The organism is Ruegeria sp. BF7 (assembly GCF_056538605.1).
The window spans coordinates 56,688-395,343 of sequence record NZ_JBQFTM010000004.1 but is presented as its reverse complement, the minus strand read 5'-3'; the positions used below and the strand labels follow the sequence as shown (position 1 = coordinate 395,343).

Genomic DNA, 338,656 nt, shown 5'->3' with positions numbered 1-338,656 from the left:
GGTGGCTCCTTTCCTAGCAGTCGATGACAACTGCACTTTGGCACATTCGATGCCGGTGGAGCAGGAGCCACCCACCTCATCCGGAATGGGCCGTCCGCGTCGGTGTGCGATACCCATGGCTCAAAATCCTGCGTTCGCTGCGACGACGGCCCTTAGCCCAACAACGACATCCATTCACTGCACTAAAGGCACGGCTTTCGCTAAGCGGCAGCTTCGTCTGCCAAAGCGGTCATGCAACTGTCCTTGGTAGAAGTTAATCACCTTTCTCCGATTCCTTGATTTCCTTTGCAAATCTACCCGGCCATGGAACTGTGAATGAATCCCAGATATCCGCTTTGTTTTTCTGTTCCTTCATCTGTGCCATGACGAGCGTATCGCCATTGCTGCGTAGATTGATCAATCCATAGTGCGTGTCGGTGCTGGATACGGCACGGGCGAGCTCAGTGGAAAACAACAGTGGATGTGATCCTCTCGTATGTTTTGCAATAGCGCCGACAGCGTCAGCCATAGGGTGATCAAAAGACTTGTTATCTCCGGAAGAAAAGACATTTGCCTGAGGCATCGTTTTCTTCAGAAACTCGACGTGAAAATCTGAAGATCCATGATGGCATGCTTTGGCAACATCCACCCGAAACGGGTTGCTGCTGCCATAGTGTTTCATCAGATGTTGTTGAGCTGGGATGTTCAGATCGCCACCAAGAAGAATGGTGTGTTTGCCAAACTTGAGCTTTAGAACGATGGAATGACCATTCCGCGTGTGTGATGAGCTTGGCGCTGGATCGTCATCGGCGATGTCGTGGGCATCCGAGAATGCGACATACTCAACGCTCCCCGACTTTTTCGTCGGTACTGGTCCCAGAACCTCAACGTAAAGCTTGTCGTCGTCGTTCCGGGTATAGCCTGGCAACTCCTCGTTTCTGATCGTGATGCGCTTTGCGTTTCCAAGACGACCGTCGTCTTTAGCGTCCAGAGCAGCCTGCCAGAACTTCCGGAAAGACGACATGAGATGACCGCCGTCGACAAGGTTTTTTGCCTGAGTAAGCGTGTCGAATGACTCTGTAACCGTAAGTCGGCACTCTCCATCTATGGTTCGATTTTTTAGCTTGCCAAGATCAAAATCCGTGCCAACCGGTAGATTGTCGTCATCATAGCGAATGATGCCATTGTGATAGATCGTTCCGACTTCAAATCTTTCATCCTTGAGAATTGGAGTCAGACCGTTGAAGTGATCGTAGTCGGGATGACTAACAACCATGGCTTTAATCAGTACCTTATCACCTGCCTTCAAGATGCGGCGGTAACGGTGTTTCATGAATTTGAAGAAATTGGCGTTGGGACCTCCATCCACCAACATGATCCCTTCGGGAGATTCAATGATAGCCCCATCGCCTTGGCCTACGTCCACAAAGAATGTTTTTAGTATCGGGGTATCACGTACATCTTTCTCGCGAACCCAGCCTCCGGGCCCCTTTCCAAGGGAGTCTACTTCAAGCCAATCACCGTCTGTGTCGGTAACTTCCAGAATCGATCCCATCAGCACATGGTTGACCTTTTTGGCGTTGCTCCTTGCCGATTTTCTTATGATGGTTTCCGGCTGATCCCCATAGACAAATGTAGGCATTATAATTTCCTCCCGAAGTATGCCATTGATTACTGCATGTTTTGCATCCCAAAATTATTTTCGCCCCGGTTTCCAATATACTACGGCTATGACAACTTGTCTTTTTATGCCCTTTATGGCGCATTGCGGCGCCGGTAGAGCAGAAACCACCCGCTCCATTTTCTGAGGGCTCGGATCAGCGGTTGCGCAGATGTGCCGGGTGGGTAGGGTGCGTCCAGCGAAGGAGGGACATTCAAGCCAACTAATGAACGAACAGGTGGCCAAGTGCCGCAAGAAACTTAACTAAGGAAATAATTATGAAGAGGCCAACGGGCATTCACCGTACAAAGCGCCCATTCGGTGTCGAAGATGACGTCTGGGTCGATGACAGCGGTATGGGGTACGACATTCCGGAATCTCGCTACCGGGCAAATCGTTATGAGCCACCAATTGAGAGTTTACCCTGGCATCCAGCAGAAGACGTCGAATGAACTTCAATTCATGCGCGGGTATTGCCAAATTGTAGGTTGATGTCCGAGAAAACCGTTTGGCCGTTTGATCAGATGGCCATTTCCGTGGTGTAGTCTGCCCACAGGCTGAAAGGGTCGGCTCTGGCTTGGCGGTAGTTGGCAGCGGAGAGTTTTTGGCGACGAGAGCAAAAGATCAGGTTGATTTGACCATGGGCGGATAGAAACTTCTGAGCGTTTCGGGTCGGCCTGTGCGACACTTCGATGGCGTTGTTGAGGACTTTGTGCGCCCGTTGGTCCGAGTCCGGGGCCAAGACCTTTAACGGTCTGATTTAACTGCGTAATTTGTCGGTTATTACAACGCGAGGTTGACCGTACTGAACAATCAGCCGGTTCAGAAATTGCTTTGCCGCTCTGGCACTTCGCCTGGGTTGCACAAGAATGTCCAAAACGTTGCCGTCCGCATCGATAGCCCGCCAAAACCAGTGCTTCACACTGCGCTCGGCAAGCAGATCTTTGTCATCAGCTGTGCTCATGTTGAACCGGTGATAGACCAGACAGCGTAGGCAATAATTTCACGCGGGACGCGAAAGCCTCTTAGGTGAGGCATGGAAGCCGGTACGATCACAACTTTCGGAACGTGTGCACCCTTGAATGAGATCGTCACGATTGGCTCCGGTCAAAACACGGGACGCCACTAGCACGGGACGCCACTAGCACGAGATACTCGTCTCAGACAGAGATGCCGAAAGTTTGTGACAAAGCCCTGCGGTGGTCGCCATCACCGTCGCCATTGAAAGGTCCGGCCCGCGCACCAAAATGACCATAGCCCGGCCCATCGCCACGGTGCCCATTGGGTAGCTGCCATGTTTTGAATGCTGAGGGTCGTAAACATGGCAGCTACCACAACCGCAACAACCAACAACAAACCGACCACGACACCGGAAACCATCGTCCCGGTGGATTACAGGCAGATGACGTACTAAAAATCAATTTGGACCAGTTAGATGAGGCCGCTCACAAGGGGCACTTGCTTTTCAGATTTTTGATGTTCGTGAAAAGCGCGAGAAAACTTGGCTCTTGCACACTCAGGTTACCCAAGTGCGGAGCGTGAACAGCGAACTGGTTTTCTGCCACCAATATAGCCAAACGTTTGAGATCAATACTGGTGCCGCATCAATATTGAACAAATCCTACATGTCGAAAGTTACACCAATTATCCACATTACCGCGCTTCTCGCCAGCTGCATGGGGTGCCTGATGATCATTTGCGGGCTCGTGGACCAACATTTTGAATTCTCGCCAATCAGTGCGCTGACCAAAAGCGGTCTGGCAATTGCGTCCACGGCATTGCTCCTCGCTATGGCCACCTCGCGACCTGAAATTACCACTATAAACCGCAACCAAGCCTACGCGTTGACTGTAGTGGTTTGGGTCGCGCTTCCGATGTTTGGTGCAGTTCCCTTATTACTTGGCATACAGCAGGCTGGAATTACGGAAGCCTATTTCGAAGCGGTTTCCGGTATGACCACAACTGGTTCAACGGTGTTTCATAATCTTGAAGTTCTGCCACCCGGGATTTTGCTGTGGAGAGGTGTACTTCAATGGCTGGGCGGGCTTGGTATCGTCATCGTTGCAATGATATTCTTGCCAATTATGCGTGTCGGTGGCATGCAGTTTTTTTTGACGGAAGGGTTTGATACTCAGGGCAAATTGCTCCCACGTACGCTGGATATAGCTAGGTCGCTGCTGGCGATTTATGTCTGTTTCACTGCGACTTGTGCGGCTGTATACGCCGCAATGGGAATGTCGACACTGGACGCTGTCGTTCATGCCATGACAACGATTTCAACAGGCGGGTTCTCGACGACTGATCAATCCTTCATACGGTTTGAAGGAGCGCTGGAATATGTCTGCATCATTTTCATGGTTGCCGCCAGCTTACCGTTTATACGTTTCGTTCAATTGGCGAGGGGGAGCGCCCAACCTTTATTGAATGACCCTCAAGTTAGAGGTTACCTTCTGGCAATACTTGTCCTGGTCACAGTCTTAGTAGCTTTTCGGATGGCGACGAGTGACGAGCCGTTTTCTGAGATCGTTCGTGAGTCGCTGTTTAACGTAGTTTCGGTGATATCAGGCACTGGGTACGCTAGCGAGGATATCTCTCAATGGGGTAGTTTCGCTCTATCGCTCGTATTGGTCGCTGGATTTTTGGGAGGTTGTACCGGCTCTACAGCTTGCTCGGTCAAGATATTCCGGTGGCAGGTAAGCTTGGCGGCGATTGCGATCCGGATCAAGCGAGTACGCTATCCGAACGTTGTTAGCCAGCCAATGTATGGCAGGAAGAAGCTCTCAAAAGATGTAGTCGAGTCTGTCGGGGCATTTATGACCCTCTTCGCGGCAACAGTGTGGTTCGTAGCCACTGCGCTTTCGTTAACCGGCCTGACAATCGAGACCTCCTTCACCTCTGCCTGGACCGCAGTGGCTAATATTGGTCCTGCTTTTGGTCCAAAGGTGGAAAGCTCAGGCTCACTCGAACACTTTAGTCGAGCCGCCAAGTGGATCATGATTTTCGGAATGATCGCAGGGCGTCTGGAATTGCTTTCATTGTATGTGCTTTTCACTCGACGATTTTGGGATCAATGGTAACGGGTTGATACATCAACCCGCGTTGCATTTGCTCACAGACCAATACAATGCATCGAAAGCCCAGTTTATCTGAGGTTTTGGTACAGCAGTAGGCATATTCTGGTGGAATCGTAGCGCCCCCCTTTAGTGGGCTTTGACGTTTTAAGGGGGGCGCTACTTTGGCCGAGGAAGGCTTGCTTACGAGTGAGTGGCCCGCGTCTTCACGGAACCGATGACACCCTTTCGGAGGGGTACGAATGCTTCCTTGACCAGGTGTTTTGAGTTCTCTCGAACGATGTTTGCATTGTGAGCGGTTGAATTTTCACAGTGTTTTCACCCAGCTTACATTTTAGAAATTTTTCAACCTGTCTATCTCTCAATCCACGAGCAAGCCAATGTTGCGTCTAACTTTTTTCACAGTGTCCGTGATCTTCAGTGGCAGTCGCTCCATGGGTGGATAATTCATAGGTCATGGTTGGAAAATGGAGGGCCAACGTCCAGACTTCGTCGGGTTTGATATGGATGAAAGTCACCCCGTCAAGGCCGTGTGCAACGGAGGCCGGGCCTTCTGCGCCCTGAACAATCATGCGCGCTTCCGAGAGGTCTCCGTTCTGAAACACCTGAATCTCCTCTCCAGATACATCCGATGTGCATCTAAATTCAGTTTCTTCGGCAGTGGCCGCGGATGCCGACATGATCGCTACCAAGATTACGGCTTTATTCATCTTTGTATTTCCTCATTTTCTGGAATTGGCTTTTTTGGGTTTGAGTGATCCCGCAAGCGGATGGACCCAAAAGGTGGTATGGAGTGTTTTTCTTAATTGTACTCAAGCGGCCGCGAGGGTTCTTCCAAAGCTCACGCAAACCCTCAAACCCGGTTCGTTGTCCTCCGCAACGACCATTGCTCCATGCCGCACAGCAACAGCCTTTACGAGGGATAAGCCAAGCCCGTTTCCCGCTTCGTTTCTGGCACCGTCTGCCCTGAAGAATGCGTCAAAAACCTTGCTGATTTGAGACGGGGGAACTCCCGGTCCATTGTCTTCCACAACAAGCTCGACGCAATCGGATTTGGCCATCAGGGAGATCTTGATCCAAGAGCCTGAAGGGCAATACCGGAGTGAGTTGTTTACAAGATTGACGAGCAACTGCTTCAGCATGTTTTCATCGCCTCGGATCAGTACCGTATCGGCGTTATACTCTGCCGAGATGTGTTTTTCCTCGTCTATCGCAACTGGATAGAAAGTTTCGACAATGTCTTCGACGATTGCGCTCAGGTTCACTGTCGCAAAGTGGTCCTTGTACCCGCCAGTCTCAATACGAGAAATTCTCAGGATCGTGTCGAAGACAGCGCTGAGACGTTTCAGTTCGCTTTCCAATTCGTAAAGCGTTGGGCGCGGGTCGCCGCCATACTCGACTTCGCTATAGACCCGCTGCAATGCCAAAAACCCATGGGATAAAGGCGTCTTCAGGTCATGAGCTATCGTGACCGCGGTTGTTTGCGTGCTGATGAGCAGACTCGACAGCCGGTCGAGATGCCGGTTTATCAAACGGGAAACCCGATCAATCTGGTCGTTTGCTTCTGAAATGGGCAGGCGAATGTCTGTGTCCCCTTGTGAGACAAGATCGAGGGTTCGCTCAATCCGCTGGAGTTTGCGATAGCTTTGCGAACTGACGTAGTATCCCAGCCCCATAACGGTGGCTGTCGTCGCGAGCGTCAGTAACAACAATCCTTCCCAAAGCGTCGTCAAAGCATGATTGAGTGATGTCAGGCTGCGGGCGACCACCGTGCGATAGCCAAGATAGTCGGAGACGTGAAGCAGGTAGACAGGAGCAGCCCCACCGATCGCCACGAAATCCGGATCCACCTCATGCCAGCCATTTTTGTCGGGTACCTTCGCGACAGATCCAGCAAGTGCCGAATTGTGTTTGTCAAACAGCGCGATCATGTGAAGCCCGGATCGATTGGGACTGTTCAGATGTTCAATCGCCCGCTGAACTGCGTCTGCGCCACCGTCCAAGAGTATCTCGTGAAGCAGAAGTTCTTCTTCAAGGATTTGTTGTTCGAGGTTAAGGCGGAGCCTATCTTCTAGCGCCAAGTAAGCCGCGTATCCGAAAATGGCAGTGATAATCCAGACCACCAGCGCAGCGTAACAAGCTGTCCGGAAAGGGGCACCTGAGAAAATGCTAGCGCGGTCCATGAAGACTATATCCGACATTTCGAGACGTATGCAGAAGAGGCGTGTCAAAGGGCTTGTCAATCTTTGACCTCAGCCGGCTGATATAGGTTTCGATTACGGTCGAATTCGGGTCGAAATTGTAGTCCCAGACTTGTTCCAGAAGCATGGTACGGGTCACGATCCGTCCTGAGTTTCGCATTAGAACTTCAAGAAGCGCGAACTCACGCGGCAACAATTCTATTGTCTCATTTTGTCGCTTGACGACCCTGCTGAGCAAATTCATCGAAAGGTCGTGGACGTGAAGTTCGGTCGTTGTGACCCCGGCAGAGTGGCGTTTGATAATGCTATACAATCGCGCAAGTAGTTCGGAGAAATGAAAGGGCTTCACCAGATAATCATCGGCTCCCTCAGTCAAACCCTCGACTCTATCCTGAACATCTCCGATCGATGTGAGGAACAGAACAGGGGTCTGCTTCTTGGCCGCCCGCAGAGCTTTCAGAACGGAAAGACCGTCCATTCCCGGCAACATTCGATCAAGGATGATGGCATCACAGTCATTATACAGGCAGTAGGATAGGGCATCGCGACCGTCTTCGTACCACTCCACACTGAATCCGTTGGCTTGCAGGCCTGAATAGACGAAATCAGCGGTTTTTTTGTCGTCTTCTGCTACGAGTATTTTCATTCTGTTCGCCTCCCAGACAGTCGGTGCCTGTTCCAAGAAACGTGACCGATTCAACCGTAGACAAGACCCAGCCATATCAAGATGGCCGAGTCCATTTGGCAAATGGTTGCAGACTAGAGGCTCAACGTTTCTTCGACCGCTTTGACCTGCAGTCTTGCTAGTCCCAGGTTTGCCGATTTCTTGTCCAATGCGACATACACAAAAATATTGGGATTTTTTTCCAGCGGGCGGACAAGGTGAAACTGCTTACCCAGCGTGATCAGAATGTCTTCGATGGAATCGTTGAGCTTTAGAGCTTCGATAGCCTGCAGTTTTGCGCGAACCACTTCAACATTAGCCGCGCCGGCTGTTTCGAGATCAATCTTGGAGCCGCCCTCCGTGCCGAGTATGAGGCCGGTGTCACTGTCGACGAGACATGCTCCTAACAGACCTTTTATTTCACCGAGTTTCGAAATGTCTAACGACATGATTGGCTCCTTTTTTACCTTGGAATTGTTTGCCTGACCCATACGCGGCTTCCGAGGGGCCGGGCGGTTCAGATCGTTTGCGGGTGGAATGATGATGGTGTATTTTTGAACCAGGCCAGCCTTTTCACCGAACCTGGAAATCACAGAGGCTATGTTGCCCTTGGGTTTTGGCATTAGTTATCCAATCACTGTGATTGTGGGAGTGGCATACCCAAGCGCAGCTTCACCATTTCGGACTGCGTGAGCGCGGAGGAACAATCGGTCGAACAGTCCGTCGTCTAAGCAAGGAAGAGTTCTAGCTTGCAGCGTGTTGTGACACCTTGAACCCAACGTGACTTTTGAATTGGGTGTGCCAGGATTTTGGGAGCGCTTTTGGGCTTTTCCCAGAATACTCAATGCGGAAACTGTGGCGAGGGACAAGTATTGGGCGTGGCTGGCCGAGGCAGCAACCGCACCTTCAGAACTTATGAGGAACGCGGACCACAGATGCCCGATTTCGAAGGCCACGCTGGCCAATGTGGATATTATTAGGCTCAGCATTGCATCCCCGCCTCATTACTCAACAATCAAGCGGTGACCAGAACATTGGGGGTATTAACTGACCTTTCGGTAAACTTAAAAATCTGAAAGATTTAGGGTTTTGAAAACTGGCCTATTGATCTTTATCGATCACAACGCAAAAGGGGACGGAACTCGCATTGGTCGCTGTAGTTCGCCTTCGAGAACGGCTCATCGCGGGTGCCCGGCTTTAGGGTTGGGTGGCCGACCGCCTTGTTTGTATGGTGATGAATCCGAGTGCCGGATAAATGCAATTCACCACATTAGCGACACGTACAAAAAAGACCTCAGAGTAGGCCTCCGTTTTCCTAAACATAACGGCGGACTACTTCAGTGGGGGAGGATCAAGTCAGGGGCCAGGATCGCGTTAAGAGGTTTTCTGCCCCGTAGGCACGGCTTATCTCGGCAACGGTGAGGTAGGGCTCAATTGCCCACTTCGGTGTTGAGCCCAAATTATGTGGCAAGGAATTCACGATAAGTTGCTATTTTTGTGGCGAGTTGCCACGTCTGCGATGACCTCATTGCTTTGCACGGTGCACTGCGAACAAGGATTATGTCTGGCTTCTGGAGGACAAGGCGAAGGCAAGAAATGCGAAGCTTTTGATCAACAGTTAGATTGGCGCCACGCTCCGCTAGTTTGAATTCTAAGCCGCCTATTTCATGAATGATGTATTGCAGGGAAACGCTCTCAGCTGCCCTCGTGATTTCTTCATCTGACGGTCGTTGGCGCAGACCCAGCGTTAACGCGCGTCGCAGGCTTCCTTTCAGGATTAGTGGCTGGTCAGTGAGAACGCCGACAGATCGGCGCAGGCTTCCGGGTGTTAATCGTGCAACATCTTTGCCATCAAGTTTCAATGAAATGTCCCCAGGCGTTGCGTTTCCCAACAATGCGACTTCGATCTGGTCCATCATTGAATTGGAGATGATCGCTTGTTTCCCTGGCAGCACCTTGATCTTTGGGCCATGCATTGGCTTGATTTCAATCGAAAACGGTTTCCGTCGCAGACGGGTTTCGGAATTGCGGGCTGGGGCCAATGGGCGGCCAAGCGCGCGGGACAGATTGAAATGGGCCACCCGATACTTCGCCGCATGGTCGCTTGATGTCATCGCATTGCGAAGCGGCCGGACCATCAGCCCAAGCGCCGCCAATGCGGCTGCAATTGTTCCTGAAGACAAACCGCCATACCCGCCAATGGACAAGACTATACCGGCGGCGACAGCGGCTGACAGATCGGGAACAGCCTTTCTATATTCGCTGAGGCTGCGGAGGGTGCGGGCCGCATCTGCAACCTGCTCTGCCCGGCGATTCAGTGATTTCATCTCGATGCGCCGCCGTCCCAATGCCGAAAGCCTCGGTGCAATTGGCAGGCGTTCCGTTACATCTGCGGCTAGCAAAGAACGGCGTTTTCGCAAATTTCGATGCGCTTCCAAAAGTTTGCTCTGTGTTAGAGGAGCACAAATCGCCGAGGGGAGAACCGCGCACATCGCCACCCAGGCAAACCGATGGTCAAGATAGATCAGCACGGCCGTCGCCGCTGGCAGCAGGACAGCAGCTTGGACCAGCCTCGGCAAACCAAGACCGGGCCAGTCTTTTAACGCCGCCAGATCGCCAGTAAAGCGCAAGACGTGGTAACCCATGCGCCGTTGGTCCAGTTCAATCTGATCGCTACGGCTTGCGTGGTCGAACAGCCTCAGACGCACGTCCTTGGCATAGTCCTGGCCCAAACGTTCCGCGAGCGTCCGGAAAGCCAATTGCAGCAGCGCGCTGCACATCCCGGCGCCTCCGACGACTGCAATGGGAAGAACGGGCAGGTCCGATCCATCATGGAACGCGACAAAGGCGGTCCGCGTTGCAATGGCCACCGCTGAAAGAGCGGCGGCCTGCAAAATGGTCGCGCATAGGATCCAACCAAAAAGGCAGCGTCTAGGACCGTCAAAAAGCCCCGGAGGGGTCATGCTGCGTACCGTGTACGATCGACCCCGGCACGCACAGCCAATGTGTTTGCATATGCTGGATCGAGAAGTTGGCCTCGGGTCAGAACCTGAACACCCGTTGCGGTATGCGCTTCTTCCACTGCCATAGGGGAGCATGACAGCATCCCTGTCAGTGCGATGGGTCGAATGCCGTTTCGGCCCAACTCAGTTACACCCCCTGCGGCTGCAACCGCATCGGCACAGGCAAAAAGATACTTTGAAAACCGGTCTCGGACTGACGGATCAGCCAGAAGTGCAGCTGTTTCCCGCTGAAATATGCCATCCGCCAGTTCCATCACCGCGATGTCGCAGCCGAGGGACTCCGACTCGCCCAATAGCGTATCGATACCCGCAACGATGCGCGGCAAAGGCGCAAGATAGGTGGTGACCATACCTGCGTCTGTAAAATCGGCGACGAAGGATGCACCGGCATCAACAAAGGAATTGTAGTCCCCGAACGCGCCAGTACCCGTGCCTTTGAGCACCGCCACCTTCCATCCAGCCTTTGTCAGGCCGTGGGCCAGGGCAGCCGTTGCGGTTGTTTTGCCCGAGTTCATCGCGGTACCGACCACGCAAATCACCGGAATCTGTGCGGGATCTAAACGCTCTGGCAAGGCGAAGTCGCCTGTATTCAGAACGGCCCCGTCTTTTGACGTGATACGCCCTAGCGGTTGAATGCGTGTCGGAGGTTTGATGCGCTCATTGCGATGCACCATGCGCCCAAGGCATCCTCCGCCCGCCAGCATATCGCTGCCCTTCTCATCAATCTCGGCCAGTCCTTCAAACTGGTCAGGCGCGTACCGTGCGCCGCAGGGCAGCACAACAAGATCACCTGGATATAGTGTTGAGGGACGACCGGCTGGCAACTGAATACGTTGGTGGTTGCCGATCGACGTCACTCGGCCAAGGATCAGGTCCCCCGGTTTTGAATGCTGGAAATCCTGGCGCAACCCGCTTGCCAGCGCCTTATCAATGCGTCTGGTTGCAAAGCACCATTTTGCGCCTTTAAAGATATGATTTTCCATAATTAATCTCCTGTACTTCAATGGTTTCAAGATTCACAAACGAGTTCCGTTAAACCAGCTTTTGCGCAGTCGGCGAAACTGTGGACGCAGTTGGGAAGTTCAGTCAGCGACAGATCGGGTGTAATCCCCCGTGCTTCGGACGCGGCACGGAATGCTTTGCAATAGTGCCGCGCGCGGGCCAGTCGGTGACGGCCTTGGACATCGTCGATGCCCGGTCCTTTGCGAAGGGCGGGATCCCGGTGGCTATCCTCGGCGCCGACATAAACCCGAAGCTTTAGACTCAGATACTGTCGCAACTGGTTGTGAGCCAAAGCGGGAACGTTCACTTTCAAGGCCTCTTTCGTTGGAGCCAAACCCATCGGAAAGGGCTGCGTCAAATCCGGCAGGCAGTACCAGCCGGCGGCAGCGATATGCAGGCTAGCAACCCGCTGCGGATAAAGCATGGCAAAACGGTGCGCGAGTTGTGCTCCACCAGAATAGCCGAACATCTCGACTTGACCTGTTTTTGCAATGCCCATCTGTTCAACCAGGGCGAGTAGTGCAAGGAGTGATTGATCCGGGCGAACGTTGCCAATCCTTTGAAAATGACGCCAGTGCTTTTTGGAATAACGTGGGGAAATCAGAACTTGGCCTTTCCTCTCGCAAGGCCCGGAAAATGCCTCGGCCAATCCTGCCGCGTTCCGCGAAATTCCGTGCAACGTCAATAATGGCGGGACATCTGGTGCTGTAACGCTTGGAATGTGAATGTCGGCGGAAAGCGTGCGTCGATCTACCCTTACTGAAAGTTTGGTGACCGACATCAGTCCGGTCACTGGTGTTACGTCCATTGCGGTATCGAACATCGTTTCAGCTCCTGATTGTTTGCTGTCTTGCTGGGACAACGGAGCCGGCGGCTATCTATTCCAACTTTTTGAGACTTTTTTCGCTGCAGGCCAAAACACGTCGCCTCGGGTTTTGCCGCGGCAGTTCTTCGTTTTTTCTTGGATCATATGGAATACCACCTCTGACGATCCGTTGTTATTGAAGAGAAGCGAAACAGGAGTGACCGCATGACGAACCGGTTCCAAAGAGACTTGGTTGCATTGGTGCCGAAAATGCGCCGGTTTGCGCTGTCACTTGCGGGTAATAAACCGGACGCCGATGATTTGGTGCAGTCAGCCTGTGTAAAAGCGTTGAAAAACGCGGCGCAGTTTCGCGAAGGGACGCGCATGGACAGTTGGATGTACCGAATTATCCAAAACCTGTGGATCGATGACCGTAGGCGCGCCAAAACGCGGGGGGCTTCGGTTGATCCCGAGCTTGCCGGTCTTTGTGACAAAGGCCTTGCCGCGCGCCAGCCTGAGGATCGAATGATGCTGGACGTGGCCCGGACTGCCATGGCTGCGCTGCCTGAAAAGCAGCGCATTGTTCTGTCCCTCGTCGCGATTGAGGGTTTGAGCTACAAAGAGGCCGCAGACGTTCTGGAAGTGCCCGTTGGCACCGTCATGAGCCGCTTATCGAGGGCCAGAGAAGCATTGCTACCACTATTGGGGATGACGAAAGGGTCGATACAATGACTGCAAATCCATTAATTGACCAATCCCTCCTCGCTGCGTTTGTTGACGGAGAACTGTCGCCTGAAGAGGCTGCAGCCATTGTGATCCATCTGGCTGACCACCCTCAAGATCAGGCCTATGTCGACGATCTAATGGCCGCAAACGAAGCGCTGTCGCGGGCCTTCAGCGATCCTCTGGATGAACTGGTGCCGCAAGTGATCAAGGACACCATTCTGGGCACGACACAGACGGCGAAGGTCCTCCCCTTTTCTAAGCGACCCGTTGTGTGGATGAGCACGGCCGTAGCGGCGATGGTGGCACTCGCGGTTTTTGTAGCCCCCAATTTATTTGCCCCAATCGATACGACAAACGTGACCGTGGGACCAGTCGTCAATGGGTCGGAACTGGCGTCGGCGCTGAACCGTCTGCCATCGGGTATTCCCGAGACAACCGCCACAGGTCAGGACTTTATGGTCCTTGCTACGCTTCCGATCTCAGACGGCTATTGCCGGGAATTTGAATTCATCAACCGTGCAGACCAGCGTATCGACCTTGGCATTGCATGTATCACCTCCGGCACGTGGGTGGTTGAGGTGACGATGTCAGAACCGCTGTCCGCATCAGGCACCGAGGATGGATTTGTGACTGCAAGTGGCGCAGAAATGCAGGGGTTGATGCCGTTTCTGGACCGGTTGGGGGCAGGCGATGCACTTGCTCCCGCTCTAGAGGCAGACTTGATTACGGGTGGCTGGGCACCTTAGCACAATGAGGCGGCATTCAGCAGGCCATGGCCAAACACCTCGTCGTATCCGGGCGCGCCGAGGTCCTGCGCGGCGTTTTCCAGACGCTCCCGGATTTGTTTCGGTGACAGAGTGTTGTCCTGTGAGAGCATGATTGCGACCGCCGCGGTGACGAAGGGAACCGCAAAGGATGTCCCCGACTTTAGGCGCGCGCCACGAATTGATGTGGCAGATAACATGTTTACGCCCGGCGCGGTTATGTCGATTTGCGGCCCGCGCTGCGCTTTTCGATAGATGCGAGCCCGCGCATCCACAGCTGTCACGGCGATCACGGTATCAAATGCCGCGGGAAACATCGGTTCGCCAGACGGTCCTTCATTACCTGCCGCTGCGACCAGAACGATCTCGTCTTCCTGCACCATCTGATTGACAAAATCTTCAAGTAGGCTGTTTCTGGGCCCCGCCAGTGACAGGTTTATCACACGTACATCACGCGCCTTCAACACATCTAACCCGCGCAGAAGAGAGATCACATCCGCGCGTTCATCCGAGCCTTTACGCGCAAATGCATCCACCGCGATGACTTTCGCCCCATGGATCAACCCAGGCACACGGCTGTCCGAATCGCCGACCATAAGGGATGCCACCGCCGTGCCGTGAACTGCTTTTGAAGGGGCAAGTGTTTGGTCCGCCAATTGAATCAATTCCAGCTGCGCACCAGCCATGATTTCGTGTTCAGAATTTATCCCAGTATCAATCATTCCCACCGGGACTTGCACGGGACAAGTCGCTTCGGCGTGCCTTGTGTTTGGCCAATTAACCATCTCCCAGGCAGGGCAGTTTTCATGCAAACACGGGCCCGATGAAGCCACTCGTGTTTCGCTTTGCTCAAAGCGATAAAAGTGATTGAAATCCGCAATACCGCCCGAAGGCAGGGCGCGGACCCGATCTCGGGCGGCTTCCAGTTCTAACCCGCTCGGTGAAGTCAGCCGTGTCAAAACACGATTAGACGCCAGAAGAGTTTCTGTTGCGGCGATTGTAAATCCTTCGGACAGAAGTTGTTCCAGATCCTCAGTCGATGCATCCGCAACAACTATTTCGAACGGCGCGCGCGTTGGCAGCGCGATGGGCGTACGAGTTGGGGTTGGCGCCTGTGCTGGTCGAGGTGTTGGCGGTCGATTGGTCAGCCGTCTGATAAGGTTGTCGAACGGGTTTTCCCCAGAGGATTTTTGGCCGTTTACTGCTCCGCCGTCACTTCGACTATCCCGCTTGCTGCCATCACCCCGATCATCGTCTCGATCATCACCTCCGTCGTCGTCCCGATCATCGCCTCTGTCGTCGTCCCGGTCACCTTCATCGTCTGCCCATGCGACAGAAACAAAGGACACTTGCCATTCTACTGGAATTACAATTTGCGCCGACCATGATAAGCTGAATACTAGGCAGGCCTTGAAAAACTTCATTGCTACTTTTTTCATTTATGCATCCAACTCAGTTAAACTTGTTCCGAAACAACAACGTTTCTTGTCAGTTTCTGTTCCAAATATTGTTTTCGAGACCATATAACGGACGTCGCGAGTTTGAGTTCGCAAAGGAAACCACGAAACGTTCGGGAGAAAAAGAGAAGCTAGACATCGGCTCGCTTGATCAGCGACCCACTCAACCATCCTCAATTGCTTCAGCGTTCCCGCTCGCCGCCGCTTCGCCTTAACGATTCGTTACCACCGTCTCGAGGCATTTGACGCCTGGAAAGCCGCCAACCAGGCAGCTTGAAGATTCAGCATCATACTGCAAGTAGCCAATGTCGTTTTTTTTGGTCTGCTGCTAGTGATCCAGCACCAGGACATGAGGGGGGGGTCTGTTACAAAGTTATGGCTGTTGACGCGCTGGGGTTTAGCGCGTGGATGGCTTTCGGTCCCAACTGGTCGAAAGTCGATTCATGATCTCTTTCAAAGGTGTACATTATCCAAATGACGTGATCATGTGCGCGGTCTTCTTTTATGTTCGATATGGCGTGTCGTACGGTAATATTGAGGAAACCATGTCCGAGCGTGGCGTTGCGGTAGATCACACGACGCTGAACCGTTGGGTGACAAAATACGCTAGTGCAATCGCCGAAGTCGCGCGCAGGCGCAAGGGACCGTGTGACCGCTCCTGGCGAATGGATGAAACTTACATCAAGGTGAAAGGTGCGCGGGTCTATCTCTACCCAGCGATCGAAAAACACGGCAGGACATTGGACTTCATGCTTTCAGGTCATCGGAACAAACCTGCCGCTACGAAATTCTTCGCTCAAATGCTTGAATGCACTGGTCATCCACGAAAGATCGTAATCGACAAGTGCGGTGCGAACACAGCCAACAATTAAACCATCAACAAGTCGCTTAAGGGCTTTGGCTACCCGATCCCAATTGAGATGGTGAGGCGGAAATACTTGAACAATATCGTGGAACAGGACCACCGTTTCATCAAGAGACGCACACGGCCAATGCTGGGGTTCAAGGCCTTTGCTTCAGCGGCGGCAACACTGGACGGAATCGAAGTGGCGCACATGATCCGCAAAGGTCGACTCTCACCCGGAACCTGTCCGTTTCGTCGATTTGCAGAACTGGCGGCATAAGCCGCGGGTTCGCTGTAAACTCTTCGTTCAGTCAGAAGCTTCGCAACAGATCCGGTCAATGGTCAAAACTTTGCAACAGAACCTCAGATGAGGGTTCTGGGACGTGTCGCAACCTACGAGACCCAATTGACCAACATGCGTGTCTGATGTTTGTTCCCGTCGAATAGATTTCGAACAAACCTCAAATAGATCGCATTGAAAGGCTTCCATTTCCCCAAGGATGCGGTTTCGTACGCTGTGTACTTCTATAAGCGGCACACGGTGTCATATCGGGATTTGGAAAAGATCATGGCTGAACGCGGTGTGCTGGTTGACCACGCTAATACTCAACAGATGGGTTGCAAAATTTTCGCACATTGTCGCCGCGCGGGCGCAATCGAAGAAACGCCCAACACAGAAGTTCCGGAGAATGGACGAGACCTACATACGTGTTCGCGGCAAATAGGTGTATCTTTATTCAGCAGTCGAAAAAGCAGGAAACATCCTTGATTTCGTGCTGTCCGAGCGAAGGAACCGTCTAGCAGCTGCCGGGTTCTTTGACATAACGCTGCCGTCAAATGGAATCCCGAGCAGGGTCGTCATCGACATACGCTGCGCTAACGCGGTCGGTATTCCAGAAGTGAACTGAATTCTGAGGCGAATTGGATGCCCAGCCAAAGTACTGGCAATCAGGTCCAAGTATCTGAACAATATGATCGAACAGGATCGTCGGTTCATAAAGCGGCGTGTTCGGCACTTGCGTGGGTTTGAGTCGTTCGACCCGCCTCAGCCACATTGGATGGCCTTGAGGTGGCCGATATGATCCGAAATCTGCAATTCTCTAGCGCTACGACCTCTGGCATTCGGATGTTTGCTGAGATTGCAGGATAGATGTTTCCAGTAGCTGGCTGGGTAGAGGTATTGTGTAGAAACAAAACTACATGCGCCCGGTGAGAATCTTGGCAAGATCTGGTTCAACCTTTTGGATTTGCTTCAGATCCAGGCTGTTTTTGACGTGAAGTAGGTGGTGTTGGATGCTGTCTTGTGCAGACTGCGGGTCACCACTCGCGATTGCGTCAATGATCGATGCGTGCTCATCATCGGGGCAGGATGTATCTTTATTGGTTCCGAACAGTGCCACTATTAGAGAAGACCGGGTCACCAGTTCCCTAACGACGCGGGTGAGTACTACGTTGTTGTGGCATTTAGCTAACTCGACATGAAATTCACCAGAGAGTCTGATAATTTCAGTTTGGTCGTTCCTTGCCCGAGCCGCATCTTCCTTTTTGATATGTGTCCGTAGTGCATTGATGCCTGAGCGGCTAATCTCACGCGTCAGTTCACGTACGATACCCGCTTCGATCATCAGGCGGGCTTCAAAAACCTCTCGGGCTTCGTCAGGGCTCGGGCAGGCAATGAATGCGCCGCGGTTGGAACGCAGTTCAACAATGCCTTGGCTGCTCAACAACAACAATGCTCGGCGGACGCGCATGCGACCAACGCCAAAGGTCTCACATAAGGTTTGTTCACTCAACTTTGTTCGGGGAGCCAGCTTCTGTTCCATGACCGCGGAATAAATTCGGTCAACGATTAATTGCTCATCCGGGTCGGATTGGAGGGTGTCGAGTTTTTGTTGGGCGTCTGTCATCTCGTTCCGATTTGGCTGGAATACATGTCTGTCGTACTTAGCGGTACAATTTCTAACTGACAATATATTGGATTTCCGTTCACAATATCAATGATCGTATTAACGATAAATGTTGACACAGATTGTTAACAATGCAGTATCCTAGGTGCATTCCGGGATTCGACCGGTCGCAATATACACTTCGCCAAGCGCCCAAGAGAGGCGCCGAGACCTCATAGGGAGGAAAGAATGAAACGTAGAAACCTGATGAAATCCTCAGTCGCATTAGCTGTGACCGCATCTGTCCTTGGATCCGTGGCTTGGGCCGAAAACCCAGTGCTGAAGATTGGCTTTGTAGGTGTCACTTCGGGGCCAGCCGCAGCTTGGGGTATCTCTAACCAGCGATCAATGGAGGCCCGTGCTGCATGGATAAACGAAGCTGGAGGATACAAAATCGGCGATACGACCTATGACGTTGAAATTGTATCCTTCGACGACCAGAAAGACCCCAAGCGTGCGATCGCTGGCATGGAAAAGATGGCTCAGGAAGGGATTCACTATGTCGTAGGGCCTAATGTTGACGATGGTGCCGCAGCGGTTCGTCCTGTCGCCGAAGCACAGGGGATCATGTACTTTCCCTATGCGTTCCCCAAAGAGCTCTATACCGCTCCGGCATCAAATGCCGTTCTGGGTATGGTCGCGAACTATCAGTCCGGCCCGGCAATCTACAAATACCTAAAGGACGAAAAAGGCGTGACTTCCGTTGCCTTCGTCGCCGCGAACGAATCCGATCCGTTAAGCCAGCGAGACGGTGGTGTCGAAGCCGCGAAGGCACTGGGACTTGAAGTTGTTTCCGACAATGTCACCTACCAGGTGGACACAACAGATTTTACTCCGGTGCTGACGCCTGTCATGCGAACGCAACCTGATCTGCTGGTTCTGTCGGGTGTCTCCCCAGCCAATGCACCTCAATTGATCCGGTCAGCGCGTGAACTTGGGTTTCAGGGCATTATCTCGACCGAAACTGCACAGGACGCAACGGTACTACGGGAAGGGGCAGGGGAATTGGCCAATGGCTTCATTTCCGTCGGTGGCGCCTCAACACCCGAGATCGCATCGGACGACATGAAAGAGTTCGTGACGCGATACACAGATATGTTCGGCGAATATAACGACGAGTCGAACACCAAAGTCTACGCGCTTGAATATATTCTGGCGACTTTGAATGCGAACCCGGCGGGCATCGACGATGTGAAGGCGTTCCAGACCACAATGGACACGTTCGAAGCACCGAACCCTTTCATGAAAGGTGATGCAAAAATGCGGTATGTCGGCACGACATCTTTCGGGCAAAAACGTCAGATTGCCGTACCGCTGGTGGTGAATGTCTATCAGGATGGAGAGTTTGAAACGCTCTTTGTCGCTGAAGTCGACTGAGGCACACTTCCCCAACAAGGTAAAAGCCTAACGAGCCCCCCCTCACTCCCGGGCTGATGATCAGCCCGGGATACCCGAACCATATGCGGGATACTCATGGAACAGATACTAGCAAATGGCATCTATCTGGGCGCGCAATATGCGATGATCGCCTTGGGATTGACGCTGATCTTTGCCCTGATGAACGTACTGAATTTTGCTCACGGACAGATGTACGTTCTCGGCGGTTTTGTCACTTATACTTTCTACGGACAACTCGGCTGGCCTTTCGTCCTTGCGCTGCTAGCGTCCTGTATCACCCTGGCCGTGCTCGGAGCGTTGATAGAACGATTTCTGTTCGCACCGGTCATACGACGATCCTCACGCGAAGAAAGCACAATGCTGCTGGCGGCAGGGCTGGCCTTTCTGTTCGATGCGGTGATCCTGTTGGTGTTCGGAGAAAAACAGCGCGGGGTTCCAAAGATCGTCAATGGCGTCTTCAACTGGGATTTCAAGCTGATCATGCCCTATGACCGCATCCTGATTTGTGTGCTGGCCATACTGTCCATCGTGACCTTCATCCTGTTCATGCAATACTCCAAAACCGGCCGAGCTTTGCGCGCGCTGGCGCAAGACAGAACCGCAGCCCAGCTGATGGGCGTGAATGTTGCCCGGTACTCCATGATTGGTTTTGCATTGGGCGCGATGCTGGCCGGTTTGGTTGGCGGCCTGCTGGTGACCATCACTGGTGTCAATCTGGGCATGGGAGGACCGACCTCGATCAAGGCCTTCATGATGGTGATGATTGGCGGTGCGGGCGTGATATCCGGTGCGATTGCTGGCGGGATCATCCTTGGCTTCATGGAAGCCATCGGTCTGGCTGTCCTGTCGCAATATGGCGACATCACCTATCTGTTGATCTTCGTCTCGCTGATGATTTTCCTGGCCATCCGCCCGCAGGGCCTGATGGGCAAACCGTGGGGATAACGTAGTGCCGAAATTTTCAATGATCCAATGGGCCGGTTTGGCAGTTTTCCTGATGGCCATCTTCATCGCGGTCCCCGGCTTTGTTGCGGCTTCAGGGCGGTCAGACCTTTACTACACGCTGACATCAGTTGCACTGCTGTCCATCGCCAGTGCCGGTGTCTGGCTGACCTTTTATATCGGTCGCATTAATATCGGTCAGGGTGCCTTCGCTCTGATCGGGGCCTATGTTTCGGCCATTCTGGTGACCAAGGCAGGCATGTCTTTTTGGCTTTCACTCCCACTGGCGGGCTTGTTTGCGGCCGGAGTGGCGGTGCTGATAGGCCTGCCAATCCTGCGGCTGCGCGGCGTCTATTTTGCGATGATCTCGCTTGTGCTGACGCAAGTCGTCACCCTAACCGCACTTGCACTTCCAATCACCAACGGGGCCAAGGGGATCACTTCGATCCCGCTTCCGGGCGGGGTGTCAGTCTTGGGCATTCCGCTGATCCCGGATTTTGGAACGCTGGAGAACCCACGGCTGGCTTTCTACTACACGGCCTGTGTGTTGATGGTCCTGACCTTTGCCGCCATGTATCGGTTGGTGAACTCCCGTCTTGGCCACCTGTGTCGATCAATGCAGCAGAATGAAGAACTGGCCAGCTCAATCGGTGTGAACATCTCGTATGTCCGGATCATCATTTTTGCCATTTCGTCCTTTTTGGGCGGTATTGGCGGCGCAATGTTCGGGTCGATCGCGCAGTCGGTCTATCCTTCCAGCTTTCAGGTCGCGGACAGTGTAAACTTCATGTTGAACTGCTTCCTTGGCGGGTTGGGTTACGTGTTTGGACCGATGCTTGGCACGTTGGTTCTTTATTTCGGCTGGGACCTGCTGTTCGAACTCGGTCGCTTCCAGTTGCTCGCCTATTCCAGCTTGCTGATCATCCTGATGTTGTTCCTGCCCAACGGGCTGCTCAGCTTGCGTCTGCCTGGCAAGACAGGAGGTGACGAATGAGCCATCTTCTGGAAGTCCGCCACGTCACCAAGAAGTTCGGTGGCCTGACCGCCAACAGCGATATCTCGTTCAACGTGAATGAAAACGAGATCCTATCAGTGATTGGTCCAAACGGCGCAGGTAAGAGCACGCTGTTTAAGATGATCTCGTCTTTCTTGCCAACGACGACGGGTGAGGTGCTGTTCGAGGGAGAAAGGATATCCAACCTGAAGCCGCATATCGTGGCGCGCAAAGGTGTTGTTCGCACCTTTCAGGAAACGACGATATTCAAGTCTATGACCGTGCGAGAAAGCGTTATAGTCGCCCAGCACCTGCGGGCGCGCGCCTCGCTGGCCGGTTACTTTTGGGGTACCAAGACGGCCCACGAGGATGTCGACAGCTTCGGGCAATATGCCGACGATCTGATCGAATTCTTGGGTCTGACCGATATCGCCAATGAACAGGCGTCAAACCTGCCACAGGGCAATTTGCGCGCGTTGGGTATCGCGATTGGTCTGGCCACTGATCCCAAGGTGCTGCTGCTGGATGAACCCTTTGCCGGGATGAACCACGACGAGACAATGAAAATGGTCAATCTGGTGCGCAAGGTGCGCGATGACCGTGGTGTGACCGTTCTGCTGGTGGAACATGACATGCCTGCGGTGATGAATATCTCGGACCGGATCGTTGTGCTGAACTTCGGCGAGATGATTGCCGAAGGCACGCCGGAGGAAATCCAGAACAACGAAAAGGTCATCGAAGCCTATCTGGGCAGTGCCGATGACGAGATCGGGATCTAAGCCATGACCAAGATGTTGGACTTCAAAGATGTCGAGCTCTACTACGATCACGTCTATGCCCTGAAAGGCGTGTCGATTGACCTTGAGCAAGGTGAAACCGTTGCCCTGATCGGTGCCAATGGCGCGGGCAAAAGCTCGATCCTGCGGGCGATCACAGGGCTGGCGAAGATCAAATCCGGATCAGTCGCGTTCGAGGGCGAACAAATCGACGGAACAAATCCAGCAGAGATCGTCTCGAAAGGCATTGCGATGGTGCCAGAGGGAAGGCGCGTCTTTCCCTATATGTCGGTCAAAGACAATCTGCTGATGGGGGCATTCACCCGTTCGGATAAAGCGGATGTGCAGCGCACGCTGGATTCCGTACTGGAGCGGTTTCCACGTTTGAAAGAGCGTTTTAGCCAATCTGCGGGTACCCTGTCGGGCGGTGAACAGCAGATGATGGTGATCGGGCGCGCATTGATGGCCAAGCCGCGACTGCTGCTGTTGGACGAACCTTCGCTGGGGATCGCGCCCAAGTTGGTTCAGGACATTGCCCGCTCGATCGTGGCGATCAACCGAGATGAAGGTGTTTCAGTTCTGTTGGTCGAACAGAACTCGCGTATGGCGCTATCGATTTCGCATCGTGCCTATGCGCTGACCACCGGAAACGTCGTGATCTCGGGCAATTCAAAAAAGCTTTTGACGGATCCCCGTATCAAGGCCGCCTATCTGGGCGGGGAAGTGTGAGGACGTTGTGAAATTGCTTGTCGTCAATCCAAACACTACAAGTTCCATGACCCGAAAGATCGAAGAGGCCGCGCGGGCTGCTGCGCATCCCGAAACCACGATCCTTGCTGCCAGTTCACAACACGGTCCCGCCAGTATTCAGGGTTATCTGGATGTCTCTACCTGCATTCCCGGACTGCTGGAGGTTGTGAACGCGCATCCCGACGCGGATGCGATTGTTGTGGCTTGTTTCGATGACACCGGAGTTGACGCCGTTCGCTGTGTCACATCGGCGCCGGTCATTGGCGTTGGAGAAGCCGCCTATCATGCGGCATCCATGATCAGCCCTAAATTCAGCGTCATCACCACTTTGTCTCGTTCTCTGGCAGGGCTGGAGGCAAATCTGCTGCGATACGGGCTGGATCGCAGGTGCGTTCGGGTACGGGCATCGGATGTGCCGGTTCTGAAGCTCGAGGAAAACGATCCGGCGACCATCGACAAGATACGGGCCGAAATTCGCGCCGCGATTGATGAGGATAGGGCCGAAGCAATCGTTCTGGGTTGTGCCGGAATGACAGATTTGATGTCACAGTTATCCGAGGAATTCGGTTTACCGGTCGTTGATGGTGTTGCCTGTGCTGTCACCTTTGCCGAGGCCTTGGTCAAAGCCAAGCTCTCGACCTCGAAACTTTGTTCCTATTCCTAAGAGTTTGATCCCAGAGTTTGATGGTTCGACCTGTTCTTTGGAATGGGGCAGGCACTTTGGAACATCTTCGTCACCGAAGCGCCACGACCACGCACGCCGTCGGAACAGCTGCATGGTGATCGCAAGCTTCCTGCGCGAAAAGGAGCTGGGAGCTTGAAACTAACCCAATGACGGTCGCGAATTAGAGCAAGCGGCAGACGGTTGACGACAGGAAGAGCGGCCCGAAAAGCTGCGTTCAATAATTCTTATATTGAAGGAGGAAGCGATTTTCGTTGCCTTACAACGGCACTCGCTCTTGCCTTTGGATGGCAGGCGCGATCAGCTTCGCTCACGTTTGCAAAAGCCGTTCCACCAGATACTTGGTAGCCCGGCATTATCGAAGCCGGACAGGATCCTTTAGACCTGATGCAGATAACAGACTGGTTCATGACGATGGCACGCCTAACAGATGCAGGGGATCACATTCCAAGGCACCGGGTTATCGATGTTGTGGATCAGAGTGGGTTTTTGCTTTTTGGAGAAGGTACCGGACGTGGGGATTTCATTTTCCACTATAACCGCGGTCGGCTTGAAGCCGTGCGCAAGGATCAGGTCAAAAGGAACCTGAAACCAAACAACCCGGATTTCCATTTCTACGAAATGTACAACAATTACCACGATCCGGCAGAACGCTTTCCAAACGAGATTCAAAATGGTCTCTGGGCAGGACCGGTCTCACCAAGATGATCCACGAGCATTACGCGTTGATCCAACAATTTCCTCATAGGGGGTTGCAGGGTCATTATCGGGAATTCGACCGGTCCTTCGACCCCGAACTGACACCTGTCTACACCGCACAGAAAACCGTAGATTGGTAACCGGAATAGTAGCTCTGAACTTCTGGCCGCGTGCACAAAGACTACCAGTACCCGCGGTCAGAATTTGCTGTTGTCTGCTTTACTTGCTTCAGAATACCGGTCGCATTACTCGTCCAGAAAAGCTGTTACGGTCGTTTTCAACGCGTCCCAATCAGTGAATTCTCTTACGCAATCTCGAGGATCAAGCTTCCGGCCTAGCAAGACAACGTGTTGAACGATCTCTTTTTCAAAATAACCGTAATTATCTGGCCGTACGGCACCAGCGACCAAGGCGGTAGCGTCTGGTTCGAAATTGGTTCGCATCAGCATCTCGGTGAGATAGTCCCGCGCGTCCTCCTGACCTTTCTGAAAAGCTGCTTTTAGACTGACTGAAAGCACAAGTGATCTTCGCGCGGATAATGCGATATTTTGGTTTTCCAAAAACGCCTCAAACGACTCGGGGTGTCGGCGTTCATGTACGGGAGCCGCCAGGATGACGTGATCCACATCTTCCAAAGGCACTGGGGCTGCCAGTTGACCGATATCTATCAGCCTTGTTTCGTATCCGGCTTCTTTTGAGACTTCGCTAATGAATCTCGCGATCTTGGCCGTCTGACCTTCAATTGTTCCGTAGGCAATAAGTACTGCCATTATGACACTCCCGAATACCGGCTAAACAGCGAACTTACTATGCCGAAACTCTTCGCCACGGCCCTTGATTTCAATCAAAGGTGTCGGCCTCGCTAAGCACTGTAGGTAAAGGCGCGACGTCGATTTGGTCGGCTCATATTGTTCTGGAAAGCACAAAAGCTGTGGCTAGCCAAAATCCATTGCGCGTTAGTTGACCTAAGCGCGTGTCTTGGTTCTTTTGCTTTGAAATCAAATTCGAGCAGGTTTCATTATGGTCGCTTTGAAAGGCTGTCATTTCCCTAGGATGTGGTTTTGGACGCCGTGTTTCTATATTTGCGTTACACGGCCTCCTATCGCGACCTTGAAGAAATCATGGCTAATCATCGCGCGGAAGATGAGTGACTTTGACCTCGAAAATTTGGCAGGCAAACTGATCCGACAGATCTAGGATCACGCGGCCGTATTTGGCCTAGGTATCGTTGCGAAAATCCGCACCTTCATCGACAGATCACCGACCAGTAGCGTTGACCATGATCCCCCCAGGGATGTGAAGGTTTCTGGAACCCGTCACCGACATCCAGATCGCCGAATTCAGGAGCGTTGTAATCCCAGCCGTTCACTTAGTGCCGGGTCGGTGCAGTAACGGGTGACACGAAACATGTTGTCAAAGTTTTGATCGGTGGTGTAGGTGCCAAAATCGGTTATCGCTATCTGTTCTCCGGGCAACTCCGGGCACAGCGCCCTGATATCCTTGACCCCGTCATTGGCAAATCGGATTGCCCCAGCGGTGTAGCGTGAGTTGCCGCCATTTTCCTCTTCGCTGGAGCATTCCAGTATCAACACGATGGCCCCGTTCTTCCGTGCCGTATGGGCCGCGCAATACGCGGCATTGCCCGCCCCTATGATGATCACATCCTAGTTTGTCATCCGGTCAATCCTTGTGTTGGGCCTTGAACAGATCCTTGCGCAGCGTCATCAGCGCTCCGGGATCTATTCTGGCTTGAATAACGGTTGTCTCGTTCGAGGCGATGGCCTGTTGCAGGGCAGGGTTCATACCACCGGGGCCATCGACCCAGATGCCTTTGCCCCCGCAGAGCTCGGCAAATTTGTCATAGCGTGGTGACTGGATTTCTGCGCCCAGCAAGCGCCCACCGTAGAACTCTTGTTGATAGGCCTTTTCGGCACCCCAGGCCTGGTTATCCAGCACGATGATAGTGATCGGCAGATCATGCTGAATGGCTGTCTGAATCTCGATCATTGTGTATCCCGCGGCCCCGTCGCCCATGATCGCCACAACGGGCCGATCGGGTGCGGCAGCTTTGGCGCCGATGGCCGCTGCCAGGCCAAAGCCGACAAGGCCAAAGTCCAGCGGCGTGATCAGGCTCATCGGTGCGTAATGCGCTAGCCGATCTGCGGCTTGCAAACAGGTGTTGCCGGTGTCCAGCGTCACTATGGCGTCTTCCGGCAGGGTTTCGCGGATTTCCGCCAGCGCGCGGCGCGGGTGCATCGGCAGCGTGTCCAGTGCCGCCTCTTGGGCACGCTCGGCAGCAAGGCTTTCCATGTCGGCTCGGAACGTGTCGCGCCAATCCTCGCAGGCCGGGCGGGTAGCGGCCCTTGACAGCGCCTCAGCGGTCAGGCGGGCATCGCCCTGTGCGGCGATCTCGGCTGGGAAGTAGCGGCCTACAGCGGATCCTTCGACATCCACATGGGCAATTCTGGTGTCCTTCCCGACATAATCGTGGCTATGGAATGTGGAGTTGAAGCCAAGCCGCGCGCCCAGCACCACCATCACATCGGCTTCCTTGGTCAACCGGCTTGCGACGCGGTTGCCACGCGGCCCTGCCTGACCGGCAAACCACTGGTGGCCATGTCGCATTACGTCCGCATGCCCGGTCGAGGCGACCACGGGCACTTCCAGCTTTTCAGCAAGCGCTGTCAGGGCGTTGCGCCCGGCGCCCCATTTGAAACCGCCCCCGGCAAAGATCACCGGGCGCGTGGCCTGCGAAAGCAACCTGGAAATCGCGGTGATATCTGCCGGAGCTGCCGGACCCGGACGGGCAATGTTCACCGGATTGGGCGTGACTTCTGGCACGTCAGCGGCAAAAAGATCGCGCGGGACATGCAGCACTACTGGCCCGCGCCGCCCGGTGTTGGCCAGCCGGATTGCATCCTCCAGCATCGGGGCAAGCCGTGAAGGATCGGTGACCATGACGGAACGTTTGCAGATCGGCGCAAACAAGGCCACCTGGTCAATTTCCTGGAACGTATCTTTGCACTGATCAGCGCGGGTGATCGCACCGGCAATCACCACAAGTGGGGAATAGGCCAGCTGTGCCTCCGCAACCGCAGTCACGATATTGACGACGCCGGGCCCGGCTTGCGCCCCCAACACCACGCCGGGCTTACCCGTCATCCGTGCCCAGGCATCGGCCATGTGCCCTGCAGCCCGCTCATCTCGGCCACCGACATAGGCGATCTCGCCGCCCTTATACATCGCATCATAAAGTTCCAGCATTGATCCACCCAGCAACCCGAACACGGTGTCAATGCCGTTGGCTTTCAAAACGCGGTAAACGGCTTCTCCGCCGTTGATGGTTGTCATCGGCTCAATCCTCGGATCTTGGGCGTAGGTTTTGCGGGTCAAACAGGGCGTCTGAATGGACAGTTACGGGGATGGCGCGGTTCAGGATCTGCACGCTCAGGCCATCCTTCGACGTACCCTTGCGCACGAACAGCCAGCCCAGCGATTTACCGACCGTATAGCCGTAACCGCCGGATGTGGTCAGGCCGACGGGTTTGCCGTTCAGGAGCACCGGCTCGCCGCCGTGAATGTCGACGTCTTCGGCGTGCAACTCGCCATAAAACAACTCCCAGTCCGGTGTGCGGCTGAGCAGCGCATTGCGGCCAATGAAACCCCTCCCTTTACTGACGACAAAGCGATCGAGGCCAACATCCTGAGGGCCGACATCTGCGGTTAACTCGCTGCTGGCACGAAAAGCTTTTTCCATACGCATCCCGTTGAAGGCGTAAGAACCGATATCGGTCAGGCCATGGGGCTCACCTGCCTTGAACAAGGCGTCGTAGAGCAGGCCGATATGTTCCAACGGAGCGTGCAATTCCCAGCCCAGCTCGCCGACAAACGATACCCTGAGCGCATAACAAGCGATGCCTGCCACAGTAATCTCCTGACCTGACAGCCAAGGGAAGGCTTTGTTCGACAGGTCAATGTCAGTAAGACTTGACAAGATGCGCCGGGAGGCGGGGCCGGACATGGCCAACATGCCCCAATCAGCTGAACGATTAATCATCTGCACATCCTCGCCGGGGCGAATGTGCGACTTGATCCAGTCGAAGTCGGGTGTGGCCCGGGCGATAGGGGAGCCGGTGAAAAACCGATCTTCGGACATCCGCCAGATGGTGATTTCAGTCTCAAAACGGCCTTGCGGTGTCAGCAGATGATTGAGACTCATCCTGCCGTCTTTCGTCGGAACGCGGTTGGCGGAAAGCCGGTCCAGAAGCGCGTGAGCGTCCTTGCCGGAAATCTCGAATTGGGCAAAGGCACAGAGGTCGATCACCCCAGCAGCCCTGCGCGTGGCTTTGGCCTCGGTCATGGCGTTATTATGCCAATTCTGGTGGCCCCAACCAAACTGTTCGACCTCGCCGACCTCGCCAAAATACCGGGGTCGTTCCCACCCGGCGATCTCGCCAAAGACGGCGCCCCTTGCGGCCAGCCGGTCATATAACGGATGCCGGTTCAGCGGCCGCAGGCTATTGAACTGCTTACCCGGGCAAGGCGTGTCATGGCGGCGCATGAATTCGTCTTTGGTGCGTTCGATGATGAAATGATCCGTGGCGAAATCACCGAAACGACGCGGATCAAATCCGCGTGTGTTGATCTCGGTTTCTCCATGCACCATCCAGTCGGCCAAAACCTTGCCCGCGCCCCCACCCCATGCCAAGCCGATGGACGACCCACAAGATAGCCAGACATTTGGCGCGCCCGATGGCCCAACCAACATCCCGCCGTCCGGGGTGTGCGTGATCGCCCCCCGCACGGTGCGCTTGATGCCAAGATCGGCCAGGATCGGCATCTTGTCGAAGGCCACCATCAGGAAGTCGCCAATCGAATCGTAATCTGCCTGAAACAACTCGTTCTCGGCGGCCCATGGCGCACCTTCGGGCATTTCCCATACGGTGGGACAGACATGGCCCTCGTAAATGCCGATCAGCCCAGATTTCTGTTCCTGCCGGATATAGCCGCCATAGGCGTTGTCGCGCATTACCGGCAATTCCGGGCGATCTGCGAATTCAGGCACCGTATCGGTGACCAGATAATGGTGCAGGCAGGACACGCTGGGGATCTTCAACCCGAACCATTCACCAACCTGATTGGCGTAGGAACCAGCAGCGATAACGATGTGTTCGGCCAACACATCTCCCTTTTCGGTCCTGAGAAGCCACATATCGCCCTTGCGTGATGCACCTGTCACACGGTTATTGCGCTCAATTACCGCGCCGCGTTTCCGGGTTGCTGCGGCCAGCGCCATGGTCACGCCCGAAGGGTCGATATGCCCGTCCTCATAGGTGCGAATGGCCGCCTTAACATCATCGACCCTGTAGAACGGGTTGATAGCGTTGACCTCATCCGGTCCGATCAGGTCCATCGGCAGGTCGAGCAGTTTGCCCACCCCCATGATCGACTTCATCCAGTCGACTTCGGCATCACTCGTGGCAATCCGAATGCCGCCAACCTCATGCCAGCCGATGCTTTGCCCGGTTTCTTTTTCGATCCGTTTGTAGGTCTCGATCGAGGTTTTGTTGATCCAGCCCATCAGGCGGTTACCGACGGCGTGGGCAATTTGTCCCGCCGCATGCCATGTGGAGCCGCTGGTGAGTTCCGCCTTTTCAAACAGAATGCTGTCGGTCCAGCCATTTTCGGCCAGCTGAAACTGGGCTGCCACGCCCATGATGCCGCCGCCGATGATGGCAACCCGGGTGGTTCGCATCGTGTCGCTCATGCGAAGGCCTCCTTGGCGGGTTTAAGAGAGGCTTTGGCCGAGAACCTGGCGCAGGCGATTTCTACCTCAAAACCATCTAACACGGTTTGCGTTTCGAGCCCGCTCAAAGGTGCGCTGACCATCCCAAGCGCCACGGAGCGTTCGAACCGATAGCTCCACGCTGTCGAGGTGATCTGCCCGACAACCTGCCCGTCGAAATAGATTGGCTCGTCATGAATCGGGATGGCATCGGGAGTGTCAAAAAGGAACGAAGCAATGCGCCTATTGGCTTGTTGAGTTTTCAAAACCTCTTCACCGACAAATCCGGTACCGATCGCGCAAAACGCGCCCAAGCCTGCCTCGAACGGCGTGGTGCCGGGCGATAACTCGTGGCCAAAGGCGCGAAAGCCACTTTCAATCCGCAAGCTGCCGCTGGCATAAAGCCCGGCGTGGGACGCGCCCGCCGCGACCAGAGCCTCATGCGCGGCCATGGCCATGTCTGAGGGGATATAGAGTTCGAACCCTTCCTCCCCGGTAAAGGAAAGCCGGCCCGCCCAGCCCCGTGCAAGGCCGATTTCTACAGAGCCAAAGTGGAATCGCTTGAGTTCAGGAACAGGCATGTTGGTGGTCGCTTGTAGCACGGAACGCGCCTGTGCCCCGGCCAACCCGAGGATGGCGTAGCCGCTCGTCACGTCCGTGAATTCGACACGGTATGCGTCGCGTGTATAACGCATCCGCTTCATGACGCGCACAACCTCACCAGTGCCGACGATCAGCAAGTAGACGTCCGGCCCGTGGCGTTGCACCGTAAGGTCACTTTCGACGCCGCCACGCGCGTTCAGGATTTGGGAATACACGATGCGTCCCTCCGGTACTTGCATCTGCGCCGCGCAGAGTCGGTTGAGAAAGGCACAGGCATCCGGTCCTTGCACCATGATCTTGCCGAACGCACTTTGGTCCAGTATGGCCGCGCCCGAGCGGCAGGCTTCGACCTCGCGCCCTACCTGTTCGCGCCAGGCCGGCATACCAAAGCTCAGTGGTAAATGCGCAGCGTCACCGCCAAAATGCACGGCCCGCTCCCAACCGCCTCGAGCCTCGAAGCGCGCACCTGCTGCGATCAGCCCCGCGTGAACAGGCGAACGACGTTGCCCTCGGGCGGTCTCCATCGAACGCCCCGGATAGGGATTGTCGTAGTGACGACCTAAGACCTCGGGGATGCGGGCCTCCAACGCGCCCAGCACATTCATTTCCGGGCTGAACCGGCGGATGTCGGCCTCGTTCAATTCCATTGTCGGCTCACCTGCGATGATCCACTCGGCCATGGCTTTGCCGGCTCCACCCGCCAGCGCGATGCCCGTCGAGTTCATTCCCCCCGTCAGGAACAGCCCCGGCACTTCGGGGCTTTCACCCAGCATGAACTGGCTGTCGAGCGTAAAGCTCTCGGGTCCATTGAGCAGCATCCGCACTTCGGCCCGTTCCAATGCAGGAATCCGGCGCAGGGCATTTTCCATCATTGGCATGAAATGATCCCAATCCTCATCCAGCAGATCGAACGAGAAATCGGCGGGCAGTCGGTCAAGTGGAAGGCCCTTGGCATGGGGCTCGAAGGAGCCGACCAGCAGCCCCTCGACATCATCACGGGCATAAAGGAAGGCATCCTGATCGTTCAGCGTCGGAAGATGCGCACCTTTGCCAAGTGCCTGCACTTCGGGTAAAGGCTTGGTCAGGATGTAAAAATGCTCGCAGGCATAAAGCGGCATATGTGCGCCCGCCATCGCCGCCACTTCCCGAGACCACAGTCCGCAGGCAATCACCACTTCGTCAGCCTCGATCACGTGATCACCAACCTCGACCCCCGACACACGTCCGCCCTTCTTTTTCAGTCCGGTCACGGGTGTGTCCTCATGAATCTCCACCCCGCGCGTCCTGGCGCCTTTCGACAATGCGAGCGCCACATCGGACGGATTGACCCTGCCATCAGAGGGTGACCAGACCGCGCCGATCACGTCGCCGACTTCGATCAGCGGCCACAGCTCTTTTGCCCGGGCCGCGTCGACCACTTCGGCTTCAAGCCCGAAGGCGCGGCCCAGCGAGACCTGACGCTTGATGTTGGTGAGCCGATCCGAATTGGTGGCCAGTGTCAGAGATCCGGTCTGCATCCAGCCGGTGGCCTGACCGGTTTCACGTTCCAGCTCGCCATAAAGGTCGATGGAATAGTTGATCAGCTTGGTCAGCGTGGCCGAAGGGCGCAACCGCCGGACCAGGCCCGCCGCATGCCAGGTGGTGCCGCTGGTCAGTTTCGAGCGTTCGAGAACGACGATGTTCCGCCGCCCTTCGCGGGCAAGGTGATAGGCGATAGAACAGCCAATGACGCCGCCGCCAATGATGACCGTCCGGGCGTGGGTAGGCAGGGTCATGACAGCACTCCGCCGCCGATCATGTCGGAAAGGGTGGCGCGGAAAGCATCGATCGCCTCATCAATCAGGTCAGGCGTATGGGCAGCAGAAGTCAGACCTGACGTATAGGTCATCATGTCCACCCCACGCTCCAGCATCCCGTCGCGGTAAGCCTTGACCTGCGCCTTGGGCAGGCCGCGGATTTGCGCCGGGGAGAGACCCGTCAAACTGTCACGGCCAAAATGCACATGAAAGATCGAGCTGTCGCCATAGGCCAAGCCGGTCACTCCAAGGGTGTGCATGGTGTTGTTCATGCCGTCGCGCATACGTGCGGCCATTTCGTCCGCCCAGGCTTGTGCCTCGCCGGTTGCAAGTAGGGGCATTGCAGCGCAAGCGGCCGCTGCGATCAGGGGCGAGCCGTTGAAGGTTCCCTTGTGGCTGACCGCCGGGGCCAGCCCGTCGCGCGAGGTCGCGTTGTTCATCAACTCCATGATGTCGGCCCGGCCACAGACGGCCCCGCCAGGCAACCCTCCTGTGACGGATTTGGCCAGTGTGGTCAGGTCTGGCACGACCCCGTCTCGTGCCTGCCGTCCTCCGGGAGACCAGCGGGATCCGGTAATGATTTCGTCGAAGATCAGCACGACGCCGGCGGCGCGGGCGACATCATGCAGGTCGCGTAAAGTCTCGGTTCCCAGAGGTACGCAGCCGTAATTGGCTCCGGATACCTCGACAATGACTGTTCCGATACGGTCATCCTGAAGTGCGGCCTGCATCGCCTGCGGTTCAGCAGCGCACACTTGAATCAGATCGTTTACCGCATCTGGAATGCCAAGCGACGACGCCCTGTCACTGCCCGGCTTTGCGCCTTTCAGCGCATGATCGTGCCAGCCGTGAAAATGCCCGTCGAGGCGCAGCACGTGATCCTTGCCAGACCAGGCCCGCGCCAGACGCAACGCCAGCATGGTCGCTTCGGTCCCTGAAGCAGCGAACCGGGTGCGGTCAGCCGAAGGGTAAAGCCGGTTGATCCATTCAGCCCAAGTGATCTCGGCCTCATGGCAATCCGCCGAGAATATCGACCTTTCGGCCTGTTTCCGGATCGCTTCGGTGATGACGGGATGGCAATGGCCCAGCATCTGGCTGGCCGAGCCCATCTTGAAATCGATAAAGCGCCGACCGTCCACATCCCACTTTTCTGCACCTTTGGCGCGGTTGATAAAGACGGGATACGGTTCACGATAGCGCAGCTCGTGACTCACGCCGCCGGGCAAGACGGTACGGGCACGGGTACTGAGATCGCTGCTACTCATGTTGGCCTGCCGATCTGGTCGCGGGTAAGACGGATGTCGAAGCGGGTGCGCAATGTTTGGTCAACTTCGTCCGGGATGTGGCTCGGGAAGTGGCTGGCCAGTATGTCACGCGCCCTTTGCCGGGCCCGTTCACCGACCGGATGTGAACCGTCATCCTGCCATTCACGGGGCGTGCGGCGGTCGCCGACATCCGGATAAAAATAGTCCGACTTCATACGGTTGAACGTATGTGTCTCACCCAGATAGTGACCTTCACCTCGACAAACCTCGGCAATCACATCCGCCGCAATATTCTCGTGCGTGGCCTCAACGCCCCTCAGGGTACGGAGGATGTTGCCCAATAGATCGTTGTCGCTGATATAGGCCGCATGACTGACCCCCAGCAGGCTGGACATCATGCCTGCCGCTTGCGTGACGATGTTGGACCCCGCATGGGCCGCCATGGCAACGGCCAGTGATTTCTCAGCGCCATATTGCGCATCAAGACACTTGGAATCGGTAATGCCCGCAATGGACGAGGTAGGTAGGTCGAAATGCCGTCCCATCTGTGCCGCACCCGCCATCAGAATCGCCTGTTCACCGCCGCCGCCACTCATTGAGCCAGTGCGCAGATCGGCCACCAGCGGCTTCGGGGCAAAGATCGCTTTGACCTTCGGGTCGACAAGTTGTGCAAACACCAGCCCAGCCAGTGTTTCGGCCACCGCCTGAACCAAAGAGCCGGCAATGGTCGCCGGGCTGGTCGCCCCAGCCTGACCGGCGCTGATCAGCTGAACTGGGAAACCCGCATTGATCGCCGCCTCCAGCACCTCGCAGGCCTCTTCAGCAAAACGCATTGGTGGCACCACATGGCAAACCATCACTGTCATGAAAGGACGAGCGCGAAATGCAGCCTCGCCCCCGGCAATGCGATAGCAAAGCTCGGCGATGGCGGGCACGTTCGCAGGTTCACTGACTGAGATCGACACATGCTTAGACGTGCCCATCAGGCAGGCATAGGCGGTGTTAAGGTCCATTACCGCGTTGTCGTCGATATCACGCGCTACTACCGAGCGGCTGAAATGATGAATGTTGTCCATCCGGTCAACGATCCGCGCCGCATCGTAAAGATCGCAAAGGGTCGAGTCCCGGTAGTCCCCGGTATCCATGTCAAAGACACCTGGAGCTGCGCCACCGGACGACATGTGGACGCGGGCACCTTCGATATGCAGATCGTGGTTCGGAGTTTGCCCGCACAGGGTAAACCCTCTCTGCGCTTGCTCGATTGTCCGCTGCACCAGAGCGCGCGGAAACAACAATCGGCCGTCATCAGTCAACCGGCCGCCCGCCTTGGTGACCCTATCAATCATCGAAGGGATGGCCTGGCTCAGACCCAGCGTCTCCAGCAGAGACAGTACGGCTTCTTCAACCAAAGCAACCTCTTGCGAGGAAAGTGGTTTCAGTCGCGCGCCCTCAAGCCCCGGCCAAACCGGCGGGTTTGCATCGGGTTCATCCGTCTGTTTAAGGCGTTCCTTCCGGCCGCGCCTTCGGGATTCTGAGATCATCGCTACATGAGTCCAGGTTTACGCCTCTACACGTTTTGTTTATGCCGGCAGCATTTACAAATGGTCATTCCTCAGCAAGAAGTGAGAAAAACTCATCTATGAGGTCGCATGCTGCCTTCCCTTTCCGCCCTTCGTGCCTTTGATGCCGCCGCCAGGCAGGGCAGCTTTCGCGCCGCTGCCGACCATCTGTCGATTACACCAACAGCGATCAGTCACCATATTCGGGGTCTCGAGGACACACTTGGGATCAAGCTGTTCGTGCGTGCCGGGCGCGAAGTCAGGTTGACCGAAGACGGTAAACGGCTTGCTGAGACAACGGCGCAGGCGTTCGGCATGCTCGAGCACACGGTTCATGGTCTGCGACGGACAACGCGCAAGGTGGTGCGTCTTTCAGCGGGCCCGATTTTCACCGCGCGCTGGCTGATGCCCCGGATCAGCGACCTCTGGGGGCTACATCCAGAAATCGAACTGGAGGTCGTGCCGTCCTATCGACCGCGTGCAGAAAGCAACGCCCACGCTGATATCGTGATTAGTTGGGAGCGCCTGGCAGATATGCCAGGCAGCGCCATAAAGCTTCTCGAACTGCATCCCGTCGCGATTGCCAGCAAGGGGTATATTGACCAACATGGGCCAGTTCGAGCGCCTGGGGATTTGTTGACCTTACCTATTCTGCACCAAAGGAACCACTGGGGATGGCTCGATTGGTTTGCCGCCATGAATGTGCAGCCAGAAGTTCCTTTACGGGGGGCCGTGTTCGAAGACGCAAATGTTCTTTTACGAGGTGCGGCCGAGGGTCAGGGGGCAGTTGTTGGCTGGCTACCTTTGATTGACCAGGACCTTCGGGAAGGGCGGGTTGTTCGTTTGTTCGATGAACAAATTACTCCGACCCACGGATACTTTGTTGAGGGTCGGGATGGTGCTCGAAACCGGACAGAGGCGCAAAACGTGATAGGTTGGCTGATGTCTCAGAACGACGCGCCGGACTTCCCCGGAGCCTGAATGCGATTTTAGCGATGATTCGCCGACCAGACATTGGTTGATATTGCAGAAACCTTAATCATTTCGTTCGTGGTGCGTTTCGCAACGAACGCGATATGTACAAAGCGGACCTTAGGACGCAGAAATCGAACTACAGGTTCGTCCCGCTTCCTACGAGTTCGACAACCGAAACTCGAAGGTCTTCAATCAGCCTCAATCCTGACGAATGCACCCGCAGCAATCAACTGACACGGTAATGGTGGCTCTAGGGCTCATTATCCAATGGGCACAAAATCGCGCTGACTAACCCCCACTGTCGAAGCAACTAGAGGAATCGCGCGTTTTCAGGTATGAGTTTCGGCATTGATTTGTTTTTTGAGGAATTGCCATGACCAATGTCCGCACTCCGACCGAATACCGTGCTGCACTCCGGGAGATTGAGTACCTTTGGGGATCTGAACCGGATACGGATGAGGGCAAACGGTTGAAAGAGTACCTGTCTGCGGTTGATCGATACGAGCAGCTTTCCAACGTGGCACTGGACAAGCAATCCACTGCTTAAATCCGTGGAACCTGTCGCCAATTGTGCCGCTCTCTGTTCGAGGAGAATGGATGTGAACAGAAATTACATCATTATCGCTGCAGTGTTGGTTGTTCTAGTTCTAGGCCTCACAATGATGAGATCAGTTGAAGAGGGCGCGGTAAGTGAAGATGCCGCGCCGCCAGCATCGACAGAATAATTGTGCTTTGGCCACTAAGCTAGAAGGCTACCGCGACAGTTTTTCGCTGCTCCTGCGACTTAGTCGGTTCCAAATGTCAATTCCGCGCAGAGAACGGCGAGGAGAGCCTGCTACTACTTGAGTGCCGATCAATAATCCTTCACACAAACTTCTTCAGCTTTGCTGCTGTGTTCTCCAACTCGTAAGCTCCATACCATAGACCCAATCAGCGCATGCGTTTAGCATCGATCATCACATACCACGAAGGGAGATAATCATGTCGAGTTTTACCAACAGAACAGCCTTTCATGGGGTCGCAATGCTTGTGATCTGTTGTTTTGCGGCGAGCGCACAGGCGCAATCGGGAAACGAGGAGATGTCGTTCTTCATCACTAGTGTCGGCAAAGGAGACGGCGCCAATCTGGGCGGGCTCGATGGCGCCGACGCACATTGCAATATGCTTGCTTCTGAGGCCGGTTCTTCCAAAACTTTTGCCGCCTATCTGAGCACCTCCATGTCTATTGATCGCAGCACCGACCCGATGACTATCACCAATGGTATTTCTGCACGTGACCGGATTGGATCGGGCCCATGGTTCAATGCCAAGGGAGAACTCATCGCTAACAACGTCGAAGATCTGCACGATGACAGCGTAAACATTAGTCTTCAGACCGCACTTGACGAGAATGGCAACCCTGTCAACGGGCGTGGCAGCAAGCCGAACAAACATGACATTCTGACCGGTTCCGATTCCGCGGGATACTTCTCGACAGCAGGCGGTGATACGACATGCAGCAATTGGACTTCAAATAGTGAAAACGGGTCTGCGATTGTCGGGCACCATGACCGTGTAGGTCTAAACGATGCACGCAACATGGTGTCCTGGAACTCATCGCACGGCTCGCGCGGCTGCGGCGAGGAGCATTTGCCGCGTTCGGGCGGGGCGGGCCTTTTTTACTGTTTTGCAACGGACTGATCGGGCAGCTTTGATTTGCGCGTCCCTTATATGGTTCGGCCGCAAATTTCTGAAACGACCAGAGTCAGCGATTTGCTGGGCACATTTTTCCTGCGGTCTCAGCAAATACTCAAAAGCCCGAAACCATGGCGTTTGAGAATTGCTGCTTTCGCATCGTATTGGCGGCTTCGATGCCACCCTTCGATCCGGTCGCGGATGCGAAGGGTTTGAACCCATGCACGTGTCGAACGCGCCGTTCTCTGCACCTGAGCTTGGCATCCAAACCGCTTCAGAAACCTGTTCACATCTCGAATACCTGCTGCATTGGCTCTACTCTCATCATTCACGACTTTGTCTGGAATACCGTTTGAAGACAGCGCTTTAGCCAGGAATTTAGTTGCTGTAGGGCCGTTCCGTTGTTTAGACAGCATGAAATCAAGGGTGTTCCCTACCTTGTCGACAGCTCGGTAGAGGTACGCCCACTTGCTGCGAACACGAAAATAAGTTTCGTCCATTCTCCAGACGTTCAGCATGGGGCGCTTCTTCGATTGTGCCCTTACCGCGATCGTCGGTGAATGTTTGGTAACCGCACAGGTGCCACCGCGTACGCTTTTCCAAGGTATGAAAGTACGCACTGGCCGCACCATTACCAATGCGGGTTTCGTTGAAAGGTTCTGAACGTGCCTAACCACCACTGCGGCGTGACTTGCAGCGATGTAAGTCCGGTGTAGGGTATCCTCCACCGTGAGATATGAGTCTGGCGGAAGGATGCAGCGCTGCGCATAAGGTCAACACCGAGTCCATTTAGCCAAGCGAACAGTGGCTGCTTTTAGCAGCCGCAGCGAAATCGCGCGAAAAAGGTCGATCCATTTCGACCTCTCAGCACTTTGCTCGGATGCTGCGCTCGCAGCCCGCTTTCCGGACATTCGCTGCTAGCCCAAAGTTGAATGGTATTTGATCGAAACGCGGGAAAAGTTTCCGTTCACCAAAACTAATTGAGAGATCGCTTGGATTGACTTTGCAGCCAATCAGAAAACACTTGGGCAGGCTCTGATGCGACTGCCCGATGCGACCGGAAAATGAAGTAGCCATACTCTGGTAGTTCAACATCTGACAAACGGTACAGCTTCGTGTTCTCCAATTCGTCTTTTACAAGATCATCCATCAAGGCGATTCCCTGACCGTTGATCACGGCTTGCACCCGAACATTCGGGTCGGGGATGATCAACACGTCTCGTCGTGTCTGCGGAGGAAGCGCTGCGGTGCTCAGCCATTCCGACCAAGCGTTGCTGTCATCGCGATCCCGAAGCAGCGTGAAGTCTGAAATCGCCTCATTCATCCCGGACGACTCCACATGACGTGCAGCGTCCGCGTTGCCGACGGGAAAGGAACGAATGGGCATGAAAGGTGTCACGACACCGTCGTCCCAATCCCCGTTGCCCCACCTGATCGCTAAATCAATGTCCCGCATTTCATGGCTGGAAAACTGGATCATCGGCTGGATACGCAGTTGCACGCCTTGGTGCCGCTGCATGAAGGTCATCAACCGCGGTGATAGCCAACGGGCGGCAAAATAGGTCGATACTCCAACCGTCAAGGTTTGGGATGACATCTCCTTGAGTGCGTGAAGATCCGCTTCGATCTCCTCATACCGTGCCTGACAGGCCGCCAGTACCTTTGTTCCTTCAACGGTCAATGAAACGCCGCGTGTTGTGCGCTGGAACAAGGATACGCCCAGATCGGTTTCGAGCGTCTTTATCTGATAACTGATCGCGCCTTTAGTCATGTTCAGCGCTTCAGCCGCCATCGAAAAGCTCGGGTGGCGGGCGATCTCTGCGAAAAGCCTAAGCAAGTCATGGTGGTGAAAATGCGCACGCATAATTCAAGCGTATAAAACTATTGAACGCAAAGAAAAGAAAATTTCGATTTTTCGATCTGCGTCCATGTGCTCACTGGGTCATGAGCGAATGAAGCGGAGGAATGACGTTGGCCAGATTGAACACGACGCCGAAATCCGCTTTGCGGCAGGCATACCAGGGCAGAGCACGCCGTGGCCGCTTGTCGCGCCACAACGCACTGCGCGAACCCCTCCCCTTCACAGGGCGCAGGATACCGGCTTATGAACTCTTGAATGTGGTCGCGCTTACCCGGATCGAGGTTCAGGCGGACTGGATACTGGACAAAATCGGCGTCGAGTTCCGGGGCGACCAGGAGGCTCTGGATCTGTTCGGACAGGCGGGTGCGCGGGTCGATGGGGAGCGGGTGCGTTTTGAGCCAGGGCACGTGAGGGAACTTTGCGCCACAGCTCCCGAATCCTTCAAACTGCACGGGCGCGACCCGAGGAATACTGTAACGCTAGGCGGCGACAACGTCGTGTTGATGCCCGGGTACGGCTCGCCCTTCGTGAGCGATCTGGAGCGGGGTCGACGTTATGCCACGTTGGACGATTTCCGAAACTTCGTAAAGCTCACCTACAGCGCACAGGCCTTACATCATTCTGGCGGGACAGTTGTCGAGCCGACTGACGTACCCGTGAACAAACGGCATCTGGATATGACGCTGGCGCACCTGACTCTTTCGACCAAACCCTTCATGGGATCGGTCACTGCGCCCGAGCGAGCCAAGGACAGTATCGAGATGGCAGAGCTAGTCTTCGGATGTGACTATATGGATGGCCATGCAGTGATGCAGGCCAATATCAACGTCAACTCGCCGCTGGTCTATGACGACACCATGTCCGGTGCGCTGCGAGTCTATGCCGAGGCGAACCAATGCGTCTGCATATCTCCAGCCATCTTCGCCGGGGCCATGGGTCCGCTTTCACCCGCCGCTGTGGCGGCACAAACTCTGGCAGAGGCGATGGTTGGGATCGCGCTGGTACAACTGGTACGGCCCAGTTGTCCGGTCGTTTTCGGCAGCTTCCATTCCACTATAAATTTGCGCAGCGGTGCGCTGACCTTCGGTTCACCTGAGGCGAACATGACGACGATGGCCCTGACCCAGTTGGGTCGCAGATTGGGCGTGCCCGTGCGTTCGGGAGGTGGTCAAATCACTGCTTCGAACGCGGCTGATGGACAGGCCATGCAGGACAGCGCTGGCGCCATGTGGTCCACGCTTCTGTCTGGTGCTCATCAAGTGTGGCATGCGGCAGGTTGGCTCGAAGGCGGGCTGGTCATGTCCTATGAAAAGTTCGTCATGGATCTCGACCATTGCGGCGCGATGCTGAAACTCTTGCAGGGCTTTGACACCGAAGACGAATCCTTTGGTCGCGATGCCTATCTCGAAACCGGGCCGGGCGAGAACTTTCTGTCGACCAGCCACACGCTGCGCCACTACACGTCAGCTAACTTTGAGCCGCAAATCCCCGACGCCGGACCATACGAGGCTTGGGTCGAGAACGGATCGCTCACAGCCGACCAACGTGCCTCGCTGCGGTGGCGGCAGATGCTGGCCGACTATCAACAACCCGAAATCAATTCCGGTATCCTGACTGCTCTCACAGACTTTGTCTCTGAACGCAAATCGGCCATGCCGGACGAATGGCATTAGAAAGGGACACAGATGACCGAAGAACTCAGCCGCACTTCCGCGCTTGCTTCCCGCCACATCGCTCTGGGCTCAGGGCTCGAGGATTGGAACGGAATGGGTACTGCCTGGACCTATAACACCGACCCGAACGACGAACATGATGCTGTGCGCGAACGGGCGGGTATGTTCGACATGTCTCCGCTGAAAAAGGTGATGGTGCGCGGCGCTGACGCGCAGGCAGTCCTGGACCACCTGACCACGCGCGATCTGTCAAAAGTAACGCCGGGCAAGGCGGCTTATCTATGTGTGCTGACGGATTCCGGAGGGATTGCGGATGATGCGATCGTGTCGAACAACGGCGGCGATGAATGGATGATCGTGCACGGCTCAGGGCGCACTATGGCGCTGCTGCAAGCATCGGCCGAAGGCCGTGATGTTGACGTGCAGTTTACCGACGACCTGCACGACTTGTCAGTTCAGGGACCAGCAGCATTGGATATCCTCAACGCCCAAACGGATATTGACCTTGGAACGCTGGCCTATTTCGAACACGCACCCGCCACGATTTTTGGCCATACCTGCCGCATCTCACGAACTGGATATTCAGGTGAACGCGGTTACGAGATCTTTGCCGATGGCAGTGTCGTTACCGATATCTGGGACAGGTTGGTGGAAGCAGGCGTGATGCCCTGCTCCTTCACCGCGCTCGACAAGGTGCGGATCGAGGCGGGACTGTTATTCTACGGATACGATATGACCGAGGACAACACCCCATGGGAGGTTGGCCTGGACTTTACCGTCAGCAAGTCCAAGGGGGATTTCCGCGGCAAATCGGCGGTCATGGCCGCGAAAGGGGGCGAAAAGGTCAATAACGTCTGCCTCGACATTGATCACCCGGACATGGTCGAAGGTGGAGAAACACTTTCGATAAATGGTGAAGAAGTCGGCGTGATCAACAGCCCCTGCCATTCGCACCGCACGGGCAAATCTCTGGCTCTGGCCCATGTGCTACCGGGGCTGCCCATCGGTACGTCTTTGTCAGTAACTGGTGACGGCTTGGATACGACAGCGACAATCGTTTTCAGCCCTGTTTACGATCCGGAGAAATCACTGACCCATAGCTGAAGACGTGTAATTGGATGGCGAATGGGCGATCCTCGTGATTGCCCTTTGTGCCCCGGTGACAATCTTTAACCAAAAAAAATTGCTCGAACATCCGCCTTTCGGTCGCTCCGCAGAACCGTAAAAAGTGGGCTCAGAGCAGACCTCCGAAGCTGCGCAGCATCCGATGGCGAAACGCTTTCTACTCGTATGAGGAACAGCTCATTCCGGGCGTTGGCCATGTGTAATTTTGCTGTGGTCGCAGTCCACCTTCCAGCATTCGCTGCAACAGCAAAGGCGAGTTTCAGGTTAATTCACAATGTACCGGAGGAAACTGCAATTGGTGTTTCGAAAGAGATAACCCCACGATCCTCTTGGGAAATTTGGTTTCAAGCATACTAAGTCAAATATTTAGTCAGAAGATTTTATGCTTAGCGCCTATAGAGCAATGATAGGATAAGGCTTTTAGGCTTGAATTGCTTCTTGCGCCACTACAACAGAACCATGCGCCAAGAATTTTCCCAATGAGAAAACGCATCATGATATAGATAAATACGAATATTAGGTTGTTGCGATGCAATTCATCGACAACACTAGGCATAAGTTGATTTGGGAGGTCACAATGCTTCGTATGTTGCTAAGCTTTATCGCACTGGGATTGGCGCCGATGGATGCCTTCGCCGACGCTGTCCCAAGTGAAGAGGCTGCTGAGGGCTTGTTCTCGGACCAACCTTACTCTCCCTATGCCAACCGATCCTTTCCTGAACGCCCGCTTTGGGGGGATACCCACCTTCACACAGGACTTTCACTGGACGCGGGTGCGTTTGGGAACACCCTGCTGCCCGATGACGCCTGGCGTTTCGCTAAGGGCGAGCAGGTCATTTCTTCGACTGGACAGCCGGTCAGGCTGGCCCGGCCTTTGGATTGGATGGTTCTCACCGACCATACTGACTTGATGGGTTTTGCCCCGGACCTGCAGGCAGGCAAGCCCGGTGTTCTTGCCGATCCAAAAGGTTTGGAGTGGTACGAAGGTTACAAAGCGGGTGGAGAAGAGGCAGGTAAGACCGCATTCGACATTATTACCAACTTCTCGCAAATGACTCTGCCGGAAGTTCTTCTTGAATCTTACAGTCCGGGTGCCGATGCCTTTGCCTTTACGTGGGAGAACATTGTTCTAGCGGCAGAACGGCACAACGACCCCGGCAATTTTACCGCTTTTATCGGCTTTGAGTGGACCTCGGTACCGAAAGGTTTCAACTTGCACCGGAACGTAATGCTGCGCGATGGGCCGATCAGGGCGCTTCAAATGGTACCTCCGGTCACGCAACCTCCCTACGGTGATACCGATCCAAAGGCGCTTTATGCCTGGCTTGAAGAGTATCAGGAGAAAACTGGCGGGCGCGCAGTTGCGTTTGCTCATAACGGCAACCTGTCCAACGGTTGGATGTTCCCAACCGAAGACACGTATCACGGCGGTAAGGTAGACGAGGATTACGTCGCGGCCCGTGCGAAATGGGAGCCCCACTATGAGGTCACACAGATCAAGGGCGACGGCGAAGCGCACCCCTACCTTAGCCCCGATGATGAATTCGCGGATTACGAAAACTGGGACGTTGGCAACCTCGATATCACTGAACTCAAAACCGAGGACATGCTGGCTGGCGAATACGCCAGAGAGGCATTGAAGCGCGGCTTGGTGCTGGAAGAAAAATTCGGTGTGAACCCTTACAAGTTCGGCATGGGCGGCGCGACGGACAGCCATACGTCTCTGGCGACGGCCGAAGAAGACAACTTCTTTGGAAAATCCGTAAGTGTTGAACCTTCGGCCACAAGGATCAAGCATCCTTTCATCGCCAATGATCTAGGCGAAATTCCTGGCGACCTTCTTGTCGCGTCTGGTTACACGGCGGTATGGGCGACTGAAAACACACGTGCCGCGATTTTCGATGCGTTCAAGCGGCGCGAAACCTACGCAACCACGGGACCACGGATTGGTCTGCGGTTCTTTGGTGGATGGGATTTCAATGACGCTGATGTTGAAACCCGCTTCCTTGCAAATGTTGGCTACACGAAGGGTGTTCCAATGGGTTCCGACATGCGTCCTCGCGAGGGCGATGGTGCACCCTCGTTCCTGATCGCTGCACTGCGCGACCCGGTTGGTGCCAACCTGGATCGCGTGCAGGTGATAAAGGGATGGCTCGATTCCGAAGGTGCTTTGCAGGAAAAGGTCTATGACGTCGCCTGGTCGGACGACCGTGTTGCTGATCAAACCGGCAAGATCCCTGCTGTTGGAAACACCGTGGATCTGGAAACCGCCAGCTGGACCAACACAATCGGAACCGCCGAACTGGTCACCGTTTGGTCTGATCCTGATTTCGATCCAAATGCGCGGGCATTTTATTATGTGCGTGCGCTCGAAATTCCGACCCCACGTTGGGTTCTGTACGACAAACTGAGGTTTGGTGCCGAGCTGCCAGAAGATGCGGTGCTTACGCATCAGGAACGCGCGTATTCCTCTCCGATTTGGTACACCCCGGCAGAGTGACCCTCTCTTCGTAGGGATTTGGAGACCGAGGTGAGGACCTTTGCCTCGGCACTCTCCACAGACGTGCGAAACACCCCAAGTTACAATTCCTTGCAAATTTAAGCTGGCTGATGCCAGCATCAATACCTAAATCCGGATCGCGTTTCACGCAGGAGCCCTCATGCGAATAGTGAAAGAACCTCTGTTCCATTTCTTCTTGATAGGAGCTGCCATATTCATTTGGTTCCACATTATTTCTCCGGATAACGACACCGTCGCAGATCCAGAGACGATAGCGATAAGAGCAAGCGATGCCGCGCTGCTTGCTGCACAGTTCGAAGCCAGGTGGAAACGTCAGCCAAGCGATGCTGAGCTACAGGCTTTGGTCGATGCCTCCATTCGCGAAGAGGTTCTGGTCAGGGAAGCGAGAAAGCTTGGTCTGGATCGCGGAGATAGCGTGATCAGGTCGCGGTTGAGTCAAAAGATGGATTTTCTGACTGAATCTATCGCCACGTCAGTTGTTCCGGAAGACGAAGATCTGAAGGCTTTCCTACAACAAAACCCGGACCGCTACGCGACACCCAATAAGGTTGCGTTCACTCAGGTTTTTCTTGGTGAGAAGCCAAGTGCGGCCGAAATTGAACGGGCACTGACCGCCCTGCGCGCGGAACAAGAGATTTCCGGCTTGGAAAGTCCGACACTGCTGCCCGCATCAATGCCCCTGACCGCGACACGGATTGTCGACTCGGTCTTTGGAACTGGGTTCTCCGAGGGTCTCGCCAATCTTGAAGAAGGTCAGTGGATGGGGCCGGTCCAGTCAGGTTACGGGGTCCATCTGGTGCAAGTGCTGGCCGTGGAACCAAGCCGGATACCTCCCTTGCCGGAGGTACACGATGAGGTGCTGCGGGATTGGCGTCACGCAATGAGAGAAGATTTGGCACGGGCGCAATACAAGGCTCTTGCCGATAATTATGAGATCATAGCACCCGATCTTGCAGGTCAAGCCAAATGAAATTCATGCGCTGCTTGTTGTGTGCTCTGCTGTTTGCTTGGTCCGCGGGTAACGCCGCTGCACATGCGCTTGATCCGGGATACCTGGAAATTCGGCAAATCACTGAGGACACCTGGGGCGTTCATTGGCGAAAACCCGATGTGAATGGTCAACCGATGGCTATTGACGCGGTGTTACCGGATGGCTGTACACCCGCGCGCGGCCCTGACCCAATTTCCGATGGCCGAGCGTGGGTTTCTTCCTGGGTTGTCGAGTGCCGCGCGGATATCGCGGGTCAATACATTGCGATTGAAGGTCTGGAGGCCCAAAAGAACGATGTATTGGTCCGTTTGCATTCCCTGCAGGCTGAGCCTGCAACGCTTCGTTTCACCCCAGATGAAGCCATCCAGATTATACCTTCCGAACAGACCACATGGTCCGTTTTCATCGCGTATTTCCAGTTGGGCTTTGAACACATACTGGAAGGTTGGGATCATCTTCTGTTCGTTTTCGCGCTGTTTATTCTGGTCCGCGAGCCCTGGAGGCTTGTGGGAGCCGTAACGGCGTTCACGCTTGCCCATTCGATTACACTGGCACTAGCAACGCTGGGCGTTTTGAGTGTTCCCGGTCCGCCGGTCGAGGCCGTCATCGCGCTTTCCATCGTTTTTCTGGCGATGGAGATCGTCAAGGGCAGCGAAGATCGGTTCCGGCTTTCAGAACAGAAACCCTGGATCGTTTGTTTCGGGTTTGGGCTTTTGCATGGTCTTGGTTTTGCAGGCGCTTTGGCTGAGATAGGACTTCCCCCTGACGATATTCCAGCAGCTTTGCTTGCATTCAACCTTGGTGTCGAGGCCGGACAACTGAGTTTTGTCGGAGCATTGGCTGTTCTGGTCATGGTCTGGCGACTTATTGCGCTTCCTGTCAGTCAAATGGCAACACTGGTTACAGCCTATGGCATCGGTTCGGTGTCGATGTACTGGCTCATAGAACGGGTCAGCAGTTTTTAATCGTGGTGACGTTCCTAAGCTCTCTGTCTACGGCTTTGATTTCAAGGTTGGACTTAAGTCGCATCGGACTAATGGTTCTCTCCGGAGTCGAGCGAGCCGCCCCTCAACGGAGTCGGTGACCGGATGCCTTCCAAAAGTCCGCTGCGAAGTCGCCTTGTACGGCGCATCGACTTTGCATCACGATTTCATCCTGCCTCCGTCCCGACAGGACCAGTTTCCACGGTTTGCGGAATTCTGTGTTTCAAATCATGTGGCAAGGCCTCCTTTGTCCAGGCAAACTCAGTTTTATCTCGCCAAAGCCGCCTCAGAAAGACCGCGCTTGGAGATGCGACCGGACCGATCGGTCTCGCCCGATTGGTATCGCCTTGGTGTGAATGCAAGGTAATCGCCCGTTTTTTCAAGGGTGGGCCGAATGGGTTCAAAGGGGGATTGAGTGCTGAGAATTGTTTTGCGATCACCGGAACGTGGCGCGCCACTGCAACGCGAGATCGACGGTATTTGGTGGAAAAGAGGGCTCTGACTTGAACAGGTGAGCTTCGGTGCACACGCTATTGGCTAGATTTGGGACGGAACGTGTAAGGGGATGAAGCTACGGCATTAGCTGCCCTCATCAGGACACGAATGGGCGTACTGGTTGCTAAAGGATCATGTTGATCACCGAGCGTGGGGCCTCAAATCGTTTAGTGCATTCTAGAATAAACTGGTCACGAACCGCGGGATCTGCGTTGCGACTCCGCAATCCCTTTGCAGCTTCATCATACCGCTCGCGTTCTGCCGCCGCATCTAAAATGGAGCGGACGAGTTCAATTTCACGGTGCATGATGCGGTCTCCACCATATTGCGGTGTTCGCCAGACAAAAAACGGTTGCGATTGTGACCTAAGTACTGTTCGCCGCCATAGGCTTGGAGGGACCAGGTTGGATTCTTGGGCGGATTCTGCGAGCAGCTTCGACCAGCTGCGCGAAAGCATGGGTGGAAAACGCAAAGGCTTTGTGTCTGCGTTAACCCCACGTAGTGCCACGATATCGGGATGCTGATCGCCAAAGATCCTTTCGGTGTTTTCTAACACTTCTTGAAACAGGGCTTCATCGAAATCCACCGGTCGCGCAATGCTCGCTGCACTACGTTTTTCCTTCAAAAGCAACAGCAGATGAGCACCGTAAAGACCCAACATCGGGTTTTCGAATTTTCCGCTTACGAATTTCAGCAGCTCGCTCGTTGCAGTTGATCTTTCGTCAGCCAGTGCAAATCTTGCTGCGTCCGTCAGTCTTGCGCTTTCATCATACATAGACAGGCTTCCACGCGTGATGTGGATAGAAACATCGACCAACCGTTTTTTTGCTCCTTTTTCTATTTCTGTCGTGTCATCCACCGGCGGTTCGTAAAGGGCAAAAACATGTGTTCGCCAACCAGGCAGTATCGTAACTGTTTGCTCCGTCTTTCCGTCGCCATCAGATAAGCCCAGCGTGTAAGTTCCAGGTTCGGCATGCAAGGAGACGCCCGAGAACCTGTCTTGTGAAAGGTCGCCTGAGAACCAGGTCGCCTCCGGAGCGATATGTGGCCCTGCATCCGTTGGTCTGGTCTGGTTTCCGACTTCGCCGGACTGATCGAGGAACAGCAAACGCACACCACCGCCAGTTCCAAGAGTTGCCCCTTTTGCCGGGTTTTCAAGGTTCTTGGGTCCAATGTCCCGCCACGGCGTCCACCATCGTGCCATAAAGACGAAAGACCCATCATGTGTCGGTTGAGGCCCGCGACCCAGATGCATCGCGCCGGCTGGCGCTGCAGGACCTTCGGTCTGCGCAGGTGGGACCGCCTGTTCTACGGCAGCCATATGCGATTCATGGGTGCGGTTTGTGCTGGCGAGCGGCGCGGCGGATCCGAACTCGATCTTCGGAACGCGGATTTGGGTGTTGTCACGCAACACGACTACACGTTGCCACTCGCGCCGACCTGACACGGCTCGGACTTTGTAGATGCCGGGAGTGAGGTCCTGCTCCAGATGCCTGGCACCGCGGGCACATAACGCGAAATCTGCTGCAACCACAAAAATCTCGGTAGTTTCGTCTTCAGCACGTACCGTCAGTTTTGGCATCATCAACCACCTATTGCCTGAGGTCTATCTGGGTTTCTGCACCAGTGTATTCGAACGCACCTTCCCAGCCGCCATTTTCAGAAAGCACATAATATCCAGGCGTGAGCTTTAGTGCGACGCGCCCTGACACAGCATTCACCTGACCAAGATCGTTGAAGACTGCGTTTTCCAGCGAAAGCGTGGCATTCGACACCTGGGCTGGAACGAAGACACTTACATTTCCCTGAAATACAGGTGGGTTTTCAACAAGAGTGACAGTGTCGAACGGACCGAAGTCGGGTTCGGTGGAAACCAGCGGGTGCTGGCGTTGAGCGTCTGTCATAAGTTTCTGCATGGTGGCGATCAGATAGTCTCGCAGGCTTTCGCTTGTGATGACACGGTTGCCGTGGCCATCGACAACGGCGGCTGCACCGGCAAGCGCTAACTTCAGGGCATATGAAAAAGCGCCATGTGCCTGCCCGTTTGCCATTGTGCGTTCGACAGCGCGCCCCGCGAACCGCGCCGCATAGGCTCCGATTGCCTTCGTGTTCTGACCATTCGGGCGGATCTCGCGTCTCCAATGAACAGGTGCCGGAGAGGCAAGCCTGCCCTGATCCATACATGCGTCGCAAAACAGAATGCATTCTTTGAAATGCGCTGCATCCATGAACCAATTGAAGTAATCGGTGACAAAGAGGTTTGTCAGATTGTCAGGGGTCGCGTCTGCAAGATAAAGCCCGCCTTCGGTCCGTCTCCTGCCATAGCCGTGACCGCTGACGTAAATATAGAGCCGCCGTTTTTTGGGTGGCTTTTTCGCGAGATCTATCAAAGCGTCAAGCTCGTCAGTCAAGTGCGCTTCGACCGGACCTATTGGGCCGCCATCTGGAAACTCGTCTGATGTCACGGAAAAAATATTTGCGTCGGGCACGTCACCCCCACCCGGAGCCTTCAGCCATTTTATGAACTCTTCCGCGTCATTGACCGGGCCATGAAGGTCCTGGGAACCAGATGAGGCATTACCGCCAAAGCTTGGATATCGCCTTATCGCGACGACCAATGCCATGTCATTTTGCGCCATCGTTCCTCAGGTCCTTAGATCGGGGGGTACGCGCGACGAATGAGTTCGCGATCTGCCGGGCTGAAATCTGTATTGAAACCCGTTTCGAATTCGCCAATCGTCCATTTGTTCGGGATCGGATACATCATGATCGATTTTGGATCGATTTCCGTCAACATCAGCGTACCGGGGTCATAATGATTCAACACGTTGCGTTTAATGGTGTCTTCATCCCAGAAGTTTGGTGCGCCCGACAGATCGGCTTTTACCGCCTCTTCGTTCCATTCGATCCCGCCGTCGGGATTTTGGTGCTCGTGAATCAATCCCAGTGCATGGCCAAACTCGTGCAGGACAACCTCGCGAATGTCCTCTTCGCTGGATTGTTCGGTCAACCATCCAAAATTCATTGTTGGTTTGGTTTGGTCTGGTTCGTTCAGGCACTCTGTTCCCAGCAACGACCATGAACCGGCACCTTGTTGAAAAGCCACCCGGATTTCCGCATCACCGTCTTCCACAAAATCGAACGTCAATGCTGCCATGTCCTGTGCAACCCACTGTCGGGCATAGTGCTCGACACGTTCTTTCAGATGGCTCGAACCTTCCAGGAACCGAATTCTGATAACGGAATTGAACGGCCATTTTGCACTGTTCAACAAGGCCGCCTTCGATCCGGCAAGTGTTTCGATTTCGCCGGGTTCCGGGTTTTTCTTGAACGAGACGCAGAACCGGTCAGGGTTCTTTTTGACCGCCTGAATTCCCCGTTGCGCGATGTTGAGGCTTGCGTGTGCTGTCTCACTATCATCCAGTTTCTCTGCCCACAGGGTACAGGTCTCAGCCCAACTGGGTGCAAGAAAGCGCCTTACGATGATTGCGGCGACGGGTGCAGCCACAAAAGCCGTAAGGCCGAGCGGGCCACTTACAAGCAATCCCGCAATCGCTGCTGCCAGTGCGCCTTGACCAATGTTGAACGCGGCGCGCAACGCTTCGCGATCGGCTTTGTCGGCGTCGTCAGAGCCGCATAATAGCCCGTACAATTCGCGATGTGCACGGTTTAGAATTCGGGCACCGAGGCGCTTTAAGGTCGGATATCCCCCTGACAGGCTTGAATCCGGTACACCTGCCGTGTCACGTCCAATCCCCATCATCGCACCAGCCGGTCCGATGCGTTCAAGAGAAGCCCGACGACCGATCTCGGACAACAAGATCGTTTCATCGAAGCGATCGGCGAGGTTCAAAACTGTTTCGGCAAGTTCGGTTTCCTCTGGTTCCGGCCTTCTTAAGGTGCCCATGGCGCCTAACGCATGGGCCGGTTGTGAACCAGCGGTCACGCTTTGGATTATGGCTTCGAATTTGTGTGCCGCTTTACCAAAAGACTTTGAGTCTGGATGAAGCTCATCCTCCCATCCGTTATCCGGAATGGTGTTGCGGCAATTGACGATATGAAGCTTGCCAGACAATCCGGGTTCGCTTGCGAGCCGGGCCAAGGCATCGGCCCATCGGTCAATCAGAATGTGTACGATCTCGCGCTGCAGTCCTTTGTCCTCGATACCTCGGGATCGAAGCGGGCGACCAAGCCACCGACCGTTATCAGGGATCGCATGGTCGTACGTATGGGTTAGAACCGGCGTTCCCGGTACCGCCGCCGCAACTCCGGCGGCAATGTTGCGCAGCTTTCTGATAACTTCGGCTAGGATGGCGTCGAAAGCGGTCGTGATATGACCCGCTGCATCCAGGCCGGGTGTGAACGGCCGGACGATGGTGGCAAGGTTGCCGCCACCCAATAAATCGTTGCCTCCGCCGCTCAGAAGCACCACATCCGGGCGCTCGGCAAGGGCGGCGGTCACGACTTCATTCTGCGCGAACACATCGTCCAATGTGTCTCCTGCCGCACCGAGACTTAGGATGGCGTGTTTTCTGGAAAGATGATCGATGACATCTTGTAACAGGAACGGATACTGAAACCAGCTATCCCCTTCTGATACGATCTTCAGCCCAGACCAACCGCTAGCGATTTTCGCCTGATAGGCCTGCTTTCTCCGAGCCCGCGAGATGTCGTTCAAACCACCCAAGGCAAGGGCGCCTTGTAGCGCGCTGTTTAGGCCGCTATCCGCGGTTGGCGGCAAAATGAGGGCTGGGTTGACCCGCACCTTGGGCGCGAAAGGGCGACTTTCGCCGGGGTCGAGCAGCATGTAGGCCGCCAGTTCCTCATCCGGAATGGACGTATCAAACAGCATTCTACGGAGTTCGTCGCTCGGAAGCGGTGTTGGGTGGGTATCATCGACCATCAGTTGCTCCTACATCCAGAGTGTGGCGCGGATCATCGCCGGTATATCATCGACAACTATGCCATCTGGCTGCATGCCATCCTGAGGATGCCACCGCCCATTGTCGGATCCTGATTGATGCCAGTAAGATGTCTGATCGCAGTTGGTCAGACGCAGCAGCGTTCCGTCTACGATCCGGTTGCCCAATTGGCCCAGATGCGCCCCCTGCGCCTGTACCTCGGCTTCCCGCAGGATGTAGAACCATAACGGCGTTTCTTGCGCGAGCCCGCCATCTGCCACCGCTTGACCAGTCTCTCCGGACGTCAATTCTGCTGCGGTAAGAGGCGCGATGCCGCCATAACTTTCGGTGTTGAAACCATCAATGCAGGCCTGCGCGGAGGGAATGTTCAGGCGATGTCCACGGCGCATATTGTGAGGGGCGAGGTGGTTGAAGACGCCAGCCGGTTCTTTCGCCATGTTCGACAATGGTGGAGCGAGCTGCGTATCGATATACCGCGCCACATGGTTAGATTCCGTTGGAGTGTCGAACGTAAAGCGATCCCACTCGATGACCCGGTTTGTCGGCAGGGCCGGGTGGTTTCCCGGGCGGCCGCCACCAGTGAACCCGAACAACAAATCAAATCCCGCTCGCGGCATGATGGGCGCTGATACACGGCTGAAGGCGCGGTTATGGTCGTATGCGCCGCGAAGCGAGGAATGACCAAAGCGAATGGCCGCAACCAAAAACTCCAATGGCATTGGCAGATCTTCGTCTGGTAGAGACCCTCCGTTTCCGACCTTCACACGATCCAAGAAGGATGTGTAATTAACCGCGCCGTTTGCGACTACATCGGTGACGATCGCCGAGCCACATACTTTGTTCAGATAGATGTCCATTACCAACCATTGGTAGTGCCAGCGGCTCAGTCTTTCAGCATCGTCCGCAGGTCTGGAAGGTCTACCACTCAAGTCGGTCGGCACGCTAAACCGCATCATACCTGCAGAACTAGGTAAGCGAAGGGCTTCCTTTAATTTCGTTGCTGCCTGCTCGTCACCAGGCCCATCGCTAAAAAGACCGTCCAGCCCGAGTAATCCCTTGCGCAGATTTAGCAGCGGAGCTGTAACGTCACTCTTGGGAAGCGGATCAAGGGTTTGGCCTGCCGGAGGCTCGATGATCAATTGCGTGCCTTTCCGGCTTGTACCGGCCTTTATGTCATGATCAATGTCCTGACCAAAAACGCTATGAACCGGCGGATTGGCATTGACTGCCTGCGGCGGGTCATTAGCGGCTTCCCGCATTGCATCATCCAGCGCATCAAGTTTGGTCAGCGTGATGCCGTCCGTTGTACTGATGGGGGCATTTGGGAACAAAGACTCAAATGAACCGCCAAGCGTCGCACCACGTTGGAACATCCCCACTGCACCAGCGGGTACCGTACTTGTAGCTTTGGCAGTTGCCTGACCATAATGTATCGCATCGGTTCGCGCCGAGGGTGCCAGACCGGGCAATGCACCCGGTGCTGTGTCTGTCGAAAGAACATTTTTTTGGCCATGGCCAAGAGTAAAAAGCACTTCGGGATACCTCGCGTAATTGCAAAGCCATCCGATCGCTTCAGAGCATTTATCTGAATTTAGTCATCGATATTTGCGATGAAATGTAGCTAATCGAATAGCTCCCCGTAGAAAAAAAGACCAAACCACAATTTTTCGATCTGTGCGGACCATAGCAGAATCGGGAGCAAATAAAAAGTTGAGGCCCCATTACTGGCAGTTTACCGCCCCGGAGCGTCAAAGTTAGCGGCACCAGTAATGCAGGTTAAATTAGACTGAGGTGATTTCAGTTAAAGGCAAATTTGCTTGGTAAATGGCAGCTAAACTGTAAGTGGTGTGATACCCCCGGCGAAGGATGCGAGGATGGGCGCGGTAAGTGCAAAGCCGGCGCGCAACACCTCTCCAATGCCTTCTTTCAATCCATGAGATGCCTTCCAGTCTTCGACATCAAATCCATCCTCTGTTGTTTCGCTCTGATGGGCCTTGCGGGCAAGATCTTTGATGCGACCGTCCAATATCAAAGCAACTGGAAGATAGAAACTCAGCATCAACAAGCAAAAATAGGTTCCGGTAAACAATGCCGATGCGGTTACCAGTGAGCTATAGGCGGCTTTTCCCGTTTCATCGATCAAGGGCAGAGGCCAATACATCCAACTGGATGCAAAAAACATGCCAAATGTCAGGATAAGGCTGGACAGATACAGCTGCTGCCGCATTTGATGCATGTTTTTCCTCAGTTCCTCTGCAGTTTCTTCGATTTCCTTGGTTGGAGCAGAGGCCAGGCACAGGATCATACCAACAATCAGTGCGCCAACCGCAAGCCCCGCAAGAGCATTGATAATGTCCAACACCTTTCTGAACATTGAAAACACCGGAGTATCACCACAACGGCCCAACAGCCAATAATCGTCAGCTTGCAGGCACCCGGGTAGTGTGCCGCGTGACAGCGCGGTTTCAAAAACGGCCTTGCCTACCTGATGATAGATCCGTGGAGTTGTCGACGCTGTGTATTGCTGAATCGTCGGAGCAATCGCCAGCACAAATACCGCAAGTGTTGTTATGGATGCAGCTATCCTCGTTTCCTTCGACAATGGACGCCAAAGATTGCGAACCAGCAGAGCCACGGCAAGAATTGCAAGTGCAGCAAAGAACCAGGATGCGGCAAGGAACCGAAAACGACCCACTGCTTCCAACCACGAGTTGTCATCACGCAGAATTTCGACAGGCACATCCAAATCCGTTGCAATCAGATGGTGTTGGATAAGCTCATGTATCCCGAAAACGAAAATCGGTAATAAAACGATCGCAAAGTAACGCAGTTCTACTCGACGGATTGACACGTCCGGCCTCTTGCGTTGCTAAATACTTAAAGGAACTCATAGCACAGAAAGCAGTTTTCGGCATCGTTCGTGATTCCGTTCGCTAGTGATGCCTCCGTATTGAACTTTGGCGTGCAAGCAAAAGATCAGGCATTTTACGCACCTGAAGTGCCGCAAATCTTGAGCTTTTCACACCCTCACGCCGTCCCGGTTTATCACCAGAAAATCTCAGGATTCGGTCCCATCACGATTGGTTTCCCCTATCTTCAAGAAAGCAAGCTTTGTATCCGAATGGTTAAGAGTGGCACCAGAAACTCAAACAATGAAGGCCCTGAAAACCAGAAGCTCTCATTTGGTACGCCCATGGAATAGTGGATTAGACGCGACCCGAACCAGTGCAAACCGAACGAAAACCCGGTCGCGTCTGTGCCTGGTTCGCTGTGCTTTTGATGACACTGATCAAGACTGCGGTCGCTTTCTTTCTTGGTTACCTCTTGGTTCAAAGCGTTGAGTTTGATCTGAACAGCGGCGAGCCGATGAACGACCCGCGATCAAAGGCGACCGCGCTTGCCCTTGGAGGGGTTGCTAGCGTCGGTGTGCCCGGTGGGGAACAGGCAACAAACTTCGAGCGCGTTCTGCTGGAGGTAGGAGCCCGCGTCAGCGGTGGTGACATCATTCTGGCCTACATTTGGCCTATGTCGTCGTACCAATACGTCACTTTGAGTTTTTTAATGCTCAACTGCCGCGTATGCCGGGGTATCACGAGGCCCTTTACGAGCAGGCACAAATAGAGACCAGGTAGGCCGAACTGTTTCGTGGAAATGCCGAACTACGTTTGCTAGAGGAACTTGCGCTAGGCCTCAGGTGCGGGAAATCTCAGAGTCAAGCCTTCCTGCGGACGAAAGAAAAACCATGTGGCTGTGGTCCAGGGCGTTTTATCGCGATGCCATAGGCGCGCTTGATGATGCGCGGTCAAGGCCAAACTTTTTGGGATTTGAACAGGCCGAGTGGTAAAAACTTGGCAAATTTGTCCGCTAATGTGCGGTGCGTGTTTATCAGCAAACAATCTCTGATTCTGGCGAACAAAGTACCTCGCCCATTATCCTGGAAATACGGGGCGACAACGCAGCAGACAGCGGTGTTCGCGCTGATCCGCTTCTCGCGCAATCAGGAGGTGTAGGAAACCAATGAACATGCGTTTGAGCAACGCTCTGAAGAAGATTGCGCAAGCGCTCATCGCCGCAGTCGCCTTGGCGCTTGTGCAGGACGTAACTATTGGCGTTCGATCAGAGTCGGCAGGCGCGTTCATCGCCTGTGGTGCTCTGTTCTTATTCGATGGGCCTGCTGCTAACATCGTTCCGCCGGAATAAGTCGCGACTTTGATCGATTCATCCTCGGCCGAGGACGACTGGCAGGCAAGATTGCAGGAAACGGCACAGCGGCTTTCCTCGCTGCTAAAACTGGATAGCTGGCATCAGCTAACCTTTGGCAGTCTTGGGGTGGTCGCGCATATTTTCCTCGGGCGGATTTCTGATCCGGACGAGTTTCTCGGGATGCTATTAGCCGGGGGTGAATCAGCCCTTATGCGCAAAGGGCAGATTCTGGTTTTCCTGCAGGGCGGGACCCTTCTTGAAGATGATCAATTTCGATATCAATGCCAATGCTGGACACCACCTTTGTACCGCGCGTTCTTTCAGAGAGCCTTTTCAATCTATTGATGAGGCATTCGTGGTCGCCAACCGAGTTTTTACGGAACCGAATGAGAACGCATCAAGTGACGAATTGAGTTTTATCCTGGATAAGCAAGGGCGTTCGCCGTCAGGATCGGGAACGAACCAGGCTGGATTGAAGTTGAGGATAGGCTGGGTGGCCATCCAAGCGGTAGAATTATCCGAATGAACCCCGAAGCGTCTCTGTTGTTCTCTCTCAGCTTGCCCGAACTCGATTTCCTGAACGGAATACCAGTTTTCTTAGACTTCGGCAGGTTCGTGCATCCTCAGATCTTCCGAACGTACCCTGAACAGCTCCGCTTCAGGTAAAGGTTGCGTTTAAGCGTTATCTGGAAAATGAGCTTACCAATAATGAGCCCGAGACGCGCGCGCTTGTGCAAACGTCGATCGGATTTATCCGGACATCCGAATTGGAAGACTGATCGGCCGCACGTATTTCTTTCCTACGCGCGGCAGAGCTTGAACCGACCGGCACTTATTACCGAAACGCACTTGGTGTGACGGATGCTATGCTGGTTTGTGCACGGGAAAGTTCATCACCTTATCGCGACCCCTCAAGATGCTATGCCGGTGCTGTTTCCGTGGACCCTGAAAACGGAGATGCGTCAGGCAAACGGCTTCATTTCTTGGAGTTATTGGCGTCGATTGGTGAACCCCTGACGGCTTCGACAAGACCAATCCACCGAAGACACTTGAAGTGGTTCGCAAGGTCGTTGAACAAAGCCCAGACCTGTTTCCAAAAAATCTACAACAGGAAACTGGCCCACCGTTTTCGCGCTCCGGTACCGATGTCTGACGGAGTTTCCTGCAGGTCAGTTTACTGACGAATTGCTACTTAAAGGCGAGCCAGATCCCGAACTGTTTCTTAAATCGGCGATTTCTGATATATATAGACAGTATTGTTGAGACATTTATTGGAATGCATTAGATGCGCGTTTATGAAGCGGTGGTTGCCGCACTCGAATCTATTGGAGTCGACGCCGCCTATGGCGGGGCTGGCGAAAATGCCGCTGGTCTTATGCTTGCGCTTGACGCTTCGGACAAAATCAGACCGGTTATCGCGAAAAATGAGCAGGGCGCATCCTTCATGGCCTGTGGGCATGCCATGTTCAGCGGTAAGCTCGGAGTATGTTTCGCCACAGCCGGCCCCGGTGCATTCAATCTGATTTCGGGCATGTGCGTAGCGCTGACTGACAGTTACCCGTTGCTGGCTATCAGCGGATATTCAACAGTGGCGTGGCAGGGGCGCGGTGGATTGAACGAGACATCCGGTCTGGCGCGCACGCCGGATTCCCGAATGATGTTCCGTGCTGCCACCAAGAAAGATCCGGCCACCGGCGAACCCGCAGACTTTTTGGTGACCGACCCTGATGATTTAATCGATACGCTCCAAAGGGCAATTGATATCGCGTTCGAGGGTCGGCCAGGTCCCGTGCATGTCGCAGTGGCCGAAGACATCACCGATCCCAAGATCGAAGTAACCAACTTCAAACCATTGCAAAAACCTCAGACAGGTATTGTGCCGAAACATGAGGTGTTGGATAAGGTTTCCAGCGTATTGGAAGAGGCGATCAGGGCTGAAAAAACCGTGGTCATGTTGGCCGGTTTTGGCGCAATCCTTTCTGGTGCCAACAGTATTACAAAGACGTTCATTGAGCGGTTTCAGATCCCGTTGCTAACAACGATGGATGGAAAAGGGGTCGTCGCTGAAGAAAACCCTCTGGCAATCGGACTCTACTGCGATTCAGGGCATAAGGCGGCCTGGGATCTTTTCTCGGAGGCGGACGTGGTATTGGCGGTTGGCAATTCTTTTGCCCAGCACGCAACCTTTGATTTCTTCGAGGGTTTGTTCGACGAAAAAACTCTTATCCATATAAACATTGATGCTGGCGAGTTTGATAAGTTCTACAAAGCAGATCACGTTATACTAGGCGATGCGCGACAGGCTCTGCAGGGGTTGTATGATCGCCTGGATACGGTCGTTGGCCCGGTTCCAAAGCGTGACTACCGACCCAAAGATTATGACGAACGCTTTATCATCTCGCCCCAGAAGCAGTTGCATCCGGGTGAGATGGTTCAAAAAATCTCTCAGTTGTTGCCGCCGGGTGGAATTGTCTTGGCCGACGCGGGGGCACATGCCGCTTGGGCTGGCTACTATCTGGAACTCAAGGAGGGGCAGAATTTCCGCAAACCCGGCACCTATGGCCCAATGGGTATCGGTGTTTGCGGTGTAATCGGCGCAAAATACGCAGAGATGCATCGGCCTGTGGTGGCTGCGGTTGGTGACGGTTCCTACTTGATGACCGGTTTTGAGCTGATGACTGCGGTGCAATACAACATTCCAGTCGTTTGGGTAATTTTTAACGATCGTGAATTCAAACTGATCAAGCTCTATCAGCTATCAGCCTTCTACAAGACTGGGTTGGTTGAGTTCGATAACCCTGACTATGCCGCATACGCCCGTGCCTGTGGCGCGGAAGGATATACTGTCAACAAGCTGGATGAATTCGAGCAGGCGTTTGGCGCGGCTCTGGCCAGCGGGAAACCAACGCTCATTGATGCCCGAATTACACGTTTGGCTTTGCCGAACTACTCGCCCCATCCCGAAGGTGTGCTGGCGGCGATTTGGAACGGCATCCGCACGCGATTTGGATTGTAGAGAGGAGGCCCCCGATGGATGCCAGCTCGGAATCCCTGCAGAAATGGCGCGAGGAGTATGTGGGCGGCTCGCCTGAAGAGGAGTTGAAGGAAACCAAAGCGCTGGCCGAGATGATGATGGCCGCGCAGTTGAAATCGATGGCGGCTGGTGGCACACGCCGCGTGGATCGGGCGTTTCACAAAAAAGAGATTGCCGCCTTCAAAGGCGCAGAGCTGCGGTTTGGTGACGATCTGCCCAGTGATTTACAGGTTGGCTTTGCACAGCCCAAAGCGCGGTATCCAGCGACTGTGCGGTTTTCGAATGCATCTTCGCAAACTCAATCTGATGAAGACAAGGATTTACGCGGCTTGGCAGTACGTGTCAGCGAAGCTGAAGGTATCGATCATGATCTGCTCGCGACCAATTTCCCTGTGCCACACGCCCGAAATGCACGTCAATTTGTGGTATTTGCCCATGCTGTGTCTGGTGGCCGGGTTTCGAAGTTGATCGGACTCGTACGCCTGTGCTTTGTTTTGGGATTCTCTGAGACACGCCGGATGCTGGGCAATGTGCGCGAGGCACTACGAACTTGCGAAAGCGTTGCGCTTGAAAGCTATTGGAGCCGGGGCGCGATTGCCTGGGGCAATGAAGCGGTGCGCTATACGTTCAAACCAACAAAGGACGCTGCTGCTATTGAGGGTGCATTTACAGGTGCCTCTCGTCTCTCGTCTGAATACGCCGCGCGGCAAGCGCACGGAGAGATTAAGTTCGATCTGCTCGTGCAAAGGTTCGTATCCGAAGAACAAACGCCGATCGAGGATGCGGCCCATGAATGGGATGAATTGGTTAGCCCGCCGATAAAGGTCGCCGAACTGATCCTGCCACAGCGCGATCTGACAACGCCCGAGGCATTGGCAGAGGCACTGGAAATTGAGCGCATGGGCTTCAACCCCTGGAACACGACAGAGGAATTTCGTCCACTTGGCAATCTGAATCGTGCACGCAAAGCTGCCTATGACGCATCCGCATCCCATCGGCAGGGTAAACGGTTCAAGGCTCCGCCGCCGCCCTTCCAGAACCGCGTCTTAGGCACGGCAGCTCGATCAATCCTGAGGGCAGTGAACCGGCGCGTTCCGTGGCACCGCATTCCGTTTTTGCTTGTCCAACTGCTAAATCTGGACGCACTCAGGTATGATCTGAGGCAAAAAAGTCTGATCGACACAGACCCGGAAGAGGTTGTCCCCAGCGCACGCGCGGTGCCACCGGAACCGAAACCAAGCCACTATACGTACCGCACCCATGACGGCAGCTATAATGACCTGTCCGACCCCAGAATGGGTGCCGCCGGTGCCACCTTCGGCCGGAATATGCCGCCGCAGGTGCAGCCTGATGACAGCCCAAACCCGATTGAGGTCGCGCGCAAATTGATGGATCGTCAGGCTTTCATTCCTGCCAAAATCCTCAACATCCTGGCGGCATCGTGGATTCAGTTCCAGGTTCACGACTGGGTTTCGCATGAACGTCTCAAACTGGATGAAGACGATGATATCGTACCGATCCCCGACGGCTATCCTGACTGGAAGAACCGACCCAATGGCGAACCTGAACGCAATATGCGCATCGCGGGCAACATACCGAAGGAAGGCGCGGATGACCCCTTCCTCTTTGCCAACGAGAACTCCCATTGGTGGGACGGATCGCAAGTTTATGGTGTGAACTCCGATGCTGCCAAGAAACTGCGGGACGGCCCAAAGATCAAACTTACTAAGGACGGCTACCTGCCTCTGAACGTGCACGGGTTCGAGCTCACGGGTTTCAACGAAAGCTGGTGGCTTGGCCTGTCTTCACTGCACACGCTGTTCGCGCGCGAACACAATGTTCTGTGCGATGAATTGCAAGGCGCTTATCCGCAGATGGGCGAGGAACGCGTCTACCAGACGGCGCGCTTGATCGTGTCCGCGCTGATTGCCAAGATTCACACGGTCGAATGGACCCCTGCCATATTGGGAACCGAGGCGCTGGATATCGGCATGAAGACCAACTGGTACGGGCCGCCAAAATCCTGGCTGACGCGGTTGGGCATCTGGTTGACAGATGTTCACGCGCTAAAGGGTATTCCTGAAACCGAACCGGATCACCACACCGCACGGTACGCGCTGACCGAAGAGTTCGCGACGGTCTACCGAATGCACCCTCTGATCCCTGATGACTACATCTTTTATGACTACAAAACAGGTAATGAGAAGGCACGACGCGGATTTCTTGAGATTCAGGGGGAACAGACGGATGAACAACTGCGCGAACTGGGATTGCGCGATTGTTTGTATTCTCAAGGTATTGCACATCCCGGGGCGATCACGCTCCATAATTTTCCAAAGTCCCTGCAAAATCTCGAACGATTTGATGAGCTGATCGACCTCTCAGTGGTCGATATTGTGCGTACCCGCGCACGCCGCGTGCCGCGATACAATGAATTTCGCAAAGGCCTGCACATGCCGCCCGTGACTGAGTGGGATGACCTGACTGCCAGCCCGAAGACAAACCAAATTCTCAAAGACCTCTACGGTGACATCGACAAGGTTGATACGGTCATTGGCCTTTTGGGTGAAACACCACCAGATGGGTTTGGCTTTTCAGATACCGCATTTCGGGTTTTCATCCTGATGGCATCGCGCCGCCTGCAGTCCGATCGCTTCCTAACCACCGATTTTCGGCCGGAAATCTATACGCAGCTTGGGATGGACTGGATTGCACGGAACGGGATGAAATCACTCATTCTGCGCCATTTCCCTGAATTTGCGCCGGTGCTACCAAAAAATGCTACGGCCTTTGCACCGTGGCGAACCGTGCAGGAGGGTTGAGAAATGCCAAAAGACAAAGGCCAGAGCGGGCTGGGTTCTTTCCTGGAAGCCCCGCTAGCACGTACGCTTTGGAACCGTCGTACCAAGAGGGTTAGCAGAGGTTCAAATGTGGTTGCGGGTTCGCTGAGTTGGGACTCCAGGAACGACCGGTCCCCTTTGTCACCACTGCAGGAGGCAATTCTGATTGCCGCGACTGGCGCGACCGGTTTGACCATGCCGGATCGACCGTTTTTTGATGACGAAAGCGGCGATCCGATCATGTCCAAGCCAAATCTGGTGATGGAAGGCCGTACTGCGGGAAGCCCGGACAACGCTCAGGGCACGCATTTTTTCATGATCAACGACAGCGGCACTTATTTCCTGCGCCGCCTTGACCCGCTTGAAGGCGGCATCGAGCACTGGACGCCCGAAATACTCATCGATCGCGCCGAGCAATCGAAAGTGCAGATCCTCGACCGTCGCATTGATGTGCCTGCCGGCATGCGAGATTTTCCGGCCTATCTGGATTCAAACCGGTTTTTGTCGAACACGCCCGGATCTACGATTTTCTTTCCCGTCGTCGACCTCTCCTACCAATATATCAACGCGTTAATGTATATCCTGACTCAGCCAGACAAAGCGCGGCCAGTGATCGTGGACGACCGAAATTTCTATCGACCGGCGGGTGTCAGAAAGTGGATAGACAAGGGCTTCTTGAATCCTGAAATCAAGATTCCGCTCGGGGTTCTCGGCCAGATGCGTACCCAGATCGAGGCCGACCTTTTGATACAAAACCTGTTTCTTGTAACGGAGGCTATGGGCCTTGGTGGTTGGATTCACGCCGCTATTTCTCCACCGGTTCTGATGGGTGATCCAAAGTTCAGCGACCGCTACGGTTCGATGATGGGATTTGATTATGTGACCCCGAAATGGCGGCTGATGGACTTGTTCCGCTGGCATACTCTTCCAATTGCGGCGATGAAACATGTACGAGCACATGCGGTAGGTCTTCGCCATCACGGCGAACATTTGATCAAAGGGAAATGCCCACCGTATTATCCGTCGATGTCAGAGGCGGTTGATGCAGTTGTCGCTGGAAAATTCGGTCCCGACGGCATCTACAAGAACGAAAAGTTATTCGGGCAGATTTATAAAGGCGACTTTGGGAATAAATATCTGGATGAGGCGGGCGAATACGAGCAGGATATCATCGACTGCGCGCGCGACATCTGTACCTATATCTACGAAACCCATGATCGTTTCCCCGCACACTGCGAAGCGGTCCATGCGCCCGGAATTTGGTTGCAGACCCATCGTGTGGAAAACGAGTATTACGACGCCTTCTTCCAAAACGGACTGACCTCTGCACAGCGCGAGCATGACTCGGTTTGGAATGATTAACAGACCCTTCTAGATTTGGTCATCTGGAATGGAAGGTGCGGCGAATCTCTCATATGTTACAGTGGGTTAGATACTTCTTCGGCTGGAAAGTCAGCATATGTGAGCGCGCAGACGTTGAGGTGTTGCGCCATCGTTGAGAGTCTGAAAAGCGGGGTTTCGACCGCTGTATCTTGAAGGTCGGGTGAAGGTCTGGAATGGGCCGATGGCCAGATCGTGGAAACAGGGTAAGGGGCCTATACTGTGTCAGCTCCGAGGTCTGTACCGAGCCCAACGCGGTTGTTGGATTTGCCGCTTCCAAGGGCGCACGCAGGACACAAAAAATGAACCATTTCTACGAATCTTGAATATGTGGCAGTCTCAGTTCCGGGTGCCATCAAACAAACTCAGATTTATTTCTGGTGCCTGTGGCCTGGGAGGAGCCAGTTATGAACCTGAGACCTGACCCTACTTTTCACGCAACTCCGAAACTTGCTATGGAAGCGCCTGCGGAAACGCTCGCTTTCACTTTGATGCTCAGCCCGGACGGTTCTGAGCCTGATGGCTTGGCCGTTGTAGATGTTGACCCGAAATCGCAAACCTACGGCCAGATTGTCCATACGCTCATGATGCCCAACAAGGGCGATGAGTTTCATCATTTTGGCTGGAACGCTTGTTCTTCTGCACTCTCGCCGTTGACTGGACACGCATTTTTGAAACGGAGGTATCTCATCGTTCCGGGCATCCGATCCTCGCGCATCTATGTGATCGACGTGAAAGAACCCCTGAAGGCGAAGATTCACAAGATCATCGAACCGGAAGAGGTTTTCGCTAAAACGGGTTATTCGCGTCCGCACACAATCCACTGCGGCCCCGAAGGAATTTATGTCTCAACGCTTGGTGGCGGCGGTCCCGATGGCACGGATGGTCCGCCGGGCATCTTTATTATGGATTGCGAAACCTTTGATATTCTCGGCCGTTACGAAATGGATCGAGGCGAGCAGGACAAACACTACGATTTCTGGTGGAACCTCCCGCGCGATTACATGGTTAGTTCGGAATGGGGGCTGCCACCACAGTTCGAGAACGGGATTGTGGCCGAGGATTTGCTGTCCAACAAATATGGTCACAAAATCCATTTCTGGAACCTGCGCGAGCGCCGAAATGTCCAAACCATTGACCTGGGTGAAAACCACCAGATGGCCTTGGAAATCCGGCCCGCCCATGATCCGGCAAAAGACTATGGCTTCTGCGGTGTCGTCGTGGATACCACAAACCTGCAGGGTGCGATTTTCACATGGTGGCAGAAGGATGACGGAACTTTCGAGGCGAAAAAGACGATCACGATTGATCCGCGGCCAGAGAAGGCCGATAACCTTCCACCTCTGTTGCAGGGATTTGAGGCCGTACCTCCATTGGTCACCGACATTGACCTGAGCCTGGACGACAAGTACCTGTACGTCGCTTGCTGGGGGCAGGGTGAAATGCATCAGTATGATGTGTCCGACCCGATGAACCCCAAGCTGACTGGAAAAGTCGAGCTTGGCGGGATTGCGCGCGGGGCGAAACATCCGAACGGCAAAGGATTCTCTTACGGTCCCCAGATGGTTGAGATCAGCCGGGACGGCAAGCGGGTTTATTGGACCAACTCGCTGTATTCGACGTGGGATGATCAGTTCTACCCTGATGATGAGGGTGGGCAAATGGTTATGGCCAATGTTGGGGAAAACGGTGGCCTGGACCTGGACAAAGACTTCTATGTAGAGTTTCCAAAGGGCTATCGCAGCCACCAGATCCGCTTGGAAGGCGGAGACTGCTCGACCGATAGCTTCTGCTACCCGTCTGTCTGACACGTGGACGGATTAGACACGGCAACAGCCCTTTGGTGGGCTGTTGTCGCCTCTGGCATATATCACGGGGTCAATCCGGGCATGGGTTGGCCCCTGGCAGTGTCTGCGGCGCTGATGGACAAGAGACGCAACAGCCTTTTCAAGGCGTTGATCGCTCTGGCAGCCGGGCATCTTGTTGCGATGGGCGCAATACTGTTTCCCTTTACCGCGCTGCTCTTTCTGGCCGAATGGCAGCGCGAAATTCAGATTTTCGCATCCTGCCTCGTGATCGGATTGGGCGTTTATTTGTTGTTTAACCGCCGCCATCCACGGCTTCTTGCGCGAGTACCCCCGTCACGGCTTGCGCTCTGGTCTTTCTTAGCGGCAATGGCACACGGTGCGGGCTTGATGTTGGTTCCAATCTATCTTGGTATTTGTCGCACGATCGCCACGGACGCAGGGCATGCGGCAGCTGCCAATCTGATGACCGGCAATGCTAAAATCGCTATTGGAGTCGCCTTGGCCCACACCTTGGCCATGACAGTCTCGGGCGGTCTGCTTGCGTTCGGTGTTTACCATTGGCTGGGCCTGAGATTTCTCTCAAAAAGTTGGTTCAACCTGGATACTGTTTGGGCTCTGAGCTTGATCCTTGTGGGGTCGATTGCGTTGCTGTTCGTTCACTAACTCGTCAATCTGGACGCCAGGGGCCGAACGGTCTGAGATGCAGTAACTAAAGATATTCAATCAATGACCACCACGCGCTCAAGTTGCAAAACTCTGCTGTGTCCATCAAGGCCCGCTTCGAAACAGAGTCGGAGCCGTCAACATGACTGGTGCACTTTGTTCCGCTGCTCGGAGCAATCTGAAACACGCCTTTGCGGAGTCTTGATCGGCTGGTGAAACACTATGGCTGCTAGGATAAAGTTTTCGCCAAGCTCGATCACTTGAACCCCGGGTTCTCCAAAAAACACCGCGCCACGCTTGGCGCAATTGCGGTAGCTGAGGCCAATGGCATGTTAGAGCAGGGGTAGACGGTCGTTGAGCTGACGAGCGGCAATATGAGCCTCGCAATGGCCAAACCATTTCAGTGATCTTTTGCGACTCCGGATTGAAGCATCTTTCTACTGATCTTTTCAGCTGCATCTGCCCTTGCCGGTATCAAACTGGTCAGCATGATCCGCAATGGTCAATTTACGTGTGGACTCTCGACATTTCAGCAGTTTGCGCAACTGCCGGGCTAAACTGCCAATAGTTCTGTCAATTTTGCTCTGAAAAGACTTTGCGACAGAACCGTTCTGGACGCGGCGCGTCGTTGCTACCATCTGGCCTGACTTAGACGGCCCGGTCAGAGAATTATGTGAATGGGTAGAAACCAGGTGAGAGTTGCACCTCGCGCATGACCTCTTCCAAATCGCGGTACGAAACATTGTAAGGGACAAAAAAGAAGACTGCGCACCCTAAGAAAAAGCAGCTACGATTTGCCAGCCAAACATAGGTTCCTGTCTGACTTCAAACTGACTTGGCAGGCACGTGCCCGCCATCGCGGCTGAACCCGAGCGAAATCCCAATGTTTGACAATAGCTGCACTAAAGATGTTGCTTTTGAGCAATAATGGTTACGAAACTGTTAACGGGAGAAATTTTAGAACTGATCTCCTTAAGCTTGCGAATACCTTGTACGAAATGGTGATGGGTTTTATCGGGCAGATTGCTGTTCTTCGGGATTGTGCGATTGCCATGTGTTCTGGGTGGAACCGGTGCGAGGTTCGAAGGTGACAATGAGATTAATACTGCTGTTCGCGATTTCACTTTATATCGTGATTTCAACACCGTTGCTTGCCGCGCCTACATCTGCCTCGAAAGTCGGTGATACGGTTACCAACCCAGTGACCGGCTTGGATACCACTGTAAGTGCATTGATCGTGGACCCGGCATCGACGCCAACAGCGGGGACAACTGCCTTTGTCGAAACGGCGGACGGTTACGTTTTTCTGGTTAAGGGTGCGGGCGATACGATCTACAATACCGACAATCCCCCATTGGCTTTTAATATTGTTTCCATTACGGGGACAACAGCACAAATCAGCAATTCTGGCGCAACCGGCACGGCCAGTTTGTCGACGCAGCTGACCCTTTCCCAGTACAACAGCAACTTCAACAGTTCCGGCACCCCAGGCACAGTGACCCCACCCGAGGATGTCTCGGGGCCCAACGGTGTGAACCAGGTTGTTTACGGGCAGAATGGTAGTAACGGACGTGATGGCGCGTTGGTTGTGCCGCCAAGCTCTGGCGGTAATGGGTCCAATGGCCCAACACAGACAAAGACCCTGACAAGCGACGTCAATGCCACCAGCAACATCGGCTGGCAAGTTGGCAGTGTCGGTGGGAACGGGGGTAGTGGCGGAGATTCATACCTGAGTTTCTGGAGCGGTCGCGACGGAGGTGATGGCGGCAAGGGCGGAACGGTCAACGCAACTCAGGCCGCCAGCAGTACGATTCAGACATCGGGCGAAGGTAATGACGGAATCTTTGCGTTCAGCCGCAGCGGTAAGGCAGGTAATGGCGGCAGCGGCTTTGCGGCGCCGGGCGGAGGCACCGGTGGGCATTCGGCCGACGGCGGCAATGTGACGGTCACCCAGCGGGGTACGATTTCGACAAGCGGAGATTCTGCAGATGGAGTCTATGCGCTGAGTGTTTCCAACAATGGCGGCAATGGCGGATCGCAATGGGGATTGGTCGGGTCTTCCGGTGATGGTGGCTATGGTGGAAACGGTGGCAAGGTGACGGTCAACACGACGTCAACTGGCAGCATCCTGACGACCGGAGACTTCGCAAATGGTATCTACGCTCAGTCCATAGGCGGTTCGGGCGGGTCCGCGGGGACCAGCGGCAACCTTCTGGTCTCATTGATCGGCGGCGCGGACAATGGCGGCAATGGCGGTCAGGTTTCGGTTTCGCATAGCGGTGCAATTGAAACGCAGGGAGATTTCGCACGTGGTATCGTCGCGCAGTCCATCGGCGGTGGCGGCGGTTCGGGCGGAACAGCAGGCGGTCTGGTGTCCCTGTCTTTGGGTGGTGTTGGCTCGAACGGTGGTAGCGGTAATACAGTCAGCGTCACGGTACAGGGCAGCGGCAGTGTTTTGACCTCGGGTACAGGTGCCGACGGTGTCATGGCGCAATCCATTGGCGGCAGCGGTGGTACGGGGGCGAACTCTTACGGTCTGGTCGCCATCGGCGGCACCGGGTCCAGGGGTGGCACGGGTGCCGCGGTCAGTGTCAGCAACTACGGGCGTCTCGTGACCGGCGGAGACGGCGCCCGCGGAATCATCGCGCAGTCAATCGGCGGCGGCGGTGGTGATGGCGGCTCGTCCGGAGGCATGGTGTCTGTCGGCGGCAACGGCAGCGGCGGCGGCAGCGGTTCGACTGTGACCATCGTGAATGACGGCATCATCACCACGTCCGGAGACGATGCGATGGGCGTTCTGGCCCAGTCCATCGGTGGCGGCGGTGGTAATGGCGGTTCGTCCGGTTCGGTTGGGGCATTTGTCGGCGTGGCCATTGGCGGTAAGGGCGGTGCTGGCGGAACCGGCGGAAATGTCAACGTCACCTTGTCCAACACCGACGGCAGCCAGCCTTCGGCGATTCAAACCTCGGGTGATCGTTCGGCAGGTGTGTTCGCGCAATCTGTTGGTGGTGGCGGAGGCAATGGCGGCGGTGCCGTGTCAGTTGCTGTAGGGGCCTTTGGTGCGGCATCGGTATCGGTCGGCGGCTCGGCAGGTAACGGCGGAGATGGCGGAGCGGTCACGCTTAGTGGAAGCGGCGCGGCTTCGGTGCAGACCGGGGGGGACGATTCCATCGGCGTCATGCTGCAATCGGTCGGCGGCGGTGGCGGCAATGGCGGCTACGCCGTGTCGGTCGCCGTGTCCGGTGGTCCGGTGTCCGGTTCACTGGCCGTTGGCGTCGGCGGCGACGGCAGTTCCGGCGGCAAGGGCGGTCCGGTTACGGTCGGCCAGTTCAACAGCAGTGGTGTTGCGACGGCGGCTGGGTTCGAGGGCACGGTGGTCACCACTGGCAACCGCTCGACCGGTATGTTGTTCCAGTCCGTTGGCGGCGGCGGCGGCAATGGCGGTCTGGCCGTTGCTGCGACCGGAGGAGCTTCGGCTCTGTTCTCGGGCAATGTCTCGGTAGGGGTCGGTGGCCAGGCGGGTAGTGCCGGGAATGGCGGTCTTGTGCGGGTTTATACCAAGGCGGACGTTACTACGACGGGTACGAATTCCAGTGGGATCATCGCGCAATCGGTCGGCGGCGGTGGTGGCAATGGCGGTGGCAGCATCGCGGCCGGGATCAGCGCAAGCGGCGGTGCGGCCGTTGGAATCAACGTTGGCGTCGGCGGTGACGGTGGCGGTGCCGGAACCGGGGGCAACGTTACTCTGGTCGCAGGCGGTACGTCGATCGAGACCAGTGGCGCGTTTTCCAGCGGAGTTGTAGCGCAGTCTGTCGGCGGCGGTGGCGGCAATGGCGGCTATGCCGTCGGAGCCAGCGCCGATATCGGCGGCGCGGCGGCCGGATCGGTCAGCGTGGGCCTTGGCGGTAAAGCTGGCGGAGGCGGGGCTGGGGGAACCGTTACTGCGCAGGTCGATGCGGATGTCACCACACGCGGCGATGATTCCGGAGCAGTCGCCGTGCAATCCATTGGCGGCGGTGGCGGCAACGGTGGCTTTAGTGTCGCGGCGGGTCTCGCGGCAGGAGGCGCGGGCGCTGGGACTGTGGATGTGGGCCTTGGTGGTGACGGCGGCAGCGGTGGCATTGGTGGAACCGTCACGGGCGTACGCATCAATGGCGATATCCGGACCGAGGGTGCGCGTTCGACCGGAGTTGTGATCCAATCCATTGGCGGTGGCGGCGGCAACGGCGGTTTCAACGTCACGGCTGGTGTTGCGGCAGGCGGGGCCGGAGCCGGGTCCATCGGTGTCGGGCTAGGTGGCAACGGAGCCACCGGCGGTAATGGCGGTATCGTCGAAGGCCAGGTTGCGGGCAATGTCACAACGCTGTCCGACAGTTCAAGCGGCGTGGTGTTCCAGTCCATTGGCGGCGGCGGCGGCAATGGTGGCTTCAACGTCACGGCCGGGATCGCAGGGGCCGGTGCAGGCGGCGGAGCTGTCACTGTTGGTCTTGGTGGGGACGCCTCGGGCGGCGGTATCGGAAGAACCGTAACCGGTCGCGTGACCGGAACCGTCTCGACGGGTGGAGCGGATTCCACTGCAGTTCTGGCGCAGTCTGTTGGCGGCGGTGGCGGTAATGGCGGTTTCAATGTCAGCGCCTCTTTGGCGGGTGCGGGCGTGGCCAGCGGCGCGGTCTCGGTCGGGCTTGGCGGTGACGGTGGTACCGGCGCGACAGGCGGATCTGTCAATCTGACCACAACGAATTCCATTGTGACGGTCGGAGACCGTTCCTCGGGCGTGGTTGCTCAATCCATAGGTGGCGGCGGCGGCAATGGCGGCTTCAACGTCTCGGGCACCGGGGCAGGCGCAGGCACGGCCAGCGGCGCAGTCAGCGTTGGGCTGGGCGGTACCGGTCTAGGGGGCGGCAATGGTGGCGCAGTCACTCTGACCTCGGGCGGCACGATCCTGACGCAAGGCGACTCGGCCACTGCGTTCCTGGCGCAATCCATTGGTGGTGGAGGAGGCAACGGCGGCTTCAACGTCAGTGCCTCGGTTCAGGGATCGGGTACAGCCGGTGGTGGCGTTTCAGTTGGCCTTGGCGGAAACGGTGGCGGCGGCGGCAGTGGCAGCACCGTGATCGCCACATCGAACAACGCGGTTGAAACACGTGGTGACAGCTCCTCAGGCGTCGTGGCGCAATCCATCGGCGGTGGAGGCGGTAATGGTGGCTTCAACGTGGCCCCGGTCCTGTCAGGCGCCGGTACGGCCAGCGGTGCCGTCAGCGTCGGGTTGGGCGGATCCGGCGACACGGGCGGCAATGGCGGCAATGTCACGCTGACTTCGAACGGAACCATCCTGACCGATGGTTTCGCGTCTAGTGGTTTTGTCGCGCAGTCCCTCGGTGGTGGCGGAGGCAACGGAGGTTTCAACGTTTCGCCGACCGTATCGGGTGCGGGAACCGGCGCGGGTTCGGTGTCTGTCGGGCTGGGAGGTTCGGGCGATGGCGGTGGTGACGGCAGTCTGGTCACGGCCAGCACTACGGCGAATGTCGTGACCAAGGGCGATGCTTCGGTGGGCATTCTGGCGCAGTCCGTTGGCGGCGGCGGCGGCAATGGCGGCTTTAATGTTTCGCCCGCACTGGCCGGGGCTGGTACGGGTTCAGGCGCAATCAGCGTTGGTCTGGGCGGGTCCGGCGGCGGTGGCGGCACGGGCGGTGTTGTCGATCTGACCGTTGCCAACAGCGTGCAAACCGAAGGCGCACAATCCAGTGCAGTCGTCGCGCAATCCATCGGTGGCGGCGGCGGCAACGGTGGCTTCAACGTTTCTGCCTCAGTCGGCGGCGCGGGTACGGGATCCGGCGCGGCTGCCGTGGGTCTGGGGGGCCGCGGAACCGGTGGTGGCGATGCTTCGGCAGTCACCGCAGATGTCACCGGCAACCTTGTGACACTGGGCGAAACCTCGACCGGCTTGCTGGCGCAGTCTGTCGGAGGTGGCGGTGGTAATGGCGGTATGAATATCTCGGTCGCCGTTGCTGCAGCGGGCACTGGCTCGGGCGGCGCGTCGGTGGGTCTGGGCGGCGCATCCGGTACCGGCGGCAACGGCGGTACGGCTGAGGCCACTCTGACCGGCAATGTCTCGACGCAGGGTGACGAATCCAGTGGTGTCGTCGTGCAGAGCCTCGGTGGTGGTGGCGGTAATGGTGGCATGAACGTTTCGGCCACGGTGACGGTTGCCGGAAAAGGCAGTGGCGGTGCTTCTGTCGGCCTTGGTGGCAGCGGCGGCAACGGAGGCAACGCGAGCACGGCCACCGGCACGGTTGTGGGCAATGTCACCACAGCGGGCGACAATTCGGGCGGTGTTCTGGTGCAATCCGCGGCCGGCGGTGGTGGTAACGGAGGGCTGAATGTTTCGGCCGCCGTGAACATCTCGGGCACCGGTGGCGGCGCAATTGGCGTTGGTATCGGCGGGTCCGGTGGCGACGGTGGCAATGCGAGCACGGCAACGGGCTCGGTCACCGGAGATGTCACCACGAGCGGCGACAACTCAACCGGTGTTCTGGTTCAGTCCGTCGGTGGCGGTGGCGGCAATGGTGGCGTCAATATTTCGGGCGCGCTGAGCATTGCGCGCACCGGGTCGGGCGCAGCGGGCATCGGTGTGGGTGGCTTTGGTGGCGATGGCGGTACCAGTGGCGTGGTCGACAGTACTTTCGACGGCAATGTCAGCACCTCTGGCACACGTTCGGCCGGGATCGTCGCGCAGAGTCTCGGCGGCGGTGGTGGCAATGGTGCCACGAATGTCTCCGGTGCGATTTCAGTCGCCAGCAACTATTCGGGTGGCCTGGGGATAGGTGTTGGCGGTTTCGGAGGCGATGGCGGTGCGGCCGAAAATGTCACGCAGCAGGTCACGGGCAATGTCACGACGACCGGCGACGACTCGGTCGGCATTCTGACCCAGAGCCTTGGCGGTGGTGGCGGTAATGGTGGCACCAACATTTCGGCGGCCTTGTCCCTGTCCCGGTCGGCCAACGCGGCTGTGGCTATCGGAGTCGGCGGATTCGGCGGCGGCGGTGCAGATGCCGGGGCGCTGGTGCAATCGACCGTCACAGGTGGTGTCTCCACCGGCGGTGATCGCAGTACGGCCATTCTGACGCAGAGCCTTGGTGGCGGTGGCGGCAATGGCGGCACGAATATCTCGGCCTCGTTGGGCATCAGCCAGGAAAATGGCGGCTCGGTCAGCCTGGGCGTTGGCGGTTTCGGCGGCGGCGCGGGCAATGCGGGTGATGTGATCAGCACTTTGCGGTCTGCCACAGATAGCAGCGGCACAACCTCGGTGGTTACGACGGGCGCGGACAGTATCGGTGTCATGGCGCAATCGGTTGGCGGTGGCGGCGGCAATGGCGGTCTGAACGTTTCGGGTGCGGTGAATCTGACGGGCAAATCCGGCGCAGCAGTTGCTTTGGGCCTTGGCGGCTTTGGCGGCGGCGGAGGCAATGCCGGGGCGGTGACACTAGATGTTCAAAGTGACGTTGTGACGGCGGGTAACGGGTCGCATGGTCTATTCGCACAGAGCCTTGGCGGCGGCGGTGGCACCGGTGGCGTGAATATCTCGGGTTCGTTGGCGCTGACCAAGCCCTCTGGTTCGGACACGATCTTCTCGGTCGCGGCGGGTGTTGGCGGCTTTGGCGGGTCGGGCGGTGACGCCAGTGATGTTGATCTGGATTACACCGGCAACCTGCAGGCGGTGCCGATGGTGCAGCAATCCGACGGCTCGTTCGCCGTGGATGAAAACAAAGGCGCCAGCGGTATTATAGCGCAATCGCTGGGAGGCGGCGGCGGCAATGGCGGCACCAATGTGTCCGGCGGCATCGCGATCAGCGGCAAACCCGGGGCAGGTCAGACAGACAGCAGCAAGTCTTATGCCGTGGTTGTGGGCGTCGGCGGTTTTGGCGGCGGTGGCGGTGATGCCGGGAATGTCGATGTAAACATCGGTGCGGGCAGCACGATCATGGCGCATGGCACCGGTCAATCCGGTCTGCTGGCGCAATCACTTGGCGGCGGCGGCGGCAATGGCGGCCTGAACGTTTCCGGCGGGATCGTGTCCGACAGTTCTCTGATTGTCGGTGTCGGTGGGTTCGCGGGCGATGGCGGCAAGGCGGGCAATGTCACCGTGACATCGCAGGCGAATATCACCGTGACGACGAACCCGGATGATATCTCGATCCCCAATACCACCACCTTTGAAGACAAGCTGCGCGACTTCCTGGGCGACACAATAGTGGATGAGACCGAGGAACTTGCCTCAAGCTTCGGATTGGAGCGACTGTTCATCGACATGGGTGTCTTCAACGAAGACAAACCCGATACTGATGGCTCGGCCGGTCTGATGGCGCAGTCCATCGGCGGCGGTGGCGGCAATGGCGGCTTGAACGTGTCGGGCGGTATCGCGCTGAGCAAGGACGGCAAGATCCCCTCGGTCACCTTCGGTGTTGGCGGTTTCGGTGGTGACGGTAACGTCTCGGGCGATGTAACCGTTAACCATGCCGGCACTGTTTCCGTCGCCGGTAACTGGAAGCACGGCGTTCTGGCACAATCCATCGCGGGTGGCGGCGGTAACGGCGCATTGAACGTAACCGGGCAGTTGAACTACGGGGACTCCAACAATTCTGACGGCAAGACCGACCTGAGCATTGTCGGTGGTCTTGGTGGTCACGGTGGCACTGGGGCGAATGCAGGCAACGTGTCGGTCACGCAAACCGGTGGTATTGCAACCAACGGTTACCACGCCCGCGGTATCTTTGCCCAAAGCATCGGCGGCGGTGGTGGCACCGGCGGGATCAATGCGACGTTTGTCGGCACCAAGGACAGTTCACCCATTGCCATGGGCATCGGCGGCTTTGGCGGCGGTGGCGGAGACGCAGGCGACGTGACAGTTGCGCGCGGTACTGCCGCCATTGCGGCGGGCACCATCGTCACAGATGGTGTCGGTTCACACGGGATCGAAGCCTCAAGCATCGGTGGCGGCGGTGGAGACGCCGGAATCAACGCAGTGGTGGGCATCAGCAAGACCACCGGCAGCCAGAGCAATGGCGGCACCGGCGATTCAACCGATCGCAAGACACCGACCAATTCGGGCGTCGATGATTCGGTGATCGCCAACTACAACAAGGTGCTGGACGAGCTGGAAGGCAAAACCAACCCGGCGGATTCCTCTGGCAACAAAACGGGCGTTTCGGCTGTGGTCGCAATTGGTGGTGACGCCGGAACCGCCGGGGATGGCGGCACGGTGGATATCGACCACTACGGCGATATCCTCACCAAGCAGGACGGCAGCCACGGCGTCTTTGGTCAGTCCATCGGCGGTGGTGGTGGCAACGCGGCCCTGAATCTCGGCATGACCTATGAGCTGGCCTCTGATGCGACCAACAAGGGCTTTGGTCTGGCCATTGGTGGCGGTACGGGTGAGGGCGGAATCGGCGGTTCGGTTGACGTGCGAAACACCGGCAATATTTCCACACTCGGAGCGAATTCCCATGGCCTGTTCGCCCAATCCGTTGGCGGCGGCGGCGGTAATGCGGGCTACAATTCGGCCTCGACTTCGGTGGATGGCGGAAACGTCAACATTCAGATCGGCCGGACCGGAGGCACCGGCGGCAGCGGTGGTGACGTATATGCCAGTTCGAACGGGATCATCAGTACTGCGGGCAAGGGGTCCTATGGGTTCTTCGCGCAATCCATCGGCAACGGCGGTGGCAACTCGTCTTCGACTTCTGTCAGCATCGGCACACCAAAAACCGGAGACAGCAAAGGCAACAAAGCCAGCCTGTCGGTAGGTCTTGAAGGCGGCACTGGCGGCGCAGCGGGAGACGTTACTTCGGTGGTTGCAGGTACGGTGGTCACGCAAGGTACGGATGCACATGGTGTGTTTGCGCAATCCGTTGGCGGCGGTGGCGGAACGGGTGGCAAGGCCAGCAACTCGGCCGGTAAGGGTATCTCGGTTGCACTTTCAATCGGTGGTACCGGTGGCAGCGGTGGCGTGGGTGGCAAGGTCGATGTGACCAACACGGCGCGAATCGCCACGTTAGGAGACCGCTCGGTTGGCCTGATGGCGCAATCCATCGGCGGGGCAGGTGGCACTGGTGGGATGGTGCAGGCCGGTCAGTCGAACCTCGACACGATCAAGGCCGTGGTCAATCCGTCGACGGTGGGCACTACCGCGTCGATCAATATTGGCGGCACCGGAGGGGATGGCATGACCTCGGACACCGTGACCGTGGTCAGTGACGGGATCATCACCACCGAAGGCAGCATGTCGCACGGAATTTACGCACAGTCGGTCGGTGGCGGTGGCGGCATGGGTGGTGTGGTTGAAAACCGCATCATAAGCCTGCGCAAGGAGATCGGCAACACGGCGACCCTGTCCATCGGCGGCAATGGTGGCACGGGCGCGATGTCGGCGGCAGTTTCCGTAACCAACCGTGACCTGATCCAGACCACGGGCGACAAATCGATTGGTATCTATGCGCAGTCGGTCGGCGGCGGCGGTGGTGACGCGCAACAGGTGCGCAACATCATTCTGGGTCGGTCTTCGGACGGGGCAACAACGAATGCCATCTTGATTGGTGGCACTGGTGGCACCGGCGGGGCTGGCAGCACGGTTACCGTTGTCAACGAAACCGATGGAACGATCCTGACCACCGGCAAGGAAAGCTACGGCATCTTTGCGCAATCGATCGGTGGCGGCGGCGGCAATGGCGGTTCGACGATCTCGGTGGATGGCCGCTATGGCGGTGCCGAGGCCAGCACACGGCGGGCATTGCAATTCGGTCTGGGCGGCTCGGGCGGCACCGGCGGAATTAGCGGCACCGTGTCGGTGACCAATGCCGGGACGATCGTGACCACTGGCGCCGGAGCCCACGGCATCTTTGCGCAATCCATTGGCGGCGGCGGCGGTAACGGCGGCAGCTCGATCACGGGCACGGTGCGGCTCAAGACCGGGGACAACAGCTCTCCGACCGCGCAGCTGAACATCGGCGGTTCGGGCGGCAGTGGCAATGTTGCGGGCAACGTGGTGGTCACCAACAGCGGCGACATCCGGGTGGACGGCGCCGGAGCCTATGGCATCATGGCGCAATCAGTTGGTGGCGGCGGTGGCAATGGCGGTCTGGCCGTTGCCATGGATGTGAATGACCTCAAAAACACCATGACAGGCAAGTCCTATTCCAAGATCGCCATTGGCGGGTCCGGAGGAGATGGTGCAGATGGCGGAGACGTCACGGTAAACCACACAGGCTCCATAGTCGTGAATGCCGCAAACGGGTTCGGCATCTATGCGCAATCCGTTGGCGGCGGCGGTGGCAATGCCGGATATTCGGTATCTTCCCCGCTGGTCTCGGCGCTGGACTACACGATTTCGCAGGCACTTGGCGCGCGCGAAGGGTCCACTGGTTCGGTGGGCACCGTGACGGTCAATTCGACCGGCGACATCCTTGTAAACGGTGAAGGTAGCGAAGCGGTGTTTGCCCAGTCCGTGAACGGCGGCGGTGGTAATGTCGATACAACCGTCGATTTCACCACCACGACGAGTGGCGCGACCGGCTCTGTCGTCAGCAGCGATATCGCCCTGGGCGGTGATGACGTTTCCGGTATGGCGGGCAGTCAGCTTGCGCAATCGCATACCGGCAATATCGCTACGACCAGCGACAGATCAACAGCCCTGATGCTGCAGAGCGTCGGTGGCGGCGGCGGCACCGCGGCAACCGACGTTGTTGTGCAGGACGGCGACGGTATCGATATCACCGCCCGTCTGGGTGCGATTGACACCGATGACGCCAGTGGCGGTGGCGTGAATGGCAGCCGCACGGGCGATGTGGGTACCGATGGTGCGTTCTCGTCCGCGGGATCGGCGCAATCCATTGGCGGGGGCGGCGGCAAGCTGGTGCTGAACAGTACCGGAACGGTCGATACGAACAAGGCCGCGTCGGTGATCCTGGGATCTGACCCCAGCTTTAACAATGATGGCGGCGGTATTACCCTGACGCTGGACGGCAACGTTTTCACCAGCGGTAATCGCTCCTTTGGCCAGAGCATCCAGAGCATCGGCGCGGGTGGCGGCGAGGTCGTCATCTCGGGTCTGGGGCAGGCTGCCGTGACGCTGGGCGCGCAGGACGGTTCGACCGGCGATGGCGGCGATGTTGATTTCGCCAATACTGGTGACGTGACCACCAGCGGCAACGGATCGCACGGGTTCGTCATTCAGAGCATCGGCGGCGGTGGTGGCCTCGTCTCGACCGACATGGAGGCCAGCCGGGTTACCGTGGACCTGTCGGCCAACAATGGCGGTGACGGCGGCGATATCGGGTTTACCCAGGCCGGAAATATCGTGACGACCGGAGAGAACGCGATTGGCGTTGTCGCGCAGTCGCTGGGCGGCGGTGGCGGCATGGTGGACTCGGTCTTCCGTGGGTCCGCGGGCGGTGCTGGGATTGGTGGTGCTATCGACATGGCACTGACTGGCAACATCCTGTCGGTCGGTGAAGGCGGTATCGGCATTCTGGCGCAATCCGAAGGGCGCGACGGGGCGGGTGCCATTGCACTGGGGTTCGATGGCGTCGTCATGGGCGGTACAGGGCAGGTGGACGCGGTCGCTTCGATCATTGTGGACGGCGGTGCAAACAATGCGCTGACTCTGTCGGAGAACACGGTTCTGCTCGCCGGGAACAACCAGTTGATGAATGGCGGTGACGGAAATGAACAGGTCTCGCTTGCGGGCGCAGCGCTTGGCAACTTAAACCTTGGCGCAGGCACCAACAGCCTGACTGTCGAGGACGGAGGCGCCTTCTATGCGCTGGATACGATCAATCTGGGCGCAGCCGGGATGATGCAGGTGAACGGCGATTTCGTTCTGGGCGCGAACTGGGGTCTGAATACCGACTTCTCATCGAATGTTCAGGCAGGGGATTTTGTCTTTGCCGGAAACGTCAGCCAGACCACAAACCTGACCGGCAGCCTGGCCTTTGGTGCAACGGCAAGCTCAACCTTCGATGTGTACTTTCTGACCTCGGGGGCATCGGGCGGTGACAGCGACCTGGTCAATGTCACGGGCGACGCCACGATAGGCGGTACCTTGTTGCCTCAGTTGAACAGGCTGGAACGGGCGTTGCCTCTGGTCATCATCAACCCGGACGGCACGGCGGCGGACGCAGGCACGACGATTCAAGACACTGTGGTGCTGGATTACTCGATTGGCCTGAACGGTTCGACTTCGGACGGAAGCTCGATTGATCTGGTGATCACGCCGGATTACTCGACCGCTAATATGAACGCGAACCAAGCGGCCGTTGGGGATTACATCAACCAGGTCCTGAACGGGCAGGGGTCGGCCGCGCAAGGCGAATTGTTTGCGCTGATCGGGAACATGATGTCTGAGGCTGACGTCATCGCCGCGATCGATGGGCTGACCGTGGGGGATTACGCCTCGGATGCGGTGGACGCCTACTACGGTACCCGGGTGTTCGCGGATACTTTGCACAATTGCGAACGCTTTACCGACTATCAGGCGGGTGACGATCCGCGCAGTTGTGTCTGGTTCTCCGGAGGAAGGTCTTTCTACGACCGTGACCAGACTGGCATTTACGATGAGCTGGACATCAACAACACCAATCTGTCCGCGGGTGTCCGTCTGCCGGTCGGGGATGAACTCTATGCCGGGTTTGCAGTGGGCCATGACCGGATAAGCCTGCGCAACGGATCGCAGTATAATGCGACGGGTGACCGGTTCAATCTGGGCGCGTCACTGACCAAATACACCGGTGCATGGGAGTTTGCCGCCATGCTGTCCGCCGGTTGGTCGGACTATGACACGCTCAGGGCCGGTGGGATCAGTGGCGTGCTGCCGAACGGAAACGTTGTAGACACTGTTGGCGTTAGCTCGATCAAGCACAAAATGAACCACCAGAATCTGCGGCTGAGCTTTGCCTATGACCACAGGTTTGCCGGTGGCAGCTCTTACCTGCGACCCGAGATCGCCGTAGATGCCACGCGCCTGGCGACCGAAAGCAACGGTGACGCAACCCTTTCGGGGGTTGTCCTGCAAGACAACAGCGAGATGATCTATTCACTGACACCATCGCTGGAGATCGGCACCGAACAGGTCCTGAGCGCCTCACAGAAACTGCGCGCAAGTTTGCGGGCCGGTGCCATCATTTCGTCGGACGACACCGTATCGGTCAGCGCCGGGTTCGCGGGCGCCAGCGCCGCCGACGGCGGGTTCTCGAATACCAGCTATATCGGCGATACACACGGACTGGTTTCAGCCCGGCTGGGACTGTTCGCACTGGACGACAGCAGCTTTATCAACCTGAGCCTCGACCATATGTTCGGGGACTCGACCGAGGCCCTGCAGGTTGGTCTTGGTCTTGGGGTACAATTCTAATTAATGAGGGACAGCAGTATGAAAACTTGGATTTGCGCTTTGGCGGCCTCATTGGGATTTGCGCTTCCTCTTGCCGCACAGGAGAACGACGCGCCATTGTGGTCCGTCAATTGCAGCAATTTGGTCAACGGCACCGAACTGATCTGCGAAATGACCCAAAGCATCGTTTTGACGGAGAATAACCAGAGGCTTACCTCTATTTCGTTTGTGAAGCCCGCAGGCAAGGATGAGACCGAGACCGTGCTGACCCTGCCGTTTGGCCTGCTGTTCTCCGAAGGGCTGGTCGCCAAGGTCGATGGCGCGGAAGTTGCGCGTCTGGATTTTCTGACCTGCGAAGCGCAGGGCTGCTTTGCGCGTTCGCCCGTCTCACCGGACTGGATGTCAGCGATGCGGGCCGGCAATCAGTTGACGGTCGAAGGCAAAAACAGGATCGGAGACCCGATCTCATTCGGGTTCGACCTGGCAGGTTTCAGTAAGGTGTCCGATCTCTTGCCCTGACAGGCTGGGCATTGGTGAGAGCGCTCGCGCCTCGGCTATCACGTTTTTCTGTTTGGATGTTGTCGATGTAACGATAGCAGGTACCCAACTTGCTAAACTCGTGGTTGGTTTCCGACGAAAGGAGATTGGGTTAAGAAACTTTGATTATCTCGCGCTATTGCCGCGCACTGATGGAATTGGGGCAGGGGATTGCGGAATTTCGCGTCTCACCGCATTCCGGTTAACGACTACACATGATTCCGTACAGGTGTGGTCGTTACCGTTCAGACAGCATCCGGCGTTTTTCAGCCATCGCTTCGCGACGATTGCGTTCAATCCCCAGTCTGAACGACTCTTCGACGAAATCGATATGATCGACTGCGGCTTTTGCCGCGCGCGCCTCGTCGCCGTCGATTACCGACTTGCCCAATTCCAGATGCTGGGCCAGCAATTGCTCGCCAGTCCCGTCAATCGTCTTCAGGAAATCGCGATTGTAGAATACGCCCTTGCGGGTGAGTTCGTAGATCGAGGCCATAATGTGGATCAGGGTCGCATTCTGACTGGCATCCACGATTGCCGTGTGCAGCGCGAAATCGGCTTCCTGTGCAGCTTTGGTGTCATTCTCCTGCCAGGCCCGCTCATTTTCAGCCAGAATTTCTGCGATCCGCTCCTTGTCCGCCTTGGTCGCCCGCTGCGCGGCAAGGCGGGCGGCAAAGCTCTCTTGCTCGCGCCGATATTCCAGATAATCAAAAAAGGCGGGTTCGTGCCGTTCGTATAGCGCCAGCAGAGCGGGCATCATCGCCTGGCCGGTCAGTGCGGCGACAAAAGTCCCTTCGCCATGTTGTGTAGTGACCAGTCCGCGTTCTTCCAGAACCGCCAAGGCTTCGCGCAGTTTGGGGCGCGACACGCGCAGCATTTCGGCAAGATCACGTTCCGAGGGCAGTTTGCGACCCTGCTTCAGGATGCCGGATGCGATCAGATCCTCGACCTGGGCGACGACGGCCTCGGCCAGCGATTCGTGTCCGACCGGTTCAAAAATCGCTGTGGGGCTCATGGTGCCGTGCCTCCGTTTTGTGTCAGAATTAGGATTGTTGGTAAATAAATATAAGCATGTTTGGCAAAAACTCAAGCAAACCGCGTCGGTCCTGACAGTGAATCTAGCATTATGAAAAAGAACAAAAAACAGGCAATTTCGGCTTTCAATTGCTAGAAAATTGCATTTACCAACACTGATCCTAATGCTCGGTCACTCAAAAAGGTATAGGCCAGTGGTAAACAAAATTGTTGACTGGTTGTTACTGGTAAAGTTAGTTTACCACCGGAGAGGCGCTGGAAGAGCCTGCGCCGCTGATTGGGGTGGAAGCCCTGACCAACCTGGAGGAGAATTCATGAAGAAGACCCTGACGAGCCTCGCCGTCGCCGCCAGCCTGCTGGCCGCACCCGCGGTCGCCGCTGACAAGCTATTGCTGAAAACCCCGATCGCATTCTCGACTGAACTGCCGGGCCTTGGCTCGCCGATCCCGCGGGTGGCCGAGCAGCTGGACCTGATGTCGGGTGGGACGCTGAAGATGAAAGTGTATGAGCCGGGCAAACTGGTTCCGCCGTTCGAAATCCTTGACGCCGTTTCCACCGGCAAGATCAATTCGGGCTACACCACTGCCGGTTACTGGGCAGGTAAAATCCCGTCTGCGCCGCTGTTCTCGGCCGTTCCGTTCGGCCCCGAGGCTGGCGAATACATGGCGTGGATGTACTATGGTAACGGTCTGAAACTGTACCAAGAGATGTACGATCAGGCAGGTTACAACGTTCACGTTCTGCCTTGCGCCATCATTGCCCCGGAAACCTCAGGCTGGTTCGCGACTGAAATCAACTCGCCTGAAGACCTGAATGGCCTGAAGATGCGTTTCTTCGGTCTGGGCGGAAAGGTGATGCAGAAACTGGGCGTGGCTACCTCGCTGCTGCCGGGTGGTGAGATATTCCCTGCGCTGGAAAAAGGCGCCATCGACGCGACCGAATTCTCGATGCCTGCCATTGACGCGCGCCTGGGCTTCCACAAGCTGGTGAAATACAACTACTTCCCCGGCTGGCATCAGCAGGCGACTGTGTTCGAACTGTTGATCAACAAGGACGTCTGGAACGAATCCAGCGACCAGCATAAAGCCATCATCGAAAGCGCTTGTAAGGCGTCTATGGCGGACAGCTTTGCCGAAGGCGAAGCCATTCAGCACGCGGCTCTGATCGACAACGTTGAAAACAACGGTGTCACCATCAAGCAATGGTCGCCCGAGATGCTGGATACGTTCCGTGCGACCTGGGAAGAGGTTGCCGCTGAAGAAGCCGCCAATGACGCCTTCTTTGCACAGGTTCTGGCCGATATGAACGAGTTCCGTGACGGCTATGACCTTTGGAAAACGAACGCTTTCCTCCCTCGTCAGTAACCTCCCGCACTGACGATGCCGGGGCGGTCGAAACCGCCGCTCCGGCCCATTTCCTTCTTATTCGGAATTTCTAACCAATCACTGCCCGCACGTCGGGCTGCTGAGCGAGGAATGACCATGGACAGCCAAAAGAACCTCAACGATCCGGTCGAAGCCTATGAAGGCATCCTGGAGCACCCCGAGACAGACCGTCAGAAGATCGCTGTCGCCATCGACACTGGCGTCAAGGCGGTAGGCCATGTGGTCATGTGGGCAAATGTGCTGCTGATGGGGGCGATTTTCGCTCAGGTCTCGCTGCGCTACCTGTTCAGCCAGAACTATCCCAAGCTGGATGAGGTCCAGTGGCATTTCTACGGCATCGTCACGATGATCGGTATTTCCTATGCCTTGATCACGGACAGCCATGTGCGCGTTGACGTGCTGCATATGCAACTGTCGCGCCGCGCGCAGCGGGTGATAGAGGTGATCGGCATCCTGACCCTGCTGACACCGTTCATCTATCTGATGGTCGATCAGGGATACGATTATTTCTACGAGAGCTTACGCGTCAACGAACGGTCGGACAGCCCCACGGGTCTGCCAGCACGTTGGGCGTTCAAGGCGGTTATTCCCATTAGTTTTGTTCTTTTGGCTCTGGCTGCTTTGGCGCGGCTGATCCATGACGGGCACGCGTTGCTGTACGGGCCGGAGACCGAGCGCGAAGGTGCGTCGCTGCGCCGAATCCTGCTGGTGCTGGCTGTCTTTGCTGCGGTTTGCGTCGGCCTGACTTTCCTGGTCGAAACGACCGAGGAGAAGCTGGTCATCGCGATGTTCCTGACCTTTATCGCCCTTTTGTTCACCGGCTACCCGGTGGCTTGGGTTCTGGCCGGTGTGGGTGTCGCCTATTGCGGTCTGGCCTATCTGTTCGACAATGATCTGATGTTGTGGACAGGTCTGGAAGGAACACTTACCGGGCTGGATTACCTGACCCTCGGCGCGGTTGTGAACCGGGTCTATGCGACCATGTCCAACGCGGTTCTGGTCGCGCTGCCAATGTTCATCTTCATGGGCCTTATGCTGGACGAATCCGGTGTGGCCGAGCGTCTGATGTCCTCGATGCAGCGTCTGTTCGGCACTGTTCGCGGTGGTCTGGCGATCACGGTGACCCTGATCGGGATCATTCTGGCGGCCTCGACCGGCATCATCGGTGCGTCCGTGGTGCTGCTGGGTGTGCTGTCGCTGCCCTCGATGATGCAGCAGAAGTATCAACCGACATTGGCGGCTGGCGTAGTTTCGGCATCCGGTACGCTGGGCATTCTGATCCCGCCGTCGATCATGCTGGTGATCATGGCCGACCAGATGGCCCTTTCGGTAGGCGACCTGTTCATGGCAGCAGTTTTCCCCGGTGTGATCATTGGCGGCCTGTACCTGACCTATATCTTTATCCTCGCTCTGGTGAAGCGCGATGCGGCACCCGTTCCTGAAGGTGCCAAGGCGCCGGATTGGGCTGCGGTCAAAGACGTGTTGATTGCCGTCATCCCGACCCTGATGTTGATCCTGGCCGTGTTGGGTTCGATTTTTGCTGGTCTGACTACACCGACCGAAGCTTCGGGCATTGGTGCGCTGGGTGCGACGCTGCTGGCACTGGGTTACCGCAAGCTGACCTTTGCGAAACTGTGGAACGTGTTGGTTTCGACTTTCAACACCACAGCCTACATCTTTGCCATCTTCCTGGGTGCGACAGTCTTCTCGTATGTGCTGCGCGAACTGGGTGGAGACGAACTGATCGAGCATGTGGTGCAATCCACCGGCTTCGGAGCCAACGGAACGATCCTCTTCATCCTGCTCATCGTCTTTCTGCTGGGTTTCGTGCTGGACTGGATCGAGATCACGCTGATCGTGCTGCCCCTGATGCGCCCCATCGTAAACGGGCTGGGCATCGATATCCCCGGCTTTGGCGTACTGGATGAACCGGCTCTGGTCTGGTTCGTGATCCTGGTCGCGGTGACGCTGCAAACCAGCTTCCTGACACCTCCGGTGGGCTTCGCCCTGTTCTATCTGAAAGGCGTCTGCCCGCCCGAGATCAAGCTGACGCATATCTATAAGGGCATCATCCCGTTCGTGCTGCTGCAGCTGACCGGTCTGGCGCTGGTCTTCCTGTGGCCGACCCTTGCCACCTGGCTGCCTTCGGTCGCCTATTAAGGAGCCGTTCCGATGCGTCTGAACCAATGCCATAACTTCCACGACTTCCGGCGGCTGGCCAAGCAACGGCTGCCGGGGCCGATCTTCAACTACATCGACGGGGGTGCTGATGATGAGGTGACGTATCGGGAAAACACCAATGCGTTTGACCGCTGCGACCTGCTGCCCTCGGTTCTGCGCGGTGTGTCTGACGTGGATATGTCCGTCACGGTAATGGGGCAGAAACTGGACATGCCGGTTTACTGCTCGCCCACCGCTTTGCAGCGTCTGTTTCACCATCAGGGTGAACGCGCCGTCGCGGCGGCGGCCGAGAAATTTGGCACCATGTTCGGTGTGTCCTCGTTGGGCACCGTGTCTTTGGAAGAGCTGCGCAAAAAACACAAAAACCCGCAGGTCTATCAGTTCTACTTCCATAAGGATCGCGGCCTGAACACGGCGATGATGCAGCGCGCCAAAGAGGCGGGTGTCGAGGTGATGATGCTGACCGTCGACAGCATTACCGGCGGCAATCGGGAACGTGATCTGCGCACCGGCTTTTCGATCCCGTTCCGGTTGACGCTGGGCGGCATGATCCAGTTTGCGATCAAGCCGATGTGGGGCATCAATTATGTCACACACGAGAAATTCCGCCTGCCGCAGTTGGAGGAACATGTGGATATGGGCGGCGGTGCCAGCTCTATCGGTGGTTACTTCACTGACATGCTTGACCCGTCGATGAACTGGGACGACGTGGCGCAGATGGTGCGCGACTGGGACGGGCAGTTCTGCCTCAAGGGCATTATGACCGTTGATGATGCCAAACGCGCCGCCGAGATCGGCTGCACCGGTATCATCTTGTCGAACCACGGTGGCCGCCAGCTGGACGGCTCGCGCACGCCTTTCGACCAATTGTCCGAAATTGTGGACGCGGTTGGCGACAAGCTGGACGTTATGATGGACAGCGGTATTCAGCGTGGCACCCATGTTCTGAAAGCGCTGTCGCTGGGCGCCAAGGCGGTTGGTGTCGGTCGGCATTACCTGTATCCGCTGGCCGCAGCAGGGCAGGCGGGTGTCGAACGTGCTCTGGGCCTGATGCGGGCCGAGATCGAGCGCGACATGAAACTGATGGGCGTCACTAGCATCGACCAACTGAACCGCGGGAATATACGCTTCCGCACCACCTAAACCGGAAAGAAGGCTGCCATGACCAATGATGAACTGATCCGGCATTTTCGTTCCATCGTTGGGGCGCGCCACGTCCTGACCGGAAAACGCGCGACAGAGCGGTTCCGTCGCGGTTTCCGCTCGGGTGAGGGCGAGGCGTTGTGTGTCCTTCAGCCGGGCAGCCTGCTGGAACAATGGAAAGTGCTGCAGGCCTGCGTGGCCGCTGACAAGATCGTCATCATGCAGGCCGCCAATACGGGTCTGACCGAAGGCTCAACCCCTTCGGGTAGCTATGACCGCGACGTGGTGCTGATCAACACCCGCCGCATGGATGCTCTGGTGTCGCTGAACAATGGTGAACAGATCGTCAGCTTTCCCGGTGCCACGCTTTTTGCATTGGAAAAAATGCTTGCCCCGCTGGGGCGAGAGCCGCATTCGGTGATTGGGTCGTCTTGTATCGGCGCGTCGATTGTCGGTGGTGTGTGCAACAACTCGGGCGGGTCGCTGGTTGAGCGCGGGCCGGTCTATACCGAACTTTCGGTTTACGCGCAGATCACTGAAGCAGGCGAGTTGGAACTGGTGAACCACCTGGGCATTGATCTGGGCAACACGCCCGAAGAAATACTGTCCAGCCTGGATGCCGGTAAGTTTGACCGCAACCCGGGGGCAACGAACAAACGCGCCTCGGCCAGTGATTACGCGCAGATCGTGCGGGACGTGGATGCCGAAACTCCGGCGCGGTTCAATGCGGACAAGGCCAAGTTGTTCGAATCCGCCGGGTCGGCTGGAAAGATGGCGGTCTTTGCCGTGCGCCTCGACACCTTCCCAAAGAACGAAGCCGAAAAGGTCTTTTACATCGGCAGTAACAGTTCCGACGATCTGGCTGCGTTACGTCGGCATATCCTGTCCGAATTCAACTCGCTGCCGGTATCCGCCGAATACATGCAGCGCGAGGTATTCGACATCACCGCGCGTTATGGCAAGGACACGGTTGTCATGATCGACAAGCTGGGCACTGACCGGCTGCCAATGTTCTTTGCCATGAAGGGCGCCGTCGATGCGCGGTTGCGGCGTATCCCGTTCCTACGCAATTTTACCGACCGGTTCATGCAGGCGGCTGTCTCAATCTGGCCGCGGGTTCTGCCGAAACGGATGATAGAGTTCCGTGACCGCTACGAGCATCACCTGATCCTGAAAATGAAGGATGACGGCATCGCAGAGGCCGGGGATTGGCTGCCAGTACTCCTGAAGGGCCGTGATGCGGATTTCTTCGAATGCACGGCGCGTGAAGCCAAGATTGCAGGTCTGCACCGCTTTGCCGCCGCTGGTGCCGCCGTGCGCTATATGGCGATCCACGCGAATGAGGTCGAAGATATTATCGCGCTGGACGTCGCGCTGCGCCGCAACGATCAGGATTGGCTGGAGAAATTGCCGCCCGAGATTGAAGGCAAACTGGTTCACAAGCTGTATTACGGCCATTTCATGTGCCATGTGATGCATCAGGACTACGTGGTCAAAAAGGGTGCCGACCCAAAGGCGCTGAAAGCAGCGATGCTGGAACTCTTCGATCAGCGCGGCGCGGAATACCCGGCTGAGCACAATGTCGGGCACCTTTACAAAGCCAAGCCTGATCTGGCGGCGCACTACAAGTGCTGTGATCCGACCAACTCGTTCAACCCAGGCATCGGCAAGATGTCCAAGGCCCGGAACTACGGCGAAGGCAGTGCCACCTAGCTGGTTTTGCGAGAAATGGCCGATTGCCGTTCGATCAATCGCGCCTCAAGCTGTTCCGACCCCGGCCTTTTCTGTTCCGATATCCAGTTTGCCAGAGCGACCGCCGCGCGTTCGCCCATTTGGGTCACGGGCAAATGCACCGTTGTGATGGAGGGTACTGCTGCGGCGGAGCTGGGCAAATCGTCAATCCCGACCAGTGAAACATCGCCGGGCACGGAAAGGCCTTCGGACTGAAGCCCAAACAAGACACCAAGCGCGACGACGTCCGACAGGCTTAGAATGGCGTCCGGCTTCTGGGGCAGGGCGCATATCTGTCTGGCGATCTCAGCCCCTCCCCGGTGGCTGATACCTGTCTCGAACGTTGTCAGCTCACCGGCCATGGGCAAGGCACGCAAACCGGACAGGCGTGCCCGGGTCCGGTCATTGTCATGTGTGGGGCCATGCACAACCGCGATGTGTTGGTGACCCAGATCAATCAGATGCTGCAAGGCAAGTTGCGCTGCGCCTGCGTTGTCATATCCGATGGTCGGCAGCGGGTTTTCTGCATCGTAGAAAGAGGTGATGATGGTCGGCAGCATTGTCCGCTCGATCAGATCATGAAACGCGGCGCTGTGGGTGGCACCGGTGATGATCAGGCCTTCGGCCCCGATATCCACCAGGCTTTTCGCTTTTTCAGCCTCGATATCCGGGTCTGAGTCGGTTGTGGCCACAACAAGAGACAGCTGGTTTTCAGACAAGGTGCGTTCGAGTGCTGCAAGGAAGCGGGCAAAGATCGCGTTGTCCAGAGTGGGCACCAACGCTCCGACAAACCGGGTTCGTCCGGAATTGATCGCCCGCGCGGCAGCGCTGGGAACGAATTTAAGCCGGGCAATTGCGGCCTGAACCTTTTCCAGCGTGTCTTTCTTTACCACGCCGGGCTCATTCAGGACCCGGGACACCGTGGCGACCGATACGCCCGCGACTTTTGCTACATCTCTGAGATTTGCGCGTTTTTTGGGCTCAGGGGCTTTTTGCGTCACCGGTTTTTGCATCCGTTTTGCTGATCATTAAGGAAAGAGTTGACATATGTAACTAGTTTCAGCAAGCTCTGTAACTAGTTACATAGCAAGAATCTGAAACCACTATGCAGGAATCTTCGGTCTTACATGCGTTCACGAATACCGGGCTGGACAGCCCCGGCCGCCGGTTTCCGGGGTTCCCAAAGGCCTCGGGCACGCGGACGCACAAGCTGGCCCCGCGAGAGACGGTTCGGCTGACAATGATGCCTGGGGATTTGCTGTCGCTGGAAGGCCTCGGCTCGGGTCAACCGCTGGAACTGGCAGTGTTCACCGAGGACGGGCAGGCCACTCACGAAGCTTTGGGATTGGCGGCGAACACACAGATCAATTGCGCTGATTTTGACAGCGCCGGTTTTACTGGCTGGATCGAGGCGCAGGGCGGGGGGCTACCCGTTTCCGGTCACCAACTGTGTCAGACCGCCGAGCCGTTGATCCTGCGAACGGATCAGAAGGTAACCGTCTGGGCCATCCGGCCCGTGGCGGCTTCGGCTTTGATCAAGGGCGCAAATACTGATTGTGTCACGGTCCGACATAAACCTACAGCTTCGAGAGGTCCGCATTTGCCCCCCCTGCTGGGAGACACGCGGGATGAATTCACCGTGCCGCGGGGCAGCGCCTTCGCCTATGAGCTTAAGGCGGGGGAATTCGTTCAGATCATTGATGTCGAGGGGCAGCAATGCTCCGATTTCATGGCGCTGCGGTCCGATGGTTTGGACCGGGGGGCCGAGTGGATGATCGACTCGACCGCCACCCGGTCGATGGTGCGACGCGCCTACCCCGGCCCCGGTTTGCTGGACAAGTTTTTCGACCGTGAGATGCGGCCCTTGCTGAACGTCGTACAGGATACCTGCGGGCGGCATGACACATTTGGTCTGGCCTGCACCGCGCGTGGTTATGAGGAGCGGGGCTTCCCCGGTCATCTGAATTGTTCTGACAACATGTCGAACGCACTGGCACCTTATGGCGTAGCACGGCGCTCGGCGTGGCCTGCGATCAACTTCTTCTGGAACACATGGATCGACCCGGCAACGCATCACATTCTGACCGAGGAATCCTACTCGCGGCCCGGAGACTATGTGACCATGCGCGCGCTTGAGGATCTGGTCTGCGTCTCGACCGCCTGTCCCGATGATATCGATCCGATCAACGGTTGGAACCCGACCGATGTGCATGTGCGCATCTACCGCGCCAAAACACCTATCCGCCGCGCGGTTGCCTATCGTGAAAAGGAAGATGCCCCCATGTCGATCAGTCAGGAGTCCGCCTTTCACGACCGTCTTGCCCCGCTGACCCAGCATTTTGCCCCGGCGCGCGATCTGTGGGCTCCCGTCAGCTACCCTGCCCATGGTACTTTGGGTGAATACTGGGCCTGCCGTGAAGCTGTGACCGTGCAGGATATGAGCGGCCTGCGCAAGTTCGACATCGTCGGCCCGGATGCCGAGGCGCTGATGCAACTGGCCACGACTCGCAACGTGGCGAAACTGCCGGTCTGGCGCGGGTCTTATACCTTGATGTGCGACGAAAGTGGCTCGGTCATCGATGATGGCACCTTGTTCCGCCTTGCGCCAGAGATTTTCCGTTGGTGTTGCGGGGCCGAAGAAAGTGGGCGGGCGTTGCAGGAACTGGCCGACGCGCGCGGCCTGCAAGTGCGTGTCCACGCGTTGCGTGGCGCGATGCCGAACCTGGCCATCCAAGGGCCTAAATCGCGCGAGTTGTTGCGCAAAATTGCCTTTACGCAACCGCACGTGCCATCGCTGGACCATCTGAAATGGTTTGGTGTCACTGTCGCGCGGCTGAACGACCGCGAGGGCGCGCCTTTCATGTTGTCCCGCTCGGGTTATACCGGGGAATTGGGGTACGAGATTTTCTGCTCCAAATCCGACGCCGTTGCGATCTGGGACGCGGTAATGGCCGCCGGTGAAGAATTCGGGATCACCCCGATGGGCTTGGCCGCGCTGGACATCATCCGGATTGAGGCCGGTTTGGCCGCGGCCAACGCTGAGTTCGCGCCGGGCGTGGATGCGTTTGAGGCCGGGTTGGGCTTTGCCGTTGACCTGACTAAATCCGATTTCACCGGAAAGGCCGCGCTGGAACGCAATGCGCGCGAGCCGCGCCGGGTGCTCAAAGGGCTGTTGATAGGCTGCGATGATCTGCCCCGACATGGTGCCCCGATTTTTGCGGGTGAGCGGCAGGTGGGTGTGGTCACCTCGGCCACTCGCTCACCGATGCTGGAACACGCGATTGCAATGGCAAGGCTGTCGGTCGAACACGCGGATAACGGCACCCAACTGGAGATCGGCCAGCTCGACGGGCGGATGAAACGCCTGAAAGCCTCCGTCTCTGACATTCCATTCATAGACCCGCAACGCAAGCGGGCGCGCGCCTGATGCGCATGTAACTCAACGCTATGGGAGAAGACCTATGAAGAAACTCACATTGACCGCAACTCTGGCCCTGACTTTGGGCGCAACAACGGCGATGGCACAAGAAAAGGTCATGGTGGGTGAGCCCAGCTGGCCCGGCGCCAAGATCATGAGCCGGGTGATTGGCCAGGTCATCGAAACCCGTCTGGGCGGTGAGGTCGGTTATGCCCCCGGCGCCAATGCGGTGATCTTTGCCGCCATGGATGGCGGGCGCGGGGATATTGACGTGCACCCGGATGTCTGGCTACCGAACCAGTCCTCGTTCACGGATGAATATGTCGATCAGAAAGGTACCGTGGCACTGTCCTCTGGCAGTTATGAGGGCCGTGCCGGGATTTGCGTGCCGAACTACATGGTAGATGATCACAACATCAAATCCATCTACGATTTGGCCACGCCAATGGCGCAGGAACTGTTCGATTCGGATGGTGACGGCCTGGGAGAAGTTTGGGTTGGTGCATCCGGCTGGGCCTCAACCAACACGTTCAAGGTACGGGTGCGTGATTACGGGATAGAGACCTTTCTGACGCCGACTACCGAAGATGAAACCGTGTTCTATTCGCGGCTGAAGGATCAGATCGACCAGCAGAAAGGCGCGGCCTTCTACTGCTATGCGCCGCATTACGTCCATGCGTTATATGACGTGACTATTCTGGAAGAGCCCGAGCATGACGCGGCTACCTACAAAATGGTGCAGCCGGATCAGGACGCGGACTGGTACAACAAATCGCATGTCAGCACTGGCGAGCCGGTCAAAACCGTGACAGTTGCGCATTCGAAATCGCTGGAGCAGCGCAACCCGGCGGCGGCTTCGTTCTTAGCCAATATCGACATGGATGCGGGTGAGCTGAGCGGTTTGACCTACGAGGTTGTGGTCAAGGGCCGTGACACCGATGAGGTCGTGGCCGAATGGATCGCCGCCAATGGCGACACGATCGACGGCTGGCTGGGCCTGACCACCAACTAAAGCCAATTTGCCCCCGGGTTTCCGGGGGCACCACTCAACACAATCAACAGCGGTGGGGCCGATATGACAGCGGAAATCGCAATCGATGCAAAAGGCGTTTGGAAAGTATTCGGCGCACGGTCGCAAGAGGCTTTGAACGCCATCCACAGTGAAGGACTGAGCAAGGCCGAGGTGCTGGATCGCTTCAACTGCGTTGTTGGAGTGGCCGATGCAAGTTTCGAGATCGAACGGGGTGAGCTGTTCTGTGTCATGGGCCTGTCAGGCTCGGGCAAATCGACCCTTGTACGCCATGTGAACCGTCTGCTGGAGCCGACCGATGGTCATATCTATCTGGACGGTGATGATGTGATGGGCCTGAATGATGAGGGCCTGCGCGACCTGCGTAACCGCCGTGTCGCAATGGTGTTCCAAAACTTCGGCCTGATGCCCCACCGTACTGTGCGTGACAACGTTGCGATGCCGCTGGAAATACGTGGCACAGGCAAAGCCCGTCGTTGGGAAGAAGCCGACCGGGTGTTGGAACTGGTCGAGCTAAACGGCTGGGAGGATAAATACGCCCATGAGCTGTCGGGCGGGATGCAGCAGCGCGTGGGTCTGGCCCGGGCCATCGCTGCCGACCCGGAGATTTTGCTGATGGATGAGCCGTTCTCGGCGCTCGACCCACTGATCCGCAAGCAGTTGCAGGATCAGTTCATGGATCTGAGCCACAAGCTGAACAAGACCACAATGTTCATCACCCATGACCTCGACGAAGCGATCCGCATCGGCCATCGCATTGCGATCATGAAGGACGGGCGCATCGTGCAGATCGGCACACCGGAAGAGATCATCCTCAATCCCGCCGACGATTATGTGGCGGATTTCGTGGCGGGAATCTCCAAGCTCAACATGATCTTCGCTCATGCAGTGATGAAACCGGTCGACGAGTTCGAAGCGCATCACGGCGAAGTGCCCGACGACGCGAAAGAGGCCCATCCGGATATGGATCTGTCAGATCTGATGAACCTTTGTGTGGACGGCCACGGAGTCGTGGCGGTGACGCAGGACGGCAAGACCGTGGGTGTGATCAACCGTGCGGGCCTAATCCGCGCGATTCAAGACAGCCAGGCATAAGGGGACCGCTATGAAACATGTTGATATGCAACAGATCCAACCGGAAACCGCCGACCGCCTAAATGGCCTGATCGGAGATTTCGTGGGGCAGGGGCAATCCTACTACCAGAAAACTTTTGCCTATATGATGCAGGCGCCAGGCTATCGCTTCACTCTGAACAAGGCGGCAGCGCTCCTGGGGCCAATCTGGTTCGGGGCCAGGGGGCTCTGGTCGTGGTTTCTGGGGTTCTTGCTGCTGGAAACGTTGGCCTACATCCAGATCGGACTTGGCCTGTTTGGCGATCTGGGACGTGAGTTCCGCGAACGGGCAGAGCAGATTGAGCAGACACTTGAGTTGCGGCGTCAACAGATCGCGGCGGCAGAACAATCCGGGGCCGCGTCGCTGGAGTCCCTGAAACGTGCGGCAGAGTCGCTGGAGGGTGCCCTGGCCGGAGCGCAGGACGCCGCCAAAAGCGCGGACTCAACCGGCCTGACCTATCTCGCGATCGGGATCATCCTGCTGCTAGCAGTCAAGTTTCTCGCGGCGTCGCTGGCCAACTGGACGCTTGAGGGCCAGTTCGCACGCTGGCGCTCGGACCCGAGCGTTGCGCATGGATGGTCGTTGCCCCGACTGATCGTTGCCTCGGCCTTGACCGGAGTGGTCGTGATCCTGTCGATGATCAAGTTTGCGCAACCTGATGCCCTGGCAGTGCTGAAGACCTTTCCGACCAACCGCGACTGGCGTCTAAACGTAGGCGACGGCGTGCAGGCAGTGTTCGAATGGACCAAAACTGCCGGTCGTGGCTTTTTCGACGGGCTGACCTATGGAATGCGCACCCTTCTGGATTGGATCGAGGTGGTTCTTGTCGATACCCCCTGGCCAGTCGTGGCGCTGGTGATCATCATGCTGGCCTACCTGTCCGCCGGAGCGCGCGTAGCGATCTTCACCGGGGCGGCGCTGGCCTATCTGGGTTTGCTGGATTTCTGGGAAAAGGCGATGACCACGATTGCGCTGCTGGGGGCGGCGGCGCTGATCTCGATTACATTAGGCATTCCGCTGGGAATCTATTGTGCCCGTCGTCCGCGTGCCTTTGCCATCGTGCGGCCCATTCTGGATTTCATGCAGTCGATGCCGTCCTTCGTCTATCTGATCCCGGTGGTGGCATTCATCGGGTCGGGCAAACCGGCGGGCGTGGTTGCCACCATGATTTTCGGCAGCCCTCCGGTAATCCGTTTCACCGTTCTGGGCCTGCAACAGGTGCCCGAAACCGTGCGTGAGGCTGCGATGGCATTCGGCGCTACACCACGATACCTGTTGTGGCGCGTGGATCTGCCGCTGGCGCACAAGACCATCATGGCGGGTGTGAACCAGACCATTCTGATGTCGCTGGCCATGGTCGTCGTTGCCTCGCTGATCGGAGCCAAGGGGCTGGGCGAAGATGTTTTGGAGGCGCTGCAATACGCGGCGGCGGGGCAGGGCATTCTGGCTGGTCTTGCGATCCTGTTCTGTGCGCTTATTCTTGATCGGATCGTGGCCGGTAAGAAATAGCGCTTAACGCGGAAGCGGCATCAACAGCGGGATTTCAGCACGACCACGGCCTCGTCAAAGGTCTGCACACTCTCTTCAGCGCGGGCGGACAGGTGCGCCCCTTCCAGCAGCGCTAGCTTCCGAGGTCGGATGTGCGACGCCTGAGATCGACTTGTCTGTAGTTCCGAGTGCAAAGACCGCCTCGATCCGCCCCGCCATCATGGCACGGAAACTTTTGGTCTTTTCGATGACCTCGTCCGACAGACTTTCGCGACTGCTGATCAGCGACACACACAGGCACAGGGTTTTGCCGTCGTTCAGGCATCTCGATATAGCCGGATCAGCGCTCGCAAGCGTTCGGCCCCGGTGTCGTGGGTGGCTTCGGTTTCCCGGCATTCTGCCTCAGGCTTCGCATGGTATCTGTTTATCAGCTCGGCGGTCAGCGTGGCCTTGGTGGGAAAATGATAAGTAGAGCGACGCTTTGCGGATGCTGATGGCCTCGGCCAGATCAGCGTAGCTGAACCCGTCAAACCCGCACGCGCGGGCGGCGCGTTCCGCAACGTCCAGCAAAGCGGTTTTGGTGTCGGTGACCATGCGGCTTCATGCCTTTTCCGTTTCGATGCGAGCCTTTTAGTCTGTCAGACTGCAGCCCGGTTTTGTATTTCCCGAGCAAGTGAATGCAATCACCTGGATCTGCAGTGCGCGGGCATAGCGTAGGTACCCGGTTTTCATCCAGACCTTCGCCCCATCTGGGCCTGCTATGGCCGACAGGGCTTGGCCTTGGGGAAGAGGTAACAAGCCGTTCTTTTTCAGTTGGTCGCCTTCGGTGGTGATTGACCCGTCGATAACCAGCAATTCAATTCCACCAGGTGCGTTGGAAGTCAGGGCCGCGCCCGCGCCCAGGTGGCTTTAGGTGACCTCGTCGCGTGTGTCCTTGTGAAGGATCGTAGCGGCTACGCCATTCACTGCGGCGGCCAACTCATCCTCCATTTTTTTGTGAAACTGGGTGCGGTCGTCCATGTCGAACTGCCAGAGTTTGACGAAGATGGTGCAGTCGGGTTTCGAGCCCGGCGTATGCTGGCTGGTCGGCGGGTTGCGCACATAGGTCCCGGCAGGGAAATTCCGTGTTCGTCCTGAAATACGCCGTCCAGCACGATGAACTCCTCACCTCCCGTATGAGTGTGGGCCGAGAACTGACTGCCTGGCGCGAAGCGCACGATAGTGGTAGCGCGGGCGACCTCGCCCCCGATCCTGTCCAACATGCGCCGATCCACGCCCGTCATGGGCGAGGCCTGCCACTCAAGCTGATCAGAGTGAACAACGACGCGGGAAGAGAAGTCCGAGTTGAGTTCCATGGAAACGATCCTTTCAGCTGAGAAGTACAGGGGTTAAAACTCTTGGAAAGAAACGCTGATTGCGTCACCTATCTATAGATAGGTAGGTGATTTGGCAACCATAGCAAATGTATTGATTTAAGTGCCTCAAGGGGATTTGAGATAAGCGAGCTTCAAGCTCCTCGCATCTCTGCCGCCAGAAAGTCGATCAACGCCCGTATTCTGGCGGTTAGATGGCGATTTTGCGGATAGGCGGCATAAAGGCCAAGCGAAACCGCTTCTTGCGCTTCGAATATAAGTTGCAGTTTTCCCGCGTTCAGGAACGGCTGTGCAGTGTACAGAGGAATGCGTCCGATCCCCAGCCCATCGGCAGCCATATGGGCCACGGCGCGCGGCGAGTTTGCGCGGAAATTGCCAGACACCGGAACCGAATACTCCCCGTCCGGACCCTTGAAGGTCCAGTGGTCGATGTTGCTGCCGGTGGTTTGCAACAGGCAATTGTGCGAAGCCAGTGCCGCGGGGTCTTTCGGGGGTCCGTAATCTGCCAGATAGCCCGGCGACACACAGCATACGATCCGCATATTCATGAGTTTACGGGCTACAAGATTCGAGTCTTTCAGGACGCCAAACCGAATAGCCAGATCATAGCCTTCCTCGACCATCGGGACATGGTGATCCGACAGGTGCAGTTCGATCGAGACCTTTGCATGTTCGGTCTGAAAGGGTTTCAACATATGGATCAGTTCCGCCGACCCGAACCCGGTTGGTGCGGTGATCCGGATACGGCCAGCCAGTTCGGATTGGCGTTGCTGGACAAGGCCTTCCAGTTCATCGAACTGCTCCAACAGCGGCAAGCAGCGTTCGTAATAGGCGCGTCCAGTATCGGTTAGGGTGACGCTGCGGGTGGTGCGGTTGAACAGCTGGGCGTTCAGGCGGTCCTCGAGTTGGCCGACATACTTGCTGGCCAGCTTGGTGCTAATGCCAATCTGCCGCGCGCCTTCGGTGAAGGACGAATGCGCTGCCACGGCCGCAAAGGCCCTCATGCCCTGGATTGTATCCATTATCTACGCCGTGTTCATAGTAATTCATCAGATAGGTATATTATCGCCTTGATAAAATCAATTTATGTCTGGTGCCAGATGCTGATCCTCAGCCGAACCCCTTCAGTCAGAGAAAGAGTTACCAGATGTCCAATACCATCCGAATTCACAGTTTCCCGTTATCCGGCCATGCCCACCGCGCGGTTCTGTTCGCCAGCCTTGCCGGTATCAAGCACGACGTCATCGATGTTGATCTGGTCGGAGGTGAACACAAGGGCGATGCGTTTTTGGCGTTGAACCCCGCAGGGCAGGTGCCGGTACTGGAAGACGGTGACGTGGTTGTCAGCGACAGCAATGCCATCTTGGTCTATCTGGCCCGGAAATATGCACCATCTTATCTGCCAACAGATCCGGTGCTTGAAGCCGAGGTGCAGAAATTCCTGACGCTCGCCGCAGGCGAGATCGCCTTCGGCCCTGCTGCCGCGCGGCTTATCACCGTGTTCAACGCGCCGCTGGACGTGGATTTCACACATGCCACCGCCGCCAAGGTTTTGGGAAAGCTGGACGCGCATCTGGAAGGGCGGGATTGGTTGGTCGGCGACGCGCCTACCATCGCGGATGTCGCGATCTACAGCTACACCGCGCACGCGCCCGAGGGCGGCGTGTCGCTGGAACCCTATGCAAATGTTCGTCGCCTGCTGACAAATGTCGAGGCTCTCGACGGCTTTGTGCCGATGCCTCGCACGGCGGCTGGTCTGAACGCCGCCTGACCCCAAGCTTGCCCGGTCGCGCCTCGGCGCAACCGGCCCCTGTTTCCGACACGTGAGGTTCGCCATGAGTGTTTCTGCCACCGTTGATAGATCGCCCTTTCACGCAGGTGAGCGAGCCATGCAGTCGCGCGTGGGGAAACGGGAAAAGATGGAGCATGTGGGTCGGGACTTTATCCGCCCCTATATGCCCGATCAGCATCGGGAGTTCTTTGGCCAGCTTCCATTCATCGTCCTGGGCAGCGTCACTTCCGATGGTTGGCCTTGGGCGTCCATGGTATCGGGCAAACCGGGGTTCGTCAGCTCGCCGCAAGACCGGCAGCTTGATGTCAGGGTCCGGCTTTTGGATGACGACCCGTTGGGCGCTGCGTTGCAAACCGGCGCGCCTATCGGGGTGGTGGGGTTGGAGCTGTCCACGCGGCGTCGCAACCGCATGAATGCCACCGTGCGTCTTGTTGATGAGGGCGGCTTTTCGCTGGATGTGGTGCAGTCTTTTGGGAATTGCCCGCAGTATATTCAAACTCATGATGTGACGTTCGTCCGAGAGCCCGAGGCCGAGATTGACCGCCCCGCCAGCGATCGGTTTTCAGCGCTGGATGCGCAGGCTCGGCAAATGATCTCTACCGCCAATTCGTTCTACGTGGCAAGTTTCGGCGATACGCCCGAACACTCAGGCGTGGACGTGTCGCACAGGGGCGGGCGCCCCGGTTTCGTCAAGGTCGAGGGCAACAGCCTGCTGGTGCCCGACTTTGCCGGTAACAACTTCTTTAACACGCTGGGCAATTTCCTTGTAAACCCACGGGCAGGTCTGCTGTTTCCCGATTATCGGACCGGCGATCTGCTGATGCTGACTGGAACGGTTGAGGTTCTGGGCGAAGACCATCCCGAAATTGCGACCTTCAACGGTGCAAGCCGAGGCTGGTGGTTTCATCTGGACCAGGGGCGACGCATCCATGATGCGTTGCCGTTCCGGGCCGAGTTTTTGGAGTTTTCACCCAACAGCCTGATGGCCGATGACTGGAAGTCTGCCGAAGCCCGGCAAAAAGCTGAAACGCAGCGTCACCAGTGGCGATCTCTGCAAGTCTCCTCGGTGCGCGATGAAAGCGAGGCGATCCGGTCCTTTAAACTTGTGCCTACGGACAGTTTGCCCCTGTTGCCCTTTGAGGCGGGGCAGTTCTTGACGCTCCGCGTGCGGCCTGAAGGCAAGACACCAGCGACCCGCACCTACACAGTGTCCTCTGCTCCGGGCGATTCCAGCTACAGGATTTCGGTCAAACGCGAGCCCGGTGGCACCGTGTCGAACCATTTGCACGACACTCTTTCGGTCGGAGACCTTGTAGAGGTTCAGGCCCCCAAGGGTCAGTTCTATCTGAACGCGGCCGAGCCCCGCCCCGCGGTTCTGTTTGCCGGAGGGGTCGGTATCACGCCGATAATGTCGATGATGCGCCACGTCCTGAACGAAGGTGTGCGCACCCGACACACCCGCAGGCTAACCGTATTCCACGCAGCGCAGACCGTGGCGCAGCGGGCCTTTCATACGGATTTGCGCCGGGCCGAGGCGACAAGCGATGGCAAGATCCGCTATGTGTCGGTCATCTCGCGGCCCGAAAAGGGCAAGCAGGCAGGGGTGGATTTTGATACCGCAGGCTACATCACACCCGCGCTGATCCGCGACACGCTGCCCTTGGACGACTACGATTTCTTTCTCTGCGGTCCGCCGTCCTTCATGCAAGCCGTCTACGACATGCTTCGCGAACTGGGTGCAAGGGACGATCGGATATTCGCCGAAAGCTTTGGCCCTGCGGCGTTGAAACGGCGTCCTGGTGATGGTGCCATACCCAAACCACAGCCCGAGGCCGAGGCGGCCCAGGTTATCTTCAAGGCCAGCGGGCACAAGGCAAATTGGGTGAAAGGCGGGCCGACGCTGTTGGAAACGGCTGAGGCTGAGGGGTTGGCGCCATCTTTCTCTTGTCGCTCGGGGTCTTGCGGCAGCTGCCTGACGCGCAAAATCGCCGGTAAAATCGCCTATCGCACTGAGCCAACGGCGGATCATTCCGAAGACGAGGTGCTGATCTGTTGCGCCGTACCCGCTGAAGGAACAAACGAGGTGATTTTGGATCTTTAGCCCGAGCTTACAGAAAGGGTTCGGGACATTGACCCGGACGCAGGTTAGAAAGATGGGATTGCACCTGTGATCAAGTGAGGATTTCCGATGACCGACTCAAAGCTCAGAACCACCTCGGGCAATGGCCGTATTTATGACAGCGTGCTCGACACGATCGGCAACACGCCCACGATCCGCATCAATAATCTGGGGCCCGAAGGCGTCAATCTGTTCGTGAAGTTCGAGGCCTTCAACCCCGCCGGTTCGGTCAAGGATCGCCTTGCAGTCAACATCATCGAGGCCGCCGAGCGCAGCGGGGCCCTGAAGCCCGGTCAAACCGTGGTCGAGGCGACCAGTGGCAATACCGGCATCGGTCTGGCTATGGTCTGTGCGCAAAAGGGTTACCCCCTGGTCGTCACAATGGCCGAGAGCTTTTCCACCGAACGCCGTCAATTGATGCGGATGCTGGGGGCCAAGGTCGTGCTGACACCCAAGGAAGAAAAAGGCTTTGGCATGTATCGCAAGGCCGCCGAACTGGCCGAAAAACACGGCTGGTTCCTGGCGCGCCAGTTCGAAACACCGGCCAATGCCGAGATTCACGCCGCCACGACCGCGCGGGAAATTTTGGGCGATTTCAACGGGGAGCCGCTGGATTACTTCGTGACCGGCTATGGGACCGGCGGCACGATCACCGGTGTCTCGCGTGTTCTGCGTGCCGAGTGGCCCGATACGAAGATCATCCTGACCGAGCCTGCCAACGCGCAGCTGGTGGGCAGTGGTATTGCGACCGAGCGGGGCAAGGACAACGATCCCGTTGCCAGCCACCCGGCGTTTGAACCGCATGTGATTCAGGGCTGGACGCCGGATTTCATCCCCTCGGTCCTTCAGGAATCCATCGACAACAGTTACTTCGATCAGCTGATCCCGGTGCCCGGCCCGGCGGGTGTTGAATGGGCGCAGAAACTGGCCAGCCAAGAGGGGATTCTGACCGGTATTTCCGGCGGTGCGACATTTGCCGTGGCCATGGAAATCGCCGAACAGGCCAAACCCGGCGCTTCTGTCCTGTGTATGCTGCCTGACACGGGTGAGCGGTACCTGAGCACGCCTTTGTTCGGCGACATTTCGGTGGGCATGACCGATGAGGAAGCCGAAATCGCGCAATCAACACCGGGTTATCACATCGGCTGACGCCAGGTCGTGTAGGTCTGCCCGGTCGCGTTTCTTGCCTAAAGCCCCCCGTAACTGCAAAGATATTGGCTACGGGGGATGATGTCCGAAGTCGGGCAGGGGAGGGACCCAGATGCACAAAGTTCGACTGCTGTTGCAGACGACGCTGCTGATGTGCCTGCTTTGCGCTTACCCGTTTGCGGCTCGGGCGCAGAACCAGACATGGGCCGAGGTGAAATCGATCATGGATCGCCGCTGTGTCGTTTGCCACAGTTGTTATGACGCGCCATGTCAGTTGAAACTGACGTCACCGGCGGGGATGTTGCGGGGGGCCAGCAAAGAGGCCGTATATCACACCGAGCGTTTGGAGGATGCCCAACCCACCCGACTGGGGATCGACGCACAGACCGATCCGGAATGGCGGGGGCTGGGGTTTCATACTGTCCTTCGCGGGCAGAAACCGGGTTTGCTTGAGCGGTATCTGGAGTTGGGTCGCCAGAACCCTCTGCCGGCTGACGCCCCCCTTCCTGCGCAGCTTGGTTTGGCAATCGACCGCCCTCTGGTCTGCCCCACCTCGGATGAGTTTGACGCGTTCAGCAAGGCCCATCCGCTTGCGGGCATGCCCTATGGAACAGCACCACTAGCAGAGGCCGAGTTTCAGTCGCTCATGGGCTGGGCACGTGGCGGTGTGGCCCCGCCATCCAACCCGCCCGCCATTCCCGACGCGATCCAGGCTCAGATCGCTGGTTGGGAAGGGTTCCTGAACACAAGCGACCCCCGCAACCAGTTGATGAGCCGGTATCTGTACGAGCATCTGTTTCTCGCCCGGCTCCATTTCCACGGCGATGATCCGCGGCGGTTCTTCCAACTGGTACGCTCGACCACGCCGCCGGGCGATGAGATCGACGTAATAGCAACGCGGAGACCGTTCGATGATCCGGGCGCGGCGCCGTTTTACTATCGGTTGCAGCAGGTCACGGAAACGATCGTACACAAGGAACATCTGGTCTATACGCTTGGGCCGGAGCGCATGGCGCGTTATCAACAGCTGTTTCTCGACACCGATTGGACGTTGGCCGAACTGCCCCCGTTTGGGGACGCGGAAGGCGGCAGCCCGTTCAGCACTTTCACAGAGATGCCAGCGCGCAGCCGTTATCAGTTCCTGCTGGATGACGCGCTGTTCTTTGTCCGCAGCTTCATTCGCGGCCCCGTCTGCCATGGTGAAACTGCCGTTGACGTGATCGAGGACCGGTTCTGGGTCAGCTTTCTTGATCCGGATGCGGATTTATCGGTCACCGACCCGAGCTATCTGCAGGAAGGTGCCGCCTATCTGGAACTGCCCGTGTCCGAGGCCGATGCCGGAGTGCTGGGTATGTTGCAGGAGTTCTCGCACAATAATCAGGTCGCGTACCTTGAGTTCCGGGATGCGCGATACCGGGCTGCGCCGGTGTATCAGACCGGGTTCGACTATGGTTCGATCTGGGATGGCGATGGAACCAATCCCAACGCGCTGATCACGGTGTTTAGGCATTTCGACAATGCCTCGGCCATGACCGGGTTTCACGGCGGCATCCCCGAAACCGCCTGGGTCATCGACTTTCCGATTTTTGAGCGCATCTACTATGACCTCGTGGCGGGCTATGACGTGTTCGGTCGGGTCGAACATCAACTGGCCACGCGGCTTTACATGGACGAGTTGCGGATGGAGAGCGAGGATACCTTTCTGGACTTCATGCCACGGGACGTCCGGCCGCAGATGCACGAGAGTTGGTACCAAGGCGTTCTGGCCGAATTGCACACCTATTGGCACCGCCGCCGGGTCGATGACAGTTTCCCTACCGGTATTTCCTTTCAAACGGATCAGCCGAAACAGGAATTCCTTCTGACTTTGTTGGAGCACGGCAACGGACTGTGGCCGGTCACGGACCCGATCAACAGATGCTCGACAGAAAAGTGCCAACCGGGGCAGTCAGTCGACGCACTGCGCGATCTGGCCAATCAAACCGGCGATTGGGTGAAATATCTGCCGGACCTGACGGTTCTGGTGATCGAGCAAAGCGACGGGGAGACCGCACTATTCACCCTCGTGCATGACAAGGCGCATTACAACGTGGCCTTTTTGTTCGATGAAAAAGCGCGTCGGGACCCCGAGGCGGATGCCCTGACAATTCTTCCGGACCTGATCGGCAGCTATCCGAATTTCTATTTCCACGTCCGACAGGATCAGTTGGAGCCTCTTGTCGGGGCGCTGAAAGGTATTCAGTCGCAAAGCGACTACATGGCCGTGGTGACGCAATTTGGCGTGCGTCGGACCAGCCCAGAATTCTGGCCGTTGAGCGACCGGATTCACGATCTGTTTCAAAAGCAGAAACCGATTCACGCGGGCATTTTCGATCTGAACCGATACAAGGATCCGAAGCCGGGGGATGACCCCACTTAGGTGCGGCGCACTCGTTGGTCTGACACATAGCATTGATCGACCGCGAGTGGCGTTTACTTGTCTGAAATCCCCATGACGCTTAAGTTAAGTCTATGTGGTCCTTTGCAGATATCCGTCCAGCCTATAGCCGCGCCGAGCGTGTGAGCGACGGGGTTGTGCACGTTTTGGGTGTCGCTTCGGCCCTTGTTGCAGTGCCCCTGCTGATCACGGTCACCACTTTTCACCGGTCGGAACCCGAGGCCATTCTGGGGGTCTCGGTCTATGGCGTCACGCTGTTGCTGATGCTGACATTTTCCGCGCTCTACAACATGATTGAAAGCGACAAATGGTCCGATCTGCTGCGCCGTCTGGATCACTCTGGCATCTATGTGAAAATTGCTGGCACCTACACGCCGTTCCTTCTGTTGTCGGGCGGGCAGGGGCCGGGGCTATTGATTGGGTTGTGGTCTTCAGCAACGCTGGGCTCGGTACTGAAGCTGATTGACCCGGTCCGTTTTCGCTGGTTCGGGCTTGTCCTTTATCTGATGATGGGCTGGGCTGTAGCCTGGGCCGGACCTGACATGTTGGGCGAACTGCCATCGGTTGTTGTCTGGCTGATGATTGCAGGTGGTGTGGTCTATACCGTCGGCGTTGCCTTTTATCTGCTGGACCAACTTCCTTTTCACAACACTATTTGGCACGTGTTTGTTCTGACCGGCACGGTTTTGTTTTTCATCGCAATCTCGGTCCGAGTTCTTCTGGGGTCACATCCGGTTGCCTGATTGGATTTCACGATGACAACCCTTCTGTCACAGATGCTATGGTGAGAACAGGTGGGTGTGCGCAGAAACTCAAACCGTATTGCGATTGAGGCATATCACGGGTCATTCTGCCTCTGCAGCGGGTGTTTTCCACTGTATCAAGCTGCAGGCTTTTCTCCTACACGCAGGTAATAAATTGAAAAATTGGGGATTACTCGCCTTGAAAATATTCACCTAAAAGGGTCAGGAAAAATAACTGATGAAGAGAGTCGGATAGAACGAGAACTCTCGATGCTCAAACTCACTTCAGGCTTTTGCCGCGGTCCTGATCAGCGGTGCTGCTATGACCGATCAGGCCTATGGCCCGTTTCCGGTCAGTGTAAAAGGCTATGTAGGCGACAAGATCAATTCGGTTTCGTATTCCGGTCAGGTCGCGCGCCACGTGCTGCATGGCAGCCTGAAAAAAAGCGGCAGCCAAAGGCGATGGCGGCAACAATGCGGCCGAAGTCGAGGCACTGATGTTGGCCTATTTCAACGGGTCTGAGGTAGATCTGGAAATTTCAGCGCGGTTGCGCATTCGACGACACTCTCACCCAAGCAGAACTATGCCGGTATTGTCGAAGCCAACTGGGAGAAAACACTGGCCGAGGCCGCCTTCAAATATGCCGGTTCGGTCTACAAGGGCATCGACAAGATCAAATCTGGCGAGAACACCGACAAGGCGCTGCGCAACTTTTCCAAGCATTGGGGTGAGCTGAAGGGCTTCTTGATGGCGCTGCATTCGGGCAAGAACAACCTTGGTGCCATCGCGATTGACCTGAACTAGTTGATCGGTTTCGGCCCGGCTATGCCCGAGGGCAAGACGGTTTCGGGCATTGATGCCGACTGTAACTTTGTTCGCGGCCGCGAGATGTCTCTGGATGACTATCAGGTCAACATGTTGAAAGTTCAGCAGCTTCTGATCGAAATATTCGGCATCGAAAACCGCGCCAATGATGCAACCGCTAATCTGGCCGGTCAGGGCGGAACAAGAGCGCGACCCCATAGCCTAAACACCCTGCAACAGCCTTTGTCGCCCGGCGGTTCCGCGCTGACCAGGCAGTTAGCAGTTGAATTTTTCAGGTTTATCGATATTAGACAAAGCAGGCATGGAGTTTTGGACGAATTATCGATAAAATGGAAAACACCCCTCCCACATGGACCCGCGAGGCGGCGCAGGCCGTATATGATCTTCCTCTGATGGACCTGCTCTTTCGCGCGCAGACCGTGCATCGCGAGAATTTCGACCCCAACAAAATTCAGACCTCCAAGCTGCTGTCGATCAAGACGGGTGGCTGTGCCGAGGATTGTTCCTATTGTTCGCAATCGGCCCGGAACGGATCGAAGCTGTCGGCTTCGAAGCTGATCGAGGTTCAGCGCGTCCTGACCGAGGCCCGCAAGGCGAAAGATGGCGGCGCGACCCGGTTCTGTATGGGTGCGGCCTGGCGCGAGCCGAAAGACCGCGACATGGACGCGCTGGTGGCAATGGTCGAAGGGGTCCGCGAAATGGGCATGGAGACCTGCATGACGCTGGGCATGCTGGACGACAATCAGGTGTTTCGCCTGCGCGACGCAGGGCTGGACTATTACAACCACAACATCGACACGTCTGAGCGCTATTACCCCGAGGTCATCACCACCCGCACTTTTGCAGACCGCATCGACACGATGAACCGCGTCCAGGAAGCGGGGATCAAAGTGTGCTCAGGTGGTATCCTGGGAATGGGTGAAGAGATCGGCGACCGCGTCGATATGCTGGTCACCCTGGCCAATATGGGACCAGCGCCCGAATCCGTGCCGATCAACATGCTGATGCCACAGGAAGACACGCCGCTGGCCGATGCCATGCCGATCGACCCGATCGATTTTGTGCGTGTGATCGCAACCGCCCGAATCATGATGCCGAAATCCTATGTGCGCCTGTCTGCTGGCCGCAGCGACATGACCGAAGAGTTGCAGGCGATGTGCTTCTTCGCCGGTGCGAACTCGATTTTTGTTGGGGAAACGCTGCTGACCGCCGAGAACCCCGAAGAAGACACCGACGCAATCCTCTTTGCCAAGTTGGGGCTGCAGGCCGAAACCGTTGCCGGGCAAAGCTGTGCGGAAGCGGCTGAATGAAAGCATTGAGTCGCCTGAACTCGATGCTTGAAACGCTGGACGCCCGGCATCGACGCCGGTCGCTGGCCCCGAGGCGTGGGCTGGACTTCGCCTCGAACGACTATCTGGGTCTGGCGGACTCGCCGCTGCTGCACCGCGCTGCGCAAAAGGCGCTTGAGGGAGGTGTTCCGCTTGGATCAGGCGGATCGCGGTTGTTGCGCGGCAATCATCCTGAACATGAGGCGCTGGAGGAAGAGGCCGCAGCTTTTTTTGGTGCTGAGGCCGCCTTGTTCATGGGTGGCGGGTTTCAGGCCAATCAGGCGATATTCTCGACCTTGCCCGCGGCGGGGGACCTGATCCTGTATGACGATTTGGTCCATGCCAGCGCCCACGAAGGCATGCGGACGGGCCGGGCCGAAACCCGGTCCTTTGCCCATAACGACGTGGCCGATGCCCGCCGCGTTCTGGCTGACTGGCAGGCCGCCGGCGGATCGGGGCAGGTCTGGATCGCAGTGGAAAGCGTCTACTCGATGGAGGGCGACATCGCGCCCTTGACCGCACTGTCCGACCTGGCCGCCGAACACGGGGCCATTCTGGTCGTGGATGAGGCCCATGCCACTGGCGTTTTTGGTCCGAACGGAAAAGGTCTGGCACATGGCCTGACGGCCGATGTTTTGACCTTGCACACATGCGGCAAAGGTCTGGGTGTTGCGGGCGGTCTGATCTGTGGGCCGCGGGTGATGATCGACGCGCTGATCAACCGTGCGCGGCCGTTCATCTTTGCAACCGCACCGTCGCCTTTCAACGCGGCCCTGGTGCGGGCGGTGCTGGGTCATCTGCAAGCCGATACCCGCCTGACCAACGCGGCAACCGCCCGGATGCACCACGCTCATGCCGAAGCGCGCCGGACGGGCGTGCCGCAGGACGTGCTGAACAGCCAGATCATTCCCGTCATTCTGGGCGATGAGGCTCGGACAATGCAGATGGCCGCAACCCTGCAGGCGCAGGGCTTTGACGTCCGGGGTATCCGCCCGCCGACAGTGCCGCGCGGCACCTCGCGGCTTCGTGTCTCGGTCACTGGCAATGTGACCAATGCCGATATCAGCGCCCTGTTCGAAGCGCTTGCCCAGCACCAAAGCGAGGCCGCATGAGCACCGTAATTGTTGTCGGCACAGATACCGGAATTGGCAAAACCGTCTTTGCGGCAGGTCTGACCGCCACCCTTGGTGCACGGTATTGGAAGCCGGTGCAATCGGGACTGGAGGATGCAACGGATTCGGAAACCGTCAAGGCTGTGACTGGGGCCGAGGTGTTGTCCGAGGCCTATCGCCTGAACATGCCCGCTTCGCCGCATTTGTCGGCTGAGGACATGGGGATCGAGATCGACCCGGACCGACTGACCTTGCCGCAGGTGTCCGGCCCTCTGGTGGTTGAAGGCGCGGGCGGGCTGATGGTTCCGCTGAACCGTCAGGTCTTTTTTCTCGACGTGATCGCGCAATGGCAGGCCCCGGTCATACTGGTGGCGCGCACTGCTCTGGGCACGATCAACCATACGATTCTGTCTCTGATGGCGCTGCGCAACGCCGGTTGCGATGTGATCGGCGTGGCATTTGTCGGCAACGCCGAGCCGGATGTCGAACAAACTATCGCCCAGATGGGCAATACCCGCCATCTGGGCCGATTGCCTTTTATCGACACCTTGTCCCGCGACACGCTGACTAACGCTTTCACCGCCATCGACGTCGACACAATCCGGAGCGCCCTGTGACCCCGCTTGAGTTTGACGCCCGCCACCTGTGGCACCCCTACACAAACGTGCTGAAGCCCGGCCCGATGCACCTGATCACCGGGGCCGAGGGTGTTTGGCTGACCGCTGAGGACGGGACGCAGATGATTGACGCGATGTCCTCGTGGTGGTGCGCGGTGCACGGGCACCGTCACCCGGCCATCATCGGGGCGATGCAGGCACAACTGGATCAGATGCCGCATGTGATGTTCGGTGGGTTGACTCATTCCCCTGCGATTGAGTTGGGGCGCAGGCTGATCGAACTTTTGCCCGACGGGCTAGACCGTATCTTCTACAGTGATAGCGGCTCGGTGGCCATCGAAGTGGCGCTGAAAATGGCGGTGCAATACCAGATGGCGCAGGACCGCAAGGGCCGCACGCAATTCGCGACCATTCGCGGCGGCTATCACGGCGACACCTGGAAAGCGATGAGTGTCTGCGACCCGGTCAACGGGATGCACGGGTTGTTCGCGGGGGCTTTGTCCGTCCAGCATTTCCTGCCCCGCCCGCAGATCGCCTTTGGTCAGGACTGGTCCGAGGATGGCGACCTGAACGGGTTGAACGCACTGGAAGACTTGCTGGAAACCAAGGCCGACCAAATCGCCGGGCTGATCCTTGAGCCTGTCGTTCAGGGCGCGGGCGGGATGTATTTCTATCACCCGACATGGCTGCAGCGGGCGCATGAGCTATGCAAGGCGTATGACGTGCTGGTCATCTTCGATGAGATCGCCACTGGCTTTGGCCGCACCGGAGAGCTGTTTGCGCTGCACCACGCCGGGGTCGTGCCGGATATCCTGTGCCTGGGCAAGGCGCTGACCGGCGGGCATATCACGCTGGCCGCGACTGTCACGACCGAGATCGTTGCGCGGCGGATCGGGGAAAGTGAGGCCGGCGTCATGATGCATGGCCCGACCTACATGGCCAACCCGCTGGCTTGCGCGGCGGCTGTCGCAAGTCTGGAGCAACTATCTATCCGGAATTGGCGGTCTGAAGTTGCCGGTATCGCCGACCAGATGGAACACGAACTGGCCCCTGCGCGCGGGTTGCCCGGGGTCTCGGATGTGCGTGTCTTGGGTGCCATTGGCGTCATCGAAATGGAGGGCTGGGTTGATCCGTCCGTCGCACACGGGCTGGCGCCGGGAACCGGCGTCTGGCTGCGCCCCTTCGCGCGTAACATCTATTGTATGCCGCCCTTTATCATCTCTCCGGACGAGTTGAGCCGTGTGACATCGGCCATGGTGTCTCTGGCGAAGGGCGCGTCATGAAACAGCAATGGTTGTCCCGCTCAGGTACCCAAGAGGTGCTGTTGATCTTCGGGGGCTGGGCCCTCGGGTCCGGGCTCTTTCAGAACCTTGCAACCGATGCGGATGTCCTGTTCGTAGACGATTATGCCCGGTTGGACAGCCCGCTGAGCGAACTTGCGCAATATGATCGGGTTACCCTGATCGCCTTTTCTTTTGGTGTGGCGTCGGCGGTGCATTGGCTGACGCAGGCAGGACTTCAACCCGATCGATCGGTTGCGGTCAGTGGCACTCTGTCCCCAGCCGATACCGAGAACGGCATCGCGCCGGATATGATCCGTGCCACGGCGGATCAGTTGAACACCGCCAGTTTCGCCAAGTTCTGCCGCCGCGCAGGGCTCAAGTCTCCGGCGCCCGAGATCGATATCGTCACAGCGCAAGCCGAGCTTTATGCGGTAATCAAACGCGGCAATGCTCCGGACCACAGATTTGACCGGATCTGGATACCACAGCGGGATCGGATCATCCCCACCGGTGCGCAACACGCTGCATGGGCCGGGCAGCAGGATGTGGTTCGAACCGTTTCCGCGCCGCACGTCCCTTTTGCCGCTGGCCAAAGCTGGAAGGAGTGGATCGCATGAACGCCCAGTTGACCGAGCGTGTCCAGCGCAGTTTCAGCCGCAGTTTCCTGACCTACCATGACTCGGCGGGTCAGCAGGCTAAGATCGCGGATCGACTGGCGCAGGATTTGCGCGACGGTGGCGGACCGCAGTACTTCCCCTCGGCGTTGGAGTTTGGTTGCGGCACCGGTCACCTGACACAGCGGCTTTGCGAGCATTTCGCGTTCGATACGCTCACGGTCAACGACCTCTCGCCCGAGGCCAATGAGACGGCAGCCACCTTTGCGGCCGAGTTTTTGTGTGGGGATGCCGAAACCGTCGCATGGCCCGCACAGCCCAATCTGATCGCGTCGGCCTCTATGATCCAGTGGCTTCCAAATCCCACCCTGTTCCTGCGCCGCGCAGCGACGGCGCTGGCCCCCGGTGGTTGGCTGGCCATTTCGGGGTTTGGCCCGCAGCAATACCGCGAGTTGGTACAGGTCGGGTCGGCGGCGAAAGCGCCGGGTCTGTGCACACCGGGCACTCTGATCGCTGCTGTTGAGGGCATTTTGGATGTAGTCTCTGCGGGGGAAGTGGAACGGCAGATGCAGTTTTCTTCGCCGCGAAAAGTGTTGGAACACCTGCGCCGAACCGGTGTAAACGGGCGGGCGCAGAAAACCTGGACCAAGTCCAGCCTGATGGCGTTCACCAATGACTATGTCCGGCAGTTCGAGGGTGAGTTCGGCGTTTCGCTGACCTATCACCCAACCTGGATCATTGCGCGCAAACCCGACTGAGCCAGCCTAGGCCAATCGTGTCAGGTGGCGCTGCATTACCGAATGGGCCTTGGCCGCGTCGCGATCCTTGATGGCGGCCAGAATGGCCGCATGATCCGGGTCTGAGCGCTGACGCCATTTGGCGGTGTGCAGATTGTTGAAATGCCACGTATACAGCACTTGCAGATTTCTGATCTCGGCGATCATGCGCGGCATGTTGCAGGCGGCGATGACGGCCATGTGAAAGCGCTGATTGGCGTCCTCCCAGTCATCGGCGGTGGTGGCACTGTCGCAGTCTTCGTGAACCTGTTCGATCTGCGCGATCTGGTTGGTTGTCAGGTTGGGGACGGAATGCAGCAACGCGACCGGTTCCAGAGCGCGCCGCATCACCCGAAGCTCTTGTATGGCGTTCTGATCCATTGGCGCCACACACATCCCCCGGCGCGGTACGGCAACCGTCAACCCCTTTGAGGCAAGGTTCAAAAGAGCTTCGCGCACGGTTACCTGGCTGACCCCGAACTCTCGGGCAATCAGGTCCTGCCGCAGCTTTTCACCGGGCTTCAGTGCCCCCTGGACAATCCGCGTCGACAACTTGTCGGCGATGTCGTCCGATTTCTTGATCTGCTGATCCGACACCTGACCTCCGGTTCGTTTTCGTACCCTCACAGACGCTTACCGTCATGCAGAGGGTTGAGCAACAGAGCTGTGAACGGGTGCGTTTTCGCGGAAACCGACGTGACCTCGCGGCACTTGCGGCTGAGGTCCTGCAAGCAGGTTTCACAAACGCCAATCGCACGGCTAGGGTACGAGGAACGGTCTGTCGCAACAGTCTGAAAAGGGAACACCATGGATTTTGCCCCATCGCCTCGTGCTGTGGAATTCCGCGACCAGCTGAAACGCTTTATGGAGGCGCATATTTATCCGCGCATCCGCGACCACAAGGAAGAGATCGAGGCAGGCGATTTCCCAGTCTCATTCATGGAGGATCTTAAGGCGCTTGCCCAGGCCGAAGGGTTGTGGAACCTGTTCCTGCCCTCCTTGCGCGACGACGAACCTGGCACACGGCTGACCAATCTGGAATACGCCCCTCTGGCCGAGTTGATGGGGCAGGTGACGTGGTCGTCCGAAGTGTTCAACTGTAGCGCGCCGGACACCGGCAACATGGAATTGCTGCACATGTTTGCCACGCCCGAACAGCGCGAGGAATGGCTGGTGCCGTTGCTCAATGGTGAAATCCGGTCGTCCTTTGCGATGACCGAGCCGGATGTAGCCAGCTCTGACGCGACCAATATCACCACCTCGATCCGGCGTGAGGGTGATGAGTATGTCATCAACGGCCGTAAGTGGTTCATCACCAATGCCTGTCATCCGAATACCAGAATGTTCATCGTCATGGGCAAGACCGATCCGAACGCGGACCGGCACAAGCAGCAGAGTATGGTGATCGTGCCCAAGGACACGCCCGGTCTTGAGATCGTGCGCAACCCCACGATCCTGAACATGCACGATCCCGAGGGCCATGCGGAACTGGTCTTCAAGGACGTTCGAGTACCCGCCAGCAATCTGCTGGGGGAAGAGGGCAGTGGTTTTGCTCTGGCGCAGGCGCGGCTGGGGCCGGGACGTATCCACCACTGTATGCGCTCGGTCGGCGCGGCCGAAATGGCTCTGTCGCTGATGGTCGAACGCGCGCAGGAGCGGAAGACCTTCGGCAAGCAGCTGTCAGAGCAGGGTGTGATCCGGGAATGGATCGCTAAATCGCGGCTTGAGATCGATCAGGCGCGGTTGCTGACCTTGCAGGCGGCGTGGAAGATTGATCAGGTCGGCGCCAAGGCCGCCCGGCGCGAGATTTCGCTGATCAAGGTGGTGGCGCCCAATGTACACGCCACGGTGACGGACCGTGCGATGCAGGTTTTCGGTGCCATGGGTATGACGCCGGATACGCCGCTGGCCGACAGTTATATCTGGGCGCGGGCGCTGCGCTATGCGGATGGCCCGGATGAGGTGCATTTGCAGGCCATCGCAAAGCAAGAGCTGAAAGAGTCGAACTTCGGCATGTCCGCTCAGTGGCTGACACCGCCGAAGCGCTGACCTCTTACTTGCCCTTCCAGACCGGGTCGCGTTTTTCCGCAAAGGCGCGGGCGCCTTCCAGCTGGTCGTCGCTGGCGTAAAGCACGTCCACCGTGCGCAACTGGCGCTTGGTGATGCGGTTCATCGCGTCCTGAAACTTGCTGTCTTCTGCGTCGCGCACGACCTCTTTGATCGCGGCATAGACCAGCGGCGGTCCCGAGGCCAGCAGGCGGGCCAGTTCCCACGCGCGGTCCATCAGCTGATCGGCGGCGACAATTTCGTTCACCAGACCCCAGTGGTTTGCTTCCTCGGCATCGAACCAGCGGCCGGTCAGCAGCAGCTCCATGGCGATGTGATAGGGGATGCGCTTGGGCAGTTTGACGCTGGCCGCATCCGCCACGGTGCCCGAGCGGATTTCCGGCAGGGCGAAGGTGGCATGTTCCGCGGCCAGGATCATGTCCGCCGAAATCGCCAGTTCCAACCCGCCTCCGCAGGCGATGCCGTTCACCGCCGCGATCACCGGCTTGTTCAGATCACGCAGTTCCTGCAAGCCGCCGAAACCGCCGACGCCATAGTCGCCATCGACCGCGTCACCGTCTGCCGCGGCTTTCAGGTCCCAGCCGGGGCAGAAGAATTTCTCGCCCGCGCCGGTAAGGATGGCCACGCGCAGGTCAGGATCGTCGCGAAATTCGGCAAAGACTTCGCCCATTCTGCGGCTGGTGACCAGGTCAATGGCGTTGGCCTTGGGCCGGTCCAGCGTCACCTCAAGGATCGCCCCTTCGCGGCGGGTTTTGATCGGGTCCATATCTCAGGCCTTTCTGATGAGGGCATCCACCGCAACGGCCTTGTCGGGCGTGCAGAGGAGCGGGTTAATCTCGACCTCGCCAAGCGTGTCGGCGTTTTGCATGACATAGGCCTGAACGGCCTCTACGGCAGTGATGATCGCATCCATATCAGCCGCCGGTTGGCCGCGATAGCCTGCCAGCAGCGGTGCGATTTTCAGCTTGCCAAGGGCGGTGCGGATGTCATCGGGTATGCTGGGCACCAACAACGACGCGGTATCGCGCAGAACCTCAGTCAGCACACCGCCTGCACCCAGGGTGAGCACAAAACCGTGGGCCGGGTCGCGGACCACGCCGACCAGCAGCTCGGCAACGGTTCCGGTGATCATCTCTTCGACCAGAATCTCGTTGGTTCCTATATCGGCGGCAACATTTGCCACGTCGTCGGCCTGAACGCCCAGACGAACAGCAGAATGCTCGGATTTATGCGCAAGACCAACGCCTTTGACGGCGAAGGGCGCGTCCATTTCCTGTGCTGCGGTTTGGGCTTCCTCTGGGCTGCGCACCGTACGGTTTTGAGGGATGCGCAGGCCGCAATCGGCCAAAGCCTGTTTGGATTCGCCCTCGGTCAGGGTCCGGTTGGCCTCAGCAGTGCCCGGCAGCCAGACCGGATGCGTGGAGGGTGCCGCGACCTGAGCCGCAGCACGGGTGGCGGCCAGAGCTTCGCGCAGGCCCATGAAGGGCACAACGCCCCCAGCCGTCAGCTCCTGCGCGAGGTCTTCGGGCAGCAGTTCCGGCAATGTCGCGGCAATCGCGAACCGCGCGCCGGTGTCGGCGCGGACTTTTAAGGCCGCACGCGAGGCGCAGGTCCAGTCGGTCGCGTCAGTTGTCGGATAGTCGACGATTGAGAAGGTCAGGTCGATATCGTCGCCGGTCATACCGGACCACGCTTTGGCCATCGCCTCTTCGTCACGCCAGATATAGGTGTGGTAATCCAGCGGGTTATTCAGCGCGACCATCGGCCCGAGCGCATCGCGCAGGCGGGCTTTCTTGTCGTCGGTCAGACGCGGGAAGGTCAGGCCGGTGCCTACGGCCATATCCGCGATCAGGCTGGCCTCGCCCCCCGAACAGCTGATCGAGGCGATGTTGCCGCCCGGCAGCGGCCCATAGCAATGCAACAGTTTCAGCGTTTCCAAGAAATCTGGCAGGGCCGACAGGCGCGGGATACCCAGACGTTCCAACAAGGCCTGCGCCCCGGCATCGCTGCCGGCCAGAGAGGCAGTATGCGATACGGTGGCGGCCTGCGCCTGTTCGGATGCGCCGACTTTGAGCGCCACCAGCGGGATGCCTTTGCCATGCGCCTTGGCGGCCAGCGCTTCCCATTCGCGAATGTCCTTGAAGCCTTCGATATGCAGACCCACGGCGGTTACACGCGGATCGTCGATCAGGGCCGAGGCGATCTCGGCCTGGCTGGTCTGCGCCATGTTCCCGCAGGTCACCATATAGGCAATCGGCAGGCCACGTTTCTGCATGGTCAGGTTGATCGAGATGTTCGAGCTTTGCGTCAGGATCGCAACGCCCTTGTCCACCGGGGTTGCCCCATGCTGGTCCGGCCACAGCAGCGCGCCGTCCAGCGCGTTGATGAAACCATAGCAGTTTGGTCCCAGAATGGGCATGTCACCGGCCGCCGCGATCAGTTGGTCTTGCAGGTCTCCGCCCGTGTCATCTTCGGCCACCGCCTCGGAAAAACCCGAGGCGAAACACACCGCGCCGCCCGCGCCCATGCTAGACAGGATATGAACGGCCTCGATCGTGGCTTGGCGGTTAATGCCGATGAACACGGCGTCGGGGGCTTCGGGCAGGTCTTCGAGGTGCCCATAGACCGAATGACCCGCGATTTCCGTGGCCTTGGGGTGCACCGGCCAGATTTGACCTGCGTAACCCATGCGTTCCGATTGCAGAATAACCTGTTGGCACCACGCGCCGCCCCCAACGACGGCAATGGTTTTCGGGCGCAGAAGCCGGGTAAGATCTTTGTTCATCGACAATCCTGATCGAGTCGTTGGAAATGCCCCCGGCGGCAAGCGGGTCAGGACAGGATGAGAGCGTAACCTGCCAGAACCCACTCGCCGCCGGGACGTGGACTTATGCGCCGAGGGGACGCAGAAGATCGCGGCTGATGATGTGACGCTGAATCTCGCTGGTGCCGTCCCAGATGCGCTCGACACGGGCATCGCGCCAGAAACGCTCGATCGGGAAGTCATCCATCAGGCCCATGCCACCATAGATCTGCAGCGTGGTATCGGTGACCCGCGCCAGCGTCTCGGAGGCGTACAGCTTGGCCGAGGCAATCTCGCGGTTCGAGGGCAGGTTCTGGTCCAGACGCCACGCGGCGGCCAGGGTCAGCCAATCGGCGGCGTCAATCTCGGTGATCATGTCGGCGATCTGAAAGCCGATGCCCTGGAATTTGCCGATGGGCTGACCGAACTGTTTGCGCTCGGCGGCATAGTTCAGTGCATAGTCAAAGCAACGGCGCGCGCGACCGACCGAGAAGGCCGCAACTGTCAGACGGGTGGCATAAAGCCATTCGTTCATCACGGCAAAGCCGCCATCAACTTCACCCAAAACCTGTGCGTCGGGCAGGCGGCAATTGTCGAAATACAGGATATAGTTCTTGTAGCCCTTGTGGCTGACCGAGTTATAGCCCTCGCGCACTTCGAACCCCGGTGTTCCACGATCCACCAGAAAGGTGGTGATCCGTTTCTTTGGCCCTTTCGGGGTCTCATCAACGCCGGTGGCGATGAAGACGATGAAGAAATCCGCGTGCTCCGCGCCCGAGATGAAGTGTTTGGAGCCATTGACGACCCAGTCCCCGCCATCGCGCACGGCCTGACATTTCATGCCGCGCACATCCGAGCCCGCATCCGGCTCGGTCATCGCCAGCGCGTCCATTTTCTCGCCACGTACGGCGGGCAGCAGATAGCGTTCACGCTGCTCGTCGTTACAGGCCATCAGGATGTTCTGCGGACGGCCAAAGAAGTGCGTTAACGCCATCGATCCTCGGCCCAGTTCACGCTCGACCAGCGTGAAGTCGAGATGCGACAGACCGGCGCCGCCAACCTCTTCGGGGAAGTTGCAGGCGTAGAAGCCAAGGTCGATACACTTCTGCTTGATCTGTTCGCCCAACTCATGCGGGACGTGACCGGTGCGTTCAACCTCGGCTTCGTGCGGGTAGATTTCGTTTTCGACGAAGCTGCGAACAGTCGAAACGATCATTTCCTGTTCTTCTGACAGACCAAACTGCATGGCGCGTTTCCTTAGATAGGTGATTGACGCAGGAAACGGCATTGCGCTTTTATGCGGCATGCAGACTTAGCCCTGAATTGTGCAGAGTTGGAAAAAATTTGACCCGCCAGTATAACATTCTGCTGTTCGATGGGTTCTCGAACCACTGCTTGGCCAACATGGTCGAGCCGTTACGCGCCGCAAATACATTGGCGCGGCAGAGGCTGTATGCGTGGCACTTCTGCTCGATTGATAGAAGGCCGGTTGAAAGCTCCAGCGGTCTTGCCGTCACGCCGAATGGGGCATTGAGTGATCAGCGCGGAGACGTCTTGGTAGTCATGCCATCTTATGGTTTTCTCAAGTTGGAAACGCGTGACACCATTCGCGCAGTGCTGTCGGCTGCGGGAAAACACAAGCAGCTGGCGGGCCTGGACACCGGCAGCTGGCTGTTGGCCCGGGCGGGGTTGCTGAACGATCACAGGGCGACGATTCACTGGGATGAACTGGCCCGGTTCGAAGAGACCTTTCCCTCGGTCAACGCGGTCCAGGAGCGGTATGTCATCGACGGCAACCGGCTGACATGTTCCGGGGCGATGGCGGCGTTTGATCTCGCCTCGGCCCTAATTCGTCGAGATCACGGGCCGCTGTTGTCGATGGAGGTCGCGCATCTGCTGATGAGCCGGGGTGGTGCGGATCATTACACGCTGCCGCTCAAATCCGAGGACACTCTGGTCAACCGGGCGCTGACCTTGATGCAGGCAAACTTGGAAACACCTTTGACGATCAAGGACATTGCCCGCAAAAGCGGCTGCTCGCAAAAGCGGCTTGAAGGGCGGATTCAGGCCGAACTGAAGACCACGCCACAGGCGCTGTACCGGCGTCTGCGCCTGAATCTTGCACGTAAACTGGCGGAAGAAACGGAACAGTCCATCGCGGAAATCGCCGGTCGCTGCGGGTATGAGAACGCCAGCGCCATGACCCGGGCGTTCAAGGCGGAATTCGGTCAGACGCCAACAGCTTTCCGTAGCGGAGGTTGAGTCAGGGACAGGGTGTATTGCATTGCGAGCCCGAGAGCTTTCTGCACAGTGTCTAAGCAAACCCTGGTCGCAGGGCGAGACCAAACAAAGGAGACATGAAATGGCGCAATCCCCAGACGTCAACCGTCAGATCGTTTTGAACGAACGCCCCAGCGGCCAGCCGGACGAAAACACGCTGCGCATGGCCACGACCGAGGTTCCGAGCCCCGGACCGAATGAAATGCTGGTGCGCACTGTGTACCTGTCTCTGGACCCCTATATGCGTGGGCGTATGAACGATGCGAAATCATATGCAGAACCTGTTGCCATTGGCGGCGTCATGACCGCTCAGGTCGTGGGGCAGGTCGTGATTTCGAAATTGGATGGGTTTGAGGCCGGGGATTACGTCCTGTCCGGTAGCGGATGGCAGGATTATGCGATTTCTGACGGGACCGAAGTAATGAACCTTGGCAAATCTCCGCAAAACCCGTCCTGGGCTTTGGGTATCCTCGGGATGCCCGGCTACACCGCCTATGCTGGACTGTTGAAAATCGGTGAGCCGAAGCCGGGAGAAACCGTGGTGGTTGCAGCTGCTGCGGGTCCGGTCGGGGCGACTGTCGGGCAAATCGCAAAGCTCAAAGGATGCCGGGTTGTAGGTGTCGCGGGTGGTGCGGAAAAATGCGCGCATGTCGTTGAGAATTTGGGGTTTGACGCCTGTGTCGATCACAAGGCGCCGGATTTCGCCGAGCAGTTGCAACAGACCTGCCCGGACGGAATTGACGTCTATTTTGAAAATGTCGGCGGTAAGGTCTTGTATGGGGTGCTGCCGCTGCTGAACCCCTTTGCTCGGGTGCCGGTCTGCGGTGTCGTCGCCTGGTACAACCTGCCGGGATTGCCCGATGGGCCGGACATGGGCCCGGCAATCATGGGCACGCTGCTACGCATGAAGGTAAAAATGCAAGGCTTCATTATTTTCGACAGCTTCACACGAGCAGTTTATGAGGAATTCCGCCGTGACATGACCAGTTGGATCGCCGATGGATCGATCCAGTACAAAGAACACATGGTCGATGGCCTAGAAAATGCGCCGGATGCGCTGAACCAACTGCTCAGCGGCGGGAATTTCGGTAAAATGGTGGTCAATGTAGGGGCGTGACATCCACCCCCAGAAATATGTTCACCCGACGCCAAGCGCCGGGTGAACATTGAACAGGTCCGAAATTTTACGCTGTTGTGCCCTTGATGCGGATGGCTGAGCCCAGCGAACCCGCGCACAGACCGACGACAACCGCAATCAAAAGCTCAATCGTCTCGACATTGGCAAAGTTCCAATGGGCAAAGACAAGCGTTTCCATCACGCCGACTGCGCCACCCATCAGGCCGCCCAGCCACACACGCCGTGTCATCATTCCCAGCGCAAGGCCCAGAATACCTGGCAGGCTGATAATGTTGGCCCCGATTGTTCCCAGAAGTTCCAGCATATCTTGCCCCTCTTATTCCGCCTGATTGGTCAAGAATGACCGGATTTCAGCGCTGCCATCCGCCACCTGGTGCTGAAGCTTGCCCGAGGGCGCGCCGGCCAGTTCCTCGGTGATCTGCTGATAGGTCTCAAGGTAGTTCGGCGGCAGTGTGTGTGCGATGCCCTGGTGACAGTCGATGCAGGTCATGTTGTTGTCGATTGCGCGCTGGTGTTCAGACGCGGCACGGGTTTCCTGGATGGTAAAGTCCATGTAGTCGAAATTGTGACAGTTGCGGCATTCGCGGCTGTCTGACGCCTTCATCTTTTTCCAGACGGCCGAGGCCATGCTCAGCCGGTGCTCTTCGTATTTTTCAGGCGTGCTGATAGTGCCTGCCAGCTCGTGGTAGACGTCCTTGACGGCCATGATCTTGGCCTTGATCTTGTGGTTCCACTCATGCGGCACGTGGCAGTCGGAACAGATCGCGCGCACGCCCGAGTGGTTATTGTAATGGATCGTCTCGCGATACTCGCCCAGGTTGGTTTCCATCGTGTGGCACGAGGTACAGAATTCCTCAGTATTGGTCAGTTCCAGCGTCCAGTGGAACCCGCCCCAGAACAGGATACCGGCCAGAAATCCTGCCAAGATCAAAAAGCCCGAGCTGAACATGACAGCCGGTGTCCAGATTGCGTTCCAGATGCGGCCTATCCATCCGCGTTTTTCGGGGGAGTCTGCCATGTTGGTGCTCCTTTCAGACTTGCGTTGGATTAGTTGCCGGACGAGGGTTCAAAAACGTTGTCGACCAACGCAGGAGCATCCGCCTGAGGCACGTGGCACTGGTTGCAGAAATACCGGGTGCCTGCGACTTGGTCCAACTCGTTGCCGTCGCGATCCAGATAATGGGTCATCGACAGAGTCGGCGCGTTGCGGTCGCCGGCTTTGGTCCAGTCATGGCAGGAAAGGCATTGATTGGTGCGCACGTCGATCTGGTACTGCTCGACCGAATGCGGGATCAGTGGCGGTTGTTGACGATAGTTGCGCTGCATCCGCCCTTCGACATCCTTGTGGATCTGGTGCAGGGGGATGGGTTCATCCACCTCCGCCCCGCGCAGGGTTTCTACCTGGGCTGACTGGGCAAGGGCGAACCCGCTCAGGAGCAAAACGGGGATCAGGGTAATTCCGCCTGTCACGATTGATTTTTTCATCTTGGCACTCCCTTAGATAGGTCTGGCTTCGCGCGGCTCAGGCGCGGGAACTGGATCGGAAGGTGCGACGACGTGGTCGTCGAACCGGTGAGTAAATTTGAAGACGTCGACGGCGCATACATCGATGCAGCGACCGCAATTTGTGCAGTCCGGCGACAGGATCAGCGGCGTCGTGCCGGGCTTGCCCTTCAATGCGGGCGAAATGATCTGGTTTTCGGGGCAAACCGCATAGCAATCCATGCAGTCATCGCAGGCCGTCCGATTGGCGGCGCTGACACGCAGCAGGCTTTTGCTGCCGATCAGGCCATAGAAGGCGCCGACCGGGCAGATATGGCCGCACCAGCCGTGGCGCGCGACGACCAGGTCAAATACGAAGATCGCAGCAATCAGCGCCCAGACAAATCCGGCGCCGAAGATCAGCCCGCGGTGCAGCATGGTGATCGGGTTAACCAACTCCCACGCGATCACGCCGGTCAGGCCCGAGACGATCAGAACTGTCGCCAAAATCCAAAGACGGGTGTTGCGTTTTGGTTGCCAGCCTTTCGGCAAATCCAGCCGGCGGTGCAGCCAGTTTGCCGCGTCGGTCACCGGGTTGATCGGGCAGACCCAGGAACAATAGACGCGGCCGCCGATCAGCGCATAGGCGACCAGTACGATTACTCCACCAATCAGCGCTGTCAGTTCGGGCCAATGCCCGGCCACGATGCTCTGCAACAGAACCAGAGGATCGGTCAGAGGCAGCACGCCAAGGGTCAGCGATCCCGCAAGTGTGCCCTGTACGACCCAGATGCCGAACCAGGGGCCCAGCAGGAACAGGGCCAGAAAGAACAGCTGACTTGTTCGGCGTAGCAGCAAATAACGGTGCGCGCCGATCCAACCTTTGGTGGCCTTGGCCTCCTGTCCGACCGGCAGGTGGGTGCGGGCGCTCATTGTCCTACCCCCGGAAGATCATAGGTGGGAGCGAAACCACCCGGTGTGGCCAGATTGTCCGTGCCCGGCCCCGGCAGGCGGTCGGGCAGGTCGATGAGGCCGTCCACAAGCGGGCCGCCATGGGTCTCTTTTTCTTCCCAGCCTTTGCGGTAGTGGTCCGCACTGCTGCCGCGCGCCAGTCTTGTGGGCAGAACCTTGATCGCAGCTTCGGGCAGAACGCAGCTTTTTTCGCACATGCCGCAACCAGTACAACGATCCGCATGGACAGTCGGAATGAACATCGCATGGTGACCAGAGCGGTCATTGTGTGCGGTTTCCAACGTAATCGCCTCATCAATGACAGGGCAAACACGATAACAGACGTCGCAGCGCAGCCCGAGGAAGTTCAGGCAGTTCTCCTGGTCGACCAGAACCGCCACGCCCATTTCTGCGTCATCGATATTGTCCAGCCCCGGGTCCAGCGCACCGGTGGGGCAGGCGGCGACGCAAGGTATGTCGTCGCACATTTCACACGGCACGTCGCGCGCCGTGAAATAGGGCGTGCCAGTTGCAACGGCATCGGCCCCAAGTTCGGCCAGTTTCAAGGTGTCGTAAGGGCAGTCCCGCACGCATAGCCCACAGCGGATGCAGGCCGACAGGAACTCCTGTTCCGGCAACGCGCCGGGCGGGCGCAATGCCTCGGCCGGCAGCGCGCGGGCATCGCGGGCCAACCAGGCCAGCAACGACCCGGCGACCACGCAGCCGCCTGCCGCGCGTGCCGAATCCTGCAGGAATCGGCGCCGTTGCGGCGAGATAGGAGTACCGGTCAGGGACATGGGGACTACCTTTGCGATCCTTCCCGGTTACGCGCGTTCTACCTTACACGCGCATTTCTTGAAGTCGGTTTCTTTCGACAGCGGGCAGGTTGCGTCCAGCGTCAGCTTGTTGGTCAGCTGATGCTCGTCGAACCACGGCATGAAGACCAGACCGCGCGGTGCCTTGTTGCGCCCGCGGGTCTCGACCCGGCTGGTGACCTCGCCGCGACGCGTCGACAGAACGATTTCCTGACCGCGCCGCAGACCCCGATCCTTGGCGTCCTGCGGGTGCATATAGACGACTGCGTTCGGGTAGGCGCGGTGCAGTTCCGGTACCCGGCGCGTCATCGAGCCTGAATGCCAGTGTTCCAGCACGCGACCGGTACACAGCCACAGATCATATTCTTCATCCGGCTCCTCGGCGGCGGGCTCGTAGGGGGCAAAGATGATATTGGCCTTGCCATCCTTCTTGCCGTAGAACTTCACGCCTGCGCCTTCGGGCACATAGGGGTCATAGCCCTCGCGGAAGCGATAGAGCGTCTCTTTCCCGTCCACGACCGGCCAGCGCAGGCCGCGGGCCTCGTGATAGGTTTCGAACGGGGCCAGATCATGCGCATGGCCGCGCCCGAATTCGGCGTATTCCTCGAACAAGCCCTTCTGGACGTAATAGCCGAAATGCTCGGATTCGTCATTGTCAAAGCCTTCGGCGGTCTCGGACAGGGGGTATTTGTCGATCGCACCATTGGCGAACAGCACCTCATACATGGTCTTGCCGCGATGCTCCGGCATGGTGGCCAGCAGTTCCTCGCCCCAGACTTCTTCTACGGTAAAGCGTTTCGAAAATTCCATGACCTGCCACAGGTCCGACTTGGCCTCGCCCGGTGCTTTGACCTGCTGCCGCCAGAACTGGGTGCGGCGTTCGGCGTTGCCATAGGCGCCTTCCTTTTCGACCCACATTGCGGTGGGCAGGATCAGGTCGGCGGAAACGGCTGTGACTGTCGGATAGGGGTCGGATACGGCGATGAAGTTTTCCGGGTTGCGATAGCCGGGATAGCCTTCTTCGTTGATGTTGGGCGCGGCCTGCATGTTGTTGGTGCACTGCACCCAATAGGCATTCAGGTCGCCATCTTTCAGTTTGCGGTGCTGCAGCACTGCGTGGAAGCCGGGCTTGGCCGGAATGGTGCCTGCGGGTACGTTCCAGGCGGTTTCGCAGATTTCACGGTGTTTGTCGTTCATCACGACCATGTCGGCGGGCAGACGGTGGGCAAAGGTGCCAACCTCACGCGCGGTGCCGCAGGCCGAGGGCTGACCGGTCAGCGAGAAGGGCGAGTTGCCCGGTTCCGAAATCTTACCGACAAGCAGGTGCACGTTGTACATCAGCGAGTTCACCCACGACCCGCGGGTGTGCTGGTTGAAGCCCATGGTCCACAGGCTCATGACCTTGCGGTTCGGGTCGGCATATTGCTTGGCCAGTTTTTCCAGCCGGTCGGCGGGCACGCCCGAAAGTTCTGCGGTGTATTCCAGTGTGTATGGCGCGACCGCTTCGGCATATTCTTCAAAGCTGATCGGTTCCATCTTGCCGACATTGGGGTTGGCGGCCTCTTGCTGCAGCGGGTGGCTGTCGCGCAGGCCATAACCGATATCGGTAGCGGTTTTGGTGATGTTGACGTGGTTTTTGACGAACTCTTCGTTCACCGCGCCGGTCTGGATGATGTAGTTGGCGATATAGTTCAGGATCGCCAGGTCGGTCTGCGGGTTGAAGACCATGCCGTTGTCGGCCAATTCGAACGAGCGGTGTTCAAAGGTCGACAGTACATGCACCTCACATCCCGGTTTGGTCAGGCGGGTGTCAGTCAGGCGCGACCACAGGATCGGGTGCATCTCGGCCATGTTAGAACCCCAGAGCACGAAGGTGTCCGCGTGCTCGAGATCGTCATAGCAGCCCATCGGCTCGTCGATGCCGAAGGTTCGGATAAAGCCGACAACGGCCGAAGCCATGCAGTGGCGTGCGTTGGGGTCAATGTTGTTCGACCGGAACCCGGCCTTCATCATCTTGGCGGCGGCATAACCTTCCCAGACCGTCCATTGGCCAGAGCCGAACATGCCGACGCTGGTAGGGCCTTTCTTGGCCAGAGCCTCTTTCCATTTTGCGGCCATGACGTCGAAGGCTTCGTCCCAGCTGACTGGCTCGAATTCACCGTTCTTGTCATAGACGCCGTTCGATTTACGCAGCAGCGGCGTCGTCAGGCGGTCCTTGCCGTACATGATTTTAGACAGGAAATAGCCCTTGATGCAGTTCAGGCCGCGGTTGACCGGCGCGTCCGGGTCGCCTTGGGTGGCCACAACACGGCCGTCCTTTGTGCCGACCAGAACCGAGCAACCTGTGCCGCAGAAGCGGCAGGCCGCCTTGTCCCAGCGGATATCGGGGGCCCCGGTTTGCGCATTGGCCTGACCGGTGGCCAGAGGGATGCCTGCGGCTGACGCAGTGGCAGCGGCCGCTGAGGCCTTGAGAAATGTCCGGCGAGATTCTGAAGTAGTCATAGCGTGAGCCTCCGGCTGGTGGTTTGGCTTGGGGCCTCGGGATGCGGAGCGCTTTCCGCGAGATCCTCGAAATGATGATAAGTCAGCGTCAGTGAAATCACTCCGGGGATCTGATGCAGATCCATGATGATCTCGGACGCAAGGCGGTCGGGTGTGTCTTCGACAACGATGACGAAACGGCCATCTTCTGCCTGGGCATGAACTTCGACGCCCGGCGTGTCCCGCATCGTTTGCGCGGCGGCGTCAGTCTGTTCTTGTGCGACATGTGCAAGGCAACCGCAGATATTCATTGAACCGTTTCCGTTTGAGTTATGGGCCGACGTTCAAACGCGACAGCATCGACAGGGCAGAGCGCCACGCAGGCACCGCATCCATTGCAGGTCTCAGCATCCAGTGCGGGTTCCGCCCGTCCGCCCAGTTGCAGCCTGAACCGGATGGCATTCTGCTCGCAATTGTCCTGACAGATGCGGCAGCTGACGCCGTTCATGGACAAGCACGAGGCATCCTGAATGGCTGCGCGCCAAGACCAGTCGGCCAGGCGTTCGATTTGCAGGGCATCCGTCGGACAGGCCTTGGCGCAATCGCCACAGAACGTACAGGGATCGCCGCCGGGCTGAAACACCGGAAAACCATCCTGGCCAATCGCAATCACGTTCTCGGGGCAGGCCTCGGCGCAGTCTCCGCATTTGGAGCACTGATCCACAAAGCCCGGCGCGGCCGAACCCGGCGGTCGAACAGTATTACTGTCCTCCCGGAACATGCTGGCGCTTAGAAACGCCCGGCGGCTCGTCATCTGGCTCATTCGGCTGGACTGTTCGCGTTTGATTCTTTTTCTACGGTACCTCAATAGCGTTTCTAAAGGTGATGAATTTTGATCCAGATCATAAACGAGAGCTTTATTTTTCATCGCTTTGTATACCTCTGATTGTTCCGGATTGCCGCTGCGGTTGCGAGGGGAAGAATGGGTCAACGGTTCGCAGCGGTTCTAGCGAAGAATCCGCCTAAACTCCCCTGCCGAGGGCAAAACACCATTGTCAATTTTTCTTGCTATGCGGCATTGCGGCATTGAGTTTGAGTCCCATATCGAAACTCAGTATGCTGCATTGCAGAATGCACGGAAGGGCGGGCTGAATGTTCAGACTGGACGGAACCAGAGCGGTTGTCCTCGGCCTCGCCTATCACCTGCCATTGGCGAAAGGTGTCAACGCCTGAAACCGGACTGGGAAAGGAAGAGGCTCATGTTTTCGAATGTCCAGAAGACCTCGCTGAAACTAGGTTCAGAGATGGCGCAGGATGCGGCAGCGGTACAGGACCGGACGTTTGATATTGTGACCCGTGCGCTGGATCAGTCGGGGGTGCAGTGGCACCTGCTGGCCAAATCTGTGCGGTTGCAGTCGACAAAGATCGCCGAAACTCACTCGGAACGCACCCGTGACCTGATACAGGGATTTGCCGATGTGTCGCAGCACCTTGTGGGTTCGCAATCCGTGGCAAAAGACTGGGCGGCCTATCTGAAGGACGCCTCGCAGCGGGTGGTGTTGACCATGGACGCGCTGCGCGAACGTGGCGATGTGTTTCTGGAGCATGAGGCTGCAGGCTGCCCCCCGGTACTGGTTTATGACTACGAGATCATAGTCGACGGAAAGTCCCTGAAACGCGCCTGCAATTACCAATTGCTGCGCATCCTGCCGCCCAAGGGTGTGACAGTTGTGGATACGAAACGCCCCTATATCATCATTGATCCGCGCGCGGGTCATGGTGGTGGGATCGGGGGTTTCAAGCCGGACAGTCAGGTGGGCGTTGCCCTGTCGAAAGGCCATCCGGTGTATTTCGTTAGTTTTGGGCGTGATCCGGTGCCCGGCCAGACCCTTGCCGATATCATGCACGCCGAGGCCGGTTTTGTCCGCACCGTGCGGGCGCGCCACCCGGACAGCCCTCAGCCCGTGGTGACGGGGAACTGTCAGGGCGGGTGGGCCACCTTGCTGATGGCCGCCTGCAATCCGGACCTGACCGGGCCGTTGATCCTGAACGGTGCGCCGGTTGCGCCATGGTCAGGCGAGGTGGGCGAGAACCCCATGCGCTACAACGCCGGCGTTCTGGGGGGCACGTGGCAACCGATGCTGTGGTCCGACCTGGGTGCGGGCACGTTCGACGGTGCTAATCTTGTGATGAACTTCGAACAGTTGAACCCCAGCCGGAACTATTTCGGCAAGTATTTCGACCTCTATCGCGACCCCGAAGCGGGCTGGAAACGCTTCATCGACTTTGAACGCTGGTGGGGTGGCTATTTCATCCTGAACGAGGCAGAAATCCACTGGATTGTCGAGCAGCTGTTTGTCGGAAACCGGTTGGTCAAGAACACCGCGCAGTTGGAGCCAGGTGTTCCGGTGGACATCAAGGAGATAAAGGGCCCGATCTTTGTCTTCGCCAGCCAGGGCGATAACATCACTCCACCGCAGCAGGCGCTGAACTGGATCGCCGCCACTTATGCCGACGAAGAGGAAATTCGTCTGCGCGGGCAGCGGATCATCTACATGCTGCATGACGAGGTCGGCCATCTGGGCATTTTTGTTTCGTCCAAAGTGGCGCGCAAGGAGCATACCGAGCTGGCCTCGACTCTGGAAACGGTCGAAGCGATGGCGCCAGGTCTCTATGAGATGGTGATCGAGAACATAGAAGGAGAAGGTCAGGACAAACGGTTTGAGGTTCGGTTCTATGACCGTACTTTGGAAGATGTGGCCGCGCTGGACGATGGGCAGGAGGACGAAGCCAGCTTTGCCGCCGTGGCCCATATGTCCGAGGTACAGGCCAACGTCTATGAAACCTTCGGGCGTCCTGCTGTGCGGTCGCTGTCAATGCCGATGGGGGCGAAAGCCCTGCGCGAGCTGCATCCTTTACGGGTGCAGCGGGCCGCCATGTCCTCTGCGAACCCTGTGATGAAGGGCGTGGAGCATCTGGCCGATACAGTGCGCGAGCAGCGCGAACCTGCCGCGCCGGACAATCCTTTCCTTGAGCTTGAGAAACTGACCGCTGACTGGATCGAACAAGTCATGGACCTGAACCGGGACCTGCGCGATGCGTGGTATGAGGCCGCGTTCTTTACGCTCTGGGGTGGGCCACTGGCGACCTGGTTCGGTAAGAAATACGCGGCGCACCGCACCTTGCCAGACCCTGAATCCCTCCGCTCGTTGCCGCAGGTCGAGGCTGCGCTGGCGCATATGAAACAGGGCGGCCTGCCCGAGGCTGTGATCCGCCTGCTGATCCTGCTGGGTGCCAGCAATCAGAGCTTCCGGGCCGAGATTCTGCACCGATGGGCACATGTGTTCAGGAATGAAGCACCCTTCAAGAATCTGACTGTCGAACAACGTCAGCGGATGCTGCACGAACAGACCGTGATCGTGACCTTTGACGAACAGGGCGCGATGGACTCGTTGCCCGATCTGCTGCCGCGTGCGTCTGAAAGAAAACAGGCTGTGGATCTGATCAAGCGTGTTCTGGGCGATATCCCGGACCCGTCGCCCGAACTTGTAGGGATGGCGCAGGCGCTGTACGAGACACTCGATCTTGCTGAGGTTGAAAAGAAATCCGATGCCACGACCAAGCCTGCCCCCAAATCCCGGGCGCGCAAGGCTGCTGCAGTGAACAAGGCCAAACAGCAATGAAGATAGAAGAAAACCGCACTTACGCGCAGGTGGAAGAAGGCGACGAAGCGCAGGTGACGCGCCTGTGTACGATCGACGACCTTTACGCTTTTGCTTCGGCATCGGGCGATCACAACCCGCTGCATTTGGCTGGCTACGACGGCGATGGCGACGGCCGCCCCGAGGCAGTTGCCCCGGCCCTGTGGCCGGCTGGTCTGATCGCGGCGGTTCTGGGTAACATCCTGCCCGGCGCGGGAACGCAGACTCGATGGGCGAACCTGTCTTTCCACCTGCCCGTTATTGCCGGCGACGAAGTTACCGCTTTTGTCACCGTGACTGAAAAGCGCGAGGATGGTGATTTGCTGTGTGCCGCCGAAGTGCGCCGCGTCGGCGATAATGCTCTGGTTCTCAGCGGCGAGGTTCAGGTGACGCCGCCAGCCAAGCACATGACCTTCGACTCGGTGGAGGTGCCCGGCCTGATCGTTCAGCGCCACCGTCACTTCGACGCGCTGATCGCACAGGCCGAGCCGATGGACCCGATGCCCACCGCAGTGGTTGCCCCGGAAGAGCCGAACTCGCTGGGGGGTGCGCTGCTGGGCAAGGCCAAGGGCATCATCACGCCGATCCTGTTGGGTGACCCGGACAAGATCGCCGCTGCTGCGGCCGAACTGGGTGCTAGTCTGTCGGGGATCGAAATCATCGAGGCCAACAGCCATGAAATCGCTGCTCATCGCGCGGTTGACCTTGTGGTCGAAGGCAAGGCGCAGACCTTGATGAAGGGGCATTTGCATACGGATGTGCTGCTACGCGCGGTGTTGCGTCGGGACAGGGGGCTGCGGACAGGGCGGCGCCTGTCACATGTGTTCGTAATGGATGTGCCTGGCATGTCACGGCCTATTATGGTGACGGATGCGGCAGTCAACATCGCCCCCGACCTGGAAACCAAGGCCGATATCGTACAGAACGCTATCCACTTGGCGCATTCCATCGGGATCGAAACGCCGAAGGTTGGCGTTTTGTCGGCGGTTGAGACGATCAACCCGCATATGCCCTCGTCTGTGGATGCTGCGCTGCTGTCGAAAATGGCCGAGCGCGGGCAGATCACAGGCGGTCTGGTCGATGGCCCTCTGGCGATGGACAACGCGATTGATTTGAACGCGGCGCGCACCAAGGGCATTACCTCAGAGGTCGCCGGAGCGGCGGATATTCTGGTGGCTCCGAATATCGAGGCGGGGAATATGGTGGCGAAACAGCTGACCTATATCTCGCACGCTGAGGCGGCGGGGATCGTTGTTGGTGCCGCTGTGCCAATCATTTTGACATCACGGGCGGATGATGACGCGTCGCGGCTGGCTTCTTGCGCTGTTGCTGCGCTGCATGCACGGGCGAACAAAGGTAAAATCCATGGCTGACCATGTTCTGGCGTTGAACGCCGGATCTTCTTCGTTGAAATTTGGGCTGTATGAACTGGGCGAGGGCAACCGTCCCAGAATGCGGTGGCATGGCCAGATTGAACGCTTGGGGGATGCTCCTCGACTGCTGGCGGAATCCTCCGGAGGGCGGTCAGTCGACCAGCCGCTTACCGACGCCAAAGGGCATGATGGTGCCATTCAGGCCTTTCTGGATATGGCACAGGAGTATCTTCCGGACATTCACATCCGCGCTATTGGTCACCGGGTCGTTCATGGTGGAACTGTTTATTCCGAGCCCGTGCAGATCGACGAAAAAGTTGTTGAAACACTGGCCGAGTTTGTTCCTTTTGCCCCGCTGCACCAACCCTATAGCCTTGCCGGAATTCAGGCGGCCAGCGCCGCCTTTCCCGACACGGTTCAGGTTGCCTGTTTCGACACTGCCTTTCACCGGACACACCCGTGGGTCAACGACACTTTCGCGTTGCCGCAAAGCTATTATGACAAGGGTGTGCGCCGTTACGGGTTTCATGGCCTGAGCTATGATTACATCACGCAGAAACTGAAGGAAATTGCCCCGAGCCTGTATGACGGCCGCGTGGTTATCGCCCATCTGGGAAACGGGGCATCTATGTGCGCGGTCTCTGGTGGACGGGCGCTTGCCTCGACCATGGGCTTTTCTGCGCTGGACGGATTGCCGATGGGCACCCGCAGCGGACAGCTGGACCCAGGTGTCGTGCTTTACATGATGCAGCAGGAGGGCATGAGTGCAGATGAAATCGCCGAAATGCTCTATCGCAAGTCTGGCCTGCTTGGCCTGTCGGGAATGTCGTCCGATATGCGCACTCTTTTGGCTGCGGAAACGCCCGAAGCGCGTCGCGCGATCGACTACTACGTTTTCCGTATACGCCGTGAACTTGGGGCGTTGTCCGCCGCGCTGGAAGGACTGGATGCCTTGGTTTTTACAGGCGGGATAGGCGAGAACGCGGCTCAGATCCGACAAAGGGTTTGCGAGGGAATGCGCTGGATCGGGATCGAGATGGATCCCAACAGAAACGCCGATGGCGGCACGGTTCTGTCGACTGACTTCAGCCGTGTTCGAATCCTTACGATCCCAACGAATGAAGAGATGGTGATTGCCCGCGCCGCAGCGCGAATGATGTAAACGCCGCTATTGGTCCGGCTTGTTTTTTCGCCGCCGGGCGTATCTGACCAACGTCCCCAGGATCGTGCTGATGACATCGGGCGTCAGCGCGCCCAGCGGGTCGCGCCTGAGGCCTGCTACGGTGCCGCGCGCCTCGGACAGGGTTTCTTTGATCTCGGTCTCGATGTCCTGCAAGGCCATGTCGCGCAGCTCCACCGCCGCCGTTGTATCGGCCTGCGCGTTCTGCGTATTGGCCACCAGCGCAAGGATCAGCGCTAGCAGCAGGTTAGCCCCGGCCATAATCAGGGCCGCCAGCGGTTTTGACAGGCTTTCCGACAGCCAGAGAAACCCGGCCACATTCAGCATGATGACCGCCAGCCCTACGGCCAGCCCCGCTGCGGCATAGAAACCGGTGCGACGTGCGGCCACCGCCACATGGCGTTGCGCGATCAGCCGTTCGGCGCGCAGAATGATCGAGATATTGCGGGAAATGCGGCTCATGATCGGGCTCCTACCGGGACCGGCCTAGCAAATAGCCAAGCGTGAAAATACCAAGCGCAAACAGGATCGGCCGTTTTTGCGGCAAGTCTTCCAATTCGGTCAGGGCTTCTTCCAACTGACCGGACCAGTTGTCGAAGTTTTCGGCAATTCTGTCGGCCACTGTGTCATGCGGCTCTGGTTCAGGTGCCTGTTGGCTGGCCGCCTTTTGCTCGTCCAATTGGCGGCGCAGATCGGCGACCTGGGCTTCAAGCTCGGCTTTCGTGACCATGGGACCGGTCCTCTTGCAATGGGTGCGCGCGGGTTGAGGCTAACACCCTCAACCCCGGCTTCAAGGACCATGTTAATGCGCTTTTCCGGTTTAGGAAAAGGGGCTTATCTTTTTTCAGGAATAGTAGTCCGCGACCAGAAGGAAATCGGGCGCGGCGTCTTCTTCGATGGTGGCGAAACGCGGGATCGGATCTTCGAACACGTTATCGGTGCGGTCGTCATTGACGGTCGAGACTTCACCGATCAGACAATCGCCCTTTTCGGCCCAGAACGCGTGCCAGATGCCAGGCATCAGGGTGACGCTTTCGCCAGGTTTCAGGCGTAGCAGCTCGCCGGGTTTGATCGTGACCGGGCAGCCATCGCTGGGCACGATAACGGGATTGTCGCGGTCAATGCCACCTTCGGCGTCCGAGGCATAGATTTCCATCACCAGATCGCCGCCGCCCCGGTTGATGATATCCTCGGCCTTGATGATGTGGCGGTGCATCGGCGACAGCTGTTTGTCGCGTGAGACCAACAGTTTTTCCGCATAGAGCATCCCCCGGCCGTTATTCAGATCGCCCACTTCGCCGTTGCGCAGAGTGAATAGGAACAGGCCAAGTTCGACAAAGCGGCCCTGCCCGTAGTCGGTAATATCCCAACCCAACCCGCGCTCGCGAATGCCGGCGGCCTTGTCGCTGCGCATCTGATCGGGGGACCAGTTGGCAAAGGGCGGCAGCACCGCACCGAATGAGCGTATAAAGGCCTCGGCCTCGGTCTTGATGGCATTGATGTCGGATCGTTTCATGTCGGTCTCACAAGGGTCAAAGCTCGTGCGCCCAAGGCGGATTTGCCCCGGGGCGGGATACGGTGACGGCGGCGACTTTCGCACCCTTTAAGAGGGCTGCACGCAGTTGGTCGGGAGTTAGGGCGTGTAGGGCGAGTTTGTTTAGGTGGCCCGCACGTTCGAGTTCAGCCAGAACGCCAGCGTTGAATGTGTCGCCTGCACCGACCGTGTCCACCACCTCGACCGGTGGAACGGGGACCGAGATTTCGGATCCATCCGCCAGATAGCCAGACGCGCCGTCGCTGCCCCGGGTGACAATCACAACGGCCGGTCCTGCCTGCAGCAGCAGAGGCACTTTCTCGGCGATGCTTTCGGGGCCGGGGACGATCCAGTCCAGATCCTCATCCGAGACCTTCACGATATCCGCCTGCGCGATCATCCGGTTGAGCCGGGTGCGATAACGGGTCTGGTCCTTGATGAAGTCCGGACGGATATTCGGATCAATCATCACCGCCCGATCCGCCCCGTGTTTGTCCAAAAGCGCGGCATAAGCATCCGCGCAGGGTTCGCAGGCCAGGCTGATCCCGCCGAAGTACAGTGCGGATACCGCTGGTAACTGGTTTGGCATGTCCTCGGGCAAAAGCATCCGCCCGGCCGAGTTTTCATCCATGAAGCTGTAGGTTGCGTGCCCGTCTTTCAACTGCACAAAGGCCATCGTCGTTGGGCGGTCCGAGCGGATCACATGGTTGTCGTCCACATGGCTGGCCTGCAGGGCCGAGGCGAGCTGTTGCCCGAACATATCCGAAGACAAGCCTGTCAGCAGCCCGGCTGGTGCCCCCAGTCGTCCCAATGCAACAGCCGTATTGAAAACGGCACCGCCCGAATGGGGCACAAACCCCTCATCACCCGAAGCGGTCAACGTAGGGATCATGTCGATCAGGGCTTCACCGCAGCACAAGATCATGCCGGGTCCTTTCTAATTCATGGGATCGGGCGGTCAGTCTACCGCGCGAGCGCACTTTTGCAGAAATTGTTAGCGCCAACAATGCCAAATTCGTCCTGTTCTGACACATAGAGGTTGAATGTGCGCCGCAGATCGCTGAACCGGCCACCCGCGTTGAACGCGTCGCGGAATGCTTGTTGGAACAGCCAGCGGTTTTTTTTGGCAACACCGCCGACAAGGAAAATGCCACCGGTGGGCATGAGCACGACGGCCAAATCGCCCATGACCGCGCCCAAGTGAGCAGTGAACATATCGGCGGTTCTCACCGCGATCGGGTCTGTTTGCGCGCGGGCGTCATCCAGAATGTCTCTGGCGCTGCGCACTGGTGTATCGGCCTGACCGGCTGCCATGCCAGCGGCTTGGTACAGGATCGGCAGACCGGTGCCGCTAAGGAACATTTCGGCCTCTAACACCAGAGTATCGTCAAAGAAGCAATCCGGAGCGATCTGGCGGGCCGCGCGGAAAATCTCGACCTCATCGACGTGGCGGGGCGACAGGCCGATATGGCCTCCTTCTCCCGATGCTGTGTGGTAACGCCCTTCCGAAAAAAGCAGGGCGCCGACGCCAAGTCCGGTGCCCGACCCAACCACCAGCCTTGTGCCGGGGGGTGGTGTCGTGGCTCCTTGCAGAACTTCGACATCGTCGCCGGTGACTTCGGCAACGGACCATGCGGCAGCGGTGAAATCATTGATCACAAAGGTATGCTGCGCGCCGGTGGCCCTGCCGATATCACTCTCGGACAGATCGAGGTTTGCGTTGGTCAGGCGGATGGTTCCGTCCTTCACCGGCCCGGCCCCTGCGGCGACGACGGCGCGCGGATCTGTGCCGATCTCGTCGCGCAGGCTGTGAAACGCCTCGAGCAATTCGGGCAGGGCACCTGTGGGGTACTTGCGGAGGTCGGTCAGCTTGCCGTCCGAGATCACGCCCAGTCGCGTATTGGTGCCGCCAATATCGGCGACCAGGTTCCAGTGTTCATGCATGACACCGGTGGGCTGCGCGAGAGGCAGCGACACCGCGCCGCCTTCCAACGTTGGCCGCAAAGTATGCACGTCTGTCGCCGTTGTGCGGAAGAAACAGCCTTTTACCGGCAGGCTTTGCTCCAGAGCGTTCTGCACGGTTTGTAGATGCTGGAAAATCCCGGAAGAACCCTGTTGGCGTTCCGAACTGCCCGTTTCGATGAGATAGATGGGCAGGTCTTTCGTGTATTTTTTCTGGATCCGGGTCAGGGCCAAGGGGTCGATCTGCCCGTAGGCGTCACAATTCAGCCCGCACCAATCGATGGGGGTGCTGATAGTGTCGAAATCGCTTTGCCAGCCCTCCGGCAGGTACTGCTCCAAATCCGTCAACGTACTATTTGGGTAGGCGTTGTTGAAAATGCCGCTTAACAGGTTGAAGGTTTGACAACGGTTTTTGGTCGAGGCTAGGGGGATTTCCACTCCCAGATTGGTCATGCCCAGCCCGCGCATTGCCTCAATTGAGCGGCCATGCGCAAGCAGCATGTGATGCATCCTGCGCGCGGCGGTGCGGGCGTCGCACGAGCCCGTGGCATCAAGGTACAGATCGCCAAGAAACGCAGGCGCGTCTATTGGCGCAACACTGAACATGCGATCACCGATGCGGCTCATGACGGTCTCGGTATAGTCGGCAAGCCAGCCCGTACTATCGCGGTTTCGCCAGCCCCCCAGATCGGCCAGTGCCAAAGGAAGCTCCTTGCCGCACAACGTCGCACAGGGCCGAATGCCGTGTTCCAGCAGGGTATCGATCAGGCGATCGTAGTCGTCCAACCCAGCCTGTTTCACCGATCCTTGGCCGTCGGGCAGAACATGTGCCCAAATGATCGAAAAGCGATAGCAGTCAAATCCGGCCTTAAGCACAGGGTCAAGGGCTTGCGGCTCGGATTTTTTGTGACCGCCAGAGGTCGCAAAGCCAAAGAGGAAGTCCTTGGGGAAATCAGCGCGGGTGTTTTGCATGATCAGTACCTGTTGGGCGGGACCGGTAGGGGTGCCACCTATCAGCTTGACCTCCGGCATTCCAGTTTCACGTGGGGCATTCACTGCTGCGGCCCGTTTATTTGGCATTCTGGTTCTGTTTCATGAAGTCGGCGATATCAAAAAATGGTAGCGCTAACAATACCTGAATCGTTATCCCCGTCAGATAAGGTAAACATCATTGCGAAAAATCATCTGGCTCAGGCGAAGAATGCACCGCTGAACCCTTGTCTTGACAAGTGTGGTCCAGCTGTTTCAACCTAATTGAAACGTTTCAATTCAGGATAAGCCCGGGAAATGCGTATAGCAGCGCAACTATATACTGTCCGGCAGGTTGGGGATCTGGCGTCCCAGCTTAACCTGGTTGGTGCCTGCGGGTTCACAGATATCGAAACGATCGGGTTTCATGATCTGGCCCCTCGGGACATGGTGCGGCAGGTCGTACGTTCTGGTTTAACCGTGCGCTCGGCCCATTTCGACTGGGAAGAGTTTGAAACGCGGTTTGACGAGATTCTCGATCTGTTGAGCCTATTGAAATGCCAGGTGGCTGTCATGCCTTGGCTGTCACCCGAGGCGCGGCCCGACACGTCCGAGGGATGGATGGACGTGTCGGGCCGGTTGGCGGATTGGGCTACCCGGCTGGTGGCGCATGGGGCGTGCCTCGCTTACCATAATCACGATTTTGACCTGACCGGACGCCCCGGGGAAACGCCTCTGGACCTTATTTTGTCGCATGAAAACCTTTACTGGCAGCCCGATATCGGGTGGCTGGCGGTTTCGCAGCAAGATCCGGCAATACTGTTGCAGCGTTATTCCGACCGGATTGTTTCGGTTCATGCCAAGGATGCAGAACCGTCGGCAGGTCAGGGGGACGAGCGTTGGCGCAATCCGGGGCAGGGCGTGGTGGATTGGCCCCGTGTGCTGCGCATTCTCGCAAGCAGCCCGTGCTCTGATTTGTTCGTTGAACATGACGAAACGCTAAACCACGCGGAAACCTTGCGAACGGGGCGAACCTTCCTGATGCGACAGCTTGCAGCGGAGGTCGGGTAGTGGCGCGCGCGACGATCAAGTCCATCGCGAAAGAAACGGGATATTCCGTAGGCACCGTCTCGAACGCGCTGCGCGGGGCAGCGTCGGTCCGGGAAAAAACACGGCAGGAGATTGAGCTCGCCGCCACCCGGCTTGGCTATCGCGTCAACATGGACGGGTTAAAACTGCGCACCAACAAATCTTACCGCGTTGCCGTTTTGGTCAGCGTGTCGCCGGACGCGGCAGAGGAATGGGAAGGGGTGGAGTTCACCCGCGTTCTGGCCGGTATCTCTTCGGCTTTACAGGGATCGCGTTATGAAATGAGCGTGTTCAACGTTGCGGATATCCCGGACGCGATGACAGTTCTGGCGCGGATCGTTCAGGATGGGCTGGCTGATGGGGTCATATTCTCAGGTACGTTGCGCGGTGATCCACGCATCGCGTATCTGCAACAAAACGCGTTTCCCTTTGTGACCATGGGGATGAGTGACAGCAAAACACCCCATGCCTATGTCGATTTCGACAGTCAGGTCGCTGCCTTCGATGCCACTACGCGGCTGGTACAGCTCGGTCACCGGCGTATTGCGTTGGTCAACCCTCCGGCCGAGCTGATCTATGCGAGTCAACGCCAAGCCGGATATGAACAGGCCCTGACCAACGGCGGGATCGCGCCGGACAAGGCCCTGGTCTTCAACGGACCCACCACGGCGCGCACCGGGCAGCGCAGTTTTGACGCGCTGATGCGGCTGTCCAACCGCCCCACAGCCTGTATCTGCGCCAACGAAGCGATGACGCTGGGCGTGTTGTCTGCCGCCCATGCCGCCGGGATTCGGGTTGGCCGGGACCTGGTGGTGATTTCGACCGACGATCTGCAGCTTAGCCGCTATTTCGTACCGCCGCCCAGCACCTATTATGTGCCGATCGAAGAAACGAGCCGCTTGCTGGGCGAGTACATGTTGAGAGCTTTGGACGGGGCTGACCCGTCCGAAACCCAGAAAAAGATCAGGGCCACACTTATCAAGCGGCAGCCTGACACCCCCGCGCCGAAAACGGCGTCTGTCAAATAGACCAACAGAAGGAGTAATGAAGATGTTCAAGAAACTACTGGCCGCAGCCGCTTTGACCGCGATGGCCGCCCCGGCGGTCTTCGCCGCCGATCTGGAGGGGCGTGTACTGAAAATCGGCACCGATGCCACCTATCCGCCGATGGAAACCGTCGATGAATCGACTGGTGAGATCGTAGGGTTTGACGTGGATGTGATGAATGCGATCTGCGAGAAAGTGAATTGCGTTCCGAACTTCGTCAACACTGCCTGGGACGGTATCTTTGCTGCGCTTCAGCAGGGGGAGTTTGATCTGGTGATCTCGGGCGTTTCGATCACGCCGGAACGCGAAGAGTCGATGGATTTCTCGGAGCCCTACATCGTGGTCAGCCAGGCCATTCTGTTGCAGGTCGACAATGGCGACATGACATTGGACGACTTCAAGGCCGGTGGTCAGAAACTGGCAGCGCAGACCGGCACCACCAACGCGCAGCTGGCCGAGGAACTGGTGGGGCGCGAGAATGTCAGCCTTTATGATAACTTCTCGGCCGCGATTCTGGCGTTGCAGAACGCGGATGTGCAGGGCGTCATCATCGACGGCACCTCGGCCGCAGCGTACGAACAAGAGTTCGCGGGTGAATTGACTGTGGGTATCACCGGCCTGAAATCCGATCCGCTGGGTATCGTGTTCCAGGAAGGTGACGCAACGGTTGATGCCATCAACGAGGGACTGGCGGCGATCAAGACCGACGGTACTTTGGATGCGTTGATCGGAAAATACTGGGGCACCGAATAACCCGGTCTGGCCCGTAACGGCCCGGTACCACCGTTGGCTGGGCCGCATATCAGCAGAGAGGTCTCATGTCGCGCTTAAGCTCGGTCCGCCCGAGCAACCTTGTGTTGCTCGCCGCTGCCCCGTTCATCATCTATTTGTTTGCCACCTCCTCGAAATACCTGCGGTCGCTGGTTGCAATTTTGGGGATTGGCAATGATGCCGGGCCGATTTTCGTCGGGTTTCTGGTCATTCTGGCGGTGACTGTTCTGGGCTATCTCTGCGCTCGCAACGCTCGGTTTCCGGAGGCGCCGGGATGGTTGCGTTTCACGGCGCTGGCCGCGTTGCCAGCAGCTGTGGCGTTGGCAATTCTGGGGTTTGCCACACCGCAAGTGCTGATGCCGTTTGCCGAGTCCGTCTTCTTTCACGCGCTCAGCGAGAACACATCGACTCTGATCGACAGGTCTTCGCAAACCTGGGTGCTGTTTCCAAAGGTGGTCGACAAGGTTCAGGCCGGTCTGCAGATCATGCTGGTGATCTACGCAATTGTTATTGCCGCAATCCTTTTGAATTCCTACCTGCCCGACGGGTTGCGGGGTTATGTGCAACTGGGGTTTGAAATCCTGACCGGCGCGGTGCTGTTCTACCTGATGTTCATGGCGCATTGGCAATTCGCTACCGGTGTGGCGATCACGTTCCGCGCGGCCATCTTCGCCTACATCTTCGCCGCTATTCTGGGCCTGATCTGGGTTGGGTTGCAATCGTTCAAACCCAAGGCCCGCACGACCGTTACTTATGGCTGCATCAGCCTGGCCCTGCTGGCGATTTCCGCATTTTTCTTCATGCAGCCACAAGTGAAATACGAACTCATCGGTACGCTGGACGCCCGTATCGCCATCGTGCGCGGTACCCCGCAAGCGCAGGCGGACATGATCCGCTTTGGTGAGTTTCAGGAGGATGAGAACCAGCAATACCGTATTCGCAGTGCACCCGACGCGACCGCTGCGCTGGAGCAGATCGAAACCGTGGACAGCGTATCCGGCGCTTTTGTCCCCGTCGGAACAAACACAAAAGGGTATCCGGTGATCTGGCAGACCAGTTTCCTGCCCGACAAATACCGAAATCCGGCGCTGGCCTTTGCAGTCTTTGGCTTTTTGCTGTTGACCCTGACCGTTGGCGGAGCCCAGCACAAGCTGCACCCGCTGGCGGTGGGGGCCGAGTTTTTCGTCGATACGATCCGCGGCATTCCGATGCTGGTGATCATACTTTATATCGGCTTGCCTTTGGCTGGGGCCGTAAAGGATGCCACCGATGGCGGCATCGACATGACCAACATGACGCGCGGGATCATTGCGATTTCCGTGGGCTACTCCGCTTACATGGCCGAGATTTTCCGATCCGGCATAGAAGCCATCCCCCGCGGGCAGATTGAGGCGGGCGGCTCGCTCGGCTTGTCGCGCTGGCAAACCGCGCGACTGATCATCCTACCGCAGGCGCTGCGCATTGTGACGCCGCCCTTGGGCAATGAATTCATTGCAATGATCAAAGATACCTCGTTGCTGTCGATCCTCTCGGTCCGCGACATGACCCAACGGATGCGCGAGTTTCAGGCGGCCAGTTTCCTGCCCTTTGCACCGTTCAACACAGCGGCCATCCTTTACGTGGTGATCACCTTGGGTTGCGCCAGCTTCCTGAAATGGATCGAACGCCGCACGGCAAGGGAAGACCGATGAGCAAACTGGAACTGGGGGTTTGCTATTACCCCGAGCAATGGGATCGGTCGCTTTGGCACGAGGATGCAAGGCTGATGGTCGAGATGGGCCTCGACTGGGTGCGCATTGCCGAATTCACCTGGGGTTTGATCGAACCCGAGCGCGGCCAGTTCCAATGGGACTGGCTGGATGAGGTGATTGAAGTTCTCGGGGGCGCCGGTCTTCGCGTGATGATGTCCACGCCGACGGCTGCGCCGCCGAAATGGCTGATTGATGAGTATCCAGAAATTTTGCCGGTTGGCCCGGATGGGCGGGTTAGAGGATTCGGGTCCCGTAGGCATTATTGCTTCTCGAGTAATGTTTATCTGGCCGAGTCCTGCCGGATCGCCACCGAGTATGCGCGCCGTTATGGTGAAAACCCTCATGTCTGCGCTTGGCAGATCGACAATGAATATAATGACCACGACACGGTACTCAGCTACTCGGACGCGGCCCGCGACGGGTTCCGGCGTTGGCTGGCGGAGCGTTACGGCACCATTGAAAACCTGAACCGGATATGGGGCACCGTGTTCTGGGCCTCTGTTTATTCCAGCTTTGACCAGATTGAGTTGCCCAACGGCCTGGTGGCGAGCCCCAACCCGACACACGCGCTGGATTTCGCGCGCTACTCCTCGGACCGGGTGCGATTGTTCAACCGCGCACAGGTGGACATCCTCCGGCAGTACTCTCCGGGCCGGGATATCACCCATAACTTCATGGCTGGCAGTTTTGAGTTTGACCACCACGCTGTGGCTGCTGATCTGGATATCGTCGGCTTCGACAGCTATCCGCTGGGCAATCTGCTGGGGTCGACCCTGTCAGATGAGGATAAGCGTCGAAACCTGCGCACCGGTGCGCCGGACTATCAGGGGTTTCACTGTGACCTCTACCGATCACAGGGCAAAGGGCGCATGTGGGTACTGGAACAGCAACCCGGTCCGGTGGACTGGGCCGAAAAGAACCCTTCCCCCGCCGATGGCATGGTTCGCTTGTGGACATGGGCGGCCTACGCGCACGGCGCGCAGGCTGTGATGTTCTTCCGCTGGCGACAGGCCAGATTAGCGCAAGAACAGTTTCATACGGCACTGCTGCGCTCGGACGGAAGCCTGGATCAGGCCGCTCTGGAACTGGCGCAGGTGGTTCAGGAGCGTGATGCACTACCATCGACCACGCGCCAACGGGCACCGGTGGCCATCTTGCTGGACTACGCGTCCATCTGGGCAGCAGATATTCTGCCCCATGATGACGCGTTCCCGAATGCTCAGATCGTTCGTGAATGGTATGCCGGGCTGCGCGCCCAAGGGATTGATCTGGATTTTGTTGGTCCTGAAGACGACCTGACGGGCTATGCGTTGATCGTGCTACCGCAAAGCATGATTGTCTCGCCAGACCTGGCGAAACGGCTGCGGGACAGTTTGGCTAAACTGTTGATCGGCGCCCGTGCCGGCAGCAAGACGGATGACATGCACACGCCGCAGAACCTTGCCCCCGGAGAGTTGGCCGATCTGGCTGGCGTCCGGATTCTGAGAGTCGAATCACTGCCGGATCTGGCCCGCGAATCGGTGCGCCTGGAGGACGGCACGCAGCATGAGTTCACTGGCTGGCGCGAAATCATCGAAACCGCGAATAAGGTAACAGCCCGTTTTTCAAGCGTTTACCGCGACGGCAGCCCGGCGATTGTGCAGTCGGATCGGTCGATGTACCTGGCGATGATCCCGCGCGGACCGTTGTTGCAGGCTGTTCTGGCCGAGGCTCTGAGATGGGCAGACATCCCCGTGACAGAAAACTACCGGGATGTGCGCATCACGCGTTGTGGTGAGCTGTGGTTTGCCTTCAACTTCAGTGCAACTGCGCAGGTCTTGCCCGGTTCCGAGGATCGTCAATATCTGGTTGGTACTTCTGAAATCCCGCCCTATGGTGTCTCAGTCTGGACAGAGCCGTGACCTGATCCTGGTTCTGACGGGCGTGAATGCAAACTGGACTTAAGAAAACTGGTAACTGTCACTTTTGGACTGACAGCTCTGCATCAAAGGTCTAGCCTGCACTTACATAACAAAAAGAATACAAAGTCCAACAACGGGAGAAACGAAAATGGCTGAACGGAAAACGCTTTCCAGACGCTCTGTCCTGAAAGGCGCAGGTGCTGCTGCGCTGGCGGCACCGCTGTACAGCAAAAGCGCGCTGGCGTCCTCGGGTGAGATCAACATTCTGATGTGGTCGGATTACCTGCCGCCCAGCTTTATTCAGGAGTTTGAGACCCTGACCGGGATCAAGGTAAACTACACCGGTATCGGGTCAAACGAAGAAATCATCAACAAGATGAAGGCGACCAAGGGTCAGGGTTTTGACATCGTGTCGCCGACCAACAACCGCTCGCTGCAGTGGGAGCCGCTGGAACTGCTGCAACCCTTCGACATGAGCAAGGTGCCGATCGATCTGGTGAACCCGGCGATGGCCTCGATTGGTACGGATGCATGGAACTTTGGTGACAGCGGCGTCCACTGGCTGCCGCATATCTGGGGCACCGAAGGCATCGCCTACCGTACTGACCTGTGGCTGCCGGAAGGCGACGCGCCGTCTTATGGTGATGTCTGGTCGGAAGAAAACGCAGGCAAGACCATGGGCCGCGCGCATTCGATGATGCTGGGTGCGGGTCTTTACATGGAACGCGCGGGTGAGATGGAGCCGGGCTCGGTCTGGGCCGCCTACGGCGACGAAGAGACCATGCGCAAGGTCTGGGGTCAGATCACCGACTGGTGCATCGAACGCAAGAACCGAATCAAGTTGATCTGGAACGACGCGGACACCCAGAAAAATGGCCTGTTGAACGAAGGCGTAGTTGTCGGTCAGACTTGGGACGGCCCGCCGCTGGCGCTGAAATCGGCGGGTGAGCCGGTGCACTATCAAGCCCCAATCGAAGGTGCGATGGCATGGGTTGATGGTATGTCCATGCCGACAGGCGCGGCCAATATCGATCAGGTTTATGCCTTCATTGACTTCGCCTATCAGGCGAAACCAGCCGGTGTGGCGATTGACAGCCACGGTTACAACTCGCCGGTTCTAGGTGCCGACCAATACTCGGGCGACACCTACAAGAAGAACTTTGCCGAGGCCTATCCGGGTGACTCGCTGGCCAACCTCAACCCGTGGCCGGCCGAGGCGCCGTGGTATGCGGAAACCCGCACTGAGTTCGTCAACAAGTTCAAAAGCGCCTGATTGCTGTGTAACGCCGCCCTCCGCCAATGTGCGGGGGGCCATTCACCCGCGCGCCGTTCGGCGTGACGGATACTATTATGGTGCGGTCTGCAACCGTACCTGACGGAGATACCAACAATGAGTGCAGGGGTCGGTGTAGATCTTGAAAACCTGTGGATCCGTTTCGGTGACTTTGTCGCCGTGCGGGACGCCAATGTGAACATCAACGGGGGTGACTTCTTTTCGTTCCTTGGCCCCTCGGGCTGCGGTAAGACGACCATCCTGCGCGCGGTCTCGGGCTTTCTGGACCCAAGCGAGGGCCGGGTTCTGATCGGCGGCAATGACATGCAGGGTATCGGCCCGAACAAGCGTCCGACTGCCCTGATCTTTCAGAACCTGGCGTTGTTCCCGCTGATGAAAGTGTGGGAAAACATCACCTTTTCCATGGAGATCAAAGGCGCCAGCGCCACCGAACGCCGCAAGCGTGCTGACGAGTTGCTGGATATGATCGCTCTGCCCGGGCAAGGTGATAAGCTGCCCAGCGAATTGTCCGGTGGTCAGCGCCAGCGTGTTGCGATTGCCCGCGCCTTGTGTGCCGAGCCGGATGTGCTGTTGCTGGACGAACCGCTCTCCGCTTTGGATCTTAAACTGCGCCAGCACATGCGCACAGAATTGCGCGAAATTCAGCAGCGTGTCGGCATCACCTTCATCTATATCACCCACGATCAGGGCGAGGCGCTGACCATGTCGGACAACATCGCCGTCATGCGGGCCGGGGTGATCGACCAGATTGCGGATGGCAAAACCATTTACAACGACCCCAATACCGCATTTGCGGCCTCGTTCGTGGGTGAAAACAACGTATTCCGCGGCAAAATCAAGCAGGTCATGGGGAGCGAGGCACTGATCCGGACGAACCGCTCGGGCGATCTGGTCGCGCGGATTTCAACGGCCAATCAGGGCAAGATGAAAGAAGGCGACGATGCCATGCTGTTCATTCGCCCCGAAGCCCTTGCCATCGCGCCCGACGGCGCTACCGGCGATCACTTTGTTACTGCGCGGGTGAACCATGAAGAGTTTGAAGGCAACGTCTTCAACATTTTCACCGAAGGCGAAGGCGGCAAGGAGATCAAGGTATCGATCCCGAACCATGGTCAGTCCTTTAAGGATCACACAGGACAGAACATCACGCTGGAATACGAAACCCACAACGCGGTTCTGGTTCCGGCGGGTGAGCTGGCCGCGGAATAGGGGGACGAACACATGCCCCGCTTTCTGAAAGAGTTTTTCAATCGCAATGGTACCGGAATGGGTCTGGCCATATTGGGTCTGGTTCTTTTCTGGACTGTCGGTCTGATCATCCTGCCGCAATTGTCGATGTTGGACTTCTCATTCCGCCCGAACTTGCCGCCGCCAGAAATTGGCGGGCCAAAGGACGTCTATACGCTGGAGAACTACAAGTACCTGATCTACGGCCCGGAAGGCGGCAGTCAGGACTATAACGCGGTCGACCTGAGGGTCTTTTTCCGCACATTGCTTGCAGCGGTCTGCGTTACAATCTTCAATCTGATCCTCTGCTATCCAATTGCCTACTATCTGGGCCAATCAAAAGGCAGTCATATCCGCATCTTCGCGATCATGCTGATCATCCCTTACTGGATCAACGAGATCCTGCGGGCCTTTGCGTTGCGGATCATCTTTGGCGAAACCGGTGTTCTGAATACCCTGTTCATGGGGCTTGGCATCTGGGATACGCCGTTTGACTTCATCCGCAATGACATCGCGCTTTATGCCGGTCTGGGCTATGCCTACATCCTTCTGATGATCTTCCCGATGTATAACGTTATAGAAAGCCTGGATAAAAACCAGATCGAGGCCGCGCGCGACCTTGGTGCGCCTTGGTGGAGGATTCACTGGCGAGTGGTCATACCCTACGCCAAGCCGGGCATCAGTTCGGGCTGCACCATGGTCTTCATGCTGTCCGCAGGAGCGCTGGCCGCACCGCAGATTCTGGGCGGGCCGTCCAGCTTGTGGTTCACGCAGCTGATCTATCAACAGTTCAACGACAACAATGACTGGCCGCAGGGGGCCGCCTACGCCATCGTGCTGCTGGTGACCTGTATCCTGTTCGTGCTGGCGATGATGCGTCTGTTCAAGGTGAACATGGGGGATATCGGGAAATGAACAATTCCTTCCTCCGCATAAGCATCTGGGTCTATCTGGTCATCTTCTTCCTGTACCTGCTGGGCCCGCTGGTGATCATGTCGGTTACGGCGTTCAACTCTTCGGTTTTCCCGAGAATGACACCGTGGGAATGCCTGACCTTCCAGTGGTTCGGAGAGCTGTTTCAGGACCAGCGTATCCTGAACGGCATCAAGAACTCACTAATCATCGGCGCTGGGACGGTTGTTTTGTCGGTGGCGATGGGTCTGGCGGGAGCGCTGATGCTGACGCAGATCTGGCCCAAGCTGCGCGCGACCTATTACACGGTCATCATCGCGCCGATCCTGATCCCGGGCGTGGTTCTGGGTATCTCGACCCTGGTGTTCTGGGACCGGATCAACCGGATGCTGGGACTGGGTGCGGACAGCGTATTGTCGAACGGGATTTTCCTGACGGTGATCGGGCAGTCCACCTTTATCGCCAGCTACTGCATGCTGGTGCTGGTGGCGCGGCTGCAGCGTTATGATATCGCCTTGACCGAGGCGGCGCTGGATCTGGGTGCCAGCCATGCGCAGGCGTTTCGTAAGATACTGTTACCTTTCATGCGCCCGGCCATTGCCTCGGCGGCGGTATTGGCGTTCCTCGCCTCGTTCGAGAACTACAACACCACCACTTTCACTTTTGGCGAGTATCCGACGCTGACCATCGAACTGGCGCAAAAGGTGCGGTATGGTATCACGCCGTCGATCTCGGCGTTGGCCTTCATCATCGTGGCGCTGACCGTGTTCTTTGCCCTGTTGAACGAGGCCAAGCTGAAACGACAGGAACTGGTTGCTGCCGCGCGCAAGAATGCCACGGTCGAGGAGTTGGCGGGCAAAATCAAACTGCCCAGCTTCTTTTCCGGCAACACGGCCGCGGTTCTGGTGGTTGTTTTTGCCGTTGCCACGATCACCCTGATCGGTACCGCGACGGCTTACAACCCGGCGCAGTGCATCGCCGACGTGCGAGAGCAGAAGCAACTGGAAGCCCAGCAGCGCATCGAGGAGCTGCGTAAGCAGCGTGAAGAACAGCGCAGACAGCTTGAGGAAGAACGCAAACAGCGCTTTGAAGGCGTGTTTGAGCCCGGTGATCTACAACCCGGAACAACGGAAGAGGAAGCAGAGCCAGACACCGGCACCAATAACTCTGGTTTCGGTAACGTGTTTGCACCGAACACCTTGGGTGGTGATGGTGAGGAGGGCGAACCGGACCCAGAAACGCCGCCTGCCAGCAATGGCGGCTTCGGCGGGGCTTTTGACCCCAACAGCCTGCAAAACGATCAGTAAGCTTCGCGCCTGACTGAAACCCGCGCGCCCGGAGAGCTACGCCTCTTCGGGCGCGTCCTTTTTCAAGATCAGCACGTCGCAGGCATCAATCTCATACCCGTTCCACGATACGGGGACAGAGGTGTAGTTGATCAGGAAAATGTGCTGATCAGTCTCACGCTGCCGCAACCCTGCAGGCAGCGGCTTCAGGCTCAGCCCAACCTCTTGCGCAGCCATGGAGATCACCCGATCCCAAAGAACCTCATCCGGGAAGCCGGACAAATACCAAATGCCGTTCTCACCCTTCAGGGCGGATGTCCCGTCGGCATAGGTCAGCAGGTCCGGAGCGTTGCCGGACAGACGATCAATCCAGTGCCGGGCCGCGCCGCCGCCAACGACCTCGCGGCGTGTGTTTGGGGGCAGTGTTTCGACCAGTTCAACTTCGCAGTTCAGTTCGGTCAGGCCGGGGCGCCCCGTTTCGGGAATTTGGAAGTCGTGCGTGATGGCACCACTGCGGGGGCCATAGAGCGTCAGATCGCCCGGGTGCTGATCGACCCGACCGTCCAAGGTGGCCAGCCCGGGGGCGAGGATCAGTTTGTACCTTGCCTCAGGTGTTTCGGACGAGGACAGGATATCCACTGATAGCCCGGCACGCCGCAGTGCGCGATAAGCCGAGAACACCAGCCGGAAATAGCTGAACCCGGCCCCGTGTGGCTGGGTTGTCCATGCCCAGTCCGAGGCGTAGTCGAACAGAATGGCCACATCTGCCTGAGTCTGCGTGACAGTACCCAGCTGTGCCAGATCATCGGCTGTCTGACGGGCTTCGGCCAATGCCGGAGCGGGTGCGTTGTTCGGGGTCAACAGGCCCGCGTGCATTTGTTCCTGCGCGAATGGGGCCTGTCGCCAACGGAAGTAACTGACCACTTCAGCGCCATGCGCCACTGCCTCGAGCGACCACAGGCGTACCATGCCGGGCAGGGGAGCGGGATTATACGGTGCCCAGTTCACCGGGCCAGGCTGCTGTTCCATCACCCACCAGCGACCCCGGCCGACAGCGCGATACAGGTCATGGTGAAAGGCCTGCATGTCGGGGTCGCCCTGTTGCAGGAATGCGGTTTTATGTGCCTCGTCAGCCTCAAGCCGGTCGGACAGAAAGCCGATCGGATAACTGTCCCATGTCGCGATATCCAGATGGGCGCCCAGCTTGAAATGGTCGAAGTCCAGAATCCGGCCCATATAGTTATGCAGCAGCGGCGCATCGGTCAGCGGGCGCAGGACGTCGACCTGCGCCTTGTTGAACACCGCCACCTGATCCGAGCTGAAACGGCGAAAGGCCAGAACGTGGGCGGGGTTGGGCTCGGTCACGGTCAGGTTGGGCAGGTCGATCTGATCAAAGCTGTCGTACTCCATCGACCAAAAAATATTACCCCAAGCGGTATTCAGAGATTCGATGGACTCATACTGCTCGGCCAACCACCGCCGAAACGCCTGCAAGGCCGGTTGGCTGTAGCTGACGGTCGTTTCGTGGCAGCCATATTCGTTGTCGATCTGCCATGCCGCTATATGCGAGTTGTGCCCGTAACGTTCCCCCATGATCCGGGCAATCCGTTCACACTCGGCGATATAACCCCGGTGGCTAAAGCAAAAATGCCTGCGCGAGCCGAATTTGCGCGGCTGCCCCTGTGCATCCACGGCCAGCATGTCGGGGTGTTTTTCCAGCATCCAACGCGGTGGCGTCGCCGTAGGTGTTCCCAGTACCACCTTCAACCCCGCTGCCCCCAGCACCTCAATCGCTTGATCCAGCCAGTCTAAACGCAGATCACCCGGTGCGGGCTCCATCCTGCTCCAGGCAAACTCACCGATCCGCACCCAGCTCAGACCGGTTTCCACCATGCGCGCGGCATCCTCGGCCCACATCTCTTCGGGCCAGTGTTCGGGGTAGTAGCAGACGCCAAGTTCGGGCTTCATAGAAGGACTCTGTGTTCGGCCTGCCCTTTGCCCGCGCCAGGGGCGGCAAAGGTCATGCCGTTGGTTGGGTGTTTGGCCAAAGTCTCTGCATCCAGCCCGTCGCGGGCGGTGGTGCAGAACAAGGTTGTCAGGTCATCACCTCCGAACGCGGGGCAGGAAGTATGAGCTGCCTCAAAGGCGATCGCAGTCAGGAACCGGCCTGCAGGGGTATATGCCGCCACGCGGTTCGCACCCCATTGGGCGATCCAGATGTTGCCATCGGCGTCGACCACCGCCCCATCCGGGTTCAGCCCATCGACGCGGTGGTCTAGAAAAACCGTACTCTCGCCCTCGGGCCAGCCGGTTTCCGGGTTCAAAGGCCAGCGCATGACCTGTTTCCGCACTGTATCCGCGTAATAGGCGCAGGTCCGGTCCGGGGCGAAGCAGATCGCGTTCGAGATCGTGACATCTGGCACCAGTTGCTGCAGTTCGCCCTGCCAATAACGATAGATCGCACCTGCACCGGGTTCTGCGTCTTTGCCCATCGTCCCGATCCAGAACCCGCCCCAAGGATCAGCGCGCCCGTCATTGGACCGGGTGATCGGGTTGTCCGCCTCAAGCGGGGTTATCAGCTCTTTTTGCTTGGTCATCAGGCCGAACCGCCAAAGCCCTGTTTCAGAGGCGATCAACAGCGTCTCTGAGTCGACCCAGCCCGCGGCAGAGACATGTTCGTCGAATTGCCAACTGTGCGGTTCACCGTTTTCCCGCGTCATTAGCTTCTTGCCCACAATATCGAACCAGAAAAGTTGCCGCCGCTCGGGGTGCCAAAGCGGACCCTCGCCCAGTTCACAAGGGCGGTCGTCGTAAATGACGCTCATCCGGCGGCTTCTTCGTAGGCAGCTACGATCCGCGCGGCCCGGCCCGCGACCTCGGCGGCCGTCATGTCGGGTTTGAACAACGCCGACCCGATGCCGAATCCGTTGGCGCCGGCCTTGATCCACTGATCGAAATTCTCAGGTCCCGCGCCGCCGACGGCATAGACCAGCGTGCCCTTGGGCAACACCGCGCGCAGCGCGGATAGCCCCGCCGGACCGGCGAGAGTGCCGGGAAAGAGTTTCAGGCCGGAGGCTCCGGCCTTGAGGGCCGTAAAGGCCTCGGTCGGGGTGAAGATGCCGGGCCAGCTTTCCAGTCCCAGTTGGTGCGTGTGCGAGATCACCTGCGCGTCGCAGTTCGGTGATACGATCAGCCTGCCGCCAACCTTGGCCACCGCGTCCACCTGATCCGTCGTCAATACGGTGCCCGCTCCGATCAGGGCACGGTCGCCGAACTGTTCGGCCAGAATACCGATCGACTCCAGCGGATCGGGTGAGTTCAGCGGGACCTCGATATTGTCGATCCCGGCGTCGATCAGGACCTGCCCGGTGGCAACAGCATCGGATGGGCGCAGGCCGCGCAGAATGGCGATGATGGGTCGGCTCATGCGGTTTGCCTCGTCAGGTTGCGGGCCTGCAATAGGCCGGCCAGTGTGCATTGCGTGCTGTTGGCGGTTTCGACAAACGCGCCCTGTTGCTGCAGGGCCTTGGCGTAGATGTCCGAGAGTCCCTTGGCCCCGATGATCGCGAGTTGCTGTCCCAGCCAATACGGGCGGGTCGCGGCCAATTCCGCGCCGATCAGAAAGCCCGAAAGCTGCGCTCTTGTGATACCGCGATCCTGACCCTGTAACAGATCAGCGGCGCGCAAGCCAAACAGCCGCGCGGCCAGTTGTTCGGGCCTGGACAACGTGTCCGCCGCAGCCTCGGCAAAGGCGGCATCGTCCCATCCCTGGCCGACCGAATGTTTCAGCACCGATTGCCCGGCCAGCAGGTCAAACATTTCTCCGGTCATGAAGGTGCGGAAGCTGACGACCTCTCCGGCGCTGACCTGCACCCATTTGGTGTGGGTGCCGGGCAAACAGATCACCCCGTCCCAGTTCTGATGAGAGGCCAGAAACCCCGCGATCTGGGTTTCTTCACCGCGCATGACATCTGGTGGCGCGTTTTGTTTCAGACCGGGCACCACGAAGGCCCGGATGCGGGAATCTGTGCCCGGAACACGGAACGGGGCAACCGGCGTTGGTTCACATGGGACGGCGGAGTAGGGGGCCTCGACCCAACCTTGTCGCGCGCCGACCATGCCGCAGGCGACCACATCTGTGGGGCCGCTGCCCAGCCAGCCTTCGATGAGTTCGAACAACGCGGGCTGGAACCCGCTTTTGTCCACCCGCGCCATGCCTTTGTCCGAATATGCCTGATCCAGCACCGTTTCGCCCTGCATCGCCCAGGCTCGCAAATGAGAGGTTCCCCAATCGACAGCAATCCATTCTGTATTCATGGCTCTACCCCGTTACGACGACGCCGCCATCGACGGCCATGCATTGCCCGGTCATCGCCCGGCTAGCGTTTGAGGCTAGGAACAAGGTCGGTGCGATCATGTCCTCGGGCGTCAGGTGTTCTTTCAGGCATTGGCGGTCGAGATGTGCGGCCAGATCCTCGGGCGTGGCCCACATATCCAGCTGTTTCTGCGTCAGAACCCAACCGGGGGCCAGCGCGTTGACACGGATGTTCTGCGGCCCCAACTCGCGCGCCAAAGACCGCGTCATGCCGGTGATTCCGGCATTCGAGGTCGTGTAGATCGGATAGCCTGCATTGCCCATCATGTAGCTGATCGAACTGAAATTCACGATCGCACCGCCTTTGCCCTGCATCTGGCGGGCGGCCTCCTGACAGGCGAAGTAGTAGGCCTTGAGGTTTACCTCGATCATCCAGTCCCAGAACTCGGTCGTCGTTTCTTCAAGCGAGTGGCGTTTATCGTTGGCCGCGTTGTTGATCAGCACGTTCAGCGGGCCATGCGCCTCGGCCGCCTTTTTCATGGTAGTGTGCAGCAACTCGGTATCTGTCATGTCGCCTTGTATGAACAGCGGCGCGCGCCCGTGTTTGTCGTGCATTTCATCGACAAACCCGCTGGCATCGGACCGCCCGATGAAGGCGACATTGGCGCCTTGCGCGAGGAACCCGTCGGTCAGAGCAGCGCCAACGCCCGAGCCACCGCCGGTAATATAGACCGAAGCCCCGTTGAGATCGTGGAAAGTGGCTGGTTGATCCATTAGTGGCTCTCTCTGGTGACAAGGCGGGTGTCTTTGCCGACGAGAAAATCAAGGTCCGCGCCCTGATCGGCCTGCAACACGTGGTCGATATAAAGTCTGGCGTAACCGCGGCTGTAATGCGGATCGTCCGCTTGCCACGCGGCGCGGCGGGCGTCCAGTTCCTTTTCGTCGACCAACAACTCCAACTCCCCTTTGCTGGCCGACACCCGGATGCGATCACCGGTTTTGACCAGCGCCAGCGGGCCACCCGCCTGTGCCTCGGGGCTGACATGCAGGATGACGGTGCCAAAGGCGGTGCCAGACATACGAGCGTCCGAGATACGGATCATGTCGCGAACCCCGTCCTTCACCAGCTTAGCCGGGATCGGCATATTGCCGACCTCCGGCATCCCCGGATAGCCCTTCGGGCCGCAGCCTTTAAGCACCAGAATGGTCTCGGGCGACACCGGCAGGTCGTCGCGGTCGATATTGGCTTTCAGGTCTTCGATGCTTTCAAAGACAAAAGCCTCGGCCTCGGTTTCCAGCAGTTCATCCGTTGCCGCCGAGGGCTTTACGATGGCGCCGTTCGGTGCCAGATTGCCGCGCAGGACACGCAGCCCCGCCGCGGGTTTCACCGGATCGTTGAAGGGGCGGATGACATCGGCGTTGAAGCACTCGGCCCCTTCATAATGGGCTGAGATGTCCTTGTTAAGGACGGTTTTGGACGGGCGCAGGAAGGATTTGAGTTCATTCAGAACGACCGGCACGCCGCCTGCATAGCAGAAATCCTCCATCAGGTATTTGCCCGAAGGCATACAGTTCACCAGCAGCGGGATTTCCGAGCCGATCTCGAAATCCTTGAGCGTCAGGTCCACACCTACACGGCCCGCCAGCGCCAGAAGGTGAACTACCGCATTGGTCGACCCGCCCACGGCGGCGTTGGTCAGGATGGCATTTTCAAACGCCCCTTTGGTCAGGATGTCCGAGGGTTTGAGGTCTTCGTCCACCATCTCGACAATCCGCTTGCCGGTCAGATGCGCCAACGCCATGCGGCGGGCGTCAACGGCAGGCAAAGCGGCGTTGGTGGGCAGGCTCATGCCCATTGCTTCGACCAGCGAGGCCATCGTGCTGGCTGTGCCCATCGTCATGCACACACCGGCGCTGCGCGACATGCCGGATTCAGCGTTCATGAAGTCCTGCAGGGTCATTTCGCCTGCGCGGACGGCCTCGGAGAATTTCCACACATCCGTGCCCGAACCGATATCCTGACCGCGATACTTGCCGTTCAGCATCGGGCCGGAGCTAACGACAATCGACGGCAGATCGACCGAGGCCGCACCCATCAACTGCCCCGGCGTGGTCTTGTCGCAGCCGCCCAGCAGGACGACGCCGTCGATGCCATAGGCGCGGATCGACTCTTCGACATCCATGGCCAGAAGGTTACGGAACAGCATGGCGGTGGGCTTCATCTGGGTCTCGCCCAGTGACATGACGGGGAATTCGACGGGGAAGCCTCCGGCCTCCCACACACCGCGTTTGACGCCTTCGGCCAGATCACGCAGACCCGAGTTGCAGGGGGTAAGCTCCGACCACGTGTTACAGATGCCGATGATGGGGCGTCCGTCAAAAGCGTGATCGGGGAAGCCTTGGTTTTTCATCCACGAGCGGTGGATGAACCCGTCTTTGTCGAGCTTTCCATACCAATGCTGGGAACGGCGTTTCTTAGTCATTCGCTGAGCCCTTTCAAGCGGCTTTGGCGGGTTGGCACCAGTCAGGTAACCAGTCTGAATGTGCAGTTAGAAGGTCTGTCACCAAATTGCGGATTTGGCGCAAGTCCAGCTCGGCGGCGGTGTGTGGGTCCATCATGGCGGCGTGATAGATGTATTCCGGGTTCTGGTCGACCAGCGCCCGAACGGTCAGTTCCTGCACGTTGATTTGCGTCCGCATCAGGGCGATCAACTGCGGTGGAATGTCGGTGACGACCGAAGGCTGTACACCATTGCTGTCCACCAGGCACGGCGTTTCCACTACAGCACCCAAAGGAAGCTGCGGAATCTGGCCGGTGTTCGGCAGGTTGCCATAGGCCACATAGGGCGTGTCGGTGACGATTGCGTTCATCAGGTCGGCGGCGAATTCGTGGCTTCGGATCACCTCGATATCGCGCCCGTCGGTCAGGGTTTTGGCCTGTTCCTTCCAACTGGCGACCTGTTCCACGCATCGGGTTGGGTACTCATCCAAAGGGATGCTGAACTGCTCGATCAGGTCTTCGCGCCCGTCCTTGATGAACCATGGAACGTATTCGGCAAAATGCTCGGAACTCTCGGTGCAGAAATAACCGAGATGGTCCATCACCTCGTATCGCACCTTGTTGGGGCAGCGCGGCATCAGCAGCGGAGCCTTGGGAATCTGGCCGCAGGCATACCCTTGCCGCAGCGCAGGGTAGAGATCGTGACCCTGATGTTCGAGTTTCAGGAAGAAGGCGACGTGATTGACGCCGGCGACCTTGTAACGGAAGTCGCCCTTGGGCAGGTCCAGATCATGCGCCAGCTCCTCGACCGTGTTCTGGACCGAGTGGCAAAGGCCTACATGTTTCAGCGCCGGGAACTGCTCGGCCAGCGCCCAGGTGTTGATGGCCATCGGGTTGACGTATTGGAGCAGCGTCGCATTGGGGCAGAGCTGCATCATGTCGCGCGCCACATCCCACAGAACCGGAACCGTACGCAGACCGCGCATGATGCCTCCGACCCCCATTGTATCGGCGATGGTCTGGCGCAGGCCGTATTGTTTGGGGATTTCGAAATCGGTGATCGTGCAAGGATCGTACCCACCGACCTGAAAGGCAGTGATCACGAAATCGGCACCATCCAACGCTGCGCGGCGGTCGGCGTGAGTGGTGACAGTTGCCCCGGTTCCAACAGAACGGATCATTGCCTTGGCCACAGCTTCGCTTTCGGCCAGACGTTCGGCGTCGATATCCATCAGGGCAAAGTGGCTGTTTGCCAGTGCTGGGGTCAGCAGAGCGTCGCCCACGATGTTCTGCATGAAGATCGTGGAGCCCGCTCCGATAAAGGTGATCTTTGTCATTGAGGCAAACCTCTGGTTTGACGTTATTTTACGGCACCGAGGGTCAGGCCCGCGATGAAGTGTTTCTGCATGAGGAAGAACATGGCCACCGGCGGCAAGGCCGCGACGATGGAGCCGGCGCTCATCAACTGATAGGCCGCCCGGAATTGGGCGTTGAAGCTGGTGATCCCCGCGGTGACAGGTTGGCTTTCAGCACCTTGCGTAAGGACGACGGCCCAGAAATAGTCGTTCCAGATGAAAGTAAAGATCAACACGCTGAGCGCAGCAATGGCAGGCTTCATCAGTGGCAAGACCACGTACCAGAAGATGCGCCATTCGCTGATGCCTTCGACGCGTGCGGCCTCGATCAGTTCAAAGGGCAGCGCGCGGATGAAGTTGCGCATGAACAGCGTGCAGAACCCGGTCTGAAAGGCGATGTGGAATAGGACAAGGCCGGTTTTGGTGTTGTAGAGGCCAAGTTGCAGGGTCAGGTCGCGTACCGGAACCATCAGGATCTGAAATGGCACGAAGTTGCCCGCGACAAACATGAAGAATATCCAGAGGTTTGAACGGAACTTGTAAATACCCAGCGCAAAGCCGGTCATGCAGCTGAGCGCGACGGCTCCGATTACTGTCGGGATGGTGATCAGAAAAGAGTTCAGCAGGTAACGCGGCATGTCCGAGTTGAAGAATACCTGCCCATAGTTGAACGCGCCCTCGAAGCTGGACGGCATGCCCCAGTAGTTTGCATTGGTGAAATCCGCCGCCGGTTTGACCGAGAACAGGGCGACCGCCAGCAAGGGTCCGAGCCAGAGCAGCAAGGCCAGCGGCAACATGGCCTGATAGCTTATTTGCGCCGCGCGCGATTGTTTTTCGATGGGTTTGGGAAACATCTCAGTGCCCCCTTTCTTCGCGATACATCGACCACAGGAAATAAGCGATGAAGCAGAGCATGATCAGGAACAGGATCACCGCGATGGCGGCACCGTATCCCATGCGGAAGCCGTATTCGGACAGGGCAACTTCAAACATGTAATAGGCCAGCACGCGGGACGAGCCAAAGGGGCCACCCTGCGTCATGATCGAGATCAGGTCGAAGCTGCGCAGGGCGCCAATGATTGTCACGACAAAGGCGATGAAGGTTGCCGGGCGCAGTTGCGGCAGGATAATGTGCCACAGCATACGAAGACCCTTTGCACCGTCCAGCCGCCCGGCTTCGATCTGTTCCGGGTCAACGGCATTTAGGCCGGTGAGGTAGAGGATCATGCAATAGGCCGTCTGCGGCCAGAGACCGGCGAAGATGATTCCATAGGTCACGAAGCGTTCGTCACCGAGGACATTCAGCGGCCCGAGGCCGAAGAGGCCGAGGAGTTCATTCAACAGGCCGAAGGTCGGGTCATAGAACCAGGTGAACACGAGGCCCACAACAACCTGAGAGATGACGAAGGGAAAGAAGAACAGTGACTTGTACAGGCGAATTCCCCAAACCGTCTGGTTCAGGAGCAGCGCAATGAAAAGACCCGCCGGGATCGCGGCAAGATACAAGATCAGCCAGATCAGGTTGTTTTTCAGCGAGATGTAAAACGCATCCCGGTCCACCCATTCCCAATAAAGGTCTTCGTAGTTGCGGAACCCCACATATTCGGCTGCTCCCAGACCGTCCCATTCGTAGAGCGAGAGATTGAAAGACTGGAAAACTGGGATGATTACATAGACCATGAAGAACAGCAGCCCGGGGGCCAGAAACAGCCATGGTGCGATGCGCTGTTGGTTTCTGTGGAACCAGCTTTCCTGTTCGGGGGCTTCAACGGCTGACATGCGGATACTCGGGGGTTAGGAAAAAGGAGTAAGACGGGATATCACCGCCTTACGCAGATGAGGAGCAGGCCGGACTTGTGCCCGGCCTGACCGGATTAGTTGTCGTAGATACGCTGACGAGCGCGTTCCAGTTTGGCCAGGATACGGTCGGCGTTGTCCGGTTTGACCATGAATTCCTGGAAGCCTTCCATCGAAACTTTGGCCATTTCAGCAGGTGCGTCACGGTCCCAAAACTGAGCTACACCGCCGGGGCTGTTCGATGACAGCATTGCAAAACCCTGTTGCAGGAACTTGTCGTCATCGACTGTGGATTGCGCATTAACGGGCAGCTGGCCGAGATTTGCGCCATTGTTGATCTCGGACTGTTCATCGGCGGAGACAACAAAACGCAGGAATTCACGCGCGGCTTCTTTGTTTGATGCGTTGGCAGGGATGTGGAACGTGTCGGTCGGGGCGTCTTCGGCCAGTTCGACATCGGGGTTGATGGCAACGAACTGATAGAAATCCAGTTGATCGTCGGACAATCCAGCCTCACGCAGGGGTGCCACGGCGAAGTTACCCATGAGGTAAGCTGCGGCCTCACCGTTGACCATGAAGGGCAGGGCCTCCTGCCAGCTGTAGGTCTGGTGATTGTCGATGAACGCGCCCATGTCGATCAGCTGTTTCCAGTTGGCGAAGGTTTGCTTGACCCGGTCGTCCTCCCAGCTGATTTCGCCGTTAGCGAGCTGGTTGTGAAAGTCGAAGCCGTTGGTGCGCATGTTCAGGTAGTCGAACCAGCCACCGGCGGTCCACAGGAACTTGGTGCCGATGGTATAGCAGGCACGGCCCGAGTCGATGATCTTCTGGCAATTGGCCAGTTCTTCTTCCCATGTGGTAGGTTCGGTCAGGCCCAGCTCATCAAAGATGTCTTTGCGGTAGTAAACACCCCATTGATAATAGGTGTAGGGCACGCCCCATTGCTTGCCGTCGATGGTCATCGCGCCCTTGGTCGATGCAAGATTGTCCGCAATTTCGGGTTCTGCCCAAAGATCGGATACGTCCTCGAACAAACCGGCCTCGACATACGGCTTCATCCGGTTAGCCGCGTACCATGTGGCGACGTCCGGCGTGTCCGCAGTCAGGAAGTTGCGGATTTGAGTCTTGTACGCTTCACGGTCGATCACCGTGGTTTCGACTTCCAGCCCCGGATGCTGTGCCGCGAACCGGTCGATCATCGCTTCCATCGTCGCGCGGGGCGCCGGGTTCGATGTGTCGAGGAAGATTCTCAGCTCGCCGGTCAGTTCGGCTGCAACGGGCGCAGCAAGCGCCACACTTGCCGCCAATGCCACCGCAGAACGCTTGAACATGGAATGCATGATTTCCTCCCTTAGCTTCCATTTTAGTTCCAAATAATGAAACTATGTTTTATATATTGAAAACTACACATCATATCGGTTAGTCTTGTCAAGACCCTCGTGAGGATGGTGTTGGGTCATAGGGAGGAGAACAGGCGCCCGTGGCTGGTGACGGTACAATAGGAAAAGCATGTGACGTGCTGGATCAGGTGGCGGCTTTTGCCCGCCCGGTCCGATTCGCGGAACTGTTGGAGAGCAGCGATTTTCCCAAGGCAACGCTGTATCGGTTTCTGCAGACGCTGACCAATCAGGGGATGCTGTCGTATGACTCTGATCGACAGACCTATACGCCCGGTCTGAGGCTGGTGCGGCTGGCCCATTCGGCGTGGACGCAAAGCTCACTGGCACCGATTGCGCGGCCGTTTCTGGATTCGCTCAGTCGGGAAACCGGGGAAACGGTGCATCTGGCACAGCTAGATTCCAGTCAGGTGCTGTATGTGGACAAGCGCAACGCTGCCCAGCCAATCGAGATGTACTCGCAAGCGGGCAAGGTCGGTCCGGCTTACTGTACCGGTGTTGGAAAGGCGATGATGGCGTTTCTGGACGAGGCGGCGCTTGATCGCGCTGTGTCGCAGCAAAGCTACCACCGTTTTACCGATAAGACACTGACCACTGAGGCCGCGCTGCGCGCTGACCTCGAATTGATCCGCAGCCGGGGCTACGCCATTGATGATGAAGAGCATGAGCCTGGCATCATCTGCATTGCCTGTCCGATCCTGACTTCGGGTGGGCGGATGCTGGGCGCGATTTCCGTCACCGGATCGACGGAACGAATGGATTTCAATCAGTTGGAAACCTGGGTTCCCCGTGTTCGCCGTGTGGCCGAACAGATCGGGACCGAAGCACAGGCCTGGCGGTTCCCCGAGACCCGCCGCAGCGCCGACAATGACAGGATACAAGCGACATGACGGGTGTGACTCTGAACCAAGCGATCAAGCGGTATGGCGAAACGCAGGTTATTCACGGCATTGATCTGGATATCGAGGATGGTGAGTTCTGCGTGTTCGTTGGTCCTTCGGGCTGCGGTAAATCCACGTTGTTGCGGATGATCGCGGGGCTTGAGGAAACCACCGAAGGGCAGATTCATATCGGCGCGCGCGAGGTGACCCATGTGGACCCTGCGAAACGTGGTGTGGCCATGGTATTCCAGACCTATGCGCTGTACCCGCATATGACAGTGGCCGAAAACATGGGCTTTGGCCTGCGCATGAACGGCGTTGCCAAATCCGAGATCGACCAGAAAGTGCAGCAGGCCTCGAATATCCTGAAACTGGATCAGTACCTCAAGCGTAAGCCCAAGGCGCTGTCCGGAGGCCAGCGTCAGCGGGTGGCCATCGGGCGCGCGATTGTGCGGGGCCCCGAGGTGTTTCTGTTCGACGAACCTCTGTCCAATCTCGACGCCGAACTGCGCGTCGAGATGCGGGTCGAGATCGCGCGGCTGCACAACGAGATCGGCGCGACAATGATCTATGTTACCCACGATCAGGTTGAGGCGATGACGATGGCTGATAAGATCGTGGTGCTTCGAGATGGCCGGATCGAACAAGTCGGCGCTCCGATGGACCTGTATCGCGATCCGGACAACCGGTTTGTAGCCGGCTTCATCGGCTCTCCGGCGATGAATTTCCTTGAGTGCGAATATGCGGATGGCAAGGTTTCGCATCCGGCTCTTGGCGCGCCGCTGGAAGTGGCGGCCAATGTGCCTGCGGGCCTGGACAAGGTCACGCTGGGTATCCGCCCGGAACATATCGAAGTCGACCGCGCAGGAGGCACTTGCACCGTTGATCTCACCGAGGCGCTAGGTGGAGTGAGCTACTCGTACCTGCTGACGCCAAATGGCGACAAACTGATCGTCGAAGAGCGTGACGACCAGCGCAGCAAGCAAGGGGAACGGATCGGTCTTATCGTTCGACCGGAACGCGCGATGCTGTTCGATTCGGAGACCGGCCAGCGGTTCCGATAACCGACAAAAAGCAACCCAAATCAAGCGCGCCGATCCTCCGATCCGGCGCGTTTTTTCTGGGTTTCAATTTTTCTGGATTTTGTATCCAATATCCGTTATGGCGAATTGAAAGGGCTAACCTGCCCGCCCTGACCCTGCATTTTCAAAGGATAGCTCCGATGTCGAACAACGTTTTCACCGGCACCATGCCGGCGCTCATGACCCCTTGTAAGGCGGATCGCACCCCGGATTTCGATGCATTGGTGCGCAAAGGGCAGCAGATGATTGATGCGGGCATGTCGGCGGTGGTCTATTGCGGGTCGATGGGCGACTGGCCGCTGCTGACTGACAAACAACGAATGGAAGGCGTTGAACGCCTGGTCGCTGCAGGGCTGCCCGTGGTGGTCGGTACCGGGGCCATCAACACCAAGTCCGCCCTGGCCTATGCTGCGCATGCGCAGAAAGTAGGGGCTGTTGGGCTTATGGTGATCCCGCGGGTGTTGTCGCGCGGCACGTCTCCGGCCGCGCAAAAGAACCATTTCAAGGCGATCCTGTCTGCCGCGCCGGGTGTGCCTGCGATCATTTACAACAGCCCGTATTACGGTTTTGCCACGCGCGCCGATCTATTCTTCGCTCTGCGTGCCGAGCATCCCAACCTGATCGGATTCAAGGAGTTCGGCGGCAAGGATGACCTGCGCTACGCGGCTGAGAACATCACTAGCCAGGACAATCAGGTGACCCTGATGGTGGGCGTGGATACCGAGGTTTACCACGGCTTCGTCAACTGCGGCGCGACCGGGTCGATCACCGGAATTGGCACAGCTTTACCGCGCGAGGCCCTGTTGTTGGCGACCCTGTCCCAAAAGGCAGCACAAGGCCATGCCGAGGCACGCCAGCGGGCGCAGGAACTGACCGAGGCAATCCAAGTGCTTTCCAGCTTTGACGAAGGCCCCGATCTGGTGCTGTACTACAAACATCTTTTGGTGCTGAACGGCGAACAGGAATACCGTCTGCACTTCAACGAAACGGACGAGTTGAGCGATGCGCAGCGCAACTATTGTGAACAGCAATACGACCTGTTCCGCGCTTGGTTCGCCGATTGGTCTAAACAGGGTGGGGTGATCGCTGAATGCGTGTGATCGACAGCCATACCGGGGGTGAGCCGACGCGGGTCATCCTCGACGGCGCGCCGGATCTGGGTTCTGGACCGCTGGCCGAACGCGCCCGCAGGCTGGCGACGGAACATGAAGGGTTTTACCGGTCGATCATGCTGGAACCACGTGGCCAACCCGCCATGGTCGGCGCGCTGCTGGTCGAGCCGGTCGATCCGTCCTGCGTGACCGGAGTGATCTATTTCGACGTGGACGCCGTGCTGGGTATGTGCGGCCACGGCACCATCGGCCTTGCGGTTACACTGGCGCATCTGGGGCGGATTGATGTTGGACGACACAAGATCGAAACACCTGCGGGTGTCGTGACGGTAGAGCTGCACAATGCCAACACCGTCACCGTCATGAATATCGAAAGCCGCCGTGTCCACCGTGATGTGGCATTGGATGTGCCGGGCTATGGCGCGGTGACGGGGGATGTTGCCTATGGCGGCAACTGGTTTTTCATCGTTGATCCCAGCCCAATCCCGGTTGAGACCGGCAATATCTGGCAGTTGACCGATATGACGATTGCGATCCGCAAGGCCTCAATCGCGCAAGGCATAGGAGGAGAGCTGGGCGAGCCAATCGACCACGTGATCTTTCAGGACACCTCTCCCGATCCGGACGTCCACAGCCGCAACTTTGTGCTATGCCCCGATGACAACTACGACCGCTCACCCTGTGGTACCGGCAGTTCGGCGCGGCTGGCCTGTCTGGCTGCGGACGGTGCATTGGCTCCCGGAGAGGAAATCGTCCAGCACAGCGTTATCGGCAGCGTCTATCACCTGTCTTATCAATTGGGTGTGAACGGTGGGGTCATCCCCTCAATCACGGGGCAGGCTCATGTCATGGCCGAGGCGACATTGATGTTTGATGAAAACGATCCGTTCAAGGCGGGCATAGAGCTATGACGAAGCAGGTCGTTGTGATCGGGGCCGGTGTCATCGGAATCACAACGGCGCTGGAGCTGCAGCGCCGGGGCCATTGTGTTGTGGTTCTGGATCGTGAGGGCGTCGCCGCGCAAGCCTCGGCCGGAAATGCGGGCGCCTTCGCCTTTTCCGAGGTTGAACCGCTGGCAACCCCCGGCATCATGAAAAGGGCACCGAAATGGCTGCTGGACCCGCTCGGGCCGCTGTCCATCCCGCCCGCCTATGCGCTGAAAATCGCGCCGTGGATGATCCGGTTTTGGCGGGCAAGCCGTCCAGATCGTTACAAGCAACTCCTGCATGCTCAGGCCAGCCTGATGGATCAGTCTAGCGCGGCCCTGACCCGATTGATTGCGTCGGTGAAAGGCGAGGCGATGATGCAGCGCGACGGGCAGATGCAGCTTTATGAAAACGAGGCAGAGTACCGTGCCAGCCTGCCTACATGGGAGCTGCGGCGCCAACACGGCATAGACTTCGAGCTGCTGGAAAGCTTTGAAGCGATTGCTGAATTGCAACCTGGCCTCAGCCCGCGGTTCACCCATGCTGGGTTTACGCCGAACTGGATCAACACCGTTGATCCCAAAAAATGGGTGGAGCATCTGGCGCAAACGTTTCAGAGCCGGGGTGGCCGGATCGAGCGCCAGGAAATCTGCGCACTGACCCCGATAGATAGCGGAGTACGGATCACGCTGACAGAACGCGAGGTCGAGGCGGACAAAGTCGTCTTGTGCGCCGGGGCCTGGTCTCACCACATTGCGCGGACACTTGGCGATCAAATACCGCTGGAAACTGAACGCGGCTACAACACGACCCTTCCCGCGGGCGCGTTTGACCTGCGTATGCATCTGACATTCTCAAGCCATGGATTTGTGGCCAGCCGGATCAATGGCGGCGTGCGGATTGGCGGCGCGGTTGAACTGGGGGGGCTGGAACTCCCTCCGAATTACAAACGGGCCGATACATTGCTGCAAAAAGCCACGCAATTTCTGCCCGGCCTGAACACGGAAGGCGGCACGCAATGGATGGGTTTCCGCCCGTCGCTGCCCGACAGCCTGCCGGTGATCGGGGCTTCGCCACGGGCAGGGGACGTGATCTACGCATTCGGTCACGGTCATCTGGGCCTGACCCAATCGGCAGGTACGGCCGAACTGGTTGGCGCCCTGGTTGACGGCCAGCCCGCCCAGATTCCCCTGACCCCATTCTCGGCCTCCCGTTTTTAGGACAGGACATGCGCAGCTGCAAAACCATTCATGTGATCTCGGCCCACGCCGAAGGTGAGGTGGGTGACGTGATTGTTGGTGGTGTCCAGCCACCGCCCGGAGAAACCATCTGGGAACAGCGTGCCTTCATTGCGCAGGACCAGACCTTGCGAAACTTCGTGCTGAATGAGCCGCGTGGTGGCGTGTTTCGGCATGTTAATCTACTGGTACCGCCGAAACATCCCGACGCCGACGCCGCCTTGATCATCATGGAGCCTGAAGACACGCCGCCCATGTCCGGCTCAAACTCGATCTGCGTGTCCACCGTTTTGCTGGATGGCGGGATCATTCCGATGCAAGAGCCCGAGACCCTCATGACGCTTGAGGCCCCCGGTGGGTTGGTGAAGGTCCGGGCCGAATGCCGAAACGGCAAAGCCGAGCGCATCTTTGTGCAAAACCTGCCCAGTTTTGCCGACAAGATATCCATTCCGCTGGAGGTTGCGGGCATCGGCACCCTGACCGTGGACACCGCCTATGGCGGGGACAGCTTCGTGGTGGTCGATGCGGCGGCGCTGGGGTTCGAGATCGTTGAAGACGAGGCCCGCGACATCGCGCGTATGGGTGTGGCCATCACCAACGCGGCCAATGAACAGCTTGGCTTTACCCACCCCGAGAACCCGGATTGGGATCACATCTCCTTCTGCGCCTTTTGCGGGCCTCTGGACGAAACCGAAACCGGCCTGACCGGCAAATCCGCGGTCGCCATTCAGCCGGGCAAGGTTGACCGGTCCCCCACCGGTACGGCGGTTTCGGCGCGGATGGCCCTGATGGCCGCAAAGGGCCAAATGACGGTCGGTCAAACGTTCGAGGCGGTCTCGATCATCGGATCGCGCTTTACCGGACGGATTGTCGAGCAAGCCCAAGTCGGCGACCGCCCAGCCATCATCCCCGAAATCAGCGGCCGAGGCTGGATCACCGGCACGCACCAACACATGCTGGACCCGGACGACCCCTGGCCCGGCGGGTATCGGTTGAGCGACACGTGGGGCGTCTGACCCACAGTTCAGGATTTAGAGCAACTGCTTGACCAAACTCGCTTTTGTGCCCACCTCTGTATTGCTGCTGTAAGTTGAATATGAAGGGCTTTGGGGTTCAGTGAGATTTCGTTTTACCGTAGCGGTCGTAGCAGTGGCTTCTTTGGGTTTCGCGCTTAGCGCAGGGGCCGAAGAGTCAACCAAAGTGCAAGCACTTAAGGATGATTGTCAGACAGTCAACGAGGCTCCTTCGGAAGCTTACGAAGCTTGTTCGCAGCTGCTGAAAATGGATGGTCTTTCAGAGGACGACCGGTTTGATGCTTTGTTCTTTCGAGGAGCGGCGAGCTTCGTCGTCGAGCAGTATACAGCGGCAACTCAGGATCTTACCGAAGCTCTTGAGATTCAGCCGGACTCTGTTCCAGCCCTCGCGGGTAGGGCTCTTGCTTTCATTAAAATGGGTGATTTGGAGCGAGCTGAACAAGACAATGCCAAAGCACTGTCACTTGATTTCGAAAACAAAGTCAGTCTGCTTAACGTAGCCAGAATTGAAAACAGCCGTGGCGACATTGAAGCCGCCATTGTGGCGAGCGAAAAAGTTCTGGATGTCGACCCCAATGTTTCAGAAGCTTACATGTATTTGATGGAGCGACACTATGAAATTGGCGGACTAACACAAGTAACTGCATTTCTTGACCGTGCCAGTCATCGATGGTCTGACGCAGACTGGGTCTTTGATTTTCAGCTGTTTACGGCCATTAACTATACCGGTGATGTCGAAGCCGCAGTTTCGGCGGTGTCTCAACAAGCCAGACGCAAACTCGATCCCGCCAATGAAGCTTTTACGCTTGCATTGATTCATCTTAAAATCGGGGATGAAGCCAAAGGCATTGAATATGTCAGGAAATTTACGGAACTGTATTCTTTCCGGCAGCCAATAGTCGAGCAATTGTATCAGTCTGCGCTGAGTTGGGGAGTTTTTGGACGGAGCGATCGATGGGTTATTCGTATGGCGACCTATGCTGCGATTGGCCGAAGGGATCTGGCCAAAGCTGAGATAGATGGTTTTCTGCGAGACACCGGGGAAAACGGTCGCACGTTTTTTTTGGGACTGGTCCAAAAGGCAGGTGTTCCGGTTCCAGAGGAAGCTCAGGCAGGTTCACGCGCGCACCTTGAAGACACCATACTGCGTTATCTGGACCATGTTGAGGATATGGGCGGACTTAGTGATTTCGGCTTGGCGAACAAAGACTGACCGTCATGCTGGGGCTGCTGCGCCCAAATTCTTGGAAAACAGATATTACCTGTTACCCCGTGTCAATTTGCGCCCCCACTAGAGGATTGATCCGAAACGCATCCTGTTTTAAGGGAGGCCCTGTCAAATCAGAGTCACCATTGGGGCGGTAGGATTCTCGCGCCCCATCCGCAGCCACGAATACGTGGCACACTCTTGGATCGCACGCCCCGAAAGGCTTAAAAAAGGTAAAAGAATATGGCAGAAAAATCGAACTTCGATATATTGTATACCATTGTAGACGAAGCGCCCGAGCTGGCCAGCGCGTCGTTCCTGCCCATCATTCGCAAGTTCGCCGGCGCCGCGGGTGTCAGCGTCGGAACCAAGGATATTTCGCTGGCGGGCCGTATTCTGGCGACCTTTCCGGAAAACCTGACCGATGCACAGCGCATCACCGACGATCTGGCCGCACTGGGTGAGCTGGTGAAAACGCCCGAGGCCAACGTGATCAAACTGCCGAACATCTCGGCCTCGGTCCCGCAATTGGTTGCTGCGATCGAAGAGCTGCAGGCGCAAGGTTACGACATCCCGAACTACCCTGAAGAACCCGCGAACGACGCAGAAAAGGCGATCCGTGCGCGTTACGATGCCATCAAGGGCTCGGCCGTGAACCCGGTTCTGCGCGAAGGCAACAGCGACCGTCGCGCAGCAAAGGCCGTAAAAAACTACGCTCAGAACAACCCGCATTCGATGGGGGAATGGTCCGCAGACAGCAAAACCAAAGTGTCGTCGATGTCGGATAACGATTTCTACGCAAACGAAAAATCGGCCACCATCACTGCAGCGCAGGCCGGTGATGCAAAGATCGAGTTTGTCGGCAAAGACGGCAGCGTGACCGTTCTGAAAGACGGTTGGACGCTGGACGAAGGCACCGTGGCGGACGCGACCTGCATGTCGGTCAAAGCCCTGTCTTCGTTCCTGGCTGATGCCATCGAAGACACCAAGAAAGACGGCACCATGTTCTCGCTTCATATGAAAGCGACCATGATGAAAGTGTCGGACCCGATCATCTTTGGCTATGCGGTCAAAGCCTGGCTTGCCCCGGTGTTCGAGAAATTCGGTGCCGAACTGGACGCGCTGGGTGTAAATCCGAACTCGGGTCTGGGCGACCTGCTGGATCGCGTCAAAGACAACGCCGAGATCGTGGCCGCCATCGACGCTCTGAAAGGCGAGCGTCCGTCGATGTACATGGTCGACAGCGACAAGGGCATCACCAACCTGCATGTACCGTCGGATGTGATCATCGACGCCTCGATGCCCGCCGTGATCCGCGCGGGCGGTAAGGGCTGGGATGAGACCGGTGCCAAGGGTGACACCAACTGCGTGATCCCGGACCGCTGCTATGCCGGTGTCTATGACGAAACCATCAACTTCTTCAAAGCCAATGGCGCACTGAACCCAGCCACTGCCGGCGCTGTCGCCAACGTCGGCCTGATGGCGCAGAAGGCTGAGGAATACGGCTCGCACCCGACCACGTTCCAGGCCCCTGCAGACGGAACCATCCGTGTCGTTTTGGCCAATGGCGAAACACTGCACGAGCATGCGGTTGAAATGGGCGATATCTGGCGGTCCTGCACCGTAAAGAAGGCCCCGATCGAGAACTGGATTCAGCTGGCGATGGACCGTCAGCGCCTGACCGGATCCGAGGCGATCTTCTGGCTGGACGCAAACCGCGCCCACGATGCTGAGCTGATCAAATACGTCAAACCGGCGCTTGAGGCTGCTGGCGTGGCTGACAAGTTCCAGATCATGGCACCGCGCGAAGCAACCCGTCAGTCTCTGGAAACCATTACGGCGGGAAAGGACTCGATCGCGATCACCGGCAACGTGCTGCGGGATTACCTTACCGACCTGTTCCCGATCCTGGAGCTGGGCACCTCGGCCAAGATGCTGTCCATCGTCAAGCTTATGAATGGCGGTGGCCTGTTCGAAACCGGTGCCGGTGGTTCGGCCCCGAAACACGTGCAGCAGTTGGTCGAAGAAAACCACCTGCGGTGGGACTCGATGGGTGAGTTCTGCGCACTGGGTGAATCGCTGAACTTCCTAGCTGACAGCAAGGGCAATGCGAAGGCGGGTGTATTGGGTGCCGCGGCCGAGGGCGCTACGCAAGGCATTCTGGACAACAATAAGTCGCCCAGCCGCAAGGTTGGACAGCCGGACAACCGCGACAGCCACTATTGGTTTGCACGCTATTGGGCCGAGGCTCTGGCAGCGCAATCCGACGATGCGGATCTGGCGGCTGAGTTCGCGCCCGTCGCCAAGGAGCTGGCCGACAAGGAAGTGCAGATCCTGGGTGAACTGGCCGCCGCACAAGGTGCGCCTGCTGATCTGGGCGGGTACTATCACACCGACCCCGCCAAGACCGCAGCAGTGATGCGTCCCAGCGCAACTTTGAACGCAATCATCGGCTGATTGTGTAGAGCCACGCCCCAAGGCGTGGCTTTTTACGTTTCAGATCAAAGCTTTGAATGGAAAAAGGGGCTGACCCCCAAAGTCAGCCCCTTTTTGAGTGAGTGGGGAGGCTAGGCCTCACCGGTATAGTTGTTTTCAGACTAACACTTTCTACGATTCAGGGTATTAGGGGTTTCCCGTAGTTGCCTCCGGCAAGATCGCGGACATGGAAGGTTCCAGACAAAAAAGAGGCCGGTCCTAAGACCAGCCCCTTGGTAGTCAGGTGAACCGAGGGATCAGTTCGACGCTGCCATCAGTTTCTCGTTGTGCTCGCGCAGCGTGTCCGAAACGATGGCGTACCATTCGCCGGATTCCCGCATTTCATTCAGGCCTTTATTCAGCATCGCCAGATACTGTTTGCCAAACGGGTTGCTGCGGTGGCTGATGAAACGCAGTGAGGACAGAGATGTCACAAACGGGTTTTCCACCAGGTCGTTCGAAGTAAGACCCATTTCCACCATGGTGTCTGAGAACAGCTGCACTTCGAAGGTTGCAACGTCAGCAGTACCTGTCAGAACCGCGTCAAGGCATTCACGTGCGGTGATTGGCTGCATCAGGGTCATAGAGGTGCCGTTGTGCAGGCCTTCCTGTTCGAGGTCGTGGATGAACCAGCCATCCATACGGCAGATAGTTGCGCCCTCCAGCTGACCAAAAGTGGTGGCGCCTGCGTAGTCGCTTTCCGGCAGGGTGTAGAAGCCGACAACGATGTCGTAAACCGGAACGGACGAGTCGAACTGAGTGCAACGGACTTCTGTTTCCCACGACCATTCGTAGGTCCGGTTGGTGCAATCGGGCATGTTCCACGCCATCGACACGTCAAATGCGCCCAGCGGCAGCAGCGTTTCCAGGTGTGAATTCCAGTCGTCCACGAAACTGACCGAATAGTCACGCGCGTTGCCGCCACGCTGCAGCGCTGTGGTACCCAGACGAGTGATCGCGCCGCCACCATTCAGCGATTCATCGGCGAATGGCGCCCAACCATTACCAGTCACCAGCTTGATCGGCGGCTGATAGACGCTGGAACGTTTGACACTGGCCGCGCGTGCTTCTTCGGCCGCAATGATTTCCTGAGCGGACTGACCGTTTGGCAGGCTGCCGTCTTCACAGGGCAGGGCCAAAACCAGACCAGGCGCCAGATCGTTTGGGTTGGTGATGACGTTGCGGTTCGCGTTGAAGATCGGCTGATAGTTCGAAGTGCCATAGGCCGCGATGGCGATGGTTGCCATCGTATCGCCGTCCTCGACGGTATAGTTTGTACAGGCTTCCTGCGCGGCAGCGGCTCCGGCGCTAAGGGCAGTGACGGCGGTGGCCGATATCACGACTTTCTTCAGGTTGAATTCTAACATGTCCACTTCCTCCAGACATTTTTGTTGTCAGGCCGGTTGGGCCTTAGCCATTTTCCATTTGATGACGCAGAGCGGTTGAAACGATATCTCGCCACTCTCCAGATTGCTGCATGATCGCCAGACCCTGGTTGAGCGTCTCAAGGATCGCTTCCCCATCCGGATTATCTTTGTGGGTCATGACGTTAAGCGACTTTATGGCCGCTAGGTTGGGGTTTTCGATAATGCGGTGCTCGTATCCCAGTCGTCCGATTGCTTCGACCGCAAGATGGGCTTCGATTGCCACGATGTCGGCCTTGCCTTCCATGACCGCGTGAAAGCAGTCATCCGGTGAAACGGGGCGCATCAGAGTGATTGCGGGTTCGTAAAGGCCGACCGTATCCATATGCGACAGCGACCAGCCTTCGGGACGACAAATCGTGGCGCCTGCAAAGTCGGCATAGGTCAGAGTCTGCTCATAACCCGAGCCCTCGCGGGCAAAGAATGTATCCACAACCTCGTAGAACGGGTTCGAGAAATTGTAGGTATCACAACGATCGCGGTCCTTTTCGGAAAGCGCCGAGGCCTCTTCGCAATCCGGGCGCGACCAGGGGAAGGTGGCGTCGAAAGCCAAGGTCGGCATCAGCAGGTCCAGATGCGAAGACCAGTCGTTGACGAACTGGATCTTGTAGCCCTGTTCGGGCGCGGCCCGCAGCATCGCGGTTTCCACGAGATTGGTATAGAGGCCGCGATTGGGCAGGGCTTCATCGGTGAAAGGCGCATAGTTGCCGCCAGTGATCAGCAGCAATTGGCGATCCCGGATTTCCGGTCGCTCACCGTCATCCGCGTTGCGGATCAGGGCGGCCCCCTCGGCACGGGCGGCTTCGATTTCCTTTTTGGCCTCGGCCTTGGCGGCAATCACGGCGTCTTCGCTGGCCTTTTTGGCTTCGGCTTCGGCCTCGGCAACCCGGGCTTCGGCGTCGGCGATGGCCTTCTCGGCGCGTTTTTCCGCAGCCTTGACTAACTCGGCAGCCATTTCGGCAGCCATTGCTTCGGCCTCTGTCTGCGGTGACGTTGGCGCGCGCCCGATCTCTTCGAGACAGGGCAGTGTCAGTACGTCGCCCACACGGATGATGTTCGGGTTGTTGCCGATCACATCGCGGTTGGCGTCAAAAATGATGCGGAAATCCTCGGTCGAATACACTTCGATGGCCAACTCGCGCAGGCTGTCGCCGCGCTGGATTTCATAGGTCGAACACGCCTCTTGCGCCGAGGCCGCACCGGCAGCGGCAGTAAGTGCCAGGCTAGATATGAACAGATGGGGTTTCATGGGTCCTGTAGCTTTGCCTTGGTTAGTTTTTTATAAGTTTCACAACGCCGATTGAGGCATTGTCCTGATCCGGATCGTCTTTGGCCCGAAGGGCCTGCCACAACGCGTCGGCGATATCCTGCGCCCAGGCGTGTGCGTTGCTTTGCACGACGGTCTGGATTTCGGTATCGCTGAGGTATTGCAGCCCGTCACTGCCCAGGATCAGTACATCCGATGCGGTCAACTCCAGCGCCTCTTCGGGGCAATCGACCTTGGGTATCTCTGCCCCCATGATGACCGAGGTCAGCTGGTTGCGGTCGGGATGTGCCTGTGCTTCGGCCTCGGTCAGTTTGCCCTCGGCCACCTGCGCGTCGATCACCGGTGCCATGGAGTGATCTTCGTTGATCTGGCTCAGAACCCCATTGCGGAACAGGTACAAAGGGCTGTCGCCGATCGAGATCCAGAAGGCGCGTTGCCCCAGCAGCAACAGCCCCGTCAGGGTCGACCCCATGTTGAATTCACCATCCTTGCCTTCGCAATGGGCTGCAATCGCGGCGTTGGCTTGCATTGCTGCCAGTGGCAATGCATCGGCCACCGCCGCTTCGGACAGGGGGGTATTCTCAAGCTCGGCGTCCAGAGACTCGCGCCAAGCAGCAACCACAAGTTCCGAAGCAACCTCACCGGCTGCGTGGCCGCCCATACCGTCCGCAATCACAACATAGCCAGCATCCGTTGCATCGAACATGCGCGCGGCAATCGCGTCTTCTTGCGACTCGCGTTGACCCTGATCCAGGATCAGCGCGATATCATATGCCGGTTGCGCCAGCATCTATCAGGCATCCCGCCAGTCAAAGCCGTCATCACAGAAGGCGGCAAAGCGGATCGAGGTTTCACTGATGCGGATGAGGTCGCCGCTGGACAGTGCAACAGTGCTGAGAACCGGTTTGCCGTTCAGGCGCACCAGATTGGCCTTGCCGCCGTGTCCCAGATAGCATTTGCGGTCCTCGGGGTCGTAAGCGATCACCGCATGGCTGCTGCGCGAGATACCGGTGTCGCCAAAGTCCAGTTGAATGGCCTGATCATCGTTGCGGCCAATCTGCATCAGGCCTTCGGTCAGCGTGATGCATGCGCCCCGGCCCGGGCCTGCGGTCACGACCAGCCATCCAACTGGAAACGTCTCTTGCGCGGCTTCGGTCTTGGCAACGGGTTCCGAGCTTTCCATCAGGTCCTGAACGTGGGTGTCCGCGCGTTCAAAGCCCAGGAACGTGGTCTTGACTCGACCACGACGATCCTCTGCAGGGGCCGGCGCCGCGGCCTGTTGTACTGGTTCCGGCTGAACTTCCGGTGCAGGCTCGACCGCCACTTCGGGTGTGATTGCGACCTCTGCCATCTGCGCTGGTTGATCGGTTTCAACAGTTTCAACGATCACTTCAACAACCTGTTCTTCTTGAACCGGTTGCTCGGTTACGGCGTCTTCCTCGGTGGCGACGTGCAGGGTCACAACCGGCTCTTCCAGTTCAGGCTGAGCTTCTGGAGCCTCGAAAATGTTGTCCTGCGTTTCGGTGACAACCTCGGTAGTCACGACGTCCACTACGGCCTCGTCTTCCGAAAACTCGGGCATCTCTTCTTCGGGAATCAGGTCATCCGCGTCGTCGTAGTTTTCCGATGACGTAGACATATTGCCACCGCCCAAAGCAGCGCGCAGTGCGTTGAAATCCGCAATCGGCTGGGGCTTTTCGGTCTCGGACGCTGCAGCTTCTTCTTCCACCGTGGTTTCGGCTTCGGGTTCCTTGGCTTTGCCGGCACCTTCGAGCAGCCGGCTAAGAGGGCTTTTGTATTTGAACATGGCGTCGATACCTTTGCTTTCTTTCACAGAACCTGCGTCCTGCGGGGCTGCTATTCGCCTCTGCGCGCAATGGCACAACGGCACTTATGATGCGGAAATCAAACCAACTTTTATCTATCGCGACGGGCCGGTCCCCGTCAGGGTGATGGATTTCCGAGCACCACCCTCAGTTTTCACTTGCGGTAGATCACTTGCGACCGGTCAGATTACTCCTGCTTCAGCTGCATCACGGCATCCGTCTGGACGCCATCGCGCATCACGGTCAGGCGTGCCTGCGCCTGTTTCTCTGCGACCAGAGCGCTCAGCATAGCATCCAGGCTTTCCTGCCCGTCGATGGCTGCCCCGGTTTGCGCTTCCGAGATCAGAACATCGCCGCGCTGCAGATCGCCGGCCGCATCCGCTGAAATGGTGGTGACTACCGTCGTCCAGCTCTGACCATCCTCATTGCGAACGGTAAAACCGTAGCCGTTTTCCAAACCGATCACGCGGATGGCGGGCAGGGCCAACAACCCGTTCTGAGCAAGGGTTTTGCCCAGTGGGCGGTAGCGGGCGGTCACGCGGATATAGCCGTCGGGATCAATTGCCAGGTCGCTTAGCACCTGCGCGGCAAAGCTCGTGTTGTCGCGGATCGGCTCTCCGTTCAGGGTGTAAATCGCATCGCCGCGTTTGACCCAGTCACCAATCACGGACATGTCCTGCGCCGGATCAACACCGGTCACAGCGATGATGCTGCCAGTTGATGCCCGGCGCCTGGATGTCTGGAACGGTATTTCGACATCCCAATGCGAGAATGCAATCTGTGTTTCTGCCGGAGGCACTGAAACCACTGGCGCAGGTTCGGCTGTCCGGGCCTGTTCCGGATCAACCGATTGGTCCTGTGTCTGCTCGACAGGCGCCTGAGGTATTTCTGCCTTAACTGGTGCCGGATCAGCCTGTTCCGGCGAATTATCTGTGGTGGCGACCTGCTCGACAGGTTCTTGCGTTACTGCCACCTGTTCTTCTGTTTCTGGAGCTGTAGGTGCTGATGCTACTGCAACATCCTGTGCCGGTTCGCTTTTTTCACCGGACATCAGAAAGTAACCGCCCGCTGCCAGACCAACTGCAATGACAGCTGCACCGGCAATCAGTTTGCCGCTGCCACCCGATCCGCTTTTAACCACGGTATCGACCGCAACTGCAGCTTCTTCCCTGGGTGTGAACTTGGCCAGTTCATCTTCGTTCTTGTCTTCATTGCCCAAGGCCAGATCGGCATTTCCGGCCAGAAGGGCGGTGACCACAGCTTCGGCATTTTCGCTTTCGGCCTTAATCCGGGCCTTTTCGGCCTCTTCATCCTTGCGGTCCATGGCCACGATGACCGAGACCGGGCGGTAGTCGAACGTATCGAACATGACGCCCGGGCCGCGGAACATGCGCAACCAATCCAGCGCGCTTTGCAGACGGTCGGTGACGTGCACCTCCATCGCCTTGTCGATCGCTTCAAGGAACCCCTCGGGATAGCCTTTGAACCGCCCGGCCAGAGGGGCGTAGGGGTCTCGCTGACTGTTGTTGAAGGCGTTCAGGCGGGTTTGGCCGTCAATCGGGCGCTCGCCGCTGATGGCGTGATACAGCGTGGCAGCCAGCACATAGAGGTCGCTGCTGGGGCCTTGTTCGGCGCCGCGCACATAGAATTCATGCGGCGAGTACCCGTCTTTGATCACACGCAGGGTTAGCAGGGCCGCAGATTGATTTGCAGCCTGTTCGCGCGCCGCGCCAAAGTCGATCAGAACCGGGTCACCGTTTTCATCAATCAGAATGTTGTCGGGCGAGATGTCCCGGTGCAGCATTCCGCTCTGGTGGATGAAAGATACCGCTGACAGCATCTTTTCCGTGACCTGGACGATGAAATCGGGGCCGGTTTTGTTGTCAGTGTTTTCGACGTAATCCAGCAGGTCGCAGCCCTTGATGAAGTCCATCGCGATATAGGCGGTGTCGTTGTCCTCGAACACCTGATGGACGTCGACGATGTTGGGATGAACCAGACGTGCGTGGTTGCGCGCCTCTTGAATAAACAGGTCTATTATCGCGCGCAGGTCTTCCGTATGTCCGGGATCGGCCGGTTCGACCAGATTGCCGTTGCGGTGACACAATGCGCCTGGAAAGCACTCTTTGATCACCACGTCGCGTTCCAGGCTGTCCCGCGCCAGATAGGTAATTCCGAACCCGCCGTTGCTGAGGTAACGCAGGATCTCGTACTGTCCGCGCAACAGCTTGGCGCCGGGTTGAAGTCCTTCGATTTTCGGTTCGTCGTGCGATGCACCGACCGCCTGGTTGTGGCTCATTTCTTTCCGCCCGTTCTGATCGTTTTGCGGTTTTCTTAACTGGGCAAACTCGCCCGTGAACTCGCAACCAAACACAACCGCAGGACACTTGAGACGGTTAGACGTTTCAAATTTGACTTTATTGGGGCCGCCTGATGGCTTCACTAAGGACCGTTTTCATGAAATAACTACATGTTGTATTTCGTGACTATTGAACGACTACATGTTGAAAAAAGATTTGCACAAAATGCAGACGGATCGACTCTTTGTCTCCGCTTGGTCAACGGAGTCGATACATTCGAGACCCGATTCCATGGGTCTCGATTCGCCGAGTCGCGGCGCAATCTTAAGGAGAAATTGTCAGGTTCCGGTTTTCGGTTGCACCGAATCCACCCGGCTGCCTGCCCAAGCCAAATTGTCGCTGAGTTGCGCGAGGATACTGATCGCGTCTTTCAGGGGGGCGTCGCCGCTTTCGAATTGCAACAGCAACAACAGGTCCGTTGCTTTTTCGAACTCGCCTGGTATCCAGTCGGCCTTCGGGTCGATCTCACCGCCTTGCTCAAGGCGCTCGGCGAAATCTTCGACGATTTCCTGACACGAGTGCAGGAAGGCCGACGGTTCGATATCGGACGATTCGCGCAGATCTTCGTAGATGCTTGCGATCGCGGCCAGCCAGTCCTCGAGGATCGGGTTTTCCAAAGGAGGCAGCGCGGATTCCAAGACGGCGTGCACGGATGCGGTGTCGGGCAGCGGCGTCTCAGCCTCCGGGCCCGCCAGTGTTTCCAGAAAGGGCAGGAAGTCCTGTTTCAAATCGGTGCGCGCGGCCTCCAGATCGGCAAGACGTCTGTCGGATGCGATCTGAAGAACCTGCTCAGCCAGGTTCTGACCGCCGCAGGTTTCCCAAAGGGCAAAATCCGGTTCGGGCTCTTGTGCCATGGCGCGCACGGCCACCGGCGTACCGATTGGCACGACCGAGCGGAACAGATCGCCCTTTTCCTTGTTGAGACGCGACAGAACCCGGTCCAGCGCATCGCGGACCGGTGGCAGATCGGCATGAGTGACCGCAAGCAGGCTGTTGGCTTGCAGCTCCTGTGGCACCTTTGTCCAGAGATGACGTTCGGTCTCGCGCCATGCGTTGGTGCCATTGGTGCACCAGATCGCGCAATCCACGAATTTCAGCAAATCGAGGGTTTCTTTGTACGTATCGTCCAATGCTCCGGTTCCGGGCAGGTCAAACAGCGATATCTCCTGCAAGGCAGGGGTGTTCAGGCCGACCGAGATGAAATCAGGCGCATCTGCAGCGGCCTTTTCCAACGCAATTCCGGAATAGGTCTTGGGTTCTTTATCCCACCAGCCGACGGTGGTTTCCGGTGTCTCGGAATAAGCGACGATTACCAGCGGCAGCTTCAGGTGCTGCGGCCCGGTTGGTAGAATGTCCGCCCCGGCCAGCATGTTGGCGAGGCTGGATTTGCCAGCCCCGAATTCCCCGGCAAAACCGATGTTGACCGCGTTGGACAGCCGCCCGGCATGGGCAAGTGCGCGCTCGCGCATCTCGTCCAGCACCGTGTCGGCCGGCATCTTTTCGGTCGCGGTCAGAAAGCGTTCAAGTTGTCTTACTTCCTGTTCGGTTCCGGGAAATTCGATCATTCCGCAGCCTCTGCTAATCGTTTGTCAATGTCATCCGGGCCAAAGACGGCGCCCAGTTCTTCGGTGATGCGCTGCGCGTGGTCAAAGGCCTCTTGCGCCTGGGCCCGCTCGTTGGTTTCGCCGCTTCCGGACCGATGTTCAAGATGTCCGGCCAGCAAGGCCATGTAGTGATCCAGAACTGTGTTCAGACGTTCCAGCAGATCGCTGCGCGCAGTGTCCACCAGATCATCGCCGATCATCTCGAATTCCTGCACGATCATGCGCTCGGCGCGGGTCACGACGCTCTTGCGTGAGATCAGGCGCGACAACCAGCTGACCCGCAATTCAACCGTGATACCCCGCGTCAGCGCAGTGGTGTCCGGGCGGAACCACCGCACCGCACTGGTGTTCATGCGGTTGTCGGTTGGATCCTGCCAGCCGGGCAGGGCGCGCAGCGCTGCGTTGCTTTGCATGTCGACCGTATACAACTCGCTGAGCATCCGTTGACGTACAACCTGTGTGGCCCCCTGCACAAGCTCGCGCATTCGGTCACGCAACGGGGTGAAGTTCAGTTCGGTGTCACCACCCTTTGCCAACAGCGGGGAATCCCCGTTCGGCCCCCGCACCACGACCGATACGGCTTCGGCCACGGTGTCGTCCATGACGCCGCGCAAATTGGCCAGAACATCGTCCATATCATTGATGATCCTGGCAGTCTTGTCGGCAACAAGCGCGCGCAGATCCGTCAGAGTCTTGTCGTTTTCATCATTGTTTTCGGCGGCGGGGGTCGATTCGTCCTCAATGGCGCGCAGATGCGCCCTGCTGCGCTCGACCTCGCCTTGCGCAAAGGTATTGAGATGCTGCCACGCCATTCGCAGCTGTTCGTTGCGCGGGCCCTCGGTCAGTGCACTGGTCACATGTCGGCGCAGGTCCGGCAGGCCCGAAGCGATCATTGCAGCAAAGCGCAGCACACCTTCGCGGCTGATCGGACCGGGACCCTGTTTGATCTCTTCCACACCGTCCAGATATTGCGTCATCTGTTCCGGATGCGCCCGCAGCCAGGCTAGAACTTCATCATGGTTGATGCCGGTCTCGTCGCCGGTCAGCGCGTAATGCGCCCATTGCGCGCTGCCCATCAATACGTCGATGTCCGAATTTCCCAGAGCTTTTTCCAGGCCCTCCATCACGTCGGCCCGGACCTTGCCTGCATCTTCGGCACCGCCGCCCAACTCGTCGACGCGGTTGATGAAGACCACTATCTGACCCAGCTCCAACGCCTGCATCAGGCGAAACAGTTTCAGGTCCGCCCGCGATAGGGCCTGATGCGCCGAAAGGACCACCACAAAGAAGTCGGATTCCTTGAGGTACTGGCGCGAGATTTCCTCGCGGATCAGCAGCGGGTCGTTGACGCCCGGCGTATCGGTTACTGTCAGCGGAAACGGAAAGTGACCGATGTCGAAATAAACCTCGGCCTTGCGGGTGATGTCGCTGTAAAGGCCGCGATCCGAACCCGGGTCGTGTTCGCCCTCTTCGGTCGGGTCGTCACCAGCACAGACATAGCGCGCCAGATCGTCCGAGTTCAGTTCGTCAAGATCGTGATGCTGGCCAAGCAGGTGCTTATAGCTTTCGCCCAGACGCAGCTTTGCGCGGGTTTTCATCGCCTCGACCTGCTCTTCGATCATCTCGCGCTTATAGCTGTCCTCGTCATCGGGGAACATGTTGCGCAGCTCTTCGCCTTCGGCGATCAGTGCCTGCCATTGGCGGTTGTCGAAGAAATGGAACTCGGCCCCCGAGGTCCGCCCCGAGGGGTGGCCGAAATGCATGTCGGTGATCACCGTTGTCCAGGGGTTCACGTCCGACGGCAGGTATTCGGCCTGACCGGTGAAGCCGTTAATCAGACGGGATTTGCCCGCCTTGATCTGCCCGACAAAGGCAATCGAGGGTTTCAGATTTGTCAGATCACTGACAATGCGTGAGATGAACTGACGGGTCTCATCATTCGAGGCGCCGCTCATGTCCTCGGCAATACGGATTAACTCGCGACGATTGTTTTCACTCATAAAACTTACCCTGGTAACTTGTAATCACGGATCGAATTCATCGAAAAATTGAACGAAAGGGGCGTAATCATCCGTCTGGCCTTTTCAGAGTGGCCCACAGGTTGACAACGGCACCCAGTTTGCGTGCCTCGTGGACGGCGACTGCAAAACTCTTACCATCGTTCAAAATGGCCAACCCGGCGCCCTTGCCACCGGAAGGCCGCATGACAATTAACTGCGGTTGGTCCATTACAGAAGCCGTGTCGCCATCCCACCCAGCAAGGTCGAGGGCGAAACGGGCCAGCAGGTCGGAACCGGGGTGCAGAGCTTCCCCTTCGTCACAGGTGCCATCCATGCGCAACGGTTCCCCATCGGCGCCGTTGGCCAGAACCCGGCCCTGAGCAAATCGCTGTGATCCATCGTAGAACTTTTGGGCCAGACAGTCGGCGGGCTCTTCCACCGGTGCTTCGTCGACGGGCGTGGCTTCCTCCGGCTCGTCCGGAACGATGGAAATGACCGGGTCAGCTGGCAGTTCTATTTTCTCGCAGGCGCTTTCGATCTCGCTGAATGTGATGCCCACATCGTCGGCCTCAAGTGCAGTGTCGGGTTGCAGCGAAATCAGCTCCAACGGGGCGGGGGCGGCGGCGATGTCGGTCACCAGTTTGGCCAGCTTGTCAGCCAGTTCCTCGCGGGATTCGGTTTCGAAATCTGGAGCGATGCCGGACTGAACCCGGAACACGTCTGTGATCCGAGAGCTGTTGACTTCAATGGCAAGGCAATGACCATCGGCAGCAGTGAATTCCAGGCGGCGCGGCAGAATGGTGCCGCGAATGGTGTGCAGCACCTTTTTGCGCCGAATCCGGGCGGTTTCCCCGGGAACTGTGACCGCCGGATTCAGGCGTGCCACAGACGAGCGCCCGATGTTGTCGAGCAACTCAAGTATGTCCGTATCCATCATGCCGTGACCCCCTCTGGTCCGGTTTAGACTGCGGCCGCGACTGACCCCAGGCTGAGATGCGATTTTGTCAGCGCCAACCCGACATTGGCGCTGCTGCGACAGATGTAGCAGACCACATGATCGGGATACTCCCGGGTCCGCAGAAAGATATTGAGCCGATCATTCGAAAACACCGCGATTTCCCCAAATCCCGGGTTGTCGACCTCTTCGACGCCAGCCGCGCGCAACAAGTCCTCGAAGGCTTTTACGCCGCGCCCTTGGAACAGGTTAGCCACGGCAAGGGCGAGACTGTCCAGAACGTCCGCGCTGCCCGGGTCCTGGGTGTTGGTCCCAAGCAACATCCCCGTTTCCATGTCGACATACCCGGCTGCAATACAGTCGGGTATGGTATCCATCGCGGTGTTCAATGCGGTTTCGATCGTCATCGCTTGCTACCTGAGGTTCTGCTCATAACACACGGAATTCTGCTCCGCCGTTTTCCGCAGCATTGGGAACGGGGCGAACCGCCCCCTTGGCACGGCGCGCAAAATGCTCGACTGCGATCTGGTCGAATTCCTCGAGGAACGCAACGAACACTTTCTTCATGCCTTCGACATCGTTCGGCAAATCCTCGCCCGCAGCGATGTCGCGCCACATGGACGCCGCACTGAGCGGAGTGTCGGTCGAAACGTTCAGTAAGATTTCTTGACCTTCATCAGTGTCACCCGACGGAGCGGGGTCTTCGGCTGTCGCACCGTTGGGCACGGGAACAACCTGCATGTTCACGAGGCCACTGGATTCGGGCTCTGGCTCATACTCATCCTCGGTGCCATTCGACTGCTCAGCCAGCAAAGCGGCAATCGACGACACCGAAACCTCAGCACGCTGTACATCCGGCTCTTCGACGGATGCCCGATCCTGTTCTGGTGTGTCTGCCAGTTTGTCTTCCATCGACTCCATGAACGGGTCTGATTCTGTTAGGGCGGGTTCCTCCTGGGTATCAACAGGTTCAGCCGCAAGGCTTGTGTCGATTTCGAACTCGTCATCATCCAGTAGATCAAACGGGTCTTCTTCTGCCAGCGTTTCCTTGTATTCGGCCAGATTCAGGCTGTTGCTTTCGGTGTCTCGGAAAAAGGAACGCAGATCGTCACCTTCGGTTTCCGGTTGCGGCTCTGACACCGGAGATTCAGTCTCCATTTCGGCGCGCAGGCGCTCGGCTTCTGCGGCGTCGATGCGTTCTTCGCGGCTGGTATCTTCGGTACGGCGCTCGACACGGGCCGGGCGGATGGGAAAGCTGATGACTTCATCTTGCTTGTTGGCCGTGGGAACGGGGTTCACCAGTTTAAGCGGTGATGGTTCGTCGGTCTGTTCCACCATTCGTTTCGGGCGGATCGGCTGCACAGGTGTGCCCGCTGTCAAGCCGTTGTCGATCTGGTAGCGCGTCAGCATATCGGCGCGGCTGTCCATGATCTGTTCGGTGATCTGAAGAAAGCTGTCCACCATCTTGCCGCCGCCACTGCGCGCCCACTGTTCGGCATCGCCGCTCTTATCCCGGGCGATGATCGCATCTCGAGCCGAGAACAGGATCGAACGGTTGAACAAGTGACCCGCTTCACGGTTAACCCGTCGCAGCACCTTTTGGCGGTCTTTCGCACCCAGCACGTCGGCGCGGGTTACCAGCAGCAAAGAGTTGTGCTGCAGCCGCTCCGGCAAAGACATCCATGTCGCACGTTCGGTCTCGCGCCACGCCTGAGTCGCATGGGTACACCACAAAACACCATTCGCTTGCCCGACCGCGCGGCGCCAGACATCGCTGGAAATCTTCGGGTCAGAGATACCGGGAGTGTCGATCAGGTCCACCGCTTCCAGAATGTCGGCCTCAAGGAAGATGCGCACGAATTGCGCATCGTTGACACCGACGGTGTCCAACTGATCCAGAGTGATGCTCTCGCGGGTCCCATCGGGACGTTGGACATAGGCCGATTTTTTTCCCCAGCTAAACCAGACGGGCGGCAGTTGCGTGGCGGTGACTTGTGTCGGCAGCGCCTGCGTGCGCAGCAGAAAATTCATCAGCGTCGATTTTCCGGCGCTGAATTCTCCCATCAGCGCAAAGATAGGTTTGCGACGGGACCACTGTTCGATGCGTTCCCAAGCCTTAGGAGAGACGAAGCGGGTTTGTGTATCTTTTGCCATATCGCTACTTATGCTGCCTCGTTACTAAGATCTTTCAGGATGTCGCCCAGGATATCGTCGCGGGATTTTTTGGGAGTCATGCCCGCCATCAGGGCCGCCTGGTTCGGATCCTGCTCAGCCGAGGCCGAAATGTTCAGCAGAGTCTCTTTCTGCTCGCGCAGGAAGTCGGACAGGCCAGCCCGAACGTTTTCCAGAACGGCCGCGATCTGGTTTTCCTCAAGGTCTTTGGTGATTGAGTTCGCCTCGGATGCGATCAGGCGCGTGTAGTCTGCAGCATAGGCCTCGAACCCTTTGCGACGTTGCCACCAGCGGCGCCACCAGGTGCTTTGCAAATCCAGCGCGATGGTGCGGCCGATTCCCAGAGGTGGCGGCACGCGAGGCACGATGGGGGCTTCGATGCTGAACTCACCCAGATGGTTGCCCAGCAGCTTTTGGTACAATGCCTCGACATCTGTCGCAGCGGCGCTGTAAAGCGCACCCGCATCTTTGCGCATTGCGCGGGAAAAGCTGAAATAGGCAGCCTTTTGCAAGGTGCGCAGCCCGGCCGGATCATACTGCCAGGTGCCTTCCTCGCCATTCTGTTCCAGATGCGAAATCAACGAGTCCGTAGCCCGTTTGACAAAGTTCGTTTCAGCCGATTTCAACCGCTCCAACACTTTGTCGCGCAGCGCGGTCGTCAGTTCTGCGGTCTTCTTTTCATATTCCTCGGTTACCTTGGCGATGGCTTCTTCCGGGGATACACCGTCCAGATCACGCACCACGCCCTGGCCGTCGGACAAGTTCTTCGCCACCGCAGTCGCCCGAATCTGGCTTGCGATGTTGCGCGCACGATGGCGAACGCGGTCTAGCAAGCGATTGCCTGCCCCTTCGGCGATACGTTCATTCATGGCCAGCAACAGGTCGGGCAAGCCAGAAAGCGCCCAGATCTTGTCGAGCGAGGGGGCTTGGTCGCCGAACCCGGCGGCCAAGTAGAAGGTGTTCAGGGCCTGACGGGATTCTTCCGACAGGATATCCGGATTCCCGGTCAGGGCTGCCTCGGCCCAGATTGCGCTGCCGAACACAACGCTGGTGTTGGTGTCGATATTGTTCTGCTTCAACGTGTCGTAAACCCGATCCCGAATCTCGGGCACCTGATTGACCGGGTCGGACAGCTCGTCGATCCGGTTTACGAACAGGATGATCTGACGGTTTTCGAACTGCGCGATGATCCGCATCAACGCCATATCCATCGTGGTCAGCGCCTGGCTGGCCGCCAGCACAACGACGCAAACCTCGGACCCGCGAAGGCTGCGCAGGGTGATCTGCTCGCGTACCATGAAGGTATCGTTCACGCCGGGCGTATCGCACAGTTTCAGTGAGATCGGGTATTGCGGGATATCCATGAACAGTTCCGCAGACTTGGTGACGTCTGCAAAGCGCCCGGTTTTCGGGTTGATATCCGGGTCGTCTTCATCGCCCAGACAGACATAGCGCTGGATCAGTTCGTCGTCGAAATAGTCATACTGGTGACTTTGCCCCAGAATCAGGTCGAAATGCTGACCAAGACGCGCTTCGGACTTGGCCTTCATCTCGCCAATCTGACGGCGGATATCCTCCATTTCATCATCGGCGCCAGCCCGGTTGGCCAGTTCGCCCAATCGGCCACCGCCGACCATCAGGTTGTCCCACTCTTCTTGTTCAAAGAAAGTGAATTTGGCCTTTTTGTCGCCTTCGGTGCGGGTGTTGATGTTCAACGTGGTCACCACCGAGGTCCACGGGTTCACATCCGAGGGCAACAGGGCAGGGCGCCCCGCAAGGATGTTCACGATCGAGGATTTGCCGGCCTTGACCTGCCCGACCAACGTCACACTGGCCGTAAAGTTCTCCATACGCGTCTTGAGCGTCGCAAGCCGCGCCGAGGATCGTGCATCTGCCACCTCAGTCAGCTGGTCGATCTGCGCCGTCAGCGCCGTCATCGCCGAGGTCATCGGCGTCAGCGCTTCGTTTCCTACGGACAGAAGGTGGTCGTTTCGGGCCATGGTCAGCCTCCGGTTCCAGTAGCGGCGATGTGAGGTTGCATCTGACCGTCAGAAGAGCTGGTCAGGATGTCGATCCGGGCGATCAGATTCAGCGCATTGCCCAAAATCGCGGCCTCGTCACCCGGCGAAATCTCTTCGTAGGCACGGGAATCGGCAAGTACTTCGATCGAGCTGAACTGTTCGCTGTTTTCAAGCAGGGCCAGACGGCGTCCGGTCGGAAAACCCTGGGATTTGGTTTTAGGCAGCGGCATCCGAGAATTGGCGAGCAGATAGTGGCCCCCCGAATGCGTGCGCAAGGAAACGCCAAAGCCCGTATTCGGATGGTTCTGATTCAAGGACTTCAGTTCACCAAGGAAACTTTCACGTGCAAGACCAACGGCGTCTTGCTCAGCAGTGGCAGAGTTCATCATATTGGTCACGGCTAAGACCCCTGTGTTCGAGTTGAGCAAAAAACTCTTACGGCGCCCGAAGGCGGGAAAGACTCATTAATTCCCGCCGTCCATCAATTACTGGCAAGGCGGTGTTATTTTGACGCGAATAAGATATTTTGGCGTTTGAAATGTGGCGCAATTATGGTCGCGGGCTCGCGAGCGGTTTCAACCTGAGGACGTATCAACAGATTCCAGGTACTGCGCATTCCTTAATCGCGGTCAATCGAGGTGCGCAATTTTGAACGAAATACCGGCTGTAATCTACTGTGTTGTCAATAATTTACCTTCTGTTATCAGGAAAGCTCCGGCTCAAAGAAAACGCTCGGTCGAAGCGCTGATCACAAGGTAGATTTGTGTGAACCCATAGATAATTCGGTTTACTCAACGTAAGCGCGTTTAACATGTCACCGAATTTTTTTGGAGATGTGCACGTTAAATAGGCGGTGGTTTTGTCCGAAAACGCAAATTGAAACGCTACCCTCTAATTAACGTTATGGTGCGGACAGGCGCCGATCCGAAAAATGGGTACGATCCTGGAGCACGGCCCAAGTGTCAGGCCCGAATTAAACCGGTTGGCGACCAAAAATCTTGCGTGTAAGTGATTTTCCCTCTCGCACTCGTCCACTGGCTTTGTTAATGAGCACGCCTATCCGGCACTCAAGGCCGGTACTGCGGGTGTGGCGAAATTGGTAGACGCACCAGATTTAGGTTCTGGCGCCGCAAGGCGTGGGGGTTCAAGTCCCTCCACCCGCACCACGATATCATTGTACATTCTGATACTGTTGTTATTGGCTTCTGACTTGTCATTCGGCATCAAATTGGCCGCCTAATCTTCAGTCCGGCCTTCGATTCAGGCGCGAACTTCCGAGACCTTCCGAAGGATCATGCGACGCGAATCTCAGACTAAGGTGTCTCGTTTTCTGCAATTGGGGGCGCGGTAACACCTTATTCAATTCGCCCTGTTTCAGCATTCCAAGCGTTTGCACAATGCCTTTGAAGGCGCCGGTGCCTCGTGCGTGTCACGACGATTTTCGAGTTTACCGGCAAGTGATGCGGTATTCCGTTTCCCTACCCGCTAACCTTGGATCCCTACCCGCTAACCTTGGACCTGGCGCGCGCTACTAAACAATGCTCCAAAACCGAAAAAGTCGACTATACTCCAAGCCATCAGTAGACAGGAGATTGCCATGCTTTATCCACTTGCAACGCTTGAGGCCGACAAGCTCAACGCTGTTCGGGCGCTGGAACAGGAGATTGGACGCCCGGTTGTAGCGCTTGCCGCTATAGAGGCCGATACGGCCAATCTGCCGAAAGATGACCTGAAAAAGTTGCAAGCCCTGGAAGATGAGCTTGACGTCGTTCTTGTCGCAGTGCGGCCGAGCTAGGTGCTCTGAAAACCTGTAGGTTTGTCGCCCGGGCAGTTGCCCGTTGCTGGGGACAGCGTGTTTCAACAGTTTGGCCAGAGTGGTAAGATTACAGGCAGGACCAAAAGCTGGGCCACCGCAGCACCTTAGGCGGCCTTGATGTAAGTGCCTGAGTTTTTTGTCCAAGGCCGCGACACCAGCAACGACGCCTCAAATGATTTCAGAACCGGACGGGCGGCTTCAAAGCTTGGCCCGATTTTCACATCGAGTTCGGGAAACAAAGTCTGGATTTCTGCGACGCTCTCTTCGTTCAGTGCGGCCATGCCTGTTTTTCCCAAGAGCAGGCTTTCCGACGCGACGCCATTGGCCCAGACGATCTGGTGTTCATCAAAGAGCAGATGGAAGTACTCAACTTCCCCACCTTTCCGTACAGACACTCCGTCACCGTCGATCAGATGAGCGGCAGCGGCGAAAACCTGCGGGCATGCGAAATTCAATTCGACCTCGGCACCTTGCAGCAGGATGCGATGCTGTGGACTGACTTCCAGCGTCTCCTTGGCGCCCAGAAAGCCTGCGCGGATTTTGATTGGCGCGAATTTTCCGATGGCCGCCATGGTTCGACGACCAATCCAGCGTATCGGTTGCGCGCCGTTATCCATGGTCAGCACCAGATCTCCAGCCCGCAGGTCTTCAATCGGTCGCGGCCCATCCGGGCAGGCGATCATTGCGCTTTTTGCAAAACACAATGGATCGGAAACGACCCGTTCCCCGAACATTGAGTACCCGGCGTTGAATCCGTTTGAATATACCGGTGACACTAGCTGAATTGACACGATCGCATGTTCCTCGATCGCGTCCTGATCAGTGTTTTCCTCAAATTCCGGTGACCAGTACGTATTGCCGTTTGTATCCTGGAAAACGACAGCCGAGATATTTGCGGTGGTGCCGTCATTGTACGTGATGACCGCATTAAATATCATCGAGGCATCAAAGGTCTGAGGCGATCCTCCGTCGATGCTGAACTGGTCGTTCGAGACGTTGTTGTCCAGATCATAGGTGTTTGCATCCCCACCGCTGAAACCGTTGCCCGCCTCGGCAAACGTCTGCCTGCTGTCATAAAGCGGATCACCAGCAGAGCCATAAGTGCCAAGGGCCGCATTCACATTGGTGGTCGAAAGGGATGTGTTACCCTCAACGGTGTCCCAGATTGGCAAGGTTCCGAGGGAGAAGACGGTAAAAGTGGTCGCCATGCGTTACTCTTGAAACAAAAAATCGTACGGTAGCAATTAGCCTTCAATCCCAAAGAAGTTCAAGTTTCAAATCATAAAGTAGTTACTTTGCAGGCCAAAGGCCTGTGCAAGCCCAGTTGCTTGGATGCGACAACACCGGTTTTCTGGCCCGAGCGATCATCATTCGAGTCGCCTGATCACTTACATCCCTGGTCGAAGGTACTTGGAGCGTTTCTGCGCTCCAATCATCCAAAACGGTTTTGGGATTAATCGAGGAACGCCATCTAGCGGAGCGCCATACCTCATTGGAACTGCTGCAGAAAAGGTTAAATAGTCCTTTCTGAGAGTCGCAGCCTTGTGGTGTTTCGCGGCTTTTCTGAAATACATCTGATTGCTCACCAGCAGCAGAACTGCACCGACCATCGCAAACCTGAGCTTCCCATCCGAGATCCCCCCGTGGCCAAAGAAATCCGGGATGTCGCTGGCGGACATGTACAGGAACTGTGCCGGGACGAGATACAGTGTGGCCGTCTTGATATTTTTGTTATCGGCAATGTACCCCACTCGGTGAAACCAGCCGGTCAGAGGTTTGCGGTGCATCTCGATCGCGGCCAACAAGGCATGCGCATCCTGACTGTTGGGCGAGAGGGCCAGTGCGCTGAGGGCGGCCTTCTGCGCTTTGTCAAAGTCGTTCCGGACCCAGAACGCCCAACCGATGGCGATATGGTTCGGGCTGTTGTTCGGCGCGATTCTGAGCGCCGCATTGGCGTGGTGTCCTGCTGACCCGGCATCCTGACACAGGGCTTCGTCCAGTGCGCGGGACGCAGCGAAATACTTGCACAGACCAAACAAGCAGACCGCAAGATGCGCGTGGAGAACGACGCATTCCGGTTCATGCTTCAACGCGTTGCGAAAATGCCCGAGCGCGTTGGTATCGTCGCCCCGTAGCGAGGCGGCGATGGCCGGCGGAAAATCTCTGTCGGAGCGTATCATGATCAGTTCATTAAATAAGCCAGGCCACCCGTCGCCTCGCCCAAAGGTGGAACGATGGCAAGCAAAACGGTGTGACAAACTAGGACCCGATGAGGAACAGAACGGCAAAGGGCAATCGCAGGTGTGTCCGTCCTGTTGTCATCTGATTCAGGTGATAGAGTTATCGCTGGACTTGAAAACAGTACCCGGACGCAATGATTGCAACCACCAGAACCACGTTCAGCAGAACCTGATTACCCAGACGTTCAGTGCTGCCCATTTCGAAACAGTCCTTGATGAAATCGATCAGCATCAGCACTGGGGCGCAGAACAGGGCTGAGGCCAGCAGCAAGTGGCCCTGTTGTTTCCGGTCGCGGTAGCCCAGAGAACCTGCATTACAATACAGCCAAAACCGGGCCCGCCATAAAGCTGACAATCCAGACCACGAAAGGTGCCGTTATTTCGTTGGGCTTGCTTCGGCAAGCGTGTTATCGGCAATGTCCAACTGCATCATCTGCGCCCGTTTGATTTGAGAAAGGCCAGAACATCATTATAACGCCCGCTTTCATTGCCCTAGGTGGCATGGTTGCGGGCTGTCGTCAGCCAGTCGATTGTGGAGGGGCCGGCTTGATCGTTTGCAGCTGCTAGCATCTTCATGCTAATCGGTACTTCGCATCCCTGAGACAAGGTCGCATCAATCGCCAGATCAGTTGCGGTTTCGATGATCTGTGCCAGATCCGCACCGGAATATTAGCTTGTGGCGGCAGTGGTCCTGTGAAAGCGGATATTGGCTTCGGCCGGGCGACCGGTAAGTTCCAGCCGCAGGATCGCCTCCCGCGCCTGGGCATCCGGTGGCGGCACAAAGAACAGCCGATCGAACCGCCCCGGGCGCAGAAATGCAGAATCCTTCGACTAGGGTTAGTTGCGGCCAGCACCAAAACACCGTCATTCCGCTGGCTGACGCCATCCCTTTGGGCCAGAAAACGACTGACCATCTGCGAAACATAGGTCGAGCTGTGTCCGGATCGTTTCGATCCCAGCGCATCGATCTTGTCGAAGAACAGGATGGTCGGAGTGTTGTTGCGCGCCTGCTCGAAGATAGAGGTCAAACGTTGTTCTACCACGCCCCTATAAGGGTCACGAATGTCCGAGATCGCAACGGCCTGAAATCGCGCGGCTCATTCCCCGGCAGCTGCCCGTGCGATGATGGTTTTGCCGCATCCCGGCGGACCACACATCAGGACGCCCCCGCCGGATATTTTCCTGAGCCGCAACAGCAGCCCTGACTGCTTAAAGGGCGCAATGATGCGCCTCTCTGTGTCGCGTTTTACATTTTCTAACCCACCGACGTCAGCGAAAGAGATTTGCTTGTTATCCTCTGCGGATTCGGCTGAGGGTTGCCCGTCAATCACCTGCAGGCTGACGGCATTGCCGTCTGCCTCATCAGATTCTTGTTCCTGAGGTGGATCTTGTTCCTCGGGTCCATGGAAAATGCTCGGCAACGCCGGTCTGACTCCGAGATTCGGCGTCCTTGGTCAGGCCAGCGGCCGCAAAGACCTGTGAAACCAAGGTTCGGTCATCGGCAGCCTTCACATCCTCAGGCTGGGTGTAGAAAGCCAGTTCCAAGGCTCGGCTGTCCAGATTTAACGCCATCGCACGTCGCATCACAGCCTACCCAAATGTGCCGTTTTTGGGCGCGGCATCAAGACGCCCTAACAGGGTTTCAAATGACTTTTCAGGAAATTCCTGTCTCCGAAATATACTGGTCGAGGTCTACGCGAAAAACAGCGTCAAACTGTGTCGGATACCAGCCCAAATCGAGTCAATGTCACCGGCGCAAATGCCGCAACTCTTTGTTGTCTTGCTTCAAACTTTGAACAGGATATCGCTGATCTGCGCAATCTTTTCACGCGCTGGTTGCAGATCTGCGAAGTCGACTGCTGTGTCGCGGAACAACCGGTTCAGTGCAAACTCCATATGAGACAGTGCTTCGGTCGAAGACATCGGTCGAGCCTGTAACGCGGCCCGCATCCAGATCCCGTCGATTAGCGTCGTCAGGTTAAAGGCGACCTGTTCTGCCAAGGCAGGCTCAACCATACCGCGCAGTGCGCCCATCAGATTGCTGTGCATGCGCGAATGGATGACATTCTGTATGCGTAGATATTTGGCGTTTTGCGGCACCTCCGCGCACAGGAAAATCCAGGCATTGCAGATTTCGTGTTGAAAGAGCGTCGGGGCAAAATTGCCGTAAATGATTGCGTATAGCCGTTCCGCCGGTGTGTCGCTATGCGCGAATAACGCGGTCACACAACGGCGGGCTTCAGCGTTGGATTCACGCAAAACAGCCTCGAACAGTGCTTCTTTACCTGGAAAGTAATGCTGCACGACGCCTTTGGATAACCCGGCCTCTTTGGCGACCTTGTCGAAGGTTGTCCCGGAGATTCCATGAACTTTGAGAACTTCAAAGGCCGCCTCGGTCAATTGCTTGCGACGCATGTTCTTGATGGACTGCTTTCTCATGTTAGGATCGCTTTCATGCTCAGCGTATTGGACACGAAAGTACCATTCGAGAAGGCAAAAAACAAACACTGTTGACAAAAAACAGTCTGATGCATCAAAATACCTGCAACTGTACTGTTTTTTTGAAACGGACACAAAAGGCCGAAAACGGCCGACGCACCAACGGAGGTTTAACCATGAAATTCTCACACAAACTGAGGCCTGCTTTGCTGGCTTCCGCGACGCTCATGTTGATGCAGGGTGCGGCGCTGGCCGATCCGATCAAGATCGCGGTCAACGAATGGACCGGCCAACATATCTCCGCCCATTTCGCGGGCGCGCTATTTGAAGAATTGGGCCACGAGGTCGAATACGTCACCGCAGGTGCCGTGCCGCAGCTGGCCGCAATTGCCGAAGGCAGCCTGCATTATCAGCCCGAGCTGTGGACCAACAACGTGGGCGATATCTACCCCAAGGCCGTTGAGGCCGGGGACATTATCGTTGTCGGCGGACTGGGGCTCGAGCCACAGGAAGGCTGGATTTATCCTCCGTACATGGCTGAGCTCTGCCCGGGTTTGCCTGCTTATGAGGCGCTCTATGACTGCGCGCAGGCCTTTGCCGCCGCGGACACCTTTCCTGATGGCCGTTTGATCACCTATCCAGCGGACTGGGGGACCCGTTCGGCCGATCTGGTCGAACTGATTGACCTGCCGTTCAAACCGGTGCCCGGTGGCTCGGAAGGCGCGATGCTGGCCGAGCTAAAAAGTGCTGTGGCTGCAGAGCAGCCGATCCTGATGATGATGTGGCAGCCGCATTGGGTGTTTGCGGATACCGAGGTTGAATGGGTCGAATGGGACACGCCGCACGGAACCTGTGACGAGACCAGCCAGAAACGCGGTGAGGCCTGTGGCTTCCAGCAGGCGACCGTCGACAAGATCGTCGCCAAGGATTTCGCTTCGAGCTATCCGGATGCGATGAAAATGGTCGAGCTGATGAGTATGACCAACGACGTGCAGAACGGTCTTATCCTGGAAGTGGACCAGAACGGGCGCGAAGTGAAAGAGGTCGTGGCCGAATGGATGGGCGCAAACCAAGACGTCTGGCAGCCTTGGGTTGAAGCCGCAAAGCAATAAACACCACTGACTCCGGTGGAGCATGTTTTTGCGTGCTCCACCTTTTTCAAGGCTGCCGAAATGACCACATCTTCCCCGACCACCACCCCGAAACTGTCCTGCAAACATGTCTGGAAGCTCTACGGCAAGGGGGCGGATCAGCATCTCAGCAACGTCGACGTCGCCGGGCAGGGGCCCGATGAGGCCACGGCGCTGGCGCAACGCATTCGCGAGGGAGGTGGCATCGTCGCCTCGACCGATGTCAGCTTTGACGTCATGCCGGGCGAAATTTTCGTGATCATGGGCCTGTCAGGCTCGGGCAAGTCCACGATCGTGCGGTGCCTGTCCCGCTTGGTCGAACCCACCGCCGGAGAGATCCTGCTGGATGGAGAGGACTTGCTGAAAGCGTCCTCGAAAGAGCTGATCGACATTCGTCGGCACAAGATGGGGATGGTGTTCCAGAGCTTTGGCCTGATGCCGCATCTGAATGTTCTGGAAAACGTGGCGTTTCCGCTGAAATTGCAGGGTCTGGACGACAAAGAGCGTCTGGAACGCGCCGAGCGGGTGATCTCGCTTGTCGGTCTGGAAGGCCGGGAAGCCAGTTTCCCCAGCCAACTTTCGGGCGGTCAGCAGCAGCGTGTCGGCATTGCGCGGTCGCTGGCCGTGGAACCCGAGGTCTGGTTCCTCGATGAACCCTTCAGCGCGCTTGACCCGCTGATCCGGCGCCAGATGCAGGACGAATTCCTGCGGCTGCAGCAGGAACTGCACAAATCCATTGTCTTCATCACCCACGATTTCCTTGAGGCACTGCGCATCGCCGACCGGATGGCGATCATGAAGGACGGTGCGGTTGTTCAGATCGGCCGCCCGGTTGATCTGATCCTGAACCCGGTTGATGACTATGTGCGCGAATTCACCAATGACGTCCCTTGGGAGCTTATCCTGACCGCAGGCGATGTCGCTTCGGACGACAGCCCGCCCGCTGGGATCAAAGAGGTTCCGGCCTCGACCAACGTGGCCGATCTGCTGCCCTATCTGGCCTCACATGACACGGGCGTCGCGGTGCGCCGGGACGACAATGCGCTGGTGCACATGACCAGTCAGAACGTAATCGCCGCTTTGGCCAGCGGTGTCTCGGACGCCTCTGCGGTCAAGGACTGACGTCATGGATGCAGCTTCGAACAGATCGCTGGTGGTCTGGCTTGCGGTCACGGTTCTGGTGGCAGTTTGCGTTGTGTTTGCCAAGAATCTCGGGCCGCTGGTGACCTATCCCGATGCGCTGGTCCTGCCAGTTACTGATCCGATGAATACCGCGATGCGGTGGTTCGTCGTGACATTCGGGTGGTTCTTCAAAGGCATATCCTGGCTGCTGGACTGGCCGATCCTGCTGGCCAAGACGGTGCTGCACGCGGTGCCATGGGCGGCCTGGTTCGTTCTGTGGGTCTTTCTGGCCTTGCGGGCCGGGGGCAAGGGACTGGCGATCTTCACAGCTGCCAGCTTGCTTTACATGGTGACGTTTGGGTTCTGGACTCAATCGATGAACTCTTTCGCGCTTGTGGTTGTGTCGATTCCAATGGCGGTTGCCTTGGGTTTTGCGCTGGGAACATGGGGGTTCATGTCAGAGCGGGCCTATCGGATCATCATGCCGATCCTCGACCTGATGCAGACTGTGCCCGCTTTTGCCTACTTGCTACCAATCCTGCTGCTGTTCGGCTTTGGCACAACTGTCGGTCTGGTCGCCTCGATCCTGTTTGCCTTCCCGCCGATGGTGCGCAACACCATCGTCGGCCTGCGCGGTGTCCCGGATGAGGTCATCGAGTCCGGCCTCATGAGCGGCGCCACCCCATCGCAACTGTTCTGGCGCGTGCGGGTACCGACCGCGCAGCGGCAAATCCTGCTGGGTGTGAACCAGACGACAATGGCGTCACTGTCGATGGTCATCATCGCCTCGATCATCGGGGGCACCAACGATATTGGTTGGGAAGTGCTGTCGACCATGCGCAAAGCGCAGTTCGGAGAAAGCCTGCTGGCCGGGATCGTGATCGCGCTGATGGCGATGGTGCTGGACCGGATTACATGGGGATTTGCGGTACAGTCTAATTCGACGCAACGCAAAGCGACAGGCTGGATAACCTGCGCCGTTCTATTTGGCGCGGCTTGGCTGCTGGCTTTTGTCTTTTCACCGCTCAAGGACTGGCCCGAGGCATGGGTCCTGAACCCGGCCCCGGCGATGAATGCAGGTCTTGAGTGGGTCTTCGTCGAGTTCCGGACAGTACTTGAGGCAATCAAGCGGGCGGCGCTGTTCTACCTGATGCTGCCGATCAAAATCGGCCTGGTTAAGGCTGTCAGCCCCTTTACCTGGGGCGTCGCAATGACCCCGGCTGTAACTGTTGGCTACGCACTGATCGTTGCAGCGGTAGCGGGATATATGGCCTTCAAGGGGCGGTTGCTGCAGGCTCTTTGGGTGATCCTGTTTGCCTTGGTTCTGTATTCGGGACTGTCCGGTCTGGCATGGGTTGCGCTTTGCGCGATCATCATCGCATTGGCCTGGCAGGCGGGGGGCACGAACCTTGCGCTTTGGGCGCTGGCCGGGGTCGCATTCCTGTTGCTGACCGGAATATGGGAGCCTTCGGTCGTCTCCCTCTACCTTTGCGGAGTAGGTGTGTTGCTGTCTTTCCTGTTCGGCAGCGCCATCGGCATCTGGGCGTCCGAGAATGACACCGTGTCGCGCATTGTTCGGCCGGTGATCGACACCTTGCAGACGATGCCGCTGTTCGTAATCCTCATCCCCTTTGTGATGGTGTTCAAAATCGGTGAATTCACCGCACTGCTGGCCATCATCGTCTATGCGATCGTCCCCGCGATCCGCTATACCGAACACGGTCTGCGCAATCTGCCCCATGACGTGATCGAGGCTGCGACGGCCATCGGGACAACACCCCGCCAATTGTTGTGGCAGGTAAAACTGCCGCTGGCCGTGCCGTCGATCATGCTGGGGCTGAACCAGACGATCATGTTCGGCATTTCGATGTTGGTGATCACCGCGCTGGTGGGCACCGACGATCTGGGACAGCAGATTTATATCGGCCTTGGGGACGGTGATTTCGGGGTTGGCATGACCGCGGGGATTGGCATGGCGATCATAGCCATGATCGCCGACCGCATCACGCAAGGATTCAGCCAGCAGATCCAAGCACGCCTTGGTGTGAAACTGGACGCTGCCGCCTGAAAACAAGGTAAGCGGCATGGATAACGCAGCGCCCAAACCAAACGTTGACCTCGATCTGTGTTAGATGACAGCGACCCAAGCGCTTGCTGCGTTTCGCGCGGGCCTCCTGAAACCCAGTGATCTGCTTCAGGCTTTGATTTCCCGGATCGAGCAGGTCAATCCGGTGATCAATGCCCTGACCGACACCTATTTCGATGAGGCGCGGCAGCAGGCACTTGTTGCCGACGCGGCCTATGCGGATGGTTCGGCCAGCGGAGCGTTTCTGGGCATCCCGGTGCTGGTCAAAGATGCCCAGCGTGTAAAAGGCAAACGCACGACGCATGGGTCCCTTCTGCACATGGATGTCGCGCCTGACGAGATGTCGGACCCGATGGTCGAACGCTTGCAGGATGCTGGCGCGATCATTCTGGCTCGTACATCGGTGCCAGAGTTCTGCATTTCGGGCGTGTGTCGCAGTCGGACCTGGGGCAATACAGTCAACCCGTTCAATCCTGACTATGGAACCGGAGGATCGTCGGGCGGATCAGGGTCAGGGCTGGCGGCGGGTTTCGCACCAATTGCAACCGGAACGGATATCGGCCGGTCGATCCTTATTCCGGCCAGCTGTTGTGGGATTGTGGGGTTCAAGCCACCGCACGGGCGCAACCCCGACGGTCCTCCCGCAAATTTCGACCGTTACAACCATTGCGGCGCGCTTGCCCGTTCGATCACGGATCTGGCTTTGGTGCAGGATGTGGTGTCGGGCGTAGATCGGACGACCAGTTCCAGAACCCTGATAACCGACAATTTTTTCTAGTTGAAGTGCGGAGAATACTGCATCGGGATTTGGTCTTGGGAAACACCCTTCTGAGAAAACTCATCAGCATGTCGGTTAATGTGTCGCGATTCCGCAGCGCCGTTAACTGTCTCCAACCGAACTGTCCGACCGTCGGTTAGTTTCTGGATGGCCACCACATTCTCAGGAGTGATCTTAGTTCCGCTCGCCCGCAAGTTGTCGATTAGCTGTGTTCTATTTTGTGCGCTATTGGGAAGGCTGAGCCGCAGCAGTTGATCACGCGTCAATTCAAGCAGTGCGGTTGACGGCAGCTTTATGCCATCCAAGGCATCAAAGCTGCTTGCTTGAGAACGGTTCCGGTTCACTCTATCAAAGGTGCCGCCCATTAATTTTTTCACTGCGACTGTTCCGGTACCTTAGGAAAGTCGTCTGCCGCAGTCGCAACTAGAACGGCTGCAATGTGATCGATCTTAGACTGAGGCGTCAAATCGGAGCGACAGAGATTTGTCCAATGTTGTGCAGCCCCCAACTCCTTTTTGCTTTCAACGCCAAATTGAGCGCTTGGAGAATCAACTTGATTCGTGTTTGGTGCCTGCGATGGTTCCCGGCCGCTTTGTGCGATCCGGGATAAAAGGGAATACGGTGCGGTCCCTGCTAAAGAGGCCAAATCCGTGACTGCCCCCGCAACTGTAGGCGGTGAGCGACCCGAGATCGTCCACTGGGCATTCGCCTGGGAAGGATCGGGATAGCGTTGACCCGCAAGTCAGGAGACCTGCCATCCGACAATGAATAAACCTGGGCGGGGTGTCCCAGAGGGAGATGACAATGTTTCAAGCGGCCTTAGCCGCCGAAAGACTTGCACTCGCTTCGCCCCCGCGCAAACGGAGGAGGCGATGCTGTTGTCATTGCAGAAATCTGAAGCCCGACCCTGCACAATCTACGGGGTCATCGTCCCCTCACCAGTGTTTTTCAGCAAAGCTTCCGCTTTAGACGCGGGAGAAACCCGATGACCCGGCGCGCGGCGGATTCTGACGCCGTTTCGCAGCGGGGCCGCTGCCTGACCGAGTTCAGCATACCGGTGTTGGTTGCAGGCGCTTTGGCCCTGTCCGCCTTGCTGTGGCTGGCAATTATTTCGGTGATCTGATGTCGACCGTTCTTCAAATCCGCGATCTTACTCTTGGTTACCGCGACCTGACATTGTTCCGGCGCCTGTCCATGGATATCGACGCTGGCACAACTCTGGCCGTTCTGGGGGCCAACGGGTCGGGCAAAAGCACCTTTGTCAAAATGCTGCTGGGGCTCATGGATCCGCTCTCGGGCAATCTGAACTGGCCCAAGGGCCGCCCAGCGGAAATCGGCTATCTGGCGCAAATGACCGAGTTCGACCGACGTTTTCCCATTCGCGTGCGCGATCTGGCCGCGATGGGCGCGTGGCGTGGGTTTGGTTTCCGCTCGGGGCTGGACAGTGCCGCACGCGACCGGATGATGGCAGCGCTGGACGAGGCCGGTGTACTGGATATTGCCGACCGCCCCCTACACATGCTGTCGGGTGGTCAACTTCAGCGTGCTTTGTTTGCGCGGGTCATTATGCAGGACGCCCCGTTGATCCTGCTAGACGAACCCTTTGCCGCCGTAGACCAAAGTACTGAGGCGCATCTTCTGTCGATCATCCGCCGCTGGCGCGACGAAGGTCGTGCCGTAGTGCTGGTGGTGCATGATCTGTCATCGGTTCTGGATCACTGCAGCCATACCCTGCTGCTGGGCGGTCAGGAAGCCACCCATGGCACGGTGAACGATGTCCTGACCCCCGACAGGCTGGTCGCGCAGGGATACCTGTCCGAAAGCCAAGCATCCTGGATGTTCCGAAGCAACCCATCCACAGCGGAGACCGCGCATGTTTGAACTCCTCACTGAAATGTGGAGCTTTGCCTTCATGCGCCGTGCATTTGTGGCAACCACGGTCCTGTCAGCCTCTGTCGCGCCGGTAGGGGCGTTCCTTGTCCTGCGCCGATTGTCGCTTGCGGGTGAGGCCATGGCCCATGCGATCACGCCCGGTATCGTCATTGGCTTTGTGACTGCGGGGCTGTCAGTCATGTCCCTGCTGATTGGAGGATTGATTGCCGGGGTCGGTGTTGCCATCCTGACAGCGTTGCTGGCCCGACGAACCATTTTGCGCAGTGATGCCAGCCTTGCATCGCTCTACTTGATCGCGCTGGCGGTGGGCATTTTCATCCTTTCCGCCGCCGGGTCCGCCGTTCCACTGAAAAGCTTTCTCTTTGGCTCGATCCTTGGGATCGACGATGCCTCGATGCTGCTTGTGGGTGGCGTCGCGACGGTGACGCTGGTGGCGTTCGCTTTTCTGTTGCGCCCCCTGATAGTCAGCACCTGCGATCCGGTGTTTTTTGAGACCCAGACCCGCCGCCCCTGGTTGGTCGATCAGGGTTTCATGCTGTTGCTGGTTCTGAACCTGCTGGCCGCATTCAAAACACTGGGTACGCTGATGGCCGTTGGCCTGATGATCCTGCCCGCGACTGCGGCCCGTTATTGGGCCAGTACGATCACCGCCCAGCTGGTTCTGGGTTTCATCTTCGCCTTGTCCAGCTGCTGGATCGGTCTGACCCTGTCCTACCTGTTCCCCGACACGCCTTCGGGTCCGGCCATCGTGCTGGTTGCAGGTGCTTTTTTCCTGTTCTCGGCCATATTCGGCCCGCTTGGTTTTGGCGGACGGCTGCGCAAACCGTCCGTTTCAAAAGACCTCACCGTTGCGCAAGTTCCACAAGAAGAGAGAGCACAATGACTCTTACGAAATCCCTCTATGCTGGTGTCACCTCGGCCTCCCTTGCCTTGGCAACGTTTCCGGCTGTGGCTGGTGAAAACGATGTGAAAATTGTCGCCAGCTTCTCGATCCTTGGTGACATGGTCGAAGAGGTTGTCGGTGATCTGGCCACTGTGACGACCATCGTGGGTCCCGACGCCGACGCGCATGTCTACCAGCCGTCGGTCGCCGACGCGAAGGCCGTCGCCGAAGCGGACATCATCTTTGTCAACGGTCTGGGTTTTGAGACTTGGTCCGACACTCTGATCTCGGAGTCTGGTACTGAGGCTACCGTGCATGTCGCAACCGAGGGCGTCATCCTGGTCAAAGTCGATGGTGAAATCGATCCTCATGCCTGGAACTCTCTGTCGAATGGTGTGGTTTACGTAACCAACGTGGCGAATGCGATGAAAGAAGCACTGCCCGAACACGCCGACCAGATCGCCGCCAACGCCAATGCCTTTATTGCCGAGTTGGAAGCACTGGATGCGGAAACCAAAGCCAAGCTGGCTGACCTACCCGCAGATCGCCGCACTGTGGTGACGGCACATGACGCGTTCGGCTATCTTGCAGATGCGTACGAAATGAACTTCCTGGCACCCGTCGGTATCGACACCGAAGCAGAACCTTCGGCGCGAGAGCTTGCTGTTCTAATCGACCAGCTGAAAGCCGAGGGCGCGGCGGCGCTGTTTGTTGAAAACATTACCAGCCCCGCTCTGGTTCAACAGATTTCGGACGAAACCGGCATCGAGATCGGCGGCCGTCTGTTTTCGGACGCCCTGTCCGAGCGTGGTGGCCCGGCGACCAGCTACTTGGCAATGTTCCAGCATAACTTGGGCACACTGCTGGAAGCTTTGTCCCAAGAAGCAGCCAGCTAAAACGGTTTCTTGCGCGAGCTGGTTCTCGACATGACCCTCGAGAGCCGCTCCACGCTTAAACTACGGGGCTGCCTCGTCGCGACCGCCCAATAAAATCAGTTTTGTCCGCGATTTTTGAATTCGTTCATTCGATGAATTTGTTCGAGCAGCGAATGACAGGTTCGGCGGATGCACTGCGGCACGCTTTGCTCCGGTTGAAGCATGATAGTCGGCAGATAAAGGCTGATAGTCGACGTTTTCTGCACCGCGTCATCGTACAGACCCGCAGCCCAGGGTCAAACTTCATTGAAGTAGCAGCGTTTAGTTTTGTGTTCCTTCTGAAGCTGAACGTTCATGTGTTTTAGGCCCAATTATGACGGTTGGACCAGGCTTGTGTGACATTCACCACCAGAGGTAACTTTTTTGGCGGAAAGGTAATTTAATTGGTCATAAGGCAGAATATCTCTACATTCGACACCTTGTTTTTTTGGTCGGAGTGAGAGGTTTCGAGCCTCCCACCGCTGCCTCCCGAAGACCGGTGCAGAGGGCCAAGTTATTTATTTTTAGTCAAAGGAGCCCTGTTTTTCGGGCGTCATCTCCAATCAAACCAGCCAAGTTCAGGTCCGGTAGGTTCATTGAACCTAAGAGCACTGTCTACATGGCCGGATAGTTATCTTGGTCTATGATCAGTGCTAGTTTGTTCGCTACATTATTGTCCAGGTCCAGCCCACTTATGCACGGTGAAGCGCCCTGCCATGGGTCAGGCCATTCACTTTCTCCAGAATGGCGTCTGCGTCAATGCAATGGTGGCGATATAGATCGCCGATCGTTCCGGTCTGACCAAAATGCTCGACGCCCAAAGGAATGGTCTGATGTCCAAGCACAGCCCCCAGCCAGGATAGAGTTGCAGGATGGCCATCGATAACGGTGACGAGCTTGCAATGTGGCGGAAGGTCGGACATCAGGGTTTCGATGTGAGAGCGTGCCGACCGGGTACCGCGAGAACGCGCTCGTTGAGCGGCGGTCCACCCGGCATTCAAGCGATCTGCCGATGTCACGGCCAAAACACCTATATCACGACGGCCCTCGCCAATCATGCCGGCGGCTTTGATTGCCTCTGGCGCGACGGCCCCTTGATAGGCGACAACAACTTCGCAATTGGGTCCTGGTTTTCGTAACCAATAAGCGCCATCGATGGCCCCTTGGCGAAATTCGTCGTCTACGCGCTTGCCGGGCTGTTCGATTGGATTGGTGGTCAGCCGCAGATAGACGGACCCTCCGGTTTCATCGCGAAGCCAGGTGCGCTCGTCCGGTTGCCCTTCGCCGTCGCGCTGCATGTAATCAAAGGCCCACTCCATGATCACCGCCAGCTCGTCGGCAAAGGCGGGTTCAAAAGCGGCCAACCCGTCCTGGCTCATCCCGATGAGCGGCGTTCCAACGGATTGGTGTGCTCCACCTTCGGGTGCGAGGGTGACGCCCGATGGTGTGCCAACCAGCATAAAGCGTGCGTCCTGATAACAGGCGTAATTCAGAGCATCGAGGCCGCGGCTGACAAAAGGATCGTAAACGGTGCCAATCGGGATCAGTCGCTTGCCGAACAGGGAATGCGATAGACCCGCCGCTCCCAGAAGCAACATGAGATTCATTTCGGCGATACCAAGCTCGATATGCTGCCCTTCCGGCGTGAACTCCCATTTTGCGGTTGATGGGATGCGGTGTTCTATGAAGGCGTCAGATTGTTCGGAACGGGCAAACAGTTTGCGCCTGTTCACCCAAGGACCAAGGCTTGTTGTGCCTGTCACATCTGGGGAAGTCGTCACTATGCGTCCGGCCAATGGGCTGTCGCCTTTTGACAGATCGTCAAGAATCTTGCCAAACGCCATCTGGGTCGAGATTTCGCGACTGGTGTCGATCCCTATTGGAGGCACATACAACTTGTCATCAAAATAGCGGCGCGTACCTTTGGCAAAAAATGGCGTGTTGGCAAGAAAACCCTTGTACGTGTCTGGGTCCCGCACTGTCGCAAGCGGCTCCCATTCTTCGCCTTCCGGCACTCCCATATGCGACTGCCACGCAGCAAACTGGCTATTGTTCATCAGCCCGCCGTGATTGTCCTTGTGGCCCGCAATGGGGGTGCCCCATCCTTTGACGGTATAGGCCAGAAAACATGTTGGGCGATCATGATCGATGGCGGCAAATGTCTGGGCCATCGTCTCGACGCAGTTGCCACCAAGGTTTTCCATCAGGGCAGCAAGTTCCGCGTCCGTGCGCCTTTCGATCAGGGCGGTCACGTCTCCCTGATCCCCCAGATCGTCCAAGAGACGCTGACGCCAGTTCGCGCCACCCATGAAAGTCAAAGCAGAGTAGTCCTGGTTGGGGCAAGCGTCGATCCAATCACGCAGGCGGTTGCCGCCGGGCTCTTCAAAGGCCGCGCGTTGCAGAACCCCATACTTTACACGCACGACATCCCAACCGAACGCATCGAAGATTTTCTCGATCCGTTCGAACAGCCCTTCCCGGACGATACCGTCCAGTGACTGTCGGTTGTAGTCGATGATCCACCACGTGTTTCGCAGGTCGTTCTTCCAGCCTTCCTGCAACGCCTCGTAAACGTTTCCTTCATCCAGTTCGGCATCGCCCACGAGGGCTACCATACGTCCCATTGGCGCATCTGAGCCCCAGCTTTTGGCCTTGATGTAGTCTTGAATGATCGAGGCAAACGAGGTGATCGCAACACCCAGACCCACCGACCCGGTCGAGAAATCAACATCGTCGATATCCTTGGTCCGGCTGGGATAACTTTGCACCCCCCCGAATCCGCGAAAACTCTCCATCTTCTCACGTGTTTGATTGCCCATGAGATACTGCATCGCGTGAAAAACTGGCGAGGCATGGGGTTTGACTGCAACCCGGTCTTCTGGACGCAAGGCCGAGAAATAGAGCGCGGTCATGATCGAGACCATCGAAGCAGACGAAGCCTGATGGCCACCGATCTTGATCCCATCCACCTTCGGTCGAACATGGTTGGCATGGTGAATCATCCAATGAGACAACCAGAGCAGGCGCTGTTCCACAATCTTCAGTTGGGTGGGATCAATGTGCATGACTGTCTCCGGGTTCAGGCGGCGCTGCGGGCAGGGTAGGGCAAGGCTTGCTCCAGGTCTGCAAGGATATCTTCGACATCCTCCAGCCCGACGGACAGACGGATCAGGCCATCGCTGATCCCATGCTCGGCCCGCTCTTCCGGGGTATACGTCGAATGGGTCATGGATGCGGGGTGCTGGATCAGGGTTTCCGCGTCGCCCAAGGACACCGCGCGCTGGATCATGTTCAAGCGGTTCATGAAATCGATCCCACCGGACAGGCCGGACTTGATTTCAAACGCTATCATGGCGCCGGGTTGGGACATCTGACGCTGCGCGACATCATGCTGGGCGAAACTCTCAAGCCCGGGGAAGTAAACTTCGCCGACGGCGGGATGTGCTTCGAGGAAGTCCGCGACGACCATGGCGGACGCACAGTGACGATCCAGACGCAGGTTCAGTGTCTTCAGACCACGCAGGATCAGCATCGCGTTGAAAGGGGCCATTACCGCGCCGGTCATGTCTTTCATCCCAACAAGGCGGATCTCAGCAATCTGTTCAGCGGTTCCTACAACAAGACCCGCGACCACATCACCATGCCCGCCGAGGTATTTAGTAGCGGAGTGCAGAACGATATCTGCCCCAAGTTCAATCGGGCGGGTCAGATACGGGCTGGCATAGGTGTTGTCGACTACGACTGTTGCACTGACCGAGTGCGCAATTTCGGCGCTGGCGGCGATGTCCACCAAGCGCATGTTCGGATTGGCCGGAGTTTCAAAATAGACAACGCGGGTCTTGTCGGAAACGGCCGCTTTCAGGTTCTCAGGGTCTGTCATGTCGACATGTGTGATCGTGACCCCCCACTTCGCCAAACCATGACGCAGGAAGGCGAAGGTGCAGCCATAGAGCGTTTTGTCCACGATGACTTCGTCCCCCGGCGACAGCAGGGTCCAAAGCACTGCCGTGATCGCCCCCATGCCGCTTGAGAGAGCTAGTCCAGCCTCGGCTCCCTCAAGTACGGCAATACGTTGTTCAAGAAGGTCGCATGTGGGGTTTGAAATACGGCTGTAGATATGACCTTCACGCTCACCGGCGAACAACTCTCCACCAGCTTCTGCGGTTTCGAACGTAAACGTGGACGTCAAATGTAGCGGTGGTGTCAGCGCGCCGTCATTTTCCAGAGGATTGTAAGCATGGTGAATGGCGCGGGTGGCAAATCCGGTTGAACGGGTCATTACAAGCTCCTGATTCAGTTTGAAGCCAGTTTGCGCCTTTACTTTGAGCTATTGGTTGCGAAAAATACCAATGTGGTAATGAAAATTAGCATAATCTGCTAAGCAAGAGGGTGAAATGGACGCTAAGGACAGGCAGATCATTCGAGCTCTGCAGCGTGACGGGCGCATGACGAACCAGGATCTTGCCGACGAGGTGAACCTGTCCCCGTCACCGTGTTTGCGCCGGGTCAAAAACCTTGAAGCCAACGGAGTGATAAAGGGATACAGCGCCGACGTTGACGCTGCCGCGTATGGGATGGCCATTACCGTCTTCGTGCGTATCCGGTTAGAGCGACACAATGAAACGGACGTTCAGAACTTTGAAAAACGTGTTCGGATGATTGATGAAGTTCTTGAATGCCACGTGCTGACCGGGGCAATGGACTATCAGTTGCGGGTTTTGGTGTCGGACCTTGAGGCTTACGAGGAGTTTATTCGCCACCGAATTCATCCGATCGGTGGGATAGCCTCGATCGACACCAGCTTTGTCTATGGAACGGTAAAAAAGACAGCTGTTTTTCCGCCCGGATAGATAGACCGAGTTAGAATGGGTTGCTATCAAACGGCTAAACATCTTAGCTGTTTGGTTTTTTTCCGCCGCATTTTCCCATTGTCAGCATCGCTATAGTCCGGAGCTCTTGCATAAAGCTGCCAGCGCGTTGGCGTTCGGCAAGTACTCAGGTGCAACGAACTTCGGATCACTGTCTTGAATACAACAAAATATGGGCATTGGAAGCCGACCATTGCACTTAAGTGGCAGATGGCGCTGCAATAACGTTGCGGTTCATTGCGAGCAAATCATGCGACACGTTCCCATTCTCACCATCGCTATAGCGAAAACATGCAGAGCGTGCTGTATCACTTCTAAGAGGATAGCGATTACGCCGTAGTCTTTGTTGAGCAAAGTCCAAGAGACAAGTTTGATTGCATTATCCGAAGAGAGGCTGATCGAATGATCAGCTTGAAAGTAAAAGCTGCATATTCTTCGGCTGCCCTTAGAGTAGTCTAAGAAGTTTGCAGGGCTGCTGATTGGTCTACTTCCCAATCTTTGTTTGGAATGCTTCCGCATGGTTAGGGAATAGCGTTTGAAGGAAATTTAGTGTCTGTGTCAGCGCCCCTTCACGTGAGTAGATGTGTGGGAACAGATGCAGTTTCTGCCAGTAACCGTCAGTCAGCGTATCGATCCAGCCCCCAGCTAAACTGGCCTTGTCAGGGTCTTCCGGCACCAGCTGATGGCAGATCTCGCTGAGCATCTTGGACCGTTTGTCCTCAAATTCGCGGTTGATTTCAGCATATTGTGGAACAAAATTCTGTTCCCCGAAGAAGGCAAACCAGATGGCGAGTGCATTGGAGTTGCAGATCTTGGGGCTAAAATCCGCCTCGATGATTGTGCGCAACCGGGTCGCGGGGTCTTCTGGTGCCTTGCCCAACGCCGCCACCCAGTGGGCCTCGTAGGTTTGGTACTGATCCCGCAGTGCTTCGGTAAGAATCCCGGTCTTGGACTTGAAATAGAAGACTGCCACGCCTTGAGACAGCCCGGCCTCGTTGGCTACTGTCGCCAGCGTTGTCTTGGCGAGCCCGTTAATCACAATCGACTTAAGAGTCGCATCGAGAATCTGACGCCGTCGCATGTCGGCGTTTTCCTTGCGTTCCTTGCGCGGCTTCCTGCCGCTGCCCTTAGATGCCACCATGAGAAATCCAAACCAAACTTCAACTTTTTCCCTTGTTCCACAATTCTCTGTTCCTGTCAGCCCACTTATTTTTATTTGAGCGCTCAAAAAAACTTTACGAAAAATATCTTCTCCTCTACGCTCCACCTGACGAAGGTCGAGCCAGGAGAAGTTCATGGGGCAGCACGACAGATATGACGCAATCGTCGCAGGGGCAGGGCACAATGGCCTGACTACGGCCTGCTACTTGGCAAAGGCAGGGCTGAGGGTTCTGGTTGTGGAAAAGAACGATTGGATCGGCGGTGCAGCTGTGAGCCGGTCGCTGCATGAAGGTTGGACCTATTCCAACTGCTCCTATGTCTGTTCGCTGCTACGCCGCGAAATTGTGCGCGACTTGGAACTGCCAAAATATGGGCTTCAGGTGATCCCCTACGAAGGTGGTGCCAGCTTTAACCGGGACGGCGACTACTTTGCCTATATGTCCGACCATGACGCGCTGCGCCGGGAAATAAGCCGCCACAGTACGCATGACGCGGATGCCTATGACCGGTTCAGCCAGACAGTGATACGCCAATGCCGCTTCATCCGGCCTTTTCTGTTGCGAAACGCACCAGATCCCACCTCGTTAAAGCCGCGCGACATCGGCGAGCTGCTGTTTCTGATCAAACAGGCGCATGGGCTGGGCAAGAAGGAGCTGGGCGAGACCCTGCGCTTTTGGTCGATGTCGATCGGCGACTTCCTAGATGAACATTTCGAGAATGACCTGATCAAGGCGCACATAGCCGGGGCGGGGATCATAGGTACGGGCCTAGGTGTCTATTCGCCCGGCACAGCTTATGTTCTGCTACACCACTACATGGGCGACGTGGATGGCGCGATTGGGGCTTGGGGCTTTGCCCGTGGCGGCATGGGTGCAATCTCCAACGCGCTTGGAGCCTGTTTTGAGGAAGCAGGCGGCACTATCGTAACCGGCTCTGGCGTCGACCGCTTTTTGGTTTCCAATGGCAGGGTCACAGGGGTCGTGTTGGAAAATGGCGATGAATACCGCGCGCCCTTAGTCGCCTCCAATATGGATGTGAAGCGAACTTTCCTGGAGCATACCGAGCAGCAGCATTTACCCCAAGATTTTTTGAAGGCGGTCAAAAGGTTCAAGATTCGCGGCTCGTCGGGCAAGTTGAACATTGCACTGGATGCCTTGCCCGAGTTTCCTGCCGCACCCAAGAGTGCGCCTTTCTTGCGCGGCGATCTCCATTGCGCCGAAAGCCTGAACGAACTGGAACGCGCCTATGACGATTGGAAAGAGGGGCGCTGGTCGCAAAACCCTTATTTCGACATGCTGATCCCCAGCCAGATCGACCCGACAATGGCCCCGCCGGGCAAGCACATGATGACCGTCTTCGTACAATACGCGCCCTACGATCTGGAAGTGGGCGGCGTGCGCGCCGGAACCAACTGGAATGGCCAGACCCGCGGCGCCTTTGCGGATTGTGTCTTCGACAAACTGGAACAGGCCTGCCCCGACATCCGCAGCAAGACTTTACATGCTGAAATCCGCACCCCTTGGGATATCGAGCAGGAGGTTGGTCTTACCGAAGGCAACATCTTTCAGGGCGAACTGACCTTCGACCAGCTGCTCTTCAACCGTCCGGTCCCCGGTTACGCACAATACGATACGCCTATTGATGGCATGTACATAGTCGGATCCTCAGCCCACCCAGGCGGCGGTGTGATGGCGGCTCCGGGTGCCAATGCTGCCAAAGAAATCCTGCGCAACATTGGCAAAAGCAACGCAATGAACAGCTACGCAGCCTGAGGAGTATATGATGACGACACCTACCTATGATGCGGTTGTCATTGGCGCGGGTCATAACGGGCTGGCCGCAGCTGCGACGCTGGCCCGTAAGGGCAAATCGGTTTGCGTGATCGAAAGGAACGAGACCGCAGGCGGTATGGCGCGCAACACCACACTTGCAGGCGGGACTCAGGTGCCGGAGATCGCGCATCTGCTTTACAACTTACACCCTAAAGTGACTAAAGAGTTGGGTCTCGGGACAGCACGTGCTCCCTTGGAATTGCGCAAGCTGGCTTCAGTGTCGCTATCAGAAGACGGTAACCATGCGATCATCCGTGATGGCAAGGCTGAATTGGCAGACGGTCGACCTCATCCCGAAGCCGCGCCTTTTGCCGAATTGATGCGCCGTTTGACCCTGTTTGCGCGTTTGCTGGGCCAGCTTTCTACGAAAACCCCTCCGTCGCTTGAAGGCGGCTTGAACAGCCTGGATATGCTCACCGAACTTGGCGGATTGGCCAAACTGGGGCTGGATCTAAAGCGGATGGGCAAGAAGGACATGCGCGAGTTTCTCCGCGTTCTCCTGTCCAACGCTTATGACTTGATTTTGGATGATCTTGAGGACAGCCCGCTGGCTGGCGCGCTGGCAGCAGATGCGGTGCGCGGCGCTTATGCAGGCCCGCGCTCACCTGGGACTGTCTTTACCTTAATGTACCGCTTGGGGCAGGGCGGCGGTGCGCAGCTGCCAGTGGGTGGAATGGGCGCAGTTTCCGCTGCGTTTGAGACTGCGGCTCGCGCTGCCGGGGCGGAAATCCTTACTGGCAACGGCGTGGCCCGGGTGTTGGTTGAAAACGATCATGCAGCGGGCGTGGTGCTGGAGGACGGCACCCAAATCTCCGCCCGAGCAGTTTTGAGCAATACGGGCCCAATGCCCGCAATGATGCTCACAGGCACAAAACATTACGACGTCGAAGCAGTCCGGCGAATGCGCAACCAGCGCTGCAAAGGCTCGGCGGCCAAGGTCAATCTGGTGCTTAGCGGTACGCCGGAGTTCACAGGTCTCAATCCCGACCTTGCGGCGAGCCGGCTGCTGATCGCCCCGAGTGCAACTTATGTAGAACGTGCCTTCAACCCGGCTAAATACGGCGAGATGCCGAAAGCGCCTGTTATTGAGGCGATCATTCCCAACCTGACAGACCCGACGCTGGCCAAAGACGGTCGGCATGTGATTTCTGCCGTGGTCAGTTCTGTTCCCTACGGTCTGGACGGCGGCTGGGATGAGGCAGCTCGTGAGAAACTGTCAAACGTCACAATTGCAACGCTTGAGAAATACGCACCCGGTATCGGAGGTCTGGTCATAGAGACGCAAGCCCTCAGCCCTGCCTGTATTGAAGCGCGAACAGGGGCGCCGGGTGGGCATTGGCATCATGCTGAGATGGGCATCGACCAGATTCTAACGGTGCGGCCCGCCAACGGAATGGCGCATTACCGGTTTGGACCCGAAGGCTACTACCTATGTGGTGCAGGCGCCCACCCGGGCGGAGACGTGACCGGTTTGGCCGGCCGTAACAGCGCAATGCAGCTATTGAAGGACGGGGTACTCTGATGACCAAACATGTTCCCATCGGCCTGATCGAAACTCCGTTCCAGCCGCGGCTGGAGGCGCTCAGCACTGCTAAGAGTTGGACCAATTGGGCAGGCTACGTTTCGGCCGCGACATTGGACACGGTGGAGTTCGAATATTTCGCCATCCGCAACCAGACAACCCTGTTTGATATTTCGCCGATGCACAAATACCGCATTACAGGACCGGATGCGTTGGAGGTCGTGAACCGGCTGGTGACCCGCGACGTCGCCAAGCTGCGCGATGGACGGGTCGGCTATGTTCTATGGTGCGATGAAGAGGGCATGGTGATCGACGATGGCACATTGTTCCGCTACTCCGAAACAGATTTCCGCCTTTGCTGCCAGGAGCCGATGTATACATGGCTTCTCGACACCGCCTGGGGATTGGACGTCGAAATCGCAGACGAGAGCCAGAACACCGCGGCGTTGTCTTTACAGGGGCCGACGTCGTTCTCGCTGTTGCAGGATGCAGGTCTGGGTGATGTTGGAGAGATGAAGCCTTTCGATTGGCGCGAGGTCGAACCGGATCTCTGGGTATCGCGCACCGGGTTTACCGGTGATCTCGGTTATGAGCTGTGGGTTCCGAATGGCAACGCGTTGGACTTGTGGGACCGGTTGTGGGCGGCAGGCTGCCATTGGGGGTTGAAGGCGATCGGCTTCGAGGCGCTCAAAATCTGCCGGATCGAGGCAGGGTTCATCGCCGCTGGTTTCGACTTCCAACCTGTTCACACTGCCATGCGCCTGGGGCGCGGCCGTAGCCCGCTGGAGTTGGGCTTCGATAAAATGGTGGATTTCACAAAGGGCCATTTCAATGGGCGCCGCGCATTACTGAAGCAACGGCAATCCGGTCTGCGGTATCACCTGCGCAAGATCGATATTGGCGGGTTCAAACCCGCTGATGGCGCTCTGATCTATCACAAGAAGAAGAAAGAGGTGGGGCATGTGACCTCTGGCGTATGGTCCCCCACGACCAAGCGCAACATAGCACTGGCCGAGTTCAAAGCGCCTTTCGGCGAGGGCATCACGGATGACCTCTGGGCAGAAGTTTACGTCAACGAAGAGGGCCAATGGGACAAGCGCCTTGTGCCGGTCACAATCGAACACAACCCCTTTTTCATCAATAGCCGTGCGCGAGCAACTCCGCCACGCCCGTTCTGAATCGGATTAGGTACTTCCAATGACCAAAATGAAACCAAATACGTTGTCCAACGAACCGAGCCCCAACACCCTGCACACGTGGGATCGCACCCATCAATTGCATCCTTGGATGGCAATGGACGACTGGCGTGGATACGACAATATGCTGATGGAGACTGCCGAGGGGATTCACCTTTGGGACGCCTCCGGAAAGCGCTACATCGACGGGCCCGGCGGCATGTGGTGCACCCAGATCGGCTATGGCCGCCAGGAGATGGCCGATGCCATCGCCGCGCAGGTCATTAAACTACCCTATACTTCTCCGTTCACCAACACCACTGAACCATCGGCGATGCTGGCTAAGAAGATCGCCGAAATGGCACCCGGAGATTTGAATAATGTATTCTTTACTACCGGTGGCTCGACGGCGGTGGATACGGCGCTGCGTACGATGCAGTACATGAACAACCGCCGCGGCAAACCACAAAAGAAGAAGATCATTGCCCGCGAGAAGGGCTATCACGGCTCGACCTATCTGGCCCATTCGGTGACCGGCAAGGAGCGCGACAAAAGCCATTTCGATTTCGAGACGCGACTGGTGCATTTCCTGCCCGACGTTAACCCCTATCGCCGCCCTGCGGACATGAGCGTCGAGGATTGGTGCGATGACAAAGTCGCCGACCTAGCTGCCGCTATTGCAGAGATTGGCGCGGAAAACATTGGCGCCTTCATTGCCGAGCCGATTCTTTCCTCCGGAGGTGTCATTGTGCCTGCTCCCGGCTACCACAAACGGACTTGGGAGCTCTGCCGCGCCAACGATATCTTGTACATCTCCGACGAGGTGGTGACCGGTTTCGGCCGGCTGGGTCATTGGTTTGCCTCCGAAGAAGTTTTCGGTATTCAGCCCGACATGATCACCTGCGCAAAGGGTCTGACCTCTGGGTATCTGCCTTTGGGCGCATGCATCATTTCCGACCGGGTTATGGAACAGATGAGTCACCTGGGTACACCGTCTTCCTACACAAACGGATACACCTACTCAGGTCATCCGGTCTCTTGCGTCGCAGCGCTGAAGAATATCGAGATCATCGAGCGAGAAGGTATCCTGGAGCATGTCCGCGCCGTCACCCCGCATTTTCAAGCACGCCTGCGCGAACTTATGACGTTTGGAATCGTCGGCGATGCTCGCGGTGAGGGACTTTTGGGATGTATCGAATGTCGGGCGGAGGATCTGGAAGCCGAGCGCAAGCTTGGCGCGATGATTGATGCCGCCTGCGAGAAGATGGGCCTGATCGTGCGACCGCTGATCAACATGGCTGTGTTCTCGCCACCGTTGATCATCACGTTGGAGCAGATCGACGAAATGTTCGACATTCTTGAACGAGCCATTCAGCAGGTGGAAGCGCAGCTGACTGTGTAAGGTTGGGGTAGGGGTGACAGAGGCTCCAGTCACCTTTCCCGAACTGGCGGGTGCATCGGGTTCCGGCACCCGCCTTTATTGTTCTATTGTTCTGGAAATGCTTGGCACCAGCTGCAACTCGGCATCTGAAAACTATTCACCTGATCGGCAGGCACAGCGCCATCCAACGTTTGCATCTATAGAAGGCATTCTTTCCGCGGCGCTTATTGTGGAAGTCCGATTGCGCGTGTGTTCTTACACCGTATGTTCGCGACGCCCGTATTTCGTGGCAAGATCAACTTCCTGTCCCAGGTCCATCGCGGCGCGGTAGCCGCTTTGCACGGCGGCCGCTATGATATGGGGGGCTTCGGCGTCGCCAATGCGGATTACGGATTTGATGCCGGACTCGTGTAATCCATCTCCCATACCCTTTAGGCCATCATAGAGATCCAGCACCGGCAGGCGGCGGGTAAGCGGGATAATTGCATCGCAGGCATGAGAACTGCGGCTCTCTGAGAACATGCAGGACAAGACTGCCTCTCCCTTATGGGCAGCCACCAGCATTCGGTTGGGTACGACGGCAACCCCCGCCTCAATCAAGGCGGTATTGGATTGGTAGACCTCGGTCGTCCATTGGCCCCAATCGCAGGGACGGCCAGCGGGCGTCACCAGCGTGACCCTGTGCCCTTCCTTGCGCAGCTTTAAGGCCAGAACTGAGCCGAGGTAGTAGTGATCGTCATCATAGATCATCACATGATCCGCATTCAGCGTTTCACCTTTCAGCACTGTTTCCGCCGAGACGACCATGCCGGGCGCCTCCTCCTCTAAACCGGCATCGGAATGCCGCCCGATGGTATCCGTCGCCCAGACCGCCCCTGTTGCGGCGATCACATGGGAGGCACCAAGATCCAGCACATCGGATGCTGTCAGCGGGCTTTCCGGGTAGATTTCCACGTTGGGTAGTTTTTCAATTTGCCCAACGCGCCAGTCGCATACGCGGGCCCATTCAATCATCCCTGGCAAACGGGACTCACGGGTAACGCGGCCTCCTAGTACGCGGCTTGCTTCGGCCAGCATTACCGAATGGCCGCGCTCGCCTAGAACCCGGGCGGCTTCCAGCCCGGCGGGTCCTGCTCCGACAACCAGCACTTTTTCAGGTTTTTCGCTGCGCCCGGCTTTCTCGGGGTGCCAGCCTTGGCGCCATTCCTCGCCCATGGTCGGGTTCTGGGTGCAGCGCAGTGGCACACCAAGCGAGTCATGCGCGTAGCAGATATTGCAACCGATGCACTCGCGTATGTCTTCGCTGCGGCCTTCTTCAACCTTCTTTGGCAGGAACGGGTCAGCGATTGACGGGCGTGCCGCACCGATCAGATCTTGCCCGCCCTGGCGGATCACCTGCGCCATGGTGTCAGGCGAGGTGTAACGCCCTACCGCCACAACGGGTTTGGAGGTCAGAGATTTCGCTCGCGCGATATTATCCGTAAAAGACGCTTCCTTGACGAAACGGCTTACCCCCATCTCAACCCCGTAGTCGGGCACCACCAGGTCCCACAGGTCTGGCAGGTCCGCCAGCATGGCGAAGGCATCATAGCTCTCGGCATCGTCCAGCCCGACGCTGAAACGGGTGGCCACGGCGCATTTGTGACCAACGGCCTCTTTTGTTTCCTCGATGAGTTCGCGCACCAGCCGAACCCGATTCCTCAGGCTGCCGCCGTATTCATCAGTGCGTGTGTTGTTCACCGGGTCGAGGAATTCCGACAGCAGGTAGCCGTGGGTGGCATAGACATAAACGATGTCGAAACCGGCATCGACCGCTCTTAAGGCAGCCTCGCGGTGCCATTTGCGAATATTGCGGATGTCCTCGCGATCAATTTTGCGCGCCTGTCCCGGATGCAGCACGGTGGAATCCGTCTGCGGTCGGTTGCGCATACCAAGGGGGGCAAGCCGGGTGCCGAAATTCGTCACCATACCGCCGCCTATCCACAACTCCACCCCGGCCAGCGCGCCATGTTCATGCACGGCGTCGGTCATCAACTTGTTGGCCCGAATATCATCCTCGTCCCACAGTGCGGCATAGGGGTAGTAGTCGTTATCCGAAGTTGGGTGAATCGAGCAGAATTCGGTATTCACAACCCCCCAACCTCCTTCCGCCTTCATCCCCCGCATTGCCGCCACGGTGCGCGGGCGCCGCCATCCCATGCCCGCGCAGTGCGGCACTTGGTAGAAACGGTTCTTCGTCTCTACGGGGCCGATTTTCAGCGGCTGGAAGAGGATGTCGTGGCGAGGATCGCGCATCAGTATTTACCCTTTGATATGCAGGTTTTGCATCATAATTTGATTGAGCGCTCAAATAATTATTGTGTCAAGTCAGATTCCCTCTTAACCTTTTTCTTATCACGGTCCTACCTGCGCCGGAGGAGGCAAAAGGCTGGAAAACAGGGCCGCGGCAACAGGGAGACTTTCATGAAATTTTTGAAAACAGCCACTGCGCTTGGCATGGCCCTGTCACTTCAGGCAGGTACGGGATTGGCCGACGATGCGGAACTGACCGTTTTTGACTGGGCCGGTTACGAAGACCCTGAGTTCTTCTCTGCTTACATTGAAAAACATGGGGACGGGCCGACCTTCGCTTTCTTCGGTGACGAGGAGGAAGCGTTCCAGAAACTGCGTTCCGGTTTCCACGCAGACGTTGCCCATCCCTGTTCACAGTCGGTTCCAAAGTGGATTGAGGCCGGGTTGCTTGCCCCATTGGATACTGCGCGCATTGAGCGCTGGAACGAGTTAGAGCCGAGTTTCCGCGACATTGAAGCCTACACCAAGGACGGCCAGAGCTATTTCATTCCAGCGGATTGGGGCAACACTGCCGTCACCTATCACACTGAACATCTGAAAGATGCGGACGTGGCGACCCTGCAGGCCTTCGCAGATCCCAAGCATCAGGGGCGGATCTCGATTGGCGACAATGTGGATGATGCCTATGCTTTGGGTTTTCTGGCCATTGGCGTCACAGACTGGACCAATGCCACGGACGAACAGTTTCAGGCAGCATCTGATTTCCTGCGCGCGGTGCACCAGAATGTTCGCACCTACTGGTCCGATGGCGCGTCGCTGGCCCAGCTGATGCAAAGCGGTGAGGTTTATCTGGCCTGGGCCTGGAACGAGACATATTCGACGATGACCTATGAAGGCCACCCAATCGCAATCAAGCGAGACACGGAAGAGGGCGCGTCCAGCTGGGTATGCGGTTATGCGAAGCTAGCCAATGCGCCGGGCTCTGAAGATAAGTTCTATGACTTCATCAACGCTTGGTTGGAACCTAGAACCGCTAATTATCTTGTGTCCAGCTGGGGCTATGGACACGGCAACGCAAAGGCCATGGCGGACATGAACGCGGACGACCTCGCGGCAATGGGGCTTGAAAGCAGCGAAAGTCTGCGGGCCAAGACCTTGTGGCAAGCGCCGGTGCCGTCGGACCTGCGCGAAAAGATGATCGCTGAATTCGAACTGATTAAAGCTGGTTTCTGAAGCCGCCTTGTTTTCTATAACTTGATGCTATTCCGGGCGACCAGCCAAGGCAGCCTGGGTCACTGGAATAGCACGATGGAGTCAGCGCCCCAGCCCACCGGAACCTCGCTGCCGGGAGGAACGATGGAACGGCCTGCGGTGTTACGCATTGAGATTGTCACGTCCGCGGTATGGCCGGGCAGGCGCACGCTGTAATAGGTCATGTCGCCATAATAGGCGGTTCCAGTTACCTGCCCCCTGGCCACCTGCTCGGTCGGTTCGCTGCCATCAAAGAGGATAGTCAGCATCTCCGGTCGGATGCCAATCGAATCCAGGTTCTGAATGTCCATTCCTTCGGGGATCTGCGCTGTTGGTAATTCGATACTGCCAAGCGCCGGAATATCGAGCGCCAGATGACCGTTCATACGCCCCGAGGCTTTGGCGTCGAGGAAATTCATTACTCCGATAAACGAAGCAACACGCTTGTCCACCGGGCGGCGGTACAACTCTTCCGGGCTGGCTTGCTGTGCAATCCTGCCTTCGAACATAACGGCGATCCGGTCGGACATAGTCAGTGCCTCTTCCTGGTCATGGGTCACCAGAATAAAAGTAATACCAAGCTTTTGCTGGAGTTGGCGCAGTTCCACCTGCATTTGGTCGCGCAGCTTTTTGTCGAGCGCGGACAAAGGCTCGTCCAACAACACGACCTTCGGCTTCATCACCAGTGCCCGGGCCAGAGCAACCCGTTGACGCTGACCGCCGGACAACTCGTGGGCAGCGCGATCACCCAACCCGCCAAGGTCCACCATTTTCAGCGCCTGCTCTACTTCGCGGGCAATTTCAGCTTTGGGCATCTTGCGGGTCTTCAAGCCATAGCCGACGTTTTCTGCCACGCTGAGATGCGGGAAAATCGCATAGGATTGAAACACCATATTGGTGGGGCGGCGGTTGGCGGGGACGCCCGCCATGTCTTGGCCTGCAATAACGATTGTGCCATCCGTTGGCGTCTCAAACCCGGCAATCATGCGCAGTAAGGTGGTCTTGCCGCAGCCCGAAGGGCCCAGCAGTGAAAAGAACTCGCCCTCATAGATGGTTGCATCAATGCCTTTTAAGGCCTCAAAGCTACCAAAATTTTTGGTGATGCCGGTAAGGTCGATGATGGGCTTTAGGGATGGGGTAGCCATATCAGGCAAATCCTCCGGTAGCTGAAGCTTCGATACCTTGTTTCCGAGCCGAACGGCGGCGGAACCACTCGGCAAGGATCAGGAGTAGGACAGACAGAGTCAGCAAGATAGTCCCGAGCGCCATTACAGACGGCAGCTTGGTAGGAAAACGCAGCTGGCTCCAGATATAGACGGGCAGGGTTACTTCTGTGCCGGTCAGGAAAAAGGCGATAATGAATTCATCCAGCGAAATGGTAAAAGTGATCAGAAGACTGGACACGATGCCGGGCATGACCAACGGTAGAACCACGCGGCGGAACGTTCCCCAGCGGCTTTCACCCAGGTCGTACGAGGCTTCCTCCAAGCTTTGATCCAGCCCTTGAAATGCAGAGTTCAGAATGGCGATGGCGAAGGGCGTGCAGATCAGTACATGGCCCAATATGACGGTTGCCAGCGACAACGGCATGCCCAGCTGGATCAGAAGAACCAAAAGGGCCACTGCAACGATGATCTCTGGCAGCACAAGTGGCAGCATGATGAAGCTCATAATACCGCGTTTGGCTGGGAACCTGTAGCGAGCTGCCGCCCGTGCTGCGCAGGCGCCGAGGATGGTGCTCAGCACCGCTGACGTGACGCCGACAACCAGCGAATTTCGTACCGCACCGTGCAGGGCCTCAGTCTTCCACAGCACGTCGAACCACTGGGTGGTAAAGCCGGTCAGTGGAAATGAAATGATTGTGGCGTCGTTAAATGCGAACATCGGCAACAGGATGACCGGTGCGTAGAGAAAAACCATGTAGGCAACGGCGTAGAAAACCAGCCATTTGGGGGAAAGCCCTTTACGAACCGAGTTCATTTCACTTTGCCTCCAAAACGTTTGCCGGCAAAGAAGATCACTGCGCTGATGCTAGCCACGATCAGCATCGAAGAGATTGCCAGAGCCGCTCCCAGCGGCGCGTTATTTGCCTTGCCGAATTGAATTTGGATCATGTTCGCGATCATCAACCCGTCGGTACCGCCAACCAACTTCGGAGTGATGAAATCTCCGATGGTTGGGATCAGTACGATTAGGGTAGAGGCTACCACGCCAGGCATTGCCAATGGCAGTGTGATCCGAAAGAACCTACGCACCGGTCCGTCGCCCAAATCCTCGGCGGCTTCCAGCAGCGAGCGATCGATCTTCTCCAGTGCTACGAATATTGGCAGAATCGCGAAGGGCGCCCAGGCATGGGCCAGGGTCAGCACCACCGCATTGGCGTTGTACAACAGGAAAGTCAGCGGCTGGTCTATGATGCCCATCCCGGTGAGCGCGGTATTCAAAACGCCGTTGTATCCGAGGATCACTTTCCACAGAAACACCCGCAGCAGATAGCTGGTCCAGAAGGGTACGGTGATCAGAAACAACCACAACGCCTTGCGGTGCTTGACGTGGAAGGACAGGTAGTACGCGATCGGAAACGCAAGGGTCACGGTTACCACTGTGACAATCAGCGAAATCTTTAGTGAGCGGAGCAGCAAGGTGCGGTAGATCGGTTTGCTCCAAGCTTCGCGGTAATTGTCCAATGTTAAGGTCGTATCGAGCTCGAGGTAATTCTGCGTCCAGAAGCTAAAAGTTACCACCATCACCAGCGGAGCGGCCAGCAACAGTAGCGAATAGAGTAAAGTCGGGCTGATCAATGCGAGGCCCTGACGCCTCTCTCCGGTTAACATTCCTGGCTCCTCCCGGCCGGTATTAAGAGCGCCGCCCTGTTCGTGGCGGCGCCCGTATTCATGTCTTGCCCAGCTGTGCAAGCAGCTCTGCATTCCGGGTCTTCAATTGCCCCGAGTCGGGTTCATCATGGTCCAGCACCGGGAACAGCTTGCGCAACTCATCGTGGTAGCTGCGCACGCCGTGCTCCAGATCCGATAGGATTACCCCATCATAGCCGCTGGAGAAGGCCGCCTCCCAGCACCATTCGATAAGCTGCTCATCCTCTTTCGAGGTGATCCGGTCGATCCGTCCGCTGAGATATCGTGCAGCTCGCAGCTGCCGATTCTCTGCCGGCCGTTTGTAACAGGCGGCGCGCTGAATAGTACGACCGTTTTCCACCGGAAACTCGTGATAGAAGATCACTGAATCCGGGTAGATACCGAACACCAGGTTGGGGAAAAGCCCCAGATAGAGCCAGGCTGCCTGATGTTCGTCATCCAAAGCCTCGGCTCTCGGAAGCAACTTCTTGTAATTGCGCACACTCCACATCCGCCCGGAACCCGGGCGGAAGCCACCAAAGGACCGGGCGGCGCCATTGGTGAACGGTTGATCTTCGTAATTGTTGCCAAAAAGATCATGCAGGCCTGGATGTGCCAGCGGCACATGGTAGCCCTCGTTGTCCACGTCACGAACGCATTTCCAGTTTGCAGCGATTTCCGTGACGCTGATCCCATTCCCGTCCGGCAGAATCTCTGCCAGGCCGTAAGGGATCAACTCTTCTTCAAACTGAGCCATCACCTCTGAAACCTTGGGTTGCGGTCCTGGCTTGAAGCGAACAAAGACAAAGCCGTGCCAAATGTCCATCTCGACCGGTTTTAATCCCCACTTCACTGGGTCCAGATCCGGTAACGTCTCGGGGCGTGCAGCGCCGCGCAGTGTTCCGTCCAGATTGAAGGCCCAGCCGTGGAACGGGCAGATGATAGCGTTTTTGCAATGCCCCTTGTTTTCAGCCACGACCCGGCTTCCACGATGTCGGCAAAGATTATGGAAGGCGCGAACTTCACCGTCCGCCCCCCGGACCACCAGAGCACGTTCGCCAGTGAAATCCGCAGCCATGAAATCGCCGGCTTCGGGCACATCGCTCACATGGCAAACAAGCTGCCAGTGTCGTCGGAACAGAAGCTCCTTTTCTTCTTCCAGAAGCTCTTTGTTGGTATAGCTCCAGGCGGGCAGCCCGGTGCGCCCGGCTCTGGGATCAGAGTGAATCAGCACTTCGTCCTTCATAAGGATCTCCTTTCCTCTGAAGGGAATCACTATCATTTTTTATTTGAGCGCTCAAATAAAAAAATTACTGCAGATGTGTTTTGACGGCTGGACAAGACGATTGCAGTGCGTCAAGTTTGAGTAACTGCTCAAACTTTGAGGACGTAAGAAATGCGCCGAAACAGAAGCCGCAGAAGATCTCCATTGCCCACTGATGTCGTCGCCAACAAAGGTCCGCATTCCCTGACTACACCAGCCTACACGCCGCTTACGCAAACCCAGGTTGATGAAATCGTGAACACAGCTATCGAGCTGCTTGGCACATCAGGCGTAGTGTTTGAGGCAGGAGGTGAAGCTGACTGTCTGCTGCGGAGTGCCGGGTGTAAATTTTCAGGTAATGGGATCGTGTCTATCCCAGAAACCGTGACCCGCAGGGCGCTGGAAACCGCTGCCCGCGCGACCACTTTATGGGACCGCAACGGGGAAAATCCCATCTCGATTGATTGCCATCACACTTGGTTCATGCCTGGCATGACCTGTATTGCAGTCTATGATATGGAAACCGGCGAGCCCCGACCTTCGACACGGGAGGACCTTGCCCTCATCACAAGAGTTGCGGACAAGCTTCCGCATGTTGATGCGGTTTGCATCGCCGTTAAGAACGTCGAGGAGTCGAACCAGTTCGGCGAAATCGACGAATTTGCATGCATGATGGAAAACACCATCAAACCGCTGGAATACCTTTGCGAACATCCTTCATCTCTTGAGGCGGTGATCGACATGGCCGCGGCCTTGCGCGGATCGCATGACGCACTTAGAGACAAGCCGTATTTCTTGCATCTGATCACACCGCTACCGGTCAATCTCGCGCGGATCCACTCGGACCAGATCATCACCGCTGCTCGGGCAGGTATTCCGGTTGGCGTCGGCACTCTGCCGATTGGTGGTGCCTCTTCACCAATCACCTTGGCCGGATGCATTACCCATGCTCTGATGACGGATTTCGCAGCAATTGTGCTTGGCCAGTTGGCTGCTGAAGGCAGTTTCTGCATTGGGTGTTCGGATGTGAACTTCATGGAACCTGCTACAGGTGCCATAGGTAGTTTCTCTCAGACCTCGGTTGCCGACATGGCGATGTGCCAAGTGCGCCGCACGCTGGGGTTCCCCTCGCTGACCGGCATCGGAGGTTGTTCGGTTGCCCGCCGCCTCAATCAGGATGCGGTCTGGGAAATTTCGTCAAACATGACACAGATGTTCTACAACCGCCCCGCCACAATCGACTACATGGGTTCGCTCGATCAGGGGCTGACCTATTCGCTGCACGCGCTTTTGTTGTGTGACGATCTGGCTGGGCTGCTGCGAAAGATGTGGCAGGGGTTGGAAATTTCTTCCGACCAGATGGCTGTTGATCTCATTCGAGAAGTTAGCCCCACTGGAAACTTCCTCGCTCATCAGCACACAGTCGACAATTGCCGAACCCAGGTGTGGAACTCCCGGTATTTCGGCCCGAACATTCCGCTCAGCAATTCTGGGCTCGCAGATCAAGACTTGTTTGAGCGACTTGACGATGACCTCAGAGAAAAGTTGGCGGCGCTGCAGCAGCCTGAACTGCCTCGGGAAACCAAGGCAGCAGTGACCGTGATTTTGGAAAAATACCGCGAACTTATGGTCTAGTCGGGTCGCAACGCTGATCGCGTTGGAGCAAGGGCGAACTTCCTGGAACATCAGGTGCAGTTGCCACTGAAAGATGCTGCAAGTGCACGGATGGCTGCTATTCGGAACTAAAATGGCAGGGTGGGAATGTGTGCAACGGGTCGCCCGTTAGGGCGACCCGTTGGCACTATATCTCAATGGCTTCGGAGATGTCCAAGGCATCTTCGAGTTCAACGCCGAGATACCAGACTATGCTGTCCATCTTGGTATGGCCAAGCAAGAGCTGGATCGCTCTGAGGTTGCCAGTCTTCTTGCAGATTTAGGTGACTTTCGTGCGCCTCATTGAATGGGTTCCGTAGGCGCTTGCTTCAAGGCCGATAGATGTGACCCAGTCTCGTACAATCCGCGCATATTAACGTGTCGAGATTTGCAATCTTTCGTGGAATCTGCCAGGCCAGAGGTATTCTGAAACAACCATGAGTTCATCTTCCATCCATTTCCCAACAGAGGCACGGGTGCCCTCGGATATCTCGAAGCGCACAGGTTTCTGCGTCTTGCTCTGCGGTACTGAAGCGCATTCCTTGATCTGACCCGATGAAATGATATCGACCACCTTCATCTTCACCAGATCACAGCCGCGAAGCTTGCTGTCGATTGCTATATTGAAGAGCGCAAGGTCGCGATGGTTGTCTGCAAGCTCGAAGCGAACTCGGATTGCCCAGGCATGTTTTGGTTGGTTTTGTCAGATTAACTCTGCTTGAGCGGGGCAGGGTGGTTGCGTAGCTTTTGCCCATGACCAGACCTGCCTCTTTCAAATACTTTAAAACTAGTCCCGAAATCATTCGCCTTGCGGTGATGTTGTGCATCCGTTTCCCACTCTCGCTTCGGAATGTCGAAGACATGCTGCACGAGGGAGGCATCGACGTGAGTCACGAAACTGTCCGGTATTGGTGGAACAGATTTGGCCCAATGTTTGCTGCTGAGATCAGACGGAAGCGTATTCAGCAATTGAGAGCATACACTAAATGGAAGTGGCACGTGGACGAGGTTTTCGTGAAGGTGAATGGCAAGAGGCACTATCTTTGGCGGGCTGTTGATCCCGAAGGCGAGGTGCTGGAAGCGGTTGTCGCCAAACACCGAAACAAGCAGGCGGCATTGAAATTTCTAAAGAAATTGATGAAGCCTCACGGCAAAGCGGAAACCGTCGTGGCGGACCGCTTCGCATCCTACAAGGCTGCGTTCAGAGATCTGGGTGCGCTGGAAAAACAAATGACGGGCAGGTGGCTCAACAACCGCGCCGAGAATTCGCACCTCCCGTTTCGACGACGCGAACGCGCCATGCAACGTTTCAGGCGCATGCGAAGTTTACAGAAATTCGCCGCCGTCCATTCCTCCGTCTATAACCACTTCAACCAGGAAAGATCGCTCGCCAGCTGAGACACCTTAAAGCTGACCCGCACCGCCGCTCTTGCCGAGCGGCGTCAACTTTGTTCGGGATAGGATCACGGTTTCCGCAGCAAACTGAAACTGGTTCGAATTCGTCTGACAGCACCCATCCAGCGAATGAAACGTTGCGGATATCGTTGCAGCCAATCCGCAAAAAACAACAAAGGCGCCCTTGGGCGCGTTGTTTTATTGGTCGGAGTGAGAGGATTCGAACCTCCGACCCCTGCCTCCCGAAGACAGTGCTCGGTAGACTTCTCGTCTGTCACCTGCATCACGATGCACGTCATCTGCACGCGTCAATCTGCGCAAGAACGTCCGTGTTGTCAGTGAGTTGACTGTTGCACGTCGCACTCGCGGAGGCAACACAACAGTGCATGCGGAGACACGACACAAGTACTGAGGAGATGCCAAATCGCGGGTTGCGTGAAGCAGAACTGCAGCGGAGGCGCGGCGCTGCATCGCGTAGCCCAGTGCGCCGCCAGCTGACTTTCTTAAATCACTCCCCCGCCCAAAACCAAAACCCCGTTCAGCGTTGGGCGGGCCTGCGGTCGTGATGTCAAACGCCCCCCCCCCCCGGGTATGGTCGTTTGCTGATCCAACTTATCCAACTTTGTTTACTTAATCAGTTTGGAACATCGTTGAGGCCACAGGTATGAGACAGGACTCCAAACTGGGTCTCTCAACTACGTTGTCGAGGTTGGATAGGTTGGATAAAAACCACTGGAGCTTGAGTTTGGAAGCCGCTGTGGCTCAGCTGGTAGAGTAAGCTACTCGATATTAGAGGGTCCGCCCGCGCTAAGTTCCGACATGCGCCTGTAGTCTTTTGAAAATGATGAGCCATATCGGGCGCAGTTATCGCTCACCGACTTTAGCCGCGAAGACGAACGACCAACATAACCTTTTGGGGGTCACAAATTCAGCAGCAACTACAATAAAAGGTGACTGATCTTAAAAAAGACCTGTCTCTTCGGCATAAACCGTCGACTCTATGAGCCCCTCAAAGACGGATTTTAGGAAGCCAGCCATGGTCGATCTTTGACCGTCTGCGCTGCGCGGTGAAAGGCTGAAGGCACCGACGCTTGGAATTTGGTTCTTTGGATCAACTCCAAATGTCGCGGGGTTGCGTACAAACAGATTTTGTCGTTGCCCATGGTAATGAAGGCCGTCCTCGCTACCCGGGTAAACTATGTAAGCGCCTCTAGTACTAAGTATACCGTCACGATAGGTGTGCATCTTGAACAAGTCTTCTTGCTTGTGAACTCTTCGCAACTCAGTTTCGTATTCGCTCTCTTGCAAAGATTCGATCGAGCCTGATGACGATAGCTCTTCTTCAAACAGCGCTTCGACTTCGAATTCATTGATGCGGTACTTAGCGTCAAAGTGGAGCCAATGCCTGAAAACACCGGCCTCGCGCTGGAGAACGACTTCGATGCTGTAGTCGGGATCAAAGCTAGCGGTGTAGCTACCACTCCAAGAGGCAATCGGTCTCTTTGGGCGTTTGAATCTTCTATTGTAGAATAGATTGACTTCGACAGACTCGCCGTCATTTTCCCGATAAATGAAGGATGTCTTGCTGCGTTGCCCCTTGCGAAGAGAAACCCGCAGCCCGTTATGGGACGTACTAACGAGTGTGCTTCGCCTAGCAATCTCCTTCTCACAAATATCGGCAAGCGTGCGTCTTATCATGAAAAAGCACCAGTACTCATAGAGTTCGCTCACTGGGCGAAGGTCCCCATCGATGCCTTCAGCCAATTCGCCTGCACGTTTCCACGGCAATTCTAAACCCATTCGAAGAGCCAGATCGTACTTCAACACATCGCGATAACCTCGTCCCTTCTGCAGTACCTGCGAATTTGATGGGAACTGTCTGAAGCGACCAACGTCGCGCCAGACTCGTGCTGAGAGCAGCTCTTCGATCTGTTCAACCCATTCGGCGGCCTCGCTCGCCGATGCTGGCCTATCCGATTTGAGTAACTGGTCCCTCAACCGAGCCGAAATGAGCTGAATCTCTTGTAGGAAGTACTTTACGTATCTGTTTTCTGGCGTGTCTATGGTTTCAAATTGTTCTATCACGGGCATGCTCTGCGGCGTATAGCCATTGAAAAACCTACTGAGAGGGCCGCCCGGGCGTAGGTTTGTGACATCAAGTTCACTCGCAAGCGTCTCGATATCTGCCTCCTGCACCTGATAAAGATTTTCCTTTTCTCTCTTTGAAAGAAGTTGTGAGTGGAATGCGCCTAAGATGTCGTCCATCGAAGATGGTAAATTATCAGGAGACATCACCTGCCTAAGGTGAAACAAAAGACCTGCCTCGTTCTCACTTGTTAGATCGCTAGCATTGAACCCAGCGCTGACGGGGCTGTCATATTGAAGTAAAAGCTCGGCAAGCTCGTCTGCGACTTGGTCCAATAGGACACGAAACTCATCCAAGTAACCGATCTTTTGACAAACGACCTCCATGCGTATGCCGTCTCCAAACTCTGTTCGGAGGTCCAATATCCCGGCATGATTTCGCAGACGCAGAACTCCGGAGACTATCGTTCGTTCAGGGCCTGAATCTCGCCAGCGTCGAGGAGGATCTATTTGAAATACTTTTCCCAGCCTCGAGTGGAATGGCCAGCCCGGACGACCTTCGGATGTTGTCTCGGCAAGTGACTTCTGGATCGGAAGAGTGATATCGATGTAGTAATCGGTGTTCTCACGGAGTTGAAAGGACTCAAATAGAACAGGACAGTCCTCGCGATGACAGATGGGGGGTATCCCACGTCTTGTGGCCATATCTGGCTCTAATTCGGCTTCCACAAAAGCCACATAGTCCGGCGCGTATGGCAGAGTTGCCGCCGCACCTCGTCCTTTGGTCCATTCAAGATCCAATCCGATGCCGCTAGGCCAACTAAACTGAATGCGGTGAAGAGCTGTGGTCATTATGGGCCACCTTAACTAACGAACGAGACATATCCGGTGGCGTTCAAACGATCATGCATCGCGTCAAGTTTCTTTCGAGAAAGCGCCAAATATGGCTTCTCGCCGGGTAGCTGCAGTCGATCTTCCTCCTTCACACCGATTACCGTACCCATTCCAAGTCTGAAGGATGCAGGAGGGCTCGAGTTCATGTGACCGCCTCCGAGAAATGCGGAAACTGCACTCAGGCAATCCCCAAGTAAGCGCTTATTGCCGTGAATTTTTGGCAAGACTTTCTGCAGAATGGCCCTGTCCAGCGCGGCGGGCCAGGTGCGCAAAATTTGGCTCTTGTCGACGCCAGCGGAGTTTTGCGCAGCAATCCAGGCCAAGAGGTAGACAAAGACTTCTTTGGATATTCGGTAGCCAAAAGGATAACCGACTGGCGAAAGCAACTCATAGCATCCATCGAGAGACTTTATCACCGCGTCTCGAATTCCAGAAACGTCGTCGCTAGCAAGGCCAAGTTCGACTGCGCCATCAAGAACGTCGGCCGGGTTGGCTTGCTCGAAGCGTTGCTCCCGACGCGCTTCGATACTTTTTCTCAGGATGTCATTTGCAACTCCGGCATCGATCTGCTGTTCCTCAGGCGAAGTAGTTCCGGCGAGGTACGAACTCGGTTTGGCAGCATCTAGTTCAATGACATGCGCTCGATCGAGAACTTTTGGAGAAAACATATACGTAGTTTCGTCCACATTGACGGTCCCAACAAAGAATAGGTTCGATGGCAGGACGAAACTTCTGCCGTCGGTCAGTATCTTCTTTGCTGACTCTGCTTCCTGAGAACCAGCTTCGTCGTCCTCTAAAATCTGAGCGACAAGTGCAAAATCTTCGAGGTCAATCAAAGACACACCGCCTTCGCCGTCAAGAATATTGGACGCCTCCATTAGTGAGAGAAATGGCGCAAAGTACCGCTCAACATGAGATAAATTCATTTCATCAAATATGAGGAAATGGGGAATATCGGCAGAATCTGGGTGGCTTGCACGAAGTATCAAACGAATAGTAGACGTGATCTCGTAACTTTGATTGGTAATAGCACCATCTTCAGCACGCCGTTCCTTTCCGAAGGGTGACTTGAATCCAAGTAACCGTTTTGGTGACGTCCAATCTGGTCCGACGGGGACCAGTTCGAATATCGGAAATCTTGTTGCATCTCCGAAGTAGGTTTGAAGTCCCTCCGCTAATTTGAGTGCCGATCGTGACTTCCCAGTTCCAGAAGGGCCTGTAAGGATAACGAAATTCTTTGCCGACAGCGCCGTCACAAGATTCAGCGAAACAGAGCTCGTGACTGGAGCTCGAGCTCTTGCTAATGGAACAACATTGCCAGGTAGATAGTCTTTCGGCTCCGCCGCGGTTGTGACGAAAATTGGAGAATTTGGGTCTTCTGAAACGTCTACGTTTCGATCGAATATTGCGTTGATCTCTGAACTATTGAGGCCGACTCTTAAAACGAACTCGTCCCTTAACAGTTCAAGTCTCTCCTTTGTGCGTGTCTCCGCGCCCAACAAAGCATCTAAGTCATCGCCCCGAAAATACCAAATTGCTGTTTCTACGAGATTCGGCAACGGTAGCTTGTCATTGCTCGTCAACAGTAGCTCAGGCAGATGAGTTTCGTAGCCCGGCTTTAGGCTCATCTTGCGTGGCTTTTCCCCATCGAACTCGATCACATGCCTCTGCCATTGATCACCTGCAATCGTTGTATTTGTTCCATTAGATCTGTATTTCGGCGACCTATAGCCGGCTCTAGCTTCGTCGGTGGCAAAGAAATTCAGATATGGGAATTTCTCGTTTACATATTCACCATCCAAACTCCTTACACTGCCAATTTCCTCAAGCGCAGAAATGTATGCGGGCTCCGTTGTCGTTATTGCTACGGATGTTTCATTTTTAATTTGCAATGTACGTTTTATAATTAGGTAATCGAATAAACGGCCCTGTTTCACTCGAGAACCCGACAATTGCACCAGTGCTTTCTTCAAGCGCTCCGCGTTAACAAAAAGTGCCATGACCCGCCTCGAAAAATTTTTCTTTGTTAAGCCTGATTTTCAGCTTTTTCTTCTTCCGCGATACTAAGAAGTTGATCTTTGATTTGTTCACAGAACTCTTCCTTAATATCGATACCTATGCACCTAAACCCGTGCTTCCGCGCGTAGATAAGACTCGTGCCACTCCCTGCGAATGGATCGAGTACGACGCCGCGCGTAGGCGTCGTAGAAAGGATTGGGATCTTGATCAATTCTTCAGAAAAACGAGCTTTATGATTGGCCTTGCCCCGAACAGGAGGGATTTCCCATGTATCGAGTGGAGGCAATACGGAGCCTGAGTCCGTCGTACGGCCAACAGCATTTTTATCAAAGTAGTACCAACGTTCTTTCACGAAATGGAAGACGTACTCGTGTGATATTGAACATCGATCACGCACCTGATCGGGTATTGGGTTAGGCTTCACCCAAACATTATCATTTCTCACTATCCAACCGCTGTCTTGCATTGCGACGGCGAAGCGGTGTGGGATTAGAAGAAGCTGTTTTGGCACACACCACTTTCCATCACCCTTCTTGTCTTGAGGCCTTACGCCGAATCTTCTAGCTGATTGCTTGGCTTCCTCACTCTTGTGGGCGCCCTTCCCACTCCAGTAGGTGTCGCCAATGTTCACCCACATACTTCCATTAGAAGCCAAGATGTTCTTACAGAGGTCGAGACTATTGCGCAAATTATCGATGAATTTGGAAGGATGTTCTTCAAGCCCGATCTGACCTTCGACTTCGTAGTCTCTTTGCCCATAGAAAGGCGGAGAAGTCACGATACAGTTCACCATCATTTCATGACGAGCAAGGAGCTCAAGTGCCTCGCGAATATCCATGTTGAAGATGAGAGTGGTTCCATCAGCGTAATACGCTTTCTCTTGAAGTTCGGGAGAAGAGAAAACCTCTTCTGAAACGACCACCGGGTGCATTGCTGCATTGGCTTTTGTCATCGGCTTCGTACTTTTCGTCACTTTGTGCATGCTGGTTTTCTTCTTGTCCTTGGGAGAAATGCCAGCTGACTGAGTACTTTCCTGCAAATCATCGACTTTCCAATCCATTAAACTAGCTCTGCCTCTTGTTTTTGTTTGCTAAACTCAGTGCCAGTTCTGGCTGGCCATGTTCCCCATAGCGGTCAAGGAATTCCCGCATCGCTTTCCGCATCAGCCAGGAAGCCGAGACGTCCATGGACTCGGCAAGCTGAGCCATAGACTCGTAGTCTTCCTTGTTAACGCTGATTGTTGCCCGAATTAGTTTCCTGCTTTCGCCGGTTGATGCCATCCGCCACATGCCTTCCAAGTGCGTGACCTATGATACTGAGCCGCACACTGAACAGCAATAACAATGATGGCAAAGTTGCAGCACTTTTGCTGCAGGTTGATCGCTTCGCCAAGACGAGGCTGCAAATGAACCAGTGCAGGGTCTAGTTGAAGTTTTTCAGACCTCAGACTTCTACTATTGTGTCTGTTGCTTTTGCGAAATCGAGCGCAGGTGCCTCAAGCATGCGTCACGGAGCGCAACCAAGTCATGACATCAGATCATTCCGTGTACTGGATGTGTTTCACTGTCCCTAATACACACCGCTCTTTCAGTCACTGAACAGCGTAACCAACTGAACCTCTGGTATTTCAACTTGCCTGTTTGCTCTCGCCGCCTCGCGCCATTGCTGGTCAAGCCATTCAGCGAGGCGGATCGCAGCGCTGTATCGACCCGTTGATTGTAGCCAAGCCGCGGCGTCGCGCAGTGACAATACAACACGATTGTTGGAGATGCGTTTAGCCCGAGGCCCCTTTCCTCTGGATCGCGACATTCGTAAGGTGTTGGGCTTAATTCCGGTGATCCGGCAGAACTCATGAGCGTAGATGGTGCCGTCGTAGCGGATCATCTGAGTTAGAGTGGGGGCAGGAGCGACAGCCGCAACGGAGTGCCCGACTGAACCAGGTTCAGAGCCGTTCGTGTCATCGTTGGCACTCACTGATTTTGACATCTCGTCCTCCAGCCTCCCAAGGCGGCGATCCTCACAGCCGGGCTCGATGGTACCATCTGAGGGTTGGATTGCCATGCTTTGCCCCCAATGATCCGACATGTCCAACCTGTCCAACCTGAATCGAAGGTTCGAAAATCTTGTTTTGTCGGTTAAGTGGCCATGCTCCAAAAGCGACGAGGCTCTAAGGTCTGCGATGTCGGATATGATGGATCGACTAAAGGGGCCTTTTGCATGTCACTGCAACACGGCGAAGTCAGTGCAAGCCATTGTACCACAACAGTTTTTTCTTGACTTTCGGTGGATTTCCATGGATCATGATGACATCTCGCTGAGCCGAGGCACCCTGACCGCGCGGGTTGAGCGCGAGACGCCTCCCGGGCTGTGCTCGAAGGCCATAACCGCAGGAAACTGCGAGGCTCACAACGTTAGCTGACGCGCCGCGTGAGTATCCCCACAATTTGCACTTGAAGCCAAGGCTGCTGGCTTTCGCGGCAGCCTCACAGGAGGAGTTTGTCATGGCCCGAAAAGCCTACACAATAGCCGAATTCTGCGATGCCTTTAGCGTAAGCAAGTCATCGTTCTACCGAATGCGAAAATCAGGGACTGGTCCGCGTGTCGCGCGGATCGGTGGTCGGGTCGTCGTACCCACCGTGGCAGCTGATACATGGTTGGCCCAACTCACAGAAGCTTCAGCATAAAGAAAACCCGCCAACTCTGGGCGAGCAGCGGGGCAGTTCTACACAGCTGAAATATATAAAGAAATACCCTGTTGTTCAACCTCGGGGTGGCAAACCAGAGGACGAACAGATGGCACGATCGCCAAGAACCCCTGATGAGGTAATCATCTACATGAACAAGCGGTATGCACTCGTACCTATCGGCGGGAAGGTGCGTATCGTTGAACCAATAAAGGATCCGGTCCTCAATCGGATGCTGTTCCGGTTCTACAGCAAAGAGGACTTCCGACTGAAGTACTCGAACAAGTTCTTCGAGATCAAAAAGAAGGGAAAAGACGAACCTGTCCAAGTGTATTGGGTCAACATCTGGCTCAACAGCGACAAGCGCCGTCAGTTCAAGGGGCTTATCTTCGACCCATCCTGCGGACACACGGACTTCTTCAACCTATGGTGCGGCTTCTCCACCGAGCCCAATGGTGGTGACGCAAGGATGTTTCTCGACTTCGTTCAAGACGTCGTCTGCTCCGGTGACAAAGAAGCGTACCGATACCTGATGTCGTACTTTGCACATATGGTGCAACGACCACGGGAACTTCCGGGCACAGCTATCGTGTTGCTCGGTCGCCAGGGTGTGGGCAAAGGGTTCTTCATGCAACAAGTTGGAGGGCTGATCGCAGATCACTATGTCCAGCTCACCCAGGCGAAGCACCTAACCGGCAACTTCAATGGTCACTTAGCGCATGCCCTGCTTGTCTTCGCCGACGAGGGTTCGTTCACGCGCCAATACTCCGCAAATATTCTGAAATCGCGCATCTCGGAACCGACGTTCTTGATGGAATCAAAAGGTATCGATGCGGTCCCGGTAGCGAACTTCATGAGGCTAGTGATTGCGAGCAACGAAGAACACGTCATTCGCGCACAGTTTGATGAACGGAGGTATGCGGTGCTTAGCGTGTCTGACGCAAGGCAGGGGGATAGTCAGTACTTTGCGGACCTCGCTCGCTTCATGGAAGATGGCGGTCGCGCAGCCTTTATGCAGTTCTTGTTGGACTGGGATCTAGCCAGCGTAAACATCCGCCACGTGCCTAAGACCGCCGCTCTAGTCGAACAGAAGATGCTTTCGATGACTGAGCTTGAGCGATGGTGGTTCGAACGTCTACAGACAGGAGTGTTGCCGCAAAACTCCTCAGGGTGGCCGCACGTCTTGTCTGCTCGAGACGTAATGCGGGACTACGAGGACTTCTGCATGGGTATTGGTGCTCGCAGCCGGAGCGTCGAAACCCAGGTCGGCAAGTTCCTGCGGCGTGTGGTTCCAAGCATCCAGAGCACGAGGCCCGGTGGGACACGTAGCTATGTCTTCCCTTCACTGAGAGAGTGCCGAAGCCTGTTCGATCGTTCGACTGGAGTTTCTTGGGAGTGGCCTCCGGTGCAAGAAGAGCCGTCACATCTGTCTGAAGTCTGGAGCTGAAACTAACTACCGACTAGCTACGCTGTGGCGTGCTCTGATCAGGATCGCATCTTCGCAACCAGGTCTGTTGCTCTAAGTCTAGCGTAGCGTTCGAGCAAAACGCCGGGGTCACGATGACCTGTTAGAACTTGGACCTCGGCAACCGACCAACCATCGAGTAGCTTGTCGGTCGCAGCCTGCGCTCGCAGATCGTGCAACCTGATGTCACTGAGGCCAGCCCGCGCACGCAACCGTTGCCAGGCCAACCGAACCGCGTTTGTTGTCATCGGGATGACGCGCTCGTCATCACAGGGTAACTCGGCAAGAACTGCAATAGCACGTGGTGATAACGGCACCAGTCTTGCGTGCCCGTTCTTGGTCTTCGGTAGCAGTACCGTGCAAGAATCAAAGTCAACGTGTTGCCACTCCATCGACAGCAACTCGCCTCGACGCATCGCAGTCTCACGGGCCAGCAAGAGCAAGGGGCGCATCAGCGGGTTTAAGCACCCTTTGGCAGCTTTCAACAACCGCTGCCACTCGCGGTCTGTCAACCTGCGTTCGCGACGATCATAAACACGTGGTCGCTTCACGTGCCGCAGTGGATTCTGTGTCGCTCCTTCGTTGGCGGCATCACTAAGCAAGCGGTCGATTGCTGTCTGCATCAGTGACATCTCGCGTACTACGGTCGATGGTTTGGCCTCTCGCAATCGTTGTTCGCGCCATGATGTCACCTCGACCACGGTTAGTACTTCGATGCGCAACCTTGCCAGCTTCGTGCGTGCGAGTGCCTGCAACCTCCACCGCTCGCCCGTCATCTCTTCGGCCAGCCGATGCAGCGCCTCTGCCAAGGTTAGCGTTTGTACAGCATTTGCATCGGCCAAGATGCTGCGACGCACCTTACCAGTGCGTTCGGTTTCGGCCTCGGTGTCGCGTGCCCACTTCGCGGCATCAGCCCGCTTGGTGAACGTCTTGCTTGCTGATCGGCCCGCACGTCGCACTGTAGCTTGCCACTTGCCACTCGGGCGTTTGTTGATCGTCGCCATCTCGCATCTCTCCTTGTGCGGTGATGGACGTGCTTGGTGCAGTAGATGTCGTGCTGAGTGCAGCGGAGGTGCAGCGATCAGACAGGCAGCGAGGCGTCGCCGTATCACCAACCGCCGAAGATGCGTTACACATCAAGCAGTTGATTTGGTCGGAGTGAGAGGATTCGAACCTCCGACCCCTGCCTCCCGAAGACAGTGCTCTACCAGGCTGAGCTACACTCCGACCGTGGCGGGTGATCTATACCCGGCAATTTGGATGTGCAAGAGGGTTTTTGAAGCCCTTCGCGGGAATTCCAGTCAGGCGGATGATGCAGAATTGCCGTCAGGGCAGGGGTTCGGTTCGGTACAGCCGGATTTTCGTGCCGCCATGATCTACTATGGGCCCCGGGGCCAACAATGGAAGGCGGGTTGCGCGAGCAAGCGACTGGTTGCTGGTCACTATTCCAACTCGCCATCCGCTGAACCGGGACATCAGAGCTTTTCCTAAGCTGCCATACAAAGAGCGCAGGCGCTTTTCATCCCCGATTCTGGCGCCATATGGCGGGTTAACGATGACAAGACCCGAAGAACCAACGGGAGGTTTGATGTCACTGACCGAACTGCACCGAAACCGTGTGTGCGCGGCAACTCCAGAGCGCTCGGCATTCGTACTGGCCACCTCAACAGCACCTGCGTTTCGATCCGACCCATAATACACCGTTTCCGTTTCTGATCGTGGGCCGCTCTGTTGCATCGCGGCCCATGCCTCGGAATCGAATTCTCGCAGGTCTTCGAAAGCAAAACGGCGGGACCGTCCAGGATTCAACGCCAAGGCAATTTCGGCTGCTTCGATAACAAATGTCCCCGAACCGCACATAGGGTCCAGAACGGGCTCGGAACCGTCAAAGCCGCACTCTCGCAGGAACATGGCGGCCATGGTTTCGCGCATCGGCGCCTTGGCAACTGCCGGTTTGTGGCCGCGCTTGTGCAATGGCTCGCCCGAAGTGTCGACAGACAAGGTGCAGATATCCTTTTCGATCCGCAGCAAAACCCGCAGGCCCGCGTCTGACGAAATCGGTGTGCCTAATGTGTCCGTGATTGCCCGCTCGATCCTCTGACGGGCAGCGCCTGCATGGTAAATACGCGACTTGCGGCTGGTGGCCTCGACCTTGACCGGAATGTCGTGGCGCAGGAAATCAGACCAGGGAAACTTACGCGCCCGTTTGTCGAGTTGTGCCAGGTGAACCGCCGGGAAACTTCCCAAACGGACCAGAACCTTGTTGGCACCGCGCAGGCACAGATTTGCGCGCCAGACCTCGGGCCAAGCACCTCGGCAGCTCACCCCGCCGGGTACGGTTTTGGTGCCTGCGAATCCCTTCTCAACGGCTTCGGCGTACAATGGCGCTTCAAGGCCCGGGGTGGCCACCAGAAAAATCTCAAGATCGCTCGTCTGTTCCATTGGATGTGCTTACACCGGAAGCTTTCCGGGTGCGACACGCAAATTGTGCTGCGACAAAACGTAAATCTTCCGAGGAAAGTGCCATTCAAAGTGCAGTTTAGACGGTAACAGGTTTGCTTTTAGCATCATCCCCGCGTAAAGGACCCCCAATCAGAACTACGCCCGCGGAATTCGGACGCATTTCGACGCTTTTGCGACGACTGTTTGAAAATCCCGCGTTATTGTCTGACCCTGAAAAGGTGTCGGCATGGCTGGCACAGGTAAAGAGGCTTGGAAGACAGTAGCGACATGCAAACTTTCAAACTGAAAAAAGGGTTGGAGTTGCCGGTGCAGGGCGCACCGGAACAAACCATCCATCCGGGACCAGAATTCAAATCTGTTGGAGTGTTGGGGGGCGACTACCTTGGCCTGAAACCGCGAATGCTGGTTCAGGAAGGTGACACGGTTCAGCGCGGCACACCACTGTTTTGCCACAAGGATGTACCCGAGGCGATGATGGTTGCGCCGCTCAGCGGTAAGGTCGTCGCCATCAACCGTGGCGCCCGGCGTGTTTTGCAGAGCGTCGTGATCGAGGTTTCGGACCCAAACGACGCGGGTGTTGATTTCTCGGGCGTCGGCAACGGTGACAGCGCCGAAGGCGTGACCGACAAGCTGTGCACGGCGGGCCTGTGGACGGCTTTCCGCACGCGGCCATATTCGAAAATGCCGGCACCGGGCACCAAACCGGCGGCGATTTTCGTAACCGCGATGGACAGCGAACCGCTGGCAGCCGACGCGGCCATGATCATTGCCGATGCGGGTGAGGCATTTGCCGCGGGCTTGGGTGCGATCTCCAAGCTGACCGAGGGCAAAACCTATCTGTGTCACAAGGACGGCGATTCCATTCCGGGTGCAGATGTGGCGGGTGTCGAAGCCGCGGGCTTTTCGGGTCCGCACCCAGCGGGTCTGGCGGGCACGCATATTCACTTCCTTGAGCCGCTGGCCGGCGACAAGCAGGTCTGGACCATTGGCTATCAGGATGTGATTGCCATTGGCCGGTTGTTCCAAACCGGGCATCTGGACCCCAACGTTGTGATCGCACTCAGCGGCCCCGGCGCGCGGCAACCGCGTCTGATCCGAACTGTGATGGGCGCCTCGACCGATGACCTGACCCGCGACGAGATTGATGTAGACGGCACCGCCCGGATCATCTCGGGCTCGATCCTGTCTGGTGTGCAGGCCGAGGGCCCGACCGCCTATCTGGGCCGTTTTGCCCGTCAGATCAGCATCATTCGCGAGGATCAAGATCAGATCACGATGGGCTGGATTCTTCCGATGCCCTCGAAGTTCGCGGTCCAGCCGGTGCTGGGCTCGGCCTTTGCGCGCAAACTCTATAAACTGACCAGCAACCTGAACGGTGGCCGCCGTGCGATGGTGCCTACAGGGACGTTCGAAGAGCTGATGCCGCAGGATTACCTGCCGACACAGCTGCTGCGGGCATTGCTGGTGATGGATACCGACACCGCTCAGGCACTGGGTGCTTTGGAGCTGGACGAAGAGGATCTGGGCCTTGTGGGCTTTGCCTGTCCGGCGAAATATGAATACGGGCTGGCGCTGCGCGACTGCCTGACCAAGATTGAAAAGGAGGGCTAATCCGAATGGGTTTGCGCAGCTTCTTTGACCGGATCGAGCCGAACTTTACCAAGGGCGGCAAGTACGAGAAGTTATTCCCCATCTACGAGATGGTCGAAAGCTTTATCTACACTCCGAAAACCGTAACCACCGTCGCCCCCCATGCACGGTCCTATGTGGATATGAAGCGGATCATGACCTATGTCGTGATCGCGACGATCCCCTGTATCCTGTGGGGGATGTGGAACACCGGCTATCAGGCAAACTCGGCCATTGCCACGCTGGGGCCGGAGTCGGCCACGGGTTGGCGGATCGCCCTGCTGCAGATGTTCGGCATTTCGCTGGACCCGTCCAGCATCTTCGCCAACGTCATGCACGGACTTTTGTACTTCCTGCCGATCTATATAGTGACACTGGTCGCAGGCGGTATTTTCGAGGTCATCTTCGCCACTGTACGCGGACACGAGGTAAACGAGGGTTTCCTTGTGACCTCGATGCTTTACACGCTGATCATGCCGGCCACCACGCCGCTGTGGCAGGTGGCATTGGGCATCATCTTCGGCGTCGTGATCGGCAAAGAGGTGTTTGGCGGCACCGGCAAGAACTTCCTCAACCCCGCGCTGGTGGGCCGGGCTTTCCTGTATTTCGCCTATCCAGCGCAGATGTCGGGTGACGCGGTCTGGACCCCGGTTGACGGGTTTTCGGGCGCCACGGCGCTGGCCGTTTCCGCAGCCGACGGGATGCAGGCGCTGGCCGCCGAGGGCATCACCTGGTGGAGCGCCTTCTACGGCACCATTCAGGGCAGCTTTGGAGAAACCTCGACGCTGGCTTGTATTATCGGTTTGGTCTTCCTGCTGGTGACCAAGATCGCCAATTACCGATTGATCGTGGGCTGTCTGGCCGGGACGATCGTGTTCACGTGGCTGCTGAACCTGATCGGGTCGAACACCAACCCGATGTTTGCGATGCCGTGGTATTGGCATGTCGTGCTGGGCGGGTATGCGTTCGGCCTGGCGTTCATGGTCACCGAACCGGTATCCGCAAGCCACACCAATCTGGGCCGCTACATCTATGGCGCGCTGATCGGTGTCATGGTTGTGCTGATCCGCGTCCTCAACCCGGCTTTCCCCGAAGGCATGATGCTGGCCATCCTGTTCGGCAACGTCTTTGCACCGCTGATCGACTATTTCGTCGTTCAGGCCAACATCAAACGGAGGGCGCGTCGCCATGTCTGATACGCAATCCCAAGAACCAAAAGGCGCGATTGCCAAGTTTCTGGCGGCCTCGCCGGATTCGGTTGGCAAAACGATCTTCATCGCCGTGGCTGTCTGCCTTGTGGCCTCGATGGTCGTGTCCGCCGCTGCGGTCAGCCTGCGCCCGGTGCAGGAAGCCAACGCCCTGAAAGACAAGCAGGTAAACGTTCTGCAGGTGGCGGGCGTTTATGAGCCCGGCATCGACGTCTCCGAAGCCTTCGCCGCATTCGAGCCGCATGTGCTGGAGCTGTCCACCGGAGACTTCGTCGACGATCAGTTCGACCCGGCCACGTTCGACGATATCGCCGCCGCCAGCGACCCCGAGCTGAGCGTCGCGCTGGATGACGACCCGGCAGGGATCGGCCGCAAGGCAAACTACCGCGTGATCTATCTGCTGCGTGACGATGCGGGCGCGCTGGATAAGGTGATCCTGCCGCTGCACGGCTATGGCCTGTGGTCGACGCTCTATGGCTTTATCGCGCTGGAGAATAACGGCAACGATATCTACGGCCTGCAATTCTATCAGCATGGTGAGACTCCGGGCCTGGGAGCCGAGGTGGACAACCCGCGCTGGAAAGCGCTGTGGAGCGGCAAGAAACTGCGTGATGACGCGGGCGATCTGCAGATCACCGTCGCCAAATCGCAACCCGCAGCCGGGCCCGATTTCTATGTTGATGCGCTGGCTGGTGCCACGTTGACGTCCGTGGGTGTCGATAACCTGGTGAAATTCTGGATGGGTGACGCGGGCTACGCTCCGTTTCTGGCCAAACTGCAAGCAGGAGAACTCTGATGTCTCAGACCAAGAAAGAGATGCTGGTCGACCCGCTTGTCGACAACAACCCGATCACGCTGCAGGTTCTGGGTATCTGTTCCGCGCTGGCGGTGACCTCGTCGTTGCAGGTGGCCTTTGTGATGGCGCTGGCGGTGACCTTCGTGACCGCTTTCTCGTCGATGTTCATCTCGATCCTACGCAACCAGATCCCGGGTTCGATCCGGATCATCGTGCAGATGGTGATCATCGCCTCGCTGGTGATCCTTGTGGATCAGGTTCTCAAGGCCTATGCCTTTGAGATTTCGAAAACCCTGTCGGTTTTCGTTGGTCTGATCATCACCAACTGTATCGTGATGGGCCGCGCCGAAGCGTTTGCGATGAAGAACCCGCCGATGGCGTCGTTTATCGACGGCGTGGGCAACGGAATGGGCTATGGCCTGATCCTGATGCTGGTCGGCTTTATCCGTGAGCTGTTCGGTGCCGGATCTCTGTTTGGCGTCACCATTCTGGAGACCATCAACAACGGTGGCTGGTACGTGCCCAACGGCATGCTGCTGCTGCCACCGTCGGCGTTCTTCATCATCGGTCTGATCATCTGGGCCTTCCGCACATGGAAGCCGAACCAGGTGGAAGAGCGTGAATACAAAATTCAGCAGGTAGAGGCCCACTGATGGAAGGTCTGATCTCACTGGCCGTAAAGGCCATCTTTGTCGAAAACCTTGCGCTCAGCTTCTTCCTGGGGATGTGTACCTTCATCGCCGTGTCCAAGAAGATCTCGACCGCGCTGGGTCTGGGCATCTCGGTGATGGTTGTGCAGGCGATCACCGTGCCGACGAACAACCTGCTGCTCAGCTATCTGCTGAAGCCGGGTGCGCTGGCCTGGGCCGGCTTCCCGGATGTGGACCTGACTTTCCTTGGCCTGATTTCCTACATCGGCGTGATCGCTGCGATGGTTCAGATCCTTGAGATGGTATTGGATAAGTACTTCCCGCCCCTCTATAACGCGCTGGGGATCTTCCTGCCGCTGATCACTGTGAACTGCGCCATTCTGGGCGGCTCGCTGTTCATGGTTGAGCGTGACTATAACTTTGCCGAGGCCGCGACCTATGGTCTGTCTTCGGGCTTTGGTTGGGCGCTGGCGATCACCGCGATGGCAGGCGTGCGCGAAAAGCTGAAATATTCGGACATTCCGGATGGTTTGCAGGGTCTAGGTATCACCTTCATCACCGCGGGACTGATGGCGATGGCCTTCATGTCTTTCTCGGGCGTGAAGCTGTAAGGAGGCGTCGATGGAAACTTTTAGCCTAGGCGTCGTCCTTTTTACCCTGATCGTTATTGCGCTGGTTGCCATCATTATGGCCGCGCGCTCGAAACTGGTTTCGACCGGAGATGTGAACATCACCATCAATGGTGAGAAAACCATCTCCGTTCCTGCGGGCGGAAAACTTCTGCAAACACTGGCGGCTGAGAAGCTGTTCGTCCCGTCGGCCTGTGGTGGCGGTGGAACTTGTGCGCAGTGCCGCGTGCGTGTGCATTCGGGCGGTGGGTCTATCCTGCCGACCGAGGAAAGCCATATCACCAAACGTGAAGCGGCCTGCGGCGACCGCCTGTCCTGTCAGGTTGCGGTCAAGCAGGACATGAACATCGAAGTCCCTGAAGAGGTCTTTGGCGTCAAGAAATGGGAATGCACGGTTCGTTCGAATGAAAACGTGGCAACCTTCATCAAGGCGCTGACGCTGGATCTGCCGGAGGGCGAAGATGTGAATTTCCGCGCTGGCGGTTATATCCAGATCGAAGCCCCTGCGCATGCGTTGAAGTACACCGATTTCGATGTGGAAGAGGAATACCGCGAGGACTGGGATCGTTTTAACCTTTGGCAGTACGAGTCGGTTGTGAACGAACCAATCGAACGCGCGTATTCGATGGCCAACTATCCGGACGAAAAAGGTATGATCATGCTGAACGTCCGCGTTGCCTCGCCGCCTCCGGGATCAGAAGGCATTCCGGCGGGTCAGATGTCATCCTACATCTTCAACCTGAAACCGGGTGATAAGGTCACCATCTCGGGTCCGTTCGGAGAGTTCTTTGCACGCGACACCCAAAAAGAGATGGTCTTTATTGGCGGTGGCGCAGGCATGGCGCCCATGCGCAGCCACATCTTCGATCAGCTCAAGCGTCTGGAAAACCGCGACCGCAAAATCAGCTTTTGGTACGGCGCACGGTCCAAGAAAGAGATGTTCTTTGTCGAGGACTTCGACAACCTGGCGAAGGAGTTCGACAACTTCGAATGGCATGTCGCTCTGTCGGATGCGCAGCCCGAAGATGATTGGAAGGGTTACACCGGCTTCATCCACAACGTTCTCTTCGAGGAATACCTCAAGAACCACCCAGCGCCCGAGGACTGTGAGTTCTACATGTGTGGTCCGCCGATCATGAACCAATCGGTCATCAACATGCTGCTGGATCTGGGCGTGGACCGCGAAGACATCATGCTCGACGATTTCGGCGGGTAAGAAGCGAAAAACCGGCGCACACAGCGCCGGTTTTTTTCATTCAGGCTTTTGGTAGAAGTCCCTATACCAGGCCACGAATTCCTTCATGCCCCAGCTGATGTCCGTTGTCGGCTTATAACCAGTGAGGCTCTGCAACAGATTGGTATCTGCCCAGGTAGCGGGCACATCGCCTTTCTGCATCGGCATGTAGTTTCGCACCGCTTTCTTGCCGAGCGCATCTTCGATCGCCTCAATGAAGTCCATCAGGCGCACCTTATCTGAGTTCCCGATATTGACGATGCGGAACGGCGCGATCGGTGACAGGCTGTCGCCTTCAGCAATGTCATCCTTGCTCTGCGGTCGGACCGGAGCCGCGTCGATCAGCAGCCGTATCCCCCGCACCAGATCGTCGACATAGGTAAAATCCCGATACATGTCGCCGTTGTTGTAAATGTCGATGGGTCGGTCTTGCAGGATCGATTCGGTGAACTTGAAATAGGCCAGATCGGGCCGCCCCCAGGTGCCGTAGACAGTGAAGAACCGGAACATGGTGGTCGGCAGGTTCCACAGATGGGCGTAGGAATGGGCCATCGCCTCATTGGCTTTTTTGGTGGCCGCGTAAATCGTCAGTTGGTTGTCCGCCTTGTCCGTTTCGGCAAAAGGCATCTTCTCATTTGCGCCGTAAATCGAGGATGTCGAGGCCATCAGAAGGTGCTCAACATCGTGTTCACGCGCAACCTCCATCACGTTGAAAGTTCCGACCACGTTCGAGCTGACATAGCTGCGCGGGTCTTCAAGGCTGTAGCGCACCCCGGCCTGCGCGGCGAGGTGGACGATCACCTCGGGCTGAAAATCATCGGCGACCTGCATCAGGCGTTCGTGGTTTTCCAGCAAATCCTCGGTCGCCGAAAATCCCGGTGTTTGCAACAGCATCTGGTGGCGACGCTGTTTCAGGGTAACGTCGTAATAGTTCGTCATCCCGTCATAGCCATGCACGCGAAATCCTTCGGACAGCAGCAGCTTTGCCAGATGGAACCCGATAAATCCCGCCGTGCCCGTGACCAGAACCCGTTTCATGCAACCCTCGACCTCAACGCTATCTTTGACGCATCAGGGATACTGTCACCGGTGCAAGGTCAAGGGGTTTCTGGACAGAAATGCCTAGCCGACAATCATCTGCTTCATGCGAAGCGCTTCGTATTCCAGCTCTTTCAGGCGGAAATGCACCACGTCGCCGATGGTGATGACGCCGCACAGGTTGCCGTCACGCAGAACCGGCATGTGGCGGAACCGGCCTTCAGTCATAGTTTTCAGAACGTCGTTCAGGTAGTCATCCGGCGCGCAGGTCTTTACCTCGCGTGTCATCAGGTCCTCGACCGCTTGCGGCAGGGTCTGGCCGGGCGTGTCCGCCATGCGCCGCACGATGTCGCGCTCGGACAGGATGCCCTGCAAGGTGCCGTTCTGGTCGGTCACCAGCACCGCCCCAATCCGCTTTTCCTTGAGTGTGTTGACCACGGAATGGATCGTTTCGTTCGGGCGCACCGAAAACACCGCATCCCCTTTACCTTCAAGCAACTTGGCCACGGTTGTCTGCGAGTGCGACAGGTTCGAGTCCGTCGATTGGCTGTACGTGGACTTGTCAGCCTTGTCGCCACGCGATGGCGATTGGTAAGAGGTTGGGGCCATGGGCAATCTCCTTCATGGTTATTGCAAAGTCTTTCCCTTTCACCTTAGCGCAGCTAAACGACCTGTATAGGGTGCATTTGCACTGATCGGCAGAATCTCCTGCCAGCAGAGGAACCTTAAGCCTTTGAACGAGCTGTACCTTACCCCGCCCGTGGCCGCGTTGATTTTCTTTGCGGTGGTCGTTTGCGGCCATAATTTCCGCATGGCGTGGAAACAGCAAGCGCCGGGATGGCAGAAACGGGCGTGGTTGTTCGGGGTGCCTGCGGGGATCGGCCTTTTGGTTCTGGGCTTTTTGCCGCTGAAGCTGTGACGCCGGTTTGACTTCGGCAAGGGTGGCTGGCATATGCCGGGCACTGAATTTTCGGAGACCACCCCATGCGTCTTGTGCCTGTTCTGGCCTTTGTCACACTATTGTCCGCCTGCCTGTTCGACAAGGAGCCCGAAGTGGTTCGCCTTTCGGGTGAGACAATGGGTACGACGTTCAATATCACCGCCATTGGCGAGGATCTGGACGAGGACGCTTTGGCCGCAGCGGTCCAAGAAACCTTGGCCGAGGTCAACTCCAAGATGTCGAACTGGGACCCTAATTCCGAGGTCTCCACCTTTTCTGCCGCAACCGGCACCGATCCTATGCCGGTGTCCGAAGAATTTGTACTGGTGATGGCAGCTGCGAATGAGGTGCATGAGAAAACTGGTGGCATATTCGACGTTACCCTTGGCCCATTGATCGAGCTGTGGGGCTTTGGCCCGCGCACGCCGGAAGACCCGGTGCCCTCGGACGTCGAGATTGAGGTCGCGCTGAACAGCGTCGGCCAAAACCGGTTACTGACCCTGGATGCCGAGGCCGGCACGCTGGCGAAATCCGAACCCGGCGTCGGCATCAACCTGTCTGCTATCGCCAAAGGCTATGGTATCGACGCCGTGGCCGAGACCCTGCGCGAAGCGGGGATCGAGGATTATCTGGTAGAAATCGGCGGCGATCTGGTCACCAAGGGTCAGAACGACAAGGACGAAACCTGGCGGATCGGCATCGAAAAACCGCAGGCCGGAGCCCAAACCCCGCAGCTGATCGTATCGGTGGGCGATCTGGGTATGGCCAGCTCGGGCGATTACAAGAATTTCTTCGAACAGGACGGTGTGCGCTATTCGCATATCATCGATCCGACGACAGGCCGTCCGATCACGCACCGGACGACCTCGGTCACTGTTCTGGCCGAAAACGCGATGATGGCGGATGCCTGGGCCACCGCGATGCTGGCTTTGGGACAGGAAAAGGGCCTCGAACTGGCCGAAAAGCATGAACTTGCCGTGTATTTCATCTCACGGGATGTGACAGGCGGCGAAGAAGCCTATATCACCGTTCACAGCACTGCGTTCAAAGACGCGCTTGGCACCAACTAACCGGTAGGACCCACGATGAGCACCTTTATTCTGGCCTTCATTCTGCTGACCCTCGTCGTGGTAGGCATGTCGTTGGGCGTGATGCTGATGGGCAAGACCATCAAGGGCAGCTGTGGCGGCCTGAACGCGATCTCGGGCGCGGATAAATGCGTAGTTTGCCAGAAAGACGTCGATCCGAACTCGCCGCTGCGGGACAAGCTTCAGTGCAAGCGCGCGAAGAAGATGCAGGAGCAGATGGAACGTCAGGCAGAGGTGTAGTTTACGCTTCGCCCAGGGCCGGGAATTGGCTAACTAGGTCCCCATAGACACTTGGGGGGCAATGCCTTGGCCAAAGCCAAAAACATCCTGTTCATCATGTTCGACCAGCTCCGCTGGGATTATCTGAGCTGTTACGGCCACCCGCACCTCCATACTCCCAATATTGACCGTCTGGCCGCGCGGGGCGTTCGGTTCGACCGGGCCTATATTCAATCTCCCATTTGCGGCAGCTCGCGCATGTCCACCTATACCGGGCGCTACGTGCATTCGCATGGAGCCTCGTGGAACGGTATCCCGCTAAAGGTGGGTGAGATCACCATGGGTGACCATCTGCGCAAGGCGGGGATGGACTGCTGGCTGGTTGGCAAAACCCATATGAAAGCGGATGCCGAGGGGATGGCGCGGCTGGGGCTGGAGCCCGACAGCCTGATCGGCGCCCGCGTGGCGGAATGCGGGTTCGACGTCTACGAACGTGACGACGGTATGCGCCCCGAAGGCCCGGATGGGTTCTATGACCCGGACGGGGCGAAAGAATATAACGAGTATCTCAACGATAAAGGTTACGAAAGTGACAATCCCTGGCACGACTTTGCCAATTCCGGGTTGGATGCGGATGGCAACGTGCTTTCCGGATGGTTTCTGAAGAACTCGAGCGAGGCGGCGAATATTGCCGAAGAGGACAGTGAAACACCATACCTGACGGGTCGTGGCATCGAATTCATGGAAAGCCACGATGCCCCGTGGTGCTGTCACCTGAGCTTTATCAAGCCCCACTGGCCCTATATCGTGCCGGAACCCTATGCCTCGATGTACGGGCCCGAGCACGTGCTGCCGGTGATCCGGTCCGAGACCGAGCATGAAGACGCCCACCCGGTGCTGCGCGCGTTCATGGACACGAAAATCGGCCGGACTTTCTCGCGTCAGGACGTGCGAGACGCAGTGATCCCCGCCTATATGGGCCTGATCAAACAGGCCGACGATCAGATGGGCCGTCTGTTCGACTGGATGGAGAAAACCGGCCGGATGGACGACACGATGATCGTTCTAACCTCGGATCACGGCGATTTTCTAGGCGATCACTGGATGGGCGAGAAGACCTTCTTCCACGACGCCTCAACCAAAATACCACTGATCATCTATGACCCATCGCCCGAGGCAGACCTGACGCGCGGCACCGTTAGCGATACGCTGGTGGAATCCATCGACCTCGCCCCGACCTTTGTGAATGTGGCAGGCGGCGACGTCGCCTCACATATCCTCGAAGGGCATTCTCTGCTGCCGATCCTGCATGGGCAACAGGATGAAACGCCGCGCAATGTGGTGATCTGCGAATACGATTACTCCGCCTCACCCATCGCCGAAATGCTGAATGCGTCCGTCCGCGATGCGGTGATGTTCATGGTCGCCAACAAGAAATGGAAGCTGATCCATTGCGAAGGTGGCCACAGGCCAATCCTGTTCGATCTGGAGAATGATCCGGAAGAGCTGACAGATCTGGGCGGCAGTGCCAAACATGTCGAGGTCATCGCTGAGATGTACGACCACCTTTTTGCCTGGACCCGCCGCCCGTCGCAGCGCACCACCAGGTCGGAACAACAACTGATCGAGATGCGCACGAAAAGCCGGGGAAGGGGGGTTGTCTTGGGGATCTATGACGAAAACGAGGCTCCGCTGGATCTGACCGTCAAATACCGGGGGCGCAAAGCACGGCCTTTTGCTGAATATATCGGCAAGGACAAACCGCAACGTTATTAATTCTGACCGGCGCGGGTCAAAAGGCGGTTCACCCGCCGGTGGTCAGGCGATACAAGACGGATCAAGAGCAGAAATCCGGAGAGCCGAAATGACCGCCCCCAAACCCGTTGTCCTGTGCATTCTTGATGGTTGGGGCCTGTCCGAGGACACCAAAGCTAACGCGCCCTTCCTGGCCAACACGCCGACCTTCGACGCGATCATGACCGCTGGTCCGCACGCGACTTTGACAACGCATGGGCCTGATGTAGGCCTGCCCAGCGGTCAGATGGGAAACTCAGAGGTCGGCCACACCAATATCGGAGCAGGCCGTGTTGTGGCGATGGACTTGGGGCAGATTGATCTGGCGATCGAGGATGGCTCATTCTTCAATAACGACGCCCTGCAGGATTTCATCGCCAAAGTGAAATCCTCGGGCGGCATCGCGCATCTGATGGGGCTGGTGTCTGATGGCGGCGTCCACGGCCACCTGAACCACATCGTTGCCGCGGCCAAAGCGATAACCGACGCTGGCGTTCCCGTCGCGCTGCACGCGATTACCGATGGGCGCGACGTAGCTCCGAAATCGGCATTTACCTACATCTCCGAACTGGAAGACCGCCTGCCCGAAGGCGCGCGTATAGTCACGGTCAGCGGGCGCTATTTCGCGATGGACCGCGACAATCGGTGGGAACGCGTCAGTGAGGCCTATGAGGCAATGATCACGGGGCAGGGCCGTACAGCTGCCTCCGCGCATGGCGCGATTGACCATGCCTATAACCAGTCGGAAACCGATGAGTTCATCGTGCCCACGGTTCTGGATGGTTTCGACGGCGTGAAAGACGGCGACGGGTTCTTCTGTCTCAACTTCCGCGCAGACCGCGCACGAGAGATTCTGCGTGCGATTGGTGAGCCAGGTTTTGCCGATTTCGACACCGACCCGCGCCCGCAACTGTCTGCCCTGCTGGGAATGGTCGAATACTCGGACGGGCACAACGCCTATATGACCACAGTGTTTCCCAAGCGCGATATTGTGAACACACTGGGCGAATGGGTCGCCAAACAAGGCCTGCGCCAGTTCCGCTTGGCCGAGACCGAGAAATACCCGCACGTCACCTTCTTCCTCAACGGCGGCAAAGAAACACCCGAAGTGGGCGAAGACCGTTTTATGCCGAAATCGCCCAAAGTGGCGACCTATGATCTGCAGCCCGAGATGTCCTCGGCCGAAGTAACCGCCAAGTTCGTAGAGGCGATTGAGGCGGGATACGACCTGATCGTCACCAACTATGCCAACCCGGACATGGTTGGTCACACTGGTGACCTGCAGGCGGCGATCAAGGCCTGTGAGGCCGTGGATCAGGGTTTGGCTCAAGTTGTTGCTGCGCTGAAAAAGGCAGGCGGCGCAATGATCGTGACCGCCGACCACGGCAACTGCGAGCAGATGGTCGATCCTGATACCGGCGGGCCGCATACTGCACATACACTGAACCCGGTCCCTGTGGCATTGGTTGGCGGCCCGGCGGACGCCACGCTGCGCAACGGACGACTGTCTGATCTGGCGCCAACCCTGTTGCAGCTGATGGGGTTGGAACAGCCACCGGAAATGACCGGGAAGAGCCTGCTGTCATGACCATTCGCGCGCTTTTTCTGGCGCTACTGTTTATGACACCAGTTCACGCGCAAACCGACCCGGCCACGGCCGCGCTGAAAGCGGCGCAGATGCTGGAGGGGGCTTCGGTCGCCCTGACCGAAGCGGACAGTGCCCGCGACCGCGTGCGCGCCTTGACCGAAACCATTCAGGCCTTTGAGGCCGGTCTGACTGCCATGCGCGAAGGCCTGCGCCGCGCCGCCACGCGCGAGGCGCAACTGACCGCCGAACTCCGTACCCGTGAAAAAGAAATCGCACAGTTGTTGGGCGTGTTGCAGACCATTGAGACGACTGCCCCGCCGGTACTGATGCTGCACCCCTCGGGGCCGCTCGGGTCGGCCCGGGCGGGGATGATGCTGTCCGAGGTCACGCCGGGCCTTAACGCCCGCGCGCAGACCCTCGCCCACAATCTGCAAGAGGTGCAGACCCTGCGCCAGTTGCAGCAAAGTGCGGCCGAAACCCTGACCGAAGGACTGGCCGGCGTCCAAACCGCTCGCACACAATTGAGTACCGCCATCGCCGACCGAACCGACTTGCCCAGCCGTTTTGTCGAAGATCCGGTGCGCACCGCGATCCTGATCTCGTCAACGGAGACGCTGGAAGGGTTTGCAAGCGGTCTGTCGGAAATCGCGGAAGGGGAAATCGCCGACACTAAGGCCGATATCTCCGACCGCAAGGGCGCGGTCGCATTACCTGCACAGGGTATCCTGCTGCACCGCGCGGGGGAAACGGATGCGGCTGGCGTCAAACGTCCTGGTGTGGTCTTGGGCACGCGTCCCCGTGCAATTGTGACCTCGCCGACAGCCGCCACAATACGCTATCGCGGACCGCTTCTGGACTTGGGGAACCTGGTGATACTTGAGCCTCAACCCGGACTTTTGTTCGTGTTTTCGGGCCTGCAAGAGGTTTATGGCGATACCGGGCAGGTGATCCCCGAGGGAACTCCGGTCGGGCTGATGCCCGGAGAAACGCCTGAAATCGGCGCTATTTTGTCAACAAGCGGTGATGGCACTGGAACTGACCGGTCAGAAACGCTCTATATAGAGGTAAGACAGGATAACAGCCCCGTGGACCCGGAATCATGGTTCCGGACCAGCAAGGATGGATGAACACGTATGAAGAAATTTATGATGGCCGGTCTGGCCGGAACCGTGGCAGGTATAATTGCGACCACCCAGATCGCCGGCCCTCTGCTGGCGCAGGAGGCCGAGAACAATGCCAGCGTCTATGAACAGCTGGACCTGTTCGGCGATATTTTCGAGCGCATTCGTGCGCAATATGTCGAAGAGGTCGAGCCCGAAGAACTGATCGAAGCCGCGATTGATGGCATGCTAACCTCATTGGACCCGCATTCCAGCTATCTGTCGCCCGACGACGCGGAGCAGATGCGGGTACAGACCCGTGGAGAGTTCGGTGGGCTGGGTATCGAGGTCACCCAGGAAGAGGGCTTTGTGAAAGTCGTCTCGCCCATCGACGATACGCCTGCCGATGCGGCGGGTATCGAGGCAGGGGATTTCATCACCCACGTCGACGGCGAGAGCATTCTGGGCCTGACGCTGGACAAGGCGGTCGATCTGATGCGCGGCCCGGTCGGCTCGGAAATCGTCATCACCGTTGTGCGCGAAGGTGAGCAGGAACCGTTTGACGTCACCATCATCCGTGACACCATCAAACTGACGGCTGTGCGCGCCCGCACCGAAGGCACCAGCGTCGTGCTGCGTGTGACAACCTTCAACGACCAGACTTTCCCCAACCTCGAGGAAGGCCTGAACGAACAGATCGAAGAGGCTGGCGGCATCGACAAGGTCAACGGCTTTGTTCTGGATTTGCGCAACAACCCCGGTGGTTTGTTAACGCAGGCGATCAAGGTTTCGGATGCCTTCCTGAATGAAGGCGAGATTGTTTCGACCCGTGGCCGTGATCCGGGCGAGGGAGAGCGATTCAACGCCACCCCCGGCGATCTGACCGAAGGCAAACCGATCGTGGTTCTGATCAATGGCGGCTCGGCTTCGGCGTCCGAGATCGTCGCCGGCGCGCTGCAGGATCACCGCCGTGCCATCGTTGTCGGCACCAAGAGCTTTGGCAAAGGTTCGGTGCAAACGGTCATGCCGCTGCGCGGTGACGGTGCGATGCGCCTGACCACATCGCGTTACTACACACCGTCGGGTCGCTCGATCCAGGCGCTTGGTGTCAGCCCTGACATCATCGTCGAGCAGCCGCGCCCGGCGCCTGTGACGGACGAGGAAGACTCGAACCGTCCCTCCCGGTCCGAGGCCGACCTGCGCGGCAGCCTGAACAATGACAGCCTCAGCGAGGATGAAATCCGTCAGATCGAAGAAGATCGCGCCCGCGCCGAAGCCACCGCCGAGCTGCGCGAGCAGGATTATCAGCTGGCCTATGCCATCGATATCCTCAAAGGTCTGTCGGCTTTCAACCCGAACGGGCCGTCGCAGTAATAGGCCCAGACCGCCCGATGAGCGGTCACTGAAAGCAAATGTTGAAAGCCCCGCTCGTTTTTCGGCGGGGCTTTCTGTTTAGGCTGCGTTTGTCCGGGAAAAATTCTTTGAAGGGCTCAGATCGGCTTCCAGCCAGCATTCACCCAGTTCGCAAACTCCACTTCATCTATCTGACCAGCAGCCAAGCCTTCCATCATCAGCACACCCTTGGCCGGGTCGGGAAGAAAGGCGTACCCATTGAGCCGCAGGAAGGTCAGAGCAGTCACAAATGCCGTTCTCTTGTTGCCGTCGATGAAAGCATGCGCCTTGGCGATGCCAAATGCGTATGCTGATGCAATTTCGGCAAGATCGGCATCAGCGTAGGCCGCAAGGTTCATGGCTCTTGCGCAACCCATCTCCAAAAGGGCGCGATCTCGCGTTCCGGGGGCGCCGCCATGTCGTGAGATCTGTCGGTCGTGAATAGCCACAACCGCCGCCAGCGGTACCCAGATCGGGGTTTTCACGCCAGCGCCTGAAGCAGATCGCGGTTCTCGTCCATGATGATTTCAGCCGCCTCAAGCGCTTCGGCGACCGACGGGTCGTGGGCCATGACTTTTAACGTGCCATCGTCACCGCGCAGGACAAAAAGGGTGTCACCCTCTTTGGCATCGAGGATGGTCAACATCTCGGTGGACAGTGTCATGACGGCCGAGTTTCCGACCTTGCGGATTTTGGTTTCGATCATTGCACCCTCCGGTATATATTAATGTATATACTCATTCGGAGTGAAACTGACAAGTTTCAACTGATTCATGCGGAGTTGGACTTTGTTGGGGTGTGTCAGCTCTCCACCTTATGCAGCTTTTCTTCATCCAGCATCATTGCCAGAAAGACGCCTACCGAAACGGAAACGGTCGCGAAGATGAAGGCCATGTTCATTCCGGTGTCAAAGGCGGCGGCAATGGCGGATTTGACCTTTTCCGCCTCGGCGGTGCTCAGTTTCTCCATGACGGCCTTGGCAGAGGGTGTGGTCAACGTCCCCCCGTTTATAGCTCTTTGATTGGCATCCGACATATCAACTCCGGCGGACTGCAGGCGTTCCCCCAAGCTGCGCAAGCTGACAAGGTACATGATTGCTGTGGCGCAGGCGACGGAAATGGCGCCGTAAACCAGATGAGTCATGAAACTCAGCCCGCCGACAAGCCCTGCCCGTTCCGGTTTCACGGCACAGACGGCGGCGGTGCCGGATGGCCCAACCGTCAGTGTGGCCCCCAGCCCGATCATGGCCATGCCGGGCAGGATCTGGAAGTACCCGAACCCGGCGGGCATCACCACAACGCTGGCTGCCCCGACCGTGGCGCAAAGATACCCCCAGAGCAAAAGCCGCTTGGGACCGAAATCGTTATATAATCGGCCCGACAGGATGGACCCAACCGCCAGAAGAACCGTCAGAGGCGCCAACCCAAAGGCCGATTGCAGAGTCGACCATCCCAGAACCTTCTGCATGTATTGCGGAAAATACATCAGCCCGACGAATGCTGCCGAAACGTTGAACATGTTCAGCCCCAAGGTGATGCGGAACTCGCGGTTCGCCATCATCTGCGGCAGCAGCAGCGGCTCTTTCACCCGATTTTCCACCTGCGGGAACAAGACAAACAACACTGCGCTGACAAGAAACAGCATCAGCAAGGGGGCCGAGGTCCAGCCCCAATCCGCCCCCACATCCAATCCATAGAGCAACAGCAAGACGGCAAAGGACAGCACGGCCATACCGGCAAAGTCGATATGCTCCCCCTGTTTATGCTGGGTTTCACGCTGCATCAACAGCAGGGCGGTCACCATCGAGATGGTTGAAAAGACAACGTTTGCGAGGAAAAACAGCCGCCAATCCCCCAAATTCACCACTGTTCCGCTGATCAGGGGCCCAAACACATTGCCGCAGGTGACACCAGCCAGGATCAACCCCATGATCATTGCCCGATGCTCGGGCCGCGAAACCTTTGTTGCACCAAAAGCCAGCGTGCAGGGCCAGACGCATCCTGCGCCGATACCTTGCAGGGCGCGGGCAACAATCAGGAAGTCCAGGCTGGGCGAAACAAAGCACATAATGGACGAAAACAGAAAGATCGACAGCCCGATCAGCATCATCTTGCGGTGCCCGAACATGTCTCCCATACGCCCCCCGGCAACCATGGTCATGGCAAAGAACAGAGCGTAGATGTTTAGAACCCACTGAGTGCTGGTGATGTCCGCATCGAAGCTGTTCTCAATGGCCGGAACCAGGATCAGCGCGCCGGTAAAGTCGATGCCAATCCCGAACCCCGTCACCATCAATGCAATGACTTTGACGATGCTGCTGCGATCCATAAGCTTGCCCAGACTGCTGCGGGTTTCCCTAGGATGCACGGAATTCCGATGAAAAGATAGGGACTTGCCCCGGGCGGATCACTCAGTAGTGCTTTGCGTCCGTCGAAACGCCCGTTTCAGCATGTCCAGTTCAGCGCGCAAAAGCTCGACCTCGGCCCGCAGGTCATCCGCCGCTGGGATGCCTGCAATGATGGTGAAATCGCCAAGCTTTTCCGAGGTCGCTGCATCAACAATCACAAAGCAATGCACTCCGTCAGACAGCGCGGCCACGGGCACCGGAACCGTCAGGCCCCACCCGTCCTCAGACGCCGAAACGCGCACATCATCGAGATTTTCGCCAAGGTAGCGCACTTCGACCCTTGGCTCGCTATTGGCCTTCAAGTGCCCCTGCCAGAGGCCATTCTCGAACCGTATAGGCGTCAAAGTCGGAAGCGTCATGGTCGGAACTCTCACAAATCGGCGCGGTGGTGGCGACAGAAGGTCAGATCGCGCAACGTGGCCCGGTTCATATCGGGATTCTCGAAGATCAGGTCCAGCCAAATCTTCTCGATCCGCGACTCGTTCAGGGGCAGGTGAGCCAGATCGAAGTCCACCGAATTGGACGGGCTGGACAGGTCCAGTTTACGCAGCACCTGTTCGGTGTTGGGGCCGTGCTGGATGTTGAGGCGGGAAAACATTTCAAGTGGTTGTTCCAGTTCGACCTGCACATCGGCGCGCATCAAATGCTGTTTGGTCAGCCCTTGCGCGGCTTCGGCTGGCAGTTCCACGGACAGCGAAAGGAACGAGCCGGAAAATCCGAACACATCGACCGTCAGCCCAAATGCGGCCAGATCCTTGTCGCGGGCATTCCGGGTCTGTCGCATCCCGATCTCGGCCAAGGGGCAGTCGTGAAACAACGTTACCTGTTGATCCATGTGCGCTCTGCGCGGGGCCGAGGCCACCCCGGGGCGTGGCAGTGGCCCACGCCACAGGTCCGGCCGCCAGCACCAGTCCGTCCCCAAAGGTTTGGGAAACTGGGACGACCCGATTCTGGGTCGGGCCAACCGGCCATCAGCCTCGTGGATCAGCATATCCAGCTGCGTGCGCAACTTCCGGGCTTCGTCTCGCTGTTGGCGCAGTTGCGGTTCGGGCGCTTCAGCCGCACCGCGCAACGCCTCGCGCCAACGCGCGACAACTCGGCGGTGAATGTAACGATCCAGAAGTCTGCCCATGGCCTCATCATTCAGAGTGTGGCCCTGTTTAGTCAAAGACGGCGCAGGGAAAAAGGTGAATAAACGATTATGAAGACCAATACTCGCAAATTCGTGAACAAGTCGACGGATGGGCAACCCGGCGGCAATCTGTTAGCCCGCCGCATTCTTGCAATCACCGGGGCCAGTGCGTACCGTCTGACACCTGATTGCATTGGATAATCCTAACAAAGCATCCAATAGATTTGAGGCACGACCGGGGCATGGAATCCACTCTGTTCGCATTCATCTGGAAACATTCCAGAAAACAACAGCTTGTCCTGCTGTTTCTGACAGTCCTGTCGTTTCCCTTCCTCTATGCCTCGCTGGAGCTGCCCAAGCAGATCATCAACGGTGCCATCGGCGCCCCCAGTGACTCGGTCGCGGTGCTGGGGTTCACGGTGACGCAGGTGCAGTACCTGATGATCCTGTGTTTCGCCTTTCTGGCCACGGTTATCGCCAGTGGCCTGATGAAGATGCGCATCAATACGATGAAGGGCATTCTGGCCGAGCGTATGCTGCGCCGCCTACGGTTCACCCTGATCCACCGCACCATGCGCTTCCCGAAATCCTACTTTGCCACCACCAGTCAGGGCGAGCTGGTGTCGATGATCACGTCCGAGGCAGAACCGATGGGCGGGCTGATGGGCGATGCGATCGCCCAGCCGGTTTTCCAGTTCGGCCAGATGATGACCATCGTCACTTTCCTGTTCATGCAGAGCATTTGGTTCGGGCTGGCCAGCATCGCTTTGATCCCGCTGCAGGCGTGGCTGATCCCGAAATTGCAACGCCAGATCAACCTGTTGAACAAGGAACGTATTCAGGAGGTTCGGAACCTCAGCTCTGAGATCGGAGAAAGTGCGGCGGGCATCAGCGATCTGCGCACCAATGGTGGTTGGCGCTATCGGCTGGCGCAGTTCAGCCGCCGGTTGGGGCTCTTGTTCGAGATCCGTTTCAAGATCTACAACAAGAAATTCTTCATGAAGTTCCTGAACAACCTGATCACACAGATGACGCCGTTCCTGTTCTACTCGGTCGGTGGTTATCTGGCGATCAAGGGAGAGGTCACAGTGGGCGCGCTGGTCGCGGCGCTTGGGGCCTACAAGGACCTCAGCGGCCCATGGAGGGACCTGCTGACCTACTACAATCAGGTACAGGACATGTCCCTGCGATGGGAGGTGGTGACCGAACGCTTTGCCCCCTCGAACATGATCCCGGAAGAGCTCTTCGTGGGTGAGCCCGAGGTGATCCCGCACCTGACCGGCGATATCGAGCTGCGCAACGTGACCGTGCGCGACGACGACGGCAAAACCATTCTGGAAGATATCGACCTGATCATTCCGAAAGGCGCACGAGTGGCGATCCAGTCGGGCCATGCGTCCGAGCGCAATGCGCTTGCTCAGGTGCTGACCCGCGAGGTTCTACCGGTGCAGGGTGAGGTCATCATGGCCGGTCATAACCTGAAAGACCTGCATCAGACCGTGATCGCGGCCCGCATCGGTTATGCCTATTCGCGCCCCTACCTGTTTAACGGCACGCTGGGCGACAACCTGTTGATGCCGCTGCGCCCGCATCCCCAACACGAAGCTGACGCGGCACAATCGCCGAACCGCTGGCAGATCGAGGCCGCCCGCGCGGGCAACCCGACGGATTCACTGACCGACGAATGGATCGATCCCGGTCTGGCCGGGCTGGACGATATCGACGACATCCGGGACTGGTGGTTCAAACTTGTCGAGGCGATGGGGATTGACGAGTTCATGTTGCGGCGTACCTTACGCACTCGGTTCGACCCGCAATTGCACCCGGTTCTGGCGCAAGGGGTCGTCAACCTGCGCGACACGGTTGCGGATCGGCTTAGGGAAAAGGGACTGGACCGCCATGTCTACCGCTTCGACCCCGACCGCTTTAACCCGGCTGTTCCGCTTGGCGGCAACTTGCTGTTCGCCACCCCGTCGCGGGATATTACACCGGATTCTCTGGCTAGTGACAGGCGGTTCAGGAACATGTTCGGAATGCATGATCTGGCCAACGATGCCATGACCATGGCCAGTGCCGTGCTTGAGACGCTGGATCAGGCCTTTGGGCGCGACGGCGCGGATCACCCCCTGTTCCTGCGTCTGGGGATGTCGAAGGACATGTACCACCGTCTGCTCGACATCAAGGACCGGCGCAAGGCCAAAGGGGAAGGCGGGATCAGTGATTCTGAACGTTCGTTGTTGCTGACCATCCCGTTCTTGTTGACGGCTGAGCAGATCGGCCCGGATTTCCCCGAAGAATACAAGGACAAGATCCTCTCGATCCGAAGAGACCATGCCGAACGGTTGCGCGGGGCGCTGGACGGCATGTTCGTGCCGCTGTCGCCGGACAATTACCTGCCGCGGCTGACGGTAATGGAAAACGCTCTGTATGGCCGGGTTTCGCTGATGGCGGGTGCCCATGCCGAAGAGATTGAGGACGTAGTGGCACAGGCCATTAACGAGGCCGGCCTGCGGCGCCGAGCGGCATCCACCATGTTCGACTTGCCCACCGGGTTGGGCGGGAACAACTTGCCGACCGTGTTTCAGGAGCGCGCGGCTTTTTCTCGCGCTGGCATCAAACGTCCCGATATTCTGATCCTCGACAAGGCGCTGGCCAGCCATGACTCGCAAAGCCGTCTGCGCACGCGCCTGCGGCTACGCGAACTGCTACCCGACTCGATCATGATTTTCATGGAAGATCACTTTGCCCACCCCGAGGCCTATGATCTGTTCATCGAAATCAAGGATGGGCGCATCGACGGCGTCGCGCGAACCCAGGAAGACCACAAAGAAGGGACCTCGGCTGATCTGAGCCGGAAACTGCAGATTATCGCCTCGACCGAGCTGTTTTCGGGCATAGACGCGCGTAACCAGCGCCTGTTGGCATTCTCGGCACAATGGTATGAAGTGGCCAAGGGTCAGATGATCTTTACCCGCGGACAGTCACCCGATGCGGCCTATCTGTGCATCAAGGGTCAGGCCAAACTGATCTGGACCGAAGAAGGCGGCGGCAAGCGACCCATCTCGATCATCGAACCCGGTCGCCTGATTGGCGATCTGTCGATCATCACCGGCGATCTTCGCCAATTGGATCTGGAAGCCATCACGGATTGCACTTTCCTGCGCATCGGCGCTGAAGAGTTGAGGGCCGTAATCGAAAGCGACGCCTCAGTCGCAGTTCAACTTTTGCAGACCGTTGCAGGATATCTCACCACATTGTCGAACAGGCTCAACACGGTTGAGAACACCGCAGATGTCTTCCCGGACATACCGCATTCTATCGAAGGCGAAAGCACCGGCAACAATGCATGAACCCGCCGCCTACTCCGCCCACGAACGGCTTGTGGCTGATGCCCGCTCCCGGCCCGAGCTTTGGCGCCTGCTGGTCGGACTGGTTATTGTCGGCGTGCTGTATGTGACGTTGAATTCAGTTCTGTTCGCCCTTATCGGAGGTCTGATTCCCCCGGATCAGGCGCAGGGGTTTCTGCGCGGCACCTCAGTTTTGGCCACTCTGCTTCTGCTGATGAGTTTCGGATTTCTGACGCTGGGCGTCGCTGTTGCGGCCCGGCAAATGCAACACCGGTCGTTGAGGGCGATTCTGGGGCAACGCAATCTGTTCCGGCAGCAGTTCATTCTCGTGGCGTTGGCACTGGTGGTTTTGGGCGTGGTGATGGCCCTTTTGCCACCTTATGGAATGGGTGAGCCGCTGACCCAGAATCTTGCCCTGTCCTCATGGCTGCTTTTACTACCTGTATCAGCCCTTGCGGTACTGATTCAGACCAGCGCCGAGGAAGTGCTGTTTCGCGGCTATATCCAGCAGTCCCTGGCGGCCAGGTTCCGGTCTCCGGTGATCTGGATGGGCCTGCCCTCGGCTCTGTTCGCCGCCGGGCATTACGCGCCGGGTGTGACCGGCGACAATGCGCTTCTCGTGACGGTCTGGGCCTTTGCTTTCGGTCTGCTGGCGGCGGATCTGACCGCAAGATCCGGAACACTGGGACCCGCTATCGCATTGCATTTCCTCAACAATACCGTCGCGCTGTTATTCATCTCACTGCCTGACACCCTTAGCGGTCTTGCACTCTACCTGCTGCCGTATGAGATGACAGAGACCGGGCTGTTGCGACAATGGCTGTTCGTGGATTTCGCCGTGATGATTGTCTGTTGGCTGACAGCGCGTCTTGCACTCAGGCGTTGATTGCATTTCCTGCCGTTGCGTCTTATTTGACGTCAAAGCCGCTCAAGCAAGGTTCCGACATGAACTGGATCACAAACTACGTCCGCCCCCGGATCAACTCGATCTTCTCGCGCCGGGAAGTGCCCGAAAACCTTTGGCACAAGTGCGACGAATGCGGCACGATGCTGTTCCACCGCGAGTTGGCGGAAAACCAGAATGTGTGCACCCAGTGCGGTCATCACATGGCGATCACCCCGCGCGACCGGTTCAAGCACCTGTTCGACGGTGGAATTTTCACCGAAGTCGATGTTCCTGCCCCCAAAGACGACCCGCTGCATTTCCGCGATCAGAAGAAATACCCTGACCGCATGAAAGCAGCGCAGAAAAAGACCGGCGAGAAAGAAGCGATGCTGGTCGCCAGCGGAGAGATCGGCCGCACGCCAATCGTCGCGGCCGCGCAGGATTTCTCCTTCATGGGCGGCTCGATGGGCATGTATGTCGGCAACGCCATCATCGCCGCCGCGCAAGAGGCGGTGAAGCTCAAGCGCCCGCTGATCCTGTTCTCGGCCGCGGGCGGCGCACGGATGCAGGAGGGCATCCTCAGCCTGATGCAGATGCCGCGCACCACCGTAGCCGTCGAGATGCTGAAAGAGGCGAACCTGCCCTATATCGTCGTGCTGACCCATCCCACCACGGGCGGCGTGACCGCATCTTATGCGATGCTGGGGGATGTGCATATTTCCGAACCCAACGCGCTGATCTGTTTTGCCGGTCCGCGTGTGATCGAACAGACCATCCGTGAAAAACTGCCCGAAGGGTTCCAGCGCGCCGAATATCTGCTGGATCACGGGATGCTGGACCGTGTCACCAAACGCACCGAGATGCGCGAAGAACTGATCACCATCACACGAATGCTGATGAATCAGCCTCCGGCGGTGAAAGGCGACCTGCCTGCGCCTGAACCCGAAGAAACCCCTGCCGAAGAACCGGCTGAGGACGTGGACGAGAAATGACCAGCCAGACATCTGACGTCATTCTCGACAGGATGATGGCCTTGCACCCCAAGATCATCGACCTGACCTTGGATCGCGTCTGGCGCTTGCTCACCGCACTGGACAACCCGCAGACCAAACTGCCGCCGGTGATCCATATCGCCGGAACCAATGGCAAAGGCTCGACTCAGGCCATGATCCGCGCGGGGCTGGAAGGGGCAGGGCTGTCGGCCCATGCCTATACCTCACCGCATCTGGCACGGTTCCACGAACGCATCCGACTGGCCGGAGAGCTGATCTCGGAACCCGATCTGACGAAGGTTCTGGATGAATGCTACGCCGCCAACAATGGTGAAAACATCACCTATTTCGAGATCACGACCTGCGCCGCACTGCTAGCCTTTGCTCGGGAGCAGGCAGATTACACTCTTCTTGAAGTCGGACTTGGCGGCCGTCTGGACGCCACCAATGTCATTCATGAGCCGGCCGTCACGGTGATCACGCCGGTGTCGATCGACCATGAGCAATTTCTGGGCGACACGCTGGGCAAAATTGCCGCCGAAAAGGCAGGCATTATCAAACCCGGCATACCCTGCATCGTTGGGCCACAACAAGACGAAGCGCTGGAGGTCATCGAATACACCGCTGCACGCCTTGGGGCCCCATTGCTGATCCACGGTCAGCACTGGCATGTGCATGAGGAAAACGGCCGTCTGGTCTATCAGGACGAAACCGGCCTGCGCGACCTGCCACTGCCGAACCTGCTAGGAGCACACCAGATCCAGAACGCCGGCGCCGCGCTGGCTGTTCTGCGCCACCTGAATTTGGGCGATGAGGCCTATGAGGCCGCCGTGACCAAAGCCGAATGGCCCGCTCGGATGCAACGCCTTAAAACCGGCCCGCTGGTCGCAGCCGCGCCGCAGGCCGAGCTTTGGCTGGATGGTGGCCACAACGCCGCCGCCGGGGTTGCACTGGCCGATGTTCTGGCCAAGCTGCCCGACCGCCCGACGCATATGATCTGCGGTATGCTCAACACCAAGGACGTCTCCGGCTATCTGGCCCCGCTGGCGAAACAGGCGCAAAGCCTGACCGCCGTTTCCATTCCCGGAGAGGCCGCCACGCTAAGCGCCGAAGACACCGCCGCTGCTGCGGCTAAGGTCAACCTGGCTGCGACAACCGCCGACAGCGTTACCGATGCGCTGAGCACAATCGTGGCCGCAGACCCGCAAGCCCGCGTGCTGATTTGCGGCTCGCTTTATCTGGCCGGTAACATCCTGCGCGAAAACGGCTGAAGAAAGCCCGCAAAAGCTTCATTTAGCCGACAAACCGCATGGGTCGCAAACGACGCGCGGCGGCGATAGAGCCCTCTATTGCCCCCAATCCTGATCTTGCATTTCGCGAAGGCGTGAAGCGGTGCGTTCAAATTCAAACGTCCCTTCGCCTTCGACATACAGCATCTCGGGCTCGGCTGCAGCCGAACAAATCAGGCGCACCTTTGCTTCATACAGTGCATCAATCAGCGTCACGAACCGCTTGGCCTCGTTGAAGTTGTTCCGCGACAGGCGCGGAATGTCTTCCAATACCAAAACCTTCAACTCCTCGGCAATCGCCAGATAGTCTGCAGGCCCCAGCATCCGCCCGCATAGATCGTAGAAGGACGCCCGCGCAACCCCGTTGCGAAAGGCGGGCAACTCGACCGCTCGACCCTTGACCTGCAGGATCAGTGGTTCTGCGTCGCCACCCGACAAGTCATTCCAGACGCTGCGAACGCTCTGTCGTGCTTCTGGGCCGATCGGCGTGAAATAGACCGGCGCCCCTTCCAGCCGGTTCTGGCGGTAATCGGTGGGTGAGACCAACTCCCACACCTGAAGCTGTTCCTTGATATGCGCAATGAAGGGCAGGAACAGCTGGCGGTTCAGCCCGTCCTTATACAGATCATCGGGATGCCGGTTCGAGGTCGTCACGACCACAACGCCGCCATCGTACAGCAGGTCGAATAGCCGCCCCACGATCATGGCATCGGTGATGTCGGTGATTTGCATCTCGTCAAAGGCCAGCAGTTTGACAGTCTTCACAACCTCCTGAGCCACCGGGGCCAGCGCATCCTCGACACCGTCCTGACGGGCTTTGTGCATACCCGCATGGATTTCCTGCATGAAGGCGTGGAAATGTACACGTCGCGCAGGGATATCCTGCAACGCGTCAACAAACATATCCATCAGCATCGACTTGCCGCGCCCGACGCCGCCCCAAAGATACAAGCCTTTCGGTGCAGGCGGGGCCTTGCGAAACAGCCCGCGCTTGACCGGAGCGGCAAGGGCTGCGCGAATGCGCTCGAAATGGGGGAGCACGGCCTCTTGCGCGTCGTCCCGTGTCAGACTGCCCTCGGCAACGCGGTCGTTATATAGCGAAATCAAATCCGTCATGAAGCCGAGCCATAGCGCCCCCATTCAGGCTTGAAAAGCAGCCATTTTGTTGACGCATCAATTTTCCTTAACCGAAACCGCAAATCTGCTGATTTGACGCGTTGCCCAAATCCGCTAACTTCCGCCGGACCAATACCCCGAGGTCCGAATGCCGCAATCTGCTCGCCTGCTGAACCCGATCCTGATCGTTGGATGTATTATCATCACGGTCAGTTTTGCCGTGCGCGCCTCATTCGGAGTGTTTCAGATTCCCATTGCCAGCGAGTTCGGCTGGTTGCGGACCGATTTTTCACTGGCGATCGCGATCCAGAACCTTGCCTGGGGCATCGGACAACCGATCTTTGCTGCGATTGCCGAAAAAATCGGCGACCGAAAGGCGATCATCCTTGGGGCTTTGACCTATGCGGCGGGCATGGTGCTTTCGGCCTGGTCGATTACTCCATTCGGACACCAGATGTATGCGTGGCTGGTGGGCTTCGGCATCGCCGGCACCGGGTTCGGTGTTGTGCTGGCCGTGGTCGGGCGTGCCTCTTCCGACAAGAACCGCTCGATGTCTCTGGCAATTGTCACGGCCGCCGGCAGTTTCGGTCAGGTGATCGGTGCCCCGACGGCCGAGTGGCTTATGACCTTTTTACCGTGGCAGCAGGTCTTCATTGTCTTCGCCGCCGCAATCCTTGCCCTAGTACTGACGCTGCCCTTCATGCGCGCGCCGCAACCGGTCAGCAATGCCGAGCTGGAGGAGAGCATGAGCCAGATCCTGGGCCGTGCCTTCAGCGATCCGTCTTACGCCATGATATTTCTGGGCTTTTTCAGCTGTGGCTATCAACTGGCCTTCATCACCGCGCATTTCCCGGCCTTTGTGACCGAGATGTGTGGCCCGATCCAGCCCGGCGGTGTCCTGCATTCTTTAGGTATCACAACCACATCAGCCTTGGGCGCTGTGGCAATCTCGCTGGTGGGATTGGCGAATATCGGCGGCACGCTGCTGGCGGGCTGGGCAGGTAACCACTTCCCTAAGAAATACCTGCTTGCGGCAATCTATACCGGCCGCACCCTTGCAGCCGCCATCTTCATCATCATGCCGATCACACCAGTGTCTGTCATCGTGTTTTCCGTCGTTATGGGTTCGCTCTGGCTGGCCACTGTACCGCTGACCTCGGGCCTGGTCGCGCATCTCTACGGTCTGCGCTACATGGGCACGCTCTACGGCTTTATCTTCCTCAGCCACCAGATCGGAGGCTTCCTCGGCGTCTGGCTGGGAGGGCGCATGTATGACGTCTATGGCGACTACACGATGGTCTGGTGGATCGGTGTCGCCGTTGGAGCATTCAGCGCCATCGTCCACCTGCCCATCCGCGAAAACAGGCCACAGGTGGCGGCGATCGCCTGATCACTCCAGGTACTTGCTGATAATGTATTGGCTGGTCATCAGGTCCAGGTGCGCTCCGCCCCCATTCTTGAACAGCGTGATTGCGGTTGGATCGGGGACGAATTGGTCCAAGTCATAGTAGTCGGCAACCAAATCGCCACGCGTTATCACGCCCTTTTCGATCGGAATTTTGATCTCACCGATATGATCAACGGTCGTGCCAAAACTGTCCATGAAGATACGCGCACGTTGTAGCGCGAGGTCTTCGGCCTCGCGCATATCGGGCCGATACGCACCGACAAGGTTCAAGTGCTGACCCGGGCGTAACCATTCGCCCTTGATGAATGGTTGAGTGCTCATTGTGGCAGTCAGGATGATATCAGCCCGGTTCACGGCATCCGCCAGATCATATTCAACGTCGATATGCCCCAGTGTCGCGGTCATAGCTTCGGCCTTGGCGGTGGTGCGGTTCCACACTCGTATTTTGGCTTTCGGAAATCCGGCAGCAAAGGCTTCGCACAAGGATCGGGCCACCGGCCCCGCGCCCACGATCAGGATGTCGCGGCTGTTCGGGTTCGCCAATCGCAGCGCGCCCAGCAGGCTGTCCCCGGCTGTTTTCCACTTGGTCACCAGGAAAAAGTCGACCAATGCCGCCAATCGCCCATCTGCGTCGTCATAAATGCTGACGGACCCATCAATCACAGGGCGCCCGGCCTGAACATTGCCCGGGAAAATGGTGGTGGATTTCACGGCGATACCCAGCCCGTCAATCCAGGCCGACCGCGACAGCAGCGTGTCAGCATCGCGATACAGGAACGTATCTTCTATCTGAGCCTTGGGCCGCTGATGTCCGTCGACAAAGGCTTGCGTCAGTTCCACCCAATCCAGATTGGCCTCTCCTTGTGCAAACGGGATTTGCAGGACGTTCATCGGGCCTCCTCCTCGGTCAACAGGCCCTCGGACACCAGACGGTCTGCCCAGCCTTGCGGGCCAGTAAAGTGATGCGTTTGCCACCCGCGCGCCCGCGCCGTTTCGATATTGTCGATCCGGTCATCGGCGAACAGCAAGGCCTCGGGGGCAACCCCGCAATCAGCTTCGACCATTTCGTAAATCTGAACATGCGGTTTCACAGCCTTCATGCGGCCCGAGACATAGTGCCGGTCAAACTCGTTCAGAAACGGGTAAACCGCGGTGGCATAGTCGAAGTTCTGCACGCCGAAATTGGTCAGTGCGAAAACGGGGATATTCTTGGAACGCAAGGCCCGCTGCAAACGAACCGAGTGGGGAATCTCGGGCGCGGCCAGCTCAATCCACTTGTCATGCCACATGCGGATTTCTTCGCGCCATTCGGGGTACTTCTCGGCCCAGTCGTAGATCGTGTCGGTGAAATGATGCCCCTGATCCACCAGATCGTTCATTCCATGCAGATCGACCTCGGTGAACATGGCGCGACGGCGTTCTTCACCGATCACCTTGTCGTAATAACGTTCCGGCTGCCATTCGATCAGAACGTTCCCGATGTCGAAAATTACGGCTTCAATCGGCATGTTGTGCCCCCGTCAGATCAATCCAGCTCGCACCGACTGAACCAATCCCGGCCCAGATTTACAAGGGCGGAACCGCAGCGCGCAGCGCTGCCCGGCCTAACCGGAGGGGGCGCATCTTTGATGCGTCTCTGACGGGCGGGAGCGCTACCCGTGCTGTGCCGCCCTCAATTCCCGCTCCAGTGCGTCCAAAAACCGCGACCGGTCCGCTTTGCCAAAAGGCTTTCCGCCGCCACCAGCCCCCAATGGATTGGCCGCACGCAGGTCAGCCATAAGATCGCGCATTGCCAGTTGCTGACCTATATTGGCCGCCGTAAACGCTTCACCATTAGGGCGCAGCACGCGCGCCCCAGCCTCAACGCATTTCGCGGCCAATGGGATGTCGGAGGTCACCACTACATCCCCACGCCCGCACCGTTCCGCGATCCACTTATCCGCCTCGTCCGCGCCTTCCGCCACGATGACGACCTGCACCAGAGGATTCACCGATGGCCGCAGCCCGCCATTCGATACCAACGCCATCCGCACTTTGTGCCGGGTCGCCACGCGTTCGGCCTCGGCCTTTACCGGACAAGCATCGCCATCGACAAACAGGGTTGTCACGCGCGTTTTGCCTCTTTCTTGGCAGGTGCAGCGGGCTTCTTTTTTACCTTGAACTCGTCCGGGATTGGCATCCGGTTGAAGGCGTCCAGACCTGCTATTTTGTAGGCCTCGGCTAACGTCGGATAGTTGAAGGTGTTCTGAACGAAGTAGTCCACCGTTCCTTTCAGGTTCAATACCGCCTGTGCAATGTGGATCAGCTCGGTTGCGCCTTCGCCAACAATCTGTACGCCAAGCACCCGGCGGGTTTTCAGCGAGAACAGCATCTTTAGCATCCCGTGCTCCAACCCCATGATATGCCCACGCGAGGTTTCACGGAACCGCGCCACGCCGACTTCATAAGGAATGCCGCGTTCCTGCAGTTCCTCCTCGGACATGCCGCAGGTGGAGATCTCGGGCACCGAGTAGATGCCATAGGGATACCACGGGCTTTCGGGCAGGGTGGGTGTGTCCAGCGCATGACAGGCGGCCACCCGGCCTTGTTGCAGCGAAGTCGATGCCAGCGACGGGTGCCCGATCACGTCGCCGGTTGCATAAATATGCGGCACAGCAGTTTGATAGGTTTTGCGATCCACCTTGATCCGGTTGCGGTGATCGGTTTCCAACCCGACGGCGTCCAGGTTCAGCCTGGACGTCGCGCCCATACGGCCAGCAGCAAACAACAGCATCTCGGCCCGGACATGGCGGCCGTTTTCCAACGTCAGTTCGACATGGGCACCCGCATCTTCGATTTTCTCAACCGCAGACCCCAAGCGTAGGTCAACGCCGTTTTCGCGGATCTGATGAGTGAAATCATGGATCAGGCGGCTGTCGATGAAATCCAAGAACGTGTCGCGCGGCTCGATCAGTGTTACCCGCACATCCAGCGCCGAGAACATGGTGGCATATTCCACCCCGATAACCCCGGCTCCGATCACAACCAGCGAGCGGGGGATTTCAGCCATCTCGAGGAACTCATCCCCATCCACGATCGTCTTGCCGTTGAAGGGCACGTAATCCGGGCGATAGGTCTTGGTTCCGGTCGCGATCAGGAACTTGGCCGCTGTCAGGCGCGTGGTTTCACCCGCGTCCGTTGCGACCTCAACCTCGTGCGGGCCGACGAATTTGGCCAGACCGTTGAGCGTCTCCACATGGTTTCGGTTGAACTGGTGCTCCAGCACATCGACCTCGTGATCCAGCGTCATGTGCAGACGCGCCTTCAGGTCCTCGGCGCGGATTTGATCTTTGACCCGGTAGGAGCGGCCGTAAAAGCTGCGCTCGCGCCAACCGGACAGGTTCAGCACCGTCTCGCGCAGCGTCTTGGAGGGGATCGTACCGGTATGCACCGACACGCCACCGAACCGGTCCTTGCGATCGACCACCAGCACCCGGCGTTTCAGCTTACCTGCCTGGATCGCTGCCGACCGCCCCGACGGGCCGGACCCGATGATGATCAGGTCATAGTCGAAATTGCTCATGTCTCAGTCTCCATACAGCGCTTCGGCGTGGAAGGTGATGTGGTCTTCCATGAAGGTGGACACAAAGAAATAGGAATGGTCATAGCCCGGCTGCAGGCGATAGGTGACCTGCTGGCGGCGTTCTGCGATTGCCTGCGCCAGCGCCTCGGGGCGCAGCAGGTCGATGAACTGGTCATTGGCGCCGGTGTCGATCAGGATCGGGCCGTCAAAGCCGTTTTCCTTCATCAGCACCGAGGCGTCGTGTTTGGCCCAAGCGGCCTCGTCATCGCCCAGATAGGCGCTCAGCTGTTTGCGACCCCAATCCGACCCAGTCGGGTTCGAGATCGGTGCAAAGGCCGAAACCGACCGGAACCGCCCCGGCAGATTCATCGCCAGTGTCAGCGCGCCGTGCCCCCCCATCGAATGGCCGGTGATGGCCTGACGATCCATATCAATGGAAAAGTTTTCGGCCAGCAGGGCGGGCAGCTCGTTTGCCACGTAGTCCCACATGTTGAAATGCGGTGCCCAGGGGGATTGCGTCGCGTTCACATAGAACCCGGCGCCCTGGCCCAGATCGTAGTCTTCGTGATCAGCCACGCCCTCGCCTCGCGGCGAAGTGTCAGGGAAGACCACGGCGATGCCTTGTTCGGCCGCCCAGGCCTGAGCGCCCGCCTTGGTCATGGCGTTCTCATGTGTGCAAGTCAGGCCGGACAGATACCACAGAACCGGAACCGGCCCATCCTTGGCTTCGGAGGGAAGAAACAGGCCAAAAGTCATATCGCATTGGCAGGCTGCGGAGGTATGGCGGTAAACGCCCTGCACGCCACCGAAACAGGCGTTTTCCGAAAGGGTTTCCATCTTGCAGTGTCCTTAGCTTTGGGTCGCGACATGGCTAAACCTACAGGGACGCGGCGTAAAGGCCGCGTACCTTCGGCGCGCGTATTTTTTGAAGATGCAGCTCAGAGTGTTGCGACCCAGGCGATCACAACCGGCACGGTCAGGATGCTGGCGGCTGTGGACAGCAGGATCGCTGCGGATGCCCGATGCGGGGCCACGCGGTAATGGGCGGCCAGAATATAGACATTCCCCGCCACCGGCAGAGCCGCAGCTGCAATGGCTACCGCAGCCGGAAACGCAGCCACCGGGATCAACCACAACAGCGCCACGGCAACGCAGGCCGGATGGACGACCAGCTTGCAAAAGCTGAGCCACGCCGCGACCTGCACGCGTTCGGCTGATTTAGAAGCAAGCGAGGCACCGATGGCAAACAGCGCACCCGGCGTGGCGGCCCCCCCGAGAATGGTCAGAAAATCGTTCAGCGGGTCAGGGACCGGCACCTGAAATGCTGACCACAACAGTCCGGCAGATATCGAAACGATCATCGGATTTTTCAGCAAACCCATCCCGATCAGACGCAGGGTCGCCGGCGTCAACCGCCCGTCGCGCCCGGCATTGATCAAGATTACGATCAGGGACGAAAACACCACCAGATCAACTGTCAGGACCAACATAACCGGCCCGATGGCGGCTTCGGACAACAGCAGGGCCAGCATCGGAAGACCCAGAAAGCCGACATTGCCGATGGCGGCGCATTGGGCCTCGACCGCAGCAGTGGGAATGTCGAGTCCCCGCATCCACGCAACCAGTGTCGCCAGCGCATAGACAACGACAGTGCCCAGCAAATAGCCCAGTACAAGACGGCCGTTGAAAATCTCGGCGAAGGGCAGGGTTGCGGCAAAGCGGAACAGCATTGCCGACAGCGCGAAGAAAAACACGAATTTGGTTAGGTAGGCGGTTGCTTCTTCGGTAAAAAAACGGCTGCGACCGGCCCAGTATCCCAGGCCGATGATCGCAAAAAACGGAAGCGTGCGTAGAAAGATTTCGACCATGGCCAGAGTGTTAGCATTGTATGACGGAGCGGCAAGCGTTTAGCAAACGCGGTCATCACGCACTAGGTTCTGACGGGAAAATGAACGGATTCCACAGCGTCATACCGAAGGAGATCACGCGAATCGTTGTATCTGAACCGAACGGTTTATAGTTTTAGGGGATCATTCAACCAAGGAGAGCCCATGACAGAGACAGCCGCCATCCTTCGTACGGGTCGCAAATTCGATCAGGTTTTGCGTGGCGCCCGAGAGGTTTTCATGGCGGATGGGTTCGAAGGCGCAAGCGTCGATGACATCGCCCGCGCCGCCGGTGTGTCCAAGGCGACGCTCTACAGTTATTTCCCCGACAAACGACTTCTGTTCATGGAGGTCGCACAGACCGAATGCAAACGTCTGGCCGAAAACGTCATCTCGATGATCGATGATTCCAAGCCGGCGCGCGAAGTCCTCACGATCACCGCCACTCAGCTGACCGCATTTCTGGTTTCCGATTTTTCGCAACAGGTCTTTCGGATCTGCGTGGCCGAGCGCGACCGGTTCCCCGAGCTGGGAATGGCGTTTTTCGAAGCCGGGCCTCAAAATGGCCAGCGCCACATGGTTGAGTATCTGGAAAAGGCCGTCAAAAAAGGCGAGCTGGCCATTGAAAACGTCCAGATCGCGGCGGAGCAATTCTCGGAGCTGTGCAAGGTGCGGATCTGGACCAAGGCTGCATTGGGCATCCAGACCACTTTCAGCCGGTCGGAAATCGACGAAGTCGCGCTGCAGGCGGTGGACATGTTCATGGCCCGCTACGGGGTTTGATCAAGAATTGAGCAGGCGCGCGGGCGTTTGCCCAAAGAAAGGCCGGTCGCTCAGTTGATGTTTGACAGGTGGACCATTCTGGAAAACCATCAGGCGGATACAGCGAAGGCCCTGTGACCCTTGACCAGTGCGAACACCAGCTTTTCCCGCCGACTGAACGATTTGCTCGTTCAGATTTACCCCGATCACGATCAAGCCGATCTGGCCCGCGAGGTTACCGGGGCTTTCTGGCCCGCGGGGACGCACCGGCGCAAACAGGGGCGCAAGCCGGGCAACAAGCTGTGGTCGGAAAAAGACAGCGTCCTGATCACCTATGGAAACTCGATTGAGGATCAGGCCCACAAGCCACTGGACCTGCTGCACGATTTCCTGATCCGGCATCTGAGCGGCGTGGTGAACGGGGTGCACATTCTGCCGTTCTTTCCTTTCACTTCGGATGACGGGTTTGCGGTGTCCGATTACTACACCGTCAGTCCGCAATTGGGGGACTGGACCGATATCACCCGGATCGCGGGCGACTTTCACCTGATGTCGGACCTGGTGCTGAACCATGTCTCAAGCCAGGGCGCGTGGTTTACAAATTTCCTGCAGGGGAAATCGCCGCACGACCGGTTCTTTTACGAAGCCTCACCCGAAGATGATCTGTCTCAGGTCGTGCGCCCGCGCACCACGCCTCTGTTGCGGCAGGTCGAAACCAATCAAGGCGAAAAATACGTCTGGTGCACCTTCAGCCACGATCAGGTGGATCTGGATTTCTCAAACCCTGAAGTGCTGGTTGAGATGCTGCGGATCATCCGCCTGCATATCGACAAGGGGGTGCGTATCCTGCGGCTGGATGCAGTGGCCTTTGTCTGGAAAGAGATCGGCACAAATTGCATCCACCTGCCGCAAACCCATGCCATCGTGCAACTGCTGCGGCTGCTGTGCGATTTCACCACCGAAACGCTGGTGCTGCTGACCGAGACCAACGTGCCGCGCACCGAAAACCTCAGCTATTTCGGCAACCGGAATGAGGCGCACGCGGTTTACAATTTCCCTTTGCCGCCGCTGATCCTGCACGCGATGCAGTCGGGTACAGCACGTTACCTACGCGAATGGCAGGTTGCGATGCCGCCCGCGCAACTGGGCTGTGCCTATCTGAATTTCACCGCCAGCCATGACGGCATTGGGATGCGCCCCGCCGAAGGGGTTCTGCCCCCCGATGAGAAAGAGCGCATGATCGACACCGTGCGCCGGATCGGCGGGCTGGTGTCGATGCGAGCACTGCCGGATGGGCGCGAAGAGCCCTATGAACTGAACTGTGGATATTTTGAGGCGATGCGCGGGACATTTGCCGGTGAGGATCAATATCATCTGGCCCGGTTCATCTGTTCCCAGACCATTGTCATGTCACTTGAGGGGATACCGGCCTTCTACATTCACTCCCTGCTGGCCACGCCCAACGATCACGAGGCCGTGGAACGGCGTGTTATGAACCGGGCGATCAACCGGCACCGCTGGCACTATCCCGACCTGCTGGCGCGGCTGGCCGATCCGGGGTCAAATCAGGCGCTGGTGTTGTCGGAGCTTTCACGCCGCCTGCGCCTGCGGGCGCAACAACCCGCATTCCACCCGAATGCCACGCAATTCACTCTCCGGTTGGAAGATCGTGTCTTTGGCCTTTGGCGGCAGAGCCTGGACCGCAGTCAGTCTATCTTTGCGCTGCACAATGTCTCGGCCGAACCGGTCCCTGTCAGCCCAGCCGAGATCAACATGATCGCCGAGGAGGTCTGGACCGATGCCCTGACCGGAGAAATCCTAGCCGCCAACGGCCCCGATATCGTACTGGCGCCGTATCAGTGCCGCTGGATCACGAACGCGGAATGAACTCGGCCAGATCGTCGGACACCGCTGCCTTCAGACGCAACAGAAACTCTGGATCGGCTGAATGCACACGGTTCCATGTCGGGATGAACGGCGTTTCGTGCGGGTTGTCGAGGAAGACCTGACCGGCGCGAATGATGTTTTCGGCAAACAGTTCGATGGATTTCTCTTCCTTGTGACGATCCAGCTCCAGCCCGTTCATCTTGGCGTCGGTATAATAGCCCTCCAACAAGTCCAGTGCGGAACGATAATACGTGGCCTTGAGCGTGCGGAAGGTGTTGGGGGTGAAAACCGTGCCATCGGCGGCCAGCTTGCGGAAGATTGCCTTGCAGATATCGGTGGACATGCGGGACAGGCCGCGATTGGCGTCTTCGGGCGACAGGTCCTGATGCTTGTGGTCGTAGTTGTCCGCGATCTCGACCTGACAAACGGATTTCGGCGCCAGATTGCGCCACGCCTCGGACAGAACTCCGATCTCCAAGCCCCAATCTGACGGAATGCGCAGATCGGGCAGGGTAGGCGTGCGAATGGCGAATTCACCTGATAGCGGATAGCGGAAGCTGCGCAGGTAATCGAGGTAATCGCGGTCTCCGATCACTTTCTTCAGCGCAATCAACAGAGGGCTGACCAACAGGCGCGTAACACGGCCGTTCAGCTTGCCCGCGCCAACGCGGGGATAAAACCCCTTGGCCATCTGGAATGGAAAGGTAGGATTGACGACCGGATAGACCAACCGGTCCAGCATCTGCCGATCATAGGTGACGATATCGCAATCATGAATTGCCATCACCGAACTGTCGGCGCAGGCCAGCAGGTAACCGATGCAGGACCAGACGTTCTTGCCTTTGCCGGGTTCCTGCGGGGCCAACCCCAGCTTCCGCAGATGCGATTGCAATTTGGTCAGGCGTGGACTGTCATTCCAAATCACCGCATGGTTTTGTGGGAGATTCGCAAAGAATGCACGCGCGTGGCGGTACTGCGCCTCATCTGCTTGATCCAGACCGATGATGATACGGTGCAAATAGGGCACCTGGGCCAGTTCCTCCAAAATACTCGCCAGCGCTGGCCCTTCCAATTCGGAATAGAGGCAGGGCAGGATCAGGGTGATCTTGCGTGTTTCGGCAAAGACCGAAATCTCATGCGCCAGTTGCCCGGCGGGTCTGCTGCGCAGGTTATGCAGTGTCGTGATGTTTCCGTTCTGGTGAAAATCTGCCATGTCTGGTGCCTTTTCTGGGTCAGAGCCCTGCCGTCAGCGTCAGTATCGCATTGGACCAGCCGCGCGGCCCGCTTTGAGTTGTTCTGAGAATTCGCGCCTCAATTTCAGGTGGGAAGAGGGGAACCGAGAGGCCGTCCGGATTGGCAATCACCACACCCTGATCCGCTGCGCGGATCATCTCTCTGTCGTTGGGTGCATCGCCCAGTGCCATGGTCTGCCGGGGCTGCAACCGCATGACAATTTCGGCCATCGCATCCGCTTTGGTTTTGCCGAAAGAAAGGGTCAGAAACCGCCCTCCTTGTCGGGCATGCAATCCGGCGCGTGCGGCCGCCGACAGGAACTCTTTCAAATCAACCTCTGAGCCGGTCCACAGCCCCGGTTCACTGAACCTGCGTCGCTTGGCTAGGACGGCTTGCGCAAGGCCAAGACCAGTATTCCGTGCCACTTGTTTATCGGTCAGATCACCAAAGCCGACAAATCCCGACGGCAGAGACCTCAGCGTGGACCGAAGGTGCAGATAGCAATCGGTGTCCTCGTCGGTTCCACCGGGCCAAAGTATCCCGGCCCCGTTTTCGACGATGGCGGGCATATGGGTCAGGCCCATATCCTGCTGCAAAGGCCCGATTTCCGCAGCCGTCTTGCTGCTGGCCAGAACCAGCCCGGCGCCCAGTTTCCTCAGGCGGGCAAGCCCCGGTCTGGCGGCTTCCCAGCCGTAGTCGTGGTGGTCCAATAGCGTGCCGTCCAGATCGGAAAACACCAGAAGGGGCAGGGCAGCTGCATCGTTCATCGCCCTCGAAGTAGAAGTCTGCCGATACGCGATGTAAATCCGTACCGACAATTTTTCCATCAAACCGAATGCCTGTGCCTATTTTCTAAGCAAAGATGGTCCAACTCATTCGATAAACGTTCTGGCCAACCGGTCACTGATCGGTTGCGACAGATAGCTGATTACCGCACGCTCACCGGTATTAACGAACAGATCAGCAGGCATACCGGGCACCAGTTCCAGTGCGGCAACGTCCTGCGGCTGCTCGGCATCCAGCTTGACCCGTGCTTTGTAGTAAGGCTCGCCCGTACGTTCATCTTCCAGTGCATCGGCCGAGATATCGAAAATCCGACCGCTGGCTTCAGGCACGTCCGCCTGCGCAAAGGCCGACAGGCGGATGCGCGCGGTCTGACCAATCCGCAGCTTATCGATGTCACCAGTCTTGACCCTTGCCTCGACGATCAGGACCTGATCGGCGGGAACTATATCCATGATCGGCTCACCCGGGCGGATTACTCCGCCTACTGTCGAAACGCCAAGGTTCACGACTCGGCCGCTGGTAGGCGCCAGAACCTGCGTCCGCTTCAACCGAGCCAGAGTTCCCGCAAATTGAGGACGGATCAGATCCAATTGCGCCTCAACCACGGCCAATTCCCCGGCGATGACCTCGTCGCGCAGTTTTTGCTGGCTGAGCAGCGACAGCTCCAACTCCTGCACCTGATCCTCGGCCTGCGCGATCTGGGTGCGCAACGAGGCATCTACCCCGCCAAGCCGTTCCAGTTCGATCTGCCGCGCACTGACCCGCGTGACCGCCACCAACCCCTTGGCCAGCAACGATTGCAGGTTGGTCAGCTCGGTCCGCGTGATCTCCATCTGGTTTCGCGTCGCCTTTCGTTGCTCATCCAGGCCGGTGATCTGATTGCGCAGCCCGGTGATGCGCTGCGCGTTGATCTGTGTCTCGGTGCGTCTGGCGCGCGCCTCGGCGTCAAACAGCTGTTTCTGGGTTAGGTAGGGAGACAACCATTGCAAGCGGTCCATCCCTGTGCGGAACCCGGCCAGCGCGGTGACTTCGTCGAACTGGGCCTGCCCACTCATCTGCGCCAGCAGACGCGCGCGGCGGACAGATAACTCGCCAAGCTGGCTACCCTGTACGCTAAGTTCAACATTGATCTCGGTACTATCCAGCTGCACCAGATGTTGCCCTGCCTCGACGAACTGCCCGTCCGCCACCAGGATCGATTGGATAATGCCGCCATCCAGATGCTCGACTGTCTTGCGGTCGCCCTCAACCACGAAAGCGGCGGGTGCGACCACGGCCCCATCCAAATTCGAGGCGAAGGCCCAGTAGACACTGCCACCGACGAATACCGCCAGTGTGAACAGCCCGAACAGTACATACCGCGCGATACTGGATGACGTATCGGTGATTTCTTTCAACTGAGTTTCGTGGAAACCAACTGCATTGCCGGAAGATGCGTATTTGATCAGGTCTGTCATAGGGCCGCTCCAGAGATCTGAGTTTCGCTTGACGGGCGTGGGGGTTTCTGCAGCACATTGCGGCTGTTCACCTTCAACACGTCCTGCTTGTCGCCAAACTGGGCCCGGCCACCGTTGCGCAGAACCAGCACCTTATTGGCCGCCTGCAACGTGGCCGGGCGATGGGTCATGACGATCGCAATCGCGCCCCGGTCCTGTACAGCCAGCAACGCATCGCGCAGGGCCTGCTCGCCCTCCGCATCCAGATCCGAATTCGGTTCGTCCAGAACCAGAACAAACGGATCGCCATACAGCGCGCGAGCCAGAGCCAGCCTCTGACGCTGACCACCGGACAAAAAGAACCCCTGACCAATCCGGGTTTCGTACCCGTCCGGCAGGCTACTGATCAGTTCATGCACTCCGGCTTCTCGGGCCGCGCGCAGAACCTCGGTATCGTCAATGGTGGTCGAGAACCGACCGATGTTCTCGCGAATGGTACCGTCGAACAGGTCTACGTCCTGAGGCAGATACCCGATTTGTTTGCCCAGATCCTCGGCGTTCCATTTCGACATCGGGCTGCCATCCAGAAGAACCTCGCCCCGTTGCGGATGCCAAATACCGGCCAGCATCTTGCCCAAAGTGGTCTTGCCCGACCCGCTTTGGCCGATCACGGCCAGAACATCGCCGGCTTCCAGATTGAAATCAATTCCACGAATGGTGGCATTCAGTGCGCGCGGAGGGGCCGCCTGGGCGATACGGACGTCCAGGGAATTGAACGCACGCGGCAGGTGCAGGTTGGGCGGTAACTCGGCAAAATCATCGGTCAGTTGCTTGATCTTGCTGTACGAGCCGCGCGCGGCCAAAAATGAGCGCCACTGGCCGATCAACTGATCAATTGGCGCCAACGCGCGGGCGAGAACAATGGTTGCAGCGATCATTATACCGGCCGTGGACTCTCCGGTGATCGCCAGCGCGGCACCAAGGCCCAGAGCCGCGGATTGCAGACCCATGCGGATGGTTTTGGACATCACCGAAAAGCTTGCGATTCGATCTGCGGTGCGGGTCTTGTGTTGATGCGCATCCGCCTGCAGCGCCGTCCAGCGGCGTACCAGATCCTTTTTCATTCCCAGGGCGTGAACCAGCTCGGCATTGTTGTCGCTGGTTTTAAACAACGCGTCAGAACGCCCGCGCGCCTGCGACGCCTGTTGCATCGGACCACGGGCGCGAGCGTTGTTTATCAGTGCCATAATGGTCAGGCTGACAGCCCCGCCCAGACCCAGAAGACCCAGAAACGGATGCAGAACAAACAGCACCAACAGGTAAATCGGTACCCAAGGCGCATCGAAGAACGCGGTCAGTGTGTTGCCCGCGATGAACTCGCGAAAGCCGTTTATGTCCTCGACCAGGTTTTCACCGGTGTCGCTTTCACCCTGTACCCGGCGGCGCATGGCGGCACCGAGGACAGGCGCGCCCACGCTCATCTCGAACCGGGCGGCCAGACGGCCAAGGATGCGCATTCGCATCAGGTCAAGGCAGGCAATAACGACGAAAACTCCGGCCAGCAGCAACGATAGGGCAATCAGGGTGTCGGGGTTCTGGCTGGTTAGCACGCGGTCGTAGACCTGAAGCATGTACAGCGGTCCGGCCAGCATCAAAAGGTTCAGAAACAGGCTGAAGACCGCGACCGCAACAAAGCCTTTGCGCAGCGACCCCCAGGCGGATTTGACAGGATTGGCGTTCTGGAACATGTCTTGGGCCCTTTCCGGATTGACAGGCGGGGCGACCAAAGGCCGCCCCGCAGGGGATCACTTATGCGACGAAGTCGTCTTCGTTCAGGTCGGCGCTGTCGACACCGGCCAGACGAACCGAACCCGCATCACCAAAGGTGATCAGCGCATCTTCGCCATCCTGAGCGACGTTGACGTTGCCGCCGAAGTCAGGACCGAAATCACCGAATTGCAGCTGGTCGATGCCAATCTCGAAGTCCTGAACGACGTCGTCGCCGAAGATGCCCGCGAAGACGAACGTGTCCTGTCCCGCGCCACCGATCAGGATATCGTCGCCACCTTCACCGTTCAGCACGTCGTCACCGGCCTGACCGTTCAGCGTGTTGGTCCCTGAGTTACCCGACAGGATGTCGTTGCCGCCATTCGGGCTGCCCGCGTTGTTCGACCCGTTGATGTTTTCGAACCCAAACACCTGATCCAAGGTGGCCCCTTCCGGTGCGTTGACCGTGGCGACACCGTTGCCCTCTTCATCAAGGTCCAGAGCAACGCCTGGCCCTGCGTTGAACAACGCTGTGTCGATGCCTTCGCCACCGATAATGACGTCAGCCCCACCAAACGAGTGGATGGCGTCATTCCCAGCACCGCCGTCGAGCACGTTGAACTCGTTGTTGCCCAGGATCAGGTCATCCCCGCTGGAACCGACAACGTTTTCGAAATTATCGACTTCGGCGACGATCTGGCCGTTGACGATAACGGCACCGTCCTGCGGGCCTTCATCGCCATTGCCGGTCGGGTTCGGCGCGGGACCGCTCAGGTCCAGGTCAATTGTCACGCCGTCAAACCCGGACACATCGATCGTGTCGCTGTCATCCGAACCGACAACCCGCTCGATCGAGCGCAGAACGTCGACTTCAATCTGATTGTCGATGACGTCCTGGCCGACGACACCGGTGCCTCCTGTGGCTTGGGTATTCAGTGTGGCGCCTGCGTCCACCAGCGTGTCCTGCACCACCGCGCCATTTTGACCGGCAGGTGCATTGTGCAGGTGAATGGCCGAGACAACACCCGGGATCGGCGTATTCAGGTCGGCTTCGTTCAGACCAACAACGCTCAGTTCGCTGGAATAGGTGACAACACCCGTGTTCAGGTTCTGAGTGATGACGACCGTAGCCTGACCCGTGGCTTCGCTGTCCGACAGCGGGCCCGGCTCTTGCGCCGCGTCCAGACCACCGCTGAGTGTGACTGTCCGGATGCCGTTCTCGGTCACAACGTTGTCAACCAGCAACTGTCCGCGGATTTCCCCACCGGGAAAGTCCGAGGTATGGATGTTGTAATACAAGTTGCCCAGGATGGCTTCCTCAACAAACCACGACGGGTCCGGGATGTTCGAGCCGAACTGGTCGGGGTCATCGACAACTGCATCGGTGACCGAAACGGTAAAACCAGTGTCACGGGTTGCGGTGCCGTTGCCGTTGGCGTCCAGAGAGACCTCGACCGCAACATCCAGATCCGAGAAATCGGCTGTGTCGATACCGTCGCCCCCGTCGATGAAGTCATTGCCCAAACCACCGGTCAGAACATTGTCGGCATCGCCTGAGATCAGCACGTCATCCCCCGCGCCACCGGCAATATCGCCATTTGTGACGCCCAGGTCGACAAAGATGTCATCGCCGCCGCCCAACAGAACGTTGCCGTTGATCACGCCTTCGTCGTCATTGACGATGGTCACTTCGCCGGCGTCCGATGCGTCGATCGCGTTGACCGTACCGCGGATCTCACCTTCGTTCAGGATTGCGCCCAGAAGGTTCAAACCGCCATCCACGCGAATACCTGCGGCGGTGTCCGAGTCTTCGGAACCCGCGATCAATCCTTCGTTGACGACCACACCTGCAAACGAGGCATCGTCCTGACTGGTGAACAGGCGCAGACCGTCTCCGACCTGATTGCCCTCGACCGCGTCGCCGCGCCCTTGCAGCGTACCTTCGTTGACGACAACTGCCGAAACCACATCACCCGAGGTGTCGCCAGTTTGCAGCGAGACGGCCGAACCATTGTTGCCTTCGCCAGCATCGACGAGGCCGGTGTTGGTGAAGCTGTAATTGTCAGCGGTGCCATCGGCATAGACGGTGCCATTGCGCTGATTACCTGTGCCGAGGATGTCGCCTTCGTTCACAACCTCAAGCCCGTCACCGTCTATATTCAGCGCGCGGCTGTCCGAGGTCACAGTGCCGCGATTGACGAAGGACCCGCCTGCGTGATCACCGGTGCCGAAATACACACCGTTCTGAACACCTGCGAACAGGCCGGTTTTCTCGTTGACCAACTGGCCCTGAAAATCGACGCCGTTTACAGCTCGGAACGCACCAACGGTGTTATTCGCGCCTTCGGAGGACACGGTGCCGGTGTTGGTAACGGTTCCCGTGAACAGGGCCGGGCCAAAGCCGCCACCTTCCTGACGCGCTCCTTCCAACCGGAGACCGTCTCCGGCCGTGCCCAGACCGGCGCCCGCGTTTCCGCGCCCGGCGATGGTGCCATCGTTGGTGATCTCGATCTCGCCATTACCGCCTTCGGCCAGCGACAGAGAGATACCAGCACCATTATTGTGCTCGCCTGCATCGATCGTGCCTGTCGAAATGTTGTTGATCGAGTAGTTGCGCGCCGTGTCGTCTGCATAGACAGTCCCGTTGCGCTGATCACCGATGCCCAGAATGTCACCGCCATTGACCAGGACAACGCCCGAGCCATCGATATTCACCGCCCGGCTGCCCGACTGGATGGTACCAAAGTTCAGGACGTGCAGATCATGTTCGCCGTTGCCGATATACAGACCGTTGCGCGGACCTTCGATCACACCGGTCGAAGTGTTCAGGATTTCGCCTTCGGTGTTTGCACCATCCGCGATGCGGATACCGGCGGCGGTGCCCTGATTGCTTTCGGTTGAAATCAAGCCGCTGTTGACGATCTCGGTTTCCAGAATCGTGCCTTCAGCGCCATCGTCGATGCGGATGCCATCACCGGCCAGCGCGGTGTTCGACGCAGCCTGACCGCGGCCCTGAATGGTTGCTCCAAAACCGTTGAACACATCGGTTTCAACGCGGTCACCGACCTCATCGCCGACCTGCAGCGAAATACCGGCGCCCTGGTTGTCTTCACCCGCATCAATGGTGCCGCCCGTGAAGTTCGAGATCGAAACATCTTCGGCGGTGCTGTTGGTATAGATCGTGCCGTTGCGCTGATCGCCGGTGCCGATGATTTCACCAAAGTTTCGCACATCAATGCCTTGGCCCTGAATGTCGACCGCGCGGCTATCCGAACTGATCACGCCACCGCGGAAGTTATCGAGATTGCCCGAACTGCCTGCACCTGCGAACTGCACACCGTTGAAGTCACCCGCAATCTCACCGAAGTTGCGGACCGAGGCGCTGCCGGTGACCTGTACTCCGGTAGCCAGCGCATCGGGTCCGTTGTTGGCCTCAATCCGGCCCGAGCGGAAGTTGAAGACATCGACATCCTGACCTTGCGCCAAAACAGCCGCGACCGCGTTATTGGTGACGATTTCACCAAAGTTCAGCAGGCGCGAGAAGTCGTTTGCCAGAACAAAAGCCGGAGTGTCATCGACCACGGTGCTTTGAAAGAAGTTGTTGATCAGGGATTGGCCATCGCGGGATGTCTCTTGCGCCAGGGTAGACGTGGTCAAGAGACGGGCGCGTAAGCCTTCAATGAATTGGGATAACATGGGGGACTCCATCATGGGTTTGCATTTTGCGGCCCGCCCGCTGGTCTGGGCGTTCCACGTAGCAAAGGGGTAGTCGCCACCGTTGGTCTTCTAAAATTCATCCTGCGAATTGGACATATAACCAAAGCAAATAGTCACGCCCGCCGTGATGTGCGGTGGGTGCGTGACAAGTAATTTCAATAAGTTAGACGTATCTCGGGACTCAGTCGGCACTATTCAGTGGCGCAGGGTGACGGTTTTGTCAGTGATTGTGATGCCGTTTTCCTGCATCGAAGCCTGTGTTGAGGTATCTAAAGAGCGTCCCCCGTGCGGTTGGAAAGCACGCAATTGGTTTGCGGTCATGAACTTCAGAGACTTGGAATATGTCCTAGCCATCGCCAGACACGGCCAGTTCAGCCAGGCAGCCGTGGCCTGCAATGTATCGCAACCCGCATTGTCCAATCAGGTCAAAAAGCTTGAAAAGGAATTGGGAACTGACCTGTTTCTGCGCCTCAACCACGAGGTGCGTCCGACCGCCTGCGGCACCCGTGTGATCGCAATCGCCGAACGCATCCTGAAAGACGCTCAAAACATCCGGGATACCGCGACCCAGTTCCGTGACCCCGAAGCCGTTCCGTTCAAAGTGGGTATGACCCCGACGCTGGCCCCATATCTAACGCAGTATTTCTCGGAGCTGTTCAGCACACTGTTTCCCAACATGCGGGTCACGATGGTTGAAGACCTGCCGCAAAACATGCTGCGAATGGTCGAAGATCACACGCTTGATGTGGCGCTGGTAGCCAAGGTTAACACCGAGGCAGCGCTTGATTTCACCTCTATCTGGACCGAGCCCCTGTTTCTGGCCGTCCGCGAAGGACACCCGCTGTGCCATTTGCCGTCCATCGCGCCCGGGGATGTGCCTGCCCATGATTTTATCCGGTTGCCGCACAGCTTCGGCTATGAACTGGAAAACCGCCTGCCTAAATCGGACCCCGCGCACCGGGTCAGCAAACGGTTCGACCTGAGCGCCTTGCGGTTCGAAACGATCTGTCGGCATATTTGCCACTCGGACGATTGCACTATTGTCTCGGCGCTGGCGGCCGAACAGTTCAGGCGCGACGGGTGGCCCCTGTGCTTTGTGCCGTTTGACGCGCCCGGCAACCTGCGCAACCTCGGGGCGGTGACACGCCCCGGCTGTCCGCGCCGACCACTACTGGACCGCATCGGCGACTTTATCAATGAGAAACCACCGGTCGGTGTCACGCCAACCTTTTCGGGCTGATCTCAAACCAAAAGTCGTACGAGCGCCAAGGTAGACGGACACTGGCACTTCAAAACCTGACTCTCATACGCTCCTTTTTTCCGGCAATAGAGTGCGGCCATACCATTATAAAATCCTCTTGCCCGTCCGATCCAAAAGGTCGAACGTGTTGGTGTATCCTACAGGTTTGCCAACTGGCCGCGGCTACGCGTGCAAGTCAGTTGACAATGGATTTTGTATTTTGGATACATTGGGCAGAGATTTCGCGGCGAACAGAGTCGTCCAAGAATGCTCTGGCCACAAAGAGCAACGCGAATGTCTGAAAAAAACTATTTCTGGGAGACCCACATGAAACTGAAATTAATGGCCGCAACTGCTGCGATCGCCCTGTCGGCTGCCGCGGCACAAGCGAATACGCTGGTCTATTGCTCGGAAGGCTCGCCCGAAGGCTTCGACCCGGCGCTGTTTACCGCTGGTACGACCTTTGATGCCTCGTCGCACCCAATCTACAACCGCTTGCTCGAGTTCGAAACCGGCACGACCAACGTGATCCCCGGTCTGGCCGAAAGCGTCGAGGCCAGCGATGACGGTCTGGAATACACCTTCAAGCTGCGTCAAGGCGTCAAGTTCCATTCGAACGATGAATTTGCCCCGACCCGTGACTTCAACGCCGATGACGTGATCTTCTCGTTCATGCGTCAGAAGGACGAGGGCCACCCCTACAATCAGGTCTCGGGCGGTACATGGGAATATTTCAAGGGCATGGGCATGCCGGAACTGGTCGAGTCCATCGAGAAGGTCGACGACTATACCGTGAAATTCACCCTGACCAAGCCCGAGGCACCTTTTGTCGCCAACATGGCGATGGACTTCGCCTCAATCCTGTCTGCGGAATACGCGGATGCGATGATGGAAGCGGGCACGCCTGAAAAGCTGAACACCGCGCCGATCGGCACCGGTCCGTTCTCGTTCGTGGCCTATCAGAAAGACGCGGTGATCCGCTATGCGCAGAACGCTGACTACTGGAAAGACCCGGCGGCCGTTGAAAACCTGATCTTTGCGATCACTCCGGACGCTTCGGTGCGCTATCAAAAGCTGAAGGCCGGCGAATGCCATATCATGCCCTATCCGAACCCCGCTGACATTCAGGCGATGAAGGATGACGCTGACATCAACATGATGGAGCAAGAGGGCCTGAACGTCGGATACCTGGCTTACAACACCACGATGGAGCCGTTCGACAATCCGAACGTCCGCAAGGCGCTCAACATGGCGATCGACAAGAACGCTATCATCGACGTCGTGTTCCAGGGTTCGGGCCAGGTTGCCAAAAACCCGATCCCGCCGACCATGTGGGGCTATAACGATGCGATCACCGACGACGCCTATGATCCGGAAGCGGCCAAGGCGATGCTGGAGGCCGAAGGTGTTTCCGATCTGTCGATGAAGGTCTGGGCGATGCCGGTACAGCGTCCGTATAACCCGAACGCCCGCCGCATGGCTGAACTGATCCAGGCAGATTTCGCCAAAGTCGGCGTGGACGTTGAAATCGTCTCCTATGAATGGGGTGAGTACCTGTCGCGCTCGAAAGAGCTAAACCGCGATGGCGCTGTTCTGCTGGGCTGGACCGGTGACAACGGCGATCCAGACAACTTCCTGGCCGTGTTGCTGGGCTGTGACGGCCGCGAAGCGTCGAACCGTGCACAATGGTGCCACCAGCCGTTTGAAGATCTGATCCTGCAGGCCAAGCAGACCACCGATCAGGCCGAGCGTACCAAGCTTTATGAGGACGCCCAGGCGATCTTCAAGGAGCAGGCGCCTTGGGCGACCATCGCACACTCGGTTGTCTTCATGCCGATGCGCAACGAAGTGCAAGGCTACAAGGTGCACCCGCTGGGCGGCCACATCTTCTATGGTGTAAGCGTCGAGTAAATCACACTCACTGACCGGAGCCGCCCAATCGGCGGCTCCGGTTTCTTTTATTCTGGAGGTCGGCGCCAATGCCGGATTTGTCCGAGTACCGACAACTGGCAAAGGACCTGTCAGTAGATGCCGTGGCGCTTGTGCCCGGTCCGAATTTTACCCGCGCTTTGGGAAAACCTTTCATGAGCCACGAGCGACCCTTTGTGGTCGTAATCCCGGCCGAAGGCGCTTCGGCCGCGGTTGTGCCCAATCTTGAGCTGGGCTCGTGGGAACTCGTCGGATTCGAAGGCGCTGTTTTCGACTGGTACGACCAGACCGGCTATGACGATGCGTTTGCTGCGCTGGCCAAGCAAATGCCGCTGACATCACTGGCCGTTGAAGGACAAGTGATGCGGGTTTTTGTCTCCAAGGCGTTCACCAACGCTCTGCCGAACCTGTGGATTGTCGATGCCGAGCGTGAGATTTCGGGTCTGCGGATCTGCAAGACCGAAGACGACGTGGCGGCAATGCAGGCGGCGATTGATATCTCGGAACGTGCATTGGCCCGTGTAATCGCGGATGTGCGCGTCGGTCAGACCGAAATTCAAATCGAGCAGGCCCTTGTTCAGGCCCTGTTTGCCGAAGGCGCGGCCTCGCTGGCCTTTGCGCCGATCGTTGCGGCCGGGGACAATTCAGCGCGGCCCCACGGCAAGGCGCGCGCGGATTACCAGATCAAGCCGGGTGACGCATTGCTGTTTGACTTTGGCGCCCGCAAACATGGATTTGCCGCCGACATCACCCGCACCTTTTTTGTCGAAGAGGTCTCGGACGAGGGCAGGGACGTCTATGACACCGTTCTGCGAGCCAACCTTGCGGGATTCGAAGCCTGCCGCCCCGGCGTCACCGCCCACGATATCGACGACGCGGTGATCAGCGTTCTTGAAGCCTCGCCCTATGCTGACCGCATTCGCACCAAGACGGGTCACGGGTTGGGTCGCGACGTGCACGAGGCGCCGTATATCATGCGCGGAAATGACCAGAAAATTTTGCCCGGGATGGTCTGGACCAATGAGCCGGGGCTTTATGAACTGGACAATTTCGGCATTCGCATAGAAGATGACGTGCTTGTTACCGAGGATGGCTGCCGGTCTCTGACCAGCTTTCCCAAAGATCTCACAATCATAGGTCGCTGATGTTTGGCTACTTACTCACACGCCTTGGCATGTTCGTTCCGACATTTCTGGGCGTAACGCTGATTTCCTTCATGTTCATCCGGGTCCTGCCGGGCGATCCCATCATCGTCATGGCCGGCGAACGCGGCATGACCGAGGAACGCTATCAGGAAATGGTCGAGAAGCTGGGCTTCGACAAACCGGTCCTGCAGCAATACTGGGATTATCTGGTCGGCGTCATGCACGGCGATCTGGGCGAAAGCTTTGTGACCAAGAAACCGGTCTGGGATGAGTTCTTTGCCCTGTTCCCCGCAACATTGGAATTGTCGATCTGTGCAATGATCTTTGCGGTGGCTCTGGGTCTGCCAGCGGGCGTGATCGCCGCCGTGAACCGGGGCAAATTCTTCGATCGGGCGCTGATGTCCTCAGCGCTGGTCGGATATTCGATGCCGATTTTCTGGTGGGCGCTGCTTCTGATCATCGTGTTTTCAGGCAATCTGGGCTGGACGCCTGTCTCGGGTAGGATCGACCTGCTGTACTACTTCCCAAGCGTCACTGGTTTCATGCTGATCGACAGCCTCTTGTCAGGTCAGTCAGGGGCGTTCGGATCGGCCGTTCGACACCTGATCCTGCCGACCATCGTTCTGGGCACCATCCCACTTGCGGTGATCGCCCGTCAGACACGCTCGGCCATGTTGGAGGTGCTGGGCGAGGACTACATTCGCACCGCCCGCGCCAAAGGTCTTTCGCCTTCACGGATCAACGGATTGCATGCGCTGCGCAACGCTCTGATCCCGGTGATCACGGTGATTGGCCTGTCCGTCGGCACCCTGCTGGCGGGCGCGATCCTGACCGAGACGATCTTTAGCTGGCCCGGCATCGGAAAGTGGATGGTCGACAGCATTTTCCGCCGTGACTACCCGGTGGTGCAGGGCGGCCTGCTGATGATCGCCGTGATCGTAATGCTGGTGAACCTGCTGGTCGATGTCCTCTATGGCATCATCAACCCAAAAATCCGGAGGCGGTGATGGCTGAACTGTCCGCAAACGCGCCAAAAACCGAAAACCGCCCCAGCGCCCTGCGTGAGTTCTGGTATTACTTCAGTGAAAACCGCGGTGCGGTGTTCGGGCTGTGGGTCTTCCTGGCCTTTGTCTTCTGTGCCGCCTTCGCGCCCCTGTTGGCGCCCTATGACCCGACCGAGCAGTTCCGCAATCACATCCTGCAGCCCCCAGCGTGGCAGGAGGGCGGCAGCTGGGCCTTCCCGCTAGGCACCGATCCGCTCGGCCGGGATATGCTGTCGCGCCTGATCATGGGTTCGCGGTATTCCTTCTTTGTCGGCATCGTTGTGGTCTGTGTGGCCGTGACAGGCGGTGTGATCATCGGGCTTCTGTCCGGCTTCGCTCCGAAATGGGTCGATACAATGATCATGCGGGTAATGGATATCATCCTGTCCTTCCCGTCACTGCTGCTGGCGCTGGTACTGGTGGCCATCCTCGGCCCGTCGCTGACCAATGCGATGATCGCCATCGCCATCGTGTTTCAGCCCCATTACGTGCGACTGACCCGTGCTTCGGTACTGTCGGAACGGCAAAAAGACTATGTCACCTCGGCCCGCGTGGCAGGCGCAAGCAAGGCCCGGCTGATGTTCAAGACGGTATTACCCAACTGTCTGGCTCCAATCATCGTACAGGCGGCCTTGTCCTTCTCAACCGCCATTCTGGACGCCGCCGCCCTTGGCTTTCTGGGCATGGGCGCGCAGCCGCCCACACCGGAATGGGGCACCATGCTGGCCGAAGCGCGTGAATTCATTCTGCGCGCCTGGTGGGTGGTCACCTTCCCCGGCCTCGCCATCCTGATCACAGTGCTCGCCATCAACCTGATGGGCGACGGTCTGCGCGACGCGCTGGACCCGAAACTGAAGCGGAGCTGACGACATGAGCCTGTTGGATATCCGGAACCTCACCGTCGAATTCGCCACCGCTTCGGGCAAGTTCCGCGCCGTGGACGGCGTCGACCTGTCCGTCGACAAAGGCGAGTTGATGGCCATCGTTGGCGAAAGCGGCTCGGGCAAGTCCGTGTCTATGTTGGCGCTGATGGGCCTGTTGCCCTGGACGGCAACGATTACCGCCGATCAGCTGAGCTTCGAGGGCATCGACCTGACCAAAATCTCCGCCCGTGACCGCCGCAAGATCATCGGCAAAGACATCGCCATGATCTTTCAGGAACCGATGTCGTCGCTGAACCCCTGTTTCACGGTCGGTTTCCAGATCAAGGAAGCCCTGCGTATCCATCTGGGGCTGAACCGCAAGGACCGCCATCAGCGCGCCATCGAGCTGTTCGATCAGGTCGGCATCCCGGCCCCGGAAAGTCGTCTGAACACCTTCCCGCACCAGATGTCGGGCGGGATGAATCAGCGGGTGATGATCGCCATGGCGATTGCGTGTAAACCCAAGCTGCTGATCGCGGATGAGCCGACAACGGCGCTGGACGTGACCATTCAGGCGCAGATTCTGGACCTGCTGGTTCGGCTGAGGGATGAGCAGGGCATGGGTCTGGTGTTGATCACCCACGATATGGGCGTCGTCGCCGAAACAGCCGAACGGGTGCAGGTGCAATATGCGGGCCAGAAGGTCGAAGAACAGCCGGTCCAAGACCTGTTCCGCACCCCGCGCCACCCTTACACGTCTGCACTGCTCAGCGCATTGCCAGAACGGGCGACATCGAAAATGCTGCCCACCATTCCCGGCGTGGTGCCCGGTCAGTTCGACCGGCCCAAAGGGTGCCTGTTCAGCCCCAGATGCCAGTATGCGGACGACCTCTGCCGGTCTTTGCCGCCAACGCCGCACAGCGCGGAGTTCGGCAAAGCCCGTTGCCACTATGTCGAGAAGATAACTGCCGGAGAAGTGGCATGACCGCACCTATCGTTCAAGCCAGCGCCTTGGCCCGGCATTACATCGTCAAGGGCGGGTTGCTGTCGAAACCGGCAACAGTCAAGGCCCTGTCCGGCGTGGATTTCGACCTGCAACCCGGCAAAACGCTGGCCATCGTCGGTGAATCCGGTTGCGGAAAATCCACACTCGCGCGCGTTGTGACGATGATCGAGGAGCCGACCTCGGGCAGCCTGACTATCGATGGCGTCGACATCACCCCATCGAAATGGGCGCAGATGCGCGATACGGTGCAGATTGTATTTCAGGACCCTTATGGCTCGCTCAATCCACGCCAGCGGATCGGCCAGATTCTGCAGGAACCGCTGATCATCAACCGCCCTGACATGTCCGCCACCGACCGCGAGGCACGCGCACGTGAAATGATTGACCTTGTCGGCTTGCGCCCTGAGCATTACGATCGCTATCCGCACATGTTCTCGGGCGGGCAGCGACAGAGGATTGCTATCGCGCGGGCGCTGATGTTGAACCCCAAGGTACTGGTTCTGGACGAGCCCGTCTCGGCGCTGGATGTCTCGATCCAATCGCAAATTCTGAACCTGCTGGTCGAGTTGCAGGAACGCCTGAACCTCGCCTATCTGTTCATCTCACATGATCTGTCGGTGGTTAAGCATTTCGCAGATGACGTGATCGTCATGTATCTGGGCCGGGCCGTTGAAAAGGCGCCCAAGGAACAGCTGTTCGCAGCCCCCCGGCACCCTTATTCCAAGGCGTTGCTTTCCACGACCCCGCGCGCCGATCCCGAAGCGCGGAAAGAGCGGATCAAGCTGGAAGGAGAACTGCCTTCACCGATGAACGTCCCCCAGGGCTGTGCCTTTGCGCAACGGTGCTGGCTGGCAACCGAGGAGTGCCGCGCGGCTCCACCCGAACTAAGCGGTGAGGCCCATCAGGTGGCCTGTCTGCATCCTTTGGGTTGATCGGACTTATTCGCCTTTTCGCGTGGCAATGACCATTTCCAGCAACTGGTCCTTGGTGCGCCCAATATGCCGGGTCAGCAGGGCACAGGCGTCCTCAACCCGGCCGTCGCGCGCCAGTGACAACAGTTCCCGATGGTCTTTCTTGGCTGGTTCACGCTGCTCCATGACGCTCAGGTGCATCCGGACATAGCGGTCGGATTGCACATTGACCCGCTGCAGAATTTCATTGCTCAAACCCCGCCCCGCAGCTGCATAAAGCGCCATGTGGTAATCGTTGTTGAGACTGCCCCACCGGCCCACATCATAGGCGTCGTAGGACTTTTCCATCTCGTCCAGAATACGGTCGCATTCGATGAAATCGGTCTCGGTCATCTGCGGGATGGCACGTTGGAACAGGTCCACTTCCAGCAGCACGCGCAGGTCGAAGATCTCTCCGATTTCCGATAGCGAATGCTTGGTGACCGATGCTCCGCGATTGTTGGTCAATTGTACAAGACCTTCGGCATCCAGCCGCTTCAGCGCCTCGCGAATCGGCATACGCGAGACGTCGTAGTCCTCGGCAAGAGCTTCTTGCCGGATGGTCTCGCCCTCGGCCATTTCACCGCTCAAAATCCGCTCGCGCAGATCGTTGGTGATGACTTCGGGCAGGCTTTGTCGGGGAATCGCGCGGGATCTGGGCATTCGGTCGGTCTCGGGTGCAGGAAACTTGTATCCAAAATACAAAATGAGTGGTGGATTTCCAAGTCCCTTACACGCGACGATTGCTGTCAAGTGACGCACCGCATCCGGCAGCATGATCAACAGGGTTTTATTCCCGTGTCACATCCTTTCTCCAAACTCGTTTCGGGAAGGTAAATCACGAAAATCGGCACAGACAAGTTTAGTCTCGCTCATTGACTGATATCATAACAATCTATTCGACAGATGGAGGTATTCTCAGGAGATCGCGCCCAATGCAGCGAATCCTCTATATTGGCTTGAGTCGCCTGATGCGGACATATTCCGAACCGGTCTAAACCCTGTTCGACACCGGAAACTTCAACGAAGTACCGCAGGAGATTTCAGCAAAGCCGCCTGATATCTGGAAACCAATACGGGGGCCGAGGCTGGCCGCGACCCCGATCATCGCCATTCCCACAATTGCCGGTACCGGAAGTGAGTTCACCTGCCGGGCACGGCCTGGCAGCCAGAGACCAACAAAAAGCTCTCGCTGGCCCGACCCGATCTCTACCCGGAAACGGCAGTGATCGATCCCGCACCTATGGTGAACAATCTCAGGGGCTGATATTGGTCAACGGGTTGGACACGCTGCGCGCGTTGCTGCGCGATCCAAGCAACCTGCAGCAGCGCACCCGGATAGCCCGAACGTCGCTGAGCTCTGGTCTGGCCTACTCCAGCAACAAGAACGCTATCGCGCAAAACCTGTCCTTTCTCATCACGCTGGGGTGGGTGTGCAGCACGGCTTCGCGTGCTCGTTCGCCCTGTCCGTAATTTTGCGGTCCATGGATGACCTCGGCGGTTTTCGTCAAGACGCATTGCACGAGACCTTCGGGCCCAATCTTGCGGCCGGGGCTGATACGTTGAACGAACTCCTGACCAGGCTCGACGTTGCCACCTGGTTCGCAGAATACGCCGCTTCCGTGGGTCAGCGCGCGGTCATAATCGATGAAGTCTTCGCCGCAGAGCGAGGCCGAAGTTATGCCGGAACGAAAGACACCATTCCCGCTGCGAAGAAGGCGATGCATTCCTCACGCCCGAAAGTGGCCTGACCGAACCCAACTGTGACGCGAGGCAGCGCCTTAACCAAAAACCACAACATGGTTTTGCACACCCCTATCACCACCAACGTGCGGGTCCAACCTGAGCCCGAAGTTTCCGCCATCGCGATTTGCCTGGACAGGCATGTGCGTGCCCGAGGTCTATTCGGCCGAACTGTCTGAGTTTGTCTTTGCTGCGGGCGTCAAGCTGTTGAAAGAGTTCAATCCCGACGTGATGTATTTGTCGACCACCGACTAGGTTCAGCACAAATTCGCGCCCGAACAGCAAGGCGCGTTGGATTTCTACGCGATGTTTGATCGTTATCTGGGCGAACTGGGCTGTGTGATCCACGACAAGGCGGCAGAGCTGTTCGAGAAACGCGTCTACATGGCCGAGGAAGAAGGCGCGGAAATCCTCTATCACCCCGGTCGTCAGGGCGCGCTGTTGCCGCCCATCGTGGTCGACAAGGTTCCCCATGACAGCGAATTGGTGATGGAAGAGACCTTTGGCCCCATCGTCCCCATCGTGCGCGTGCCGGACGATGTCGCAGAGGTGATGGCAATCTCGAACTCGACCGAGTTTGGCCTGTCCTCGGGTGTATGTACCAATGATCTGAACCGGGCGATTGCCTACATCAACGGGCTGGACGTCGGCACCTGCAATATCTGGGAACAACCGGGGTACCGGATCGAAATGTCCCCCTTTGGCGGCATCAAGGACAGCGGCAACGGAGTGAAAGAGGGCGTCATCGAAGCGATGAAATTCTTCACAAACGTCAAAACATACTCCCTGCCATGGCCAGGCTGATTGCCCGTCTGTAGAAGCAAATAAGGGTCCGGTCTATCTGGCCAGGGCCTTTTATGTATGGGTCAGCCCTGCACGACGTCCTGACGCTGAATGCCCAGCCCTTCGATACCAAGCTCTAGCATGTCGCCCGGCTTCAGATAGGTCTGCGGGTTTTGCCCCATACCCACGCCCGGGGGCGTTCCTGTCGAGATCACATCACCCGGTTGCAGCGACATGAATTGCGACAGGTGCGAGACAACAGTCGCCACACCGAAATGCATCGTGTTGGTGGATCCGTCCTGATAGCGGTGGCCGTTCACCTCAAGATACATCGGCAGGTTCTGCGGATCGGCGACCTCATCCCGTGTCACCAACCAAGGCCCGATCGGGCCGAATGTGTCTGCTGATTTGCCTTTAACCCACTGACCCGAGCGATGCAGCTGAAAGTCACGCTCTGACAGGTCATTGACCACGCAATAGCCAGCCACGTGGTCCAGCGCTTCGGCCTCGGAAACGTATTTCGCCTCTTTGCCGATGACGACGCCCAGCTCGACTTCCCAATCTGTTTTGACCGAGCCACGCGGGATTTCCACGGTATCGTTAGGACCGACGATGGCAGAGGTCGCTTTGAAAAAGATCACCGGTTCGGCGGGCAGTTCCATTCCGCTTTCGACGGCATGATCGGCATAGTTCAGACCGATACAGATGAACTTGCCGACCTGTCCAACACAGGCACCGATGCGCGGGTTGCCCTCGACAACGGGCAGCCCGGCCAGTTCGAGCCCGCGCAGGCGCGCCAGACCCTCTTCGCTCAGCACATCGCCCGCGACATCATCAATGACGCCGGACAGATCGCGAATTTTGCCATTCGCATCCAGCACACCGGGCTTTTCCGCGCCAACCGGCCCATAGCGTAAAAGTTTCATTTCCTGTTCCTTTTCAACTCAGATGGTCCAGCCGCCGTCGATGGCAAAGGGATGCCCTGTGGTGTAGTTGCTGGCGTCGCTTGCAAGATACAGCGCAAGCTCCGCCACCTCATCAGCTGTTCCGATCCGCCCCATCGGTTGGCGCGCGATGAAGTCCGTCATGGCTTGTTCGTAATCCCCGGTGGATCGCAGTCGGTCATGCAGGCTGGGGCTGTCGACCGTACCGGGACAGATCGCGTTGCAGCGAATGCCCTGCGTGACAAAATCCGCAGCGACCGACTTGGTCAAACCAATCACCGCCGCCTTGGAGGCACAATAGGCGAACCGGTTCGGCACGCCTTTCATAGACGACGCGACCGAAGACATGTTGATGATCGATCCACCGCCGTTTTCCAGCATCGCAGGCAGGGTCAGACGAATGAGCCGGTACATGGCTTTGACATTCAAATCAAAGCTGAAGTCCCAGTCCTTTTCCTCGCAGTCCAGAATGGATCCGCCCGCAACATAGCCTGCGCAGTTGAACAACACGTCCAACGGCGGCAACTCCGCCGTGGCGGCCTGAACTGCTTTCGCGTCGGTGACGTCCAGTTTCAGGATCTGGATGCCGGTGATTGCAGCCAGTTCGGCCAGCGAAGCGTCATTGATATCACATGCAATGACCTGCGCGCCCTGCGCCGCAAAAAGCTCAGCCGAGGCGCGCCCGATACCCTGACCTGCAGCGGTGATCAGGGCTGTTTTGCCGGACAGACGGTTGGAACGGGAAGTCATCTCGTCTCTCATACTTGATCAGGCAAAAGGTCGGTCGGCAGGTTCTGATAGCAAACCGGCCGCAGAAAACGTCGGATCGACAAGGTGCCGACCGAGGTTGCGCCGAAATTGGTCGAAGCGGGGTAGGGGCCGCCATGCACCATGCTGTCACAAACCTCGACCCCGGTGGGGAAACCGTTGGCCAGCAACCGGCCTGCCTTGCGTTCCAGCACAGGCACCAGTTTACGCGCGGTGTCCGCATCGTCGGCGTCCATATGCAGGGTGCAGGTCAGTTGCCCTTCGACAGCACGGGCGATGTCGGTCATCTGTTCAATGTCCCGGGCGCGCACGATGATGCCGGTGGGGCCAAACACTTCTTCATGCAGGCTGTCATCGGCCAGCCAATTGTCGCCGGAAACGACAAACAGGTTCGGGGCGGCGCTGCGGGGGGCGCTGTCTTTGCTGACGATCTGCGCAACCCCGGCCCCCTCGGTGAATTGCGCCACGCCCTTGCGGTACGCGTCGGCGATACCGCTGGTTAGCATTGTCTGTTCTGCCGTGTCGACCAAAGCGGACTGTGCTGCTGCCTGCAGGGCATCTGCATCCGGCCCGTCAACCACGATGGCGATACCGGGGTTGGTGCAGAACTGGCCTGCGCCCATTGTCAGGGAACCCGCCCAACCGGTGCCAATCTCGGCACCACGGGCCGCGGCGGCATTGGGCAGAACGAACATCGGGTTGACCGAGCCCAGCTCGCCAAAGAACGGGATGGGTTCGGGACGCTGCGCGCAGATGTCGAACAGCGCGCGACCGGCACGCAACGACCCGGTGAATCCCACCGCCCTGATCAACGGGTGCTGGGCCAAGGCCGTTCCGACCCCGATCCCGTCGCTTTGGATCAGCGAGAACGTACCAGCGGGATTGCCGGACGCCTTGATTGCGGTATCAATCGCCTGCGCCACGATCTCACCCGTTCCGGGATGCGCCGGATGGCCTTTGACGACAACCGGACATCCCGCAGCCAATGCCGCCGCCGTGTCCCCACCCGCGACCGAGAACGCCAGCGGGAAGTTCGACGCCCCGAACACTGCAACCGGGCCCAGCGGGCGCTGGATCATCCGCAAGTCAGGGCGGGGCAGGGGTGCGCGATCCGGCAGGGCGGGATCGTGACGATGGTCCAGATACTCTCCGACTTCGATGTGGTCCGCAAACAGCCGAAGCTGGCCAACAGTCCGGCCCCTTTCGCCTTGCAGTCGCGCCTCGGGCAGGCCGGTTTCCTGACACCCGATCTCGGTGATTGCATCGCCGCGTGCGTCAATCTCGTCCGCGATTTTCCGCAACAGCGCGGCCCGTTCAGCCCGCATGGACCATCCGAAGATGGCAAAAGCCTCTTCTGCGGCCTGAACGGCGGCATCCACATGCGCTGGCGTCCCTACGGAAAAGTCGTGGCTTCGCCCGTGTGCGGGGTCTGATGAAAAAGTGGCCTCGGTCCCGACCCATTCGCCGGCGATCAGGTGTTTTCCGGTCAACATGTTCTAATTTTCCTTAAATCAGCCCGCGCCGGGCGAGGTTTCGCATCAGGTGGGACGCCCCGAATTTCCATTCAGGGCATTCGGTCGACAAGCGCACCGTGTTGGTCAGCGCACCTAGCTTATCGCTTGAAATCGTGACGATATCACCCAGTTTATGAGTGAACCCTCCCCCCGGAGTATCGCGATCCTGAGTCGGCGCAAAGAGGGTTCCAAGAAACAGCATCAATCCGTCGGGATACTGGTGATGCCGCCCGATGGTCTGGGCCACCAGATCGACCGGATCGCGGCTGATTTGCGCCATCGAGGAATGGCCTTGCATCGCAAACCCATCAGAACCAGCCACGGTCAGCATCAGCTCTGCGGTGCGAACGTCATCCAGCGTGAAACTGTCATCGAACAATCGGATCATCGGCCCGATCGCACAAGAGGCGTTGTTGTCCTTGGCCTTGCTCAACAACAGGGCCGAGCGCCCTTCGACATCGCGCAGGTTGACATCATTGCCCAGCGTCGCACCCTTGATCTTACCTTGTGAGTTGACGGCAAGAACGACCTCGGGTTCTGGGTTGTTCCAGACTGAAATGGGGTGCAGGCCAACATCCGCGCCAAACCCCACCGAAGACAGCGCCTGCGCCTTGGAGAACACCTCGGCATCCGGACCGATCCCAACCTCAAGATATTGGCTCCACAGACCCTCAGTGATCAGTGCCTCTTTGACCTGCGCCGCCGCGTCGGACCCCGGCACAATGTTGGTCAGGCTGTCACCGATGCGGGCACCGATACGGGTGCGGATTGCCTCAGCCTTGGCCGGGTCACCCGCGGCTTGCTCTTCGATCACACGCTCGACCATAGAACCCGCGAAGGTGACACCGCAGGCCTTAATCGCCTGCAGATCGCAGGGGGCCAGCCAATGATGGTCTCCACGCTGCGGACCCAACGTTTCACCCGGTGCCGAGCGCGTATAGTTGGCGGCGTCCTCCCGTTCCAGGACGTCGCGCACCGTCGGTGCCTCTTTGGAGGTGATATCAAACACATGTCCGCCGCGCAGGGTTACAACGGAGGGGCCAATACCCGCGCGCTCCACACGCCCCAACCACAAACCGCTGGTATCCAATTTCGGAAATTTCATTTCAGTCCCTGAGGTTGTAGGCTCGGGCGGCATTGCCTCCCAGCACCGCTCTGCGTTCGGTTTCGTTCAGTGCGCTCAGCAACTCGTCAGTAGTATCGATCCAGCGCTGGTAGCTGCTGGCCAATGTGCAGACCGGCCAGTCACTGCCCCAGATCACGCGGGACGGGCCGAACGTGCCCAGCAGATGATCGGCATAGGGACGCAGGTCATCGACTGTCCAACCTGGCGCGGCTTCGGTGACCAGCCCGGACAGCTTGCACCAGGCGTCGGTATCGCGGGCAAGGGCAGCCATGTCTTCAGCCCACCCGGAAATCGCCCCGTCCTTGATCAGGGGTTTAGACCCGTGATCAAGGACCGCACGCATCTGCGGATGGCGCTCCAACAGCTGGCGCAAAGGGCCGAGATGCTGCGGCAACGTCAGGGCATCAAAGGTCAGGTCGTGACGCTGCACTGCCTCAAATGCCGGGATCAAAACCTCTCCCATCATCCAATTTGGGTCCGGGATGTCCTGAATCATTGGCCGCAACCCAACCAGGATCGGGTTCGCCGACAACTTTTCAATCTGTGTCGGCGCATCAGCGGCTTCGAAATCGACCCATCCGACCACGCCTTTGATGAACGGAGTCCGATCAGCCAGAGACAACATATACTCCGTCTCGGCCACCGTTGGTGCGGCTTGCACCAGAACCGTGCCTTCAATACCTGCCGCCTTGATGAGGGGGGCAAGATCGCCCGGTGAGAAATCGCGGTATATCGCAGCAAGTTCTAGCGTCAGCCAGCCGTAATCACCGCGCGCCAAAGACCAGAAATGCTGATGTGCGTCGATCTTCATCCAATGACGCCCTTTTTGAGGATAATGTTGCCGTACAGCCTTTGCTCACCCGTCTGAACGATGGCAAAGGCGTTGGCGGCACGGTCATAGAAGGCAAACCGGTCCAGCCCCTGAATGCGGGCGGGGTTATCTGCCGTCGCATCAATGACGGTCTGAAAATCGGCCACGGCTTCGGGCACGGCGTCCGGGTCACCGACCACCTGCATGGTCAGCGCCGGATCAGGCACGAATGTATCCAACGGCATGACGGACAGTACAGCCCGCAGTATTTCGCTTGCCGAGGACCCGTCAGCGCGGATGCAAATCGGGCCAATGCTTGAGCCCGGAAAATTCGCATCCGCGATCACAATCTCATCCCCGTGCCCCATGGCTCGCAGGGTGTGCAGAAGATCGGGCGAGAGGATTGGGTCGATGTTATGCAGCATTGGCAGCCTCGGCGGGCAGGGGTGCATCGGGGCGGATCAGTCCCTCGGACTGCAGATCAGACCAGAAACTTGACGGAATCCTGCGGTTCAGCAGGGCGACATTGGCCTGCACTTCGGCAGCGCTGACCGCGCCGGGGACTACGGTTTTGACGCAAGGGTGACCCAGAACGAACTGCAGCGCGGCCGCAATAAGCGGCGTGTCATGCGCGGCGCAGACCGCTTCGATCTCGCGCACGCGATTCAAGATCTCCTCTGGCGCATCAGCGTAGTTATACTTGGCCCCCGGTATCGCTCCGGTGGCTAAGATGCCTGAGTTGTACGGTCCACCCAGAATGATGCCCACATCACGTTCTTCACAGAGCGGCAGGAAACTGTCCAACGCCTCCTGCTCCAGCAACGTATACCGCCCGGCCAACAAAAAGCCGTCGAAATCACCTAACCCCAACAGTTTCTTGCAGACCTGCCATTCGTTCACTCCGGCACCAATCGCGGCGACCTCACCTGCATCCCGCAGCTCGGTCAGTGCGTTGTATCCGCCACCATCGAACAGTTCGCGCACCTTGGCATCCGACATCTCCTGACTGCCCTGGCTGAAAACGCAGACGTCATGCACCAGCAGGATATCAGCATTGGGGGTGCCGAGCCGGTCCCGGCTCGCTTCATAGGACCGCATCACACCGTCATAGGTGTAATCGAACACGATGCGTTTCTGCGGCACGTCTACAAAAGATTCGGGTGTCACCTCGTGCGGCTCGCAATCCAGCAGCAGACGCCCGATCTTGGTCGAAAGCTGGATGGTTTCGCGCCCAAATCGGGCGATCGCCTCACCAAACCGGTGCTCGGACCGGCCGAGCCCATACTGCGGCGCGGTGTCGAAAAACCGGATGCCCGCATCATAGGCAGCCTGTAATGCGGCCTGCGCGTCCTCGTCCGAGACTTTGCGATAGAGATTGCCCAGAGGCGCGCCACCGAACCCCATACGAGTCAGAGGTACTGGTCTTTCGGTGCGATGGTTCAAGAGTTCGGTTTGAGAAACGGTCATCCTGCTTCCCGTGCTGCATGGGTGGTGATGTTGAATAGATGCGGTTGTTCCTGAATCAGAACCTCGATACGCGGCATGAGCTGTCCCAGGTGGTGCCGCATGGCCGCCTGCGCGGCTTGCTCATTACAGTCCATAATGGCGGCGTGAATGGCGCGATGCTCTTCCAGAGTTTCCGCAATGCGTCCCGGCGTCGGTAGCAACAGCATCCGGGCGCGGCTGACTTGCAGCGATACGGTCTGCGCCACGTCGCTCAGACGTTTGAAACCGGTGAACTGCATCAGCAACGCATGGAATTCTTCGTCAGCCTGATAGAAACCGGGAATATCCTCATCCTCGATCAACAGCTCCTGCAGGCGCATGTTCCGGCTGAGCTGCTTGCGCTGCTCCTCGGTCAAGTCGCGTGCCACCTTGGCAACAGTTGCCAGTTCCAAAGCCTCGCGCAGGAACATACCTTCGCGGATTTCCGGCATCGAGAAAAACGATACCCGCGTTCCCGACTGCGGCACGACATCCACCAGCCCCTCGGCGGCCAACCGGGCAATCGCCTCGGCCACGGGCGCGCGCGAAACGTCCAGCCGCTCGCAGATTGGCGCTTTTCTGAGCGTTGCACCGGGCGGAAAGTCCAGTGACAAAATGGCTTGTTTGATCGCCTGATAAACCCGCTGGGCCAGCGAGCCTTCATCCGACGCAATATCGCGCAAAAGCTGCGCGTTGATGTCTTGTAGTTTGCTCATGGGATCGAACTATCATACTAACATGTTAGTTGACAAGTGCGCGGTCAAGTTTTAGCAATCAGAGCAGTCAAGCGGGGACAAGATGCACGCAAGCCATAAAAATAAGGCCTTCGGAACGGCGACGCGCGATACGGTCAAGCTGAACCCAGATGATAATGTCGTGATTGCGCTGCGCGATTTGCACGCCGAAGACTGGCCAGCCGGCCTGACCACACCCCTGTCCGGCCCTGTCAATCGCGGGCACAAGATCGCCGTAACCGCAATTGCTGCAGGTGAGAGTGTTATTCGCTACGGGCAAATCATCGGACAGGCAAAAAGTGACATCAACCCTGGCGATCATGTTCACCTGCACAATCTTGGGATGGGCGCGCATCAACAGGATTATGCCCATGCCAGCGCCAACACGCCATTGGCGGCACTGAATAAAGGCCGCACTTTTCAGGGCTTTCACCGAGCCGACGGAAAGGTTGGAACGCGCAATTATATCGGCATTCTGACAACGGTGAATTGTTCGGGCTCGGTCGCGCGTTTTATTGCCGAAGCGGCTGTAAATACGTGCCTGTTGGACAATTATCCCAATATCGACGGCGTGGTACCGATCGTACACGGCACCGGCTGCGGCATGTCAGGTAAGAACGAAGGTTATGCGACCCTGTTCCGCACCCTGGCTGGATATGCCCAGCATCCAAACTTTGCTGGCATTCTGCTGATAGGGTTGGGCTGCGAGGTCATGCAAGTCGCGGATCTGGTCGGCGGCCGTCCAATCCGTCAGGATGGCGCGCTGCGCTACATGACCATCCAGAACGAAGGCGGCACCCGCCGCACCATCGAGCGCGGCTTGCATGAACTGCGCGGTATTGCGGAACTGGCCAATCAGGCGAAGCGCGCTCCGACCCCGGTCAGTGCTATCACGGTCGGAATGCAATGCGGTGGATCGGATGGGTATTCCGGGATCACCGCCAATCCGGCGCTGGGATATGCCTCGGACTTGCTGGTGCGCCATGGCGGCACGACAATCCTGTCGGAAACCTCCGAGATTTACGGGGCAGAGCATCTTTTGACCCGCCGCGCCGAAACACCGGAGGTCGGCCAGAAGCTGATCGATCGCATCCATTGGTGGGAAGATTATACCGCCCGCAACGGCGGTGAGATGGACAACAACCCCAGCCCCGGCAACAAGCGAGGCGGCCTGACGACAATTTTGGAGAAATCGCTGGGCGCAGTGGCCAAGGGCGGCACCGCTCCGATGCGGGACGTCTACAAATTCGGCGAGATGATCGACAAGAAGGGCTTTGTCTTCATGGACAGCCCCGGATTCGATCCTTGTTCGGTCACCGGTCAGGTGGCCTCGGGCGCAAATCTGATCGTGTTCACCACCGGGCGGGGTTCGGTTTCCGGCTATCAGCCGACCCCCTGCATCAAACTGGCCACCAACTCGGAAATGTATGCGCGCATGGCAGACGACATGGACCTGAACTGCGGGGATATCGTCACCGAAGGCATCAGCATCGAATCCAAGGGCGAAGAGCTATTTGAAATGCTGATTCGTGTCGCTTCCGGAGAGCAAACCAAAAGTGAGGAACTTGGCTTTGGGGGCGTCGAGTTCGTCCCCTGGCAAATCGGCGCGGTGATGTAACCCGCGCAGCCCTTGGGGAGAGGGCGATATGGGAGGAGAAATGACAAAACTGGTCGACATGACGGGGATCGACAAGCATTTCCCCGGAGTGCACGCGCTGAAATCCGTGCAGTTCGATCTGTTCCCGGGCGAGGTTCACGCGCTGATGGGTGAGAACGGGGCCGGAAAAAGCACACTGATGAAGATTCTGTCAGGCATCTACCAGCGCGATGGCGGTGATCTGGTGATCGAAGGCAAATCAGTCAGCCCGACCACCACGCGCGAGGCGCAGGATCTGGGGATCGGCATCATCCATCAGGAACTGAGCCTTATGAATGACCTGACGGTGGCGCAGAACATCTTTATCGGACGCGAGCCGCGCAAGAGTTTCGGCCGTCTGGACGAGGCCGCGCTGAACGCGCAAACCTCCGAAATTTTTGCGTCGATGAACCTGTCGCTGGAACCGAGAACACTGGTTGGTAGCCTGACCATTGCGAAACAGCAGATGGTCGAAATCGCAAAGGCGTTGTCTTATCGGTCTAAGGTTCTGGTCATGGACGAACCAACAGCGGCACTGAACGATGCTGAGATTGCCGAACTGTTTGTCATCATCCGCCGCCTCAAGGCCGAAGGCGTGGGCATTGTCTACATCAGCCACAAGATGGACGAACTGAAGCAGATCGCCGACCGCGTCACCGTCATGCGTGACGGTGAATATGTTGGCACCGTGGACGCGGCGGACACACCTATCAGCCGGATCATCGCGATGATGGTGGGGCGTGAGGTGAATGAGAAACCACTGGACGTTCCGGATCTGGGCGCTGCCGAAGTGTCGCTGCAGGTTTCCGGCCTGACACGGGGAAAGGACATTCACGACGTCAGCTTTTCGGTTCAGAAAGGTGAAATACTGGGTTTTGCCGGGTTGATGGGAGCAGGGCGCACCGAAGTGGCCCGCGCCATTTTCGGGGCCGACCCCAAAGACAGCGGGGAGGTTCGGGTGCATGGGAACCCCGTGTCGATCAAGTCTCCCAAGGATGCGGTGAACGCGGGGATCGGGTATCTGTCGGAAGACCGCAAGCACTTCGGTCTGGCAACGGGCATGAACGTGCGGGACAATATCGCTCTGGCCTCGATGGACCTGTTCACCGCGACGGGTGGGGTTCTGAAAGACGGTGAAATCAGCTCCGCGGCCAAAAGTTACATCAATCAGTTGGGTATACGTACTCCCTCGGACGTGCAGGAGGTACGGTTATTGTCTGGCGGCAATCAGCAGAAGGTCGTCATCGCCAAATGGCTGCTGCGCGACTGCGATATCCTGATCTTTGACGAGCCCACCCGTGGCATCGACGTGGGCGCAAAATCCGAGATCTACAAGCTTCTCGAAGAACTGGCCGGGCAGGGCAAGACGATCATCGTGATTTCATCGGAACTGCCCGAGATCATGCGCCTCAGCCACCGCATCGCCGTGATGTGCGAAGGCCGACTGACCGGCATTCTGCCCGGCGGGAAAGACACCACACAGGAAGACATCATGCATCTGGCAACCCAACGCAAGGCGGCGATGCAGGTAACAGGGACAGTCCTATGACCACAGCCACGGATATCGACAAGAAAAAGCCGCTTGCGGGTCTGTCGGAGAGCGGCGCCTATCAAAAGCTGCTGGCGTTTGCCAGTTTGATTGCCCTGCTGATCGGGTTCTCGATCGCGTCGCCGAATTTCATGCAAACCTCGAACATGATCGCCATTCTGCAGGCCACCTCGGTCAACGGGGTGCTGGCCGTGGCGGCGACTTTAATCATCATCACTGGCGGGATTGATCTGTCGCTGGGCACGCTGATGACGTTCTGTGCGGTGATCGCGGGGGTGGTGCTGACTTATATGGGGATGCCGTTGCTGCTGGGTGTTGCGGCGGCCATTGGGGCAGGTGCACTGTGCGGTCTGTGCTCTGGTACGTTTGTGGCCAAGATGAAAATCCCGCCCTTCATCGCCACGCTGGGCATGATGCTGATCCTCAAGGGCCTTTCGCTGGTAATTTCGGGCACGCGCCCGATCTATTTCAACGACACTCCGGGTTTCGACCAGATCTCGCGCGGGTCCCTGGTCGGAGAGGTTTTCCCAGCGCTACCCATCCCCAACGGCGTGCTGATCCTGTTCCTCGTGGCCATCGCGGCCTCGTATATTCTGGGCCGCACGGTTCTGGGGCGCTACACCTTTGCGCTGGGATCGAACGAAGAGGCGGTGCGCCTGTCCGGAGTGAACACCGACATGTGGAAAATGCGCATCTACGCGCTGGCCGGAGCAATCTGCGGTATCGCCGGTATCCTAATAGCGTCACGCCTGAACTCGGCGCAGCCCGCGCTGGGTCTGGGTTACGAGCTGGAGGCCATCGCGGCCGTGGTGATCGGGGGCACATCCCTGTCCGGTGGGCGCGGCACGATCCTGGGTACGCTGATCGGTGCGCTGATCATGGCAGTACTGACCAATGGGTTGCGCGTTCTGTCTGTGGCGCAGGAATGGCAGACCGTCGTGACCGGCGCGATCATCATTCTGGCCGTTTATGCCGACATGGCACGGCGCAAGAAAATTGGCTGAGCTTACACACAAACGACCAACAAGGAGGAGAGAATTATGTTTACACGTCGTTTTATTCTGGGGGCGCTGAGCGCGGCCACCCTTGCGGCTCCGGCCTCGATGGCTGTGGCCGAGGATGTTTTCATTCCGCTTGTGTCCAAAGGCTTCCAGCACCAGTTCTGGCAGGCGGTGAAATCCGGCGCCGAACAGGCCGCGGACGAATATGGTGTGACCATTACTTTCGAAGGGCCCGACAACGAGACCATGGTCGACCGCCAAATCGACATGCTGGCCGCGGCGTTGGCCAACAATCCCAAGGCAATAGGCTTTGCCGCTTTGGACAGTCAGGCCGCCATCCCGCTGTTGAAACAGGCTGACGAAAAAGGTATCCCGATCATCGCCTTTGACAGTGGCGTCGACAGCGACATCCCGGTCTCGACCGCAACAACAGACAACCTAGCCGCAGCAGGTCTGGCCGCAGACAAGATGGCCGAAATGCTGGGTGGCAAAGGCAAGGTCGCCGTGGTCGCGCATGACCAGACCAGCCGCACCGGCATCGACCGCCGCGACGGGTTCGTAAACCGCATTGCCGAGAAGTACCCGGATATTGAGGTTGTCACCGTTCAATACGGCCAGGGCGACCACCTGAAATCCACCGAGGTCACCAAGGCGATCCTGGCCGCAAACCCGGATTTGAAAGGTATTTTCGGTACCAACGAAGGCTCGGCCATCGGTGTGGTGAACGGCGTGCAGGAACTGGGCACCGAAGGGCTGGTCATTATCGGATATGACAGCGGCAAAGCACAGAAAGACGCGATCAAAAGCGGTCTGATGGCGGGGGCCATTACTCAGAATCCGGTTGGGATTGGCTATGAAACTGTCAAGGCCGCCGTTGCCGCTCTGAATGGCGAGGAAGTGCCGTCGCTCATCGACACTGGCTTCTACTACTATGACGCATCTAACATGGACGACCCGAAGATATCGGCCGTTCTGTACGACTAACGACCACACCACTCACGGCGAACCGGCCCGCCTGTTTCAGGTGGGTCGGTTTCCGTTTGGCTTTGGTCTACCGTACACAGGCCCGTCGGAGCAATTCCGCCGGGGCCGATGTATTCTCGTTTCGTATTTGATGAACAAGTGTGTTAGGGTCCAGAATGTATTTTCTGACTTTAATTAAAGGTAGTTGATCCATTGCCAGACACATCCAACAGCGTATTCAAGCTGCGCCCCCTCGAGAAGGCGGATCTGGAGGTCATCACTCCCTGGTTTCAGGATATCGAGGACCTCGCCCGATTTGACCGCACGTTACGTATTCCATTCAATATGGCACAAACCGAAGAGGTCTGGAACGGCGCGCTGAACCCATTTGGAAGCGACAACAGATGCTGGTTCGCTATCGAATCCAGCAGCGGACAGATTCTTGGAATGGCGGGACTCGAGGGCATTTCCCCAGTCAACCGGGACGCAGTTGTTGCCATGTTCGTCGAAAAATCAGCCAGACGGGTAGGTTTGGCTATCAGGGCGACCGCTCTGGTTGCCGATTTTGCATTCCGCCAGCTTGGCTTGAACCGGCTTACCTCGTACTATCGGGAAGATAACCACATAAGTCGCGACCTCGTGGAAAGACTAGGGTGTCAGGTCGAAGGGACAATGCGGCAAGCTTGGTTCGCGGATGGAACATTCCACGACATGATCGTCGTTGGCATTCTCAGGCAAGATTGGATGGACAGGCGCCCCATCCTAGCAAACGAACTTGACCGGGCGACAGTCGTGACCCTCGGGTCGGACGGGACTTCGGGTTGGTCCTGGCCACCGCAAGTTGATGAGTGTGAGTAACGGGGTGTGATTTCGCTTTCAGAGCGCAAAAGCACATTTTGCTATAAACTGACGATAGGGTTCGAACGCAGCCCCTGAGACGAGTATTGAATGTGAACACCACAAGTCCAAATCCTTCCATCACGCAGAAGCTGGGCGCGATCCTGTTTGCCGACGTCGTCGGGTACTCGCGCTTGATGAGCGAGAATGAGCTGGATACGTATAATGCTTTAAAATCATTGATGTCTCAACTCGAAGAGACTTGCGCTGCGTTTCAGGGCCGGGTGGTCGAGGTGCGCGGGGACGGTATTCTGGCCCTGTTTGACACTGCCACCAGCGCGGTGGAGTTCGGGGTGGAACTGCACCGTATTGCCAGCCAGCACAACCAAGAGCGCACCGATGATCAGCGACTCATGTTCCGCGCCGGCGTCCATCTGGGAGAAATCCTGATCGATGATCGTGGCATCCATGGCGACAACGTCAATATCGCCGCCCGGCTGCAGGAAATCGCGGAACCTGAAAGGGTCTACGTCAGCTCGGCTGTCTATGACCAAGTCTGCAACCGCCTGCGCTATGGGTATGAGTTTCTTGGTCCCAAACAGTTGAAAAACATTCTGTCCCCCGTCTCAACCTACTGCGTGCGCAGTGAGGTGGCCGGGGCGACAATGGCCGGGACGATGCGGCCCGAAATCCTTGGAGACGTGCTGGAGCGCCCCGACACTCCCTCGGTCGCCATTCTGCCTTTCAGCAGCCAGAGCGGGGACGAGTCGGACAGCTGGATCGCCGAGGGGCTGACCGACGACATCATCATGAACCTGTCCAAATTCCGGAATCTGTTCGTGATTGCGCGGAACTCGTCCTTCTTCTTCAAGACGCAGTCGATGCCACCGAAAGAGGCGGCGCAAAAGCTGAATGTGCGCTATGTCGCCCGGGGCAGTGTGCGCCGGTCGGCAAGCCGCATCCGGATTACGGCGGAATTGATAGATGCCACAACCGAACGCACCATTTGGGGCGAGCGGTTTGATCGCAAGATCGACGATATTTTCGATATCCTGGACGAAGTGACCGAGTGCATCGTGGCCGCCACCGCGGTGATGATTGAATCGCACGAAAAGCGGCGCATGATTCAGGCGATCCCGTCTGACCTTGAGGCTTATGGGTCCGTGCTTCAGGGTCAGCACCATATTTTTAAGTATACACGGAACGACAACCGCAAGGCGCAAGACTTCTACCAATCCGCGCTTGACCGGGACGAAGGCTATGCCCGTGCAGCGGCGGCGCTGTCGCGAACACTGAATATCGACTGGCGTTATTCCTGGAGCAAGGATCCCTCTACCGCGCTGGACCAGGCGTTGTCCTTTGCGCAGCGTGCAATCGAACTGGACCCCACCGATGCGCGTGGTTTTGGGGAACTGGGCTATGTCCATCTGTATCGCAAGGAACATGATGCAGCGCTGCAATCCTATCGGCGTGCTCTGGCGCTGAACCCGAATGACGCTGACATGCATTCCGATTTCGCCGATGCGTTGGCACATTATGGTGACAACGAAACGGCAATCACTCATTTGCAGCAGGCAATGCGGTTAAATCCGTACTTCCCGGACCAGTACCTGTGGCATCTGGGTGGGGCGTATTTCAACCTCAAGCGCTATAGGGAAGCCATTGACGCCGTCAACAAGATGAACAATCCCACCGAAGGACAACGCTTGCTGGCCGCCAGCTTCGCACATCTCGATCAGTTGGACATCGCGCGAGATATTGCGGATAGACATCGCAAAGCGCATCCCAATTTCTCATTGAAACGGTGGGAGAATGTACAGCCGGACCGCCTGCCTGAGGACACTCAGCATTTTGTCGAGGGCCTGAAAAAAGCTGGGTTCTGAACGAGAAAGGCTCCTGCTGAGCAGGGCCTTTCGCAAATCTATTCTGCTATCCGCCGGAGTATTACCCGCGTCAGTCTTCCGAGCCCCGCGCACGTGCGCCGCTGACCCTGGCTCCGCTTACGCGCGCACCACTAACCCTGGCTCCGCTCACACGTGCGCCGCTAACCCGCGCACCACTCACGCGGGCGCCGCTGATCGCGGGGCTGTCAAAACCGAAGTAGATGTCCAGCAGCACCTGTTCGAACATACCCGACGTGACATCCATACGCATGGTCTGATCAGCCTTGTCATAGTTCCAGTACATAATGTCGTTGGCCATCTGATAGTCAGCGGCCGCGACACCGCTTTTGGATGGATCGTTGGGCGCCCGAGAGGCAAGATTTCCCGGCAGATTGCCATCCGTGGCGCTTTTTCCTTTGCCATGAACAAGGAAGATCGCGGGTTCGGGAAGGTCGTAATATGTACCTTCATAGGCGAACCCGTAAATCTTGGCGAACCTGGGCTCATCTTCGCCGTCCTTGGCAAACTGCTTGTCCAGTTGTTTGTTATTTCCCTGTCCGCGCTTGTCGGTGACGACGTATTTCATGTCATCAAGGACGCGTCCGAAAATCAACACTTCGGAAAAACTGAGCAAAGTTTCTGGCATAAACTCATCTCCTGATTGCAGGCTTGACGACATGGGACGCCTCGCCCCCCCTAACGAAGACCCGAAAAGTCACGAGTCAAAATGTTCCTAAAAATCACCTTTCGATTGAATGCCACAAAACCATTTAAAAATAAAGGGTTTTAGGCATCAGTCCGGCACCTGCGTGCGGACCGAATTTGAATGACTGCCTTCTTCAGGATCAGGCAGGCGCGGTCCTGCGGTTGTCAATCCGATGTCACGCACACGGAAGTTGCCTTCGATAATATTGCGAAAAGCACCACCGGTGATCTCTTGATCCACGGCCAGCAGGGCCTTTTCCACTCCGAAATAGCTGAGCATATCCGCATCCAGCATTTCCCACGTGTCAGCCAGATATGTGCCCAGATAGTCGCGCGCCTCCAGCAGGGCGATGCGAAAGCCTTCGGGGTTTTCGGCATATCGCTTGTCGAAAACACCCTGCATTACCCGGTTATAGTCAGGCGATCCTTCCAACTGATCCGACAGGTTCTCCTCCTCGGCCGAGATCAGGCCGTGAACCAGCAAACGCTCGTGATAGATATCGACAAAGATATCGAACATCGCACCGGTCAGGGGTTCGGACAGAGCATGCTCGCTGGACCATCCGGCGGCGAATTCCGACAAGGACCGATCATTCGCCGCAAGCCGGATCTGCGCGTTTTCAGACAGTTCGGCAAATCGGCTGAGGCGGTTGAAGGTGTAGAGGTTCCCCCGCGTGTTCTCCAGTAAATCATCCACCACCGAACCGAAATGCAGCGACGCCAACAAAGCCACCAGATCGGCAGCGGATTCATGAAATCCGTAATACTCACCCGAGGCATCGCCATCTGTTGGCATCCCGATCACGCTGTAGATGATGGCATGGCCGATCTCATGCGCGACCACGTCGAAATTCAGGCTATAGGGTCGGTATTCATCCCCGTGCTCATGGGTGCCACCAGTTTCCAGAAAGCCCCAACCGATATGCGCGTTGTCCAGACTAGGCAGAAGCGACAGTTCCAGACGGTCGAAATCACGGGCGAAATGCCACGGGATCGGGCGGTCGAAATAGCCCTGCCAGACATCCATGGTGAAATGAGCCGAACCGAACAGATGTGCGGCTTCAAAAGCGGGGTTGCTGGGATCGATATGGATGAAGTTGCCGAATTCATCCGGCATGGCGGGCGGCTGGATTTGACCGTCCCAAGGCGGCAGATACATGCCCGGCCCATTTGGCCCTGGCACGATCGCGCCGTAAGGGGTGGTTTTCCCCACCGGGTCAACCGTGTACATGCGCGGCCCCGACGGCCCGGGCCCGATACTGCCTTGTGGTGCAGAAATCTCGACCAGCTCCAGTGGAGCGTTGGGCTCCAGAAACGGAGACTGTGGGTACAGCAGAAACCGGGTACCGGGTTCTTCATCAATCTGTTCGGGTAAGTTCACAATACGCCCTCCCGTGCGGTACTCGGTCAAGTCCGGTGACCTCTTATTCTGCGGCTCCGGTGTCGGCACCCCTGTGGCAATACAAAAACTCGGCTTCTATCATCTCATAAAACGCATCCCGCCCGTCCAGACCGAGCGCCACTGCATAAGAGTCAAGGTCATCGGGCACCGGCTGGTCAAGACGAGATTCAAAATACCACAAAAGCACTCGCAACCTGTCCACACCGGACCGGCCCGTCGGAAGAGCCTGTTCCGCCTTGTTGGCAGCCCTGTTCCGCAACTCGGCGTACTGATCCGAGCGGCGCAGCTCCGACAGCATGTGTTCGTCAAGATGGCCCGCCCGTGACGCAGCGGCGGCTTCGATCCGGGCAGCATCCGCCAGCATCGTTTCATAGCCCTCGGGGCTCAGATCATTCGCGGCAATCCACGCCATCAGGTCGGATCTGCGTGACAGGCCGACAGTGGCCCGGTGGGCCTCCATTTGCCGAACCAACTCCGCGCGTTCGGGGGGGCGATCCTGCCTCAAGGCCTCCTCGCGCGATAACAGGGCCAGAATTGCACGCTCCCGCACCTTTGCGTAAAGCTCGGGCTGAAGCCGTAATTCGTCGATCACACTACGGTCGGCGGTACGATTTCCGGAATCAACCCGTGCGCGCAACGCCTTCCACATCAAGGTGGGCTCGGTTCGTGCAATGTCTGACGGGGGCAGGGGGGTTCCGGCCAGATGTTCCGACATACGTATCAGCATGGCAACCGCATCCTTAGCCTTGGCGTCGATGCGACCCTTCGGCAACCAGTCCGCGAATTCGCTAATACCCGGCAGGTTTCCAAGCGTGCCGAGAATGTCCGGCCAGATGCGATGACGGTAGTGCATCGCCTTGGCGCAGCGCAGCACCTCAGAGGCCGTATCCGGCGGCAATACCCCGACGGTCCGGGCCTGTGCCACAGTCGCGCGAATTGACACCATCGGTTCGCTCAGCGGTTGGAAGCCCAGCTCGGCCGGACTGTGCAGAACCGCAACCTCGTCATCATCCTGCAGCGTACCGTCATAGTAATCCTCGTAAATGCGCCCAACACCGATCATTCCGAAATCAGCCAGCTCTGCCGCGCGCAAAGCGCCCATGCTGGCGCTGCCGAAAACCGGAATGCCCTGTTCGATCGCCCACAGGATTTCCTTGTGCCAGACTGAGGGCACGCCTTCGAAAAACCCGTCGATGATACCGATGGCAGCCGGGTTTTCACGCACAACGCGGTATACGTCACCCTGCCGGACGGGGGGCAGGATTGTAGCATCCAAACACTTCAAGACCGCCTCTGGCGCAAGGGTCGGACCGACAAAAATCACCGCAGTCATGTCAGGCCGTCCCTGATGCGCAGCGCCCGGGGACCGGGGATGTAATCCGGTTCGTCATGCGGTGCCTCAAGCCCGGGAATGACGGCCCGGACTACCGCTATATCATATTCCGGCCGCGACAGATCAACCGTCACAACCTGCGCGGCACCAACAGCAGAGAGCCGCTGCAATAACAGGCCCAGATCCTCGTCAAAGGAGTTGGTTACATGAGTCGGACAGTCGCAAAAACTCTGATCCGCCGCGGTACCATCGATCAAATCGCGCACATACTGGCCACGTTCCATTTTGGCCTGATTGGTGAATTCCTCGGGGTCCAGATCATCCCGCGAACCTGAGATATAGGTCAGCCGCGTCTGCGCCGCTTCGGTCAGGGCTCGGAGCAAGGCGATGGCACGATCCGGATGGCATCCATCACCGATGCCAATATGACCGGGTTGCCCACCACCTTCGCAGATCACGCAGCGGAAACTGGCGATGCCTACGTCCGAGGTCGTGTCCCACAGCCCGACCTCCAGCCCTGCGTCGGTAATCATCTTGATGGCTTGGCAACAACGCGGATCATCAACGCTGTCCGGATCAAGACGCGGCGTTCCCTGTTGGTGATGCCACAGGGTTGTGGCATCCCGCTCGATCAGTTCGCATATGGCGTGGCAGCTGGCCTCAGTCAGGTTATTGCCCGAGGCCAGCCCATTGGTGGTGCGGGGAAAGGCGGCCTGACCACCGACCGGCGCGCTGGTATAGTCGGTATCGACCATCTCGAGCGGAACCCAGCACGGTTCATCCCCGGCCAGATCGTGCCCCTGAACCCACAGCATATTCCGATGCGGGTCAAAGTGCCCTCCGGTCACTCGCGGCAGGCCGGTCACGTCGACCACCGCGGTTTCCTCGGCCAATTCGGAATACCTGGCCAGACGTTGCGGTAGCTGAACCCGTTCAGCGTGCCAGGATTCAATCGCTTCCATCACGCCCGAGGCCTCGGCCGCCCGCAACGACAGTCCCTTGCCCAGCGACACCGCAACTGAGCGGGAATTTGGCCGGGCAACCATCACCGTGGGCAATCCGATCCGATCCAGCCCGGTCAGGTTCGCAATTCGGGTGATGCCCATGCTTTTCAGAAACGGCTTGACGATATGCAAGGTCTGCTCGGGGTCGCGCAGCCGATGCGTGTCCAGCACATATTGCTTCTGCGATGCATCGGGCATGTTTCGGACCTTGCTAAAAAAGTGACCGCAATGAAAAATAACCGCGCCGGGCCAGTCTGTTACGCCGCAGGATGCTGGATCGAGCCCTTTCGGTCAACCATTGTGGTGCGCCGTTTGGCTGAAGCCGAGGTGGGATATTTGCCGATACTGCTCTCAGGATTGCAGGACCACATTGAGATGAGGCGGATTGTTTGGCGTGTCCGGCCAACCTTGCGACTCGAGTGCCAAACCTGAGTGGGCCGTATAGGGTGGGTCAGACAAAGCTGAACGATCCATGTGATTCAGGTGCGTTCTGGAATAAGCTTGCAAGACCGGTTCGGTCGAAGAAAGCGCCAATCGACTCCCCGGCACGAATCCAATATCGCCGCAGGCTTTCCTGAAACCCGTTGGTCTGAGATGCGGCAATTATGGTCGAACGGTTTTGTCTCCACCACCGTTCAGATTGAAGTAACAGTGCGGGGAAAACTGCGGACCGTGGCGCTGTTCGAAAGCGCCTCGATCTCCAATCGCAACGACGGATTTGAAATGCGGTATCCGGCCGACACGCGCAAACCTCCACCGAACCTCACATGTCCGTCAGGCCAACGCCGAGTGAATGTCACGCTGATCTTGGAGCATTGAACGACCTCCCAATCTGCATTGTTGCCCATCCTGTCCACCATGCAGCCAGTGGCGCCCGCTTGGCTGCTTGTCGTGTTCTAAGCTCCTTGAACGTGATGTCGACGGCAACTTGAACATATATAATGGCAAGGCCTGCTGAGGCAGACAGTATCTGGCTCGAGGCACTCCGATCTCGGCTGATAGCATTTTTACATAACCTTGATTACACCCAAAGCGACTGAGCGTTCTCAGACCTGTCGGAGTACGAAAATACTGGGACCGAATTATTGAGACTCGCTTCCCATTGAATTCAACACCTTAGGATTTTTGCCCTTTTGGAGTGTTTCGACGGTTCAAGTGCGTCAAGTCGACGTTAAACAGAATGCCAATGAGCCTCTTCGCAATCTGGAAACCGGCGCAGTGTGTCTTACTAGGGCCTGGTTGATCAGCAGAATACCCTGCCCCAGCACTCGGCCTTGAGCAGCAATTGGTCCGGCCCAAGTATCGCTGCGATGCGGCCCGTCGAAACAGCCGTTCGCTGCGGTCCAGAATCGCAAGCCATTTGAACTCACAGTTCGCGGGACTTAGCCGACCTTGGATTTTTGAATTTCGTTGACGCAGCATCTTTTTGCAGGCGCAGCACCCGCTTTGCGGCTTCACAATAGCAGATTCACCTGCCCACTGCTGGCGGTATAAGAACAAGCTTTCCTGTATGTTTCTTGGACAGGAAGTCTTCCTGAGCCATCGCGATATCGGACAACGGATAGGTTTTGGCGACTACTGGGCGGATTTCGCCTCTTTCGATATAGGTCACCAGGTTCTCGAAAACCTCGTCTTCCTGAAAGGTGCATCCGAACAGGGTGAGGTCCTTGAGATAAAGGGGGCGAACGTCAATCTCCGAGATGGGGCCCGCGATGGCACCTGCGGTGGCGTAGCGCCCCCGCGCCGCAACACGTCTGGGAAGCTCGGCCATTGATCGCCCGCCACAAGATCGACGACCACGTCCATCGCAGCGTTGTCCAGTTCCGCAACCAGGTCCGCGTTGCGGTCGATCACGCGGTCAGCACCCAGGGCAAGGACGTCATCCGCCTTGCTGGCTGAAGCCAGCGCGACCACATATGCCCCGCGCCGCTTGGCCGGTTGCACCGCAGCGGATCCGACCCCGCCGGAAGCGCCCGTGATCAGGACCTTTTCCGCGCCCACATGCGCACGGTGCAGCATGTTTTCGGCACTGGAATAGGCGCATGGAATCGAGGCGAGTTCGGTATCGGATCAGTCACAGCTCACCTTGTGGCTCTCGCGGGCCGGGGCCAGGGTAAACTGCGCAAAACCGCCGTCGCATTCTGATCCGATGGTCCAGCATTCATAGGGTCGGTAATCCAAACAGCTGCGCAGCATGTTGCGCACGAGAACGCGCTAGCCGATGCGCGCGCTATCCACACTTTCGCCCGCGGCGACGATCCGGCCACACACATCGGCGCCTTGTATCCGAGGGAATGTCAGCGGTGTGCCGGACCAGCTCGCTTCCTGGTCATCGACCTCGTCAAACCCTTCGGCCCCGCCTGTATTGGTCTCTTCCGTCACTTTTTTGGAGTACCAGCCGATCCGCGTGTTGATATCGGTGTTGTTCACGCCTGCTGCGGTCGTCTGGATCAGCACCTCCCCCGGACCGGGTGTCGGAGTGGGCACATCTTCGCGGTAATACAACATGTCGATGCCGCCATGGCCGACAAGTTACTCGGCGGTCATAGTTGCTGGGGTGGTTTCACTCATGGGATTGGTGTCATCTTCTGGCGGCTGAGCAATGCGTTTCTAACCTCAACGAGTTTACTGACTAGCAAAACCGCCTCAAACGAGGATTATGTCTGCAAAAGACAGAGTTTTCGTCATGCCAAACCTGAAATCCAAACTGCCCAACCTAAATGCTTTACTGTCATTTGAGGCGGCGGGTAGATGGCTCAGCTTTACCCGTGCCGCCGATGAGCTTTGCGTAACGCAAGGCGCTGTCAGCCGTCAGGTGCGGGAGTTGGAGATCTCCCTCGGAGTGACGCTGTTTCGGCGTGGGCATCGCTCTGTGGCGCTGACCGATGACGGGCGGCGCTACCATCATGCGGTGACAGTCGCCCTTGATCATTTGGCAGATGCGACAACCGATCTTGTTTTGCCACCACAGGACCGTCAGGTGACAGTGGCGGCGACAGAGGCCATCTCGATCTATTGGTTGATGCCTCTTTTGCCAGAGTTGAAGGTCCGTTTTCCCGATATCTCGATTCAGGTTCTGGCCTCTGATGCCGATCTATCGACGGCCCAGGATACGTTTGATATTGGTATTCAATTCGGCCATGGGCGTTGGGCTGGCGTGGATAAGACCTTTCTGCGCACGGGCGAAGCGGTTCCTGTCTGCAGCCCGGGGTTTCTGGATGGGCGGGCTCCGTTCGTGGATGCGGCGGACCTGCTTGATCAGCCGCTGCTGCACTTGGGTGACGCGACCATGGATTGGGTCAGCTGGCCTGCGTGGTTCCGTGCAGCAGGTGTGACGCGCGCAATGCCCACCCCTACCATGCGGCTGAATGCCTATACGTTGCTGAACAAGGCGGCTTTTGAAGGGGCCGGGATCGCGCTCGGCCTGAAGCCGCTTTTGGGTGAGCAGTTCGCGCGCGGCTGGCTGACTGTTGCTTGCGACATCCCGATGCAGACCGAGTTCAGCTTTTACCTGATCGTCCCGTCACAACGGCAATTGTCGCCGGATGGGTGCCTCGTCCGGGACTGGATCATCTCGAAATTCAGAGCCCCATCGCCGCTCTGAGCTATGACTAAAACTGAGGCAAAGCCCCTACGAGAAATGCTTTGACCACCGGAAACTATGCGGCGAGCCTGATCTCGGCCCTATCCGTTAAGCGAGGCTCGGTTCTTCATGAAAATCACCCAAATCTCCGTCTATCAGGTCGATGTACCGATAAAACCTGCCACTATTTCCCACGATCGGGTGATGTCCAATTTTGACATCACTCTGGTTCGGATCAAAACCGACGCCGGGATTGAAGGTTGGGGCGACTCTGTCCCCTGGGGCGCGAATTTTGTCCCGGCCTGGGCACGCGGGGTACGCGCAGGCCTCGAGGAACTGGCCCCGCATCTGATCGGCAAGGACCCCCGAATGGTGGGCGCAATCAACGAGGTTATGGATTTTGAGATGACCGGCCAGCCATTTGTCAAAACCGCGCTTGACGTGGCCTGTTGGGATATTTTGGGGCGATCGCTGAATGCACCGCTCTATATGCTTTTGGGAGGAATGCTGACGGAAGCGCCTGAGGTAGTCGGCTCGATACCACCCGATCCGGGGCCGGAGCTGGAAGAAGCGATTGAACGGCATCGTCGCCACGGCACGCAGCAATTGTCGGGCAAGACCAGCGGCGATGTGGCCCATGACATCGAGTATCTGCGCTGGATGAAAGAGCGGATGCGCCCAGGCGAGTCGCTCAAATATGACGGCAACGGCGGCTGGCGCGTGGATGAGGCGATCCGAGTTGCCAAAGCCATGGGTGATATCGATGTTTTTTTCGAACAACCCTGCGCCACCTATGAGGAATGCAAGGAAGTGCGCCGGACCACCGGCGTTCCGCTGATACTAGACGAATCTGCCCTCGACATCGGCGTCGTTCTGCGTGCGAAAGAGGATGGCGTGCTGGATGGGCTGAACCTCAAACTGGCTCGGGTTGGCGGTATCTCCAAGATGCGCCTGATCCGCGATCTGTGCATTGCGCTGCGTGTGCCAATGGAAATCCAAGATAGTTCCTACAGCGAATTGGCTTGCTCGGTCGTCGCGCATATGGCGCATTCCACGCCCAGCCGCGCCATCCGATCCGCGATCAACGCAAAGGGGCTGTTGAAAGAGACGGTTTCAAACGCGGCGGTGGTCGAAAATGGGCGCGTCAGAGTCTCGGATTTGCCGGGCCTTGGCACGACGCCCTTGCTCAATGTGATCGGAGAGCCCATCGCCGTTTATGTTTAGAGCTAATGATGGCCCATTCTTGCGCTAGGCAGCGGCGACTGTGACGCCGCGTTTACAGTAATTCGGTGCCGCGAACACACGAAGCTAGAAATAGCAACGACCGCATAGTGCTCTGGGCTACCGCCCTCCGGCTCCCGAATCCATCAAAGAGATGGACCAAAGGCCGGTCATGCACTAACAATCAAATTGGACCACTCAGGTGGGGCTGATCATTACTATGAAGGTGATCCGACATGACCCGTCGCGACACTCTTGACTGAAACTGATTTGCAGCCAGTGGCCACTGTTATAGTCAGGTTGATTTTCTTAGTTTCGCTACCTTACCCTAGTCTAGGAACTCAATGCCGAATGGCATGGTGTTTCGACGAACTAAACAGCGAAGATCACTGTGGAATCAAAACTCGCCACCACGATAATTGCAGATATCTCGGATAGCACTCCGTTCTATGAAGCAATGGGAGACGATCAGGCACAGAAGCTGATACAGTTCGAGATTGACCGCCTAAGAGAATCTGCAATTTCCTTTGGTGGCGTTCCTGTAGGGCAAAAGGGCGACGACGTCTTATGCTATTTTCTTGATCAGGATGCTGCGGTTAAGTCGGCATTGGATATGATTAACAAGCCACACGGCACTTTGTTGTCCGTTCATGCAGGAGTACATCATGGTCCAATCGTTTTCGCTGAGAATGGTATTTTTGGTGAAACTGTTAATCTAACAGCCAGACTAGCCGCGGCCGCGAACCCAGGCGAGGCTTGCGTCAGTGAGAGCGTCGCCAGTTATCTGAGCCCAGACATCAAGCAGTTGCTCACCCCGATTGGACCCCTTCACTTGAAAGGAGTGAGCGATCCAGTAAGGGCTTATTCAATGCGAGCACCCACAGACGGGCTGAGTACGGTTGTGCACCCGCCGGGTCTGATTGATCGCAGCGACAATCAAGGAGCCCAGGGGAATAATTTTGCCCTTATTCTCTATCAAAACGACCGCTCATGGCGTTGCAGAGAGGGTGGTGAAATCAAAATCGGCAGATCCAAACAATGCGACGTAGTTATGACACAGCCGTGGGTCTCGCGATTACACGCTGTGCTGAACATGAAAAATGGCAAACTCATGCTAACAGATCGGAGTTCTTCTGGCACGTACGTAAAGTTCGAAAATGAAAGAGAAATTCAACTAAAACGAGAAGCGGTCATGCTTGCTGGCGGTGGTTTGATTTCGCTATCTCTTCCCACTCAACATGCCGATGCCCGACCTCTCGAATTCGAAGTCGTGCGTCGATAGCCATTTCCAAAGTCAGTCTTCTGAGTTCTGTGGCGAAAGTCTCAGAAAGATATATTCATTTCGTGCTAGGATCATCTTGCAGCGCTGATTTCAACAAGCTCAGGAGGGAAGCATGCAGCTTATTCATTTAAACGTATTGTGTCGCAGTGGTTTGATCCTAGGAGCGACCGCATTTCTGTCCGCTGTGGAAGTTTCGGCACAATCAGATATGCCTAACGCCTGCCCGGTGGATGGCTGCGAAGTCCGTATCGTTTCGGTCGAAAAAAACGGTGACGAACTTACAATCACCTACGAAGCAAACTTTGAACCGGACGTCTCCAAGAACCACCTACACGCTTGGTGGGGGGAAAGTTATGCTGTCGAGCAAGTCGGCAGGAATGCTCAGAGTGAGTTTAATGTCGAGCAAGGCCGATGGCACCGACACGACGATTACCCCGCTTATGTGACCAAGGAGGCTGCCTCAACGTCGGCACGAGATGGGGCCACAACCATGTGCGTTACTGCGGCTGACAGGGATCACAACATTCTGGACGCGACCAAGTATCATTGCGTGGACGTGCAGGAGCATCTCTGAGGTAAGGGATGAGCCATGAGTTTCCCCGCTTTTATAGGCCGTTATGCCGTAGAAAGGGAAATTGCCAGCGGCGGTTTTGCAGCTGTCGTTTTGGCAAGGGACGAAGAACTGGAAGTCCCTGTCACGCTCAAGATTCTTCATGCAAATCTAGCCAGCAATGAAAAGGTCATTACACACTTCCTAGAGGAAGCGCGGTTGCTGAGGCGCATTCGATCTCCACGCGTTGTGTCCGTTCATGACGTGGGGCGGCTGGAGGACGGGCGGCCTTACTTTGTCATGGACTATGCAGATCGGGGGACTTTGGCGGAACGCCTGAAACGTCTGGAGCCAGCGTTGTTGGCTCAACGTGACGGCGTGGGCATCTTGATTGACGCGCTGGCCGATGGCTTGACGGCCGTTCACGAAGCAAACGTTGTGCATCGCGACGTCAAACCGGCAAACGTGCTTTTGCAACGCATCAAACGCCCGAAAGGCCCTGACATCGGAGACACTTTTAGTGCGCTTGTTGAGCCAGACGAAAGAGTCTTTCTGGCTGACTTGGGAATCGCAAAGGACATGGCGATTGACGTGACTGGGGCGACTATGATGGCCGGAACACCGCTCTATCAAGCGCCGGAACAGGTCGAAAGCGGACAACCTGTAACTCCAATGACCGACGTTTACTCGGCGACGGCACTCATGTGGCACGTTTTGACTGGTCGGGCGCCGCCACCGTTTCACCGTATCTCAGAGAACTTGCCGGAGTTGCCAGAGATGTGGCGCGACTGCATCGGGCATGGAATGGCGCTGGACCCTGAAGCGCGATTTCAGCAAATGGTGTCCTGGCGGGATGCAATGAATGATGCTTTGGACCGGGATCGACGAGAAGCCGCTTCCGAGGCTGTTACGCAGATTTCAGAGAGTCAGGCTGAATGCCCCTACAAAGGACTGGCAGCCTTTCAGTCCGAAGACGCAAGGTATTTTTTTGGTAGGGAAGATCTGGTCGAAGAGCTTGTCAACAGGCTTCAACAAGGCCGAATGCTGGTATTGGGCGGCTCATCGGGAAGTGGGAAATCATCGGTACTTCGTGCCGGATTGCTCCCTGCCTTGGCAGCAAATGCAATACACGGGAGCGAAAACTGGCGTGTTTGTGTTTTCACACCCGGCCGGGACCCAATGACGGATTTGTATTTCCAACTCATCGGGGACAATTCACATCTTACCGCTCAGATATCACTTAACGATTTTGTCGCTTTTCCCAGCGCAGCGCGCCGCCTCGCGACTGCCAACGAAGGCGAACTGCTTATTTGCATAGATCAGTTCGAAGAGCTTTTTACCCTGGTCACACAAGAGCGCAGAATGAAGTTCTTAGAAGCTTTGTCTGCAATGACCGACCCTGCAGATAGCCGCGTTCGAACTGTGATCACCATTCGCGCCGACTTTTACGCTTCATGTGCAGAAATACCTTGGCTTGCTGACCGGATATCGGAAAACCAACTGTTGGTGGGGCCGATGACCCGTGCGGAACTTCGCCGAGCAATCAGTGAGCCTTCACGTGCAGCCGGGCTGCATATGGACAGGTCTCTGATAGACGCAATTGTCGATGAAGCAGGCAAAGAGGCCGGCTCGTTGCCTCTAGTGGCGCATTCGCTTTACGAAACCTACATCCGACGCAAGGGAGCAACCATGTCTCTGGACGGCTACAGAGAGGCAGGAGGCGTGGCGGGTGCGATCAGCCAAACAGCCGAAACACTGTTTTCGAACAGTTTTGATGAGGACCAGCAAAAGGCCACGCAGCGATTGTTTTTGCGATTGGTAACACCCGGCGAGGGTACACCGGATACGCGCAGATTGCTTCCGATAGACGAGGTTGAACAAGACGTTGCACCGGACACAACCCGGAAGGTTGTTGAAGCCCTGACAGACGCACGCCTTTTGACGGTGGATGAAGACACCGTTCAAATCGCGCATGAGGCCCTTCTCCGCACTTGGCCAAGATTGAATTCCTGGATCGAGGATAGCCGAGACGATCTGCGAATGCGCCAACGTATTCAGCATGACGCTGCAGAGTGGGAACAGGATAGCCGCGAACCTGACTTGTTATATCGCGGAACAAGGCTGTTGGCTGCGGAAGAGTGGTCGGTTGACAACGAAAACGAGTTGGGAAAGCTTGAACGAGAGTTCCTCGGACAGGCGCGTGAGGCGCGTGAGGCAGCTCTGAAGGCATCTAGTCGGCGCAAACGGCGGCGGCGTCTCTACTTTCAGATTGCAGCTGGTGCGCTGGCTGTACTGACCATTGGGGCGACGGGTGCTTCAATTCTGGCAATTCGTGCATCCAACCTTGCTGAAACCAATCGCAAGATTGCAGTTGCCGCGACAGCAGAAGCCAACGAGCGGTTCGCGCGCGCGCTCGGAGCGGCCGCAAATGGCCTATCTCAGTCAGACCCACTGCTCGCTCTTTCCTTAAGTGCAGAAGCCATCGCCCGAGCCAACTCGGCCAGTTCCACCTCTGATGCGCGGTCTGCAATGCTATTGGCGCGCCAGAAACTGAGCGAACCAGGCCTTATTCCGTTGGGTAGCCCACTTACGGTCGGAGACGCTCAAACCATGGACCTTGATGCCGCAGGACAACGGGTAGCCGTCGGATTAAGAGATGGACGAATTGTGATCCACAGCACCAATTCGGATGAAGGTGTTTTGGCTGAATTGGTAGGACATTCGGGGGGGATTCGAGATCTGGCCTTCTCACCGAACGGAAGCCTTCTCTTGTCGGCTGCAACCGACGGAGAGGTCCGTTTGTGGGATGTTGGTCCTTCTCGAATTGGTCCGGTCACAACCCTGTTTTCCGGTGACGATGTCGCGTTCGGCGTAGCCTTCGATTCAATTAGCAGACGCGCAGCCTCTGCCACCGGAGACGGTACGGTACGCCTTTGGGACGTTTCGACCGGGATGCAAATAGGTCCACCCCTTGCGGAACAGCAACTCGGTTTCAAACGAGTCGCTTTTTCCCCGGTGTTGGAAGGTTTGGTAGCCGGAAATGTCGACGGGTCCATCTACGGATGGGTGGACATAGATGCACGTCCGGCCTTTCCGCCGATACCCGGTGGTCCGCTGGGTCCCGATCCTGACCACCTTTCATTCAGCAGCGACGGCAGTCTTTTTGTCGTCTCCCATACGAATGGAAAGGTCACGACGATCGGATTTCCATCAGGTGGTCCAATCGTTGATCGTTTTACCCACGCTGATGCGGTTGTAGCTGCAGCGTTTTCCGGCACAAAAAACGTTCTTGTGGGCGCCACGGTAAACGGAACGCTCATATTGGAAGATGCCCACTTGTTGCCTATTGGGGACGAAGTGCAAGCGCACAGCCAGAGCATCGTAGATATTAAAACTGCCACGCAGGTTCCCATTGTGGCGACACTTGGTAGGGACCAACAGGTCCGTATTTGGCAGGTCGCTTACGAAACAAGCAGCGACAATACCTTGACCTTTGAAGGTGGGAAAAAGGCTCTTGGCATTGCGTATAGCCCTGATGGAAAGAAGATTGCCGTAGGCGATGGCGAAGGCAATGTGTGGATTTGGGATGTAGGCTCCACCATGAAGCCCATGTTGTTAAGGGGGCATCGAAATCAGGTTTGGGCCGTAGCGTTTTCGCAAGATGGCCGACACCTTGTCACGGGTGATCGGGATGGCACTATCCGGATTTGGGACCCAATTTCCTTGCAGCTTATAGAAGAATTCAGCTTGGGTCAGGCGCCGGTCTGGAACATTGCGCCTACCGCCTCATCGTTGTTTTTTGCCGCCGCGGGGAATGGGGTTCATAGAATTGATGCTGCAGACACAAGTATAGTTGAAACGATTGGGTTGCCCGAAACGGCCATAAACCGAGTAACCATTTCTTCGGACGATGCCAGGCTTGCGGCAGCTTCCGCCAACGGAAAGGTCTATATCTGGAGTATTACACGTAATGAGTTGGAAAACGTGATAGACGCGGACGATAACACGCTCTGGAGTGTTGCGTTTTCGACTGACAATTCAAAAGTTGCATCGGCGTCAAGCGACGAAGTGGTAAAAGTCTGGGATTTGGCAAGCGGCGACGAACTGGCGTCGTATGGCGGGCACAAAGGCGGCGCGACGGATATTGCCTTTTTGGCAGATGGCGCGACCTTGGTTGCAGTCGACAGATCAGGAGATTTGCATTGGTGGGACACGGCGGTGAACCGACGTCTCATGCCTGTTCAGAAAGTGCACGCAGCCCCAAGTTGGAGAATTGCACTGGCGCCAGATGGTCATTCCTTTGCGACCACAAATGAAGAGGGTGTGACCCGCGTTTGGGACAGATTGAGTTTGGAAATTGCCTGTGCATTGGGCGACCCTACTTTTGACAGAGAAAGACGAATTCAATTTTTAGGCAGTCAAAAGCCAGAAACCAGTTGTGATACCTTCCGTGAGTAATCAGGAGTCACAACTGCAAAAGCCTTTGAGGATCGGAGAGTTCAGCCCGTCTTGTTTCCTTATTTTCGCGGCAGAGGACCAAGTTTCTTACTTCTATGGGCTGGAAGATACCTATCAAGAGCATCCAAATTTCTCCGCTCGTTGTCGAAATTGGCGCTGGAGCCCATTTCGTTCCCGGCAAATTTCAGTATCTGCCTGAACTGTCATGAGGAGCGCTTGTGTTCTTGAATCGCACTGGTTTCAACTGACATCACAATGATGGAAACATTGTCTGGCGCTCCCTTCGCAAGCGTAGCTTCGAGCAGTCGCTTCACGGCTGTTCCGTTTGAATGAGACAAAACCTGCTCAATGAACGGAATCGGAACTACATCCGTCAGTCCGTCGCTGCAAATCAAGTATTTCGAACCCTCGCTTACTGGCTCGATACCTGTATGGGGATCAATATCATGGAAACTTGGTGTCCCCCCGAGGGATTGAGACAACGCAGGTTTTTTCAAGCTCGAAAGGGATGCCTCCGAGACGAGGTCATCCACACTTAACTGGTGCAAAATCTTATTGCGAAAACGAAAGACTTTACTGTCCCCCACATTGAACCAGATCAGTTTGTCGGAGAAACAAACCACGCCGGCTACGGTCGTACCCATCCCCTCAAAAAGTGAGTTTTCAGCTGCCAGATCGTATAAATTCCGATTTGTATTTCTTAAGAATTCAACAAGTTCGTAGGGACTCGTTAGTCCCGATGTACGTGAAAGAAATGCGTTTACGGCCATTTCACTCGCGTACTCTCCAGCGCGATGACCTCCCAAACCATCAGCTATCAGAGCCAGTTGGCCGGTGGGCTCAGAAAACTCAAACCTATAGGGCTCGGCCATTGAACGCTGCTCTTTCCAAGATCCCGCCAAGATGCAGTCTTGATTGGAGGGACGAGCGCGTCCGGTGTTTGTAAGGGCCGATCCTAAAATTTTCATGATTGTGTCAATTCAATATACTGTTTTGCGGCTTTCGAGAAATGCGACCATGATTAGACGGCAATGATAAGCCCAATTGTATTTAAACGTATAACTGAAAACGTGATTGCCAGCTTGTTTGGGCGTTCTGCACAGGTCATGCATCATGCATTACAATACCGCCCAAAATACCGCGCCTGAAAGGTCTACGTTTTTCGCCTAAGATCATCGCCTATGCTGTTTGGGACTGCTATCGCTTCGCGCTCAGTACCGCCGATATTGAAGATCTGCTTGCGGAACGCGGAGTAGCGGGCAATTGACGCCTCTTGCCTGAAACGATCAGCTACCCACCGCATACTCTGACAGTGATGGCACAGTTTGTGCCCGCGTGAGTCACGATCTGGAAAGCTTGGAACACCATTAAGGCACCACTGACGTGGACCACGCCCCGATATTCTGACGTATCCGGTGTTGAACTCAATTCACGGTTTGACCGAAGACCGCTAGTTTGCGCGCGAACTTCCCCGTTTTTCCACCGGCCTTGACTGCTTGCAAAGCTGACTGAACGTCCGACGACCCCGCCGGTTCATCAAATGCCACGCAAAGCTCGTATAGCAGATCCAGAATGCTACCCAGATCACGCGGAAGCACTGCCGGCAGGTCGACCATCATGCCCGCCAACGCAGTTTTCACCACCCGCGCATGGGTGTTGGAAATTCCGGCCAATTGGGTCAATCGCTTGGTCCACCGTCGCAGCGGCAGGTCCGCGTGAAACACAAGGGAATGCGCGGCTGATGCAAACGCGCTTGGGTCAAACAACTGCTGAGCCATCAATGTGGCCATTGCATCAATTGTTGTTGATCCGACACCCTCATCGGCACTGGCAAGATACCAGGAGAGCATGGCGTGTGCCATCACTCCGGGCTTGGGATCGGGGCGGAACAGCGGATCCAGGAACATCAGGCAATGATGATTGGTCAGCTTCTGGTCCAGTTCCAGTTCGAAAATGCCGGTGGCAAAGAACAACTCGGTATGCGCTGGTCGGATCAATCCCACCCAGGAGTTCGGGTGCATCATCCAACTGCTGCCCGGATCGCTCAAAAAAATGTGCTCAGATTTTGCAGGCAGGGCAAAACCCAATGCAGCATCGAAATCATCGGGAATTGGCGGGGTGATCCGGATTTTGGGCCTCGGCCAACTATATTGATCTATCCGCCGAATATCTGCGAAGAACTCAAACCGTGCCGGGTGACCCACACCCGGTATTGGTCCGCCAACGAGGGACTCTATGCGTGGATCGGCACGCAGCGGCAGGGTCGACGACCACGCAATCGCCCATAGCTGTTTGTCCGCTTCAGGTGGCAGGTCAGCCCCTAACGCAAAAGCAAGTGCCCTTTCCGGTTCAGATAGCGGCTGGACGTCGTTCAAGGCCGTTTCACGCCCTTCGGGCGCCAAACGCATAAGCGCCAGTTTGAAATCAGTGTCACCCGGTCGGACGCCGATCTTTCGGTATTCTGCCAGCCGTTCGATCAACTGTCCCGCCGCCAGATACCCGCAGTTGTCACCGGGCGCCGACAGCATGGGTGCCGCGTGCCCCTTCCGCACAAGAGCAAGCACCTCTTGCGCCCGGGCTGCAAACATCCCCTCAAAGCTGTTGCGTTCAATCCCAAGCGGCGTGTGCCCGGAATACCGAGGCGTAAGGAATGGCTGCAGTTCAGCCTCAAAATCCGTCCCGTTGGCCCATGCCAGCGCGGTAGCCACGATTGGTTTTTCGAAGTTCCCTACCCCGCTAAACACATCTTGCACCATGCGGTTTCTTAATTGATTTGCCCGCTTCGCCAGGGGGGACAACAAGGGATCAGCTGCCGCCCCGAAACGGGCCAAACCGTCAAATGCGCGTTCTGTCAAAAACGGGTCGCGACCGTCTTCCAATAGCTCAAGAAACGCCGCCACGGCTTCTTCCGCCGAGGCGACCGGACGAAGGACCTCGAGCTTTGCCACCAGATCATCGGCATCAGGCAGAGGGGTTGGTTTGCCGCCCCCCAAAATCTTTGCAAGCCTTCCCTGAACTGTCGGCGCGGCAAAGTCCATGTAATCGCGCAGTTTTTCCTGAACCTCTGGTTCAGAGTGCTGGCCCAAGGATTCGATCAGGTCCAAAGCCTTTGCCTGCACATCTCCGGCTTCGGAAATCAGGGCTGATACTGCCATCAGAGCCACGTCAGTTGCCCTGTCGGGATGGCACTTGGCGCAGCTTTTCAGCAATTGCAGCGCCAAGACGGCACTGGATTTCTGGCGGCCTTGTAATGCGGGTTCGATCGAAGCCAACAGCGCGACAGGATCAATCCCGCTCAGTTTGTCGATCCTTTTCAACACCTTCAACGCAAAGGCCATAGTCGGAGGTGCAGCGCTGCCAAGCAAGTCCAGATACCGCGTGGTCCGGTGCAAAACCTCTGTGTCCGTAGGGCAAAGGCTGGTGTGAAACCGCGAGTACCATCCGGCCCGAAACTGCCCGAAATCCCGTTCAAGCGCATCCAGTGAGGCGTCCAACAGCCGGTCTCGGTCCAACGTGCCGTCGTCGCACAGGCCGATCAGGAAATCTGACCAAGATACCCCCGGCCCGCAGTATTTGTCATGTGCGGCAAGGCTAAGGTCACCGCCTCCTTCAACCTCGAAAAACCGCCAGACGTCATGCGTCAGAAACTGGTTACGCGCGGGGCCGGGAATGGCCGCTTGGTGCGCATAGTAACCCAGTATGTAGGCGTCCGTCTGCGGGATGCTGCACTGCCCTTGTGCATAAAGCGCATGGACCACTTCGATCAGGCGGGGGTTGTCTTCAACCGCCGCCAGCGCCCAATCGTCCATCCAGCTGAGGTCAAGGGCGCCGAATACATCCGCCAGAGGGATCGAACGCGGCAGGATACGCCAATCTCCGCATCTGTATTCGGATGGGCGCGCTGTCGCCAGAATCGCGACTCCAAGCGCATCGCTGTCCTTGGCCAAATTCAGAGCCTGTTTTTTACCGCTGAACTGGGCATCCCAATACGCTTTTTCATACGCTTTCTGTGTTTTAAGCGCGATCGGAGCAAAGGCGCGACGGTCGGCTTCAGGGATACCACAAAGTGTCTTCAGCACGTGACGCGCCCGCTTGGTTGAAATCAGTTTCACGAATTCTGCTTCGGTCACTGCAAGCGCTCCATTTCCAGTTCCGCGGCCAGAATGTGCTTGCAGGGGCCGCGTGTGTTTTTGTTTCTGGCATACCATGGGCACGTGCAACTCGGCGCGCTATCGAAAAAACGCACTCGATGAAATGCCGCGTCGCTGATCACCTCTGCACCGTCCTGATCAAGTGTGACCGCCCGGGCATCCACCAGTTCCCGAGCTGCTTTCAGGCGGGGGTTCATTGCCTCGATCCGGTCCATGTCGAACGGAAGAACTCTGTGAAACCAAGTGGAATGGGCAAGGTCAAACCCCACAAGACCCAAGGCCGCCAGACGCGACATGGCCGTGTTGACCTGATCATGAGGCAGCCCGCTGCTGTGGGCCAAAGAAGACAGGTTCAAACTGTCCTGCCAGTGAAACTGCGCCCGTAGGGCGGCAATATCCGCTTCATTCCGCACCAGATCTGACAGAAGCCGGCCATCGCCGGAAAACCCGCGCCAAGGTTCGGCATTTAGTACCAGGGTCAACCGCTGCGATCCGAAATCGAGCACCCAGGCCGAGCTTTGCAACGCGTGATTGCCATAGACATGAAGAGCGGCGGCCCTGCCAACTAACGTTTCGAACACCCTTAGTCGATGACCTCCACGCAACGGCACGCTGCCGGGTGCCTGACGGGTCGTGGTTCTGACCCTCGAACCTGTGGCGGCGATCCAGATCCGGTGATCCGACTTAGAGCGCGGCAAGCTGCGGAGAAACCGCCGGGCCGATACGGAGGGCAACGAGAACGCTTTCTCCATTCCCGACAGGTGCCCCTGCACTTCGCCAAAACCCTTGATCCACCGCAAGGGCAGTGGGACCTTGCGCTCGGTGACGTTGGCGCGTTCATGCGCCAGTCCAACCGCACGGGCTCTGATTGCAATCTCCAGACGACTTTCCGGTCGGGTCTGAGCCAACAGCGCCCGCAATTCGGCCCCGAAATCCACGTTTGTGGTTCCTTTGCCGCGGTGTTCGACCTCAAGAGCGTCTTCATCAATATCCAGACGGATGTAGGCGCTACAACAGGCTGAGAAACCTTCGAACCGGACTGTTGTCGGGCCAACGGTCGCAACGGGATCGGCTTCGCGCAATATCCGTGACAACATGGATGGCGGGACGTAAAACCTTGACCCCACGATTTCAGAAACCGCACGCAACGCTCTGGCTGTCACGTCGGGTTCTTTCGCAAAAGCCTTCAGAAAAGTATGCGGTTCATCGACACCAGTCTGATCCGCAACAAGAAACAATGACCGGTCTTGATCCTGCCCGACCAGTGTCGAGCGGCCTGTATAGCGGTAAACGTGGTCAACTCCGGTCATTCCGGCATTCCTGAAATCTGGCGCAATGAACCATGACTTTATAATGATCTAGGAAACAGATTGACGGGGTAAAGATGTCAACAATGAGACCCTTTTCCGTCTGGCCTGCGGGCTGTGATCTTCGGGCATTTGTAAGCTCAATTGTTTTCAACTGGGCAATACTTTTTCTGAGCCTATGTTGAAATCGGAACTCAGATCCTTTCATGCCGGGCCCGAATTGCTGGCCATTACTTCACGCCTGCACCAGGCCGAGGTTGATGCGGAATCCGAAAAGAGCGGGATTCGAATTCGTCCCCTGCCCCAATTTGCGGGCGATTCCGATCACGGTTGCCAATGTGGCAACCAGATATTACCTGTTTCACCTGAATGACTGGGTAGAATCTCGATTGGTTCGATCCTTTTCGACACCGTAATTGAGACCAATTTGGGAACCATATTAGCGTCAATACACCCACCGGGCGGTCGTTGGCTTTACAGCAAGTAGCTTTCCGCCGATCCGCTAACTCTCGCATTTTCAGCACCGCGCTATAGATTTAAGATGCGGCCCATCGCAAATGCACTAGCCCTGTAGAGTAACAGTTACCAAAGGCCCCGTACGTGAATATTGAAAATCGCATGATGATGCCACCTCGCCACGAGCTGCGAAAAGTGCGCAATCAGGGCATGACATTTCTGGCGCTGGCGTTTCTGTTCAGCATATTTGTCAACATCCTGATGCTGACCGGGCCTTTGTTCATGTTGCAGGTCTATGACCGGGTGCTGGGATCGCGCGCGGTTGAAACGCTGACGGCGCTGTTCTTGCTGGTGGCACTGCTATACGCGCTCATGGCAATGCTGGATTACGCCCGCGGCAGAATCGTTGCTAGGTTTGGCGCCCGCTTCCAGTCGCAATTGGACGAACGTGTGTTCGATGCAACCATGCGCCGGTCGCTGTACCCGCAGGCACGTTCAGCCCCGGCAACGGCGCTGCGCGATCTGGAATCGATTCAAAACCTGTGTTCCTCTCCCGTTTTGCTGGCGGTGATGGATATCCCGTGGACCCCGGTGTTTCTGGCAGCGATCTTCCTGTTCCACCCGCTGCTGGGCTGGCTGGCCGTTGTCGGCGGTTCCCTGCTGATCGTGATTGCGTTGCTGAACCAGGGTCTGACGCGCCACAAGGTGGCCTCGGCACAACAGGCCTCGGCGCAAGCCAATGCCTTTTCGGAACATGCCAGACAAGCCGCCGAGGTGGTGAGATCGCAAGGCATGCAAGAGGACATCACCCAACGTTGGCAACGCCAGCGGACAAGTGCCCTGCGCCAGACCATCGCTGCCAGCGACTGGACCGGCAGCTTTACCTCGCTGACCAAGTCCCTGCGATTATTCCTGCAATCGGCGATGCTGGCGCTTGGTGCCTGGCTGGTACTGCGCAACGAACTGACGCCGGGCGCTATGATCGCCGGGTCGATCCTGCTGGGCCGTGCGTTAGCGCCGGTCGAACAAGCCGTGGGCCAATGGGGTATGGTCGAGCGCGCGCGAACGGCCTGGTCCTCGCTAAACCGATTTCTGGACGCAACCCCGCCCGAAAAGCCACGCACCAAATTGCCCGTGCCCGAGGCTCGTCTGACCGCCAAGGGTTTGACGGTCATCCCGCCGGGTGCGGACAAACCGACCCTGCGAAACGTGACGCTGCAGCTTGAACCCGGCCGGGCGCTTGGCGTCATCGGCAAAAGCGGGTCGGGTAAATCGACGCTGGCCAAGGCCCTGTTGGGCCTGTGGCAACCGGCGACTGGGGAAATCCGACTGGGCGGTGCGACGCTGGATCAATACGATCCCACTGATCTGGGCCAACATATCGGTTACCTGCCTCAGGCAGTGACCCTGTTTAACGGAACGGTGGCAGAAAACATCGCCCGCATGTCGGAAAACCCGAATCCCGAGGCCGTTGTGGCTGCGGCAAAAAAGGCCAAGGCGCATGAGCTGATCTTGAAGCTCAGCAAGGGGTATGACACGTTTCTGGAAGGCAATGACAGCCAGTTGTCCGGTGGCCAAAAGCAACGGATCGCGCTGGCGCGTGCCTTGTACGGGGACCCGGTCATGTTGATCCTGGACGAGCCGAATTCGGCTCTGGATGCTGACGGAACCGAGGCGCTGAATGCTGCTGTTCGAGAGCTGAAGGAGGCTGGCAAATCCACCATCATCATGACACACCGCCCACAGGCGATTTCGGAATGTGATGATCTGGCGGTTGTCGAAAACGGACAGGTAGTGAAAACCGGCAGCCGAGACGAGGTGCTGGCTGCAATGGTACAAAATGCCGGTGCGATCAAACGAGGCCTCAATCAGGTGAAGAAAGATGCAGGATAAGGTGTCTCGAGATACGCGCCCGGTGTGGCGGATCACCGTACCGGCTTTCGTTGGTTTTGCGGCGCTGATCATTCTTGTCGGCGGGCTGGGCGTCTGGGCTGTTCAAACCCGTCTGGCCGGAGCCATCATCTCGCAGGGGAGTATTGAGGTACAAAGCAACCGGCAGGTCGTTGAACACCCTGATGGCGGTGTTGTCGGAGAGATTTTTGTCCGCGACGGAGATGTGGTCTCCGACGGAGACATGCTGGTCCGTCTTGACGATACGTTTTTGTCCTCGGAAAAGACCATCGTTGAATCTCAACTGTTTGAGCTGATGGCGCGGCGGGCCCGTTTGGAGGCCGAACGCGACGGAGCAGGTGCCGAGGAGCTGGCAACCCAGTTGGCGATTGTTCAAGAGCAGGAAAATATAGATGAAGACCTGATCGCAGGTCAGCGGAGCTTGTTCGAAGCCCGGCTGGAGACCCTGACGCAACAAACTCAGCAACTGGGCAAACAGCGGGATCAGATCGAAACAGAGATCGAAGGCACAGAGGCGCAACTTGTCTCTCTGCGGCGTCAGGTTGAACTCATTCAAGAGGAACTGGACGATCAAAAAAGCCTGCTGAATCGTGGCCTGACGCAGGCAAGCCGGGTTTCCGCTCTGCAGCGCGAAGAGGCCAGCCTGACCGGCGAGATTGGTCGGTTGGAGGCCACAGTTGCGCGCCTGGCAGGGCAAATTGCTGCAACAGAGATCGAAATTGTGGAATTGGCCGCCACGCGTCGCGAAGAGGCCATCACGGAATTGCGGGACGTTCAGACACAGATATTGGAATTGGCTGAGCGTCGCCTGTCGCTGGATGTACGGCTGTCGCGGCTGGATATCCGCGCACCTGTCTCCGGGACGGTCTATGGCAGTCAGGTTTTTGCGCTGCAGTCGGTGATACAGCCTGCAGAACCGATGATGTATGTTGTTCCTCAGGACACACCGCTGCTTGTCGCTGCACGCGTGGATGCAATCCATGTAGATCAGCTATATGTTGGCCAACCCGTGTCCTTGCGCTTTCCAGCATTCAACCAACGTGAAACACCCGAAATTGAAGGGCAGGTTATCACTGTTTCGGCAGATACCTTCACTGATGAAAACACCGGCCAGACCTATTACCGTGCGGAAGTTGCTCCGGAAGACAGCGAAGTCGAACGTCTGAACGGTCAAGCTTTGTTGCCCGGGATGCCGGTGGAAACCATGATCAAAACTGACGAAAGAAGCCCCCTGTCTTATTTGATCAAACCTTTGGCCGACTATTTCAACAGGGCTTTCCGCGAATAACGGCGACGGTCGTTTTCAGATCTGCTCGATGTTCCCCAACAGGATCGCGGTCATGTCTGTGGCAATCACGTTGTCGACTACCGTGACGTTTACGCCGGTTTCGTAACTGACATTTGTCTCTGTGATGCCGGACAGGTCTGCGTTCTTGTCCAGGAAAACCCATCCCGCGTCATGCCCCGTCGGCAGGCCGACAGATAGCTTAAGGATAGCCAAGGCGTCGAAAGCATTGACCGTTCCATCCTGATTGACGTCTGCTGCGATCAGGTTTTCCGGCGTCGCAGTCCCCCATGTCGGGTCGAGCCCGACTGAGATCCGTAAAACCTGCAAGGCATCCAGTGCCGAGATTTTGTCACTGGCCAGCGAATAGGTTTTGACGATATCCAACTCACCCTCAAACGTGCCTGAGGGCAAACCCAGATCAAAACGCCCTTCATCACCCGCACGAACGCTGATGGTTCCGCCTCCATCCGGGGTAAAGTGAATCTCGGCGTCTGACAGGCCGGGATTCGCGGTTTCCGAGTTGATCGAGATATCGCCCAAAACGCCGTCCGAACTTTCTGGGTCCAGCCCACCGAAATCTCCGAAATCCACCGGGATGTGATCCGGCCCGCCAAACCCCGCTCCGAACACTTCGGTGCTGGACAGGGGCCCTCCGGTCGCGGAGTTGATGACGACCACCTCGTCGATGTATTTGATTTGCGCTCCCTGCACGGTGGCGGTAAATTCCAACTGTCCGGGACTGCGCAACAGCGGATAGTCGAACAGGTCTAACCGGTCGACCCCTGCCTGGAAACCGTTAATGGTTGTTGGGTCGCTACCATATTGCATGACAAAGATATCCGCCCCGGTTCCGCCATCCATCGTGGTCGCCCCGACACCCGCGATCAGAATGTCATCCCCTGCCCCTCCCACCAGAGTGGTCTCTAGGATGTTGCCGCTGAGTATGTCGTTCTGCGCCGACCCGGTAACCGTACCGAACCCGTCCCGCACGATACCCAGATCATCGATTGAAACGCTGATCTGTGTCAGTCCCGCATCCTGTTGCGAACTGACGAGAATTTGCAGCTCGTTCCCGACATGAGCGACACTTAGCGTTTCGACGTTTTGCAGGCCGCTTTGCACGGTATCGGCAAAACTGTCCAAATACACCAGCTGGCCATTCGGCGTCAGGGTAAAAAGGGTAACACCATCATCGCCACCGCCCGCCACGACAAACACATGTCCATCGGCTTCGATCACGGCCAGATCCTGCGCAGTTTCAAACCGTGTATGCAACGAATCCAGAACGTGGTCGGTTGCAATCAGGCGCCCATCGACTGTTAACTCCATCACGCTGAGCGAGTTGCTGTCCGCCCCAGCCACAACAACCCATGATTGGCCGAAAGCCTGCACCACCTCGACTGCCGTCGGCGTCGCAATTCCCAGTGTCGCCAGCGCGTCGCTGTTATCCACCGCGGTCAGGGCGCCGGTATCCTGATCGAAGCTGTAAGTGCCGATCGTGTTGCTGACAGAATCGGCCATGATGACGAAGTGGACTGCCCCGACCCGCAACACCTGCATCGAGTCAGCCTGCCCTGTGACCGAAGCTGCCGAGCTCAGCGAACCATCCCCGTTCACGGTATAGGTCGAGATCTGCCCTGTTCCCTCATGCGCAATAGTCAGCACGCCGCCGAACTGAGCAATGGCCGAGATATCCCCGCCACCGACCAGCGAGTCGGTTTCCTGCAAAGCGCCCACGGTCCCGTTTGGATTGATCTCATATCCGACCAGCCCTGTCGCCGTACGCACATCCAGAACAAGCTGATCGTCGCCGGCCAGCACCACGGGTAAGGCGCTGTTACCGACCTGATACGTGATCGTGCCACTGAAGTACTCGGTGTCCTGCATCTGCGGCAGAGCGCCTTCGACCAGTTTCCACACCGCAATCCCACCGCCCGGACCGGTCACGCTGAACAGATACGTTTCGCCATTAAGCGTTTTTAAAGCCGTATCGCCGATACCTGAATCGAGCGCTGTGCTCCCTGTTGCAACCACGCCTTCGAACTGAAGCACCATATCAAATCACCCCACGCCAAATCTGGCACCAACTACAGGATGATCCGATGCCCAGTGCGAAACCAAAGCGGGAATGTGGAGAAAACGAGGAGTTCGGCTTCAGTTTAACTCAATTTTTTCTGGTCCGACCGCATGATTCACCGAAGGGAAAGACAGATGAACAAAACCTCGACCCCTCGGGCCGGTGCGGAAACCACATGTGAGGGCAAGATGACCAAAGAACCTGAAACCAAGATCAATCCGGCTGGTGGTCAGCCCGATTTTGAGCGTAAACAGAACATCCGCAAGTGGATCGACGGAAAAATGCGCCGTTGGGCCGGCCGTGGCATTGCTGGTGGGATCGGATCTGCGGTTCTGGCCCTGCCTGCCTTGGCGCAGGCCACTATTGAAGAGCTTTATGCCTTTCAGTTCGCAGAAACGATTCCCGGGGTGCGTTCGGTCAAGCTGCTGGACAATGGCGACGTTCTTCTGAAACTGGCCGATGGTCGAAAACTGGTTGTTGCCGCCGAAAACGTACAGGTGCTGGACAGCGGTGCTGTCATGATTGCCGAGGACGTTGTATCCGAGATTGCTCAGTTCAGCCTGGCCGAAGCTGGCGGCGCCGCCGCAATCGGGGGAATCAGCGGAACCGGGGCTGCTTTGGGTGGTCTGGGTCTGGCGGGTGCCGCTGCCGCTGCCGGCGGCGGCGGTGGTGGAGGGGGCGACGATGTCGCCCCTACGCCTGCGCCTTCACCTACCCCCAGCTACCCCGTTCTCAACCTGGCGGGCTCGCAAGCCAACACATTGAGCAGCGCCAACTTGAACCTCGCCACGCCGGAAGGTACGGAAACGGTGGAAGTAACCATTGGCTCGGTCACAAAGACCGTTACGCCCGAAGATGACGGGTCCTGGAGCGTTTCACTGACACCGGACGAAGCAGCCAGCCTACCGCAGGGTGTGCAAACCGTGACCATTCGAAATCTCGATGCTGAGGGTACAGAACTGTCGTCTGAGACGGTCGCATTCGACGTGGATACTAGCCCCCCAACCCTGACAATCTCAGGGTTTTCCGACGGCGTGGTGATGAACGCGGCTGAACAGGCCACCGATCTGACCATTACCGGAACAACAACGGCCGAAGACGGACAAACCGTCACCGTCTCCCTCTACGGGCAAACCTACGAAGGTACGGTTTTCGCCGGACAATGGAGCGTAACAGTGCCCACCGCAGGGCTGGCTGTCATGCCAGACGGCGCAACGATTGCCGTCACCGCTGACGTCACCGATCAGGCGGGCAATCCGGCGACACAAGCCGATGCCAGTTTCGAGACGGATTTTACCGCTCCGACGATTTCGCTGGACCCGGTTGCCGGCGGATCGATTGAGTTGATCGATGTCAGCGCCGACCTGACACTTACGGGATCGACCACAGCGCTTGACGGTCGGCCCGTTACCGTGACGTTTGGTGGTCAAACCTATTCGACAACTGCCACCGGCGGCGGCTGGAGCGTAACGATCCCCAACACAGATCTCGTTGGCCTGTCGACCGGCGTGCCAGCCGCGTTCAACGTGACTGTCTCCGATGCGGCTGGCAACATCTCAGTCCCAGCCTCGGTATCCGTCCCGGTTGACTTGACTGGCCCTTCCGTCACCATCTCTCCGCTATCCGTCGGCGCGGTTCTGAACGCTGTTGAAGTGGGGGCTGACCTGACGATCTCTGGGACGACCGGCAATGTACAGGACGGCCAGCAGGTCACAATAAACATGAACGGTCAGACCTATACCGATACCGTGTCAGGCGGCACTTGGAGTGTGACCGTCGCGGCCGCAGATCTGGCAGCCCTGCCTGACGGAGGGAGTTTTACCGTGACTGCGGACGTTTCGGACGCCGATGGTCTGGCGGCGCCTCAGGTCAATGTACCACTGGGCAAGGATGCGACCGCACCGACGCTTTCAATCGACAGCTTCTCGGATGGTGCCGTGCTGAACGCAGCTGAGCAGGGCACGGACCTGGCCATCACAGGTTCCACCACTGCCGAGAATGGTCAGACCGTGACTGTTTCTGTGAACGGTCAAACCTACACCGGCGCAGCATCCGGTGGCGCGTGGTCAGTTACCGTTCCTGCCGCAGATCTGGCAGCCCTGTCGGACGGGGCCACCATTGCGGTCACCGCAGATGTTGCCGATCAGGCAGGAAACCCGGCGATCCAGGCCAGCGACAGTTTTGATACAGACTTCACTGCGCCAACGGTGAACATCACAAACCTGTCGGATGGTGCGGTCATGAACGCTGCGGAACAGGGCACCGACCTGGTCATAACCGGCACCTCTGACGCCGCAGATGGCACAGTGGTGACGGTCGAAATCGCCCGCCCCGACGGAACAGTGGATGTCACCGGCACCGCCACGGTCAACAGCGGCACTTGGAGCTACACGGCCCCAGCCTCGGACTTGGGCGCGCTTCAGGATGGGGTCTCGTATGATGTCGATGCTTTGGTAGCGGACGCAGCGGGCAACAGCGCCCAAAATAGTGCAAGTTTTGACACCGATTTCACTGCTCCGACCGTTACACTCGATCCCCTATCCGTGGGCTCCGAGCTGGACGTGACCGAACAAGGAAGCGACCTGACGATCACGGGCGCAACCAGCGCCGAGGATGGGCAAACTGTGTCCGTCACCCTAAACGGCCATACATACACAGGCACCGCTTCAGGCGGTTCCTGGTCGGCAACTGTCCCCTCAGTCGATCTGGCCGCTCTGTCGGACAGCACCGGCTATCCGATCTCGGCCAGCGTTACCGATCAGGCTGGTAACCCGGCGACATCGGCTACGACTATGCTGACGACGGATTTCCGACCAGTATTGACCGTGAGCCCTGTCGGCACGAACAGCGCTATATCGCTAGCTGATGCTCAAGCATCTGGTGTGACAATTTCGGGAACTTCGACCGGCCTGAGCGTCGGCCAGGCGGTGGATGTTTTCCTCAACGGAAGCCCGATTGGCAGCGCGACTGTGGCCGTCGATGGCAGCTGGTCTTTGGCCGTCCCAGCATCGGAATTCTCGAGCATCGACGCGGGCGACTCCCTTGACTTCTCAGCAGATGCAACGGTTTCCGGTGGGCCGAACCCTGTAACCGCAACCGACGAGAACACCGCACACGAACCAGCAGCCTATGTCATCACTCAGGCTGGGATTTCCGGGAACACGGTGACCTTCGAGGTCTACGCGGATCCAGACACGGATATTTCAGGCGGCTTCGCCTTGGCTATGAATCTGGGCTTCGACCCTTCCGTTGCGACCTACGACCTCGGGTCTGAGGTCCGCGGTAGTGGTCTCATTAGTTTGGTTGCCAACCCGGACGGGGCCTCAGTGATCCGTTACTCCGGCATCTCCGGTATCCCCGATGGCGTCAACCCCGTCATTGACCTGAGCCAGCCCGTGATGACCTTCGACATGACGGTCGTCGATGCAAGCAAACCCATTGAGCTGACGATCGCGACTTCTGTTGGCGGGTATTCCGTCTTCCAACTCGGTACCAATGGTGATGACACGCTGGTCGCAACCGACGTCGACAACATCATCCGCGGGCTGGATGGCAGCGATGCGATTGATGTCTCGGCTGCAGGGCGAGACATTGTCGTGTTCGAGGCCGACCTGGCGGCCAACGGTATCGACATGGTGACAGGATTCACAATTGGCCCGGCAGCCGAGGTTACGGATGCCATTACGTTCAGCGGCCTGAGCGTCGGAACGCTGCGCGGTAACGGAACGGATGTCGAAACCCTGGCAGTAGGTGATGCGATTGGCTCGGATACCGGTGTCGTTGGCCTGACAACGGTTTTAGGCGATTTGTCCCAAAACACGATCGAAACCGCCGTCGAAAGCTTTGCCGGCCTACAAGCGGGTGACGAGATCTACGTTATGGCAACGGACGGTGCTGACAGTGTGTTGGTCAAGGTCGACTACAGCGCTCCAAACTCAGCGTTGGTTGAAACCGTCGCCCAATTCACTGGGCTAGATGATCTGACCGACCTTAGCGCGGACAACATCCTGCACACCGACCCAACCGGGGCAACGGCTTAAGCAACCAAACGGCTGCCGATCACGACGACCGGCAGCCATCCTGTTAAACATGGAGCAGTAATGGCGCAGAATGGCCTGGTTCCTGTCACCGCCGCCCGGCACGGGCATCGATACTGGAAACGTTTCACCTCTTACGAATTTGCGGCCAATCGCACCGAATGTGCGATTGTATTCCGGGAAGTTCCGCAGATTGCCGCCACCTTTCCGATAATGTTCAGAGAAACCGGCGAAGATGTTGAACCCAGGGCCATTTTGTCCCTGTCAGACGATATGCCCACCCCTTTCGTATCACGACAGGGGCAGTGGTTGGCGGCCTATGTTCCATCCAGCTTGCGATGCCATCCGTTTCAGGCCCTGCCCCTTGGAGAAAAAACGTCGAACGGATCCGCCCTGTTTCAGCTGAACGTGGATGAATCATCCGGGCTGCTAAGCACCAATCCAAGAGACGAGGCCTTCTTTGACGCTTCCGGGGATTTGTCGCCAGAATTGCGCGATGTGCGAAGCTTTCTTCAAACCCGCGTTGCAGCCCGTGAGGCGACGCTGGAACTTTGCCAGACAATCAAGACTATGGGGCTTTTTGAACCCGCTGAACCCCTCGACGGGACCACTTTGCCCGCTGGGACTTTGTCCATATCAACCCATCGTTTAAAGAAACTAACTCAGGTTGAAAAACTGGAACTGGTCAAAGCGGATGCCTTTCTGCTGATCCACGCCCACCAGATCTCGCTTTGCCATTTAGCGTGGCTGGCACGCGTAGAACAACAGCTTAAAGAGCAAAACTCACTAAAGAAATACACCGAAAATTCAGACATTTCCGATTTCCTTTGTGCAATGGCCAACGCGCAGAATGACGATGTCCTCGGAACCAGTGGGGTGTGAAACACCGATGCCAATACTCAATCGCAGTCTCGGAATTGCACCTTATATCCTCTTCGCCGCAGTGTTATCGGCCTGTACGCCTAAGCCCGACTTGACAGGGGTTGAGATGTCCCTGTCCAGCGGATCCGTCGGGGCCGGTGCAAACACACCTGCACCCCGGCTGACGCAGAGCGCCTTTGGCCAGCGGATCAGAGCCGCCGTGGAAACAAACCCTGATCTGGCACAAAGTGCGACACGGCTGGAGATTGCCGCAGCCAACGAAGATGCCGCCAAGGGAGCGTTTCTGCCCCGGCTCAACGTTGGCGTAAACGCCCGTTCTGAACGCATAGAGTCCAATATTGCCGATGTCACACCATATCTGCGCATCTCGCAATTGGTGTACGACGGTGGCGCTGCGTCGAATGATCTGGCAGCAGCAAAGGCGCGCGTGTTGCAAAGCCGTGGAGATCAGGTGCAAACGGCATCAGCGGTGGCGCTGTCGGCGATCGAGGCCTATGTCGTGGTTCTGGACCGACGAAAAATTCTGGATATTTCGACCCAAAATGTCGCAGTTCATGAAGATATGGTGCGTCAGATCACGGAACGCGCAGCGCAGGGCGCGGGATCAAATGCTGATGTTCTGACGGCACGATCTCGGATGGCGGATGCACAGACACGGCTGGCAGATGCCAAAGCGCGTTTAGACCGAGCAGACGCCCAATATCGTGAGTACTTTGGCTCAGCCCCCGGGGAACTTCCGTCACCTGTCACGGCTCCTAAACTTTCGCGAACCGACTCGCAGATCGTGATGGACAGCCCTCAGGTCAGGCGGGCGGATGCAACCCTGCTGTCGGCAAAGGCAGAACAGGCAGCCGCCCATGCACGCCGTCAGCCCGGCGTTGAAATCGCCGCTTTTGCCGACCGGGATGACAGCAACGACGCGAATTTTGGCGTGGATCTGTCGTTCAACTACGAAATCGACAGTACGGGGCAACGCCGGGCCGCAATCGCGGCGGCCGAAGCACAGGTCAAAGAGGCTGAGTTCACGCGGGACTCGGTTATCCGGGACATTCGCCGTGAGTTGGAATTCGTCCGCTCCGACCAGCAAGCTGGCGCAGTGCGTCTGCAGGCAGCCCGCGTTGCAGTGCAAGCCAACGCCGCAAGTGTTACCGCGGCACGCGAACAGTTCACCATCGGCAGGCGCAGCCTGATTGAGATTCTTGACGCACAGAGAGACTATGTGAACGCTCAGGAAAGGTTGATCCTGGCCGAGCAGAACTTTTTCCTGACCAACTACGCTGCGCTGAGTTTAACCGGTGACATTCTCGATCTGCTGGGTGTCTCAACGGTGAAGTGGAACGACGACCTATGACACAGCTTCTGCCTATTTCACGCACGCCTTCACTCACTCCCCTCGAAGCTTGTCTGTTGCATGTCGCAGCCCAGCTGGACCGCCCCTTGACAGTGGCCGCCCTGCACGCCGTGCA

General features: G+C 57.5%; 264 protein-coding genes, 2 tRNA genes, 11 pseudogenes and 1 riboswitch (1 of these 278 running past the window's edge). Of the genes and pseudogenes, 142 read left to right on the top strand and 135 right to left on the bottom strand.

The genetic code is table 11. The annotated features are described in order from the left end of the window. Positions 1 to 253: 253 nt before the first annotated feature. Complete coding sequence (locus tag ACR0IK_RS12435; protein ID WP_480641720.1) at positions 254 to 1,621, bottom strand: hypothetical protein; 1,368 nt, start codon at positions 1,619 to 1,621, stop codon at positions 254 to 256. A 296-nt stretch (positions 1,622 to 1,917) separates the two neighbouring features. Here ACR0IK_RS12435 and ACR0IK_RS12430 point away from each other — a divergent pair, with 296 nt between their 5' ends. Beyond that, a complete protein-coding gene (locus ACR0IK_RS12430) occupies positions 1,918 to 2,091 on the top strand; it encodes a hypothetical protein (RefSeq protein ID WP_480597105.1) in 174 nt (57 codons plus the stop codon). Positions 2,092 to 2,159: 68 nt separating this feature from the next. Here the strand turns inward: ACR0IK_RS12430 and ACR0IK_RS12425 are convergent. Further along, a pseudogene (locus ACR0IK_RS12425) lies at positions 2,160 to 2,677 on the bottom strand (IS6 family transposase). 500 nt (positions 2,678 to 3,177) lie between these two features. On the opposite strand from ACR0IK_RS12425, the gene ACR0IK_RS12420 reads away from it, so the two are divergent. Then, positions 3,178 to 4,716, top strand: a complete 1,539-nt coding sequence (locus ACR0IK_RS12420; protein ID WP_480641719.1) for a TrkH family potassium uptake protein — start codon at positions 3,178 to 3,180, stop codon at positions 4,714 to 4,716. Between the two features lie 383 nt (positions 4,717 to 5,099). On the opposite strand, the gene ACR0IK_RS12415 is transcribed toward ACR0IK_RS12420, so the two are convergent. From ACR0IK_RS12415 to ACR0IK_RS12385, 7 genes are all read right to left on the bottom strand, one after another. Further along, positions 5,100 to 5,420, bottom strand: coding sequence for a hypothetical protein (locus ACR0IK_RS12415; RefSeq protein ID WP_480641718.1), 321 nt, complete (start codon positions 5,418 to 5,420; stop codon positions 5,100 to 5,102). A 102-nt stretch (positions 5,421 to 5,522) separates the two neighbouring features. Continuing rightward, positions 5,523 to 6,893 (bottom strand): sensor histidine kinase, encoded by a 1,371-nt coding sequence (locus tag ACR0IK_RS12410; protein ID WP_480597097.1) that lies wholly within the window; start codon positions 6,891 to 6,893, stop codon positions 5,523 to 5,525. Further along, entirely contained in the window at positions 6,880 to 7,557 is a 678-nt protein-coding gene (locus ACR0IK_RS12405; RefSeq protein WP_480597115.1) for a response regulator, read from the bottom strand. Before ACR0IK_RS12405 ends, ACR0IK_RS12410 begins: the two co-directional genes overlap by 14 nt. A 113-nt stretch (positions 7,558 to 7,670) precedes the next feature. Then, a complete protein-coding gene (locus ACR0IK_RS12400) occupies positions 7,671 to 8,198 on the bottom strand; it encodes a roadblock/LC7 domain-containing protein (RefSeq protein WP_480641717.1) in 528 nt (175 codons plus the stop codon). Between the two features lie 837 nt (positions 8,199 to 9,035). Continuing rightward, entirely contained in the window at positions 9,036 to 10,538 is a 1,503-nt protein-coding gene (locus ACR0IK_RS12395) for an ABC transporter transmembrane domain-containing protein (RefSeq protein WP_480597091.1), read from the bottom strand. Continuing rightward, positions 10,535 to 11,581, bottom strand: coding sequence for a P-loop NTPase family protein (locus tag ACR0IK_RS12390; RefSeq protein ID WP_480641716.1), 1,047 nt, complete (start codon positions 11,579 to 11,581; stop codon positions 10,535 to 10,537). Before ACR0IK_RS12390 ends, ACR0IK_RS12395 begins: the two co-directional genes overlap by 4 nt. 26 nt (positions 11,582 to 11,607) lie before the next feature. After that, on the bottom strand, positions 11,608 to 12,423 hold the full coding sequence (locus ACR0IK_RS12385) for an alpha/beta fold hydrolase (RefSeq protein ID WP_480641715.1): 816 nt from the start codon (positions 12,421 to 12,423) through the stop codon (positions 11,608 to 11,610). A 207-nt stretch (positions 12,424 to 12,630) separates the two neighbouring features. On the opposite strand from ACR0IK_RS12385, the gene ACR0IK_RS12380 reads away from it, so the two are divergent. Further along, complete coding sequence (locus tag ACR0IK_RS12380) at positions 12,631 to 13,137, top strand: RNA polymerase sigma factor (protein WP_480641714.1); 507 nt, start codon at positions 12,631 to 12,633, stop codon at positions 13,135 to 13,137. Next, positions 13,134 to 13,877: an anti-sigma factor family protein gene (locus ACR0IK_RS12375; RefSeq protein ID WP_480641713.1), complete on the top strand. Its 744-nt coding sequence runs from the start codon at positions 13,134 to 13,136 to the stop codon at positions 13,875 to 13,877. The genes ACR0IK_RS12380 and ACR0IK_RS12375 overlap by 4 nt, the downstream gene beginning before the upstream one ends. Here ACR0IK_RS12375 and ACR0IK_RS12370 read toward each other — a convergent pair. Further along, complete coding sequence (locus tag ACR0IK_RS12370) at positions 13,874 to 14,617, bottom strand: S8 family serine peptidase (protein ID WP_480641712.1); 744 nt, start codon at positions 14,615 to 14,617, stop codon at positions 13,874 to 13,876. The genes ACR0IK_RS12375 and ACR0IK_RS12370 overlap by 4 nt on opposite strands. Before the next feature lie 898 nt (positions 14,618 to 15,515). On the opposite strand from ACR0IK_RS12370, the pseudogene ACR0IK_RS12365 reads away from it, so the two are divergent. The 3 pseudogenes from ACR0IK_RS12365 to ACR0IK_RS12355 form a co-directional block, all read left to right on the top strand. After that, positions 15,516 to 15,629: pseudogene (locus ACR0IK_RS12365) on the top strand (IS6 family transposase); the annotation flags it as partial. Between the two features lie 166 nt (positions 15,630 to 15,795). Continuing rightward, a pseudogene (locus tag ACR0IK_RS12360) lies at positions 15,796 to 16,476 on the top strand (IS6 family transposase). Positions 16,477 to 16,665: 189 nt separating this feature from the next. After that, positions 16,666 to 17,346: pseudogene (locus ACR0IK_RS12355) on the top strand (IS6 family transposase). A gap of 46 nt (positions 17,347 to 17,392) precedes the next feature. Here the strand turns inward: ACR0IK_RS12355 and ACR0IK_RS12350 are convergent. Beyond that, on the bottom strand, positions 17,393 to 18,103 hold the full coding sequence (locus ACR0IK_RS12350) for a GntR family transcriptional regulator (protein ID WP_480641711.1): 711 nt from the start codon (positions 18,101 to 18,103) through the stop codon (positions 17,393 to 17,395). Positions 18,104 to 18,331: 228 nt separating this feature from the next. Between ACR0IK_RS12350 and ACR0IK_RS12345 the strand changes: the two genes are divergently transcribed. From ACR0IK_RS12345 to ACR0IK_RS12315, 7 genes are all read left to right on the top strand, one after another. Next, the gene (locus ACR0IK_RS12345) at positions 18,332 to 19,519 is read left to right on the top strand and encodes an ABC transporter substrate-binding protein (protein ID WP_480641710.1); all 1,188 of its coding nucleotides are present in this window, start codon (positions 18,332 to 18,334) and stop codon (positions 19,517 to 19,519) included. Between the two features lie 96 nt (positions 19,520 to 19,615). Further along, positions 19,616 to 20,485, top strand: coding sequence for a branched-chain amino acid ABC transporter permease (locus tag ACR0IK_RS12340; protein WP_480641709.1), 870 nt, complete (start codon positions 19,616 to 19,618; stop codon positions 20,483 to 20,485). A gap of 19 nt (positions 20,486 to 20,504) precedes the next feature. Next, positions 20,505 to 21,476, top strand: coding sequence for a branched-chain amino acid ABC transporter permease (locus tag ACR0IK_RS12335; RefSeq protein WP_480641725.1), 972 nt, complete (start codon positions 20,505 to 20,507; stop codon positions 21,474 to 21,476). After that, on the top strand, positions 21,473 to 22,255 hold the full coding sequence (locus ACR0IK_RS12330; RefSeq protein ID WP_480641708.1) for an ABC transporter ATP-binding protein: 783 nt from the start codon (positions 21,473 to 21,475) through the stop codon (positions 22,253 to 22,255). Before ACR0IK_RS12335 ends, ACR0IK_RS12330 begins: the two co-directional genes overlap by 4 nt. A gap of 3 nt (positions 22,256 to 22,258) precedes the next feature. After that, on the top strand, positions 22,259 to 22,981 hold the full coding sequence (locus tag ACR0IK_RS12325; protein ID WP_480641707.1) for an ABC transporter ATP-binding protein: 723 nt from the start codon (positions 22,259 to 22,261) through the stop codon (positions 22,979 to 22,981). Positions 22,982 to 22,988: 7 nt separating this feature from the next. Next, positions 22,989 to 23,666 carry an aspartate/glutamate racemase family protein gene (locus tag ACR0IK_RS12320; protein ID WP_480641706.1) on the top strand — a complete coding sequence of 226 codons (678 nt, stop codon included), beginning with the start codon at positions 22,989 to 22,991 and terminating at the stop codon, positions 23,664 to 23,666. 405 nt (positions 23,667 to 24,071) lie between these two features. Further along, positions 24,072 to 24,392: a hypothetical protein gene (locus ACR0IK_RS12315; protein ID WP_480641705.1), complete on the top strand. Its 321-nt coding sequence runs from the start codon at positions 24,072 to 24,074 to the stop codon at positions 24,390 to 24,392. Between the two features lie 236 nt (positions 24,393 to 24,628). On the opposite strand, the gene ACR0IK_RS12310 is transcribed toward ACR0IK_RS12315, so the two are convergent. From ACR0IK_RS12310 to ACR0IK_RS12280, 7 genes are all read right to left on the bottom strand, one after another. Beyond that, a complete protein-coding gene (locus tag ACR0IK_RS12310) occupies positions 24,629 to 25,153 on the bottom strand; it encodes a flavodoxin domain-containing protein (RefSeq protein WP_480641704.1) in 525 nt (174 codons plus the stop codon). Positions 25,154 to 25,723: 570 nt separating this feature from the next. Then, positions 25,724 to 26,044 (bottom strand): FAD-binding protein, encoded by a 321-nt coding sequence (locus ACR0IK_RS12305; RefSeq protein ID WP_480641703.1) that lies wholly within the window; start codon positions 26,042 to 26,044, stop codon positions 25,724 to 25,726. A 19-nt stretch (positions 26,045 to 26,063) separates the two neighbouring features. Then, positions 26,064 to 27,734: a thiamine pyrophosphate-binding protein gene (locus tag ACR0IK_RS12300; RefSeq protein WP_480641702.1), complete on the bottom strand. Its 1,671-nt coding sequence runs from the start codon at positions 27,732 to 27,734 to the stop codon at positions 26,064 to 26,066. A gap of 4 nt (positions 27,735 to 27,738) precedes the next feature. Beyond that, positions 27,739 to 30,150 carry a GcvT family protein gene (locus tag ACR0IK_RS12295; RefSeq protein WP_480641701.1) on the bottom strand — a complete coding sequence of 804 codons (2,412 nt, stop codon included), beginning with the start codon at positions 30,148 to 30,150 and terminating at the stop codon, positions 27,739 to 27,741. Further along, positions 30,147 to 32,546: a GcvT family protein gene (locus tag ACR0IK_RS12290; RefSeq protein ID WP_480641700.1), complete on the bottom strand. Its 2,400-nt coding sequence runs from the start codon at positions 32,544 to 32,546 to the stop codon at positions 30,147 to 30,149. The genes ACR0IK_RS12295 and ACR0IK_RS12290 overlap by 4 nt, the downstream gene beginning before the upstream one ends. Further along, positions 32,543 to 33,832, bottom strand: coding sequence for an aspartate aminotransferase family protein (locus tag ACR0IK_RS12285; protein WP_480641699.1), 1,290 nt, complete (start codon positions 33,830 to 33,832; stop codon positions 32,543 to 32,545). The genes ACR0IK_RS12290 and ACR0IK_RS12285 overlap by 4 nt, the downstream gene beginning before the upstream one ends. Continuing rightward, positions 33,829 to 35,373, bottom strand: a complete 1,545-nt coding sequence (locus tag ACR0IK_RS12280; protein ID WP_480641698.1) for a trimethylamine methyltransferase family protein — start codon at positions 35,371 to 35,373, stop codon at positions 33,829 to 33,831. The genes ACR0IK_RS12285 and ACR0IK_RS12280 overlap by 4 nt, the downstream gene beginning before the upstream one ends. A gap of 108 nt (positions 35,374 to 35,481) precedes the next feature. Between ACR0IK_RS12280 and ACR0IK_RS12275 the strand changes: the two genes are divergently transcribed. From ACR0IK_RS12275 to ACR0IK_RS12265, 3 genes are all read left to right on the top strand, one after another. Further along, positions 35,482 to 36,372 (top strand): LysR family transcriptional regulator, encoded by an 891-nt coding sequence (locus ACR0IK_RS12275; protein WP_480641697.1) that lies wholly within the window; start codon positions 35,482 to 35,484, stop codon positions 36,370 to 36,372. A gap of 367 nt (positions 36,373 to 36,739) precedes the next feature. Next, the gene (locus tag ACR0IK_RS12270) at positions 36,740 to 36,913 is read left to right on the top strand and encodes a hypothetical protein (RefSeq protein WP_480641696.1); all 174 of its coding nucleotides are present in this window, start codon (positions 36,740 to 36,742) and stop codon (positions 36,911 to 36,913) included. Positions 36,914 to 37,347: 434 nt separating this feature from the next. After that, on the top strand, positions 37,348 to 38,046 hold the full coding sequence (locus tag ACR0IK_RS12265) for a hypothetical protein (RefSeq protein ID WP_480596890.1): 699 nt from the start codon (positions 37,348 to 37,350) through the stop codon (positions 38,044 to 38,046). Between the two features lie 98 nt (positions 38,047 to 38,144). Here the strand turns inward: ACR0IK_RS12265 and ACR0IK_RS12260 are convergent, their stop codons facing one another. Both ACR0IK_RS12260 and ACR0IK_RS12255 read right to left on the bottom strand, forming a co-directional pair. After that, on the bottom strand, positions 38,145 to 38,558 hold the full coding sequence (locus ACR0IK_RS12260) for a DDE-type integrase/transposase/recombinase (protein WP_480641695.1): 414 nt from the start codon (positions 38,556 to 38,558) through the stop codon (positions 38,145 to 38,147). 458 nt (positions 38,559 to 39,016) lie between these two features. Beyond that, on the bottom strand, positions 39,017 to 39,904 hold the full coding sequence (locus ACR0IK_RS12255; RefSeq protein ID WP_480641694.1) for a LysR substrate-binding domain-containing protein: 888 nt from the start codon (positions 39,902 to 39,904) through the stop codon (positions 39,017 to 39,019). Positions 39,905 to 40,005: 101 nt separating this feature from the next. Between ACR0IK_RS12255 and ACR0IK_RS12250 the strand changes: the two genes are divergently transcribed. The 5 genes from ACR0IK_RS12250 (at position 40,006) to ACR0IK_RS12230 (ending at position 47,176) form a co-directional block, all read left to right on the top strand. Next, a complete protein-coding gene (locus ACR0IK_RS12250) occupies positions 40,006 to 41,574 on the top strand; it encodes a trimethylamine methyltransferase family protein (RefSeq protein WP_480641693.1) in 1,569 nt (522 codons plus the stop codon). A gap of 12 nt (positions 41,575 to 41,586) precedes the next feature. Further along, positions 41,587 to 42,678 (top strand): aminomethyl transferase family protein, encoded by a 1,092-nt coding sequence (locus ACR0IK_RS12245; RefSeq protein ID WP_480641692.1) that lies wholly within the window; start codon positions 41,587 to 41,589, stop codon positions 42,676 to 42,678. 598 nt (positions 42,679 to 43,276) lie between these two features. Then, the gene (locus ACR0IK_RS12240; RefSeq protein WP_480641691.1) at positions 43,277 to 45,199 is read left to right on the top strand and encodes a DUF3604 domain-containing protein; all 1,923 of its coding nucleotides are present in this window, start codon (positions 43,277 to 43,279) and stop codon (positions 45,197 to 45,199) included. Positions 45,200 to 45,368: 169 nt separating this feature from the next. After that, on the top strand, positions 45,369 to 46,190 hold the full coding sequence (locus ACR0IK_RS12235) for a peptidyl-prolyl cis-trans isomerase (RefSeq protein WP_480641690.1): 822 nt from the start codon (positions 45,369 to 45,371) through the stop codon (positions 46,188 to 46,190). Beyond that, on the top strand, positions 46,187 to 47,176 hold the full coding sequence (locus tag ACR0IK_RS12230; protein ID WP_480641689.1) for a HupE/UreJ family protein: 990 nt from the start codon (positions 46,187 to 46,189) through the stop codon (positions 47,174 to 47,176). The genes ACR0IK_RS12235 and ACR0IK_RS12230 overlap by 4 nt, the downstream gene beginning before the upstream one ends. A gap of 285 nt (positions 47,177 to 47,461) precedes the next feature. Here the strand turns inward: ACR0IK_RS12230 and ACR0IK_RS12225 are convergent, their stop codons facing one another. The 6 genes from ACR0IK_RS12225 to ACR0IK_RS12200 form a co-directional block, all read right to left on the bottom strand. Continuing rightward, positions 47,462 to 47,590, bottom strand: a complete 129-nt coding sequence (locus ACR0IK_RS12225; RefSeq protein ID WP_480641724.1) for a transposase — start codon at positions 47,588 to 47,590, stop codon at positions 47,462 to 47,464. Between the two features lie 223 nt (positions 47,591 to 47,813). Next, on the bottom strand, positions 47,814 to 49,271 hold the full coding sequence (locus ACR0IK_RS12220) for a hypothetical protein (RefSeq protein WP_480641688.1): 1,458 nt from the start codon (positions 49,269 to 49,271) through the stop codon (positions 47,814 to 47,816). 10 nt (positions 49,272 to 49,281) lie between these two features. After that, positions 49,282 to 50,328 (bottom strand): caspase family protein, encoded by a 1,047-nt coding sequence (locus ACR0IK_RS12215; RefSeq protein ID WP_480641687.1) that lies wholly within the window; start codon positions 50,326 to 50,328, stop codon positions 49,282 to 49,284. A 14-nt stretch (positions 50,329 to 50,342) separates the two neighbouring features. Continuing rightward, positions 50,343 to 52,592 (bottom strand): GDSL-type esterase/lipase family protein, encoded by a 2,250-nt coding sequence (locus ACR0IK_RS12210; protein WP_480641686.1) that lies wholly within the window; start codon positions 52,590 to 52,592, stop codon positions 50,343 to 50,345. Between the two features lie 9 nt (positions 52,593 to 52,601). Further along, positions 52,602 to 53,984, bottom strand: coding sequence for a peroxidase family protein (locus tag ACR0IK_RS12205; RefSeq protein WP_480641685.1), 1,383 nt, complete (start codon positions 53,982 to 53,984; stop codon positions 52,602 to 52,604). Positions 53,985 to 54,442: 458 nt separating this feature from the next. After that, positions 54,443 to 55,462 (bottom strand): hypothetical protein, encoded by a 1,020-nt coding sequence (locus ACR0IK_RS12200; RefSeq protein ID WP_480641684.1) that lies wholly within the window; start codon positions 55,460 to 55,462, stop codon positions 54,443 to 54,445. Positions 55,463 to 55,890: 428 nt separating this feature from the next. Here ACR0IK_RS12200 and ACR0IK_RS12195 point away from each other — a divergent pair, with 428 nt between their 5' ends. The 10 genes from ACR0IK_RS12195 (at position 55,891) to ACR0IK_RS12150 (ending at position 81,444) form a co-directional block, all read left to right on the top strand. Beyond that, complete coding sequence (locus ACR0IK_RS12195) at positions 55,891 to 56,232, top strand: hypothetical protein (RefSeq protein WP_480641683.1); 342 nt, start codon at positions 55,891 to 55,893, stop codon at positions 56,230 to 56,232. A 402-nt stretch (positions 56,233 to 56,634) separates the two neighbouring features. Beyond that, a complete protein-coding gene (locus tag ACR0IK_RS12190; protein WP_480641682.1) occupies positions 56,635 to 56,811 on the top strand; it encodes a hypothetical protein in 177 nt (58 codons plus the stop codon). Between the two features lie 265 nt (positions 56,812 to 57,076). Next, a complete protein-coding gene (locus tag ACR0IK_RS12185; RefSeq protein ID WP_480641681.1) occupies positions 57,077 to 57,340 on the top strand; it encodes a hypothetical protein in 264 nt (87 codons plus the stop codon). 759 nt (positions 57,341 to 58,099) lie between these two features. After that, the gene (locus tag ACR0IK_RS12180; RefSeq protein WP_480641680.1) at positions 58,100 to 59,830 is read left to right on the top strand and encodes a thiamine pyrophosphate-binding protein; all 1,731 of its coding nucleotides are present in this window, start codon (positions 58,100 to 58,102) and stop codon (positions 59,828 to 59,830) included. 14 nt (positions 59,831 to 59,844) lie between these two features. Then, entirely contained in the window at positions 59,845 to 62,670 is a 2,826-nt protein-coding gene (locus tag ACR0IK_RS12175; RefSeq protein ID WP_480641679.1) for a peroxidase family protein, read from the top strand. 3 nt (positions 62,671 to 62,673) lie between these two features. Next, complete coding sequence (locus tag ACR0IK_RS12170; RefSeq protein ID WP_480641678.1) at positions 62,674 to 64,050, top strand: hypothetical protein; 1,377 nt, start codon at positions 62,674 to 62,676, stop codon at positions 64,048 to 64,050. A 425-nt stretch (positions 64,051 to 64,475) separates the two neighbouring features. Continuing rightward, the gene (locus tag ACR0IK_RS12165; protein WP_480641677.1) at positions 64,476 to 65,876 is read left to right on the top strand and encodes a selenium-binding protein SBP56-related protein; all 1,401 of its coding nucleotides are present in this window, start codon (positions 64,476 to 64,478) and stop codon (positions 65,874 to 65,876) included. 3 nt (positions 65,877 to 65,879) lie between these two features. Then, complete coding sequence (locus ACR0IK_RS12160) at positions 65,880 to 66,539, top strand: hypothetical protein (protein WP_480641676.1); 660 nt, start codon at positions 65,880 to 65,882, stop codon at positions 66,537 to 66,539. A gap of 1,093 nt (positions 66,540 to 67,632) precedes the next feature. Further along, the gene (locus ACR0IK_RS12155; protein ID WP_480641675.1) at positions 67,633 to 80,946 is read left to right on the top strand and encodes a hypothetical protein; all 13,314 of its coding nucleotides are present in this window, start codon (positions 67,633 to 67,635) and stop codon (positions 80,944 to 80,946) included. 18 nt (positions 80,947 to 80,964) lie between these two features. After that, positions 80,965 to 81,444 carry an invasion associated locus B family protein gene (locus ACR0IK_RS12150; RefSeq protein WP_480641674.1) on the top strand — a complete coding sequence of 160 codons (480 nt, stop codon included), beginning with the start codon at positions 80,965 to 80,967 and terminating at the stop codon, positions 81,442 to 81,444. A 256-nt stretch (positions 81,445 to 81,700) separates the two neighbouring features. On the opposite strand, the gene ACR0IK_RS12145 is transcribed toward ACR0IK_RS12150, so the two are convergent. Beyond that, positions 81,701 to 82,477, bottom strand: coding sequence for a FadR/GntR family transcriptional regulator (locus ACR0IK_RS12145; RefSeq protein ID WP_480591594.1), 777 nt, complete (start codon positions 82,475 to 82,477; stop codon positions 81,701 to 81,703). Between the two features lie 334 nt (positions 82,478 to 82,811). Here ACR0IK_RS12145 and ACR0IK_RS12140 point away from each other — a divergent pair, with 334 nt between their 5' ends. From ACR0IK_RS12140 to dld, 4 genes are all read left to right on the top strand, one after another. Further along, entirely contained in the window at positions 82,812 to 83,861 is a 1,050-nt protein-coding gene (locus ACR0IK_RS12140) for a TRAP transporter substrate-binding protein (protein ID WP_480591591.1), read from the top strand. 111 nt (positions 83,862 to 83,972) lie between these two features. Beyond that, positions 83,973 to 86,042 carry a TRAP transporter large permease subunit gene (locus ACR0IK_RS12135; RefSeq protein ID WP_480641673.1) on the top strand — a complete coding sequence of 690 codons (2,070 nt, stop codon included), beginning with the start codon at positions 83,973 to 83,975 and terminating at the stop codon, positions 86,040 to 86,042. Positions 86,043 to 86,054: 12 nt separating this feature from the next. Continuing rightward, on the top strand, positions 86,055 to 87,206 hold the full coding sequence (locus ACR0IK_RS12130; protein WP_480591586.1) for an alpha-hydroxy acid oxidase: 1,152 nt from the start codon (positions 86,055 to 86,057) through the stop codon (positions 87,204 to 87,206). An 18-nt stretch (positions 87,207 to 87,224) separates the two neighbouring features. After that, positions 87,225 to 88,919: a D-lactate dehydrogenase gene (dld, locus tag ACR0IK_RS12125; protein WP_480641672.1), complete on the top strand. Its 1,695-nt coding sequence runs from the start codon at positions 87,225 to 87,227 to the stop codon at positions 88,917 to 88,919. On the opposite strand, the gene ACR0IK_RS12120 is transcribed toward dld, so the two are convergent. Beyond that, positions 88,916 to 89,938, bottom strand: a complete 1,023-nt coding sequence (locus ACR0IK_RS12120) for a LacI family DNA-binding transcriptional regulator (protein WP_480641671.1) — start codon at positions 89,936 to 89,938, stop codon at positions 88,916 to 88,918. The two genes, dld and ACR0IK_RS12120, sit on opposite strands and share 4 nt — an antisense overlap. Before the next feature lie 104 nt (positions 89,939 to 90,042). Between ACR0IK_RS12120 and ACR0IK_RS12115 the strand changes: the two genes are divergently transcribed. The 4 genes from ACR0IK_RS12115 to ACR0IK_RS12100 all read left to right on the top strand — a co-directional run bounded on the left by ACR0IK_RS12115 (position 90,043) and on the right by ACR0IK_RS12100 (position 96,008). Then, the gene (locus ACR0IK_RS12115) at positions 90,043 to 92,364 is read left to right on the top strand and encodes a DUF1989 domain-containing protein (protein WP_480641670.1); all 2,322 of its coding nucleotides are present in this window, start codon (positions 90,043 to 90,045) and stop codon (positions 92,362 to 92,364) included. 34 nt (positions 92,365 to 92,398) lie between these two features. Further along, positions 92,399 to 93,367, top strand: a complete 969-nt coding sequence (locus ACR0IK_RS12110; RefSeq protein WP_480591574.1) for an ABC transporter substrate-binding protein — start codon at positions 92,399 to 92,401, stop codon at positions 93,365 to 93,367. A gap of 63 nt (positions 93,368 to 93,430) precedes the next feature. After that, positions 93,431 to 94,480, top strand: coding sequence for a quaternary amine ABC transporter ATP-binding protein (locus tag ACR0IK_RS12105; protein WP_480591571.1), 1,050 nt, complete (start codon positions 93,431 to 93,433; stop codon positions 94,478 to 94,480). 10 nt (positions 94,481 to 94,490) lie between these two features. Continuing rightward, complete coding sequence (locus ACR0IK_RS12100) at positions 94,491 to 96,008, top strand: ABC transporter permease (protein WP_480641669.1); 1,518 nt, start codon at positions 94,491 to 94,493, stop codon at positions 96,006 to 96,008. A 75-nt stretch (positions 96,009 to 96,083) separates the two neighbouring features. Here ACR0IK_RS12100 and ACR0IK_RS12095 read toward each other — a convergent pair whose 3' ends face one another. From ACR0IK_RS12095 to ACR0IK_RS12080, 4 genes and pseudogenes are all read right to left on the bottom strand, one after another. Further along, on the bottom strand, positions 96,084 to 96,383 hold the full coding sequence (locus tag ACR0IK_RS12095) for a hypothetical protein (RefSeq protein ID WP_480641668.1): 300 nt from the start codon (positions 96,381 to 96,383) through the stop codon (positions 96,084 to 96,086). A 6-nt stretch (positions 96,384 to 96,389) separates the two neighbouring features. Then, entirely contained in the window at positions 96,390 to 96,581 is a 192-nt protein-coding gene (locus ACR0IK_RS12090; protein WP_480591562.1) for a hypothetical protein, read from the bottom strand. Between the two features lie 36 nt (positions 96,582 to 96,617). Then, positions 96,618 to 97,342 (bottom strand): annotated as a pseudogene (locus ACR0IK_RS12085) (cupin domain-containing protein). Between the two features lie 152 nt (positions 97,343 to 97,494). Beyond that, positions 97,495 to 98,382, bottom strand: a complete 888-nt coding sequence (locus ACR0IK_RS12080; protein ID WP_480641667.1) for a LysR family transcriptional regulator — start codon at positions 98,380 to 98,382, stop codon at positions 97,495 to 97,497. A 125-nt stretch (positions 98,383 to 98,507) separates the two neighbouring features. On the opposite strand from ACR0IK_RS12080, the gene ACR0IK_RS12075 reads away from it, so the two are divergent. From ACR0IK_RS12075 to ACR0IK_RS12050, 6 genes are all read left to right on the top strand, one after another. Next, positions 98,508 to 99,131 carry a glutathione S-transferase family protein gene (locus ACR0IK_RS12075; protein WP_480591556.1) on the top strand — a complete coding sequence of 208 codons (624 nt, stop codon included), beginning with the start codon at positions 98,508 to 98,510 and terminating at the stop codon, positions 99,129 to 99,131. Positions 99,132 to 99,249: 118 nt separating this feature from the next. Continuing rightward, positions 99,250 to 101,253 (top strand): FAD-binding oxidoreductase, encoded by a 2,004-nt coding sequence (locus tag ACR0IK_RS12070; protein ID WP_480641666.1) that lies wholly within the window; start codon positions 99,250 to 99,252, stop codon positions 101,251 to 101,253. An 87-nt stretch (positions 101,254 to 101,340) separates the two neighbouring features. Beyond that, positions 101,341 to 102,420: a cysteine synthase A gene (cysK, locus tag ACR0IK_RS12065; protein WP_480641665.1), complete on the top strand. Its 1,080-nt coding sequence runs from the start codon at positions 101,341 to 101,343 to the stop codon at positions 102,418 to 102,420. A 112-nt stretch (positions 102,421 to 102,532) separates the two neighbouring features. Further along, on the top strand, positions 102,533 to 104,839 hold the full coding sequence (locus tag ACR0IK_RS12060; protein WP_480641664.1) for a fatty acid cis/trans isomerase: 2,307 nt from the start codon (positions 102,533 to 102,535) through the stop codon (positions 104,837 to 104,839). Positions 104,840 to 104,931: 92 nt separating this feature from the next. After that, entirely contained in the window at positions 104,932 to 105,600 is a 669-nt protein-coding gene (trhA, locus tag ACR0IK_RS12055; protein ID WP_480591544.1) for a PAQR family membrane homeostasis protein TrhA, read from the top strand. Between the two features lie 322 nt (positions 105,601 to 105,922). Beyond that, a complete protein-coding gene (locus tag ACR0IK_RS12050; RefSeq protein ID WP_480641663.1) occupies positions 105,923 to 106,123 on the top strand; it encodes a hypothetical protein in 201 nt (66 codons plus the stop codon). 45 nt (positions 106,124 to 106,168) lie between these two features. Here ACR0IK_RS12050 and ACR0IK_RS12045 read toward each other — a convergent pair whose 3' ends face one another. Beyond that, positions 106,169 to 106,624 (bottom strand): hypothetical protein, encoded by a 456-nt coding sequence (locus ACR0IK_RS12045; RefSeq protein ID WP_480641662.1) that lies wholly within the window; start codon positions 106,622 to 106,624, stop codon positions 106,169 to 106,171. 131 nt (positions 106,625 to 106,755) lie between these two features. Here ACR0IK_RS12045 and bioB point away from each other — a divergent pair, with 131 nt between their 5' ends. From bioB to ACR0IK_RS12015, 6 genes are read left to right on the top strand one after another with little or no spacing between them, the layout of a single operon-like run. Beyond that, positions 106,756 to 107,736: a biotin synthase BioB gene (gene bioB / locus ACR0IK_RS12040; RefSeq protein WP_480641661.1), complete on the top strand. Its 981-nt coding sequence runs from the start codon at positions 106,756 to 106,758 to the stop codon at positions 107,734 to 107,736. Continuing rightward, positions 107,733 to 108,866, top strand: coding sequence for an 8-amino-7-oxononanoate synthase (locus ACR0IK_RS12035; protein WP_480641660.1), 1,134 nt, complete (start codon positions 107,733 to 107,735; stop codon positions 108,864 to 108,866). The genes bioB and ACR0IK_RS12035 overlap by 4 nt, the downstream gene beginning before the upstream one ends. Next, positions 108,863 to 109,483 carry a dethiobiotin synthase gene (gene bioD / locus ACR0IK_RS12030; RefSeq protein ID WP_480641659.1) on the top strand — a complete coding sequence of 207 codons (621 nt, stop codon included), beginning with the start codon at positions 108,863 to 108,865 and terminating at the stop codon, positions 109,481 to 109,483. The genes ACR0IK_RS12035 and bioD overlap by 4 nt, the downstream gene beginning before the upstream one ends. Then, positions 109,480 to 110,766, top strand: coding sequence for an adenosylmethionine--8-amino-7-oxononanoate transaminase (bioA, locus tag ACR0IK_RS12025; RefSeq protein WP_480641658.1), 1,287 nt, complete (start codon positions 109,480 to 109,482; stop codon positions 110,764 to 110,766). The genes bioD and bioA overlap by 4 nt, the downstream gene beginning before the upstream one ends. Next, positions 110,763 to 111,383, top strand: coding sequence for a pimeloyl-ACP methyl esterase BioG family protein (locus ACR0IK_RS12020; protein WP_480641657.1), 621 nt, complete (start codon positions 110,763 to 110,765; stop codon positions 111,381 to 111,383). Before bioA ends, ACR0IK_RS12020 begins: the two co-directional genes overlap by 4 nt. Next, positions 111,380 to 112,138: a methyltransferase domain-containing protein gene (locus ACR0IK_RS12015; RefSeq protein WP_480641656.1), complete on the top strand. Its 759-nt coding sequence runs from the start codon at positions 111,380 to 111,382 to the stop codon at positions 112,136 to 112,138. Before ACR0IK_RS12020 ends, ACR0IK_RS12015 begins: the two co-directional genes overlap by 4 nt. Before the next feature lie 6 nt (positions 112,139 to 112,144). Here the strand turns inward: ACR0IK_RS12015 and ACR0IK_RS12010 are convergent, their stop codons facing one another. Next, a complete protein-coding gene (locus ACR0IK_RS12010) occupies positions 112,145 to 112,753 on the bottom strand; it encodes a GntR family transcriptional regulator (RefSeq protein ID WP_480641655.1) in 609 nt (202 codons plus the stop codon). A 210-nt stretch (positions 112,754 to 112,963) separates the two neighbouring features. On the opposite strand from ACR0IK_RS12010, the gene ACR0IK_RS12005 reads away from it, so the two are divergent. Then, on the top strand, positions 112,964 to 114,205 hold the full coding sequence (locus ACR0IK_RS12005; RefSeq protein ID WP_480641654.1) for an acyl-CoA dehydrogenase family protein: 1,242 nt from the start codon (positions 112,964 to 112,966) through the stop codon (positions 114,203 to 114,205). A gap of 4 nt (positions 114,206 to 114,209) precedes the next feature. On the opposite strand, the gene ACR0IK_RS12000 is transcribed toward ACR0IK_RS12005, so the two are convergent. The 3 genes from ACR0IK_RS12000 to ACR0IK_RS11990 all read right to left on the bottom strand — a co-directional run bounded on the left by ACR0IK_RS12000 (position 114,210) and on the right by ACR0IK_RS11990 (position 118,272). Continuing rightward, positions 114,210 to 114,989 (bottom strand): carnitinyl-CoA dehydratase, encoded by a 780-nt coding sequence (locus tag ACR0IK_RS12000; RefSeq protein WP_480641653.1) that lies wholly within the window; start codon positions 114,987 to 114,989, stop codon positions 114,210 to 114,212. A gap of 3 nt (positions 114,990 to 114,992) precedes the next feature. Further along, positions 114,993 to 117,008, bottom strand: coding sequence for an acetate--CoA ligase family protein (locus ACR0IK_RS11995; protein WP_480641652.1), 2,016 nt, complete (start codon positions 117,006 to 117,008; stop codon positions 114,993 to 114,995). A 103-nt stretch (positions 117,009 to 117,111) separates the two neighbouring features. Continuing rightward, a complete protein-coding gene (locus ACR0IK_RS11990; RefSeq protein ID WP_480641651.1) occupies positions 117,112 to 118,272 on the bottom strand; it encodes an acyl-CoA dehydrogenase family protein in 1,161 nt (386 codons plus the stop codon). 98 nt (positions 118,273 to 118,370) lie between these two features. Between ACR0IK_RS11990 and ACR0IK_RS11985 the strand changes: the two genes are divergently transcribed. Beyond that, positions 118,371 to 119,288 (top strand): GlxA family transcriptional regulator, encoded by a 918-nt coding sequence (locus tag ACR0IK_RS11985; RefSeq protein WP_480641650.1) that lies wholly within the window; start codon positions 118,371 to 118,373, stop codon positions 119,286 to 119,288. Between the two features lie 100 nt (positions 119,289 to 119,388). Continuing rightward, positions 119,389 to 120,423 carry an NADP-dependent oxidoreductase gene (locus ACR0IK_RS11980; RefSeq protein ID WP_480641649.1) on the top strand — a complete coding sequence of 345 codons (1,035 nt, stop codon included), beginning with the start codon at positions 119,389 to 119,391 and terminating at the stop codon, positions 120,421 to 120,423. 67 nt (positions 120,424 to 120,490) lie between these two features. Here the strand turns inward: ACR0IK_RS11980 and ACR0IK_RS11975 are convergent, their stop codons facing one another. From ACR0IK_RS11975 to napF, 8 genes are read right to left on the bottom strand one after another with little or no spacing between them, the layout of a single operon-like run. Beyond that, positions 120,491 to 120,748: a hypothetical protein gene (locus ACR0IK_RS11975; protein ID WP_480591488.1), complete on the bottom strand. Its 258-nt coding sequence runs from the start codon at positions 120,746 to 120,748 to the stop codon at positions 120,491 to 120,493. A 12-nt stretch (positions 120,749 to 120,760) separates the two neighbouring features. Continuing rightward, the gene (locus ACR0IK_RS11970) at positions 120,761 to 121,462 is read right to left on the bottom strand and encodes a NapC/NirT family cytochrome c (RefSeq protein ID WP_480591485.1); all 702 of its coding nucleotides are present in this window, start codon (positions 121,460 to 121,462) and stop codon (positions 120,761 to 120,763) included. Positions 121,463 to 121,491: 29 nt separating this feature from the next. Then, the gene (locus ACR0IK_RS11965; protein ID WP_480591483.1) at positions 121,492 to 121,929 is read right to left on the bottom strand and encodes a nitrate reductase cytochrome c-type subunit; all 438 of its coding nucleotides are present in this window, start codon (positions 121,927 to 121,929) and stop codon (positions 121,492 to 121,494) included. Between the two features lie 12 nt (positions 121,930 to 121,941). Then, positions 121,942 to 122,859: a quinol dehydrogenase ferredoxin subunit NapH gene (napH, locus tag ACR0IK_RS11960; protein ID WP_480641648.1), complete on the bottom strand. Its 918-nt coding sequence runs from the start codon at positions 122,857 to 122,859 to the stop codon at positions 121,942 to 121,944. Beyond that, the gene (napG, locus tag ACR0IK_RS11955; RefSeq protein WP_480641647.1) at positions 122,856 to 123,674 is read right to left on the bottom strand and encodes a ferredoxin-type protein NapG; all 819 of its coding nucleotides are present in this window, start codon (positions 123,672 to 123,674) and stop codon (positions 122,856 to 122,858) included. The genes napH and napG overlap by 4 nt, the downstream gene beginning before the upstream one ends. Before the next feature lie 27 nt (positions 123,675 to 123,701). Beyond that, complete coding sequence (gene napA, locus ACR0IK_RS11950) at positions 123,702 to 126,194, bottom strand: nitrate reductase catalytic subunit NapA (protein WP_480641646.1); 2,493 nt, start codon at positions 126,192 to 126,194, stop codon at positions 123,702 to 123,704. After that, positions 126,191 to 126,484 carry a chaperone NapD gene (locus tag ACR0IK_RS11945; protein WP_170326570.1) on the bottom strand — a complete coding sequence of 98 codons (294 nt, stop codon included), beginning with the start codon at positions 126,482 to 126,484 and terminating at the stop codon, positions 126,191 to 126,193. Before ACR0IK_RS11945 ends, napA begins: the two co-directional genes overlap by 4 nt. After that, entirely contained in the window at positions 126,481 to 126,996 is a 516-nt protein-coding gene (gene napF, locus ACR0IK_RS11940; RefSeq protein WP_480641645.1) for a ferredoxin-type protein NapF, read from the bottom strand. The genes ACR0IK_RS11945 and napF overlap by 4 nt, the downstream gene beginning before the upstream one ends. Before the next feature lie 436 nt (positions 126,997 to 127,432). Here napF and ACR0IK_RS11935 point away from each other — a divergent pair, with 436 nt between their 5' ends. From ACR0IK_RS11935 to ACR0IK_RS11925, 3 genes are read left to right on the top strand one after another with little or no spacing between them, the layout of a single operon-like run. Beyond that, a complete protein-coding gene (locus tag ACR0IK_RS11935; protein ID WP_480641644.1) occupies positions 127,433 to 129,856 on the top strand; it encodes a DUF3141 domain-containing protein in 2,424 nt (807 codons plus the stop codon). After that, positions 129,853 to 131,247 (top strand): bifunctional enoyl-CoA hydratase/phosphate acetyltransferase, encoded by a 1,395-nt coding sequence (locus ACR0IK_RS11930; protein ID WP_480641643.1) that lies wholly within the window; start codon positions 129,853 to 129,855, stop codon positions 131,245 to 131,247. Before ACR0IK_RS11935 ends, ACR0IK_RS11930 begins: the two co-directional genes overlap by 4 nt. Then, on the top strand, positions 131,240 to 132,409 hold the full coding sequence (locus ACR0IK_RS11925) for an acetate/propionate family kinase (protein WP_480641642.1): 1,170 nt from the start codon (positions 131,240 to 131,242) through the stop codon (positions 132,407 to 132,409). The genes ACR0IK_RS11930 and ACR0IK_RS11925 overlap by 8 nt, the downstream gene beginning before the upstream one ends. Positions 132,410 to 132,415: 6 nt before the next feature. Here the strand turns inward: ACR0IK_RS11925 and ACR0IK_RS11920 are convergent, their stop codons facing one another. The 5 genes from ACR0IK_RS11920 to ACR0IK_RS11900 form a co-directional block, all read right to left on the bottom strand. Continuing rightward, a complete protein-coding gene (locus ACR0IK_RS11920; RefSeq protein ID WP_480641641.1) occupies positions 132,416 to 132,889 on the bottom strand; it encodes a hypothetical protein in 474 nt (157 codons plus the stop codon). Positions 132,890 to 132,899: 10 nt separating this feature from the next. Then, positions 132,900 to 133,157, bottom strand: coding sequence for a hypothetical protein (locus ACR0IK_RS11915; protein ID WP_480591456.1), 258 nt, complete (start codon positions 133,155 to 133,157; stop codon positions 132,900 to 132,902). A gap of 114 nt (positions 133,158 to 133,271) precedes the next feature. After that, on the bottom strand, positions 133,272 to 133,943 hold the full coding sequence (locus ACR0IK_RS11910; protein WP_480641640.1) for a D-lyxose/D-mannose family sugar isomerase: 672 nt from the start codon (positions 133,941 to 133,943) through the stop codon (positions 133,272 to 133,274). 16 nt (positions 133,944 to 133,959) lie between these two features. Next, the gene (locus ACR0IK_RS11905; protein WP_480641639.1) at positions 133,960 to 134,886 is read right to left on the bottom strand and encodes a carbohydrate kinase family protein; all 927 of its coding nucleotides are present in this window, start codon (positions 134,884 to 134,886) and stop codon (positions 133,960 to 133,962) included. Between the two features lie 38 nt (positions 134,887 to 134,924). Then, positions 134,925 to 137,003 (bottom strand): family 1 glycosylhydrolase, encoded by a 2,079-nt coding sequence (locus tag ACR0IK_RS11900; protein ID WP_480641638.1) that lies wholly within the window; start codon positions 137,001 to 137,003, stop codon positions 134,925 to 134,927. A gap of 207 nt (positions 137,004 to 137,210) precedes the next feature. Here ACR0IK_RS11900 and ACR0IK_RS11895 point away from each other — a divergent pair, with 207 nt between their 5' ends. The 9 genes from ACR0IK_RS11895 to ACR0IK_RS11855 all read left to right on the top strand — a co-directional run bounded on the left by ACR0IK_RS11895 (position 137,211) and on the right by ACR0IK_RS11855 (position 148,191). Then, a complete protein-coding gene (locus ACR0IK_RS11895; RefSeq protein WP_480641637.1) occupies positions 137,211 to 137,963 on the top strand; it encodes a sugar phosphate isomerase/epimerase family protein in 753 nt (250 codons plus the stop codon). Continuing rightward, positions 137,963 to 139,009 (top strand): LacI family DNA-binding transcriptional regulator, encoded by a 1,047-nt coding sequence (locus ACR0IK_RS11890; protein WP_480591438.1) that lies wholly within the window; start codon positions 137,963 to 137,965, stop codon positions 139,007 to 139,009. The genes ACR0IK_RS11895 and ACR0IK_RS11890 overlap by 1 nt, the downstream gene beginning before the upstream one ends. 22 nt (positions 139,010 to 139,031) lie before the next feature. Further along, complete coding sequence (locus ACR0IK_RS11885) at positions 139,032 to 139,781, top strand: basic amino acid ABC transporter substrate-binding protein (RefSeq protein ID WP_480641636.1); 750 nt, start codon at positions 139,032 to 139,034, stop codon at positions 139,779 to 139,781. 65 nt (positions 139,782 to 139,846) lie between these two features. Continuing rightward, positions 139,847 to 141,490 carry an amino acid ABC transporter permease gene (locus ACR0IK_RS11880; RefSeq protein WP_480641635.1) on the top strand — a complete coding sequence of 548 codons (1,644 nt, stop codon included), beginning with the start codon at positions 139,847 to 139,849 and terminating at the stop codon, positions 141,488 to 141,490. Next, complete coding sequence (locus tag ACR0IK_RS11875) at positions 141,487 to 143,451, top strand: beta-galactosidase (protein WP_480641634.1); 1,965 nt, start codon at positions 141,487 to 141,489, stop codon at positions 143,449 to 143,451. The genes ACR0IK_RS11880 and ACR0IK_RS11875 overlap by 4 nt, the downstream gene beginning before the upstream one ends. Positions 143,452 to 143,599: 148 nt before the next feature. Continuing rightward, positions 143,600 to 144,724 carry an extracellular solute-binding protein gene (locus ACR0IK_RS11870; protein ID WP_480591426.1) on the top strand — a complete coding sequence of 375 codons (1,125 nt, stop codon included), beginning with the start codon at positions 143,600 to 143,602 and terminating at the stop codon, positions 144,722 to 144,724. Positions 144,725 to 144,841: 117 nt separating this feature from the next. Beyond that, a complete protein-coding gene (locus ACR0IK_RS11865; RefSeq protein WP_480641633.1) occupies positions 144,842 to 145,954 on the top strand; it encodes an ABC transporter ATP-binding protein in 1,113 nt (370 codons plus the stop codon). Positions 145,955 to 145,966: 12 nt separating this feature from the next. Continuing rightward, positions 145,967 to 146,887, top strand: a complete 921-nt coding sequence (locus ACR0IK_RS11860; RefSeq protein WP_480591420.1) for an ABC transporter permease — start codon at positions 145,967 to 145,969, stop codon at positions 146,885 to 146,887. Continuing rightward, complete coding sequence (locus ACR0IK_RS11855) at positions 146,884 to 148,191, top strand: ABC transporter permease (RefSeq protein WP_480591417.1); 1,308 nt, start codon at positions 146,884 to 146,886, stop codon at positions 148,189 to 148,191. The genes ACR0IK_RS11860 and ACR0IK_RS11855 overlap by 4 nt, the downstream gene beginning before the upstream one ends. A gap of 36 nt (positions 148,192 to 148,227) precedes the next feature. Here the strand turns inward: ACR0IK_RS11855 and ACR0IK_RS11850 are convergent, their stop codons facing one another. The 10 genes from ACR0IK_RS11850 to ACR0IK_RS11805 all read right to left on the bottom strand — a co-directional run bounded on the left by ACR0IK_RS11850 (position 148,228) and on the right by ACR0IK_RS11805 (position 159,474). Continuing rightward, positions 148,228 to 150,138, bottom strand: a complete 1,911-nt coding sequence (locus ACR0IK_RS11850) for a beta-galactosidase (RefSeq protein ID WP_480641632.1) — start codon at positions 150,136 to 150,138, stop codon at positions 148,228 to 148,230. Beyond that, positions 150,135 to 150,995, bottom strand: a complete 861-nt coding sequence (locus ACR0IK_RS11845; RefSeq protein WP_480591411.1) for an SMP-30/gluconolactonase/LRE family protein — start codon at positions 150,993 to 150,995, stop codon at positions 150,135 to 150,137. The genes ACR0IK_RS11850 and ACR0IK_RS11845 overlap by 4 nt, the downstream gene beginning before the upstream one ends. Next, a complete protein-coding gene (locus ACR0IK_RS11840) occupies positions 150,992 to 151,597 on the bottom strand; it encodes a 2-dehydro-3-deoxy-6-phosphogalactonate aldolase (RefSeq protein ID WP_480641631.1) in 606 nt (201 codons plus the stop codon). Before ACR0IK_RS11840 ends, ACR0IK_RS11845 begins: the two co-directional genes overlap by 4 nt. Beyond that, positions 151,594 to 152,487, bottom strand: coding sequence for a 2-dehydro-3-deoxygalactonokinase (locus ACR0IK_RS11835; RefSeq protein WP_480641630.1), 894 nt, complete (start codon positions 152,485 to 152,487; stop codon positions 151,594 to 151,596). Before ACR0IK_RS11835 ends, ACR0IK_RS11840 begins: the two co-directional genes overlap by 4 nt. A gap of 4 nt (positions 152,488 to 152,491) precedes the next feature. Beyond that, the gene (locus ACR0IK_RS11830) at positions 152,492 to 153,259 is read right to left on the bottom strand and encodes an SDR family NAD(P)-dependent oxidoreductase (protein ID WP_480641629.1); all 768 of its coding nucleotides are present in this window, start codon (positions 153,257 to 153,259) and stop codon (positions 152,492 to 152,494) included. Then, entirely contained in the window at positions 153,259 to 154,968 is a 1,710-nt protein-coding gene (locus ACR0IK_RS11825; RefSeq protein ID WP_480641628.1) for an IlvD/Edd family dehydratase, read from the bottom strand. Before ACR0IK_RS11825 ends, ACR0IK_RS11830 begins: the two co-directional genes overlap by 1 nt. A 13-nt stretch (positions 154,969 to 154,981) precedes the next feature. Beyond that, on the bottom strand, positions 154,982 to 156,322 hold the full coding sequence (melA, locus tag ACR0IK_RS11820) for an alpha-galactosidase (RefSeq protein ID WP_480641627.1): 1,341 nt from the start codon (positions 156,320 to 156,322) through the stop codon (positions 154,982 to 154,984). Between the two features lie 23 nt (positions 156,323 to 156,345). Then, positions 156,346 to 157,194: a carbohydrate ABC transporter permease gene (locus tag ACR0IK_RS11815; RefSeq protein ID WP_170389207.1), complete on the bottom strand. Its 849-nt coding sequence runs from the start codon at positions 157,192 to 157,194 to the stop codon at positions 156,346 to 156,348. A 1-nt stretch (position 157,195) separates the two neighbouring features. Continuing rightward, entirely contained in the window at positions 157,196 to 158,119 is a 924-nt protein-coding gene (locus ACR0IK_RS11810) for a carbohydrate ABC transporter permease (RefSeq protein ID WP_480591393.1), read from the bottom strand. Between the two features lie 95 nt (positions 158,120 to 158,214). After that, positions 158,215 to 159,474: an ABC transporter substrate-binding protein gene (locus ACR0IK_RS11805; protein WP_480591390.1), complete on the bottom strand. Its 1,260-nt coding sequence runs from the start codon at positions 159,472 to 159,474 to the stop codon at positions 158,215 to 158,217. 140 nt (positions 159,475 to 159,614) lie between these two features. On the opposite strand from ACR0IK_RS11805, the gene ACR0IK_RS11800 reads away from it, so the two are divergent. The 8 genes from ACR0IK_RS11800 (at position 159,615) to ACR0IK_RS11765 (ending at position 169,468) form a co-directional block, all read left to right on the top strand. Further along, on the top strand, positions 159,615 to 160,421 hold the full coding sequence (locus tag ACR0IK_RS11800) for an IclR family transcriptional regulator (protein WP_480641626.1): 807 nt from the start codon (positions 159,615 to 159,617) through the stop codon (positions 160,419 to 160,421). Continuing rightward, a complete protein-coding gene (locus tag ACR0IK_RS11795) occupies positions 160,418 to 161,476 on the top strand; it encodes an ABC transporter ATP-binding protein (protein ID WP_480641625.1) in 1,059 nt (352 codons plus the stop codon). The genes ACR0IK_RS11800 and ACR0IK_RS11795 overlap by 4 nt, the downstream gene beginning before the upstream one ends. Positions 161,477 to 161,634: 158 nt before the next feature. Further along, positions 161,635 to 162,594, top strand: a complete 960-nt coding sequence (locus ACR0IK_RS11790) for a dihydrodipicolinate synthase family protein (RefSeq protein WP_480641624.1) — start codon at positions 161,635 to 161,637, stop codon at positions 162,592 to 162,594. Next, positions 162,585 to 163,517, top strand: coding sequence for a 4-hydroxyproline epimerase (locus ACR0IK_RS11785; protein ID WP_480641623.1), 933 nt, complete (start codon positions 162,585 to 162,587; stop codon positions 163,515 to 163,517). Before ACR0IK_RS11790 ends, ACR0IK_RS11785 begins: the two co-directional genes overlap by 10 nt. After that, positions 163,514 to 164,752: an NAD(P)/FAD-dependent oxidoreductase gene (locus tag ACR0IK_RS11780; RefSeq protein WP_480641622.1), complete on the top strand. Its 1,239-nt coding sequence runs from the start codon at positions 163,514 to 163,516 to the stop codon at positions 164,750 to 164,752. Before ACR0IK_RS11785 ends, ACR0IK_RS11780 begins: the two co-directional genes overlap by 4 nt. A gap of 8 nt (positions 164,753 to 164,760) precedes the next feature. Further along, positions 164,761 to 165,786 (top strand): trans-3-hydroxy-L-proline dehydratase, encoded by a 1,026-nt coding sequence (locus tag ACR0IK_RS11775; RefSeq protein ID WP_480641621.1) that lies wholly within the window; start codon positions 164,761 to 164,763, stop codon positions 165,784 to 165,786. Between the two features lie 184 nt (positions 165,787 to 165,970). Next, positions 165,971 to 167,017: a tetratricopeptide repeat protein gene (locus ACR0IK_RS11770; protein ID WP_480641620.1), complete on the top strand. Its 1,047-nt coding sequence runs from the start codon at positions 165,971 to 165,973 to the stop codon at positions 167,015 to 167,017. 237 nt (positions 167,018 to 167,254) lie between these two features. Then, positions 167,255 to 169,468, top strand: coding sequence for an NADP-dependent isocitrate dehydrogenase (locus tag ACR0IK_RS11765; protein WP_480641619.1), 2,214 nt, complete (start codon positions 167,255 to 167,257; stop codon positions 169,466 to 169,468). 275 nt (positions 169,469 to 169,743) lie between these two features. Here the strand turns inward: ACR0IK_RS11765 and ACR0IK_RS11760 are convergent, their stop codons facing one another. From ACR0IK_RS11760 to ACR0IK_RS11705, 12 genes are all read right to left on the bottom strand, one after another. Next, a complete protein-coding gene (locus ACR0IK_RS11760; protein WP_480641618.1) occupies positions 169,744 to 170,853 on the bottom strand; it encodes a peptidoglycan-binding protein LysM in 1,110 nt (369 codons plus the stop codon). Positions 170,854 to 170,896: 43 nt separating this feature from the next. Continuing rightward, positions 170,897 to 172,159, bottom strand: coding sequence for a type 2 periplasmic-binding domain-containing protein (locus tag ACR0IK_RS11755; RefSeq protein WP_480641617.1), 1,263 nt, complete (start codon positions 172,157 to 172,159; stop codon positions 170,897 to 170,899). Between the two features lie 22 nt (positions 172,160 to 172,181). Beyond that, a complete protein-coding gene (locus ACR0IK_RS11750) occupies positions 172,182 to 172,967 on the bottom strand; it encodes a PP2C family protein-serine/threonine phosphatase (RefSeq protein ID WP_480641616.1) in 786 nt (261 codons plus the stop codon). 3 nt (positions 172,968 to 172,970) lie between these two features. Then, positions 172,971 to 174,011, bottom strand: coding sequence for an FHA domain-containing protein (locus ACR0IK_RS11745; RefSeq protein ID WP_480641615.1), 1,041 nt, complete (start codon positions 174,009 to 174,011; stop codon positions 172,971 to 172,973). A gap of 179 nt (positions 174,012 to 174,190) precedes the next feature. Next, on the bottom strand, positions 174,191 to 176,302 hold the full coding sequence (locus tag ACR0IK_RS11740) for a serine/threonine protein kinase (protein WP_480641614.1): 2,112 nt from the start codon (positions 176,300 to 176,302) through the stop codon (positions 174,191 to 174,193). Positions 176,303 to 176,641: 339 nt separating this feature from the next. After that, a complete protein-coding gene (locus ACR0IK_RS11735) occupies positions 176,642 to 177,928 on the bottom strand; it encodes a dynamin family protein (protein ID WP_480591344.1) in 1,287 nt (428 codons plus the stop codon). Further along, positions 177,925 to 179,967 carry a dynamin family protein gene (locus tag ACR0IK_RS11730; RefSeq protein ID WP_480641613.1) on the bottom strand — a complete coding sequence of 681 codons (2,043 nt, stop codon included), beginning with the start codon at positions 179,965 to 179,967 and terminating at the stop codon, positions 177,925 to 177,927. The genes ACR0IK_RS11735 and ACR0IK_RS11730 overlap by 4 nt, the downstream gene beginning before the upstream one ends. A gap of 67 nt (positions 179,968 to 180,034) precedes the next feature. Continuing rightward, the gene (locus tag ACR0IK_RS11725) at positions 180,035 to 180,904 is read right to left on the bottom strand and encodes a hypothetical protein (protein ID WP_480641612.1); all 870 of its coding nucleotides are present in this window, start codon (positions 180,902 to 180,904) and stop codon (positions 180,035 to 180,037) included. A 23-nt stretch (positions 180,905 to 180,927) separates the two neighbouring features. Next, a complete protein-coding gene (locus ACR0IK_RS11720; RefSeq protein ID WP_480591331.1) occupies positions 180,928 to 181,329 on the bottom strand; it encodes a hypothetical protein in 402 nt (133 codons plus the stop codon). 22 nt (positions 181,330 to 181,351) lie between these two features. Then, entirely contained in the window at positions 181,352 to 183,076 is a 1,725-nt protein-coding gene (locus tag ACR0IK_RS11715) for a dynamin family protein (protein ID WP_480591328.1), read from the bottom strand. 8 nt (positions 183,077 to 183,084) lie between these two features. Beyond that, complete coding sequence (locus tag ACR0IK_RS11710; protein WP_480641611.1) at positions 183,085 to 185,094, bottom strand: dynamin family protein; 2,010 nt, start codon at positions 185,092 to 185,094, stop codon at positions 183,085 to 183,087. A gap of 2 nt (positions 185,095 to 185,096) precedes the next feature. Next, on the bottom strand, positions 185,097 to 185,504 hold the full coding sequence (locus ACR0IK_RS11705; RefSeq protein ID WP_480591620.1) for a hypothetical protein: 408 nt from the start codon (positions 185,502 to 185,504) through the stop codon (positions 185,097 to 185,099). A gap of 692 nt (positions 185,505 to 186,196) precedes the next feature. Here ACR0IK_RS11705 and ACR0IK_RS11700 point away from each other — a divergent pair. Together ACR0IK_RS11700 and ACR0IK_RS11695 are read left to right on the top strand one after the other, a co-directional pair. Beyond that, positions 186,197 to 186,281: transfer RNA gene (locus tag ACR0IK_RS11700), tRNA-Leu, on the top strand. A gap of 431 nt (positions 186,282 to 186,712) precedes the next feature. Next, positions 186,713 to 186,910, top strand: coding sequence for a hypothetical protein (locus tag ACR0IK_RS11695; RefSeq protein ID WP_480591248.1), 198 nt, complete (start codon positions 186,713 to 186,715; stop codon positions 186,908 to 186,910). A 125-nt stretch (positions 186,911 to 187,035) separates the two neighbouring features. Here the strand turns inward: ACR0IK_RS11695 and ACR0IK_RS11690 are convergent, their stop codons facing one another. The 5 genes and pseudogenes from ACR0IK_RS11690 to betI all read right to left on the bottom strand — a co-directional run bounded on the left by ACR0IK_RS11690 (position 187,036) and on the right by betI (position 191,610). After that, complete coding sequence (locus tag ACR0IK_RS11690) at positions 187,036 to 188,139, bottom strand: Hint domain-containing protein (protein ID WP_480641610.1); 1,104 nt, start codon at positions 188,137 to 188,139, stop codon at positions 187,036 to 187,038. 180 nt (positions 188,140 to 188,319) lie between these two features. Continuing rightward, entirely contained in the window at positions 188,320 to 189,189 is an 870-nt protein-coding gene (locus tag ACR0IK_RS11685; protein WP_480641608.1) for a hypothetical protein, read from the bottom strand. 82 nt (positions 189,190 to 189,271) lie between these two features. After that, positions 189,272 to 189,442, bottom strand: a complete 171-nt coding sequence (locus ACR0IK_RS11680) for a hypothetical protein (RefSeq protein WP_480641607.1) — start codon at positions 189,440 to 189,442, stop codon at positions 189,272 to 189,274. Between the two features lie 301 nt (positions 189,443 to 189,743). Next, positions 189,744 to 190,502, bottom strand: a pseudogene (locus ACR0IK_RS11675) (AAA family ATPase). A 454-nt stretch (positions 190,503 to 190,956) separates the two neighbouring features. Continuing rightward, positions 190,957 to 191,610 (bottom strand): transcriptional regulator BetI, encoded by a 654-nt coding sequence (gene betI, locus ACR0IK_RS11670; RefSeq protein ID WP_480641606.1) that lies wholly within the window; start codon positions 191,608 to 191,610, stop codon positions 190,957 to 190,959. A 176-nt stretch (positions 191,611 to 191,786) separates the two neighbouring features. On the opposite strand from betI, the gene ACR0IK_RS11665 reads away from it, so the two are divergent. The 4 genes from ACR0IK_RS11665 to ACR0IK_RS11650 all read left to right on the top strand — a co-directional run bounded on the left by ACR0IK_RS11665 (position 191,787) and on the right by ACR0IK_RS11650 (position 196,726). Further along, positions 191,787 to 192,722 (top strand): ABC transporter substrate-binding protein, encoded by a 936-nt coding sequence (locus ACR0IK_RS11665; protein ID WP_480641605.1) that lies wholly within the window; start codon positions 191,787 to 191,789, stop codon positions 192,720 to 192,722. A gap of 60 nt (positions 192,723 to 192,782) precedes the next feature. Further along, positions 192,783 to 193,862: a quaternary amine ABC transporter ATP-binding protein gene (locus ACR0IK_RS11660; protein ID WP_480641604.1), complete on the top strand. Its 1,080-nt coding sequence runs from the start codon at positions 192,783 to 192,785 to the stop codon at positions 193,860 to 193,862. A gap of 4 nt (positions 193,863 to 193,866) precedes the next feature. Continuing rightward, positions 193,867 to 195,930, top strand: a complete 2,064-nt coding sequence (locus ACR0IK_RS11655; RefSeq protein ID WP_480641603.1) for an ABC transporter permease — start codon at positions 193,867 to 193,869, stop codon at positions 195,928 to 195,930. A gap of 64 nt (positions 195,931 to 195,994) precedes the next feature. After that, positions 195,995 to 196,726 carry an amidase gene (locus ACR0IK_RS11650; protein WP_480591224.1) on the top strand — a complete coding sequence of 244 codons (732 nt, stop codon included), beginning with the start codon at positions 195,995 to 195,997 and terminating at the stop codon, positions 196,724 to 196,726. Here the strand turns inward: ACR0IK_RS11650 and ACR0IK_RS11645 are convergent. Continuing rightward, on the bottom strand, positions 196,723 to 197,103 hold the full coding sequence (locus ACR0IK_RS11645; RefSeq protein ID WP_480641602.1) for a hypothetical protein: 381 nt from the start codon (positions 197,101 to 197,103) through the stop codon (positions 196,723 to 196,725). The genes ACR0IK_RS11650 and ACR0IK_RS11645 overlap by 4 nt on opposite strands. Positions 197,104 to 197,286: 183 nt before the next feature. Beyond that, a riboswitch (cobalamin riboswitch) is annotated at positions 197,287 to 197,499 on the top strand. Positions 197,500 to 197,711: 212 nt separating this feature from the next. On the opposite strand from ACR0IK_RS11645, the gene ACR0IK_RS11640 reads away from it, so the two are divergent. Genes ACR0IK_RS11640 through ACR0IK_RS11625 form a run of 4 tightly spaced genes read left to right on the top strand, consistent with a single transcriptional unit; the run spans position 197,712 to position 200,398 of the window. Beyond that, positions 197,712 to 197,849 carry a hypothetical protein gene (locus ACR0IK_RS11640; RefSeq protein WP_480591219.1) on the top strand — a complete coding sequence of 46 codons (138 nt, stop codon included), beginning with the start codon at positions 197,712 to 197,714 and terminating at the stop codon, positions 197,847 to 197,849. Continuing rightward, positions 197,849 to 198,607, top strand: a complete 759-nt coding sequence (locus tag ACR0IK_RS11635) for a metal ABC transporter ATP-binding protein (protein ID WP_480641601.1) — start codon at positions 197,849 to 197,851, stop codon at positions 198,605 to 198,607. The genes ACR0IK_RS11640 and ACR0IK_RS11635 overlap by 1 nt, the downstream gene beginning before the upstream one ends. Continuing rightward, positions 198,600 to 199,502, top strand: a complete 903-nt coding sequence (locus tag ACR0IK_RS11630; RefSeq protein ID WP_480591214.1) for a metal ABC transporter permease — start codon at positions 198,600 to 198,602, stop codon at positions 199,500 to 199,502. Before ACR0IK_RS11635 ends, ACR0IK_RS11630 begins: the two co-directional genes overlap by 8 nt. Further along, positions 199,499 to 200,398: a metal ABC transporter solute-binding protein, Zn/Mn family gene (locus ACR0IK_RS11625; RefSeq protein WP_480641600.1), complete on the top strand. Its 900-nt coding sequence runs from the start codon at positions 199,499 to 199,501 to the stop codon at positions 200,396 to 200,398. The genes ACR0IK_RS11630 and ACR0IK_RS11625 overlap by 4 nt, the downstream gene beginning before the upstream one ends. 710 nt (positions 200,399 to 201,108) lie before the next feature. Here ACR0IK_RS11625 and ACR0IK_RS11620 read toward each other — a convergent pair. Beyond that, on the bottom strand, positions 201,109 to 203,481 hold the full coding sequence (locus ACR0IK_RS11620) for a 1-deoxy-D-xylulose-5-phosphate synthase N-terminal domain-containing protein (RefSeq protein ID WP_480641599.1): 2,373 nt from the start codon (positions 203,479 to 203,481) through the stop codon (positions 201,109 to 201,111). Between the two features lie 14 nt (positions 203,482 to 203,495). Further along, positions 203,496 to 204,695 (bottom strand): methionine gamma-lyase, encoded by a 1,200-nt coding sequence (locus tag ACR0IK_RS11615; RefSeq protein WP_480641598.1) that lies wholly within the window; start codon positions 204,693 to 204,695, stop codon positions 203,496 to 203,498. Positions 204,696 to 204,810: 115 nt separating this feature from the next. Between ACR0IK_RS11615 and ACR0IK_RS11610 the strand changes: the two genes are divergently transcribed. Beyond that, the gene (locus tag ACR0IK_RS11610) at positions 204,811 to 205,266 is read left to right on the top strand and encodes an Lrp/AsnC family transcriptional regulator (RefSeq protein WP_170554944.1); all 456 of its coding nucleotides are present in this window, start codon (positions 204,811 to 204,813) and stop codon (positions 205,264 to 205,266) included. 502 nt (positions 205,267 to 205,768) lie between these two features. Here the strand turns inward: ACR0IK_RS11610 and ACR0IK_RS11605 are convergent. Beyond that, positions 205,769 to 206,581 (bottom strand): TetR family transcriptional regulator C-terminal domain-containing protein, encoded by an 813-nt coding sequence (locus tag ACR0IK_RS11605; protein WP_480591204.1) that lies wholly within the window; start codon positions 206,579 to 206,581, stop codon positions 205,769 to 205,771. Between ACR0IK_RS11605 and ACR0IK_RS11600 the strand changes: the two genes are divergently transcribed. The 4 genes from ACR0IK_RS11600 to ACR0IK_RS11585 are packed head-to-tail and all read left to right on the top strand — an operon-like array spanning position 206,580 to position 212,376. Further along, positions 206,580 to 208,217 carry a phytoene desaturase family protein gene (locus tag ACR0IK_RS11600; RefSeq protein ID WP_480591202.1) on the top strand — a complete coding sequence of 546 codons (1,638 nt, stop codon included), beginning with the start codon at positions 206,580 to 206,582 and terminating at the stop codon, positions 208,215 to 208,217. The genes ACR0IK_RS11605 and ACR0IK_RS11600 overlap by 2 nt on opposite strands. Positions 208,218 to 208,227: 10 nt before the next feature. Further along, a complete protein-coding gene (locus ACR0IK_RS11595) occupies positions 208,228 to 209,799 on the top strand; it encodes a phytoene desaturase family protein (protein ID WP_480641597.1) in 1,572 nt (523 codons plus the stop codon). Beyond that, positions 209,799 to 210,977 carry an aminomethyl transferase family protein gene (locus ACR0IK_RS11590; protein ID WP_480641596.1) on the top strand — a complete coding sequence of 393 codons (1,179 nt, stop codon included), beginning with the start codon at positions 209,799 to 209,801 and terminating at the stop codon, positions 210,975 to 210,977. The genes ACR0IK_RS11595 and ACR0IK_RS11590 overlap by 1 nt, the downstream gene beginning before the upstream one ends. A 28-nt stretch (positions 210,978 to 211,005) precedes the next feature. Further along, positions 211,006 to 212,376, top strand: coding sequence for an aminotransferase (locus ACR0IK_RS11585; protein ID WP_480641723.1), 1,371 nt, complete (start codon positions 211,006 to 211,008; stop codon positions 212,374 to 212,376). A 234-nt stretch (positions 212,377 to 212,610) separates the two neighbouring features. Here the strand turns inward: ACR0IK_RS11585 and ACR0IK_RS11580 are convergent, their stop codons facing one another. Beyond that, entirely contained in the window at positions 212,611 to 214,650 is a 2,040-nt protein-coding gene (locus tag ACR0IK_RS11580) for an oxidoreductase (RefSeq protein ID WP_480641595.1), read from the bottom strand. 168 nt (positions 214,651 to 214,818) lie between these two features. Here ACR0IK_RS11580 and ACR0IK_RS11575 point away from each other — a divergent pair, with 168 nt between their 5' ends. Next, complete coding sequence (locus tag ACR0IK_RS11575) at positions 214,819 to 215,880, top strand: extracellular solute-binding protein (RefSeq protein WP_480641594.1); 1,062 nt, start codon at positions 214,819 to 214,821, stop codon at positions 215,878 to 215,880. Between the two features lie 59 nt (positions 215,881 to 215,939). Here the strand turns inward: ACR0IK_RS11575 and ACR0IK_RS11570 are convergent, their stop codons facing one another. From ACR0IK_RS11570 to ACR0IK_RS11555, 4 genes are read right to left on the bottom strand one after another with little or no spacing between them, the layout of a single operon-like run. Continuing rightward, entirely contained in the window at positions 215,940 to 217,043 is a 1,104-nt protein-coding gene (locus tag ACR0IK_RS11570; protein ID WP_480641593.1) for an ABC transporter ATP-binding protein, read from the bottom strand. A 1-nt stretch (position 217,044) separates the two neighbouring features. Beyond that, positions 217,045 to 217,878 carry an ABC transporter permease gene (locus ACR0IK_RS11565; protein ID WP_480591190.1) on the bottom strand — a complete coding sequence of 278 codons (834 nt, stop codon included), beginning with the start codon at positions 217,876 to 217,878 and terminating at the stop codon, positions 217,045 to 217,047. Continuing rightward, entirely contained in the window at positions 217,875 to 218,732 is an 858-nt protein-coding gene (locus ACR0IK_RS11560; RefSeq protein WP_480591188.1) for an ABC transporter permease, read from the bottom strand. Before ACR0IK_RS11560 ends, ACR0IK_RS11565 begins: the two co-directional genes overlap by 4 nt. Before the next feature lie 58 nt (positions 218,733 to 218,790). Beyond that, positions 218,791 to 219,996, bottom strand: coding sequence for an aromatic ring-hydroxylating oxygenase subunit alpha (locus ACR0IK_RS11555; RefSeq protein WP_480641592.1), 1,206 nt, complete (start codon positions 219,994 to 219,996; stop codon positions 218,791 to 218,793). Between the two features lie 150 nt (positions 219,997 to 220,146). Between ACR0IK_RS11555 and ACR0IK_RS11550 the strand changes: the two genes are divergently transcribed. After that, positions 220,147 to 221,649, top strand: coding sequence for a trimethylamine methyltransferase family protein (locus ACR0IK_RS11550; RefSeq protein ID WP_480641591.1), 1,503 nt, complete (start codon positions 220,147 to 220,149; stop codon positions 221,647 to 221,649). Between the two features lie 166 nt (positions 221,650 to 221,815). Here the strand turns inward: ACR0IK_RS11550 and ACR0IK_RS11545 are convergent. After that, positions 221,816 to 222,343: pseudogene (locus tag ACR0IK_RS11545) on the bottom strand (tyrosine-type recombinase/integrase). A 77-nt stretch (positions 222,344 to 222,420) separates the two neighbouring features. Between ACR0IK_RS11545 and ACR0IK_RS11540 the strand changes: the two are divergent. Next, a pseudogene (locus tag ACR0IK_RS11540) lies at positions 222,421 to 223,062 on the top strand (IS6 family transposase); the annotation flags it as partial. A 960-nt stretch (positions 223,063 to 224,022) separates the two neighbouring features. On the opposite strand, the gene ACR0IK_RS11535 reads toward ACR0IK_RS11540, so the two are convergent. The 5 genes from ACR0IK_RS11535 to ACR0IK_RS11515 form a co-directional block, all read right to left on the bottom strand. Further along, positions 224,023 to 225,999, bottom strand: coding sequence for a DUF2357 domain-containing protein (locus ACR0IK_RS11535; protein WP_480641590.1), 1,977 nt, complete (start codon positions 225,997 to 225,999; stop codon positions 224,023 to 224,025). A gap of 11 nt (positions 226,000 to 226,010) precedes the next feature. After that, entirely contained in the window at positions 226,011 to 228,041 is a 2,031-nt protein-coding gene (locus ACR0IK_RS11530) for an McrB family protein (protein WP_480641589.1), read from the bottom strand. 26 nt (positions 228,042 to 228,067) lie between these two features. Next, entirely contained in the window at positions 228,068 to 229,120 is a 1,053-nt protein-coding gene (locus ACR0IK_RS11525) for a DNA-methyltransferase (RefSeq protein WP_480641588.1), read from the bottom strand. 4 nt (positions 229,121 to 229,124) lie between these two features. Then, the gene (locus ACR0IK_RS11520) at positions 229,125 to 229,340 is read right to left on the bottom strand and encodes a ribbon-helix-helix protein, CopG family (RefSeq protein WP_480641722.1); all 216 of its coding nucleotides are present in this window, start codon (positions 229,338 to 229,340) and stop codon (positions 229,125 to 229,127) included. A 307-nt stretch (positions 229,341 to 229,647) separates the two neighbouring features. Next, positions 229,648 to 230,121, bottom strand: coding sequence for a helix-turn-helix transcriptional regulator (locus ACR0IK_RS11515; RefSeq protein ID WP_480641587.1), 474 nt, complete (start codon positions 230,119 to 230,121; stop codon positions 229,648 to 229,650). A 440-nt stretch (positions 230,122 to 230,561) separates the two neighbouring features. On the opposite strand from ACR0IK_RS11515, the gene ACR0IK_RS11510 reads away from it, so the two are divergent. Both ACR0IK_RS11510 and ACR0IK_RS11505 read left to right on the top strand, forming a co-directional pair. Beyond that, positions 230,562 to 230,744, top strand: coding sequence for a helix-turn-helix transcriptional regulator (locus ACR0IK_RS11510; protein ID WP_480641586.1), 183 nt, complete (start codon positions 230,562 to 230,564; stop codon positions 230,742 to 230,744). 109 nt (positions 230,745 to 230,853) lie between these two features. Beyond that, on the top strand, positions 230,854 to 232,191 hold the full coding sequence (locus tag ACR0IK_RS11505; RefSeq protein ID WP_480641585.1) for a DUF5906 domain-containing protein: 1,338 nt from the start codon (positions 230,854 to 230,856) through the stop codon (positions 232,189 to 232,191). A gap of 38 nt (positions 232,192 to 232,229) precedes the next feature. Here ACR0IK_RS11505 and ACR0IK_RS11500 read toward each other — a convergent pair whose 3' ends face one another. The 3 genes from ACR0IK_RS11500 to ACR0IK_RS11490 all read right to left on the bottom strand — a co-directional run bounded on the left by ACR0IK_RS11500 (position 232,230) and on the right by ACR0IK_RS11490 (position 234,651). Beyond that, positions 232,230 to 233,213, bottom strand: coding sequence for a tyrosine-type recombinase/integrase (locus tag ACR0IK_RS11500; protein WP_480641584.1), 984 nt, complete (start codon positions 233,211 to 233,213; stop codon positions 232,230 to 232,232). 146 nt (positions 233,214 to 233,359) lie between these two features. Beyond that, positions 233,360 to 233,436: transfer RNA gene (locus ACR0IK_RS11495), tRNA-Pro, on the bottom strand. Positions 233,437 to 233,535: 99 nt separating this feature from the next. Next, positions 233,536 to 234,651 carry a THUMP domain-containing class I SAM-dependent RNA methyltransferase gene (locus tag ACR0IK_RS11490; protein WP_480641583.1) on the bottom strand — a complete coding sequence of 372 codons (1,116 nt, stop codon included), beginning with the start codon at positions 234,649 to 234,651 and terminating at the stop codon, positions 233,536 to 233,538. A 288-nt stretch (positions 234,652 to 234,939) separates the two neighbouring features. Between ACR0IK_RS11490 and ACR0IK_RS11485 the strand changes: the two genes are divergently transcribed. From ACR0IK_RS11485 to nqrF, 6 genes are read left to right on the top strand one after another with little or no spacing between them, the layout of a single operon-like run. Further along, positions 234,940 to 236,283, top strand: coding sequence for a Na(+)-translocating NADH-quinone reductase subunit A (locus ACR0IK_RS11485; RefSeq protein WP_480641582.1), 1,344 nt, complete (start codon positions 234,940 to 234,942; stop codon positions 236,281 to 236,283). A 5-nt stretch (positions 236,284 to 236,288) separates the two neighbouring features. Then, the gene (locus ACR0IK_RS11480) at positions 236,289 to 237,497 is read left to right on the top strand and encodes an NADH:ubiquinone reductase (Na(+)-transporting) subunit B (RefSeq protein WP_480641581.1); all 1,209 of its coding nucleotides are present in this window, start codon (positions 236,289 to 236,291) and stop codon (positions 237,495 to 237,497) included. After that, positions 237,490 to 238,305 (top strand): Na(+)-translocating NADH-quinone reductase subunit C, encoded by an 816-nt coding sequence (locus ACR0IK_RS11475; RefSeq protein WP_480641580.1) that lies wholly within the window; start codon positions 237,490 to 237,492, stop codon positions 238,303 to 238,305. Before ACR0IK_RS11480 ends, ACR0IK_RS11475 begins: the two co-directional genes overlap by 8 nt. Next, a complete protein-coding gene (locus ACR0IK_RS11470) occupies positions 238,305 to 238,958 on the top strand; it encodes an NADH:ubiquinone reductase (Na(+)-transporting) subunit D (RefSeq protein ID WP_170326472.1) in 654 nt (217 codons plus the stop codon). The genes ACR0IK_RS11475 and ACR0IK_RS11470 overlap by 1 nt, the downstream gene beginning before the upstream one ends. Next, positions 238,958 to 239,566, top strand: a complete 609-nt coding sequence (gene nqrE / locus ACR0IK_RS11465) for an NADH:ubiquinone reductase (Na(+)-transporting) subunit E (RefSeq protein WP_010441340.1) — start codon at positions 238,958 to 238,960, stop codon at positions 239,564 to 239,566. The genes ACR0IK_RS11470 and nqrE overlap by 1 nt, the downstream gene beginning before the upstream one ends. 10 nt (positions 239,567 to 239,576) lie before the next feature. Then, positions 239,577 to 240,800 (top strand): NADH:ubiquinone reductase (Na(+)-transporting) subunit F, encoded by a 1,224-nt coding sequence (gene nqrF, locus ACR0IK_RS11460; RefSeq protein WP_480641579.1) that lies wholly within the window; start codon positions 239,577 to 239,579, stop codon positions 240,798 to 240,800. A gap of 36 nt (positions 240,801 to 240,836) precedes the next feature. Here the strand turns inward: nqrF and ACR0IK_RS11455 are convergent, their stop codons facing one another. Then, positions 240,837 to 241,856 carry an NAD-dependent epimerase/dehydratase family protein gene (locus ACR0IK_RS11455; protein ID WP_480641578.1) on the bottom strand — a complete coding sequence of 340 codons (1,020 nt, stop codon included), beginning with the start codon at positions 241,854 to 241,856 and terminating at the stop codon, positions 240,837 to 240,839. A gap of 84 nt (positions 241,857 to 241,940) precedes the next feature. Continuing rightward, the gene (locus tag ACR0IK_RS11450) at positions 241,941 to 242,465 is read right to left on the bottom strand and encodes a CBS domain-containing protein (protein ID WP_480591170.1); all 525 of its coding nucleotides are present in this window, start codon (positions 242,463 to 242,465) and stop codon (positions 241,941 to 241,943) included. Positions 242,466 to 242,589: 124 nt separating this feature from the next. Between ACR0IK_RS11450 and ACR0IK_RS11445 the strand changes: the two genes are divergently transcribed. The 7 genes from ACR0IK_RS11445 (at position 242,590) to ACR0IK_RS11415 (ending at position 249,959) form a co-directional block, all read left to right on the top strand. Continuing rightward, positions 242,590 to 242,775, top strand: coding sequence for a hypothetical protein (locus tag ACR0IK_RS11445; protein WP_170401628.1), 186 nt, complete (start codon positions 242,590 to 242,592; stop codon positions 242,773 to 242,775). Between the two features lie 65 nt (positions 242,776 to 242,840). After that, positions 242,841 to 243,866 (top strand): FAD:protein FMN transferase, encoded by a 1,026-nt coding sequence (locus tag ACR0IK_RS11440; protein ID WP_480591168.1) that lies wholly within the window; start codon positions 242,841 to 242,843, stop codon positions 243,864 to 243,866. Between the two features lie 15 nt (positions 243,867 to 243,881). Next, positions 243,882 to 244,124 (top strand): (Na+)-NQR maturation NqrM, encoded by a 243-nt coding sequence (nqrM, locus tag ACR0IK_RS11435; protein WP_480591164.1) that lies wholly within the window; start codon positions 243,882 to 243,884, stop codon positions 244,122 to 244,124. 96 nt (positions 244,125 to 244,220) lie between these two features. After that, entirely contained in the window at positions 244,221 to 245,879 is a 1,659-nt protein-coding gene (locus ACR0IK_RS11430) for a sulfatase-like hydrolase/transferase (protein WP_480641721.1), read from the top strand. A gap of 88 nt (positions 245,880 to 245,967) precedes the next feature. Beyond that, positions 245,968 to 247,485, top strand: a complete 1,518-nt coding sequence (gpmI, locus tag ACR0IK_RS11425; RefSeq protein ID WP_480641577.1) for a 2,3-bisphosphoglycerate-independent phosphoglycerate mutase — start codon at positions 245,968 to 245,970, stop codon at positions 247,483 to 247,485. Beyond that, positions 247,482 to 248,612 carry a murein hydrolase activator EnvC family protein gene (locus ACR0IK_RS11420; protein ID WP_480641576.1) on the top strand — a complete coding sequence of 377 codons (1,131 nt, stop codon included), beginning with the start codon at positions 247,482 to 247,484 and terminating at the stop codon, positions 248,610 to 248,612. Before gpmI ends, ACR0IK_RS11420 begins: the two co-directional genes overlap by 4 nt. A 6-nt stretch (positions 248,613 to 248,618) precedes the next feature. Continuing rightward, positions 248,619 to 249,959: a S41 family peptidase gene (locus ACR0IK_RS11415; RefSeq protein ID WP_480641575.1), complete on the top strand. Its 1,341-nt coding sequence runs from the start codon at positions 248,619 to 248,621 to the stop codon at positions 249,957 to 249,959. 116 nt (positions 249,960 to 250,075) lie between these two features. Here the strand turns inward: ACR0IK_RS11415 and ACR0IK_RS11410 are convergent, their stop codons facing one another. From ACR0IK_RS11410 to ACR0IK_RS11390, 5 genes are all read right to left on the bottom strand, one after another. Continuing rightward, on the bottom strand, positions 250,076 to 250,462 hold the full coding sequence (locus tag ACR0IK_RS11410) for a type II toxin-antitoxin system death-on-curing family toxin (protein WP_480641573.1): 387 nt from the start codon (positions 250,460 to 250,462) through the stop codon (positions 250,076 to 250,078). Next, positions 250,459 to 250,683: an AbrB/MazE/SpoVT family DNA-binding domain-containing protein gene (locus tag ACR0IK_RS11405; RefSeq protein ID WP_480641572.1), complete on the bottom strand. Its 225-nt coding sequence runs from the start codon at positions 250,681 to 250,683 to the stop codon at positions 250,459 to 250,461. The genes ACR0IK_RS11410 and ACR0IK_RS11405 overlap by 4 nt, the downstream gene beginning before the upstream one ends. Positions 250,684 to 250,778: 95 nt before the next feature. Further along, entirely contained in the window at positions 250,779 to 252,305 is a 1,527-nt protein-coding gene (locus tag ACR0IK_RS11400) for an MFS transporter (protein ID WP_480591149.1), read from the bottom strand. A gap of 78 nt (positions 252,306 to 252,383) precedes the next feature. Then, positions 252,384 to 252,743, bottom strand: coding sequence for a hypothetical protein (locus tag ACR0IK_RS11395; RefSeq protein ID WP_480591147.1), 360 nt, complete (start codon positions 252,741 to 252,743; stop codon positions 252,384 to 252,386). 11 nt (positions 252,744 to 252,754) lie between these two features. Continuing rightward, the gene (locus ACR0IK_RS11390) at positions 252,755 to 253,516 is read right to left on the bottom strand and encodes a DUF6478 family protein (RefSeq protein WP_480591145.1); all 762 of its coding nucleotides are present in this window, start codon (positions 253,514 to 253,516) and stop codon (positions 252,755 to 252,757) included. A 242-nt stretch (positions 253,517 to 253,758) separates the two neighbouring features. On the opposite strand from ACR0IK_RS11390, the gene ACR0IK_RS11385 reads away from it, so the two are divergent. Genes ACR0IK_RS11385 through ACR0IK_RS11370 form a run of 4 tightly spaced genes read left to right on the top strand, consistent with a single transcriptional unit; the run spans position 253,759 to position 260,012 of the window. Beyond that, complete coding sequence (locus ACR0IK_RS11385; RefSeq protein WP_480641571.1) at positions 253,759 to 256,866, top strand: ABC transporter transmembrane domain-containing protein; 3,108 nt, start codon at positions 253,759 to 253,761, stop codon at positions 256,864 to 256,866. Then, positions 256,859 to 257,749 carry a CPBP family intramembrane glutamic endopeptidase gene (locus tag ACR0IK_RS11380; protein ID WP_480641570.1) on the top strand — a complete coding sequence of 297 codons (891 nt, stop codon included), beginning with the start codon at positions 256,859 to 256,861 and terminating at the stop codon, positions 257,747 to 257,749. Before ACR0IK_RS11385 ends, ACR0IK_RS11380 begins: the two co-directional genes overlap by 8 nt. Positions 257,750 to 257,808: 59 nt before the next feature. After that, positions 257,809 to 258,741, top strand: a complete 933-nt coding sequence (accD, locus tag ACR0IK_RS11375) for an acetyl-CoA carboxylase, carboxyltransferase subunit beta (protein ID WP_480641569.1) — start codon at positions 257,809 to 257,811, stop codon at positions 258,739 to 258,741. Further along, complete coding sequence (locus tag ACR0IK_RS11370; protein WP_480641568.1) at positions 258,738 to 260,012, top strand: bifunctional folylpolyglutamate synthase/dihydrofolate synthase; 1,275 nt, start codon at positions 258,738 to 258,740, stop codon at positions 260,010 to 260,012. The genes accD and ACR0IK_RS11370 overlap by 4 nt, the downstream gene beginning before the upstream one ends. A 75-nt stretch (positions 260,013 to 260,087) precedes the next feature. Here ACR0IK_RS11370 and zapE read toward each other — a convergent pair whose 3' ends face one another. Beyond that, on the bottom strand, positions 260,088 to 261,146 hold the full coding sequence (zapE, locus tag ACR0IK_RS11365; protein ID WP_480591135.1) for a cell division protein ZapE: 1,059 nt from the start codon (positions 261,144 to 261,146) through the stop codon (positions 260,088 to 260,090). Positions 261,147 to 261,294: 148 nt separating this feature from the next. Between zapE and ACR0IK_RS11360 the strand changes: the two genes are divergently transcribed. Further along, positions 261,295 to 262,536, top strand: a complete 1,242-nt coding sequence (locus ACR0IK_RS11360) for an MFS transporter (protein ID WP_480641567.1) — start codon at positions 261,295 to 261,297, stop codon at positions 262,534 to 262,536. Here the strand turns inward: ACR0IK_RS11360 and ACR0IK_RS11355 are convergent, their stop codons facing one another. The 6 genes from ACR0IK_RS11355 to ACR0IK_RS11330 form a co-directional block, all read right to left on the bottom strand. Then, the gene (locus ACR0IK_RS11355; RefSeq protein WP_480641566.1) at positions 262,537 to 263,445 is read right to left on the bottom strand and encodes an ornithine cyclodeaminase family protein; all 909 of its coding nucleotides are present in this window, start codon (positions 263,443 to 263,445) and stop codon (positions 262,537 to 262,539) included. It lies immediately after the preceding gene. After that, positions 263,442 to 264,062 carry an HAD family hydrolase gene (locus ACR0IK_RS11350; RefSeq protein ID WP_480591129.1) on the bottom strand — a complete coding sequence of 207 codons (621 nt, stop codon included), beginning with the start codon at positions 264,060 to 264,062 and terminating at the stop codon, positions 263,442 to 263,444. Before ACR0IK_RS11350 ends, ACR0IK_RS11355 begins: the two co-directional genes overlap by 4 nt. Positions 264,063 to 264,206: 144 nt before the next feature. Next, entirely contained in the window at positions 264,207 to 264,662 is a 456-nt protein-coding gene (locus ACR0IK_RS11345) for a YaiI/YqxD family protein (RefSeq protein ID WP_480591127.1), read from the bottom strand. Beyond that, positions 264,659 to 266,116 (bottom strand): Si-specific NAD(P)(+) transhydrogenase, encoded by a 1,458-nt coding sequence (gene sthA / locus ACR0IK_RS11340; protein WP_480591125.1) that lies wholly within the window; start codon positions 266,114 to 266,116, stop codon positions 264,659 to 264,661. Before sthA ends, ACR0IK_RS11345 begins: the two co-directional genes overlap by 4 nt. Positions 266,117 to 266,119: 3 nt before the next feature. After that, on the bottom strand, positions 266,120 to 266,953 hold the full coding sequence (gene fghA, locus ACR0IK_RS11335) for an S-formylglutathione hydrolase (protein WP_480591123.1): 834 nt from the start codon (positions 266,951 to 266,953) through the stop codon (positions 266,120 to 266,122). Positions 266,954 to 267,054: 101 nt separating this feature from the next. After that, a complete protein-coding gene (locus tag ACR0IK_RS11330) occupies positions 267,055 to 267,984 on the bottom strand; it encodes an AEC family transporter (protein ID WP_480591122.1) in 930 nt (309 codons plus the stop codon). Positions 267,985 to 268,167: 183 nt separating this feature from the next. On the opposite strand from ACR0IK_RS11330, the gene ACR0IK_RS11325 reads away from it, so the two are divergent. Both ACR0IK_RS11325 and ACR0IK_RS11320 read left to right on the top strand, forming a co-directional pair. Further along, positions 268,168 to 268,785, top strand: a complete 618-nt coding sequence (locus tag ACR0IK_RS11325; RefSeq protein WP_480641565.1) for a TetR/AcrR family transcriptional regulator — start codon at positions 268,168 to 268,170, stop codon at positions 268,783 to 268,785. A gap of 120 nt (positions 268,786 to 268,905) precedes the next feature. After that, the gene (locus ACR0IK_RS11320) at positions 268,906 to 270,651 is read left to right on the top strand and encodes a sugar phosphorylase (RefSeq protein WP_480641564.1); all 1,746 of its coding nucleotides are present in this window, start codon (positions 268,906 to 268,908) and stop codon (positions 270,649 to 270,651) included. On the opposite strand, the gene ACR0IK_RS11315 is transcribed toward ACR0IK_RS11320, so the two are convergent. From ACR0IK_RS11315 to ACR0IK_RS11295, 5 genes are all read right to left on the bottom strand, one after another. Next, complete coding sequence (locus tag ACR0IK_RS11315) at positions 270,635 to 271,864, bottom strand: glycosyltransferase family protein (RefSeq protein ID WP_480591116.1); 1,230 nt, start codon at positions 271,862 to 271,864, stop codon at positions 270,635 to 270,637. The genes ACR0IK_RS11320 and ACR0IK_RS11315 overlap by 17 nt on opposite strands. 19 nt (positions 271,865 to 271,883) lie before the next feature. Next, on the bottom strand, positions 271,884 to 272,651 hold the full coding sequence (locus ACR0IK_RS11310) for an HAD-IIB family hydrolase (RefSeq protein WP_480641563.1): 768 nt from the start codon (positions 272,649 to 272,651) through the stop codon (positions 271,884 to 271,886). 105 nt (positions 272,652 to 272,756) lie between these two features. Next, on the bottom strand, positions 272,757 to 274,127 hold the full coding sequence (locus ACR0IK_RS11305; RefSeq protein WP_480641562.1) for an HlyD family type I secretion periplasmic adaptor subunit: 1,371 nt from the start codon (positions 274,125 to 274,127) through the stop codon (positions 272,757 to 272,759). After that, positions 274,124 to 275,854, bottom strand: coding sequence for a type I secretion system permease/ATPase (locus ACR0IK_RS11300; RefSeq protein ID WP_480641561.1), 1,731 nt, complete (start codon positions 275,852 to 275,854; stop codon positions 274,124 to 274,126). Before ACR0IK_RS11300 ends, ACR0IK_RS11305 begins: the two co-directional genes overlap by 4 nt. Before the next feature lie 61 nt (positions 275,855 to 275,915). After that, entirely contained in the window at positions 275,916 to 279,569 is a 3,654-nt protein-coding gene (locus ACR0IK_RS11295; protein WP_480641560.1) for a beta strand repeat-containing protein, read from the bottom strand. A gap of 340 nt (positions 279,570 to 279,909) precedes the next feature. Here ACR0IK_RS11295 and ACR0IK_RS11290 point away from each other — a divergent pair, with 340 nt between their 5' ends. From ACR0IK_RS11290 to ACR0IK_RS11260, 7 genes are all read left to right on the top strand, one after another. After that, positions 279,910 to 280,830: a LysR family transcriptional regulator gene (locus ACR0IK_RS11290; RefSeq protein WP_480641559.1), complete on the top strand. Its 921-nt coding sequence runs from the start codon at positions 279,910 to 279,912 to the stop codon at positions 280,828 to 280,830. 327 nt (positions 280,831 to 281,157) lie between these two features. Then, a complete protein-coding gene (locus tag ACR0IK_RS11285; protein WP_480591105.1) occupies positions 281,158 to 282,741 on the top strand; it encodes an ABC transporter substrate-binding protein in 1,584 nt (527 codons plus the stop codon). 68 nt (positions 282,742 to 282,809) lie between these two features. Beyond that, complete coding sequence (locus tag ACR0IK_RS11280; RefSeq protein ID WP_480641558.1) at positions 282,810 to 283,904, top strand: M24 family metallopeptidase; 1,095 nt, start codon at positions 282,810 to 282,812, stop codon at positions 283,902 to 283,904. Further along, the gene (locus ACR0IK_RS11275) at positions 283,904 to 284,911 is read left to right on the top strand and encodes an ABC transporter permease subunit (protein WP_480591101.1); all 1,008 of its coding nucleotides are present in this window, start codon (positions 283,904 to 283,906) and stop codon (positions 284,909 to 284,911) included. The genes ACR0IK_RS11280 and ACR0IK_RS11275 overlap by 1 nt, the downstream gene beginning before the upstream one ends. Next, entirely contained in the window at positions 284,911 to 285,813 is a 903-nt protein-coding gene (locus ACR0IK_RS11270; protein ID WP_480591099.1) for an ABC transporter permease subunit, read from the top strand. The genes ACR0IK_RS11275 and ACR0IK_RS11270 overlap by 1 nt, the downstream gene beginning before the upstream one ends. Positions 285,814 to 285,817: 4 nt before the next feature. Continuing rightward, positions 285,818 to 286,795 carry an ABC transporter ATP-binding protein gene (locus ACR0IK_RS11265; protein WP_480591098.1) on the top strand — a complete coding sequence of 326 codons (978 nt, stop codon included), beginning with the start codon at positions 285,818 to 285,820 and terminating at the stop codon, positions 286,793 to 286,795. Further along, complete coding sequence (locus ACR0IK_RS11260; RefSeq protein ID WP_480641557.1) at positions 286,792 to 287,748, top strand: ABC transporter ATP-binding protein; 957 nt, start codon at positions 286,792 to 286,794, stop codon at positions 287,746 to 287,748. The genes ACR0IK_RS11265 and ACR0IK_RS11260 overlap by 4 nt, the downstream gene beginning before the upstream one ends. Before the next feature lie 6 nt (positions 287,749 to 287,754). Here ACR0IK_RS11260 and ACR0IK_RS11255 read toward each other — a convergent pair whose 3' ends face one another. Both ACR0IK_RS11255 and ACR0IK_RS11250 read right to left on the bottom strand, forming a co-directional pair. Continuing rightward, a complete protein-coding gene (locus ACR0IK_RS11255; protein ID WP_480591095.1) occupies positions 287,755 to 288,429 on the bottom strand; it encodes a GntR family transcriptional regulator in 675 nt (224 codons plus the stop codon). Between the two features lie 707 nt (positions 288,430 to 289,136). Further along, a complete protein-coding gene (locus tag ACR0IK_RS11250; RefSeq protein WP_480641556.1) occupies positions 289,137 to 289,493 on the bottom strand; it encodes a hypothetical protein in 357 nt (118 codons plus the stop codon). Between the two features lie 343 nt (positions 289,494 to 289,836). Between ACR0IK_RS11250 and ACR0IK_RS11245 the strand changes: the two are divergent. Then, a pseudogene (locus ACR0IK_RS11245) lies at positions 289,837 to 290,313 on the top strand (aldehyde dehydrogenase family protein); the annotation flags it as partial. 62 nt (positions 290,314 to 290,375) lie between these two features. Here ACR0IK_RS11245 and ACR0IK_RS11240 read toward each other — a convergent pair. From ACR0IK_RS11240 to ACR0IK_RS11205, 8 genes are read right to left on the bottom strand one after another with little or no spacing between them, the layout of a single operon-like run. Continuing rightward, positions 290,376 to 291,218 (bottom strand): fumarylacetoacetate hydrolase family protein, encoded by an 843-nt coding sequence (locus ACR0IK_RS11240; RefSeq protein WP_480641555.1) that lies wholly within the window; start codon positions 291,216 to 291,218, stop codon positions 290,376 to 290,378. 18 nt (positions 291,219 to 291,236) lie between these two features. Continuing rightward, complete coding sequence (locus tag ACR0IK_RS11235) at positions 291,237 to 291,986, bottom strand: SDR family oxidoreductase (protein ID WP_480641554.1); 750 nt, start codon at positions 291,984 to 291,986, stop codon at positions 291,237 to 291,239. An 8-nt stretch (positions 291,987 to 291,994) separates the two neighbouring features. Then, complete coding sequence (locus tag ACR0IK_RS11230; RefSeq protein ID WP_480641553.1) at positions 291,995 to 293,497, bottom strand: aldehyde dehydrogenase (NADP(+)); 1,503 nt, start codon at positions 293,495 to 293,497, stop codon at positions 291,995 to 291,997. Positions 293,498 to 293,510: 13 nt separating this feature from the next. Further along, positions 293,511 to 294,623 carry a fumarylacetoacetate hydrolase family protein gene (locus tag ACR0IK_RS11225; RefSeq protein WP_480641552.1) on the bottom strand — a complete coding sequence of 371 codons (1,113 nt, stop codon included), beginning with the start codon at positions 294,621 to 294,623 and terminating at the stop codon, positions 293,511 to 293,513. A 1-nt stretch (position 294,624) separates the two neighbouring features. Continuing rightward, the gene (locus tag ACR0IK_RS11220) at positions 294,625 to 295,455 is read right to left on the bottom strand and encodes an amidohydrolase family protein (RefSeq protein WP_480641551.1); all 831 of its coding nucleotides are present in this window, start codon (positions 295,453 to 295,455) and stop codon (positions 294,625 to 294,627) included. Then, positions 295,452 to 295,880, bottom strand: a complete 429-nt coding sequence (locus ACR0IK_RS11215; RefSeq protein WP_480641550.1) for an RbsD/FucU family protein — start codon at positions 295,878 to 295,880, stop codon at positions 295,452 to 295,454. The genes ACR0IK_RS11220 and ACR0IK_RS11215 overlap by 4 nt, the downstream gene beginning before the upstream one ends. Continuing rightward, a complete protein-coding gene (locus ACR0IK_RS11210; RefSeq protein WP_480641549.1) occupies positions 295,870 to 296,922 on the bottom strand; it encodes an aldo/keto reductase in 1,053 nt (350 codons plus the stop codon). The genes ACR0IK_RS11215 and ACR0IK_RS11210 overlap by 11 nt, the downstream gene beginning before the upstream one ends. Beyond that, positions 296,919 to 297,656, bottom strand: a complete 738-nt coding sequence (locus tag ACR0IK_RS11205) for a GntR family transcriptional regulator (RefSeq protein ID WP_480641548.1) — start codon at positions 297,654 to 297,656, stop codon at positions 296,919 to 296,921. The genes ACR0IK_RS11210 and ACR0IK_RS11205 overlap by 4 nt, the downstream gene beginning before the upstream one ends. Positions 297,657 to 297,738: 82 nt before the next feature. Between ACR0IK_RS11205 and ACR0IK_RS11200 the strand changes: the two genes are divergently transcribed. From ACR0IK_RS11200 to ACR0IK_RS11175, 6 genes are all read left to right on the top strand, one after another. Further along, positions 297,739 to 299,292 (top strand): UxaA family hydrolase, encoded by a 1,554-nt coding sequence (locus ACR0IK_RS11200; protein WP_480641547.1) that lies wholly within the window; start codon positions 297,739 to 297,741, stop codon positions 299,290 to 299,292. Positions 299,293 to 299,332: 40 nt separating this feature from the next. After that, positions 299,333 to 300,859: a sugar ABC transporter ATP-binding protein gene (locus ACR0IK_RS11195; protein WP_480641546.1), complete on the top strand. Its 1,527-nt coding sequence runs from the start codon at positions 299,333 to 299,335 to the stop codon at positions 300,857 to 300,859. Next, positions 300,856 to 301,863 (top strand): ABC transporter permease, encoded by a 1,008-nt coding sequence (locus ACR0IK_RS11190; protein ID WP_480641545.1) that lies wholly within the window; start codon positions 300,856 to 300,858, stop codon positions 301,861 to 301,863. The genes ACR0IK_RS11195 and ACR0IK_RS11190 overlap by 4 nt, the downstream gene beginning before the upstream one ends. A 36-nt stretch (positions 301,864 to 301,899) precedes the next feature. Next, positions 301,900 to 302,844: a substrate-binding domain-containing protein gene (locus tag ACR0IK_RS11185; RefSeq protein WP_480641544.1), complete on the top strand. Its 945-nt coding sequence runs from the start codon at positions 301,900 to 301,902 to the stop codon at positions 302,842 to 302,844. A gap of 192 nt (positions 302,845 to 303,036) precedes the next feature. Next, positions 303,037 to 303,681, top strand: a complete 645-nt coding sequence (locus ACR0IK_RS11180) for a GNAT family N-acetyltransferase (protein ID WP_480641543.1) — start codon at positions 303,037 to 303,039, stop codon at positions 303,679 to 303,681. Between the two features lie 92 nt (positions 303,682 to 303,773). After that, positions 303,774 to 305,543 (top strand): adenylate/guanylate cyclase domain-containing protein, encoded by a 1,770-nt coding sequence (locus tag ACR0IK_RS11175; RefSeq protein ID WP_480641542.1) that lies wholly within the window; start codon positions 303,774 to 303,776, stop codon positions 305,541 to 305,543. Positions 305,544 to 305,613: 70 nt separating this feature from the next. Here the strand turns inward: ACR0IK_RS11175 and ACR0IK_RS11170 are convergent, their stop codons facing one another. The 4 genes from ACR0IK_RS11170 to ACR0IK_RS11155 form a co-directional block, all read right to left on the bottom strand. Further along, positions 305,614 to 306,189: a hypothetical protein gene (locus ACR0IK_RS11170; RefSeq protein ID WP_480594883.1), complete on the bottom strand. Its 576-nt coding sequence runs from the start codon at positions 306,187 to 306,189 to the stop codon at positions 305,614 to 305,616. A 147-nt stretch (positions 306,190 to 306,336) separates the two neighbouring features. After that, positions 306,337 to 307,629 (bottom strand): gluzincin family metallopeptidase, encoded by a 1,293-nt coding sequence (locus ACR0IK_RS11165; RefSeq protein WP_480594880.1) that lies wholly within the window; start codon positions 307,627 to 307,629, stop codon positions 306,337 to 306,339. Positions 307,630 to 307,672: 43 nt separating this feature from the next. Further along, positions 307,673 to 308,983: a TfuA-like protein gene (locus ACR0IK_RS11160; RefSeq protein ID WP_480641541.1), complete on the bottom strand. Its 1,311-nt coding sequence runs from the start codon at positions 308,981 to 308,983 to the stop codon at positions 307,673 to 307,675. Further along, the gene (locus tag ACR0IK_RS11155) at positions 308,980 to 310,185 is read right to left on the bottom strand and encodes a YcaO-like family protein (protein WP_480641540.1); all 1,206 of its coding nucleotides are present in this window, start codon (positions 310,183 to 310,185) and stop codon (positions 308,980 to 308,982) included. Before ACR0IK_RS11155 ends, ACR0IK_RS11160 begins: the two co-directional genes overlap by 4 nt. 453 nt (positions 310,186 to 310,638) lie before the next feature. Between ACR0IK_RS11155 and ACR0IK_RS11150 the strand changes: the two genes are divergently transcribed. Next, positions 310,639 to 310,806: a hypothetical protein gene (locus ACR0IK_RS11150; protein WP_480641539.1), complete on the top strand. Its 168-nt coding sequence runs from the start codon at positions 310,639 to 310,641 to the stop codon at positions 310,804 to 310,806. A 649-nt stretch (positions 310,807 to 311,455) separates the two neighbouring features. Here the strand turns inward: ACR0IK_RS11150 and ACR0IK_RS11145 are convergent. The 3 genes and pseudogenes from ACR0IK_RS11145 to ACR0IK_RS11135 form a co-directional block, all read right to left on the bottom strand. Continuing rightward, a complete protein-coding gene (locus tag ACR0IK_RS11145; RefSeq protein ID WP_480641538.1) occupies positions 311,456 to 311,758 on the bottom strand; it encodes a zinc-binding dehydrogenase in 303 nt (100 codons plus the stop codon). Between the two features lie 20 nt (positions 311,759 to 311,778). Further along, a pseudogene (locus ACR0IK_RS11140) lies at positions 311,779 to 312,006 on the bottom strand (zinc-binding dehydrogenase); the annotation flags it as partial. A gap of 195 nt (positions 312,007 to 312,201) precedes the next feature. After that, positions 312,202 to 312,495 carry an alcohol dehydrogenase catalytic domain-containing protein gene (locus ACR0IK_RS11135; protein ID WP_480641537.1) on the bottom strand — a complete coding sequence of 98 codons (294 nt, stop codon included), beginning with the start codon at positions 312,493 to 312,495 and terminating at the stop codon, positions 312,202 to 312,204. Positions 312,496 to 312,673: 178 nt separating this feature from the next. On the opposite strand from ACR0IK_RS11135, the gene ACR0IK_RS11130 reads away from it, so the two are divergent. From ACR0IK_RS11130 to ACR0IK_RS11110, 5 genes are all read left to right on the top strand, one after another. Continuing rightward, positions 312,674 to 313,591: a LysR substrate-binding domain-containing protein gene (locus ACR0IK_RS11130; protein ID WP_480641536.1), complete on the top strand. Its 918-nt coding sequence runs from the start codon at positions 312,674 to 312,676 to the stop codon at positions 313,589 to 313,591. 108 nt (positions 313,592 to 313,699) lie between these two features. Continuing rightward, positions 313,700 to 314,794, top strand: coding sequence for a mandelate racemase/muconate lactonizing enzyme family protein (locus ACR0IK_RS11125; protein ID WP_480641535.1), 1,095 nt, complete (start codon positions 313,700 to 313,702; stop codon positions 314,792 to 314,794). Between the two features lie 388 nt (positions 314,795 to 315,182). Beyond that, on the top strand, positions 315,183 to 316,073 hold the full coding sequence (locus tag ACR0IK_RS11120) for an FHA domain-containing protein (RefSeq protein WP_480641534.1): 891 nt from the start codon (positions 315,183 to 315,185) through the stop codon (positions 316,071 to 316,073). A gap of 112 nt (positions 316,074 to 316,185) precedes the next feature. After that, a complete protein-coding gene (locus tag ACR0IK_RS11115; protein ID WP_480641533.1) occupies positions 316,186 to 316,647 on the top strand; it encodes a hypothetical protein in 462 nt (153 codons plus the stop codon). 15 nt (positions 316,648 to 316,662) lie between these two features. Next, a complete protein-coding gene (locus ACR0IK_RS11110; RefSeq protein ID WP_480641532.1) occupies positions 316,663 to 321,081 on the top strand; it encodes a WD40 repeat domain-containing serine/threonine protein kinase in 4,419 nt (1,472 codons plus the stop codon). A gap of 203 nt (positions 321,082 to 321,284) precedes the next feature. Here the strand turns inward: ACR0IK_RS11110 and ACR0IK_RS11105 are convergent, their stop codons facing one another. Next, positions 321,285 to 321,953 (bottom strand): PP2C family protein-serine/threonine phosphatase, encoded by a 669-nt coding sequence (locus ACR0IK_RS11105; RefSeq protein WP_480641531.1) that lies wholly within the window; start codon positions 321,951 to 321,953, stop codon positions 321,285 to 321,287. Between the two features lie 251 nt (positions 321,954 to 322,204). On the opposite strand from ACR0IK_RS11105, the pseudogene ACR0IK_RS11100 reads away from it, so the two are divergent. Further along, a pseudogene (locus tag ACR0IK_RS11100) lies at positions 322,205 to 322,336 on the top strand (IS6 family transposase); the annotation flags it as partial. Between the two features lie 169 nt (positions 322,337 to 322,505). On the opposite strand, the gene ACR0IK_RS11095 reads toward ACR0IK_RS11100, so the two are convergent. Then, positions 322,506 to 325,211, bottom strand: coding sequence for a DUF6493 family protein (locus ACR0IK_RS11095; RefSeq protein ID WP_480641530.1), 2,706 nt, complete (start codon positions 325,209 to 325,211; stop codon positions 322,506 to 322,508). Further along, positions 325,208 to 326,542: an SWIM zinc finger family protein gene (locus tag ACR0IK_RS11090; protein WP_480641529.1), complete on the bottom strand. Its 1,335-nt coding sequence runs from the start codon at positions 326,540 to 326,542 to the stop codon at positions 325,208 to 325,210. The genes ACR0IK_RS11095 and ACR0IK_RS11090 overlap by 4 nt, the downstream gene beginning before the upstream one ends. 615 nt (positions 326,543 to 327,157) lie before the next feature. Between ACR0IK_RS11090 and ACR0IK_RS11085 the strand changes: the two genes are divergently transcribed. Together ACR0IK_RS11085 and ACR0IK_RS11080 are read left to right on the top strand one after the other, a co-directional pair. Then, positions 327,158 to 328,888: a type I secretion system permease/ATPase gene (locus ACR0IK_RS11085; protein WP_480594856.1), complete on the top strand. Its 1,731-nt coding sequence runs from the start codon at positions 327,158 to 327,160 to the stop codon at positions 328,886 to 328,888. After that, positions 328,878 to 330,194, top strand: coding sequence for an HlyD family type I secretion periplasmic adaptor subunit (locus ACR0IK_RS11080; RefSeq protein WP_480594855.1), 1,317 nt, complete (start codon positions 328,878 to 328,880; stop codon positions 330,192 to 330,194). Before ACR0IK_RS11085 ends, ACR0IK_RS11080 begins: the two co-directional genes overlap by 11 nt. 15 nt (positions 330,195 to 330,209) lie before the next feature. Here ACR0IK_RS11080 and ACR0IK_RS11075 read toward each other — a convergent pair whose 3' ends face one another. Further along, positions 330,210 to 332,249 (bottom strand): dockerin type I domain-containing protein, encoded by a 2,040-nt coding sequence (locus tag ACR0IK_RS11075; RefSeq protein WP_480641528.1) that lies wholly within the window; start codon positions 332,247 to 332,249, stop codon positions 330,210 to 330,212. A 156-nt stretch (positions 332,250 to 332,405) separates the two neighbouring features. On the opposite strand from ACR0IK_RS11075, the gene ACR0IK_RS11070 reads away from it, so the two are divergent. The 4 genes from ACR0IK_RS11070 to ACR0IK_RS11055 form a co-directional block, all read left to right on the top strand. Then, entirely contained in the window at positions 332,406 to 336,311 is a 3,906-nt protein-coding gene (locus ACR0IK_RS11070) for an Ig-like domain-containing protein (RefSeq protein ID WP_480641527.1), read from the top strand. Between the two features lie 60 nt (positions 336,312 to 336,371). After that, on the top strand, positions 336,372 to 337,190 hold the full coding sequence (locus ACR0IK_RS11065; RefSeq protein WP_480641526.1) for a SapC family protein: 819 nt from the start codon (positions 336,372 to 336,374) through the stop codon (positions 337,188 to 337,190). Between the two features lie 106 nt (positions 337,191 to 337,296). After that, on the top strand, positions 337,297 to 338,541 hold the full coding sequence (locus ACR0IK_RS11060; protein ID WP_480641525.1) for a TolC family protein: 1,245 nt from the start codon (positions 337,297 to 337,299) through the stop codon (positions 338,539 to 338,541). Continuing rightward, positions 338,538 to 338,656 carry the 5' end (the start) of a type I secretion system permease/ATPase gene (locus ACR0IK_RS11055; RefSeq protein ID WP_480641524.1) on the top strand. It continues 2,029 nt past the right edge of the window, so only the first 119 of its 2,148 coding nucleotides appear in the window; it begins with the start codon at positions 338,538 to 338,540; its stop codon lies beyond the right edge, outside the window. The genes ACR0IK_RS11060 and ACR0IK_RS11055 overlap by 4 nt, the downstream gene beginning before the upstream one ends.

Excerpts from the sequence above, each read along its gene's own strand:
- ACR0IK_RS11910 (WP_480641640.1), bottom strand. The coding sequence starts at position 133,943 with ATGAAACGATCCGACATCAATGCCATCAAGACCGAGGCCGAGGCCTTT.
- ACR0IK_RS11845 (WP_480591411.1), bottom strand. The coding sequence starts at position 150,995 with ATGAGCGTCATTTACGACGACCGCCCTTGTGAACTGGGCGAGGGTCCG.
- ACR0IK_RS12060 (WP_480641664.1), top strand. The coding sequence starts at position 102,533 with ATGCACAAAGTTCGACTGCTGTTGCAGACGACGCTGCTGATGTGCCTG.
- ACR0IK_RS12300 (WP_480641702.1), bottom strand. The coding sequence starts at position 27,734 with ATGACAACCATCAACGGCGGAGAAGCCGTTTACCGCGTTTTGAAAGCC.
- ACR0IK_RS11915 (WP_480591456.1), bottom strand. The coding sequence starts at position 133,157 with ATGGTCACGAAAGCCGAGCTTGAAGCCCAGGTCGCCGATCTGCGCCGC.
- ACR0IK_RS11640 (WP_480591219.1), top strand. The coding sequence starts at position 197,712 with ATGACCCGGCGCGCGGCGGATTCTGACGCCGTTTCGCAGCGGGGCCGC.
- ACR0IK_RS11235 (WP_480641554.1), bottom strand. The coding sequence starts at position 291,986 with ATGACTTCCCGTTCCAACCGTCTGTCCGGCAAAACAGCCCTGATCACC.
- ACR0IK_RS12100 (WP_480641669.1), top strand. The coding sequence starts at position 94,491 with ATGAAACATGTTGATATGCAACAGATCCAACCGGAAACCGCCGACCGC.
- ACR0IK_RS11195 (WP_480641546.1), top strand. The coding sequence starts at position 299,333 with ATGACAAAACTGGTCGACATGACGGGGATCGACAAGCATTTCCCCGGA.
- ACR0IK_RS12080 (WP_480641667.1), bottom strand. The coding sequence starts at position 98,382 with ATGGATACAATCCAGGGCATGAGGGCCTTTGCGGCCGTGGCAGCGCAT.
- ACR0IK_RS12185 (WP_480641681.1), top strand. The coding sequence starts at position 57,077 with ATGATCAATTTCGATATCAATGCCAATGCTGGACACCACCTTTGTACC.
- ACR0IK_RS11270 (WP_480591099.1), top strand. The coding sequence starts at position 284,911 with ATGGCTGAACTGTCCGCAAACGCGCCAAAAACCGAAAACCGCCCCAGC.
- ACR0IK_RS11455 (WP_480641578.1), bottom strand. The coding sequence starts at position 241,856 with ATGAAACGGGTTCTGGTCACGGGCACGGCGGGATTTATCGGGTTCCAT.
- sthA (WP_480591125.1), bottom strand. The coding sequence starts at position 266,116 with ATGAGCAATTTCGACTATGACCTGATCATCATCGGGTCCGGCCCGTCG.
- ACR0IK_RS12290 (WP_480641700.1), bottom strand. The coding sequence starts at position 32,546 with ATGACCCTGCCTACCCACGCCCGGACGGTCATCATTGGCGGCGGCGTC.
- ACR0IK_RS11795 (WP_480641625.1), top strand. The coding sequence starts at position 160,418 with ATGACGGGTGTGACTCTGAACCAAGCGATCAAGCGGTATGGCGAAACG.
- ACR0IK_RS12015 (WP_480641656.1), top strand. The coding sequence starts at position 111,380 with ATGAACGCCCAGTTGACCGAGCGTGTCCAGCGCAGTTTCAGCCGCAGT.
- ACR0IK_RS11975 (WP_480591488.1), bottom strand. The coding sequence starts at position 120,748 with ATGCTGGAACTTCTGGGAACAATCGGGGCCAACATTATCAGCCTGCCA.
- ACR0IK_RS11535 (WP_480641590.1), bottom strand. The coding sequence starts at position 225,999 with ATGACCACAGCTCTTCACCGCATTCAGTTTAGTTGGCCTAGCGGCATC.
- ACR0IK_RS11240 (WP_480641555.1), bottom strand. The coding sequence starts at position 291,218 with ATGAAACTTTTACGCTATGGGCCGGTTGGCGCGGAAAAGCCCGGTGTG.
- napG (WP_480641647.1), bottom strand. The coding sequence starts at position 123,674 with ATGTCCCTGACCGGTACTCCTATCTCGCCGCAACGGCGCCGATTCCTG.
- ACR0IK_RS12145 (WP_480591594.1), bottom strand. The coding sequence starts at position 82,477 with ATGAGCCCCACAGCGATTTTTGAACCGGTCGGACACGAATCGCTGGCC.
- ACR0IK_RS11305 (WP_480641562.1), bottom strand. The coding sequence starts at position 274,127 with ATGACAGACCTGATCAAATACGCATCTTCCGGCAATGCAGTTGGTTTC.
- ACR0IK_RS11905 (WP_480641639.1), bottom strand. The coding sequence starts at position 134,886 with ATGATCTTGTGCTGCGGTGAAGCCCTGATCGACATGATCCCTACGTTG.
- ACR0IK_RS11705 (WP_480591620.1), bottom strand. The coding sequence starts at position 185,504 with ATGATGAACTCTGCCACTGCTGAGCAAGACGCCGTTGGTCTTGCACGT.
- ACR0IK_RS11880 (WP_480641635.1), top strand. The coding sequence starts at position 139,847 with ATGTCGCGCTTAAGCTCGGTCCGCCCGAGCAACCTTGTGTTGCTCGCC.
- ACR0IK_RS12150 (WP_480641674.1), top strand. The coding sequence starts at position 80,965 with ATGAAAACTTGGATTTGCGCTTTGGCGGCCTCATTGGGATTTGCGCTT.
- ACR0IK_RS12170 (WP_480641678.1), top strand. The coding sequence starts at position 62,674 with ATGCCAAAAGACAAAGGCCAGAGCGGGCTGGGTTCTTTCCTGGAAGCC.
- ACR0IK_RS11650 (WP_480591224.1), top strand. The coding sequence starts at position 195,995 with ATGACAGCGACCCAAGCGCTTGCTGCGTTTCGCGCGGGCCTCCTGAAA.
- dld (WP_480641672.1), top strand. The coding sequence starts at position 87,225 with ATGACCAATGATGAACTGATCCGGCATTTTCGTTCCATCGTTGGGGCG.
- ACR0IK_RS12385 (WP_480641715.1), bottom strand. The coding sequence starts at position 12,423 with ATGTTCGATACCGCAATGGACGTAACACCAGTGACCGGACTGATGTCG.
- ACR0IK_RS11415 (WP_480641575.1), top strand. The coding sequence starts at position 248,619 with ATGAAGAAATTTATGATGGCCGGTCTGGCCGGAACCGTGGCAGGTATA.
- ACR0IK_RS11885 (WP_480641636.1), top strand. The coding sequence starts at position 139,032 with ATGTTCAAGAAACTACTGGCCGCAGCCGCTTTGACCGCGATGGCCGCC.
- ACR0IK_RS11115 (WP_480641533.1), top strand. The coding sequence starts at position 316,186 with ATGCAGCTTATTCATTTAAACGTATTGTGTCGCAGTGGTTTGATCCTA.
- ACR0IK_RS12375 (WP_480641713.1), top strand. The coding sequence starts at position 13,134 with ATGACTGCAAATCCATTAATTGACCAATCCCTCCTCGCTGCGTTTGTT.
- ACR0IK_RS11990 (WP_480641651.1), bottom strand. The coding sequence starts at position 118,272 with ATGCAGTTTGGTCTGTCAGAAGAACAGGAAATGATCGTTTCGACTGTT.
- ACR0IK_RS11600 (WP_480591202.1), top strand. The coding sequence starts at position 206,580 with ATGGGGCAGCACGACAGATATGACGCAATCGTCGCAGGGGCAGGGCAC.
- ACR0IK_RS11515 (WP_480641587.1), bottom strand. The coding sequence starts at position 230,121 with ATGGCAATCCAACCCTCAGATGGTACCATCGAGCCCGGCTGTGAGGAT.
- ACR0IK_RS11755 (WP_480641617.1), bottom strand. The coding sequence starts at position 172,159 with ATGAAACCCCATCTGTTCATATCTAGCCTGGCACTTACTGCCGCTGCC.
- ACR0IK_RS11265 (WP_480591098.1), top strand. The coding sequence starts at position 285,818 with ATGAGCCTGTTGGATATCCGGAACCTCACCGTCGAATTCGCCACCGCT.
- ACR0IK_RS11995 (WP_480641652.1), bottom strand. The coding sequence starts at position 117,008 with ATGAACAAAGATCTTACCCGGCTTCTGCGCCCGAAAACCATTGCCGTC.
- ACR0IK_RS11505 (WP_480641585.1), top strand. The coding sequence starts at position 230,854 with ATGGCACGATCGCCAAGAACCCCTGATGAGGTAATCATCTACATGAAC.
- ACR0IK_RS11575 (WP_480641594.1), top strand. The coding sequence starts at position 214,819 with ATGAAATTTTTGAAAACAGCCACTGCGCTTGGCATGGCCCTGTCACTT.
- ACR0IK_RS11740 (WP_480641614.1), bottom strand. The coding sequence starts at position 176,302 with ATGAGCCACAACCAGGCGGTCGGTGCATCGCACGACGAACCGAAAATC.
- ACR0IK_RS11930 (WP_480641643.1), top strand. The coding sequence starts at position 129,853 with ATGAAGATAGAAGAAAACCGCACTTACGCGCAGGTGGAAGAAGGCGAC.
- ACR0IK_RS11610 (WP_170554944.1), top strand. The coding sequence starts at position 204,811 with ATGGACGCTAAGGACAGGCAGATCATTCGAGCTCTGCAGCGTGACGGG.
- ACR0IK_RS11130 (WP_480641536.1), top strand. The coding sequence starts at position 312,674 with ATGCCAAACCTGAAATCCAAACTGCCCAACCTAAATGCTTTACTGTCA.
- ACR0IK_RS11630 (WP_480591214.1), top strand. The coding sequence starts at position 198,600 with ATGTTTGAACTCCTCACTGAAATGTGGAGCTTTGCCTTCATGCGCCGT.
- ACR0IK_RS12180 (WP_480641680.1), top strand. The coding sequence starts at position 58,100 with ATGCGCGTTTATGAAGCGGTGGTTGCCGCACTCGAATCTATTGGAGTC.
- ACR0IK_RS12255 (WP_480641694.1), bottom strand. The coding sequence starts at position 39,904 with ATGCGTGCGCATTTTCACCACCATGACTTGCTTAGGCTTTTCGCAGAG.
- ACR0IK_RS11090 (WP_480641529.1), bottom strand. The coding sequence starts at position 326,542 with ATGACCGGAGTTGACCACGTTTACCGCTATACAGGCCGCTCGACACTG.
- ACR0IK_RS11145 (WP_480641538.1), bottom strand. The coding sequence starts at position 311,758 with ATGGCCGAGCTTCCCAGACGTGTTGCGGCGCGGGGGCGCTACGCCACC.
- ACR0IK_RS11925 (WP_480641642.1), top strand. The coding sequence starts at position 131,240 with ATGGCTGACCATGTTCTGGCGTTGAACGCCGGATCTTCTTCGTTGAAA.
- ACR0IK_RS12325 (WP_480641707.1), top strand. The coding sequence starts at position 22,259 with ATGACCAAGATGTTGGACTTCAAAGATGTCGAGCTCTACTACGATCAC.
- ACR0IK_RS11790 (WP_480641624.1), top strand. The coding sequence starts at position 161,635 with ATGTCGAACAACGTTTTCACCGGCACCATGCCGGCGCTCATGACCCCT.
- ACR0IK_RS12190 (WP_480641682.1), top strand. The coding sequence starts at position 56,635 with ATGCGTTTGAGCAACGCTCTGAAGAAGATTGCGCAAGCGCTCATCGCC.
- ACR0IK_RS12175 (WP_480641679.1), top strand. The coding sequence starts at position 59,845 with ATGGATGCCAGCTCGGAATCCCTGCAGAAATGGCGCGAGGAGTATGTG.
- ACR0IK_RS11635 (WP_480641601.1), top strand. The coding sequence starts at position 197,849 with ATGTCGACCGTTCTTCAAATCCGCGATCTTACTCTTGGTTACCGCGAC.
- ACR0IK_RS11450 (WP_480591170.1), bottom strand. The coding sequence starts at position 242,465 with ATGGCCCCAACCTCTTACCAATCGCCATCGCGTGGCGACAAGGCTGAC.
- ACR0IK_RS12395 (WP_480597091.1), bottom strand. The coding sequence starts at position 10,538 with ATGACCCCTCCGGGGCTTTTTGACGGTCCTAGACGCTGCCTTTTTGGT.
- ACR0IK_RS12435 (WP_480641720.1), bottom strand. The coding sequence starts at position 1,621 with ATGCCTACATTTGTCTATGGGGATCAGCCGGAAACCATCATAAGAAAA.
- ACR0IK_RS11605 (WP_480591204.1), bottom strand. The coding sequence starts at position 206,581 with ATGAACTTCTCCTGGCTCGACCTTCGTCAGGTGGAGCGTAGAGGAGAA.
- ACR0IK_RS12005 (WP_480641654.1), top strand. The coding sequence starts at position 112,964 with ATGGATTTTGCCCCATCGCCTCGTGCTGTGGAATTCCGCGACCAGCTG.
- ACR0IK_RS11615 (WP_480641598.1), bottom strand. The coding sequence starts at position 204,695 with ATGACCCGTTCAACCGGATTTGCCACCCGCGCCATTCACCATGCTTAC.
- ACR0IK_RS12230 (WP_480641689.1), top strand. The coding sequence starts at position 46,187 with ATGAAATTCATGCGCTGCTTGTTGTGTGCTCTGCTGTTTGCTTGGTCC.
- ACR0IK_RS11730 (WP_480641613.1), bottom strand. The coding sequence starts at position 179,967 with ATGAGTGAAAACAATCGTCGCGAGTTAATCCGTATTGCCGAGGACATG.
- ACR0IK_RS11360 (WP_480641567.1), top strand. The coding sequence starts at position 261,295 with ATGCCGCAATCTGCTCGCCTGCTGAACCCGATCCTGATCGTTGGATGT.
- ACR0IK_RS12315 (WP_480641705.1), top strand. The coding sequence starts at position 24,072 with ATGCAGATAACAGACTGGTTCATGACGATGGCACGCCTAACAGATGCA.
- ACR0IK_RS12280 (WP_480641698.1), bottom strand. The coding sequence starts at position 35,373 with ATGATCTCAGAATCCCGAAGGCGCGGCCGGAAGGAACGCCTTAAACAG.
- trhA (WP_480591544.1), top strand. The coding sequence starts at position 104,932 with ATGTGGTCCTTTGCAGATATCCGTCCAGCCTATAGCCGCGCCGAGCGT.
- ACR0IK_RS11780 (WP_480641622.1), top strand. The coding sequence starts at position 163,514 with ATGACGAAGCAGGTCGTTGTGATCGGGGCCGGTGTCATCGGAATCACA.
- ACR0IK_RS12275 (WP_480641697.1), top strand. The coding sequence starts at position 35,482 with ATGCTGCCTTCCCTTTCCGCCCTTCGTGCCTTTGATGCCGCCGCCAGG.
- ACR0IK_RS12140 (WP_480591591.1), top strand. The coding sequence starts at position 82,812 with ATGAAGAAGACCCTGACGAGCCTCGCCGTCGCCGCCAGCCTGCTGGCC.
- melA (WP_480641627.1), bottom strand. The coding sequence starts at position 156,322 with ATGACAAAGATCACCTTTATCGGAGCGGGCTCCACGATCTTCATGCAG.
- ACR0IK_RS11255 (WP_480591095.1), bottom strand. The coding sequence starts at position 288,429 with ATGCCCAGATCCCGCGCGATTCCCCGACAAAGCCTGCCCGAAGTCATC.
- ACR0IK_RS11440 (WP_480591168.1), top strand. The coding sequence starts at position 242,841 with ATGCGTCTTGTGCCTGTTCTGGCCTTTGTCACACTATTGTCCGCCTGC.
- ACR0IK_RS11160 (WP_480641541.1), bottom strand. The coding sequence starts at position 308,983 with ATGACTGCGGTGATTTTTGTCGGTCCGACCCTTGCGCCAGAGGCGGTC.
- ACR0IK_RS11400 (WP_480591149.1), bottom strand. The coding sequence starts at position 252,305 with ATGGATCGCAGCAGCATCGTCAAAGTCATTGCATTGATGGTGACGGGG.
- ACR0IK_RS11060 (WP_480641525.1), top strand. The coding sequence starts at position 337,297 with ATGTCCCTGTCCAGCGGATCCGTCGGGGCCGGTGCAAACACACCTGCA.
- napF (WP_480641645.1), bottom strand. The coding sequence starts at position 126,996 with ATGAGCCAGATGACGAGCCGCCGGGCGTTTCTAAGCGCCAGCATGTTC.
- ACR0IK_RS11550 (WP_480641591.1), top strand. The coding sequence starts at position 220,147 with ATGCGCCGAAACAGAAGCCGCAGAAGATCTCCATTGCCCACTGATGTC.
- ACR0IK_RS12335 (WP_480641725.1), top strand. The coding sequence starts at position 20,505 with ATGATCCAATGGGCCGGTTTGGCAGTTTTCCTGATGGCCATCTTCATC.
- ACR0IK_RS11250 (WP_480641556.1), bottom strand. The coding sequence starts at position 289,493 with ATGCATCGCCTTCTTCGCAGCGGGAATGGTGTCTTTCGTTCCGGCATA.
- ACR0IK_RS11350 (WP_480591129.1), bottom strand. The coding sequence starts at position 264,062 with ATGCCGATTGAAGCCGTAATTTTCGACATCGGGAACGTTCTGATCGAA.
- ACR0IK_RS11935 (WP_480641644.1), top strand. The coding sequence starts at position 127,433 with ATGTTTTCGAATGTCCAGAAGACCTCGCTGAAACTAGGTTCAGAGATG.
- ACR0IK_RS12330 (WP_480641708.1), top strand. The coding sequence starts at position 21,473 with ATGAGCCATCTTCTGGAAGTCCGCCACGTCACCAAGAAGTTCGGTGGC.
- ACR0IK_RS12045 (WP_480641662.1), bottom strand. The coding sequence starts at position 106,624 with ATGGGGTCGCGCTCTTGTTCCGCCCTGACCGGCCAGATTAGCGGTTGC.
- ACR0IK_RS11760 (WP_480641618.1), bottom strand. The coding sequence starts at position 170,853 with ATGTTAGAATTCAACCTGAAGAAAGTCGTGATATCGGCCACCGCCGTC.
- ACR0IK_RS12260 (WP_480641695.1), bottom strand. The coding sequence starts at position 38,558 with ATGCTGAACGTCTGGAGAATGGACGAAACTTATTTTCGTGTTCGCAGC.
- ACR0IK_RS11750 (WP_480641616.1), bottom strand. The coding sequence starts at position 172,967 with ATGCTGGCGCAACCGGCATATGATATCGCGCTGATCCTGGATCAGGGT.
- ACR0IK_RS11480 (WP_480641581.1), top strand. The coding sequence starts at position 236,289 with ATGGGTTTGCGCAGCTTCTTTGACCGGATCGAGCCGAACTTTACCAAG.
- ACR0IK_RS11105 (WP_480641531.1), bottom strand. The coding sequence starts at position 321,953 with ATGGCCGAGCCCTATAGGTTTGAGTTTTCTGAGCCCACCGGCCAACTG.
- ACR0IK_RS12020 (WP_480641657.1), top strand. The coding sequence starts at position 110,763 with ATGAAACAGCAATGGTTGTCCCGCTCAGGTACCCAAGAGGTGCTGTTG.
- ACR0IK_RS11850 (WP_480641632.1), bottom strand. The coding sequence starts at position 150,138 with ATGAAGCCCGAACTTGGCGTCTGCTACTACCCCGAACACTGGCCCGAA.
- ACR0IK_RS12035 (WP_480641660.1), top strand. The coding sequence starts at position 107,733 with ATGAAAGCATTGAGTCGCCTGAACTCGATGCTTGAAACGCTGGACGCC.
- ACR0IK_RS11920 (WP_480641641.1), bottom strand. The coding sequence starts at position 132,889 with ATGAGCCGCATTTCCCGCAATATCTCGATCATTCTGCGCGCCGAACGG.
- ACR0IK_RS11490 (WP_480641583.1), bottom strand. The coding sequence starts at position 234,651 with ATGGAACAGACGAGCGATCTTGAGATTTTTCTGGTGGCCACCCCGGGC.
- ACR0IK_RS11945 (WP_170326570.1), bottom strand. The coding sequence starts at position 126,484 with ATGAATATCTGCGGTTGCCTTGCACATGTCGCACAAGAACAGACTGAC.
- ACR0IK_RS12215 (WP_480641687.1), bottom strand. The coding sequence starts at position 50,328 with ATGGCGCAAAATGACATGGCATTGGTCGTCGCGATAAGGCGATATCCA.
- ACR0IK_RS11785 (WP_480641623.1), top strand. The coding sequence starts at position 162,585 with ATGCGTGTGATCGACAGCCATACCGGGGGTGAGCCGACGCGGGTCATC.
- ACR0IK_RS12090 (WP_480591562.1), bottom strand. The coding sequence starts at position 96,581 with ATGGTCACCGACACCAAAACCGCTTTGCTGGACGTTGCGGAACGCGCC.
- ACR0IK_RS12195 (WP_480641683.1), top strand. The coding sequence starts at position 55,891 with ATGACACTGATCAAGACTGCGGTCGCTTTCTTTCTTGGTTACCTCTTG.
- ACR0IK_RS11775 (WP_480641621.1), top strand. The coding sequence starts at position 164,761 with ATGCGCAGCTGCAAAACCATTCATGTGATCTCGGCCCACGCCGAAGGT.
- ACR0IK_RS11715 (WP_480591328.1), bottom strand. The coding sequence starts at position 183,076 with ATGGCAAAAGATACACAAACCCGCTTCGTCTCTCCTAAGGCTTGGGAA.
- ACR0IK_RS12310 (WP_480641704.1), bottom strand. The coding sequence starts at position 25,153 with ATGGCAGTACTTATTGCCTACGGAACAATTGAAGGTCAGACGGCCAAG.
- ACR0IK_RS12050 (WP_480641663.1), top strand. The coding sequence starts at position 105,923 with ATGACCGATCAGGCCTATGGCCCGTTTCCGGTCAGTGTAAAAGGCTAT.
- ACR0IK_RS11390 (WP_480591145.1), bottom strand. The coding sequence starts at position 253,516 with ATGGGCAGACTTCTGGATCGTTACATTCACCGCCGAGTTGTCGCGCGT.
- ACR0IK_RS12105 (WP_480591571.1), top strand. The coding sequence starts at position 93,431 with ATGACAGCGGAAATCGCAATCGATGCAAAAGGCGTTTGGAAAGTATTC.
- ACR0IK_RS11530 (WP_480641589.1), bottom strand. The coding sequence starts at position 228,041 with ATGGCACTTTTTGTTAACGCGGAGCGCTTGAAGAAAGCACTGGTGCAA.
- ACR0IK_RS11470 (WP_170326472.1), top strand. The coding sequence starts at position 238,305 with ATGTCTCAGACCAAGAAAGAGATGCTGGTCGACCCGCTTGTCGACAAC.
- nqrF (WP_480641579.1), top strand. The coding sequence starts at position 239,577 with ATGGAAACTTTTAGCCTAGGCGTCGTCCTTTTTACCCTGATCGTTATT.
- ACR0IK_RS11085 (WP_480594856.1), top strand. The coding sequence starts at position 327,158 with ATGATGATGCCACCTCGCCACGAGCTGCGAAAAGTGCGCAATCAGGGC.
- ACR0IK_RS12350 (WP_480641711.1), bottom strand. The coding sequence starts at position 18,103 with ATGACAGACGCCCAACAAAAACTCGACACCCTCCAATCCGACCCGGAT.
- ACR0IK_RS11170 (WP_480594883.1), bottom strand. The coding sequence starts at position 306,189 with ATGCCAGAAACTTTGCTCAGTTTTTCCGAAGTGTTGATTTTCGGACGC.
- ACR0IK_RS11710 (WP_480641611.1), bottom strand. The coding sequence starts at position 185,094 with ATGGCCCGAAACGACCACCTTCTGTCCGTAGGAAACGAAGCGCTGACG.
- ACR0IK_RS11190 (WP_480641545.1), top strand. The coding sequence starts at position 300,856 with ATGACCACAGCCACGGATATCGACAAGAAAAAGCCGCTTGCGGGTCTG.
- ACR0IK_RS11560 (WP_480591188.1), bottom strand. The coding sequence starts at position 218,732 with ATGTTAACCGGAGAGAGGCGTCAGGGCCTCGCATTGATCAGCCCGACT.
- ACR0IK_RS12390 (WP_480641716.1), bottom strand. The coding sequence starts at position 11,581 with ATGGAAAATCATATCTTTAAAGGCGCAAAATGGTGCTTTGCAACCAGA.
- ACR0IK_RS12245 (WP_480641692.1), top strand. The coding sequence starts at position 41,587 with ATGACCGAAGAACTCAGCCGCACTTCCGCGCTTGCTTCCCGCCACATC.
- ACR0IK_RS11815 (WP_170389207.1), bottom strand. The coding sequence starts at position 157,194 with ATGTTTCCCAAACCCATCGAAAAACAATCGCGCGCGGCGCAAATAAGC.
- ACR0IK_RS11525 (WP_480641588.1), bottom strand. The coding sequence starts at position 229,120 with ATGGATTGGAAAGTCGATGATTTGCAGGAAAGTACTCAGTCAGCTGGC.
- betI (WP_480641606.1), bottom strand. The coding sequence starts at position 191,610 with ATGAGAAAGCAGTCCATCAAGAACATGCGTCGCAAGCAATTGACCGAG.
- ACR0IK_RS12210 (WP_480641686.1), bottom strand. The coding sequence starts at position 52,592 with ATGGTCGATGATACCCACCCAACACCGCTTCCGAGCGACGAACTCCGT.
- ACR0IK_RS12410 (WP_480597097.1), bottom strand. The coding sequence starts at position 6,893 with ATGGACCGCGCTAGCATTTTCTCAGGTGCCCCTTTCCGGACAGCTTGT.
- ACR0IK_RS11900 (WP_480641638.1), bottom strand. The coding sequence starts at position 137,003 with ATGCCAAATAAACGGGCCGCAGCAGTGAATGCCCCACGTGAAACTGGA.
- ACR0IK_RS11405 (WP_480641572.1), bottom strand. The coding sequence starts at position 250,683 with ATGATCGAAACCAAAATCCGCAAGGTCGGAAACTCGGCCGTCATGACA.
- ACR0IK_RS12155 (WP_480641675.1), top strand. The coding sequence starts at position 67,633 with ATGAGATTAATACTGCTGTTCGCGATTTCACTTTATATCGTGATTTCA.
- ACR0IK_RS11315 (WP_480591116.1), bottom strand. The coding sequence starts at position 271,864 with ATGGCAGATTTTCACCAGAACGGAAACATCACGACACTGCATAACCTG.
- cysK (WP_480641665.1), top strand. The coding sequence starts at position 101,341 with ATGACCGACTCAAAGCTCAGAACCACCTCGGGCAATGGCCGTATTTAT.
- ACR0IK_RS12270 (WP_480641696.1), top strand. The coding sequence starts at position 36,740 with ATGACCAATGTCCGCACTCCGACCGAATACCGTGCTGCACTCCGGGAG.
- ACR0IK_RS11585 (WP_480641723.1), top strand. The coding sequence starts at position 211,006 with ATGAAACCAAATACGTTGTCCAACGAACCGAGCCCCAACACCCTGCAC.
- ACR0IK_RS11655 (WP_480641603.1), top strand. The coding sequence starts at position 193,867 with ATGGATGCAGCTTCGAACAGATCGCTGGTGGTCTGGCTTGCGGTCACG.
- nqrM (WP_480591164.1), top strand. The coding sequence starts at position 243,882 with ATGAGCACCTTTATTCTGGCCTTCATTCTGCTGACCCTCGTCGTGGTA.
- ACR0IK_RS11555 (WP_480641592.1), bottom strand. The coding sequence starts at position 219,996 with ATGAAGGACGAAGTGCTGATTCACTCTGATCCCAGAGCCGGGCGCACC.
- ACR0IK_RS11695 (WP_480591248.1), top strand. The coding sequence starts at position 186,713 with ATGCTTTATCCACTTGCAACGCTTGAGGCCGACAAGCTCAACGCTGTT.
- ACR0IK_RS12380 (WP_480641714.1), top strand. The coding sequence starts at position 12,631 with ATGACGAACCGGTTCCAAAGAGACTTGGTTGCATTGGTGCCGAAAATG.
- ACR0IK_RS12285 (WP_480641699.1), bottom strand. The coding sequence starts at position 33,832 with ATGAGTAGCAGCGATCTCAGTACCCGTGCCCGTACCGTCTTGCCCGGC.
- ACR0IK_RS11110 (WP_480641532.1), top strand. The coding sequence starts at position 316,663 with ATGAGTTTCCCCGCTTTTATAGGCCGTTATGCCGTAGAAAGGGAAATT.
- ACR0IK_RS12130 (WP_480591586.1), top strand. The coding sequence starts at position 86,055 with ATGCGTCTGAACCAATGCCATAACTTCCACGACTTCCGGCGGCTGGCC.
- ACR0IK_RS11595 (WP_480641597.1), top strand. The coding sequence starts at position 208,228 with ATGACGACACCTACCTATGATGCGGTTGTCATTGGCGCGGGTCATAAC.
- ACR0IK_RS11220 (WP_480641551.1), bottom strand. The coding sequence starts at position 295,455 with ATGAAGATCGACGCACATCAGCATTTCTGGTCTTTGGCGCGCGGTGAT.
- ACR0IK_RS12110 (WP_480591574.1), top strand. The coding sequence starts at position 92,399 with ATGAAGAAACTCACATTGACCGCAACTCTGGCCCTGACTTTGGGCGCA.
- napH (WP_480641648.1), bottom strand. The coding sequence starts at position 122,859 with ATGAGCGCCCGCACCCACCTGCCGGTCGGACAGGAGGCCAAGGCCACC.
- ACR0IK_RS12265 (WP_480596890.1), top strand. The coding sequence starts at position 37,348 with ATGTCGAGTTTTACCAACAGAACAGCCTTTCATGGGGTCGCAATGCTT.
- ACR0IK_RS11825 (WP_480641628.1), bottom strand. The coding sequence starts at position 154,968 with ATGACTAAGAAACGCCGTTCCCAGCATTGGTATGGAAAGCTCGACAAA.
- ACR0IK_RS11310 (WP_480641563.1), bottom strand. The coding sequence starts at position 272,651 with ATGAACGATGCAGCTGCCCTGCCCCTTCTGGTGTTTTCCGATCTGGAC.
- ACR0IK_RS12205 (WP_480641685.1), bottom strand. The coding sequence starts at position 53,984 with ATGTTCCAACGTGGTGCGACGCTTGGCGGTTCATTTGAGTCTTTGTTC.
- ACR0IK_RS11660 (WP_480641604.1), top strand. The coding sequence starts at position 192,783 with ATGACCACATCTTCCCCGACCACCACCCCGAAACTGTCCTGCAAACAT.
- ACR0IK_RS11870 (WP_480591426.1), top strand. The coding sequence starts at position 143,600 with ATGGCTGAACGGAAAACGCTTTCCAGACGCTCTGTCCTGAAAGGCGCA.
- ACR0IK_RS12345 (WP_480641710.1), top strand. The coding sequence starts at position 18,332 with ATGAAACGTAGAAACCTGATGAAATCCTCAGTCGCATTAGCTGTGACC.
- ACR0IK_RS12070 (WP_480641666.1), top strand. The coding sequence starts at position 99,250 with ATGCAGTCGCGCGTGGGGAAACGGGAAAAGATGGAGCATGTGGGTCGG.
- ACR0IK_RS11260 (WP_480641557.1), top strand. The coding sequence starts at position 286,792 with ATGACCGCACCTATCGTTCAAGCCAGCGCCTTGGCCCGGCATTACATC.
- ACR0IK_RS11205 (WP_480641548.1), bottom strand. The coding sequence starts at position 297,656 with ATGAGCAAACTACAAGACATCAACGCGCAGCTTTTGCGCGATATTGCG.
- ACR0IK_RS11225 (WP_480641552.1), bottom strand. The coding sequence starts at position 294,623 with ATGAAATTTCCGAAATTGGATACCAGCGGTTTGTGGTTGGGGCGTGTG.
- ACR0IK_RS12250 (WP_480641693.1), top strand. The coding sequence starts at position 40,006 with ATGACGTTGGCCAGATTGAACACGACGCCGAAATCCGCTTTGCGGCAG.
- ACR0IK_RS11430 (WP_480641721.1), top strand. The coding sequence starts at position 244,221 with ATGTTCGACCAGCTCCGCTGGGATTATCTGAGCTGTTACGGCCACCCG.
- ACR0IK_RS12135 (WP_480641673.1), top strand. The coding sequence starts at position 83,973 with ATGACCATGGACAGCCAAAAGAACCTCAACGATCCGGTCGAAGCCTAT.
- ACR0IK_RS11570 (WP_480641593.1), bottom strand. The coding sequence starts at position 217,043 with ATGGCTACCCCATCCCTAAAGCCCATCATCGACCTTACCGGCATCACC.
- ACR0IK_RS11185 (WP_480641544.1), top strand. The coding sequence starts at position 301,900 with ATGTTTACACGTCGTTTTATTCTGGGGGCGCTGAGCGCGGCCACCCTT.
- ACR0IK_RS11420 (WP_480641576.1), top strand. The coding sequence starts at position 247,482 with ATGACCATTCGCGCGCTTTTTCTGGCGCTACTGTTTATGACACCAGTT.
- ACR0IK_RS11385 (WP_480641571.1), top strand. The coding sequence starts at position 253,759 with ATGGAATCCACTCTGTTCGCATTCATCTGGAAACATTCCAGAAAACAA.
- ACR0IK_RS11200 (WP_480641547.1), top strand. The coding sequence starts at position 297,739 with ATGCACGCAAGCCATAAAAATAAGGCCTTCGGAACGGCGACGCGCGAT.
- bioD (WP_480641659.1), top strand. The coding sequence starts at position 108,863 with ATGAGCACCGTAATTGTTGTCGGCACAGATACCGGAATTGGCAAAACC.
- ACR0IK_RS11325 (WP_480641565.1), top strand. The coding sequence starts at position 268,168 with ATGACAGAGACAGCCGCCATCCTTCGTACGGGTCGCAAATTCGATCAG.
- zapE (WP_480591135.1), bottom strand. The coding sequence starts at position 261,146 with ATGACGGATTTGATTTCGCTATATAACGACCGCGTTGCCGAGGGCAGT.
- ACR0IK_RS11300 (WP_480641561.1), bottom strand. The coding sequence starts at position 275,854 with ATGTTCCAGAACGCCAATCCTGTCAAATCCGCCTGGGGGTCGCTGCGC.
- ACR0IK_RS11690 (WP_480641610.1), bottom strand. The coding sequence starts at position 188,139 with ATGGCGACCACTTTTACCGTCTTCTCCCTCGGAACCTTGCCAATCTGG.
- ACR0IK_RS11765 (WP_480641619.1), top strand. The coding sequence starts at position 167,255 with ATGGCAGAAAAATCGAACTTCGATATATTGTATACCATTGTAGACGAA.
- ACR0IK_RS11395 (WP_480591147.1), bottom strand. The coding sequence starts at position 252,743 with ATGACGCTTCCGACTTTGACGCCTATACGGTTCGAGAATGGCCTCTGG.
- ACR0IK_RS11290 (WP_480641559.1), top strand. The coding sequence starts at position 279,910 with ATGAACTTCAGAGACTTGGAATATGTCCTAGCCATCGCCAGACACGGC.
- ACR0IK_RS11275 (WP_480591101.1), top strand. The coding sequence starts at position 283,904 with ATGTTTGGCTACTTACTCACACGCCTTGGCATGTTCGTTCCGACATTT.
- ACR0IK_RS11380 (WP_480641570.1), top strand. The coding sequence starts at position 256,859 with ATGCATGAACCCGCCGCCTACTCCGCCCACGAACGGCTTGTGGCTGAT.
- ACR0IK_RS11720 (WP_480591331.1), bottom strand. The coding sequence starts at position 181,329 with ATGACGATCGAAACCGCATTGAACACCGCGATGGATACCATACCCGAC.
- bioB (WP_480641661.1), top strand. The coding sequence starts at position 106,756 with ATGGAAAACACCCCTCCCACATGGACCCGCGAGGCGGCGCAGGCCGTA.
- ACR0IK_RS12415 (WP_480641718.1), bottom strand. The coding sequence starts at position 5,420 with ATGAATAAAGCCGTAATCTTGGTAGCGATCATGTCGGCATCCGCGGCC.
- gpmI (WP_480641577.1), top strand. The coding sequence starts at position 245,968 with ATGACCGCCCCCAAACCCGTTGTCCTGTGCATTCTTGATGGTTGGGGC.
- ACR0IK_RS12220 (WP_480641688.1), bottom strand. The coding sequence starts at position 49,271 with ATGCCAAAACTGACGGTACGTGCTGAAGACGAAACTACCGAGATTTTT.
- ACR0IK_RS11075 (WP_480641528.1), bottom strand. The coding sequence starts at position 332,249 with ATGGTGCTTCAGTTCGAAGGCGTGGTTGCAACAGGGAGCACAGCGCTC.
- ACR0IK_RS11840 (WP_480641631.1), bottom strand. The coding sequence starts at position 151,597 with ATGAGCCGACCCATCATCGCCATTCTGCGCGGCCTGCGCCCATCCGAT.
- ACR0IK_RS11805 (WP_480591390.1), bottom strand. The coding sequence starts at position 159,474 with ATGCATTCCATGTTCAAGCGTTCTGCGGTGGCATTGGCGGCAAGTGTG.
- ACR0IK_RS11080 (WP_480594855.1), top strand. The coding sequence starts at position 328,878 with ATGCAGGATAAGGTGTCTCGAGATACGCGCCCGGTGTGGCGGATCACC.
- ACR0IK_RS11590 (WP_480641596.1), top strand. The coding sequence starts at position 209,799 with ATGACCAAACATGTTCCCATCGGCCTGATCGAAACTCCGTTCCAGCCG.
- ACR0IK_RS12075 (WP_480591556.1), top strand. The coding sequence starts at position 98,508 with ATGTCCAATACCATCCGAATTCACAGTTTCCCGTTATCCGGCCATGCC.
- ACR0IK_RS11500 (WP_480641584.1), bottom strand. The coding sequence starts at position 233,213 with ATGGCGACGATCAACAAACGCCCGAGTGGCAAGTGGCAAGCTACAGTG.
- ACR0IK_RS11875 (WP_480641634.1), top strand. The coding sequence starts at position 141,487 with ATGAGCAAACTGGAACTGGGGGTTTGCTATTACCCCGAGCAATGGGAT.
- napA (WP_480641646.1), bottom strand. The coding sequence starts at position 126,194 with ATGACTACTTCAGAATCTCGCCGGACATTTCTCAAGGCCTCAGCGGCC.
- ACR0IK_RS11475 (WP_480641580.1), top strand. The coding sequence starts at position 237,490 with ATGTCTGATACGCAATCCCAAGAACCAAAAGGCGCGATTGCCAAGTTT.
- ACR0IK_RS11155 (WP_480641540.1), bottom strand. The coding sequence starts at position 310,185 with ATGCCCGATGCATCGCAGAAGCAATATGTGCTGGACACGCATCGGCTG.
- ACR0IK_RS12295 (WP_480641701.1), bottom strand. The coding sequence starts at position 30,150 with ATGAGCGACACGATGCGAACCACCCGGGTTGCCATCATCGGCGGCGGC.
- ACR0IK_RS12165 (WP_480641677.1), top strand. The coding sequence starts at position 64,476 with ATGAACCTGAGACCTGACCCTACTTTTCACGCAACTCCGAAACTTGCT.
- ACR0IK_RS11830 (WP_480641629.1), bottom strand. The coding sequence starts at position 153,259 with ATGGATCAACCAGCCACTTTCCACGATCTCAACGGGGCTTCGGTCTAT.
- ACR0IK_RS11355 (WP_480641566.1), bottom strand. The coding sequence starts at position 263,445 with ATGAACGTCCTGCAAATCCCGTTTGCACAAGGAGAGGCCAATCTGGAT.
- ACR0IK_RS11125 (WP_480641535.1), top strand. The coding sequence starts at position 313,700 with ATGAAAATCACCCAAATCTCCGTCTATCAGGTCGATGTACCGATAAAA.
- ACR0IK_RS11625 (WP_480641600.1), top strand. The coding sequence starts at position 199,499 with ATGACTCTTACGAAATCCCTCTATGCTGGTGTCACCTCGGCCTCCCTT.
- ACR0IK_RS11580 (WP_480641595.1), bottom strand. The coding sequence starts at position 214,650 with ATGCGCGATCCTCGCCACGACATCCTCTTCCAGCCGCTGAAAATCGGC.
- ACR0IK_RS11970 (WP_480591485.1), bottom strand. The coding sequence starts at position 121,462 with ATGGCAGACTCCCCCGAAAAACGCGGATGGATAGGCCGCATCTGGAAC.
- ACR0IK_RS11965 (WP_480591483.1), bottom strand. The coding sequence starts at position 121,929 with ATGAAAAAATCAATCGTGACAGGCGGAATTACCCTGATCCCCGTTTTG.
- ACR0IK_RS11895 (WP_480641637.1), top strand. The coding sequence starts at position 137,211 with ATGCGTATAGCAGCGCAACTATATACTGTCCGGCAGGTTGGGGATCTG.
- ACR0IK_RS11735 (WP_480591344.1), bottom strand. The coding sequence starts at position 177,928 with ATGATCGAATTTCCCGGAACCGAACAGGAAGTAAGACAACTTGAACGC.
- ACR0IK_RS11980 (WP_480641649.1), top strand. The coding sequence starts at position 119,389 with ATGGCGCAATCCCCAGACGTCAACCGTCAGATCGTTTTGAACGAACGC.
- ACR0IK_RS11485 (WP_480641582.1), top strand. The coding sequence starts at position 234,940 with ATGCAAACTTTCAAACTGAAAAAAGGGTTGGAGTTGCCGGTGCAGGGC.
- ACR0IK_RS11330 (WP_480591122.1), bottom strand. The coding sequence starts at position 267,984 with ATGGTCGAAATCTTTCTACGCACGCTTCCGTTTTTTGCGATCATCGGC.
- ACR0IK_RS11835 (WP_480641630.1), bottom strand. The coding sequence starts at position 152,487 with ATGAATACAGAATGGATTGCTGTCGATTGGGGAACCTCTCATTTGCGA.
- ACR0IK_RS11285 (WP_480591105.1), top strand. The coding sequence starts at position 281,158 with ATGAAACTGAAATTAATGGCCGCAACTGCTGCGATCGCCCTGTCGGCT.
- ACR0IK_RS11135 (WP_480641537.1), bottom strand. The coding sequence starts at position 312,495 with ATGTTGTATTACCGCGAAGATGTGCCCACTCCGACACCCGGTCCGGGG.
- ACR0IK_RS12115 (WP_480641670.1), top strand. The coding sequence starts at position 90,043 with ATGCAGGAATCTTCGGTCTTACATGCGTTCACGAATACCGGGCTGGAC.
- ACR0IK_RS11665 (WP_480641605.1), top strand. The coding sequence starts at position 191,787 with ATGAAATTCTCACACAAACTGAGGCCTGCTTTGCTGGCTTCCGCGACG.
- nqrE (WP_010441340.1), top strand. The coding sequence starts at position 238,958 with ATGGAAGGTCTGATCTCACTGGCCGTAAAGGCCATCTTTGTCGAAAAC.
- ACR0IK_RS11520 (WP_480641722.1), bottom strand. The coding sequence starts at position 229,340 with ATGGCATCAACCGGCGAAAGCAGGAAACTAATTCGGGCAACAATCAGC.
- ACR0IK_RS11565 (WP_480591190.1), bottom strand. The coding sequence starts at position 217,878 with ATGAACTCGGTTCGTAAAGGGCTTTCCCCCAAATGGCTGGTTTTCTAC.
- ACR0IK_RS12095 (WP_480641668.1), bottom strand. The coding sequence starts at position 96,383 with ATGCCGGGAAACCGAAGCCACCCACGACACCGGGGCCGAACGCTTGCG.
- ACR0IK_RS11725 (WP_480641612.1), bottom strand. The coding sequence starts at position 180,904 with ATGATGGATACGGACATACTTGAGTTGCTCGACAACATCGGGCGCTCG.
- ACR0IK_RS11620 (WP_480641599.1), bottom strand. The coding sequence starts at position 203,481 with ATGCACATTGATCCCACCCAACTGAAGATTGTGGAACAGCGCCTGCTC.
- accD (WP_480641569.1), top strand. The coding sequence starts at position 257,809 with ATGAACTGGATCACAAACTACGTCCGCCCCCGGATCAACTCGATCTTC.
- ACR0IK_RS11855 (WP_480591417.1), top strand. The coding sequence starts at position 146,884 with ATGAACAATTCCTTCCTCCGCATAAGCATCTGGGTCTATCTGGTCATC.
- ACR0IK_RS11860 (WP_480591420.1), top strand. The coding sequence starts at position 145,967 with ATGCCCCGCTTTCTGAAAGAGTTTTTCAATCGCAATGGTACCGGAATG.
- ACR0IK_RS11865 (WP_480641633.1), top strand. The coding sequence starts at position 144,842 with ATGAGTGCAGGGGTCGGTGTAGATCTTGAAAACCTGTGGATCCGTTTC.
- ACR0IK_RS11230 (WP_480641553.1), bottom strand. The coding sequence starts at position 293,497 with ATGTTGACCGGAAAACACCTGATCGCCGGCGAATGGGTCGGGACCGAG.
- fghA (WP_480591123.1), bottom strand. The coding sequence starts at position 266,953 with ATGGAAACCCTTTCGGAAAACGCCTGTTTCGGTGGCGTGCAGGGCGTT.
- ACR0IK_RS11065 (WP_480641526.1), top strand. The coding sequence starts at position 336,372 with ATGGCGCAGAATGGCCTGGTTCCTGTCACCGCCGCCCGGCACGGGCAT.
- ACR0IK_RS11295 (WP_480641560.1), bottom strand. The coding sequence starts at position 279,569 with ATGTTATCCCAATTCATTGAAGGCTTACGCGCCCGTCTCTTGACCACG.
- ACR0IK_RS12340 (WP_480641709.1), top strand. The coding sequence starts at position 19,616 with ATGGAACAGATACTAGCAAATGGCATCTATCTGGGCGCGCAATATGCG.
- ACR0IK_RS12430 (WP_480597105.1), top strand. The coding sequence starts at position 1,918 with ATGAAGAGGCCAACGGGCATTCACCGTACAAAGCGCCCATTCGGTGTC.
- ACR0IK_RS11210 (WP_480641549.1), bottom strand. The coding sequence starts at position 296,922 with ATGACCGTTTCTCAAACCGAACTCTTGAACCATCGCACCGAAAGACCA.
- ACR0IK_RS11215 (WP_480641550.1), bottom strand. The coding sequence starts at position 295,880 with ATGCTGCATAACATCGACCCAATCCTCTCGCCCGATCTTCTGCACACC.
- ACR0IK_RS12240 (WP_480641691.1), top strand. The coding sequence starts at position 43,277 with ATGCTTCGTATGTTGCTAAGCTTTATCGCACTGGGATTGGCGCCGATG.
- ACR0IK_RS12370 (WP_480641712.1), bottom strand. The coding sequence starts at position 14,617 with ATGATTGATACTGGGATAAATTCTGAACACGAAATCATGGCTGGTGCG.
- ACR0IK_RS11370 (WP_480641568.1), top strand. The coding sequence starts at position 258,738 with ATGACCAGCCAGACATCTGACGTCATTCTCGACAGGATGATGGCCTTG.
- ACR0IK_RS11510 (WP_480641586.1), top strand. The coding sequence starts at position 230,562 with ATGGCCCGAAAAGCCTACACAATAGCCGAATTCTGCGATGCCTTTAGC.
- ACR0IK_RS11280 (WP_480641558.1), top strand. The coding sequence starts at position 282,810 with ATGCCGGATTTGTCCGAGTACCGACAACTGGCAAAGGACCTGTCAGTA.
- ACR0IK_RS12000 (WP_480641653.1), bottom strand. The coding sequence starts at position 114,989 with ATGGACCCGATCAAAACCCGCCGCGAAGGGGCGATCCTTGAGGTGACG.
- ACR0IK_RS11810 (WP_480591393.1), bottom strand. The coding sequence starts at position 158,119 with ATGTCAGCCGTTGAAGCCCCCGAACAGGAAAGCTGGTTCCACAGAAAC.
- ACR0IK_RS11070 (WP_480641527.1), top strand. The coding sequence starts at position 332,406 with ATGAACAAAACCTCGACCCCTCGGGCCGGTGCGGAAACCACATGTGAG.
- ACR0IK_RS12400 (WP_480641717.1), bottom strand. The coding sequence starts at position 8,198 with ATGCCAAAACCCAAGGGCAACATAGCCTCTGTGATTTCCAGGTTCGGT.
- ACR0IK_RS12405 (WP_480597115.1), bottom strand. The coding sequence starts at position 7,557 with ATGAAAATACTCGTAGCAGAAGACGACAAAAAAACCGCTGATTTCGTC.